Genomic DNA, 461,373 nt, shown 5'->3' with positions numbered 1-461,373 from the left:
ACGCCAGAGTCGGCGTGTACATCTGTTATGATCGTCATTTTCCGGAAGGGGCACGATTGCTCGGATTGGCGGGGGCAGAGATTGTGTTTAATCCGTCTGCTACGGTTGCGGGTACATCGGAATATCTGTGGAAACTGGAACAGCCTGCTCACGCGGTAGCTAACGGCTATTATGTTGCAGCGATCAATCGGGTTGGCGTGGAAGCACCGTGGAATATGGGTGAATTTTATGGACAGTCGTACCTGGTCGATCCGCGAGGGAGAATGGTTGCAATCGGCAGCAGGGATCAGGATGAGGTCGTCATTGGCGAGATGGATACCGAGATGATTCGTGAGGTGCGTAATGTATGGCAGTTCTACCGTGATCGCAGACCGGAAACGTACGAACATCTGGTTAGTCTGTAAAAGTGGCTGGAAGCTAGCGCGAATCAAACTTCAGGAGGTGCATGACATTGATGAACAGCTCAGGAACAACGTTATCCGATTATGGGTGGGAGAGTCGGTTTGCCGAGATGAAACCCGCCATGACAGGTAAGGAAGCGATGGAAGAGTCAAACCGCTGTCTGTACTGTTACGATGCACCTTGTATCAAGGCCTGTCCAACCGACATTAATATCCCTTCTTTTATTAGCAAAATATCAACAGGGCACCTGAAAGGTTCGGCCCGCACCATCATGGATGCGAATCCGGTTGGAGCCAGCTGCGCACGTGTCTGTCCCACAGAGGAATTGTGTGAAGGCGCATGTGTGCTAAACGAATCGTCGAAGCCGATTCGGATTGGTGACTTGCAGCGATATGCCACCGACTGGGCACGGGCGAAGAATGAGCCGTTATTCCAGGCAGCACCCACCAATGGGAGAACCGTTGCTGTTGTGGGAGCGGGTCCTGCGGGATTATCGGCGGCACGTGAACTGGGGCGTGCAGGGTATGAGGTGACGATCTATGAAGCCAAACCCAAAGGCGGTGGGCTGAATACGTACGGCATCGTATCTTTCCGTTTGCCCGAATCGGTTGCGCTATGGGAAGTGGAGCAGGTGGAGGTGCTTGGTGTGCAGATCCGTTATGGGGTGCGCATCGGTGTGGATATCCCTGCTTCGCAGTTGCTGGAGCAGCATGAAGCAGTCATTCTGGCCTGTGGCATGGGTTCAGTACCTATGCTGGGCATTGAAGGAGAGACACTGGAAGGTGTCTATGATGCGATTGAACTGGTGGAGTCTACCAAGCAGGGTGTTCCACCCGCGCTGAATGGTCTAAAGGTCGCCGTTATTGGCGCGGGCAATACGGCGGTAGATGCAGCGACCTGTTCGGTACGTCTTGGTGCCGAGAGGGTGCAGATGTTATATCGGCGCGGGGAAAGCCAGATGACGGCGTATTCGTTTGAATATACGTTTGCCAAGCAGGAGGGTGTGGAGTTCCGCTGGTTTACGATGCCACAGCGTATCATTGGAGACGAGAACGGTCGGGTTCAGGCTGTAGAATGCGTGAGAATGGAACTGATTACCCCGCCTGGCGGTGGGCGTGCATTGCCTGTGCCTGTCGAGGGATCGGAGTTCATGATTGAATGTGATACGGTCATCCGGGCGATTGGACAGCATCGTTTATTACCATTAATTGAAGCGTTTGGGCTGCGTCACCAATGGGGCGTCGTTGAGATTGAGCCGCATACGTTTCGTACCTCGCACCCTCAGATCTATGCGGCAGGAGACGTTATTTTTGGTCAGGGCCAGGGAGAGGCAATGGTTGTCTCGGCTGCACAGCAGGGTAAGCTGGCTGCTGCCGCAGTTATGAAGGCATTGCCTGGACAGGTGGAAGAGACGGCGTGAGCAGTTCGTCAAATCCTCGTGTCCCTGACACGCTAACGAACCTTACACACCTTATAGTGGCAATTACCGAGGATTGGAAAATCTAACGAATCTCACACGTCTTATGTTGACGAACACCTGTTGAAATGAAGCCGAAATGAGCTACTACAGCCAAATAAGACTTTTACGATTCGTTAGATTTTGAAAGTGCCGCTAATGAGCCCAATAAGAGCTGTACAGTTCGTTAGAATTTAGGTGCGTACTATCTAGAAACACCCGTTCTACGCAGAGATCCTGAGCACGACCAAATATCCAATACAACGATATAAATTGAACTAAACATTTACACGAAACGGAGAGGACAGAAAGAACCTGAAGAAACGGAGTTAAAAGCTTTCTGAAGGAAAGCTGCATCGGAAGCATAAGCTCGCCTTTATCCCCGGATTTTCCCTTTCGGAAAAGGGAATCAAAAAAATCTGGGGATAACAGCGATTGGAAGGTTATTCTGTCATCGTAGTGTCAGTGTAAATAATCTTTAGTTCAACTTATATAGTAAGTTCAAACAACACCAAGGAGGGATCGTTATGGCTGACTTATCTATTAATCTGGCAGGTATTCGATCACCCAATCCATTCTGGCTGGCTTCTGCACCACCGACCAATACGGGGTATCAGGTCCAGCGTGCGTTCGAGGCAGGCTGGGGTGGCGCGGTGTGGAAGACGCTGGGTGAGCCAATTATCAATACATCCTCCCGTTTCGCTGCGGTCCATTTTGGCGGACAGCGGGTGGCGGGGTTTAACAATATAGAATTGATATCGGACCGTCCGCTGGAAGTAAATCTGCGGGAGATTGCCGAGACCAAGAAACGATTCCCGGATCGCGCGGTTGTCGCTTCACTGATGGTGGAACCTACGCGAGAGAAGTGGCATGAGATTGTCAAAAAGGTGGAGGCCGTCGGCGTCGATGGCCTGGAGCTGAACTTTGGCTGCCCGCATGGCATGGCCGAACGAGGTATGGGAGCCGCCTCTGGTCAGCAACCTGACCTCGTAGAACTCCAGACGATGTGGGTGAAGGAAGTGGCGACCACACCGGTGATCGTGAAGCTCACGCCGAATATCACGGATATTACGGCGACAGCCCGGGCAGCTGTACGAGGTGGCGCGGATGCGATCTCCCTGATCAATACGATTAACTCCCTGGCAGGTGTGGATCTGGATTCGTGGAATACCGTGCCCCATGTGGGCGGCAAAGGAGCACATGGCGGATACTGTGGCCCAGCCGTGAAGCCAATTGCACTGAACATGGTTGCTGAGTGTGCGCGTAATCCTGAAGTTGGTGTGCCGATCTCGGGTATTGGTGGAATCTCGGACTGGCGGGATACCGCAGAGTTTCTGCTCATGGGCGCTACAGGGGTTCAGGTATGTACCGCAGCGATGCATCATGGATTCCGCATTGTGGAGGACATGATTGATGGGCTGAACGATTATTTGGATGAAAAGGGTCTAAGCAGCGTAGCAGAACTGGTAGGTCAGACGGTTCCGCGTTACTCGGATTGGGGCAATCTCGATCTGAACTACAAAGTGGTCGCCCGCATCAACCGCGATGTCTGCATCAATTGCAACAAATGCCATATTGCTTGTGAGGACACCTCGCACCAGTGTATTGATATGTTGACCGACCCGTCCGGTTCCTATCTGGAAGTAGTGGAAGAAGATTGTGTTGGATGTAATCTGTGTTCGATCGTTTGCCCGGTGGATGGGGCGATTGAGATGGTTGAGCTTGTACCTGAGCAGGAACCTGTAACCTGGAATGAACGTCAGTCTGCGATTGCCATGCTGCAATCGGTTAGAGATCAATCAACCAAGGAGGCGATATCATGAGTACCCGCAAATTGATTCGTAACGGTGTTTTGGTGACAGCGTCAGATACCTTTGAAGCAGATATTTTGATCGAAAAGGGTAAAATCACACAGATTGGCATCGGGCTGGTGCCTGACGAACGAACGGAAGTCGTGGATGCAGCGGGTTGTTACGTCATTCCGGGCGGCATCGACCCGCATACACATCTGGATATGCCATTTGGTGGAACGGTAACGGCGGATGATTTTGCGACGGGAACGACAGCAGCAGCCTTTGGCGGTACAACGACGATCATTGATTTCTGTCTGACACAAAAAGGCCGTCCATTAATCGAATCTCTCCAGGAATGGCATGCCAAAGCCGAGGGTAAAGCCGCCATCGACTACGGTTTCCATCTCATGATCGGCGAGATGAATGATCAGGTGCTGGAAGAGCTACCGCAGATCATTGAAGAAGAGGGTGTGTCATCCTTCAAGGTGTTCATGGCGTATAAAAATCAGTTTCAGGCCGATGACGGGATTCTCTTCCAGACGTTGCAAAAGGCAAAAGAATACGGCGCACTCGTCATGGTGCATGCCGAGAACGGGGATGTCATTGACCTGCTGATTCGACAGGCGCTCGCCGAAGGGCGAACGGAGCCGATTCATCATGCGTTGACTCGTCCATCCATGCTGGAGGGAGAAGCGACAGGCCGGGCGGCCCGTCTGGCTGCACTTGCGGATTCACAGTTGTATGTGGTGCATGTGACCTGTGCGGAGGCTGTCGAGCAGATCGCGCGTATGCGTGAAATGGGTTACCGAATCTGGGGGGAGACCTGTCCTCAGTATTTGACGCTGGATCAGTCGATTATGGATCAGCCGGACTTTGAGGGTGCAAAGTATGTTTGGTCACCACCACTCCGGGAAGTAGCGCATCAGGAAGTACTGTGGAATGCATTGAAAAGCGGTCAGTTGCAGACGATTGGCTCCGATCATTGCTCATTTAATTTCAAAGGGCAGAAGGACCTGGGCAAGGATGATTTTAGCAAAATTCCGAACGGGGGGCCCGTCATCGAAGATCGCCTCAGCATTCTGTATTCAGAAGGTGTAGCCAAGGGGCGGATTACGCTCAATCAGTGGGTCGATCTATGTTCGACAAGAGCGAGCAAGTTATTTGGATTATTCCCGCAGAAAGGGACTCTGGCTGTAGGGACAGATGCGGATATCGTTATTTTTGACCCATCTGTAAACAGGGTGATCTCGGCAGATACGCATCATATGAATGTGGATTACAGTGCATTTGAAGGTATGCAGGTACAGGGTTGTCCGGTGACGGTGTTGTGCCGCGGGGAGTATGTCATTCGAGATCGGCAGTATGCCGGAACAGCAGGGGCAGGCCAATATGTGAAGCGCAACAAGTATGATGCAGGCGCACCTATACCGATGAAACAGCCTGTGACGGCAGTGAATGGAGGGAGAAGCTGATGTCGGATCATGATGTGTTTGAGGCCGAGAGGATCGCCATAGAGCGAATGGTTGCGCAGGGTTATCGGATCTATGCGGTACGGGAACATCTGGAGGGTGCTCACGTCATATGGGGGCACCCGGATCTTCCCGAAGAGAAACAAGAGCAATACGTGGGCACAGCGTCTGGACGGAAATGGTTCAGTCACATCCTGATTCGCCAGCTTCAGGAGCAGCGGGGAGCGTAGACCATGCTGAAGCTCTTCATGCGATCGGGCCATGTACGTACTCATAGGCATAGAGTGCAAGTTCGATCGCTACCCGCTTCTCTGGGAGGATATAGTCTTCTCCCAGAAGGACTTCGATTTTATCCAAACGGTGATACAGCGTCTGTCTGACAATATATAGAGCGGTGGCCGTCTCTTGCTTGGAGCAGCACAGGACCAAATATTGCTTGAGCGTGCGCAGCAGCTGACCTCCTTTCTCTACATCGTAACGAATGAGAGGGCCCAGATATTCTTCGATGAAATCATCCAGATTGCCACACTGCTTCATGCTGGCAATGATGCGATAACAATGAAGATTACTGTAAAAGGGCTGCTGCATCACACCGATGTCCTTCTGAATTCGCAGTGTCTCCTTCGCGGATTCCAGGCTGTCCTTGAGACGGGAGAGGTCCGTGCAGCTATGACCGATACCGAACAGGCCTGAGAAGAGGCAGTGGGTCTGTTCCTGCTCGTGCTGCTGCAGTTGTTCGATGCAGCGCCAGAGACTGCTTTTGCGCTGAGATCCAGGTAATGGGTCGAGAATGATAAGAATGATCTGGTGATTCAGAACGGTGCTGTAGAGGGTGAAGTTCTCCCGAGCGAACACGGAACGGGCGACGATGTTACGTTGGATCAATAATTTCTGAAGCCTAAGGCTGTCTGTGTATGCAGGGTTACTGTCGAATAAGATAATCGTGGCTTTGCTCGTTGCGAGAAGGGGATTAACGGTGGATACATATTCATGGATTTCCTTCGTGGAGTGATGTCCGTTAAGCCAGTCAATGACCCACATATCTTCTTTGTAGCGGCGTTTCTCTTCCATGTATTTGGTTCGCATCCAGTCCTGGGCAATCGCGGCCGCGCAACGTTCCAGTGCCTGAATGATGAATTCATCTGAGGGTTTGATCGGTATGCTTGAATCGTGATCCGGCAGTTTTTGGTGGATGAGTACAAGATCGGCAAAGGTGTAGTCTAACGCTCGGACAGGCATGCTGAACGCATGCAATGTGTTATCTGACAGCCGCATTAAATTCGGAATATCCTCTCCCGCCAAATGTTCCCGCTGCAAAAACCAATCCTGCCGACGAGTCTCCAGCTCCTCTGGAGGGCAGTAGGGAACGGCACTTGCTTCCCCTTCAAGTGGATATAATGCCACGGCACATCCGGTTGTTCGTGACAATAATCGAAGCAGAGGTTGTACGCCATCTCCATTCAGAAGAAGCTGGTTAAATGAGGTGGTGAGACTATCGAGTTCAGCGATCATCCGCTGATGACTGCGAATCAGGGTGAAATGCAGATCTTGCGTAATATCAATATAACGGACTTGTTCGTGGAACCAGATCAACGGGAAATCCGCTGCGACTGCAATTTCCTTCATGGCACCGAGCTGCGACTTGGTGTGATCCCCCAGTTCCATACAGAGTCCGGCAGCCCCGCGTGCAATTAACTGACGCAGAAAAGACAGACCTTGCTGTTCACCTTCCTGCCAGCCAATGCCTGTCGTCAGTACCAATTCCCCGCCATTGAGCAAGTCCCCTACTTCAGGAACCTCCATAATATGAACCCAGCGAACATACCGCTCCAGTGCGCGTTCACTAGCAAGGACTTCTGCCTTGCGAAACACGGGACGTTTTAACATGTCTCTGACTTGAATATGAAGCGTTGTCTCCCCCACACAACCACCGTCCTTCCCCAATCACATGTGATCTATCTGGAGTCTGGAATCCGTTAACTTGCATAATTAATCCATATTATAAGTCGATTTACAGCCGATGGGCTGAAATCTCACGTTCATTTGTTCCAAATGACAATCGAGACTATTCTTTTTGTGATTTTTATTAAAATGAATTGTTTTTATGTCATTCTATGTGACATTATTTCGACTCAAATAAAAAAGCCCCTTAGCATCACATCGGAATTCAATCATTCCAATATGGGCTAAAGGGCGAGAGCTTAGAGCTTAAAGTCTGTATCTAAGTTGTACTCGATTCGTTACATGAGCACGATCAACTACTTCTTAATCTTCGATTCTTTTCTTTTTAAATTTCATCAGGAACTCATATACAATCGGTACGATAACCAGCGTGAGCAACGTGGAGCTGATCAGACCGCCGATTACGGTAATTCCCAATCCTTTGGAGATGATACCGGCACTCTCTTCGAGGCCCGTAACCAGTGGCAACAGGGCACCGATGGTCGCGAGAGCGGTCATCAAAATTGGACGCAGACGAGTTGCACCGGCTTCCAGCAAGGCTTCACGGGTAGGCATACCCTCTTTTTCCTTGTGAATAACACGGTCGATCAACACGATGGCGTTGGTGACCACGATACCGATGAGCATCAGTCCACCCATCATGGCGGAGACATCAAGCGTACCACCAGCGATGAACAGACCTACCATAATACCGATAACCGTAAATGGCAGGGAGAACAGGATTGCGAATGGTGCCAATCCGCCGCCGAATGTAACAACGAGCACGAAGTATACAATGGCGATGGCTGCCAGCATGGCGAGACCCAGTTGAGTGAATGTATCATTAATCTGTTCAGTTGTACCGCCGAACTTCACTTCAACGCCATCAGGCAGATCCAGTTTGTCGATCTCAGCCTGTAAGTTACTCGAAGCTTTCGTTACATCCGAAGCCAAGATGTTGGCTGTAACTTGCACAACAACCTTACCATCAATTTGCATGATGGAGTTCGGGGACGTACCTTCTTCCACTTTGGCAACATCTTTGATTGGTACTTGGATGCCAAGCGGTGAAGTGACGGTTTCATCCTCAATTTCTTTAATGCTGCTGAATGTTTTATCGTCTGTCTCTACATATACTTTGTACGTTTTATTATCGATATCAACTTCCGTGAGCACAGGACGTTCCCGTGTCGGGCTCAGTGCCATAGCCAGTTGTCCTGCAGTCAGGCCCAAGGAACTTAGTTTCTCCTGATCTGCAACGAGCGTATACTGCCCGTAGGTGTCAGCAAGTGTTGTGTCTGCTTTTTCAAAATTATCCTTATCCGCTTCAACCAGTTTCAGAATTTCATCCGATACGGGTTTGAGTTGCTCAACATTATCGCCATAGATGGAGAGGCTCAGTCCGCTGCCACCCAGACCCCCGGACATATCAAGCTCACTCCAGGTTCCTACGCTAACTTCTTTCTTCAGACCTTCTACAAGCTGTTCCTTCACTTGAGTAAAGTCTTTCGTATCTTCGTTATATTCAATATAGAATAGAGCCGAGTTGGAACCACCGCCACCCATACTGCTTAGTGGATTACTTCCGCCGATGGAATATTGCATTTTCTCCAGACCCGGTTGTTCCAGCAACCACTTCTCGGCAACGAGTGCTTCTTTTTCTACATCTTCACGCAAAGCTCCTGTTTGTGGGCTGTACGTAATGGTCACATATTTATCTTGTTGTTCCGGCAAGAAGCTTGCACCGATGAACGGGTACAGGAATAAACTGCCGACCAGCAGGATCACTGCAATACTGACCGTGATGAGTTTGTGAGACAGTGTCCAGTTCAGCAGGCGTTTGTAACCTTCCGCCATTTTGCCTGGTTTTTCTTCATGATTCTGCTTATTCTTCAACCCTTTACGGAACAGGGTATGCGCGAGCATCGGCACAATGGTAATGGCAACGATCAGGGATGCCAGCAAAGCGAATACCATTGTCAGTGCAAATGGTGTGAATAACTCACCAACCATACCGCTTACCAATGCCAGTGGCAGGAATACAGCAATTGTTACGATGGTGGAAGAAAGAATTGGAATGAACATCTCGCGAGTTGCTTCGCGGACCAGTTCACGGCCTTTCAATCTCTCGCCTTTGAGTGTTAATCTGCGGTAGATGTTCTCGATAACAACGATGGAGTCATCGACAACCCGTCCGATGGCAACCGTCATGGCACCCAGCGTCATCATGTTCAAGGTAATATCCATCATATTGAGCGCAGTCAATGCCATGAGCAAGGAGAGCGGGATCGAGATAATGGAGATAATGGTTGAACGAATATTACGCAGGAAGAGCAGGATGATCAGGATGGCAAACAAGGCGCCAAAAACGGCTTTGCCCAGCATCGTGTTCACCGAGTCCTGAATCGGCTTACCTTGGTCGAGCAGTACAGTCAAATCAGCATTTTTGAACTGCGATTGCAACTCTTCCGCTTTATCTTTGACTGCGTTAACGACATCAACCGTGTTGGCATCGTTGGATTTTACAACGGAAATACCGATCGATTCCTTGCCGTCTGTCCGGGAAATGGATTCCGCTTGACCGATGACTTCGATCTTGGCAATTTCACTTAATTTCACTGTAGGGATACCAGCTGCGTTGGCAGCGCCCGAAGGACTACCCACGCCGGCATTACCGCCAGCAGCCTGGCCTGCAGTCTGGTCCGTTCCTTGTGAAGCACTTGGAGCGGTACCTTGACCAGCTTCACCAGTTGGTGCTCCAGAGCCTTGTGGGGCTGCGCTTGCACCATTACCTGCAGAAGCGCCAGCACCGTCGGGTACTACTGGAATGGCAAGGTTTTTCAGATCATCGATGTCGACGATGTTTCCATCTACAACAACGGCCTTCTGGGATTTATCCAGTTCAAACAGTCCAAGGGGCACACGAATGGATGAACCTTGAACGATGCCGTTTACCGTATCTTCGGTCAGGCCCAGCTCGGCCATTTTGGCTTGATCAAACTTCAATTGAACTTCTTTCACATATTGACCGGACACCTGAACCTGAGCTACACCGTCAATATCTTCGAGTGCAGGCTGAATATCCGATTCAACCAGTCGTGTCAATTGTTCCAGGTCACCGCCGTCCTTGTCGGACAAGCTCAGAGATACAACCGGGAAAGAGTTAATGCTGAACTTGGAAATGGTCGGCTTCTGCACACTGTCAGGCAGTTGTACTTCATTCAGTGCCTCACGAACGGTTGCAGTTGCGTTGGTCAGATCTGTTCCATAATCAAATTCGAGTGTGATCGATGCTGCATTTTCCATGGAAGTGGAGGTGACTGTCTTCACGCCATCTACATTGCGTAGTTTTACTTCGAGAGGCTTCGTGACATCCTCAACAATCCCCTCCGGTGCAGCCCCCGGATCAATGGCAGTGACATTCAGAAACGGTACGTTGATGTTCGGGATTGTCTCTTGTTTCATCGTCAATCCGCTGTACAGACCTGCAAAAGAGATGATAATTGTCAGAATCCAGATCGCAAACTTGTTGTTCAGTGAAAAATTAATAATACCTTTCATACGATGGTTTCTTCTCCTCTCTGTTTCTCCTGTTTATATGTGTGACGAGTCAGCCTGGATAAACCGGCTATACTTGGCATCCAGACTGTGCTTAAGCTCAGAGTGCAAAGGTTTGATGGCAGATACGCTCTCCAAATTGTGCATCATGCCGATAATGATGGCACGCCGAGGCGTGAATTCCATCATCTCCTGTCTGAGAATGGCGATAGTTTCGAGCACATCATTCTTTGTTTGCCCTGCGGGCAATTCGGAACCAGCGATATCCTGCATTTGCTTGATGATGTGAATGGGATGACGCATCACAGTGGAGTCTGTGTTTGGATCACTATTCCATGCGGGCCAGTCTTCCAACAAAATCAAAGGCGCAGGGCGCTGATCGAGCAATCCGTAAGCTGCATAATCAATCATTTGCAGCATATTGGTTGCCATTTTGGAGACGGTAAGGGAAGGCATTTCGGTAAACCAGATCTTAACGTAGGAGAGGAACATACCCTGTATGAGCAAAATAAGATCTATCGTATAGGGTTCAATCTCCGGTCCGTACATATCTTCCAGTTTGTCCTTGAAACCGTGTAGGGTAAGGATCTCCAGATCTTTATGCTGCGGGCTGCATTTTTCCTTGCGATGTGGCTCATCATTCATCATCATGCTTTGCATCTGTACACGCAAAAATTCCTTTAGCTCGGACACATGGCCCAGCAGTGTCTCAATCTGTTTGTGTGAACGTTCTCTCGGAGTAAGGTCAGCTTCATGTTCGATCTGGGATAGTTCGTCTATGAGTGTAAATAAGCAGTACTCCATCGTGCTGTCTTCCAATTCCTCTTTGGATTTGAATATAAGGTAAAGGCTTCCCTTAGACATCCCGCATATCTCTGCAATCTCCTGCATGGAGGTTGCGGCACTGCCTTTTTCCGAGAATAGCTTGAGTGCTGTAGTAATGATGAGTTTTTTCTTCTCATTCATCTCATGTATAGGGTTCATTAACGATACTTTCACCTCATCAGGGAACTTATGAGTTCTTGAATTGACTCTAGGGTCAAACTTAGTATAAACGATCTGGTTGAAGGAATTCAAATGGGAGTAAATTGGAAAATGTATATGGGGAAAAGAGGCTGATCAATGGGAATGAGAGACGGCAAGTAACAAGGTGCAACTTGTATGTAAGATATGGATAAGGTATCAAGAACGTTTAAGTTAGTTTCCTCCAGTGAAGGCGTATAAGGCGAGCATAATAATGGCGACTAGAGCGATGAGATAGAAAATGGCCATGGCGATCAGAAGGGTATATCCTGTATAAGAACCTATCCGTGCCAATAATTTTTTCATCATTAAGACATCCTTTCTTACGTAACAGAGTATAGAGGGGTTCCCTATTTATATCATATCCCAAAAAAGACGACTTCCTGATTGAAGTCGTCTTTTTTATATTACAGAATTTAATAGATATCATAATGGAGGCTAAGAATTACACGATAACGGAGATTACAGAACCGACTTGAAGAAACGAAGTGTTCGCCTTAAAGCTTTCTGTAAGAAAGCTTCTTCGGAAGCATATGCTATCACCGGAGTTTAAAGTGTAACTTCAGTTCGTTACGTTACGTGATCAGTTTAAGACCCACCGCTGCCACCAAAATCATCGCGATAAAAAGGATACGTTTCGCTTCTTTCCGTTCACCGAACAGGAACATGCCTGTTAACGTACTGCCGACCGTCCCGATCCCTGTCCACACGGCATACGCTGTGCCCATGGGAATGGACGTCATGGCGTAGGACAACAGCGAGAAGCTGAACACAAACGACACCAGCATAAGTACGATGTATGGCCATCCTTTCTTGGTGGAAGCACCATTAATACCGATTACGCCGAAAATTTCACATATCCCTGCACCTACAATTGCCATCCAAGCCATTATACTGCACCTCCTTTGGCTTCTTGCTGATCCGTAACCAGCTTCAGTCCAATTACGCCGCAGAGCAGCAGCCCGATGAGCAATACTTTGGCCAAGCGGAATGGCTCACCAAACAGTACCATTTCCGTAAGGACGGTACCCGCCGTACCAATTCCCGTAAAGACGGCATACACCGTACCTACAGGCAACCTTTTGGAAGCGGCAATGATCAGTCCAAAGCTGATCACGATGGCAATCCCCGTTAAAGTCCACTCCCAGGCATTCGAGGCATGTTTCAGCCCGCTTACCCAGACAATCTCAATAATTCCACCGATAAATACATATAACCAGTTGCGGTTCATGATGTTAAATCTCCTTCCGGCACAACGTGTTGTGCCTCTTCGTTCAAATGATGAATGCCATGCCAAAAGACAGGCCAGGATGCTTCCAACCGTCTCTTGTACCGACGTGAGCTTCCATAGATTATTTCCACGGTGATACCGTCGAGGAACGTCATAAATGCAATGGCGGCTTGTTCCGCCGGAAGGGGCGGTATATCTCCATTACGCATTGCCCGTTGCAGCAGACGATTCAGAGCACGTTCCATGCCATCGATAAACGGATATACCAGATCCATCACTTCGCTATACAGAGAAAGTGGTGGGTAGAAACAATTGCGCAACATCAAACGAGCCGAAGCATGGGCATTGTATTCTTGTTCAAACCAGATCAACAAGCCTTTCAGCCTCTGCTCCAATGGCAGATCCGCATGATCACGGAAATATTCGAGTGTGTGCCGTTTTACCTCGTAAAAAGCAAAGGCCAGTGTGTGTAAAAACAAGTCATCCTTGCAGCTAAAATGTGCATATATGGACGGTTTTTTAATCCCGACTTCATCAGCAATAGCTCTCAGAGAAGCCCCCTCATAGCCATCTCTCGCAAAATGGAACAGGGCAGCATCCCGAATGGATTGTGCAGTCATTCAATCACCTCCCTAACGGTCGTTAGGTAATTATATTTTCACACTTCACATTGCCTGTCAAGATGAAAATATCCGCCTGCACAGTAGAGTACAGGCGGATATAACAGGTATGGATGTGGTTTCTGATCAAAAGGTCGTAAGACCCAGAATCAGTTGCAGCTTGTATAGGATACCTTTCAAAAACGTAGTCTTCTCCTGGAACTCATCCAGGTCTAACGTAAACTCCGCATCATCATTATTCCAAATACGCTCGAAATAATTCGCGATATCAAGCGTGAACTTATTGTCTGGAGGTGCAGCAACCCATAGATCATTCTCCAGATTGTAGTCATTCATGTTTCGGGGGGTGAAATTGGTTGAACCCCCGAGGACAATATGATCTCCGGTTGCTTTGGCAATATAGATCATCTTGGTATGGTATTGCTCCTTGGTGGTGTTATACCAGCGTATCTGAATTTTACCGTCGGATTTATCATGCAATTCAGCAGCGACAGGACGGTTCGGAATGCCGATCTTTTCCTGACCAAAGGCATTTTCATTTGGATCCAGTACAAGCCGGATCTCGGTTCCTCGTTTTGCGGATTCCAGCAGGGCTTCCAATACTTTCGGAGAGGCCACATAGAACATGCCCATCCATAAGGTGTCACCTTTGCCAGCCTGATTGATCTCATGGAGTACAGCGTCATTCACTTTGCCTTCAGTTAAATAGCGGACTCGCAAATCTCCCGTTTTCGAATCCGTGGGAGGAGCTGTGTAGGCAGGAACCTGGCCTCCGCCTGAGATGTCGAGAACAGCTTGCTCTGACTGAAGAATATCGCCAATGATTGGACCTGTTACTTCAAATGCAATATTTGAGTGGTAGGCACTCGCATCATGAATATTGCCAGAAGAGACAATCGCCTTCTTCTCACTAACAACAACTTTGCGATGATTGGCTTTCACATTGAGCAGCTTGAGATAGGAACGTACAGTTACATCTGGACCATCCGTCGCCATCAGGTTTTTGATCCAGCCATCTCCGGATTGGCCGAACCATTGGAAGAAGGTCCGCCAGACCGCAGAGTATACTGGAGTTGAATCACGCAAAGGGTCCACATCCGTGATGACCACATGAATGCCTGCTTGTTTCATTTGTTCCAGTAACGGATTGGGTGCTGAGTTATAGTTGGTATTTACTTCATCTGTAATGAACCAGATATCCATATCAGGATGCTGATTTTTTTTGGCGACCAGAGCCTCGGTGAATTCAGTACTCACGGGAGGAAAGTTCTGTCCCTTGTGCTGATAATTATTGAACAGGAACATATCCACCAGGACAAACTGCTCTGCTTCCTCCACAATTTGCATCATGCGCTGGAAAATCTGCTGTTCGTGCTCCATCTGTCCGTCGGAGGAAGGATAAGTGAGGTCATGCAGGAACTCGACTTGATCCACACGATACTCCGGACTTTCGTAGGAAATGCCCGCTGGTAATGGTTTGTAGGTTTGATAGAGCATGACGGCGATGAGCCATAGGACCAATAGGACGATTCCTGTTCGTATGTATGGAAATTTGCCGCGTGAAGATTTGCGGTCTGATGAATGGCGGCGTAATGAGACCAACGGTGGACTCCCCCTTCTGTACTTGCTGACTTCTATTACCACACGGATGATAACGTTGACGCAGGAGAACCCGCTAGCATAACGAATGTAGCGGTAAAATGCATATGGCAAAATTGGCAGGATGCAATCGACAGGTGTCTGAGCGTTGTGTATAATGAGTGTATTATTTTTGTAGAATGTTAGGGTTTTCATATGCCTGACAAGGACGGGGAACCAATGATATAACCTTTGAAATCTGGACATTTAGGAAAGAAAGTGGGTAATAAGGTGTATTCCATCAAACAAGTCGCTGCCATGCTCGGTATCCCGACGGTAACTCTCCGGGCTTGGGAGAATCGGTATAGTGCGGTCACCCCTGAGCGGACGGAATCGGGTTATCGAATGTATACCGAAGAGAATGTTGCGGATCTGCGCTGGTTGAAAGAACAAGTTGAGCTGCATCAGACCAATATTTCGGAAGCGGTACGGATGTTGAAAGTAAACAAATTAAATCCGCCCGAGGCTGTGCCCACGCCGATCATGGCTCCGGTGCCTACGATGGAAGAAGCCTACGCACGCATGGCAGATCAGATCTATGACTCGCTCTACAACTTTCAGGGTGAACGTGCCAATGGTTTGATTGATTTTGGTTTCACCATGTATGGGTATGACTCGATGTTCTATCATGTGTTGGTGCCCATTCTGGTTCGGGTTGGAGATGCATGGGAGCAAGGCAGGGCTTCGGTGGCTCAGGAACACTTCATGACACAGCTGATATCACAGCGGTTTTATCAGTTTTTCCATCTGTTCCCGATCTATCCGCATCTGCCCAAAGTTCTGGCGTTGTGTCCGGAAGGGGAGCATCATCAGGTCGGGTTGCTGCTGTTCTCTCTCTTTATGCGTAAAAATGGAGCGGAAGTACTATATCTCGGTGCCAACACGCCAGAGGAAGGCATCTTCCCGATTATCCGGGAGCAAAAGATCAAGTTGGTCTGCCTGTCGATCACAAGTCCAGGACTTCTTGAAAAATGTGATCAGCTCGTCGAGCGGATCATGAACGAGTTCCCGCATATTCGCTTTGTACTGGGAGGTAAAGGCTATGAGCGTGCAGAGCATGCGCGTTATCCGCAATGGATTATGCCGGAGAGTTCTGCGGACTGGCAATCGTGGATGGAGCGTGAGTATCTCTCCGAGCGATCACCCGGTACAAGGTTCGGACAGGCCAATAATTAAACATAATCTCAAATGATATGAATAGGTTAGTGAATACAGGACATCCTTTGACGAAGTGATCAAGGGATGTTTTTTTGCATTGATAAATGGAGTATCCACGTATTTTGACCAGTGGGTCATTTTTTGGTTTACAAGGCCGTATAATATTTGTATTATATTTGTATAATGTTTTTGCTAGTTACCGCTTAAAGTGTTCTTGGGCGGTTTAATAATAGGTTAGGGGCTAGAGAACTATAGGAATTCCCTACATAGAAAGGTGAGTGGCATGATACCGAATCAACAACGCAAACGTGCAGCTGTCATTGGCGCAGGTCCAGGTGGACTTGCAGCAGCAATGTTATTGTCCGGTCAGGGGTACGAGGTAGATGTGTATGAGAAACAGCCAGTCATCGGGGGGCGTTCTGCCAGATTGGAACTGGGTGAATATCGATTCGACCGGGGTGCTACATTTCTGATGATGCCACAGCTGATTGAAGAGATGTTCGACGTGGTGGGACGCAAGTTATCCGATTATGTGCATATGAAAGAGCTAACCCCACTGTACGCACTGAACTTTGGTGATAAGGTGTTCACGCCTTCTCGTAATCGGGAAGATACAGCTGCACAGATTAAGGAATTGTTTCCGGGCAATGAGGACAATTACCTTCGGTTCATGCAAGAAGAAGAAGTGAAATTTGGCAAAGTCATGCCTTTGCTCCGCCGTCCTTTTGGCAAGCTGACTGACTATTTGCGCAAAGATGCGGTAACAGCTCTACCCAAGCTTGATGTCCATAATACGGTCTACGGAATCTTGTCCCGCTATTTTACAGATGAGCGTCTACGCTGGGCATTTACATTCCAATCCAAATACCTTGGCATGTCTGCCTGGGATTGTCCGGGAACCTTTACCATACTATCGTTCATTGAGCACCACTACGGATTGTTCCACCCCATTGGCGGTGTGAATCGGATCTTCCAAGCCATGGCTGATGTCGTGGAAGAATACGGAGGACGCATACATACTTCTACTCCGGTAAAACAGGTCATTGTTCGCAATGGTCGGGCTGAAGGTGTGTTGCTCGAGAACGGTGAACGCATCGAAGCGGACCATGTGGTGGTGAACGCCGACTTTGCACATGCGGTGAACCATCTGTTCGAACCGGGCGTACTTAAGAAATATACCCCGGAGAAAATGAAACGCAAAAAGTATTCCTGCTCTACAGCAATGCTGTATCTGGGTGTGGATGGTGATGTGGACCTTCCGCATCACTCGATCTATTTTCCAGAGGACTACCGGTTGAACGTTGATGAGATTACAAAGCACAAAATGTTGTCAGCCGATCCATCTCTATATATTCATAACCCTTCCAGACTCGATTCGACGCTGGCACCAGAAGGGAAATCCGCTTTATATGTTCTCATGCCTACGCCTAACCTTACCGCAGACATCGATTGGGAAGCAGAACGTGAGAATGTGCAGGAGGCCATGATGAAACGCATGGAGGGCATTCCTGAGCTGGCAGACATTCGCAGCCGCATTGAAGAATGTATGCTGTTCACTCCACTCGATTGGGAAAATGAACTGGATGTGTATCGCGGAGCAACGTTTAATATGGCTCATAATTTGGGTCAGATGATGTATCTGCGTCCCCATAACCAGTTTGAAGAGTTGAAAAGTGTATGGCTGGTAGGCGGCGGAACACATCCGGGCAGCGGGTTGCCAACGATCTTTGAGTCGGCACGAATCAGTGTCAGACTGATTCAGGAAGAGGACGCGCGCAGAAGCTCCAAACCATCCTCGTACGTGAAGACGGCAGAAGCCGGAGGGCATTCATGAAGCGGGCCGCTATTGTAGGGGCAGGGATTGGTGGACTTACTTCTGCATTGTTATTGAACCGTCAGGGATGGGATGTCACCGTGTATGAACGGGGTTCCCGCGTTGGCGGACGCATTGGCTATGAGCAGGAAGGTGAGTACCGGATCGATCAGGGGCCAACCATCGTGCTGCTGCCAGAGATGTTACTTGGCATACTTGAGGAAGCAGGCGTAGATCGTTCGAAGATTGAGTTACTTCGCTGTGATCCGTTATACAGAGTGCATTACCACAGTGGTCGTGTCATGACCAAGATGACGTCACGTGAAGAGCAGACGGCGGAGATTGAGCGTTTGTTCCCGGGAGAGAGCCGGGGATTCACACGATTCATGAAAGATATGGACACGTTGTTTCCGGCAGGCCGGGCAGCGTTCCTGGAAAGGGCTTTTCCGCGCAAAAGGGATTTCTTCACACCATCTCTCATGTCACTCATGGGCAGATTGCGCGCACACAAAAGTGTCCGGAAAGCGGTAGGCGATTATTTTCAGCACGAGGAATTGCTCGATGCATACTCACTGCAAAGTCTGTATATCGGTGGATCACCGTTCGGGACCCCTGGCATCTATTCCCTTTTGCCTTACGCAGAGCATGAATATGGTATCTGGATGGTCAAAGGTGGATATGCAGCATTGCCGGCTATTCTGGAACAGGAACTGATATCACGTGGTGGGCGTGTCGTGCTGAATGCGGAAGTTACCGGGCTCACGATTAAAAATGGTGTATGTGAAGGTATAGAAACGGCAGCAGGCGCAGAAAATGTGGATGCAGTTATCTACAATGGTGATTTCCCCCATCTATCAGGTTTGCTTGGACAATCACCAGAGGTAGCACGTAAAAGAAAACCGTATCGTCCCTCTTCCGGATGTGTATTGCTCTATGTGGGCGTGGACAAAACCTGGGAAGATGCAACGACGCATCAGTTCTTCTTGCCACCGAGTCTAGAAGGTAGTTTACAGGAAGTCTTCAATCAGCGACGCATTCCGGCAAAGTCCTCATTTTACGTATTTAATCCGGTCGCATTGGATGAAACTGCAGCACCTCAAGGACAGAGTGTATTGTATTTCCTCATTCCCGTACCAGATGCTGAAGGTGTCGACTGGGATCAGGAGAGTGAAGCATTGGCAGAACGTGTACTGGAAGAAGCGGAGCAACGAGGATTCCCGGGACTTCGTGCAGCGATCAAGTGGAAAAAGGTACGTACACCCGCTGACGCAGAGCGAGACGGGCTCTATGGGGGCGGCAGCTTTGGTATAGCACCTGTATTGTTCCAGTCCGGTGTATACCGACCGCAACCCAAACCATTCCCTAATATAAAGGGATTATATGCCGCAGGAGCATCTGTACATCCAGGTGGCGGAGTGCCGATTGTAATGCAGAGTGCACGGATGGCCGTCAATCAACTCATGAAGGAGATGGGAACATGAATGAAGCGATTTTGAGCAGGTGTGAAGAGTTGATGCAAAAGGGTTCTTCCTCTTTTTATCAGGCTTTTAGAGGGCTGCCTAGTCCACGTCGGGAAGCGGTATATGTCATTTATGCCTTCTGCCGCATGATTGATGACAGTGTAGACGAGCCGGAACATTCGCCTTATACGATTCACGAGATCCATGACTTGTTTGATCGGCTAGACGACGCGGAAGGACACTTTATCTGGCCAGCACTGAGATGGTTGTTCAGCATTTTTCCTCATCTCGATAAGGGGCCATTTTTCCGTCAGATGGAAGGGCAGCTCACAGATCTTAAAGTAACGCATTATGCAACGATGCAGGAACTGGAGCATTATTGTTATCTGGTAGCCGGAACCGTAGGTGAGATGTTGTTGCCTGTATTGCGGGATGATAACGGCGCGGAAGTAGCCATGAACGGGATTGCTTTGGGTAAAGGGATGCAGATCGTTAATATTATTCGAGATGTTGGTGAAGATCGGGCCAGAGTACGCCGGTATGTTCCGCTGGAGATCATGGAGAAGCATGGTTACACCGAGCAGGACTTTGAAGACGGGGTCGTGGACGAACGGTTTATTGCCATTGTTCATGAATTAAAAGCTGCAGCATTGAACTGGTTCCGTATTGGCATGGATCGTCTGGATACGTACCCAACGGAAAGTGCGTTTTCCATCGAGCTGGCAGCAGCCTTTTACTCCACCATTCTACACGCGGTTGAACGCAACGACTATGACGTATATACCAAACGGGCATATGTTAGCGATGAATTGAAACTGGAGATGCTGGGTGCGATTGTGAAACGTTACCCGATGCTGGCCTATCAAGCCTCCCGAACGGCGGTATCCTGATGATCCAGTGGCTTTACTGGGCGTGGTATGTCATTGGAGCAACCTTGATGCTAACGATCGGTGTGCCTGACGTATTGTCTTTTTCAAATGGTTTATTTCTAATCTTCTATGCATTGTATGTGCTGGATCTGATCTACCAAGGGCGTAATCGGACAGGTCTGTCCGACCAGTCAGTCATCTGGCTGAAACCCGGACTCTGGATATCCTCTGTGATCATCTGGCTTGGAGGTATGGGCGTAGAGTGGATAGGAGTGCATACGCACTGGCCTTTTGGTGAGTATGCTTACTCAGACTTCTTTGGGATTCATATGTTCAGTGTGCCAGTTACGCTGGGTTTTGCCTGGATCGCAGTGGTTGGTAACTCGGCGCTGTTAAGTGGTGGTGGTTCAACATGGACTGGCAAACTGCTTCGAGCAGTGAAGACCGGGTTCTGGGCGATTGTTCTTGATCTTGTACTCGACCCTGTTGCGCATGCAAGAGGATTCTGGGAGTGGCAAGCCCCAGGTGGATTCTACGGTGTTCCGTGGACCAATTACATAAGCTGGTTTATCATGGGTGCATTCCTATCCCTCTTCCTTCCGGCCATGCCTAATGACCGTAGCTCATTGCTGCGTGCAAAATGGCTGTATCAGCTGTTTATTCTTCTGTTCGGCCTGCTTGCTCTAAAGGAAGGGATTACAGGCAGCTTTATCATCGCCATTGCTGGTGTGCTTCTTGCCGAAGGGAGCTGGCTCTATGATTCGCGCCGTAAAATCAAAACCGTTTAATTATATTTTTGCCTTATACAATCACTATTATCTGCTACGTCGGCGCTTCCGCTCCTTCACGCTCACAGGGTCACTGGACCCGCAGGTGGACATCAGGGACAACTCCCCGATTGAACCGACTCGTCCGGTGATCTATTTCATGAACCACAGTTCCTGGTGGGATGGTCTGCTGCTCTATCATGCGGCCAGACAGACATCGCGGGGAGATCATTATGTGATGATGGAGGAGCAACAGCTTCAGCAATATGCTTTTTTTCGTAAATTGGGTGCGTATTCGATCAATAAGGAGAGTGCGTCCGGTATTCGGACCTCTCTACAGTACACCAGTGAACTATTGGATTCGGGCAAAAGGGTCTGGATTTTTCCACAAGGAGAAATTCTGCATCAGGAGGCCAGACCGATTCGGTTCCGTCCAGGCATCGGATTGCTGCTTCGTCGCTCCCCGAATGCCATCGCCGTACCGGTAACCTTGTGCCATGGAATGGTCCAGCATGATCTACCGGAAATATCGATGCAGGCAGGCCCGCCTGTGCTAGAAGACTGGAAGGCGTTGAAGAGTGAAGAGATTGCCGCCAGACTCGGCCATGTGTTGGAACAGCAGTTAGACGATCATAGATCAGCACTTGTACGGATGGGGCAGGGAAGTTTGCCAGATGCGCTTCCACTGATTCGTCATGTACGTTCGACAAGTGAAAAATACGATGCGGCACGAAAGCGGGTGAACCGTTAGCATGAATGCATCTGAAATCTTCTGGATTGTGCTTACATGCATATTGGGCATACAGTTGCTGTTCGCTCTATGGAACGTCTCCTGTCTGCCCAAAGTACGTTCATTCCGGGCAGATAAGATACAACCACCAGACCTGCTGGTCTCGGTACTGATTCCGGCCAGAAATGAAAGACTACATATCGAAGGATGTCTTGAAAGTGTACTAGCGAGCGAGACATTGGGATTCCGGATGGAAGTGCTGGTGCTGGATGATCGCTCCGAAGATGAGACAGCGGCCATGGTACAGGCGATTGCGGATCGCGATACGCGTGTGCGTTTGCTGCATGGTGTCGATCTTCCCGAGGGCTGGATGGGGAAATCCCATGCGTGTCACAGGCTGGTTCAGGAGGCCAAGGGAGAATGGTATATGTTCGTGGATGCGGATGTGCGTCTGGAGCCAAGTGCCATTCGGCAGACTCTTGCAGCAGGGTGTGAGCAGAGCGGGGGGCTGGTAACCGGTTTTCCTTATCAGGTAACAAAGACATGGATGGAAAAGCTTGTTGTGCCCATGATGGTCTTCACCATCATCAGTCATCTGCCCATTTTTATGATACGCAGATCATCCAGTCCGATGTTTGTGGCCGCTACGGGGGCTTTTTTGCTGATTCATCGTTCCAGTTACGAAGCATCCGGTGGTCATGCTGCCATTCAGGCACATCTGGTGGATGACATGAGTCTCGCCAAAGCAGTCAAGCGTGCAGGCCATCCGGTGATGCTGACCGATGTGCATGACGTAACAAATACCCGCATGTATCAGAACGGGGCAGAAGTATGGAACGGATATAAGAAAAACATGTACGAAGGTATGGGACGCAAAGACGTACTGCTGCTTGGCACGATGTTCATGTATACACTGATGTATATTGTGCCCCCGCTAGGCTTGATTATTGGAATTATGATGGGTAGTTCGGTGTCCATTCTGTATGGATTGATAGGAACATTACTTGGTATGGCTGTGAAAAGAGTAGCGGATCATGCTGGCGGACAACCCCGGTGGCTCGCCCTTCTGCAACCGGTCAGCATGGCCTGTGTCATTGCCATCGGACTTGCTTCCTGGCAGGCAGGCCGCTCCGGCAAGGGGTATGTATGGAAAGGTAGGCGGTACAGTTGAGAGGTAACGTCATTATTATCGGAGCAGGATTTGGAGGTCTGTCGTGTGCGATACGACTGGCTTCACAAGGTGTGCAGGTAACCATTCTGGAACGGCAGGAACACGTAGGTGGCAAGCTGCAGCAGATTGAGCGGGACGGGTATCATTTTGACCGGGGACCGAGCACGATCACGATGCCATCCACCTTTCGTTCAGTCTTCGACCATGCGGGTGTAGTAATGGAAGATTACGTACAGTTATATGAGTTAGAGCCGCGCACACGTAATATATTCGCAGATGGCACAGTGGTAGATTTGTCAGGCAATCGTGGGTGGATGAAGGAGCAGATCGCGGCGTACAGTCCGGAGGATGCGGCTCGTTATGATGCATTTATGGATGAGTCTGCTGCACTGTATGCGGAAGCCAATCGTCATTTTCTAGGTAAGTTGCTGCTGTCTCCTTCTGACAAATACAATCTCCAAATGCTGCGCAGCCTGCTCCGCGTGCGGCCAACGGTGAAGCTGGATAAGTTACTGCGTTCGTATTTCCAGCATCCACATACGCTGGCTATGTTCGGACGGTACGCGACCTATGTGGGATCATCGCCGTATCAATCGCCCTCCATCTTTGCAATGATGGGTCATGTGGAAGCAGAAGTGGGCATCTACGGAGTCAAAGGAGGAACCTATCAACTGATCGAAGGAATGACTTGTCTGGCACAGGAAAAAGGCGTACAAATCATTACCGGTATAGAGGTCCGGCAGATTGTTGTTCGGAATGGCAAAGTGGCTGGCGTGGATACGGATCAAGGCTTCCGTGAAGCCGATCAGGTGGTTGCCAATGGCGATGTGCTTAGCGTGAATCGACTGCTGCTCGCACCGGAACATCGGAAAGAGATGAGCGATGCTCGCATACGGAAGTATGAGCCATCCATTTCGGGATTTGTGACGCTGGCAGGTGTGCGAAGGCAATATGATGCGTTGTTACACCATACAGTCTTTTTTCCGGAGCGGTATGAACCGGAGTTCGACCATATTTTCCGTGACCGTAAAATGCCCGAAGATCCCACGATCTACATCTGTTATTCCGGTTATTCGGAAGCAGGTATGGCCCCGGCGGGAGCCAGTAACCTGTTCATTCTGGTTAATGCCCCCTACTTGTCAGTTTCATGGAATTGGGAGCAAGAGACGGAACGTTACGGTGCATTTGTACTGGAACGATTGGCGGCACGAGGAATTACCGGGTTGAACCAATCGGATGTGCTGATCCGATACACGCCGCGAGATATCGAACGGGATACGTTGGCGCATCAAGGGTCGATCTACGGCATCTCGTCCAACTCCGTGAAGCAGACCTTTATGCGACCAGGCAATCGAAGCAAAGATGTCCAAGGACTCTGGTACGTTGGCGGCACAACACATCCAGGCGGCGGAACCCCGATTGTAACGTTATCCGGGCAGCTTGTTGGTGAGCAGTTAGCATCTGAAATTTTGAGATAAGTTCGTTGTTCGGATGATGGAGTGGAAGTGCATTCTGTTGATCCACACCTATGTGCGTCGTCCGCGCTAACCAGAGCTTTGAAGATGCGACAGATGATCCGTGCTTTTGCGTAGGTATAAAATAGTGGTGCTCCGAGATTTAAGTGAGACATTTGGTGTCGGGGCATCCTTTCAATAGATGGTTTGGAACGTTATACTGGATAGAGTTGAGCTGCTGAGCTGCAATGCTTATAGGATTAATGTTTTTGTCTTTTGCAAAAGACGTATATACATAGAAGCTAGGAACAGGCAGGTTATCCTGTCGATCCGCACGATTCTCACATAGGAGGTCTCATCATGAATGAACAAGAGCGAGCCGGCGAACGGCTGCTTCCCGAAGTGGCTACGGGAGAACGGAAGCTAGAGCACGTGCGCCTCTGTCTTGAGGAGAATGTGGCAGGAGAAGGAGTAACCAGCGGTATGGAGCGGTTTGCGTTTCGCCATCACCCACTGCCGGAACTGGATTTTGAAGAGGTGCATCTGGAAACTTCGTTTATTGGCAAAAAAGTACGTACACCCTTGCTCATCAGTTCGATGACGGGTGGAAGCAAAACAACGGGCGCCATCAATGAGCGCCTCGCCCGAGTAGCAAACGCCAGAGGCTGGGCGCTCGGCGTAGGTTCGATCCGGGCTGCCGTAGAACAGCCGGAACTGGCGAGTACCTTCGATGTCCGCCGTTGGGCACCGGACATCCCGGTCATTGCCAACCTGGGCGCAGTGCAGCTGAACTATGGCTTTACCACGGCTGATTTCCAGCGCGCCGTAGATATTGCGGGTGCGGACATGCTCGTGCTTCACCTGAACACGTTGCAGGAAGTTTTCCAGCCGGAAGGTAATACTAACTTCAGCGGATTATTTCAACGGATTGAGAACTTGTGTCGTGAGCTAGACGTGCCTGTTGGCGTAAAAGAAGTAGGTTTTGGCATCGATGGTGTTACAGCGAAATCCTTGTATGAAGCGGGTGTGTCGTTCATCGATGTGGCTGGTGCTGGTGGCACAAGCTGGGTACAGGTGGAGAAGTACCGCAACAATAACCCGGTACGCCAGGCAGCTGCTGAAGCTTTTGCCGACTGGGGCATTCCGACAGCGGAGTGTATTCAGGAAGTGCGGGCGCTGAACCCTACCGGTGCCCTGATCGGCAGTGGTGGACTGCACACTGGCGTGGATGCGGCCAAAGCCCTCGCGCTCGGTGCGGACCTGGCTGGTTTTGGCCGATCTCTACTCGAATCCGCAGTCGCTTCGGATGATGCGCTGAATGAGCGGCTCGAACAGGTTGAGTTTGAGTTGCGTACCGTGATGTTTGGCATTGGCGCAGGGCGGATTGAGGATTTGAAACAGACGGAGCGGCTGGTGGAACGGCGTTAGGCGTGGGGTCAAAATGAAGATGATATAAACTTCATTGGAGTTATTTTAAGTATATTTCAGTCTACTGAGATTGCATCCTATATTAAATTGGAACAAAAATAGTGTAGAGGCTACTTCATTAAGAAATAGCCTCTACACTATTTATTATATTAAAATTGTCGGGCACTTATATTCATATCCATTTTATGACCTGTTGAACTATAGATATAAACTTTGACATTTGTTGTGCCTATGACACCTATTCTTGTTGTTTTTTGAGTCCCTTTTTTGATTGGAATATCAATTGGGGAAAGATTGCCCACAGTAAGTTTGGCATAAATAGTATCCGTACTATTGTTCTGAATCCAAACATCGGCATCTTCTCCATTGTCAGGATCCAATGTGAAGGAGTTTTCGTATGCATTGTAACTGCTGTAATTGAATGGTCTGATAAGCTGTACATCCATTGGATTAATAATCGGATCCTCAGTGTTCTCCACAGTGATTGGAGGGTTAGTAAAAGCATCTTTCACTCTATCCTCTAATTCATCAGTACTAGCTGGATGTGCAGAAAGTAATATGGACAGAGCTAACCCTGCACCTAAAATTACGTTGAAGTTCAATTTGATTCCCTCCTCTATGATAGTCGTATGTAATTATATTCCAATTACTTAGATAATTATAATTCCAAATTATTACATACATTCCTCTTTCACGGTGACATTCTCATTGGTTACAGTAACGTAGGAATTGCCTGACAAGTATTCCGTATAACCGCAAACCATTTTGTTATAGGTTTTGCCGCGGCTGTCCGTAAACGTCAAGGAGATGGCGCCCTCGCCTGAAAGTTTCAGCCGTGGGGCGAATTTCACGTTTGTTCCGCTGGGAATATCCTTATCAAATACGTAGGTGGAGCCACTCTCGTTGTTGTTAGATGAGTTGTCGCCTTGGACTAGGCTAGCCTGAATATTGGTGAGATCATAGTCGGACTGGTTGTGGATCGTGATCCTTAAATGGCGAAAGGGATCGACTGCATTCAGCAAGCTCTTAAAGGCGATGATGCCTATGACGAGTACGATGGCGGACAAGATAATAATTTTCTTTTTTGAGAATCGGCGACGTGTGTACAAAATGATCCACTCCTTTCCTTCATGAGGTATAAACGATGGGAAGAGATCAAAAGTTATAATTAAAATGGATAAATATGAAAACTGAAATCCGAATCGTCAGAATTCTTCATGCGCTAAGCGGAAGAACAGGATACAATAAGATACTAGTAGTGCAAAAAGGACTGCACAGAACTCATACATAATCAAGATCACTCGAAATAAGGAGGGGAAAAAGTTGAAACTTTCTCCAATGAATCAGGAAGATTATGCGAGTTTTCGCATTCGATCGATTAAGGATTTTGCACAGGAAAAAGTAGAAGCGGGCACCTGGGCTGAGGAAGAGGCACAGCAACTGGCGGAGGAATCTTATGAACGTTATCTGCCAGAAGGCTTGAACACACCTGGAGCGTATCTCTACAATCTGGTGCACCCTGTGGACGGCAACGTGGGGTATATCTGGTTTAATATCACGGATAATCGCCGTGGAAAAGATGCTTTTTTGCTGGATATTGTGGTTGAAGAAGCACACCGTGGTAAGGGATACGGAACAGAGACGATGCAGGCGCTTGAACAGACGGCCTTGAGTCTTGGCGTGGATCGCATTGGTTTGCATGTCTTTGGACATAATGTGCGGGCGAGCAGCCTGTATCGCAAGATGGGATATGAGGTAACGGATCTGACGATGTATAAGGAAATCAAAGGGTAAACCTAATAGCGGATATTCTAGGCAAAACTTAAGATCTGCGCAAAACGAATTAACTGCATTAACTGGGGATTTCGGGAAGCGGATGGGACTCTGGTCGAATTGGCGAAGTTCCTTGATGCCTTGAGGTTTGTCATATATAATGTATAGGATTATTCATACCGAACAAGTAATCAATGAGGAGTTGTCATATACATGGCTTTGAAAGCAGGAATTGTAGGGCTTCCGAACGTCGGAAAATCTACGTTGTTTAACGCAATTACACAAGCAGGTGCCGAATCGGCAAACTATCCGTTCTGTACGATTGACCCTAACGTGGGGATCGTTGAAGTACCCGATGAGCGTTTGGACAAACTGACAGAACTCGTTGTACCTAAGAAAACAGTACCAACGGCGTTTGAGTTTGTAGATATCGCTGGTCTTGTTCGTGGTGCGAGCAAAGGCGAAGGTCTTGGTAACAAGTTCCTTGCCCACATCCGTGAAGTAGACGCGATTGTACACGTGGTACGTTGCTTTGTAGATGAGAACATTACACACGTCGATGGTAAAATTGACCCGGTAAGCGACATCCAGACGATCAATCTGGAGCTGATCCTGGCCGATATCGAGAGTGTTGAGAAGAAAATCGATCGCTCCAAGAAAAACATGAAGGGCGGCAACAAGACTGCCTCTCAAGAAGTAGAAGTATTGGAGAGAGTGAAGGCTGTTCTGTACGATGACAAGCCGGCACGCAGCATGGAACTTACCGATGATGAGCTTCTGATCATACGTGATCTGCACTTGCTTACCCTGAAGCCAGTTCTGTACGCAGCCAATGTAGCTGAGGACGAAATCGGTGATGTGGCAAACAATGCTTATGTGCAAAAAGTAAGGGAATTCGCAGCTGCTGAAAATGCAGAAGTGGTGCCAATCAGTGCGAAGGTTGAGGAAGAGATTTCTGAGCTGGAAGGCGAAGATAAACAAATGTTCCTGGAAGAACTCGGTATCGAGGATTCCGGTCTGAACCTGTTGATCAAAGCAGCTTACAAATTGCTCGGTCTGTACACATACTTCACAGCAGGTGTACAGGAAGTTCGTGCATGGACGATCCGTAAAGGAACGAAAGCACCAGGCGCAGCGGGTGTCATTCACACCGACTTCGAACGTGGATTCATCCGTGCAGAGGTTGTTTCCTACGACGATCTGGTTGCAGCGGGTTCCATGAACGGTGCCAAAGAGCGCGGACAACTTCGTCTTGAAGGTAAAGAGTACGTTGTAAATGACGGCGACGTTATGCACTTCCGTTTCAACGTATAGTTGTTACACCTTTATATGTAGATTCAATAACATGACCCTGCGACCTTCTCGTGAAGTTCGTGGGGTCTTTGACTTAGAGTTTTGCAATGGGGCTAATAGCCTTATGCAGTGCGTGGAAAGTAGCGCGGAACAAAAAAACCACCGGGATTAGGTTGGTCTCCTTGCAATCCGGTGGTTCTTCATTCATTTGATTGAAATTCGCCGTGGTCGCCCACCGGCCTTTGTTAGAGAAGTCACGATGTTAGCGCATCGTGGCTTTTGTTTATTTTACATTTCGGAACAACATCGAACAACAATTTCATTTTGTGTTTTGCAGCACAAAAATTAGTTCATCCGCCTGCGGAACAGTTACTATTCAGAACCATAAGAATATGCTATAATTAAGAGTCGTATACCACGTTAAAATTCGCGCTTGAACAGATGAACTGAAGCGGGTTTCATACAGGGTACACGATTTCTTGATATCACTTTAAAAGTAAAGGATTTGATGACGTTGTAGCGATGTTATACGTCGATCATACATGAATGTGAATACATGCTGCGGTCAGGGGATTCGTGAGAATCCTGTGCGTTGTGGAATATAGATTATAGATGTAATTAATTTTGAATTGAAATAATTATTGAAAATGTGATGTGCTTGGACAAAATAATGCGTGAGGTGACTATACATGTTGGATAAATTACAGGCGTTAGCCGACCGTTATGACAAGTTGAGCGAGCTTTTGTGTGACCCGGATGTGGCAAGTGACAACAAAAAGTTGCGGGAATACTCCAAGGAACAATCCGATCTGCAACCGACTTATGAAGCGTACAATGAATACAAACAGGTAAGTCAGGATCTCGAAGCTGCAAAGGAAATGCAGGGTGAGAAACTGGATGATGAGATGCGTGAAATGGTCAAAATGGAAATTGACGAACTGAGCACTCGCCAGAAGGAACTGGACGAATTGATTCGTGTACTCATGTTGCCAAAAGATCCGAATGACGACAAAAACGTTATTGTTGAGATTCGCGGAGCAGCTGGTGGAGATGAAGCGGCGTTGTTTGCAGCAGATCTGTATCGGATGTACACACGTTATGCAGATGCACAAGGCTGGCGTGTAGAGCTGATGGACGTTAACACAAATGATCTCGGTGGATTCAAAGAGGTTGTTTTCCTGATTAACGGACGCGGCGCATACAGCAAAATGAAATACGAAAGCGGCGCACACCGTGTGCAGCGTATTCCAACAACCGAGTCTGGCGGACGTATTCATACGTCAACTTCAACGGTTGCGGTTATGCCTGAAGCCGAAGATTTTGATATTGAAATTCATGACAAAGATATCCGTGTTGATACCTTCTGTTCCAGTGGTGCCGGTGGACAATCGGTTAATACCACGAAATCCGCAGTACGGGTAACACACGTTCCAACGGGAATCGTGGCGACATGTCAGGATGGAAAATCACAGAACTCCAACAAGGAAAAAGCGTTGCAGGTTCTGCGTACACGTATCTTCGATATGAAACGTATGGAAGAGGAAGCGAAGATCTCCGTTGAGCGGAAAAGTAAAGTGGGAACGGGCGACCGCAGTGAGCGGATTCGTACGTACAATTTCCCGCAAAGCCGTGTGACGGATCACCGTATCGGTCTGACGATGCACAAGCTGGATCAGATCATGAACGGGGAGATTGAAGATATCTTGTCTGCACTGACGATTGCTCAGCAGACCGAGTTGATGGATAGAGGAGAATAATCTGTGACCCGCGCGCAGTTTGTCATGACGCCGGAACAGAGCTGTCGGGAAGCCTTCGTTGAGGCTTCCTCTTTTTTGGAGAAGTGCGGCGTGTACGAGCCGCAAAACAATGCCCGGCTGCTGCTGGAACATGTACTCGGCGTCTATGGCGCCGCGTATTACATGATGCAGCCGGAGCCTTTTCCCAGCGAGCATCGCAGCCGCTGGGAGGACGCTGTCACGCGCAAGGCTGCGGGTGAGCCAGCGCAATACATTATCGGCAGCCAGGAATTCTATGGGCTGCCGTTCGAGGTCACGCCGGCCGTGCTGATTCCGCGGCCGGAGACCGAGCTGTTGGTCGAGGCTGTGCTGCGCGAAGCCGACCGTGTGTTTCCTGACGGCGCTCCGCTCGCCGTCGATATTGGCACGGGCAGTGGTGCCATCGCGGTGACGATGGCTTCACTGCGCCCGCGCTGGCAGGTCGGCGCCGGGGATCTCTCGGCGGCTGCCCTGCAAGTGGCCGCGCGGAACGCGGCCGCGAACGGGGTACAGATCGACTTCCGTGAAGGCGATCTGCTGGCCCCGTTCGCCGGGGCTCGGGTGGACATCCTGGTGTCCAACCCGCCATATATCCCAGCGGCAGACATCGCCGGGTTACAGAAAGAAGTGCGCGATCATGAGCCGCGTATGGCACTGGACGGCGGTCCGGACGGGCTTGCACCGTACCGTATCATGCTGGAGCAACTGGCGCTGCTGTCTGCGCCGCCACAGATCATTGGTTTTGAGCTGGGCCAGGGGCAAGCTCGCGACATCGCAGCTTTGCTTGAATCGGCGGGACATTGGCCGGAAATAATCATTGTACCGGACCTTGCCGGAATCGAGCGGCATGTCCTGGGTGTTCGTACTTCGGAACAGGTGACGAAAATGTAAGGTTCCGCGGGTTTTCTTTTTGCCGTGAAATCCTCTACAATGAGATATACCGAAGATTTCTGAATGCTTGGGGGAACATAATTACATGCTGCACAAATTTAAAAAGATAGACTATTCTATTGTGTTTATACTGGTTATTCTAATGGTTATCAGTATTTTGTCGATTTACAGTACAACGTTTGGTCGTCCAAAGCTGGAGGGACTCCCGAAAAGTGCAGTGATCTTTTATATTTTGGGATTCGTAGTCTTTTTTGGGATGTCGATGATCAACTATAAATTCATAATCAAAAATTATTTATATATCTATGGCGTGGGTATGCTGCTGCTCATTTTCGTAATGTTCTTTGGTAAAGAGTACTACGGGGCAAAAGGCTGGCTGTCCATCTTCGGGGTCAGTTTGCAGCCTGCTGAGTTGTTCAAGTTATGCCTGATTGTGTTTTTATCGGCCTTTTTGGCCCGAAAGAAGAATCGTCCGCTCTATTTTGGACGTGATGTTATTCCGATCTCACTCTGTGTTCTGCCGCCATTACTACTTGTATTGCTTCAAAATGACTTGGGAAATGCGTTGAGTTATGTTGTCATTCTTGTGGGCCTATTATGGATCGGCAACATTAAATTTACGCATGCCCTCATTGGCTTTATTATTGCTGTGGCTACCTTTATCGGCGGTACACAGGCATATATTCATTATCATGATGAGATTGTTAAATTCCTGAATGACATTGGACGTTCGCACTGGGCGGATCGTTTTGACCCTTGGCTTGTACCAGAGCTGACCTCAAGAGATGTGCTCTGGCAGACGTATAATGCAAAACTTGCGATTGGTTCTGGCGGGATTACAGGCAAAGGGTATATGGAAGGCACGACGATTCAGTCAAATCGGGTGCCGCTGGCCTATGCTGACTCCATTTTTGTACAGATCGGTGAAGAATTTGGCTTTATCGGTGCCTCGGTATTGCTTCTACTGTATTTTATCCTGATTCACAGGCTTGTGCTGATTGCACTGGAGTGTAAGGATCGCGCGGGGCCATATCTAATTGTAGGTATTATAGCGATGCTGCTCTACCAGATCTTTGTCAATATTGGTCCGTTCATTGGTCTGATGCCATTGACAGGGATTACCCTACCGTTTATTAGTTCAGGTGGTACCTCCATTATGATCAACATGATCAGCATGGGTCTTGTGATGAGTATTAAGGTCCACACGGAAGAGAACGAGGATATTCTTGGCTCTGCGGAACAACCAAGTATTACCGATTTGGTGATGAAATTGCTAAGACGCAAGCCATCCCAGCAGGAGCAATAACGTTCTCGAATCAAACCGTGAAACACGTTAGATTTATGTATATAAGCTAGATAACTATAGAACCCTGGAACAGATCAGCCCAAGTCACATTGGGGTGGATGTTTTGGGGTTTTTATTGTTTTTACGGTGTAATTCAGGCCATTGAATAGTTCACTTTTTTAACCTGAAGCGATCCAGATTTCCATTTTATTATCCAATTATATACAATGGTAATATTGAGTTCAATTGGAAATCATAGAATGCTAGATTCAGGGGGATGGACGGGGTCATGGTGAGAATGTTGAAAAAGATGGACGGTGTGATTCTCTTCGTAATGCTGTTGCTCATGATTATTAGTGTATTTGCGATCTATAGCGGAACGCAGACAGATGCCAAACTGGCGAATCATCATGTCAAAACGATTTATTTCTATGTGGCCGGGTTCATTGCGGTGCTTGTGATTGGGCTTGTGAATTACAAGTTATACGTGAAATATGCGTTTTATTTGTATGGCTTGGGAATTATACTACTGATCCTGGCCAATGTCCTGGGAAGTTCGATCAATAACGCCAACGGTTGGCTAAAGCTGGGCGATAACTTTTCTTTTCAACCGGCAGAGCTGTTCAAGATGATTCTGATTCTGTTCCTCGCCCATTTGATTGTGAAGAGACAACGAGGCACGCTGAAATTTTGGAGAGATATTGTGCCGATTGGCTGCTGGACGTTTATTCCGTTTGCCCTTGTTATGGCTCAGAATGATTTGGGGAATGCCCTGGGGTATGTGGTGATTCTGGCTGCAGTTTTCTGGATCGGGAATATGAGGTTGAAGCACGCATTGATTGCACTGGCGATTGTGGGCGTGGCGTTTTTTGGCTTTGTTAAAGCCTATACTTTCTACCATGATGAAGTGTTCACCTTTCTTGAAAAGATAAAAAGGGAGCATTGGGCGGAGCGAATTGATCCCTGGCTTGTACCGGAAAAGGCTACCTCCAAAGCTTCCTGGCATACGAAAAATGCAGGTTTAGCCATCGGTTCAGGGGGCATCATGGGCAAGGGTTATTTGCAAGGAACATCCGTTCAGAGTGGACGAGTCCCCTATACGTATTCTGATTCCATTTTTGTTGTAATTGCAGAGGAGTTTGGCTTTGTTGGTGCATCCGTACTGATTTTGTTGTACTTTATTCTGATTCAACGTATGGTGCTGATTGCTCTGACTTGTAGAGATCGCGCGGGACCCGTCATCATTGTAGGTATTATCGGAATGTTATTGTATCAGGTATTTGAGAACGTGGGGGCTTTCCTCGGACTGATGCCGCTCACAGGTATTACGTTGCCGTTCATCAGTTACGGCGGCACTTCTTTGCTCATTAATATGGCTTGTATTGGGGTGGTCATGAGCATTAAGTTGTATGGACAGGAAGAGGAGGATGAACTTCTGATGGGGGAGCAGCAACCCCGGTTGTCGGAACGTTTATGGAATATGCTCAAGAAAGAGAAAAGTGCTGTGTAACTGTTGAGTCGGTGCAGTGAAAAGTAAAGTGGTGGGACTTATAACGTAATCGTTCGTAGGAATGAAGAGGTTGATTTGCCCTGAAACCAGGTGCAGATCAGCCTTTTTAACATGATGGGTGAGAAAGTGTGAATGAGAGATGGGAGAAGAGAAAGAGAAAAGAGAGAATCAATGCAGAGGGTGTCTTCAAGCAAGTCGTAAGCAGAGATGTACCTGAAAGATTCGGGAACAGAGTGTTAAGCATGGTGTGGATTTCAGGTGCAGCTGCTAGGAGCTAACGAACCTGACACCGCTTATACGGGGGATTCGAAGTGCCCGGAGAAAGCTAAGGAATCTGAGACACGTTATGTCAGCATAAACAGCCTTTTGTAGCTTGTTGGTCAGATGATTTTGGGAAATAACGTGTCTGGTGTTCCTTACAGTTTCAAAAGAAGACCTGAAGGCCAAATAAGGTGTCCTGGGTTCCTTAGAACATCGACTGGTCATTCACGAGAGTCATTCGCCCAAGGTCAACCAGCGCAGGTTTCGAGGCTTTTTGAACAAACTCTAGTAGATTTATTGCAAATGCTAGGTTTACTTCCGATTCTCTGGGGCATACTGATAGACATGAGAGAGTTGCAGGCAACGTGATCAGAGAGCCGAGGGGGAGAACGTAATGAGCAGAAGAATTGTAAAGCAAATTGGACTTATTATTGTATGTCTTATGATGATTATCATGATGTGGGAAGGTCAGAAAACGGATGCAGCTGTGGCGGCCACAGCAATTCCGGAACAATCGATTCGCTTGCGCATTCTAGCAAACTCGGATGCACCGGGAGATCAATTGGTGAAACGTGAGATTCGGGATGCTGTCGTTGCTCAGATGGGCGAGTGGGTAGCCGAACTGGAGAATCCGCAAAGTCTGGATGAAGCGCGCAAGGTTATTCGTGAGCATTTGTCCGAGATTGAAAATAGAGTAGGAGAAGAGTTGGCCAGTCGCGGTTTAAATTATGAGTATCAGGTGGAGCTGGGTTCCGTTCCGTTCCCGACCAAACTATATGGAGGAACTGTGTATCCTGCCGGAGATTATGAAGCGGTTCGGATTACGCTGGGCGAAGGAAAAGGTCAGAACTGGTGGTGTGTGTTGTTCCCGCCGCTGTGCTTCATTGATGCAGGGACTGGGGATGCCCTGGCGAAACCTTCAACGGTATCGGCCGCTGCAGCTGAACCTGGAGATGCAGAGGCATCTGTGCAGGGAGATACACCGGAAGCAAGATTCTTTCTGTGGGATATGGCTGTGAAACTGTGGAGTTGGATAACTGGATTGTTCGCATAACAACGAATTTATACTATGAATAAGGGCGACTTCGATTCAGGGAGCTGCCCTTTTGATATGAATTAGTGGCGAGGATATAGCGAGACTTATGCGTGGAGTGAAGTGTGAAGGGCATCCGAGGCGGTACAGGTATGTTATAATTACTTATATTGAATATGGATATGAACTAACCTACTTGAAGTTTAGGAATGATGATATATGAGCAGAGAAAACGAACCATTGCAACACACCTCTGAGATGAGGGATGGTAGAGAAGAACGTGATATGAAAGTTCCGGGAGAGCTGGTCACTGAGATGTGGGATGTACGCGTCTTGGTGAGCGCTGAGAACGATCACGGATTGGGTAATATTGAAATGTTGGATGTGAAAAAGGGGAGCGCCGATCAACAGGCGCTCGCCGACTTGCAGGCTGCCGCAGCCTGCATTCGTCAAGGTCAGACGGTGGCCTTTCCGACCGAGACGGTCTATGGCTTGGGTGCTGATGCGCGTAGCACGGCAGCCGTGGAGGCTGTATTTGTCGCCAAAGGCCGACCTTCCGACAATCCACTGATTGTGCATATCGCGCACCGTGACCAGTTGGATACTCTGGTCACGGAAGTGAATGAAACGGCGGAAGCGCTGATGGCGGCCTTCTGGCCGGGACCACTGACGCTGGTGCTGCCGGTTAGGCCGGGGGCGGTGTCCCCGCGTGTCACCGCCGGTTTGGACACGGTGGCCGTGCGCATGCCGGACCATCCGGTGGCCTTGCAGTTGATCGCGGCGGCGGCATGCCCTGTGGCTGCGCCAAGCGCCAACCGCTCCGGGCGGCCAAGCCCGACACTCGCGTCTCATGTGCGCGAGGATCTGGATGGCCGCATCGGCGGCATCGTGGACGGCGGCCCCACCGGGGTGGGCGTCGAGTCCACGGTGGTGCAGGTCGGTGACGACGGTACCGTCACCATCCTGCGCCCTGGCGGCATTACGGCGGAACAACTGTCCGCCGTTGCCGCCCGTGTCGCCACGGACCCCGCGCTACTCGCGGAGGGGGCCGATGGCGTGGGCAGCCAGGCGCCGCGCTCGCCGGGCATGAAGTACACGCACTACGCACCCGCAGGGGCGCTGTGCGTGATAGAGGGGCCGCCCGCAGCGGTGGCGGCCTGGATCAGCGCCGCCCTCGCAGAGGCGGCGCAGCGCGGAGAGCGCACCGCGGTGCTGGCGTTCGCCGAGCACGCGGAGCAGTACCGCGCCGATGCCGTGTTCTCGCTGGGCGACGCCAGCGAGCTGGAGGAAGCAGCGCGCAGGCTATACGCCGCGCTGCGCAGCTGCGATGAGCAAGGCGCCACATATATTGTGGCTGAAGCCTGCTCACGCGAAGGGCTGGGAGCAGCCGTCATGAATCGGCTGCTCAAGGCTGCGGGGAACCAACTCATACAAGTTGGCAACCAGCAACCCTCTTAACCTCCCCTGATCATATATCAGGAGAGCTACGTACTCTTTTTCAAAACAATCAATAAACCACCATATCCACTTTCACGCCAATCTAGCTTTATGCACCACGGATATCGAGTAGATCCGTCGCCGCCGTTTGCCTTTCATCGGTCATGTTTAGGTCCTTGTCCGCATATCGTGTACAAGAACCTTTACGTGACTTGGGGGTATGGGGATGTGGGATGTGTCTGCCCATGTAGGGCAGTTGGTAACCATTTTGATCATGGCTGTTGCGCTTGGCCTCGATGCCTTCTCACTCGGAATCGGAATTGGCATGAAGGGCATTCGGCTGAGGGATGTATTGCGAATCAGTATTGTAACGGCGCTATTTCATATCATCATGCCGCTCATCGGCATGTATATGGGCAAATACGTCAGCTCCCTGCTCGGTGACATTACAACATATGCGGCAGGTGGATTACTTGTTTTGCTGGGTGCTCATATGATTCTGAATGCATTCCGTGAAGGCGATACTAAGCTGGTGGACCACCGTTCCCTGCTCGGCGTTGTTTTGTTCTCCCTCAGTGTAAGTGTGGATTCGTTCTCCGTTGGCGTTTCCTTAGGGATGTTTAGCAGTGATCTGATCTTAACCGTACTTGCTTTCGGCTTTTGTGGCGGGGTGATGTCGGTTATGGGTCTGCTATTAGGCCGTCGGGTGAGTCAGAATCTCGGGGATTACGGCGAAGCTATTGGTGGCGCAATCTTGCTTGCGTTTGGACTTTTGTTTATATTTTAGAATAAAACTTGAGATATCATATCATTCGCATCATATGTAAAATGGGGAGGCTAACACAATGAAACATATTTTATTCGTATGTACAGGAAATACGTGCCGCAGCCCCATGGCAGAGGGGCTTTTGCGAAAACTGGCATCGGAGCGTGGCATTCAGGTAGAAGTTCGTTCCGCAGGTGTGGCAGCAACGTCGGGTATGCCGATCTCTCGTCATGCTGAAGCGGTTTTGAGAGATCATAACGTTGAAGGTCCACCTCATTCCACACAACTTAGCTCTAACCTGGTAGGTTGGGCCGATCTGGTTCTAACATTAACACGGAGTCACAAGCAGCATGTCATGCAGGTTTTTCCCGATTCAGTCCACAAAACCTATACATTGAAAGAATATGTGGAGGATGATGAACAGGTATTAAGTGATGTCCAGGAGTTGGACAGCCTGTTTGCAACGCTGGAGATGAAACGTGCCCTTGGGCAAGAGATCCTGGCATCGGAGCGGGAGCGAGCCATTGAGATTAGACAACGAATTCCAAGTTTCGACATCTCTGATCCGTTTGGGGGAAGTCGTGATGATTACAATATAGCTGCAGCTGAGATTCGGACGGCATTGGACCGGCTTTTGGATAAGCTGAGATAATTCTGATCCTGCGAGGCAGGTTATAGAAATAGGACACGTGATGTAAATTAACCGTTGATTTTAGCCGCGGGTTGTTTTATGATGAAGGGGAAAACAGGGATCCGGTGTAACTGGCGACGAAGTGGGCATAACCACGATGGAGCACCGGAACAAACGGCCGGTCGCCTGGGCAAAAGAGCAATTCTGCGTTACCCGCAGACTGCTCTTTTTTTCGTCTTTCATCTGATTATTCGCTATAATAGTACCTGAGATGCCGTGCAAGAATACGAAGGACAACCAAGAGAAAGCGGGCATGATTTTATCGGGAGGCGATGATAGGATGACTATAGAGTTAGATTCGGAACAACCCGGATTGCAGGAACAGACCGCGTCTATTCTGCATGAACTGGCGCTTGCCGGACAGCTTGGGCCTGGACAGATCGTTGTGATCGGTACAAGCACAAGTGAAGTCGCAGGCGCTCGGATTGGTACGAGTGGTGCCATTGAAGTGGCACAGCAGCTTCTTGCGGGTATACGCGAGGTGCAGGAGGAATTCGGTTTTGACACGGTATTCCAATGTTGTGAGCATCTGAACCGTGCGCTGGTAATGGAGCGTTCTGTGCTTACTCGTCTTGGATTGACCGAGGTTGGTGCAGTACCCGTGCCCAAGGCCGGAGGTTCAATGGCATCCGCAGCATATCGTTCGCTGACCGATCCATGCCTGGCTGAACATGTGCAGGCCCATGCGGGACTGGACATTGGGGAGACGATGATTGGGATGCATCTCCGGCATGTAGCCGTACCCTATCGTACAGCGCTCCGCTATGTTGGAGATGCACGTGTGACCACAGCGTTGACTCGTCCGAAGTTGATTGGCGGCGAACGCGCGGTGTATCGTATGGAAGAACAACCAGATTCGACATTTTGTGACTAACATATAAAGCGAGACTAATTGGGTTACACTCCTGACTTTGATTGCATCACCATCTTCCGATCGCTGTTATCCCCAGATTTTTTATTCCCTATTTAAAGGGGAAATCCGGTGATAGCCTATGCTTCCGGAGTAGCTTTCTAAAGAAAGCTTTTTGGCGACCACTTCGTTTCTTCAGATTGGTGTTGCACTCGCCGTTTTCGTGTAAACATTAGTTTCACTTTATAAATTCACTTATAAACTGGGAGGAATTTAATCATGGAACAATTGCGCAAGAATGACCCGGCAGTACTGGAAGCGATGAATCTTGAACTGAAACGTCAACAGAACAACATCGAACTGATTGCATCCGAGAACATCGTAAGTGAAGCAGTAATCGAAGCATTGGGATCTGTTCTGACCAACAAGTACGCTGAAGGATATCCAGGCAAACGTTACTATGGCGGTTGTGAGCATGTGGACATCGTTGAAGACATCGCGCGTGATCGTGCAAAAGAATTGTTCGGAGCAGAACACGTGAATGTTCAACCTCACTCCGGTGCACAAGCGAACATGGCAGTATATCTTGCAGCGTTGAAACCTGGTGATACTGTACTCGGTATGAACCTTGCCCATGGTGGACACCTCACACACGGTAGTCCGGTTAACGCATCCGGTTTGCTGTACAACTTCGTAGCATACGGCGTACAGGAAGATACATTCCTGATTGATTATGATGAAGTACGCAAAGCGGCTTTCAAACACCGTCCTCGTCTGATCGTTGCTGGTGCAAGTGCATATCCGCGTACCATTGATTTTGAAAAGCTGGCTTCCATCGCCAATGATGTAGGCGCTTTGTTCATGGTGGACATGGCTCACATCGCAGGACTGGTTGCTGCTGGTTTGCATCCAAACCCGGTTCCACATGCGCATTTCGTAACAACAACAACACACAAAACGCTGCGTGGACCTCGTGGTGGTATGATTCTGTGCCGTAAAGCGTGGGCAGCAGCGATTGATAAAGCCGTATTCCCTGGTTCCCAAGGTGGACCTCTGATGCACGTGATCGCTTCCAAAGCGGTAGCATTCGGAGAAGCTTTGCAGCCTTCGTTCAAAACATATGCACAGAACGTTGTGAAAAACGCACAGGTTCTGGCTGAAACACTGATCGCTGAAGGATTGAACATCGTATCCGGTGGTACAGATAACCACTTGATGCTGATCGATACACGCAGTGTGAACATCACTGGTAAGGAAGCTGAGCATGTGCTTGATTCCATCGGTATTACCGTGAACAAAAATGCAATTCCATTCGACCCTACAAGCCCGTTTGTAACGAGCGGTATTCGAATTGGTACACCTGCTGCAACTTCCCGTGGCATGAACGAAGAAGCGATGGTAGCGATCGGTAAGATTATTGCCAAAACGCTGAAAAATCCAAAAGATACAGCGAAGTTGGAAGAAGCTCGTGCAGAAGTGACTGCACTGACAGACCAATTCCCGCTCTATACCGATCTTAAATACTAAAAAACTTTGCTAATGGTGTTTGTATTTGAGTGTTCTTAATGTACACACGCAGGCGGAGCAAACCGAAAGAACCTGAAGAAGCGTAGCGCTCGCCTTTATCCCCAGATTTCAACAATTATAATTGGATCAAAGAAATCTGGGGATAACAGCGATCGGAAGGTCATTCGGTTTGCGGAGCACCATTAGTGTTTACACGTTTTTGAACATACTCAACGACATAACAGCAAGAGCAAAACAGGACCGGATGGATCATTTTCCGGTCCTGTTTTTTATAGGATTCGGTAATCTGTAATGATTGGGTGCCCTTTGATGGTGTAATTCGTTGTTGGTGATGATATAATATACAGGATTTATCGAGCCCATGAATGGTGGCTAGGTATATTTGGAAATGCTTAACATGAAGAACTTACCGGAGGGACAAATTAGATGGGAAAATTAGTAATATGTGATCACCCTTTGATTCAACACAAACTGACGTTTATACGCGACATGCGTACGAATACGAAAGATTTTCGTGAATTGGTGGATGAAGTAGCAACGTTGATGGCTTATGAGATTACAAGAGATGTTGAACTGGAAACGATTGATGTACAGACACCTGTAGCTGCAACACAAGGTAAAGTCATCTCTGGACGTATGCTCGGACTGGTGCCGATTTTGCGTGCAGGACTCGGAATGCTGGATGGCGTTGTGAAATTGTTGCCAGCGGCAAAAGTTGGACATGTTGGTCTGTTCCGTGACCCGGAAACATTGCAACCGGTAGAATACTACACCAAACTGCCTACAGACGTAACAGAGCGTCAATTGATTGTAATTGATCCGATGCTGGCAACGGGTGGTTCGGCAATTGCAGCTATTGACGTGCTCAAAAAACGTGGTTGTACCCAAATCAAGATGATGAACCTGGTGGCAGCACCGGAAGGCGTAAAAGCTGTGCAAGATGCACATCCCGATGTGGACATCTATGTAGCAGCATTGGACGACCGTCTGGATGATCATGGTTATATCGTTCCAGGGCTTGGAGATGCAGGAGACCGTCTATACGGCACTAAATAAGCATATCGCATGCTTGTAATCGGAACTTATAGAAAAGGGGCTTTGCTCGAATGTCCAACAAAATTAAAGTCATGACGATCTTCGGGGTGCGTCCGGAAGCCATCAAGATGGCTCCGCTTATTTTGGAATTGCAAAAACACCCTGAGTCTATTGAATCTATTGTTTGCGTAACTGCGCAGCATCGCCAGATGTTGGATCAGGTACTTGAAGTTTTCGACATTCATCCCGATTATGATCTGGATGTGATGAAGGACCGTCAGACATTGAATGAAATCACAATTCGTGTGCTTGGTGGTCTGGAACCGGTGTTAGCTGAATCTAAGCCGGATATTGTGCTGGTCCACGGGGATACATTAACTACCTTTGTGGCGAGCTATGCAGCATTCCTGCAACAGATTCAGGTAGGGCATGTGGAAGCGGGGCTGCGGACGTGGAACAAGTTGTCTCCATATCCGGAAGAGATGAACCGTCAGCTGACGGGAGTACTGGCTGATCTGCACTTTGCGCCTACGGATTGGTCTTCTTCCAATCTTGCCAAAGAAAATAAATCGGAGTCTAGTACGTACGTCACAGGCAACACGGTAACAGATGTGTTTCAATATACAGTACGGGAGGACTACACACACCCGGTACTTGATTGGGCCCAAGGCAAACGCCTTGTGCTGATGACAGCTCATCGCCGTGAATCTCAAGGCGAGCCTCACCGCAACATTTTCCAGGCCGTCAAACGGATTGCCGACGAATTTGAAGATATTGCCATCGTGTACCCGGTGCATCCAAGTCCTGCTGTGAAGGAGCCGGCTCACGCGATTTTGGGGAATCATCCCCGTATTCAATTAATTGATCCACTAGACGTGGTGGATTTGCATAACTTTTACCCGCACACTCACTTGATTTTGACCGATTCAGGCGGTTTGCAGGAAGAAGCACCTTCGTTTGGTGTGCCTGTGCTCGTATTGCGCGATACAACAGAACGCCCGGAAGGTATTGAAGCCGGAACGCTGGAACTGGTAGGTACCGAAGAGGAACGTGTGTATGAACGGACCAAAGCTCTGCTTACAGACAAAACCCTGTATGCAAGCATGAGTCAGGCTGCCAATCCATACGGTGATGGACATGCTTCGGAAAGAATTGTCAATGCGATTCTGCACCATTTTGGTGTAAATAGTGAGCGTCCGGAATCATTTCACAGAAAATTCAAAAAATAATACAATTTTTCTGACGGATTTATAAAGGGCATAGCATACAGTTAAACTGTACGGTTTACGCGGGTTTATGGGCTTTGAGGGTCTGTATTCCCGTCGTTTTCCCCTTTAAAACGCTAAAATCATTCAATTGACAAAGGCTCTCATCATTCAGTAAAATTAACTGGGATTGCAAGGGTGGCGTGGAAAATGGCCGATTCGAACAAACCAAATTCATCCCGTAACCATGACGATAATGTATGGAAAGCGATGGGACTCGTGACAGCTTTTGGGATCGAGATTGCCATTCTCGCTGTTGCCGGATATTACGCTGGCTCCTGGTTGGACAAGACCATCGGAGGTAACGGAATATGGATCGCCGTAAGCGTTCTCTTTTTTCTTGCGGCAGGCGGTGTAAGCATCTACTTTATCGCGAAAAAATTCATGGGGGAAAGTGATGAGTGAACTAACCAGATACCGCAGATCGATGACTGTTTTCATCATGTACTTTCTTATGATTTGTTTTCTCGCAGCGGCCTTTATGCCACGTGTGGAGACAATTGCTTTGGGACTAGCCCTGGGTACAGGAATTAGCTGGATCAATGCATTTTACTTGGGCTACAAAGTAAGGAAAATGTCTGATGATGCGGCAGAAGGTAACTTGAAGCGTGTGAACCTGGGATTTTTGACAAGAGCGGCACTCGCTGTGCTCGGTATATTCATATCGATGCGCTTTCCGCAGTACTTCAATACATATGCGGTTGCAGGCGGTCTCGTCATTGCACAATTTTCCTTACTGATTATAGGGATTGTCCATTCCCGCAGAGCAGAATGATGTTAAGGGCTGCAGCTTTCAAGTCGAGAAAGGGGTGAGAAAAATATGCATGAAGCTCCAATTATTATGCTTGGCGGATTTCGACTGGATCTATCGGTTCTGTTGATGCTGGTAGTTACAGGTGCAATTGTTTTTATTTTTGCTGTACTGGCAACACGGAGATTATCCGTTGAAAATCCCGGCAAGCTGCAAAATTTTATGGAGTGGGCAGTAGAATTCGTCCGCAATCTGATTTCCAGCACAATGGATATGAAGAAAGGTAAACATTTTATCTCTCTCGCTCTTTCCATGATTATGTTCATTTTTGTAGGGAATATGCTCGGCCTTCCGCTCGTAGCTGTATCTGAAGTAACAGATGTTAGTCAGGCACAGGTATTCGGTAAGCCGATTGTTACAGCGGTGGAGGCGTTTGAAGAAGCGCATGCCAAGGACCCTGAAGCACACCCACACGTTGAACTGGCTTGGTGGAAATCACCAACAGCCGATTTGTCTGTAACGATGGGACTCGCTCTCGTAGCGTTCCTTGTATCTCATGGACTGGGATTGTTCCGCAACACAAAAGGATATCTCCAGCATTACCTTAAGCCATTCGCCTTGTTCTTGCCAATCAACTTGATTGAGACGGCATCCAAGCTGTTGACACACGGTATGCGTCTATTCGCGAATATCTTCGCGGGTGAGGTACTGATCGCAACGATCCTGAAACTGACCACATTTAAAGTGTTTGGTGCTATTGCAGCGATTCCGCTACTAATGGTGTGGCAAGGCTTCAGTATCTTTATCGGCGCGATCCAGGCATTTGTGTTTGTTATCTTGATGATGGTGTACATTTCACAGAGCATCGAGACGCACGACGAGCATTAAGTTTCAAGCCCTACGAAGATTTCTTCACCAGGCTGAACAATAAAAAATTCGATTTATCATTTTAAGGAGGATATACAAATGGGAGCAATGGCATTAATCGCAGCAGCAATTGTTGCAGGACTGGGCGCGTTTGGCGCAGGTATTGGTAACGGTATGGTAATCAGCAAAACGGTGGAAGGTATTGCCCGTCAACCGGAAGCAAAATCCACTCTTCAAACAACAATGTTTATCGGTGTAGGTTTGATCGAGGTATTGCCGATCATCGGTGTGGTACTCGCGTTCATGTTCTACGGTATGGCTTAATTAAATTTTAAAGGTTTGGCGGGGAAGGCCATAGCCATCCGCGCCTTCTTTTTAGGTAATGTCCGTTCTAACGGATGACGTTTCAAGGATACCTCCAGGAAGGAGTGAACAGATTGAGTTTCATATGGGAAAATACGCTTCTTGCGATTGTTGCATTTGCAATTTTATATTGGCTGCTTAGCCGTTATGCCTTCGGGCCTTTGTTCTCCATTATGGAAAAACGTCGTGAACTCGTGATGACGCAGATGAATGAGGCTGCACAGACTCGGGAACAGGCCATTGCCTATGTGGAGGAACAAAAACAAGCTCTTGAGCAAGCACGTCAAGATGCTTACGACATCATTGAACAGTCCAAACAAACGGGTGGCAAACAAGCTGAATCGATTTTGGCTGATGCAAAAGCTGAAGCTAATCGTCTTAAAGACGATGCAGTACGCGAAATTGAGAGCGAGAAGAACAAAGCAGTCGCAGCACTTCGCAGCGAACTGGGTACAGCTTCCGTTCAGATTGCATCCAAGTTGATTAAAAAAGAAGTTGAGAACGGTCCTGCACAAGAAGAGCTTGTGAACCAATACCTCAATGAGGTAGGAGGCCGACAATGAGCCGCGATACGATTGTTGCCAAGCGTTATGCGAAAGCATTGTTCGAAGTTGCTCTTCAGCAACAGCAGGTGCTTGAGGTTGAACAGGAACTGGTTGCAGTAGTCAGTGCATTGACCGGAGATGCAGATATCGAGAAATTTATCGTATCCCCTAATATTTCTGATGAAGCCAAGCAGAACGTGATTCACTCAAGTCTTGATGGCAAGGTATCCGATTCAGTCCTTCGTACAGTCTTGTTGTTGATTGAGCGCGGACGCGTTGAATTGCTGGGAGACTTGCTGAATGATTATCGGAAGATCCAAGGTGAGTCGCTAGGCATCGCAGATGCACGTGTCTACTCGACTTATGCGTTGAATGATGAAGAAAAAGAAGCGGTAGCCCGTGAATTCGGTGGCCGTGTGAATAAAAAGATTCGTATCGAGAACATTGTTGATCCGACTCTGCTGGGCGGATTGAAAGTCGCCATTGGCGATACGATCTATGACGGCAGCTTGGCTGGCAAGCTCGAACGTCTTGAGCAGTCTTTTAACAGACGAGTACAGTAGATTGGGGTGAGGACACTTGAGTATCAAACCAGAAGAAATCAGTACATTAATTAAGAGCCAAATCGAACAATACAAGACCGATATCGATGTAGTCGAAGTCGGAACGGTAATCGAGGTTGGTGATGGTATCGCTCGTGTTTACGGACTTGAGAACGTCATGTCCAACGAGTTGGTTGAATTCCCAAGCGGTGTTATGGGACTCGCCATGAACGTCGAAGAAAGCAATGTCGGTGTCGTTATCCTGGGACCTTACTACGATATTCGTGAAGGTGACCAAGTGAAACGTACTGGTCAAATCATGCAAGTGCCTGTAGGCGAAGCATTGATTGGACGCGTTGTGAACCCGCTCGGTATTCCTGTAGATGGCAAAGGGCCAATCGCTACAACGGAATTCCGTCCGGTTGAAGGTAAAGCACCAGGCGTAATGGATCGTAAATCGGTTCATGAGCCGATGCAAACAGGGATCAAAGCCATTGATGCAATGGTGCCAATCGGTCGTGGACAACGTGAGTTGATCATCGGTGACCGTCAAACAGGTAAAACATCCATCGCAATTGATGCGATCCTGAACCAAAAAGGTAGCGGCATGAAGTGTATCTATGTGGCTATTGGTCAGAAACAGTCTACGGTTGCTCAAGTTGTGGAAACTCTTCGTCGTAAAGGCGCAATGGAGTACACAATCGTTGTAACTGCAGCAGCTTCCGATCCATCACCACTCTTGTACATCGCACCGTATTCCGGTTGTTCGATGGGTGAGTACTTCATGTACAAAGGCGAGCACGTTCTGGTTATCTATGATGACTTGACCAAACAAGCCTCTGCATATCGTGAGCTTTCCTTGTTGCTTCGTCGTCCACCGGGCCGTGAGGCTTATCCGGGTGACGTCTTCTACCTGCACTCCCGTTTGCTGGAGCGTGCTGCGAAGCTGAATGATGAACTTGGTGGTGGTTCTTTAACCGCACTTCCGTTTATTGAAACACAAGCTTCCGACGTATCTGCATACATTCCAACGAACGTAATCTCCATCACGGACGGACAAATCTTCCTTGAAGCTGACTTGTTCAATGCTGGACAACGCCCGGCGATCAACGTAGGTATTTCCGTATCTCGTGTCGGTGGTTCTGCTCAGATCAAAGCGATGAAAAAGGTTGCAGGTTCCCTGCGTCTCGACCTCGCTCAATATCGTGAGCTTCAAGCGTTCTCCCAGTTCGGTTCCGATCTGGATAAAGCGACTCAGGCCCGCCTGAATCGTGGTGCGCGTATGATGGAAATCCTGAAGCAAGGTGTTAACCAGCCTCTGCCTGTAGAACAACAGGTTGTCAGCTTGTACACTGCGGTTAAAGGATTCCTGGATGAGATTCCAACAGGTGATGTTACTCGTTTCGAGCGTGAGTTCCTCGCGTTCATGGAGAGCAGCCATCCGGAGATTCTTGCATCCATCCGTGATACTAAAGAATTGACTGCAGACAACGAAAATGCACTGAAAGGTGCAATTGAGAAGTTCAGAAAGAGCTTTGCTGTCTCTGTCTAAATAAATGATTGCAGGTGCGGAGTTGTCTAACCGATTCCGCATGTCTGCATGTAATACTTTGACTCTGTCAAAAAAGATGATGCTTACGATGTAGTTTTGACTCTGTCAAAACTTTAAGGTGGTGAAATCATGGCAAAAGGCATGCGCGAAATTAAGCGGCAAATTAAAAGCGTACAAAGCACCAAGCAGATCACCAAAGCAATGGAGATGGTAGCTGCTGCAAAACTGCGTAAAGCGCAGGAAAAAGCGGAAGCAGCCCGTCCTTATTCGGAGAAACTGAAAGAAGTTGTAGCTAGTATTGCATCAAGCACGCAAGGTATACAGCATCCGATGCTGGAGAGCCGTCCGGTCAAAAAGACAGCTTATCTGATCATTACATCGGACCGTGGTCTTGCAGGTGGATACAATGCGAACGTTTTGCGTCAGGTTAATCAGACGCTCAAAGAGCGCCACAACTCCCAGGATGACTACGAATTGTTCGTCATTGGACGTAAAGGACGCGATTACTTCAGACGTCGTGAAATGGCGATGGCATCCACAACAACGGATCTGTCGGATTCGCCTTCATTTGCAGACATCAAATCCATCGCACACGAAGCTGTTCATGGGTTTGAACTGGCTGAATTTGATGAATTGTACATTTGTTATAACCGCTTTGTGAATGCGTTGACCCAGATTCCTACGGTAGAAAAACTTCTTCCGATGGAAACACCTGAGGTAACTGCTGCGGAAGGACCAACGGCAAGCTACGAATACGAGCCGTCTGCTGAAGCTGTACTGGAGGTTTTGCTTCCGCGTTACGCGGAAACGCTGATCTATGGTGCACTTCTGAACGGTAAGGCAAGTGAGCTGGGTGCGAAAATGACGGCAATGGGTAATGCAACCAAAAATGCATCCAAACTCATTAACGACTTGTCATTGACCTATAACCGTGCCCGTCAAGCGGCGATTACGCAGGAGATTACGGAAATTGTGGCAGGTGCCAACGCAGCACAAGGCTAACCGTTTTTTTATTAATGAAGGCTTGCAGAGCAAAGATAAACGAACGGTACATTATTTTTGCAAAAGTAGCAGGCTTGTAGGAGGGGAACGTTAAGATGAACAAAGGACGCGTTGTGAGCATCATGGGTCCGGTTGTTGACGTCGAGTTTGATCGCGGCGGTCTGCCGGAAATCCTCAATGCCATTACGATCACTACAGTAAGTGAGAGCGGCGTTAGTGTAAACCTTACACTCGAAGCTTCGAAACATCTGGGTGACAACCGAGTACGTTGTATTGCGATGTCCTCCACGGATGGACTTGTTCGTGGTATGGAAGCTTTAGATACAGGAGCACCAATCTCTGTACCCGTTGGAGAAGCAACACTGGGTCGTGTATTTAACGTACTCGGCGAAGCAATTGATACTGGCGGTGCTGTAGCTGCTGAGCACAAGAACCCGATTCACCGTTCAGCACCTGCGTTTGATGAACTGACTACCCAAGCAGAGATGCTGGAGACAGGAATCAAAGTTATCGACTTGCTCGCTCCTTACGCTAAAGGTGGTAAAATCGGTCTCTTCGGTGGTGCCGGTGTAGGTAAGACGGTAACCATTCAAGAATTGATCAACAACATCGCACAAGAGCACGGTGGTATCTCCGTATTTGCGGGTGTTGGTGAGCGTACACGTGAAGGTAATGACTTGTATCACGAGATGAGTGATTCTGGCGTTATCAACAAAACAGCAATGGTCTTCGGACAAATGAACGAGCCTCCAGGCGCACGTCTTCGTGTAGCCCTCACAGGTCTGACGATGGCGGAATACTTCCGTGATGAAGAAGGCCGTGACGTGTTGCTCTTTATCGATAATATCTTCCGTTTCACCCAAGCGGGTTCAGAAGTATCTGCCTTGCTTGGACGTATGCCTTCCGCGGTAGGTTACCAACCTACGCTGGCAACAGAAATGGGTCAACTGCAAGAACGTATCACATCAACGAAAAAAGGTTCTGTAACATCCATCCAGGCCATCTACGTGCCTGCGGATGACTACACTGACCCGGCTCCTGCAACGACGTTTGCTCACTTGGATGCAACGACGAACTTGGAGCGTAAAATTTCCGAGATGGGTATCTACCCTGCGGTAGATCCACTGGCTTCCAGCTCCCGGATCTTGTCCCCTGAAGTTGTAGGTGAAGAACACTACAGCGTAGCTCAAGGCGTTAAACGTATCTTGGCACGTTACAATGAATTGCAAGATATCATTGCAATCCTGGGTATGGACGAGTTGAGTGAAGAAGACAGAGCGCTTGTATACCGTGCTCGTAAAATCCAACGTTTCTTGTCCCAGCCTTTCCACGTTGCTGAAGCATTTAACGGTATTCCGGGTAAATACGTTCCAGTTAAAGAAACGGTGCGCAGCTTTAAAGAGATTCTCGAAGGTAAGTATGATGATCTTCCGGAAGCAGCTTTCCTCTTTGTTGGTACAATTGAAGAGGCAGTGGAGAAAGCCAAAACACTGGTTTAGTCTGAATCCAGGATTGTCCTTATGAAGCGGGCTATCCTTCGGATATTTCAGGAGGGATGGAATTGAGCACCTTTTTGTTGGAAATCGTAACACCTGAGCGTTTGGTCTATTCAGAACAGGTGAATAGCATTACGGCTCGTGGTATTGAAGGGGAACTGGGCATTCTGCCCGGTCATATTCCTATGGTTACACCTTTGCAGATTGCACCGATCTATATCCATAACGGAAAAGAAAATAAACGAGTTGCTATCGGTGGCGGGTTTATTGAAGTACGTAAAGATAAGGTTGTTGTACTCGCAGAGAGTGCTGAATTCCCGGAAAACATTGATGTGGATCGTGCGCGTGCGGCGAAAGAGCGGGCAGAACGTCGGCTTGCAAGCCAAAGCAATCAGGACCACTTTGATCACCGTCGTGCAGAGATTGCGCTGCAAAAAGCGGTTAACCGGATTAATGTGTTCGGCAAATAAACGATTCTTGGAAGCCCGGCGGCTTAGTCTGCCGGGCTTTTTTGAGTTTGTTTGATAGAATTGTTTTATCGAATATATTAAAATGGCTGACCACAAATCCATAAGTTCCCTTCAGTAAACAGAAGTATTTAAGCAAAATATTCACCGATTACGAGGATTTGAATAGAATGTAGGACTAAAGTAGTGGGCGCATTTACCACTAAGAGAACCATTTTTTTCATGAATTAATTTAAATTATTTCCGAGGAAATGACAGAATCGATATCGAAATAGCGCTCTTTTATGTCGTTTTAGTCACAAAATCCCGGCATTTTAAAATTAAAATATTTTAGAAGTGGAAATCAATGTAATTGACAATGTATGATGAAAGAGCCTATATTCCATAGAGTCAGCAGAAGCAGGAAGCTGCGTAGTAGATTCCATAGTCATGCACAGCCGCATTGTTGCTGCTCGGTGATTGGGCATCAGGAGATTCCTGCCTGGCAGGAGTAAATCTGACAGTACGCTCAGTATGTTGTGCTCAAGACATTCCAGTATACTAACAAGTTATGGGTGCCGGGCATATGATATGCTGATCGCTGCAACAAATGTGGAGGTAAAGAATATATGGATACTGATCTGACGAATCAGGTGAACCAGGCGTTAAGCACCAATGGCTTGGTCTCAATCATCGTCTCCCTGTTATGTATAGCGTTGTCTTGGTGGGCTTTGACAAATCTCAAACTGGATCTAATCATTAGGCAACCACGAGGTGCTCAGGGAAGACTGTTGCATTTGTTGCTCGCCATCATTTTGGGGCATGCCGTTGCTGGCTTTGTCATTGACTACTTGTCCTGGACTCAAATGTTGCGTAATTTGTTTTAATGTTGAGATGGTTGGTTAATCATCTGTTAGGTTCTTCAAGCTGCTCATTGTCGAATAACATCGATTAATTGTGTTAACAATTAGAGTATGAGTTGTCGGTAAAGAAATTAAGAAAAAAATGTGACGTAAAATTGGATGAATTTGAGATGTTTTATGTAAAAATGCTTGTATCGTACAATTCAACAATGTTATGATGGAAGTTAGGGAATTCACAATTGTTCACTTATTTTGTAGTTATAAACGGGATATCCGGTTCATGCCGGCTAATAACCATCCCACTCTGTCTGTTCTGATGCTCTGCTGGCTTGTAAGACACTCATTTTACATGCTGAATAGCAAGATGCACGGCACATGGTATCATTGATATGGATTATAAAAACCAATTCTTTTCTGAACAGACATCTGTGGCAATATGCCAGAATATGTCGGAATTCCACACACAGCAACAGTCCTTTCTAGCATAGTGGGGCTTACGTATTCCGGAATGAAGAAAAGGGAATAAAAGCGCGGAGGGAACCATGATGAGCAAATTTATCGTCCGCGGTGGCAAAAGGTTGACCGGAAGTGTCAAAGTTAGCGGCGCTAAAAATTCTGTTCTTCCGATCATCGCTGCCTCTCTCTTAGGGGAAGAAGGACAAAGCGTTATTATTGACGCGCCTCCTCTAGACGATGTGATGACGATTAACAAGGTGTTGGAATCGCTGGGAGCGGGAGTTACATACCGGGACGAAGTGATTACCGTAAATGCGGAGAAACTTACTTCCTGTGAAGCCCCGTATGAATGGGTAAGTAAAATGCGGGCGTCTTTCCTGGTCATGGGGCCTTTGTTGACGCGAATGGGTCATACAAGAATCTCACTTCCTGGTGGATGTGCCATCGGTACACGACCTATTGATCAGCATTTGAAAGGTTTTGAAGCCATGGGCGCAGAGATCAGCTTGGGCCAAGGTTATATCGAAGCTCGTAGCCAAGGTCGGTTACGTGGCGCGAAAATTTATCTGGATGTGGCTTCCGTAGGTGCCACTCAAAATATTATGATGGCTGCAACATTGGCTGAAGGCGTAACTGTTCTGGAGAATGCGGCAAAAGAACCTGAAATTGTGGATCTTGCCAACTTCCTGAATGGAATGGGTGCCATTGTACGTGGTGCTGGTACTGGAGTGATCCGCATCGAAGGTGTGGAGAAACTGACAGGCGTAACACACACCGTTATTCCGGATCGGGTAGAAGCTGGTACGTATATGGCTGCTGCTGCAATCTCTGGTGGTGACGTGTACATTGAAGGTGCAATCTCTGATCACCTGGGCTCCGTTATTGCGAAGCTTGAAGAGATGGGTGTAACAATCCAACCGGATGAGAATGGCGTGCGTGTAATCGCAGATCGTCCTCTTAAGGCTGTGGATGTGAAAACATTACCTTACCCAGGATTCCCGACAGATATGCAATCCCAGATGATGGCACTCTTGCTCGCATCTGAAGGAACAAGTGTCGTGACAGAGACTGTTTTTGAAAACCGATTCATGCATGTGGATGAATTCCAATTGATGAATGCGGAGATCAAAGTTGAAGGACGTTCGTCCATCATCACAGGTAATGCCAAACTGAAGGGTGCCAAAGTAACGGCTACCGATTTGCGTGCGGGTGCCGCACTCATTATTGCAGGTCTTGTTGCTGAAGGTACAACGGAAGTGGGCGGTGTTCATCACATCGACCGTGGCTATGTACATCTCGCTGAGAAGCTTAACGGACTTGGCGCTGACATCTATCGGATCTCGGTTGATGAGCCTAAGCTGGAAGCAACCAAAGCACCTAGTGAAAAAGTGGAGAAAGAAGTACCGATGTTTAAGGTGCAACCAACTTTGGCTTAACAACACTGGATTGAATAGAAAAAATATGGTCCCCCTATGATGAGTCACACAGTTGTGTGGGTAAGTATGCGAGGGAACGTATACTGTTGAAAATGATAAAGCTAAGCCATCTGGTATTATCCCCTTTTAGTAGACATGAGAAAAAAGACATCTGTTAAGATGAACTTAATCATGTAAACGAAGGGGATTTTTTCATGGCTAAAAAAGGACAAACATTCCGGCGGTACTCTTTGGATTTGAAATTGGAGGCAGTCCGGCTGGTCAACGAAGAACATATGAGTATACGTGAAGTAGCGACACGTTTAGATATTCAAAATAAATCTCAGGTACAAGTGTGGGCAGCAAAAGCAAAACAGGGAATGAGTCTGGAACCTGCTACGCCCAAACGGGGACGCCCTAGAACCAAGTTTTCCAGTATGGAAGAAGAGATGGCGTACTTGCGTGCGGAGATTGAATACTTAAAAAAGCAGTATCCAAATCTACACAAGGAGTGACGAGTAAAGCGGCCAGATTTCAAATCATTGAGGACCTGCGAGCACGCCATGGTCTGGTTTGGCTCTTGAAGTTAGCTGCGGTTTCCCGCTCGGGTTATTACAAGTGGAGAAAAAGCTTAGCAGCGGCAAACGAGCGTAGACACAAGGAACAGGAACTAGAATCCCATTTGCTTGCCATCCATCGCGTGCATCCCTACTTTGGTTATCTTCGAATGACCGTAGCTTTACGGCGGGAAGGCCTCCGAGTCAACCACAAAAAGGTGTACCGATTAATGAAACAATTAGGTATCTGTTCTGTCATTCGAAAAAAACGTCGATTTTTTGGAAAACAAGCCTCTGTGGTGAACCCGAATCGGCTGGAGCGCCAATTCCGGGCGGATACGCCACGAACGAAGCTGGTTACGGACATTACCTATATTCGTGCTGGAGAACACTTTGTGTATCTTTCTGTTATTCAGGATTTATACAATAACGAAATTGTTGCATGGCATCTTTCTGAACGAAATGATCTTGCTTTGGTTCATGAAACGCTGGATAGACTCCGTCAGCACGTGGATCTGAGTGGCGTAATCCTACATTCGGATCAAGGATTTCAATATACGTCGAAGCCTTTTAACCGTAAACTGAACCAGCTCGGCATGCTAGGTAGTCATTCCAGGCGTGGAAATTGCTTAGATAATGCCTGTATTGAATCTTTCTTCTCTCATTTGAAGACTGAGAAAATTTATTTGAAAAAGGCAGCAAACAAAGCGGAGGTTGAACAGCAAGTAAGCGAATACATATTGTTTTACAACCAAAACCGATTTCAGAAAAAACTAAACGACCGTTCCCCGGTAGAATACCGGGAAACGGCCGCAGCTTAAATATCGTCTTTTTAGTACTGTCTACTTGACAGGGTTATGACCAATCCGGCTTGGCTTTTTTTGTGTTTACTTTTAAGAAGACAACGAGATATTTGATACCTGATTCTATTAATAGCTGGTCCTAACTTGTATAGCATAACATCGTATTCTGTATCGATTCTGAACCAAATGAAAGAGCGAACTTTATATAGGGTGTCGGGTCCAGCTAAACACCGGTATTCAGCGACAGATCAACGTTTCTAAGAGGTACATAGCAAAAGAAAACAGGAAATTGAACAGAACGAAAAGGGTCTCGTTTCTCTTAAATCAGGTTCTATCAGATCAAGCCAGCTCATAACCTAAACTATGGATTTGAACAACACGACCGGCACATGACCGGCCATAGATAACGGAGGGTTATATTCGAATGAAAGAAGCTCGTGTACAGGTAAAGGTACCCCTTGTCCCTCGTCCAGGTATGCAAGAGCCGGAGGGAACTACCGTTTCTGGAGTGGAAAAAGACAAGCCTGCCCCATCGAACCTGAGGACTGTTCCATCACAGCCTGCAAGATTATCCAATCCAGGACGGATGTCGACAGATGAACTGAACCGGAAGACAACCGAGCATATTCATATACCTGTCATTGAGCTGGACCAGTTCCGCCGAGTGAAGCGTCGCCGAATGCGGACATTTGGACGAAAACCACGATGGGGACGTAATACGACGCGATGGCAACCCGCTGCCGCTGTATCTGCCTTATTGGCAATGGCGTTGCTGATTCCGGTAATTCTGGTATGGCCGCGGACAAACGAATCACCAAAGCCGATCCCTGCTCCAACAGATTCAAGCAGTACAAGAACCCCAGCTCCTGCGCCAGCCGTTCCTGTTACGTACCCTGAACCTAAAGTGCGCGTATACCTGTCTGCAACGGGCACAACGATGAATCTGCCATTGGAAGACTATGTTACTGGGGTTGTGGCAGCTGAGATGCCGGCGGAATTCAGACTGGAGGCGTTAAAGGCGCAGGCAATAGCAGCTCGCACATTTATCGTGCGAAGACTTGCTGCTAGTGATACAAGCGGAGTTCCATCAGGTGCGGCGGATGTGACGGATACGGTCAGCCATCAGGTGTTTATTCCGCCAGATCAGGTGAAAGCGGATTGGACGCGTTTAGGGAAGGCAAAGGAATGGGAGAAGCTGCAACAGGCTGTACGCGAAAGTCGAGATACGGTGATGACATATCAGGGCAAGGCAATCACCGCATCCTTTTTTTCCACAAGTAATGGGTATACCGAGAATGCCGAGGATGTATGGGGGAACGCTGTGCCGTATCTGCAAAGTGTAGACAGTCCGTGGGACAAAAACCTGGCACCAGGATTCAAGCAGACCGTTACCATGAAGCGTAATGAGATTCTGCAGAAGTTAAACTTGGATGCCATTCCGGTTACCGCCCAGAAGGGTGGATCGTGGATGGAAGTATTGTCTACAACCAAAGGGCATCGGATTAAAGAAATGCAGATCGCAGGTGAAACATTCAGCGGACCCGAGGTCCGTAAGTTGCTTGGATTAAGATCCAGCCAGTTCAGTTGGAAGACCACAGGTGATGAGGTCCAGATTACAACGTTCGGGTATGGGCATGGGGTTGGCATGAGCCAATGGGGAGCAAACGGCATGGCGCAGGAGGGACACACGGCCACCCAGATTCTCAAACACTACTATACCGGCATTTCATTCGGACAGGCATCCAAGATGATTGCAGCGAAGTAGGAGAGATGAACACGGATGGATAAAGCGAAATAATTCGAATGGGTAGGAATATGTGCGAATGTGTGCAAAAGTATGGGAATGAGAGCAGTTTAGGTTTGGAACTCATCAGACTTTCCATATACCATTGGCGCGCTAACGAATCTGAGAGACCTTATTGGGCGTTATCACAACGAATGGAAATTCTAACGAATCTCAGACACGTTATATCACGATATACCACCGAATTGGAGCCATAATAGCGCCCAAAAGAGTAATTAGCGTGTCTAGGGTTCGTTAGAATTCCTAAGCCACGATTTCCCTGCCAATAAGGCCGCCTGAGTTCGTTAGAAATATTTTATTATCTAATCATTAGCCAAATTGAGGGTGCAAACATTCACCACATGCTCATTCGCAATAAGCAAGCCGAACCAAAACCAAAATAGAACCAGAACGTTGAAATCAAGTCTCCAAGCCCTAAGGTTAAAAAAATGATTTATGTTCCCTGGCTACCAAGCAACTTCTAACTATACTGTAACCAATCATGATTCAGCTTCTTTAAAATCTAGATGTTAAATGAAACAGTCATTAGTGGCGCGCCCTGTCTATCTCTAATCTCAAATCTCACTTTAAAGAACCTGGGCGTCTTAAATCTGTATTATCCAGTCACAACCTATATCATTTCGCTCTCACTGATAAATGCACTTCATAGAAGGATTGGCCTCTACAGCCAATCCAGACCAGTCTACCAACCACCCATTCCGGAGCTATCGAGATTCTGCTATATACATGAGGAGAGTGCTAGCCGTATGGGGAGCGCAGGGGACAGAAAAGACCTGTAGAAACAAAGTGTCCGCCTTTACTACCGGATTTCACCTTTGAAGAAGGTGATAGAAGAAATCTGGTAGTAACCAGCGGTCGAAAGGTTTTCTGGCCCCGAAGCGGCGCACGAACTAACACTCATCTCCACCCTATATAGCACTCTCTGAAACCCCCGTGAAAATAATTAGAGTCGCGCGTGTATAAAAGAGTTGCACCCGGTAACACTTGTTACTGAGGTGATTAAGATGAATGAACAAAACAAAAAATCAGTCCAAGAAGAAACTCCTAAAACAACTCAAGGAGTACCGGCTAGTCAGCCCTCTTCATGGAAAAGAGCAATGTCCAAACGCTGGGTCTTCCCGGCAGCCTACATCGCAGCAGCAGGCATTATACTAACCTTAGTGTGGGTCTATCAGGGCACAGGCGACAAAACGCTGAACTCGGACCCTGCTAGCGGGGTAGTAGAAACAGGCGCATCGGCGGGTACAGAAGGAACAGCAGTAGGCGGAGAAGAAGAAAGTGTGGAAGTTGTTGCAAAGTCGGAGAATTTTGTGTGGCCGGTAGCGGTACCGTCCGAAATTTCGGTAGTAAAACCTTTCTATGATAGCGAAGCTTCAACCGAGGAACATGAAGCGGCAATGGTGCAGTACAATGATACATTCATCCCGAACACGGGTGTGGATCTGGCACGTGGGGATAACAAAACGTTTGAAGTCAAAGCAGCGCTTGCCGGTAAAGTTACCCGGGTTGAGCAAAATCCGCTCACAGGTCAAGTTGTGGAAATCACACACAGCGATAACCTGAAGACGGTATACCAAAGCTTGGCAGATGTCAAAGTGAAACAGGATGACGAAGTGAAACAGGGAGATGCGATTGCATCCGCTGGCGTCAATGAATTGGGTAAAACGCTTGGCAACCACCTTCACTTTGAAGTGTACGAAGACGGACAGCCGGTTAACCCGCAAGGATATCTTCCGGAAAAATAAATGAATTTTACCGCAGCAACATGATGGGCAGAGGGTTGAACCTCTGCTCTTTTTGTGCTTTTCAGAAAATAATGGGACCTTCGAAGCTTGTCACACCTCTAAACCGCGAATATATAGGCATGCTCCTCATATAATGTACCAAACTATCCACACAGTAGGGAGGCGGGAGCGTGCACGATTACATCAAGGAACGGACCATCAAAATTGGTCGCTGCATTGTTGAGACGAGGAATACGGTCCGTACCATAGCCAAAGAATTCGGCGTGTCAAAGAGTACTGTGCATAAGGATCTGACGGAGCGTCTGCCGGAAATCAACCCTGATCTTGCTGACCAGGTGAAACACATTTTGGAGTATCACAAGTCCATCCGCCATTTGCGGGGCGGTGAAGCGACCAAAATTAAATACAAAAAAACGAGTGGCAAGAAACGTGAGGTGTTGGCTTCCGCCAAATCGTAAGCATCTTCACAAAGACGTAGGCCAAAAAGCTCACACATGCATTGAATCCCTCCCCTGAAGTATGATATGTTAAAAGCTGGTACAGGATCGAATTATGACATCTTATCAGCCCGATTTTTACATATATATGTTGCACTTTGTCGAACGAGCGGTGACGTGATAAGGGACTCTTTTTCACAGGATACGCTGACCAAATAATATCACTTTGGGGGCTCTTTTATGTTTAGCAAGGATATCGGTATTGATCTTGGCACGGCGAACGTGCTTATTCACGTGAAAGGAAGTGGGGTTGTCCTCGATGAACCTTCCGTCGTGACCATTGAAAGAGATACGAAGCGTGTCCTTGCTGTTGGGGAAGAAGCGCGTCGTATGGTGGGGCGTACTCCAGGTAACATTGTTGCCATTAGACCGCTGCGTGACGGCGTTATTGCGGACTTCGAGATTACAGAAGCGATGCTCAGACATTTCATTAATCGTGTGGGTGCAAGAAGCTGGTACAGCCACCCTCGGATTCTGATCTGTGCACCAACGAACATTACTTCCGTGGAGCAGAAGGCCATCCGTGAGGCGGCAGAACGCAGCGGTGCCAAAGAAGTGTTTCTGGAAGAAGAGCCGAAAGCGGCAGCGATCGGTGCGGGAATGGATATTTTTCAGCCGAGCGGCAATATGGTCGTGGATATCGGCGGCGGTACGACTGACGTTGCAGTCCTTTCTATGGGCGACGTGGTCACCGCCTCTTCTATTAAAGTCGCAGGGGACAAGTTCGACGAAGCCATTATCAAGTTTATCAAAGCCAAGTACAAGCTCATGATCGGTGAACGGACCGCTGAAGATATCAAAATTGCGATTGGTACCGTACATCCGGGTGGACATCAAACGGAGATGGACATTCGCGGACGCGATATGGTATCCGGTCTGCCGGTTACCGTAACGGTATCGGGAAATGAAGTACAGGAAGCACTTTGGGATTCCGTGCAATCCATCATCGTGGCAGCGAAGTCGGTATTGGAACGTACCCCGCCTGAATTGTCAGCGGACATTATCGACCGTGGTGTTGTATTGACTGGCGGAGGTGCATTGCTGAACGGACTGGACGAGCTTTTGTCCAATGAATTGCATGTACCGGTATGGGTGGCGGAAGATCCAATGCACTGTGTCGTGAAAGGGACAGGCATAATGCTTAATAATTTGGATCAGGTGGTTAAGAAAAAGTTCTAATCTGCCGATATAAATAGCAAAGGTTCGCCGTGCTCGGAAAGCAGAACGGACAAGCAGCCAACCTGTGATGCAGGTCAAGCGCTTGAGGAGAGGGGTTAATTCATGTTAAGAGGTCTGTACACCGCTACTGCGGGAATGATTACGCAACAACGCCGCCATGACACAGCAACACAGAATATCGTAAATATGAACACCACGGGATACAAACAGGTGAACAGCGTAAGCCGTTCCTTCCCGGAAATGCTCATTACCTTGGTAGGCGGAGATGCAAATCTCCCGACAAAGCGGCTGGGCAAGCTGAACACGGGGGTGTTCGCGGAAGAGAGTTTGTCCATGAATTTGCAGGGGACCATTATGGAGACTGGGCAGAAAAATGATTTTTCCATTTCATCCAATATGACTGTCAATGATCCGCAGACTGGACAACCTGTCCCGTTTGACGCATCAGGCAAATTTGTACGGGCCGACGGCACGGTGACTTACCAGCCTCAGGCGTATTTTACAGTTCAGGATGCAGAAGGTAACACCGGATATACACGCGATGGTCACTTCGAGATCACAGGAACGGGACAATTGCTGAGCTCAACAGGTTCACAAGTGTTGGATAATAATGGACAACCTGTAGTGTTGACAGGTTCCGTAGAGCAATTTAAAGTGGATGAGCAAGGCCGTTTGGTGGATGCAGCAACGGGTGCACCAACAGGGGTTACTCTTGGCATTAGTGTCATTGACCAACCGAATCAACTGGTTCGTCAAGGTGATGGCAATTTCAGTCTCAGCGATGCAAACGGGGCAACAGCCCGGATGATGGCAGCTGGTGATAATGTGCAGATCCGTCAAGGTTACCTGGAAGGCTCGAATGTCGATGCCTCACAGGCAACGGTTGATATGAACGCCGCATTCCGTGCGTATGAAGCAAACCAGAAGGTCGTACAATTCTACGACCGCAGTCTGGATAAAGCCGTCAATGAAGTCGGGCGTGTATAACGTCGACGTTTAAATATAACCGCGCAGCGGAGAGCCAAACGCCCTTTGCGTGCAAAGCAGAGAGGCTCACGCGAAGCGCAAACAAAGTGCAGCCGAGCTTATGCGAGGATTGCGTGGCAGTACCTGAGCGAAGCGACGGTCTCGACAGTCCTTTGCGGAGCAAAGCAAGGAGAGACCACGCGGAGCTACACGCCGTATAGAGAGCGTGCCGTGCTATGATTCAGCCATGTGAAACTATGGCGGGAATCATAGCACGGCAGTCGCGGCGCACACACCACCGCCACTTAGCAAGATCGTACCCCACTTACCTAATCCGCCTGTTTCGGGAGTCCAGAGGGCAGCGCCATCTGGGGCCCTCCCTACTAGGGAGGGTTTGGGAGGGTGGACAGGACACAAGGGAGGGTAACCACCGATGAATAATTCCATGATTAGTGCCAAGGTTTCCATGACTGCCATACAGCAGCGTCTGGATGTCATTTCCGATAATATTGCCAACGTGAATACGGCAGGCTATAAAAGCAAACAAGCGGCTTTCGAGGATGTGCTGACCCGGGTTCAACAACAACCGGACAAATACAAACTGGATGGACGTTCCACACCGATGGGATATAACCTCGGTTTTGGTGCTCGTTTGGCAGATGTGACGAAGGATATGTCTCAAGGCCCCTTGAACGAGACAGGCCTTCCGACCGATCTGGCCATTGAGGGAAATGCGATGTTTGCAGTTGAAGCGAATGGGGAAAAAATGTGGACACGTCAGGGTGCATTTCATTTTGTACCTGATACAAGACCTAAGCCTACTCCGAATTCACCTGATATGATGGTGATGGTCAATGGCGAAGGCCACTTTGCCCTGGATCGTCAAGGCAATCGTATTACGGCACCGAATAATAGCAAAGTTGCTTTTGATGAAAATGGTAACCTGTTAATCCGACGCGGTAATGAGGCAAACGCAACCATTGGAGCACAGCTGCAAGTGGTAGACATTGAACGCCCTGAGGGGCTGGTACAGTATGCGGATAACCTTTTTGGTCTGGATGCGGGATTAACCGAAGATGATGTATTTGGCGCTAATGCAGCTACACGTCAAGCGGCTGCCTTGATCCGTCCAGGATTTCTGGAGCAATCCAATGTGGATCTGACACAGGAGATGTCTCTGCTTATGCAAGGACAGCGGACATATCAGCTGGCGGCAAAGGCGCTAACATCAAGTGATTCCATGTTGGGTCTTGCCAACAATATGAGAGCGTAAAAGGTGAATGTGATGACAGAAACACAGCAGCAAAACAGTAAGCCAGAGAAAAAGGAAGTCAAGAAGAAGAAGAGTGGATGGCGCATCGCAAGATGGTTCCTGGTTCCGGTCCTGCTTGTTCTTGCCCTCGCTGGCGGAATGGTAGCTGGATATGTGGTACTGGGCAAACAGGATATCGGTTCCGTATGGCAATGGAGTACATGGGAACATGTATATAATCTGGTGTTCGCTCCATAATGTAACGAGTTAAGCGAAAACTCCTGCGCAGGCAGGAGTTTTCTTTTTGACGTTGAAAACAGTATAATGATGGATGACGTTTGACGTCACAAAAGAGGCCTCCCCTGCGAAAGACATTCGTCATCGCGAAGAGAGACCCCTTATCTTAACCTTCACTACTGCAGTCATGAAGGATATAACTAGTGTTAACCGAAAATATGCTTTCCATACAAAATTTAAAAATTAAAAAACCATTTATATGAGCTTCGACTTTGTCATGTGGGGGTTGACCTTGCAGCACCGAAGTAAGTGGAGGGAACGGAATCGTTCAGAAGAAGCGAAGCGCTCGCCTTTGTCACCGAATTTTGACCTCTCTGAGGTTGATCAAAAAAATTCGGAGACAACAGCGATCAGAGGGACGATCCGTAACCGTAACGACCACCGTAGCGCTAAGAGTCAATCCATGATGAAGAACGCTCATATAAACATCCCGAGAGGAGATTACACTGTGCTCGATATCAAACAGATTCAAGAAATCATCCCGCACCGTCCGCCGTTCCTGTTGGTGGACAGAATTTTGGAGATGGAAGATGGAAAACGTGCTGTAGGTTTGAAAAATGTAACGATTAATGAACCATTCTTTATCGGTCATTTCCCTGAGTATCCGGTAATGCCGGGTGTTTTAATCACCGAAGCATTGGCTCAGGTTGGTGCAGCGGCTATGTTGAACTTGGAAACTAATAAAGGCAAAATAGGCTTTTTGGCGGGACTGGACAATTTCCGATTCCGTGGACAAGTTGTGCCCGGAGATACGTTGATTCTGGAAGTGGAGATTACACGTCTGAAGGGTTCTATCGGTAAAGGTAAAGCAACTGCCCGAGTGAACGACAAAGTGGTCGCTGAAGGCGAGATTATGTTTGCACTGTCTGACCCAAGCTGATTACATACGTGAGCACTTACATCATGCAGGAACGTAGACGGACCGAATGATGCAAGATGCTGAAGTAACTCAGCACACCTGAATTTATATAGACGGAAGGGGTTTATCGGAATGGAACAGTTAAGCACAGCAGCAGCAGAGACGTTGCAGCAATGGTTGGAGGATGCTTCGATTGATGAAGCAACGAAACAGGAGCTTCGTGACTTGCAGGATCAGCCGAAAGAGCTGGAGGAACGTTTTTATAGAAACCTGGAGTTTGGTACAGGGGGATTGCGCGGAGTCATTGGTGCCGGAAGCAACCGGATGAACCGCTACACCGTAGGTCGGGCAACGCAAGGATTTGCGCGTTATTTGCTTGAGCAGCATGGTGACCAAGAAGGCAAACCTTCTGTTGTCATTGCTCATGATTCCCGTCATTTCTCACCTGAATTCACACTGGATGCTGCGCTTGTACTGGCTGGAAACGGCATTGTAGCCAAGCTGTTCCCATCCCTGCGTTCAACTCCTGAGTTGTCATTCGCGGTGCGTCATCAGAAGGCAACTGGCGGAATTGTTGTAACAGCGAGCCATAACCCACCGGAATATAACGGCTACAAAGTCTACAATCATGAGGGCGGTCAATTGGTACCGAATGAAGCGGAAAAAGTCATTCAGTACATTCAGGAAGTGCCTTCCCTTGCTGACGTGAAGAAACTGACGCAAGAAGAAGCAGAAGCTCAGGGGCTCCTGATCTGGTTGGGTGAAGACCAAGACCAAGCGTTTGTGGATACCGTAGCAAGCCGCAGTCTGAGCCGCGAACTGATTCAATCCGGCATAGGCCGTGATTTCAAAATCGTTTACACACCGCTGCACGGAACAGGCAACATCCCTGTACGTCGCGTGCTGGAGCAGATCGGATTCGAGCAAGTGCACATTGTGGCTGAACAAGAACAGCCGGATGCTGAGTTCTCTACCGTGAAATCCCCTAACCCGGAAGAACGCGAAGCGTTTACGCTTGCAATGAAGCTGGGAGAATCCGTAGGCGCTGACATTCTGATCGGAACAGATCCGGATGCAGACCGTATGGGTGCTGTTGTGAAAGACAACGATGGCAAATATTTCGTCTTGTCCGGAAACCAGTCTGGTGCGATTATGGTACATTACCTGCTCAGTCGCCTGCAAGAGACAGGTACACTGCCAAGCAACGGTGCAGTTGTCAAAACAATCGTAACAAGTGAGATGGGTGCTGTCATTGCCGAACATTACGGTGCAGAAGTGATGAACACACTGACAGGCTTCAAATATATCGGTGAAAAAATGAACCAGTTCGAAGCAACAGGCAGTCATACATTCTTGTTCGGATATGAAGAGAGTTATGGCTACCTTTCCGGCAACTATGCCCGTGACAAGGATGCTGTCCTTGCCTCGATGCTAATTGCTGAAGCAGCTGCGTATTATAAGAGCCAAGGCAAGACGCTGTATGATGTCTTGCAAGAGCTGTACAACCAATTCGGATACTTCTTGGAGAAGCTGGAGTCCCGTACGCTGAAAGGTAAAGACGGCGTGGCTCAGATTCAAGCCAAAATGACGGACTGGCGTTCCAATCCGCCACAAGAAGTAGCGGGAATTGCGGTACAAGATGTGCTGGACTATTCCCTTGGTCTGGACGGTCTTCCGAAGGAGAACGTACTGAAGTTCATTTTGGAAGACGGTTCATGGTTCTGCTTGCGCCCTTCGGGAACAGAGCCGAAGATCAAAGTATACTTCGCCGTGCGTGGAGAAAACTTGGAAGATGCGGAAAGCCGGATCGAACGTCTGGTGACTACAGTGATGTCGCGTGTAGACGCACAATAATACGAATGCAACAATGAGCAAGAACATGAGAAGGCCTCTCCGCACCGTAAGGTTGGTTGGCGGAGGGGTTTTTCTTTGAAATAATATTACAGCTGGATCTGGCATATAAGAAGGCTTGTTGACACAAGCTGTTTGTAACCTATTGTATGAATGTTAAATGAACGAATTACTTGAGCTGAACGTGCATTTGGTTCCAACACTTGAGGAGGTACATGTAGTGCGTCAAAAATGGCTTTATTGGAATAACGCTTCTCGGAAGTGGTTGTGGCTCGTCGTTATTATCGGTCTGGTTGCGTCCATCCCTGTCATCAGTGATCGGGTGCAGACAGAATCTTCTGCCAAAAAGGTGGAGCTTGTCTTCAACTATAGAGGTCTGCTGGATATTTCTGCGTATCAGGCACATCCGCAAGATTTCATGAATGAACAATTGACTCGTCTAAAAGACGCAGGCGTAACAACGATGGCAGTGTTCGAAAGTACATTGGACGAGCTAAGAAAGACACGCCGACTGATGGTGTACAATGGCCAAGATCTCGCGAACTTGACCAAAAATGTGATTCCTTCTAATGAAAATTACACGTATGTGTTATTTACATCGGAGGAAAACGCACAGACGTATACCCCTATTATTGAACAAACGTTCGCTGATCGGCAGATTCCGGTAGTACCATGGGAATATGAAGGTCGTAGCGGCTTAATATTGCAGACTCCTCCGGAGAATGCCAACATGCAGCCTTTGCAGCCCGATCCGGTTGCCGTGAAGATGCTGCGTGATAAAGGGTTCTACATTTTGCCGCGGATCTCGGACAGTGTGCCATACAGCCAGGAATCGATGGAGCGCTTGCTTACCTTCTTCGAAGAGAATGGCGTAAAGCGCATCTTGTTTGATGGTGATGCTGTGAAAGGGTACAATGATAATGCAGAGATGAAAAGTCTCGACCAATTTGCACAGTTGCTGAACAAGCACAATATTGGTCTTGCAGCCATCGAGAACTTGAAGAAACCGCAGTCTGGATTCCAGACCCTCGCTTATAAAACAGATTACAACGTTACGCGTCTGTACTCGCTTAGTGATGGAGATGCCAATCTGGACGTAGACACGATTGCTGACCGTTTTGTTCTCGCAACCAAGGATCGCAACATTCGTATGCTCTATATGAATGCATCGCCAAGCCGGAATACAGCAAAGGCTATGATTACAGATCCAATTGAGAATCTGATCAACAGCCTGGGTGAGCCAGGTCATGCGGTAGAGCGCATGGCGAAGCATGGATTCGAGCTGGGACAAGCTGAGGCATTTACAGTTAAGGATTCTTCGATTCAACGTTATGCCAAGCTGGTTGCTCTTGTTGGTGCAATTGCCATGATTGCACTTATGGTTTCTTATTTTATCCCACTGCTGACTTTGATCGCATTTGTGGTTGCTCTGGTGGGCAGTGCAGGATTGTTCCTCTTGAAACCAACGCTGCTGGAGCAAGGAATTGCCTTGCTTGTGGCCATAGCGGCGCCGACCATAGCGATGGTGCTGGCCGTTCGTACAGTGAACTATCAGCAACAGCGTCAACCAGACGCATCTGCGGGTCGCCGTTTGAAGCAAACGTTAGTTTTATATGTAAGAACTTCGATTCTGTCATTCCTGGCAGTACCTTTTGTCATCGCATTGCTTAACAGTATTACGTACAGTCTGGTGATTAACCAGTTCCGCGGCGTCAGTCTGTTGCACTTTGCACCTATGGCACTGGTAGCGATCTACATTGTGTTTTATCGTGGTTCGGGATCGTTCTCTATTAAGAAAATTAAAGAAATGCTTCGTATGCCAATTAATGTGTTAATGGTTGTTTTGGCGCTTGTTGCTGCCGTTGTTGGATACTATTACTTGAGCCGTACAGGCAACTCGGGTTCAGTAACACCATTCGAGATGTTCCTTCGTACCACGTTGGAAGATACGTTCGGTGTGCGGCCGAGATTCAAAGAATTTATGCTGGGACACCCGCTGTTTATCGTTGGCGTGTTCGCCGCTTTAAAATATCGTAAAGTCATCTTTGTGCTCATTATTGCAGCGATTGGACAATTGTCCATGGTGGATACGTTCGCGCATATCCATACGCCGGCTGTATTGTCACTCATTCGTGGAGTGATGGGATTGGGACTTGGCTTAATCTTCGGTATCATTGCTGTGGGTGTGTGGCAAGTAGCGGAAGGATGTTGGAAAAAATGGTCACCACTTCTCAAAAGTTAGTCATCTCGGGGTATTACGGATTCCGCAATAGCGGAGACGAAGCGGTGCTAAAGTCGATTTTGACAGCGCTGGAAGAGGAAAGCCAAAGGTCGAACGTCACCATTGAACCTATTGTTCTCTCGGGTGATCCCGAGTCAACAACCGCCATGTACGGTGTACGCTCCGTGCATCGCATGAAATTGAAGGAAGTCCGTGAAGCGCTCAAGGAGAGCGACGGGTTAATCAGTGGCGGAGGAAGTCTATTGCAGGATGCAACTGGACTGAAATCCATTCCTTATTATCTGGGTGTAATCAAGCTGGCTCAGATGTTGAAAAAACCAACGTTTATCTATGCACAGGGGATTGGCCCTGTGAATCGTAAAATTTTTAATCCGATGATCAAATCGGTCTTTAAGGCCTGCACCTATGTATCCGTTCGGGATGAACAATCCGCAGACTACTTGCGTGGGCTCGGGTTACAGTGGAATCAGATCCATGTTGTACCCGACCCAGTAATGGGCTTGCCATTACCTGAAACAAATTCGAAAGCTGTAGCAGGCGCTACTTCAGCAGATGCTGTTAACCAGGCTAATCGAGTGGAACCTTCAACTGGAGGACATACCAAGCTTCCTGTGATCGGCATTTCGGTACGTTTTTGGGAATCAGACCGGAAGGAACTTACGGCTATTGCCGCAGGATTGAAAAAGTTGTGCTCCAAAAGAGCTGTGCACTTGCGTTTTCTGCCATTCCATTTGCCAGTTGATGAACAGGCTTCACGATTCCTTATGGAAATGCTCGGTGATGTGAGCAGCAAAGGCAGTGAGATTAGCATCACAGAAGATCTGACCGATCCTCAGCTTATGCTGGAGGAAGTCAGCAAGTGTGATCTTGTCATCGGTATGCGTCTGCACAGTCTGATTTATGCGGCATCACAGTATGTGCCTCCGGTGGGCATCTCGTATGATCCGAAAATTGATCAATTCCTGCTTCGCCTGGATAGTGAACCAGCAGGCAATACGGATACACTCGATGGCGACAAACTCGCGAAGACTGTTGTTGGACTGCTGGATCAACGTTCACAGTGGTTGAAGGAACATGAAGAAGGTATCACCCAACTGAAGCAGGAAGCCAGAGTGCCTGCACAGCAGATTATTAACTATTTAGGCCGCAAAGGATGAGATAAAGATGAGTCAGACCGGATCAATACCTACCGTTTCGATCTACGGCATTCCTTTTTCCAAACTGACGATGAAAGAAACGGTAAAGGTTCTTCAGGAAGCTGTGCTGTCCAAGCAACCACGCCAAGTCATTACAGCTAACCCGATTATGGTTATGGCTGCACTGGAAAATCCCGCAATCATGGAAGTCATGCAGGCTGCGGATTTGATTGTTCCTGATGGAACAGGTGTCGTATGGGCTGCAAACTATTGTGGAGATCCTGTAGCTGAGCGTGTGCCGGGTTTTGAGCTTTTACATGAATTGCTGCGTGTTGGAGAAAACTATCGATGGGGCGTATATCTGCTGGGTTCCACCCCTGAGGTGATTCAAGAAACGGCAGTTCGGTTACAACAGCAGTATCCGGCGATTCGAATTGTGGGTTATCGCGACGGTTATTTTGGTCCGGCTGAGGATGAACAGGTCGTCGCTTCCATACGGGAAGCATCACCTGATCTGTTGTTTGTAGCACGTGGGGCCGACACTCAAGAACCGTGGATTCACAAACACAAAGATGCACTGCAAGTTCCCGTAACCATGGGCGTTGGCGGCAGCTTTGATGTGATTTCGGGTAAAACCAAACGTGCGCCTGTCCTGTTCCAAAAGTTAAGACTGGAGTGGTTTTATCGCTTATTGCGTGAACCAAGCCGTGCTGGCCGGATGCTTGCGCTTCCGAAATTCGCTGTTAAGGTGATGCGGGACAAAGAAAACGTGACGAAAGTCCGTTAAAAACAGGTAATTGCGAGATAAATGCTTGTTTTTGCTAGAAATTGAGGATGGCTTTTCGGGTGTGATGAGCGTATAATTCATTCCGGATTACATGTGTGCCACTCAAATGAAACTTTAAGTTGCACGTTGCCACTTCAATGTCAGAATAACCTTTTGATCGCTGTTATCTCTGGATTTCTTTTTACAAGGTTGAAATCCCGCGATAAAGGCGAACGCTTCGCTTCTACAGGTTATTTCTGCCCTCTCCGTTCTGGTGCAAATGGCATTTCATCAAAAGTGACTAACAATAATTTTTTATATATAAAAAGAGATCAGGGGATTTATAATTTCGTACAGGTATTATAATTGGGGGTCGAATGTTCAAATGGTAGCGATCTTTATCATTGGATTTATCGTGTCAATGGGACTGGCTCTTGCCCTGACACCACTTGTCAAAAAGTTCGCAGTCCGCATTGGCGCAATGGATACGCCGAATGCACGTAAAGTACACACACGGATCATGCCACGTCTTGGTGGTCTGGGGATATTCCTGGCCTTTATTATTACAGTTGCCGCATTGCTTCCTTTTGTATCGGCATGGTTCACAACTCGGGACATGAGTTTTGTCAGCGCATTTCTGATTGGTGGAACAATTATCGTGCTGATCGGAGCACTCGATGATCGGTTTGAACTGTCGGCCAAAGTGAAGTTGCTTGGTCAGATCGTTGCTGCTTCTGTCGTTGTATTCGGATTTAATATCCGGGTAGATTTTGTTAACATTCCTTTTCAGGATTCCTATTCTTCACTCGAAGCTTGGGTATCCATTCCGCTGACGATCTTATGGATCGTTGGTGTAACGAATGCGATTAACCTGATTGATGGTCTGGATGGTCTGGCAGCTGGTGTATCTGGTATTGCAATTGGTACCATTGCCGTAATGTCCTTCCTGATGGGTAACATGATGATCGCTTTGATGTGCCTTGTGTTGTTGGGTAGCATCATTGGATTCCTGTTTTTCAACTTCCACCCAGCCAAGATCTTCATGGGAGATACCGGATCGCTATTCCTTGGTTTCTCTCTGGCGATGCTCTCTATGCTCGGATTCAAACAAATTGCTATCGTGTCCTTTATTACCCCGCTGATCATTATCGGTGTGCCGCTCTCGGATACCTTCTTCGCGATTATCCGTCGTGCAGTACAGCGGAAACCGATTTTCGCACCGGATAAAGGTCACCTGCATCACTGCTTGCGTGAACTTGGATTCAGTCACCGTCAGACGGTACTGATCATTTATGGAATTGCCGCATTCTTCGGAGTTCTGGCGATTATCCAATCGTCCGCTGCCATGTTTGAAGCGAACTGGGTAACATTCGTGGTCATCTGTATCATGATGTTCTTCCTCCAGGTGGGAGCAGAAGTCATCGGACTTGTTAGCAAAACGAGAAGACCGGTTATTAACTTCCTGATGCGCATGCGCGTCAAGCTGAATCCGGAGACCCGTTCGAAATCATAAATAGATAAATGTAATGGTTATAGCTATTCTTGAATATTATTCCAGACCCAACCTTATCCCTTGTGGATAAGGTTTTTTGTTTATTTTGAGATTTTTACTAAATAATTGGAACCTTTTGCCGATATATAAAGGTAACTGACTTAAAAAGAGGAGAGATGATTGAATGCAACGTACGAAGAAGCCGTTAATCTGGCTGATGATGGTGGCACTGGTTGTATCTCTAATACCAGCTGGCCTTGCACCAGTCGCATCGGCGGCGGGACAGACGAGTTATTTTACTCCTGATAATACAGCCAACGTTCCATTGAAAAGTACAGTAGGACTCAAAATGACTGGAACAGGCTCTGATGTTCTTTCTCGTTCGACTGCTTTTGTGGTAACTAGCGCGGAGCAAGCTGTAACAGGTACGTTTACGAATGTTACTGGCTCAACGTTGGGTGCCAACGTACAGCTATTGAATTTAAAAGATGGAACATGGGTTCCAGATAGTTCAAGATTAGCACCAGCTGTTGTCACAGTTGATCCTAATCGCCCGGATAATCGCTTTAACGCAACACTTACCTTGTTCCCCGGAATGAACAAAGTGACGTTTACCGGCTCCCAAGGTCCAAGTGAGCGTTCCGAAAGCTTTTATATTTTGTATGACTCTGTACCCTACATTGAGAAACTGCAAGTTTTGGGTGGAGCGGATAACCTCGATCTGAATGAAGGATCGCAGGTTGTTGTGGATACGGGTGATGTGACGATTCAAGGTGTAGCTCACAACTCCTCCAAAGTAACAGTAACACTGAATAATGGTGAGGCTTTACCAACATCTTTATCTACACAAGATGGTACATTCTTCTCACCAATGCTTCGATTAAAATCAGGTAAGAATGATCTGGTTGTAACGATTGAAAGCGGAGTAGACAAAAATAAATTCACGTATTCTCTGCTCTACTATGATGAAGAAAATCCGTTCTCTCAGCTCGATCTGAAAGAGGGCTCAGATGGGCTGTCTCAGAGTATGTTAACTGATCGGCCTACGTATGGGGGGGATCCTGCACAAGCCAGTGTGATGGTTGAATTGCTTTTGCCGGATGATAAAACCACTGCTATTCCTGAAATTTCTGTGGATGGTACGTTGACTAGCATTGTTCCCAAGATTGAACCTATTCCTAGTGTGGGGATCAACACACCTTCATATTCTCTGTTTTCATTCGAAATTCCATCTTTGAAGTTTACAGAATCAACAATTGGCACACCTCCAGTCACCTCGATTGATTCTTTACAGAATCATTCGTTGACTGTCAAATATGGAAAAAACACTGCGAGTGCAAACATGAATTTTCAATATCTTGAGAACGAAACGGTAATTACGGATTTAAGATACCTTAAAGACTACAGCGGTTCTGGCGTTGCACCAGAAGGGGTACCACTTTCAGGTTCTAGTGTCACTTCTGCAGATTTCTATATCCTCGTAGAGACTAGCAGAAATCCTAATGGAAGCTTGTTGACAGCGGAATATCTTCCAAGGAGCACAAGCCCAATTGAACTTTCACCAACGCCTATACAGGTATCTCCAACGAAATATATTTATCAAATTAAAGGTTTCAAAAACGGAAATCAAACCGTTCAGTTTAAATTTACTGGATCAAAATCAAGCAAAAACGCAACGATCTCATTTGCGTCCAAAAACTATATTTTTGTGAGCAACCTGACGGATGGCCAAACATATGATATGAATTCCAAAAAAACAGATAAATTGTTGCTTGAAGGTAAGTACGTTGATTTTGCTACATTAGATAGCAACTACTTTGTAGCAGAGATTTTTGCGAACGGGGTTAAAGTGTATTCAACACATCCTGTAGCGAACACTAAGCAAAAACAATTGACTTTGGGTGCTGATGGAAGTTTCAAGGATGTTGAGATTGATATCGATGGAGACACAGGACCATTATTCTTTGGGGAAAACCGTATTGTATTAACGGGAACAGGGACTGGAGATAAAGGCCAACTGAATGAAGTAACTAAAGAATTGCGTATTTACATCAATGATAACAATGTATCTACAATCAACAATTTTCAGCCTGCACCAAGTAAAAATCGCTCGACATTCCTTGATCCATATAATCCGGATGACCAATGGGTGAAAAACCTGTTTAACCTGTCCACGGATTTCACATTTGCGGACAAGAAATATACGACCAGCCTGAAAAACTTTGACTTGGCTATCCGTGGTGCAGGTGCGACTCGAATGAGCTTGAGTATGGGTACTCAAACGATTTTTGACTTGAACATACCAGATGGATCGGCAACTAATACAACTTGGCAAGATCCAATAATCTCGCCTGAGTATGCACTGAACAATGGTAATGTTATTGTGGATCGTTCCGGAAGTCAGAAGGACTTTGTGGTGCGGTTAAGAGACTTAAAAGCGGAGACACCAGGAACATACATCTACACACTGGATTTGTATAATAAAACAGGTGCAAAAACGAGCCAAAAAGTAGAAGTGGTCAGAGAAGCAGCGGGTTATCGCATCTTGGCCCCACGTCCTACTTCAGGCAGTCAAATTGTTGTAAGCAAAAACTTTGTTCATTTTGATATTGAGGCTGAAGGAGCTACTTCCGTTGTTATTGATAAAGAAACGGCTAAAAAGCTTCAAGGCACAGAAACAGATCGTTTTGCTTTGGATTATGTTGGGCTCAAGGCTGACAAAGTGAATAAAATCAAATTGACGATTGATCGCAATGGTGTCAAAACAAATGATACAGTGGAAGTGTACTATACAAGCAACACAGGTGTTGACTCTCAGTATATGGCGCCTAAGGTAGCCAACAAATATTCAGCATTCAATAAACAGCTGGAACTGAGTTTCCCGAAAGGCACGGTAATGCAGAGCACAGACCTCAGCGGGATTGCTAAATTCTATCCGAACAACAAGCTGTTGTTTGGTATTGCTGATCCGAACACAGGAATTGTGGAGCGGAAGAACGACTATGGCAGCATCGTTGGTTTCAGAACAGAAGCAGAGGATCCGAATCCATTAAGCGTTCCCGATGACTATTATAGAAGGTTCTCCGCAATTGTAGGGGACTCTGTCAACTTTAGCCCAATTTCCGAAATTTACTGGGTAAGCGGCGGCCTTGGGGAGTCGGGTACAAGAGGAGATAATAATTACAAAGAGCCAACGAATGGAATTGGCCCTTATACTGTAGATTCGTTATACGGTAATCCTTTGACGCCTGCAGAGCGAAAAATCAAACCGTCACAACGGGGTACATTAACTCTTGCTTATGATCCGAATGTAGTAGATGATGCTGGTTCAACAATCTCTGTATTTTATTATTCTCCAAGCAGAGAGTGGAGACGGATTGGCGGCGAAGTGGATTCGAAGAAGCATACAGTGACCGTTCCTTTTGATGAGTTTGGTTATTATAAAGTAATGAAGCTGAGAAGAAGTTATAACGATATTACGAACCATGGGTGGGCAAGAAACATTCTAAATGCACTCTATGCTAAAGGATTCATGGCTCCATTGCGCTTTGAACAATTCGGTACAGATGATCGTACATCACGTGGAGAGTTTGCAACTCTTCTTGTGAAAGGTCTGAATTTACCAATTACGTCCGATAGTAGAAGAACATTTACGGATGTTGCACCAGGTACAAGTTCATTCACATGGGATTATGACAGTATCGAGACCGCAGCAAGAGCGGGTATCATTACTGGCTTGACAGATGGTGTATTCGGACCGGATCGTCCGCTGACACGCGAACAGGCTGCAGTGATGATTGCACGGGCACTAGAACTGAAAATGGCTGCTAATGATAGCAAACTTCAAAGTGCCCTTGCGAAGGCATTCATCGATTCCGGCAGCATGGAGAGTTATGCTGGACCAGCGGTACAAGCTGTGACCAAAGCCAAGATCATGGAGGGTTCTCCGGTTACAGTGGCTGGACAGAAGAAGCCACAATATGCATTTAACCCGAAAGGTAATCTGACGCGTGCAGAAGCAGGTAAAATTGCTGTTGAATTACTGAAAAAGAGCACAAAAGTATTCCCTAAAAACTTAAGCTAGTTTTGAGATGAATTGATGAATTTTAGGAAGGACCTGTCCCTCATACTAAAGGGGCGGGTTCTTTTTATGACTGTGTAGCAACTGATATAGAACTCTTTTATAATAGAAGAAATCTGTTTTTTACCAATAACTATTTTTGTAATTTGCTAGAGATTAAGATACAATAACGGTAAATACACAATGATCTAGAGGGTGAAGTTAGCTAATGAAACCGATTTATTCGAGAGCCCAATTGGGTTACATGAAGGCAAAGACACAGTTCGAGAAGCAGGCAGTCATTCTGGAGAAAAAGTTGGAAGATACACGTAAGACAGAGGAGATCTCTCAGGAAGTAATGGAAGGACTTGTACAGTCAACTGGTTTCCATGATGCGTATAACAGTCTGGTTCTGGCCGAGAATGAATTGATTGAATGGTCTCACACCACGATGAAGCATGAGAAGACATACCGGGAGAACAGACAACCAATTGACGATATGTATCTGAGATTGAATAGTGATCCGAATATGCGTGCTCAGATTATTGAGCTAGCGATGAAGATCCGCTAAGTTATAGTCACTTATCCAAGAAGAGGGCCCTTAAGGGCCCTCTTCTTTTATTTTTAATTTTGTAGAATTTGTCGCTTCATCGTGGAAAATAACGGGTATAAATAAACGTCTAAATCATTTCTTACACATGGTGATTTCGAACAAAGCGTCATAAATACATCTGCATTAATGGTTTTGAACCCGTTATAGACCCGCACTGCATCAATACATAAATAAATTCAAAACTTTTTTTGAGGAATCCGCAACTTTTTGAAATCTGCTGCGTTTAAGATGTAGAGTCGAAAACATTGGGCAACTTACCAAGAATGACCTCGTGAAGAATCTTGTCTATTTATTAGAAAAAATTGCTTTACGGCACGAGAGACCCATTGTATAATACGTAAGGTAGGATTAGGAAACTACTCTATTTACGTATGATTCTATCTTTTATTCTTGTTTACAAGTTTCTGTGATATGCTCACAGACATCATTTATATTAACTTGCTCATAACTCTGGAAAGGGGGTGCGACAATAGAATGAGGAATACGAGCGACCCTATTAAAGAAAATTCCAATGTTATGAACGCCCAAGGAGGAGACAAAAAGGTTATGAAGAAAATTTTATCCGTAGCACTGTCTACAGCAATGGCATTCTCAATGTTTGCATCTGTAGCATTCGGTGACACAGCAGTAACACCACAACAACAGTTTGATGCATTGAAAGCAAAAGGTATCTTCAATGGTTACCCAGATGGCACAGCTGGTCTGGACAAAGAGATGACTCGCGCTGAGTTCGCAAAAGTTATCACTAAATTGTTGGGTCTGAAAGAGATCACTGGAACTCTTTCTTACAACGACAAAAACTACACAGCTAAAAACTGGGCTGTACCTTACATCGAAGCAGTAACTGCTGCAGGTATCATGGAAGGTAAAAACGTAGAGAAAAAAATCTTCGACTTCAATGGTAAAGTGACAGTAGCTGAAATGGCTACAATCTTGACTCGTGCACTTGATCTTGAAATCCCAACTGAAACTAACAACAACGCAGCAGCATGGGCTAAAGGTTATGTTCAAGCAGCGATCAACGCAGGTCTGATCGACGCTAACGCTAACTTCTCTGGTAATGCTTCCCGTGAATTGTTGGTAGGTGCAGCTTACTCCATCGATCAAGCTCAAAGCATTAAAGTTGAATCTTACACAGTATCCGAAGCTGGTAAAGTAGTTGAGTTCAAAATCAGCGACGGCGAAACTGTAAAAGTAACTTTGGATAAAGCTCTTGAAGCTAACAAAGAAACTGAAGTGAAATTTACTTACAAAGATAAAACTTTCACTGAAAAAGTTACTTATGTTGTAACTGCAGCTCAAAAAGTTGTTAGTGCAACTGCTAACAACCTTAAACAAGTTGTTGTAACATTTGATGGTGATGTTGATGCTGATAGCGCTGAACTTGAGTCTAACTACACAGTAGACGGATTCAAATTCAAATCTGCTACATTGTCTTCTGACAAGAAAACAGTAACTTTGTTGCTGCCAGCAGAGCAAACATTCACTTCCCAAAAAGCTTACAAGTTGAATGTAAGCAATGTTAAAAACTCTGACAAATCAAAAGTGTTCAAAGAGACAGTAACAGTGACTCCAGTTGACACTACTTTGCCAGAAGTTTCAGAAGTAAAAGGCCTCGGAACTAAAGCTTTCAAAGTTGTATTCTCTGAGCCGGTTAAAGCTTCTTCTGTAAACACAACTTCTAACTTCCGCATCGACGGTAAAGCAATTTCTGGATATGTTAACTTCACTTATCCAAGTGTTGCAGTTATCACAACTGACCTGAGCGTTGGTAAACACACATTGACAGTAAATGGTGTTGAAGACTATGCAGGTTACAAACTTCTGCAAAAAGAAGTTGAGTTCGAAGTAGTTGAAGACACTACAGCTCCAGAAGTAGTTAGTGCTAAAGCTACAAACCTGAATAAAGTTGAAATCGAGTTTAACGAGTCTGTTAAATCCGTGAGCAAAGCTTACCACACGTCTTCTGGTAAAACAGGAACTGTTACTGTTGAAGATAACAAAGTAACTGTTGACTTCGAAAACGACAACAAGCTTAGCTTGGGTGAAAACACAATTACTTTGGAAGGCGTAACAGACTATAGCAACAACTCTGCTACACGTACTTCTAAAGTGACTCCAGTGATTGACACTACTCGTCCAGAAGTTGCTTCTGTAACTGCTGAAGTTTACAACAACAACCACGTATTCACTATTGAATTCAGCAAAGCTGTTGAATCTACTGATGTTCTGAAAACAGCTAACGCTAATTTCACTTTGAAAAATGAAAAAGGCGAACTGGTTACTACTAGAGGCTTCACAGCAGCTGGTCACCCAGTTAATGCTCCTAAATTCGTAGATGGTACTGGTAACAAGCGTGTTCAAATCACTACAATCGGTGAGTTGCCACAAGGTAAATACACTTTGGAAATCGCTGGTATCCGTGATATCGCTGCAATTGCAAACACAATGTTGCCGTACTCCACAACTGTGGATGTAAGTGACATTGCTAAACCAAAAGTTAACGATGCTTGGTTCGTTCAAGAGAACACTGGCAATGGTTCTCTGAGAGATCTTGACATCTATGTTACATTCAGTAAAGAAATGGCTGCAACTGGTAACGGTAGCGTTATCGATGCAAACAAATATAACTACCAAATTAACAATGGACCTTTGTTGCCACTTCCAAACAATACTGAGGTAACTCAAGTAAATGCACAGCAAGTACGCATTTCCTTGCCTGCTAAAGAAAATGGATACTTGGGCGCAAATGATACTTTGAAACTGCGTATCGCTAATGTTGCAGATACTAAAGATAACTACATCGCTGGTAACGTAGTTAGTGATTTAGCTGTAGTGGCTAAAGCTGAAAGAACAATCGGTGTTGAGTCTGTTAAAGCTGTATCTGACAAAAAGATTGATGTTCAATTTGACGGATACCTGTCTTCTGTAAGTGCAAGTGACTTCGCTATTAGTGCGACTGGAGCAACTTATGGTTTGAAATTGAACAGTGTTGACACTAAGGACGGTAACACATTGGCTCACTTCGAAATCTCTACTGGTGAATCTTTGGCTGCTGTTCCTGCAAATGCAAACTTCACTTCCATTACTGCTGCAAACATTCAATCCGTAAGCCCTAACGGTATTAAAGTTGCAGGAAGTCTGAGCAAAGCTTTGACTGATGGTATCGCGCCTAAATTGGCAGCAAACAACAACTTCAGTGTTGTTGAAGGTGCTGTTCAAAACGGTAAGAAACAATACACTGCTACATTGACATTCAACGAAGACCTAAATGTTGCTAACAACACTACTGGCTTCTTGGCTCGTCTTGGCGGATCCGAAGCTACCGTTATTGCAGTTGCTGCTGGTGCTAATAATCAAGTAGTAGTTACATTTGAAGCTGCTTCTACTACACAATTGGCTGGTTCTTATGTAGAACTGTACCTCAATTCTACAAATGCAACTAACAAATTCGTAACTGACAAATCCGGTAACGCTGCTGATGCTTCCAACGTTTCCGTACAAAGACAGTACTAATTTATAAGTTTTTCGGAGAAGACCCTTAGAGGAATCTAAGGGTCTTTTTTTATTGTGGTTTATTCGATAAATCACAACAACATCGTAACTTTCTCCCCTTTCCAAACGTTTATACTATAAGAGCAACAAGCAACTTATGGGAGGTTTGGAAGTGAATCAAAAGAAAATGTTTGTGAGCTTGCTCGCGAGTGTCTTGTTGATTAGTTCAACGGCTGGCATTGCCATGGCGGCGAGCACAACCAATAAAACGTCTGCCACCAGTTCAAATAGCAGTACATCGAAGAAAACGACAACAACCACGAAACAGGTTGTACATACACTCGGTAACCTATCGGCTGTTAAAGTGACTGCACGAAGTTCCGTAAGATTAACAGATGTAAATATCTTGGCGCAGGACGATGGCAATGTGGTTACGTATACGTTGTCTTACAAGAATAATGACAGTACCCCAATGATGATGCTCGATTACTGGAGCAAGGTAAAGACAAAGGGTGGAACATCGTTCTCGCCTAAACTGATCGCCAAAGATCAGGAAAAGAAAACAGTCGCGCCTGGATCAACAGTTGACCTGACCTATGTCATGAAAGTGGGTCGCGAAGTTAAACTGAGCGATCTGAACTTCCTCATTGTGAAATGGGATTTCAGTCAAGCTAACTATGAACGTACGTTGGGTAAGTTTAACGTGCCCCCATCCTATAGCATTACCACACCCGTAGGTAAGCCGAAGACGGTTCGTCTAAGCGACTCTGCGGTGAAGGTGAAAGTATCTGGCATTAAAGTGTTTCCAGGTGAAGATAAGAAACAGTATGTGAAAATTGGCGTGAATTTAAACAATATTAGTTATAAATTGCTTGAAAATCCGAATATCAAATGGATCTTGCGTACACCAAGTGGAACCAACTATCCGTTAACTCCGGATAAAGACAGCACGAGTGTCAGCATCCAGGCTCAAGCTAATAAGGCCCTCAGTTTGATGGCATCTCTTCCTACGTCAGTGAAGCTGCAAAAGTCTGAGCTATTGCTGGTAGAGGAACAGGGTGAAGAGAAAAGTGTTCTGCCTGTTGCTGCATTGCAATTGCCAGAAGCGAGCAAAACGAATGTAGAGGTTGCTGCCAATCAACCAAACATTATTTCAGTTGAAGGACAACGACTATCCACATTGCTTGAATCCGCTAAAGTCCGAATCGATGATGGTGAGTATAGCCTTAATCTTCAAATGAAGCTCAAGAATGAAGGTAAGAAAGCCATTAAAGTGCCGACATATACCTTCGAGGTACGAAATACAGACGGAACAGTCTATCCGATTGAAACTAAAGCATTGGATACATTGAAGTTGAAACCGGGTGATATCAAGACCATTAAGCTCAGTGCAACCCTTCAGGGTGATGGAGATACGAGCAAAATCAAGTTGTATGTGATGAGTCCGGTAGACAAAAATGAAAGCACAGAATCCACAACGTCTTCTCCTACAAATGGATTTGTCTTCTCCTATCCTGTAGGTGTCTATGGGATTCCTGAATCGGTATCCAGTGGAGATGGATTGACAACCGAAACGGTCATTAAGAATAACAAAGGTACATTTGGTGTGTCTTTTGGATCGTTACAGCGGTTGCCGTGGCTTGATAGTGATATTATCGCCGCAAAAGTGACCATTCGTAATGCAGGTAACAAAACAGTTCAACTTCCTGAACTTGAAGCAATGTTTATGATTGATTCTGCTGAGATTGAAGGAGACAAGAAGTTAATCTACACACAAAGTGGCAAGCTACTTGGAGCCGGCATGACAACCGAGGCTTACCTTTTGACCAAGATTCCTTCTGAAATACGTATATCTCGTCTCGAACTTAGTCTAAACGAGAAAGTTAGTGAAGAAGAGACGAATGAGTGGATTACGTTAAATACGTCTGGATTAATTCCGCCTGTATCTTATGTTGGAAGCGGCAAGACATACACATCGGGTACTGCTGATAAAGAGACCGAAATGGGTGTGCGGAGAACGATTCGTTATCCGGGAACGTCATCGGACATCGTATATACCGAATTCGAGATGACGAACAAATCACTACGTCAAAGTGGTCTCGGTAAACTGGTAGGTTACTTCAAAACATCGGATGGCCAGTATTACAGAGCAACAGCGAAGCAAGCAGAGCGTCTGCCTGGACCAGGTCAAAAGTCGATTGTTACGTTCTGGGCTAAAATTCCGAAGTCCGTTACCTTCTCAGACCTGCGCCTGATTGTGGGTGAAGGTATTGCAGATAGCAAGTTTTTAACGGGTGAAGGTGAAGCGACTGCTTATGTGAATGCTCTGGCATTTGAAGTGCCGCCAACCTCCATTAGTGTTCAAGGCTCGTTGACCAATGTTGATCTTTATCCTTACTCTTGGACTGCCAACAGTGTGAGAGCATATCTGGCAGGGAGTTCGTCTGTACAGATCGAGATGAATTACAGCTTATCCCGTAATGAAGAGATTGAGATGGGTGAGAACGAGCACAAGTTAATCCTTACAATGACGGACCAAGCAGGTAAATCATATGAGAAAGAGCTGACTTTGGGAACCGATCTGAAAGTGGGAACCAACCAGACACTGAGCTGGAGCGTAGAAGATAGCTTCTACGAGAAGTTGCGTGGTGGTTCGTATCGCTTAAGCGTAGATGATCAGTTCCAGGGACAACGTCTTCGTCTTGCAGAACAGAGCTACGGATATGATTTGACCAAGCTTCCGAAGGAAGAACCTGTCGATTTGAGATAAATGCAGATATTCGAATAATCGTTAGATTTGTCCACAAGACCTCGTTTCTTCCCCAATGGAAACGAGGTTTTGCTTGTCGCATGTCTATTTTTTCTCTATAGTTAAAGTTAATAGATTACCAGAGGAGGAAAATGATTCACATGAAACCTTATATGAAAGTATCCCTCGCTGCGCTCGCCATTGGTGTTGGCGTCTGGGTTGGGTCGGTATACAGTAATACAGCCATCGGTGCAGGGACAAGCCAGCCAGGAACAGCAGACGATCCAGTAGTAACGAAGAGTTATGTAGACCAGCAGATTCAAAAGGCACTGGGTGGTGGCGTTAGTACGGGTTCTGGCAATTCATCCGGTAATAATTCCGGATCTACGGGAACCGGGAACTCAGGTAGCACAGGTGGAGATACTTCGCTTCCTCCACTGGTCTCAGGCGCTTCTGATGCCGTTGAGATCGTAACCGTGAAGCCGGGTCAACAGCTGATCGGTAAGTCTGGCGCGGAGTTCATTGTACGTAGCGGCAAAGCTGTGATCGTCAGTGAAGGTACGAATGGTGTAGCGGATCTGACGGACGGGATTGACCTGACGAATGGACAGGCAGCGCCGATCAATCACCTGCTCTCTTTTCCAAGGGATGGACGGGGGATCGCGGTATTGGAAGGGAACAAATATAGCCTAACTGTAATGGTTCGTGGTGGATATACTTTGAAATAGGTTTTGCTTCTGTTAAAGGAATTATTCATTCGTCATACTTTTCATTTGCTCAGATTAACCAGTTCTAACAAACATTAATACGGCTAGCCAGTCTGGTTCCTGCTCACTCTATAACTGTTGACAATCAATTAATGGAGGTGCAGGAACCATGGCTAGAAGCAATCGTAAAGTGGTACCCGAAAGTCGTCAAATGCTGGATCAGATGAAGTATGAGATTGCTGCAGAGTTTGGTCTCAATGTGGGTTATGGTGGCAGAGGTTTAGCTGGTGCGGATACAGAATTTGGATCTGAACTGGGTGAAGTAAGTGATCACTCTTATGGGCAATACAAAGGGTGGGGACACCTGACTTCCCGCGAGAATGGATCGGTTGGTGGAGAGATCACCAAAAGGCTAATTCGTCAGGCAGAGCAGCACTTATAGGGCATTTTCCTTACCCCATTTCGTTTGACACGTCTTGACAAATACGTTAAGATGGCACTTGAGGTATGCAACCTTTTCCACTAGGGAAAGGTTGATTTTCGTTTAAGGCAATTACCTGAAAAATCCTTATCTTCGGTACTGCGGACTTCGCGTCCTTATTCCATTTTGGAAAGCTTCGAGGGTACAGTGAACGAATCGCTGTCATGTTTTGTTCGGGCAATCGCCATACTACTAGTTATGGGAGGTTGAAACTTCATGTCTGTTAAAGGCCGGCATCTATTTACATCGGAGTCTGTAACTGAAGGACATCCGGATAAAATCTGCGATCAGATCTCAGACGCCGTATTGGACGCGTTTCTTGCAAACGACCCCAATGCTCGTGTAGCTTGCGAAGTTTCCGTAGCCACAGGCTTAGTGCTTGTCATCGGTGAAATCAGTTCAGCTTCTGAATACGTGGACATTCCGTCCATCGTTCGTAATACAATTAAGGATATTGGCTATACACGTGCCAAGTTCGGTTTTGATTATAACACTTGTGCAGTTCTGACATCTCTAAATGAGCAGTCCGCTGATATTGCCCAAGGCGTTAACGCAGCGCTTGAGAATCGTGACCCGGAACAAGTCGCTCGTGAAACAGAAAACATTGGTGCAGGTGACCAAGGTCTGATGTTCGGTTTTGCAACGAACGAGACACCAGAACTCATGCCTTTGCCAATCGCTCTGTCCCACCGTATCGCACGCCGTCTGGCGGAAGTGCGTAAGAACGGTACATTGGAATATCTTCGTCCGGATGGTAAAACGCAAGTAACGATTGAATACGACGGTGATAAGCCGGTACGTGTGGATACAATCGTGGTGTCTACTCAGCACGCTGAAGAGACTACACTTGCGCAGATCCAAAAAGACATCAAAGAACATGTCATCTTGCCTGTGGTACCAGCTGAATTGCTGGATGAGCAGACTAAATATTTCATTAACCCAACAGGACGTTTCGTTATTGGCGGACCTCAAGGAGATGCAGGCCTTACGGGACGTAAAATCATCGTAGATACTTACGGCGGTTATGCACGTCACGGCGGTGGTGCGTTCTCTGGTAAAGATCCGACAAAAGTAGACCGTTCCGCAGCATATGCGGCTCGTTACGTAGCGAAAAACCTCGTAGCTGCAGGACTTGCAGACAAAGTGGAAATCCAGCTCGCTTACGCGATTGGTGTAGCCAACCCGGTATCGATCAACGTGGATACATACGGAACTGGCAAAGTCAGCGACGAGAAATTGGTTGAGCTTGTACGCAACAACTTTGATCTTCGTCCGGCTGGCATCATTCGTATGCTGGATCTGCGTCGCCCAATCTACAAACAAACCGCTGCATACGGTCACTTCGGCCGTACAGACCTGGATGTACCTTGGGAGCAAGTGGACAAAGTAGACCTTTTGAAAACTCAAGCAGGTCTGTAAGACCCTGTCCAAGACATGTAGAAGCCCATGATTCCTTTAAGGAATCATGGGCTTCTTTTTACATTAGCGTCATGGAATATCTCTGCATTACGAAAAGGGAAAATAGATTTACATATTATAACTAATTGCTAATCAAATATTTCCTTTTTGCCGAAATACTTAAAGAGGTCTATACATGGAATAAAGAGTTGAATCTGGATGGGGAGGAACGAAAGGTGAGTATAAAAGGATTGATCCGCAAGGGGATCATCGGATTGTTAATTGTATTATTGACTACGCAAGGTTGGTATAGTGGTTTGGGGTTGAAAGAGAGTACTGCATATGCAGATGACGATTTAACTGGCTTGGGGATTGAGTCATCTATGCCAGCATTAGGTGCTCGAAACGTTGATAGTACATTACCGTTTAGTCTTGTCTTCAAGAAGCCAGTAAGAAAAGTTACAGGTACGCTAGAGAACATATCCATATACAGATTACCGGAGAACAAGCTGGTTGCAGAAGTTCCTGTAAATTCTGAAGTAAACGTTATAGCTGATTCCGCTGATATCCCGGGTGTAGGGAAAATTATAAATTTTCAGTTGAACGAAGCATTAAAAGGTGGGCACTACGCCATTCGAATCGGAGCGAAATCCTTTGAATACGGAGATAATGATCCTTTTAATGGCTTAAATGAAGAAGCTTGGTCATTCTTCACCTTGGGACTTGGGGCTACGACTATAAATTCCCTAATTCCAATTAATGGTGCAGTGTCTGTTACACGTGATTCCAATTTACAAGCAAATTTTAGCAATCCAATTGATGCTGGTGTTGGAGAAATTGTGATTTACGAAAACGGTGCAGAATTTGAGAAGTATGACATGGCGCTACCGCAGTCTCGTGTCGTGATTAGCGGCAATACGCTTACAATTGATCCCGCGAAAAGTTTTTCCAATAATGCTACATACTCAGTTGACATAGATCAAGGAGCTTTAAGAGACAAGGCAGGGCATGATGTCGCGGGAACAGGAATTAACGGGTGGCAATTTACAGTTTTTCAATCTGACCCAACTTCCTTAGTGGTATCTTCTCTATCACCATCTAACGGAGTGAGTGGAGTCGCGCTGACAGGAGAGCTAACAGTTACATTTAACAAAGAGCTTGATCCTCGCTATCCCGGATCAGTAACGCTAAGAAATGCGAGCGGAGCAGTAATAACAACATCTACGTCTGTCAATAGCTCGAATCATCGCCAGCTGCGAATTATCCCATCGAGTAGTCTAACTAGCAATACAAGCTATACCGTGGATATTCCAGGAGGAGTGTTGCGAGACAAATCAGGTAATCTGTATACAGGACTTAACGGAGCCACATCGTGGACATTCCGTACACTAACGTTAGATCGAACTGCTCCTGTTCTCAAAACTTCCAAAATGTACAGTAATACCATCATTCGTCTGACCTATGACAAATTGCTCTCAAGTCTTGATCCTCTGCCATCCAGTTTCTCCGTTACTGTTAATGGGGAGTCACGTAATGTATCTACGTCTTATGTGTCTGGAGATAGTGTTTACGTTGTTCTAGATACAGGTGTAGCAGTAGGACAAGTGGTTCGCATTGGATACTCACCTGGATCATCAACGCGCAAAATTCAGGATTTATCTATGAATTCGGCAGCAGCCTTCGGAGCCCGAGACGTGGAAAATAGTTTGGAATCAATCATGTCCAAACCTAGAGAAGGCAGCGTCTATAACAGTACGCTTAATCTCTATTATCCTGAGACCGTATATATTAATTCTAGTGAAGCATATAAACAATTCAGCGTGACAGCGGATGGAACGTCTGTGGGTGTAAGTAGCATGTCTACCAATAACAGTTCACTTGTCACCCTGAACCTTAGTCGTTCGATTACGAATGGTGAAGTCGTCCGTGTATCCTATCAGCCGGGTGAATGGGCTGTAAAGGATAGTCGCGGTCAAGCGCTTGCCGGATTTAGCGAATTTTACGTTCGTAATAGTATTGACACGAAGAACCCTGAGTTCCAAAGCGCTGAGGTCAGCGGCAATAAACTATGGATTCGCTACAACGAACCGCTAAGTAGATCAAATAAACCTTTGAAAAGTCAGTATTCGGTACTGGTAGACGGGAAAGCTGTGTTTGTTAATGATTCGGAAATTGAAGATGATGTCGTTACACTGACATTGGCCTCGCCAGTTACAAGTACACAGACTGTGACGCTATCTTACGTTCCTGGAACGAGCCGTCTAACGGACCTAAACGGAAACCCGGCGGGATACTTGAATTTAACCCCCGTTACGTACACATATGGAAATGGAACGATCCTGTCTGGTGTGTTACAAGGAGACACGATACTCATTAACTTCCGTAATGCTTTAAAGGCAGATTCTGCATTAAGTCCAGCTCAGTTCAGAGTACAGATTGGTAGCAATAACGTAGCTGTTAGCTCCGCATCGGCATCCGGCTCAGTTGTTACTTTAAAGTTGCCCACTTCTGCATCTGCAGGACAAACAGGTATCGTTAGTTATACACCGGGGGCAGTTTCGCTTCGGGATGCTCTTAATACTGAAGTAGAGGCGTTTGGTCCACTTTCATTACAAGTAAAAGAGGTAAATACAGCTACACCCACTACTCCATTGGAGGGGCGTCCTTCATGGATTAGTGAAGTAGGTGCAGCTGAATCCGGTTTTGGACAATCAATGTACATTATGAAAAGTGATACAGCTGCTGTCGAAACCATAACTTCACGGAACAATCGTCCAACACGGCAGTTTACCATTGATGAGACCAAGCTTGCCCAAGCATTTGAATATGCGTATTCTAGCGGGAAACTAAACCAACCCGTCATGTTCGAAGTTCCAGAGAGTGAAGCAACAGCATCTGTAGGAATCCCGTTCCATACGCTCTCTCGGATAGCTGCAACTTACCGCACTGGTTCATTTGGCATTAAATATAGTGATAGTGTCTGGCTTGTGTCCTTGTCACAACTGGAAGTTGTGGCTATGGGACAAAGTGCAGGGATAACAACAGCCCCAGGTACTGCCATATTATATGTGCAGTTAGAGGCTCTTCCTATATTCTCCTTAGGAACGTTAGAGTATATGTTAACAAGTTCTAACGCTCAGCGACTGGCTAACGTGACAGAAGTTCATATTGAGCTCTATAACGGAAATACCGGGCAAACTGTAGAACAGAATATCAAAAGTCATTTTTGGATGCAACTTCCTGGGAACACGTCAACAGTCTTATCCGGATTAACTGCTGTTGATTCAAACACACAGACGTTATCCTATGTACCAACAACTTTCAGAACTATAACATCTGGATTGGTTGCTAGAGGTAAATTAAACGGTAATCAGATCGTAGCCCCCGTGACTCATTTGGTAAGCTTCCCGAATGCAAAACCATGGGCACGAGATGCTATTACAGAGTTGGCCTCCAAGTGGATCATAAGTGCTGATAACCTTACTGCATTTAAGCCAGATATGAAAATCACTAGAGCAGAGTTTGCTGAGTTGATTGCCAAAGGATTAGGGCTAAAAGGCAATCGTGCAGCTGCACAACAGTTCCGAGATTTGAATGCAAACAGTTCAACTTATGCATATATAGGCGCTGCGGTGGAGGCGAAAATTATTGAGGGTGTTGGCGATAATAAATTCCAACCCAATAGATTCATCACCCGGGAACAAATGGCCATTATGTTGATGAGAGCAATGAATTACGCTGGGCAAACAGCAACCCTTCAACTGTCAGTTGAGGATACCTTATCTAAATTCAAGGATAAGAAATCTATTAAATCCAAGGACATTGTTGCCAAAGCAGTACAGACAGAAATTATTAATGGTGTGTCGGATACTGAATTTAAGCCGCTGGCACATGCAACAAAAGCACAAGCGGCAGTCATGCTAAAACGTATGCTAAATAGAATTGGTTATCTGTAACCGCTAATCTTAAAGAGATAATCATTGTTATGTATCTAAAAAGCACATCAGCCGAACTACTCACGCTGATGTGTTTCTTTTTATATAGACCTACATATGAATGGAATATTACATCCGAGATATGAAAGTGTGCTATTTTCATAATCTATGCATGCTAATATAGAGGACAAACGTAACTTTTTCCACAAAAAGCAGTCTATTAATAGAAGAGTATACTAGAGATCTCGCTATCTGCTGCCTACTTGGCAGTGTTCGTGATGTCTAAGATTGATATACAAGATGGGAGAGACGTTTCAGACATGCTGGGGAAACATGGGAAACAGCTGGAAGACGTTAAGGGCAGTAAGGTGAAGAAATGGGCGATTGTGACGCTGGCGGGTGTGATCTGGATTGCACCGGTGATGAGTGCAGGCGGGCAGATGTGGTCAGGCACTTCGTGGCAATCGGTGGCCGCAGCGGCATCTACGAATACAAGCAAGTTGAGTGAAGAAATTCTGACTTCGGGTGCGAAGCTCATGAAATACAGATATACAACAACACGTTCCGGTTCCAAGGTCAACGTACTGGCGGATGTCATCCAGGTGGATCTGCAGAATCCGTATGTGAAGCTGGATGTGATGACAGGCAAGGGCGGTAATCTGAACAGTAAACAGAGCACAGGTGCCATGGCTAAAGAAAATGGCGCAGTTGCTGCTGTGAATGGCGATTACTTTAATGTATCCGGCGAGCTCGCGCCCATTGGTGGACAGGTCTCCGATGGCGTGCTGGTCTCCACACCTTCTGAACTGTCGGGCATGTATGCCCTCACGGTGACCAAGGATGGCAAGCCGATGATCGACGAGTATTCTTTTGACGGAACCGTGAAGGCCCAGGATGGTTCAACCTTTGCTTTGCGTGGGATAAATAAAGAGGATTATACAGTAGAGTCGGGTGCGGTGAAATATAGTCATGCCAACTCGATGTATATTTATACACCGGCATGGACATCCACCAAACGTCCAAATGACCCTTCTACAACGCCGACAGAGGTTCTCGTGCAGAACGGAGTAATTACCCAAATCTCGGATAAAAAAGCGTTAAACATGACGGTGCCGCAGGATGGGTACATTTTGCGTGCGCATGGAACAGCGGCGACATGGATCATGAGCCATCTATCTGTTGGCCAAACCTTGGATGCGGATTACAAGCTGAAAGCTAAAACAACCGGGCAATCGGTCGATCCAAGTAATCTGGAGATGATGATTGGCGGTCACACCATTTTGGTGAACGGTGGCAAGGCAGCTTCCTTTTCCCGTGATATCGCATCTTCCGGCATCGGTGGCATTCGTGCAAGAACGGCAGTAGGATACTCGCAGGATGGTCGGTATGTCTACATCATTGCAGCAGAGAAAAACAGTAACAGCAGCGGGATGTCGCTGACGGAACTACAATCCTTTATGACCAGTGTGGGTGTCTGGAAAGGCATGAACCTGGACGGAGGCGGCTCCACAACAATGGTAACCCGTCCGTTAGGTGAGCAAACCGCCGGTCTGACGTTTAACACAGAATATGGCACCGAGCAACGTCAGGTTGTAAACACGCTAGGTGTGTTCTCTACGGCTCCTGTAGGTACACTGAAGGGCTTTGCTGTAAGTGGCAGCCAAACGTTGCTGGTGGGACAAGAGGGCAAGTACACAGCCAAAGGATATGACACCTACTACAACCCGATTGCAACAGGCGATATCAGCATGTCTTGGAAGTCCAGCAACAACGGCATCGTGAGTGTAAGCAACGGCACAATCAAAGGCGTGAAACCAGGTACAGCTACCCTGACGGCAACGAGCAATGGAGCTTCATCCTCCATTAAAGTATCGGTACTGGGTGGTAGTGAATTGGCTTCCCTGACAGCAGGATCAGGTCTCGGTTCCCTCAAAGCGGGCACAACGATGTCCATTCCGGTAACGGCAACAACGAAGAGCGGACAAAGTGTTACGGTTCCGGCGGACTCGCTGACATGGGAATTTATCGGATTCAAAGGTAAAGTTACTGCTGACCAATTAACCGTATCTTCCGTCAATTCTGGTGCACAAGTGGGATATGCGATTGGTCGTTACGATGGTTACAGCACAGTCGTAGTCCTCTCGGCTTCTGCCAGCGAAACGATCTGGGAGAATTTCGACAACGTGAATTATCCGATCAACTTCACGACAAACGCAGCGGGTGTGACTGGTTCGGCAACTGTTACTGCAGGAACGGGTGAAAAAGCTGGCTCCAATGTGCTGCAACTCGATTATGATATGACTGCTGGAACAGGCAAAATGTATGCATATGCACAACTGAACGGTTCCACAGGTAAAGAGGTATCTGCAGCAGCTACATCAATGTCCATGGATGTTATGGGAGATAAGAGCCTGAACTGGCTGCGTGCCGAATTCACGGATGCCAATGGCAAAACGGTATATGCCGATCTCGCCAAGGCGATTGACTGGAACGGGTGGAAGAAGCTGAGTGTGGACCTGAACGGACTGAACATTGCCTATCCGGCGAAACTGAAGCGGGTCTATGTGGTGAACGTGGAAGAAGGTCAGGATGAGCGTGCGAAATCAGGTACGGTTGCTTTTGACAACATCGCATTCACGATGCCTTCCAAGTCCAGTGAAGTTGGATTGCCTACGGGTACAGCTTCGCTTGTGCTTGGACAGAAATCGATGACGGTGAATGGAACGAAAAAAGCGATTGACGCAGCACCGGTCCTGAAAAATGGTACGACGTATGTGCCAATCAAACATGTTTTAGATGCTTTTGGAGGTCAGGCAAGCTGGGATAGCAAAAATCAGCGGATCACGGTATTACGTGGTGGCAAGCTGATTGATCTGGTTGTAGGGCAGAAAGAATTCATTCTGAATGGTAAAAGACAGAGCGCAACTGTTGCACCATACGTAACGGGTGGTAGGACTTTAGTCCCGTTAAGACTCGTTTCCGAGCAACTTGGTCTGACTGTAAAATGGGAACAGAAAACGAAGACCGTTACCATCTCATCGTGATATGGTATGATATATACCGGAAACGATAGAAATGGAGTCGAACAAACGTGGATTTACAAGCCGATGCCATAGACCGCGTCATTAAAAACGCCATACAAGTCATGGAAAACAGCAAATATCAAATGTTCGAAATTATGGACGCAACTCGTGATGAGCTGAAAACACTCAACGAGGAGTTAAAGTCGGTACTGAAGGAGACGGCGGAAACGATCGAGAAAGTAGATCAATTGGAGCTGAACTACCGCCGTTCCCGGATCCGGCTGACTGAGGTTAGCCGCGACTTTGTCCGTTATTCCGAGCATGATATCAAGCAGGCGTACGAGAAAGCAACACAGCTGCAGCTGGATCTGATGATTTATCGTGAGAAGGAAATGTATCTGAAGGCTCGTCGGGATGATCTGCAGAAGCGTGCCAAAAATGTGGAAGCTTCTGTGGAGCGTGCCGAGACCATCGGTTCGCAGATGGGTGTTGTACTCGAGTACCTGTCAGGTGAACTGGGTCAAGTGACCCGGATCATCGAATCAGCCAAAAATCGACAAATGATTGGTTTGAAAATAATTTTGGCCCAGGAAGAAGAGCGGAAACGTATTGCTCGTGAGATTCATGACGGGCCTGCGCAGATGCTCGCCAATCTAGTGCTTAGGACGGAAATTGTAGAAAGAATGCTCATTAAGCAGGATTTTAAGATGGTCCAGGCCGAAATAGTAGATTTGAAAGGCCAGGTTCGTTCCAGTCTTGAAGAAATGAGAAAAGTTATTTTCAATCTGCGTCCTATGGCACTGGATGATCTGGGACTGATTCCAACGCTTCGGAAGTACGTGCAGGATTTTGAGGTAAAAACGAAAATCCGGTCGCTTTTTGAAACAAGAGGTAAGGAACACCGTTTATCTTCCGCGATGGAGGCAGCGATCTACCGCCTCGTGCAGGAAGGTCTGTCGAATGCTGCAAAGCATGCTTATCCCACTTATGTTGTAGTGGAAATTACATACCAGGCTCAGCTCGTCAAAATTGTCGTTCAGGACAATGGGCTTGGGTTCAAACCGGAGCTTCTTGCGAAGAAAAGCAAGGATCATACCCACTTCGGTCTGATTGGGATGAGAGAACGGGTTGAACTGTTAGAAGGAAGAATAGAGATTGAATCCGGAGAAAATCAAGGAACCAAAATAGTGATTCATATCCCGACAAACGTGGATAAGGGAAAGGAGTAGCAGGATGATGGAAAACCGTGATACTGGTAAAGCATCGATTAAAGTTCTTTTGGCTGATGATCATCAGCTGTTCCGTGAGGGACTGAAACGCATTTTAAATATGGAGGACGACATTGAGGTCATCGGCGAATGCGGCGATGGAATTCAAGTGCTCGAATTCTGCAATCAGGATAAACCTGATATCGTATTGATGGATATCAACATGCCGATTGAAAACGGGGTTGAGGCAACGGAGAAATTGCGTGAGCTGTTCCCTGATGTCAAAGTAATTATCTTGTCCATTCATGATGATGAAAGTTATGTATTTGAGACGCTTCGTAAAGGGGCTAACGGATACTTGCTGAAGGATATGGAGGCTGAGTCTCTGATCAATGCGATTCGTTCCGTGCATGAAGGACATGCGTTCATTCATCCGAAAGTAACAGGCAAACTGATCATGCAGCTGCGTCGTATGACGTATCTTAATGAAACAGGGGCAATGAGTGAAGGAGCTTCGAAGGAAGCAGGCGTTAAATTTGTCGCTGGCGACAATAACCCGCTCACACGTCGTGAGGCTGAAGTACTTCGCTTGATGGCAGAAGGTAAGAGCAATAAAATGATTGGTGAATTCCTGTTCATCAGTGAAAAAACAGTAAAAAACCATGTCAGCAGTATTCTGCAGAAGATGGAAGTGGATGACCGTACACAAGCTGTTATCAATTCGATCAAATATGGTTGGGTTACGCTCTAATACCTTATGTTTTTCGTAAAGCAGTATTCTTACGGTAAGTCAGTCCATTGGTTGATTCAACCTTGACGAAGTATAGATTGGTGTTCACTCGCGCCCTTTCCAGAATGTTGGATTGGTCTGCGGGTTAATGGACTTTATCACTGCAAATGAGCAAAGTGCAAGGTTGTGCGGAACATATGTTCAAGCTTAGGCGTGAATGAATGACCTGGCCTGTCTTTCTTCGTCCGGTGTCGATCAGCGTGGAATATGAGTGATAGGAAATGCAATTGTAACCCTTCAGGAAGTACAGCATATACTTGTTGTATACAGGGATGTTCGCCATGGGTGAGCATGACCTTCCGAGGAGGTGCAGTTGCCATGGTTGCTCATCTGACTATGATTCTGCTCATATACTTCCTGGCGGCAATGGCCGTTCATGCCATGCACCAGCGCCATCTTTCCCGTCCGGAATCTGAAGGTTTCGAGCAGATCCTGCTCATCCCTTCCAATCAGGCAGGGCGGATCGAAGGCATTGTAAGAGAACTTTGCCGGGAATTATTATACCGTGGTAAGAGCTTCAGATTAACCGTTGTTGCTGATCGTACAGAAGCGGAAACGATTACGATTATTGAAAAGCTTATGCAAAGGCAAGGAATGGAGACATCTTATCTGCCTGCTGTCCCTGCTGATATTGAACGGGTAGCACAGACCGATCACACGTTTCGCCTGATTGATTTGCGTGAGTCAGAGCAATAAATCATATGTGAACGGAAAATGGGATTAACATTTCGCAGATCTACAGTGAAAAGATTACAGCAGAAGCTGTAGTCTTTTTTTGTAATTGTAGCCAAGTCTGCTTTTAAATTAAAAATGGGTTTTTATGCAATCTATGGTTATTGTCTGGGTTAAGGTGAGTTCATGAGCACTGAAATAAACTTTTCGAAGTCAGAACTCTTAATTTAAAAGTATAGACGATTCAGATTGGAAAAAGTTTCGCAATTTTAAAGAAAGATTCTGGTTATTAGCAGAATTGTATGATGGAATCATGTTGTGTGACTAACCTTGTGATGTAAAGATTCAATTGGTATAGTGATATGTAGATTAATCATACGAAGATGGAATATGGACATGAAGCACATGCTCCGGCGAACAGCCGGGTTGGCATGTGCTTTTTTGCGTTCGGAGAATGTGCGATGGGGGAGGAGAGTAAATGAAAGTTGCCTTATATGTGTGCCGTGTAGGGGAAGGATGGAGCATGGTATTATCACTTGATATTCGAGTGGATGTATTTTGGTGGCTCGAGGGTAGAAGTGGGCGACATGTGCTGCGTTGGTTGCTGTTAGATAAGATGGTGCCGTTAAGCCAGGCATCCTGGTTGGTTGAACATTTTGAGATGGAGCGAGGTATGGATCGGTGGGGGCAGTACGAATGGCAGAGCTATTTTGCACGGAGGCTGGATGTGTATGAACTGGCCTCGGGGGAAACAGAGGCCAGAAAAGGTATAGCGGGTAAAGCGGGGAATGCCGCTGCGCATCGCATTCAGGTAGGCGGGATGCCAGAGTCGTATCCCGCCGGGCAGTGGGCTCAGCTGGAGCGGGACGCGGCCCTGCTGGCTGAGCGGATCAACGGCCGCCAACTACTGGCGGCCGAGGCGGAGGCGTTGCTGGCGGATACCGCCCAGCCGCCAAAGGATTGGCGCGCCGCTGCGCAGCTCGCGCGCTTGCATGGGCGGCTGAGTATCACAGCCGCCCTCGAAGGGCCTGCCACGCGCCGTCGGCACGCGTGGCTTGGACGCGCGCGGAGCGCGCCCCGCTGCCACCGTTGTGGCAGCGAAGCCAGGCAGCGCGTGCCCTGCGCTGCCTGCGGCCTGGCGGCGTGCGCCTACTGCGAGGCTTGCCTCGCGCTGGGGCGCAGCCGTGCCTGTGCGCTGCTGCTACGCAGTGCAGCGCAAAGGGCCGTGCCACGAAGCGGCGAAGCACCGCGTGGCACGGCCTTGGCCCCCACCGGCGGCGGGCTCGCCCGGTGGGGGCTTAGCGCAGCGCAGAGCGCGGCAGCTGCCGCGGCGCTTGCGTTTTTGGCCCGGCCACCCGCAGGGGAAGGGCCGGGGCGGTTCTTGCTGTGGGCCGTGACCGGGGCCGGCAAGACCGAGATGATTTTCCCTCTACTCCAACATACATTGGATCGTGGCGGACGAGCTTTGGTCGCTACGCCGCGCAGGGATGTGGTGCTGGAACTAGCTCCGCGTCTGGCGAAAGCTTTTCCGGACACCTCGCTCGCTACTCTCTACGGAGGTAGTGATGAACGTTGGAAAGACGCTCAGCTCACGCTTGCGACCACACATCAACTGATGCGTTTTTATCAGGGGTTTGATCTTGTTATCATCGACGAACTGGATGCGTTCCCTTATCACAATGATCCCATGCTCGCTCACGCGGCGGCATCCTCTTGTAAACCGGCCGGGAATTTTGTCTATCTATCTGCCACACCGCCTGCTCGGCTTCAGAGGGAAGCAGCACGGGGGAAACTCAATCATGCCAAAGTCCCGGTACGTTTTCACCGTCATCCTTTGCCTGTCCCGCGCTTGATCAAAATGGTTACCGTTGCTGAATGTATTAAGAAACGAAATCTTCCTTCTGCCTTGAGGACTAACATCCAAATTTCATTGGAGCGTGACGCCCAGGTATTTGTTTTTGTGACACGTATTGCCCAGATTGAGGCGTTTGTGAATCTGATGCGTCGTACTTTTCCTGGAATCCATATCGAAGGAACCTCATCCCAAGACCCCGATCGCGCTAGCAAAGTTACAGCCTTTCGTGATCGCGACATTCGTCTGCTCGTAACCACCACAATTCTGGAGCGTGGCGTGACCATTCCGCGCAGTGATGTTTTTATATTGGATGCAGACAATGGTCTCTTTGATGAAGCTTCACTGGTCCAGATGGCGGGTAGAGCAGGGCGTTCCATGGATGACCCGGCGGGTAGAGTGGTTTTTGCATCGTCTCGTCGGACGCGCTCACAGGTGAAGGCCGTTGCCCAGATTCGGAAAATGAACACCATCGCTCGTCGCAAAGGCTACCTGTATCCACCATCCCAGACATAATTGTCATCTGCCCAGTTCGTATCCACATATCACAATACATTCCCGAGACTGGAGGTATGCCCCCTATGTTCAACTGGCTCAGCAACATAACCGATCACGCGCAGTACCTGACCCAGCGTCTTCATCATCTGCTCGCCCCGCCGGGAGCGACTTGTCTGACATGTGGGACTCGAGCAATTCTGTCTTCTACCTATCCAGGCATATGCCCACGTTGTGTGAAGCAGATTCCATGGATCCGTTCCATCCGTTGCCTGCGTTGTGGTCGGGGTGTCGGATGCCCGGACTGTGCTCGTCCACATATGCAAAACCGTTCTTTTATCGCCAACCGCAGCGCCGTACAATACAACACTCTTATGAGAGAATGGATTGGAATGTACAAATTTCGAGGCCATGAAAGATACGCGCCGCTCTTAACCGCGCTGTTGATTCAAGCCTTTCAAGCGATGAGAGAGGAGCAGAATTCTGCTTTGGCAAAAGAACCCCCAGCCCCCGTGGCTCATTCCGCCACACATGCTCAACAAACGAAGCCACAATGGCGGCCTGACGCGGTCACCTATGTCCCGGTGAGCAGCGAGCGGCTGGCCGAACGTGGCTTCAATCAGGCGGAGCGGCTGGCTGCTGGGCTCGCCACCGCCTGCCGCCTACCCATCCTTGATCTGTTGCAGCGCCAGATCAACACCACCAAACAAAGTTTCAAATCACGCGGTGAGCGTATTGAAACGATGAAGAACGCTTTTTCCATCAACCCGGATGGCATGCAGTTAATTGAAGAGCTATACAGTGGAGCTCATCTACCAACACATATGGGCATATCACATGCTAAACCCATACAGTTACTGCTGATCGATGACATATACACAACAGGTAGCACCTTGGACGCTTGTGGGCGGGTTATCCTAAATGCTGGCTTCTACATGGAGATTCCGGTCGAGATTTTCACACTGACACTGGCAAGATCCTAATCGGCAAATCAGTATATTGAGCTATGTTTAATATTCCTCAAGTCTCCCTGCATCCACAACCTACGCTTTACCTTCAAGTAGATAGGAAAATGTGTTCCTGTATTAATAATTTCACATTTGCGAATTCCTGTTTTCGTATTTATACCATATGGAATGTAGTTGTTTGATGAAATTATAAATGAAAGCGCAATAAGAAATTTTTTACATGTAAAAAAGAGGAATTGGTTTTCTCGCGCAGAATAGATAGTTTTGTCGTTCACCACAGGGTGACAGCATAGGGAGTGGCACAACATATCTGTTGAAGGGGAGAACAAAAGTGGTCGCAGGAAAAAGAAAAAATGGATTTTACTTATGGACTGTCCGTCTACTAGTATTCATGCTGGTATTCGGACAGTTTGGCGTGTACGGGGGGAACCGTGCAGATGCTGCAACGAGTAATAGAATTATCGCATCCAGTAATGATTATCGTTTTGTATTATCAGAACAGAATGGAAATCTGATGGTGAATCAGAAACCGGTTGATTTGGGTTGGGTAAGATCATACAGCTTTTCAGCAACAGGATATTCCTTCTCAAGAAGTCAGTCTATTAGAGGAACTGTTGAAGATATGACGAATGTCACCTTTGGTAAGTATACTTCTACCTATACTGGGCAAGTGACTAATGCATTTATCGTTGACTTTTCCGAGGTTTGGGAATATTACAGTACCATGGAATATAGACAATCAGGTATGAATGTAGGTGTTTGGGACATTTCCAGAGTCGATGAATTTGGGATGGAAACACCCAGATATGTACAAAGTTATGAAGCCTCTCAACTTAGTTTGGTGATTAGTGCGGATACAGGTGCTGTGGTAGATTTTGTATCCAACCTTAATCCATATTACACACGCAAGGCAGAATCATTCAGCTTTGTTAAGGAGTCGGGAACAAAGGAGCCAATTACGACGGTTCCTGCTATTCCAACTGACCTGGTAGCCACTGCGAATGATGCGACGATCAACCTTAATTGGTCAGCTGCACAACAAGCAGTTCAGTATGAGATTGAAGAAAATGGTGTAACTAAAGGTCCATTTTATGGTCTGAACTATACAAGTAGTCCTTATAGAAATAATACAAACTATACTTACAGATTACGTGGTAGTAATCAAAGAGGTATAGGTGAGTGGAGTGATCCAGTCTCTCTGAGAACTTTACTTGAAAAACCGATCTTAACCGTAAAAGGCGAAGAGGGAAAGAATACATTGAATTGGAAATCCGTTGAATTTGCAGATCGATATCAATTGCGAATTGACGGAGGAGAACCTATTGAATTGGGCAATGTGAACTCATATGAGCATGACGATTTGGAGGCCAATTCAACACATACCTATGTGCTGAAAGCTTTCTCAACTGACAATGAGAGTTCATGGAGTAAACCACTAAGTCAATTGACAGTACCTAACCGTGCAGATGGTTTGAAAATCACAGATGCTACATTGAATAAATTGTCGTTATCTTGGACTGCTGTTAAGGGAGCCACTGGATATGATCTGGAGATCAATGGGGCGGTTGTTGCGGTAACAGGAACAACATACAACAAGACTGGACTAGCAGCCAATACAGAATATACCTTCAGAATCAGATCCAAAAATTCAGGTGGGGTAGGAAGTTGGAGTGATCCAGTAATGGGCACCACTCAATTGAGCACACCTGTAGTTCAGTCTAATGCCACGGCGGAGGAAGTTGTGCTTGTGTGGGCTCCAATTGAAGGTGCGTCTTCGTATGAAATTGAAGCAGATGGAGTTGTTTCTTCAGGTTTAGAAGATCCAATCTTTAACCACACCAATCTGACACCAGGCACAGCGCATAAATATCGTGTGCGGGCAATCAATGAGACGAATACGAGTGCTTGGACAGCAGTAGTGACGCAAAATACCTTGCCCGGCTCTGTCAGTGGGTTGAATGTGAGTGCAGTCACCAATGCAGCCATTACGGTAAAATGGAATGCGGTTACCGGCGCTACAGGCTACGATCTGGAAATTGACGGCACCCCGATTTCTTTGACAGCTACAAGTTATACGAAGAGTGGACTCGCTGGAAACACGGAGCACACTTTCCGTATTCGTTCGAAGAACGTTGCAGGTGCAGGAGCCTGGAGCGAAATAGTAACAGGTCGTACGCAATTTGATTTGCCTGTATTGAAGGCATCCTCTGAGGAAACAGCAATCACATTGACGTGGACATCCATACCAGATGTTACTGCATATGAAGTTGAAGCAGATGGTGTAATTGTTGCGAATGTAAGTGAATCAAACTACACACACGAAAATATATTACCAGGTACTTCTCATAAATATCGTGTTCGTGTAGCTACTGACAATAACACAAGTGCTTGGACAGCTGTCCTGACACAGAGTACATTGCCTGCAATAGTATCAGGTCTCAATATAGCATCCACAACGAATGCTGCAATTTCCTTGAAATGGAGTGCAGTGACCGGTAGCTCTGGATATGACTTGGAGATTGACGGAGTGGTAGTTCCAGTTACTGGTTTAACATATACGAAGAGTGGACTTGCAGCTAATACGGACCATACGTTCCGTATCCGTTCCAAAAATACGGCAGGTGTGGGTGTGTGGAGTGACGTGGTAAGTGGCACGACTCAACTCAATACGCCTGTTCTGAAAGCATCTTCCCAAGAAGATGCAATTACAGTAACTTGGGCAGATGTTACTGATGCAACCAAATATGAAGTGGAGGCAGATGGTATTGTTGTAGCTACGGTTACGACACCAGTATATACGCACGCAAGTTTGACTCCAGGAACAACGCATAAGTATCGTGTAAGAGCCCTGACGGAGATGAACGTTAGCCCTTGGACTGCACTTCTCACTCAGAATACTTTACCGGGTTCAGTCACAGGGTTGAGTGTAACCTCTGCAACCAATGTCGCTATCGCGCTTAAGTGGAATGCTGTAACCGGAGCAACCGGTTACGACTTGGAGATTGATGGCACGGTAGTAGCTGTAAGTGGATTAACATACAACAAGACAGGTCTTGCAGCCAATACGAATCATACGTTCCGCGTGCGCTCCAAAAATACGGCAGGTGCCGGAGCATGGAGTGATCTCATTGATGGTACGACATTGTTGAATACCCCTGTTTTAAAAGCTTCCTCGGAAGAGACTGCGATTACATTGACATGGGCAGATGTATCAGATGCGATCAAGTATGAGATTGAAGCAGATGGCTCAATTGTGGCAACAGTTAATGAGCCGAAATATGTGCATTCAAGTCTTCAGCCAGGAACAGCGCATAAGTATCGTGTACGAGCACTGACAGATACAAACAACGGGGCTTGGACTGCTGTCTTAAATCAAAATACACTACCAGGTTCAGTTACTGGATTGGGCATTACCTCTGTAACGAACACAACAATGGCTTTGAAATGGAATGCTGTAACTGGAGCAACAGGTTATGAGCTTGAAATTGATGGCACGGTAGTAGCTGCTACTGGATTAACCTACAACAAGACCGGACTTGCGGCTAATACGGATCATACGTTCCGCGTTCGCTCCAAAAATGCGGCAGGGACCGGAGCATGGAGTGATGAGGTAAGTGGTACAACGTTATTAAATACCCCTGTTCTAAAAGCTTCCTCGGAAGAGACTGCGATTACACTGACATGGGCAGATGTAGCAGATGCAACCAAGTATGAGATTGAAGCAGATGGAGTCGTTACTGGTACAATTAGCGAACCGAAATATGTGCACACTAGTTTGCTTCCAGGAACGGCGCATAAATATCGTGTACGTGCACTGACGGACTCTAATACAGGTGCCTGGACTGCAGTGCTGACGCAAAATACGATACCTGCTTCGGTTACTGGTTTAAGTATTAGCTCTGTTTCCAATGTAGCCATTGCCTTAAAATGGACGGCAGTAACGGGAGCAACAGGATATGATCTTGAGATCGATGGTACAGTTGTACCAGTAACGGGAGTAGCTTATACAAAGAGTGGGCTTGTGACAAATACGGATCACACGTTCCGTATTCGTTCTAAAAATACAGCAGGTGCAGGCATATGGAGTGAGATTGTAGATGGCACAACTTTACTGAACACACCTGTGTTGAAGGCTTCTTCTGAGGAACAAGCGGTCACCTTGACATGGCCTGAAGTTAAAGATGCAACCAAATATGAGATTGAAGCGGACGGAGGCTTAGTGGGGACTGTTAAGGTGCCTACTTATACTCACAATAATCTTATAGCTGGAACAGCACATAAATACCGCGTACGCGCTCTGACCGAAACCAATGTTGGAGCTTGGACTGCGGTCTTGACACAAAATACGTTGCCTGGTTCTGTGACCGGACTAACGGTAACAAGCGTAACGAACACAGCTGTTGCTCTGAAGTGGGACGCAGTCTCAGGAGCGACAGGATATGACCTTGAAATTGATGGCACGGTGGTACCTGTTAGTGGAGTGGTTTACACCAAAACGGGACTTATCGCCAACACGGATCATACATTCCGTATTCGTTCCAAGAATGCTGCTGGTGCTGGGGCTTGGGGCGATATAACAGGTGTTACCACCCAGTTAACCACACCTGCTCTGAAAGCAACATCAGAGGAAACAGCTATTACTTTGAATTGGCTTGATATTAAAGATGCAACCAAATATGAAATTGAGGCAGATGGAACAATTGTTTCTACAGTAACCGATCCCTCATATGTTCATAGTAATTTGCTTGCAGGAACATCGCACACGTATCGTGTGCGTGCATTAACGGATAAGAACAGTAGCGCTTGGTCTACGGTCTTGACTCAAAACACTTTCCCGGGCATTGTGACCGGATTGAGCATGAATTCTGCAACAACAGTAGCCATTGCTATGAAATGGAATGCAGTTACGGGAGCAACAGGATATGATCTGGAAATTGACGGTAAAATAGTCGCTGTAACGGCTCTGGCTTATACCAAAACAGCACTTCTAGCCAATACAGATCACACCTTCCGTATTCGTGCGAAAAATGCTGCTGGCATGGGTAGCTGGAGTGAGTTTGTAACCGCTTCGACCCAATTAAATGTACCAACAACGCTGAAAGCTGTACCTGAAGAAACGGCAGTTACGCTGACATGGAATGAAGTTGTTGGTGCAACAAAATATGAGATTGAGGCAGATGGCATATTGGTTGCTACGGTGAGTGATCCCTTGTATGTCCATAATGGATTACTTGGTGGGACGGCGCATAAATACCGTATTCGTGCCCTGACCGACACTAATGTGAGTGCATGGACAGCAATATTGTCCCAAACTACGTTACCTGCCAGTGTCTCAGGTTTAAGTATTAACTCTGCAACTACAGCGGCTATCGCGCTGAGATGGACTGCTGTAACTGGAGCTACAGGGTATGATCTGGAGATTGATGGTACGGTGGTTGCCGTGAGTGGAGTTGCTTATACGAAGAGCGGACTTGCACCAAATACGGAACATACCTTCCGAATTCGTGCTAAAAATGCTTCTGGTGCAGGAGCTTGGAGTGAGAGTATAAGTGGAATGACTCAATTAACTACACCTGTGCTGAAGGGAACTTCGGACAGAACAAACGTTATTCTGACTTGGGACGCGGTTGGGAGTGCTTCGTCTTACGAAATTGAAGCAGATGGGCAAATTGTGGCGACTGTCAGTGATGCAACGTTTATTCATTCTGACCTGTTACCGTCCAGTTCGCATAAATATCGCATTCGGGCATTCAACGATCAGAACACAAGCATATGGTCTTCTGTACTAAGTATTAGAACATTGAATTAGTAATGTATAAGGAGGAGCAGGGTTGCATATATGTGCATCCTGTTCCCCTTTTTTGTTTTGTAAATAGACTATGGCTTCATCAGAGAAAATAAGGTAATGTATAGTTATTATCTATTCGGAAATGGAAGTTTGAGAGGGGCGTTTTAGCGATGAATCTAGGTAATTGTCCTCGCTGTGGTAAATTATATGCGTTGAATTTTCGAGATGTATGTTCAAACTGTATTAAGGAAATAGAGAAGGAATATCAGATCTGTGTAGATTATTTGCGCGAAAACAAGGGCACCAACATACAGGAGCTATCCGATGCAACAGAAGTTTCAATTAAAAACATTACCAAGTTCATCCGTGAGGGACGAATTTCCATCGAGAATGCCCCGAATATGATGTATCCTTGTGAAGTATGCGGAACATTGATTCGTGAAGGTCATATGTGTGATTCTTGCCGTAATCGTTTAACGAAAGACTTGGCAGGAGCAGCTCGTGAAGTAGGTCAGAAGGATAACAACAATGTAGGCGGACGAACCTACAATGCTGTCGACAAACTACGAGATTCATAGGAGCGAGGGCTCAAATACATGTTTTGCTATAACAAATGTTTTGAAACGTACCGATAAACTTATTAAAGATTATCGGTTTTTTTTATTATCCTAATCATTTTGACAACATAAAGATTAAAGTAAGAAAAACGTATATCAACATAAACTCCTAATCATGGAAGGAAGTGCATTTTAAATGAAAATCAATGAACCGAGTAGAATTGGCGCCATCAATTCATATCAAAGGAACGTTGAATCCAATCAGCAGGCTGATGCCAAGAAGAGCCGCCGTAAGGACGAAGTATCCATTTCTCCGGAGGCGATGAAGATGCTTGAGGAACAAAGTCGTACACAGGATGCAGGACGCATACAACGGATACAGGAACTCAAAGAACAGGTGAGTTCGGGAACGTATCAGGTAGATAGTAGCAAGCTTGCTGACAAGTTGCTACCGTATTTTAAGTCTTTTGATAAGGAATAGGTGATCACGTAATGGCAGCACTGGACAGATTGATTGCAGTTTTGCAGCAAATGGAACAAAGTCACCGCGATATGCTGGCACTCAGTGAGGTCAAGAGACAGGTCATTGTCAAAAATGATGTAGATGAACTCATTGCCCTCCTCAACAAAGAATCTCGTTTCATGAAACAACAGGAGCCATTGGAGATCGAACGGCAGAGTGCAGTACACGAACTGCTACAGGAGCGTGGAATCAAATCTATGCTGAACCTGAATATTACTGAGATCTCGAAGCTGATTTTTGATCCGGCTGACAAACTGCGATTGCTTGAAGTCCAGAAAAAGCTGGCGGGAACACTGCATGAATTAAAAGAGATTAATCAACTGAATCAAATGCTGATCGAGCAATCCTTGATGTTTATTGATCTCTCAATGGACATCTTCGCTTCTCGACCAGAACAGGATGCCACATATCAGCATCCTGCTGATAAGAACGGTAATCCAGGGCGAATCGGTCTGTTTGACACGCGTGCCTGATTAATTAGGGGGAAACCAGGTGACATCTACATTTCATTCAATCGAAACGGCTAAACGCAGTTTGTTCACACAGACGACAGCTCTTAGCACAACAGGCCATAACATAGCTAATGCCAACACGGAAGGCTACTCACGACAAAAGGTAAACATGCAGGCATCTATTCCAATGGAGCCGTTCGCATTTCTGCATAGCACAACACCAGGACAGCTTGGTACAGGGGTAGAATTCGACTCTATTACACGTGTGCGTGAGAAATTTCTGGATGACCAGTATCGCAATGAAAATACCAACTTTGGGAGTTGGTCCATTCAACGAGATACACTTGAGAAACTTGAAGCTATTGTAAACGAACCATCGGACACCGGGTTTCGAACCGTTATGGATAATTTCTACAAATCATGGTCAGACCTGAGTAAAAATCCTGAGGATGTTACAGCACGGCGGATCGTAAAAGAAACGACGTTGGCTCTGACCGATGCGATGAACCAGATTAGCCGCCAGCTGGATGCACTCAGTCAGGATTTGGACAGTAATATTGCTGTGAAAAGCAATGAAATTCAAGGCTACCTTGGTAATATTGCGAACCTTAATAGTGCCATTGTAAAAGTTGAATCTCTTGGCGACAATGCCAACGATTTACGTGACCAACGTGATCTGATGACAGACAAGCTGTCCAAAATCATGAACGTTACCGTTACGGATTCTCCGCAAGGATACCAGGTTCAGATGAATGGACAGGCACTCGTCACTGGCGGGGCGGTACAAGTAGCGGTAGATCCTGCTTTTCTGAATGCTGCGTATACAGCTGGCACGCTCACCAACGGTGAGGTCCACGGCATGATTAAGTCTAGAGACACTTTGGTCACTGATTATCAGAAACAAATGGATGACTTAGCTAATACCCTTGCCAATGGGGATATTGAGATCACTCTTCCTGCGGGCTCTGTCTTGCCGGACAATACTGTCCTGGATGGTGTTACATACACAGGTGCAGCACGGACACTGGCAACTGATCTGAAGGTTACAGTCAAAGGCCTAAACGGATTGCATCAGCTTGGATACAGTATGGACGGAACGAATTCGCCAGGATTACCTTTCTTTACAGCAGCAGGTGGTGGAACAGCCATCACAGCTGGCAATATTTCATTGAATGCCGAAATCTTGGCTGATCCGAATAAGATCGCAACCTCCCTCCGAACTACTACGGATTCTTCAGGAGCAGAAAGTGTGATTAAAGGTAACAATACACTAGCTAATCTACTGGCTAATTTGAAGGATACTCCAATGAAATCTGTTGATGGATTGCGGAATGCAACGATTGGTGCTCAGTTTAGTGCAATCGTTGGACAGTTGGGTGTTCAATCTCAGGAAGCTGCTCGTCAGACATCAAACTCGGAATTTTTGGTAGAGCAAGTAGACACTAGACGTCAGTCCGTTAGCGGTGTATCGCTGGATGAAGAGATGGCCAATATGATCAAATTCCAGCATGCTTATAGTGCCTCTGCACGTTTTATGACCACATATGATCAATTGCTTGATAAACTGATTAATTCTACCGGTATGGTTGGCAGATAATTAAGGAAGGAGTGACATAACAGACGATGAGAATTACGAATAATATGTTGAGCTCGCAATTGATTCTTAACCTGAACCGGAATGCACAACAGATGAACAATACACAAACTCAATTGGCAACGGGACGGAAGATCAACAAACCGTCTGACGATCCGGTAGGGATTACGTACTCCCTTCGTTATCGTGCAGAGCTATCTTCCAATGAGCAGTATCAAAAAAATGTGGATAGCGCGGTATCATGGTTGGATTTTAATGATACCGTTATGGATCAAGCAGGCAGCGTAGTTCAGCGGTTGAGAGAACTGACGGTGCAGGCAGCTACGGGGACTAACCCGCAATCTGCACTAGATAGTATCAATGAAGAAGTGAAGCAATTAAAAGCACAACTTGTTGATATTTCAAACAGCACGTTGAATGGGAAGTATGTATTCAATGGTGAAACCTACGATGTTAAACCTTATGACTTTCCTACCAATGCTGACGGTTCGTTTGATACAACGAATGCTGCTTCCGTTGTTACTGATTCCGGTAAAATTAATTTTATCGTGGGTGAGAGTATCCAATTACCAATTAACGTGACCGGTAATGAAGTATTTGGTGATACTGCGGAAGCTGATAATCTATTCGTAATCTTTAATACGATTAGTCAGGCACTTGCCAGCGGGGATCAAAAGGAATTGTCTAATCAGCTTGCAAACATTGATACTCGAACAAACAAGATACTCGCTATCCGTGCAGAAATTGGGGCGAAAACCAATCGCGTAGAACTTATGCAAGGTCGTTTAAGTGATCTTGAAGTGAACTTAACGGATTTGCAAGCAAAGGTTGAGGATGCAGATTACGCTGAGTTATCAATCAAGTCTAAAATCCAGGAAAACATATATAATGCTTCACTTTCTGCTGGTGCTAAAATTATATCTCAGTCATTAGTTGATTTTCTTAGATAACAAAGGAGAGATCATCTGATGAATACTCTTCCAGTGGTACAAATACACACAACGCCCACGCTATTACATATCGATGCGGACATTGGTCAGTATTCGATTCGTCAGCCGAAGGCGGAGGTCCAACTCCATACCAAGCCTAGTAAATTAACGGTGCAAAGCCATGCAATAGAGCTGAATGTGGATCAGTCCAAGGCTTTTTCTGCCTATCATGGTGGGAATATGATTGATATGAATGCCCGAATATATTCGGGTATTCAGCAATTATTCATGCAGAATATGGCTGAACGTGTGCAACAAGGGAATGATATGGCAGCCATCCACAAACCAGGCAATACAATTGCCAATATTGTAGGAACCAATTGGCAAGCTAAGCCGTTCCCGGAGACACGCACGGCAGCTTCCTCTGATAATGTGGATGTACGTGTGTTTACGCAAGCACCGGACATTCGCTTTGAAGCAGCGGAATCCGAGATGAATGTAATTGTGAACAAGCCAGAGATTGAATATCAACGTGGTAAGTTGGATATTTATGTGCAGCAATATGCTTCTATACAATACACTCCGCCTACGATTGATATGGGATTATAATATATAATGTAGAGCTATAGACGGTTATAATACCCCGCTATAGCTTTTTTCTATAAAATCATCGTCAAGGAGGCGTTTATTATTTTTATTGAGACAAGTACGTGGGGTAAAATTGAAGTCGATGAAAACAGCACATATCAATTTCCAAGAGGTTTACCTGGTTTTGAAAACGAAACTAGTTTTGCACTAATCCCTTGGGAAGACACGCCATTTAGTTACTTACAATCATTAACGGAGAAAGAGTTGTCTTTCTTGGTAGTCAATCCTTTTGAGTTTAAGCATGATTATAGTTTTGAACTAAGTGAAGAAGATAAAGAAGAACTTAAAATTGAAGAAGACGTAGCTGTTTACTCCATAGTCACTATACATTCAGATGTGACAAAATCAACGATGAATCTCTTGGCCCCAGTTATAATTAATCCTGCACATCGGGTAGGCAAGCAAGTAGTTCTCCAGCAAACAGGTTATGTGACTAAACATCTCATATGGACAGAAGAAGCGACTTCGGCGAAGGAGGGGGTCTGAAATGTTAGTATTGTCACGTAAAAAGGGAGAATCTATTATCATTCAAGATAACATTGAGGTAACTGTATTGGCCGTGGAAGGTGATACAGTACGGATTGGTATTTCCGCCCCCAAGCACATTGATATCTTTCGGAAAGAGGTATATGCATCTATTCAGGAGGCTAATCGAGAGTCTGCAAAACCCGATGCTCCTAGTGTCGCTGCTTTTATGGAATTGCTTCAAGGCATTGAAAACAAAAAAAAATAAAAATATTCCAATTTACTATTAACAGTTCTTCTCTTCCTGTCGATATATAGTTTAGACGCTGCTTCGGCAGGGCGGCCGACCTTAATGTCGCGGCGTTTACCACAAGGATGTGGAACTAACTTATTTTCAGGGAGGAAATTTCTAATGATTATCAACCACAATATTGCTGCAATGAACACTCACCGTCAACTGGGTGCAAACACAACTAACACAAACAAGGCTATCGAAAAATTGTCTTCCGGTCTGCGTATCAACCGCGCTGGTGACGATGCTGCAGGTTTGGCAATTTCCGAAAAAATGCGCGGTCAAATCCGCGGTTTGGATATGGCTACTAAAAACGGTCAAGACAGCATTTCCTTGATCCAAACAGCTGAGGGTGCTTTGAACGAAACTCACTCCATCCTGCAACGTATGCGTGAATTGGCAGTTCAATCTTCCAATGACACGAACACAGATAAAGACCGTGAAGCTCTTCAAAACGAAGTTGATGAGTTGGCTAAAGAGATCACTCGTATCTCCAACACAACTGAGTTCAATACGAAGAAATTGTTGGATGGATCTGCAAGTACTTCTTCAGGCGTTACAAGTGCAGCGGACTTGACATTCCATATTGGTGCAAATGCAGGACAAAATATCTCCCTCACAATTAAAGCTATGGATGCTGATACATTGGGCGTAACTGGAGCTAACGGCTCTAATGCAGCTGCTTCAGCTGGCAATGCAGCTGTTGCAAATGATGGTATCAGTATTTCTAGTCAAGCTTCTGCAGATGCAGCGATTACAACTATCAATGATGCAATCGAAACAGTATCCGCTGAGCGTGCGAAGTTGGGTGCTTATCAAAACCGTTTGGAGCATACAATCAACAACTTGGGAACAACTTCCGAGAACTTGTCTGCAGCTGAATCACGTATTCGTGACGTAGACATGGCTAAAGAAATGATGAATCAAACGAAAAACAACATCTTGGCTCAAGCGTCCCAAGCAATGTTGGCACAAGCAAACCAACAGCCACAAGCTGTTCTGCAATTGCTTCGTTAATCTTCGTAAATATCAAAACAAAAAAACTGCCAGGTTTTCTTGGCAGTTTTTTTGTTTTACTCAATGTAACTTCAAATAATTTGAATCTTATTGATCTAACAAAAGGTAAACTATTCTCCGACATATAGTATAAGACTATTAGAGATGAGAGGACAACCATGAGTAAAACTATATCTTTATGTATGATTGTCAAAAATGAAGAAAAAGTACTGAGTAAATGTCTTGAAAGTGTCCAAGGTATCGTTGATGAAATTATTATAGTAGATACGGGGTCAACTGATAAAACTCTTGACGTTGCAAAAAAGTATACTGATAAAATATATTATTTCGACTGGATTAGTGATTTTTCTGCAGCGAGAAATGAGTCATTGAAATATGCAAATTCTGACTATATATTAATTTTGGATGCAGATGAATATTTAGAAGAAGGAGTGAATTTACAGGAAGATATAAAAAAAAACTATGATTATTATTTATTCGGAATAAAGAATGAAATCTCTTTGAATCGAAATTTCATTTTTAGAGCGATCAGGATGTTTAAAAATCATATATCGTTAAGATATGAGAATAGATTACATGAACATTTGAACATACACAGTGGGATAGAATATAGCAAGGGGGAGTCAAATTTTTTAATTAACCATATTGGGTATACCGATGATAAGATGCTCGAAAAAGATAAGCATAAACGGAATTTGCCTATTATGGAACTTGAAGTAGCAGAAAATCCAACAGCTTATAATCTTTACAATATGGGTAAGACCTATTTTGCTATAAAAGAGTATACTAAAGCAATAGATTATTTTAAACAAGCTTATCCCATAAGCAAAAATAGAATGTTCCTTCCAGAGCTGCTCACTAAACTCGCTTATTCGTTAGCAGAAACTAACCTTATGGAACCAGCTCTGTCTATACTAAATGATGCTATCGTAATGTTTCCGAAAGAAACTGAAATGAGATATATTTTAGGGATGCTGTACCAGAAAGCTGAGTATCATCTGGATGCTGAGGATTGTTTCCGTAAGTGTATAGAACTGGGAGATCAGGGTTCTCTTATTACGGAAGGTAGTGGTGGTTACATGGCTCATATGAGGTTATCAGAACTATATGAGGATACCGGACGCTTAGAAGATAGTTATAGAGAGTTAAATATAGTATTGAATTCAAAGGTGAATTTTATCCCAGCTATCCAGCGCTACTTAAACCTTACACTTAAATTGAATATGAGTTCAGAAATAATAAAAAATGAAATTCAACAATTTTATACGATAAAAAGTGTAGGGGATCTACAACAGCTGTTAGATACTATGTATGGTGTGCGAAGTCCACTGTTAGACTATTATCTTTCAACATATAATATAACGGTGCAACCTAATGTTCTCGCCGCTTCAAAAATCTACAGTAAGCACTACACAGAGGCTAACTTGTTATGTTCTGATATAGAAATAATAGAAGAGGAGAATGGGCGAGATTTGTTATTGTTAGCATTTTTGCTTAAAGATGCGAGTAAGTTGTCTAATATCCAAAAAATCCTGAATTTCAGTGATAAAGAAAGGGTGTACCTGGAAAAAGTAATCTGCAATCAAGGTAGCAAATTCATGTTAACTCCGAGGGTTGAGGAATTATTACTAGAAACTTGTCGTCAAATGATTATCTTACAAGAATTCGAACAGTTTCAGGTGCTTGCTGAAACAATGATTGAAAATAAGGCTGTATTAAGACTTAAAATAGGTAAGTTATTAAGCGATTATAGATTTGACGAGTTGGCAATTGATATATTGGTTTCAATGTTCAAGATAAACTCAAATAATGTAGTACTTGTTCGATTACTGGGGGATATTTGCTATAGAAATAACTATTTTGAAGATGCCCAACTGTTCTATACAAAACTTTTAAAACTAGAGCCACAGTATAGTTCATATGAGAGAAATTATATGCTGCATAAAGCAATGGGAAATTATGAAAGTTCGGCAACACTTAAACTTGAACTAATGAATAAGTTTCCTATGGTTAACTGGATGAAAGAGAGAAACTGATTGAGTTTTCCTTGAATGAAACCTAATTCGTTTAAAATGAGCCACATAAAAATTTCTAATGTGTGTCTTATAGCAAGTAATGCTTTTTGGTTAAATTAGATACGTATCTAGTATTAAGTCTTCCTCTCATTATGAAATTTGAGTAGAGGTCAAATGATGTCTTTAAATTTTCTTGTTTACTTACTCTTTACTAAATTGAATTATTTAGCTTGAAGGGTTGAATTTTGAAATGTATCTGGACACTAGAGTATAAGTGATAATTCCACTTTAACTCACTCATTTTAAACTTTGTCTATAAATTTTAAAACTTGTTTAGCCGATATATATATTAAATAATTCCATCGGAGGATGAACGATGAATCTACAATTTTCACTTTCAACGAATATGGTGAATGGTACGTCAGGTTCAGTAAGTCAGCCAAGCGATATAACAATAAATTCAAGTAGTAAACTTTTGCAAGCAGTCAAGAATGGAGTGGATTTATCTAAGCTTGAGCAACAAGGGGTTAGCATTCCTTTTGGAGACGAACATCTCATTAAAGCAATTGATCGGGCTGTGAAAGCTCTACAGGGACCTACAACTACTCTGGAGATGAGTGTTCATGAGAAGACTCATCAAATTTTGGTGAAGGTGCTTAACAAGGAAACTGGTGAACTGATTCGTGAGATTCCTCCAGAAAAAACATTGGATCTAGTTGCAAAGATGATGGAAATAGCCGGAATTATAATAGATGAAAAGGTATAGGGGGTTGAGTAGATGAATATGCGTATTAATGGTTTTTCAGGAATGGATATCGATAGTATGGTTAAATCAATGATGACAGTGAAGAGAGTTCCGCTGGATAAATTGAATCAACAAAAACAAATTCTCGATTGGACAAGAAACAGCTACAGGGAGTTAAACAGCAAAATCGTTCAGTTTACTCAAAAACTTGCAGATATGAATATGTCTAAAGCAACAAATACTCAAAAATCAACGGTCAGTGGTAATACAACAGCAGTTAGAGCAGAAGCAAACGCGGATGCTAGCACTGTAGGTTTGACTGTTGAAGTGGAGTCACTCGCCAAAAAATCTGGTATACAGAGCAATTCGGGCTTGCTTACAACGGGTGGCGATAATGCGAAGTCAAGCACTACGTTGGGGGAGTTATCAGGTAATGCAGGACAAAATGAGTTTGACCTTAATATAAATGGGAAAACAGTTCAATTTTTAAAAGGGGATTCAATATCCACTGTGGTTGCACGTATTAACTCTTCAATTCCTACAGTAACCGCAGCTTTTGATGAGGTAAGCGGTAAATTCACAATTACTAGTAAAGAGTTTGGCAAAACGATCACGGATTTGGGCGAAAAAAAGGTTGCCGATCCAGATACAGGTGAAGAAACGGTTGTTAACGAGTCTACATCCAGTTCTCTTTTCTCAGTACTCAATTTCTCTGATACTACTGCAGATCCATTAGGTAACGGGAAAAAGTTTGGTGAAGGGGGTACTCTTAATTTTACAAAAGGTAAGGTTTATGTTACTAGTGCTTTAGATCCCACTCGTAAGCTTTTCGACACTGATAGCGATACACTAACAGTAAATGGCGTTAAATTGACCTTTCTGGAAGAGACGTCTGGAACTCCTTCCAAAATTACTACACAGTCTGACCCATCTAAAGCTATAGAAACAATCAAATCATTTGTTGACACATACAACGAATTATTGGGGTTAATGAACTCTAAATTATCAGAACAAAAGTATAGAGATTATGCTCCGCTGACATCAGAACAAAAGAAAGATATGACAGAAGATGACATTAAGAACTGGGAAGAGAGAGCTAAAAGTGGACTTTTAAAAAATGACACTATTTTAAGCTCGGCAGTAGCTTCAATGAGAACTTTAATTACTAGTAACTTAAAGGGTTTGAGTGAAGCGGGAATAACAACAGGGCAATATTATGAAAAAGGTAAGTTGCAAATAGATGAAGCCAAACTTAATGATGCACTGTCAAGCAATCCAGATAAAGTTTTGAGTATTTTCCGTGGCTCCATTTCGGATATCGATGGAAAAGGGATCTTTAGTGGATTGAGAACTGAGTTAAATTCAACATTAGACCTTTTTGTGAAAAAGGTAGGTACTTCCAATAGAGATGCTGACGCCAGCATGACATTGAAGACTGAAAGTATCATGGGTGAGCAATTAAAGAATTACAACAAAAGAATTACTGATCTGGAAAGAAAAATGACAGCTTGGGAAACTCGGTATTATAAGCAGTTTGCTGCCATGGAAAAAGCGATGAACCAGTTCCAATCACAGTCGTCGAGTTTATCAAGTTACTTTCAATAATTAAAGGAGGAATAATTCCATATGATTACATCTCCTTATGAGAAATATAAACAATCCTCGGTACAAACCTCTACGCCTGGACAGTTGGTTATTATGCTATATGATGGAGCCATCCGGTTTACAAAAATCGGTTTGGAGGGAATTGAAACTAGAGATTACTTCAAAGCCAATGTCAACCTGAGTAAAGCTCAAACTATTATTAGTGAGTTGATGTCTACCTTAAATCGAACCTATCCTGTAGCTGAAAATTTATTTTCACTGTATGAATATATGAATTATTTACTGATTCAAACGAATATCAAAAAAGATGTTAGGCACGGGGAAGAGGTTTTGGGATACTTGCAGGAACTGCGGGAAACTTGGGCTGTTGCTAGTAAACAAGCCCAAGGAACTCTGCTAAATGAATAATAATAAGGATGAGATGGATGTTGTTCTCAGCCAACTTGTTGAATTGACCCAGAAGTTTAGCTATGAAATAGGAAGTAAGACTCCTGAGAATGTAGAAACCTTTATCAATGAGCGTCAATTATTAGTACAACAGTTACAGGGGATTTTTGCTGTTCAAGGGATGACTAATAGCCAAAAAGAAGAAATTAGAAGTATTTTGACATATGATGCGAAAATAGAGGAATGTATTTCTTCGCTCAAAAACGAAGCGCAAGAATGGTTGCTCCTGAGAAATACGGCGAAGACACAACGGAGTGTATATGAAACTAAGTATGGATCAGAGAGCTATCTAATGGATAAACGGAAGTAGTAAAAATAGACTATAGATTACGATAAAGACCCTCGCTGTTCATTAGCAGTGTAAGGGTCTTTGTCGTTGATAAACTGTAAAGCTTGCTTTCAACACTGCAAGGTTAACAGATGTTCGTCTGTTTCTAGCTCGAAATATGCACTTTTTAGACTACTAAATAAGGACTTGATTGATATTTAAATGGGTATATTTTCAATTTTCTTTATTAGTGAAATTGCTAACAAAAATTGAGGATTACACCGAAATATATAATAAGAGCTAAAGCGACGAGTTTGGTTAGAGCAAAACAATTTTATAGTTAACAATAAAAGTTCTACCTCATAATTAGTGGTTGACAGTCTTTGGGCACAAGTTGTGTCAAGTGCTGACTTGGATAATTCTCGTATTAATCATGATTGATGAAGGTTTTGAGCCACAAATAACGGAGTTTATTATATGGATTTTTAATTCAAAAAGGTGAGCATTTTTTACGAAGACAATTTGAAAACAGATTCAACAAGTTGAAATTATTTATCCTCTTGGTTTAACTACCCGTACCTTGTAAAGTTTATAATGAACATTGCCGATATAACTTATTAGACCTGTTAAGAGGTATTGGTATGAGAAGATACCAGACCTATGGAAATTTTGCTAACCTATATTAACTTACTTACGATTGAGCGGAGCTGAAATAATGAATCCTGAAAATGCTGTGGTACAAATGAAAGGATATATAGAGGCTGGAAATTTAGAGTTTGCTCTTGAAATTATGAGATCTCTAGATGAAATTATGTTTTCTGATCCAGAATTTATTAGTGCTAAAGCTATACTTCTCTTAAGTATGGGACAGCTCAAAGATGCAGAAGATACTTTGATAGATGGTCTATCCAGATATCCGGAGTGTAGTGATCTATATTACAATTTAGGTTATATTTACTTCGAAAATGAACTTTTTGTGGGAAGCGCCATTTGCTTCGCTGCTTACTGTCGTTATGCAGATAATTCTTCAGAAGATATTAAAAGTATAATAGCTGATATTGAAAATAAGATGAAGCAAATTTCGAAGATTTATATTGTTTTCAATAGCTTCAGAACTGCGACGGACCAAGACTTTGTCCTTATAACTGAGAAACCTTTTGGGGAAGACATAGTATTTATGTTGCTAACTTTTATCTTAAGGATGTGGGACAACCGAATTTTTTATCTTTCTGATCCTATTGAAGTTGAACTTCACGATTCTCTTCAACCTGAGTTGAGCGATTTCATGAAAATTATCTTCGAAAATATAGAGAACAAAGATGGTGTTCATCTCATCCGGCCACTGATGTTTCAATCGAAAAATAATATTTTCGATACTACACCTTATATTATTAAGAAAATTACTGATGAACGTAGTATCCATCAGCACTGTAGTATCATTTGCAATTCAATATTACTTGATAGGATTGAGGACGTTGATACTGTTGATGGCATAGGTAATCGTTTCGAGATTGTATTTGCTCCTGCAGATCGTGAAGTGAAAGATGTATTATCCTATAGTTTTTTTGGTGATTACTATAATACTTTAAATAAGCTCTACAATGTTAGTGTTTCTAAAGATTGGAGTGCACCCTCTTTACTAATAAGCATTGTGATTCCAACCCGTAACAATGCGCAAACATTGGAACATACACTCAAAACATGCCTCTACGATCAAGGGAATGATTTTGAAGTTGTTATTAGTGATAACAGTTCTCTTGATAACGATGACACTCTACACCTTATTCAGCGCTTAGATGATCCACGTATTAAATACTACCGTCCTGATCGAGAACTGCTACTAAAAGAGAGCTTTGAGTTTGCTTATTGTCAAACGAAGGGTGAGTTCATTTTCTCTATAGGATCCGACGATGGGGTGCTACATCATGGTGTGGAGAGGCTGAGGAACATACTCAAGTATTTCCCAAATGAAGATGTAATCCTTTGGGATAGATTGTTATATTTTTGGCCTGGTGTAGGTAATGGACAGGATGATCAATTTGTTATTCCAACATGTTCTTATCAACCGGAGCACTTAGAGGCTGGATATATTAACTGCAATGACTCTCTTCAGGCTATTCTGAATTTAGAAGTTTCCATGTATTCTCTTCCAATGGGTTACATAAATTCAGGGTTTCGACGAAGCTATATACACAAAATAATTGAGAAAACAGGAAAATTTCTTGACGGTGATTCACAAGATATCTACATGGGTTTGATAAACTATGCATTGAACGAACGTGTACTTTATATAAAACATCCGATAACAATTGCAGGTATGTCTTCACATAGTGCTGGTATTCAAACCTCAAAAATGCTCAAGTCCAGTGATGCAATAAGGGAGTATAAGGAAAAAAACAATCAATTTGCTACTAATAGAATTTATAATACTAAAATACTTCCCCTGCGAGGGTTCTCTGATAAATGGTTGTTGTTCAATCAGTTTGCTAAAATATGTCAGAAGAGGATCGATCCAAAATTTAATTTAGATCGACTAAACTGGAAGCTAGCGTATTCATCGTGTGTTGAAGCTCTTTCGGCGACAGATCCCAGTCTTCAAGAAAGAATTAATGAATATGAAGTTTCCTCAAAAGCCCTTGGAGACGAAAGTTTCAGGCAGTGGTTCAAAGAAACCTATTCGGGCAACCCCGACTTTAAAGGTTTGAGTTATGTTGAGTCTATTGAAAAACGATACAGTCGAGGGATTCAACAGGATAGCTCACTTGTGTTAGATGCATCTCTTTTTGAAGTCGAAAATATATATGAAGCTTGTGGATTGTTCCATAAATTATTTCGTATCTAAAACAATATAGTTAGGGTGATACCATGCTTAATGATAAAGTAGTACTGATAACTGGAGGAACGGGAACCTTCGGTCAATATTTCACTGAGTATCTATTAAATAATTACAAACCGAAAAAAATTATAATTTTCTCCCGGGACGAGTATAAACAGTTCTTAATGAAGAGTAAGTTTAAGGAATATACAGATGTCCTAAGATTTTTCATCGGTGATGTTAGGGACTCTGATCGTCTTATGCGAGCATTTGACGGAGTAGACTATGTTGTTCATGCAGCTGCTATGAAGCAGGTTCCGGCATGTGAGTACAACCCGATTGAAGCAATTAAAACGAATATTAATGGCGCAACGAATGTCATTGATGCGGCTTTGGATCGCAATGTGAAGAAGGTTGTTGCACTCTCAACGGATAAAGCAGTAAACCCTATAAACTTGTATGGTGGTACAAAACTGGTTTCTGACAAACTTTTCATTTCTGCGAATGCTTACACAGGAGGGACCAAAAGTTCTTTCTCGGTTGTACGTTATGGAAACGTTGCAGGAAGTCGAGGATCCGTCATTCCATATTTCAAAGAATTATTGAGTAAAGGAGTCTCGAATCTCCCGATTACTGATTTTCAGATGACGCGTTTTTGGATTAGTTTAGACCAAGGCGTTGAGCTTGTAATGAATGCTTTGGCGAATTCCCGTGGTGGAGAAACTTACATTTCAAAGATCCCTTCTTTTAGAATCACAGATTTAGCGAAAGCTATGGCTCCATCTCTTGAATTACAACAGGTGGGAATTCGCGAGGGAGAAAAAATGCACGAAGTTATGATCACGTCAGAAGATTCAGCTTTTACCTATGAGTATGAAGATTTCTTCGTCATATATCCGAATATGGATTGGTGGATTTATGACGAAAGCAACTATATTCCTGGGGGTAAAAAAGTTCCGGCAGGTTTCGAATACAACTCTGGCACAAATAAAGAATGGCTCACAGTTGACCAACTAACCGATCTGGTAGCACGGATGGAATAAGGAGATTTTTCATGATAAAAGTATCTGATTATGTCATTCAATTTATCGAAAACGTTGGGGTGAAGGATGTTTTTCTTATTTCTGGTGGTGGAATGATGCATTTGCTGGATTCGGCTGAGCGTTCACCATCCCTGAATATTATTTGTAATTTAAATGAACAAGCTACGTCTATATGTGCAGATAGTTATGCTCAATATACGAATAAATTAGGGGTATGTCTCTTAACAACTGGACCGGGAGGAACAAATGCTGTCACAGGTGTAACTGCATCTTATTTGGATTCTAATCCAGTTATGGTTATTTCTGGACAGGCCAAATCGACAGACCTTGTAATGGACACCGGGGTAAGACAGGTGGGGGCCCAAGAGGTAGATGTGGTGGCTATTTCCAAACCGATTACTAAATATTCAGTCATTGTACTAGACAAGGAAAGCATTCGTTACCACTTGGAGAAAGCACTTTATTTGGCGACTAGTGGGCGTAGGGGCCCTGTTTGGATAGATATTCCTCTTGATATCCAGGGAGCAATAGTAGACGAGACTAAACTTTATGGGTTTAGTCCTGAAGAAGAAGGTTTTACGAATAAAACTAGTATTATCGACAAAATGAAAATCACAAAAGTATATGATTTGTTGAATAAAGCTAAACGACCAGCCTTTTTAATTGGACATGGTTTGATTGCCTCAGATGCTATAGAAGACTTCCGACTACTTGTACGCGAGTTGGGCATTCCTGTTCTTGCTTCGTGGAGAGCCAAAGGGGTTTTCTCGGATTCCGACCCGCTTTATTTTGGCCATCCAGGCTCGCCAGGAGCACGATTCTCCAACTATATCTTACAGAACACTGACCTTTTAATTGTTATTGGAGCACGTTTAAATGCACCAATGACAGCTTATAATCTTGGAAACTTTGCCCCAAATGCAAAAAAAGTAGTTGTTGATATCGATGAAAACGAAATCAAACGACTCTCAGTTCCACTTGCAGAAAGTATAGTGAATGACTCTTCTTCATTTATCCTAGCTATGCAAAAACAAATTGAACAATTTGACAAACCAGTTTTGACCGATTGGCTTGCTTATTGTCAGGAAATGCGAGAAAAATATCAACTTTCAAAAGAAAAACAACCATTTGAAGACAATGGTTCTGTAGATGGATATAGGCTTGGCTACGAGATTAGTCGTAGGAGTTCACAAGATGATATTTTGGTTGGCTCATCATCCGGACGTACTTGCGGTATCTCACATATGGCTTTTAACGTTCAACAAGATCAAAAATTTATTACTTCAATGGGATTGGGGTCTATGGGCTTTACGTTACCTTCTGCTATAGCATCTTCTATTGCTGGCGGCAAACAGAGAACTATAGCTTTGGAGGGAGATGGAAGCTTGCAACATAATCTACAAGAGCTTCAACTTATATCGACATACGATCTCCCCATTAAGCTGTTTGTATTGAATAATGGTGGTTACGCTTCTATTTATGTAATGCAGCGTAATCATTTTAAATCAAATTATTCGGCGTGTAACTCAGATACTTCACTCGAATTCCCTGCTGCTGAGAAGTTGGCAGATTTATACGGATTAGACTACTATCGAATCGACCATAATGATAAGTTGGATGAAATACTTGACCAAGTGATGAAAGACAACCGCCCAGTTTTATGTGAAGTTATAGGAAGTATAGAATTTGATGAAATTCCTAAGGCGATGACAAGGGTTAATGACGATGGAACTTTAGTCTCTTCTTCACTAGAAGATTTATATCCTTATCTTTCCGCTGAAGAGGTGCGCGAGAATATGAAGGTTTCATTGGACACAGAATGAAGCGGCTATGGATTACAGGGGCTGGGCCAAACGGGTTCATTGGACGGAATTTGAAAGAACATTTAGAGAAAACCCATCAAGTATTTGTAACATCAAGTACGGAATTAGATCTCTGTAACCTGGATCAAGTTATGCGCTTTATTGATAAAAATCGAATTAATTGTGTAATTCATGCTGCGACGTATACTAAGCGGAATCTAAATCCAGGAGCAGAATTGGACGCTAACTTAAAAATGTTCTATAACCTTGAATTCTGTCACAACCAACTGGAAAAGATTATTTATTTGGGTTCTGGGGCGGAGTTTGATAAGGGCCAAGGAATTGATTTGGTATCAGAAGATGAGATAGGTCGAAGTATTCCTGATAATGCTTATGGTTTTGGTAAATATGTGATGAATCACGCTACTCGAAATTCCGAAAATATATATAATCTCAGACTCTTCGGTGTTTATGGTAAATATGAAAACTGGAGAACAACCTTCATTTCAAATTTATGTTGTAAAGCCATCTTTGATTTACCGCTTTCCATCCGACAGGATTGTTCTTTTGATTTTCTTTATATTGATGATATTTTTCCTGTTGTAGACTGGTTTTTAGAAAATTCACCTGCGTTTCATGATTATAACGTTTGCACTTCTGCACCGTACGATCTTACTGAAATAGCACGGATAGTTCTGGATGTTGCACGAAAAGATTTGCCAATAGTTCTACTTAATAATGGCCGCAATATGAACTACACTGGTGCGAACAATAGGTTGCGAGACGAAATGCCAGGTTTTTCTCCCATGAATTTACGGAGTGGCATTGAATTGTTGTATAACTGGTATAATCAAAATCGTGAATTAATTGATTATAACGTGCTGATTCAGACTAAATAACGTTTTTCTACGATTATATTTAACGACAGCAAATTGGAATTGTGAATAGAGAAGGGGTGTCGAATGAAAGTTGTATTGTTGGCAGGTGGACTAGGTACAAGGATCAGCGAGGAATCACATCTGAAGCCAAAACCAATGATTGAAATCGGCGGTAAACCCATACTTTGGCATATAATGAAGATTTACTCTAGTTTTGGTTTCAATGATTTTATTATTTGCCTTGGATATAAAGGTTACGTTATAAAAGAATTCTTTTCCGATTATTATCTTCATATGTCCGATATCACTTTTGACTTCTCTAATAATAATAGTATGACCATTCATAACAATAGTGTAGAGCCTTGGCGAGTTACATTGGTAGACACGGGACTCGAAACACAAACCGCCGGTAGAATTAAAAAAATTGAAAAGTACGTACGAAATGAAAGGTTTTTTCTCACCTATGGTGATGGAGTGAGTGATATTAATATAGATGTTTTGCTAAAAGAACATATCAAATCAGGCAAAATAGCAACCCTGACAACAGTTAAACCAGATGGTCGATTTGGATTGCTTGAAATTAATGAGGATAATACTGTAGAGAATTTTCAAGAGAAAGCAGTAGATAATAGCTCATGGATTAATGGAGGCTTTATGGTTTTGGAGCCTCGAGTGTTTGAATATATAAGTGAAGACGATAAGGAATTTTTTGAAAAAGAACCCCTTAAAAACTTGGCTCATGATGGACAACTTTATGCTTACAAGCATCATGGGTTCTGGAAATGCATGGATACACAAAGAGATAAGTTTGCTTTAGAGGACTTGTGGAAAGAGGAGCATCCTCCATGGAAACTATGGAAATAAGACTAGATATGCTTGAATTTTATCGAGGAAAAAAAGTGTTCGTTACAGGACACACTGGTTTTAAAGGAAGTTGGTTGTGTCGTCTATTACTGAATGCGGGAGCCAAAGTTTCCGGGTATTCCATGGAACCGGATAAAGAGAGTTTATTTAACACACTAAATTTGGATAAAGAAATCGAGAGCTATGCAGGTGATATCAAAAATATCGATTTTCTTTGTGATGTAGTGTCCAAAGTACGCCCTGACATTGTATTTCATTTAGCTGCGCAGCCTCTTGTTCTCCAGTCATATGCTGATCCTGTAGGGACTTTTAGTACAAATATTATGGGTACTGTTCACATTCTTGAAGCGGTTCGACGGTGTAATTCTGTTCGGTCTACAGTTAATGTTACAACTGATAAAGTCTACGAAAACAAGGAATTCTTATGGGCTTATCGTGAAAACGAAAACCTATGCGGGATTGACCCGTACTCAAATAGTAAATCTTGTAGTGAATTGGTTACGTTTAGTTATCGTAACTCCTTCTTCCATTCGATTGAGAGTCAAGCGATATCTACGGCACGCTCTGGAAATGTAATTGGAGGTGGCGATTTCTCAGCTAACCGTATCATTCCTGATTGTTTTCGTGCAGCAAGCAAAGGCAAAGCTATAATGGTGCGTTCTCCTCAGTCGGTTAGACCGTATCAACATGTTTTGGATTGTCTAGATGGTTACTTACTGCTGGCAAAAAAGCAGTATGAAGAGAAAGAACGGTATGAAGGAAGTTACAATTTTGGTCCCTCTGATGAAAATTGTTTGACAACAGGGGAATTAGTCGATCAGTTTTGTCATTACTGGGGGGATCAGCTTTCTTGGTTCACTCAGGGCGACAGTGTACACCATGAAGCTACGTATCTAAAAATAGACAGTATGAAGGCAAGAACCATTCTTAAGTGGAAGCAGAAGTGGACAATCACAGAGGCGGTCGAGAAAACTACAGATTGGTACAAGAATTTCCTCAATGAAGGTGGAAATGTTGCAACTTATACGGATACTCAAATTTCGGATTACTACGGGAGTGTAACTAAAAATGTCAGCGGACTTGAGAACTCAAATTCTAGCTTTGGTTAATGATTATTACAATGAGCATCACAAACCCAAAAACTCTTTTATTCCTGGAAATCGTATTCCTTATGGTGGACGGGTTTTCGATCAAGAGGATATGATTAACCTCGTAGATTCTTCACTTGATTTTTGGCTGACTGCGGGTAGATATGCCGAGGAGTTCGAGGAGAGCCTTGCACGATATGTGGGCGTGCGATTTTGTTCACTTGTCAATTCGGGTTCTTCTGCTAATCTAATAGCATTCATGGCTCTTACTTCTCCTAGGTTAGGAGACCGAGCTATTCGGCGTGGAGATGAAGTCATTACGGTTGCAGCCGGTTTTCCTACAACCGTGTCTCCAATTGTTCAATTTGGAGCAATACCTGTTTTTGTGGATGTTAATATTCCACAGTACAATATTGATTGCAGTCAATTAAAGGATGCTTTATCAGATAAGACGAAAGCTGTCATGATTGCGCATACACTCGGGAATTCGTTTAATATTGCACAAATCCGTAATTTCTGTGATGAACATAATCTTTGGTTAATTGAAGACAACTGTGATGCTCTCGGGGCTGAATATGAAATGGATGGACAATGGAGGAAGACTGGATCTTTTGGCGATATTGCTACGTCAAGTTTCTATCCAGCTCATCATATTACGATGGGGGAAGGCGGCGCAGTATTCACAAAAAATGGTTTGCTTCACAAGATTATTCGTTCATTTCGGGATTGGGGGCGTGATTGTTGGTGTGATTCTGGAATCGATAATACTTGTGGGCGTCGTTTTGATGGACAATACGGAGAACTTCCGTGTGGATACGACCATAAATACGTGTATTCTCATTTCGGGTACAATCTGAAAGTAACTGACATGCAGGCGGCTGTGGGTTGTTCCCAATTGAAAAAATTGCCATATTTTGTTGAGGCAAGAAGGAAAAATTGGGAGTACTTATATTCATCACTTGTGGATTTTCAAGATAAGATCATTTTACCGGAACCTATGGCAGATTCTAAACCAAGCTGGTTTGGATTTTTAATTACGGTGAAGGAAGGAATAAATAGAAATAAACTGGTGCGATATTTAGAGGAACAAGGTATCCAAACTCGGATGTTATTTGCAGGTAATTTATTGAAACACCCATGTTTTGATGAAATGCGTAAAGAAGGTAAGGGTTATCGTGTGGTAGGAAACTTAGAACAAACCGATCAGATTATGGATAACACATTTTGGATTGGGGTTTATCCTGGTATGACGGTTGAAATGTTAGACTATATGTCAGAGAAGATTAAGTTCTTTTTAAATGAACAACCTAGAGGAAGTATATAAAGTATGAGAGTTGTAATAAGGGCAGATGCCTCCCTTCTAATTGGTACCGGACACATTATGAGATGTCTAACGTTGGCTGAAAAACTCATAGCAAATCAACATGAAGTAGTATTTATATGTAGAGAACATGCTGGTAATATGATCGATTTTATTAGAAGCAAAGGTTATAAAGTGTACGTGCTTTTTGGGGTTGATCATAAGGAAAATAGCTTGAATTGGTTGGGTGTCAACTGGGATACTGATGCACAACAAACAGTCGATTGTTTAAAACAAGAAAGTGTTGTTGATTGGGTAGTGGTCGATCATTATGCAATAGATTGGCGTTGGGAAAAGCAAATTTTATTGTACAGAGAAGCGATTCGAATATTTGTTATTGATGACCTGGCTGACAGGAGGCATATTTGTGATGTTTTTCTAGATCAGAATTTGAATCAAAATTCGCTCACAAGATATAAAAATAAATTGCCAGATACAGCCACAACATATTTTGGTCCCTCCTATGCATTATTAAGGAATGAATTTATTATTGCTCATAAATTAGTGGAGCCTCGTAACGGTAACATTAAGAGTATTACTGTATTTTACGGTGGAAATGATTCAACCGGAGAAACACTTAAGGCAATAAGGGCATTAAAGCAACTATCATTAGAACAAATTAAGATCAAGATCATTGTTGGTCAGAACAACCCTAAACGATTGGAAATTATGCAAAGTTGTCTTAATTTGCGCAATTTTATCACTGAGGATCATGTTTCTAATATGGCAGAGTTGATGAAACAAACCGATTTATTTATTGGCGCAGGCGGATCGACGACTTGGGAGCGGTGCATACTTGGGGTTCCGTCCATTACTACTGTGTTAGCAGACAATCAAAAAGAGATTACTAAGGCTGTAGAACATTATGGGGCCACATGGAATCTGGGTGAACATTGGACTGTTACAGAAACAACAATTATCCAAGCTATCCGCTATGCTGTTAATCATCCGTTAGAAGTACACAAAATGTCTAAGCGATGTTTGGCTGTGATAGGCAATTATCAAGGTTCTTCTGTTATTATTAATAAAATGATGTCACTAACGGAATATAAAAAAAGTAAATAACTTCAGCATTTTGAAAGTGGGTAGATTGTCATAAATGTTCTTTTCTTAGGTCCAACTAACTCTGATATAAATGATTATTTGATATCCCAGGATTGCCAAATAAGTCAAACGGAAGAGCCGATTCTTCTAAAGGGACTCTTAAAGAAAGACATTGATTTTATTATTAGTTATAGGTACAGACACTTGATACAAAAAGATATTGTCGATTACTTTCAAGGGAAGATTATTAATCTTCACATCTCATATTTGCCGTGGAATCGAGGTGCTGATCCAAATTTGTGGAGCTATTTGGAGAATACCCCCAAGGGCGTCACTATTCATCTTGTTGACAGTGGCCTTGATACGGGCGATATTCTCGTACAGCAGCTTATTGAAGAAAATATCGAGGACACGTTACACACAAGTTATCAAAGACTCTCAAATACGATTGAAAATTTATTGATTGTATCATGGCATTCTCTTGTGAATAGAGAAATAAAACCCGTACCTCAAAGTTTATTCGAAGGAACGACTCACCGATCAAGAGATAAGCAAGAATATATATCGTTATTAACAAAGGGGTGGCATACACCTGTTGCACATCTTATGGGTAAAGCGTTAAAAAAAGGAGAGGATAATAACATATGAGAGTTCAACCACCTGATATTAAAGTAAATGATTATATAATTAGTGCGCACAATGCGCCCTTCATTATAGCTGAAATGTCGGGTAATCATAATCAATCTTTGGAACGAGCCCTTCAGATCGTAGACGAGGCAGCAGCAGCAGGCGCTCACGCTCTTAAGCTTCAAACTTATACGGCGGATACAATGACTTTGGATATAAATACAGGTGATTTTTTTATCAATGACCCAAACAGTCTTTGGAAAGGGAATTCGTTATATTCTCTATACCAGCAAGCCTTTACTCCATGGGAGTGGCATAAGCCTATTTTCGATAGATGTAGGGAATTAGGAATGATAGGCTTTAGTACACCTTTCGATGAAAGTGCAGTAGATTTTCTTGAAGAGATGGGTGTACCAATCTACAAAATTGCATCATTTGAGAATACGGATCTCCCATTAATACGTAAAGTGGCTTCAACAGGAAAGCCAATGATTATTTCAACTGGAATGGCAACGGTTGCTGAACTAGATGATACGGTTCAAGCTGCTAGAGAAGCCGGTTGTAAAGATATTGTGTTGTTGAAGTGCACTAGTACTTATCCTGCAACTCCTGAAAATACAAATTTGTCTACCATTCCTCATATGAAAGAGTTATTTCAATGTCATGTTGGTTTATCTGATCACACTATGGGAGTTGGCGCAGCAGTTGCTAGTGTAGCTATGGGTGCTACAGTGATTGAGAAGCACTTTACCTTACAGAGAGCAGACGGAGGAGTGGATTCCGAATTTTCGTTGGAGCCAGAGGAATTACAAAGTTTGGTTATTGAAACGAAGCGAGCGTGGCAGGCCATTGGAAATGTAAATTATGGCACTCTGGACGGAGAAAAGGCCTCGCTTAAGTTTCGCCGTTCACTTTATGTTGTCGAAGACCTGAAAGAAGGACAAATTCTGAGTGAGCAGAATGTGCGAACCATACGCCCCGGATTTGGATTATCTCCTAAGTATTACAATCAGATACTAGGCAGAACAGTGAAAAGTGATATTCCTAAGGGGACTCCTGTTACATGGGATATATTGGGGTGATTTTTTTAAACAAGACTTACCTTGAGTTGCTATAATAGCATTTACCTTTTGAAATGGAGGTTTTCTAATGAGTCGTTTGGCTGTTCATGGTGGAACTCCGGTAAGGGATTCTTGGTTGCCGTATGGGCAACAGTGGATTGAAGAGGAAGATATAGCTCAGGTGGTAAAGGTACTTCAAAGTAATTTTCTTACTCAAGGTCCTGCCATCCAAGAATTCGAAAATCAAGTTGCCTCCTATGTCGGTGCAAAATATGCCGTTGCATTCTGTAATGGAACTGCTGCCCTTCACGCTGCTTGTAATGCAGCAGGTATAGGGGTAGACGATGAAGTTATTACAACACCATTAACGTTTGTAGCGAGTAGTAATTGTGTGCTTTACCAAGGAGGAAGACCAGTCTTTGCTGATATTGATCCAGAAACATACAATATCGATCCAAAAGATATTGTAGCAAAAATTACTTCCAAAACGAAGGCGTTAATTCCGGTAGATTTCACAGGTCAGCCTGCTAATATGGAGGAAATTAATGACATCGCTCGCGAGTTTGGATTGGTTGTCATTGAGGACGCTGCACATTCCCTTGGTGGCCGTTATAAAGGGAATAAGGTAGGTACAATGGCTGAAATGACTATGTTTAGCTTTCATCCAGTGAAGCATATAACTACTGGTGAAGGCGGGGTTATTGTCACAGATAATGAGGAGTATTATCAGCGTATGCTTTTATTTCGAAGTCATGGGATAACTAGAGAACCTGAGAGATTGATGTCTGATCTCCAGGAGCCATGGTATTATGAAATGCAGTCCCTTGGCTACAATTACAGAATGACAGATTTGCAAGCAAGTCTGGGTTCCTCTCAGTTGAATAAATTGGAGTCTTTTTTGAATCGTCGAAGAGAGATTATTCAGTTATACAATCAAGCTTTTGAAGAAATGGAGGGTGTCGCAACTCCATTTCAAGATCCTGATTCTGATTCCGCTTGGCATCTATATGTACTGAAACTTGATCCGGAGCAACTTCGAGCGTCGAGAAAGCAAGTATTTGAAGCTCTTAGAGCGGAAAATATAGGGGTTAATGTTCATTATATTCCTGTTTATCTTCAGCCATATTATCAAGAACTTGGATATAAAAATGGAAGTTGTCCTGTTGCCGAAGCAGTTTATGAACAACTAATTACATTGCCTTTATACCCAAAAATGACTAATTCTGATGTTAATGATGTCATCATTGCAGTAAATCGAATATTGGAATATTACCGCATTCAGTAATTTATTTTATGTGTTTATCTAAATTAGATTTTTTGAGTAAAGATGACGCTTTGTATGCAAGCTTTAGCGAGCAGCTCCAATATGTTTATTGTAATGAATATGCTAATTATATTATAAAATATAGTGTGAAACCTATTGAGAATGAAAAATGTCTAATAGCCTTATTTAGGCTAGAATATTATATTGAAATCGGGGGGATATTATGAAATGCCGTGTGTGTGGAGAGGCGTTAACACTATTAGAAATAGTAAATGACTGTAGATATGAGCACAACTTTTTAAATACAACAGCCTTTAGTACGTTTACTAAAGATATTGAATTATATCAATGTACAGTATGTTCACACCTTCAAACCGAATATTTATTACCAGATGACTATTATGATAAGTACACTGGTTTTGGAGGAGCATCACAGTATTATGGTTCATTAAATTTAGCAGAGAACAAAATTCAAAAAATTCAAAATTATTCATTAACTAATGAAAAAATTTTTGAAATAGGATGCGGAACTGGAACAGGGCTGAAAAAAGCTGGAGGATATTTCGTAGAGTGTTTAGGCATTGAACCTTCCGGGTTACATTCGGACATAGCAAAAAGAGATGGCCATAATGTAATTAATGCATATTTTGATAATTCTCTTGATATCGGAACGGGATATTCGGCTTTTATGAGTTTTCAGGTTTTCGAACATCTTCATGATTTTTATAATGTTTTGGATTATGCCTATGAGATACTGGAACCTGGTGGGGTGGGACTTATTAATGTACCCAATGGTCAAAATATAGTTGAAAAATCTTTATATCATCAGATTATCTGTGAGCATGTTAATTATTTTACTCCATTTAGTCTGGCGACTATGGTTAAAAAGTCGAAATTTGACATTCTTGAAATAGATAGTATCGATGAAACAATAGAGTTAGACATTTATATCAGAAAGCCTAAAAAATACACTGGTTTTAACAATACAAAAGAGCAGCAAAAAGAAAAATTACAAGGAATACTATCTAACTATAGCAACATTACGATCTGGGGCGCTGGAGCAAAAAGTGAAGTATACTCAAAGCTCATAGATAACTCACATGCTTTTAAACATCTTGTGGATTCATCTGAAGATAAAATTGGCCTTTATATAAATGGTATTGATTTACAAATTGAGAAAGTACAACAAAGTATAATAGATGAAAGTGATGCAATTATCATTTTTGCTTCATCATATAACAAAGAAATAATGGATAACTTACGAAACACTTATGGATATGCGAAAGTCATAGTTTATTTTGAGGGTGAAGAGGTTTTGGTACAGAATTAGATTCTTGAACAATTGAAAGTAAGCTTAAGCAGCTGAGATTGTTAATTCCCTCTGTGATAATTCGGTTGATCATTCCTATATGATTTTTAAAAGTAGAAGATTTCTTGGAGCTAGACTTATGTAATACTCAAGATTTCTTTCCCTATTCTCTCTGTATTACCTGATATATTCAAGTTATCCCACCTTTCAACACAATCCCCAATTAATCTACAAAAAATTCCAAGAAAACATTTACTTTTCCAATTGACAATGGATAACTTTGGATGGTATTATCTGAATTGTGGGCAGAGGTTAAGGCCGAAAGCTTCACTTCATTTGATGACGAAGGGAATGTTAGTGCATGCAAGGTAAAGTAAAATGGTTCAACGCAGAAAAAGGTTACGGTTTCATTGAGACTGAAGATGGCGGCGACGTATTCGTACATTTCTCCGCAATTCAATCCGAAGGATTCAAAACTTTGGAAGAAGGTCAATCCGTAGAATTCGACATCGTCGAAGGCGCGCGTGGACCGCAAGCAGCTAACGTAATCAAATTATAATCATCCGGACAATCCGACCTACATATATGGTTAGATGGTTACCAAATTGAATTATCGCTAGCATCAGACTCCGGTACTTTCCGGGGTCTTTTTTTGTTTCAATAGATTCGAGATTTGAGGAGCATCCGAGGTACATTATTCCTATGAATCTGTTGATTAAAGAGATAGATTGAAGTTCATTTTACATATTAGATTGAGCTGGCCCAAAAACGGTTAAATACATCATCAAGCGCCTAATAACTCATACCAAGTAAATATTCGATTATGGCTGAATATGATGAAATATCGCGAAATATGGCGTTATGCCTATGTTGGCAGATGTGGCTTGAACAGATGTCATTATTCGGTCACAGGGAGTTTTTACATGGCGCTTACATTCGTGTTATAATGAAGTGGCAAAGGAAAAAGGAGGAGTGCCCTATGAATTTAAGTATTCGAGGTCAACAAATCGAGGTTACTGATGCTTTGAAGGATTATGTCGACAAAAAGTTGAGTAGACTCGAGAAGTATTTCGATGCACCCCTTAACTCTGACGGTGCTGTTACATTGAGCACGACGAGAGGTTTGCATACGGTAGAGGTGACGATCCCATTGAAAGGCATTGTGCTCCGCGCTGAGGATGAGAGCGATGATATGTATGCATCCATTGACTCCGTGGTGGACAAGCTGGAACGTCAGATCCGCAAACACAAAACAAAAATTAACCGTAAGTTCCGCCAGGAAGGTAGCCTGAAAACACTCTTCGTTGAAGATCCAACAGGTACTGTAGCTACAGCTGAACTGGATGCGGACACGGATGACGATGATCTGGAAGTTGTACGGACGAAACGCTTTATGTTGAAACCAATGGACGTGGAAGAGGCCATCCTCCAAATGAACATGGTTGGTCACAATTTCTTCGTATTCTCCAACATTGACAGTGAAGAAGTTAGCGTAGTTTACAAACGGAACGATGGTAAGTACGGATTGATCGAACAAGGTTAATTTAACTTACAGGATCATCGGATCGAACATGTATATGAATATTTAATAATAATGAACACAGGAACTGTAGTTTCCTGGATTAGATTTATCAAGAGCTTCCATCCCTTAAGGGATGGGGCTCTTTTGTGCGTAGAGGAGCTGGGAAATGACCTTTGGAAATAAAATGGTGAAACTATTCCCTATGCTGCTGCGTCTAATAGATAGTATGAAGAATCACAATCGGTACAATTTTATCACCAGATTCCGATGGTTACGAAAATATTCGTACACCTACATTCGAGAAGTGGATATTGAGATTTCCATCCAAATTTACCATCAAAATTCGTTGACAGGGCTGTCTATCCTGCAAAACGAAACATGACAATCGAACGCTTCCGCTAACGACTATGATTTTTTGCACTTAAACTCCATTTGATATGTCTCAGAAGTTCAAAGAAGTGTGCCGTGGCGTGTTGCGGCGGCCCTTACAAACTGTTACAATTTATGCAAAGAGAATCATTGTCCTGATGAGGAATTGTCAACGAATGATCGCTAATCATAATCAATGACAGGCACAGCACCATGAACATGATTCGCAAGGCTCGGGCTTCGGCTAGATTTTTAATAACCGAATCCGTTTGAATACCGAATCAGCTTCATGAGGAACCCTTGGCAAGCCTGAAGTTGATTCATCATATTACTTATTAGCATATGATTTGAATTTGATTTTTACACGGATGACGAAGAGGGCAGAAATGACCTGTAGAAGTGAAGCGTTCGCCTTTATCCCCGGATTTCCCCCTCTGAGAAGAGAGTTAAAAGAAATCAGGGGATAACAGCGATCGAAAGGACATTCTGGCAACTGAGTTGACGAAGTGTAACTTTCATTAAGCTCAAATCATATTGTTTGTCACCCCCGGGCAAGTGGCTGCAACATCCATCCGATGGTGTCGCGTGGCGGCAACAGGGGGTCTATTCTGTTTTGCACGAAAGGGGTATACCATGCTAGGACTTGTCAAAAAGATCTTCGGCGACATGAATGAACGTGATGTTAAACGTCTGATGAAGACGGTCGATGTGATCAATAAACTGGAACCACAATTTCAGGCGTTGTCTGATGAACAACTGAAAGGTAAAACGGACGAATACCGTGCTCGTATTGAAAAGGGAGAAACAACAGATGAGCTTCTTCCAGAGGCATTTGCAACCGTACGTGAGGCATCACGCCGTGTACTGGGCAAACGTCACTACGATGTACAGATGCTGGGCGGTATCGCTCTGCATGAAGGCCGTATTTCCGAGATGAAAACGGGTGAAGGTAAAACGCTGGTAGGAACACTCCCGGTATATCTGAACGCGTTGATGTCCAAAGGTGTACACGTGGTCACAGTCAATGACTATTTGGCACAGCGGGATAGCCAGGAAATGGGACAAATCTATGAATTCATGGGCATGACGGTAGGGGTTAACCTGAGCGGTATGGACCATGCTTTGAAACAACATGCATATGCATGTGATATTACGTACGGAACGAACAACGAATTTGGTTTTGACTATCTGCGTGACAACATGGTTCTTTACAAAGAGCAAATGGTACAACGTCCATTGTTCTTCTGTATCATTGATGAAGTAGACTCCATCCTGGTCGATGAGGCGCGTACGCCACTCATTATCTCCGGACAAGCTCAGAAGTCGACGGATATGTACTATGCAGCAGATCGTTTTGTGAAACGTTTGGTGCCGGAAGAAGACTTTACGGTAGACATTAAGGTGAAATCCGTAGCGTTGACTGAGGCCGGCGTGGCCAAAGCAGAGAAAGCATTTGGTATCGAGAACTTGTATGATCATGCCAACGTTACTCTCAACCATCACATTGTACAGGGCTTGAAAGCCAATGTAATCATGCGTCGTGACGTGGATTATGTGGTCAGTGATGAAGAGGTTATGATCGTTGATGAATTTACAGGTCGTCTGATGTCTGGACGTCGTTATAGTGATGGATTGCACCAGGCGATTGAAGCTAAAGAAGGCATTGAAGTACAAAACGAGAGCATGACGCTTGCTACGATTACTTTCCAGAACTATTTCCGGATGTACCGTAAACTTGCGGGTATGACGGGTACGGCGAAAACCGAGGAAGAAGAGTTCAAAAAAATCTACGGTCTCGAAGTACTGCAGATTCCAACTAACCGTCCGAACAAACGGGATGACATGGCAGATGTCGTGTACAAGAGCATCGATGGCAAGTTCAAAGCGGTTGTGGAAGAGATTGTGGAACGCCACAGCAAGAACCAGCCGGTTCTGGTAGGTACAGTATCCATCGAGAACTCGGAGCGCCTGTCTGACATGCTCAAACGCCGTGGTGTGAAACACCAGGTGCTGAACGCCAAGTACCATGCGGAAGAAGCAGAGATCATCTCAGGAGCTGGTCAAGCGGGTGCAGTAACGATTGCAACCAACATGGCTGGACGGGGTACGGATATTATCTTGGGTGAAGGTGTAGCTGAAGTAGGCGGCCTTCATATTATCGGTACAGAGCGTCACGAATCACGCCGGATTGATAATCAGCTGCGTGGTCGTGCAGGACGTCAAGGTGACCCGGGTTCAACACAATTCTACCTGTCACTGGGTGATGAATTGATGAGACGTTTCGGTGCAGACAATGTACTGAACATGATGGAGCGCCTTGGTTTTGAAGAAGACCAACCGATCGAGAGCCGGATGATTACCCGTGCAGTAGAATCGGCGCAGAAACGTGTTGAAGGTAACAACTTTGACGTGCGTAAAGTCGTTCTCCAATATGATGATGTCATGAACCAACAACGTGAAATTATATATAAACAGCGCCGCGAGGTACTGGAGTCCGAAAACATCAAACAGATCGTTATGGATATGATCAAACCTTCCATTGAACGTATCGTTGAAGCACACTGTGGTGACGATATTCCGGAAAACTGGGAGTTGCAGGAAGTTGCCGATTACATGAACAGCAAATTGCTGGATGATGGTTCGGTAACAAAAGATGATCTGTGGGGCAAGGAAGCAGAAGAGATTATCGAGTACCTGTTTACGAAAGTTCAGAACAAGTACAATGCACGTGAAGAGCGAATTGGCGAAGATATGGTTCGTGAGTTCGAGAAAGTGGTTGTGCTTCGTGCAGTAGACAGCAAGTGGATGGATCATATTGATGCTATGGATCAATTGCGTCAAGGTATCCACCTTCGCGCTTACGGCGGTACAGATCCACTGCGTGAGTACCAGTTCGAAGGCTTCGAGATGTTCCATCAGATGATCGCTTCGATTCAGGAAGAAGTTGCGACTTATGTGATGAGAGCACAGATCGAGAGCAATCAGGAGCGTCAAGCAGTTGTTGAGGAAAGTCAGATCTCGACAAGCGGTGAACCTGCTGAGAAACGTCCAGTGAAGGTTTCCGACCAAATCGGACGTAACGATCCATGCCCATGCGGTAGTGGCAAGAAGTTCAAACACTGCCACGGTCAAGAGTAGTACGATGGTTTTTATATACACTTTAGTGTAATAAGTTGAACCTTGATTTTACACCATAACGGAGAGTGCAGAAGCAATCTGAAGAAGCGGAGCGTTCGCCTTTATCCTCGGATTTTCCCCTTTTGTAGGAGGGGATCAAGAAAATCTGGGGATAAGAGCGATCGGAAGATGCTACTGTAATCGGAGTGCAGGTGTAACAGTTACTAGGGCAACTTATATAGCATGACATGAACGGCTCCTTGCAGCCGGGTATTCCATAGGATGAAGTGAAGGATGCAAAACCGGTTAATGGTGCATAGTTATAATAATATGACCATGATCATGGAGAAGAGATATACTGATACAACAGTTGTCTCAACACCAGGGTGACGCATCGCATACTTGATCTGGAGGAATACCCTGGATGCGGGGAGCTTATCTTAATGAAAAGAGGAATTGCACATGATCGATCCAAACGTGAAGCATGACCTGCGTGAAATAGGCAAGAAACTAACAAACCTTAGGGGGTCTCTTTGACTTAGATCTGAAGCAAGAGATGATCGGCAACTTCGAAGTGAAGATGTCTGCCCCGGATTTCTGGGATGATAGTGACAAGGCGCAATCCGTAATCGCTGAGCTAAATGCGGTGAAAGGATCTGTGGATCAATACACCAAACTCCAACAGGACTATGATGATGCAGTGATGATGATCGAACTGGCGGACGAAGAAGGCGACGAAGACCTCGCTACCGAGATTGGTAACAGTATTACAGCGATCGTGAACAAAGTCGCAGAGTTCGAACTTCAGCTTCTGCTGAATCAACCATATGACAAGATGAATGCGATTCTGGAGCTTCACCCGGGTGCGGGTGGCACCGAGTCCCAAGATTGGGGACAGATGCTACTCCGGATGTACACACGTTGGTCCGAGAAGCGTGGCTTCAAGGTTGAGGTACTGGATTATCTGCCAGGTGATGAGGCTGGGATCAAGAGTGTTACGTTGTCGATCAAGGGACATAACGCTTATGGTTATCTGAAAGCCGAGAAGGGTGTACACCGACTGGTGCGGATCTCTCCTTTTGACTCATCGGGCCGTAGACATACGTCCTTCGTATCCTGTGATGTGGTACCGGAGATTGATGATACGATCGAATTGGACATCCGCACCGAGGACCTAAAGATCGATACGTACCGGGCAAGTGGCGCGGGTGGACAACATATCAATACCACCGACTCTGCTGTACGGATTACTCACCTTCCAACAGGTGTAGTTGTAACGTGTCAGAATGAACGTTCACAGATCAAGAACCGTGAGCGAGCGATGACGATGCTCCGTTCGAAATTGTATGAGCGTAAAATTGAAGAGCAAAAACAACAGCTGGATGAAATCCGAGGGGATCAGTCGGATATTTCATGGGGTAGCCAGATTCGCTCCTATGTGTTCCATCCCTATAGTATGGTAAAGGATCACCGTACAAGCGTAGAGACAGGAAATACAGGAGCAGTAATGGACGGCGACCTCGATGCATTCATCGATGGTTATTTGCGCAGCCAGATTAAAGTAGAAACCGATTAATAGAAGTTCCTGTATGGACCCATGCGTGTAGGCGTATGCTGGTGTATACGGGAGCTTTTTTTTGAATTATTTTATAGGATATAGAAAAAATGAGCGAACAATTGATCAGTCACAACAAAGGAGAGCACGAGAACATGCAACAACGATCACAACTTCACAACAGCCGCAAAAAGAGGATAACTAGCCTCATTCCACTCAATGGTCCATGGAGAAACGTCGTGGACACGGTATCTATCATTTTAGGTTCGTTTTTAATTGCAGTGGCCTTTAATTTATTTTTATTACCGAATCAGATCGCATCGGGTGGGGTGTCCGGGTTATCGATCCTTGGCAAGGAATGGCTCAATTGGGAGCCGGCTTATACGCAGTGGGCAATTAATATACCACTCCTGATTGCAGGGTTTTTGCTCATTGGCAAACAGTATGGTATCCGTTCAGTTCTCGGCAGTATTGTCCTGCCATTGTTAGTCTATCTGACGAAGGATTGGGCCATTCCAACAACGAATCCGCTTCTGGGTTCACTGTACGGTGGAATTGGCGTGGGTCTGGGGATTGGCATTGTATATCGAGGTAGAGGATCAACAGGGGGCATGAGCATTCTTGCCAGAATCGTACAGAAATACAGTGGGCTGAGTTACTCTCTCTGTGTTGTGATTATGGATGCCACCGTTATTATTATGGCTGCATTTGTATTATCGTTGGAGCAGTCTCTCTATGCGCTGATTGGGTTGTATGTTACCGGTAAAGTGATCGATGCGGTTGAGATGGGGCTGGGCTTCTCCAAGGTGGCTTATATTATCTCCAACCAAACAGAAGCGATTAGCAAAGTGATTTTGGATGATCTGGATCGCGGATTAACAAAGCTGGAGGCCAAAGGCGGTTACACTGACGATCAACGAACAGTACTGATGGTAGTGGTTGGGCAAAATGAGGTACCAAGACTCAAAGCGTTGATCCGGTCTGTGGACCCGGGAGCTTTTGTCATTATCAGTAACGCGCACGAAGTGCTCGGCGAAGGTTTTAAGCGGGGAGAACATGTGTGAACGGGTGTGAAAAATAGCGGGTGAGCCGTGTAGGCTCATAAGTTTGAAAATTTAAGAAAAAAAGCAGGTACGCCCTCCTCTGAGATAACGGAGAGGGAGTACCTGCTTTTCTATTATTAAAAGTTCAACTTAACATTTCACATAACGGAGAGGACAGAAATATCCTGAAGAAATGGAACGTTCGCCTAAAAGCTTTCTGAAAGAAAGCTACTTCGGAAGCATATGCTATCCCCGGATTTTCCCCTTTAGAATAGAGAATCAAAAAAATCTGGGGATAACAGCGATCGGAAGGATGTTCTGTCATCGGAGTGCCACCGCTACAGAATCGGAGATAACAGACGGGAAATCGCTTCTTTGAAGCGGATAATCAGACTGCGTTTTTGGTATTCATCGAGCGTCATTTCCCGCGATACATGCAGGTCGTGCTCAAAGGTTTGTACAAGTGCTGTCGCAATCGTCTCATCGTACATAAAGGCATTAACCTCAAAGTTCAACCGGAAACTGCGGTAGTCAATATTGGCGGTTCCCACGGATGCAACCAAACTGTCAATGATAAGTGTTTTGGCATGAATGAAGCCATTATCATATATAAATACTTTGGCGCCAACTTTTAACAACTCACCAATATAAGATAACGTAGCCCAATATACAAAGGCATGGTCGGGTTTATTTGGAATCATGATGCGAACATCTATGCCGGACAGACACGCGAGACGAATAGCTTCGAATACACTGGCATCCGGGATAAAATAAGGTGTTTGAATCAGAATCGAATGTTTGGCACCATTAATCATCTTGAGATAACTGTTCTTGATATGCTCGGTCTCTGCATCCGGTCCACTAGAGACAATCTGCATGGCAATCTTTCCTGTACCCTCGATATGAGGGAAATGCGCCGGGACGTAAGGTGTGTCGTGTTGCTTGGACGCTTCGTTCCAATCCAGGAGGAAACGGGTCTGCAGCGCATGAACGGCATTCCCCTGAATACGCAGATGTGTGTCACGCCAGTAACCGAATTTCGAGTTCAAGCCGAGATACTCATCTCCCACATTAAACCCGCCCGTGTATCCCAGGTTACCATCGATGATGACAATCTTCCGGTGGTTCCGGTAGTTCATACGCAAGTTGATCAGACTGAATTTGGAGGGGAAAAAGACTTCAACCAAACCGCCTGCCTCGCGCAATTCTTTGAAAAAGCGTTTTGATACCCGCCGCGATCCGAGCGCGTCATACAGTAAACGGACTTTGATACCTTCCCGCGCTTTGCGGATAAGTGCATCCCGAATTCTTTTGCCCAGACGGTCGCCTCTATAAATGTAGTATTGTACGTGCACGTGATCCTTGGCCGCTTCGATGTCATCCAAGAGCCGTTGGAACTTGTCTGTTCCGTCCGTAATGATCTCAACCGCATTATCCTCTGTCAACAGAGCGCCGTTCTGCTTCAGGTTCATATAGATCATGTCCTGGCTACTCTCGGTTGCTTGGTTGCGGAAAGGGGTGCGGTTATCGTGCAACTGTGTGAGCTGGGCTTCAATACGTTCCTCTAGCCCGAGCTTCTTACGTTCTTTCCACTGGAAAAGCCGGTATCGGGTCAGATTCTGACCGGTTAAAAGATAAAGTACAAACCCAAACACCGGAATAAAGTTCAAGACGAGCAGCCAAGCCCAGGAAGCGCTGGCATCCTTCCGTTCGAAGAAAACAACTGCTGCGGCAAAAATAATATTCAGGCCAAGGAGTACAATAAGTAAAATGGATTCAATATGCACTATAGTCCCCCACGTCTCATAATGACCATCATGAATCTATTCATATGTCCTTGATTAGCAGGTTAGTTATGAATGAGACCCTGATTGTAATGTTTCCTACTAATACGTATTTTAACAGAAGTATACCTATTCGTCCCGGATGTTAAAAAAAGATATGTTCGGATTGGATGGAAATCCATGTGAAATTGCTGATAGAGTGTTGTATTTATATAACCAGAGTCGTATAATAATACACAAATATGCATATAAGCGACGGAATTGCTGTGTTCGGGCCACATTCATGCAAGGGCATAGCACAAGTAGCGCATACATCGAGATTGGGGGAGCGAGAGTGAATAACAAATTAAAAGTAGCAATCGTCGGTTCCACCGGCTACGGCGGGGTGGAACTGATTCGTTTTTTCCAGAACCATCCGCAGGTTGAAATCACATCGGTGATCTCATCATCGAGCAGTGGTGAGTCCATCGCAGATGGATTTCCGCATTTGACGGACGTGATTCACAGGCCACTCGACGGTGTAGATCCGGCTGAGATTGCGAGTCGTGCGGATCTGGTATTCACAGCGACCCCGTCCGGCGTAAGTGCAAAGCTCGTACCAAGCCTGCTGGCAGCAGGCCTTAAGGTGATTGACCTGTCTGGCGATTTCAGACTCAAGGATGGAACGGTGTACGAAGAGTGGTACAAACATCCGGCGCCTTCAGCTGATTTGCTGGAACAAGCGGTATACGGCATGGCTGAGGTGTATGGCGAAGAAGTGAAGGGACAGAATTTTATATCCAACCCAGGCTGTTATCCAACAGCTACACTTCTTGGACTGATCCCTGCAGTAGAGGCAGGCTGGATTGATTCTTCTACAATTATAATTGATGCTAAATCAGGCGTATCCGGTGCAGGACGCGGAACAAGTCTGACCAACCATTATGCAGAGATGAATGAAAATTTCAAAGCCTATAAACTGAACAAGCACCAACATATTCCCGAGATTGAACAAGTGCTTGGTGATATAACAGGAACGCCTGTTACGGTTACCTTTACAACACAACTGGTGCCAATGACACGTGGAATCATGAGTACGATGTATGCAAAACTCGTTGGGGAACACAGCGACCGGGAGATCGTAGATTTGTACCGTAAATATTATGAGAACAGACCTTTTGTACGTGTACGTGAACCGGGCATCTGGCCATCTACCAAAGAAGTGTACGGATCCAACTATTGTGATATCGGATTTGCGGTGGATCCTCGCACAGGGCGTTTGACGATTATTTCGGTCATCGACAACCTGGTGAAGGGTGCATCCGGGCAAGCGATTCAAAATATGAACCTGATGATGGGATGGGAGGAGAACCTCGGGCTGAACATGACACCGGTATATCCATAAGGGATTGGAATTCAAGAGGAGCACTGGAACATTCGGTGTAAAAGTGCTCTCTCAGAGTCTTCTAGGGAGAACGGATCAGGTTAAGCAGGCGGATCATCGGCATATAGCTGAACGCATACGGGGGATATGATATGGGAACGAATGTGGAGCAACAGACTTTTACCGTGGTTGAGAACGGAACAATTGTAACCCCTGGGGGATTCACTGCTGGTGGACTTCACTGCGGATTGAAAAAGACATCTCGTAATGACATCGGAGCGATCCGATGTGATGTACCTGCTACAGCTGCTGCTGTATACACAACGAACGTATTTCAGGCCGCACCACTCAAAGTAACGCGCGAAAGCTTGAGCAACGGACGCCTTCAAGCTGTTATCGTTAACAGTGGTAATGCCAATGCATGTACAGGGCAACAAGGTGAAGAAGATGCTTATGCGATGCGTTCGGCCGCTGCGCGGGAGCTGGGTGTGGCAGAAGAGGATGTGGCTGTGGCATCCACAGGTGTCATTGGGGAATTGCTCAAGATGGATGCTGTACATTCAGGCATCACTGGACTTCCAGCGCATATGGGCAAGGAGTCGAATGAGGCGGAACAATTTTCACAAGCGATTCTGACAACGGATTTGGTGAAAAAGGAAGCTTGCGTCTCCGTTCTGGTTAACGGTAAGACGGTTACGATTGCGGGAGCCGCCAAAGGCTCGGGTATGATTCATCCGAATATGGCGACGATGCTCGCTTTCATGACTTCTGACGCGGTCATTGGTGCAGAAGCGTTGCAGCGCCTGCTGCGCCAGGCAACCAATCATACATTTAACATGATTACCGTAGATGGAGATACGAGTACAAACGACATGCTGGTAGCTATGTCCAGCGGATATGCAGGCAATGAAGAGCTGACCACAGAGCACCCGGATTGGGACGCTTTTGCAGCAGGCTTCACCTATGTATGCCAAGTGCTGGCCAAAGCCATTGCTCGCGATGGTGAAGGAGCAACCAAACTGGTTGAGGTAGAAGTTACAGGTGCAGTAAGTGATGAATCCGCACAGGCAATTGCCAAAACTGTCATCGGGTCCAGTCTGGTGAAATCCGCTATGTTTGGCGCTGATGCCAACTGGGGACGGATTATTGCAGCCGTAGGGCGTGCAGGACAACCGGTGAACCCGGATACCGTAGATATCCGTTTGGGAGATATCTCGGTACTTGCGCAGTCCCGCCCAGTCGTGTTTGACGAAGAATTGGCATTGGCTTATTTGCAGACCGATACAGTTCGCATTGTGGTAGATCTGCACCACGGCGAAGGAACGGCTACAGCCTGGGGCTGTGACCTGACGTATGACTACGTCCGAATTAACGCAGCATACCGCACTTAATAAGAATTAGCATTTATTCTATTGAAGCTAAAAGCTTCCCTATGAGAAGCTGTTTCGTAAATATATAGAAAATCTATAAGGATTGAACTTTATTTGGTTTTTGAGATAACTGGCGAAGGCAGTGGAGAAGACGGAATCGATTCTGAAGAAGCGAAGCGTTCGCCTTTGTCTCCGGGTTTCCCCTTTAAAAAGGAAATCAAAAAAACCTGGAGACAACAGCGATCAAAAGAACGATCCGGATTCGGAACGGTCAGCTACCGAATATCGCATCAATTAAGTGTTAAGCCTTTTAGAATATTTGAACGAGAGGAGCTTGCTCTCATGAATTCAACAATGCCAAACAAGAGTACCGCAACGGAAGCGAGCACAGAGAAACAGATGTTTGTCATGAAATGTGGAGGCAGCACGCTGGCAGCATTGCCCGAGTCTTTCTTTGCGGATCTGCGTGATTTGCAGTCTCAGGGTACACAGCCAGTCATCGTGCATGGCGGAGGTCCTGCAATCTCAGATAACCTGGCGAAGCTTGGCATCGAAACCGAATTCGTTAATGGCCTGCGCAAAACGACTGAACCTGTGCTGGACGTAGTGGAGATGGTGCTTGCGGGCAGTATCAACAAACAGATCGTGCGCCTGATTCAGCGTGTGGGCGGTCGTGCACTAGGCTTGTCCGGCGTTGACGGGGGTCTCATTCAGGCGAAGCCCGTATCGAACCACGCAGAGATCGGTTGGGTAGGCGATGTCACTGGTGTGAACGCAGAGATTATCCAAGGTATCGTGAACATGGGATACATGCCGATTATCGCACCGGTTGGCGTAGATGCAACTGGACAACGCTATAACATTAACGCAGATACAGCTGCGGGTGCAGTGGCGTCTCATCTCGGCGTAAGTCGGATGATTGTCGTGACCGACGTTCCAGGCATCATGAAGAACGTAGGCGGCGAGAAAAAAGTACTGCCATCCGTATCTGTACAAGAGATTGAAGACATGATCCAGACCGGAGAAATCTATGGCGGCATGATTCCAAAAGTACGTGCAGCTATCGCTTGTATCCATGGTCAAGTACGTGAGGTCGTCATCGTAGACGGCAGCGAACCTCAAATCCTGAGCCGCGTGCTCGGCGGAGAAATCATCGGAACAAGAATCATCCGTATGCAATAATTTGCTCGATACGCTAGGGTCTTAATAGTCTTATTTAAATAAAAAAATATGTGCACGGCTTTTTTATATAAGAAATCTAATATTACACTCACAATAACGTAGGGTGCAGAACCAATCTGAAGGATAAAAATGCATAACGGAGAGGACAGAAATAACCTGAAGAAGCGGAGCGTGCGCCTTTATCACAGGATTTTCCCCATTGAAGGGGAATAAAAAAAATTCAGGGATAACAGCGATCGGAAGGTTGTTCTGTCATCGAAGTGGAGTATGCATACATTCGGAAGATGGTTCCGCAATCGGAGTGATCTAGTGTAAATAAGAGCTCTTATATAATTGCCGTTGCACCAACCAATAAGGAGTGATATGGTCATGGCAAAAGGCAACGAACAGCCAGGTTCTGGCACAGCGGTAGCAGGCGCAACAGCAACAGGTGCAGCAGCACAGACGGAAAGCTCGCTTTTCCAAACGTATGCGCGTTATCCAATCAGTCTGGTCAAAGGTAAAGGTAGCTGGTTGTGGGATGATCAGGGCAACCGTTATCTTGATTTCATGTGCGGCCTCGCTGTAACTAGCCTGGGCCATGCACCGGAGAAAGTTGGAGCCAAGCTGAAAGCTCAGATTGATGAGCTGTGGCATGTATCCAATCTGTTCCAGATTCCAGGCCAGGAGAAGGCAGCAGCATTGCTGACAGCCAATACATGCGCTGACGCAGTGTTCTTCTGTAACAGTGGTGCCGAAGCGAACGAAGCGGCTATTAAAGTAGCCCGTCGTTATCACCAGAAGGTGAAGGGTACAGATCGGTATGAAGTGATCACCTTTGCCCAGTCCTTCCATGGACGGACACTCGCTACACTGACAGCCACCGGACAGGATAAGGTAAAAGAAGGATTTTTGCCATTGCCAGCCGGATTTGTAACTGTACCTTTGCATGATATCCCTGCCCTTGAAGGGGCAATTGGACCCAACACAGCAGCTATTATGCTGGAAATGGTTCAAGCTGAGGGTGGTGTATATCCGGTCGAACCGGAATTCGTCAAACATGTACGGAAATTGTGTGACGAGCATGGGTTGCTTCTGATTGTTGATGAAGTACAAACAGGAATGGGACGTACGGGTAAACTGTTCGCGCACGAACATTATGGCATTGAGCCAGACGTGTTCACCGTTGCCAAAGGTATCGGTAGTGGTTTCCCTGTAGGTGCGATGTTGGGTAAAGGTTTCCTGCGGGATGCGTTCACACCAGGTAGCCATGCGACAACATTTGGTGGAACACCACTTGCTTCATCCGTTGTGATTGCAACAATCGAAACGATGCTGGAAGATCGTTTGCCAGAGCGCGCAGCGGAGATGGGTGAATACCTGATGAGCTCCCTGCGGAAACGTTTGGCGGGCAATTCCTTTGTGAAGGAAGTTCGTGGCTTGGGATTGTTGGTCGGTATCGAATGTGCTGAGCCGGTAGGTGATATTGTGCTTGCTGGGCAAAAACGCGGTATCTTGTTCGTCTCTGCAGGACCGAATGTGATTCGTTTGCTTCCGAACCTGTATGTGAGCAAAGATGAGATCGACGAGGCCGTATCGCTGGTAGGCACATTGATCGAAGAGCATGTAGCGGCGAAAGCCTAATATAAAAATGAGAACCTTTCTGTCTCGGGGCCATTACAGGCCTCGAAGCAGAATGAGATGATGAATCCCTGTAGCCGCGTGGTGAAATTGCAGAAGGCGGGAATGGATAAACTCGAGAAGCATCCAGACAAAGTGTTAACGTTGCTATCACTTCTGCCCATGCGGGTGCAGGGAACCGGAAATAAGGAGGACATTATACATGACAGCACAACAAACGGAAAAGATTCAGAAGATTGATCTGAGAGGCCGGGATTTTATCGAGTTCACGGACTACACGGCAGAGGAGATTCGTTATCTGCTTGATCTCGCGATTGAGATTAAAGGGAAGCAAAAAAGCGGTGTACCTTTTCAACCGTTGAAAGGTAAAACGATCGGACTTATTTTTGAAAAATCATCCACACGTACGCGTGTATCCTTTGAAGTGGGTATGTTCCAATTGGGAGGACACGCACTCTTCCTGAGCAAAAATGATATCCAGCTGGGTCGCGGGGAAACAACACATGATACAGCCAAAGTATTGTCCCGCTACCTGGACGGCATCATGATTCGTACCTTTGGACACCATAATGTAACTGAACTGGCAGAGCATGCGGATGTTCCAGTCATTAATGGCCTGAGCGATGCGGCGCATCCTTGTCAGGTACTGGCAGACTTCCAAACGGTGCTGGAGCACAAAGGCAAGCTGGCAGGTCTGAAAATGGCCTACATCGGAGATGGCAACAACATGGCGCACTCCCTGATGCTCGGTGCAGCGAAGATGGGAATGCATGTTGCTGTAGCAACGCCAGAAGGCTATGAGCCGGATAGTGCAGTTGTGGAGCAGGCACGCATTATCGCACAGGAGAGCGGTTCTGAAGTGACTGTAACCTACAGTGCACAGGAAGCTGCGAAAGATGCAGATATCGTGTACACGGATGTATGGGCTAGCATGGGCTTTGAAGAAGAGCAGAAGATTCGTGAGCAGGCATTTGCGGCATATCAAGTGGACGAGGAACTGATGAAAGGCGCGAAGCCGGACTACATGTTCTTGCATTGTCTGCCAGCACACCGCGGCGAAGAAGTGAGTGCCGGTGTAATTGACGGACCGAACTCCCTGATCTTTGATCAGGCGGAGAATCGCTTGCATGCACAGAAAGCCTTAATGGCTGCATTAATGAGCGAATAGCTGCTATTTCATTGAATGGGTTGATTTTAGGCGCAGATTTCGCGATGATATATTCATCTATAATGTACTTTAAAAAGTTAATTAAACAAGAAGCATACACAAACACGGAGAGACAGAAAAAGTCTGAAGAAGCGAAGCGTGCACCTGAAAGCTTTCTGAAAGAAAGCTGCATCGGAAGCATAGGCTATCCCCGGATTTTACCCTTTATCATAAAGGATGAAAAAATCTGGGGATAACAGTGATCGGAAGGGTTTTCTGGCTCTTAGGATTCAGTGTATGAAGGCTCTGTTTAACTTAACTGATCTTGGGGAGGACCATCGAACATGGCTAAGGAAAAAATTGTACTCGCGTATTCAGGCGGGTTGGACACATCTGTAATTTTGAAATGGTTGAAAGAAACGTATGATGCAGAGATTATCGCGTTCACAGCGGATATTGGACAAAAGGATGAACTGGATGGCTTGGAGGAAAAAGCACTGGCAACAGGCGCTTCCAAAGTATACATTGACGATCTGCGCGATGAGTTCGCGAAAGATTTCATCTATCCGATGTTCCAGGCGGGTGCCCTCTATGAAGGACAATACCTGCTTGGTACAAGTATCGCTCGTCCACTGATTGCTAAACGTATGGTGGATATCGCTCGTGCAGAAGGTGCTACAGCCATCGCTCACGGCGCTACAGGTAAAGGAAATGACCAAGTTCGTTTTGAGCTGAACGCGGCTGCGCTGACACCAGACATTAACGTAATTGCACCTTGGCGTCTGGAAGAATTCCGTAACCAATTCCCGGGACGTGCCGAGATGATTGCTTACGCTGAAAAACATGGTATTCCGGTAACCGCATCTGCGGCTAAACCATACTCCACAGACCGTAACTTGCTGCATATCAGCTATGAGAGCGGTGTGCTCGAAGATCCATGGTTCGATCCAAGTGCGGACGAAAACAAAGACATGTTCCTGCTGAGCAGTGCACCTGAAGATGCACCAGATCAAGCGGAATATGTGGAACTGGAATTCGAACAAGGTGACTGTGTCGCGCTGAACGGTGAGCGTTTGAGCCCACTGCAAGTGATGGAGCAACTGAACGAGCTGGGTGGCAAACATGGTATTGGCCGTGTAGATATGGTTGAGAACCGTTTTGTTGGTATGAAGAGCCGTGGCGTATACGAAACACCAGGTGGAACAATCTTGTTCACCGCACATCGCAAAATGGAATCCATCACGATGGACCGTGAAGTGATGAACCTGCGTGACAGCCTGATCACACGTTACAGCACACTGGTATACAACGGTTTCTGGTTCGCACCAGAGCGTCTTGCATTGCAAGCGCTGGTGACTGAAAGCCAGAAGAACGTAACAGGTACGGTTCGTGTGAAACTGTACAAAGGCAACATCATCGGCGCAGGTGTGAAAAGTCCTGTCAGCCTTTACAATCCGGACATCGCAACGATGGAAGCTGATCCAACGCAAGCTTATGATCAAGGCGATGCAACAGGCTTTATCCGCCTGAATGCACTGCGTTTGAAAGTAAACTCCGGCGTGGAGCAAAACAAAAACTAATTTCAACCTGCATACTAGAGCTACATCAATATAAATGACAAGGCAGGCCGTTCTTGCACATCTGGCAGGAGCGGCTTTGTCCATGAGCGAAAGGGGAGTACTCACCGTGAGCAAGCTGTGGGGAGGACGTTTTACAAAACAAACCAATCATTTGGTTGAGGAATATACGGCATCAATCAATTTTGACAAAGCTTTGGCTGAGGAAGATATCCAGGGCAGTCTGGCCCATGTGACGATGCTGGGCAAATGCGGTATTCTTCCGGCGGAAGATGTAGAGACGATCAAAGAAGGTCTGATCACCGTTTTGCACAAAATCCGTGCAGGTGAAGTGGAATTCTCCGTATCGGACGAAGACATCCACATGAATATTGAGAAAAACCTGATCGAAACGATTGGCCCTGTAGGCGGTAAACTACATACAGGCCGTAGCCGGAACGACCAGGTTGCAACGGATATGCACCTATACCTGCGCGAGCGGGTGGTTGGCTTTGTAGGTATGTTGCATTCCTTGCAGGAAGCACTGATTGGACAAGCGAAAGATAACCTCGATACCATCGTACCGGGTTATACGCATCTTCAACGGGCCCAGCCGATTCTGTTCGCCCATCACCTGATGGCGTATGTATCCATGTTCCAACGGGATGCTGAGCGTCTGATGGACAGCTACAAACGCATTAACATCCTGCCACTGGGCGCAGGTGCGCTCGCGGGTACAACATTCCCGATTGATCGTCATTTTGTGGCGGAGCAACTGGGCTTCGACGGCGTGTACGAGAACAGTCTGGACGCAGTAAGCGACCGTGACTTCATCGTTGAGTTCCTGGCAGCAGCTTCGCTGATCATGACTCACTTGTCCCGTCTGAGTGAAGAGTTGGTACTGTGGAGCAGCACAGAGTTTGGATTCGTTGAACTGGACGATGCGTTCTGCACAGGCAGCAGTATTATGCCTCAGAAGAAAAATCCGGACGTTCCTGAACTCGTGCGTGGTAAAACAGGACGTGTGTACGGCAACCTGATTGGTTTGCTGACAGTGTTGAAATCTCTTCCACTGGCATACAACAAAGACATGCAGGAAGACAAAGAAGGCATGTTTGATACTGTAGCGACGCTGGAAGGTGCATTGCAATTGTTCGCTCCGATGATCGCAACAATGACAGTGAACAAAGATCGGATGCGTCAAGCAGTCAACCAGGATTTCTCCAACGCTACGGATATTGCCGACTTCCTCGTGGGCGAAGGTTTGCCTTTCCGTCAGGCGCATGAAGTGATTGGTAAAACAGTGCTGTACTGCATCCAGAACAGCAAGTATTTGCTGGATCTGACGATTGATGAATTCCGTCAGTTCTCACCACTGTTCGATGACCGGATCTATGATGTGCTGCAACCGGAAGCGGTAGTGAACGCGCGTAATGTTTACGGCGGAACAGCTTCGGGTCAAGTGGCTGAAGCCATTGGACGTAGTGAGAAGGTACTGGAGATTACCGAGCAATGGATTACGAACCGCGGTTAATGTCACGGTTACAATAGGTTGCCATACAGATACGACAGTACAATAAAAAAAGCAGGCCAGAGAACTTTGTTCTCAGCGGCCTGCTTTTTGTGTTTTACAGCGATGTGCTTAAAATATATTCAATTCAACTGCGAACGGAAGGAAGGTTGTTGTTTCATCGGAGTACCAGCCTTCTTTATCCTCAGTAGCTCCTAATGATCCACTAATCGCGCTTGGGCAAAGGCAACCATTTCAATACATCCTGGATCTTGGCATCCCAGTAGCCCCACTCATGTTCACCAGGCCCTTCCTCGTATGTCAATGCGAAGTTCGTTTGTTCACAGGCATGCCGGAATGTTTGATTATCCTCATACAGGAAATCTTCCGTTCCGCAACATTGGTAGAGCAAAGGTCGAGGACTTTCGCTAGATTGATTTTCTTTTAACAGATGGATCAGATCGTTCTCTGTACCTGTCACCTCGGGTCCAAAAATCCGCTGTAACTCCGTCTGTTGCAATGCTGAGGATGCGTTTCTATCCATATGTGCAGACATATCGAGTGCTCCAGACAAACTGGCAGCAGCAGCATATTGATCTGGTTTACGAAGGGCTAGCTTGAACGCACCATAACCACCCATGGATAAACCTGCAACGAAGTTATCCTCACGCTTTGGTGACAATGGGAAGAAAGAGCGAGCGAGTGCTGGCAGTTCCTCACTGATAAACGTCCAGTACTTTCCACCTTCCACCATATCCGTATAGAAGCTGCGATGTACCTGTGGCATAACAACAGCGATCCCAAGATTGGCCACATAACGTTCGATCGATGTCCGGCGCAGCCAGATGGAATCATCATCAGACAGACCGTGTAACAGGTACAGGGTTGGGTGCAGTCCTTTGCCAGTCACATTCTCCATACCGATCTGATTGTGGGTTTGTTGCGGCAGAATGACATGCATGCTGGTGCTAAGCCCGAGTGTATCCGAGTAAAAATCACATTTAATAAGTGCCATGAGTATAAGAAACCCCTTTCATAAGTTCGTTAACCACGTGTTCTGACATGAGACGATGGGATGGAAATCGGATGCCTAGGCCTCCAAAGTGTTTATATGTAACAGGTTATACGCATTGCTTAATCAATGCAATACCAAGATTAGTTTACAACGTAACAATGTTATGTTACACTCATTTCAATAAAAAGGGGGACCATATATGACGGATGATTTGATCTCCAAGAAAGAATTGTTGGACCTGACAGGAATCTCATACGGCCAGTTATACCGTTGGAAGCGGAAAAATCTCATTCCGGAAGAATGGTTCATTCGGAAGTCGTCCTACACCGGACAAGAGACCTTTTTTCCAAAACAACAGATTTTACTGCGCATTGACAAGATTCTTAATATGAAAGACGGATTATCGCTGGATGAGCTGGCAGACGTCTTCTCACCTACGTTGGGTGAAGTGGAAATGTCTCCACAACAACTGTTAGAGCGAAACATTGTTTCACAAATCTCGCTGGATCTGTTGAAAGAAGCAGGTCGGGAACAACCGCTGTATGCTTTGGAACAGATTATGATGCTCTACGTCCTTGATAAGCTGTTAATGAGCGGAGATATTACTCGGCAAGAGGGTGCGTTGCTGATTGAAGTGATGTCCGAACATTATTATCGTTTTACAGGCAAACCGAGCGAACTCGTGCTTATTCGTAAGATGGGTGTTCCTTCATTCATGCTGATAATAGCAGGAACGGAGTTTTATTTTGACAATGGTGTGAAAGTGGTTCTTAGGCAGCCGATGGGAACATTTATGGAAGAATTAAAACTCAAATTGGGATAAGGAGAGGATCATCTATGGAAGAACGAAATAAGCGGAATGATCTGAATGTGGCGGGCATAAGTCAAACGGCAGGCGGGAATTTTCACCGTGTATCTATTGATGGCATGGCTAAGGTGAACGGCAACCTGGACTGCACCTCTATGGAAGTAAATGGAACATTGAAGATGCACGGCGCTTTGAGCTCCGAGAGTGCAACGATTAACGGCATGTGTACGTTGAACGGTCCTTTGACCAGTTCTCGTGTTCGGGTGGATGGCATGACGACGATTAACGGAGATCTCCATAGCCCTGAGCTTGAAGTGAACGGAAAGTGTACCGTACGTGGAAGAGTGGATGGGGAACGAATTGATATTGGCGGTGTGATCGATATTGAAGGCGATGTCCAATGTGAGTCCCTGAATGTACGGGGCAATATTAAGATCAGCGGCTTACTGAATGCGGGAACAGTGGAGATCAGGCTGCATACATCTTCTTCGGCTAAAGAGATTGGCGGAGAGCGTATCGATATTCGTCGCAAGGAACAACAGAATGGATTTTGGAAAAGTATTGGTCTGGGCGGGACCCCTTCTTTTAAGACATCCTTAATTGAGGGTGATGAGATTGTGCTGGAAGATACCGAAGCTGACATTGTTCGGGGGAGTAACATTTTTATCGGTCGCGGCTGTAACATCAGGCTTGTCGAGTATTCAGGTGAACTTGAGATAGATCAGGATGCCAAGGTGGGCAGCAGTCAGCGAATTTAAAGTTTGGATATGGAGAGAAAGGGATGGGATCGACATGAATAACAATCCTGGGCGTTCATTGGACAAAAAAATGGATATCAGCATCGTTGGTGATGGCAGTTCTTCTGGTGGCGTGTACGGCAAGATCAAGGTCGTAGGGGACGCGTCCTTTAACGACAATCTATCTTGTGATCGATTCAAATGTACGGGTACATCGGTCATATACGGATCACTTGAATCCACAGATATTAAAATTACCGGCACCCTTACTCTGAAAGAGCGAGAGGCCAGCAACGATGTTGAGGATGGAATCCAGGCATCTGGCCTGCATGCCAAAGCTGAGCATATAAAAGTGGTCGGTGAACTTCATCTGTCAGGGGATTGTCAGGCAGAAAATATCAAGCTGAACGGGCGTTTGACGATAGCGGGGATGCTCAGCGCTGAACACATAACGCTCAAAATCATGGGTCCATCCGAGGTCAAAGAAATGGGCGGTTCCATCATCTCGGTGAAGAGTGGCCGGTTGAATGACTTGTTTACGGGGAATAAATCAATTCTCAAAGCGCAGATTATCGAAGGTGATGATATTGAATTAGAGAATACGGAGGCCGAGATTGTCCGTGGCGATAAAATAAAAATCGGTCCTGGCTGCCGGATTGGCACAGTGGAATACCGTTCATCTCTGCAAATTCATCCGCAATCGGAAGTTTTGCTGCAAAGCAATCGGTCCTTGGACTGATTAACGAAAACTTCTTTTCGGATATACTAATGCAGTCATATGAATAGAGCGTGAATGGAGAGATTGAGTACAATGGTTGCACGTAAAAACAGTATTGGATTGGTGCTGGCAGGGTTACTGCTCAGTATACTAATGGCTTCGATGGATAACACCATCGTGGCAACAGCTATGGGGGACATTGTCGGGAAGCTGGGTGGGCTCGACAAGTTCGTCTGGGTTACCTCCGCGTACATGGTGGCTGAGATGGCAGGGATGCCGATATTCGGTAAGCTATCCGATATGTATGGACGGAAGAAGTTTTTTGTATTTGGTATTATTGTGTTTATGCTTGGCTCAGCGCTGTGCGGAACGGCAACGTCTATTGTGGAATTGACGATGTACAGAGCGATTCAAGGTATTGGTGCGGGGGCCTTGGTGCCGATTGCCTTTACGATCATGTTTGATGTCGTTGCACCAGAATCTCGTGGTAAATTGGGTGGATTGTTTGGAGCGGTCTTTGGCCTGTCCAGCGTATTTGGACCTCTGCTCGGTGCTTACATTACCCAGTATGCGACATGGGAATGGGTATTCTATATCAACCTGCCGCTAGGCTTGATTGCATTTGTGTTTATTGCCTTCTTCTACAAGGAGTCTCATCAGCATCAATCTCAACAGATCGACTGGCTGGGTGCTGTAACGCTGATCGGTGCTGTTGTGTGCCTGATCTTTGGTCTGGAACTGGGCGGCAAAACATTTGCCTGGGGTTCGTGGCAGATTCTTGGCTTGTTTGCCGGATTTGTAGCATTAGCGCTGCTCTTCCTTTTTGCAGAAACAAAAGCCAAAGAACCAATCATCTCCTTCAGCATGTTCCGCAACCGGGTCTACTGGTCCAGTAACGTTATTGGTATGTTCAGTGGTGCGGCGTTCATTACAGCATCCGTGTACATTCCGATCTTTATACAGGGGGTACTTGGTGGTAAAGCGACCAACTCCGGTCTCGTACTATTGCCGATGATGCTTGGGTCCGTTGTGACGGCGTCCCTGGGTGGGGTGTTGATGACCAAAATCAAGTATCGCAATATCATGATCCCTACGTTGGCTCTGCTTGTCATAGGACTTGGATTGTTGACTACGTTGGATGAGAATTCATCCCTTTGGACGATACGTATCTACATGGTGATGGTTGGTCTGGGTGTCGGTGCTTCGTTCTCCGTACTTAGCAATGCAGCCATGAATGCGTTTGAACCGCAAAGACGCGGTGCGGCGAGTTCCACACTTAACTTTTTGCGGTCCCTCGGCATGACGATGGGCATTACGATCTTTGGTATCGTACAGAGCCAGGTATTTACGCGTAAAATGAACGATGCTCTCGCTGGTTCAGCTGCGGAAGCAGGTGGTGCTTCAGCGGGTGGCGTGCCCCAGGGAGTGGATCTGACCGATCCACATGCGTTGCTATCACCAGAACTCAGACAGGCGATTCCGCCTCAGGTGCTGGATACCATCACACATGCCCTATCTTCTTCCATCGTACAGTTATTTGCCTGGGCTGTAATTCCGGCTGCACTCGCGTTGGTCGCTTCCTTCTTCATGGGAAAAGAGAAGATGGTTGTAGGCGAAGAGCAAGGCGAATACACCGGCGGTCACTAAACCGTTATGCAGTAAACCATAAGTTACGGTATTAAAGCTAATCTTAGCTTCGTAAAACTCGAATAACTTATCTTGAAAATGTAGAGACACACTTCTCGCTTATCCTCAAAAGGGACGTGAAGTGTGTCTTTTTGTTTTCGTGTGATCAGCTTATGCTTATCCATGAATTACGGCAGGACCATGTTTGTACCCTTTCGTGATCTGTAAGTTGTCGGTTGCTTTGAAAAAAATTAAGGCTGTTTTGTATCGCTAATCCCGTCCTCGACCACAGAAGGCCCTTGTGGATCAGGCAGGCTGCTATGACCGGAGCGGGCAATCAGGCGATTCTGAGCTTTGTACGTGTCTCGTGTAATCGTTTTGGATTCGACCACTTTGCCGTCCAGCCTTTTGGTTCTTACCGTCTCGACAATATATCCAGGCTGTCCGTCTTGCAGCACCTGCTGTGCACCATCAGGCAGTACCGCACTCGACACATACTTTACTGGAACACTTAATGTTTCAATGGTACGAGATTCAAGTGCATAGCTGACATTCTCCGGGAATGTGCCGAAAAATTTCACCATCAATTGATGGTTCTTCACCTCTGCATGAATGAGCAAGGATTTTCCGGTATTATTCTTGAAGCGAAAGTTGATGGCTCCAGAGGCAAAGGTGGCATCCAGTCCTTTTGGCAAATATTTGACCGGCAGGGAGTGGTTGCGACGTTCAATAATATCAAGACCCGTCAATAGCGCTGCGTTATACACCGTACTGGATACCTGGCAGATTCCCCCGCCAATTCCGGGGGTGAGTCTGCCATTAACAATAACCGGGGCCTCACGAAACCCATACTCCTTTTCAGCTTTACGGACGACCTTCTCATAATCGAATGTGGCATCTGGTGGCAAAATCATGCCGTTAATCGCTTCCGCCGCTGCGCTGACATTATGTATCCGGCCTTCACTACTATTGCCCAGACCCGTGGAGAACTGGATGATCTTTCGGTCAATGCCTTCCTGGCGTAGCGAATCAAGGGTTACTTCAGGCTTCAGCGTATACAGTGGTACCTGGATCAGCAATGGGGCAGGTTTCTCATCCGGGCCCAGTACACTGAAATCCTTGTGTAGCTTCGTCTGAATGAGATTTCCGAGTGTTTCCCAATCAATCCGGCGGACGCCCTTTTCCGGGATATACTGGACTTTGTCATTTGTGGTAATGCGGCGAACAGCGTCCGCAGGTGTTCCGAAGGTTTCTTTTTCCCAGGCAGGGCTGAGATGTTCTTGAAGTGGCTGTAAGTCGTAGCTCATATCCAGAGAGAACTCTTTCGGAAAATGATAACGTGCATAAGCGCGTTCCCATAAGTTACCTTCCTCCAGCTGCTGTATCGCGGATTCCAAGCTGTTAACGTTGTAACTCACCCCCACCTGAGCTGCGGTATACGTCATCGTCTGGGGATCGGGTTCAGCCACTTCAAAGGTAACAGGCCAGTCCTCCAGCTTTTGGATCTGTTCATTTAATTCATGCAATACGTTCTTGCGATTCTTCCCCTCCACCAGCATACCGCCAACATGAACATCTTTGGGCAGGGCAGGTTGATTCACGTACATATACAGCAATCCATAAGACGCGGAGCCGATCAAGAGGATGGAGAATAGAACAATGACCGTCACATGTATTTTTTTCATAACCGTACGCTCCTTTATACTTCTGTTGTTCCGCACTTTGTAACACTTTCTATATATATGATCCAATGCAGGAAAACTTTCGGGTACTCAATAGGTAACAAATTTGTTACAATAAACTTCATATGAATCCATGCTTCACCAACGAAATAGGGACGAAGTGGATTTTTCCTGATGAAATTCAGGTCTTTTTAAAGGAAATGCCGGGATTGTGTCGAAATGATAATGGCTAACTATGCGAGCAGGAAGTGATGATGTGATAGAAATGCAGGACGTGTGGAAGACCTACGCCAATGGGACCCACGCATTACAAGGGGTGTCGGTGAAGATCGACCGCAATGAATTTGTTTATATCGTCGGTCCGTCCGGCGCAGGTAAATCGACATTTATGAAATTGATGTACAGAGAAGAAGTTCCGACCAAAGGACAAATATCCATTAACGGATTTAATATTGGTAAGTTGAAGCCAAGAAAGATTCCTTATGTGCGTCGTAACATCGGCGTTGTGTTCCAGGATTTTCGTCTGCTGCCACGGATGACAGCATTTGAGAATGTGGCATTTGCCATGGAAGTTATTGAAGCACCGAAGCGTCATATCAAGAAACGAGTGATGGAAGTGCTTGATCTGGTGGGACTGCGCAGCAAGGCGAATCGTGAACCTTCGCAGCTCTCGGGTGGAGAACAGCAGCGTATTGCCATTGCACGGGCTATCGTCAATAACCCATCGGTTATTATCGCGGATGAGCCTACAGGTAACCTCGATCCGGAGACGTCATGGGGCATTATGCAGCTGCTGGATGAGATTAATTTCCGGGGAACAACCATTGTTATGGCGACCCACAACAAAGATATCGTGAATACGATGCGTAAACGGGTAATCGCCATTGAACGTGGACAGATTGTACGGGATCAGATGAGAGGGGAATACGGTTATGAATTTTAGTACTCTCTTGCGCCATCTGCGGGAGGGATTCAAAAACGTATTCCGCAACGGCTGGATGTCCGTGGCCTCCATCATGTCCATCATTGTGTCCTTATTGATTCTTGGCGTGTTCATGCTGTTGGTGCTCAATGTGAACTCCATGGCGAATCAGGTTGATAGCCAAGTGGAGATCAGCACGTTCCTCGAACTGAATGTGGACGAGAACCTGCGTAACACACTGGAGCAAGAAATCAGCGCGATGCCTGAAGTAAGTGAGATTCGTTTTGTTTCCAAGGAAGAAGGACTCAAGGAGTTCCGTGAGCGTCTTGGAGAGAGTGCAGATAACGTGCTTAGCGGTTTCGATGTGGACAACAACCCACTGCCGGAGACCATTGAAGTTGAGGTCATTGAACCGGAAACCGTCACTTTTGTGGCGCAAAAAATCGAAGCTTTGAACGAAAAACACCCGGAGAAGCCAATCATGAAAGTGAACTACGGCAAGGAAACGGTGGAAGTGTTGTTCAAATTTACGAAGCTTGTTCGTAACATCGGATTTATTTTTGTCGGGGGACTGGGTCTCATGTCCATGTTCCTGATCTCGAATACGATTCGCGTAACGATTCTGGCACGTCGCCGGGAGATCGGAATTATGAAGTTGGTTGGCGCAACCAATACCTTTATTCGTTGGCCTTTCTTTATTGAAGGTGCACTCATTGGATTTATTGGCTCGGTCATTACGGTTGGGGTGCTGTTTGTTGGATATAGCCAGTTGATGAAGACGATTGGTCAGGATGTCTTCATGCAGATGCTTAACTTGATTCCGCTGGGCGAAATCTGGTTGTTGTTTGGAACATTGTTGATCGGACTCGGTGTGCTGGTAGGTATTTTGGGAAGTACACTGTCCATTCGGAAATCACTCAACGTTTAATTTTGTTTTCAACGATCGAATTGCAGAATATGTCGAAAAGAATGGTAAAGCAGGTTCATTAATGGACGCTGTTTGACGATATGTAGGAAAGACGGAGTCTTTTAAGATTGAAGAAAGCAAAGAACATGCTGTTCACCACCTGTGCAGGTTGCTTTCTTGTGAAATCATAGGATGGGGGATCATCATTTTGAAAAAAACCGCTTCGCTGCTGGCCTTTACGTTATTGGCCAGTTTGACGCTTCAACCTTCTGACGGATATGCCAAGAGTAGCATCAGCGATATTGACCAACAGATTCAGCAACTGGAGAGCAAGGCGGCTTCTGCCAAGCAGGAGCAAAAAAAAGCGGCTTCCAACAAAAAGGAAGCACAGCATTACAAGAACAAAACCAACGCTTATCTGAAGGTTGTCATGGAACAGATCAATGTCGTTAGTGATGAACTGGCGAGTGTATCCTTGCAGATCGAGAACACGGAGGAAGATCTCCGTACAACAAAAAAAGATCTGCAAGCGGCAGAAGAACGCATTGTTGCAAGGGAAAAATTGTTGGAGTCACGCGTACGCCTGATGTATACGGACGGTGCTGTATCCTATCTGGATGTATTGTTGTCCTCTACTAGCTTCACTGACTTCCTGACCCGTGCGGATTCACTCAAAACAATTGTGGATCAGGATCAGCATCTGCTGGATGAGCACAAAGCGGACAAGCAACTGGTCGTGGACAAAAAGGCAGAATTGGATGTGCAATATGCGGAAGCCAAGAGTCTGTATGCACAGAAGAAACAGCGCAAGTCCCAATTGAATGAAAAAGAAGCGGAAAAGCAAGTGCTTCTCGCTTCATATGATGCTAAAATTGAAGAGTCAGAAGAGCTGACACAAGAGCAGGAAGATGTATTAATGCAGATTGCCAGCAAACGTTCGGCACTTCTTCAAGAGAAAAATAAATTGCGTGAACAGCAGGCTGCGGCCGCAGCCAAAGCAAAAGCCTTGGCTGCAGCTCGGGCGAAGGCTGCTGCCAAGGCGCCAACCAGAGTGAGTTCGGATAGCAGCAGTGAGGTCACGTATTCATCCGGTAATGGTATCTTCTCAAGACCGGTATCTGGAGGACGTATTTCTTCTCCATTCGGTCCCCGTACCCATCCGATTACGGGCGTAGTGGGTAAAATGCATGCCGGTGTCGATTTTGCTGTTCCTCAGGGAACTTCGGTTCACGCTGCTTCTGGCGGAATCGTGATCATGGCTGAATGGTATAGCGGTTATGGCTATACGGTTATTGTGGACCACGGCGGTGGACTATGGACGTTATATGGTCACTTGCGCGAAGGTGGATTCAAAGTCAGCAAGGGAGACACAGTAAGCAAAGGGGATACCATTGCTGAGTCAGGAAATACAGGGAACTCTACTGGACCTCACTTGCACTTTGAAGTGAGAGATAACGGTACCGCTGTAAATCCGATGAACTATTTGTAATTATTGCTCCATCGTTCGAATGGAAAAAACATATTCCGTACAAGCTAGACATATAATAAGCTGGCATGTTCAGGGAATAGATTCTGGCAACAATGGAATCGGACACGCTTCAAAACTAAAGGCGGTGACAAACGGATGATGAAGAAAAGATCGGCGCTACTGCTTGTCATTGTGGGTCTCCTGGGTGGGAGTTTGCTAACCCTGGTACTAATGACTTACCCGGGAATAGCAAACCAAACCACAGCGGGCGAAGGTTTGCTGGCTAGTGTAACCGGCAATACACAGCAGAAGAACGATTTGAAAAAGATTGAAACTGCGATGGATTTGATCTCAAGCAACTATTATAAAGACGTGGATCAGACCAAATTGATTGACGGTGCGATCAACGGCATGATGGAATCGCTTGGTGATCCTTACTCCAACTATATGGGGCAGGAAACGGCTGCTCAGTTTGAAGAGTCGATCGAAGGTTCATTTACCGGTATTGGCGCAGAGGTATCCTCACAGGATGGAAACGTTGTTGTTGTTTCCCCGATCAAAGGATCACCTGCCGAGAAAGCGGGTATTCGTGCAAAAGACATGATTATGTCGGTCAACGGCGAATCCCTGCAAGGGTTGGAACTGAACAAGGCTGTTAACAAAATCAGAGGTCCCAAGGGCAGTGAAGCGAAGGTACAGGTCAAACGTGCCGGATCTTCCGAGCTGATTGAATTTGTCATTGTACGGGATGACATTGATCTGGAGACCGTATATGCTCACATGGAGGATGGCGGAATTGGCGTTATTGCCATTACTCAATTCTCTTTGAATACAGGCGATCGCTTCAAGGAAGAGTTGGCGAAGCTTGAGAAGCAGAACATGAAAGGTCTGGTCATCGACGTACGGAATGACCCAGGCGGTGTATTGCAAGTCGTTATTGATATTGCTGAACAGTTTGTTCCTAAAGGCAAGGTTATTGTGCAAGTTGAAGACAAGAACGGCAAAAAGGAACAAAGCAAGTCCACTGGATCAGCCAAAGCTTATCCAGTCACAGTCCTGATGAACAAAGGCAGTGCGAGTGCGTCGGAGATTTTGGCCGGTGCATTACAACAGTCAGCAGGTGCTAAGTTGATTGGTGAAAACTCCTTTGGTAAAGGAACCGTCCAGACGAGTTATGACAAACAGATGGGTGACGGAAGCTTGCTGAAGATCACCATTGCCAAGTGGCTCACTCCGAACGGAGACTGGATTCATGAAAAAGGAATCAAACCGGATATAGCGGTAGACCAGCCGGATTATTTCTCGGTGGCACCGATTAACAAAGAGAAGTTACCACTGAAATATGACAGCAATAGCACGGATGTGAAAAGTGCGCAGACGATGCTGAGAGGACTCGATTTCAAACCGGATCGTGTGGACGGATACTACGACCAGAAGACAGAAGAAGCGGTCAAGGCATTCCAGAAGCAAAAAGGCATTCAGGCTACAGGCCAGATTGACGAGAAAACCGCTGAATCACTGGAAGCGGCTCTGATTGAACGTATTGCCAATCCTCAATATGATGCACAGCTGAAACGCGCGATCGAAAATGTCTCAAAGGATATTTCGTCCGCTGTGTCGAAGCCATAAAGAAGGCTGATTTTCAGCCTTCTTTTTTTCTGAACCGGCTGAAAGAGAGGGGTGACCGACCACAATGGAATGGGTATGGCCGTGGTTAACTACATTAGGGGAAGCTTTGTTGCATTTGTTTATTCAGCCGTTTTATTATATTGCGGTGATCCTGATTGCGCTGATCTATCATCGTCAGTTACTGCAGGAGCGTAAATTGTTCCATGTTCGTTTGCAAAGCTCGATAACACAGACGATTCGTGCCGTGCTCGGAGGCATACTCATTGGTACCATCGTCTCAATTGTGTCCCTATTCCTCGGTGCACATCTTACACTGGGAAGCCTGATATGCATATGGGCTGCAACATTAATTCTATCCTTGTTCCGTATCCGGTATCTGTGCTTTGCTTATGCGGCAGGGTTACTGGGTGTGATGCAATTTGGTTTGAATCTGGCTTCAGGCTGGCAACCATCGGGTTGGATGGGTAGTGTAACGGAAACGCTACGTACCCTGGATATGCCTGCACTGCTTGTCCTGGCGGCGCTTCTACATATGGGTGAAGCCCTGTTGGTACGCATGCAGGGGGTATCGATGGCATCACCGCTTCTCTTCGAGGGAAAACGCGGGAAACTGGTTGGTGGATATCAACTGCAACAGTTCTGGGCCATTCCTCTACTAATTCTTGTCCCGGTCACAGGCAGTGGAGCGGAGCTGGCTTGGAATCCACTGATGAATGCAGGACATAGTTACATGCTGGTTGCGTTACCGATTATGCTCGGATTTGGTGAGATCACGCAGAGTATGCTTCCGGGACAAAAGGTACAGATCTCATCGAAGCGGTTGATGATATATGGGGCAACTTTGCTCGTGTTCAGTTTGCTTGCTGCATGGTGGTCTCCACTCATGTTGGTTGCTGCACTAATCGCATTTATTGGACATGAATTTCTGGTATGGTACAGCGCGTTTGAAGAGCAAAACCGCAGTCCGGTATTTGTCCATCCGCAGCATGGGCTGAAGGTATTGGCTGTTATTCCGGAGAGTCCTGCTGCAGATTTGGGGATTGAAGCAGGAGAGACCTTGTACAAGGTGAATGGTAAGTTGGTTCATTCGCCGGAAGAGTTACATCGTGCCCTGCGGATGAACCCGGCTTTTTGCAAACTTGAGGTTCGCAATCATCAGGGAGAAAGCAAGTTCATGCAACGAGCGATCTATGAAGGGGAGCATCATCAGCTTGGGGTCATTATGGCACCGGACAATCACGAGGTCTGGGCGATTCGGTTACGTCCACTGACGCTGTTCCATATCATCAACCTCAAATTGTTTGCCCGTCTGAAAAAACCACAAAGGGACGAAGCTCCCTTGGCGTTACCGCCAGCCCCTGTGTCCAGTGATAAAGGTTCCATAGAGATGTAACCACTAAGCATACGTGATGAAGTATGTTGCATAAATCAAGCAATGAAAAAGGTATTTCCTAACGCCGTCGCAGGCAAGGGAAATACCTTTTTTGTTATTGTTTTAACATAAAGATGGCGATTTGGGTCCGATCACGCAAGCTCAGCTTGCCGAGAATATCCGTCACGTAGTTTTTGACTGTGCCTTCACTGAGGAACAGTTTGGCGGCAATTTCCTTATTGGACAACCCCTCCGATATGGCCTCGGCAACCGCCAACTCCATACGTGTCAGTCCATAGGCTTCGATTGGGTTCTGTGTCAGGGGAATCGCAGCGGGACGGAGAAGGCCTGCCAATTTGCGGGCAATATCCGGATGAATTAACATATCGCCGTTATGTACGGTCTTGATGCCTTGAATGATCCGCTCAGGGGGCACATTTTTGAGTAAATAACCGCTTGCGCCATTCTGCAATGCCTGAATAATATACTCATCGTCGTCAAACGTAGTCAGCATGAGCACCTGGATTTCAGGAAAACATGACTTGATGCGTTTGGTACCTTCAACTCCGTCACATTCCGGCATCCGAATATCCATCAACACCACGTCCGCAGGCGTTCCTGCTTCAAGCAATTCCAACGCTTCCTGTCCATTTGAGGCTGTGCCTGTAACGCGAATGCCGGAGTCCAGTCCGAGCAGCACTTTCAGGCTCTCACGAATGAAGTAATCATCGTCGGCGAGAATCAGCCGAATAAGTGGGAGTTGGGCTGAATCATTGTTTTGGTTCACATCATTCCGTTTGGACATGAAAACATTCACTTCCTTTTTTCAGAGTATATCCATCTGGTTCGTTAATGGAATGCGTGTAATCACTGTATACGGATAAGCTGATTGAATCTCCAGGACTCCTCCCACCATTTGTGTGCGCAGAAGCATGCCTTCCTGTCCTATGCCATTTCGCTTGGAAGAATGAGGATTGATTTTGCCATCATTACTCACACTCATACACACTTCTTGATCCCCGAATACCAACTCCACTGTGATCGAAGAAGCATTTCCATGTCGCAGGGCATTGGTCAAGGCTTCTTTGGCATTTTTGAACAAAACGATCTGTATGCTGGGATACAGCACATGAGATGGGCCATGAACTTCATAATTTGTCTTCACGCCGGTATCTCTGCCCACTTCCTCTAGGAGACGATCCAGGGCGTAGGCTTCGGATGCATAGGAATTAGGTTGCAGTTTGTGCAGTGTGCTGCGCATATCATCCATACTATCGGCCAATTGATCGCGAATCTGTCTCACCATTTCCGTTCCTTGTTCCATATTCAGGGGAAGGGTCAGCAGGGCGGCTTCCGACATCATTTTGGTGCAAATCAGTCGATGCCCGATATCGTCATGAAGCTGTCTGGAGATACGGGTACGTTCCTCTGCCTGAGCCACTCCTTCAAGTTGCTTTGTAAATAACAGCAGCTGCGCACGCGCTTCTTGTAGCTCGTAATGTTTGCTGCGGAGCTCGTCATAGACTTGTTCCAGTTGTCCGCGGCTGCTCGCCGTTCTTGATCCCTGCCAGGACAGAGCCGCTGTGATGAGCAGAAGCAGGTTGCCAAGAACCATCGCAATTGTCTCTGTGGAGAGTAATGCAGTGGCGGTTGTATTTAGTGTGGTTAACCCAGGCTGCGATGCCTGTGGGACAGAATAATGCCAATGCAAAGCGACATTGTTAGCAATGAGCTGAATCGCAAACATCAACCATCTCCTACTTCCCTCCAGTCTGTATATATATACGTAGAGCACGGATAGAGAGAGGAATAGCAGAAACGGTCCATACGAAACAATCAGCCAGCAGCTCCAGAGTATTTCGGCCAGAAGCAACAGCCATTGCTGTGTACTTGAACGGTTAAAATCTTTCCACACGGAGAGTCCAAGTGCGATGATGATATACAGGGTGTAGACCGCTTCGTTTTCCAAGGGCAGCATCAACATGTACAGTACTGCTGGAACGATAATTAATCCGTATTGCAGAAACCGCATCGGCATATGTAAATGACATCCTTTATTAAAAAATGGAGTACAAAATCTCTTGGTAATGCGCCCTTGATTATACCATAAGCAGCATTCGAATCAGGAGATGACTTAAGTCACCTTCGATTCATGACTTTTTGTACCTTCGCTACAGATTGCGATCCATTACAATAAAATTATGAAATCCAGCGGCGAAGGCCGAAACGGAAAAGGGGCGTAAAAGGGATGGGCATACTTGAAGTAGATCATGTAGTAAAACGATACGGCAACAAGCTTTGCGTGGATCATTTGAACCTTAGTGTTGGCAAAGGCGAGATTTTTGGATTGCTCGGTCCCAATGGAGCAGGCAAAAGTACCACCATCAGCATGATTGCAGGGCTCCTGAATATGGATCAGGGTGAAATTAGATTAGATGGGATCTCGGTCAAGGAGCGACCGCTAGAAGTAAAGCGCAAGATCGGACTCGTGCCGCAGGATCTGGCTTTATACGAAACCATGTCTGCTGCGGAGAATGTGACCTTTTTTGCCAGACTGTATGGACTGCGTGGAAAATTGCTTAAGGAAAGAGTGCAGGAGTCCCTTGAATTTGTAGGGTTGCAGGATAAAGCAAAGGATGCCCCCTCGACCTTCTCTGGTGGTATGAAACGCAGGTTAAACATCGCATGTGCGATTACACATCGCCCGGATCTAACTATCATGGATGAACCGACAGTTGGCATTGATCCGCAATCTCGGAATCATATTCTTGAATCGGTACGCACACTTAACAAGATGGGTTCAACGATCATATATACAAGTCATTACATGGAGGAAGTGGCGGCGATTAGTCACCGGGTTGCGATTATGGATCAGGGGCGAATTATTGCCTGTGGGACTGAAGCAGAGCTGAGAGAACGGGTAGCATCGGAGGAAAAAGTAGTGCTCTCCACTTCCGGTATCGGTGCCGACGTTGTAGAAGAACTGAAACTTCACCCCCGCGTACGGATGGTAGACGTTTCAGAGAATACACTGACCATTACGCTGCCTTCGGCACAGCAGGATCTCCAGGATCTGCTCTTCATTTGCAGCAAACATGAAGTATCCATTCAGTCGCTCAAGGTCGAAGAGCCGGATCTGGAAACGTTGTTCCTCAATCTGACCGGGCGTACGCTTCGGGACTAGGGGGAACAAGAGATGAATATATGGCATATTTGCATCTTTGAATTGAGGCGTATTCTTAAGATTCGATCTGTAGTGTTAAACCTGTTCATTTTGCCGTTGTTACTGATTTTTATATTGGGTACGGCACTTTCCAGTACGATGGGTACGGCGGAGGATGTTATTCCGGATACTGTACGTGTGGGAATCATCCATTTGAATACTGAATCTGGTGGAGGATCAAGTACGGTTAATCAAGCACTGGATACATTCGTGAATTCCCCGGCGGTAGCTGAGATGGTCCAAGTGCAGAACTTTACGACAGAAGAAGAGGCAGTCCATTCGCTGCGTACCGGCAAGCTAGACTTTGCTGTAATGATTCCTTCGGATTTTGAGCAAAACGTGATGACGGGGAAAGAGGCCAGGTTACAGTGGATACGAGGAAAGGACAACACACTTAATACCTTGGGTGAAACTTTGTTCACACGTTTTACGGATGAATGGAACCGACATATGGCGATTACCAAAGTGCTCGGTCGGGAAGTGACTACTGCCATGGCCTCTGCTTCGGAGTCTGGTACGGCGAATTCCACCTCTATTGCTGTCACTAATCCCGGTAAGACAGGTACGGCGTATAGTGCCTCCCAATACTATGCAGCTTCCATGCTGGCGATGTTCATGTTGTACTCAGGCATGACAACAAGTACCAGCCTTTTTGGAGAGCGTGATAACAAAACGTTAATTCGCCTTCAGGCTGGGCCTATAGGCAATGGAGTTATTTTCGCTGGCAAAATTGCAGGTAATAGTCTGCTCGCTTCCTTACAAGCAACAACGATCATACTTATGACGTATTGGTTCTATGGTGTAGATTGGGGAACGCATCCTTGGTATATTGTGCTCACTTGTGTATGTATCACATTGGCATCCATGACCCTTGGCGTGATCGTGGCATTGGTATGCAAAAGCTCGGCATCGGCCAGCGCAACCATCCAAGGTATCATCGTTGCAATGACATTTATTAGCGGTGGGTTCACGCCCATTCCGATTGATTTTGTACAACGGATTAGCGAATTTACGGTTAACCACTGGGCGCTCCAAAGTTTTCTGAGAATGATGCTGGATGCACCTGTACGAGAGATTGTATATAGCATTCTGATGTTAGGCGTGGTATGCGCTGTATTACTGTTCATCTCAGGAATGATCTATAGAAAGGCAGGATACCGATATGAATAGTCTACACATCGCCTGGTTGATGATTAGACGTACACTTGGCCGTAAAATGGGCTTCATTACGTTTCTGCTTCTGCCTTGCCTGGTGGTTACAGGAGCGGTTGCTCTATTTGGAAGCGAGCAGAGTACACGTACTGTTATTCCCTATGTCAATGAGGATGGAGGGGTGGCAGGGACATGGATGATTCATGAACTTGCTGGCAAAGAGGAGTATTTGCTCAAGCAGATGACAAACGAAGCAGAAGTGAAGGAAGCCATCGCTCAGCAAAAAGGAAGTTCTGGCATCATCATTTCGGCACATTATACGGAGGATCTGTTACAAGGAAAGCCAACCGAAATTCAATTGGTGGAACTGCGTATAAGTGAAAGTTCCTATACTCTACGAGCAGCAGTTGAAGGTTTAACGAGCGGATTGCAACAATCTGCTTCAGCTGTTAAGGTGGCCGCAGGTCCTGTTTCAAGTGAGAATGAGATAGCGGTGAAGATACAGAAGCCATTTGAACAGCTTTTACAGGAGATAGGAAAACATCAAGTCGCTGGTGAAGTCACCGATCTGCAGATCTATCCCAAGCCAGGCCTGAACAATGTGACTGGATTTACGATTATGTTTATGATGGGGCTGCTGACTAGTGCAGTGGCTGTGATAATGGAAGATCGCAGGAAACGTACGATGGCCAGAGTATATACGGCACCCGTCCGTGCATATGAGATTGCGCTTGGTAATTTCCTCGGCAGCTTTGTCATTGGTATGATTCAGATTGTTCTAGTTTTGGGAGTCAGCAGGTGGCTGCTGCATTATGATGCCGGTATTCCTTTTGGCATTCATTTCATCATCTTGGCCGCATTTATGCTGGTCTCCATGGGGATCGCAAGTACCGTGGCAGGATTAATCCGTAATCCCAAAAATGCCAACATGCTGAATTCACTTGTCATTATGCCAACCTGCATGATAGGTGGTTGTTTCTGGCCGATCTCGTTGATGCCAGATTATATGCAAAAGCTCGCCAACTTTGTACCACAGAAATGGGCGATTCAGGCGGTGGAAACGATCTCTGCTGGCGGTACATTGTCGGATATCACATTGCCACTATTGATTTTGTTTGGCATGGCTGCTATTTTACTGACCGTAGGCTCTGCGATTCTACGCCCTAGCCAGCCAGGAGTAGAGGCATAAGGTAATACGACATAAAAGAAAGCACGCTCTGCTGAATTGAATTCAGTTAGAGCGTGCTTTCTTTGCATAAGGAATGATGCAATATGTGAGATATTGATGATTAAGGTTGGAGTTGCCGCAGGACCGTTATTTCAACCCGACGGTTCTTTTGTCTTCCGGCCGCTGTGGTGTTGTCACCCGTTGGGCGTGTATCCGCATATCCGGCATACTGGAAGCCGTCCGGGTTAAGCTTCTCTGTATCCAGAAAAAATCGTAATACAGACAGTGCGCGTTCTCCGGAAAGTTGCCAGTTGTCTTTGTACGTGGAGTTGGCCCCGACCGGAATATTGTCCGTATGTCCTTCGATGCTGACAACGGTATTCAGATCCCGAAACAGGCTGGCAAGTTTACTGAGCGTTGGTGCTGCACCGTCCTTTAGAGCGGCCTGGCCCTGATCAAACAGGAAGCGGTCACTGAGGGTAATGGATAGGCCCTGTGGCTTGTCCGCAACAAAAATCTGATTTTCCAGTTTATTATCCTCGATATATTGGGTAATCACATTGAACAGATTTTGCAATTCCTGCTCCTGTGATCTGAACTGTTCTTCCCGTTCTGTGAGGGGCTTGTCGTCATCATCTGGTGTTGCAGTCCCGGTATCGGAAGGGTTTCCTTCACCTTTTGAAGGATCTTCACCCTGCACCTCGGATGGTGGAGTCTCTGTAATCGTCTGTCCGGGTTTCTCACCGAGTCCCTCACCAAGCTCAAGGATAGAGTCGGACGCATTGAATGTATTTTGTAATGATTGAGTAACGACGTCATATTTACCGGAATCCAGATTGCTCATGGCATACATGATGACAAAAAAGATCAAAAGCAGGGTTATGAGATCGGCATAAGTAATCATCCAGCGATCCCGATGATCGATAGTTTCACGTTTTCCGCGCCGTTTACTGCGCCGACTCATCCAATCCCTCCTTTGTTAGGGGGCGTATATGCTGACGATGCGTGAGGGTGAAGGACTCCAGTCTTTTGCGTACAAGCTGGGGATTCTCACCGTTCTGAATGGCAAGTACACCTTCGAGAAGCATTTCCATCGTCTGCACTTCATCAGCACCTCTGGATTTGATCTTGGAGGCAATGGGCAAAAAGATAAGATTGGCACTGGCGACCCCATACAGGGTTGCGGTAAAGGCAACAGCAATGGCAGGTCCGAGTCCGGTTGGATCGGTCAAACTGCCAAGTACCTGAATAAGTCCCATCACGGTTCCGATGATCCCCATGGTTGGAGCGTACCCACCAGCGGATTCGAATATTTTGGCGTAGCCCTCATGTTTTTGTTCAATCGAGTCGATCTCCATCTCCAGGATCTGGCGAACCACATCCTGATCTGTACCATCAACAACCATCTGAATCCCGTCTTGCAAAAATGGATGCGGATGATCCATAACCTTGCGTTCCAATGCAAGTACACCTGAGCGGCGTGCGATTGAAGACATCTCCACCAGTTCTTCGACCCATAAGCCTGATTCATTGTTGTTACGTCCAAAAGCCATACGCAGGGCAGCTGGAATCGTACGAAGGCGATGCGCCGGGAAACTGGCAACCACAGCAGCAATCGTTCCACCGAATACAATTAAAGCAGCCGTTTTTTGCAGGAGACCGGACAATTGGCCGCCTTCCCACAAAAAACCGCTAATGACTGCGGCAATTCCGGCAATAATACCGATAAGTGTCGCAATATCCATAAATTAACCCACTCCTATCTTCATTTCACGTTTGCATCACTAAAACGAACGAGGTATAATTAAACGGGAACAAATATTCCTATTACTATAAGTTTTCCCATATGAAAATTCGGGGAACTTCGACAATATATAGTGACTATTATTTTAGACGATAGGGTGAGATACGGCAATGAGCGATATTATAATGAGCGACAAAACGTTCGAAATCGAGTCAGAGTTTTCTCCCCAAGGTGATCAGCCTGCAGCCATTAAAGAATTGGTGAAGGGTGTTCAGGAGGGGAAGAGGTACCAGACACTGCTGGGTGCGACGGGTACGGGTAAGACGTTTACGATAGCCCAGACGATAGCCCAACTGCAACGTCCTACGCTGATTATTGCACACAACAAAACGTTGGCAGCGCAGCTTGCAAGTGAGTTCAAAGATTTTTTTCCTAATAACATGGTTGAGTATTTCGTCAGTTATTACGATTATTTTCAGCCAGAAGCATATATCCCGTCCTCCGATACGTATATCGAGAAGGATTCAAGTATTAATGAAGAGATCGACAAACTGCGGCACGCAGCGACGAGTTCGTTGTTTGAGCGCAGGGACGTCATCATTGTAGCGAGTGTTTCCTGCATTTATGGTTTGGGTTCACCGCACTCGTATTCAAGCATGTTGCTGTCACTTCGGGTAGGCATGGAGAAACCGCGCAATCAGATTTTGTCTCGTCTGGTAGAGATCCAGTATCAGCGGAACGATATTAACTTTGTGCGGGGTACGTTCCGTGTTCGTGGGGATGTTGTTGAGATTTTCCCTGCCTCCAAGGGCGAACATGCAATTCGGGTTGAGTTGTTTGGTGATGAGATCGAGAAAATTACGGAGATTGATGTGTTAACCGGAGAGCTCATTGGCGAACGTGAACATATTGCCATCTTCCCGGCGTCTCACTTCGTAACGCAAGAAGAGACGATGAAGGTTGCGCTGGTGAACATTGAGCGTGAACTGGAGGAGCGTCTAGAAGTGCTGCGTGAACAGGGGAAACTGTTGGAGGCTCAGCGACTGGAGCAGCGCACACGGTATGATATCGAGATGATGAAGGAAGTTGGATTCTGTTCGGGGATTGAGAACTATTCCGGTCCACTGACTTTCCGCGAACGCGGCGATACCCCATACACATTGATGGATTACTTCCCGGATGACATGTTAATCGTGGTCGATGAGTCTCACGTGACTCTGCCACAGATCCGTGCGATGTACAATGGTGACCAAGCGCGGAAGACAGTATTGGTTGAACATGGTTTCCGTCTGCCGTCAGCGCTGGATAATCGTCCGCTCAAATTCGAAGAGTTCGAAGGCAAGATGGATCAGATTATTTATGTATCGGCCACACCGGGCCCGTATGAGATTGAGCATACCGATACGATGGTGCAACAGATTATTCGTCCAACCGGACTGCTTGATCCAATTATTGAACTGCGTCCAACGAAGGGACAGATCGATGACTTGATCGGTGAGATTAACGACCGGATTGCCAAAGACGAGCGTGTGTTGATTACAACATTAACGAAGAAGATGTCCGAGGACCTAACGGATTATCTGAAGGAAGTTGGAATCAAGGTTCGTTATCTGCACTCCGAGATCAAGACGTTGGAACGGATGGCGATTTTACGTGATTTAAGGTTGGGCGTTTTCCATGTTCTAATCGGAATCAACTTGCTCCGGGAAGGTCTCGATCTGCCCGAAGTATCCCTCGTAGCTATACTGGATGCCGATAAGGAAGGATTCCTGCGTTCCGAACGCTCACTGATCCAAACGATTGGTCGTGCAGCACGGAACAGCGAGGGTCGCGTTATTCTATACGGTGATAAAGTGACGGATTCGATGGATAAGGCGATAAAGGAAACAGAACGTCGTCGTGCGATTCAGATCGAGTACAACGAGAAACACGGAATTACACCACAGACGATTCGCAAAAAAGTGCGTGATGTGATTGAGGCAACCAAAGTTGCCGAATCCAAGAAAGACTATCTCACGGGCGCAGCCGAGAAGATGTCGAAGAAAGATCGCCAGGCGCTTATTCAGCGCCTAGAGGTAGAGATGAAAGATGCAGCGAAAAACCTGCAGTTTGAACGTGCTGCCGAGCTTCGCGATGCGTTGCTGGAACTTCGCGCTGAATAAGATACTGCTCATTCATATGCTCCAGTTAAGATGGATCTGTAACAAGAGAACGGCCAATTGGCCGTTCTCTTGTTGAGTAAGGAAATCGTTGATATCTACCGATAATAAGAGATGTTGAAATCTTGAAATCAAGTCTATACTGATAGAAATGTTGAAATTGGTTAAAAGGTTTATAGGAAAGCAATTGGGAGTCGAGAGCGCCCCAGTGTTGACCTCGGAGCCGAGCCAAAGGCAATGGCGACCCTGCCGCGATCAATGCGAAGCCGAGAGCGCCCTGGTGTTGACTTTGGAGCCGAGCCGAAGGCAATGGCGACCTGTCGCGACCAAGGTGAAGCCGAGAGCGTCCCGGTATTGACCTTGGAGCCGAGCCAAAGGCAATGGCGACCTATCGCGATCAAGGCGAAGCCGAGAGCGTCCCGGTGTTGACCTTGGAGCCGAGCCGAAGGCAATGGCGACCTGACGCGACCAAGGCGAAGCTGAGAGCGCCCTGGTGTTGACTTTGGAGCCGAGCCGAAGGCAATGGCGACCTGACGCGACCAAGGCGAAGCTGAGAGCGTCCCGGTGTTGACCTTGGAGCCGAGCCGAAGGCAATGGCGACCTGACGCGACCAAGGCGAAGCCGAGAGCGTCCTGGTGTTGACCTTGGAGCCGTGCCAAAGGCAATGGCGACCTGTCGCGATCAATGCGAAGCCGAGAGCGCCCTGGTGTTGACCTTGGAGCCGAGCCAAAGGCAATGGCGACCTATCGCGATCAAGGCGAAGCCGAGAGCGCCCTGGTGTTGACCTTGGAGCCGAGCCAAAGGCAATGGCGACCTATCGCGATCAAGGCGAAGCCGAGAGCGTCCCCGGTGTTGACCTTGGAGCCGAGCCAAAGGCAATGGCGACCTAGCCGCGATCAAGGCGAAGCCGAGAGCGTCCCCTCGCAGTAGAGCGGCCACATAAGGCTCCGGAAATGAGCCGGAACCTTATGTGGAGCCGCGGGCACACGACAACCCTTCACATAGCAAGACCCGACCCCTCACCGTTGCACCGCTTGTTTCGGGTGTCCAGAGGGCTGCGCCCTCTGGGGCCCTCCCTTGGAAGGGAGGGTTTGGGAGGGATCGAAAAGCCTTTTAAAAGGTTTGGATTAGTAAATTTGAGAGGATGAATACTATTGGCGAGCGATAACATTGTCATTAAAGGCGCACGAGCGCATAACCTGAAAAATATCGACATTACCATCCCGCGTGACCGCTTTGTTGTATTGACCGGCCTGAGTGGCTCAGGCAAGTCCTCGCTGGCTTTTGACACGATCTATGCCGAAGGACAGCGGCGTTATGTAGAATCATTGTCAGCTTACGCAAGGCAGTTTCTGGGACAGATGGAGAAACCGGATGTGGATTCCATCGAAGGATTATCTCCTGCCATTTCAATAGATCAGAAAACAACAAGTCGTAACCCGCGTTCCACAGTAGGAACCGTGACCGAAATTTATGATTATCTGCGTCTGTTATTTGCACGTGTGGGCCATCCACATTGTCCGGACCATGGCGTGGAGATCAGTTCCCAGACCGTAGAGCAAATGGTTGACCGTATTATGCAATACCCAGAGCGTACCCGGTTGCAGATTTTGGCACCCATTATCTCGGGCCGTAAGGGCGAGCATAAAAGTGTATTTGCTGATGTGTCCAAGCAGGGCTTTGTCCGTGTGCGGGTGAACGGGGAACTGCGTGACCTGTCAGAAGATATTCAATTGGAGAAAAATAAAAAGCATACGATTGAAGTCGTTGTTGACCGAATTGTCGTTAAAGATGATGTGCAGGCACGTCTGGCCGACTCTATTGAAACAGCACTTAATTTGTCCGGTGGACAACTCCTGGTGGACATTATGGGTGAAGAAGAGCTGCGATTCAGTTCCAACTTTGCCTGCCCGGTGTGTGGATTCAGTATTGAAGAGCTTGCACCACGGATGTTCTCATTTAACAGTCCGTTCGGTGCTTGCCCGGATTGTGATGGGTTAGGTGTCAAAATGATTGTTGACCCTGATCTGCTCGTACCGGATCGCAGCAAGACGATCGAAGATGGTGCTTTTGATGCTTGGACAGGTGGAACGTCCACCTATTATCCGCAGTTCCTGAAGTCAGTATGTGAGCACTTCAACATTCCCCAAAATGTACCTGTCGAAGATCTGCCAGCTGAGCAGATGAACAAGTTGTTGCAGGGTACAGGTACGGAGAAAATCCGTTTCCGCTATGAGAATGATTTTGGACAACGGAAGGAAGCACTGGTTACCTTTGAAGGTATCGTGAATAACTTGGAGCGTCGTTATCGTGATACAGCATCTGAAGGTATCCGTGAATTTATTGAGGGTTACATGAGTGCGAAACCTTGTGGTACATGTAAAGGTCAGCGTCTGAAACGCGAAAGTCTTGCGGTTACGATTAATGATCACAACATGGCCTATGTGACTAGTTTGTCCATTGGTGAAGCTGGCCGATTCTTTGATACATTGGAATTGACTGAGAAAGAGCAGACGATTGCCAAACTGATTTTGAAAGAAATCAACAGCCGTCTCGGCTTCCTGGTGAATGTTGGTCTGGATTACCTTACACTGAGTCGTGCTGCCGGAACATTGTCCGGTGGGGAAGCTCAGCGGATCAGACTGGCTACACAGATCGGTTCCAGCCTGATGGGTGTACTGTATATTCTGGATGAGCCAAGTATCGGTCTGCATCAACGGGATAATGACCGTCTGATCTCAACGCTTGCGCATATGCGCGACATTGGTAACACGTTGATCGTGGTTGAACATGATGAGGATACGATGATGGCTGCCGACTATATTATTGATATTGGCCCAGGTGCAGGTATCCACGGGGGTACCATCATGTCACAGGGTACACCGGAGGAGATCATGAATGATGAGAACTCCTTAACCGGTCAATATCTGAGTGGACGCAAATTCATTCCGATTCGTACAGAACGTAGAAGTGTAGGAGACCGTTGGTTGGAAGTACGTGGAGCCAAAGAAAATAACCTGAAGAATCTGAATGTGAAGATTCCTGTAGGGGTATTTACTGCGGTAACGGGTGTGTCTGGCTCAGGTAAATCCACATTGATCAATGAGATCCTCTACAAAACGCTGGCGCGTGATCTGAACCGTGCTCGGGTACGTCCGGGTCAACATAAAGAGATTCGTGGTCTGGAGCATATCGATAAAGTTATCGATATTGACCAGTCGCCAATCGGGCGGACACCACGTTCCAACCCGGCTACGTATACCGGTGTCTTTGATGATATCCGGGATCTGTTTGCTCAGACGAACGAAGCCAAGGTACGTGGATACAAGAAAGGCCGGTTCAGTTTTAATATCAAAGGTGGACGTTGTGAAGCCTGCCGTGGAGACGGTATTATCAAAATCGAGATGCACTTCTTGCCGGATGTCTATGTTCCTTGTGAAGTCTGCAAAGGCAAACGATACAACCGGGAAACGCTTGAAGTGAAATATAAAAACAGAAATATCTCCGATGTGCTGGAAATGACGGTTGAAGATGCAACCCAATTCTTCGAGAACATTCCGAAGATCCATCGCAAAATGCAGACACTGATGGATGTGGGTCTGGGTTATATAAATCTGGGACAACCTGCAACCACATTGTCTGGTGGTGAAGCCCAGCGGGTGAAGCTTGCTTCCGAGCTGTATCGCCGCAGTACCGGGAAAACCATCTACATCCTCGATGAGCCGACTACCGGTTTGCATGTCGATGATATCGACCGTTTGCTGAACGTATTACACCGCCTGGTTGATTCTGGGGAATCGGTGTTGGTGATTGAGCATAACCTGGATGTGATCAAAACGGCAGACTATGTTGTTGATCTGGGGCCGGAAGGTGGTAGCGGTGGAGGAACCATTGTTGCAACTGGAACACCTGAGGATATCATTAAAGTGGAAGCTTCCTATACAGGCAAGTACTTGAAGCCGGTTCTGGAACGGGATACCGAGCGCAGCAAGGCACTGCAATTGGTGGACTAAGGTCCTCTAACCAGTAGTTATATCAATATGAAGTGGCAGTATTGGCCCTTCTTTTCGAAAAGGTTGAGACGTTGGATTACGATCTGATGTGCTCTGCTTCCGAGAAGAAGGGCTTTTTAATTTTGAATTATGCACCGTTTTTCTTCGGACTATAGTTATTTCGTGAAAGTGTTTACATATGCATGATGACGAGCAATACAGGAATATTCGGCCAAATTGGCTTTTTTTCATTTTTATGGATGATAGGGCTTGCATTACAAGCAGGGTACAGATAACATAGAGGAAGATATTAGGGTATGCGTTAGCTGTTCAACTATGGTAAGGAGGTCTGTCTATCCATGCTGTTTGCAGAAGCTGCCACGGCGAGTACATCGAATTTTAATGCATTTGATATTTTTGTCATCTTATTTACGATCCTGATTTTCATCGGAGTTGTTCGGCTTCTTCGGGCACCGAAGAAAAATCTGTTTGCGATCGGATTTGCAGTAGTCAGCCTACTGGTATTTCTGATGACAGACTATGCGATGATAACGGGTTGGTTTGCTCAGTAGGAATGCCGTTAAATGTAATTTAAGCCAAAAGAGGTACAGACGAACACTTTCCAGAGAGACATGGAGGGTGTTTTTTTCGTTTATATCGAGCGATAGAACAAGATTCTACCTTCTCTACTAAAATAGGACTTAAAACAATTGTATATCCAGATTCTGTATGATACATTGAGGGATACCGGAATTGCAGATGAGAGAAAGAGAGAATAGATTCAGCAATGAATCCGATGTCGAGTCGCGCAAGAAGGATGTATAGAGAGGGTCAGGTGAGAATATGAGCGTGTTGGGTAAAAAGGGGATAGCCATACTGATGGCTGCTGTACTCTCGATTAGTGTAGCGGCAACGGCCGGTGCAGCTGAATCCAAAGCGGCGATGCAAGCGAAGGTGGTAGACGGTCAAGTCTATGTGAACACCAAGGATCTGCTCAAGGCAGTTGGTGGAAGTGGACAATATGATGCCAAATCGGGAACGTACACGTACAAGGGAAGTGAAGCCATTCCCAAAGTGATCGAAAAGGTATCTCCTTCGGTCGTAGGCATTATTGGGAAATCTACCGAAGTGCAGGACGGTGCAACATCAGACGACCGTTATAATCTTGCACATGGTACAGGTGTCATTATCCGGTCCAATGGATGGATTGTAACAAATGCTCACGTGGTAGATGGATTAATAAACCCTGTGGTCGTAACGACGGATGGCAATACATACAAAATTACGAAAACATACAGCGATGCACTAAGTGATCTGGCGCTAATCAAAATCAATGCCAAATCACTCAAACCGGCGAGCTTCGCCAAAGCTTCACAAACCACTGTTGGAGAAACGGTGATTGCCTTGGGTACGCCGATTTCCTTTTCTTTGCGCAACTCGGCAACCGTAGGGGTAATTAGCGGCTTGAATCGTGGTGTTGAGGCGACCTACCGGTTGATTCAGACCGACACGGCGATTAACCCAGGAAATAGCGGAGGACCGCTGGTCAACCTGAAGGGTGAAGTGGTTGGTATCAATTCCATGAAATTTTCTGCGGTCGGCGTAGAGAGTTTGGGGTTTTCGATTCCAGTGGATACCGTTCAATATATCATCGATCAGTTTTTTAAATATGGCAAAATAAAACGTGCAAGTCTGGGACTACAGTTGGAAGAAAGCTGGTCTGCGATTGTGGGCCTGCCTACAGATGATCCCTTAACGATTACGGGCGTACTGTCTCCTGAAGCCAAGAAAGCCAAAATCAAAGAGGGTGATGTCCTTTACAGTGTCGCAGGCACACGTGTCTCTTCAGTGGTGGATATCAATGAGTTGCTCAAAAAGTATCTGCCTGGACAAAAGGTAAAGCTGTTGATGCAAACGGATGGCGATATCGTCACCCGCACGTTGGTGCTTGCTGATCGCGCAGACATCGTAGACGAGGAAGATGAAGCGTTCCTTGCAGATGAAGAACAATAAAGCCCGGCGATCAGCCCGGATGTAGAGAGGACGAAAGAACGGAATGAAAAAGTCATGGATACGTGTGCTAAGCACAGGTGTATTAACCGGGATGCTGACCATTGGCGCGGCATTGCCTGTATGGGCATCTGATTTGACGACAAGTGAACTACGTGTCAAAGCGGGTAGCACGAGCGCCTACATTAACGGCGATAAGCAGGCCATAGCCAAACCTTACAAGTTCAAGGGTGTAACGATGGTGCCTGTTGGAGTGTTCAAGAAAGCATTTGGCAGCGAGATCCGGCTGGAGAAAAATGATGTTGTCAAAATCAAGGAAGGTTCACACACGGTTACCCTAACGATTGGCAGTTCGATTGCTTGGGTGGATGGTGTAAAACATGAAATGGGTGCCGCCCCCAAGATGGTGAATGGCGTACTTATGGTTCCACTTCGTGCGGTTGCTGCCGGTATCGGAGCGACGCTAGCTCCAACCAGTTCCGGAGAAATGGTCATTCGTCTGTTGCAAACCGATGATTCGGTGGATGATGAGGATGGTATTCATCCGGATGAAGGCAAAACCAGAATTGGCAACAGTTTTTACGGTTGGTCCATTAACTACCCGGCAGACCTTATGGTTTTCCAGACCGGTGAGCAGGAGCGCATGATGACTTTTGGCGCTGCGGACAACAGTTATTATCTTGAAGTGTATGTCAGCGATCAGGATGTGGCTCTGGATGCGGATGATTTGTTGCAGCAACTTGTCCAGGAGGCCAAACAATCGGGAGATACGGTGCTGGATCGTGAAGCGGTGTCGAAAGGCAAAACGCCTTATGCACGGATTATCGTGAAAGATGTAGACGGCATGTTATGGGAGATGCGTCAGTATTTGAGCGAAGGTCGTCAATATGATGTGTACCTCGCGGATTACGAAGCTCTGAATTATAAAGATCTGGGCAAACGTGCAGCGCTGCTCAATTCATTCCAGCCAACCTATGCGGAATCGGATCGAACGATTAAGGATCTGTCCACCGTAGATAATGGCATGCGCTCTGCGTGGAACGATGACTATGGTATTGAATTGAAGATTCCTGCCGGCTGGTCGATGGATAACAATCAGATGATCTATGAAGCCAAGGATGGTGCATTTCTGCAATGGCGTGTCACATCGGCGAAGGCAGGTACAACAGTAAAAGACTGGAGCGGCCAACTGGATAAGTGGATGCGCGAGACATTTACACCAGAGAGTTACGAGCCAATTGGCTCATATACGATGGATATCTCGGGAGAGACTGCCGAGGTGAATGAATTCCGTTATAACTTTGGCGGAGGCTGGCAGACCGAGTTTGATGTTCTTTTGCAGAAGAATGGGTATCGATATTATGCAGAGTATACGTTCCCTGAGGAGCAGGTTGCAGATCGGGCATGGTTTGAACGGATTATGAAGAGTGTGGAGATTGATTTTGATACGGTTGCCGATAATTTCGGTCAGCTGGATGAAGATCCTTATTTGACAGACAAAACGAAGACACTTACACGTACGTCCAAACGTTATAAATACAGTGTAGATATTCCGCGTTACTGGACGCCGTATAGTGATCGATTCGAATATTCACCTGTGGTGTACACCTTTACCGGCGGAGAATTCTCCATTGCGGCGAGCGAAGACAAGTCAATCGAGATGACGGTCAGCCAATTGAGAGAAGCTTATGCCGAAGCCACCAAAACGCGGAAAAACTTCCAGCTGCTACGCAGTGAGGAGCTGACGTTTGCGGGTGTGCCTGCATTTTCCTTTACGTATCATGAGCTGGACAAAGGCGTGCCATATGCGGGTCGGCAGATCGTGTTTGAAAAGGATGGAACAACCTATACGATCACAAGTGGGCTGAATGATGCCAACAAGACAGAAGTTCAGGCGGCAGCCTTGGAAAAAGCAGTGAACTCATTTACTTTTATTAAATAATTGTAGTGGAGCCGGAGGGTCAAAAGACCTTTCGGCTTATTTGTTTCCTGTATAAGATAAATTAAATATTTACACTGGGACGAAGAGTGCAGAACCGATCTGAAGAAGCGAAGCGTGCGCGTTTATCACCAGATTTTCCCCTTTAGAAAAGGAAATAAAAAAATCTAGAGGGTAACAGAGATCGGAAGATGGTACTGCAATCGGAGTGTCTAGTGTAAATCTTAATGAAAATGAAAATGGTAAACGGTTTTTTCAGGAAAACGTAGAAGAGTCGGTGCAGAAGTGGTACACTATACTAGTTCAGGAGTTATGACTGCTGATCTGATGAATATGAATGACTGTAAGCTTGGAGTTCAGGCAATACAGACATAATAGATAGATATTGTAATACCGTGACAATGCAGGTGTACCCGATAAGGTGCAGTCTTAGGCTTAGTATGTTCAGGCGTTTGAGGATATAGGGACGAAATCCGGCGGATAGCCGGTTATGGGGAGGATCTACATGAAAACAGCAACAATACGAAGAGAAGACGTTGAACTTCTGGCACCTGCTGGTGACTGGGATTGTATGCGTTCGGCGGTAGCTAATGGCGCAGATGCAATTTTCTTCGGAGTCGAAAAGTTTAATGCACGGGCACGGGCGAACAATTTCCGCATGGACGAGCTGCCGGAGATTATGGCGTTTTTGCACAGTTATGGCGTAAAAGGTTTTTTGACCTTTAATATATTGATTTTTGAAAATGAATTGACGGATGCAAAAGAACTGATTGACGCTTGTGTCGATGCAGGTGTGGACGCTGTAATTGTTCAGGATTTGGGTTTGGTGAAGATGATCCGCGAGATCTCACCGGATTTCCCGATTCACGGTTCAACACAGATGACAATTACGTCACCGGAAGCGGTCGAGTTTACGAAGCCGTTTGATATGGAACGTGTCGTTCTGGGACGGGAGAACAACCTGAAGCAGATCCAGAAGATCGGGGAGCAGGCGAAGCTTCCAATGGAAGTATTTGTTCACGGTGCATTGTGTGTATCCTACTCGGGGCAATGTTTGACTTCCGAAATGTGGGGAGGACGTTCGGCGAACCGCGGGGAGTGCGCACAAGCTTGTCGTCTGCCATACGACCTGATGGTGGATGGGGTGCACAAACCGATGGGTGATGTAGCTTATCTGTTGTCTCCAAAGGATCTAGCAGCGATTGATCTGATGCCGGAACTGATCGAAGCAGGAGTAACCTCTTTCAAAATTGAAGGACGTCTCAAAACGCCGGAATACGTAGCAAACGTAGTAAGCAAATATCGTAAAGCGATTGACCGTTATTTTGATGGAGATAACACACCGCCAAGTAAGGAAGAAGTTCGCGAATTGCAGCAAAGCTTCTCCCGTGGATTCACGCATGGTTTCCTGAGCGGTACAAACAATAAAGAACTGGTGGATGGAACATTTCCGAAAAGCCGTGGTGTCTATCTTGGTCGTGTAGATCAAGTCTTGCGTGATGGTGTGGTTCTGAAGTTGGATGCACCCGTGAAACGTGGGGACGGAATCGTTTTTGACGCTGGAGACCCGACTCAGAAGGAAGAGGGCGGACGTGTATACGATGTGCGTCGCAAAGGCGTAAAACTCGAAGGCGAAGCCGAAGAGGGCTGGATCGTTGACGTTGTGCCAGGCCGCAGTGACGTGGATCTGCGCCGCGTGAAAGTTGGCGACAAAGTGTGGAAAACAAATGACCCGGCGTTGGACAAACGTCTGCGTCAAAGCTTCGAGACCGAGAAGCCATACCGCGTATTCCCGGTGAAGGTGAAAGTCATCGGCAGCCCGGGGCAGCCTCTTAGCACGTGGTGGACAGACGTGCAGAAAGGCACAACCGTCCGGATTGATTCCGAGATGGAACTGGACATCGCGCAGAAGCGTCCAATGACACATGAATTGCTCGAAGAGCAGTTCGGACGTCTGGGAGGCACCGTATTCCAGTTGGAAGGAATGGACGTCAATCTGCACGGTGACGTCATCATCCCGATGCGCGAGTTGAATAACATTCGCCGTCAGGCAGTAGAACAACTCGCGGGTGAACGTCCTAAACCACCCGTATACGTGAAACGGGCGGTAGATGTATACGGCGATTCGGTTAAACCGGCATCGCCAGTCGCTCGCGGTCAAGCAGAGCTGACCGCGCTCTGTCGCAGCCTGCCACAAGTGGAGGCAGCGATTGAAGCGGGGATCGGCATGATCTATGCCGACTTCGAGTTTATCAAACAGTTCCCGGCAGCTGTGGAAGCTGTGCATGCCGCTGGTCGCAAGATCGCGCTGGCAACACCGCGTATTCATATGCCAGGGGAGAACGGATATCATAACAACATCCTGCGTCTGAAGCCGGATGCAGTATTGGTACGTAATACAGGAGCACTGTACTTCTACCTTCGTCACCGGATGGAAAACCCGGATGCGAAGCACCCGGAACTGATCGGTGACTTCTCATTGAACATCGCCAATCACAAAGCAGTAGAACTGTTCCTGGAAGCCGGATGTGACTGGATTACTCCATCCTATGACTTGAACATTCAACAAATGGTTGATTTGCTGGGCCACTCCCGTACAAGTCAGACCGAAGTGGTTATCCATCAGCATCTGCCGATGTTCCACACCGAGCACTGTGTGTATTGTACGTTCATGAGTGAAGGAACGGACTTCACGAACTGTGGCCGTCCTTGTGAGGAACAGCGTGCATCCCTGCAAGACCGGATCGGTATGTCCCACCCGGTGCGTGTGGATGAAGGCTGCCGTAATACGGTATACAACGCAGTGGAGCAGTCAGGTGCCGAGTATCTGACCAACTTTATGGATCTGGGTGTATCCCGTTACCGTGTGGAGTTCTTGGAAGAGACACCAGAGCAGGTACGCGAAGTAATTGATCTGTACAACCGTGCACTGCGCGGTGAGATCAGTGGTACACAAGTGTGGAAAACACTCAAAGCAACGAACCAACTGGGCGTTACACGTGGTCAATTGGTGAAATAAACAGATTGTATGGTACAACAACAGTTACAAGCATGAAGGAACCCCAATCTCTGCTTCAAGGAGCTCTTGGGGTTTTTTTTACATCATGACACAGGAGGCGAAGAAGCGTGGCGCCATTCACAATTATGGATATCAAATTGCTGTGCGGGGTCACGGCATTCAAGCGCGGAGAAGATTATAACCAATCTGGCAGGGTGACCAATCTGGTGGTTAGTGAGGATCAGCTTCATTATGAAGCACAGGTACGTGGATCGGAGCGCTATCAGGTGACGGTGGATATAGATGGAACGGGTGAGGTTGTGGCAGGCTGCAGTTGTCCTGGTGACGGCAGGCATTATGACTATTGCAAACATGTGGCTGCTGTCCTGTTGGCTATTCACGAATGGGGTGAGCAGCAGGAGCGTAATGCCACGATTGCCTCTGGGAAGCCTTCTCAACCTGCTACAGGCCAAGGAGCCAATACCAGTTCCAGTTCAGGTTCCAAGTCCAGGGTTGGAACGTTGGTCGAAGAGAGCATATGGGAGCGACCACAGTCTGCTTCACAACGAGAGCAACTGAATGATGCTCCAGAGCGTCCTCCGGTTCATTTTGCCCAGGCAGGTCGTCCAAGCTCAGCTTCGGGGTGGGGTCGCTCGGCAGATAAACCTTCTTACCGTACGGCGGATCAGATTCTGTCCATGTTTGCCAAGGATCGGAGAACGCTGCATGGAAATGACCGTAAATACACCGCTCCTGTCAGCCGATCCTCCTTGCGGGAAGAGTTGCAGATTCAGTTTATACTCAAGCTGATACAAGTTCACAAGGGTGGCGGGAAACTAGCTCTTGAATTGAAAGTGGGTAACAAACGTCTGTATGTGGTGCAGAAAGTGAAACAATTCCTGAACTGCATCGAAAAGGGCGAGCCCATGTCATTTACCAAGCTGTTCCACTATGATCCACTGATGCATGTGTTCAATCCGCAGGATCAGGCGATTCTCTCGATGCTCATTCGAATGAGGCAAAGTGAAGAGGCATACCGCGAATCCATTTCCGGTTATCTGGGAGCTTCGGACGGACGGGATATATTGATTGCTCCGCTCGTATGGAAGCCATTGCTGGAATTGCTGCTACAGGCTGACAGCCGAATGGAGGGCACGGGATTTGCCAATGGACCACTCACACTGGGTGAGGGGGTACTTCCTTTATTTTACCGGATCGCCCAGGGAGCGAATGAAGGATATCAGCTTGAAATTTCCGGACTGCGTGAGCTGATCCTTCTCCCTGCATATGATGCCGCTGTGGTAGAAGGACAGTTACATATGTTGGAGCCGATGCAGATGCGAAGTCTGGAGGACTTGAGTGGGGCACTCACTTCATATGGAATCAAGGAAAGCATTGATATTTCGACTCAGCAGGTGGATGAGTTTGTACAGCATGTCGTGCCAGAACTGCGTACGCTTGGGCATTTGTCCATTGATTCGCAGGTGCGTGAACAGATCGCGGAACCAGAACTTTCACCAAAGCTGTACATCGACTTCTATCGTGAGCGTATTACAGCACGTCTGGAATTCGACTATGAGGTCATGGTTATTAATCCGCTTGCCGAGTATTTAATAGACGAAGAAGAAAAAAAGGTTATTTTGGTGCGTGACCGATACAAAGAGCGGAATCTGATTGAACGGCTTGATCGATCCTTTCTCGAAAGGGATGGTAGTGTCTGGGCTAGTGAACGGGAAGATGCCATCTATGATGTCATGTATCATCTGGTGCCTGAACTTGAGAAACAGGTAGACATCTACATGCCGAACGCCGTGAAGGCGATGGTGCAATCCTATCCAACACCGCCGAAAGTACGAGCAGATTTGGGAAGAGGATTGGACTGGCTGGAGATTTCATTCGAGATGGAAGGTGTGGACGAGCAGGAGCTTCAGGAACTCATGCGTCGCATTGTGGAAAAGAAACCATATTTCCGTCTCAAGAGCGGTGTTTTTCTCTCGCTTGAAAATGAAGGTGCAGACAGTTTCGCTCACATGGCTGATTCCCTCGGACTGGGAGCAGGTGACATCAAGAGCAGCCATATCCGGCTGCCAGCTGTCCGGGCGTTACAATTGCCAGGCAGGGATGAGGTTTCCGGTCATGTGAAGTGGGGAGGCTCCCTGAAACGTTTCCTCGATGATCTTAGAGATCCTGAGCGGATGGATTTTGCATTGCCGGGATCACTGACCCCCATCCTGCGGGATTATCAGAACAGCGGATACCAGTGGCTGCGTACCCTCGCTTATTATCGTTTTGGCGGCATTCTGGCGGATGATATGGGACTTGGCAAAACGTTGCAAAGCATTGCCTATATCACAGCGGTTCTTCAAGAGAAGCCTGAGTACAATATGGACCATACGGGCGTTGATAAATACCGGGAGAGCGGATCGCTATGGGGCAGTACAACGGAGGGTACTGCTGGCATCGATCCCGAAACTGGACTCCCATTGGATAAGATGGCTTCAGAGAATACGGATGGCTTATGGTCTACGATGCAGCAGGATGGACTAACAATCCGAACGAGGGTCATTCATCCTCCTGTACTTGTCGTGGCACCTGCCTCGCTGACCTACAACTGGGCTAATGAGTTTGCACGGTTCGCCCCGCATCTGAAGGTCCTGATCGCAGCAGGTCAGAAAGAAGAGCGAGCCAATATGCTTTCAGGCATGGATGAGGCAGATGTGATTGTGACGTCGTATCCTCTGTTGCGACGGGATCTAGATACGTACCTGGGCCGAACCTTCCATACGCTCATTTTGGATGAAGCTCAGGCAATCAAAAATGCTTCTTCCCAGACCGCGCAGGCAGTGAAACAAATTCAGGCTCCGCGCCGTTTTGCACTCACAGGTACACCTGTGGAGAACTCGCTGGATGAATTGTGGTCCATTTTTGAAGCCGTATTCCCAGGGTTATTTCCAAGTTACAGAAGATTCCGCGACCTTCCTCCGGAACGGATCTCGCGGATGGTGCGTCCGTTTATTCTCCGCCGCCTGAAGAAGGATGTGCTGGAAGAATTGCCGGATCGAATTGAAACGGTACAGCGGTCAGAGCTTACGGTTGAACAGAAGAAGCTGTACGCCGCATACCTTTCCCAGCTTCAGGATGAAGCATCGAAGGACATGGAGGATAACGGATTCCAGAAGAATCGTATCAAAATTCTGGCAGGCATCACGCGTTTGCGTCAGTTGTGTTGTCATCCGGCCCTCTTTGTCGAAGGATATCAAGGCGATTCCGGGAAAATGGAACAGTTGCTTGAAACGGTCGAGGATTGTTTGGCTGCAGGGAAACGAATTCTCATCTTCTCCCAATTTGCGAGCATGTTGAACCTGATTCGTCAGACACTTGCGGCACAAGGAAGGAATCTTTTCTACCTCGATGGTCAGACCCCTGCGCAGAGCCGGGTTGAGATGTGCCACAGATTTAATGAGGGCGAAGCTGAACTGTTCTTAATCTCCCTGAAAGCTGGCGGTACCGGACTAAACTTAACAGGGGCAGATACCGTTATATTATATGATCTATGGTGGAATCCCGCCGTGGAAGAACAGGCAATTGGCCGTGCCCATCGTATGGGACAGAAACAAGTGGTGCAAGTCATTCGTTTAGTTACCGAAGGTACGATCGAAGAGAAGATTTTGGAACTCCAGCAGCGGAAGAAGGACTTGATTGCCGAAGTAATCGAACCGGGAGACGGAGGATCAACGACCTTATCCGAACAGGACATCCGCGAATTGTTGATGGTATAATGGAGTCCAAGCATCCTAGCAATAAGAATCATTAAATATATGAATCTATACAAGATGAACTAATCATTTACATGATAACGGAGAGGACAGAAATAACCTGAAAAAGCGAAGCGTTCGCCTAAAAGCTTTCTGAAAGAAAGCTGCATCGGAAGCATACACTATAACCAGATTTTCCCCTTTAAAAAAAGGAATGAAAAAAATCTGGGGATAACAGCGATTGGAAGGTTGTTCTGTCATCGGAGTGGTAAGTGTAAATATGCTTTAGTTCAACTTGTTTAACAAAAGGAGTGGGTTCGTGTGCGTATTCGCAAAGCGATTATTCCAGCCGCAGGGCTTGGTACCCGGTTTTTGCCTGCCACCAAGGCGATGCCTAAGGAAATGCTGCCCATCGTGGACAAGCCAACGATCCAGTATATTATTGAAGAAGCGGTAGCTTCAGGCATTGAAGATATCATTATTGTGACGGGTAAAGGGAAGCGGGCTATTGAAGATCACTTCGACTATTCATTCGAGCTGGAGCAGAATCTGGCGGACAAACAGAAGTGGGACTTGCTTAACGAAGTACGCAAACCCTCCGAGATGGCAGATATCCATTATATCCGTCAAAAGGAACCGAAGGGACTTGGTCACGCCATCTGGTGCGCCCGCAAGTTTATCGGCAATGAGCCTTTTGCCGTCCTGTTAGGGGACGACATTGTGGAAGCGAACCATCCCTGCCTGAAGCAGATGATTGATGTCTACGATGAACTGCAATCTCCGATCGTTGGTGTACAACCTGTTGATTGGAGCGAGGTATCCCGCTACGGGATTGTAGACGGAGAATTGCTGACTCCTACCGATGATCGTGTCTTTCGCGCGCGCCGCTTAATTGAGAAACCAAAGACTGAAGATTCCCCTTCTAACCTTGCTATTATGGGACGATACATTCTTACACCGGATATCTTCGACATCCTGGGTCAACAATCTGCTGGAGTTGGCGGAGAAATTCAACTTACGGATGCTTTGTCCCGATTGAATGAGCAGCGGCAGATTCTCGCATATCATTTTGATGGTCTGCGTCATGATGTTGGCGAGAAGTTAGGTTTCATTGAGACGTCCATACATTATGCATTGCAGCGCCCGGATCTGCGGGAGGATTTGTTGAAGTATTTAAAGAAGATAACAGAATCGAACTAACACATCCCTAACGAATTAGATCACAAAAAAGGTTTGCCCCTTGATGAGGGCAAACCTTTTTTGTGTGGAATTATAGAGGACCACTAGTGCATTTTGTTATTAGAAATTCAGTTCTGCTATCTGTTTAATCTCGTCTGCTTCGTTAGGTGCGACAGTGATAAGCTTATCATATATAGCTTGATCTTGTTGCCCATCCTTCGTTAGAGCGGCAAGGTACCAACGAGCAATTTCACGGTTGGTAGCATCGGTCAGATCCTCTGCAATCCCACCCTTAAGGGTAGTAGCAGCTCCAGCTGAATCGTTTAACATGTATTTTATTTTCCCCGCGTTCAGAATCATTGTTGGAGTCAGCTCGAACGGCTGTCCTTGAAGTTGTCCTTCAGGGAGGGTCTTTAGATGCTTTACTCCATCAACAACGTGCTGGTAAGCCTCCAGCCCTGAATTGAAGTAAGATTCCTTCTTAGCCGTATCGCCTTGTCCAAGTGCTTGATATCCTAGATCGAACGAACGGGTGATTAGCCGTTCGTACCACTCCATATCCCAGATATAGTTGTTGGCATATTCTTTTTGAAGAGTATAGGCATGTTCATTATCACCTTTAAGCTCATAGAGTTGGATCAACTGTTTAACCATGCCTTTGTTGTAGGGTTCTGCTTTTAGCCCTTTTTGAAGCAAATCTACACCAGCATTGTAGAACTGATCATCTTGTGTTTGTTGAAAACCTTGTTGGTAAAGCGAAGAAAGCGTCAGCAGGGAATCAGAATGTGCACTGCGAATGGCAAGGTCCTTATCCAGTGGAGCTTTGATTTCCTCAAAAGATTGGCTGATTTCTGCAACTTCCTTCGCTGCATAAGCATAATGATTTGCTTGTAAAAAGCGCACGGATACAATCAACAGTACAATGATCGATACTCCGGCAATGGCGGTATAGATTCCTCGTGCAACAGATGAGCTTACTTTAAAATGCTGAACTGGCCGTGGGTCAATCGCTGCCGCCATGCCCCCAAACCCGATAAATACCAGCATGCCGATGAAGACGTAACTCATATTGAAATCGAGAAGACTCAATACCAGAATTGTCATGGACAAAATAAAAAATAAAAAATGTGACTCTCTTTCACTTTCGTCTCTTCGCAAGTAGCTGCGAACGAATTGATAGAAGATATACAGAATAAATGACATGAAAATGATAAATCCGATAATTCCGACTTCCACCAAGTACTGCATGAAGAAGTTATGCGCCTGCGCACTAACATATGGATTGTTCTGATACTTCTCGTACAGCGCAGTCCAAGCCCCACCACCTGCACCAATCAATGGGTAATCTGCAATGACCTTGGCAGCATCTTTGTAGAAGGTGATTCGTTCAAGAACACTGTGCTGCTGGAAGTTGATGTTTTCCAGACGCGTACTGATACTATCAGGCAAAATGTTACGAACACTGGTACCCAACAGCAACACTGCAACGATAATGGCGAGCAGTATGGAGCCTAGCGGGATCCACAAGCTTGAGCCTTTACGTTTACCCCAAGCTTGAAGCTTTGTTTCTAACGTGGGAGCGATCCAACGTTGAGTAGCCCAGATGATAATTGCTATAACGATGGATGCTGCAACCAGATAAGTCCAACCCTTGGCTGCAACTCCGGCAGTGAACTGTTGCTGCAATTCGAGTCCGGCGGTATTGACCGGATTCAAGATAGCTACTGTTCCTATTCCTGAAATGACAAGATAAATGAACCATAAAATCTGTTTTGCTGGTTTAAGCAACAACAGGATAATCACTAACACGATTGGCATCATCACAAGACCTGTCCGCGAAAGTGTAAGCAACAGGGACAGCAAGATAGGAACAAGCATAAAGGCATGAACCAACTGTATGTACACCTTTTTAGAGCGAATCAGGCTAAAGATGCTAATGAACAAAAATGCCATCAGGAATGCTGCGTATGTATTAGGATATTGAAACACCGAAGCAAGTCGTGGACCATTGGCGTCGTTCCAAATCGTTTGAGTATATACCCCATTAACAACACCTGAAGAGAACCAGCCAACTAGCCTACCAGCCAAATTGGAGGCCCCAAACCAGTTCAACAAACCAAATCCGACAATTACATATGCAATTCCTATTAAGGAAGATTGTATGATATGATTGATTTTGTTGTTTTTGAGCAGGTACATAGTCATCACAAAGATCATGGCATAAATACATTGAATGAGGATCATGTTGACTGACAGATAATCAGAAACTGCACTTAAAAGTGATAGAACGTAGGTAAGTGGCAGTAATATAACCACGATCTTTAGCCAGTCTTGGTGAGTCTCTAACTTAATCTGTTTGAAGTAAACAGCAACCCAAATAGTGAATAGGAGGGCTGTAATGGTAATTGCCCAATAAATGGGTCCCTCAAATTGAAGCAATTGTCCGTTAAATAACGCAACTTGGAATGAAGACCAGAGTAGAAATAAGATAAGTCCTATTTTTAAAGCCCATAGTAATGGTGACGTCGAATTGTTAGTTACTTTCCTCGACGTCTTGTTAGATTTCCCGTATACTGGATTCGACAAGGTATGATTCTCCTTTTCTTGTAGATACGACAATATTTTATCATAGAATGTGTATGTTGTCCTATTACGCTTGTAGTAGAGTCGACTCTAATTGAAAATATAAAGGACGATAAAATGTCAAATGGTAAATCCGAAATCATTAATATATAAGATTCTATACAAGGTTGCTGTTAGATTGAAACCCTTGAGTGTTAAGTTTTTTTCAACTAAGGTCAGACAGCAGATTAAGCATAAATTACTTAAGACAGCTTTTCCTTTGCAGAAAAATGACGAATCAACGCATTTTACAGGGAGCATTTCAGGCATAAATCTCGTGGGTTATGCCCGTGCCGAGATGGGAATTGGAGAATCCTGCAGAATAGCTGCGAGGAGTATTACCGCTATTGATAATATGAACTTTGGAATTATCAATTTCACGGGGACCAATTCAGCCAGAATGAATGATACTACATGGATCCACAAAGAGATTGTTGAACCCAAGTACAATATTAATTTGTTTCATATTAATGCTGAGCAGATGATCGAGGTTTATTCCCAGTATGGAAACTCAATTTTTAAAAACCGCTATAACATAGGTTATTGGCACTGGGAACTGTCCGATTTTCCGGATGATTGGAAGGAGAGCTTTAACTTAGTTAATGAAATTTGGGTACCTTCCACGTTTATTGCAGATTCCATTGCACAAAAAAGCCCAGTGCCTGTAGTGAAAATCCCACATAGTATTGAAGTTTCCATACAGCATATAAGAGACCGGGCCTACTATAATTTACCGCAGAATGCATTTTTATTTTTAACGATGTATGACTTGAAAAGCTATCAGGAAAGAAAAAATCCGAAAGCTTCAATTAGAGCGTTTCAAACCGCCTTTTTACCGGACGATCCGTCCGTAGGCCTCGTAGTAAAAGTAAACGGCGTTGGATATGCACAAAAAGATCTAGAAGAACTGCATGAAATCATAGGGGAATATAAGAATATTTATCTAATTGAAGAGACGCTTACAAGAAATGATACAAATGCATTGATTTCTGTAACAGATAGTTATGTTTCTCTTCACCGAAGCGAAGGTTTCGGCCTGGGGCTTGCTGAGGCCATGTATTTAGGTAAACCGGCTGTGGGTACAGGGTGGTCGTCCAACTTAGATTTTATGAATCATTATAATTCATGTTTAGTGAGCTATACCCTAGTGAATTTGAAACAAGACTTTGGTCCGTACAAAGCATACCAATATTGGGCTGACCCTGATATAGAGCATGCAAGCTATTATATGCGTAAACTTTATGATGATAGAAACTACTACGAACAGGTATCGTCAAAAGGAGAGGAGTACATTAAGGAGCACTACTCTCCACATACCATTGGGAGTTTGATTCAGAAAAGATTAGAGTATATTTCTATGTGGAAGTTTGGAGGATGAAATGAATATTACATGTGTTATCATGGCTGGAGGAAAAGGTGAGCGTTTTTGGCCTAAAAGCAGAACTAATCTTCCTAAGCAATTTTTGAATATTTCCGGTAACAAATCTATGATCCAGCAATCTATTGCACGGTTGGAGAAGATGGTTGACATCTCTCGTATATTCATTGTCACGAATGAACTATATGCAGAGTTAATTAAGGCACAAATTCCTACGTTACCTGCTAATAATATCATCATTGAGCCTGTGGGACGAAATACAGCTCCCTGTATCGGCTTGGCCTCTATTATTATTGAGGATCGCTTTCCGGACAGCACAATGATAGTAATTCCCTCAGATCACATTATAGAAAACGAAGAGGGATTTATACGGATACTAAAAACGGCTGTTGAAGTTGCCCAGGATAACGAGAATCTAGTTACACTTGGAATCCAACCTACATACCCTGAAACAGGTTATGGCTACATCGAAAGTAGTGATCAAACCAGAGAAGTTAATGAACTCTCAGTTCATAAAGTTAATCAGTTTGTCGAGAAACCGGACTTGGTTACAGCGCAATCCTATCTAGAAGCGGGGAATTTCTTATGGAATAGTGGTATTTTTGTGTGGAAAGTTAACACAATTAGACATTATATAGAAGAACTGATGCCAGAAATGCATGATGTTTTGGAGACCATGAAGGTGGTACTTGATTCAGAAAATCGTGATGAACTGATACGTTCAGAATTCTTAAAGATGCCTGATCAATCTATAGATTACGGGATTATGGAGAAGGTAAGTAACATCTATGTAATTCCGTGTGTATTCGGTTGGGATGATGTGGGCAGCTGGACAGCATTGGAACGAATTAATGAACTAGATGAGAATGGAAATGTGATTCGTGGTAACATTCTGAACCTAGATACCAAGCGGTGTATTATTGAAAGCAATGGCAAATTGATTGCGACTCTAGGTATTGAAGATTTGATCATAGTGGACACTGAAGATGTGACTTTGATTTGTACTAAGGAAAAAGCGCAGGAAGTAAAGCTGCTTCTTAAAGAATTAAGGATGCAGAAGATGGAAGAGTATCTTTAACTTACAAGGATTAATTAGAGTATCATTTTATTTGCATATCAAAGGAGAACTTACAAATGACCAAAAATGCATTGATTACAGGAATCACAGGACAAGATGGATCTTATTTGGCAGAGCTTTTACTAGAGAAAGGTTATAAAGTTTACGGTCTTCGTCGTAGAACAAGTGTACCAATTATGGAGAATATCAATCATATTAAAAATGAAATTGAATTTATTGATGGGGATCTTCTAGATCAAGGTTCTTTGATTCAAGCTGTTAAAAAGTCAAATCCAGACGAGGTATATAATCTGGCTGCCCAGTCTTTTGTTGCAACATCATGGGATCAACCTGGTATTACAGGACAAGCTACAGGTGTAGGAGTTACCAATATGCTTGAAGCAGTTCGTTATATCAAACCAGAGGCAAGGTTCTATCAGGCTTCCAGTAGTGAGATGTTTGGTAAAGTAATGGAGACTCCTCAAAGAGAAACTACCCCTTTTTATCCAAGGAGCCCATATGGTGTTGCTAAAGTATATGGACACTGGATTACTGTGAATTATCGTGAAAGCTATGATATGTATGCCTGTTCTGGAATCTTATTTAATCACGAATCTCCACGTCGTGGGGTGGAATTTGTTACCCGGAAAGTAACCGATGCAGTCGCACGTATCAAATTAGGACTCCAAAATGAACTTCGTATGGGCAACTTAGACGCTAAACGAGATTGGGGCTTTGCTGGTGACTATGTTAAGGCCATGTGGCTCATGCTTCAGCAGGATCAACCTGATGATTATGTTATTTCTACGGGAGAAACTCATACAGTTGAAGAACTTGTACAAATTGCTTTCGACCACGCCGGTCTCAATTGGAGAGACTATGTTGTCATTGATCCAAAGTTTGTCCGTCCAGCAGAAGTTGATCTTTTGTTAGGGGATTGTACGAAAGCTAAAGAAAACCTGGGCTGGGAACTGGAAGTTGGTTTTGAGCAGTTAATTAAGATGATGGTTGATAGTGATCTAAGTAAAATACAAGGTTCTATAGGTTAGGTATCCAATGAAAAAAGCACTGATTACAGGAGTGAATGGATTCGTCGGACGATATCTGGGATTAGCCTTGAAAAAACGAGGGATTACAGTTTACGGCACTTCTCGTTTGAAGCGATGGGAGAAGACAGAGCAATTAAATTTTGTTGATGAAATAATAATATCAAGTTTTTCTGATAAAGAAGACATTAAAAGGGTCATTAATCAAGTAGAACCTGATGTGATTTTTCATTTAGCAGCTCAAAGTAATGTTCGCCAATCTTGGAATAGTCCTAGCGAAACAATCTTGGCCAATACAATGATAACTTTACTTCTGTTTGAATCAGTCAAAGAGATATCAAAATCGATTCGGATTGTTACAATTGGTTCTTCAGAAGAATATGGGCATTGGGATGGTATCAAGTTTCCTATAGTAGAAGATGAACACTTAAATCCAAAAAATCCGTATGCTATTTCAAAAATGAATGTATCTCTGTTTGCTAAGGAATTTTCAAGTGTATTCGGACTAGATATAGTGCATTTAAGGCCTTTTAATCATATTGGTCCTGGTCAAGGGGCGGGCTTTGTCGTCCCTGACTTTGCACAACAGATCGTTGAAATAGAAAAAAAAAATAAAAAACCTGAAATTATAGTTGGGAATTTGAGTGCAAAGAGAGACTTCACAGATGTAAGAGATATCGTTGAAGCGTATGTCTTAGCGGCTGAACAGGGAATAACGGGACAAATATATAATATCTGTTCCGGAGAATCCGTGGAAATATCGTATGTATTGAAGAGTTTAATTTCAATGTCCTCAGAGAATATTGTTGTTAATATTGACGAGAGTAAATTTCGTCCCAATGATATTCCTGATTATTATGGTTCAAATTCCAAATTTAAAGCCCTGACGTTTTGGAAACCACAATTCACATTAAAACAAACTTTAAATGATGTCTTGAATGACATGCGCAGTAAAAGAACGGATGGTAAATGAATGAAATCTAATAATATTCGTCTTACTTGGGATATGGTGAAACGAGAGTTTAAGAATAAGTATGCTGGTTCTACATTAGGATTGCTGTGGAGTCTTCTTTTGCCTTTGGGTTACATTATTATATACACAACAGTATTTTCGCAGTTAATGTCTGCAAAACTTCCTAATATGACAAGTACCTTAGACTATAGTGTCTATCTGAGTTCCGGCATACTAGCATGGACAGTTTTCAGTAGTACATTAGTTCGATTTCAAAATATATTCATTGAAAATTCTAACATTGTTAAAAAAATATATTTTCCTAAATACATTTTAATTAATTCATTAACCATTTCATCAATAATTGAATTGGTGATGAATTATTTTTTGCTTTCCATAGTTCTAAGTTTATTCGGTTTCTCCTTACAAATAAATTATATGTTGGTTCTATTTATTATCATCTTGCAGCAACTTTTCTGTACAGGTTTAGGGATGATTCTATCTATGTTTAATGTGCACTTTAGAGATTTAAATCAGTTCACATCGATCTTGGTACAAATATGGTTCTGGTTAACTCCTATAGCGTATATATCAAGCGTTCTTCCTACTGGGGCCCAACAATTTATTCAATTTAATCCTATGATGTATTTTATTCAGGGTTATCAGAATTTAATACTTTATGGAGAAATGAATAATATAATCGTTTTGATTATAATTTCAACAGTGACATATTTATTGGGATGGTTAGTTTACAGAAAAATGATTGATGACGTCACCGATTTAATATAGAAGATTTAGGATTAAGAAAGAGGTGTCATGATGCAGAATTCGAATTTTGATGAAGAAGTCATTAAAAAAAGATTGAAAGAAAGAATATACTATGCAATTGATAATAAAAGTGAACTAAGCAAGCAACATGATAATAATTCCATGCAGCCTTTAATTGATACACATAATATTTATAATGTGGAGTTCTTTTCTCCTAGGAAAGTAATTGGTAAATTTGTTGTGTTTTCTAAAAAGGCAATTCGGAAGTTGATGTATCCAATACTTATTAAACAAATTCATTTCAATCAGAGGGTTATTGATCATCTATATATTGTCGATCAGAAATTGACCCAAAATGTTGATGAAGCGAGACTACGTGCTTTGGTATCTCAGTTAGTAGAAGAAATGGTTAGTGAATTCCGGATAGTTCTTGACACATCTACTGAGCAAATAAAACAAAATATTATATCTGAAAATCATCTGTTGAATAGCGAATTGCAAGAAGTGTTAAAGAAAGAAATTGGGATAAAGGTTGATGAAGACAAGTTGAAGGAGTTGGATGGGGTTATAATGATCTCTGAGATGAAAGCTTCTGTTCTTAGAGATATAGCTAATATAGAACAAGATGTTAATAAAAAATATCAGCTATTGTTACTGGCGCTCAAAGAAAGCCCTGATAATGTAGAAATTGAGACAGAAGTATTAAAAACATTTGAAGAACTTCATCAAAGCGAGTTGAAAACGAATGGACATGTATAATTCCAGGTTGCAGTTATTGCAACCGGATCTGGAGATTGTTTCTCGAATTGGAGAAATGAATTCTATAAAAATACTCGTTACTAATATTGGTTCTGAAGTATGGTATCCATATGATAAAACAAATCCTATATTAATCGGATATAGTTATTCCGATGGAAAGGGATTAAGAAAAGAAGGAATTCGTACAAAACTTCCATATAATATTTCACCTGGGGAAAGTGTTGTCGTAAATTGTTGTTTTGTTATTGAAGAAAAGTTAGATGAAGTACAACTCAGATGGGATTTAATTCACGAAGGGAAATCATGGTTCGAGGGCTATGGCAACATAGTTTTAGAAACCACTGTTGAATTAAATAGTGCTATTACTAGAGAAAAAGTTATGAATGATGAAACAGCTATTATATGTTCTAACCTATCTAAAAAATTTAAAATGTATTCAAACAATTTTTCCAAATCTAAAGAGTTGCTTACATTAGGTTTAGTAAAGCAACATAACAATTTTTGGGCTCTCAAAGATGTTTCTTTTGAAGTGAAAAAAGGTGAGACGTATGGCATTGTTGGCTTCAATGGTTCGGGTAAAAGTACATTACTCAGTATATTAGCTCAAACCAAAAAACAGAGTCACGGTTCATTTAAAGTGAATGGAAGAATTGCAGCCTTGCTTGAGTTAGGTGCTGGTTTCCATCCAGAACTTACGGGCAGGCAAAATGTCATGTTTAATAGCTATCTATATGGGATAAACAGCCAGGAGATTTTGAGCAAAATTGATAGCATACAAGAGTTTGCAGGTATTGGAGATTTTTTTGAAAAACCTGTAAAAAGTTACTCCAGTGGCATGTATGTCAGATTGGCTTTTTCATTAGCTATTCATGTTGATCCGGATGTGTTGATAATTGATGAAGCATTAGCTGTAGGAGATGAGGTTTTCCAGAGAAAATGTTATACCAAATTCGAGGAATTTAAAGCACAAGGCAAAACAATTGTACTGGTTACCCATGATCTGAACGCTGTTAGAACACTATGTGATCGTGCATCCATTCTTTATGATGGGAATTTAGTTTTTGAAGGTAATTCAAATGATGTTGCTAATTACTATCAGAAAATGTCGTTAACAGCTAATTTGCAAATTACGAATCATAAAGATGAAAGTTTAGAAAAACTAAGGTATGGAAATGGGAAGGCCAGAATAAGTAGCTATATTTTTTTTGATGGATTGGGAAAGGAAACCACTGTTTTTTCAACAGGTACTACCCTCAGGGTTAAAATAACCGCAGAAGCGGTAGAGTATATTGAAAATCCTGTAATAGGCATTATTTTCAAAACAATTAGTGGCGTAGAAGTGTATGGAACGAATACAAAAGAGTTGAAATGTATCAGTCCTTCAGTAGACAAAAATGATAAATTCACTACAGTTTTCTCTATCCCTAACTATTTAAATGAAGGAACCTATTTTGTTACCTTGGGGATAACAGATCAGTCTAATGGAGAAATTGTAACTATAGATCGACTTATTGACGTTACCTTTGTAAGAGTACTCTCAGATAGTAAATGTATAGGATTGGTGAATTTAAATGTGGGGGGAGCTGCTGAAATTAATGTCAACTAATTACACGAGTGATCAGGAAATATATATTTTTTGCTTAGGGTTTAAAAAAGAAAAGGATATTGAAGCAGTAAAAAAAGAAGCTTTAACTTATTATAAATATTATAAATATACAAAGCTGTATGATAATTTTAAGTTTATTTCTTTAGAACATGATGTAAAAGATAATGTGGAATTATATGATCCTGAATTAGATGTCTTTTATTGGGGAAATAACTTTGAGAATCTACTGAAGGAACAGCAACCCAATATAATTCATGTTTTTTCAGATAGCTTAGATAGTTATTATTTATTTCAGAAGAATTATAAGGAAAAGATTTTTATAACTTATGTTACGATCACAGGTATTAATGGTCTTCCGCAATATGAAAATAACTACCTCGAATATTTGAGACATGCTATTGATGTCGGAAATTTGTTTTTGTTTGTAGAGTCTGCGGTTGTAAAAAAAGATTTTGAAGAAAAAGGATTAAGAACTACTTTAATGTTACCGAAGGTTAATTTAGACTTAAGCCTCTTTGCTCCAGAACCTCATAATGTTTTGACTCTTGGCTTCGCTTCTGCACCTTTATCAAAAGATTTATGGGAAGATAGAGGGGTGTATTTATTATTATCATTAGCGGAAGAATTAAGTGATTTTAGGTTCAAATTCGCATGGAGATACGAAGGTTATGAAGAAATTCTCAAGCTTATTGAGGAAATGAATTTACACAATGTTGAGGTGTTAAATGGGTACCTCAATATGTATGATTTTTATAGTGACATTGATATAATGGTTGCCCCATTCACAGTAGATAAGCATAATCATTCATCACCGTTATCAATTGTTGAAGCCTCTGTTTTGGGAATACCTGTCCTAGTGACTGAAATGGTAGGAATAGCAGATATTATTCGCGATAATCAACTTGGGGTGGTCGCAAGCTGTGATGCAGGCAGCATGGTTGATAATATTCATAAACTATTTGACAATTATGACTATTATAGAAAGAATGCAACGGAAAAAAGTGCGGGGCTATTTTCTATATTTAGTAATGATGTTAGCTATCTTCATTACTATAAATCATCTGAATCCCAAGCGACTGCGCCGGATTTATTAGAATGGCGTAGGCAGTTAGAGGGTATCAATAGTAGTCTAATCATGAAGAAGGATAATATGGCTAAGTATTATAATGATAAATTCATAGCTGACAATTATGATGAACATAGATTTTCCTCTTATCCTATGCGTACGTATGATGAGCTTGAAAGAAAATCTATAAAAATTCTTGTGGAAAAGTATAAATTCAGGAGTTTTTCAAAAGAGAATTGTATCATTGATATTGCTTCAGGAGATGGTAGAGTATTAAGGACATTAACACCATATGGTTCTGTAACTGCTGTTGAAAATTCAGCATATATGATATCTGTCTCAGCAAAAAAACTTCAAACCAATGATAAAGTAATATATGTAAAGAGCGACTTCTTTGAGTTCAATACCACAGAAACATTTGATGTTGTTACTATGTTTAGATTTCTGAGACACTTTGATTATTTGGATCGGAAAATAATATATAGTAAAATTCATGGATTAATCAAGGATGGAATTGTAATTGCTGATTTTCCAGACAAACGCTCTGAGACTCAGTTGAGGGAATCTCTTGGATGGTCTGCTTTTAATATATATGATGTTTTTTGGACTGAGGTTGAAATTATACAAGAGTTAAATGACAATGGTTTTGAAGTATTAGAAATGATTCCCGTAGGCGAACTGCTGATGTCTAAGGAACAGATAAGAAACAACCATTTACCATTATCCTTTACTGTTTGTTTTAAGAAAAGGCGGACTATATGAAAAAAAAAATAGCAATATGTCATTCTCAGGTACCCTTTTTTAAAGGAGGGGCAGAGTTACTTGTTCAATCGCTTTCAACTGAACTAAACAAGCGAGGTTATCAATCGGAAATAATTTCAGTACCCTTTAAATGGTACCCAAATAACCAACTTATACAGAGCATGGTCAATTGGAGAGGGATCGACCTGTCTGAAAGTAATGGTGAGAAGATTGACTTAGTTATAGGCACTAAATTCCCTTCTTATGGAATTCAGCATCCTAATAAGGTGACATGGCTCGTTCATCAATATAGACAAGTTTACGATTTGTTGGGAACCCAATTTAGTCAGTATGGTTCCTCTCCAGAAGATTACTCTATAAGAGAATTAGTTAAGAGATTTGATAATAATTCCTTATTAGAATCAAAGAAAATTTATACAATTGCCGATAACGCAACGAACAGACTTAAAAAGTATAACAATATCCAATCGGAAACGCTGTACCATCCTCCAAAACATGTTGGCTCTTATTATAATAATGAGATTGGTGATTACGTTCTATCAGTCGGACGTTTAGATAAACTTAAAAGAACAGAATTCTTAATTGAAGCAATGGCTTACACAAATTCAAATATAAAATGCGTTATTGCTGGGGAAGGCCCTGAAAAGGAAAATCTCAAAAGAATGGTTGAAAAGCTGAATCTAAAAGATCGAGTTGTTTTCTTAGGCTTCGTAGAGGACAAGACCCTTTTGGAGTTATATTCCAATTGTTTGGCTGTGTACTATGCTCCATTTGATGAAGATTATGGGTATGTGACTTTGGAGGCATTTCTTTCTAAAAAGCCTGTAATTAGTAGACGTGACTCAGGTGGAGTTTTGGAGTTTTTAGTTGAGGAAAGTAACGGTTTCATATTGGATACAACTGAAGACATTGCAGGGAAGTTAAACTTTCTTTCAAATAATAAGAATGTGGCTTCTTCTATGGGGAACAAAGGATACAACGATATACAACATATCACATGGGACAATGCAATTGATAAATTGACAGAAACAATTAGATAGGAGTCGAGTGGGCTTTGAAAAAGTTAGCTTACTTTTCACCGTTAAATCCAATAAAATCAGGAATTTCTGATTATAGTGAAGATTTACTTCCCTTTTTAAATGGTGAATTTGATATCGATGTGTATGTTCCTAATAATTTTAGGGTTGAAAACGAAAAAGTGCGAAACGTTTGTAAAATTAGAGAATTTTATGAATTTGAGGACTTGATTAATAAAAATGAATATCATGTTGTACTGTATCACATAGGAAACAATTATGCTGCGCATAATGAAATTTATGAGTTTGCTATCAAATATCCTGGAATTGTTGTATTACATGATTATTCACTGCATCACTTTTTTGCTGCTAAAACATTAGAGCAAGGCAATATTTCGGCGTATAAAGAAGAAATGTTTTATTGTCATGGTAATGAAGGTCTAAATAAAGTGAATGAGTTTCTGAATCATAAAATTCCTCCTATTTGGGAAGCTGACTCTTTAAATTATCCCTTGAATTTAAGGTTATTAGACCGCTCGGCTGGTATAATTGTACATTCTCAATTTGCTTTGCAACTGTTGAAGAAACAAGCACCATATACTCCAATAGGTGTTGTGCCGTTGCCAGCGCCTTATATTACGGATATAGATTTAATATACTCCAAAATGATAATTGAGAGAGAAGCATTGGACATCAGTAAGGACGACTTCATTATTTGTTCGTTAGGATATGCGAACATTACCAAAAGGATAGATAAAATAATCGAAGCACTAAAATTTATTAAAGCAAATAAACTCATTGAGAATTTTAAGTTTTTTATAGTCGGTGAAATTGCTGAATCGTATCCACTACAGGATTTAATAAAAAAAAACAATTTAGTAGATGAAGTCATATGCACAGGCTATGTAAGTTTAGATCAATTTGATCAATATATAGCAGCATCGGATATGTGTATCAATTTAAGATATCCGACTCAGGGCGAAAACTCAGCAAGTTTACTCAAAATATTGGGTCATGGAAAACCGGTAATTACTACAAATATAGGATCATTTAGTGAGTTTCCTGATCAAATTGTTTATAAGATTAGCTATGGGGAAACGGAAATCGAAGAAATTGTTGAAGCTATAATGAAAATAGTAAACCATAATAAAGATGTAACTGGACGAGAAATTATAAACTATACTAAACAATATAATAGTATGGAAGTTTGTTTGGAAGGATATAAACAGTTTTCTGATAATATTATAGATGGAAACAATGCTAATTTAAATCTAGAATTTGATAAATATACATCTGAGTATATAAAGAGAATTTCCCTTTTTTTCAATATGGAGAATTGCGAGAGGGATATAATTGATGAATATCTGGATGCTAACATACTTATGTTAATAAATGCATTTAGAAAATAGTTGTTTTGGAAGGGGATTTTAGCTTTTGAAGAATGAAGTGAATTCGCTGGTATTGAATAAATTTGAAAAAAATATTATTAGTCTTTATTTTGAGGAAATGAGATGGAAACAATGGACAAAAAATGTACTTGTATTTGCTGCTCTTATTTTTAGTATTGAGAAACTAGATAGTACAAAAGTAATTTACTCTTTGCTAGGCTTCATTTGTTACTGTCTAATTTCAAGTTGTATATATATATTCAATGATTTTCTAGATAGACATTCAGATCGTTTACACCCTGTTAAAAAATTTAGACCAATCGCATCAGGAAGAATAAACCCTTATCAAGCTTTAATATTTGCTGCATTATTATTTTTATTAACAATTATCGCATCTTTTTATTTAAGTTTAATTTTTGGTATTGTGATTTCAGGGTATTTTTTACTTAATCTCTGCTATTCTGTAAAAATGAAACATATAGTTATTTTAGATATTATGGCTATTGCAGCTGGTTTTGTGTTGAGGGCAATTGGTGGTGCAGTAGTTATTAACGTTTATCTGACTCCTTGGTTTTTAGTGTGCACAATGTTGTTAGCACTTTTCCTTGCTGTTAACAAGAGAAGAAATGAATTGATTATATTGGAGAAAGATGGGGCAGGTCACCGGAAGGTTCTTTCGAAATATTCAGTTTCTCTTATAGACCAAATGAACAATATAGTTACTTCATCGACAGTTGTTAGTTATGCACTTTTCACCTTCACTTCAGGTAGGACTGTTCATTTGATGTGGACTATCCCATTTGTGCTTTATGGTATATTCAGATATTTATATCTAGTATACGTTAATAATGAAGGTGGAGCACCTGAGAAAGTACTTTATAGTGATAAGCCCCTTCTAATAACTGTAGTGCTATATGTAATAGCTACAGTATTAATACTGTATATATTTGGATGAGGAGCATGGCAATGAAATGTAGAAAAAGTGCATTAAGCCAAAGGATTATTTTTTTTCTTTGGGTAATAATTTCTATTGTTGTACTTATAGGATCCATCCTATATAAGCCAACATTAACTGGGGATGGGCGTGAATATCTGGGGATGACAATCTCTTTTAAAAATCATTTATCTCCAGAACTCTTAGCATCAGATATCCATGAAAGAAACCTTGTAGAAACTAGTAATAATATTAATTATCCAGAAGGTACTGATTATTCAGGTTATTTCGAAAGTAAAACAGGTACGTATTACTCTTACCACTTTTGGTTCTATTCTTTACTTAATTTAGTTCCTTATTCAATTCTTGATGCATTTAATTTGAATGTATTAAATAGTTTTCAAATAACTAACAGTGTTCTTTTTTTAATTATGTTATTAAAGATAATAAGAACGAGTATCTTTAAAACAATAGGATTAAAAATAGCAGTATTAATTTTTAATCTTTTCAGTCCTATAATCTTATATATCCACTGGACTCATACAGAAGTTTTTAGTTATGTGATGATATTTTTAGGGTTGATATATTATTTCGAAGAGAAACCAAAGGCTTCAGTATTATTTTTTTCGTTAGCGGCCTTACAAAGCCCAGCAATTTCAATACTTTCTTTATATGTTCTACTTAGTGAGTTGTTAAAAGAAAAAACTAATTTATTCAAGGATCGAAGATCTTTACTAAATTACTTGTTATTAGGTGCTGTATCCACAATTAATATTATGCCTTTCTTGTTCTATTATTTCCATTTTGGAGAATTTAGTTTAATAACAGCTACAGGATATTCATCTCTTGAGCTCATAACAATAAGAAAGGTGCTCAGCCTATTTTTTGATTTAAATTTTGGGTTAATTATTTATACACCAGTATTAATAATAAGTATGTTATATCTTGTGATAAAAAAACACAAAAATGCAATTGTAATGTTTACGTTACTTATTCTAATGTCTATAGTAAATGCCACACAGTTAAATTGGAATTCTGGAATGATGTATATTAATCGATATTCTGTTTGGTATATTCCGCTCATGATTTTTGGTGTGATTTTTTACTTTAATAAAATGAAGATAAAAAAATTATATTTAATAATAGCAATATTCATCTTTACTACTGGAAGTGTTACAGTGTATTGCTTAAAGCAGTATGATTATAGTAATTATCTTAGATTTAGCCCAGTAGCTAAATTAATCATGAATAATTATCCAAGACTATCTAACCCTGTCCCAGAGATTTTTTATGAGAGGGCTTTGGGGTTAGAAAAAATGGAAAATGTAAAATTCCCTATTTCTTTGATTAATTCAGATGGACAAGTCAGAAAAACGTTAGATAGAAATTCGATGGAGGAAGGTAAAGAGTTTTATTATGATAACGGTAAGTTCAACTTTAACCTCAGTAAGAATCTATTTACAATATTAGATTTAAAAGCTGGGGAAGATATATTTAATGAAGCTGTAAGTGCTGGATTTGTTAGAGGGTGGTACAGTATTGAGGGTGAGGAATACAACAAATATAGATGGATGGGAAGTATATCAGAATTAATTTTTAAAACCGATTCATCTAAAAAGAGAATGAAATTCTCAATAACAAGTTTTCAAAAGGATAGGAATATAACAATCAATTTAAATAACAAAAAGGTTTTCTATGGAAGTATTCCGAAGGATACTGAAACAAAGATTGAGGTAGAAATCGACAACTCAGGATTCAATTACATGACAATTATTAGTGAAGATGGGACCGATAAGCCGAGTGATTTTCTTGGAACCAATGATAATAGGGATATCAGTTTTAGTATAGGTTCAATAAATTTAGAGTAGGTGAAGTATGAAAGGTTCACTATTTTTAGTTTCTTTCATCAATCATTTTAAGTTCTCTAGCTCAAGTATCTATGAAATTCGGAACCAATAGGATAAATACTCTTGATCTTATATCACTATCTGAAAAACTAATAAATATTTTACTAATTTTTATGTTATTCTTGGTTTGTTTTTTTACGACATTTCTGCAATTGTATGGATTGTCGAATTAGCAAAAATTCCACTATCTATTGCGTATCCAATGGTAGGTTTGAGTTATGTTATGGTAGTAATTCTATCCGCATTCTTTCTCAATGAACAATTAAATAATATGAAAATTTTCGGTTTAATATTAATAGTTCCTGGAGTTTACACAATATCGAGGTCCTAGCCTTTATTAACGCCGTTATGCTCAGGTTCAATCAAAAAGGTAGTTAATTTCTGTAAATATTGAAATAATGAAAATGTAATTATTTTTTCCAACAATTTGCTTATGAGACATATTGAATCATAAGGATATATTAAGGCAGGTTTTAGGCGGTTTATTTATGTGGATAATTGTGTTTTTTTTTAGTTTGTTAGTATTATGAACTATTGTTAAGACACCAGCGTTTGTCTAATAGTTGTGATAAAACTAATAATTGTATAAGCTCAAACTACAGAGTTCATAAATCAATTGGCTTTCCAGGAGGTTACTATGAAAGGGATAATTCTTGCAGGTGGGACAGGATCTCGCCTTTTTCCTTTAACCAAGGTGACTAACAAGCATCTATTGCCAGTTGGTAAATACCCTATGATTTTTCATCCTGTATACAAGTTGAAGCAGGCAGGGCTAACCGATATATTGATCATTACTGGTAAAGAACATATGGGTGATGTGGTCAATTTGTTGGGTAGCGGAAGTGATATGGGTGTTTCTTTTACGTATCGTGTTCAGGATGAAGCTGGTGGCATTGCTCAAGCTCTTGGCCTTGCTGAGCAATTTGTGGGAGATGACCAGATAGTAGTCATTTTGGGAGATAACGTGTTTGCTGATAATATAAGCATTTATGTGGACAGGTTCCGTGAGCAGAAGTATGGGGCCAAGATACTGATCCAGATGGTCTCGGACCCTCAGCGATTCGGGGTGCCTGAGTTGAAGGGAGATAATATCATTTCCATAGAGGAAAAGCCGCAGCACCCCAAAAGCAGTTACGCAGTTACAGGCATATACATGTTTGATCACAATGTCTTTGATATTATTAGAACATTGAGACCTTCAGATCGAGGCGAATTGGAAATCACAGATGTGAATAATGCATATATTAAACGAGGAGCACTTACCTACGATATTCTCAAAGGCTGGTGGACGGATGCAGGTACACATACATCCCTAGATCGTGCCAATGAGTTGGCACAAGAGATTGTTTTTGGTGAGGAATTTGGGAAGTTAAAATTATAATTTAAAGGGGAGCTCAGTGATGAAAGTGACTTCCTCAAAGTTACAGGGGGCTGTTCTGCTCGAACCGGTGGTTCACGGAGATCACCGGGGTTTTTTTATGGAAAGCTATAACGACCAGCTTATGAAGCAGCACGGACTCCATTATCATTTCATTCAGGATAACCAATCTTTGTCTGCGCAGCCTGGCGTATTGCGAGGTTTGCATTATCAGCTCAGCCCTAAATCGCAAACGAAGCTGATTCGTGTCATATCCGGTGCAATTTACGATGTCATTGTGGACATCCGCCAAGGGTCGCCAACCTTTGGTCAGTGGGAAGGATTTATCCTGAGTGAGCAGAACCACCGTCAACTATTGGTACCCAAAGGATTTGCCCATGGCTTCTGTACCCTAGTGCCAAACACCCAAGTCTTGTACAAAGTAGACGAATACTATTCCCCGGAGAACGACCGAGGCATATTATGGAGTGACCCGGCACTTGGAATTGATTGGCCTACATCGAATCCGGTCTTGTCCGATAAGGACCAAAGGCACCCTATGCTTAAGGATGCGGAGATCAATTTCAATTTTGAAGTGAAGTAATTAGGAGGTTTCCAACAGATGAAACTGCTCGTTACCGGCGGTGCCGGATTTATCGGAAGTAACTTTGTCATGTATATGCTTGAGCGGTACCCAGACTATGAAATTATCAACGCAGATGCACTCACATATGCGGGCAATCTGGAGAACTTAAAACCACTTGAAGGCAACAAACGCCATACCTTTGTTAAAGCAGATATCACTGACGCCAAGGAGATGGACCGCCTGATTGATCAGGGCGTGGATGTGGTTGTTAACTTTGCGGCCGAATCTCATGTGGATCGCAGTATCCTGGAACCGGATGTGTTTGTACGAACGAACGTCAATGGTACTCAGGTATTGCTGGATGCTGCGAAGAAGCACAATATAACCAAGTTTGTTCAAGTATCCACCGATGAGGTATATGGCACTCTTGGTGCGACAGGCTTGTTTACAGAAGATACGCCTCTACAGCCTAACAGCCCATATTCAGCCTCCAAGGCAGGAGGAGATTTGCTGGTACGCGCTTATCATGAAACCTTTGGTCTTCCTGTGAATATTACACGCTGTTCTAACAACTATGGTCCACTCCAGTTCCCGGAAAAGCTTATCCCACTCATGATCTCACGTGCGTTGAATGATGAGGCTCTACCAGTATACGGTGACGGGTTGAACATTCGTGATTGGCTCTATGTAGAGGACCACTGTAGCGCAATTGATCTTGTTATTCATAAGGGACGTAATGGTGAGGTGTACAATATCGGTGGCAATAATGAGCGAACGAACGTACACATTGTCCAAACCATCTTGGAGCAACTGGGCAAACCTGAATCTCTGATCCAATATGTACAGGACCGTCCTGGACATGATCGCAGATATGGCATTGATCCGACTAAAACAATGACTGAACTTGGCTGGAAGCCCAAACATAATTTTGAGACAGGAATTAAGGAAACGATACAGTGGTATCTCGATAATAAGGAATGGTGGACTCGTATTCAATCGGGCGCTTATCAGGATTACTACGAAAAACAATACGGTTCTCGTTTGGGAGACGCCAAGGCATGAAGGTTCTGGTAACGGGAGCAAGCGGACAGCTCGGACGCGATGTGGTGCTTCTTTTGGAAAAAGTGGGGCATGATGTTCTAGCATGTGATCGGGATCAGATGGATATTACGAATCAGGTACAGTGTAATGATGTCATATTGTCATATGTGCCTGAGGTCATCATTCATTGTGCGGCTTATACAGCTGTAGATTTAGCCGAGACGGATATTGATGGAGCGTATAAGGTGAATGCGGTGGGAACGCGCAATGTTGCTGTAGCGGCAGAGAGAATCGGAGCTAAACTGATTTATATTAGTACGGACTATGTCTTCGATGGCCATTCCACTAACCCCTATCAGGAATATGATGACACGAATCCGCAAAGTGTGTACGGCAAATCCAAGCGAGCTGGAGAGTGGCTGGTACAATCTTTGTCCTCCAGATGGTTCGTTGTACGAACGTCTTGGGTATACGGAATTCACGGGAATAATTTTGTCAAAACGATGTTGAAGCTGGGCCAGGAAAAACCAAAATTGCAGGTTGTTCATGATCAAAAAGGATCGCCTACGTATACGGTAGACTTGGCAGGATTCCTTATGGAACTCATAGCAACAGAAATGTATGGAATATACCATGCCTCCAATAGTGGTACCTGCACATGGTATGAATTTACTCAGGCTATATTTGAAGAGGCTCAAACCACCGGAGGGGTATCCATTCAAGCAAAATTGGAACCTTGCACAACCGAACAGTTTCCAAGACCGGCTCCTAGGCCTGTCAATTCAGTGATGGACCATATGTCCATTCGGACAAATGGCTTGACGGATCTCCGCCCATGGCGGGACGGACTAAAAGATTTTATATTTTCCTTGTCAGAAACGAAATAATTATAACATCCTCTTAGGTAACTCTCGCTCTGTTATTTCTGAGCGGGAGTTTTCGTATATAATGAAGAAAAGTTAATTTTTGAGGTGAAACGTGAACCAGCCTAAAGTATGTGTCATGCTTTCTACATATAACGGAGCAAAGTACATTGATGAACAACTCGAAAGCCTTCTTGCACAGAGTCAGGTAGATGTCCACATTCATATCAGGGATGATGGTTCTTCCGATGAAACTGTCCAGAAGGTTCGTGGGTATGCCAAGGCATATCCGGATCTGATTCGTATGATTGAAGGGGAGAATGTAGGCGTAATCGGAAGTTTTTTTGAATTAATGCGTCAAACGCAGCCTATATACGACTTCTATGCATTTTGTGATCAAGATGATGTGTGGCTACCGCATAAACTGAGTGGAGCTGTAGAGAAGTTGCAATCCAGACCATCGGGCGTAGCATTGATGTATTGTTCTTCTACACAGATGGTAGATCAGGATCTAAACTACCTAAACATATGGCCTCATCTGCCTCCAAAGCCGCTCAGCATCTACAATGCTCTGGTAGAAAACTGTTGTGTTGGTTGTACCATGGTCTTGAACCCAGTCACATTCGAGCAGATCAGGGCGAATGCCCCGTCTGATCTAACCCACATCATTATGCATGATTGGTGGATATATCTTTTTGTTAGCACCTTTGGTGAAGTGATATTTGATGAAGAGCCAACTATTTTGTATCGGCAACATCAAGGGAATGTTCTTGGCGGGAGCAATGATAAATGGTTTATAAAATGGAAGAATAGGTGGGACCGTTTCTTGAATGGAAAGAATCATTCAATTTTGAGTAATCAAGCGAGATTATTCTTGGAACTCTATAGGGATAAGTTATCTACTCAGCAGCAGAAGAACTTGCAACATTTTTTAAACCAACTAGACTGCAATGGAGTAAAGAGAATTGGTTATGCGATAAAAATGCCCTTTTACCGTCAGGTATTTTTAGATAACATTGTTCTTAAGCTTATATACGTGTTGAGGAAAATATAAATCGAGCTATTGCCCCTGATTCAAACTCATCCGCCCATAATATGCTATACTTTCAATAGTTAAACATAGAGATAAAGTCAGGAGTTTTTAAAATGCTTCAATCAACAGATACTCCTTTGTGGGAGGCATCAAAAATGAATAATACGTACCTACTTGACGGCAGCATCATCATCGTCAACTATAATACACGCCAGCTAACACTGGACTGTCTGGCATCGGTGTATGCATCCCAAACCTCTTACAAATACGAAGTCATTGTTATAGACAATGCGTCTCATGATGGTTCGGTGGAAGCGATTCGTGAGGTTTACCCGGACGTCCAACTTATAGCTAATCAAAACAACACAGGTTTCGCCGTAGCCAATAATCAAGGAATGGAAGTAGCCAAAGGACGCTATATCCTCCTCCTCAATTCTGACACGGTTGTCCAGCCAGATACGCTCCACACTATGATCTATTTCATGGATCGCCATCCTGAGATGGGCGCATCTGGCTGTAAGGTGATTCTTCCTGATGGCTCCTTGGATAAGGCGTGTAAGCGTGGATTTCCTACACCAACGGCATCATTTTATTACGCTTTCGGTATTTCTCGTCTTTTCCCGGATCGGACAAAATTCAATCAATACCAACTGGGACATCTTAGTCCTGATGATGAATATCCCGTAGACTGTCTAGTCGGTGCATTCATGCTTGTACGTCGAGAGACAATTGACCAGGTGGGTGGGTTGGATGAGACGTTCTTTATGTATGGAGAAGATATTGATTGGTGTTACCGCATCAAAGAAGCGGGCTGGGGCATTTTTTATTATCCGCGTACATATATTGTGCACTATAAGGGCGGCAGTGCTCGTCGTAAACCTTTGAAAATAACGTATGAGTTTCATAGAGCGATGTGGGTGTTCCACCGCAAACACTACGCGAAGAAGTACAATCTACTCACGAATACAGCTGTGTGGGTGGGCATCTCTCTCAAATTTACTTTGTCCCTGCTGCGCAGCAAATTGTCCCTTCCTTCTCGACAAGGGCAGACTGCAACCCGCATGAGAGCGGAGAATGAAGCATCTTCCGAGGTGAACCCATGATTCGGCGTAATCAACGATTTCTAACTCAATTGTATATTGCGGCTGATTTTGGCGTGATTCAGATTTCATTTTTGCTAGCCTGGTGGCTGAAATTTGAGAGTGACCTGTTAACGAACCAAAATCCACTACCTATAGAGAAATATATGATGTGGAGCTTGGTTTACGCAGCTCTTGCTATCATCACAGGACTGATGTCCTCTCTGTATATAGCCAAGCGAAAAAAACGATTTGTAGACGAACTTTGGAGAATCCTCCAATCTCATGGCATAGCCTTCTTCATGTTGCTGAGCCTGATGTTCTTTTTCAAGGAAGTAAATATCTCACGTGCATATCTCGCCATGTATATGATTGGCAATGTATCATTCACACTGTTTTATCGCTATATAGTGAAAGTGCAGCTGAAACGCTTGCGTAAAAAAGGCTTCAACCGTCAGTTTGTGCTCATCCTTGGTGCTGGATCACTAGGTAAACGTTTCTATGACAACCTTAAAAATTATCCTGAACTTGGATATGAAGTAACTGGATTCCTGGATGATTATCGTCACTGGGATCAGAGTGAACAGAAAAGATACAAACCTATCCTTGGACGAATTGATGAACTGGAAGAATTCTTGTCTACGCACCTTGTTGATGAAGTCATTCTGGCATTACCTCTGGATGCTCATGATAAGTATTCGCATATTATCAATGTGTGTGAGAAGGCAGGGGTCCGGACACTAATCATTCCTGATTTCTTTGATTACTTGCCAGCACGGCCTCATTTCGACAACTTTGCGGGTATGCCCATGATTAATGTCCGTGATATTCCGCTGGATATTGCGGTGAACCGATTGATGAAGCGAACCTTTGACATAGTGTTCTCGCTAGTGGCGATTCTGTTAACTTCTCCGGTAATGCTCGTTGTCGCGGTAGGAGTAAGATTGACTTCTGCAGGACCAGTCATCTTCAAACAAGAGCGAGTAGGACTTAACCGACGCAACTTCATGATGTTCAAATTCCGCTCGATGAAAGTCATTCCTGAGGGCACAATAGACACTGGATGGTCCATTAAGGATGATCCGCGTCGAACCGTTTTTGGCACTTTTATAAGACGCACAAGCCTAGATGAGTTACCTCAATTTTTCAACGTTCTGATGGGTCATATGAGTGTAGTTGGCCCTAGGCCAGAACGTCCTTACTACGTGAACCAATTCCGGGATGAAATCCCGAAATATATGATCAAACACCACGTCCGCCCGGGAATAACAGGATTAGCACAGAGCAAAGGACTGCGCGGAGATACCTCAATCGAGGATCGTATTGAACAAGATATCTTTTACATTGAAAATTGGTCTTTATTATTTGATATCAAAATCATATGGGAGACTATTCGCAAAGGCCTTAAGAATGCTTACTGAGATTCACAATTCATTTAATCTTGCATACCACCATTTAACAGCCGCCTCGGGCGGCTATTTTGTTTTGCACCTCATCAATTCGGGTAGTTAGCTATCAAAAAGGTACTGAGGATGTGAATGCTATATGAAACGCATTGCCGCCGTGTTAATACTACTGATTGTTACCGTGGGCACACTCTTTTTCGCCTATGAAAGTGAGAGTGAGGAACAACGGGACGGATTTACCGCTTATAGATTAATCGCCCACGCCATGGGCAGCATTCGTGATCAACCATATACCAACGCCTATGAAGCGATGATTGCCAATTACGAGAAAGGCACACGTGTTTTTGAGATCGACTTTATGCTGACATCGGATCGCAAAGCCGTAGCCAGACATGAGTGGACCGCTAATATGAGTAAAATGCTAGGACAGGACCAAGAGCTTCCCGAGGAAAAACAGGCCGGAGCGTTGACACATGATGAATTCATGGATACGCCAATCTTGGGCATGTACCAACCCATGGATGCCGATGGCATTATAGATGTACTGGCTCAGTACCCGGATATGTATATCGTAACCGACACCAAGGAACAGAAGGATGAGGATATACAGCAGGTGTTAAGATCCCTCGTGGATGCAGCCAAAGAACATGATCCATCCGTGCTGGATCGAGTGGTTGTACAGATCTATAACGAACCGATGCTTGAAACGGTGAAAGAAGTCTATGCATTCCCTTCCATTATCTATACGTTATATGCCACACAGGATACAGAAGATCAGGTTGTTGATTTTGTACAAAAAAATGATATTGATGCCGTGACTATGCCGGAATATAAAGTAAACCAGAATTTCGTCGCCAAGCTGAATAGTGCAGGCTCAGTCACCTACGTGCATACTATCAATGACACTGAACAGGTGGCTAACTATGAGAAATGGGGCGTGTACGGGGTGTACTCGGACGTGCTGACGGAGCAGGAGTTGGATGAGATGAATACACGTTTTGCCTGGAAACCGTAAAAATTCATGTTTTTCTGTTCCCCTTTTTATACGAACATTGACACTCACTGTCTGCTGACTTAGACTTAGTTTACAAGCTTTCTAGGATGCAGAAGAACCTCTGGAGGAATGTTCGTTGATAGACATGATTAAGCAGTGGAGACATGTATTTAAGCTTGACCCGGACAGGGAGATTACGGACGAAGAACTCGATCTAGTCTGCATGTCGGGGACCGATGCGATTATCGTCGGCGGATCTTCCGGAATTACTTATGATAATACGGTAGACCTGATGTCCCGTGTGCGTCGTTATGAGTTGCCATGTGTGCTTGAAGTATCTGATCTGGAGGCTGTTGTTCCCGGCTTTGATGGATATCTGATCCCAATGGTCCTGAATGCAACGGACAGCAAATGGATGATTGGGCATCACCAGCAAGCCATAGAGCGTTATGGTTATCTTATCCCTTGGGATCTGCTGATTGCCGAGGGTTATATTGTGCTTAATGCAAACTCCACGGTAGCGCGGTTGACTGGTGCAGATACGGATCTGACGACAGGAGCTGCCGTGGCATATGCCCAGGCAGCGGAGCGTCTGCTCAATCTTCCAATCGTATACATGGAGTACAGTGGAACGTTCGGAGATATGGAGCTTGTTGGTGAGACACACAGACAATTGGAGCGGGCACACCTTATCTACGGCGGTGGAATTGATGATCCGGAGAAAGCCTCGCAAGCTGCCCAGGTGGCAGATACCATCGTGGTAGGCAACATTGTGTACAGCGATTTGAATAAGGCACTTGAGACGGTGTTGGCCGTAAAAGGAACCATTTAATCGGTTTAGTTTACCATTCCCCCATTTTCCCCTTATGATCTGTTAAAATAGAACTTTGCCCTTACTAATTTTAAGAAGTTATATGAGCGTAATGTCTTTTACACGAGAACGATGAGGAGAGAAGTGAGTTGGAGAAACGAAATGCTCGTTAAAAGCTTTCTGTAAGAAAGCTAAATCCTAAGCATACTTCTATTACCTGATTTTGTTCTTTTTTTCTAAGAAATTTGTATACAGGGACTATGTTTACACGAAAACGGAGAGTGCAGAAGCAATCTGAAGAAACGCAGTGTTCTCTCTTGTGATTTCACTACCCTTAAATATAAGCTAAACTAAATTTTACACGAGAACGTAGAGGACAGAAATAAGCTGGAGAAGCGAAGCATTCGCCTTTATTTCCGGTTTTTAACCTCTTACCAATAATTCGTATACAGGATTATGTTTACACGGAAACGGAGAGTGCAGAAGCAATCTGAAGAAACGAAGTGTTCGTATTTATCACCGGATTTTCCCTTTATTAAAGGGAATCAAAAAATTTGGGGATAACGACGATCGGAAGATGCTGCTGCAATCGAAGTCCAAGTGTAATGGATAGATCAGGTATACCGACCAACCAACCAACGAAAGGAGCATGCATGCATGCAACCTGTAAATATACATGATGCCGTTGCACGGCTTAACACCCCTCAACGGCAAGCCGTCGAGGCGACGGATGGCCCGCTGCTGATTATGGCCGGAGCGGGCTCCGGCAAAACCCGGGTGCTGACACACCGGATTGCCTACCTCATTGCAACACGGAAAGCGCCCCCGTGGGGCATTTTAGCGATTACATTTACGAACAAAGCCGCCCGTGAGATGCAAGACCGCGTATCCCAACTGGTTGGTGGCTCCCAGGGCCGCGACATTTGGGTATCCACATTCCACTCCATGTGTGTGCGAATTTTGCGCCGGGATATTGAACGTATTGGCTTTACCTCCAACTTCAGTATTTTGGACTCATCGGACCAATTATCTGTAATTCGTAGCTGTATGAAAGACCAAAATATCGATACCAAGAAATTCGAGCCAAAAGCAGTTCAATCGATGATGAGCACGGCCAAGAATGAACTGATTAGTCCGGAGCAATATGAGAAGCAGGCAGGAGATTATTTCGAGGGTATTGTAGCGAAGATATATAAGATGTATCAGAAACGGTTAAGAGCCAACAACTCACTTGATTTCGATGATCTCATTATGCAGACCATTCAACTGTTCAAGGAAGTACCGGAAGTCCTCGACTTTTACCAAAAGAAATTCCAGTACATTCACGTGGACGAGTATCAGGATACGAACCGTGCACAGTACATGCTGTGCCGCATGCTCGCTGACAGCCACCACCGCATCTGCGTTGTAGGGGATAGTGACCAATCGATCTATCGCTGGCGCGGGGCGGATATCAGCAATATCCTGAACTTTGAGAAAGATTACCCTGAAGCAAACACGATTTTGCTGGAGCAGAACTATCGTTCAACTTCCAATATCCTGAATGCAGCGAATGAAGTGATCGGCCTGAATACAGGGCGTAAACCGAAGAAACTGTGGACGGACAAAGAGGGTGGTTCGAAAATCAAGGTATACCGTGCGGATTCCGAACATGATGAGGGGTATTTTGTTACCTCTGAGATTAGTAAAAATGTGAAGAACGGCAAATCCTATCAGAACCATGCGATTTTGTACCGTACCAACGCCCAGTCCCGGGTTATAGAGGAAATTCTGATCAAGTCTGATATTCCGTATCAGATTGTCGGCGGCATCAAGTTCTATGATCGTAAAGAGATCAAGGACATTCTGGCGTATCTGCGCCTGTTATCTAACCCCGACGATGATATCAGTCTCACTCGGATCATTAATGTACCGAAGCGTAGCATCGGTGATACAACAGTAGCGAAGCTTGCGGCTGCGGCAGGAGAGCGTGGTATTTCCATTTTCCGAGTACTTCAGGTTGTGGATGATCTTGGATTTGCAGGCCGTACACGAAATGCGCTGGTGGAGTTCTATGACATGATCGCTGCGTTGCATCAGATGGTAGAGTATCTGTCTGTAACTGAATTGACCGAGAAGATTCTTGAGATGAGTCAATACCGTCTTGAGATGCAAAATGAAAACACACTCGAATCTCGTGCACGGCTGGAGAACATTGAAGAGTTCCTGTCCGTAACGATGGAATTTGAGAAAAATAATGAAGACAAAACGCTCGTGTCGTTCCTCACCGATCTGGCATTGATTGCTGACATCGACAGCATGAACGATGACGAAGAGGATCAGAGCGACGCGGTTACCCTGATGACCATGCACAGCGCCAAAGGTTTGGAGTTCCCGGTAGTCTTTATCGTGGGTATGGAGGAAGGCGTCTTCCCTCACAGCCGGGCCTTTATGGATAATGAAGAGCTGGAAGAAGAACGCCGACTTGCTTATGTGGGGATTACTCGTGCAGAAGAGCAACTTTTCCTGTCGTGTGCCCAGATGCGTACCTTGTTTGGACGTACCACAGCGAATCCGCCTTCCCGCTTCCTGGACGAAATTCCGGATGAGCTGAAGGAAGACACTTCCATGGCTCGTGATCGTTACCGTCGTGGCAGTAGCGGAGGCGGCTCTTATGGTGGACGTGGACTAGGTTCCAGTGGAGGAAGCAACTTCGGTGGTGGTACCAAGCTCTTTGATCACCAAAGCAAAAGCGGTTCATCTGCTACCTCATCCACGCCAACTTCGCGTGTGACCACGAGCACGTCTCGCCCATCATACTCTACGCCATCATCTGCTTCCAAGCCGGTGGCTTCTAATGGTGAAGCAGGATTCAAGGCAGGAGATAAAGTGCAGCATGGCAAATGGGGGACAGGCACCATTGTTGCAGTTAAAGGTACAGGTAATGATACCGAACTGCAGATTGCCTTCCCGGCTCCGGTTGGTGTGAAACGTTTGCTTGCCGGATTTGCCCCAATTACGAAAGTAGAATAAGAACGAAACCTCCTTTTGTACGATAACGGAGAGAACAGAAATAACTTGAAGAAGCAAGGCGTTCGCCTTTATCCCTGGATTTCTACCTTTTAAAATGAATAAAAGAAATCCGGGGATAACAGCGCTCGGAAAGTTATTCTGTTATCGGAGTGGATATTCATTCATTGAAATTATGTAGTGATATCAACGATGGAACGTTTTTCTGTTATCGCAGTCCAAGTGCAATAGGAGTGTTTGTTCTACATAGATCAAATTAACGGAGGGATGGCCCTGTATGGACCCGATGCACCGGATGGAGCAACTCGTTACCGAGCTGAACCAGCATAATTATCAGTACTACACGATGGATCAGCCACAGATCAGCGATAAGGAGTATGATCTTCTGTACGATGAACTGGTTACGCTGGAACAGGAAAGCGGCATCGTTCTGCCTGATTCTCCAACACAGCGTGTGGGTGGCGAATTGCTCAAGGGGTTTACCCCACATCGCCATTTATCCTCCTTATGGAGTCTGGACAAAGCGCAGAATATTGAGCAGCTCCGTAGTTGGAATACTCGTGTACTGAAACTGATTAATGACTATAATAGCAAAAATCCCGATACGCCTTTACCGGAACCAGGTTATGTCATTGAGTTGAAGTTTGATGGATTGACGCTCAACCTGACCTACACTAACGGCGAGTTGGTACAAGCCTCTACTCGTGGTAACGGTACGGTGGGCGAAGGTATTTTGGCTCAAGTGAGAACGATCAGATCTGTCCCGCTTAAAATTCCTTACACAAGCGGCACCATTGAAGTACAGGGTGAAGGTATCATGAACTTGTCTGTCCTGGATCGATATAATTTGACAGCGGCAGAACCGCTCAAGAATGCTCGGAATGCAGCAGCGGGAGCGCTGCGTAACTTGAATCCAAAGGCGACGGCTGAGCGTCGGCTGAATGCTTATTTTTATAACGTAGGTTATTCGGATGACATTCAGTTTGCCAATCATCAGCAGATGATGGACTTCCTGCGTGAGAATCGCTTCAAAGTTAACCCATCGATTACTTATTTCCATGAGTTTGATGATGTGATGGAACAATTGGCTGCGATTCAGGAGAACCGGGGTCAACTGGACTATCTGATCGATGGAGCTGTTATCAAAATTACGGACATGCGCACCCGCGAGGTGTTGGGTTATACCGATAAATTCCCTCGCTGGGCTGTGGCCTATAAATTCGAAGCAGAAGAGACCACGACAGTTCTTAACGCTGTGGTATGGAATGTGGGTCGTACTGGCAAAGTAACTCCGCTGGCACGGGTAGAACCCGTTGAACTTGCCGGGGTAACGGTACAGAACTGTACGCTGAACAATATCGGCGATATTGAGCGCAAAAATCTGAAGTTCGCTCTGGGCACACGGGTCTTTATTCGTCGCTCCAACGACGTCATTCCTGAAATTCTGGGCAAAGTGACGGAGGAGAGTGATGGTGAGGAGATCGTCTTTCCTGAGCAGTGCCCGGCATGCGGATTCCCGCTGGAGCAACGTGGAGCGCATCTATTTTGTAACAACAGACTGGCTTGCAAACCGCAAACGGTGGCACGTATTTCCCATTTTGCTTCCCGTGATGCCATGGACATCGAGACCTTCAGTGAGAAAACAGCGATTCAGCTGTATGATGAATTGAACGTACGTGAGCCTGCCGACCTGTATACGTTACAGTTTGATGATCTGGTGAAGCTGGAGCGATTTGGGGAAAAGAAAGCGAACAACCTTATCGCTGCGCTTGAGCTTAGTAAAGATAGAGACCTGGCTTCCTTCTTATACTCACTGGGTATTCCGAACACAGGTAAATCGACAACGCGCATGCTCGCTGATCATTATCGAGATCTGCACGCCATTATGAATGCAACTGTGGAAGAACTGGTTGAACTACCCGACGTCGGTGGTATTGTGGCAGAGAGCATCGTAACTTTCTTTGCAGATCCGTTTACACAGGCGGCAATTGAGAAAATGCTCAACTTGGGTGTGAAAGCTCAGGCACCTGAGGCGCCAGCCGTTGCTGTTGTGGAAGATTCCTTTTTCAGTGGTAAAACGGTCGTCTTGACCGGAACGCTGCACCAATTGACGCGGGAAGAGGCAACGCAAAGACTGGAAGCGCTCGGAGCGAAGGTGACTGGCAGTGTGTCGAAAAAGACAGATCTGGTTATTGCCGGAGAGAAGGCAGGTAGTAAACTAACCAAAGCCCATGATCTCGGTATTCCAACGATTGAGGATGAGGATGAACTTGTACGTCTTTTGAACCCACAGGGTTAAAGGATGAATTAACAAAAGAGTTCATATAAGAAAGCCCCCGAAGACACGAATATGTGATCGGGGGCTTTTGCTATTTATCTAAATTATTTTTACAACGAATGAACGCTCACCAATCTTATCTTATGTGATCATGATCCACTTAAATTGTTAGGGATGCGCTGAGATGCGCCTGTAAGCCATGCATCCTTATCATATCCTCGCTCTTCCCAGTAACCAATATGTTCGCTGTCGATGAGTTCAATGCGATTTAACCATTTTACCGATTTATAGGCATACATCTGAGGAATGACGAGTCGTACCGGACCGCCAAGATCAGCCGGGATAGGTTTGCCATCATGCATGACAGCGACCATAATATCCTCCATTTGTGCTTGATCCATCGTAATGGCATCCGTATACACACCGTCACCGGAATAAAACTTCACACTATGAGCTTCCGGATTGACCCCGGCTTGCTTCAAAAGCTGTGCAAGAGAAATGCCTTCCCAGGTATTCTTATATACAGACCAGCCCGTTACACAGTGGAAATCACTAACCTGTACGGTACGCGCGAGCTTCACGAATTGTTCCCAGTTCCATACCTGTGCCCGTTCAACCAACCCATCAATTCGAAAAGACCAGTTAGCATTGGAGAAGGACGGTATAGGCGTAACCGTATATACGCGGAAATGACCTTCAGCTCCGCCTCCAATGGGAGGAGAGGAAGCAGACAGTGGTTGTGGTAAAGGAACCATACGGTTAGGATCGTTCTCCAGCATACTATCGATACTGTTATCAATCTTGAGATTTCGTCCTACCCAGGATATAAAAGTAGGACCAAGAGTCACGGCGAGACCAACCCCCACAGCAGAACGGATGAAAGCTCGTCGTGTATACAACGGTTGAGGTCGCTCCTCAGATTTGAGGGGATCTCTCTCGGAACTGCGATCAAACTGTGAAGAAGATATAGCAGCCGGAGTTTCTTTTTCATCCGATATTGAATCAGATGGATCAGCTGTATTTTGAGTTTTTGTTGAAGTTGTAGTAGTTTTAACCGCACGACGTGCAGGGTCCTTTAACCATTTGGTCCGAGTGATGGAGTGATAGATAATATAAGGTAAGCCCACCCAAGTCAGCAGGTCATGGATCAGAAGTGCAGCATTCGACCATCGAGGTCCAGCCAGCTTGAACTGCCATAATACAATACCCGAGAGTAGCCAGCCTACTAACAGCGCAAGAACAAAGATGGTGTTCACCCTTTGCCAAGGTCTATTACGAAGCTGCTTCCAGTGCTTTCCGGCTAAAATCAAGTAATATACCACGGGTGCCAGCATAGCTAGCCCAACGATGATATGTAGCCACTTTAACCATACACGCCCAATTCCGAGTATCTCTCGCCAAAAGCCGCCTACCAGCATAAGACCTGATATAGCAAGGATCACAACAATCCAGGCATTCCAAGCATGGATGGAAACCAACTTTTTGCCGTAACCTTTGCGCATGTTCTTCAACCATTGTTTCAATTGCGATCACCCCATATAGGTTAGTAATGAGTTTATTCAGAACTTTGATATGTAATAGCTAGCTGTGAATGGAGTACGTGATCTGTGTAAAGGTGCTATGCGAGATAGTTATACGATTGTGCATAGGCTACTTATGAAAGTAGTATACTTGACTGCTTAACCTTATCCCTATATCTATATACCTTATTATAGAGTTTTTGGATCACTTTCTTCAAACCAACAGAAGGGCAAGGATCGTTATCCCGATCGGGGCTCTAACTAAAACTCATCTAGACATTATTACTTGTGGTTATAGAAGGCAGTATTATAGAAATGATTTATTTCTTTTATATGTAATGCACTTTAAGGGTAGCCTTTCACTTGTTCAGATCATGTGCTAATCTGTCGAATACAGGTTGGAGACAAGACTCCGAAGATGAAGATATCATGATATCAAAAGGTTGATTAAAAATGCTTGCTAAATAAATCGCTACATGATATATTATTTCTTGTCGCTTCAAACGATTGATTGTCATAATCATTTGAAAGGTGACGAAAACAAAGTGTTGACAGTAAGTTAGTTAACATGATATGATAAGATTCCTGTCCGGTTGACAAACATCAACATAAACGGACATACAAGTTCCTTGAAAACTGAACAAATGGATAGTAACTTTTGATTCACAATGAATCGTCAGATTCAAAATGAGCTTATCGCTCTTTTCAATACTTTATTGGAGAGTTTGATCCTGGCTCAGGACGAACGCTGGCGGCATGCCTAATACATGCAAGTCGAGCGGACTTGAAGAGAAGCTTGCTTCTCTGATGGTTAGCGGCGGACGGGTGAGTAACACGTAGGCAACCTGCCCTCAAGTTTGGGACAACTACCGGAAACGGTAGCTAATACCGAATAATTGTTTTCTTCGCCTGAAGGAAACTGGAAAGACGGAGTAATCTGTCACTTGGGGATGGGCCTGCGGCGCATTAGCTAGTTGGTGGGGTAACGGCTCACCAAGGCGACGATGCGTAGCCGACCTGAGAGGGTGATCGGCCACACTGGGACTGAGACACGGCCCAGACTCCTACGGGAGGCAGCAGTAGGGAATCTTCCGCAATGGGCGAAAGCCTGACGGAGCAATGCCGCGTGAGTGATGAAGGTTTTCGGATCGTAAAGCTCTGTTGCCAGGGAAGAACGCTTGGGAGAGTAACTGCTCTCAAGGTGACGGTACCTGAGAAGAAAGCCCCGGCTAACTACGTGCCAGCAGCCGCGGTAATACGTAGGGGGCAAGCGTTGTCCGGAATTATTGGGCGTAAAGCGCGCGCAGGCGGTCATTTAAGTCTGGTGTTTAATCCCGGGGCTCAACCCCGGATCGCACTGGAAACTGGGTGACTTGAGTGCAGAAGAGGAGAGTGGAATTCCACGTGTAGCGGTGAAATGCGTAGATATGTGGAGGAACACCAGTGGCGAAGGCGACTCTCTGGGCTGTAACTGACGCTGAGGCGCGAAAGCGTGGGGAGCAAACAGGATTAGATACCCTGGTAGTCCACGCCGTAAACGATGAGTGCTAGGTGTTAGGGGTTTCGATACCCTTGGTGCCGAAGTTAACACATTAAGCACTCCGCCTGGGGAGTACGGTCGCAAGACTGAAACTCAAAGGAATTGACGGGGACCCGCACAAGCAGTGGAGTATGTGGTTTAATTCGAAGCAACGCGAAGAACCTTACCAGGTCTTGACATCTGAATGACCGGTGCAGAGATGTACCTTTTCTTCGGAACATTCAAGACAGGTGGTGCATGGTTGTCGTCAGCTCGTGTCGTGAGATGTTGGGTTAAGTCCCGCAACGAGCGCAACCCTTATATTTAGTTGCCAGCACTTCGGGTGGGCACTCTAGATAGACTGCCGGTGACAAACCGGAGGAAGGTGGGGATGACGTCAAATCATCATGCCCCTTATGACCTGGGCTACACACGTACTACAATGGCCGGTACAACGGGCTGCGAAATCGCGAGATGGAGCCAATCCCAACAAAGCCGGTCTCAGTTCGGATTGCAGGCTGCAACTCGCCTGCATGAAGTCGGAATTGCTAGTAATCGCGGATCAGCATGCCGCGGTGAATACGTTCCCGGGTCTTGTACACACCGCCCGTCACACCACGAGAGTTTATAACACCCGAAGTCGGTGGGGTAACCGCAAGGAGCCAGCCGCCGAAGGTGGGATAGATGATTGGGGTGAAGTCGTAACAAGGTAGCCGTATCGGAAGGTGCGGCTGGATCACCTCCTTTCTATGGAGAATCGTTTCCTGCAACGGAAACATTCAAATAAGCAGGTTCTTAGAACCTGCAACAGCAACACAGTTACTTATCCATTTGTTCAGTTTTGATGGAATTTGAGGGGCCATAGCTCAGCTGGGAGAGCGCCTGCCTTGCAAGCAGGAGGTCAGCGGTTCGATCCCGCTTGGCTCCACCAAACAATTTCATCTATTTGGCTTGTTCTTTGAAAACTAGATATCGAAACGAAACAAACGCGAATTAGAACAATCCTTTAAGCTGAACTTGTGTAAACAAGTGAAGTGTATAAAGGTAGTTAAATTGCTTTTGTGATGGTATTGGATGGGAGCGACTTTTGGCTTTGCGCTAGCAAAACAAGGGGAGCGAGCAGTCAAAACCGGAACAAAATGGTTAAGCTACTAAGAGCACACGGAGGATGCCTAGGCGCTAGGAGCCGATGAAGGACGTGGCGAACAACGAAACTGCCTCGGGGAGCTGTAAGCAAGCTTTGATCCGGGGGTGTCCGAATGGGGAAACCCAGCTGGGGTAATTTCCAGTTACACCTAACTGAATACATAGGTTAGTGTGAGGCATACCAGGGGAACTGAAACATCTAAGTACCCTGAGGAAGAGAAAACAATAGTGATTCCGTCAGTAGCGGCGAGCGAACGCGGAGAAGCCCAAACCAGAGAGCTTGCTCTTTGGGGTTGTGGGACGTCTCACATGGAGTTACAAAGGAACCGGTTAAGCGAAGAGGTCTGGAAAGGCCCGCCAAAGAAGGTAAAAGCCCTGTAGTTGAAAGTTGGTTCCCTCCGAGACGGATCCCGAGTAGTGCGGGGCACGTGAAACCCCGTATGAATCCGGCAGGACCATCTGCCAAGGCTAAATACTTCCTAGCGACCGATAGTGAAGCAGTACCGTGAGGGAAAGGTGAAAAGCACCCCGGAAGGGGAGTGAAATAGAACCTGAAACCGTGTGCTTACAAAAAGTCAGAGCCCGTTTTAGGGGTGATGGCGTGCCTTTTGTAGAATGAACCGGCGAGTTACGTTCCCGTGCAAGGTTAAGGTGAAGAGCCGGAGCCGCAGCGAAAGCGAGTCTGAATAGGGCGACTTAGTACGTGGACGTAGACCCGAAACCGGGTGATCTACCCCTGTCCAGGGTGAAGGTGCGGTAACACGCACTGGAGGCCCGAACCCACGCATGTTGAAAAATGCGGGGATGAGGTGGGGGTAGCGGAGAAATTCCAATCGAACTCGGAGATAGCTGGTTCTCCCCGAAATAGCTTTAGGGCTAGCCTCGGAAAACAGAGTCGTGGAGGTAGAGCACTGATTGGGTGCGGGGCCCGCAAGGGTTACCAAGCTCAGTCAAACTCCGAATGCCATAGACTTACTTCCGGGAGTCAGACAGTGAGTGCTAAGATCCATTGTCAAAAGGGAAACAGCCCAGACCATCAGCTAAGGTCCCCAAGTGTGTGTTAAGTGGGAAAGGATGTGGAGTTGCACAGACAACCAGGATGTTGGCTTAGAAGCAGCCACCATTGAAAGAGTGCGTAATAGCTCACTGGTCGAGTGACTCTGCGCCGAAAATGTAACGGGGCTAAACACACCACCGAAGCTATGGCTTGATGCTTTGCATCAGGGGTAGGGGAGCGTTGTATAAGGGTTGAAGGTGTACCGTAAGGAGCGCTGGACATTATACAAGTGAGAATGCCGGTATGAGTAACGAAAAGATCAGTGAGAATCTGATCCGCCGAAAGCCTAAGGGTTCCTGAGGAAGGCTCGTCCGCTCAGGGTAAGTCGGGACCTAAGGCGAGGCCGAAAGGCGTAGTCGAAGGACAACAGGTCGAAATTCCTGTACCACCGTAAGCCGTTATGAGCAATGGGGGGACGCAGTAGGGTAGTGACGCGGACTGATGGATGTCCGTCTAAGCAGTAAGGCTGATGTGTAGGCAAATCCGCACATTGTAAGGCTGAGCTGTGATGGGGAGCGAAAATTATAGTAGCGAAGGTCATGATCTCACACTGCCAAGAAAAGCCTCTAGCCAGGTGAAGGTGCCCGTACCGCAAACCGACACAGGTAGGCGAGAAGAGTATTCTAAGGCGCGCGGAAGAACTCTCGTTAAGGAACTCGGCAAAATGACCCCGTAACTTCGGGAGAAGGGGTGCCCCGGTAGTGTGAATAGCACGAGGGGGCCGCAGTGAAAAGGCCCAAGCGACTGTTTAGCAAAAACACAGGTCTGTGCGAAGCCGTAAGGCGAAGTATACGGGCTGACGCCTGCCCGGTGCTGGAAGGTTAAGGGGAGTGGTTAGGGAGCAATCCCGAAGCTGTGAACCGAAGCCCCAGTAAACGGCGGCCGTAACTATAACGGTCCTAAGGTAGCGAAATTCCTTGTCAGGTAAATTCTGACCCGCACGAATGGCGTAACGACTTGGGCGCTGTCTCAACGAGAGATCCGGTGAAATTTTAATACCTGTGAAGATGCAGGTTACCCGCGACAAGACGGAAAGACCCCATGGAGCTTTACTGCAGCTTGATATTGAATTTGGGTACGATCTGTACAGGATAGGTGGGAGCCTTTGAAACGTGAGCGCCAGCTTGCGTGGAGGCAACGTTGGGATACCACCCTGATCGTATCTAGGTTCTAACCTGGTACCGTAATCCGGTGCGGGGACAGTGTCAGGTGGGCAGTTTGACTGGGGCGGTCGCCTCCTAAAGAGTAACGGAGGCGCCCAAAGGTTCCCTCAGAATGGTTGGAAATCATTCGAAGAGTGCAAAGGCATAAGGGAGCTTGACTGCGAGACCTACAAGTCGAGCAGGGACGAAAGTCGGGCTTAGTGATCCGGTGGTACCGCATGGAAGGGCCATCGCTCAACGGATAAAAGCTACCCTGGGGATAACAGGCTTATCTCCCCCAAGAGTCCACATCGACGGGGAGGTTTGGCACCTCGATGTCGGCTCATCGCATCCTGGGGCTGAAGTAGGTCCCAAGGGTTGGGCTGTTCGCCCATTAAAGCGGTACGCGAGCTGGGTTCAGAACGTCGTGAGACAGTTCGGTCCCTATCTGTCGTGGGCGTAGGAAATTTGAGAGGAGCTGTCCTTAGTACGAGAGGACCGGGATGGACGTACCGCTGGTGTACCAGTTGTTCCGCCAGGAGCACCGCTGGGTAGCTATGTACGGACGGGATAAACGCTGAAAGCATCTAAGCGTGAAGCCCCCCTCAAGATGAGATTTCCCAGTATGTAAGACCCCTTGAAGACGACGAGGTAGATAGGCTGGGGGTGGAAGTGCAGCAATGCATGGAGCTGACCAGTACTAATCGGTCGAGGGCTTATCCAATAGCAAGTTGTAATTCGCGTGTTTCGTTTCGAATCTAGTTTTCAGAGAACAACACTCTGAAATGTAAGCTACGCGTTTGGTGGCGATGGCGGAGGGGTTCCACACGTACCCATCCCGAACACGACCGTTAAGCCCTCTAGCGCCGATGGTACTTGGACCGCAGGGTCCTGGGAGAGTAGGACGCCGCCAAGCGAAGAACCACTGCCGATGTTATTCGGTGGTGGTTTTTATTTGTTTATTTAAGGGGATGCGAAAGCATCTCTTATTTGACTTTGTAAGAATCCTCTGACACACTCTAAGGGGTACATATATCACATATCAGGCCATGATTTGGATTGATAATAACTCTAGCGAATGGGGTGTAGGACGACATGGAAATTCAGAAATTGACGGTAGATGATTTTGAACCGGCTATGGCACTTTCCGAATATGCTTTTCAAGTAGTAATGAGTGAGGAACAAAAAGAAAAACGGCGGAGTCAATTTTCGTCACAGGATATATGGGGTGTATATGAGGACGGGCAGCTAGGAGCCAAACTTCACATCATTCCTTTTCAAACCTATATTCATGGCAGATCGTTCGAAATGGGCGGTATTGCGGGTGTAGCCACCTGGCCAGAGTATAGACGCAAAGGCTGGGTAGCGGGTCTGCTGAAGCATGCGTTGGAAGAAATGAATCGTAACAAACAGAGTATATCGTTCTTGCATCCATTCTCTTTTGGTTTCTATCGGAAGTATGGATGGGAGACTTATGTTGAATTTAAACGTTATAAAGTACCTACAGCTCATTTGCCTATGAAAAAAGCGACACCTGGAACAATTCGGCGTGGGGATCCGGGCCTCAGCATATTAAAGGAAGTATACAGTGCTTATGCTGAGCGTTATAACGGAACTCTGGTTCGGGATGATGCAAGGTGGGAGAATTCAGTTCTTGTTAATGGGACCAGCCAGAAGGCTGTATATTACGATGAAGCTGATGCAGCACAAGGTTATCTTTTATATGAGGTTAAGGAAAATAAGTTTACCATTAAAGAGATCATCTATCTGAATGAAGAGGCTAGACAAGGGCTGTGGACCTTCATTGCCAATCATGATTCCATGATCCAGGAAGTTACGTTGCAGGCACCTGCCAGTGATACGCTTGCTTTCCAATTGGATAACCCACGGATTCAGCAAGAGATCGTACCTTATTTTATGGCGCGTATCGTTAGTGTAGAGCAGTTTATATCCCAGTATCCATTTGCAAGCCAGGACTCACCGGTGCAGATTGTTCTACAGGTAGAGGATACCCACGCTCCGTGGAATGAAGGAGTATGGCAATTAAACGTAGCGATGAATGGAACAGCGTCCATATGGAAAACTTCGGAGCCAATTACTGATGATCAGACTATTAAGTTAGATATTCAGTCCCTTACTGCAGTGATGATGGGATATCGCAGACCAACGGAAATGGCACGAATGGGAAGAATTCACGGACCGAACACAGCAATCAAGGCTTTGGAACAGGCGATTCCTGAACGGGAAACCTATTTACTCGATTTCTTCTGATAACCTATTCACCATTGCTCCATTTAACTGGATGAGCTTATATAGAAATACGACGTAATTGAAAGACAAATGGACTTCTCCAGCAATTTTGGGGAGGTTTTTTTGTGTCTGGGGAATATTTCGTGTAAAATCGTAAAAAATGAATAGTGACCCCACTTGGCAAAACCACAAAATATGCTATAATGGTTATAAAGTCAAAGAAAGTCAAAGTCAACTAAAGGTTTAATACTTAAGTAGCTTTCTTTCAACAATCTGATGCATGATCGCCAATATACGGGATTCATCTCATCGGAGGATCAAGGGAATATTAAAGGACCTTCGTGCTTCCTTCGCTCTCCTGTTGACACCTGTGGAAGCAAGATTCGCTGTTTCCCTGATTGGTTAAATGGGTAGAGAAGGTGTACTCTGTGGGGGCGTGTGGGTCCTTATTGACTTAACGTTTCAGACAGTGGAGGATGATTGGATGCGTAATATCTCTGATATTATCGAACGATATCTGAAGAGTATTTTGCATGAAAGTCCCGAAGGAATGGTTGAAATTCAGCGTAATGATCTGGCAGATCAATTCTCATGTGTACCTTCCCAGATCAATTATGTCATCAGCACACGTTTTACACTCGAGAAGGGATACCTGGTAGAGAGTAAACGCGGCGGTGGTGGTTATGTTCGCATACAGCGCATTGAATTACCGGCCCAATCAGCTCTGCATAATCATTTGCACCATAGTATTGGTGAAGAGATCGGGCAGACAGCTGCCGAAGGTCTGATCTATCAATTGGAAGAAGCACGCTTCTTGAGCAAGCGGGAAGCCGGGTTGATGCGAGCTGCTGTATCTAGAGAGGTTATATTAGTCAAACTTCCTTACCGGGATCAAATTCGTGCCAGAATGTTGAAGGCGATGTTAATATCTTTGCTCGGTAAATGAAAACTATCGGGGTCAAAGGAGGTACATCAATATGCTGTGCCAAGAATGCAATAAACGTCCGGCGACACTTCATTTTACGAAGATTGTAAATGGAGAGAAGACGGAATTCCATATTTGTGAGTCATGTGCCCGTGAAAAAGGGGAAATGATCCCTGGGACAGCAGGCGGGTTTTCCATTCACAACTTGTTGTCCGGGTTGCTTGATTTTGATCCAGCCGGCAAAAGTGGATCGGCAGGAACACCACCTGCAAAAGCACTTCAGTGTGAAGAGTGTGGTATGACGTACTCACAATTCAGCAAGATAGGCCGATTTGGCTGCAGTTCATGTTATAAATATTTTGACAGCCGTCTGGACCCTTTGTTCAAGCGGGTTCATGGTAGTACGTCCCATGTAGGCAAAGTGCCTGCACGAGCTGGTGGTCGCATCAAGGTGAAACGGCAAATCGCTGATCTGAAGCGTGAGCTTCAGGAGAGCATCGCCCAAGAGGAATTTGAAGAGGCGGCTCAGATCCGTGACCAGATCAGAGGACTTGAAAAAGGAATAGCTCAGGAGTAAAGTTTGTCATGAGTAGGAGGGATGCGTAATGCCTAATCTGCGCTTTACAGAGAAGGCGCTCAGCGACTGGATGCGCAGTGATGCGGCTGATTCCGAAATCGTCATTAGCAGCCGTGTCCGGATTGCGCGCAACCTTCAGCATGTTCCGTTTCCGATGCTGGCTTCCAATGAGCAATCGGAAGAGGTGCTGAATAAGCTGAGCGAAGTACTTCAATACGATGACGTTCATGCCTTTGGGGATTTTCATACGTTGGATCTGATCGATATTGACGAACTCGACAAACGGGTGCTGGTGGAGAAACATCTCATCAGTCCAAGTCTTGCGAATGAATCCAGAAATGGTGCGGTTATTCTCAGTGAGGATGAGTCTGTCAGTATTATGATTAATGAAGAGGATCATCTTCGTATCCAGTGCCTCTATCCGGGGTTCCAGGTGAAAGAAGCCTGGGAGAAAGCTTCTGCAATAGATGATGCTTTTGAAGCGCACGTGGATTATGCTTTTGATGATCGCAGAGGATACTTAACCAGCTGTCCTACTAATGTAGGTACAGGTGTCAGAGCATCGGTTATGATGCACCTGCCTGCCCTGGTGATGACGCAGCAGATTGGCCGTATTTTAACCGCAGTTTCCCAAGTGGGATTGACTGTAAGGGGGATATACGGTGAAGGCAGTGAGGCGATGGGTAACCTGTTTCAGATCTCGAACCAGATTACACTGGGACAGACCGAACAGGAAGTCATCGAGAACCTGCATGGTGTTGTATTACAGATGATTGGTCATGAACGTACTGCCAGAGAACGGTTAATTACCGACTCCAGACTTCGAATTACGGATCGGGTCATGCGTTCTTACGGCATATTGTCTCATGCAGCTATTGTTGATTCAAAGGAAGCTGCACAGCGCTTATCGGATGTACGCCTTGGCGTGGATCTCGGCTTGTTGGATGGACTGTCCATCACGGTAATGAATGAGTTGAACGTGATGACACAGCCGGGATTTTTGCAGAAAACATTCGGGGAAGATATGCGCACAGATGAGCGTGACATCTATCGTGCTCAGTTGATTCGTGATACGATCAATGCAGCGAAGCAGTCCTAGCTTAGCCTGATATTGTATTGAATTATGGTTTCATGCCGCATTGCGGCTTTTATATAATAAGGCATGTACAAATGCCGAATGACTTTATTCGCAGCACGGCTGCAAACAAAAATGATATGAAGAATACGACGGGAATTATTTGATTCCCCTCGTTTTATCCAAAACCATGGAGGTGCAGGAGATATGATGTTTGGAAGATTTACGGAACGGGCCCAAAAGGTGCTCGCACTCGCGCAGGAAGAAGCTGTCCGTCTCGGTCATAATAACATCGGTACTGAGCATATTTTGCTCGGCCTCATTCGTGAAGGCGAAGGCATCGCAGCCAAAGCACTGATCGGCCTGGGACTCGGATTGGAAAAAATTCAGGATGAAGTAGAAACGCTGATTGGCCGTGGCCAAGAGCAACCTACCAACATTGCATATACGCCACGTGCGAAAAAAGTAATTGAACTGTCTATGGATGAAGCTCGTAAATTGGGCCACACCTATGTAGGCACAGAGCATATCCTGCTCGGATTGATTCGTGAAGGCGAGGGTGTTGCAGCGCGTGTGCTCAATAACCTGGGAATTAGCCTGAACAAAGCACGTCAACAAGTGCTGCAATTGCTTGGCAGCAGTGAAGCTGTATCCAGTCATAATGGAACACCTGCCAATGTAAGCACACCAACGCTGGACAGTCTGGCACGTGACCTCACGGCTTACGCCAGAGAGAACAACCTGGACCCGGTTATTGGACGTAGCAAAGAAATTGAGCGTGTCATTCAGGTGCTCAGCCGTCGTACCAAGAACAACCCGGTATTGATCGGTGAGCCAGGTGTAGGTAAAACAGCGATTGCTGAAGGCCTTGCACAAAAAATCATTGCAAATGAGATTCCGGAAACATTGCGCGACAAACGTGTAATGACCCTGGATATGGGTTCAGTAGTCGCTGGAACCAAATATCGTGGTGAGTTTGAAGATCGTCTGAAAAAAATCATGGATGAGATTCGCCAAGCAGGTAACATTGTCCTGTTTATCGACGAATTGCATACTTTGATTGGTGCAGGCGGAGCTGAAGGTGCCATCGATGCTTCTAACATTTTGAAACCGGCTCTGGCCCGTGGAGAATTGCAATGTATCGGTGCGACAACACTGGATGAATATCGTAAATACATCGAGAAGGATGCAGCGCTTGAGCGTCGTTTCCAACCGATTACTGTAGATCAGCCTTCTCCGGAAGAAGCGATTCAAATCTTGCATGGCTTGCGTGACCGTTATGAGGCGCATCACCGTGTGAAAATTACGGACGAAGCGATTGTACAGGCGGTTAAACTGTCTGACCGTTACATTACAGACCGTTTCCTGCCAGACAAAGCGATTGACCTGATTGACGAGGCGGGTTCCAAAGTAAGATTGAACTCTTACACGATCCCACCAAACCTGAAACAACTGGAAAGCCGTCTGGAAGATATCCGCAAGGAAAAAGACGCTGCAGTTCAAAGCCAGGAGTTCGAAAAAGCAGCCGCTCTGCGTGATACGGAACAAAAAATCCGTGAAGAGCTGGATGTAACGAAGAACCAATGGAAAGAAAAACAAGGTCGCACGGATTCCGAAGTAACACCTGAGGATATCGCACAAGTGGTAGCCAACTGGACAGGAATTCCGGTGAACAAGCTGAAAGAAGAAGAGACACAGCGTCTGATGAATCTGGAATCGATTCTGCATGAACGTGTCATCGGCCAAGATGAGGCTGTGAAATCGGTCAGCCGTGCGGTGCGTCGTGCTCGTGCGGGACTTAAAGATCCAAAACGTCCGATGGGTTCATTCATCTTCCTCGGCCCTACAGGTGTAGGTAAAACAGAACTTGCTCGTGCTCTGGCTGAAGCGATGTTTGGTGATGAAAATGCAGTAATCCGTATTGATATGTCCGAGTATGGCGAGAAGCACTCGACTTCCCGACTCGTCGGAGCGCCTCCGGGATATGTTGGATACGAAGAAGGTGGTCAGCTGACAGAGAAAGTTCGTCGCAAGCCATACTCCGTAGTCCTGCTTGATGAGATCGAGAAAGCACATCCAGAGGTATTTAATATCTTGCTGCAAGTGCTTGAAGATGGTCGTCTGACGGATTCCAAAGGTCGCGTTGTTGACTTCCGGAATACGCTGATTATCCTGACATCCAACGTGGGTGCTGAAGCGATCAAGCGTAACTCTACACTTGGCTTCACAGCAGTTGTGGATGCAGGTGCGGATTACGATAACATGAAGGGTAAAGTCATGGATGAGCTGAAGAAAAGCTTCCGTCCAGAGTTCCTTAACCGGATTGATGAAATTATCGTATTCCACTCTCTGGAACAAAAACACATTGCAGAGATTGTTACCCTCATGAGTGAGGAACTTCGCAAACGGCTGCGTGAATACGAAGTTGACTTCGAACTCACCGACAATGCGAAGGACTTCCTTGCCAAAGCCGGCTTCGATCCAGCTTACGGTGCACGTCCGCTTCGTCGGGCAATTCAGAAGCATATCGAGGACAAATTGTCTGAAGAGTTGCTTACAGGTAACGTAACCAAAGGGGATTCATTACTCATCGACGAAGAGAACGGTGCACTGTCTGTTACGAAAAAAGACGTGGTTGTTCCTTCTAACGAGGAAATCGAAACTAAATAATATGTAACAAGCTATGGAGTTGAATTTCAGCTTGTATTAATCCTTCTCGGCTTCGGCCGGGGAGGATTTTTTGCACTTTGGACAGAAGACGGACATGATTATGTCAGGAACATGTGTAAAGTTTGCGATAATCCTTTACGAAAAATCTCAAACAATGGTAAACTTTTAGTAACCCTGCACGTCAGGGAGTTTGGGTGAAATTCGTCGAATAATGCAAAATGCTGTTATAAAACTAAATTATAGGAGTGCTGAAGTGGCCAAAGTTAAAACCAAGTTTCAATGTACGGAATGCGGCTATGAAGCCCCCAAGTGGTACGGTAAGTGTCCGGGTTGTCAGTCATGGAATTCAATGGTGGAAGAGACAGAGACGGTAGTCAAAACACAAGGGAGAAATTCTCCTCTGTTTGACAGTAAAGATAAACCGCTTCCTATCATAGATATAGATAGCGGTCAGGAACCGCGTGTACAGACTGGAATCGGAGAGTTGAACCGGGTATTGGGTGGCGGAATCGTTCCAGGTTCCCTCGTTCTGGTGGGTGGAGATCCAGGTATCGGTAAGTCAACGTTGATGTTGCAGACGTCCCATGCCTTGACGCATTCGGGTTTGCGTGTGTTATATGTTTCCGGTGAGGAATCAGTCAAGCAAACCAAATTGCGGGCAGACCGTCTCGGGGCACTCTCTGCCGAGTTGTATGTACTGTGTGAAACCAATATGGAACGTGTGGAGGAAGCGGTGGATCAGATCCAGCCGCATTTTCTTGTCATCGACTCCATTCAGACGGTATATCTTCCCGAAGTTACCAGTGCGCCAGGTAGTGTAGCACAGGTAAGGGAATGTACGTCAAGGTTCATGCGGATTGCCAAAGGCAGAGGCATTGCAACGGTTCTTGTGGGGCATGTTACCAAAGAAGGTGCCATTGCCGGTCCACGTATGTTAGAACATATGGTGGATTGCGTGCTTTATTTTGAAGGAGAACGGCATCATACGTATCGCCTGCTGCGTGCAGTGAAGAACCGTTTTGGTTCCACCAATGAGATTGGCATTTTTGAAATGGGCGAGGATGGACTTCGTGAGGTGGGCAATCCGTCCGAACTCTTTTTATCGGAACGTCCACTGGGTGTAGCCGGTTCAACGGTAGTTGCCAGTATGGAGGGTACACGCCCTCTGCTCGTGGAATTGCAGGCGTTGATCTCGACGACCCATTTTCCTTCTCCCCGCCGTATGGCAACAGGGGTAGATCTGCATCGATTAAATCTGATCATTGCAGTGCTGGAGAAACGAATGGGCATGTTTTTACAGACCCAGGATGCATATCTGAACGTGGCTGGTGGAGTACGGCTGGATGAGCCGGCTGTAGATTTGGCGGTTGCTGTCAGTATTGCATCCAGTTTGAGAGATGTACCGACCAAGCCGGACGATGTCATCTTTGGCGAGATCGGTCTGACAGGTGAAGTTCGAGCCGTATCACGTGCCGAACAACGAGTAAAGGAAGCCGCAAAGCTGGGCTTCAAGCGAGTCATTTTACCAGAAAAAAGCTTAAAGGGCTGGAAACATCCTCGCGGGATACAACTGATCGGTGTGAATACCGTGGCAGATGCACTAGCGGTTGCTTTAGATTAGGGGGCATAACAAGATGAAAGATTCGAGCCAACTGGATAATATGAATGAATTGTTAAGGCTGATCGCACCAGGTACACCTTTCCGCGAAGGTCTGGAAAATGTGCTGCGCGCCAAGACGGGCGCACTGCTTGTTGTAGGATACAGCCCTGAAGTCATGGAAGTAGTGGATGGGGGATTCTCGATTAACTGTGATTTCTCCCCGAACTACCTGTACGAACTCGCCAAGATGGATGGAGCCATTATTCTTAGCGAGGATTTGAAGCGTATTCTTTACGCCAATACCCAGTTAATTCCGGACTCTTCGATCTCTTCATCAGAGACGGGGATTCGTCACCGGACGGCAGAGCGTGTAGCGAAGCAGACGGGTAAATTGGTCGTATCCATATCACAGCGCCGGAATATCATTACCTTGTATCAGGGAACACTTCGTTATTCCCTCAAGGAAATCGGGGTTATTTTGACCAAAGCGAATCAAGCGATTCAAACCCTGGAGAAATACAAAGCGGTATTAACACAGTCCCTTACGAATCTGAGTGCGTCTGAATTTGAGGAACTGGTGACGATTCCTGAAGTAGTCAATGTCATTCAGCGTACCGAAATGGTGATGCGGATCAAAACGGAAATCAAACGATACATTCATGAACTCGGGAATGAGGGACGACTCATTTCCATGCAAATGGAAGAGCTTGTGGGTACAACGGAAGAAGAAGCCTGGTTGTTGTATAAGGACTATGCCCGTGACGACAGTGATGACAAAATCCGTGAAATTATCGTGGGACTGAAAAGATTGTCGGACGATGAGTTGCTGGATGCACATCATATTGTCCGTCTGCTCGGCTATCCATCATCAGCGGCTACTTCTGAGGATTCGGTTGCACCTCGTGGATTCCGGGTATTAAATAAGATCCCCCGCCTGCCCAATGTCATTATCCATAATCTGGTGGATCAATTCGAACAATTGCCTCATGTTATTATGGCTACAATTGAAGAACTGGACGAAGTGGATGGTATTGGTGAAGTTCGTGCCCGGACCATTAAGGAAGGCCTCAAACGTTTGCAGGAGCAAATGTTTATCGACAGACAGATGTAAGGGTTTGCCTATATAAAGGCTTGAAATGGATGAGGTGAAACAACGATGCTAACCAGATTCATTCCGAATCTCTTTACCCTGGGTAATCTGTTTCTTGGAATGATGGCAATTTTGCTTGCGATTGATGGAAATTACAGTTTGGCTGCCATTATGGTCATTGTAGCGATGCTGCTGGATGGTCTGGATGGCCGAGTGGCACGTGCGCTCAATGCCCAAAGCGAATTCGGCAAGGAACTTGATTCCTTGTCTGACATGGTTTCCTTTGGTGCAGCACCAGCCCTGATCATATTTATGGTGTCGTTTCAAGATTCGATGCCGATCCTCGCCTGGATCGCAACAGCGGCTTTTCCGATCTGTGGAGCCATTCGTCTTGCGCGGTTTAATGTTCGGCCGGGCATCCCCGGGTACTTCACGGGTCTGCCAATTCCGGCAGCCGGCGGGGTACTGGCTACACTTTCCTTGTTCAATAAGGATATTGGCCCGGTTAGCATGATGATTGCTACGTTGCTATTATCGTATCTGATGGTGAGTTCGCTTAAATATCCCAATTTCAAAAAGGTCGGTTTGCCACGCAAGGCAATCTGGATTGCACCATGGGTTGTGTTATTTGCCATAGCCGTAGCCGTTATTTTCCCGGAGCAGTTATCCAAATTAATCTTTATTCCGCTGGTGTTATACGCCTTGTATGGAATGAAGCATAATGTGCGAACAGCGGCCTCGCGTAGTCGGGCGAAAAAGCGCAAGGATGAGAAATCTTCCCGTCCTTCCGATCGTTAAGTCGCCTTGGGTACAGACAGTATACAAAGAAAGCACGTACTCTCCTGAACTGGAGAATGCGTGCTTTTTGTTTATTCAGATCTATTTACGGTAAAAGAAACCCTTGCGGACGACATACATATCTTCTTACGACAGATTAAACATCCCTAACGTTGAACACTTCTGTGATTCGTGATTTACGACCTCTTCCATGTTAATGTCCAGCAGATTGCAGAGAGCCGACATGTAGAACAGGTTACGCCCTAGCTCAGAGCTGATGACCTCTCTGCAGTTCTCACACAACTCACCTTCCACATGCGTTTCCAGCAGGCCCTTGGTTTGAGCGATATCGCTCTCCGGGGCATATTTCTGCTTGGTGGCGTGCAGCTCGATGCAGCCGCATTCGGTAATGGCTTTGGACACGGCACGGTTAACAGACGCTCCGGCTTGTCCCGTTTTGGACAGTACATCAATCAGGCTGCGATGACGCAGCAACAGTTCAGAAACTTGATCCTGGAAAGCCTGTAAACTTAGCGTACTCATTTTGCCACTCACCTCGGGATATGAATTGAATTCATTATATGCCAATAATTTACCTACTTTCAACTGACGATTGCAACATTTCCAAAAAGTTCTTGCGGATGGGATTAGCAATTCAGGAATTGGATCATACTGGATATAAAGATCAAGATACATTGAAGGAGGTGCAGGGACTAATGTGGAAAAAAGGCATTTTAACTTTTACAGGATTGTGCGGTGCATGGTTCGGCTACACGGCATATCATCTGGCAGGAAAATCGGTCCCATGGATGGCAGAGTGGATTCAGTCAGCAGGATTACTGGGAGCTGGTATATCAACGCTGCTGGGAGCTGTAATGTTTATGGCTGTATGTAATATTGGTGGAACATTGATGGCAGACAGGCTGCATAGTGGAATCAATTCATTGGCAAAAGTACCTATGAACGAACTGGCGGCAGGTGCCGCAGGTACCGTTGCAGGATTGCTGGTGGCCTTGTTGCTCTACCCTGTTGTGGGATGGATGGGGACGGCAGGAGAAGTGCTGCAAGTGGCGCTGACGGTGATTAGTGCTTATTCCGGCTACACCCTTGCCATGGCAAAGAAAGACGATCTGGGGGCCTTCTGGATGTCTGGGCGATGGGGTCATCCCGAGGTGGACGAGGATAGACGGATGGAAGAACATAAAATTCTGGATACCAGTGTTATTATCGATGGACGTATCGCTGATATATGCAAAACCGGATTTATTGAAGGCACGATCGTAATCCCGGAATTTGTTCTGGAGGAGCTGCAGCATATTGCCGATTCATCGGATCTGCTCAAGCGGAACAGAGGACGGCGTGGACTGGACATTTTGAACAAAATCCAGAAGGAACTCGATGTAAAAGTCCTCATCTATGAAGGGGATTTCGAGGAAATCTCCGAGGTGGACAGCAAACTGGTTAAACTGGCTAAAGTGCTTCAGGGCAAAGTGGTCACCAATGACTTTAACCTGAACAAAGTGTGCGAACTCCAGGGTGTATCTGTATTGAACATTAATGATCTCGCCAATGCGGTTAAGCCGGTTGTTCTGCCAGGTGAGGAGATCATGGTGCAGATCATCAAGGATGGTAAGGAACATGGTCAAGGTGTAGCTTATCTGGATGATGGCACAATGATCGTTGTGGAGGGTGGACGCGAGTATATCGGCATGATGATGGAAGTGCTGGTGACCAGTGTGCTGCAGACTTCAGCGGGACGAATGATTTTTGCCAAGCCGAAACTGTTGGAAAAAGCCCAATAAAGCGGTATGATGGGTAGTGTATCGTTGAATGATATTGTATATCTTTGGACGATAAACTGACAGACAAGGCAGGGATTGCGGCATGGATAAAGGGTGGGGCGTTGTCATTGTGGCAGCAGGTCGCGGAACCCGGATGGGGACGACCGAGAGCAAACAGTTTCTGTTGCTGCAGGACAAGCCCGTTTTCATACATACGCTTGAGGTATTTGCTGCGCTGGACGAGATCCGCGAGATGGTGCTGGTCACAGGAGCTGCAGATGTTGAACGCTGCCAGGATTGGGTAAAAGAATACCAACTGGATTCACGTGTCCGTGTTATCCCCGGAGGGAAAGAGAGACAACATTCTGTCCATAAAGGCCTTGAGGCACTTGGGACGGATTGGGTTCTCGTTCACGACGGGGTACGTCCTTTTGTGAACCATGAGCAGATCAAGGGATGCATGGCGGCCGCCATATCCGGTGGTGGAGCAGCTGTACTGGCGGTTCCCGTGAAGGATACGATCAAACAAGTGAATGCGGAAGGAGTCGTTACGGCGACGCCAGACCGCAGCAGTCTGTGGAGCATTCAAACCCCGCAGGCTTTTCGTCTTTCTTCCCTGCTCTCCGCCTACGAATCAGCCGAACAGGACGGATTTCTGGGGACAGATGACGCCATGCTGGCTGAACGTCAGGGAATGTCGGTCAAGGTTGTGGAAGGCAATTATACCAATATCAAATTAACAACGCCGGAAGATTTGCAATACGCTGCGTTTTTGCTGGGGGGAGAGAAGAAGCGATGATACGTGTAGGACAGGGATTTGATGTACATCAGCTGGTGGAGGGACGCCCGTGTATTATTGGCGGAGTAACGATTCCTTATGAAAAAGGACTGCTGGGTCACTCGGACGCAGACGTGCTGTTGCACGCGATTAGTGATGCCATTTTGGGTGCGCTGGCACTTGGGGATATTGGCAAGCACTTCCCGGATACCGATCCGGAATTCAAAGATGCCGACAGCCTGAAATTGCTGGAGCATGTATGGCAGCTTGTGAAGGATCGCGGGTATAAGCTAGGGAATATCGACTCAACGATTATTGCCCAAAAGCCAAAGATGGCTCCTTATATCCCACAGATGGCTGAGGTTATTGCCAAGGCACTGGAAGCGGATGTAACACAGGTGAACGTGAAAGCAACAACGACAGAGCAACTGGGATTTCCGGGACGGGGAGAGGGCATTGCCGCTCAATCCGTTGTTTGCCTTGTACGTGTGTGATATCATCAATCAATTAGTGACGGAGGGGATCATATGAGCACGGAAATTCGTGTACGTTACGCGCCGAGCCCAACGGGACATCTTCATATCGGGAATGCCCGTACGGCGTTGTTTAACTATCTATATGCCAAACATAATAACGGTAAATTCATTATTCGTATTGAAGATACGGACGTGAAACGGAACATTGCCGGAGGTGAAGAAAGTCAGCTGAAATACCTGAAATGGCTGGGAATCGAGTGGGATGAAAGTATTGATGTAGGCGGAGAATACGGACCATACCGTCAAACGGAACGTCTGGACCTCTATCGTAAATATACGCAGGAATTGCTGGATAAAGGTCTGGCTTACCCTTGCTTCTGCACGGAAGAAGAATTGGAGCAAGAGCGCGAGGAACAGTCAGCACGTGGAGAAACACCGCGTTATTCTGGCAAACACCGTGATCTGACTCCGGAGCAAATTAGTGCGTTTGAAGCGGAAGGACGCGTAGCGAGTATTCGTTTCCGGGTACCGGAAGAGCGCATATATACGTTTGATGACATGGTTAAAGGCACAATCTCGTTCAACAGCAAGGAATCCGGTGACTTCGTCATTGTGAAAAAAGACGGCATTCCCACATACAACTATGCCGTTGCTGTGGATGATCACTTGATGAAGATCTCTCACGTCCTGCGTGGGGAAGATCACATCTCAAACACGCCGCGTCAACTGATGATCTATGAAGCGCTTGGCTGGGAGCCACCGCAATTCGGTCATATGACACTGATCGTGAATGAAAATCACAAGAAGCTGAGTAAACGGGATGAATCCGTTATTCAGTTTATTGAGCAGTATGATCAGCTCGGCTATCTGCCTGAAGCGATGTTTAACTTCATTTCCCTGCTTGGCTGGTCGCCGGAAGGGGAAGAAGAGATCTTCTCGCAAGAGCAGCTGATCTCCATTTTTGATACGAAACGTCTGTCCAAGAGCCCGGCGGTATTTGATACCCACAAGCTGGCTCACTTGAACAACCACTATATCAAACATGCTGACCCGGAACGTATTGCCGAAATGGCCATTCCGCATCTGCAAAAGGCTGGACGTATTTCTTCCGAGCTGTCTGCTGAACAAAAAGAATGGGCTTATACTCTGGTACACCTGTACCAAGAGCAGATGAACTCTGCCTCCGATATTGTCGAATTGTCGGAAGTATTCTTCCGTTCCAATCTGGAGCTTGAAAGTGAAGGAGAAGCAGTGCTTGCGGAGGAACAGGTGCCAACCGTACTGAAGGTATTTGCGGATAAAGTACAGGCGAGCGAAGAGTTTACTCCAAGCAAAATGGCTGCATTGATCAAGGAAGTACAGAAAGAAACCGGCTTTAAGGGCAAACAGCTCTTTATGCCAATTCGTGTAGCCTTGACTGGACAGACGCATGGACGGGATCTGAACCAAACGATCGTACTTCTGGGTCGTGATACGGTGATCGAGCGATTGCTTGCACAAGTAAAATAAGCTTATTCGAGGACATTCCGTTTATTTGGAATCTGAACACAGTCCTATGATGTATGGATTACGTAGGAGGCTGTTGTCAGTCTGAGGCCTTTTCGCTATAATAACAACACAACGAATAATTGATATGATTTATCTAATAGAACAGCAAAGATCGGGAGGAGTAGACTGACCCGGACAGATTCAGAGAGGATGGTCCCGCAGCAAAGAGATTTCTTTGGTTGCGGTGGCTGTGAACCATCCACTGTCCATCAGTCGAAATGCGCCCGTGAGCTGCACAGCCGAATCCAGCCCCGCCCTTGTCGATCATGACAAGGGAAAACGTTAGGATAGGTTGTGACGATTGGTTTCCGTTACCAAACCGCTTGAGGGCTTATTCTATTTAAGAATGAACCGAGCAGAGTGGGACCGCGATAAACGCCTCTGCAGCTAAATGCTGCAGGGGCGTTTTTTTGTTTAGGCGAGTGTGCAGTACACTACCAAGGAACGCGCCGTCCGGTAAGCCGGAGGACGGGAACCTGAACAAGAGGGGAACGAGCATGTTCAAGAAGATCAGATCAGATATCCAGGCGGTGTTTGAAAACGATCCGGCGGCCCGAGGTTGGTTTGAGGTGGTATTCACCTACTCAGGGCTGCATGCGATATGGGCACACCGGATCGCTCATTTTTTATACAAGCGAAGATGGTTCTCGGTTGCCAGGTTCATTTCGCAGGTTAGCCGTTTTATGACAGGGATCGAGATACATCCTGGAGCTACGATCGGAAATCGGTTGTTTATTGACCACGGAATGGGCGTCGTTATTGGAGAAACATGTGAGATTGGCGATGATGTTGTTATCTACCAGGGGGTTACTCTTGGCGGAACAGGGAAAGAAAAAGGAAAGAGACATCCGACCATTGGTAATAATGTGGTTATCTCATCCGGAGCAAAGGTGCTGGGTTCATTTAGCGTGGGGGATCAATGCAACATTGGTGCGAACTCCGTTGTGCTTAAGGAGGTCCCTTCCAATAGTACCGTGGTAGGTATACCGGGCAGAATTGTAAAACAGGATGGCCGACGGGTAGATCGCCTCAGTCAGCAATTGCCCGATCCGGTCGTTGACTCCTTGCGCAGTATGCAAAAAGAACTCGAACGATTGCAGGAAGAAGTACGTACACTGCAGAATGCCCGTGAAAATGAGACTGTGCGTGATACGTGATACAATAAATAAAGGCAGTATAGGATGAAAGGATAAGTGACCATGACGCTTCAGATTTATAATACGATGAGTCGTACCAAAGAGGAATTTGTTCCCCAAGAGCCAGGGAAAGTAAAAATGTATGTCTGCGGACCAACGGTATATGACTACATTCATATCGGGAATGCACGTCCGGTTATCTTTTTCGACACGGTTCGTGGATACCTGGAACAGACAGGACATGATGTGAACTATGTGGTGAACTTCACGGATGTGGACGATAAGCTGATTCGCAAAGCAGAACAACTTGGAACAGACGTTCCTCACGTGGCTGAGAAATTTATTGCTGCCTATTATGAAGACCTTGAGGGATTGGGTATTCCCAAGGCGAGCAGTAATCCGAGAGTAACGGAAAACATGCCGCTGATCATTGATTTTATCCGTGAGCTCGTTGAAAAAGGATTTGCGTATGAAAATGGCGGTGACGTCTATTATCGTACAGGCAAATTCAGCGAATATGGCAAACTTTCGAAACAGAACCTGCAGGAGCTGCAGTTCGGAATCCGTGTGGGTGTAGACGAGCGCAAAGAGCATCCCGAAGATTTTGTGCTCTGGAAGGCTGCCAAACCAGGTGAGATCTATTGGTCCAGTCCTTGGGGCGATGGTCGACCAGGCTGGCATATTGAATGCTCCGCCATGGCTCGGGAGTACCTTGGGGATACACTGGACATTCACGGGGGTGGACAGGATTTGCAGTTCCCGCACCATGAGTGCGAATGCGCCCAATCCGAGGTATTAACAGGTAAACCACTTGCGAACTACTGGATGCATAATGGATTCATCCGGATTGATAACGAGAAGATGTCAAAATCACTCGGTAATGGTGTTCTTGTTAAAGACTTGCGGAATCAATATAAACGCGAAGCGATTCGTTATTTCATGTTGTCTACCCACTATCGCAACCCATTGAACTTCACGGATGATACGATGGAGCAGGCACAGAACAGTGTGGACCGGATTGCGAATGCGGTAGGTAACCTGAACCATCGTCTGAATGCAGTAACTGTTGATCAGGATATCACAGCAGAGTTTGCGGCAAGACTCGACCAAATTCGTCAACAATATCACGAGAAGATGCAGGATGATTTCAATACTCCTGATGCAATTACTGCGATGTTTGAGTGGGCAGGGGAAGCCAACCAACTGTTGCAGCAAGAAGTAGTTAATGCGGCAGACATTCGCGCGCTCCTCGAATTGTTCAGTGAATTGAATGCTGTACTGCGCATTTATACTGACGCAGAGCCAGAACTTCTGGATGAGGAAGTAGAACGTCTGATTGAAGAGCGTGTAGAAGCACGCAAGTCCAAAAACTGGGCAAGAGCGGATGAAATTCGCGATGAATTGTCTGCACGTGGCATTCTGCTTGAAGATACGGCGCAGGGCATGAGATGGCGGCGCAAATGAGCGAAGGACATCCAAATACACCAAAACAACAGGAGCAGGTCACAGAGGGAGGATGGTTCCCATATCCTCCTTCCAGACCTGCGAGGTTGATTCCACCTATTGCACTGGCCTATATTGGTGATGCGGTTTATGAGGTAGCTGTTCGTCAATATCTGTTGTCGAAAGCCAACATGCGTCCCAATCATTTGCACCGTAGTGCAACAGGGCTGGTATCAGCGAAGGCACAGAGCCGCATACTTACAACGATTGAGGCTGAACTGACAGAGGAAGAACGGGATATCGTCCGGCAAGGGCGGAATGCCAAGTCGGGTAGTGTACCCAAAAATGCAGATGTGTTGGAGTACAGACATGCCACGGCTTTTGAATGTCTCATTGGTTACCTCTACAGTAGTGGTCATCATGATCGCATGATTGAACTGATCGGGCTTGGCATTGAGCACGCGGAACAACAATCGCCATCGCCGACAAAAAAATAGAAATTTCAACAAAACAACGCATTACAGAGAGGATCGAACAACGATGGAAGAAGAATGGATCGCCGGTAAACACTCCGTGACGGAGGCGCTGCGTTCAGGCCGGACCATTAATAAAATATGGATTGCCGATACAGCACAGAAACATCTGACTCAACCTATTATCTCGGAAGCTAAAAAACTAGGTATTGTCATTCAACATGTGGACAAGCGCAAGCTGGATCAAACGGTACCAGGCATTCAGCATCAGGGGGTAGTTGCACAAGCAGCACCTTACGCTTATGTGGAGGTAGAAGACATTCTTGCCGCAGCAAAAGCGAAGAATGAGCATCCTTTCCTGATTCTGTTGGATGAGATTGAAGATCCTCATAACCTGGGGTCCATTTTGCGGACAGCAGATTGCACGGGTGCGCATGGCGTCATTGTACCCAAACGTCGCTCGGCAGCGGTAACCGTGACCGTATCCAAAACATCAGCAGGCGCTGTGGAGTACGTGCCAGTGGCTCGTGTAAGTAATCTTGGCCAGACCATCGATCGCCTCAAAGAGGAAGGTGTATGGGTTGTAGGGACAGATGTCACGGCTCATGAAGGTGTCTTTGGTAATGGCGTCTTTACTGGCCCTGTGGCATTGGTAATCGGAAATGAGAACAAGGGAATGGGACGACTTATTCGTGAGAAATGCGATGTGCTGATCAAACTACCAATGCAAGGTCAGATTAATTCCCTGAATGCTTCCGTGGCAGCCGGGGTTGTCATGTACGAAGTGCTCCGCTCGCGTCAAGCGCAGGAATAGAAGGTATGGCTGATTCCCGTGATGTACTTCTTGTAGACGGGTACAACATGATTGGCGACTGGCCGGAATTAACCAAACTGGCGGAAAGTGGGCTCGAAGAGGCGCGTAACAGGCTTCTCTTTCGTCTTGCAGACTACCAGGCTTTCTCCGGCCGTCGAGTCATTGTTGTGTTTGACGCCTACCTCGTGCCTGGACTCGGTAAATCCTTTACTCAGAGCAAAGTGCAGATCTATTTTACAAAGGAAAAAGAGACGGCAGACGAATGCATTGAGAGACTCGTTCGGGAACTAAGCATGCGAAGACGTCAAATCTATGTGGCTACGAGCGATATGGTAGAGCAACATGTCATTTTTGGACAGGGAGCGCTACGTGTATCTGCAAGGGAATTGCTGATTGAAGTTGAGCAGAACGAAAAAGAATTAAAAAAACGACTGGAAGAAGATCAGGCAAAGACCACGCGTAACACACTCGGGGGCAAGTTGAGTCCGGATGTATTGAAAGAGTTTGAGCGATGGCGCCGGGAATAACAGCACGTTTTTACAAAATTTAGAATATTGAAACTCTTGACATTTATGTTATTGATGTTCTTTTTTAGGCAGAGCGTGGTTGACGGTGTGAGGTACCATCATATATACTGATCCTATATTTCATAGAGTAGAGTAACGGGGTACCTTGCGTTGCAGCCGGAGGGATTGTCTGTGAGTGTCGACCTCAAAGATATCATGTTATCCAAGTATGATTACCAAAGTGACGAAGACATTGTCGAAGCTTTCCGTGAAGGCGAAAGCGAAGCGTTAGAGTTTCTAATTAACAAATATCGTAACTTTGTACGCGCCAAGGCAAGATCTTATTTTCTGATTGGGGCAGACCGGGAAGATATTATTCAAGAAGGAATGATTGGCCTCTACAAATCCATTCGAGATTTCAAAGGGGACAAGCTGGCTTCGTTCAAGGCTTTTGCCGAACTGTGTATTACAAGACAGATCATCACGGCGATTAAGACAGCAACACGTCAGAAGCATATTCCGCTTAATTCTTATGTATCTCTGGACAAGCCTATTTATGACGAAGAGTCTGATCGTACGTTACTCGATGTGATTTGTGGAACCCAGGTCAGTGATCCGGAAGAACTTATCATCAATCAGGAAGAGTTTGTGGGCCTGGAAGATAAAATGTCCGAGATTCTGAGTGATCTGGAACGTAAAGTATTGATGTTGTATCTGGACGGGAGATCTTATCAAGAGATTGCAGTAGATTTGGACAGACATGTGAAGTCCATTGATAATGCACTTCAGCGCGTCAAGCGCAAACTTGAAAAGTACCTGGAAGTTCGAGATAATTAAACACATGTTGTCGTTGACGGAAAAGGCTCGGTGTTTGAGTCTTTTTTTAGTGTCTCAAGTTTATAAAATCTAAGAATGTTTATACTAGTAATCGCTCGGTCCATGCAGGAGAAGAGAAAAACAGAGATGAGAAACGAATGTACGTTGTACGGAAGTAATACCCAATGAATGAAAGGCTATTCTTTCATTGACATGGTTATACCCTTGTGATAAAGTGTTTTAGGTAGGCCTAAATTTATGGCTTTTTTTCAGGATCAATTTAGAGACTCTGCTTGAATGTGGAAGTCTTCGGGAGGTGTACATCATGCGGGTAATTATTACTTTGGCTTGTACTAACTGCAAACAAAGAAATTACACTACGACAAAAAACAAGCGTAATCACCCCGACCGCATGGAGATGAAGAAATTTTGCAAGTTTTGTAACGAGCAGACTTCTCATCGCGAAACCAGATAGTTTTTGGAGGTGTCGGCGTGAAACGAAGTTTCAAATCTCTGATTTCCTTTTTCTCAGAAAGCTGGGCTGAACTTAAAAAAGTTCGCTGGCCTAATCGTAAAGAGCTGACCAACTACACATTGATCGTACTTGGTACTGTTGTGGTTATGACGCTGTTTTTTTGGGTCATTGACATTGGCATCTCCTTTGTGATCGAAGCGATTATTTAAGAAGGGTTCCGGTGGCTTGATATGGAAAAAAGATGGTACGTCGTTCATACCTATTCAGGGTATGAGAACAAGGTCAAGGCCAATTTGGAAAAACGCGTCGAGTCTATGGGCATGGAAGACAAGATATTCCGCGTTCTTGTTCCTATGGAAGAAGAAGTGGTAAACAAGGACGGTAAGAAAAAAACCGTTATGCGTAAAGTTTACCCCGGTTATGTCTTGGTGGAAATGGTACAGACGGATGACTCTTGGTACGTTGTACGCAACACACCAGGTGTTACAGGATTTGTCGGTTCGACAGGTTCTGGGTCCAAACCAACTGCTTTGTTGCCTGAAGAAGTGGAACAAATTCTGAAGCACATGGGTATGGTTGAACCTAAGCCGAAAATTGAGTTCGATATTAAGGAATCCGTACGTATTAAAGTCGGTCCTTTTGCGAATTTCGTAGGCTCCGTGGAAGAAATTTTGGTAGACAAAAGCAAGTTGAAAGTGCACGTGAACATGTTTGGACGGGAAACACCGCTTGAGTTGGAATACACACAAGTGGAGAAGATATAGTCTCTTCAAGTTTCTTGTGGGAGGGTTGAAAAACCCGTTAACCACTATTTTGCAAGGAGGTGTCAATCATGGCGAAAAAAGTTATTAAAATGGTAAAACTGCAGATTCCAGCAGGTAAAGCAAACCCAGCACCACCAGTAGGTCCAGCTTTGGGTCAAGCAGGTGTCAACATCATGGCATTCTGTAAAGAATTCAATGCTCGTACAGCTGATCAAGCGGGATTGATTATTCCAGTTGAAATTTCTGTATTCGAGGACCGTTCCTTTACTTTCATCACTAAAACTCCACCAGCAGCAGTTCTGTTGAAAGTGGCAGCTAAAGTTGAAAAAGGATCCGGCGAACCGAACAAGAAAAAAGTTGCTACTGTTAAACGTGATGCGGTACGTCAAATCGCAGAAACAAAAATGCCTGACCTGAATGCAGCAGACGTTGAGTCCGCTATGCGTATGGTCGAAGGTACTGCCCGCAGCATGGGTATCACCATCGAAGACTAATTTTCATAAGAAACATGGCTTCGTAAAACCGGTCGATTCGCGACCGGTTGATGTGGGAGGTATATCCGCTAACACCACAAAGGAGGAATAAAACATGGCTAAACACGGTAAAAAATACCTGGAAGCTGCTAAGCTGATTGACAGCGAAGCAACTTACGAGCCTTCAGAAGCTGTAGAGCTTGTGAAAAAGGCAGCTACTGCAAAATTCGATGAAACAATCGAAGCAGCAGTTCGTTTGGGCGTAGACCCTCGTAAGCAAGACCAGGCTGTACGTGGTGTTGTTGTCTTGCCACACGGCACAGGTAAAACACAACGCGTATTGGTATTTGCAAAAGGTGACAAAGCGAAAGAAGCGGAAGCGGCTGGCGCGGACTATGTTGGTGATGCAGACATGATCAACAAAATCCAACAAGGCTGGTTCGAATTCGACGTCTGCGTAGCGACACCAGATATGATGAGTGAAGTAGGTAAATTGGGCCGACTGCTCGGCGGTAAAGGTCTGATGCCTAACCCTAAAGCCGGAACGGTAACTTTCGATGTAACTAAGGCTGTTCAAGAAATTAAAGCCGGTAAAATCGAATATCGTCTGGATCGTGCAGGTCAAATTCATGCACCGATTGGTAAAGCTTCTTTCTCTTCTGAGCAACTTAATGAGAACTTCAAAGCTCTCATGGAAGCTCTGAATCGTGCTAAACCAGCGGCAGCAAAAGGTGTTTATCTGAAGAATGTTAGTCTTTCTTCCACGATGGGCCCTGGCGCACGCGTGAACGCAGCAGCTTTTAGATAATATCTCTTGACAGGCTTGTCCTGTTTTTGATAAGATATAAAAGTTGTGAGTCCGAGTGACTGACCGTTGACATTTGAATATGCTTGCCGTAGACAGTAGGTGCCATTTGGCTTAATTTCCTGCCGAGGTGTGATTATAGAACTTAGAACGATGCAAATCGATGATGAGTATATATCAAGCCTTCGTGATTCTACGGAGGCTTTTCTTAATGGGATAAATTTGATCAGGAGGTGTACAGATTGGCAAACGCAAAAGTGATTCAAGCAAAACAAGAGTCCGTTGATGCAGTAACAGCAAAATTGCGCGAGAGCGTTACAACTGTTGTTGTTGACTATCGCGGATTGAACGTTGCCCAAGTAACTGAGTTGCGTAAGCAACTTCGTGAAGCGGGTATCGAATTCCAAGTGCTGAAAAACTCGTTGCTTCGCCGTGCAGCTGCAGCAGCAGAACTGACAGAACTCGATAGTGTTCTTACAGGTCCTACTGCAATTGCATTCAGCGTAGATGACGTTGTGGCTCCAGCTAAAATTCTGAACGACTTCGCGAAAAAGAACGATGCACTGGAATTGAAAGGTGCAGTAGTAGAAGGTCGCGTAATCGGAGTAGAAGAAGTTAAGGCATTGGCAGAACTGCCATCCCGCGATGGACTTCTCTCCATGCTCCTCAGCGTGCTTCAAGCGCCAGTGCGCAACTTCGCGCTTGCGGTTAAAGCAGTTGCGGAAAAAGAAGAACAAGGCGCGTAAGCAACTTGATCTGAATGCTGCTTAGGCGGCAAATGAATTCAAAAAAAAATAATATTATATATGGAGGTTCACTCATGAGTAAAGAGCAAATCTTGGAAGCAATCAAAGGCATGACTGTACTGGAATTGAATGATCTTGTTAAAGCAATCGAAGAAGAATTCGGCGTAACTGCTGCAGCTCCAGTAGCTGCTGCAGGTGCAGTAGCTTCTGCTGAAGCTGAGCAATCCGAGTTTGACGTAATCTTGACTAACGCTGGTGCTTCCAAAATCAACGTTATCAAAGCAGTTCGCGAAATCACAGGTCTTGGCCTGAAAGAAGCAAAAGAACTGGTTGACAACGCTCCAAAAGCATTGAAAGAAAAAGTTGCTAAAGAAGAAGCAGAAGCGGTTAAAGCTAAGCTTGAAGAAGCTGGCGCTACAATCGAAGTTAAATAATTTAGCTTTTATAAGCTAGATGAACAAAACAACAAACCCCTTGACTTATATCAAGGGGTTTGTTGCTGTAATTGTAAATGGAAAGTGAGTGAGGGCATGTCCAATCATTATTATTCGGACAAACCGCAAGTAGCGCATGATCGCAGAGCAACTGAAGCGGTTCTTCGCGGATTCAGTCTGCGATTCGTGACGGATGCCGGTGTGTTTTCCAAAAACGGAATCGATTATGGCAGCAGAGTATTGATTGATGCGATAGAGTTGCCATCAGGGGCTCATGTTCTCGATGTGGGTTGTGGATACGGGCCAATGGGTCTTACAGCAGCCAAACTTGTACCGGATGGGCATGTCACCATGATCGATATCAACGAGAGAGCCGTTGAACTTTCCAGGGAAAATGCAATAGCGAACGGAATTAACAATGTTACGGTATTACAAAGTAATCTACTGGCTGAAGTAAAAAAGCAAGATTTTGACGTTATCCTAACCAATCCGCCTATACGGGCTGGGAAAGAGACGGTTCATACTATTTTCGAACAGGCACATCGCCATCTGAAGGTAGGCGGTTCGTTGTGGATTGTCATTCAGAAGAAACAAGGGGCTCCGTCAGCGCAAGCAAAATTGGAATCTTTGTTTGGAAGAGTGGAAGAAGTGACGAAGGATAAAGGCTATCGGATTTTCAAAGCGGTGAAATCGGAAGAGGTATCTACTAAAAGCTGAATCCAAGTTTGTAAAGTAAGCAGGGGATCATTTTTTTGCAATAGGACTATTGACTTGAAATTCAGGTCGTGGTATAGTTGTAAAATGTCAGTATTAAGATGCCCTACTTGGCTTTAGCTAACTAAAAATGTCAACCTTTTTTTACGCCGAACGGGCTTATTATGCCTACGTTTGGCGTATAATATGTACATTTTGGGCAAACTGGGGATAAGAATGATTTGGAAAGACATCCGCCGATCAAAGTTGCTCTTTTTTCGAACGACATTTCGAGTAAGGGCTTTTCTTTATTTGTGGATGCATTGCTTTGCTCTGTATGTGTACCATTATAAGGTTACAAACAGAGGTTCGCAACGAAATTTTTAAAGTGAGTAGACATTGAGGGGTGAGTTTAAGTTGGCAGGACATCTTGTTCAATATGGTCGACGCACTCGGCGCAGTTATGCACGAATTAACGAGATACTCGAAGTTCCTAACCTGATTGAAATCCAACAAAAATCCTATGATTGGTTTTTGGAGGAAGGGTTGCGCGAAATGTTCCAGGATATCTCGCCGATCCAGGATTTTACAGGTAACTTGATTTTGGAATTTATCGATTACAGTCTCGGTGAACCGAAGTATACAGTAGACGACGCGAAAGAGCGTGACGTTACGTATGCAGCACCGCTTCGGGTCAAAGTCCGGCTCATTAATAAGGAAACCGGCGAAGTCAAAGAGCAGGAAGTATTCATGGGAGATTTCCCGCTGATGACCAACACGGGCACATTTATTATTAATGGTGCGGAACGGGTTATTGTCAGCCAGTTGGTTCGCTCTCCTAGCGTTTACTTCAGTACCAAAGTAGATAAAAACGCCAAAAAAACGTATACCGCTACAGTTATTCCTAACCGCGGCGCTTGGTTGGAACTGGAGATGGACGCGAAGGATGTTGTTTACGTCCGGATCGACCGTACACGTAAAATACCGGTTACGGTTCTCCTGCGTTCACTTGGTTTTGGCACAGATGCTGAGATTCTGGATCTGCTCGGTAATGACGAATATATCCGCAACACACTGGACAAAGACAACACGGATTCCACGGAGAAAGCACTCATTGAGATCTATGAGCGTCTTCGTCCGGGCGAGCCGCCAACGCTGGATAATGCGAAAAGCTTGCTCGTAGCACGTTTCTTTGATCCAAAACGTTATGACCTGGCTAATGTAGGTCGTTACAAAATGAATAAAAAACTTCACATCAAAAACCGTTTGTTTAACCAACGCTTGGCTGAGTCACTTGTTGACGCTGAGACAGGTGAAATCATTGCTGAAGCAGGTCAAATGGTTGATCGTCGTTTGTTGGATGAAATCATGCCGTATCTGGAGAAGAGCGTTGGATTCCGCACGTATCACGTGGGTAACGGCGTTTTGGATGCCAATGATATCCCTATGCAAACGATTGATGTGTTCTCACCAACTGAAGATGGTAAAGTGGTCAAACTGATTGCCAATGCAAACATTGACAAGTCCGTTAAAAACGTGACACCGGCGGATATTATTTCGTCCATCAGTTATTTCCTTAACCTTCTGCAGGGAATTGGTAGCACGGATGATATCGATCATCTGGGTAACCGTCGTTTGCGTTCGGTGGGTGAACTCCTGCAGAACCAGTTCCGTATCGGTTTGTCCCGTATGGAGCGTGTGGTTCGTGAGAGAATGTCCATTCAAGATGCTAACGTAATTACACCACAGGCTTTGATCAACATACGTCCTGTTATTGCATCGATTAAAGAGTTCTTTGGTAGCTCTCAGTTGTCACAGTTTATGGATCAAACGAACCCACTGGGTGAGTTGACACATAAACGTCGTTTGTCCGCACTCGGACCCGGTGGTTTGACGCGTGAGCGCGCAGGTATGGAAGTGCGTGACGTCCATCCATCACACTATGGCCGTATGTGTCCAATCGAGACGCCAGAGGGACCAAACATCGGTTTGATCAACTCCTTGTCTACGTTCGCCCGTGTGAATGAATATGGCTTCATTGAAGCTCCATATCGTTGGGTTGATCCGAAGACAGGTATTGTAACCGAGCAAATTGATTACCTGACAGCGGACGAAGAGGACAACTATGTTATCGCGCAAGCGAATGCGAAGTTGAACGAAGACGGTACATTTGAAGAAGAAGCGATCATTGTACGTTACAACAAACAGTCGGATAACATCCTTACGATGCCGAGTGAGCGAGTTGACTACATGGACGTATCTCCTAAACAGGTTGTATCCGTCGCTACAGCGCTGATCCCGTTCCTTGAGAACGATGACTCCAACCGTGCACTCATGGGATCTAACATGCAGCGGCAGGCGGTTCCACTCTTGATTCCTAAAGCACCACTTGTAGGAACAGGCATGGAGCACAAAGCTGCAAAAGATTCTGGTGTATGTATTGTCTCCGATTATGACGGAATTATTGAACGTTCTTCTGCGAACGAAATTTGGCTCCGTCGTGTTGAAGAAGTGGACGGTCAGGAAGTTAAAGGCGATATCGTTAAATATAAATTACACAAATTTATGCGTTCGAACCAAGGAACATGCATTAACCAACGTCCGATTGTCAAAAGAGGTGCTGCTGTCAAAGCTGGCGATATCCTCGCTGATGGTCCTTCAACGGAAATGGGTGAATTGGCTCTGGGACGTAACGTTGTTGTTGCCTTCATGACTTGGGAAGGTTACAACTACGAGGATGCGATCTTGCTCAGTGAAAAACTCGTTAAGGAAGATGTATACACATCCATCCATATCGAGGAGTATGAGTCAGAAGCACGTGATACCAAGCTTGGACCTGAAGAGATCACACGTGATATCCCTAACGTTGGGGAAGAAGCGTTGCGTAACTTGGATGAGCGCGGTATTATCCGCATCGGTGCTGAGATTAGCGCTGGCGACATTCTGGTTGGTAAAGTAACACCTAAGGGTGTAACAGAGCTGACAGCAGAAGAACGTCTCTTGCATGCAATCTTTGGTGAGAAAGCACGTGAAGTACGTGATACTTCCTTGCGTGTACCACATGGTACTGACGGTATCGTAGTAGACGTGAAAGTATTTACCCGTGAAAACGGTGATGAACTGCCTCCAGGTGTTAACCAACTCGTTCGTGTATATATCGCTCAAAAACGGAAAATTTCCGAGGGTGATAAAATGGCCGGACGTCACGGTAACAAAGGGGTCGTGGCCCGCATCTTGCCGGAAGAAGATATGCCTTTCCTGCCAGACGGTACACCGGTTCAGATCGTTCTTAACCCACTGGGCGTACCTTCCCGGATGAATATCGGTCAAGTACTTGAGGTTCACTTGGGTATGGCGGCGATGCAACTGGGTATTCACGTAGCAACTCCTGTATTCGACGGAGCGAAGGAGTATGACGTCTTTGATACGATGGAAGAAGCAGGTATGCAACGTAATGGTAAAACTGTCCTGTATGATGGTCGTACAGGGGAAGAGTTTGAACGTGAAGTTACCGTAGGTGTCATGCATATGATCAAATTGGCACACATGGTTGATGATAAAATCCATGCCCGTTCCACGGGTCCTTACTCACTTGTTACGCAACAGCCATTGGGTGGTAAAGCCCAATTTGGTGGACAGCGTTTCGGGGAGATGGAAGTATGGGCGCTTGAGGCATACGGTGCAGCTTATACACTGCAAGAAATCTTGACTGTTAAATCCGATGACGTTGTTGGTCGGGTTAAAACGTATGAATCCATTGTCAAAGGTGAGAATGTTCCGGAACCAGGTGTTCCTGAATCATTCAAAGTATTGATCAAAGAGCTGCAAAGCTTGGGTATGGACGTTAAGATTTTGAGCGAAGATGAGCAAGAGATTGAAATGAGAGAAATGGACGATGAAGATGACGCTGCGAGCGATAAGCTCAGCCTCAACCTTGAGGGTACAGAGGTCGGAGCGGAATAAACCGCTTCGAGCGCATGATGACCGGCGTTTTTCATCAGGCTCGCGTCTTGCTCCGGCTTCGGCCGGAGTGGGCGTAACCTAGAATACAGGAATTGGTTAAGGAGGGTTGCTCCTTGTTGGACGTCAACAATTTCGAATACATGAAGATCGGGCTTGCTTCCCCAGAGAAAATTCGTTCTTGGTCCCGCGGAGAAGTGAAAAAACCGGAAACGATCAACTATCGTACGTTGAAACCGGAAAAAGAAGGGCTGTTCTGCGAAAAGATTTTTGGCCCTACAAAAGACTGGGAATGTCATTGCGGTAAATACAAACGCGTCCGTTATAAAGGCGTTGTCTGTGATCGTTGTGGCGTTGAAGTAACACGTGCGAAAGTACGCCGCGAACGGATGGGCCATATTGAGCTCGCTGCTCCGGTATCGCATATCTGGTACTTCAAAGGTATTCCGAGCCGTATGGGTCTTGCTCTGGATATGTCTCCAAGATCTCTTGAAGAGATTATTTATTTTGCATCATATGTTGTAACTGATCCAGGAGAAACTCCACTGGAGAAAAAACAGCTGTTGTCCGAGAAAGAATACCGCAGCTACCGTGAAAAATACGGCTATGGTTTCCAGGCTGGCATGGGCGCAGAAGCGGTTAAAAAACTGCTTCAAGACCTTGATATAGACAAAGAGCTCGAGTTCCTGAAAGAAGAGCTCCGGACTGCGCAAGGACAACGTCGTAATCGTGCAATCAAACGTCTGGAAGTTATCGAAGCATTCCGCAACTCCGGCAACAAGCCAGAGTGGATGATCATGGATGTACTTCCTGTTATCCCGCCGGAACTTCGTCCAATGGTACAGTTGGATGGTGGACGTTTTGCAACGTCTGACCTGAATGACTTGTATCGCCGTGTAATCAACCGGAACAACCGTCTGAAACGTCTGCTTGATCTGGGCGCGCCAGATATTATCGTGCAAAATGAAAAACGGATGTTGCAGGAAGCTGTTGACGCATTGATCGATAATGGTCGTCGTGGACGCCCGGTAACGGGTCCTGGTAACCGTCCATTGAAATCTCTCAGCCACATGCTGAAAGGTAAACAAGGACGTTTCCGTCAGAACTTGCTCGGTAAACGGGTTGACTATTCTGGTCGTTCCGTTATCGTTGTTGGACCTTACCTGAAAATGTATCAGTGTGGTCTGCCAAAAGATATGGCACTTGAATTGTTCAAGCCTTTCGTTATGAAAGAGCTTGTAAATAAAGGGCTTGCCCACAACATCAAGAGCGCGAAACGTAAAGTTGAGCGTGTAAGTCCTGAAGTATGGGATGTTCTTGAAGAAGTAATCAAGGAGCATCCGGTTCTGTTGAACCGTGCCCCTACGCTTCACAGACTCGGTATTCAAGCATTTGAACCGATTCTCGTTGAAGGTAAAGCAATTCGTCTTCACCCACTCGTATGTACGGCATACAATGCCGACTTTGACGGTGACCAAATGGCCGTGCACGTTCCGTTGTCCGCTGAAGCTCAAGCGGAAGCACGTATCCTGATGCTTGCATCTGGTAACATTTTGAACCCGAAAGACGGTAAACCGGTTGTTACTCCTTCCCAGGATATGGTGCTTGGTTCTTATTACCTCACTATGGACAACAAGGAAGAAAAGGGCACAGGTATGATCTTGCGTACAGTTAACGAAGCTGTATCTGCATATCAACGTGGTACTGCTGGTCTGCATGCTCGTGTTGCTATTCCGGTTAAGGCGCTTGGTAAAACAAGCTTCACGGAAGAACAGCAAGAAGGAATGTTGCTGACAACTATCGGTAAAATTATCTTTAACGAAATTTTCCCGGCAAGCTTCCCGTATATCAATGATGCGACTCGTGCTAACCTATACCAAGGTACTGCAGACCACTCATTTGTATATGAAAAAGGTGCTGATCTCAGAGAAGCTATTATGAATGCTCCTCTGGCTGGCGGTGTCGGTAAAGAATACCTCGGCTCCATCATTGCACGTTGTTTTGAAATTTATCACACAACGGAAACAGCCGTTATTTTGGATAAAATCAAACAACTTGGATTCACATACTCTACACGTGCCGGTATTACGGTTGCGGTATCTGATGTTATCGTTCCGCCTGAGAAGTTTGAAATTCTTAGACAGTCTGAGGAAAAAGCACAAATCGTTACGAATCAGTACCGTCGTGGTCTGATTACGAATGAAGAGCGCTATGACCGCATCATTGATATCTGGTCAAAATCCAAAGATGACATCACTGAGATTCTGATGAAGTCCATGGATCGTTACAACTCGATCATGATGATGGTAGACTCCAAAGCACGGGGTAACAAATCGCAAATCACCCAATTGGGCGGTATGCGTGGTCTGATGGCCAACCCATCCGGTCGTATTATCGAACTCCCAATCAAATCGAACTTCCGTGAAGGTCTGACAGTACTCGAGTACTTTATCTCCACTCACGGAGCGCGTAAAGGTTTGGCGGATACAGCCCTGCGTACAGCCGATTCAGGTTACCTGACTCGTCGTCTCGTAGACGTAGCCCAAGACGTAATCGTGCGTGATGATGATTGTGGTACAGATAAAGGCTTTACGGTAAGTCGTATCCAGGATGGTAAAGAGGTTATTGAAGATCTCTACGACCGTATTGAAGGCAGATACTGCTTCGAGACAGTTCGTCATCCGGAAACAAAAGAAATCATTGCAGGTCGCAATGAGTTGATTGACTCCGATAAAGCAGAAGCGATCATCAAAGCGGGAATCACCAAATTGCAAATCCGCTCCGTACTCAGCTGCCGTGCAAGTCACGGTGTCTGCAAGAAGTGTTATGGTCGTAACCTTGCGACAGGTAAACACGTGGAGATTGGTGAAGCAGTTGGTATCATTGCAGCACAATCCATTGGTGAGCCAGGAACACAGCTTACAATGCGTACGTTCCACACCGGCGGTGTAGCCGGAGACGATATTACGCAAGGTTTGCCGCGTATCCAAGAGTTGTTTGAAGCTCGTAATCCTAAGGGTCAAGCAACGATCAGTGAGATTGATGGTGTGGTTAAAGAGATTCGCGAAGCGAAAGATCGTCGTGAAATCGAAATTCAAGGTGAAGCGGAGTCCAAAGTATACTCTGTTACCTACGGTTCCCGTGTGCGCGTAAGCGAAGGCATGGAAATTGAAGCGGGTGACGAGTTGACAGACGGTTCCATCGATCCTAAAGAAATGCTGCGCATTAAAGGCGTACGTGGCGTACAAAACTACATTTTGCAGGAAGTACAGCGCGTATACCGTAACCAAGGCGTAGAAATCAATGACAAGCACGTTGAAGTTATGATCCGTCAAATGCTGCGTAAAATCCGCATCGTAGATGCAGGTGATACAACACTGTTGCCAGGATCGTTCGTAGATACGCATGAGTACGAAAGAGCTAACAAAATTGCGATTCTTAGTGATAAAGAGCCAGCGGTTGCTAAACCAATCCTGCTCGGTATTACGAAAGCATCCCTGGAAACAGACTCCTTCCTCTCGGCGGCTTCGTTCCAAGAAACTACACGTGTACTGACAGATGCAGCGATCAAAGGTAAAGTCGATCAGTTGCTAGGTCTGAAGGAAAATGTAATTATCGGTAAATTGATTCCTGCAGGTACAGGTATGCACCGTTACCGCAGCATCAAATTTGCTGAGCCAGAAGATGGTCAATCTTCAGTAGAAGAACTTGAGCCAGTTTCGGTTGATTAAATAGATTCCTCCTCATTTAGAGGAGAATGAAAGTTTTGTACGTCAGGAGGCGGACGCTTGTATAATGCAGGCGGACGAATCCTGATGTGCGTAAACTTTTAAAAAATGTTTTAGGATTAGCATTGACAATGCTTGCGCTAGATGCTAATATATCAAAGGTGCGTGGGCAGCTGATTGTACATGGTTCTATTCGGAGGAATGCACAATGTCTAATGAAAAAGCCTTGCAAGATGCTCATGTCAAAATAGGTACCAAACAGACCATGCGGATGGTGCAGACAGGTATGGCTTCTGAAGTCTATGTCGCAGAAGATAGTGATCCGCAGCTCACTTCCAAAATCATTGCTTTGTGTGAACAACACAATGTGAAGTACACGAAAGTGGATACAATGAAAAATCTCGGCAAAGCTTGCGGGATTGGAGTGGGAGCAGCTATGGCTGCTGTCGTAAAATGATAGTGTAAGGAACGTTTTTGTCCGAGAACTTTTAGGGATTCTCCAAGGCAAAAACTTTTCATTTGTCTTTTTATGAACCGCCTGGGTCTGTGGACTTAGCTAAAAGAGGTTTATAAAGAAACATGAATATTTGAGGAAGGGGGTGGCAATCACATGCCAACTATTAATCAACTGGTTCGTAAAGGACGTCAAGCAAAAGTTGAGAAGTCAAAATCTCCAGCTTTGCAAAAAGGATTCAACGCTTTGAAACGTGAATCTACTAACATCAGTGCCCCACAAAAACGTGGTGTCTGCACTCGTGTAGGTACAATGACTCCACGTAAACCAAACTCTGCACTTCGTAAGTATGCTCGTGTTCGTTTGACGAACCGTCTCGAGGTAACTGCTTATATCCCGGGAATCGGACATAACCTTCAAGAGCACAGTGTGGTATTGATCCGCGGAGGTAAAGTTAAAGACCTTGCAGGAGTTCGTTATCACATCGTTCGTGGAGCTCTCGATACTGCAGGCGTAAACAACCGTATGCAAGCTCGTTCGAAATACGGTGCAAAACGTCCAAAAGCTAAAAAAGCCTAAACCATTATAAGCAGAGAACCTGAAAGCCTTCTGGCTTAGGTCTGGAAGGTACAGGGTCTGCTGAACAAGAAAGAAAGGGGGATATCCATGCCACGCAAAGGTCCAGTTACGAAAAGAGACGTGTTGCCAGATCCGGTATACAACAGCAAGTTGGTTACTCGTTTGATCAATCGCATCATGCTCGACGGAAAACGCGGTGTTGCTCAAAGCATTCTGTATAATGCGTTCAAGTTGATTCAAGAACGTACGGGTAATGACCCGATGGAAGTATTTGAAGCAGCAATCAAGAATATCATGCCAGTCCTGGAAGTTAAAGCTCGCCGTGTCGGCGGTGCCAACTACCAAGTACCAATCGAGGTAAAACCAGAGAGACGTACTGCTCTGGGACTACGTTGGCTCGTGAACTACTCCCGCAACCGCGGTGAGAAAACAATGGAAGAGCGTTTGGCGGCTGAGATCATCGACGCTTCCAACAACACAGGCGCTTCCGTTAAAAAACGTGAAGATACGCACAAAATGGCTGAAGCGAACAAAGCGTTTGCTCACTACCGTTGGTAGGATTCAGTTCACAATAAAAAACTTCAATTTTGAAGGGAGACCCATTTCATGGCTAGAGAGTTCTCCTTGAAAAATACACGTAATATCGGGATCATGGCTCATATTGATGCGGGTAAAACCACGACAACTGAGCGGATCTTGTTCTACACAGGACGTACGCACAAAATCGGTGAAGTACACGAAGGCGCTGCGACAATGGACTGGATGGAACAGGAACAGGAGCGCGGAATTACGATTACTTCCGCTGCAACTACCGCTGCTTGGAAAGGCCACCGCGTTAATATTATTGATACCCCGGGACACGTTGACTTCACTGTTGAAGTTGAACGTTCCCTTCGTGTATTGGACGGAGCAGTTGGTGTATTCAGTGCGAAAGAAGGCGTTGAGCCTCAGTCCGAAACCGTATGGAGACAGGCTGACAAGTACGGCGTACCTCGTATCGCATATGTAAACAAAATGGATATCATCGGTGCTGACTTCCTGAACGTTGTATCTGACATGCGTGATCGCCTTCAAGCGAACGCTGTTGCGATTCAACTTCCAATCGGCGCTGAAAATGATTTCAAAGGTATCATCGATATCGTTGCACAAAGAGCTCATATGTACAAAGATGATCTTGGACAAGATATCGAAGAAACCGACATTCCTGCAGAATTTGCAGATCAAGTTGAAGAACTTCGCAACGAGTTGATTGAACGCGTTGCTGAATTGGACGAAGATTTGACAATGAAATACCTGGAAGGCGAAGAGATCACAATTGATGAGATCAAAGCCGTACTCCGTAAAGGTGTTGTAGATGTTAAGATCTTCCCAGTTATCTGTGGATCCTCATACCGTAACAAAGGTGTTCAACTGATGTTGGATGCTGTTATCGACTACTTGCCAGCTCCAACAGATGTACCATCAATCACTGGTCATCTTGAAGATGGAACTGAAGCAGTTCGTAAGTCCTCTGATGAAGAGCCATTCTCCGCATTGGCATTCAAAATCATGACTGACCCTTACGTTGGTAAATTGACATTCTTCCGCGTATACTCCGGTGTTCTTCAATCCGGATCATATGTATTGAATGCCACTAAAAACAAACGTGAGCGTATCGGTCGTATCCTTCAAATGCACGCGAACAGCCGTCAAGAGATCACTGAAGTTTACTCCGGTGATATTGCAGCTGCCGTAGGTTTGAAAGATACGGGTACAGGTGATACACTATGTGATGAGAAAAATCCGGTTATCCTGGAGTCAATGAACTTCCCTGATCCGGTTATCGAAATCGCCGTTGAACCTAAAACCAAAGCTGACCAAGATAAAATGGGTGTTGCTCTCGGTAAGTTGACTGAAGAGGATCCAACTCTTCGTGCTCATACTGACGAAGAAACAGGTCAAACAATCTTGGCAGGTATGGGTGAGCTTCACCTTGATATCATCATCGACCGTATGCGTCGTGAGTTCAAGGTTGAAACTACTGTGGGTAAACCACAAGTAGCTTACCGTGAAACATTCCGTGCTCCAGCGCGCGTTGAAGGTAAATTCGTACGTCAATCCGGTGGTCGTGGTCAATACGGTCACGTATGGGTTGAATTCGAACCTCTCGAGCCGGGTACAGGCAGCCAGTTCGAAAGTAAGGTTGTCGGTGGTTCCGTTCCAAGAGAATACATTCAACCTGCACTGTCAGGGATTGAAGAGCAAATGAAAAACGGCGTTATTGCAGGCTTCCCGCTTGTTGACGTTAAGGCTACAATCGTAGACGGATCTTACCATGATGTCGATTCCAACGAGATGGCATTTAAAATTGCCGGATCTATGGCGCTTAAAGCGGCTAAAGACAAGTGTAAACCAGTTCTGCTTGAGCCTATCATGAAAGTAGAAGTAACTGTTCCAGAAGAGTACATGGGTGACGTAATGGGTATGTTGAACTCCCGTCGTGGCCGCATCGAAGGTATGGATTCCCGTAGTGGAGCTCAAATCATCCGTGCTAAGGTACCTCTGTCTGAAATGTTTGGTTACTCTACAACTCTTCGTTCCGGTACTCAAGGACGCGGCGTATTCTCCATGGAACTCTCTCACTATGAAGAAGTTCCTAAGAGCATCGCTGAAGAAATCGTTGCCAAAACAAAAGGCACCGAGTAGTTTTCTCACACTGGATGCAAGTGCATAAGAATTTAATTCGGAGCACTTCATTCAGTGAAAACATAAAATTATAATTTTAAGGAGGCCACGTTCAAATGGCAAAGGCTAAATACGAACGTAATAAACCCCACGTTAACATCGGTACTATCGGTCACGTCGATCATGGTAAAACAACACTGACTGCTGCAATCACAACTGTATTGTCCAAAACTTACGGTGGTGCTGCTGTAGCATTCGACCAAATCGACAAAGCGCCAGAAGAGCGCGAGCGCGGTATCACTATCTCCACAGCACACGTTGAGTACGAAACTGACACTCGTCACTACGCTCACGTAGACTGCCCAGGTCACGCCGACTATGTTAAAAACATGATCACTGGCGCGGCACAAATGGACGGAGCTATCTTGGTAGTATCCGCAGCTGACGGCCCAATGCCACAAACTCGTGAGCACATCTTGCTCTCCCGTCAAGTAGGCGTACCTTACATTGTTGTATTCTTGAACAAATGTGACATGGTTGAAGACGAAGAGTTGTTGGAATTGGTTGAGATGGAAGTTCGCGACCTTCTTAACGAATATGAGTTCCCAGGTGACGATACTCCAATCACTCGTGGATCCGCTCGTGAAGCACTGGCAAACCCAGATGGCGAATGGGCTCAAAAAATCGTTGAGATGTTCAAAGAGATCGACACTTACATCCCACTGCCTGAGCGTCAAACTGACAAACCTTTCTTGATGCCTGTCGAGGACGTATTCTCCATCACTGGTCGTGGTACTGTTGCTACTGGCCGTGTAGAGCGTGGTACTGTTAAAGTCGGCGAAGAGATCGAAATCGTTGGTATCACTGAAGAAACTAAAAAATCTGTTGTAACAGGCGTTGAGATGTTCCGCAAATTGCTGGATTCCGCTCAAGCTGGTGACAACATCGGAGCACTTCTTCGTGGTGTTGACCGTAACAACATCGAGCGTGGCCAAGTTTTGGCTAAACCGGGTTCTGTTAAGCCTCACACAGAATTCACAGCTCAAATCTACGTTCTGACTAAAGAAGAGGGCGGACGTCACAAACCATTCTTCACTGGTTACCGTCCACAGTTCTACTTCCGTACAACTGACGTAACAGGCATCATCAACTTGCCTGAAGGTACTGAAATGGTAATGCCTGGTGATAACATCACTGTTACTGTTTCCCTGATCTCCCCAATCGCGATTGAAGAAGGAACTAAATTCTCCATTCGTGAAGGCGGACGTACAGTAGGTGCCGGTTCCGTAGCATCTATCCAAAAATAATTCGGCTTAACGCTGAATAAAGCATATGTAACAGTGTACTGGAACGAGTAACATTGTATTGTAACGAAGCTTCGGAAGAGTTCTTTATCCGACATCGGATAGAGAACTCTTTTATTATGTTTAAAGCTCGGAACCTGCGTCACATGAAATGAACATCATTTACGAGTTTAGAAGGATTGGCAAGGCAGCCTGGATATTGAAGATAAACACTGCAATAAACGAAGTCATTTCATCAGAAAAGATAAGTTTAAATGTTTTTCTTAAATATGCTTGCAATACGCCTATCTTTTCTATATAATAATGAATGTTGTTCTGTGACGTTGCGATGATGTGAGAGGTTACTGGCACACCCGGCCCCTTTGCCATGGGAGAGTGGCTAGAAAATTTTCACGGAGTATGTCCGATAAAAAATTGGGCGATAGAAGGAGGGACTAAAATGGCAAAGCAAAAAATTCGTATTCGTTTGAAAGCTTACGACCACAGAATTCTTGATCAATCCGCGGAGAAAATTGTTGAAACAGCAAAACGTTCGGGTGCTGGTGTATCCGGTCCGATTCCGCTTCCTACTGAAAAACAAATCATTACTATTCTTCGTGCGGTGCACAAGTACAAGGATTCTCGGGAACAATTCGAACAACGTACTCATAAACGTTTGATCGACATCGTTAACCCGACTCCACAAACTGTGGATGCCTTGATGCGCTTGGATCTGCCGTCCGGTGTAGATATCGAAATTAAATTGTAATATAGCTACAACAAAGACCATGTATAGAGGAAAAGAGGTGTCAACATGAAAGCAATCTTAGGAAAAAAACTCGGAATGACTCAAGTATTTACTCCTGAAGGTAACGTCGTTCCAGTAACGGTTATCGAAGCAGGCCCTTGTGTTGTTTTGCAAAAGAAAGACATTGAGAACGATGGCTACGAAGCAATTCAAATCGGTTACTCCGATAAGAAAGAGAAAAATGCTAACAAGCCAGAAGCAGGTCACGCTAAAAAAGCGAACACTGCCCCTAAGCGCTACGTTCGTGAAGTTCGCGGTATCAACATCGCAGAATATGAAGTTGGCCAAGAACTGAAAGCTGACATTTTCGCTGAAGGCGAATTCGTTGACGTAACGGGTATTTCTAAAGGTAAAGGTTTTGCCGGCGTTATCAAACGTTGGGGACAAAGCACTGGACCTATGTCACACGGTTCGCGTTACCACCGTGGCCCTGGTTCAATGGGTTCGATCCAAGCTAACCGCGTTCCTAAAGGCAAACGCCTGCCAGGACACATGGGACATGATACTGTTACAATCCAACGTCTTGAAGTAGTTAAAGTAGACGCTGAGCGTAACGTGTTGCTCGTGAAAGGTTCCATTCCTGGACCGAAAAACAGTCTCATTAAAGTTAAAGAAACGGTGAAAAAATAACCACTGAAGAAAGGAGGAACACAAAATGCCAAAAGTATCAGTTTACAATGTAGATGGTAGCCAAGTAGGCGAAGTTGAATTGAACGATGCGGTTTTCGGAATTGAGCCGAACCAACACGTTCTGTACGATGCAGTTCTTATGCAACGCGCTTCCCTTCGTCAAGGTACCCACAAAGTAAAAGGACGTTCTGAAGTACGTGGCGGTGGACGTAAGCCTTGGAAACAAAAAGGTACAGGTCGCGCTCGTCAAGGTTCAATTCGTTCACCACAATGGAAAGGCGGCGGTATCGTATTTGGTCCAACACCACGGAGCTATGCGTATAAACTGCCTAAGAAAGTTCGCCGCTTGGCGATCAAATCAGCCCTTTCATCCAAAGTGCTTGACAATGACATTATCGTTTTGGACGCTCTCACATTGAGCACGCCTAAAACTAAAGAATTCGCAGCCATCTTGAGTAACCTCAAAGTGGGACGTAAAGCTTTGATCGTAGCTCCTAGCTATGATGATAATGTAGCTCTTTCCGCACGGAATATTCCAGGCGTGAAATTCGTAGCTGCTGACGGCATTAATGTTCTTGACGTGCTTTCGCACGACAAATTGATCATTACGAAAGAAGCAGTTCAGAAGGTAGAGGAGGTGCTCGCGTAATGAAGGATCCTCGTGATATTGTAAAACGTCCGATTATTACGGAACGTACTGCTGACATGATGAACGACTTGAAATATGTATTTGAAGTCGATATCCGTGCAAACAAAACCGAGATCAAAAAGGCAGTAGAAGCTATTTTCAATGTAAAAGTGAAAAACGTGAACACGCTTCGTGTTCCAGCTAAGCCGAAACGGTACGGACGTTATTCCGGATATACTAGCGAATGGAAAAAAGCGTTTGTAACGCTGACAAAAGACAGCAAAACGCTTGAGTTCTTTGAAACAGTATAATTGAATTTTTGAAGTAAGGAGGGAAACCCAGTGCCAATCAAAAAGTATAAACCAACATCCCCGGCAAGACGGAACATGTCCGTTTCTACATTTGAGGAAATCACCACAAATCAGCCGGAGAAATCGTTGTTGGCCCCGTTGAGCAAACAAGCAGGCCGCAACAACCAAGGTAAAATTACAGTTCGTCACCATGGTGGTGGACACAAACGTAAATACCGTATCATTGACTTCAAACGTACTAAAGATGGAATACCGGGCCGCGTTGCTACGATTGAGTATGACCCGAACCGTACATCCAACATCGCTCTGATTCACTATGCTGATGGTGAGAAACGTTATATCATCGCTCCTAAAGGTTTGAAAGTTGGAGATCAAGTATTCTCCGGACCTGAATCAGACATCAAAATCGGTAACGCACTGCCACTCGAAAACATTCCAGTAGGTACTGTTATCCACAACATCGAGTTGAAACCAGGTAAAGGCGGACAATTGGTTCGTGCTGCTGGTACAGAAGCTCAATTGCTTGGTAAAGAAGAAAAATACGTTTCCGTTCGTCTCTCTTCCGGAGAAGTTCGTCGTATTTTGAAAGTTTGCCGCGCGACAATCGGATCTGTTGGTAACCAAGACCACGAGCTCATCAAAATCGGTAAAGCCGGTCGTAGCCGTTGGTTGGGTAAACGTCCTGAGGTTCGTGGTGTAGTAATGAACCCTAACGATCACCCACACGGTGGTGGTGAAGGTCGTGCTCCAATCGGACGTAAATCGCCAATGTCACCATGGGGTAAACCTACTCTTGGTTACAAAACGCGTAAGAAAAATAAAGCTTCTGATAAATACATCATTCGCCGCCGCACGAAGTAATACACATTGTGCATAACTTCGTGAGGCATCTGCGGATGCATAATAGCTACGTTTGAAGGGAGGATCTCCACATGGGTCGCAGTTTGAAAAAAGGGCCATTCATTGATGGCTACATGCTCAAAAAGGTAGAAGAGATGGAAGCTTCAGGTAAGAAGAACGTAATCAAAACCTGGTCCCGTCGTTCTACAATTTTCCCACAATTCATCGGACACACATTTGGCGTTTACGATGGTCGTAAACACGTGCCAGTGTATGTAACTGAGGACATGGTCGGACACAAACTGGGTGAGTTCGCTCCAACCCGTACGTACAAAGGCCATACTGATGATGATAAGAAAACAAGAAGATAAATGAACATCTTTAATGTTTGAGAGGAGGTTACACAATGGAAGCAAAAGCACATGCTAAGTTTATCCGGATTGCTCCTCGTAAAGTTCAACTCGTTGTTGACTTAATTCGCGGCAAGCAAGTAGGTGAGGCGGTTGCCATTCTCCGTCACACTCCGAAATCCGCTTCTCCAATCGTTGAGAAGTTGCTTAACTCCGCTATTGCGAATGCGGAACATAACTATTCTTTGGATGTTAACAACTTGGTTATCTCGCAAGCTTACGTGAACCAAGGACCGACAATGAAACGTTTCCGCCCTCGTGCAATGGGACGTGCAAGTCGTATTAACAAACGTACTAGCCACATTACTTTGGTGGTATCTGAGAAGTAGAAGGAGGGGAAATGTGTGGGCCAAAAGGTAAATCCAGTCGGACTCCGTGTCGGAATTATCCGTGACTGGGAATCTAAGTGGTATGCAGGCAAAGACTTCGGTGATCTTTTGATGGAAGACGTGAGAATTCGTGAATTCCTGAAAAATAAATTGAAAGACTCCGCTTTATCTCGTGTAGAAATTGAGAGAGCGGCTAACCGCGTAAACGTAACGATTCACACTGCTAAACCAGGTATGGTTATTGGTAAGGGTGGTTCGGAAGTTGAAAATCTTCGTAACCAAATTACGAAAATTGCTGGCGGTAAAAAAGTACACATCAACATTTCTGAAATTAAGAACCAAGACTTGGACGCTGTTCTTGTAGCTGAAAGCATTGCACAACAATTGGAACGTCGTGTTTCTTTCCGTCGTGCTCTGAAACAAGCAATTCAAAGAACTATGCGCTCCGGTGCTAAAGGTATCAAAACTCAAGTAGGCGGACGTCTTGGCGGTGCTGAGATCGCACGTTCTGAAGGCTACAGCGAAGGAACTGTTCCACTGCACACACTGCGTGCTGACATTGACTATGGTACAGCAGAGGCTCATACTACTTACGGACGTATCGGCGTAAAAGTATGGATCTATCGTGGAGAGGTTCTTCCTACGGCTAAGAAACAAGCTGCTAAGGAAGGAGGCAACTAATCATGTTGGTACCAAAACGCGTAAAACACCGTAAGCAACAACGTGGACATATGAAAGGCCAAGCTAAAGGCGGAACGACTCTGAACTTTGGCGAATACGGTCTGCAAGCTACGGAACCGGCTTGGATTACGAACCGTCAGATCGAAGCGGCTCGTATTGCGATGACTCGTTACATCAAACGTGGTGGTAAAGTTTGGATCAAAATTTTCCCAGACAAACCAATCACTCAAAAGCCTCTCGAGGTTCGGATGGGTAGCGGTAAAGGTAACGTAGAAAAATGGGTTGCAGTAGTGAAACCAGGTAAGATCATGTTTGAACTTGCTGGTGTACCGGAGGAAATTGCACGCGAAGCAATGCGTCTTGCCGCTCACAAACTGCCAATCAAAACGAAGTTCGTGAAACGTGAAGAATTGGGTGGTGAAGCAAATGAAAGCTAGTGAATTTCGCAACCTAACCTCTGCTGAAATCGAGCAAAAGATTGCCGGATTTAAAGAAGAACTCTTTAACCTCCGCTTTCAATTAGCTACCGGTCAGCTGGATAACCCGACTCGCATCCGTGATGTGCGGAAAGAAATAGCTCGTGCTAAAACCATTATCCGTGAGAGAGAATTGGGAATCGGTTAATTAGGGATAGGATGGACAATCCGTCCGTAATCAGGAAGGAGGCCAACAATGAGCGAAGAACGTAACGCACGTAAAGTGCAAACTGGTAAAGTGGTCAGCGATAAAATGGACAAAACAATTGTTGTTGCTGTAGAAACTTACAAAAAACACAACTTGTACCATAAACGCATTAAGGTTACTAAAAAATTCAAAGCACATGACGAAGAAAACACTGCGAAAATCGGTGACACGGTGAAAATCATGGAGACTCGTCCGCTTTCGAAAGATAAACGCTGGAGACTTACTGAAATCGTAGAAAAAGCGGTTATCATCTAATGCTCAGCAGCACTGCTGAAAGGAGGAATACTAAATGATTCAACCATTTACACGTTTGACTGTGGCTGACAACTCCGGTGCGAAGGAACTGATGTGTATCCGCGTACTCGGCGGTACGGGACGTCGTACAGCTCAAATCGGTGATCTGATCGTTTGTTCTGTTAAACAAGCAACACCAGGCGGCGTTGTCAAAAAAGGTGATGTAGTTAGAGCGGTTGTCGTTCGTACGAAACGTTCTGTACGTCGTAAAGACGGTTCCTACATCGGTTTTGATGAAAATGCAGCGGTTGTTGTAAAAGACGACAGAAGCCCACGTGGAACACGTATTTTCGGACCAGTTGCTCGCGAACTTCGCGATAAAGACTTCATGAAAATCGTTTCCTTGGCTCCAGAAGTTATCTAAAGCTTAATCTCGTGATGTTAGAAACAGGAGGTGTACGAAATGCCAAGAGTGAAAAAAGTTCTGGAATCCCATAACAACAAACTTCACGTTAAGAAGGAAGATACGGTTATGGTGATCAGCGGTAAAGACAAAGGTAAAAAAGGCCGTGTCATCGCTGCTTATCCTCGTGAGAACCGCGTCCTTGTGGAAGGTGTTAACATGGTGAAAAAACACCAGAAGCCTAACCAGCAAAATCCGCAAGGCGGCATTATCGAGAAGGAAGCTCCGATTCACGTTTCCAACGTAATGCACATCGATCCGAAGAGCGGAAAAGTAACCCGTGTAGGTTACAAAGTTTTGGATAACGGAAAGAAAGTGCGCGTTGCTAAACGTTCCGGAGAAATTATCGACTAATTGAACCGAATGAGAAAGGAGGGCTATGATTCATGGCATCAAGAATGAAAGAACGTTACCTGCAAGAAATCGCTCCTGCTTTGATGCAGAAGTTTAACTATACAACGGTAATGCAAGTGCCGAAAATCGAGAAAATCGTTATCAACATGGGTGTGGGCGAGGCTGTTCAAAACTCCAAAGTGTTGGATTCCGCAGTAAACGATTTGCAACTGATCGCAGGTCAAAAACCTGTAATCACTCGTGCAAAAAAATCTATCGCAGGATTCAAACTGCGTGAGAATATGCCTATCGGTGTTAAAGTAACATTGCGCGGCGAGCGTATGTACTTCTTCCTCGATAAACTGTTCAACGTTACGCTTCCTCGTGTCCGCGACTTCCGCGGTGTATCGAGCAAAGCTTTCGACGGACGTGGTAACTACACGCTGGGTCTGAAAGAACAACTGATCTTCCCAGAGATCGAGTATGATAAAGTTGATAAAGTCCGCGGTATGGATATTGTCATCGTAACAACGGCGAAAACAGACGAAGAGTCCCGCGAATTGCTCACGCAAATGGGAATGCCTTTCGTTAAGTAATGTTGGCATAACGTTTCCGGGTGTCTGGAAAGACTCCCTTTTCTCCGAAATTATTTAGGAGGTGTCAGGCTAAGTGGCAAAAACTTCGATGAAAGTTAAACAACAACGTACACCTAAGTTTAAAGTACGTGCATATACACGCTGTGAGCGTTGCGGACGTCCACATTCGGTCCTGCAAAAGTTCAAAATTTGCAGAATTTGTTTCCGTGAATTAGCTTATAAAGGCCAGATCCCTGGCGTGAAAAAAGCAAGCTGGTAAAAAGTCCTGAACGGGAAGGAGGTTAACTCACAATGACTATGTCTGATCCAATTGCAGATATGCTTACTCGTATTCGTAACGCGAACACTGTTCGTCACGAAACGGTAGAAATGCCTGCTTCGACAATGAAAAAACAAATCGCAGATATCCTGAAGCGTGAAGGTTTCATCCGTGACGCTGAAGTTATCGATGATAACAAACAAGGGATTATCCGTGTTTTCCTGAAATACGGTCAAAATAACGAGCGCGTTATCACTGGTCTGAAAAGAATCAGTAAACCTGGTCTTCGTGTTTACACGAAAAGCAACGAAGTACCTCGTGTACTTGGTGGCCTGGGAATCGCGATCATCTCGACATCTAAAGGTATCATGACGGACAAAGAAGCTCGTCAATCGAAATCCGGCGGAGAAGTCGTTTGCTACGTTTGGTAATATAACGTCACAAGATAGGAGGTGCAACATATGTCTCGTATTGGTCGCAAACCAATCACAGTACCAAGTGGTGTAGACATCACCCTGGACAACACCGTTATTACGGTAAAAGGACCAAAAGGAACTTTGACTCGTGAGCTTCATAAAGACATGAAGGTTACAGTTGAAAATAACGAAATCACAGTTGTGCGTCCTTCCGATAACAAAACTCACCGTTCTTTGCACGGCACAACGCGTAGCGTTGTAAACAATATGGTGAGCGGCGTTACTGAAGGATTCGCGAAATCTCTGGAATTGGTTGGGGTCGGATATCGTGCAAGCAAATCCGGAGATAAAATCGTTCTAAACGTTGGTTACTCTCACCCGGTTGAAATTACACCGGAAGCGGGAATTGAATTCGAAGTACCTTCGAATACAAAAATCATCGTTCGCGGAATTGACAAAGAGCGTGTAGGTGCTTACGCTGCTAAAATCCGTTCCGTACGTGAACCTGAGCCGTACAAAGGTAAAGGTATTAAATATGAAGGCGAGCGTATCATCCGTAAGGAAGGTAAAGCCGGTAAGAAGAAATAAGATTTCTCTTACCGCCTTTGCGCGGCTTTCGGCTTGCTTGCTTCGTGTGTTTCTAATATACCCCGTGGCTTCTGCTTTGAAGCCAGCGAGGTAACCTGAAAGGAGTGAATCTTTGAGATGATTACGAAACCAGATAAAAATAAGGCTCGTCTGAAAAGACACCTTCGTGTTCGTAAGAAAATCCAAGGAACGGCAGCACGTCCTCGTTTGAACGTATTCCGTTCTGGTAAACATATGTATGCTCAAATCATCGATGATGTTGCTGGTGTAACAATCGCTTCTGCGTCTACTGTAGACAAAGAATTGAGCACTGACATCAAAAATGGTGCATCTGTTGAATCAGCTCGTAAAGTTGGCGAACTCGTTGCTAAACGTGCTAAAGATAAAGGTGTTTCCAACATCGTATTTGACCGTAGCGGTTATCTGTACCATGGTCGTATCGCAGCATTGGCTGAAGCGGCTCGTGAAGCAGGACTTGAGTTTTAAGATATTTTTCAAAAGGAGGTTAACGACTTGCGTGTAGATCCGAATACTTTGGAACTGACTGAAAGAGTTGTAAATATTAATCGCGTAGCTAAAGTAGTAAAAGGCGGACGCCGTTTCAGCTTTAGCGCACTGGTTGTAGTCGGCGACGGCAACGGCTGGGTTGGAGCTGGTATCGGTAAAGCGGGCGAAGTACCTGATGCAATTCGCAAAGGTATTGAAGACGCTAAGAAAAACCTTGTACACGTTCCACTCGTAGGAACATCGATTCCTCACTTGGTAACAGGTAAGTTCGGCGCAGGACGCGTGCTGTTGAAACCAGCATCTGAAGGTACTGGTGTTATCGCTGGTGGTCCTGTACGTGCGGTTCTCGAACTTGCTGGTGTAGGTGACATTTTGACAAAATCTCTGGGTTCTTCGAATTCCATGAACATGGTCAATGCGACTTTGGAAGGTTTGTCCCGTTTGAAGCGTGCTGAAGACGTGGCTAAACTGCGCGGAAAATCCGTCGAAGAGCTTCTGGGTTAAGGAGGGAATTCTCATGGCTAAATTAGAAATTACCCTCGTCCGCAGTTTGATCGGACGTCCGGAGACGCAAAGAACAACTGTGAAAACATTGGGTTTGCGCAAAATCAATAGCAAAGTGGTACAAAACGATAATCCTGCCATCCGTGGTATGATTAACAAAGTAAGCCACTTGGTTGCTGTTAAAGAAGTAGAAGCTTAAAAACGGGTTAATCCCACAAATCTTTAAGGAGGTGCAACGAACGATGAAGTTACATGAGCTTTCACCATCTCCTGGATCCCGCAAAGAACGTAAACGTCTTGGTCGCGGTCCAAGTAGTGGTACAGGTAAAACATCAGGTCGCGGTCACAAAGGACAAAACGCTCGTTCTGGCGGTGGAGTACGTCCAGGCTTCGAAGGTGGACAAAATCCATTGTATCGTCGCTTGCCAAAACGTGGTTTTGTAAACCCAACTCGCAAAGAATATGCAGTTGTGAATACTGAAGACCTGAACAGTTTTGCTGCGGGTACTGAAGTAACTCCAGAATTCTTGATGTCGAATGGCGTAGTTAAAAACGCTAAATCCGGAATCAAAATCCTGGGTAACGGTGATGTCACTGTGAAGCTGACTGTTAAAGCTAACAAGTTTTCTCAATCTGCTATTGAGAAAATTGAAGCTGCCGGCGGTACAACTGAGGTGATTTAATGTTCAAGACCCTAAAGAATATCTGGCGGGTTGAAGATCTGCGCAAAAGGGTATTATTTACCCTTTTTGTACTGATCATTTACCGCATCGGCTCCTTTGTTCCCGTACCGGGAGTTAACAAAGATGTGTTCGAAGCGACAAATTCTGCGGGTAAAGAAGTTTTTGGACTTCTCAATACGTTCTCGGGTGGAGCGCTCTTCCAGTTCTCGATATTTGCGCTCGGGATCGTGCCTTACATCACTGCGTCTATCATAGTACAGTTGCTTTCCATGGACGTTATTCCTAAATTAGCGGAGTGGGCAAAGCAAGGTGAACAAGGTAAGAAGAAATCTGCACAGTTGACCCGTTATTTAACCATCGGGCTGGCACTGATTCAAGCGTTTGGTACGTCGATCGGATTCAACCGCTTGTACAATACAGAGATGGTGCCTAACGCTACATTTGCAGATTATATCTTGATCGCGATTGTACTTACGGCCGGTACTTCATTCCTGATGTGGCTTGGTGAGCAGATCACCGAGAAGGGCATAGGAAACGGGATTTCGATCTTGATCTTTGCGGGTATCCTATCTACGGTGCCTAACATTATCAAACAAACGATCGAATCTGACTTCATTCAACCTGACCAACTGTTTATGAATATTCTTAAAGGTGTTATCATCGCAATTGTTATTGTGTTGATCATCATAGGAGTCATTTACATTCAGCAGGCGATTCGGAAAATTCCTGTACAGTACGCTAAACGTGTCGTAGGTAACAAAATGTACGGTGGACAGAATACACATATCCCGCTGAAAATTAATGCAGCAGGTGTTATCCCTGTCATCTTTGCTTCATCGCTGTTGATGTTCCCAACGATCATCGCCAACTTCTGGGCAGATCGCCTCTGGGCACAGTGGATCGGACAGAACCTGACTACACACAAACCTCTGGGTATGTTGCTGTATGTCGTGATGATCTTCGGTTTCACATTCTTCTATACTTTTGTACAGATGAATCCACAGCAGATGGCTGATAATATGAAAAAGAACGGCGGTTACATCCCAGGCATTCGCCCGGGTAAAGCAACCGAGAAATATCTGACCCGTGTCATGACTCGTTTGACAATGGCCGGAGCCATCTTCTTGGCAGTCATTTCCGTTCTGCCTGTATTCTTAGGGGCACTTTCTGGTTTGCCTCAATCTGCGCAAATTGGAGGAACATCCCTCCTGATCGTTATCGGTGTTGCGCTGGATACGATGAAGCAAATCGAAAGCCAATTGATCAAACGCCACTACAAAGGTTTTATCAATAAATAGGCAATAGGTACCGGTCGAGTGAAGATTTACTTGCCGGCACCTATTGTGCTGTTTGTTGATGTAGGGTAGTCTTGGAGGGAGTGACATAACGTGAACATCCTATTCATGGGCCCTCCGGGGGCAGGAAAAGGAACGCAAGCAGACGTCATCGTGAAAGAGTTCGGTATTCCCCATATTTCAACAGGCGATGCATTTCGTCTCGCGATCAAACAGGGAACTCCCATTGGCATGAAAGCCAAGGAATATATGGATCAAGGATTGCTTGTACCAGATGATGTAACCATTGGCATCGTTGAAGAACGTTTGCAGCAGCCTGACTGCAGAGAAGGTTTCCTCTTGGACGGATTTCCAAGAACCCTTTCGCAAGCAGAAGCGCTCGATGGCATTCTGGATCGATTGAACTCAGGTCTCGATCATGTAATCAACCTGAAAGTGGATCGCAACAAATTGCTGGCTCGTTTGACGGGGCGTCGAATTTGTAAAAACTGTGGTTCCACTTATCATGTGGTATTCAATCCGCCTAAGCAGGAAGGTATTTGTGATAAATGCGCTGGTGAGTTGTATCAACGCTCTGATGATAATGAAGAGAGTGTAGGTACACGACTGGACGAGTATATCAACAAAACAGCACCACTCCTCACGTTCTATGAGACTAAAGGTCTTCTTCGTCAAATGAACGGAGAACAGGATATCGATCAAGTTTCTCAAGAAATCGTGTCCTTACTGAGAGGTTAATTGATGATCATTGGTAAGTCCGAAACGGAACTGGGCTTGATGAGGGAAGCAGGGAGAATTGTTGCGGAAACGCATCGTCTCTTGGCAGAGCATATCGCTCCCGGTATTACGACTGGAGAACTTGACCATATGGCAGATCAATATATCCGCAGTCAAGGAGCTGTGCCGTCTTTCAAAGGTTATAACGGTTTCCCTGCCAGTGTGTGCGCTTCAGTCAATGAAGAGTTGGTACATGGATTTCCCGGCAAACGCAAGTTGAACGAGGGCGATATCGTTACGTTTGACATTGGCGCGCAGTACCAGGGGTATCATGGAGATTCCGCCTGGACTTATCCGGTCGGCCGTATTTCCGAAGAAGCCCGTCGTCTTCTGGACGTTACCGAGGCTTCGTTATACGCAGGTCTGGCGCTGGTGAAACCGGACGTTCGCTTGTTTACAATATCTCATGCGATTCAGAAATATATTGAAGATGAAGGGTTCTCCGTAGTTCGTGAATATGTCGGTCACGGCATAGGCGCAGATCTGCACGAAGAACCACAGATTCCGAACTATGGTCTTCCCGATCGGGGACCACGGCTTAAAGCGGGCATGGTGCTGGCCATAGAGCCGATGGTTAACGTAGGTAGACGGTATGTGAAAACGTTGGAAGATAACTGGACTGTCGTCACGGTTGATGGTAAGTTATGTGCCCACTTTGAACACACCGTAGCAGTTACACCAGATGGTATGGAAATTTTCACGAAACTGAATGCGTAGGTGATGAGGCATGAACAGTCAGTCTAATCCGCAGCTCGGTCAACTTGTGAAGATCCGTAAAGGCCGCAATGCGGACCAAGCCGCAGTAATTGTTGCTATAGCGGACAGTAAGTTCGTATATATTGCGGATGGAGACAAACGTAAGTTTGATCAACCTAAGAAGAAGAATCTTCTTCATCTTGAACTCCAGCCCATGATTAGCAGCGAGGTTGTGAACAGTTTAAACGAGAGTGGTCGGGTGACAAATGGAAAGCTCCGTTACGCGGTTCATTCATTTCTGGAATCCACCAACATTCAAGCTGAAGAGAAAGGAGACTGACTAATGGCCAAGGAAGATGTCATTGAAGTGGAAGGTACGGTTCTCGAACCGCTACCGAATGCAACATTCAAGGTTGAGCTTGAGAACGGTCATCAAATTCTCGCTCACGTTTCCGGAAAACTGCGGATGCACTTTATCCGTATCCTGACTGGAGACAAAGTAGTTGTTCAGTTGTCGCCTTATGATTTAACAAAAGGTCGCATAACTTACCGTAAATAGTAGTAGACAGTTGCAATGAACTGTGAAGCTTATGTAGCGGGTTTTGCCCGGCAAAACTTGCGAAAGCTTCGAAGCCGGTTTTACAATAGTAGAACAAGGTCAATGCTTACGAAGAGGGTTTTGCTTAGCAAAACTTTGAGGAGGTAATTCACATGAAGGTAAGACCTTCGGTCAAGCCGATTTGCGAAAAATGCAAAGTCATTCGCCGCAAAGGGAATGTTATGGTTATCTGTGAAAATCCGAAACACAAACAAAAACAAGGTTAAAGAAGGGGGTGTAGCGTAAAATGGCACGTATAGCTGGTGTGGATTTGCCACGTGATAAGCGCGTTGAGATCGCCTTGACTTATATTTTCGGAATCGGTAAAACGACTTCCCAGAAAATTCTGAGCACAACAGGCATCAATCCGGACACTCGTGTTCGTGATTTGACGGAAGATGAAGTCAGCAAATTGCGTGAAAGTATCGATAAAGAGGTCAAAGTAGAAGGTGACCTGCGTCGAGAAATCTCTTTGAATATTAAACGTTTGACGGAGATCGGTTGTTACCGTGGAGTTCGTCATCGTCGTGGTCTGCCTGTTCGTGGACAACGTACGAAAACGAATGCTCGTACTCGTAAAGGTCCTCGTCGTACAGTAGCGAACAAGAAGAAATAATAAGGGGGGATAAGAGAAAATGGCTAAACCGAAAAAAGTCGTACGTACTAAACGTCGTGACCGTAAAAATATTGAATCTGGCGTGGCGCATATCCGTTCCACTTTCAATAACACTATCGTTACTATTACGGATCCTCACGGAAATGCAATTTCGTGGGCAAGCTCCGGCGGCCTCGGATTCAGAGGTTCCCGTAAATCGACTCCGTTTGCTGCACAAATGGCTGCTGAGACTGCTGCCAAAGCTGCAATGGAACATGGGATGAAAGCCGTTGAGGTTATGGTTAAAGGACCAGGCGCAGGCCGTGAAGCAGCGATCCGCTCTTTGCAAGCTGCTGGTCTTGAAGTTAACCTGATCAAAGACGTAACTCCAGTCCCGCATAACGGATGCCGTCCTCCAAAACGTCGTCGTGTCTAATGAGATTTGCCCCTGCGTGTGGTATATTTCCGGCACAATCTGCTAATAATGGTTGTTTAGGCATACTACTACATGTTTTCGCAAGAGAAGGTAAATGTTTCATAGAGGACCGACGTTTTGAAGGAGGGGTATTGCAGTGATTGAAATCGAAAAGCCGAAAATTGAGACGGTAGACGTCAACGATGATGGCACCTATGGGAAATTCGTAGTAGAACCGCTTGAGCGCGGATACGGTACGACGCTTGGAAACTCGCTTCGCCGAATCTTGCTCTCGTCACTGCCGGGTGCGGCAGTGTCTTCGGTTCAAATCGATGGCGTTCTGCATGAATTTGCTACAGTTCCTGGCGTAATGGAAGATGTAACGGAGGTTATTCTTAACCTGAAAGCTTTGTCGCTTAAGATTCATTCTGATGAGGAGAAAGTGCTCGAGATTGATGCTGAAGGCGAAGGAGCAATTACGGCTGGAGATATCCGTGCTGACTCCGATGTGGAAATCCTTAATCCGGATTTGCACATTGCTACGCTCGGACCAGGTTCGAGACTTCACATGCGTATTTTTGCCAATCGCGGTCGCGGCTACGTCCAGGCAGATCGGAATAAACGCGATGACCAGCCGATCGGCGTCATCCCAGTCGATTCCATCTTCACCCCGATCAGTCGCGTTAACTACGCTGTGGAAAATACGCGTGTCGGTCAAGTGACCAACTATGACAAGCTCACGTTGGAAGTTTGGACTGATGGAAGTATTCGTCCTGAAGAGGCTGTAAGCCTCGGCGCTAAAATTTTGACTGAGCATCTGATGCTCTTCGTGGGTCTTACAGACGAAGCGAAAGATGCAGAGATCATGGTCGAAAAAGAAGAAGACAAAAAAGAAAAAGTACTCGAAATGACGATCGAAGAGCTGGATCTCTCTGTTCGTTCCTACAACTGCCTCAAACGTGCCGGTATCAATACCGTGCAAGAGCTGACTACGAAAACGGAAGAAGACATGATGAAAGTCCGTAACCTCGGACGCAAGTCTTTGGAAGAAGTTCAAGAGAAGCTTGAGGAACTTGGTTTGGGACTCCGTACAGAAGAATAGACAGCCGAGTGCTTGAAGTGAAGGAGGGAAAACAATGGCATACCAAAAGTTGGGCCGTAATTCCAGCGCACGTAAAGCTTTGTTCCGTGACCTGGTAACCGACCTGTTCTTATACGAACGCATTCAGACAACTGAAGCGAAAGCAAAAGAGGTTCGCTCTATTGCTGAAAAATTGATCACTAAAGCGAAAAAGGGAGATCTTCATGCCCGTCGCCAAGTGGCAGCTTATGTTCGCCGCGAAACTATCGATGGTGAGCAAGATGCAATCCAAAAACTGTTTAGCGAATTGTCCGGTCGTTACGCTGAGCGTCCAGGTGGATACACTCGTATCCTGAAACTGGGACCTCGTCGTGGTGACGCAGCGCCAATGGTTTACTTGGAACTGGTAGACCGCGCGTAAAACAGATGAGATGAGGAAAGGGGACAGAATCAACGATTCTGGATTAACCCTTTTTTTCTCTTCATTTCGGAATTCGTGCTGTAATAGAAGCTCCGTAAGGGGCTTCTTTTGCTGTTCGGGATAGGGATATGTATAGTATGGAACAAAGGTGTGGTAATAATGCGGAACTTATGTATGACGTTAACTTATGATGGCACTGCCTATTACGGCTTCCAAGTACAGCCGGGCGGGAATACCATTCAGGATCATCTTGAAGATGCGATTCGTGCTTTAACCGGTGAGAAGGTTAAAATTACTGGTTCAGGCCGAACAGATGCAGGTGTTCACGCCCGCAGACAAATCTTCAATTTTCCTACGGAGTCCCAGATCCCGATTGAACGTTGGTGTATTGCACTCAACTCCAGATTACCTTCCGATATTGTCGTTATTGATGCGATTGAAGTTTCGGCTGATTTTCATTCTCGCTATGCAGCGAAAAAGAAAACGTATCGTTATACAGTCAATGCGAATCAATTTCCGGATGTATTCAACAGAAGACTGCAATATCATCATCATGCGAAGCTTGATATTATGGCAATGCAGGAGGGCTTACGACATTTCATAGGGACGTATGATTTCACCTCTTTTGCTTCACGCAAGTCTCAGAAAGAGAATCATGTCCGTTCGGTATACGAAGCATGGATGGAAGTGGACCGATCAATGTGCAGAGACCATCCACGCGATCAGGGTGTCATTCACATTTATGTGAGTGGTAACGGCTTTTTGCAGCATATGGTTCGTATTATTGTTGGGACACTGCTGGAGATCGGAGAGGGCAAACGGAAAGCCTCTGATGTACCAAATATGATTGCTGCATGTAATCGATCTGCTGCAGGACCTACTGCAGTTAGCTGCGGTTTAATGCTCTGGGATCTTGAATACAAAAAAGATTAAATTTGGTGAGTGAAAAGCTTAATTAACACTTGCGATTTAATCGCCTATCATGTAATATAAAAGTTGTGTTTTCTTAATGGCTTTCCCACAGCCCCAATTAAGAGGTTCACATCAAATTTACAATCCATCAACACCTAAAGTTATAACTTAACGAACGAAGATAAATGAAAATGATGATTTTGAACATTTTAAGGAGGAACTTTTCATGCGTACTACGTACATGGCGAAGCCTAACGAAGTTGAGCGCCAATGGCACATCATTGATGCTGAAGGCAAAACCCTCGGACGTTTGGCGAGCGAAGCAGCTGCTTTGATTCGCGGCAAACATAAGCCACAATTCACTCCACATGTGGACACTGGCGATTTCGTTGTTATCATCAATGCTGAGAAAATCGTATTGACTGGTAAGAAAATGCAAGGTAAAAAATACTACCGTCACTCTATGCACCCAGGTGGTTTGAAAGTAACTACTGCTGAAGAGATGGTTAAAAACAAACCTGAGCGTATGTTGGAATTGGCTGTTCGCGGTATGCTTCCTAAAACTCGCATGGGCGAGAAAATGAAGTTGAGACTTAAAGCGTACAGAGGCACTGAGCATCCACATGCAGCACAAAAACCAGAAGTTTACGAACTTCGCGGTTAATTAAAAGGAGGACAGTTTCATGGCACAAGTACAATACTATGGGACAGGTCGTCGTAAACATTCGGTAGCACGTGTTCGCCTTGTACCGGGTGAAGGACGCATTGTCATCAATAAACGTGATATTAATGAATACTTCGGTTTGGAAACACTCAAACTGATCGTAAAACAACCACTGAACTTGACAGAAACGCTCAACAACTATGACGTTCTTGTTATTGCTCATGGTGGCGGAATCTCCGGTCAAGCCGGCGCAATCCGTCATGGTATCTCCCGCGCTCTGTTGAAAGCAGATCCGGAATACCGTGCATCCCTGAAAAAAGCAGGATTCCTGACTCGTGACCCACGTATGAAAGAGCGTAAAAAATACGGTCTTAAAGCGGCTCGTCGCGCACCTCAGTTCTCCAAACGTTAATATTAAAAGCCTTTGGCCTCGGTCAAAGGCTTTTTTATATATTCATGACCATTCAACCTTATACTATATATGTTTTGCAATAGCTCTCATAACTCTGATGTCTCTCCACATGCTTGTGCATTTTTCCTTCATTGCCTTTTCAATCCTCAATACAGCCCTATAATATGTACGTTAATACATCTACATCTTACTGAACCTTTCTAATCGTTTTAGATCATTCATTTTGCGCTTACCCATCGGTCACCACGATCAACACCTTCTTATAAAATCATCAATTGGCGCTTACGCTGGATTTCTTAAAGCGTTTGGTTTACTGGTTTTGCACTTAATTCTTTACTGCAAGTCTCATCAGTATTTCTTATGGAAACGATAAAAGTCCCTTACATATCAATTGATATATGTTGTCACTCAGCTCCCTTTGAAACTTTATCTTCTTTTTCTTATTTTCAATCGACCAGTGATTTTTGAATGCTGCTTTTGCCTGCAAGAACTGTCCAAACCTAGTAGCAGCAAAACTTTCCAAGCTGAAGAGATATTTATCATCTGACCAATGACTTGGACCAACATCATTGTTTTTGTCTCATGAACTGAGAAATGGATAAATTGAACCAAAATATTGTGTTAGAGCGACAATCAAAAATGGGCAAAAACTGATTTATTTTACCATATGGCAGGCATTGACATCCGCATTGAAAGATTTATACTAAACATAATTCATATTAGATTAGTCGGCTTTAAGATGTATTGAAATGCAGAATGGGGGAAATTCACAGATGAACTTGTTGGAGAAAGAAGAATTGGCACGGACGAAGGCAGAGGAACTGGAACATGCTAGTCCAGAGGATATTATTCGTTATGCTATTGAAACATTTCCTAATATCACTTTTGCATGTAGCTTTGGTGCGGAAGATGTTGTACTTGTAGATATGTTGCAGAAGATCAGCCCATCCACAGATATTTTTTATCTGGATACTGATTTCCACTTCAAAGAAACATATGAAACACGTGATAAGATGCAAGAGAACTACAACCTTGAATTTGTACGCGTGTCACCTAAGATTACTCCGGAAGAGCAGGCAGCTCAACACGGTGAAGAGTTGTGGAAGTCTGATCCCAATGCGTGCTGTAACATTCGCAAAGTCGAACCGTTAACACGAATTCTTTCTCAGTATGATGCATGGATTACAGGTATTCGCAGAGATCAAGCACCAACTCGTGCAAACTCCAAGAAGGTTGAGTATGATTCAAAATTTGGCCTGATGAAGTTTAATCCGATTGCACATTGGACGACGGAGGATGTATGGCAATATATTCGTGACAATAACGTTGTATATAATCCTCTACATGATCAGAACTACCCGAGTATTGGCTGTGAGCATTGCACACGTCAGGTTATGCCTGGCGAGGACCCTCGTGCTGGACGCTGGTCTGGTAATGATAAAACGGAATGTGGCCTTCATAAATAATAGATACACAAGGAACTGACAAGATGACATCGATTCTGCCACATGGAGGTACGCTGGTTCAGCGTATCGTACAAGGAAAAGAACGGGAGCAATTGTTGCAAGACAGTAAAAACTTATCCTCTTTGCTTATTAATACCTGGACGATATCAGATTTGGATCTGATTGGTGTGGGTGCCTTCTCACCACTTTAAGGTTTCTTGAATGAGGAAGATTACCTTTCGGTGGTGTCTCGCATGCGTCTCGCTGATGGAACGGTCTTGAGTATACCGATTACACTTGCTGTTGACGATAAACAAGCTGCATCCCTCCAGATTGGTGAACTTGTGAAACTTGTTGGTGATCAAGATGGAGTAACTTATGGACTGCTCGAAGTCCAAAGTTTATACCAGGTGGATCAGGGTGACGAAGTCCGGCGTGTACTCAAAACAGATGATCCCGAGCACCCTGGTGTTAAAAAACTGTTGGAGCGCCCTGAAACATACGTAGGAGGTCCAATCAAGTATTGAACCGTCCAAAACCTCCGAAATTTGAAGAGTTCTATTATGATCCTGCAGATACCCGGAAGATTTTTAAGGAGAAGGGTTGGAAGACGGTAGTCGGTTTTCAGACACGTAATCCGGTCCACCAACCAGGCTCATGAGTACATCCAGAAGTGCGCTATGGAGATTGTAGATGCCCCCTTCCTGAATCCGCTTGTGGGAGAGACGAAGTCCGACGATGTTCCCGCAGATGTTCGGATGAAGAGTTATCTGGTATTACTGGAGAACTATTACCCGGCTGATGGTGCGTTTCTTGGTGTGATCCCTGCAGCCATGCGGTATGCCGGTCCACGGGAAGCTATTTCCATGCGATGGTTCACAAAAATTACGGGTGTACCCATTTTATTTTTGGTCGTGACCATGCGGGTGTGGGTGATTATTATGGAACATATGAAGCACAAGAGATATTTACTAACTTTACAGCAGAGGAACTGGGGATCACTCCGTTGTTCTTCGAACATAGTTTCTTCTGTACCAAATGTGAAAACATGGCATCTAGCAAAACTTACCCACATGATAAAGAACACCATATGGCGCTTTCCGGCACCAAAGTACGCGGGTTGCTCCGTGACGGTCAGTGCCCTCCACCTGAATTTACACGTCCTGAGGTAGCTGAGGTGCTGATTGAGGGAATGGCGGAGCAAGTCCGGTCCTAGCGGTATATTTGTCCATCTTGTCCCATATAGATGATTAGAGTCATTTATAGGGACGAGGTGGTTTTTTTTATGCGTAAAAATATGGGGAAACACTTTGTAGTTTGGATTAGGTTAAAAACACTCAAAAGGGTCATGCTGAGCCTCTGTCTGCTGGCCATGTTAGTGGCCGTAATGTCCTATGAGCTGCCTTCCGCCAAGACGTCAGGTTATTGGAGTTTGCCGATGGCGGGTAAAGTCATTGCCATTGATGCAGGACACGGAGGTCCAGATGGGGGAGCTGTGAGTAAACAGGGGGTTATTGAAAAAGATATCAACCTGTCTATCGCCCTGTATGTGAGAGATTATTTGCAACAGGCAGGGGCCTTAGTGATTATGACACGAGAAATAGATACCGATCTGGCGGAAGCGGACACTAAAGGGTACTCCAAACGCAAGACGGAAGATCTGAAACAAAGAGTACGGCGGATAGAGGATAAGCAAGCAGATCTCTTTATTAGCATTCACATGAACAGCGTCCCGTCCAACCGATGGAGTGGAGCGCAGGTTTTCTATACAACTAACCATCCGGATAACGAAGGTTTGGCCAATTTGCTTCAACAAGAGATGGTTCGTAATCTGGAGAATACAGATCGAATCGCCAAAACGGTGAATACGGTTTATCTGTTACAGGCTCTGAAGATCCCTTCAGCGCTGGTAGAAGTGGGTTTCCTTTCTCATCCGGAAGAGGCACGTATGCTTGCCGACGAAGCTTATCAACGCAAGGTAGCTGCTTCGATCTATAATGGGATTCTCAGATATTCCTCAGGAGAACGGCCTAAAAGTTAGTCAGAACAAGAAAGGTAATGATATAATTGGATCAGCATACCTAATTACATGCCAATAGATAAAGCTGAGGTGCTGTCTGATGTTATCAAAAGAACAGATACTTGAACTATTACAGCCATTACAAGAACCGCAATTGGGAGTAAGTCTGACCGAACTGGAATGGGTTCGAGATATTATGGTGAAAGAAAATCATGTGGCTCTGACCATAGTGACACTGGAAAATCGACCTGAGGATACAACAGCCTTAAGTGATGCAGCGCGTAACTTGTTGTCCCAGCACGGACTGAAGGATGTACATATTCGTGTGCGTGCAGCTTCTGAGCATGATCGTGAGAGCCTGAATATGGGACAACCCGATAATGAGCCAGATCGGGACGAAGTGCTCGTAAAAGGTCATGCAGCGGGTCTAGATGGACATGAGTTGTTGAGTCCTGAATCAGGTGTTCGTTTTATTGCCGTGGCCAGTGGTAAAGGTGGCGTTGGTAAATCAACGGTAACCGTTAATCTCGCTGCAGCCTTGGCACGTCAAGGCAAGAAAGTGGGCTTAATTGATGCGGATATCTATGGCTTCAGTGTACCCGACATGATGGGGATTGAAGAATATCCGGTCGTTGAAGATGGCGTTATTCAACCGGTTGAACGTTTTGGCGTCAAAGTCATGTCGATGGGCTTCTTTATTCGGGAGAATAACCCGGTAATCTGGCGTGGACCCATGCTAGGTCGGATGCTGCGTCAATTCTTTACGGATGTCCAGTGGGGCGAATTAGATTATGTATTACTGGATTTGCCACCAGGTACGGGAGATGTTGCTTTGGATGTGCATCAGATGTTGCCACAGAGCAAGGAAATCATCGTTACCACGCCGCATGCAACGGCAGCTTTTGTCGCAGCACGTGCGGGTGCGATGGCCATTCAGACCGATCATGAGTTACTTGGTGTGGTTGAGAATATGGCTTACTATGAGTGTGGCAGTTGCGGAGAGAAGGATTATGTCTTTGGTCGTGGAGGTGGGGGAAGACTTGCGGAAAGTCTGCATACGAGCCTGCTTGCCCAGATTCCATTAGGCACGCCGGATAATCATCCTTCCGAGCCTGATTTCTCACCTTCTGTTTACAAAGCAGATTCCCGTATAGGGGCTATCTACGATGAAGTTGCCCGGTCCATTGAATCCAAATTCTAATGGTATGAGTGTTATAAATACAAATAAAGCCTGCGTCCATTTGGATGCAGGCTTTTCAGTATCTGTGGTGCGTATTAACACCTACTGTTTATGATCCGCCGCCCGAATCTCCACTGCTACCACCATCTCCGCCATCACTACCACCTTGGCCTTGACCGTCTTGCTGTCCGCCTTGCTCTTGCCCTTGTTGTCCGCCACTTTCTACTTTGGGTTGCAATTCCTCCTGCACTACCTTCTTGAGCAAAGTGAGTACTTCCATACGGAACAACGGGTTTTGCATCACTTCCTGCATGACAGTCATCGTCTGTTTACGATAATCTGGAGTCTTCGTCATATCCATGAACATCTTGGATACCTCAGGTGACTTCATGATGTCTTCAACAGACTTTTGATATGTGGGATCTTTAATCAATTGCATATGAAGTTGTTTACTTTGTGCGTTGATCACTTTGGCAAATTCACCCGCAAACTGCGGATCGGTCATGATCTTTTCGAATTCCTTCTTATATTCGGGAGCTGTGATGGTATCTTTTACTGCAATACGTATTTGTTCCGAAGATTGCACAGGCATTAACATCTTCATACCAATGGATCCCGAAGCACCACCCGAACCGCCGCCTTCTTCAGAACCGCTGCTACCGCTGGATGAGCTTTGACCTGTAAGAGCTTCCTCCACCGCTTTCTTGCCTTCATCACTTTTCAAAATATCTACAACCATTGTTTTCATCTCTTTATAACTGCCCTGAGGAGGCGAAGAACTCTGATCTGAACCGCAGCCGGCAAGCATGACGGATAGCCCCAGTACGACACAGCATAGCTGCCACAAAGGCCGTTTCATGTGTACAATCCCTCCTTGATTAGATACTGGATGTAGTATGTGATGGGAAAGGGGGAAATATGTTGAGCAATGATGGTTTTTTGCTGAGAAGATTGGTAAAATAAACACTCGGGGGTGGAAAACATTTGAATTTACGTAAATGGTTTTTCCTGTTTTGGACAGCCTTGCTTATTGGGGCCGCGGGAGCATTGGGCACAGGTTTGATTATGATGCTGGTGAACGGGGAGAAAACAAATGGATTGAATGATTTTCTTCTGTATCTTCTGATTCTGTTTGGATCAGGGGTTATGATCAGCGTGTACTCACAAATGGGTTTCTTTGCATATCTGATATTGAATTATATGGGTAAAGGTGTATTTCCTAAGCGCGGTTGGCAGATCGTGCAAGTAGTATTAACGGTGTTAGCCCTGTTTGACGTGATGTTTTTACGTCTGTTTGTTGGGGGAGACCGGGAGCGCATATCGGATATTGTGTTAGGTCTCATTATTTTGGCAGCTGCAATTGTTACCGCTTACGTTAAAGTAAAGCTCACTCATCTCTCCGCGCTTGTACCTACACTCTTTTTCATGATTGCCGTCACCATAGTGGAGACGATTGGCGTATTACGTATTGATGTGAATGCTGCAACCATATTTATTGTGGTTCCCTTGCTCCTATGTAATGCATACCAAATGCTGATATTGCACAGGCTGGTGGATGTATCTACGAACCGGAGTGTAAGTGGAAAGGCAGAACAGTTGAAAGAAAGCCGAGCATAGAATTCAATTTGCATAAAAAACATACCAAAAAGAGCTAACCTGGTTAGCTCTTTTCAACTTTTACACTCGTATTCGAGCTGTAGCTCTAGCAATCAACCACTTATTGACTACTGGCTTGGTCACGAACTTCTTTGCCCTCGACACTGGAATGGTTCAGTAATTCCGAGACAGTAACGAATTCATAACCCTGATTTTTCAATTTGTCGATAATGACAGGGAGTGCTTCATGCGTTTGTTTGGAGGAATCGCTTGCATGCAGTAACACGATGTCACCCGGATGTGCTTTACTAACCACGCGATCAACAATGGTCTGTACACCAGGGTTTTTCCAATCCAAGGAGTCGGTATCCCACTGCACAACCTGATAATTCAGACTATTGGCTACCTGAAGCACTCGCTTGTCAAAGTCCCCGTTGGGCAGACGTAGTAATTTCGGTTCTTTTCCCGTTAAATCGGTTAAAATGCTATGAGCTGTCGAAATTTCTTTGCGAATTTCTTCTTCAGTCAGGCTGCTGTAGTTCTCATGTCTGTGACCATGGCTGCCAATTTCATATCCTGCCTCTTTGATGGCAGTAACAATTTCGGGGTGTGTCTTGCTCCAGGGGGAGGAAAGGAAAAAGGTTGCCTTTTGCACTTTATTCTCCTGAAGAACTTTCAAAATCGGCTCTGTCCGTTTATCCCCCCAGCTAATGTCAAAGGTAAGTGCGATTACCTTCTTCTCGGTTGGAACGCTGTAAACGGCTGATGGTGCTTCCTCCGAGAATACGGAGACATTGCCTCTCTCCAGATAGATAATACCGATCGCAAAGATGGCAGCAACGAGGACAATCAGGTACCGTTTAATCTTTTTGCCGCTAAATACATAGAACGAGTTCATTTCAATAAGCGCCCCTCTCCCATAAGAAATGCTTGTTTACTCTCCAATGTATGCTCGTACTGCCCAGTTATTCGTCACTGATCCTTGTTTGTCCATCATTTTAGATTCTACAGGAGGTTATTATGTTAAAATTCAGTACATTTCTTAAAGATCTTGGTTCCATCCGCAGTGCATTAATCTGGTCCGTAGTTTTGTTTGCTGTTGGTATAGGGGCAGGATGGGTGAGTACAGGGCCACTGGAAGAACTGTTATTGAACCAAATCGGAGGATTACGTGAAGTCAGTGAACGGCTGGAGCAGGGGGGAAATGTGCAATGGAACTTCTTTCTGTTTATCTTTTTCAATAATGCCATCAAAAGTGTACTTGTCATCTATGCCGGTATATTCTTCGGAATTCTTCCTGTCATCTTCCTGCTGATCAATGGGATGGTCCTTGGATTTGTGGTGCACACCACGATGAATTATGGAGCAAGCTTCTATGATATTGTGGTTAAAGGATTACTTCCGCATGGCATTATTGAGATTCCGGTCATTATTATTGCTTGCGCCTTCGGACTGAAGTTTGGTGGTCTGGTTATTAAAAGTCTTGTACAACTTGGAAGTGACAAGCGAAATACGATGGGTACCCGGTGGAGAACATTCATGAATAGGACGTTAACGGCATCCTTCTGGGTTGTCATCTTGCTTCTTGTTGCAGCAATCATCGAAAGCACACTTACGTATACTCTGGTGAGAGGATAAAATTTTGTGATGGTTGGCATTCATAAATTTTCAGAAAGTTGACCATAACAATAAAACGGGTTCCAGCAGCACCCATAAAAAGCGATTGCACGGGGGGCTGCATGAAACTTGTGTAAGTGTGATAAAGAGGCTATGCACAAAAAGGAGAACTCTAATGCTGGGTATGTTGTTTAACGAGAAGGAATGCAAGGAACTAGACTATGTGCTGCGTAAAGAATTAGATGAGATGCTTTTCGATCTGAGTGATAATCGTCTTGACCAAGAGATCAAATATGCTATCGCGAGCCGATATAAGACTGTGTTCCGTATGTATGCACGTTTTGCCCCGCCAAAAGAGTTGTCCAAGTATGCAAGAGGTGGGAAGCTGAAAAAGTCGAAGCCGTAATGCTGAAGCTGGTCATATATTCGATTTACAGTAGTGGAAGTGAGGTACGGCTCTTAATACCGGATGCTGTACCTCTGAACCATAAAAATGTGAGTTTGTTGAGGGGGTTCATACTTTTTGTCGAAAAAGGGTTGACCTTTCTAATTTCATATGGTAAATTAATTTTCGTTCCTTTTTTAGGAGCAGTTCACTAAAACAAGCATGAAAATAAAGCGATTGAAAATAATCGAAAAAATAATGCTTGCAAAGAGAACTTCAACATGATATATTATAAAAGTCGCCGCTGAAACGACGACGACATGAAAAACCGCACTGAATTGAATGTTTGATCTTTGAAAACTGAACAACGAGTGAGTAAACATTCTGCTTGCAGAATGAACGCGAAAGTTGAGACGAGCCTTGGCTTGAATCGACTGGAGCACAAATGAGATTTTTAATCTCGTCAGATTCAAAATGAGCTTATCGCTCTTTTCAATACTTTATTGGAGAGTTTGATCCTGGCTCAGGACGAACGCTGGCGGCATGCCTAATACATGCAAGTCGAGCGGACTTGATGAGAAGCTTGCTTCTCTGATGGTTAGCGGCGGACGGGTGAGTAACACGTAGGCAACCTGCCCTCAAGTTTGGGACAACTACCGGAAACGGTAGCTAATACCGAATAATTGTTTTCTTCGCCTGAAGGAAACTGGAAAGACGGAGTAATCTGTCACTTGGGGATGGGCCTGCGGCGCATTAGCTAGTTGGTGGGGTAACGGCTCACCAAGGCGACGATGCGTAGCCGACCTGAGAGGGTGATCGGCCACACTGGGACTGAGACACGGCCCAGACTCCTACGGGAGGCAGCAGTAGGGAATCTTCCGCAATGGGCGAAAGCCTGACGGAGCAATGCCGCGTGAGTGATGAAGGTTTTCGGATCGTAAAGCTCTGTTGCCAGGGAAGAACGCTTGGGAGAGTAACTGCTCTCAAGGTGACGGTACCTGAGAAGAAAGCCCCGGCTAACTACGTGCCAGCAGCCGCGGTAATACGTAGGGGGCAAGCGTTGTCCGGAATTATTGGGCGTAAAGCGCGCGCAGGCGGTCATTTAAGTCTGGTGTTTAATCCCGGGGCTCAACCCCGGATCGCACTGGAAACTGGGTGACTTGAGTGCAGAAGAGGAGAGTGGAATTCCACGTGTAGCGGTGAAATGCGTAGATATGTGGAGGAACACCAGTGGCGAAGGCGACTCTCTGGGCTGTAACTGACGCTGAGGCGCGAAAGCGTGGGGAGCAAACAGGATTAGATACCCTGGTAGTCCACGCCGTAAACGATGAGTGCTAGGTGTTAGGGGTTTCGATACCCTTGGTGCCGAAGTTAACACATTAAGCACTCCGCCTGGGGAGTACGGTCGCAAGACTGAAACTCAAAGGAATTGACGGGGACCCGCACAAGCAGTGGAGTATGTGGTTTAATTCGAAGCAACGCGAAGAACCTTACCAGGTCTTGACATCTGAATGACCGGTGCAGAGATGTACCTTTTCTTCGGAACATTCAAGACAGGTGGTGCATGGTTGTCGTCAGCTCGTGTCGTGAGATGTTGGGTTAAGTCCCGCAACGAGCGCAACCCTTATATTTAGTTGCCAGCATTTCGGATGGGCACTCTAGATAGACTGCCGGTGACAAACCGGAGGAAGGTGGGGATGACGTCAAATCATCATGCCCCTTATGACCTGGGCTACACACGTACTACAATGGCCGGTACAACGGGCTGCGAAATCGCGAGATGGAGCCAATCCCAACAAAGCCGGTCTCAGTTCGGATTGCAGGCTGCAACTCGCCTGCATGAAGTCGGAATTGCTAGTAATCGCGGATCAGCATGCCGCGGTGAATACGTTCCCGGGTCTTGTACACACCGCCCGTCACACCACGAGAGTTTATAACACCCGAAGTCGGTGGGGTAACCGCAAGGAGCCAGCCGCCGAAGGTGGGATAGATGATTGGGGTGAAGTCGTAACAAGGTAGCCGTATCGGAAGGTGCGGCTGGATCACCTCCTTTCTATGGAGAATCGTTTCCCGAGTGGAAACATTCAAATATAAAATCTAGCCAGGTCGGCTAGTTACTCACTCGTTGCTCAGTTTTGAGAGCTCAAACTCTCAAACGTTTGGTGGCGATAGCGAAGGGGTTCCACACGTTCCCATCCCGAACACGACCGTTAAGCCCTTCAGCGTCAATGGTACTTGGACCGCAGGGTCCTGGGAGAGTAGAACGCCGCCAAGCGTAACCCATTTTGGGTTCAAATAGTATATATATTGTGGGCCCTTAGCTCAGTTGGTTAGAGCGCACCTCTGATAAGGGTGAGGCCGGTGGTTCGAGTCCACCAGGGCCCACCATCTATACCTTTAAACTTTATATGGGGCCATAGCTCAGCTGGGAGAGCGCCTGCCTTGCAAGCAGGAGGTCAGCGGTTCGATCCCGCTTGGCTCCACCAAAAATGATTTACAAGTTTGTTCTTTGAAAACTAGATATCGAAACGAAACAAACGCGAATTAGAACATTCCTTTTTAGCTGAACTTGTGTTAAACAAGTTTCAATAAAAACGGTAGATTGCACGTACGATGGTATCGAATGGGAGCGACTTTTGGCTTTGCGTAAGCAAAACAAGGGAAGCGAGCAGTCGAAACCGGAGCACGAGGTTAAGCTACTAAGAGCACACGGAGGATGCCTAGGCGCTAGGAGCCGATGAAGGACGTGGCGAACAACGAAACTGCCTCGGGGAGCTGTAAGCAAGCTTTGATCCGGGGGTGTCCGAATGGGGAAACCCAGCTGGGGTAATTTCCAGTTACACCTAACTGAATACATAGGTTAGTGTGAGGCATACCAGGGGAACTGAAACATCTAAGTACCCTGAGGAAGAGAAAACAATAGTGATTCCGTCAGTAGCGGCGAGCGAACGCGGAGAAGCCCAAACCAGAGAGCTTGCTCTTTGGGGTTGTGGGACGTCTCACATGGAGTTACAAAGGAACCGGTTAAGCGAAGAGGTCTGGAAAGGCCCGCCAAAGAAGGTAAAAGCCCTGTAGTTGAAAGTCTGTTCCCTCCGAGACGGATCCCGAGTAGTGCGGGGCACGTGAAACCCCGTATGAATCCGGCAGGACCATCTGCCAAGGCTAAATACTTCCTAGCGACCGATAGTGAAGCAGTACCGTGAGGGAAAGGTGAAAAGCACCCCGGAAGGGGAGTGAAATAGAACCTGAAACCGTGTGCTTACAAAAAGTCAGAGCCCGTTTTAGGGGTGATGGCGTGCCTTTTGTAGAATGAACCGGCGAGTTACGTTCCCGTGCAAGGTTAAGGTGAAGAGCCGGAGCCGCAGCGAAAGCGAGTCTGAATAGGGCGACTTAGTACGTGGACGTAGACCCGAAACCGGGTGATCTACCCCTGTCCAGGGTGAAGGTGCGGTAACACGCACTGGAGGCCCGAACCCACGCATGTTGAAAAATGCGGGGATGAGGTGGGGGTAGCGGAGAAATTCCAATCGAACTCGGAGATAGCTGGTTCTCCCCGAAATAGCTTTAGGGCTAGCCTCGGAAAACAGAGTCGTGGAGGTAGAGCACTGATTGGGTGCGGGGCCCGCAAGGGTTACCAAGCTCAGTCAAACTCCGAATGCCATAGACTTACTTCCGGGAGTCAGACAGTGAGTGCTAAGATCCATTGTCAAAAGGGAAACAGCCCAGACCATCAGCTAAGGTCCCCAAGTGTGTGTTAAGTGGGAAAGGATGTGGAGTTGCACAGACAACCAGGATGTTGGCTTAGAAGCAGCCACCATTGAAAGAGTGCGTAATAGCTCACTGGTCGAGTGACTCTGCGCCGAAAATGTAACGGGGCTAAACACACCACCGAAGCTATGGCTTGATGCTTTGCATCAGGGGTAGGGGAGCGTTGTATAAGGGTTGAAGGTGTACCGTAAGGAGCGCTGGACATTATACAAGTGAGAATGCCGGTATGAGTAACGAAAAGATCAGTGAGAATCTGATCCGCCGAAAGCCTAAGGGTTCCTGAGGAAGGCTCGTCCGCTCAGGGTAAGTCGGGACCTAAGGCGAGGCCGAAAGGCGTAGTCGAAGGACAACAGGTCGAAATTCCTGTACCACCGTAAGCCGTTATGAGCAATGGGGGGACGCAGTAGGGTAGTGACGCGGACTGATGGATGTCCGTCTAAGCAGTGAGGCTGATGTGTAGGCAAATCCGCACATTGTAAGGCTGAGCTGTGATGGGGAGCGAAAATTGTAGTAGCGAAGGTCATGATCTCACACTGCCAAGAAAAGCCTCTAGCCAGGTGAAGGTGCCCGTACCGCAAACCGACACAGGTAGGCGAGAAGAGTATTCTAAGGCGCGCGGAAGAACTCTCGTTAAGGAACTCGGCAAAATGACCCCGTAACTTCGGGAGAAGGGGTGCCCCGGTAGTGTGAATAGCACGAGGGGGCCGCAGTGAAAAGGCCCAAGCGACTGTTTAGCAAAAACACAGGTCTGTGCGAAGCCGTAAGGCGAAGTATACGGGCTGACGCCTGCCCGGTGCTGGAAGGTTAAGGGGAGTGGTTAGGAGCAATCCGAAGCTGTGAACCGAAGCCCCAGTAAACGGCGGCCGTAACTATAACGGTCCTAAGGTAGCGAAATTCCTTGTCAGGTAAATTCTGACCCGCACGAATGGCGTAACGACTTGGGCGCTGTCTCAACGAGAGATCCGGTGAAATTTTAATACCTGTGAAGATGCAGGTTACCCGCGACAAGACGGAAAGACCCCATGGAGCTTTACTGCAGCTTGATATTGAATTTGGGTACGATCTGTACAGGATAGGTGGGAGCCTTTGAAGCAGGAGCGCAAGCTTCTGTGGAGGCAACGTTGGGATACCACCCTGATCGTATCTAGGTTCTAACCTGGTACCGTAATCCGGTGCGGGGACAGTGTCAGGTGGGCAGTTTGACTGGGGCGGTCGCCTCCTAAAGAGTAACGGAGGCGCCCAAAGGTTCCCTCAGAATGGTTGGAAATCATTCGAAGAGTGCAAAGGCATAAGGGAGCTTGACTGCGAGACCTACAAGTCGAGCAGGGACGAAAGTCGGGCTTAGTGATCCGGTGGTACCGCATGGAAGGGCCATCGCTCAACGGATAAAAGCTACCCTGGGGATAACAGGCTTATCTCCCCCAAGAGTCCACATCGACGGGGAGGTTTGGCACCTCGATGTCGGCTCATCGCATCCTGGGGCTGAAGTAGGTCCCAAGGGTTGGGCTGTTCGCCCATTAAAGCGGTACGCGAGCTGGGTTCAGAACGTCGTGAGACAGTTCGGTCCCTATCTGTCGTGGGCGTAGGAAATTTGAGAGGAGCTGTCCTTAGTACGAGAGGACCGGGATGGACGTACCGCTGGTGTACCAGTTGTTCCGCCAGGAGCACCGCTGGGTAGCTATGTACGGACGGGATAAACGCTGAAAGCATCTAAGCGTGAAGCCCCCCTCAAGATGAGATTTCCCAGTATGTAAGACCCCTTGAAGACGACGAGGTAGATAGGCTGGGGGTGGAAGTGCAGCAATGCATGGAGCTGACCAGTACTAATCGGTCGAGGGCTTATCCAAATAGCAAGTTGTAATTCGCATGTTTCGTTTCGAATCTAGTTTTCAGAGAACAACACTCTGAAATGTAAGCTACGCGTTTGGTGGCGATGGCGGAGGGGTTCCACACGTACCCATCCCGAACACGACCGTTAAGCCCTCTAGCGCCGATGGTACTTGGACCGCAGGGTCCTGGGAGAGTAGGACGCCGCCAAGCGAACTCTTTCATCATACATAGAAAACAGGCTCTGCATGTGGACGTTGTACGATGAATTGCATTTGCCCTGCAAATGCATATTATTCCCTGATAGCTCAGTTGGTAGAGCACTCGACTGTTAATCGAGTTGTCACAGGTTCGAGCCCTGTTCGGGGAGCCATTTGCTCTCATAGCTCAGTAGGTAGAGTGCATCCATGGTAAGGATGAGGTCACCGGTTCGATCCCGGTTGAGAGCTTTGGAAATGGGGCCCGTTGGTCAAGGGGTTAAGACACCTCCCTTTCACGGAGGTAACAGGGGTTCGAATCCCCTACGGGTCATATAGTTGGAGGCTTAGCTCAGCTGGGAGAGCATCTGCCTTACAAGCAGAGGGTCGGGGGTTCGATCCCCTCAGCCTCCACCATATTATTTTATTGGGGATTAGCCAAGCGGTAAGGCAACGGACTTTGACTCCGTCATGCATAGGTTCAAATCCTATATCCCCAGCCATTTTAGTATGAGTCATTAGCTCAGTTGGTAGAGCACCTGACTTTTAATCAGGGTGTCGAAGGTTCGAGCCCTTCATGACTCACCATCATATGCGCGTGTGGCGGAATTGGCAGACGCACTAGACTTAGGATCTAGCGTCTTTGACGTGGGGGTTCAAGTCCCTCCACGCGCATCCTATATTTGCGGAAGTGGCTCAGCGGTAGAGCATCGCCTTGCCAAGGCGAGGGTCGCGGGTTCGATTCCCGTCTTCCGCTCCAATATTTTGCGCCCTTAGCTCAGCTGGATAGAGCGTTTGACTACGAATCAAAAGGCCGGGAGTTCGAATCTCTCAGGGCGCGCCATTATTTTTTTTAATATCGGGATGTAGCTCAGCTTGGTAGAGCACCTGGTTTGGGACCAGGGGGTCGCATGTTCAAATCGTGTCATCCCGATTTCTATTTATGCGGGTGTAGTTCAATGGTAGAACTTTAGCCTTCCAAGCTAATAGCGTGGGTTCGATTCCCATCACCCGCTTACAGGACATAATGAAAGAGCCTTTGCAGATGCAGAGGCTTTTTTATTTATATTAACGTAAGAATTAGCAGTTATTTTATGTAAGGTACAAGTACAGGTTAATTTAAAAAAGAGCCAAGACCTTCCTATCTCAATAGTGTAGGGGTCTTGGCTCTTCTGTGTATCTCTGTGGATGAGTTGCTTCTAAGACGTAGCAGCTATTGTAACGTGACGTGAGTACAAGTTAACGTTCGTTGTGATCCGTCACTCTTCTACGCATGCCAGCTAATCCAAGCAGTCCCAGCAAACCGAGCCAGCCCCAATCCATGCCGTTGTCGCGGTCGGTTGTTGTGGCGTTTGCACGAACACTGTTTGTACGATAGTCACCATTGTTGCGGTAATTTCCATCCATATTCAGGTTGGTGTTTGTGCGATCCATGTAGTTGGTGTCCTGATAAGACCGGACACGTGAGCCGGTTGTATCCATTCCTTTGGACATGTGACCATCTGCAGCAGCAGGGCCAGCCATCGCGGCCACCAGAAGCACGGAAGCAATAATTGTTGTACCTTTCTTCATCATATGAATTCCTCCTTTTTGGTTAGAGCTATAAATTAATCTGCCCAAGAAGACAAGGACAATATGTAAAAATGGTCTGTTAAGATATCCCTTTGACTACAGAGAATTAACAAAGTACATAAGAAACTCCTCTAATAAGCAGACTGTAGTGGGAAGAAAATTATAATTACATCTTTAATTTATTGCGTCACTGTGGTAAAGTATACAAAAGCTTGCTTTGCCGGTCATGTTTCTTTGTATATCATCTGTTCTCAAACAATGGAATTATGCGGTTAAACCTTACGATCAGGTACATGGGATCATATCTAAAAGAACTGTATATTTATGAATTTTTTAGAATAGGTATGAGACATTTGAGTTATTTAAAGTACGTGAAAAAGGTATCATGCGACAGCATATGACCATTAATTGAAGCAGAACAAGAAAATGAATAAAAAAGCGTGTTTTTGTGCTGTAAATCGGGGATAATCCCCATTTTTTCTAGTAGAAAAATAAAGATTTTCGTACCATTTTATTGTATGATGTTATGAAGGTGTCAAATTTACGTGTACGAATGGAACGATCAGATGGGAGGATAAGCATGACTGAAACTATGGTAACCGCCAGCAAAAGCCAATCCAACAACCTGCTTCGGCGAGACGTGCGGTTCCTGGGCAATATACTCGGAGAAGTTCTTGTCCATCAAGGCGGCACGGAGCTTCTAGATATCGTTGAGAAGATTCGGGAAACGAGCAAATCGTTGCGTGCAGAATTTCTGCCAGAACTCTATGCAGAGTTCAAAACGATGATCCAGGAATTAGACTCGGACAATCGTCATCAGGTTATTCGGGCTTTCGCTATTTATTTTCAATTAGTTAATATTGCTGAACAAAACCATCGGATCCGGCGTAAACGGGATTATGAACGTTCTGCAGGGGACGCTGTGCAGCCAGGATCGATTGAGAAAGCAGTACAGGATCTTAAGGAACGTGGACTGTCTCATACAGAGGTGGAAGAGATTCTCGACGATTTGTCGTTGGAACTCGTTATGACAGCTCACCCAACCGAAGCCATGCGCCGGGTTATACTGGACATCCACAAGCGGATATCCGAAGACGTCATGTCACTTGATAATCCTACGCTGACGTTGCGTGAACGTGAACAGTTGCGGGAGAAACTGCTGAATGAGGTTATTACACTCTGGCAGACAGATGAACTTCGCGACCGCAAACCGACTGTACTCGATGAAGTGCGGAACGGGATGTATTACTTTCATGAAACGTTGTTCCACGTACTTCCGGATGTATATCAGGAGCTGGAACGCTGCCTGAACAAATTTTATCCTGACCATGACTGGCATGTGCCGACGTATTTGCGGTTCGGTTCCTGGATCGGTGGAGACCGGGATGGAAATCCTTCGGTAACTTCAGATGTAACATGGCAGACGCTGTTGATGCAACGCAAGCTTGCTTTGCGTGAATACCAACGGATTATGATTGAACTTATGGGTCATCTCAGCTTCAGCACAAACATCATTCATGTATCGGATGAGCTGGTGCAGTCGATTGAGCAGGACCGTAAATCTGTTACATTGAAAAAAGTGGATATCTGGCGGAATGAAAAAGAGCCATACCGCATCAAATTGGCCTATATGATTGCCAAGCTGAACAATGTACTGGATGAGAACAAATTAGGTCAGCCTGACCGTTATCATAGCGCACAGGATTTGATTGATGAACTGATGATTATTGATCGAAGTCTGCGCCATCATTTTGCAGATTACGTAGCAGATACGACCATTCGCAAAATGATTCGTCAAGTCGAATTGTTTGGTTTCCATACCGCAGCTTTGGATGTGCGTCAGCACAGTAAGGAACATGAAAATGCGATGTCGGAAATTTTAGCCAAAATGAACATTGTAGAGGATTATGCGCGTCTGACTGAAGACGGTAAAATTGATCTGCTTGCTCGTTTGCTGGATGATCCACGTCCGCTTACTTCTCCTTATCACCAATACACGGAGGGAACCAAAGAGTGTCTGGATGTCTTCCGTACCATTAAGCGTGCCCAGAATGAATTTGGGAACGGCTGTATCACAAGTTACCTGATCAGTATGACGCAGGGCGCAAGTGATTTGCTGGAGGTTATGGTATTTGCCAAGGAAGTGGGCTTATTCACCAAAGGTCACAACGGTGACGTTGTATCTACACTTCAAGCGGTACCGCTGTTTGAAACGATTGATGATCTACATGCGGCTTCGGACATTATGGAGAAGCTGTTCAACCTTCCTGTATACCGCGCAAGCGTAAAAGGGCGGAATGAACTGCATGAAATCATGCTTGGTTATTCAGATAGTAACAAGGATGGCGGAGTGGTTACAGCCAACTGGGAACTGCGCGTAGCAATGAATGCCATCACGGCTGTAGGTAATGAACACGGCGTTAAGCTGAAGTTCTTCCATGGACGTGGCGGGGCTCTTGGACGTGGCGGCATGCCACTCAACCGCAGTATTCTTGCTCAACCACCACATACGATTGGTGGAGGCATCAAGATTACGGAGCAGGGAGAGGTTATTTCTTCCCGTTATTCCCTTCAGGGGATTGCATACCGCAGTCTGGAGCAGGCAACTTCGGCTCTAATCACAGCAGCACTTAATGGGCTTGAGCCTCAAGAGTCAGCATCCGAACGTCATTGGGACAGCATCATCAAAGAGATTTCGGAAGTATCTCTGACGAAATATCAGGATCTGATTTTCCGTGATCCAGACTTCTTTACCTTCTTCAAAGAATCAACGCCGCTTCCGGAGGTTGGTGAGCTGAATATTGGTTCCCGTCCATCCAAGCGTAAAAATAGTGATAAGTTTGAAGATCTGAGAGCGATCCCTTGGGTATTCGCCTGGACTCAAAGTCGTTATCTGCTTCCGGCATGGTATGCGGCAGGAACAGGATTGCAAAGTTACTATCAGGATAAAGAGGAAAATCTGGTTGTCCTGAAAGAAATGTATGCAAGCTTCCCATTCTTCCGTACATTAATTGATACGGTACAGATGGCCGTAGCCAAGGCAGATTTGGTGATTGCCAAAGAATATTCAGCCATGACTTCGAACAAGGAAGCCCGTGATCGCATATACGGTCAGATCGAAGCCGAATTCAAGCTCACAAAAGAGCTGATTCTGAAGATTACCGGAGAAGCTGAAATTCTGGATGATGTACCGGTTATTCAAGAATCCATTCGCCTTCGTAACCCTTATGTAGATCCGTTGTCCTACATGCAAGTTCAACTTCTGAGTGAGCTCAGAGATATGCGTGAACGTGGTGAGGATGATACGGAACTGCTCAGAGAAGTGTTGCTGACCATCAATGGCATCGCTGCAGGACTGCGTAACACAGGTTGATGATTGAACTGCTGCATTTGGATAATTATATGTAACAAAGTACTCATTACTTTGTTGAATAAAAGCTCCATTCTCTGCTCTACGGAGTGAGAGATGAAACGGGACTCCTGCGGGAGTTCCCGTTTTTACTGTTTTTGGCGGATATTTGTCATACAGTCTTGATTTTTGACCAAAGTTGATTTACGATTTGATTGGTGAATTACAAGTGTGGACGGGTATCAGAAGACGGAAGACCCATCAGCATGTCTGGGGGAATAAGGGTGGACAATTTGGAGAACAGGCTTGTGAAACTGGTGCTCAAGGGCGACCAGAGAGCCTTCGCAGAAATCGTTGAACTATATAAGGACAAGCTATTTCATTTGGCATACCGGATGCTGAACAATCGTCATGAAGCTGAAGACGTTGTGCAGGAGACGTTTTTGCGTGTGTTTCGTAATATGGAGAAGTACGATCCGAACCAGAAGTTCTCAACCTGGATCTACCGGATCGCGACGAATCTGTGTATTGACCGACTGCGCAGAAAGAAACCTTCATACTCTTTGGATGCTGAACTGAATGATCAGGAAGGATCTGATGGTTATGCGATGCTCCCAAGTGATGATCGTACACCGGAGAGTGAAGCACTCCTGTCAGAGACGCAGACACTCATTCGTGAGGCCATTGACAGTTTGCCAGCCAAGTATAAGTCCGTTATGATTCTGAGATATTTACAGGACTTGTCGCTACAGGAAATCAGTGATGTGACAGGTATGCCCGTAACAACGATCAAGACACGCGTTCATCGGGGCCGTGATTTTCTACGTAAAAAATTGGAGTATAAGTTATAAATGTTAAACGCCTTTAAATTATGGGCGAAATTATTTGAAACATATCCGAAACGGATGCGTATGTAATGTATGCAAGTCTTATGCGTGCTTTTTAATGGCACATGGACTAAGTGATTTAAGAAAGGATTGGCTCTCATATGGATTGCAACTCGGCCGTCTCTTTAATGCATGAATGTTTGGATGAGTCGTTGTCCCCGGCCCAGAAGGTTGAACTGAAAAGTCACCTTGTGATCTGTCCGGATTGTCGCATGCGCTTTAAAGAGTTGGAACAGACGGAAATGCTACTCTTTGCCATGAAACACTATTCACCGTCTGCCTCTGATGAGCTGACCAATCGAATTATGAATGCTCTGCCCCAGCCCAAGAGACAGCAAGCATGGCTCAAATGGGTCAAAGGACATCCCGCGCTGACGGCGGCAGCCTTCTTTTTGGTCGTGATGCTCTTTAGCGCCTTGAATTTCTGGAATCAGAATAACGAAATGGTTGTTAAGGGAAATAATCTGGACCAGATCGTGATTCAGGGTAACACGGTTATTGTTCCTGAAGGTAAGTCAATTGCTGGCGATCTTACGATAGAAAATGGAACCGCACAAGTATATGGTGATGTGAACGGCAATCTGACGGTTATCGACGGACAACTGTTTCAGGCTTCAACGGCGCATATTTCAGGTCAGGTGAAAAGTATTGATCAGGCGCTGGACTGGTTCTGGTACAAAATAACCAATATGGTAAATGAAGTGGCTTATCGCTAGAACAGGGTAAAATCTTCAATGGTATATACCAAGCAGGGTACCTCCAGATTGCATGGGGTACTCTTTTTTTATACGCAAACTTTGTAATTCATGGTAAATGTGATGTTTATGTGCAGTTTGAGACTGCCGTAACTTGCAACCTGAACGTTAACGTTATAACCTAGATACTAAAGAGAACATACTACTACATATAGATACGCATTTTGCACAAATTGAATGATGCAGAAATGCGGAGACAAAGGATTATATAAAATCCTAATGGGTTAATATGAGATCAGGGTTTACTCATCAATGGGGATAGCGGGGGCTGGCTTATGAATTATTTTGCTGACTTAACGTGGACAGAGTCCATTAAGGACGTTATCGATATATTGATCGTTACCTATATTATGTACAAACTGATTTTGCTTGTGCGAGGGACACGTGCGGTTCAGCTCCTGAAAGGAATTCTGTTCCTTGTGCTGATCTGGGCATTAAGTACGTGGCTAAACCTGTATACGCTCAAATGGTTAATGAACCAGATGTTTACGTTTGGTGTTGTTGCGGTGTTCATTATCTTTCAGCCGGAACTGCGTCGTGGTCTGGAGCAATTGGGACGCGGTAAGCTGTTTGGACGTTCAGCGGCAGCGAGTGATGAAGAATTAACGGTGTTAATTGGTGAGATTATTAAGTCAGTTAATTATTTGTCACGGCGTAAAATTGGCGCATTGGTCGTATTTGAACGTGAAACGGGTCTGAACGATTACACGGAATCGGGCATTAAGATGCAATCTCTGGTCAGCTCGGAGCTGATGATTAACATCTTTATTCCAAATACACCGCTCCATGATGGAGCCGTTATTATACAGGGAAAACAGATTTCGGCGGCAGCTTGTTATTTGCCATTATCGGAGAATCCTTTTATCAGTAAGGAACTGGGAACACGTCACCGTGCAGCAATCGGGATTACCGAAGTTGCAGATGCGATCTGTTTGGTTGTCTCTGAGGAGACAGGACAAGTGTCACTTGCAATGAATGGTCAGGTCGTTCGTGATATTAAGGAAGAATCGCTGATTGCCAAACTGTATGAGGAGTTGCGCCCTACATCCAATCTGAAAAAGAATGGCTGGACAACCTTCTGGAAACGGAAGGGAGGACGTAACAATGGATAAGTGGTTTAACAATAATAACTTTGCCAAAATACTTGCGCTTGCGGTGAGCCTGCTGCTCTGGTTCATGATTCATCTGGATGAAGTACCAACCACCCCTACGATTACAACAGGGACAACCAACAAGGTTGTGGAACGTACGGTGCCTGTTCAACCTTATGGATTAGACAGCAACAGCTATGTGCTTACTTCATTAAGTACGGATGAGGTCCGGCTGGAGATCAAAGGACAGCGCTCGATGCTAACATCAATTTTTACGAATGACGATTACAAAGTACTGGTCGATCTGAGTCAGGTGAAAGATGGGTCCAATACACTGCCACTTGTACCTGATTTGCCTTCCGGGGTAGAAGTGGTCAGCATGGAACCTTCCATGGTTACGGTGAATGTAGAAAAATTGGGCACCAAATCCTTCAATGTGAATATTGTACCCGAAGGGGAACCATCCGCCGGATACAGCGCTGGAACGCCCGTAATTGAACCTTCGACGCCGGTTAAGGTAACTCTGCCCGAAGGACAACTCGAGGCTGTAGCGAAGGTTCAGGGCAGTGTGAGCGTGAAAGATGCCAAGGAAGATGTCATACAGAAAAAAGTGAAACTTCAAGCATACGATGCTGAAGGCAAGGTCCTTGAAAATGCGATTATAACGCCTCAAACGGTTGAAGTCCGAGTTCCGGTCAATCAGCCCTATACATCTGTACCCTTAAGAATCAAATATTCGGGACAGCTTCCGGAAGGCCTGGTACTCTCCACGGTAGAGCCAAGCGTGAAAGAAGTCTCGGTTTATGGATCAGAGGATGCGCTTGCGGGTATACAGTCCTACGACCAAGTAACCCTTGATCTAACACAGTTTGATCAGTCGGGTACGTCGACAGTTAACGTGGACTTGACGCCGCCTTCCGGTTTTGAGAAAATCGAGCCTAGTTCGATTCAGATCAAGGTAACCATATCACCATTTGACGAGGCAGAGGAGACAACCAAAGTCTTTCCGAACGTGCCCATCACACTTACTGGTGCGGGGAATGGACTGGAAGGGACGCTGGTTACGCCTCGAAGCGGCGGTCTGAACCTTACACTTACAGGCTCAGCAAGTATGCTTGAGGGTCTGAGTAGTGATGATCTCACGTTGACCGGGGATCTTGCTGGACTTGCGGTCGGAACGCACGAGATCAAGCTTGAAGCCGACCTGCCCCGTTATGCCAAACTGGATGAATCATCCAATGCTCTGAGTGCAACGGTCAAAATTAGCGAAAAGACTGAAGACACCGCAACTACTCCTAGCGAAGATCCGACTGACGAGGGAACGGTAGCACCTGACCCTTCACCAGCCGAGGTCGAAAACGGGGAAACGGAGCCTGTTCCTGATGAAGAAGAAACGGAATCGAATACGGATACTCAGGATCAGGGCCAACAGGGGAGCACAAGCAGTCGAGGTAATTTAAATAATAATAACAGCGGTACTGGCAGTAAAAGTGGCGCGAATCCGTAAACGTTCTAATTTTAAAATTCTCAAAAAATAATAATAGTGCTCGTATATGATGCGAATAGAAGGAGTTAAATCATGGGTAAATATTTTGGTACAGACGGTGTAAGAGGGGTTGCCAATAAAGAGTTAACGGCAGAGCTGGCTTACAGCATTGGACGTTGTGGTGGTTACGTGCTTGCAGGTGGTGTGGAAAGACCAAAAGTGGTTATCGGCATGGATACTCGTATCTCGGGATTGATGTTGGAATCCGCACTTGTTGCAGGTCTGTTGTCCATTGGCGCTGATGTGATTCGTCTGGGCGTTGTATCCACTCCGGGAGTGGCGTATATCTCACGTTTGTTGAAAGCTGACGCGGGCGTGATGATCTCGGCTTCCCACAATCCGGTTGAGGATAACGGAATTAAGTTCTTTGGTGGAGATGGCTTCAAGCTGTCTGATGAAACAGAGAACCGGATTGAAGAGCTGATGGATGCGGAGACAGATCAATTGCCACGGCCAGTTGGTGGCGGTCTGGGTACCGTGACGACGGATGAAGAATCCCGTTATCGTTACCTCGATTTCCTGAAAACAACAGTAAATGAGTCGTTCTCTGGTCTTAAAATTGTTTTGGACTGTGCAAACGGAGCAGCTTATGAGCTGGCACCGAAATTGTTCAGTGAACTTGGTGCAGAAGTCATTGCCATTGGCGCTGAACCTAACGGCCTGAATATCAATGAGCAATGTGGATCAACTCATCCAGAGAACTTGAAACAAGAAGTGCTCAAACACAAAGCAGATCTGGGTCTTGCTTTTGACGGGGATGCGGATCGTCTGATTGCTATTGATGAGACAGGCGCTGAGGTGGATGGAGACTTCATTTTGTGTATCTGCGGTGATGCGATGAATCGTGCAGGCAAGTTGAAGGACAGTACTGTTGTATCGACCGTTATGAGTAACATCGGATTCTATAAAGCAACGGAGAAACTTGCACTGAAAACAGCTAAAACGGCAGTGGGTGACCGTTATGTGATGGAGGAAATGCGTCGCGGCGGTTATAACTTGGGTGGAGAGCAATCTGGCCATGTTATTTTCCTGGATTACAATACAACCGGAGACGGTATGTTGACTGCGATTCAACTCGTGGACACACTCAAGGCTTCCGGTAAAAAACTGAGTGAGCTCAAAGCGTTGATGACCCAGTACCCACAAGTACTGGTGAATGTGCGTGTTGAAGATAAGAGCAAATACGAGGGTAATGCTGCAATCGAGCAAGCCATTACTACAGTAGAACAACAACTCGGCGATAATGGACGTGTACTCGTTCGTGCTTCAGGTACTGAATCTCTGATCCGTGTTATGGCGGAAGGACCAGATAAAGACGAACTTGAACAATTTGTGTCTCAAATCGCAGATGTAGTGCAAAAAGAACTGGTATAGGACTGAAAGAAATCCCTTGTGCATACGGTTTTCTTAAGGGAATTGTTGTGTATAAAGGGTATGATATAACAGGATTTAGGACATATAGTGCGTGTTCAAAAAGTCTAGTTTTCAGTACCGAGAAGATGGAATGAAGATAGAAATGGAGTAGCGGAGCGTAGGGAAACTACGTGAGCAACGGACATTTCGGCTGAATTTCATATTCGATGCTGATTATGCCAATAGGCATGATTCGTAATCAAAAGCGGACTTTTTGAATTTCCTCTTAAAGATGAATATTCCTGCGTCCCGGCCTGATGAGACCATAGGTCCGTTTATCCGGTCGGGATTGTGGGTAAATATGCTGAAATTGTCACAGGTACTTTGCTCCATTGCAAAATGGACCTGACGTGCATATAATGAGTGGAGTCGTCATTCAGACACAGAAAGTGAGGAACGTAAGGTTACAGTTACACAAGCGCCAGAGCTTGGAGTTGCGCGGGATGATGTTGATCAGGATTTCTTCTAGGTTGAAGAACGGTTGATTAAGATCAACGGCAATCAAGCTGACGAGGTGGAGGTGTTCGGATTGTTCGGCGGGGACCTCCCGGTGAAGCACCAGAGCCGTAAACCGGATTGCGGAAAATGGATGGGTGACTGTCCACACAACGCGCCGGTGCAGGTGCAAGAGTTAAACTAAAATTCAAATGAATGTGCGTGAAGAGCGTAAACAGTACGCGGACGGGAAAATGATGTACATTCATGATTGCATTCATAACAGCTTATGATGACTGCGGGGCGACACGAGGTCGCTCTGATCATTGATAATTGAATAAGTACCAAGTATTCATGAAACGCTAGGCAATCACTCATTTTTCCGATGTGCCGCCTCTGCCTGTTTCTCTTCGTCACACAGTATTCATATACAAACGGAGGAAATAAATTATGTGCGGTATTGTTGGATATATTGGTAATAAGAACACTCAATCGGTATTGGTTGAAGGATTGAAGAAACTTGAGTATCGTGGTTATGATTCTGCAGGTATTGCGGTATTCACACCCGAAGGTCTGCAAATCACGAAAGCTCTTGGTCGTCTTGCGAACCTTGAAGCCAAGCTGGATGGTGCACCACTGGTAGGTAATGCCGGAATCGGACACACACGTTGGGCAACTCATGGTAAACCATCAGATGAGAACTCTCATCCACACACGGATGGAAGCCAGAAGTTCTCTGTTGTGCATAACGGTATTATTGAGAACTACCTGGATCTGAAGGACGAATTGATGGCTCAAGGTCACACGTTCACTTCCGAGACAGATACTGAGGTTATCTCTCACCTGATCGCACGTGAATACAATGGTGATATCGTCAAAACAGTACAAAAAGTGATCACGTTGTTGCGTGGCGCATTTGCATTGGGTGTATTGACAGAGCATGAGCCTGAGAAACTCGTAGCTGTGCGTCAAGCAAGCCCATTGATTATTGGTATTGGTGAAGGCGAGAACTTCATTGGTTCCGACATCCCGGCAATTCTGGAACATACACGTAACGTGTACATTCTGAATGATGGTGAAATGGCTGTATTGACACATGATGCTGTCGAATTGATGACGATTGAAGGCAACTTTATTTCTCGGGAAATGATTCGTGTCGATTGGGATGCTGTAACCGCAGAAAAAGGCGGATTTGAGCACTTCATGCTGAAAGAAATTCATGAGCAACCAAAAGCATATCGTGATACAATGCTGGGTCGCATCGATAATGAAGGTAAAAAAGTTCAACTTCCTGAGTTGAAAATGACTGAAGAACAAATTAAAAATATCCGTAACGTTCAAATCATTGCATGTGGTACAGCGTACCATGCAGGTCTGGTTGGACGTACAGTGATTGAGCAATTGGTACGTATTCCGGTTGAAACAGATGTGGCTTCCGAGTACCGTTACCGTTCCCCAATCGTGCACAAAGATACACTTGTAATCGTAGTGAGCCAATCCGGTGAAACTGCCGATACGCTTGCTGCATTGCGTGAAGCACAATCCAATGGTGCACATGTACTGGCAATCACTAACGTAGTGGGTAGCTCCATTGCACGTGATGCAGATGATGTTATCGCAACTTTGGCAGGTCCTGAAATTGCAGTAGCTTCTACCAAAGCGTATACTTCACAGTTGATCGCGTTTAACTTGCTTGGTCTGTACCTTGCACAAGTTCGTGGTACACAATCTGCTGAAGAGATTGCACACACGCTGGCAGCGATGCAAGCATTGCCTGAGCAAGTGGAATCCATGTTGGAGCAAGCCGATGCAATCAAAGGATATGCAGAGCAAATCTCAAAACATGAACATCTCTTCTTCATCGGCCGTGGTCTTGACTATGCAGTAGCTCAAGAAGGATCTTTGAAGCTGAAAGAGATCTCTTATATTCACTCCGAAGCGTATGCTGCGGGTGAGTTGAAACACGGTACGCTTGCATTGATCGAAGACGGTATCCCTGTTATTGCCCTGGCAACGCAGGAGAACGTACTTGAGAAAACAGTGAGCAACATTAAGGAAGTAAAAGCACGTGGCGCAGATGTATTGGCAATTACGTACGAAGAGCACGTAGCACCATTGCTGAAATCCGTAGACCAAGCGTTTGCGATTCCTAAGACGTTGCCACTGCTTAGCCCTGCTTTGTCTGTTGTTGCGCTGCAATTGCTGGCATACTATGCTTCCCTGGCACTGGGTCATGATGTGGATAAACCACGTAACCTGGCGAAAAGTGTAACGGTTGAATAAGGTATTCTGTATAAATTAGTTTATTGTCTAGTGATAAATAAGTGTAGAACCATTAACAAAAGTATGGAATTACACTAACTGTTGTCCAATGACATGGATAATGGGTTAATCAATAGATTTAGTAAACTAATAAAGTATGAACAAAATAATGGTCCTGATGACTCTAAGTCATCAGGACTTTTTTGATGTTTCAGGAGGGTGGTTCAAAATATTAGAACCACCTTATTTGTGTTTGTGCATTGCAAATTGCGGTCATTCATTGAACGAAAACTCACCCATATTATAGAGTACCTTAGGAAGAGTATCTTTTTGTAATTCTCACATTTGAAATACTCTTCGTGCACGAATGTAATCAACTTCTTAAATAAAGTCATTAAAATTAGCAACTCGAAAGTGTCAATATATCCCCAAGAAGGATGCGGGTCGGGCATAAAAGATCATTTGAACAATAAAGGAAGATGACTGAACGTGACTGGTACATCCTTCAGCTACTCACAAAATGGTATGCCAAGAAGCGTCAACGTGCTCGATGGAGGAGCATATTACACGAAATGAAATCATTGTCCGTTCAATTCGGACTCAGAACGCGATTGTAATCTGCATGTAAATAATGAAGGACATCGGAAAGCAAATGAGGGAAAACCTTACGTACAGTTTGATGAAGAGGAGCAGAAAATATTTGCCCTTTACTCTAACAGAGGTGCAGAGAAGAAGGCGTGATACAAAACTATGCCGGCTGCCATCCGTGCGGACGCTGCGGCCAGTTTCCAGCCAGGCTTTCAGAAATTGGTCAGGTAATCATGTTAAGTTATTACAAAGTGCAAGGAATCGGAACACCGACAAAGAATACTTACAGGGAATATATACCAATTTATCCTATTCCATGGCTGAATGTCAACACCTCGATTGATGCCAAACCATTCCCACGTTTCTTCTCCATTCACTCTTTTTAGCGAAGATTGTTAACACATTATGTTTTATGAACCAAATTTAACAATATAATGACTATATTTAACAAAAAAATCACTATACATTCTTGTAAATTTTGTTATAATTCAACCTAGGTCTTATTCCCTATTATTCTAATAAATGGAATTGTAGGGTTTTTTATACCCATCCAAGCTGTGTGCGAAAGACCAGTATACTGGCTAACCAACAAGCCGGCATGCGGGGACCAACAATTGTGGAAAATGACAGCCTAGAATATGTTGCTCCATGACGTCAGAAGGTTCAGAAAGGAAGGTTCAGAAAGATGGAGCCAACCTTATCCCAATTCCGATGGAGGATGAAGTGAGTGAGCATTTTTGAAAAGCTGGAATCCAACGTAAGATCTTACTGCAGAAGCTTTCCGGTGGTATTCGACCGGGCCAAGGGAGACCTTTTATATTCTGAGGACGGAAGAGCATATATTGATTTCTTTGCAGGTGCCGGGGCACTCAATTACGGCCATAACAACGATTATATTAAAGACCGGGTTCTCGATTACTTGACCTCCGACCGGATTATGCACGGTCTGGATATGTATACAATGGCCAAGCGTGAATTCATCCAGAGCTTCTCGGAGCGGATCCTGGAGCCGAAGAAGCTGAATTACAAGCTTCAATTCTGCGGTCCAACAGGGACGAATGCGGTGGAAGCGGCCCTGAAGCTCGCACGCAAGGCGAAGAAGAGAAGTGGAATATTTGCATTCATGGGTGGCTTCCACGGCATGTCGCTCGGCAGTCTGTCGGCGACAAGCTCCAAGTCCATGAGAGAAGGGGCGGGGCTTCCTCTGGACGGAGTTACGTTCATGCCGCACCCGAGCGGGGCTTTCGCAGAAATGGATACGCTCGGTTATATCGAGAATATCCTGACTGATTCGCACTCCGGAATCGACAAGCCGGCCGCGATCCTGCTTGAAACGGTACAAGCCGAAGGCGGAATTCACGTTGTCGACGCGCAGTGGCTACGCGAGCTGCAGAAGCTTTGCCGCAGACACGATATTCTGCTCATTACAGACGAGATTCAAGTAGGATGCGGCCGGACAGGCGAATTCTTCTCCTTCGAACGTGCGGGGATCGAGCCGGATCTCATTACCCTGTCGAAGTCGATCAGCGGATACGGCCTGCCAATGTCCCTGCTGCTGCTGAAGCCCGAACTGGATATCTGGACGCCGGGCGAGCACAACGGCACCTTCCGCGGCAACCAGCTGGCTTTTGTGGCCGCGAAGGCTGCTCTCGAGTTCCGGGACAGAACCGAACTGGAAGCTCAGGTGAAACAGAAGGAAGAGTTTGTGCGCTCGTTCCTTGATCAAGAAATCAAGCCTCTGCATCCGTCCATCGCCATCCGCGGACTCGGCCTGATCTGGGGCATTGACGTCTCGGGGTTCATGGATGAAGCCGGGGCGAAGCGGGTGACGGATATCAGCTTCGACAACGGGCTCATCATTGAAAGAGCTGGCAGAGGAGACTGTGTGCTGAAGATCATGCCTCCGCTGACCGTCTCGATGGAGCATCTGGCTGCCGGCTGCGACATTATCAAGTCCAGTATGCAGCAGGTGATCTCTCAGGAGACCAAGGATTTGCTAGTTACGACCTAAGCTTGGCCAAGCCGATGGCCGCCCCCGGCAAGAGGCACGAAAGTGCCTTCCGGAGGGCGTGCGGACTTGATGTTAAGGTAGCGCTTTCACCTCAGTGGAAGACTTTCTCCTCATGCTACCTGCGGTAACGTCAATCAACATGGACTTCTCCGCCAAGGGCAGTCCCGTTTGTGCCATACGGAGCGTTCCTTGAGTCTCATGCAGTACCCTCGTTAAATTTAATCGTCAGGAAAAGCTCACTACCCCGCAGCCGAATCTTTACTTATCCACACCAGGGCTGTGGGGGAATAAGCAAATCGTACATAGAGTGTATCAATACCCCTTAAACATAGGCTTCGTCAAAGGCAGCTCGGGTGCCAAATCAGGAATTACGGTCGACTTCCTGCTGGACGGCCGGAACCCTGCGGCAAGCCTTACATCGACAGGAGGTACATTCCTTGTCGTTTATCCCCAAATCCAATTCCAAACCCTATGTTAAACCAAATCCCGTCTTCGGGTGGCTCGTCTGCAGCAAGAATATTGAAGCAGAGAAGTCCGAGCATCTCTTGCGTAGAACAATGCTTGTTGTTGTCCTTTACGCATGGGAGCCGAGCGGGACAGCTGCTAGGCAGAGGATTGCCGCATGCGATCAACTGGGCAATCCAAGCGGTGACATGGCGCAAGCCATTAATATTGTTGTCAGATGTTTGAAAAGGAGATGAGCGAGGCTGGAGTGTTGCTTTGGCATATGCTCCGCCGGATTGCTTTTACCGATGAAGAGAGGGGAACGATCCAGATGGCTTTTGAAAAAGAAACGTTGTTTTGGAACGAAAAATTCGGTAGTGACGATTATACCTTGACGCGGTTGCCTTACAGCAAAGCTCCAAACTCCCTGGTGCCCAATGTGAAAACCGTTGGCGGTTCGCTTTCGGAGGAAGCGGCGCAGCGCGTCCTTCAAATGAGCAAGGGTACTCCGCTGGCCGCTTTTATGATTTTGCTCGCCGGTGTTCAGGCACTCTTGCATAAATATACAGGCGCTTCAGACATTCTGGTCGGCATGCCGGTTGTGCCGAAAAAGGGGGAGACGCGTCGATCCGTTAATCATACGGTCATTTTGAAAAACTCGCTTTCGGTGGGGGCAACTTTTAAAACGCTTCTGAGCGAACTGAGGACTTCCTTGCCGGAAGCCATTCAGCATCAACATATTCCGTTCTTGAAAATGACGGAGAAGCTGGATCTGCAATATGCAGAAGGGATACCCTTCGTCCATACGCTAGTATCCCTTAATGAGCTGCATCTGGACGAAATTGGGCAAAACGTGGTCACGGACTGTTCCTTTGAATTCAGTTTAACCGACGGGACGATACAGCTAGCGCTGTCATATAACGAGCACTTATATGACTCCGAGTTCATGAATCGGGTCGTCGGCCATCTGAATCGCCTGCTGTCCGTGGGGCTTCATGAGCTGGAGCTGGACATCGTGCGAGCGGACATGCTGTCGGAGGACGAAAAATTTCAATTACTGCAAAGCTTTACCGATACCGAGAAGGACTATCCTCGTGATCGGACGATTCATCAGCTTGTGGAGGAGCAAGCGAAGCGTGTGCCCGAGGCGACGGCGGTTGTTTTTGAGGGGCAGCGGCTTTCATATGCAGAGTTGAACAAACGGGCAAACCAACTGGCGCGTACGCTACGATCGGTCGGTGTGCTGCCCAATCAGTTGGTAGGCTTGATGGTCAGGAGATCGCTGGAGACGGTCATTGGCATTCTGGCGGTTCTGAAAGCTGGCGGTGCCTACGTGCCGATCGACCCGGAGTACCCGGAAGAACGTATCCGCTACATTCTGGAGAACTCGAACGCGCAGCTGCTATTGACTCAAAGAGAGCTGTTACAGCAAGTCCCGTTCGAAGGGACCGTATTGGCGCTAGATGACAAACAAGCCTATAGCGACGATGGCTCCAACCTGGAGGCGGCCAGTGGTCCAAACGATCTTGCTTATGTCATTTATACGTCAGGTACAACGGGCAAACCCAAAGGGGTTATGCTGGAGCATCGTGGTTTGGTCAGTTTGAAGCTGATGTTCGCAGACAGGCTGGGCATCACGGAGCATGACCGGATCGTTCAATTTGCCAGCTTGTCCTTCGACGCATCCTGCTGGGAAGTGTTCAAAGCACTCTATTTTGGCGCGGCTTTGTACATCCCGACGGCCGAAACAATTCTCGACACTCGTCTGTTCGAGAGTTATATGAACGAGCATGCGATTACGGCGGCGATTTTGCCTCCAACATACAGCGCTCATTTGAACCCGGACCGTCTTCCCAGCTTAACAAAGCTTGTAACCGGAGGTTCGGCGGTATCGGCCGAATTCGTGCAGCAGTGGAAAGCAAAGGTTCACTATTTCAATGCTTACGGTCCTACCGAAGCTTCGATTGTTACGACGCTTTGGGATGCGGATGAGCAGCAGCCGGAGCGCAGAGTTATTCCGATTGGGCGCCCGCTGGCTAATCATCAGATTTTTATTTTGGATGCCCACCTGCAACTTGTGCCTCCGGGAGTGGACGGCGAGCTGTGCGTGGCAGGCGTGGGACTTGCGAGAGGTTACCTGAACCAACCGGAGCTGACGGCAGAGAAGTTCGTGGAACATCCGTTTGCGCCGGGAGAACGCCTTTACCGGACAGGAGATCTCGCCCGCTGGCTGCCGGACGGTAATATGGAGTACTTGGGCCGGATCGACCATCAGGTGAAAATCCGTGGATTCCGAATCGAGGTCGGTGAGATTGAAGAGCAGCTTCTGCAGATCAACTCGGTGCAGGAGACGATTGTGATCGCGCGGGAAGGCAAAAGCGGGCAAGAACTGTGCGCTTACCTGGTCGCGAGTCTCCCTCTTACGCTCGGCGAGCTGAGAAGCGCGCTGGCGCAAAAATTGCCGAATTACATGATTCCGGCACATTTTGTTCAGCTTCCGCGGATGCCACTCACGCCGAACGACAAAATCGATCGTAAAGCTTTACCTGCCCTGGAAGGAAACGCACTGACCGGCGGCGCGTACGTAGCTCCTCGCAATGAAGCTGAGCGAACGCTTGCTGCTGTGTGGCAGGCGGTATTGAACGCCGATCGTGTTGGGGTAACGGATCATTTCTTTGAGCTCGGCGGAGACTCGATCAAGTCCATTCAAGTATCTTCGCGGCTTCATCAAGCCGGGTACAAGCTGGAAATCCGGGATTTATTCAAATATCCGACGATTTCACAGCTCAGCCTGCATGTGAAACCGATCAGACGTACCATCGATCAAGGCGAAATAACGGGTGAAACGGCTTTGACACCGATTCAGCATTGGTTTTTCGAGAGTTCCTTTGCGGACCCGCATCATTTCAACCAGTCGGTGATGTTTTATCGGAAGGTACGCTTCAACGAAGAGACAGTGTATCAGGTGCTGCAAAAGCTGGCCGAGCATCATGATGCCTTGCGCATGGTGTTCTGCAAGACGGAACAAGGGTTTAGTGCGTTAAACCGAGCGATTCAGGATGGTGGGCTGTTCACGCTGGACGTGTTCGACTTTAAGGATGCGGAGAATCCCACGCAGGTTGTGGAAGCGAAGGCAACGGACATTCAAGCAGGCATCGATCTGGAGAACGGGCCCCTCATGAAGGCGGGACTGTTCCAGTGCGAGGACGGAGATCATATGCTGCTCGCGGTTCATCATGCTGTGGTAGACGGCGTGTCTTGGCGCATTTTGATGGAGGATTTCGCTCTAGGTTACGAGCAGACTGGAAAAAGCGAGGAAATTCGTTTCCCGGCGAAAACAGATGCGTACCGCACTTGGTCCGAGCAGCTGGCTGCTTACGCGCAAAGTCCGGAGATGACAAAGGAACGGGCCTATTGGCAGGCCGTGGAACAAATGGAGGTTCTGGCCGTGCCGAAGGATATGGAGGCGGACGTTACGACGCAGCAGGACAGCGAATCGCTGTTTGTCCGTTTGACTCCTGAAGAAACGGAGCTGCTACTGAAGCGGGTTCACCGTGCCTACAACACTGAAATGAATGATATTTTGGTAACGGCGCTCGGAATAGCCTTACACAAATGGACGGGGTACGAACGGGTGCGGATCAATCTCGAAGGACACGGACGTGAATCAATCGGAACGGATATCGACATCACGCGTACAGTGGGCTGGTTTACGACCAAGTTTCCGGTCGTACTGGAGCCGGAAACCGACCGAGATTTGGCCTATCAGATTAAACAGGTCAAGGAAAACTTGCGCCGCATTCCGAACAAGGGGCTTGGGTACGGGGTATGCCGCTATCTCTCCAAATCGGAGGATGGCTTGGTTTGGGGCGCAGAGCCGGAAATTAACTTTAACTACCTCGGTCAGTTCGACGATGATGTCAACCAGGACGAGATCGGCATATCTTCTTATTCCAGCGGCAGCCCGGCTAGCGACCGGCAGGCCCGTAGCTTTGTGCTGGATATCAACGGCATGGTGCTGGACGGCGCTTTATCGCTCGATCTCAGCTACAGCCGGAAGCAGTATCGCAAGGAAACGATGGAAGCCTTCGCTCAGGGGCTTGAGCAAAGTCTCCGAGACATCATTATCCACTGTGCAGGTAAAGAAAACACTGAATTGACGCCGAGCGACGTGCAATTTAAAGGATTGACCATTGCCCAATTGGAGCAAATCCCCCAGCGCTCCGGCCATCTTGGGGAAATCGAAAATATTTACTCGCTTACGCCGATGCAGAAGGGCATGTGGTTCCACAGCGCGCTTGACCGGCAAACGGCAGCTTACTTTGAGCAGACGCGGTTTACGATGCGGGGAGCGCTCGACGTCCAGCTTTTTGAGAGGAGTTGGATGGAACTTGCGAAACGTCATCTGGTGCTGCGGGCGAATTTTGTGAAAGGACCGGCGGGCGAGCCGTTGCAAATCATATACCGCGACAAGCCGGTCGGTTTTGAATATGAAGAGCTGCTTCATTTGCAGGTGGACGAGAAACAAGCTTACTTGGATAAAAAGGCCGAGGAGGACAAGCTTCGCGGCTTCGACATGGAACATGACGCGCTCGTTCGGTTCACGATCCTGCGCACCGAAGAGCAAAGCTATCATGTACTGTGGAGTTTCCAACATATTTTGATGGACGGCTGGTGCCTGGCTCAGCTGACGCAGGAGCTGTTTGAGGCATACTCGGCCTTGGCATCCGGCGAGCAGTCAGCGGGAGATAAGGGATCGGATTATGGCGCCTATATCGAATGGTTGGAGAAACAGGACGATCAGGCGGCATCAGCCTATTGGATGGGATTCCTGGCAGGTTATGAAGGGCAAACCGTACTCCCGGGACAAAAGGAACTGGCGCCCAACGGCAGATTTACGGCTGATCACGTCACCGCCGAGCTGGGCAAGGACTTGAGCGAGCGGATGGACCGTGTGGCGAAACAGCGCCTGGTTACGGTCAATACACTGTTGCAAGCTATTTGGGGCGTGATGCTGCAAAAATATAACGGAACAAACGATGCCGTATTTGGCAGCGTCGTGGCCGGAAGACCGGCGGAAATCCCGGGCATTGAGTCCATGATCGGGCTGTTCATCAATACGGTGCCAGTCCGGGTCACGAGCGAAGCGGACACCGTGTTCGCCGACCTGATGGCGAAGCTTCAAGAGCGGGCGCTGGAGTCCGGGCGTTATGATTACTATCCGCTGTATGAAATTCAGGCCCGCAGCGTGCAAAAGCAGAACCTGATCAACCATATCATCGCTTTCGAGAACTATCCGGTGGACGAGCAGATGGAGCAGGCGGGGGACCAGCAGCACGGCGACCTGACGATCGCTGATGTTCAGATGGAGGAGCAGACAAACTATAACTTCAACGTCACCGTGGTGCCGGGAGACGAGATTGGAATTCGGTTCGACTTTAACGCCGAAGTGTTTGATAAAGATAGTATTGAGCGGCTCAAGGGGCATCTCGTTCATTTGCTGGAACAGGTGGCGGATAACCCGGAAATTACCGTGGGCGAGCTGGAACTTGTGACGGAGGCGGAAAAGGCTGACCTTCTCGGACGTTTTAATGACACCACCACGGAATTTCCGCGCGGGAGAACGCTCATTCAATTGTTCGAAGAGCAGGCGGAGCGCATCCCGGATGCAGCTGCCATCTCCTTGAATGGGCAAGAGCTGACCTACCGCGAGCTGAACGAACGCGTTAACCGCCTTGCTCGTACCTTGCGTAGCCACGGGATATCCAAAGGTCGTTTGGTCGCCATTATGGCTGAGCGTTCCATCGAAATGGTGGTGGGTATGCTGGCGGCACACAAAGCCGGTTCGGCTTACGTACCGATTGACCCGGAATATCCCGAGGAGCGTATCCGTTTCTTGATCGAGGATTCGGGTGCGCAGGTCATGCTGACGCAAAGCCGATTACGCGAGCGCCTGGCGGGTTCGGACTCCGTGATTTTACTGGATGACGAGTCCTTCTATCACGAGGACCGCACAAATCTAAATCCGGGTAACGAAGCGACAGATCTGGCTTGCATCATCTATACGTCAGGGACGACGGGCAAGCCAAAAGGCAACCTCGTTTCACACCGCAATATCGTGCGGATCGTGCGCAATACGAATTATATCGACATCACTGAGCGGGACCATGTCCTCCAGCTTTCGAGCTATTCGTTCGACGGAGCGATTTTTGATATTTTCGGCGCTTTGACCAACGGGGCACGGCTGGTGCTGGTTCCCCACGAGACTTTGCTGGAAATCGGCCAGCTGGCGGATCTCATCCAGCGTGAGCGAATCTCGGTCATGCTGATTACGACGGCTTTCTTCAACGTCCTTGTGGATGTGAACGTCGACTGCCTGCGGGATGTCCGGGCGATTTTGTTCGGAGGAGAGCGCGTATCGGTCGGCCATGTGCGTAAAGCACTCGCTCATATCGGACCGGGCAGGCTCAACCACCTGTACGGCCCATCGGAAAGCACGGTTTATACCACGTATCTTCCAGTCGACTTTGTCGATGAGTCGGCGGTTACCGTACCCATCGGACGGCCGATCAGCAATACGACGGTGTATATCGTCGACAGCCAGAATAAACTTCTGCCGATCGGCGTGGCCGGGGAGCTTTGCGTCGGCGGAGAAGGCTTGGTAGGGGGCTACAATAACCGGCCGGAGCTGACGGCGGAGAAATTTGTGGACCATCCGTTTGTGCAGGGAGAGCGCATGTACCGGACAGGGGATTTGGCAAAATGGCTACCGGACGGCACGATTGAATACGTGGGGCGGACGGATGACCAAGTGAAAGTCCGCGGCTTCCGTATTGAGCTGGGCGAGATCGAAGCTCAGCTTCAGAAAGTGGAGGGAATTCGGAAAACGACGGTATTCGCGCGGGAAAACACCTCCGGAGAGAAGCAGCTTTGCGCCTATTATGAAGCGGACCGTGAGCTCCCAGCGGCCGAGCTGAAGAGCGTTCTTTCCCAGGAACTGCCGGCCTATATGATCCCGGCTTACATGATCCAGTTGGAGCGGCTCCCGCTGACGACGAACGGCAAGGTCGACCGCCGCTCCCTCCCGGCACCTGAGGAGAGCCTGCAGCCGGGCGAAGGACGTACTCCGCCTCGGACTCCGCTCGAAGCCAGCTTGGCTGAAATATGGAAAAGCGTGCTTGGATTGGAGCACATCGGAGTTCATGACAACTTCTTTGACTTGGGCGGCCATTCCCTGCGGGCAACGACACTGGTGAGCAAGGTGCATCAGGAGTTGAACGTCGAGTTGCCTCTGCGCGACGTATTCCGCTACTCAACGATCGAACAGATGGCTCTCGCCCTCTCCCGGATTGAAGAGCAGTTGTTCTCGTCGATCCCGCTGGCAGACGAAAGAGCGTATTATCCACTTTCCTCAGCTCAGAAGCGGCTGTTTATCCTGAATCAGCTGGAAGGAGCCGATCAGAGCTATAACATGCCGGGAGTGCTGTTGCTCGAAGGATCGATTGATCATAGCCTGCTGGAGAAAGCTTTCCGCGGACTGATCAAACGTCATGAAACGCTGCGAACCGGATTTGAGATCGTACAAGGCGAAGCGGTACAGCGTATTTACGAGAGCGTTAATTTTGCCGTCGAGTGCCGTCATGCGAACGAGGAAGAAGCGTCTGCAGTCGTGCAGGCTTTTATCCGACCTTTCGACTTGGCGAAGCCACCGTTGCTGCGTGCCGAGCTCGTAGAGCTGGCAGCCGATCGTTATTTACTGATGTTTGACATGCACCATATCATCTCCGACGGGGTTTCGATGGACGTGTTTGTTGAGGAACTCGTTCGTCTGTATGGGGGTGAGTCATTAGAGCCTTTGCACATTCAGTACAAGGACTATGCGGTATGGCAGCAATCGGACGAGCAAAAAGTGCAATTGAAACGCGAGGAAGCTTACTGGCTGGACCGTTACCGGGGCGAGCTGCCGGTTCTGGAAATGCCAACGGACTATCCGCGTCCTGCTGTACAGAGCTATGAGGGACATATGCTGACGTCCTTCGTGGATGAGGCAACGAACGAAGGCTTGAAGCAGCTGGCCGCTCAAAGAGGAACGACGCTATATATGGTGTTGCTTGCCGCATATACCGTGCTTTTGCATAAATACACAGGTCAGGATGATTTGATCGTTGGCACGTCAATTGCGGGCAGAACGCACGGCGACATGCAGCCTTTGATTGGAATGTTCGTCAACACGCTGGCGATCCGCAATTATCCAGCTTCGGAGAAGACCTTCCTGTCGTATTTGGAAGAAGTGAAAGAAACGACCTTAGGCGCTTATGAGCATCAGAATTATCCGTTCGAAGAACTCGTCGATAAAGTGCAGGTTAGCCGGGATTTGAGCCGCAACCCGCTGTTTGACACGATGTTCTCCCTGCAAAACCTGGAGGAGTCAGAATTTGAGCTGGAAGGGCTGAAATTGTCCCCGTACCCTAGCGAATATGGTATGGCCAAGTTCGATCTGAGTGTGGATGTTACGGAAGAAAATGGCGGGCTGGAGTGCAACTTTGAATTCGCAACGGCTCTTTATAAAGAAAGCACGATCCGGCAGCTGTCGATTCATTTTGGACATTTGCTTGCGGCGATCGTAAGCTGTCCGAATGCAAAGATCGCTGAGCTGAACTTGTTGACGGCAGATGAAAAAGAGAAAATTCTCGGCGAGTTCCACCCGGCGCAATCGGAAGTGGCTCCTGTGGCCGCGTTCCACCGGCTGTTTGAGAAACAGGCAGAACGCACGCCGGAAGCGGAGGCCGTAGTGTATGAAAATAACCGCCTAACGTACGCGGAGCTGAACGAGCGGGCGAATCGCTTGGCGGCTACGCTGCGCGGAAGCGGCATTGGCCGGGAGGAGATTGTTGGCATTCTCGCCGAGCGTTCGGTGGACCTGCTGGTGGCCGTGATGGCCGTCTGGAAAGCAGGCGGGGCATATGTACCGCTTGACCCGGATTATCCAGTGGACCGTGTGCGGTTCATGCTTGAAGACAGCGGAGCGAAGGTGCTACTGACGCAAACACCGCTGCGAGAGCGTGCTGAAGCCTGGCTCAGCGAAGAGGAACTGGCACTGGCGACGGTGCTGTATCTCGACGAAGAAACGTCGTACAGCGAAGACCGGGAGAATGCAACGCTTAGCTCCAGCATGGTTTCCGATCCAGTCGCCGGCAAGCTAACGGGGGCTGTGAACGGTAGAGATGAGAGCCATTCGAAGGTTGTGGGCATGGACAGCTTCCATGAAGCCCGTCCTGAGGACCTAGCGTATGTCATCTACACGTCGGGAACGACGGGCAAGCCCAAGGGTGTGATGATTGAGCACCGCAGCTTGGTGAACACGGCGGCGGGCTACCGGCGGGAATACCGGTTGGATCAGTTCCCGGTAAGGCTGTTGCAGCTCGCCAGCTTCTCGTTTGACGTGTTCGTGGGTGATATCGCACGGACGTTGTACAACGGTGGCACGATGGTCATTGTACCGAAGGACGATCGGATTGATCCGTCTCGCCTGCACCACTGGATAGAGCGGGAGCAAGTGACAATTTTTGAATCAACACCAGCGCTGATCGTGCCGTTTATGGAGTATGTGCATGAGCAGGGGTTGGAGTTAAGCGGTATGGAGCTGTTGATCACAAGCTCGGACAGCTGCGGCGTGGCAGATTACCGGACCTTGCAGGAACGGTTTGGCCCGTTGTTCCGCATCATTAACGCCTACGGCGTGACGGAGGCGTCAATTGACTCCAGTTTCTATGACGAGGAGTTGGCGAAGCTGCCCCAGACAGGCCATGTGCCGATTGGCAAAGCGTGGTTGAATACGAAGTTCTACATCGTGGATGCACATCTGAACCCTGTGCCAGTCGGCGTGCTGGGTGAACTGGTTATCGGCGGAGTCGGCGTGGCGCGCGGGTACTTGAACCGTCCAGAGCTGACGGAAGAGAAGTTTGTAGACAGCCCGTTTGTCGCGGGCGAACGGCTGTACCGCACGGGAGACTTGGCGCGATGGATGGAGGACGGCAACGTGGACTTCATCGGGCGGATCGATAACCAGGCAAAAATCCGGGGTTACCGGATTGAGACGGGTGAGATCGAGTCGCAGCTGCTGCGGGTGGAAGGTGTGCGCGAAGCGGTGGTGCTGGTTCGAAGTGATGCGAACGGACAGAAGGCGCTGTGTGCATATTACACGCCGGAGACCGGTGCGGAGCTGTTGGTGAACGATCTGCGCAATGCGCTGGCACAGGAGTTACCGGGTTACATGATCCCGTCGTACTTCGTGGAACTGGAGCGTCTGCCGCTGACACCGAACGGCAAAATAGACCGGAAGGCGCTGCCAGCGCCGGAAGGAGAAGCGGGAAGCGGAACGCAGTACGTCGCACCACGCAATGAGCTGGAAATGAAGCTGGCGGTGATTTGGCAGGAAGTGCTGGGGCTTACGAAGGAGATTGGTGTTCACGACAACTTCTTCGACATCGGTGGCCACTCCCTGCGCGCGACAACGTTGGTCAGCAAGATTCATAAAGAGTTGAACGTGGATCTGCCGCTGCGCGACGTGTTCCGCCATTCCACGATCGAGAGCATGGCGGCCGTCATTTACCGGCTGGATGAGCAGACATTCGTTGCCATTCCGGTGGCGGATGACCGAGAGGTGTACCCGCAATCTTTTGCTCAAAAACGTCTTTTTATCCTGAACCAGCTGGAAGGTGCGGAGCTTGGCTACAACATGCCGGAAGCGATGCTGCTGGAGGGTGCTTTGGACCGGACAAGGTTTGAAGAAACGTTCCGCAAGCTCGTGGCGCGGCATGAAATGTTGCGCACCGGGTTCGAAATGGTGGATGGCGAAGCATCACAGCGAGTTTATCAGGATGTGAATTTTGCGGTGGAGTTCTATCAAGCGGATGAGCAAGAGGTCGAAGCGGTGGTTCACGGTTTCGTCCGTCCGTTTGAATTGGCAAAACCACCGCTGCTGAGGGTAGGCCTTGTTGAGCTGGCTCCGGAACGCCATATTTTGATGTACGACATGCATCATATTATTTCTGACGGCGTTTCGATGGAAATCTTTGTTGAAGAATTCGTGCGCTTGTATGGTGGAGAGCCATTGGAGCCACTGCGCATTCAGTACAAAGACTACACCGTTTGGCAGCATTCCCAGGAGCAGCAGGAACGGCTTCGGCATCAGGGGGCGTATTGGCTGGACATGTTCCAGGGCGAGCTTCCGGTGCTGGAAATGCCGACTGACTATCCACGTCCGGCTGTACAGAGCTATGAGGGTCAAACGCTGGAGTTTTTCTTCGACGCTTCAAAAACCGACGGCCTGAAACAGCTGGCTTCGGAAACGGGCACGACGCTGTTTATGGTGCTGATTGCGGCGTATAACGTGCTTCTGCACAAATATTCCGGTCAGGAAGACGTGATCGTTGGTACGCCGATTGCCGGAAGGAATCATGGAGATGTGCAGCCGTTAATCGGGATGTTCTTAAACACGCTGGCGATCCGCAGTTATCCGGCTTCGGAGAAGACATTCCTGTCATACCTGAAGGAAGTCAAAGAAACGACCCTGCACGCCTTCGAGCATCAAAACTATCCGTTCGAACAATTGGTGGACAAGGTGCAAGTGACCCGGGATTTAAGTCGCAATCCACTCTTCGACACGATGTTTACGATGCAAAATACGGAGAACGAGCAATTTGAGCTGGAAGGGCTTCGCCTGATTCCTTATCCAAGCGTACTGGATACTGCGAAGTTTGATATCAGCTTGGATGTGGGCGAGGAGAACGGCGGGTTGGATTACAGCTTCGAATATGCGACGGCTCTTTACAAAAGGGAGACGATTGAACGGCTGGCAAAACATTACGAGCAGTTGCTCGTGACAATTGTAAACCGTCCAGATGCGAAGATTGCCGAGCTGAACTTGCTGACGGCAGAGGAAAAAGAACAAGTTCTGAGTGCGTTTAATCCAGCGCAGCTAGAACCGGCTCCTGTGACGGCGTTCCACCGGCTGTTCGAGGAACAGACGGAACGCACACCGGAAGCGGAAGCCGTCGTGTACGAGAACGATCGCTTAACGTATACGGAGCTGAACGAGCGGGCGAACCGCTTGGCGGCTACGTTGCGCACAAGCGGCATCGGCCGGGAGTCAATCGTCGGCATTCTCGCCGAGCGTTCGGTGGACTTGCTGGTGGCCGTACTGGCCGTCTGGAAAGCGGGAGGGGCGTATGTACCCCTCGACCCGGATTATCCGGGGGACCGCGTGCGGTTCATGCTTGAAGACAGCGGAGCGAAGGTGCTACTGACGCAAACGCCGCTGCGAGAGAGTGCCGAAGCCTGGCTCGGCGAAGAGGAACTGGCACTGGCGGCGGTACTGTATCTCGATGACGAAACGTCATACAGCGAAGACCGAGCGAATGCACCAATGGACTTCGGCCAAGGCTCCAGCAGTGCTCCCAATCCAGTCAACGGCAAGCTAACGGGGGCTGTGAACGGTGGCGGCGAGATTCATCCCAATAATGTTGATGTTGTCGGTATGGCTAGCTTCCATGAAGCTCGTCCAGAGGATTTGGCCTACGTGATCTACACGTCAGGTACGACGGGTAAGCCGAAGGGTGTAATGATCGAGCATCGTAGTCTGGTGAACACGGCAGCGGGTTACCGACGGGAATACCGATTGGATCAGTTCCCGGTAAGGCTGTTGCAACTCGCCAGCTTCTCGTTTGACGTGTTCGTGGGTGATATCGCGCGGACGCTGTATAACGGAGGCACGATGGTGATTGTGCCGAAGGAGGACCGGATTGATCCGTCTCGCCTGCACCACTGGATAGAGCGGGAGCAAGTGACAATTTTTGAATCAACACCAGCGCTGATCGTGCCGTTTATGGAGTACGTGCATGAGCAGGGGGTGGAATTAAGCGGTATGGAGCTATTGATCACAAGCTCGGATAGTTGCAGCGTGGCGGATTACCGGACCTTGCAGGAACGTTTCGGCTCGTTGTTCCGCATCATTAACGCCTACGGCGTGACGGAAGCAGCAATCGACTCCAGTTTTTATGACGAGCAGTTGGCGAAACTGCCGCAGACAGGCCATGTGCCGATTGGCAAAGCGTGGCTGAATGCGAAATTCTACATCGTGGATGCACATCTGAACCCGGTGCCGGTCGGGGTGCTGGGCGAGCTGGTCATCGGCGGCGTCGGGGTAGCACGTGGGTACTTGAACCGCCCAGAGCTGACGGAAGAGAAGTTTGTAGACAGTCCTTTCACCGCGGGTGAGCGGCTGTACCGCACAGGAGACTTGGCACGGTGGATGGAAGACGGCAACGTGGACTTCATCGGCCGGATCGACAACCAGGCAAAAATCCGGGGTTACCGGATCGAGACGGGTGAGATTGAGTCGCAGCTGCTGCGGGTGGAAGGCGTGCGTGAAGCGGTAGTGCTGGTTCGAAGTGATACGAACGGTCAGAAGGCGCTGTGTGCATATTACACGCCGGAGACCGGTGCGGAGCTGTTGGTGAACGATCTGCGCAATGCGCTGGCACAGGAGTTACCGGGTTACATGATCCCGTCGTACTTCGTGGAGCTGGAGCGTCTGCCGCTGACACCGAACGGCAAAATAGACCGGAAGGCGCTGCCAGCGCCGGAAGGAGAAGCGGGAAGCGGAACGCAGTACGTCGCACCACGCAATGAGCTGGAAACGAAGCTGGCGGTGATTTGGCGGGAGGTGCTGGGGCTTGCGAAGGAGATTGGCGTGTACGACAACTTCTTCGACATCGGCGGTCACTCCCTGCGAGCGACAACGCTGGCAGGCAAGGTATTTAAGGAATTAAACGTCAACCTCCCGCTGCGTGACGTATTCCGTCACTCGACGATTTCGGCGATGGCCGATGCGATTGCCCGGATGGAACGGCGGGAGCATGAGGCCATCCCTCAAGCGGAAGAGAGAGAGTACTACCCTCTGTCCTCCGCGCAGAAACGGCTGTTCATTCAGCACACGCTGGATGGAGCGGATCAGCTATACAACATGCCGGAACTGGTGCAGGTGGAAGGCAGGTTTGATTTAGATCGGTTGGAAGCCGCATTGCGGAAATTGATAACACGGCATGAATCGCTGCGCACCGGTTTTGAAATGATGAAGGGCGAAGCGGTTCAGCGGATTTACCCGCAGGTCGATTTTGCTATTGAGCATCATCAAGCAGATACAGAGGATGCAGCTCAAGTTGAGCAGATCGTCCGCAACTTCGTTCGTCCGTTTGATCTCGGCAAGCCGCCGCTGCTGCGCGCCGGAGTCGTCGAACTGGAGCCGAACCGGTATATTCTCCTTTTCGATATGCACCATATTGTGTCGGACGGCGTATCGATGGCGATTGTGATGGATGAGTTCTCGCGTTTATACGCCGGGGAAGAACTGCCGCCACTACGCATTCAATATAAGGATTATGCCGTTTGGCAGCAGTCGGAGGCCCACCGAGAGCGGATCGGAAGGCAGGAAGCGTACTGGCTGCAAACCTTTGAAGGCGAGCTGCCAACGGGGGATCTGCCGATGGACTACGAACGTTCTACAGTTCGCAACTACGAAGGCGCGCATCTGGAGTTCGATGTCGATGCTTCTCTCTCTGCGCGACTGCGTGAATTGGCGGCCGAGCATGAAAGCACGCTGTACATGGTACTGCTTGCGGCATATACCGTGATGTTGTCCAAGTACAGCGGGCAGGAAGACTTAATCGTGGGCACCCCGGTGGCGGGAAGAACTAACGCCGATTTGGAGCCGCTCATCGGCATGTTTGTTAATACACTGGCGCTCCGCAGTCGTCCGTCAGGCGAAAAAACGTTCTTGTCCTACCTTGATGAAGTCAAGGAAACGGCTTTGGGAGCTTTTGAGAATCAGGATTATCCATTCGAGGAGCTCGTGGAGCGTTTGAATGTGAAGCGGGAGCCTGGCCGCTTCCCACTGTTTGATGCCGTTTTCGACTTGCAAAATATCGAAGAACGAGACGCCGAACTGGAAGGGGTCAGCCTGAAGAATTACGAGCTTGACCAACTGGAAGAAGCGAAGTTTGATCTGACGTTGTTTATGTATGAAAACGAAGGGGCGCTGAGCGGGGGCTTTTTCTACGCCACCAAACTGTTCAAAGAAACGATGATCCGCACCTTAACCGAGGATTACCTGCGGGTACTTTCTCAAATTGCGGAAAATCCACAACTTGAGCTAAGCCGGATTGAATGTCATAAACCGGCGACAGGCGCAAAGAGTGCCGTCGATACGATCGAATTCGCGTTTTAATATTACAAGCGCGCTCCGCCGTCAAGCGAAAGTGGTGCGCATCCCAGGAAGACGTCGAACAACTTGCAAGTCCGTAAATCAAGCCCGTAAACGCGCAGGCCGAAAGCAAGCTTTATCGGACCTGCGCCGGGGCATGCGGTCACTTCATTTTTAGGGGAGGTACGAATGAAATCTTTATTTGAAAAGGAAGAACGGTACTGGAGCAGCAAGTTTGACGACGAAGACAGCCTGAGCTTCCTTCCCTATAGTCAATCCTCCAAATTATCTGCGGGCGGCGAAGCTGCGGCAGAGCCGGCTTTGCTTCACCGTACCCTGCCGAGTGAGCTCTCGGAGAGAATTATTCGCCTCGCCAATGGTTCGGATCTGGCTTTGTACATGATTGTTTTGGCAGGAGTAAAAAGCCTGCTGTTCAGATATACCGGGCAGGATCAAGTACTGGTCGGCATGCCTTCTTATAGCGCGGACCCGGACGTGACTCAGCCATCGCATGACATCCTGGTGATCAAAACGTCCGTAAGCAGCCAGACTACGCTGAAAACGCTGCTCGGGGGCATCAAAGCTTCCATCGGCGAGGCGCTGGAGCATCAGCATCTGCCTTTTCGGAAAATGGTGGAGCCGCTCCATCTGGACTATACAGGGGAAGGTCTTCCGGTCGTCAACACCGTTGCATCCTTCGCCCCGATTCATCCTGAACCGCTGGTTAACCGGGTGGCAGCCGATACGGTTTTTCGATTCGACCGCCAAAACGACTCTATCGAGCTGGAAATAAGCTTTGACGGGAATCGATACGAGCAGGCATTTGTGGAACAGGCGGCCGACCACCTTGTTCGGCTTCTGTCCGTGCTTGTATTTCAGCCGGATCTGGAGCTTGGACAAGCCGATGTACTTTCCCCGGACGAGAGGGAGACGTTGCTGAATCGATTTAATGATACCGAAACCGGGTTCGAGCGGGGGAAAACGATTCACGGTTTGTTTGAAGAACAGGCGGAGCTTTACCCGGACAACGTGGCCGTTGTCATGCACGAACGGCAGTTGACCTACCGCGAGCTGAACGAGCGATCCAACCGTCTTGCGCGCCAGCTGAGGGAGACGGGAGTCGAAGCGGACCAGCTGGTAGCGATTCTGGCTGAACGCTCACTCGATATGGTTGTCGGCATACTGGGGATTCTCAAAGCGGGCGGAGCCTACGTGCCTGTAGATCCCGACTACCCGGAGGAGCGCATCCGCTTTATGATCGAAGATTCGGGTGCACCGTTATTGCTGATTCAAAAGCATTTGCGTGAGAAGACCGACTTCGCAGGAACGCGCCTTGAAATAGATGATTTCGTTTGGGGCCACAGCGGGGCGGACTCGGAAGGTGCGCTGGACGCTTCGAATCTGGAGCCAATTTCCGGGTCAGGCAACCTGGCATATGTCATCTACACGTCGGGAACGACCGGCAGACCAAAAGGCACGTTGATAGAGCATAAAAACGTTGTGCGCCTCCTGTTCAACGACAAGAACCTGTTCGACTTCGGGCGGTTTGACACGTGGACGCTGTTCCACTCGTTCTGCTTCGATTTCTCCGTCTGGGAAATGTATGGAGCGCTGCTGTATGGAGGCAAGCTGGTCATCGTACCACCGTTCACGGCGAAAAATCCGACCGAGTTTCTGGCGCTGCTGGGCCGCGAACAGGTCACGATTTTGAACCAAACGCCAACGTACTTCTACCAGCTGCTGCGTAAGGTCTTGGCGGATCATCCATACGATCTGCGGATTCGCAACGTCATTTTCGGAGGCGAAGCGCTCAGTCCGCTTTTGCTCAAGGGTTTTAAGACGAAGTACCCGGAGACAAAGCTGATCAATATGTACGGCATTACCGAAACGACGGTTCACGTGACGTATAAGGAAATTACGTGGGTCGAAATGGAGGCGGCGAAGAGCAATATCGGCAAGCCGATCCCAACGCTGAGGGTATACGTCCTGGATGAAAACCGCCGCCCTGTGCCGATTGGCGTAGCGGGCGAAATGTACGTGGCCGGGGAAGGGCTCGCGAGAGGATACCTGAACCGTCCAGATCTGACAGCGGAGAAGTTCGTTGATTCCCCGTTTGCGGAGGGGGAGAAACTGTACCGCTCAGGCGACTTGGCGACCTGGCTACCGGATGGCAACATCGAATACCTGGGCCGAATCGACCACCAGGTCAAAGTCCGCGGGTACCGGATCGAGCTGGACGAAATCGAGACGCAGCTTCTGAACGCACAGGGCGTGGAAGAAGCGGTGGTACTCGCCCGGGACGACGCAAACGGCCATAAGCAACTTGTTGCTTATTACGTTGCGGAAACAAAGCTGGCGGCGAATGAACTCAAGGAGCAGCTCGCCCAGCAGCTTCCGGGGTATATGATTCCTGCGCATCTTGTGCAGCTTTCGCAGATGCCGCTGACCGCGAACGGAAAAATCGACCGCAAAGTGCTGCCGCTACCGGAGGAAGCTGCGGCTGGAGGAGTGGAATATGTTGCGCCTAGAACACTGCTAGAGATGAAGATCTCCCGTGTCTGGCAGGATACACTTGGCATTCCACAGGTTGGCGTAAAGGATAACTTTTTTGAGCTGGGCGGCAATTCCTTAAGTCTGATGAGGCTCGTTCAAGCCGTTTACGATGAAACGGGCATTGAGATACCGCTGAATCGCCAATTCCATAGTGTAACCGTTGAAGCTATGGCTTTTGGAGAGGAGGATCTGGGTCTGGATAAAGGGGGAGACTCCTTCATTAAGCTGAATAAAACAGGGGATCTGAACGTGTTCTGCTTCCCTCCAGGCAGCGGCTTCGGCATCGGTTACCGAGAGCTTGCAAGCAGGCTAGACGGCCGGTTCGTGCTTTACGGCATTGATTTTATTGACGATGTCATCGATTACGAGGCCATGCTGAACCGTTATGTGGATGAGATTGTTCGCATCCAACCGGAAGGACCTTACGTGCTGCTCGGTTACTGCTTCGGAGGCAACCTGACGTTCGAGGTAGCCAAAACGATGGAAAGAAGAGGGTATTCCGTAACGGACGTGCTCATGGTGGACTCGTGGATTAAGGACACACTCACACCTTATGAAACGTCTGAGAAAGAGCTTGAAGAAATGTTTGCGGATTTCGACGAAGAAGAGAAGGAATTAATGAGTAATCCACTCGTGCGGGAGCGTGTTCATCGGAAGATCAAAGCCACCTTGACGTACGAAGCGCAGCTTATTAATTCAGGCACGATAACTGCCCGTATTTACGAACTGATTGCGAAGGACAGCGAAGCGTTCCGCCTGGAGCACCAGTTGCCGTCCTGGCAGAGGGCAACGACGCAAGCTTATTCTGATTACCGGCTGGAGGGCGCACACGAGGAATTACTGGAACTCGCGCGTGTGGAAGAAACGGCCACTGTCATCCGTGACATCTTAGTGCAAATCAAGCGGCAGATCGAAGCGGAGGCCGGGGTCCTGCATGGGAGCTGATCGGCAGATGTCTGTTCAAGACCAAGGCACAGCGGCGCCTTCCAAGCGCCGAACCGCTTATGCCACCTGGAAAGCGTTCCGCTGGCTGATGTCCTATGTAAGCCGTCACAAAGGCTGGATGATCGTCGGTATCCTGTCCGCAATTGCCGCCGCGGTTATTGAGATATGGACGGGACGTTTGGTCGAGCAGCTGACCACACAGGCCGAGAATGGGGCGGGGCCAATCGTTCTGCAGATCGTGTACACGGTCTTTGTGGTCATCTTGATCGGTGTGCCGGCAAAGTTTTTCATGAGCTTTGGTGTGGAGCGAAGCAGTGCCTCTGCGGTGCAGGATATCCGCAACCATGTCATGCGTCATATCGGCAAACTCCCGGTCCCCTATTTGGAAAAGCAGCACTCCGGCGACGTGTTGTCGCGGATCAACAACGATCTGCAGCTCATCCAGCAATTTATGATTCGGGACCTCGCCCAGTGGTTTTATCATCCGTTATTATTTATCGGCTGTTTCGCTTATTTGATGTATCTCCAATGGGAGCTGATGCTGTACAGCCTGTTGTTATTTCCCGTAGCACTGCTGGTTTCCCAATGGATCGGCAAGCAGTTGGAACAGTTGACGGAGGAAGCCCAGGCGAACATGGGCCGAATGAACATCAACCTCCAGGATACGCTTGGGGGGATGCCTATTGTAAAAAGCTATCTGCTATCTGGTATGTTATCTCGCTCCTACCAAGTGTTGCTGCAACTGACGGCTCAAAAAAAGCTGGCCGTGAAAAAGCGGGAAGCCTGGGTTAACCCGCTGCTTTCTACGCTGATGATCAGCCCGATCATTTTCGCCGTCAGTTACGGTAGCTATTTGATCTATAACGGGCAGCTAGGCGCGGGAGAACTAATCGCCTTCCTGTACTTGCTTAATCTGTGTCTGGAGCCGCTGGAGCATATTCCCGAGCTCATCACGCGCACGTTCGAAATGACCGGTGCCCTGAGAAGGGTCTCCGAAATCGTCGAGCAGCCGACCGAAACGGAGAATGGCCGTTTGCTTCCAAAAGCGAGCGCCGCTCCCATCCATTTTCAGAACGTAACCTTCGGGTATGAAGAGAGTTCTCCGATTCTGCGGAATGTTAGTTTCTCGGTGCCGGAAGGCAAGACGATTGCACTTGTCGGAGCGAGCGGCGGAGGGAAGAGCACGGTGTTTAAGCTGGTATGCGGCTTTTATCCACTTCCGGAGGATCAGGGCGAGATCCGCGTGTTCGGAAGCCTGATCCACGGCGCTAATCCAGAGCAGCTTCGATCGCATTTTTCCGTGGTAACCCAAGATTCATATTTGTTTAGCGGTACGATCGCCGAAAATATCGGCTACGGGCGGGAAGAAGCGTCGATGGACGAGATTATCGAAGCCGCCAAAGCCGCTCAGGCTCATTCTTTCATTATGCAGCTTGAGGGTGGCTACCAGACGTATGTCGGAGAGCGCGGAGGCTTTTTGTCCGGTGGGCAACGACAGCGCATTGCAATGGCCCGGGCTTTTCTGAAGGATGCTCCCGTACTGCTGCTGGACGAGCCCACATCGGCTCTTGATCCGGAGTCGGAAAGCGCGGTTCAGGAAGCGCTGGGCGTATTGATGAAGCAGAGAACGACCATGGTTATTGCCCACCGGCTTTCTACGGTACAAAACGCCGATGAAATCTGGGTTATGGAACAAGGAAATATTATCGAAAAGGGCACTCATGAACAATTGCTCGAGAGGAAGGGACTGTACGCCCAGTCGTACTACCAGGAGTTTACCGAGTCTGCCGAACGCAGGGAGGTGTCGTACACATGAAAAAGGGCGGAAGGCTATCACAAGTGAAAGAACTTGGCTACTTGCTGACGTTTATGAACCGCAAGCGCAAAACCCAGTACGCGATTGGCCTTGCTGTAACGGCGCTCACCCAGACATTGTTTCTGATCGCCTTCAGCTTGGTCGTACATAACTTGGTTGATTTCGCCGTGTCCCGAGATACGTCCCTGATGGTGGAAGCTTTTATTATTTTGGGCGCGGCCCTGTTTCTGGAAAATATAATTTCTCCCTGGTTCATTTACTTATACCAGCGAAGTGTCGAGCTCACTGTGCTGAATATCCGCAAACGTCTTTATGACAAGCTGTGCCGGGTGCGGCCGAGATTCCTGGAGCAGACGCACCACGGGGACTTGCTGTCGCGGGTGAACAACGACGTAACGACCGTTGAGTTTACATTCTCGCAGGTTTACTTCGTTTTGTTGCTTCAAGTTGTCTTTTGCATCGGCTCCATTGTCTCCATGGTGGTGATCGATTGGCGGTTTGCCGGCGTATCCTTCGTCGTTCTGCTGCTGTCCTCTCTGGTCAGCCTGAAATTTGCACGGGATATCCGCGCTTTGTCCGAACAAGGCTTGCAAACGCTCGGTAAAATGACTGAAAAATTCAAAGATTTTATGGGCGGCATTCAAATTGTGAAGCTGTTCCGCATCCGCACGATTTACGGCCAGTACGAGGCGTTGAACGAACAAATGACGCAAACGCTTCGGCAAACGGCGAAGAAGAACGGTATGCAGGCTGCGGTGAACCATTTTATCAGCTACGTCACGTTCTGCGGCATCATCGTCATCGGCAGTCTTCTTTATGCCTACGGATTGATGGGAATGGGAAGCGTCGCCGCTCTGGCAGTTTTGCAAGTGAATCTGACGCACGCCTTGTTGAACTTGGGGACGGTTCTGTCGATGACCCAAAATTCGCTCGCGGGCGCTCACCGGATTCAAGAGGTACTAAGCGAAGAAGAGGAACCGGAGCGTCTGGGATCTTCTCGTAGCGAGCTTGTATCGGAGGCTGCGGTGGAGTTTCGCGATGTGGAATTTTCCTATCAGGCGGATAAAAAGGTACTTGTCGACATGTCCATGCAGGTGTTTCCTGGTCAGGTCGCTGCGATCGTGGGAGCCAGCGGCAGCGGCAAAAGTACACTGATCAAGTTGCTGCTCGGCTTTTATCCTGTGGATAGCGGTGATATCCTTCTCCAGGGCAAACCGTTCGGCCATTACACGCTGGATGAAATCCGCAGGCAGATTGCATACGTTCCGCAGGAGCCGTTTTTGTTTACCGGCACGATTGAGGAAAACATCCGTTATGGCAACCCGGATGCAACGGATGAAGAAGTGGTTGAAGCGGCCAAATCGGCGTACGCTCACCATTTCATTCAGGAACTTCCTGAACAGTATAAAACGCCGGTGGGAGAGAGGGGAGCGTCGTTGTCAGGCGGACAAAGGCAGCGAATTGCGATCGCCCGGGCGATTCTCAAAAACGCCCCGATTCTGCTGTTGGACGAAGCAACTTCTGCATTGGATAACGAATCCCAGCATTGGGTACAGCAAGCTCTGAACGTATTGATGAAGGGGCGCACCACCATTCTGATTGCGCATCGTCTCAGCACGGTGGAACATGCAGATTTGATTACGGTCATGAATCAAGGAACGGTCGTCGAACGGGGCCGCCATCAGGATCTGCTGGCGCTCGGAGGTTATTATGCGCGGCTGTACGGCGGGCGGCTTCCTGCTGATATCCAGGTATAAAGCCTATCTACAAACAATCTCTAATACGGGAGTGTGTCGATGTGAGAGAGAATACGAACAAGCAATATGGATTAACGCAAGCCCAGCGCCGGATATGGTTCATGGAAATTATGAATCCGGGCACATCCATCACGATGCTTTCCGCGACCTACCAGATTACGGGCGAGATCGACACCAAGCTGCTGGAGCAAGCGGCGGCAGAGATTGTCAAAACCTATGACGCTTTCCGAATCCGCATTGGCGGGGATTTGCAAAATCCAACGCAGTGGTTCGAAGAGACGGAGAATGTCCAAACCAGGATAAGCCACCTCGAAATAGGCACAACCGAACAATTCTATGCTTGGGTGAAAGAAGTAACCGAAAAACCGGCCAGTGTGTTCGACGAACACCTCTACCAATTTACGATGATCCATTTTGCGAACGGCCAAGTATGGCTTAATTTGACTGTAAATCATATCATTGCTGATGGCTTGTCCGTCACTGCTTTGCTGCATGCGGTGATGGAAAAATACCTGGAACTGCGCAAAGGCATCTCCAGCAGTTACCAGGCCCCTTCCTATCTGGATTATATTTCAACTGAACATGAATATGAGCAATCGCAGCGTTATCAAAAAGGCAAGGAATACTGGCTGACCAAGTACAACACTTTGCCTGAAACGAGCGGCATTAAATCGGTTCCGCCATTCTCGATTGGCAGCGAATCGAATAAACGTTCCATCACTTTGGATGGTTCCCGGTATGACCGTATTCTGGCTTTTAGCGAACAATATCAGGTCAGTTTATATACGTTATTTTTGTCCGCCATGTACGTCTTATTGTATAAGCTGACCGACAGCACCGATGTTCCGGTCGGCACGGTTTTTGCCAATCGCACCAGCAAGAAGGAAAAAGAAACGATCGGTATGTTCGTCAGCACCGTGGCTACGCGGATTAGTCTGAATCCAGATGGGTCCGTGCTTTCCTTGATCCAAACGGTTTCCAAGGAAAATACGGCGGATCTGCGACATCAGAAGTATCCTTATAACCAATTGATCCAGGATTTACGTGAACAACACGGCCGCAACGATCTTTCGGAGCTGTTCCGCACGTCTCTGGAATATCTACCTTTGAAAATCGTGGAGTACGAAGAAATCAAGGTACGTCTGGAGGCTCACTTTGCTAGACACGAGATGGACGATCTACTGCTGCGCTTCGACCATATGCTGAATGAAGGCCATGTCATTCTCCATGCTTCCTATCGTACCGGCCTGTTCGAGACGACCGAGATTGATCGCATTATGGAACAGTATGTAACCGTTCTGGACCAGTTTCTTGAGACTCCCGAACTGCGGGTGCATGAGATTTCTCTGTTGAGCGATGAGGAGAGACACCGTATTCTGGACGTGTTTAACCCGCCGGTGGCAGCACTGAGCGAGGGAATAGCGTTTCATCGGTATGTCGAAAAGTTTGCACGAGACATTCCGGATCACCCGGCAGTTGTTTACATGGACAAAAAGCTGACTTACGGCGAATTGAACAAACGCGCTGAGCGGCTGGCTGCGCTCCTTCGTGAACAGGGAGTGGGAAGGGAGACGATTACGGGGATCTGGGCGGAGCGCTCTGTGGAACTGCTGGTTGGTGTGCTCGCCGTATGGAAAGCCGGCGGAGCTTATGTACCGCTGGACCCCGATTATCCGGCGGAACGTATTGAGTACATGCTCAGCGATAGCGAAGCATCGGTGCTGCTTACGCAGCGTCATCTGTTGGAGGGGGCCGGAGGTTGGTTGGCCGATGACCGGCTGAAGCTTCAAGCTGTCTATGCGATGGACGATGAACAGATGTATAACGGGGATATCTCAGCCGTGGAATTTGAATCTGCTGACAGTGCTCCGCAAGACTTGGCTTATGTGATTTACACCTCCGGTACGACGGGACGCCCAAAAGGCGTCATGATCGAGCATGGTAGTCTCATGAATACGGCGGATGCGTACCGCCGCGAGTACCGGTTGGATCAGTTCCCGGTGCGGCTGCTGCAACTGGCAAGCTTTTCGTTTGACGTGTTCGTTGGAGACATCGCGCGGACGCTGTATAACGGAGGGACGATGGTAATTGTGCCAAAGGATGACCGGATTGATCCGAACCGCTTATACGGCTGGATTCGGGACCAAAACATTACGGTATTTGAATCGACACCTGCGCTTATCCTGCCGTTCATGCAGCATATTTATGAAGAAGGGCTGGACGTCAGCTCCATGCAGTTGCTGATTACCAGCTCGGATGCTTGCAGTGTCACCGATTACCGATTGCTGCAGGAAAGATTCGGCGGACAATTCCGCATCATCAACAGTTACGGCGTAACCGAAGCGGCCATTGACAGCAGCTTTTATGATGAGCCGCTGGACAAGCTGCCATCGTTGGGTCATGTGCCGATCGGCAAAGCCTGGCTGAATGCCCGGTTTTACATTGTAGATGCCGGGTTAATGCCGGTTCCTGTAGGGGTTCCGGGTGAGCTTGTCATCGGCGCCGCCGGGGTAGCGCGCGGGTATTGGAACCGTCCGGACCTAACCACCGAGAAGTTTGCAGACAGCCCGTTTGTGCCTGGCGAACGTCTATATCGGACAGGAGATTTGGCCCGCTGGCTGGAAGACGGCAACGTTGACTTCATCGGTCGAATCGACTATCAGGTGAAAATTCGCGGGTTCCGGATCGAACTCGGCGAAATTGAAACGGCCCTGCTCAGTTTCCCGGGGGTCAAGCAGGCTGTGGTGACTGACCGTACGGATGAGCAGGGGCAAAAGTATTTGTGCGGTTACGTGGCGGGGGATGTTTCCTTGCAGCTGAGCGATCTGCTGTCCCAATTGAAGCAAGAGCTGCCGGCGCATATGGTCCCGGCCCGACTGGTGTCTCTTGATCAGCTTCCGCTCACACCGAATGGCAAGATTGACCGTAAAGCGCTGCCTGAACCGACCGGAGAGATAGAAGCCGGCCGTGAGTATGTGGCTCCTCGCACAACGCTGGAAACAAGACTTGCTCTTATTTGGCAGCAGGTGCTGGGTATTGCGCGAGTTGGAGTCCAAGACGATTTCTTTGACCTGGGTGGTCATTCCTTGCGGGCCTCCGCGCTTGTTTCCAAGATTCGAAAAGAGCTGCAAGTCGAGGTTCCACTGCGGGACGTTTTCCGCTACACCACGATCGAACAGCTGGTCCAAAGAATCGGCGGTTTAAAGCAGCAGGAGACGTATGAGATTACAAAGGCGGCAGAGGCCGAGTATTATCCGGTTTCATCCGAGCAAAAGCGTCTGTACGTCCTGCGCCAGCTTGACGCGGCCGAGCGTAGCTACAATATGTCGGCGGCGCTTCTTCTCGAAGGCAAGCTGGACCGCACGCGCGTAGAGTACGCGTTCCGGGCGTTGATTCAGCGCCATGAGACGCTGCGTACCGGGATCGAGCAGGTTCAAGGTGAGCTTGTGCAGCGCATCTATGACGAGGTGGAGTTTGCTGTAGACTATTTCCAGGCGAGCGAGGGAGAAGTGGACCATGTGGTGGAAGCATACTATCACCCGTTTGATCTGACCAAGCCGCCACTTCTTCGCATCGGCCTGATCGAAGTCGCCGAGGATCGCCACATTCTGCTGTTTGATATGCACCATATCGTCTCGGATGGCATCTCGACAGCGCTGCTTTTCGACGAGTTCAGCCGCCTGTATCGGGGTGAGGAGCTGGCTCCGTTGCGTATTCAATACAAAGATTATGCCGTTTGGCAGCATTCCGAAGCCTACGGGCAGTTGATCCAGCCGCAGAAGGAGTACTGGCTGGAACAGCTGTCGGGCGAGCTGCCTGTATTGGAACTTCCGACGGACTTCCCGCGGCCTGCGGTGCAAAGTTTTGACGGCCGGACCGTGAAGTTTGATATTGGGAAAGAACGGACGGAGAAGCTGAAAGAACTGGCCGCACGGACGGGCACGACCCTGTACATGGTGCTATTGTCTGCTTACTCGATCCTTATGCATAAATATTCGGGTCAGGAAGATCTGATCGTGGGAACGCCGATTGCCGGAAGAACGCAGGAAGAAGTGCAGCCAATCGTAGGTATGTTTATCAACACGCTTGCCATTCGCAGCCAGCCGGAGCGTTCCAAGCCGTACCTTAAGTATTTGGAAGAAATGAAGGAAATCACACTCGGGGCTTTTGAACACCAAAATTATTTGTTCGAAGATTTGGTGGAAAGTCTTCACATTCCGCGCGCGACCGGCCGGAATCCGCTCTTTGATACGTTCTTCTCCCTGCAAAATACGGAGAATGAGCAAATTGTAATCGAGGGGCTGGAGCAATCGTTTTATCCGTTGGAAAACCGAACGTCCAAGTTCGAGCTGCTTCTGGATATTTCGGAGCTGGATGGTCAGCTCGAATGCCGGTTGGAGTACGCTACGGCTTTGTATAAACAGGAGACTGCGGAGCGGTTCGCCCGACATTATGACAAGCTACTCGAAACTATCGCAACAGCGCCGGAAGGGGATATTGCTTCACTGGAAATGCTAACGGAGCAGGAAATCCGTGAACTGGTGCGCGGTTTTAATGATTCGGAGGCAGACTACCCGCGTCAGCAGACGATTCATGGCTTGTTCGAAGAGCAGGCGAAGCTTTACCCGGATAACGTGGCCGCCGTCATGAATGAGCGGCAGTTGACCTACCACGAACTGAACGAGCGATCCAACCGCCTTGCACGTAAGCTGCGGGAGACAGGAGTCGAAGCGGATCAGTTGGTAGCGATTCTGGCCGAACGTTCGCTTGATATGGTTGTCGGCATTCTGGCGATTCTCAAAGCGGGCGGAGCCTACGTGCCTGTCGATCCCGACTACCCGGAGGAACGCATCCGCTTCATGATTGAGGATTCGGGCGCACCGTTATTGCTGATTCAAAAGCATTTGCATGAGAAGACCGACTTCGCAGGAACGCGCCTTGAATTGGACGATATCGTTTGGGGCGACAAAGGGGCGGAATCCGCTGGTGAGCTGGACGCTTCGAATCTAGAGCCGATTTCCGGGCCGGGTAACTTGGCTTATGTCATCTACACATCGGGAACGACTGGCAAACCCAAAGGCACGTTGATCGAGCATAAAAACGTTGTGCGCCTTTTGTTCAACGACAAGAACCTGTTCGACTTTGGCCCGTCCGACACGTGGACGTTATTTCACTCGTTCTGCTTCGATTTCTCCGTCTGGGAGATGTACGGAGCGCTTCTGAATGGAGGCAAGCTGGTCATTGTACCACCGATTACGGCGAAAAATCCGGCCGAGTTCCTGGCACTGCTGAGCCGCGAACGGGTCACGATCTTGAACCAGACGCCAACATATTTCTACCAACTGCTGCGTGAGGTTCTAGCGGACCATGCGTACGATCTGCGGATTCGCAACGTCATATTCGGCGGCGAAGCGCTCAGCCCGCTGTTGCTCAAGGGTTTTAAGACGAAGTACCCGGAGACAAAGCTGATCAATATGTACGGTATTACCGAAACGACGGTTCACGTAACATATAAGGAAATTACATGGATCGAGATGGAGGCGGCGAAGAGTAATATCGGCAAGCCGATTCCGACGCTGAGCGTGTACGTTCTGGATGGAAACCGTCGTCCTGTTCCGATCGGCGTAGCAGGCGAAATGTACGTAGCCGGGGAAGGCCTTGCGAGAGGATACCTGAATCGCCCGGATCTGACGGCGGAAAAGTTCGTTGATTCTCCGTTTGCGGAGGGGGAGAAACTGTACCGTTCGGGTGACTTGGCGGTCTGGCTGCCGGACGGCAACATTGAATACCTCGGCCGAATCGACCATCAAGTCAAAATCCGCGGGTACCGAATCGAGTTGGACGAAATTGAGACCCAACTGCTGAACGTGGAGGGCGTGGAAGAAGCGGTGGTGCTCGCCCGTCAGGACAACGGGGGCGAAAAGGCGCTTGTTGCCTACTTTGTGGCGGACCGGACGCTGACGGTTAGCGAAATGAGAACCTCGCTGGCCCAGGGAATGCCGGGATATATGATCCCGTCGTACTTCGTGCAGCTGGAACGCATGCCGCTGACTTCCAACGGCAAAGTGGACCGCAAAGCACTGCCGGAGCCGCAAGGTAGCCTGCAAACGGGCGTTGAATACGTAGCCCCTCGTAACCTTACGGAGTCCCAGCTTGTGAAGATATGGGAGGAAGTTCTGGGCAACTCCGGCATTGGGGTCCTGGACAATTTCTTCGAGCTCGGAGGGCATTCCTTGCGGGCGACAAACCTTGTCAGCAAGATTCGGAAGGAAATGAACGTGGAATTTCCGCTTCGCGATGTGTTCCGTTATATGACGGTAGAATCGATGGCAAGGGCTATTGCCAGCTTGGAAGAATCGCAGCACAGCTCGATTCCAAAAGCGGAAGAGAAAGCGTACTATCCGGTTTCCTCTGCACAAAAAAGGCTGTATGTCCTGCATCAGCTGGATAGCTTGGAGCTGAATTATAACCTTCCAAGCGCCTTACAATTGGAAGGGGCTTTGAACGAGGCCAAAGTAGAAGATGTGCTGACTACTTTGATGGCCCGGCACGATATGCTTCGCACCGGTTTTGAAATCATGAATGGGGAGCCGGTTCAGCGTATTCATCCGCTCGTCGCTTTCAAGGTCGAGAAGATTCAAGCAAGCGAAGATCAGGTTGCAGCTATTCTAGAAGGCTTCATTCAGCCTTTTGACTTGACCCAGCCGCCTTTGCTGCGCGCCCTGTTGATTGGATTGGAGAAAGAAAAATTCCTGCTCGCGCTGGATATGCATCACATTGCTTCCGACGGCCTTTCCATGGATGTGCTGCTACGCGAATTTGTGCGGCTGTACAATGGGGAAGCATTGCCGGAGCTGCGGATTCAATACAAGGATTACGCCGTTTGGCAGCAATCCGAGGAACAGCGTCAACGCATCAAACGACAGGAAGAATACTGGCGCGGGGTATTCAGCTACGAGCTTCCGGTTCTTGAGCTGCCTCTTGACTACTCCCGTCCAGCCGTTCAGCAGTTTGACGGTCAAACGCTCACGTTTAGGCTAGATGCGGAGAAAGGCGAAGCTCTCAAACAGCTTGCCAGCGATTCGGGGGCAACGTTGTACATGCTTCTGCTGGCTGCGTACTCCATATTGCTTCATAAATACGCGGGACAGGAAGATATCGTAGTCGGCACTCCGATTGCCGCTCGTTCTCACGCCGACGTGCAGCCGATAATCGGCATGTTTGTCAATACGCTGGCTCTTCGCTTGGGTCCGACGGCAGAGCGGACGTTTATGGATTACTTGCAGGAAGTGAAAGAAACGACACTTGGAGCCTACGAGCACCAGGACTATCCGTTTGAGGAGCTGGTAGAAGCTCTTCAGGTGAGCCGGGATTTAAGCCGAAATCCGCTGTTTGACACCATGTTTTCTTTGCAAAAGCACGAAAGCCTGGATTTAACTCTTGAAGGCTTGCAATGGTCACTGTATGACATCGAGGAAAAGACGGCAAAGTTTGATCTTAGCTTGGACATCGTGGAAGAGGGTAACGAGTTGGTTTGCAAGATCGAGTACGCTACCTCGTTGTTTAGACAGGACACGATGGTACGGCTGGCGGGTCATTACGAGCAGATTTTGGCGTCGATCCTGGCTCAGCCGGGTGCGCGGATTTCGGATTTGGATATATTGACGGACAGCGAAAAGGATAATTTATTGGTCGGGTTTGACGTGTCGTCTTCGGCTCTTGTAAAGCAATCCGCCACAGAGGGTGCAGGTCTGGATGAGTCGTGGAGAGGGAGAACGTTCCACGAGCGATTCGAGGAGCAGGTGGAGCGCACTCCGGGAGCGCTGGCGGTTGTCTACGAAGACAGCAAGCTGACGTATACGGAGCTGAACGCCAAAGCGAATCGTTTGGCGTATGTACTGCGGGCACGCGGGGTGAAGCCGGAACAGGTGGTCGGCATTCTGGCCGGCCGTTCAGCGGAGCTGTTGATCGGGGTACTCGCCGTATGGAAAGCTGGCGGTGCTTATGTACCGCTTGACCCCGACTATCCAGCGGAGCGGATCGAATATATGCTCGCGGACAGCGGGGCATCGGTCCTGCTTACGCAGACCTGCCTGCTGGAGCAGGCGGAAACTTGGCGCAGCGACGGAGCTCTAACGCTGCAAACAGTGCTTGCACTTGATGACGCCACGACGTACAGCCTCGGCGCGGCGGAAACAGCTGTAGGCGTACAAGCTTTGGGCGAAGCGGGGGCAGAGGCGGAGGCTTTGGCGCAAGTGGCAACGGCTGCTGTCGAAACTTCTGCCACGGCAGAAGCTGAGCAGAACGTACAAGTGGCGGATCTCGCATCAAATCCGGCAAATGTTAACAAGCCAGGTGATCTGGCTTACGTCATCTACACCTCCGGTACGACGGGCCGTCCGAAGGGCGTGGCAGTGGAACACGGCAGCTTGGTGAACACGGCGGCGGGCTACCGGCGGGACTACCGTCTGGATCAGTTCCCGATCCGACTGCTGCAACTTGCCAGTTTCTCGTTTGACGTGTTCGTTGGTGACATTGCACGGACGCTGTACAACGGTGGAACTATGGTCATCGTGCCGAAGGAAGACCGAATTGATCCAACCCGCCTCTATGGCTGGATTCGCGACTACGCCGTGACAGTGTTCGAATCAACTCCTGCGCTGGTTGTGCCGTTCATGGAGCATGTGTATACCGAGGGTCTGGACCTCAGCTCGATGCAGTTGCTGATCACAAGCTCGGATGCGTGCAGTGTAGCAGATTACCGCACCTTGCAGGAGCGCTTTGGCTCGCAGTTCCGTATTATTAACAGCTACGGCGTAACGGAAGCAGCGATTGACTCTAGCTTCTATGACGAGCCGCTGGAGAAGTTGCCGAACACGGGCAGCGTGCCGATCGGGAAAGCGTGGCTGAACGCCAAGTTCTACATCGTGGATGCAAATCTGAAGCCGGTGCCGATCGGGGTGCTCGGCGAGCTGGTTATCGGTGGAGCGGGTGTGGCCCGCGGTTACTTGAACCGCCCGGATTTGACGGCGGAGAAATTCGTAGATAGCCCATTCACCGCTGGGGAGCGGTTGTACCGGACGGGTGATCTGGCACGCTGGATGCCTGACGGCAACGTAGATTTCATCGGCCGAATCGACAATCAGGTGAAAATTCGCGGTTACCGGATCGAGCTTGGTGAGATCGAAGCGGCCATGAAAAATGTTGCCGAGGTGCGTCAAGCGCTTGTCATCGACCGGACGGACGAGCGGGGGCAGAAATATTTGTGCGGGTATGTCGTTGTGGATTCCAGCTTTGATCTGGAAGGGCTTGTGGCCCATCTGGACGCCGTACTGCCTTCTCATATGGTACCTTCGCGCATCATGCGTCTGGATCAACTACCGCTTACACCGAACGGCAAGATCGACCGTAAAGCGTTGCCTGTGCCGGAAGGAAGCATTCGTGCCGAGGCTGCATACACGGCGCCGCGTACTCCTGCCGAGAAAGCACTCGCGTTGGTCTGGCAGTCAGTGTTAGGCGTGGATCAGGTTGGCACCATGGATAATTTCTTTGCGCTTGGTGGGGATTCAATTAAAGCTTTACAGGTATCTTCTCGTCTTTTGCAAACGGGGTACAAGCTGGTCATGAAAGATTTGTTCCATTACCCGACGATTTCCGCCCTTAGTTTGCGGCTGCAAACAGCGGAGAGAACGGCAAGCCAATCCGAAGTGACGGGAGAGGTGATCCTGACCCCGATTCAGCGCTGGTTCTTTGAACAAAATCCGGCCGACGTTCATCACAGCAACCAGGCGATCATGCAGTTCTCCAAGCAAGGGTTTGATGAAAAAGCTTTACGCCAAGTGGTGTGTCAGCTTATCGTGCATCACGATGCTCTTCGTACGGTTTATCGTCAAACCGAGAATGGTTATACCGCCTGGAACCGAGGCGCCGGGGAGAACGAAGTGCTGTTCGATCTGGAGGTTGTCGATTTCAAGGGAACCCTCGACGTGAAAGAAGCGGTAGAGGCTAAGGCAAATGACATTCAAGCAAGCATTGATCTGGAAAACGGTCCGCTGGTGAAGCTGGGTTTGTTCCGCTGTGACGACGGCGACCACCTGCTCATCGCAATCCATCACTTGGTCGTAGACGGCGTATCCTGGCGGATTCTGCTTGAGGATTTTGCTGCCGCCTATGAGCAGGCGCTGCAAGGGCAGCCGATCCGTCTGCCGCTCAAAACGGATTCATTCCAAACGTGGGCGAAACAGCTCGCTGATTATGCGAACGGTCCGGCGATGGAAAGCGAGAGAGCGTATTGGCAGCATATCGAGCAATTGACCTATGAGCCGCTTCCGAAAGATTTTGAACAAGGCACAGCCAAGCTGAAGGACAGCGGGCTCGTGACCGTCCGCTGGACGGCGGAGGAAACCGAACAGCTGCTGAAGCAGGCACACCGTGCTTACCATACGGAAATGAACGATTTGCTGCTTGCCGCGCTTGGCCTCGCGGTACAAGCTTGGAGCGGTCGGGAACGCGTGCTGGTGAATCTCGAAGGCCACGGTCGGGAAGAACTTTTGCCGGATGTGGACATTACGCGTACGGTAGGCTGGTTTACAAGCCAATTCCCTGTTGTTCTGGAGCCGGGTCACGCTCAGGCACTCGGTCATCAGGTGAAACAGGTGAAAGAAAACTTGCGGCGCATTCCGAACAAGGGAATCGGCTACGGCATCCTGCGTTATTTGTCGGCGCCGCATGACGGCGAGCGCTTTGCTTTGGAGCCGGAGATCAGTTTTAACTATTTGGGTCAATTCGACCAGGATTACGAAAGTAGTGGCTCGCAGCCGTCTCCGTTCAGCCCGGGGTCCGATTCAAGCCCAAATGCTGTGATGGATTATGTCCTTGATATCAACGGTATGGTGTCGGAAGGTGTGTTGGAACTTACGATCCGTTATGGGGAAACCCAGTATCAACGGGAGACGGTTGAACGCCTGGGCACCTTGCTTGAATCGAGTTTGCGTGAAGTCATCAGCCATTGCGTATCAAAAGAGCGGCCGGAGCTTACGCCTAGTGATGTACTGCTTCAAGATGTGACGGTGGAGGAACTGGAGCGGCTGTCCGAACATACGGCGGCACTCGGCGAACTGGAGAATGTATACACCCTGACTCCATTGCAAAAAGGGATGTTGTTCCACAGTTTGCTGGATGCCGATTCGGAAGCTTACTTCGAACAGGTGACCTTCGATCTGTACGGAAGCCTGAATGTGGAAGCCTTCACCCGAGGATTGGATACGCTGGTACAGCGAAATGAGGCGCTCCGGACCAATTTTATTACCGGCTGGAGAGACGAGCCGATTCAAGTGGTATTCCGCGAGCGGAAGTGTGAAGTGTATTTTGAAGATATTCGCTCGGCAAGAGATGAACATCCGGAGAAGACAATAGCCGATTTTGTCAGCGCGGATAAAGCGAACAAGTTTGATTTGGCCCAAGACTCTCTTATGCGTGTGACCGTTTTGCGCACAGGCGATGAGTCCTACCATGTGATCTGGAGTCATCATCACATTTTGATGGATGGCTGGTGTATGTCCTTCATGATCAAGGAAGTGTTCGACACTTACTTTGCGTTCCAAGAGCAGCGGACGCTGGAGCTTCCTCCGGTTACCTCGTACTCCCGATATATCGAATGGCTGGAAGCTCAAGATGTAGCGAAAGCTTCGGGTTACTGGTCTGAGTATTTGGCGGGATACGATCAGCAGACCAAGCTGCCGCAGGAGAGAACGCAGCTGAAACAGCATGCTTTTGAAATGGCTGAAATTGATGTGGAACTCAGCAAAGGACTGACTGGACAAATTGAGCGTGTGGCGCGCCAGCAACAGGTGACACTCAACACGTTTATGCAGACTGTATGGGGGCTGGTCCTACAGATATACAACAACAGCGAGGATGTCGTGTTCGGCTCCGTTGTATCCGGGCGTCCGGCGGAAATTCCAGGCATCGAAAGTATGATTGGCCTGTTTATTAATACGATCCCGGTCCGTATTCAAGGTAAAGCCGAGGAGACGGTAGCCGATATTTTGAGAAAAACCCAGGATCAAGCGCTGACATCGGGAGCATATGAGACTTTCCCACTGTTCGAAATTCAGTCGCTGAGCGAGCAAAAGCGCGACTTGATCAACCATATTATGGTCTTTGAAAATTATCCGATGGAAGAACAGATTGAGCAGGTTGTCGGCGGAGGCCAAGAAGCGCTGAAAATCGCTAATATCCAATCGCCGGAACAAACGAACTACGACCTGGACATTACCGTCATTCCGGAAGAACATATTTTGCTGCGGTTTACGTACAATGCACTGACATTCAGAGAGCAAGACATCAGGCAGATCCACGGTCATTTTGCCCGTGCATTGGAGCAGGTTGCGGCTAATCCGAATGTTCGTGTACATGAGTTAGAGCTTTTGACGGCGGCGGAAAAAGAAGAAATTGTCTGCGTGTTTAATCCGGTGCAGCCGGAAGTGGCTCCTGTGGCAGCGTTCCATCGACTGTTCGAGGAACAGGCGGAACGCACACCGGAAGAGGAAGCCGTCGTGTACGAGAACGATCGGTTGACGTATGCGGAGTTGAACGAGCGGGCGAACCGCCTGTCGGCAACGTTGCGTGCAAGCGGCATCGGTCGTGAGGAGATTGTTGGCATTCTCGCCGAGCGTTCGGTCGATTTGCTGGTGGCCGTGATGGCCGTCTGGAAAGCGGGAGGGGCGTATGTACCGCTTGATCCGGATTATCCGGCAGACCGGTTGCGGTTCATGCTGGAAGACAGCGGTGCGAAGGTACTGCTGACACAAACGCTGCTGCGAGAGCGTGCCGAATCCTGGCTCAGCGAAGAGGAATTGGCACTGGAGACGGTGCTGTATCTCGACGACGAAACGTCATACAGCGAAGACCGGGCGAATGCCCCGATGGACTTCGGCCAAGGCCCCAGCATGGTTTCAGGTCTGGTCTCCGGCAAGCTGACGGGTGCTGTGAACGACCGTAATGAGATTCACCCAAATAATGTTGATGTTGTCGGTATGGACAACTTCCATGAAGCCCGTCCGGAGGATCTAGCGTACGTGATCTACACGTCGGGAACGACGGGCAAGCCAAAAGGCGTAATGATCGAGCACCGCAGCCTGGTGAACACGGCAGCGGGTTACCGACGGGAATACCGGTTGGATCAGTTCCCGGTAAGGCTGTTGCAGCTCGCCAGCTTCTCGTTTGACGTATTCGTGGGTGATATCGCGCGGACGTTGTACAACGGAGGCACGATGGTCATTGTACCGAAGGACGACCGTATCGATCCGTCTCGTCTGCACTACTGGATAGAGCGGGAGCAAGTGTCGATCTTTGAATCAACGCCGGCACTGATCGTACCGTTTATGGAGTACGTGCATGAACAGGTGCTGGAGTTAAGCGGGATGGAGCTGTTGATCACAAGCTCGGACAGCTGCAGTGTAGCAGATTACCGTACCTTGCAGGAACGGTTCGGCCCGTCATTCCGCATCATTAACGCCTATGGCGTGACGGAAGCTGCAATCGACTCCAGTTTCTATGATGAGGAACTGGCGAAACTGCCGCAGACAGGCCATGTGCCGATTGGCAAAGCGTGGTTGAATGCGAAGTTTTACATCGTGGATGCACATCTGAATCCCGTACCGGTCGGGGTGCTGGGCGAGCTGGTTATCGGCGGCGTTGGGGTAGCACGCGGTTACTTGAACCGTCCAGAGCTGACGGAAGAGAAGTTTGTAGACAGCCCTTTCACCGCTGGTGAGCGGTTGTATCGCACGGGAGACTTGGCGCGGTGGATGGAAGACGGCAACGTGGACTTCCTCGGCCGGATCGATAACCAGGCAAAAATCCGGGGTTACCGGATCGAGACGGGCGAAGTCGAAGCAAAGCTGCTGAGTGTAGGTGGCGTGAAGGAAGCAGTCGTTGTTGTCAGGGAAGATCAAGAGGGGCAGAAAGCGTTGTGCGCTTATTATACAGTGGAAAAAGACTTGACGGCGGCAGATTTGAAACGTGCGATCTCCAGCGAACTGCCGGGATACATGATTCCGTCGTATTTCGTCGAACTGGAGCAATTGCCTCTAACGCCGAATGGGAAAATTGACCGGAAGGCGCTGCCAGCGCCAGAAGGGGGAGCAGGCGGAGGCCGCGAATACGTGGCGCCGCGCACCGAACTGGAGGCAAAATTGGCCGCCATTTGGCAGGAAGTGCTTGTTCGGGAGAAGGCGGTAGGCGTAACGGACAACTTCTTCGACCTCGGAGGACACTCCCTGCGGGCGACAACACTTGTCAGCAAAATGCACAAGGAGCTGGGCGCCGAATTCCCACTTCGCGACGTATTCCGCTACTCGACAGTTGAGGGAATGGCTGTGGCTATGGAGCGGTTAGAGGTTGGCTCGTTTACGGCTATTCCGGCTGCGGAACCTAGCGAGTATTATCCGCTCTCTTCCGCGCAGAAACGTCTCTATATCTTGAACCAGCTGGAAGGAGGCGAGCTGAGCTACAACATACCGGGAGCCATGCTGCTCGAAGGGCAGCTCAACCGGCAGCGGTTTGAAGAAGCATTCCGCGGGCTTGTAGCTCGTCATGAAACGCTGCGTACGGGCTTTGAGATGGTTGAAGGCGAAGCGGTTCAGCGAATTTACGAAGATGTCACCTTCCAGGTGGAATATGTGCAGATCAGCGGGGAGCAGGCGGAAGAAACGGTGCGACAATTCGTTCGTGCGTTTGATCTAGCGAAGCCACCACTTCTGCGGGTGGGCATTGCCGAACTCGCGCCGGACCGGCACATCCTGATGTTCGATACACATCATATCGTATCGGACGGCGTTTCAATGGACGTACTGATCGAAGAGTTTGTGCACTTGTACAGCGGGGAGCCGCTCAAGCCACTCCGCATTCAGTACAAAGATTATGCAGTATGGCAGCAATCGGATGAGCAGAAAACGCAGCTTGCCAAGCAGGAAGCCTACTGGATTGACATGTTCCGCGGAGAACTGCCAGTTCTGGAAATGCCGACGGACTATCCGCGCCCGGCTATGCAGAGCTATGAGGGCCGCACGCTGCAATTGTTTATGAATATTGAGAAAAGCGAAGGTCTGAAACGGCTTGCAGCTGAGAACGGCGCAACGCTTTACATGGTTCTGCTTGCGGCGTATAACGTGCTTTTGCATAAATATTCAGGTCAGGAAGACGTCGTGGTTGGTACGCCGATTGCGGGCAGAAATCACAGCGACGTTCAACCGCTGATCGGGATGTTTGTTAATACCTTGGCCATCCGCAGTTACCCGGCTGCCGGTAAAACGTTCCTTGACTACTTGAAGGAGATCAAGGAGACAACGCTGGGTGCTTTTGAACATCAGAATTATCCGTTTGAGGAACTGGTGGATAAGGTAAACGTGGCTCGTGATTTACGCCGTCATCCACTGTTTGATACGATGTTTGCTTTGCAGAATACAGAAAATGTGGAAATCCAGCTTCCGGGACTGCATCTGTCGACGTATGCCAGCGAAGAAATTGTTTCCAAATTCGATCTCAGCTTGGACGTTACGGAGATTGAGGACGGCTTGGAATATCTGTTTGAATACGCCACGGCTCTATATAAAACCGAAACGGTGGAGAAATTGGCTGTTCACTACATGCAGCTGCTTGAATCCATTCTCTGCAACCCGTCGGCGACGATTTCCGAGTTGGATATTTTGACACTAGCGGAAAAAGAAGAAATTGTCGGCGCGTTTAACCCGGCGCAACCGGAAGAGGCTCCTATGGCAGCGTTCCATCGACTGTTCGAGGAACAGGCGGAACACACGCCGGAAGCGGAAGCCGTCGTATACGAGAACGATCGGCTAACGTACGCGGAGCTGAACGAGCGGGCGAATCGCTTGGCGGCTACGCTGCGCGGAAGCGGCATTGGCCGTGAGGAGATTGTTGGCATTCTCGCCGAGCGCTCGGTGGACCTGCTGGTGGCCGTGATGGCCGTCTGGAAAGCGGGAGGGGCGTATGTACCGCTTGATCCGGATTATCCGGCGGACCGAGTGCGGTTTATGCTCGAAGACAGCGGAGCGAAGGTGCTGCTGACGCAAACGCCGCTGCGAGAGCGTGCCGAAGCCTGGCTCCGCGAAGAGGAGCTGGCGCTGATGTCGGTGCTGTACCTTGATGACGAAGCGTCGTACAGCGAAGATCGGGCAAATGCCCCGATGTGCTTTGATCAAGGCTCAAACATGGCTTCCAGCCGGGTCTCTGGCAAACTAACGGGGGCTGTGAACGGTGGTGGCGAGAGTCATCCAAATGATGTTGATGTTGTCGGTATGGGCAGCTTCCATGAAGCCCGTCCGGAGGATCTGGCGTACGTCATCTATACGTCCGGAACGACAGGCAAGCCGAAGGGCGTGATGATTGAGCACCGCAGCCTGGTGAACACGGCAGCGGGTTACCGACGGGAATACCGGATGGATCAGTTCCCAGTTCGGCTACTGCAACTCGCCAGCTTCTCGTTTGACGTGTTTGTGGGCGATATTGCTCGCACGTTGTACAATGGCGGCACCATGGTCATTGTACCGAAGGACGATCGGATTGATCCGTCTCGTCTGCACTACTGGATAGAGCGGGAGCGAGTGTCGATCTTTGAATCAACACCAGCACTGATCGTACCGTTTATGGAATACGTGCATGAGCAGGGGCTGGAGTTGAGCGCGATGGAACTGTTGATCACAAGCTCGGACAGCTGCAGCGTGGCAGATTATGGTACCTTGCAGGAACGGTTCGGCCCGTCGTTCCGCATCATTAACGCCTACGGTGTGACGGAAGCGGCAATTGACTCCAGTTTCTATGACGAGGAGTTGGCGAAACTGCCGCAGACAGGCCATGTGCCAATTGGCAAAGCGTGGTTGAATGCGAAGTTTTACATCGTGGATGCACATCTGAATCCCGTACCCGTCGGTGTGTTGGGCGAGCTGGTCATCGGCGGCGTTGGCGTAGCACGTGGATACTTGAACCGTCCAGAGCTGACGGAAGAGAAGTTTGTAGACAGCCCTTTCACCGCGGGTGAGCGGTTGTATCGCACGGGAGATTTGGCGCGGTGGATGGAGGACGGCAACGTGGATTTCATCGGCCGGATTGATAACCAAGCGAAAATCCGGGGCTACCGGATCGAAACGGGTGAGATTGAGTCGCAGTTGCTGCGGGTGGTAGGTATACGCGAAGCGGTGGTGCTGGTTCGAAGTGATGCGAACGGGCAAAAGGCGCTGTGCGCGTACTACACAACGGATATCGAACTGACGGCGGCCGACCTGAAACGAGCGATCTCCAGCGAGCTGCCGGGTTACATGATCCCGTCGTATTTCGTCGAACTGGAGCATTTACCTCTGACACCAAACGGGAAAATCGACCGGAAAGCGTTGCCGGCGCCGGAAGAGGGAGCAAGTGCAGGGCGCGAATACGTGGCGCCGCGCACCGATCTGGAGACGAAACTGGTCTCCATCTGGCAGGACGTGCTTGGGTCAGTTACGATTGGTGTGACGGACAACTTCTTCGACCTCGGCGGTCACTCGCTGCGGGCGACGACGCTGGTCAGCAAGGTGCACAAGGAGCTACACGTGGACCTGCCACTGCGCGATGTATTCCGGTACTCGACTATTGAAGCGATGGCTGAAGTGATTAGCGGATTGGAGCAGCAGGAATTCCTTTCCATTCCGGTTCTGGATAAAAGGGAGTATTACCCGCTTTCCTCTGTGCAAAAGCGGCTTTACATCCAGCAGCAGATGGAAGGCGCCGAACTTAGCTACAACATGTCCGGCATGACGGTTCTCGTCGGGCGCTTGGAGCGGAATCAATTCGAGGCGGCGCTCAAATTATTAATCGCTCGTCACGAAGTTTTGCGAACTGGCTTCGAAATGGTCGACGGTGAACCGGTACAACGGGTTTATTCGGACTTGGAGTTTGCCGTCGAGTATACAAAAGCGACGGAAAGTGAAACGAAAAGCATTGCGGATGCCTTCGTACGTGTCTTTGATTTGGAGCGGCCGCCGCTGCTGCGTGTGGGCTTAGTTGAATGGGAAGCGGAACGTCATCTGCTTATGCTGGACATTCATCATATCGTCACGGATGGCATGTCGATGGGTATCTTCATCGAAGAGCTGCTACGCCTGTATAACGGTGAGACACTGGAACCACTTCGGATTCAATACAAGGAATTCGCCGCTTGGCAGCAGTCCGAGCCTGTAAAAGAACGGCTGAAACGCCAGGAAGCCTACTGGCTGGACATGTTGGAAGGTGAACTGCCAACGCTTGAGTTGCCTACGGACTTTGTCAGACCTGCCGCTCGCAGCTTTGAGGGAGATGTGCTGCCTTTCAGTATCGACAAGAAGATGACCGACAGCTTGCAGCGCATTGCCGATGAGAACGGTGCTACCCTATATATGGTGTTATCGGCGGCCTATTCAATCCTGCTCAGCAAGTACTCGGGACAAGAAGACTTCATTGTAGGCACACCGGTTTCGGGCCGCACACATGCCGACCTGGAGCCGCTCATCGGAATGTTTGTCAACACTTTGGCGATTCGACATTATCCATCCGGGGAGAAGACGTTCCTTGTTTACTTGAACGAAGTCAAAGAAACGATGCTGGGGGCCTACGACCATCAGGATTATCCGTTTGAAGAACTCGTGAAAAAGCTGCAGGTGCCGCGCGATCAAAGCCGCAATCCTGTATTCGATGTCATGTTTGCGCTGGAAACGAAGGAAGATAACGTTCAAAGCTTCGGGGATATCCAGATCGAATCTTATCCGGAATTGCATGCGGTTTCCCAATTTGACCTTACCTTGGTCATTTCGTTGCTGGATGAGGGAATGAACGGGCAGTTTGAATATGCAACCAAGTTGTTTACGCGCAATCTGATCGACAATTTTGCTCAGGACCTGCTCGTGATCATCAACCAAATTGGCGAACAGCCTTCGGTGCTGTTAAAGGATATTTCCCTGAACGGGCAATCCGAACAGGAGCAAGATGAGCTAGAGGCTATTGATATTATTTTCTAATCCCTTACCCGGCTTGGGTGGAAATGGATCATTTAAGCACGTTATATGCGACATTCGGTATATTGAGGAAGTGGTAATGAAAAATTGTGGTAGTTTCACGACTTTTTTATCACCTGACAAACGTATTTAAGTTATGTAACAAAGGGTCCTGATGACAGTTGTCATCAGGACCCTTTGTTTATGAACGTATAGTTAATGTTCCTATGTCCAAATCAGTATGAGGCTATTATAATGAAAGCCTTTAACTGATATAGGATGAGTACTCTGGTATTATGGGATGCACCGTGATTTTCATCTGTTTTTCAGACTTAGTATTTACTATAGCATCATCCATAGTCATTTTAGTCTTGAGAGTAGCTGTTGGTCACGCCCAACTCGTAATCGTTTCAACGGGGAGACGATAGGAAGGATAGCCATCTTTTGCTGCTTTACCTATGGAGATCAACATCACGGGCTGGAACCGTTCTTTATCCAGGCCGAACGCTTCGGCGATCTGACCTTTGTCATAGCCGGCCATAGGGTTCGTATCATAGCCATGAGCACGGGCAACGAGCATGAGTTGCATGGATATGAGGCCTGAGTCAATGAGGTTCATATCACGCAATTCGGATACGTTTATGTTCGCATAATAAGGTTGTACCTGCTGCATCTGCATATCCATGATGTCTTGGGGCATGTACCCAAGTTCCACTGATTTGCTGAAAATCTCTTCCATGTATTCAACGTTGTTGGCATCGTAAAACACAGCAATGACAGCCGAAGACGTTAGTGCCTGTGTCTGGTTAAAAGAGGCCAGTGGTGCAAGTTTCTCTTTGCCTTCAGCACTGTCGATAACAAGAAAACGCCAAGGTTGCATGTTAATGGCCGAAGGGGCACGTGAAGCTTTCGCCAGTATTTCGGTCATCTCCTCGCGGCTGATCTTCACTTCAGGGTCGTAGACTTTAACGGAATGGCGCTCCAAGACGATGGTATCAAAATCATTTGTTTTGTTGAATTGACCGGTAATTGTGTTCATATTGAAATCTCTCCTCATATCTATATTGGTGAGAGTAGGGTATAAATTATATCTCCATCTGTCTCACTATGAGGATTGTAAACTATGAAGTATACTTTATAGCAAGAAGAAGAAACGGGGGAAATCCATATGAAGATTAGTGAAGTAGCGAACCATGTAAACCTTCCGATATCCACGATTCGTTACTACGAGAAAATAGGTATTATCCCGGATGAACATATGTTGAGAGATCATAATAACTATCGAATATATGCGCAGAGCATTATTCAGCATCTGGACGTGGTCAAACAATGTTTAGCTGTTGGTTTTACGATCCATGAGATCCAATCTATGATCTCTAAACATGGGTTTTCAAGTAATGATCAAGCAATCATTATCCAAGCGAAAATATTAGAAATTGAAGAAACACAACATAAATTAGAGAATTCCAAACAAAATCTGTACGAAATTCTTAAATCGGATATCACGTGTGAGGATGGTTTTGGTAAGTATTAAGCCGGAAGTCCCTCTTGAGGTTTTCATTCAGTACGTTCTTACATCATATCGATTCAATCGAGTACATATCGTCCTGTATACGCAGATTACCGGGCTGCCCAGTTTCAACTTTTACCTCCGTGGTAAATACACCAGGCATACGCCCGTCTGGGAACCAGGGCATCTGTTTATCAATGACAATAAACATGCCTTCTGCATCACCCGTGGGGGAGAATTGTTTTCCGTCTCCGGCAAATGGTTCAAGTTGATAATGCTCATTCAATGTGTTCATTGTCTCAGAAACATCATCGACAGGCAGACCGATTTCACTAATACATAACAGATGCTTCGCTTCGAAAGCTTCATCAACTGCATTATCGAGTGAATGTTGAGCGATAAATTCCATCAAGTTGCCGTTTGGATCATAAAAATAGAAGGCTGTTGCATCCCAGTAGGGGAAGTAAAATTCATCTTGTCCATCTTTGGAGAGCAATGAAATGTTTCGGTCTTGAGCCCACCTTTTTGCATCAGCAAGTTTATTCGTTGGAATCGTAAATGCTACATGATAGTAGGGCTTCTCTTGTTCTGGCGCCTTCTTGAAAGATAGTACCGAGTTCCCCGCACGGAATGAAACGCATGCTGCATTATCCTCCACAAGATCCAGTTCCAGTAGTGTACCGTAAAACTCTTTTATGGCCTCGACCTCATGTGTTAATAAACCAACTTCTCTTATTATCATTTTAATACCCTCCTTTTAATCTCACCTTTGATTGAAATACTCAATTGTTTTCTCAATAAATGCCTTGGCCGATTGCGTCAGGTAACGGTCGGACCGATGGATGATCTCAAAGTGCCGGTAGGGCGGATCATCTGTAATTCGGATGCAACGTAGCGTGGGCTCATTCATGGCTTTGATCAGAGGATAAGGCAGCAGTGTTCCTCCGACGTTGGCTTTGACCAGGCTAATGATGGAGGTTGCCGAACTGGTCTCCATGATGGTATTTAGGGTGAAGCCGTATTTGCGGCAATAGCCGTCGACCAATTCTCTGCCCGTGAATCCTTCGGGGAACATCACCGTTTGGATATCACGTAACTCCTGAATTTCAATTGTGCTTCGTTCAGCCCAATCATGATTCTCGGAAACGACGAGTACATATTCTTCACTGCACAAGGGAATGCGCACAAGCCGCCTATCAGGGGCAGACGTGATCTCGATGCCGATGTCGACTTCATTTTCCAACACTTGATTTACGACATAGATCGAAGAGATAACCTTCAATTGCACCTTGGGGAATCGAGCATGAAAATCAACGAGCAGCGGAGTGATACGGTAATCCAAATCGGATGGAAGAACACCAATAACCAATCGTCCCCGCTGATCATTCCGAAATTCAGCCAACGCATCTTGGGTATTCTGTAAATGCCGGATCATCTGTACACAGTGCTCCAGAAACAGAGTGCCTGCCTGGGTCATCACAATTTTTTTGCCGACACGGTCAAACAAAGGAACACCAAGTTCATCCTCTAACCCACGTATTTGTTGACTCAACGTAGGTTGAGATATGCCAAGTTTCTCAGCTGCCCGTGTAAAATGAAGCTCCTCACACACTGTAATAAAGTTTTCCATTTGACGAATCTCCATAAATTCACCTCTAATCATTGGTTTTAGTAATCATTTTAATAGAAACAATAGTATTGTTCAATCATTATAATGAATCTATACTTAATCGTGCAACACTCAAAGATCCTGACATTAACAAATAGGATCTTTGGTGAAGGCAAGAATACTACTCCCATGAGGTGATCCATAATGAAACTTTTTTATATTGTATTGGCGCTTATTCTGGCTTCACTGAACTTAAGACCACCGATTACTTCCATTTCTCCTCTGATGAGTACCATACAGAATGATCTGGGTTTGAGTGGCATGACCGCCAGTCTGTTAACTACACTACCGGTATTATGTATGGGCATATTCGCTCCATTCTCTGTAAGACTAAGTAGAAGGTGGGGGAACGAAGGAGCCATTGTGCTGGCTTTAATCCTTATTGGGATAGGTACGGGATTACGATTGTTCGTAGGCGCAACTCCGTTGATGATGTTCACTTCTTTTCTGTCAGGTGTAGGGATTGCATTGGCAGGGCCGCTGTTGTCCAGCTTCATTAAGCAGTATTTCCCTAACCGAGTAGCAGCCATGGTAGGCATCTACTCTACAGCTATGGTGATGGGGGCTAGTATTAGTGTGGGACTATCGGTTCCGCTCCAGCATACGCTGGGTGGATCTTGGAGAGGTTCTTTGGCTACATGGGCATTACTCGCAGCCATTGCATTGCCGATCTGGTTGAAATTAGCTTGGTCTGCGCGTACAGAGCGGCAATCCGGACAAACTTCGGCTGTAGTCCATGCACCACTTCCGGTGAAGAACAGGCGTGCATGGGTGCTGACACTGTTCTTTGGATTGATGGCCGCGATCTTCTATTCATTAACCGCCTGGCTTGCGCCAGCCATTCAGAGCCATGGGTATAGCCAAGAGACTGCTGGCAACATCCAAACGTTATTTACATTGATATCACTGCCCTCAACGTTATTCATTCCCATGCTTGTACACCGATACCAAAGACGTGTCTTCTGGCTTGTTGGATGTGCGATGTTGGAGTTAATAGGTGTCCTGATGCTGAATCTCTCTGTCAGTCCGTGGCTCGCGGCGATTCCGCTCGGTATTGGTGCAGGTGGACTGTTCCCAATTGCACTTATGTTGCCGATTGATGAGACAAATAATGCTCAGGAAGCCAGTAGCTGGTCGGCTATGACTCAATCTGGTGGCTACATTCTTGGAGCACTTGGGCCGCTGGCGATTGGTTGGCTCCGCGATCTAACAGGCAGCTTTGTGCAAGCATTTTATGGTTTGGCTATCATCATCGTGTTGCAGATTATCGTTCAATTGGCTATTGGTAATAAAAAAAGCTCAAAAGTTATTGATCATGAGCAGGACCTAAAAGGCATTTAAAGTGAAATGGATATAGAAATATGACTTTTATACATGATCCAACAAGTCCAGATAGTACTGCCTTAATGCTTTCTGTAAGATACCGGGCTCCATAATTTTAATCGATTTACCATAGCCCGCAAGATATCTCACTATGAAATCAAGCTCGTGAGGTTCATACGAACCAACAAGATACATATGCCCCATCTTCTCGATGATCTGCATAGATGGGAAATGTTCTTGCTGGAATAGCTCCATCCCGGCTTCATCAATCAGGCATTTGAATGGAATTGCTTGTTCCGATGGTTTCCATAGAGACGGGGCATCCTGTGAATAGAGTTCCTTTACATGAGTTAAAGGTTCAATCTCCGTTGTTTCGGCTGAAGTGATGCGGTCGCAGCGGAATACACGATACGCTTGTTTATTCAGATCATAGGCCTGGCAATACCAATAGCCTTTCCTGGCATAGAGTGTGATGGGTTGAATGGTGCGGATATTGGTGTTTGCAGAAGATGGCTTTTGATCAGGGGATCTACGCTGATTAGTGTACGTAATCTGAATCACTATATTCTGCACAGCAGCCATCAACAGAAATTCCAAATGTGCACTGTCGCGGATCTGCTCCGTATGTCGGAAGGAAACCCGGTGTTGGATGTTCTCAATATCCTGTCGTTGCTTGTCGGATAACGCGCTCATAAATTTCTCATGAATGGTACGGAAAGAGACTTGAAAGGGTAAGCTAGAGAAACTGCGGAGAGCCTGCATCGCAACATAAAGGGCATGAAGCTCACCCGTATTAAACGAAATGGGAGGCAGCTGCATCTGTTGCAGCAGTCGATATCCGCCGTAGCGTCCGTATTCGACATAGATGGGCGCACCCAACTCTTCCAATGAAGCGATGTCTCTTAACGCAGTTCGTTTGGAGATCTGGAACTCCTGCATGAGATCTTGCAGGGTGAACTGTTGTTTTTGATTAATGAAGCGTAACATCTGGTTCATACGTTCTGATTTTTTCATATCAAACCCTCTTAATGGTGCCATGGATTGGCACCTTTCGTTGTTATAGTGATAAGTGTAATCCAATAGGAACAAGGAGGCAATATAATGAATTTTGAAGTGATACCATTTTTGTCGATGAACGGGGATGCGGCGGCAGCCATTGCTTTTTATGAGCAGTTTCTGGGCGCCAAGGTGATATTCAAGAAAAGTTATAAAGAGATGAAGGAGATGAACCCGGGCTTCGAGTACCCTGCCGGTCAAGATGAGTATATTACACATTCGGTGCTGGAGATTGGGGTTAACAAAGTCATGATTGCGGAAGAAGCAATGGACACGGAGAGAGCATGGCAGCTGGGGAACAGCACGTCACTATGTATTCAATCCAAGGATAAAGAGACAATCGATCAACTGTATCATTCTCTGATGCAACATGAGGGCGTGAAGGTACTGGTGCCTTACGAGCAAAATGAATTCAGCCCAGGTTATGGCATTGTGCGGGACCCATTTGGCATTGCCATTCAGCTGTGTGTCACTGTGCACGATTTTTAAAATGAGTTCAGACCCCCGGTTAAGCACTCGGTATGTAAAATTGGAACTAACTTAAAAACATAAAAAAAAGAAGAGCCATGGATAACATGCGCTCTTCTTTCTTCGGTTTCTATACAAGGTTGTTCGAGCAACCGATGGTTATAGCGGACCTCTTTTCGTGTAAATCATATAGGTACGGATGTCGCTGTATACAAGCAAGTTCAATGGATAAAGGAAAGAAGGGATAATATGATTACGAGAGGAATCGACCATATTGGAATAACTGTACCGGATATGGATCAGGCGACACTATTTCTACAACAGGCGTTTGGAGCTCAACTTGCCTATGATCATATAACGCCGGATGATCCCCCACAGGAAGGACCTGAGGCAGAGCGTAAATTAGGACTGCGTTCAGGAGCAAAGGTTATTCATATTCGGATGTTATCGCTCGGGGAGAGTGCAAGTATAGAGTTATTTCAGTACGCGAATACAGCGCAATCAGAGCCAGTTAGGGCATCGGATTACGGATTGCAGCATATGGCGTTGTATGTGGACGATATGCAAGAAGCTGCACGACACTTCAAAGAAGCGGGCGGGGTGTTGCTAACAGAGCCTGGGGCGTTGACCGGTCATATTGAAGGCGGGGAAGGCAATCAGTTTGTGTACGGAAGGGCACCTTGGGGGATGCTGATCGAGCTGATCTCCTATCCTGCGGGCATTCAGTATCCGAATCACAGTGAAGCGAAGCGCTGGACACCACGAAAAAAATAATAAAGATGAGACTGGATAAGAAACAGGACGATGGACGACAAATCGTCCTGTTTTTCTTGTATATAGGGGCTAAATGTTTAATAAAAAACAGAAATTATGTTACAAATACGTTACAAATACAGAAGTGTATACCTCTTTGCCTTATGTTACGATACGAACAAGTAGATACAGAGATATTTTACGGATAAGATAAGCTATAGCGTCTCTTTTCTGGACGATGAACATGCTCCGAAAGTATGTTGACGGATGCCTTTTATCCAGGATATTGAAGAAGCATTGAAACGAAGAAACAACTATATATTTTGATTGGACAGGGTTGCGATAAAGTGCAGGGATACTACTACAGCAAGCCATTGTCAGCGGATGAGGTGGAGCAGATTTTCTTTTAAAAAATAAATGACAACAGGTGATCCAAAGTTCTGCAAATCGGGTATCAATAGTAGAGTCATCTAGAACCTGATGGATACATATGTTGTTATGATCGTTTTCTGCTAGTTAAAGGCTGTCTATTATGGAATGAACTGTGGGGGTTATCAAGTGTCTATATTAGATATGGAAAAGAAAGATGTTGTCACCGATGCAATGGTCATCAAGGCGATGGAGAAAAGTCTTGCTATCATTCGATTCGATCTGGATCGCCGGGTAACCTACGTGAATGAAGTCTTTGCCCAGACGATGGGATACACGGTAGATGAGATGTACGGCATGAAGCATCAGCAACTGTGCTTCGGTCAATTTGCAAATACTCCGGAATATGATGCTTTTTGGAATAGCATATTTAATGGTGTCAGCTTCCAGGACAAGGTTGAACGCAAGGATGCAAAGGGGAATTCCGTATGGCTTGAGGCGACATATATGCCGGTGTACGATGAGACGAATCAGAAGATACTGGGTGTCTCCAAAATCGCCACCAACATTACCAACCGTCAGAACAACATTTCGGTCGTAGTGAATGAGCTGAAAACGATGTCTCATGAACTGAATGGGCAGGCAGATGTAGGTATTGAACGGAGCCAGGAATTAATGTCCACCATCTCCTATATCTCAGAGGTGTCGGCTACTAACCGTGCAACACTGACTCATCTGCAGGAACAAGCGGGATCGATTCAGGGCGTGGTACGAACCATACGCGAGATTTCATCACAGACACAATTGCTTGCATTAAATGCCGCCATTGAAGCTGCGCATGCAGGGGAATACGGACGAGGATTCGATATCGTGGCTAAGGAAGTCAAGAAACTATCCGCAATGGTGGAGAGTTCGATCAATGAGATTCGTGATAGCGTGACTGGAATAACCAAGGAAATTGGTAATATCACAGGCGGCACCAAAAAAGTAGAGGAATACGTTGAGCGGAGCCAGAAGCAGATTGAGATCGCTTTGAATGATTTTACAGCAATTGCTGCTTCGGCTCACTTGCTGGATGCCAAAGCGGAGCATGTGACCAGAATCGTATAAAAATATATAGTAATAACGGTTCCGTGCACAGGAACCGTTTTTTTTTGTCGTTCAGTACACAAAAAAACGGGAATTTTTGTGATCAAACGGGGACACAATACTTGGGAATACCTGCAGCTTCACATGCAGAGAAATGGTGGGGTGGGAACATGTGGTCAACAATTCTATCCTACGTGCCAGATTCGTCCATATGGATTCAGGCATTCTTGGTCTTGATTATTCCGATTGGGATTACCATGACCATGCGCTGGATCAATGCCGCCATAAAGCGTGGAAGCTTCTCGCGTTCGAAGCAACCTGCTGTATCCTCGGAGGATATCTCGCCAGCAGCCAAAGGACAGGGTCAAGGAACCGAAACGGGCCATTATGCCAATATTAAATTAACCGAGAAGTACAATACCAATCTGATTAGCGTAAAAGAAAGCTTTGGACAAAATGCAGATGTGCATATTCGGGAATTTACCATTAGGGGAACGAATACACGGGCTGCGGTCATCTATACCGAAGGCTTGGTAGATCAAGATTTGATTGATGATCACTTGATTACACCGTTGATGTTAGAAGGGGTTCCCATGCTTAAACAGGAAGGATTCCTCCATCCGGACAACGCCCACTTATTGTCGGCATATCTGCAAGATCAATTACTTCCTGTCAGTCTGGTTGAGGAGACGAAGTCCCTTCAAGAGCTTGCAGTAGGTGTACTTTTTGGGAAAAATGCGCTTTTGGTCGATGGACTGCCGGGTGCTTTATTAATTGGAGCCCATAAGATCAAAACAAGAGGTATGAATGAACCCCTGTCTGAGGGATTGCTTCGTGGGCCACGTATTGGTTTTACAGAGCAATTAAGCGATAATACAGGCATTTTGCGTCGTTATGGAAGTGATCAGAGCCTGTTTATTAAGAAGTATGAAGTGGGTTCACGGATCAAAAAAGATTTGGCGATAGCCTATATTCAGGATATTGCCGATCCTAATCTCGTGGCTGAAGTATGCAAGCGAATTGAAGAGATGGATATGGATTCGATGCTGGAATCTGGTTATGTGGAACAGCTCATTGAAGATAATACACTGAGTCCCTTTCAGCAGGTTCTGAATACGGAAAGACCTGACCGGGTAATCGGTGCTTTGCTTGAAGGTCGAGTGGCTATTTTATTGGATGGAACGCCATTTGTCCTCGTGGTACCCGTGACCTTCAGCATGTTGCTCCAATCTCCTGAGGATTACTATGAACGCTGGATTCCCGGTACATTTCTCCGGGTCCTGAGGTTTATGTCCGCCATGCTGGCCCTTCTTGCTCCAGCGCTCTATGTCTCTTTTATATCGTTTCATCCGGGGTTGATTCCGACCAAGCTGGTACTGACGATTATAGAAACCCGGACTGGAGTACCGTTTCCTTCTATTATAGAAGTGCTGATCATGGAGCTCTCCATTGAGATCCTGAGAGAGGCGGGAATACGTTTACCCAAGCCGATTGGACCTGCGATGGGTATCGTTGGCGGTTTGATTATTGGTCAAGCTGCCGTACAGGCGGGAATCATCAGTCAGTTTCTTGTTATCGTTGTAGCTGTTACAGCCATATCCTCTTTCACGATTCCTGTCTATAGTGCGGGATTAACGCTACGGATTCTCCGGTTTGCTGCCATGTTTAGTGCTGCAATACTAGGTCTGTTTGGTGTCGTTATGTTCTTCTTGCTGGTTTGTACACATCTTGCACGACTCTCCAGCTTTGGAGTGCCTTATGTCGCACCAGCTGTTCCATATCACTTGAGTGATTGGAAAGATTTTGTCATTCGTGCTCCACTCAACATGATGAGAAGACGTCCCGAGATGACGAATCCGGTAGATGCAGATCGCAAGAAGTAGACAATCCACAGAAGGTCTGGAGGTACAACAAAGTGAATGACTCGCGAGTGAAAATTAACACCACACAGGCCGTTGTTATTATCGTTAACTACATGCTTGGAGCGGGTATTTTGACGTTACCTCGAACAACTAGCAGAGCCGTTGGAACGCCGGACGTCTGGATTTCCATCCTGCTGTCAGGGCTCATTGTCACAGGTATTGGTCTGATTTTGGTTACCCTGTGCCGCAGATTTCCTGAGAAAACCGTGTTCCAGTTTACCCGGGAGATCACCGGGCGCTGGATTGCTTACATACTGGGTTGTGTGACAATTTTGTATTTTATGATCATTTCAGCATTCGAAATTAGAGTCATGGCCGATGTCACGGGGATGTATCTGCTTGAGCGCACGCCTACATGGGCTATTGTAATGGTATTTATGTGGATAGGCATCTATATGATCTCCGGTGGGCTTGGTGTCATTATTCGCGTGTTTGAGATCATCCTGCCGATCACCTTGATTATATTTGTCATGGAGATATTGCTCAGTAATCAGCTCTTCGAAATTAGTAACCTCAGACCCGTATTGGGTGAGGGCATCATGCCTGTACTCAAAGGGCTGAAACCATCGCTACTGTCGTATACCGGTTACGAAGTTATGCTGGTCATCACTGCATATATGCAAGATCCGAAGAAAAGCAACAAGGCAATGACATGGGGGTTAACTATCTCTACAATGGTATATCTGATCACTGTTGTAATGGTCGTAGGCAGTTTGTCCTTGGATGGAATTAAGACCAGAACATGGCCAACATTGGATCTGGTACGAAGTTTTGAGATACAGGGACTGATATTTGAACGTTTCGAATCGTTATTGCTGGTGATCTGGATTATGCAGATTTTCTCGACATTTGCCATTACCCATTACTGTGCTTCCGTAGGAATCCGGGACTTGTTTCGGGCAAAGAAGATACGCTGGATTATGTATGCCCTGCTTCCATTCATTTATCTGACGGCAATGATGCCTAAAACAGTGTTTGAAACTTTTGCACTGGGCGATATGCTAGGTAACGTATCTGTAGTTTTGTTCGCTATATTACCTCTGGTATTGTTGCTTATCAGCATAATTCGCAAAAAAGGAGGCAAACACGCATGATTTCATTCCGCCTGTGCTTAAGAGTAACTTGTGCTGTGTTCATCCTGTGTATAATATCAGGTTGCTGGAGCAGCCGCGAGATAGAAGATCTAAGCTTGTATGTAGGTCTCGGGATTGACGTTGGAAAAGAGACCGATTTCGAGAAGAAGATTTCAGCGCAGGGTGGGCATTATCCCAAACAAAACAATGTCACAGCAACCGTTCAGATTGCCCCTGGGAATTCTAGCAGTCAAAAAAGTCAGCAATCTGGTTCACCCTCTTCTGGCAAAGAGTCTTATTCCAATGAGCAGCTTACGGGAGATTCCATGCTGCAAATTTTTCGTCAGTTTGCTTTGCGGCGAGATCGTCCACTCATTGGACATCATCTGAAGGTTATTGTGATCTCCAAGGATATTGCCAAAAAGTATGGACTGATTCAATTGCTCGATTTTGTACTCCGGGATAACGATATTCGACCGAACTGTCTTGTACTGATTAGTCACCAGCGGGCGGTTGATGTGCTTACCTCAGATGATCCTTCCCGTATTCCTGCATTTTACCTTACAGGCATTACGAACAATGCATACATTTCCAACAAGATTCTGGAACCCGTTTCGCTGGCAAAACTGGATGCACAGATGCAGTCCGGGTCCAGTTTTCTGCTTCAAAATGTGCTGAATGCCAATGGAGAGGACAAGTTCTCCGGGGGCAGCATATTTGCTGCAAATACAACCAAATTTCTGGGGGAACTCAGCCAAACTGATTTGGAAGCTCTGTCCTGGCTTATGCCTAAAGAACAAGGTGGTGTCATAAAAACATATAGTAAGGAGGGTTTCACGGTACTCTATGAAATCAAGAAGAAGAAAATCAAAATCATTCCGAAGGTTAATGGCGATGATATCTCGTTCCATGTGAAGGCAGAGTCTGAAGGATGGCTAATGGAGGATTGGCGGGCACCGGAAGAAGAGGAAAAGGGTGCATATCTGAAAGAAATGGAAAACGATTTTGCTGAACTGGTCGAGCAACAGATCAAACAGTTACTATACAAGCTCCAACATACCTACAAAGTCGATGTTGCTGGTTTCCGCGATAGCATTCGTATTAAATATCCAAAAACGTGGAAGAAGGTTAAAGGGAACTGGGATGAAATCTTTGCTACTATACCCATTACGTATGAGGTAAAGACCTCCATCATCAATCCGGGGTCTTCTACGGAATAGCGAGGTGTGCCATTTATTATTTAAATGTTGACACATTCATGATCAATCGCTATATTTATAAAAAATCATTTTCTTATCCAGAGAGGTGGAGGGACTGGCCCTTAGAAACCTCAGCAACAGATCTGAAGGATACTGTGCTAATTCCAGCGGGTGAAAGCCTGATAGATAGGAGCGTTTGTTTTTATTTGTCAGTAACGGCGCACTCTTTAGGAAGAGTGGGTCTTTTTTGTTTTTTCTGGATGAAGAAGTAGGGGAGCAGCAGGTATGGAGAACAACAACGACAAAGGGCATTTTCAGCGAAAAATGCAGGCACGGCATGTGGTCATGCTCTCTCTCGGAGGAGTCATTGGAACAGGATTATTCCTCAGCTCAGGTTACACCATTCAGCAGGCGGGACCACTGGGAACCATTCTGTCCTATCTGATCGGAGCCATCGTTGTATATCTGGTGATGCTCTGTCTTGGTGAACTGTCTGTTCATATGCCAGAGACGGGAGCATTTCATAGTTATGCAGCCAAATATATCGGACCGGCAACAGGTTACACGGTGGCTTGGTTATACTGGTTAACCTGGACTGTTGCGCTTGGCTCCGAATTCACAGCCGCCGGATTGCTGATGCAGCGCTGGTTCCCATCGGTGAACGTATGGATATGGAGCGCGCTCTTTGCACTGATGATCTTTCTGTTTAATGCATTAACGGTGAAATTATTTGCGGAATCCGAGTTCTGGTTCTCATCTGTAAAAGTAGTTACTATTGTAATCTTCATTATTATCGGTGGCGCAGCCATGTTTGGTATCATTCCCATGGCGGATTCTGAACCGGCTCCATTTCTATCAAATATTACCGCATCCGGGTGGTTCCCTCATGGGGCTACAGCGATATTGATGACCATGCTTGCTGTAAACTTTGCCTTCTCAGGCACCGAGTTAATCGGCATTGCCGCCGGTGAGACGGAGAATCCGGAAAAGACGATACCAAAGGCTATTCATACAACGCTGTGGCGTTTGGTTATTTTCTTCATCGGAACGATTGTTATCTTGTCGGCCTTGCTGCCCATGTCGGATGCCAGTGTACTGGAAAGTCCGTTTGTAGCGGTAATGGAGCGGGTGGGAGTACCCTATGCAGCAGACATTATGAACTTTGTTATTCTGACGGCGATTCTCTCTGCTGCCAATTCAGGCCTATATGCATCTTCACGGATGCTCTGGTCTTTGGCTGACAAAAGAACGATCTCTCCGTGGTTTGCCAAATTGACCAAAAGCGGGGTACCGCTGAATGCACTTCTGATCAGTATGGTGGGTGGTGCACTAGCTTTGCTGTCCAGCATCATTGCACCAGGTACCGTGTATATTACTCTGGTCTCCATCTCAGGTCTGGCTGTCGTTGCGGTATGGATGAGCATCAGTGCCTCCCAATACATGTTCCGCAGACAATATATCCGGGAAGGACATGCGGTCAAAGATCTGGTCTACCGCACACCACTGTATCCGGTGGTACCAATTGTTTCATTTATATTATGCCTAGCTTCATGCATAGGTATTGCCTTTGACCCGACACAGCGAATTGCGCTGTATTGTGGGGTTCCGTTTATCGCAGTATGTTACGCTGCTTATTATCTGACAGAACGTGTGAATAAGAAAAGAGGACAAGTACATGACGCAAGCACAACAGACTAACCCCATAGAACAGATCCTGCGTGAACATCCGGTCATGATTCTGGATGGAGCGCTGGCAACGGAACTTGAACAGCATGGATGTGATCTCGATGATCCACTATGGTCTGCTCGTGTGTTGCTTGAGAATCCGGATGTTATCGTTCAGGTCCATGCAGATTATTTTCGAGCAGGAGCCGACTGTGCGATTACATCCAGTTATCAGGCGACGGTGGATGGTTTCCGCAAGAGAGGGATCGATGAACAGGCAGCACTGGACCTGATTCGCAAGACGGTGCAGCTGGCTGCACAGGCGAGAGATGACGTATGGGCAGAAGTGCAGAGTGGTTTAGTAGGGAGAGAAAGCTCGACAGGTCAGCTTGTAGAAGTTCCTTCGATACGTTCCGAGACCGTGGAGAGTGAGGAGCATATAACAGGTCGTACAGGGGATCGCGAAGAAGACAGTCTCCGTCCACGTCCAATTATTGCTGGGTCCGTTGGGCCGTACGGCGCCTATCTGGCGGATGGTTCAGAGTATGTGGGACATTACGGCGTGTCGGATGAGACACTTGCTGCATTTCACCGTCCACGTATGGCGGCGTTGCTTGAAGCAGGTGCAGATATTCTGGCGTTTGAGACGATTCCATCCTTGCAGGAAGCACAGGTGCTGGTTGATTTGCTGAAGGAGTTTCCTCATGCATATGCCTGGTTATCTTTTTCTTTAAAAGACGGGACAAGCATCAGCGAGGGCACACCCCTTGAGGTATGTGCACAGACATTTGGCTCCGAGCCGCAGATTGCGGCGATTGGCCTGAACTGTGCTCCGATGGAAGTCGTGACGGAAGCCGTAGGCATTCTCAGCCGTGCCAGCGACAAACCTGTTATTGTGTATCCGAACTCGGGAGAAGTATACGATGCAGCAACGAAGACGTGGAGTGGACAGGGTACATGTGGCAGTATGAGTGATGCTTCGGAGGCATGGGTTGCTGTGGGTGCAAAAATCATTGGCGGCTGTTGCCGTACTACGCCACATCAGATTGGCGAACTTGCGAAGAAGTGGCGGAATTAAAAGACTTGATGTAGAGTTGTACCCCGAAAAGCTAGAGATACAACCAAATATGAAGAAGCCCTCACGACCCATTACTGGATTGGTGAGGGCTTCTTCAGTGTGATTTAGCGTTAACATCAACATGAGGACATTCCTCTTCTGATGCTTCTGATTGTGCTATTTAATTAACTGAGTGCTAACTAAGGTACGACCTTCGTCACTCAGGAAGTACAGACCGGTTGTGTTATTGAGAAATAGACGTTCCTTTTCAAGATCAAATTCGCCTTTCTTGTAGGTGAACAAAACCTTAAGATTGCTTGTGTCCATAATAACAAGTTCGTCATTTCCATTCTTTTTAGCTGTAAACATAAAACTTGTACCATCAACTGCCATATGAAGAGGCATCCAATAGCTGTTATAGGTGGTTGGTATCGGCAGATATGCCTTCTCAGCGATTAACTTACCCGCAGATGAATATAATTTTATTCGTTTATTTTTAGCATCCACAAACAAAAAACGATCCTTCAATGCAACAATTTCTGTTGAATAATCAATATAAGGAAGTTCTTTTGTCCATCTGATTTTCCCCGTACTATTGTATGCTTTTAGCGTCATAGTTTTTTTGTGAATACTATAATGCAACAATGTATCATCAGATATACTCATAATCTGGTTATACCCTTTTCCGCCAGCAATCGTTTTTATTTTTTTTCCTGTGGTCAGGCTGCTCATGTAGAAATCGGGATGATCACTAAATTTTTTGCCGATGATCACATTTCCTGTAATCTGTTCAATTAAATATGGAACTTTGAACTTTTGGATTAAAGTTCCTTTTGTATCGTAATAGTAGAGTGTACTACTTTTTGAATCGTCAGCGTGCATAACCACATATAAACTTCCATTTTCTTCTGGATAGGCTAACTCAGCCCCGTTTCTCAAAAAATCTTCTTGCGTGCCGGGCAAAGGTGCAGTCCAACGGATTTCACCTGTGGCTATATGCTTGGCACTCACTTGATTATCGTGAAAAATAAACATATATCCATCATCGGAAAGTTTGTACTCGTTGTTCGTTGGAATGGACCAGAGGAGTTTCCCCGTTTTGGCATCTACACTGTCGATATAATAATCATTATTCTTGTCTGCTTTAGTTACGAGCAGACTTTCATTCCCCATGGTATCTGTAACACTCTTCATTGAATATGAGCTTGTTGCACTCTGTCCGCCGTTGGTAATATCATACCCCCATTGGAATTGCAGCAGATCTTTAGCCAGAGCTGGCTCGGATGGGATCGCAAGGAAGATGCATAGGCTGGCTATAAGCCAATAGTTGATTCGTTTTAAACTCATGATTGGTAGACTCCTTATGTAATGTTCTCTGGATTATGGAAGTAACTGATACTTTCTTATCGTTTGCCCGTCGGAAGGTATGAAAAATAGTTCATTTTGCTTGTTGAGGAACAGTTCATCTCGATTAAACCTTACATCTTTCCAATCGTTCTGCGACACCCGATAGAGTTCTCTCAGATTATTTGAATCTCTAATCACGAGTTCTATTCCCTGTTCCGTGTATTGGATGTACATAAAACTCTGTAAATCGATGGCCATTTTCAGAGAGCTATTTGGCTCACCTTGCATGTAGAAGGGATTTTCATTGACCCCTGTAATGAATTTTCCATCGGAATTCATAAGCATGATATTGCCTGCGGTTTGTTCCAGATACAGCACACGATCATGGATGATAAATATCTCGGGAGGCCCCTTTTTAAAAGAAAAATCATACTTCCATTTCAAATTTCCTGTAGGCGAGTATGCCCTCAACTCAAGTTCACGGTTATTGATAAACTTCCGGGTTATTAGGGTTCCATCGTCCGTAACCCTATTCCCGTAGGGCAAGGTTGTTTCATTGGTCAGCACCGTTAGCTTCTTACCTGTAGAAAGATTAAAAACATGAGTATACGGACTTTTGTTGCCCGGTTGACCTAAAATAAAATTGCCTTCTATTGTGTAATATTGCATATAGGGGAGAACAAGCTTTTTGCTTCGATGTCCCTGTTCATCATAATAATAAAGAGTTACATATTTGTTTTTGTGATAAGTGAAAGAATAAACTGTTCCGTTTTTGGCGAAATCTGAGGACTGACCTTCACGAAAGTAAGGGTTTATTGAAGACCATATCGGTTTACCAGTTGTCAGATCCGAGACCGTAATAATATCATCTAATCTATTTTCATAGTCATCAGTTTCAGCAGGTTTGAAAGTATACATGTAACCATCACTTGTTGAACCATAATCAGATTCTGGCTTGGACCATCGGATGTCCCCGGTTTCACCACTTATGTTCTCCACATATATGAGGTCCTCATTCACAACCTTTCTCACCAGAATGTTTAGGTTGCCGGACGAATCCAGTCTGAAGTAATGCGGAGTGAATCCATCCCCCCATTGGCCAGAATCGACCTGCTTGACCCATTCAAGTTGTGGCACGGTCTTGGCTTTAGCCGACGCTGAAGGTTTGTCTACTGACAACAATCCTAGACTCAGGATGCTGATCAACAAACAAAATCGAATACATAACCATTTCAAAATAAACAACTCCTTAACAAAAATCGAGGTCAAACTTAATCTGGACCTACCGTTTCATTTTTAATATCCTGCACCAACCGTATGATCTCCGCAACACCTAGTAACAATAGTCCTGCTACAATGCCGTTCATCATAACTGGAAGAGTCAAAGACCATTGAAAGCCACTGAACTCATTTTGCCCAACGAGGATGCCGGCAATAATGGATAGAATGATGCTAATCCAAGCTATCCACTTCAACAATTTACTCGTTTTATTTTTGTTGTACAAAGAAATTAACTCCTTTACCATAGTATTCCATTAAGTCTATCATATCTATCATTGCTAGGTATATAGGACTATTTCTGTGTCGGATTTAGAGTTTTGTTGAAATATATTGTCATGTGTTTTAATGTCTGTCTGCTGCTGCATGTTATTCAATAACAAGAATGCGCGGGGATGCCTGACGAATCACCTTGGATGATCTCCAGGAGCCAAAAGCTGCTGCAAGGATACTCAGAGAAGAGAAAAGTATAATTCCCCACCAATTCAGAACCAATGGGATTTGAACAATACCGTATCCCGAGAGTACTTTTTCAAGCAACAACGGAAGAAGGTACACGCCAGCAATAACGCCAAACATCGAACCGATTAGGGATAACAATACGACTCCCAGTGTAATAGAAGACCGAATACTGCTAGATGTCATTCCAATCGACTTATAAATGCCATACGTCTTGCTCTCTTTGCGAATACTGATCCGGCAGGTGCTGAAGATAATGATAAATGTAACCAAAATGAACAGCAGACCAATGAGAGCCATGGGGTACACAAGAATGCTTGCAGCTTCTGCATAAACAGAATCCAGCAGCGTTTTTTGCGTGACGATGGAAGCAGAGTCTTTGAACCGCTCATTCAATTGGTTAGCAATGGATCCTGCCTGTGAAGGATCGTTGACATTGATAAACGCGACATTTACATCTCCGTAATCCGGATTCACGCTTCGAACCGCTTGAGCTGTGATTCTTCCGGATACCGACAAGTCGGAGATGGCCTGATAGATGCCCGAAATCATGAACGTGCGCTTCTCTCCTTCAATGTAGAGATCAATGAGATCTCCCATATCCTTGTTTAACATCTTGGCAACACTAACCCCGATTGAAATTTCATTTTCGAGTTCCGGATTGTTTCCTCTCAACGTCTCAAAACCAAGATCTTGATAGCTTCCATCCAGTACTCTTAGATAAAGACTGGTAGACTGGCTGACCACGTCGGTTGAATCATCTGGAAGGATAACTCCGGTGATGTTTCCTTGCCAGCCCACATTTTTGATGCGAGGGTCTTCTTCCAATACGTTCTGCAGCTCTGCTCTCGGAAACGTAGTTTTGTTTACAACGACTGCGGCAATGTTAGCATTGTCATACCCCCATTTGGCCGCCGTCTGATAGATTCCGGTAATGCTGGTCAGTACAACATACCCGAGGACAAGTACGGAAGCAGCCATCGTTGTTAGCAATAACATCAGAACCGAGCTTTTGCTGTTTTTGATCAGATTGCGTATGCCGATTACAAAAGAGACGGGCAATCGTCCAAACAAGGCCCGGTTTGCGAGCGGTGAATTCATTCGTCGCGCCATGCGTACATTGTCGCTCTCCGACATACCGTACCGAATGGCCTGAACAGGCTCAATCGTGCGAGCTTTTCTGGCGTATAACACGACAAATGCAATAACCAAGACGAGTAACAGCAGCCCCACAACAATAGCAGCTCCAATGCCCTCAATTGGAAGATCACCCTGGCCAGTTCGCAGGGACGATACGGAGATGTTGATGATGAATTTGGAGACGAATACGCTCAGTACTAGCCCGGGAAGAACGGCGATGATGGACAGCAGGGTATATTGAATGACGTAGGTACCAATGGTGCCCCGGGAAGTGAGTCCCAGCGATTTAAGGATACCTATCGTTTTGTAGTTGGCCAGAATGGCATCGGATATGGTGAAGCCAATCGTAATGAGGGCAATAATCATCATGACGGCCCCTAAGAATATCATAATGAACCCTACGATCTGATTGATGATCAGATAAAAGGATGAGATACTTTCAAATTCCATTTTGGTTTCCAAGAATGGGGCACCCGTCTCGCTTGTATAACGATCCCAGTAGCTGGAGTTCGTACTGTAATCATCAAAATGGATGCCCATCATGTGAATATCTTTTCCTGCAAGCGTACTAAGATCATTTTGGTAATCCGTACTGTTCATCCAAATTCTTGCCGTATTGGTGAACGGTGCTCCATAAGGAACATCCACAACAATAGCTGAGACTGCGAGGTCAAGTGTGGTAGATCCAGTTTTGAATTGAATGGTATCACCGACAGCGATGTTATAGCCATTCGCCATGGAAGTTGGGATCCATACGCTTCCTTGTTCAGGAGCCGAATGCTGTGTACCACTTGCAAATACAAGTTCATCTACACTCCACGGAGGAGGCGGGGTACTCATCATGTACAGATAAAGGTTAGGGATGTCAGTGCCGCCAAAAGTGATGCCCGACAAGATGCGGTAAGTAAGCAAAGGTGAGACTTGAACACCGTTCTGGGCAGCCCACCAGTCATGCACAGTTTGGGGATCATTCAGTCCTTTGTCGAACGTCAAGATCTGATGGGACCCGTTGGTCCGACTATGCATTTCCTTGAACTGGTTACCCGTATTGGCCAGAATGATGACAGATGTGGACACCAGTAGGGTTGACAGCAAAATAAGCAGCGCAATCAACGCATTTTGTATTTTGTTCCTACTCAGATACGACAAGCTAAGTTTAAACATGACCGCCATCGTTATTCCTTCCCAGTAACCAAAGCGAAGATGATCGCTTCACGATCTTGAATTTGATGTTCGTCATAGGTGTCAAACTCAAGGATTCCGCCAATCTTGCCGTCCAAAATGTAGATCAGGCGATCTGCCCGACAGGCGGCCTTGATATCATGCGTCACCATGACAACAGACTGTCCTTTCCGATGGATAGCCGTAAGGATATCAAGAACAGCTGTGCCGTGCTCCATATTCAGGCTTCCGGTCGGTTCATCCGCAAAAATGATATCCGGCGAATTGATCAAAGCCCGTGCAATGGCAGCTCGCTGCTGCTGTCCTCCGGAAGTTTGGGAGGGAAGACGGTTACGCTGTCCATCAATATCCATCGCACTCATCAGCTCAGCAGCACGGTATTGGATGTCCTTCTTTTTGTTTCCTGCAATGTATCCCGGTAAAGCAATGTTTTCTTTAATGGAAAGGTCTGGGACCAGATTGATGCTCTGATAGATATAACCGATTCGGCGGGTGCGGAAGCTGGACATTTCCCGTTCACTATAAGCGTCAATCCGCTGATCACGAAAATAGACCTCACCTGCTGTAATCTGATCCAGTCCGCTTAGCAGATATAAGAGGGTTGATTTGCCAGAGCCAGAGTTACCCATGATGACCGTGAATTCCCCTTCATAGATATCGAGATCAACATTACGGATGGCATGATGTTGCTCACTTCCGCTGTTGTACGTTTTGCACAGATTCTGTGCACGGATAATCACCTTTTTAGACAAGTCAAATCACTCCCAAGTGCAGTATAGGATTCATTCTAGAGGAGGGATGTTGAGGAAGCCTTATCAAATTATGAATAAAGTATTACAGCTGTGGAGTGTGGGCTCAGCAGATCGGCAGATAGAATCGGAAGGTCGTACCTTCTCCTTCTTTACTAGTAAAAGAAATACGGCCTCCGTGTGCTTCAATAATGCTTTGGCAGATGGAAAGACCCAGCCCCGTACCTTCCTGAACATGTTGGTCTGCCTGACTCACCTGGCCTTTGAAATAACGTTGGAAAACAAACGGCATGTCCTGTACACGTATTCCCTGACCCGAGTCGGTGATGGTCACTTTCAAGTGTCCTGATTCCAGTTCCATACCTATACGTATCGTGTCTCCTGGAGCTGTATGCTTGAGGGCGTTGACGACAAGATTGGAAATCACTTGTTCAATTCGAGTGGGATCGATAGCGATTAACACATTGGGGATGTAGTTGGGTCCTTTATAGATAAGCCCCTTTGTTAGGACAACATGTTCAATAGGTTTCAACATCGTCTCCAGTATAGGCCCACTGTACATTTCACGGGTTTCCACCGATATTTGCCCCAGTTCCTGAAGTGCATGAACCAGTAGATCCTCCACAAGTCGGGCTGTTTTATCCGTATGGGTCCGCATAACTCCCATATATTCCATCAGCGTCTCCTGATCGTTGCATAGTCCTTCCTCAATAGCTTCTATGTAAGCTTTTATCGTGGTAATTGGTGTTTTAATGTCATGAGATATATTGGTGATGAGTTCTTTTTGTGCTTGTTCCTGCTGAATACGCTGCTCGCTCAAATGTTTAATCTCCGTACGCATTAGATCAAACATGGCATATACTTCGAGCAATTCATCATTGCGGTTGTACTGGATTTTTTCCTCATAATTGCCTTTAAGCATGGATTCCGCATGTTGCTTCAATTGATGGATGGGAGAGAGCAGGTGTTTGTCCAGTTTTTGTTTCATCCAGAATAGAAATAAGCTCAGAATCAGTGACAGGAGCATGAGTGCGCTAATCAATATAACTGGAAAAGTCATCGATTGCTGAACCGTAACCATGGCTTGGGGGATAGAAAAGATGGCATTGCCGATCTGACTTCCCATCGGTCCGTCCATCACGGGAAACGCAATATCAAGCGTATCGTTACCGTCCGCGGCCTGCGTGGCATGATGCAGATCATAATGAAGAGCTGTACGCAGATTAACTTGCGTTCCTTCAGAGGTGGGGTCGGAGGACAGAATGACTTTTCCATCCAAGTTTAGATAGGTAAGCGGAACTCCGGTCTCTCTGGCGGTGGAACGTATGTCTTCACGAATATTTTGTTCATTAAGATGCTGATGATTTTGCTCCAAAGCGAGTAAGATCGGATTGACCTTGAGTCGAACCTGATTCAGGGACAGATTGGATTCGCCTGAATTTCGATCTTGTAACAGCATCATCGACAGTGCAAGGATACTTAAAACGATAATAATGAGAAGGCCAAGTGTTGTTAACAACCAGCGTTTGGACCAGCTGTTCAATGACATGTGGGAGCCTCCAATCTCACTTATTCGTAATTGAATTTGTAACCGACACCCCATACCGTCTTCAGAACGGTCGGATGCGAGGCATCTGCCTCGATTTTTTCACGTAGTCTGCGAATGTATACGGTTACGGTATTTTCATCGCCGTAGGTTGCATATCCCCAGATGGCGTCAAGCAACTGGGCTTTGGAGAACACCTGATTCTTATGGCTTGCCAGATAATGAAGTAATTCGAATTCTTTGGCGGACAGAGAAACTTCCGATCCGTTCAAAGTAACTTTATAGGCTTTTTTATCAATCACCAGGTTTCCAAGATGCAGTAGATCTGTTCTGTCCCGATCTGATGTCATGCTGTCATAACGCCTGAAGTGGGCATTAATCCGTGCTAACAATTCGCTGAGCGAAAAGGGCTTCGTCATATAATCGTCTGCTCCAAAACCAAGACCAAGTACCTTATCGGTATCACTGCCTCTGGCACTTAGAATGAGGATGGGGATATTGTTACGCCTTCTGATCTCTCGACAGACCTCGATCCCGTCCATGTCCGGAAGCATAATATCCAGAATGATGTAGTCTGGTTGAATAAGCTCCATAATCTGAAGTCCATCTTGTCCAGTGGCTGCCACGGCGGCTTCATATTGATTTTTGGTTAAATAATCTCGCAGAATGCGCGAAATATCTGATTCATCCTCGATGATGAGGACTTTGCGCTGGTGGTTTAACATATGTATCGCTCCAGTATGATAGATGTTAATCGAATATATATGTATGAATTTGTAAAATGACTGTCTCTATAATTGTACAGTCTTGTTCTGTGGGAGTCACATAAAAAAATATTGAATTGAACTTCATTCTTATAAAAATGGTCTGACTTCTATTCGCACTAAAAGCTGATTACAGTTTACCGTATCAAAAATAACCCATGAACCTCTTTAAGGTCATGGGTTTCTGATCTGATACTGCTCGTCACACATGCTCCAGATCATCGATAGGCTCATGCTGTCTGGATTTGAGATACTCCGCCGGAGACACACCAAAGTGTGCCCGGAATACCCGGTGGAAATAGGAGTAACTTGCAAAACCGCAGGATTCCGCAATATGCTCCAGTGTCATTTCACTGTATTTCATTCGTTCCAGCGCCGCATTCAGACGGATCTCAATCGCATATTGAATCATGGTCTGATTGTAGTGCTCCTTAAATAAACGGACTGCACGTGACAAGCTGAGCCCTGCATAACGTGCCGCTTCCTCAAGCTTGAACGTAACCGTGGCATGCTCCTCAATAAAACGTTTTAACTTCAGCGCAGAGGAAACTGCCCGATCGGTCTGAATATTCTCTTTAATTGCCCGGTCGATATACAGACATAACCCGCGCAGTAACGCATCCTTTAGCTCCGCATTTTCTTCTAGAGGCCCGCGACGTTTCTCAAGTAACATATTTCTCCACAGGCTGATGAGTTTATCATCAAGTCCAATCCGGCTCACGGTAGATCGATGCTGCCGTTTCCACCAGTTCTCGATCCAGCTGCCCTCGCAGAACAGATAATAATCTCCGCTGGACAAACGTCCTTCTTTATGTGGTTCATCTACAACGAGATGATAGTCGTCGCCAGGCTTGAGTAGCAACAAATCCCCGCTAGTCATCCTGAATTCTTTATCCTGTACATACACTTTGCACGAGCCTTCGGTCTGCAGACGGAACAGATAGGTTTGCAACTCGCCCTTCATATTATGTGTGAACGCTTTATAGTGGTATGAGTAGTCACAGATCAGTACAGATGTCTCTAACGTATCCAAAGATAAAATCCCCCAATATGTACATCCTGCATGCATTCAAATGGGCTACATTCAATTGATGCAAAATGATGGAAATAAAATTTGATCAGATAGTTCATGTTCTGACTATATTGTATATGTTCATTCTAGCCTGTTTTGCGTTAGGATGATACCAGATAGAGCAATGAAAGCAAATTTGAGAACAGAGGTGTATCCTACATGAAAAAACTTAATATTGGTTTGCAATTGTTTACACTCCGTGATGAAACTGCAGCAGATTTTCGTGGTACGTTGCGTAAGGTAGCGGCCCTTGGATATGAAGGTGTGGAGTTTGCCGGATATGGCGATATTCCAGCTGAGGAAATGAAAGCGCTACTAGATGAACTTGGACTGAAAGGATTCAGCAGCCACGTTTCATTACATGCGATGCGCGAAGACTTGCAAAAACAAATCGATTACCTGAAAACAATTGGTGCACAATATATCATTTGCCCTTACCTGATGCCAGAAGATCGTCCTGAGAATGCAGAAGGATGGACCAAGCTATTCGCTGAGTTACAACAATATGGAGCTGAAGCAGCGAAACAAGGTTTGATCTTCGGATACCATAACCATGACTTTGAATTCCATGGCCAGGTTGGCGATGCTAATGCCTTTGATGCCATGTTCGCTCAAACATCACCGGAAGCGGTAAAAGTGGAAATGGACGTATGTTGGGTACAATTTGCGGGACAAAATCCGATCGAGTATATTAAACAATATGCGGGTCGCTTGCCGCTGCTTCATCTGAAGGACTTCAGCAAAGACGAACAGGGCCAGATGAAAACACTGGAATTGGGACAAGGTTCGGTTGACCTGCCAGCTGTTATTGAAGGCGCTACAAATGCAGGCGTGGAATGGCTGATCGTGGAACAAGACGTATGTCAGAATCCTCCGCTTGAGAGCGTATCCAACAGCTACAACTGGCTGAAACAGAACTATTTGAACCAATTCTAACGGACCATCGAACCATAAAAAATGCTAATCTATTTGTCAAAGGAGACTTATGTACATGAGTAAAATTAAAGTTGCTGTATTCGGCTGTGGAGCCATTGCCGAGCGCAGACATATTCCAGAGTACGCTGCCAATGAGAACGTAGAACTTGTCGCTTTTGCCGATCCGATTGTGGAGCGTGCGGAGAAGATGGCCGAGACTTACGGCGGTAAAGCGTATTCCAGTTACGAAGAATTGCTTGCAAACGAAACAGTGGATGCCGTTAGTGTGTGTACACCTAACTATCTGCATGCGCCAATGGCGATTGCAGCTGCAAATGCAGGCAAGCATGTATTGGTTGAGAAACCAATGGCAGTATCCACTGAAGAAGGCGAGCAAATGATCGAAGCTGCCAAGAAAAATGGTGTGTATCTGATGGTTGGACACAACCAGCGCTTGATGCCTCCTCACGTAAAAGCAAAAGAAATTCTCGACTCCGGCAGACTCGGAAAAGTCCTGAATTTCCGTACATCATTTGGACACCCAGGTCCGGAAGGATGGAGTGTGGACGGAGCTGAAAGCTGGTTCTTCCGTAAAGAAGAAGCGATTATGGGCGCTATGGGTGACCTGGGCGTACACAAATCAGACTTTATCCGTTACTTGCTGAATGATGAAGTCTCTGAAGTGGCTGGTTTCATCAGCACACTGCACAAGGAAGGTACTCAGGTTGACGATAACGCAACTTGCTTGCTGCGTATGAAGAGCGGAGCAATCGGAACGCTCGTAGCAAGCTGGACACAATACAGAGCTGGAGACAACAGTACAGTGCTGTGGTGCGAAAATGGTGTTATGAAGATCGGAACAGTGGAAGGCGATGAAGTTATTGTTGAGCTGACCAATGGTACAGTTGAGACGTACAAAGTTGGTGCCATGGCTACCAACGAGAAACAAGTACCGAGTGGTGTAATTGACGCATTTGTAGAGTCGATTGTAACTCAAACCCCTCCAGCGATTTCCGGGGAAGAGGGCTTGCGTTCCCTGCAAGTGATCTTGGCAGCATTCGAATCCGAGAAAACAGGTCAGATCGTTAAACTGTAATCCATACGAATGACAGTGCAATTTCTAACATTCTATATGGCTTAATCTATGATATAAGGGACTTATCTTCAGAGAAGTGTTCTGGGGTAAGTCCTTCTTTATTTGTTCCCGGGCAAGTGGGGGGAACGTGAACAGGGATACGGTAATTGTGCAATAGGTTTTACAATAGTGGATCGCTTTTGCATAACAGAAAAGGCTGACATCTCGCGCTATCGCGGAATATCAGCCCTTTAGAGTCATTAAAATTAATGATATAATGATTAACTTTCTTTAGATGCCAGCCGGTACATCACTGCCCAGATCCAGCCATGTTATTTCAGCCGGAGTCAGCGTGATGCGGGAACCCTCGTCACAGGACAGCAGTTCCGCCTGATTCTGGGCACCGATCAGGGCACAGGTTGGGAACGTCTGATTCAATACATAAGCGAGTGCAATTTGAATGGGTGATGTTTTCTTCGAATTAGCCAATTGTTCAGCCCGGCGCAACCGTTCCCAGTTGCCATCACTGTAGAATACACGCACCAGATCTTCGTTATCCCGAATTTCAGGTGTGAATCTTCCAGTGAAGAAACCACGCGCTTGAGAGGACCAGGATAGCAATGGCAGCTTAGTTTGGTCATGCCATGCCAGCGTCTCTGCATCTGCTGACACACAACCTTCCCAGAAAGGTTCGTTTGCTTTGGCGAGACTGAGATTTGGACTGCTGAATGTGAAGCCCTTCAGGCCATTTGCCGCAGCATATGCATTAGCTTCCTCGAGCCGCTGCCAGGTCCAGTTGGAGGCGCCAATTGCGCCGATTTTGCCGGATTCAATATGTTCGTTTAGTGCTTCAAGAATGACACTGACAGGGGTATTGGGATCATCCCGGTGCAAGGCATACATCTCTACGTGATCTGTCTGAAGACGCTCCAGACTTTCCATCAAGTCACTGCGGATGGCATCAGCGTTCACACGTGGTCCATTCTGGTCATGATGCGCGCCTTTGGTGAGAATGACGATCTGGTCGCGGTTACCACGTTCTTTCATATAACGACCAAGGACTTCTTCACTCTGTCCACCACAATAGATATGTGCTGTATCTACAGTGTTACCGCCAATCGACAGAAAAGCATCCATGTTCGTAGCTGCTTTATCGTAGGCATCATGCACGAAATAATCGGTTCCTTTAATCAATCTGGAGACACGTTTACCTGCACCAGCAATTTCGATATATTCCATAAGTCAGTTCATCCTCTCAATTATAGTGTAATTCGTGTACGTTCTTCCGCTGAACGAAGACAAGCTTCCAGCACTTTCATATTAGCTACCGCATCGGAAGGGGAGAAGCGCAGATCCTTACCCTGAAGTACAGCACGTGCCATATCATCTCCCTGTAGAGAGTAGTGGTTCACTTGTGGGACTTCAATCTCTCTGCGTTCACCACCAGCCGTTACATAGAAGTTGGAACTGCGGTCCTGTCCGCTGACAAATGCCGAAGGGACTTCGATAATCCCGTCGGATCCCAATACCTCCAGCGTGTTGCGGAAGGCTGCCCACATGCTGCTGTCAAACGTCACGCCAACGTGATTATCAAATTCCAGCAGTCCGGAAGCCATCATATCGACCTGATCATGCTGTGGGGAGAACATGCCAATAACGGTAACTGCACTTGGTTCCTGACCAAGCAGCAGACGTGCTACGCTGATGGAATAACACCCAATATCATAAAGTGCACCTCCGCCCCACTCTTTCCGAAAGCGGACATTGCCGGATGCATTGGAGTTATCAAATGAAAATGTGCTGTGCATACCACGGATCTCACCGATCTCACCACTGGCAATGATATCTCGGATCTGCTCATATCGTGGATGATGGCGGTACATGAATGCTTCAGCCAGATGTACACCTGCATCTGCACAAGCTTGAACCATCTCCTGAGCTTCCTGCTCTGTCAGAGCCAGTGGTTTTTCGCACAAAATATGTTTGCCTGCTTCAGCAGCCCGGATCGTCCATTCCCGATGCAGATGATTCGGCAGTGGGATATATACGGCATCAATGGAATCATCAGCGAGCAAAGCTTCATAACTGCCATAAGCCTTGTCGATCCCAAGTTGTTCAGCCGTTTGCTTGGCTTTATCTTCGTCTCGACTAGCAATCGCGGTTACTTCATTCAACTCGGATTGCTGCAGGCCTGGAATGACGGATTCCACAGCAATGCTAGCGCTACCAAGAATGCCCCAACGCAATTTTTGAACTGAATTCATGTGTTGTATCCTCCTGTGTATGAATGTATATTGTGATTATAAAGAATAGATCAATGAATTAAAATGATAATATATTGAAGTTAGTTAACACAATATTGTTGATCAAGGAGAACCGGCTATGATGAGACAAACCGTATTGCTTACCCTGCAGGATATTCCATATTTTTGTTATCCCGAGTCCGTTGGACATTATATGGACCACGTCCAGCATTCCGTGTTGCGGGAGGCAGGAGCACTGAACAACTTTAATATTCACTACGTCGCTGCGGGCAAAGGGTACGTGGAAGTGGACGGGGTGATGCATGAGCTTCGCGCAGGTCAGGCGGTTCTATATTTCCCGCAGCAGCGACAGCATTATTATAGTAGTGAAGATGATCCATGGGACGTACGATGGGTTCATTTTTACGGTGAACGTCTGCATGATTATATGATCGAGCGGGGGTTACATCGCAATCTATTATGGACACTGCGGCAACGCAGCTCTTGGGAAGAGGCTCATCTGGCCTTGCTCACTGAAGCGGAACAAAACACCATGCTGCGTCCGGCTCAGCTATCCACACTGACCTATGCCGTACTCGCCGAGTTCGTGCAGCATGCAGTACCTTTAAAGAGCACTCGTACCACAAGCAAGGCGGAGAGTCGGGTTCTTGCACTTCTTCCACAGATGCAGCAAGAGGCCTGTCAACCTTTCCTGTTACAGGACTGGGCGGATCTCGCAGGTGTGAGTTCGTATTACTTTTGCAAAATGTTCAAGAGTGCTGTGGAGATGACGCCTATGGAGTTTATCACTCGTTCACGACTACAGATGGCGAAGCAGTGGTTACTCGAACGGCCTACGGCCAACATTGGACAAATCGCGGAGGAAGCGGGGTATCCCAATGCCAGTTATTTTAACCGCCAGTTCATGGCCCACGAGGGGATGACACCTACGGATTACCGCGGATTGTATCACAATTAACCCGTATCCATTCGATGTTGTCAGCGCTTTAGGTATAGTGGTTTGACAGAGAGCTCAATCAAGTCTATTATGGATAAATTAAATCCGTGTATAATGAGGTGCCCTCATGAAATATTCAAAAGCGACAAATTATGCTTTGCATACGATGCTTCATCTTGTAAGTACTGCCCCTGAGCAGCTGGTTAGTGTACACCAACTTGCAGAATTGCAGAAGGTATCACCAACCTACCTGTCCAAAATTTTGACCAAATTGGTTAAGGCGGGCATGATTGAATCTACTTCTGGTGCCAATGGTGGCTACCGACTTAGTCGTAAAAATCCGGACCCTTCTTTCCTGGAGATCATTCATGCGATTGAAGGTCAGGCCTCTCTGTTCGAATGTTCCCAGAATCATAACGCAGGCTGTTTGATCCAACAGGTGATGGTGCAGGCGGAAGAAGAGATGGAAAGTTTCTTGAACAATAAAAAAATGTCAGAACTGGCTTCAAAGATGAAGGGTGCACACTCCCTGTAACTTGCACTACAAGTGAAGCTTCGACGGACGCGGTTAACTCGTATGGCACATAGGTATATCCAGATCTTTCCCCAACCTCGCTAGAGGTAAGGAAAGATTTTTTTGTATCGTTGTACCTAATAGAAGCCGAATGGTACAATAAGGAAGGTATAGTATGCATACATACATGATCCTAATCTTACATCACATTTTACATCTCTGGAGGGACAACACATGAGCCAATCAACGATCACAGGACTGGAACAATTGCTCGCGCTGGAAAACATTCGGAATACCAAGGCGCGTTATTGCCGCTATATTGATACGAAACAATGGGATAACTTGGGTGATGTGTTTGCTCCGGATGCAGTGGCCGATTTCAGCACAGAGGGTAATCCAATTCCGGTATTAACAGGCCGTGATACGATCGTACAAGTATTCCGTGATCTGGTGGATGTTGCCGTAACCGTACATCATGTTCATAGCGCCGAAGTTGAATTTGTATCTGAGAACGAAGCAAAGGTCATCTCCCCAATGGAAGATTGGGTCACGTTCCCGGAGGGCAATGAAAACAAATCCTTCCACGGATTTGGGCACTACCACGAAACGTTTGTCAAAATCGACGGCCAGTGGTACATCAAACATACAAGTCTGAAACGTCTTCGTCTGGACCTGTTTGAATAGTATAATCCGTGTAGCAGAATAGATAAGTTGATCAACCATTAAAATAATAGCCCCGAGTAGCGCAATGAATGCGTCCTTGGGGCTGTTTGGTGTTAGTGGAGCAGAACAGCTGACACCTACACAGAAAAATGGGATAACAAAAAAGCCAGGTTCAGAACGCGAGGGTCCCTTCCTGACTTCTTTTGCTTAAATATGATGTTAGATCCGGCTACTTGTTTCCGTGACTTTCCGAGACTGCATTCTTAGATACACCTGAGAGAAAATAACGGATGCCAGTGCAACCACGGTCATACCCCAGAAAATATTGGTGTACGCCGAGGAGAGTGGCAAGTTCTGCATCGCCGTTAATGCTACGCCAGTAACAGCAACGCTGAAAGCTCCGCTGAAGAACTGACTGAGTTGGAACAGTCCCATACCTGCGCCCACCTGATCCATGGTCAGATTACCAGACAATTCATTGGACACGCTAGTGGTCAGGGATGAGAAGCCAACGCTGAGCAGCACATAGACCGCCATAATGGCGTAGATGTTATTGTCTGCAAATAAGGCAAACAACCCGGCAGCAGCCAGTAGCAACCATGGTGCAAACTTCAGTAGCAACGTATTGCCGTGTCGGTCAATCATGCGGCCGATCCGATTGGACAGCAGCATGGACACGACTGCACCCGGAAAGATGACGAGTCCAGATTGAGCAGGGGTCAGTCCATACAGATGCGCCAAAATTTGCGGTAGCAGGAACAGCGTTGAGAAGTTATTGATGTACGATACAATACCCAGCGAGCTGAGCATCATATATTTTTTGTCTTTGAACAAAGCAGGTTGAACAAATGGATCTGCCGCGCGCCGAATTCGGAGCCAGAACAGAAGCAGTGCCGCAGCACCGATAACAAGTGTGTACCACTGACGGGAAGTCAGGAATAACAGCACACCCGTAGTACCAATGGCAAGAAGTACGGCACCCAGCAGGTCAAATGAACCTTTTTGCGGTGTTTCCCGAGGAAGCAGTTTGAAGAATACAGGAATCAAGAATAACGTTAAGCCCGTAACGATAAACAGATCATGCCATCCCAGAAACTGAGTAATACTTCCGCCGATGACGGGACCAAGTCCAAGCCCCAGTGAACTCGCGGACATGATGACAGCCATCGATTTACCCCGGCGATCATGTGGAATGTACCGGGTAATCAGCACAATGGCGAGCCCCGGAACCGAAGCAGCACCCGCAGCCTGGATCAGACGTGCAATGAGCAAAATGATGAAGTGATTACTGAAGAACCCGAGAACCGATGCCGCACCAAGTAACGTAAGCCCGGTCGTGAATAATGTACGAATAGGTATGAAATCCGATAGACGTGAGAACGTAATCGAGGAAATGGCAAATACAATGGAATACCCTGTAACAATCCATGAGGAAGCGACGGATGTAAGCATAAATTCGGCTGCAATTTTGGGAAGAGCCAGATTAAACATCATTGTATTCATAACAACGAGTACAACGGTGAAACCAAGCAAGCTTACAATTAATCCTTCCTGTATTCCGGTCCGTTCCCCTGATGATGCGGTTGCAGTGTTGTTCATAAAAACCTCCTAAAGTGATATGTATTTCGCAACATTTCAGAAACGGTGTGTAACATTTGCAAAATGTAGTATGATGTCAATCCCGTGCCTAACAGCAGGGGTTACATAACGAAATCATTAAAGTTCGATTGGTATCGAACATTAGAAATATATCATGGATCTGTGTTAAAATACAATGGATAGTCTGAGAAAAGGGGACTACAGTATGAAAATTTTACATCATCCACAGGTGTCAGATATTGAACTTTCCTCCGTCTTGTATGCGTTAAGCGACCCAACCCGTCTTGGGATTGTTGCGGAAGCAGCCAGAAGCGGGGAGCAACCGTGCAGTCATTTTCATGCACCTGTTGTGAAGTCAACGATGTCGCACCACATTCGCACTCTGCGGGAAGCCGGAGTTATTCGGGTCAGAGTGCAGGGCACACAGCATTTTCTCACCCTGCGATCCGAAGATTTGGAAACGCGCTTTCCAGGTCTCTTACAACCGTTATTGCAGGCCGCAGCTCAGTCAAGCACAGATCCTTCCTAAATTTTGTCCTTTCTTCAGGTCGAAGAGGGGACATTTTTATTTTCTGATACTGCATGTTCAAAAAGTTAACGATTCAGCACCGAGAAGGTTGCGAGAACCTGAAGGAGGAGGAGCAGAGTGTAGGCAAACCTACATGAGCACCGGACTCCGAAGGTGAACGCAAGATTCGATGTCGAGTTCGCTTCGTGGGCTACTTCGTGATCAATTGGGGACTTTTTGAACAACCTTTAAAACTGATGCGACATTCTGTGTCGTACCATGCCATATATAATAACGGTGAACACACAAACCATATCGAAAAGAGGTTCACAACCATTGGCAAAAACTAAAAGAGGACGCGTCTTGTGGAGTCTTCCTTCCAGAGGCCGGGGAACATGCCCGGTGTGTAGCAGTACCCGAATTAAATTGTTGTATACGCAAACAAAAACAGACGGTACAAGTCTGAAAGTATGCAAGAAATGCTTCAAAGCCGTGCAATCCAGAGTGGATAAGGCACATGTATAACATAACTGGCCTGTTCTTCGGAACGGGCCATGTCTTTTGATATAATCGAATATATTAGGAATGGAATGAGATGGGGGCGGGAAGATGAGTAACATGCATCGGATTCACTGGTTTGACGAACAGATTCGGGGTGGACGTTTTCCGAATAGCAGCTGGCTTGCCCGTGAATTTGAAATCTCCCGTCGTCAGGCTCAGCGTGATATTGAATATATGGCAAGTTCCTTGCGAGCCCCTTTGGTGTATATGGCTAAATATCGGGGCTATTGTTATGAGGATCAGACTTTTCGATTGCCCCATTTGTATATGACCGAAGAAGAGCAACGTGTGCTGAAATATCTGGCGCATCGATATCGACATTACGATTATGATCAATCGGACGCGGTGAAACGTGTAGCGCATTTGCTGGAGCGTTTTACGTTGGAGGAACAACAGATGGGAAGTAGTGAGCTTCCGGTATTTTCGGCGCAACCGAAGCAACTGCAATTCTTTGAATTATTGTCCCATGCCATAACCGACTTGCGCAGAGTACATATTCATTACAGGGATCACGATGGAGAACGGCAGTTTTCCTTGTGTCCATTAAAGATGATATCCCAGTTTAACGCCGATTACGTGGTGGGTTATGAAGCAGACCCTGTACAGCAAGTGGCCATTCGCTTGGAGGGTATTGTTCATGTATCGATCTTGGATGAGAGATTTGAGTACAGATCAGATACCCTCCTAGGTGGATGGGAAGAACCACTGCCTGTGCGTAAACCGTTTGTAGCTGAGATTCGCTTGAAGGAATTGCAGCAAATGGACCTATGGCAAGGGTATCGTATCCAGGCTAGGCAAGATCAGATTTATTCAATTGAATTTTATGACACGGACGCTTTCTTGCAGCATTTGTTTGTTAGTGAATGGGAGGAACTATTGTCTCCTGGGTGGCTTAGACGTAAGCTTCAGCAAAGCGCAGAAGGATTAATTGACAGGCTCGCGATACAACGTAAGCAAAACGTGGAATAAACCAGTGTAGAGAGGAGAGAAAATCCGTCCTTGGCTGAGAATATTTTAGATAACCTCATCATGAAGCGGGAGTCCAAATCGTACGTGGATAGTCTGCATGCGATACTAACCCATACAGGCCAGTTTCAAGGTTCCAAGGTTGTACTTGCTGGATATACGGGCATGGCTTTCAAGCTGTCGGTACATCGCAGACTACTTCCCATGTCGGTTACAGCGTATGGACAATGGGGGGAAGCACATCGTCCTGGAGTCGATAACCTGGGGATATTCACGATCTGGGATGGGGGACGTACACGTCATTCCACGTTTGGTTATTACCAGCAGGATGCAGTGAATTGGGTGAGACGTAGTATTGATGAAGGCACTGGTGTGATTTACTGGATTCCTGAGTTCGGTGTTATTCATGGATATGATGACAGTGATCGCATCTTTTATGTGCAAGACGGATGGAGCAAGGAACCGCAGATTTTGTTGTATGACAATTTCGGTTTAAACTTTACCGGATTTTGGTATTGTCAGGTGTTTGGTAATCAGGTCCGCATCCCTGAAGAACAGATGCTGTTGGAATCCCTGCGACTGGCGATTGAGGATTGGGATATTCCCTATCGTCTGTTACCTGATCGGAATATTGCTTCAGGTAAAAAGGCATATGATGTGTGGGTGGAGGCCCTGCGGAGTGGGGATTTTGATGAATCAGGTGCGGCTTATATTTTGGAATCCTTCTGCCATGCTCGAACCGAAATAAGGATGTATTTGCAGGGTGTCCGAGGGATATGGAACGAACTGGACCAGGCTTGTGCATGTTATGAACAGCTTGGGACGTTCATTGACCAAATGAAAGGATATCTAGTTCAGCAGGAAAATAGACGTGTCTTGCGATCAGATACGACAGAAGATCTAGCACAGGTACTCGTGAAGGCGAAAGAATTGGAAGAGCAGGCTATTGATTATTTTCGAGTGATATCCAGGAAGTATCCTGACCGTAAACGGTCCACTATACCACGGTGGGGAGCACATTCCGCGCGATAGGATAATAGAGGAAGGGAGTGAAGGATGATGGCGACAAAAGTAGTATTGCAGGACTGGATTCAATCCCCGCAAGCTGTGAATTTTGCTGATGAAGATAGATCATGGAGCGGTGTGAGCGCATATACAGATGCGTTGTATCGCATTTTATTACATAAACAGTGGACGGTTTTCCCACACCACATGATTGCAGGCATGACAGCAAGTGCATTCCGATTAGTGGTGGACCGGCGTTTGACGTCAGAGTCAATCTCCGCATACAACTGGATGGCAGAGAACTTTGTCGCAGCAGACTTCATTGGTGTCACAACGGGACAACATGGTGGATTTTCATTTGAACCGACTTTTCCGCTCTATCAGAAGCAGGCTCTGCTGGATATCAAAGCTTCCATTGACCGGGGCGTAGGTGCGATTCTATGGCACGATCAATTTGTCATTGTTACTGGATATGATGATGTGGAACGGGTGTTATTCATCTGTGAAAGTAAAGGCAATGAAGTCATTCGTCTGCCTTATGATTCGTTTGGAAGGAACAGTACACCCTATTGGTACTATCAGGTGCTGGAAGCTTGTGCACCCATAGATCTATGGGAAGTCTGCAAGGAATCGTTAATCCAGGCCGTTTACAAATGGGAAACCCATGACTATATGCTGCCGCCCCAAGATTATGCCTGTGGGGCGGCTGCGTATGCCGCTATTGCTGCTGCTTTGCAGTCAGGAAGATATGACGCTGAACAAGCGGCAACTGTACTTTGCTATTATGCCAAATCAAGATTGGATATTGCCTCTTATGTTGCAGGACTTAAGCATCTGTCCATTCAAATGGACCAGGTCATAAACGAGTATGAGCTACTCGCAAGCCTGTATACAATGATCTTTGAGAAAATCGACAACTCCATCTCTTGGAATACGAAGGAACCAGATTGTGTGCAAAGCGTGATTGAGCTTATCCGGAAGGCAGGGGCTACGGAACAACGTGCCATTGATGCCATTAAACGTGCCTTTCCAGAGACGATAGGCAATCGTTTTAAGGATGTTGGATTAAGATAAATATAATAAGTAGTTCTCTGATGTGATACCGCAGGCCGAAGTTCCATTTGATGATTAAAGCGCAGTTTTAATATTTCACACTTAACGTGGCGGGGTAACTATGCTAACCACATTCTCAAATTCCGCATGCCAGTCGCCCTTGATGATGCTGCCGATGTAACCATCGGGTCGAATCAGTACCAGCGTGTCGCTGTGAATGCCATAGATTTCGGTCAGTTTTTTGGTGGTATCGTTGATAACATTCTGTTCGGCTTCATTACCGGTACTGACGATGTAGCGATGCAATTCGGCACCGCTGGTTGGCCAGATCAACTCTGGGAGAATATGAGCGGTATTGGCTCCAAAGGCAAGCAATGTGAATTGTGGTCCACGAAGGATCTCAAACAGTCGTCTTACACCGCCTGGGCCGATGCATGGAGCATCAGGTGCTCGATCTCCGACCTGAAGTGACTTGGTCGCTGATGCATGCTCAGAGCTAAGTGGACCACCATGATACGATAGTGAGAGCTGTCGTTCTTCATCACCGCGTTTGAGACTGGCGAGACGTTTATTATCGAGATTGGCGTACAACTCGCTGGATTTTCCAAGAACACGTGCGGCAATTGGTTGACGTTCGGCTTCGTAACTGTCAAGCAGGCGATCAGGTGCACCAGCAATGACCTGACTTATTTTCCAGCCTAGGTTATAAGCATCTTGTACACCGGTATTGAGTCCTTGCGCACCGGCTGGGGTATGGACGTGGGCAGCATCGCCTGCAAGGAAGACCCGGCCCGACCGATAATGCTCAGCAAGTCGCACGTTGGGACGGAATACGGAACTCCAGGTAATGTCGTAGAGTCGTAAACCAGTGAGCTTGTAAAACTGAGCGGCAAGTACAGCCTCGTCCAGATCTGGGTTCTCGTCTGCTCCCAACCTGATCATGACCTGAAACTGGTCGGAGTGTGGCAATGGGCATGCTCCTACAAATTTACCTTTTGTGCGGGGCCACATATGCCAACGATTGCGAGACAAGCCATCGATTGTGCCATCAATGATGAGCATACGATCTGATTCGTTGGTCTCTCCAACAAATCGAATACCTGTACCTTTACGAACGGTGCTGGAACCCCCGTCTGCCCCCACCAGATATCTGCTGCGAATCTTTTCCCCTGAAGAGAGCGTCACCGTCACCCCAGCGGCATCCTGTTCAAAAGTATCTACCGCGTTGTTAAATTCAATATTCAGCCCCTGACGTTCGAGTAGGCGGTGCAGGATGGCATCCGTGCGGTGTTGAGCCAGCAGAAGAATATTCGGATAGGGCAGATCTGGTGTAGGTTTATTTCGCTGCTGCATGCGCCACGGCACAGTGATCGGACCTAGATGGATACCTGCGAGCGGGTAAGAACTTCCCTCTGTGTGAGCATCACTCAGCACGCCTAGATCTTCAAAAACCTCCTGGGTTCGCGGCTGTACCCCCTTGGCACGAGAACCCTTAAAGGCATGGGGAGCCTTGTCGACCAGCCGGACACGAAGGCCGCGGCGCAACAGATCTGCTGCTAATGTAGATCCGGTCGGGCCAGCACCTGCAACCAATACGTCGATATCGTAATCTTCCCTCGATGGACTCACATCCGGTTGTTGCTTCTCTTGCAATGGCTTGAATCGTATAGCTGTCATTTGTAATGTTCCTCTCTAAATTGGATCTGAAATAAAGTTCTGTTTCTAATAACTAACGGACTATGAAAATTACAACTTATTGTTTCTTAGAAACAATAAGTTTCCGTGCAACAATAGTAATTTGAATTCTATTCTTTTGTCAATATTGTTTCCTGGAAACTTTAATTGTGAACCTGTCCTTGATATACTGGGATGAAGTTCATTAGTGTTGGAGGAAAAAGGATGATCAAGCCATCAAACTATCACAATAAAGAGCACCTGATTGATGAAGTGCTGGGAGCTGTGAAAGACATACAGATTAAATTCCAAGCGGAAGATGACGAAGAGAAGGAATGGCTGCTTAAGCACAGCCCTGATCCGGAAGTTCAAGAGTTAATCGAAGAAATGACGGTTACGATGTTACATGTGCTGGATGCTATCGGAACACTTGAACCTGTAAATGGGATAACCATTTCAAAACAATTCGGTTTTTCCAAAGGCACAGTTTCCAAAATCACCAAAAGGCTGGTACAGAAAAATATCATTTTGCCTGAATATCTGCCGGATAATAAAAAAGAAGTATTGTTTCGCATGACAGAACGGGGTCAAGACATCTATCGTTTACATCAAGCCATGCATCAACAAATTGATCTTGGCGCAAATCGTTTTTTGCAGCGATATACCGAAGATGAATTGCAGTTCTTAGCGCATGCTCTCCGTGATACGGCACAGGCGTCCTGGTTCAATTCGGAAAAAGATGGGCCATCCATCGTTTCTGGTGATGGGGGGGCTTATCCTGAAGATGACTCAGAACTTAATGAGACCACAGGGGAGTCAACCGTTAACGAGGAAATGAATGAAATTATGGGGATGCTTCATACGCTGAATACCCGTGATCTGAAGAAGGCCAAGGCCGTTCTTGAGGATGTTTTCTTTACGAAATATGAGGATTAGCGTAAGTAAGCTGTTGAGCCTGCTCATATTCATCTCGGCATACGAAGTTGTTCTGCAAAAAAATAAACGCTATAAAACCGGACAGGCTGCAGCCGATCCGGTTTATTTGCATTCAACATATATGCACATCAGGTTATGTGATCCACGCTAATAATAAATTTTACAAGAAAAAATAACCAAAATTTTAATTTTGGGGTAATCCAAATCCCCTATTGTTCCGAATATTATATTAGATGGTCTTTTTTGGATGATGATATTCAAGGACAACAGGGGGCGGGAGTATGGTACATAATCCGGAAACCATTCAGGAATGTATCGAACATGCACGGCAAAGGCTCTACCAGATTGCAGCTCAATATGCGGAACTGTGGCATCCGGAGGTTATTCGCCAATCCATGGTGCTGGATGAGTTAATTAATGAATATAACAACGCAACTCGCGGAAGAACGAATTCGAATCAACTGAAATAATGAACGTATAGAATGCACTTATAAAATGAACAAAGAATTCCAAGAAGGGATTCCGTGTGTTTGCCTTACTCTTTTACCGCCCCGAGCACAATCCCCTTCACGAAGAAACGCTGCAAGAACGGATACACGAGTAGGATCGGCAGAGCGCCAATAAAGATCTGAGCCGCGTTAACCGTACGCTGAGACATGTTCTGAAGCTGCGTTGCATCCACGTTCATGTTGGAGAAATCCTGCTGAACGATAATGGTCTGCATTAACGTGGCTAGTGGATATTTGGAAGCATCATTCATATAGATCAACCCGTCGAACCAGGAATTCCACTGACCTACCATCGTGAATAAAGAGATCGTCGCAATGGCGGGCATGGATACAGGCAGATAGATTTTGAATAACGTCGTAATATGGTTGGCTCCATCGATAAATGCGGCTTCTTCCAGCTCTTTCGGCACGTTACGGAAGAAGTTCATCATCAGAATCAGGTTCCAGACAGCCACCGCTCCTGGCAAAATCAGAGCCCACATTGTATTAATCAGTCCAAGCCTCTGGATCAAGATATAAGATGGAATTAATCCCCCGCTGAACAGCATTGTGAAGATGAAAAACCACGCGTATAACGAGCGCCCCTTGAAGTGCAGACTCTCCTTGGATAGCGGATAAGCCGTCAGGAAGACAAGTGTCATACTGAGCAGTGTACCCAGAACCGTACGTTGGACTGAAATCCAGAGTGCACTTAGAAAGTTACTGTTACCAAATGTTTTGGTGTAGGCGTCCACCGTAAAATCAATCGGCCAAAGTGTCACCAGATTGGCGGATGCTGCCGCTTTACCACTGAAGGAAACCGCCAGAATATGGACCAGCGGCAGGATGCACAGGATCGAGACGGCCGCGATGAATATCAGGTTGAAGCCATTAAATATACGGTACCCGGTTGTTTTGTGATACACCTTAATTCCTCCTTTGCATATCTTGCTGATTGAAAGTCGCTGTCTGGATGTATGCAAAATGCCCCTTAAAAAATACGGTAATTGGCGATTTTGTACGCCATCCGGTACGCAGAGATGACCAGGAACATCGCGACAAATGATTTGAATAGTCCAACGGCAGTCGCAAAGCTCATTTTGCCATTCAGAATCCCCATCCGGTAGACAAAGGTATCGATAATATCGCCTTTCTCATATACCAGCGGATTGTACAGGTTAAAGATCTGGTCAAAGCCTGCATTCAGGATATTGCCCAGCGATAACGTACCTACCACGATAATCATCGGCACGAGTGCAGGCAGGGTAATATGTATTGTCTGTCTAAGTCGTGTTGCCCCATCCACCTCGGAAGCCTCATACAATGCGGGATTAATACCCGCAAGTGCTGCCAGAAATACAATCGTTCCGAATCCAAACTCCTTCCACACATCACTGACAACTACCGTTACACGGAACCAGTCGCCATCCCCCAGAAAGAAGATCGGTTCAACGCCAGCCGCCGCCAACACCTGGTTTACCAGCCCGCCTTCCGGTGATAACATGTCGAGCAATATACCACCAAGGACAACCCAAGACAGGAAATGGGGCAGATACACCAAGGTCTGTGAGAAACGTTTGAACGTGGAGTTCCGAACCTCATTCAGCAAAATGGCGAAAACTACGGGGGCCACAAGTCCGGCTACAATTTTCATCGAAGCGATCAGTACCGTGTTCCAGATGACCTGAACGCTGTCGGGATATTCGAACATGAACCGGAAGTTGTCCCAGCCCACCCATTTGGAGCCAGTGAATCCCAGCCACGGTTTGAAGTCTTGAAAAGCAATAATAATGCCGCCCATGGGCACATAGGCGAACAGCAAAGTGAGCAGTACAGCAGGCAGCAGCATCAGATGCAGCGGCCATGTGCGTTTGAAATTCCAGCGGGTACGTTTGCGTGGATGAGGCGTCATTTTTCGCACCGGCGTATTGGTTGTTAACGGTTGTTCGATAGCCATCAGGGTCCCTCCTTTATCTCGTCCAACCCGGGCAACATGAGGCGAGCAAGCCTCTGCACAGAGTGGAGCAACTGAATTATAGCAATGGAAAAGGGCGGACTATAGAACAACATTTCAATGCGGATGTTGAAATATTAACTTGTTGATGGAAACGACAAAAAGGAGCATCCGACTGTAAAGTCCAATGCCCTGTCTTCAGGTTGTGCTCCGGCCATATGTTATTTGCTTCCGATATGCCCTTCGTGCTGAACGCACCTATATCATTTCACAATGAAGCCATCATACTGCGCATCAACGGTACGAACCGCTGACTGTACCTCGGCCACCAGACGTTCCCGTTCTTCATAGAGGGGGGCTTCCTCTTCCTCAAAACCAAACTGAATTGCCCGAACGCTGCCTTGTGTCAACGTTAAGCCCTGAAGCTGCAATTCAAACAGGAAGGAAGCTTCAAAACCCATGCCATCCTGATCCCGGTAACAATACAAGCTGGAGATATCGTCTTCTTCAATGTGCAAAATGCCTTGTTCTGTCAGTTGCATCACAGAGCCCCCTCACGAAATGTTGATTCATTCCCAGTATAAGAGGATTTCCAGTCACAGGAAAGCGGGAGAACAAAAAATCATATAGAATTGTAAGGGCTTTCAATATAAAATAGGACTTCGGTATAGAAAGACTTCAAAATTCAGGGACAGGGTGAAACGATGAAATTCACAGTATTTGCGAAGACGGTCATTCTCTTAATCTGCCTGCTGGTACCCATTCTGCTGCTGTATACATACGCGAACCAGGCAAATGTGGACATGGTCGTTGAAGAGAAACAACAGTCGAGTCTGAACCAGTTCAATTATTTCAGTTCCCAGGTGGATAAAAATATCGAGCAGCTTTCGCTGTATGGCCTGACATTGCTGCGAGATCCCAGTATCCTGCACTATCGTTACATGACGGACTCCACCAGCCAATATGAGAAAAACAGTATCTATCTGGATATCCTCGACAAATTATCATTGTACCAGTCCACCAGCCGCTGGAAGAATGATATTACCATTGTGCTGCCACAAGCGGAACTTGTGTTGTCCACCATGTCCAGCCGGACGGTCTACGATGAGAAGATGTTGACGTTTCCGCAACCGGGCCAATGGCAGCTGGAGCAGGGGAGTTTCACCTACTTTTTCACGGATAACTATGAGTGGAATGAAAAACCGGTGAACACAGGCGTGCGAACAGTGATGGAGATTAATTTTGACCCGATGAACGTGGTTGCCATGTTGGATGATTTCAAAGAAACGCAGGGAGGAGATCCTTTCTTGCTCGTACCAGGTAAAGATCCGTTGCTGAACCGTACGGCGGACCCCGAACTGGTCGAAGCGATTATGCGAGATATCCCCTTTGACGGACCGGAGCGGGAAGGTAATCATCAGCTGGAGGTGGGTGACAAACAGTATCTGGTCAGTTACGTACACTCGAAACAACTGCAAGCGGTATACGTGAACCCGGTGGTATTGGATGATTTGTTAACCCCAATGGACAAGAGCCGGAATATGTTTATTACCTCCATTCTGTTACTGCTCGTGCTGAGTATCGGGGCTGCACTGCTTTTGTATCGAAAAGTCCAGGTGCCGATCCATCGTTTGATGAGAGGGCTGCAACAGATTCGCAAAGGGCAATTGTCCACTCGGATTCCAGTTGATCACTCCCGTGATGAATTCGCGTACCTGACCCAGAGCTTCAACCATATGGCAGAGCAGATTCAGGAACTAATTGAGAAGGTATACGAGGAACGTATCCGCTCACGGGAAGCCACACTGAAACATCTGCAATCACAGATCAATCCGCATTTCCTGTACAACTGCCTGTTTTATATCAAAAATATGACCCAGCTTGGCAACCGTGAAGCGGTTATTGCCATGTCGCTAAGTCTGGGAGACTACTATCGCTACATTACGCGGGGCGAGAATGACATGACGACAGTAGAAGAAGAGATTCGGCTGCTGGACCATTATCTGTCCATTCAACAGATGCGGACCAACCGACTGACCTACGAGATCGCGGTACCGCAGCAACTGATGCAGCTCCACATTCCGCGACTGCTCATTCAGCCCATCGTAGAGAATGCGGTGATCCATGGCATTGAGCCGATGGAAGGCAGTGGGCATGTCGTCGTAACGGGGATGGCGGTACCCGAACATATTGAGGGACGAAAATATACAAGATATAGCCTGTTTGTTGACAATGACGGGGTCACGCTGACAACGGAAGAGATTGCGGAATTGGAACGGGAGATCCATGAGCCGATGGGTGAGGAGATTGGAACAGGGACGTGGAATGTGCACCAGCGTCTCGTTACGCGATATGGGCTGTCGTCTGGTCTTCATTTTGGAGCGATTCCCTATGGGGGACTTAGTGTAGAAATTCGATGGTTTGAGGAGGAACAAACGCATGATGAATCTGATGGTCGTGGATGATGAACATTCCGCAGTAGAGTCGATCGCTGTCTCCATACCGTGGAGAGAACACGGGATTGGTCAGGTGTTCAAAGCCTATTCTGTCAAAGAAGCCTTGGAACATATGGCATCACATCAGGTCCATATTATTATCACGGATATCCGCATGCCGGGTCTGTCCGGTCTGGATCTGGTCAGTCATATCCGGCAAAAGTGGGAACAGACAAAATGTATTATTTTATCGGGGCATGCTTCCTTCGATTATGCGAAGCAGGCGCTCAAACATGGGACAGTCAGTTATCTGCTCAAACCGGTCCGGGATGAAGAACTGATCGAATCCGTGCAGCAGGCTGCCGTGCAGATTCGCCTAGAGGGTGAGAAACAAATGCTGCACCAGCGGGCCATGTATTCGGTGAGGGAACATCTGCCCGAGAAGCGGGCGGAGCTGATGAAGGATGTACTGTTAGGACATAAATTTGCGGATGCTGAACTCGAAGGCAAGCTGGAGCAACTGGAGATCGGGTTCCGTCCACAGGATAAAATGCAACTGCTGCTCATCCGGTATGATGACCATCAACCCACACATAAAGCGTTTCGATTGATGAAGTACGCCATCTCGAATGTAGTGGAGGAGATCTACGGCAGTACCTATCATCTCTGTCATACGGATGATGCTTACGATGACCTGGTCTTCATGGCCAGTCCCAAACAAACTCAGGCTGAACCTGAAATGCTAATGGGTCGGCTTGGAGAGCGTTTGATCCACAGTGTGAGGCAGTATCTGAACGCGACCATTTCCCTGTCCGTTAGTCGTATGGGGCGTTTCCCAGATCAGGTGCCGCAGCTATATCATCAAGCTGTGAGTGCACTTCGCAAGCAGGCCGAGGCGGGCAAAGGATTACATCTGAATGCGGCTGCGGGAACCAATGGGGCCACGTTGAAGTCACTTGCAGCACTGTATGAACCGCCGGGTCTAACGGCGTTGCTGGAAGCCGGGCGCATGGAGGATGCACACCGTAAGATTGATCAGATCTTTGCCGAACTGTCGAACAGTGTGTTCCCGGAGCATGTGTATGTGGCTTTTCATTATTTGGCGGCAGCATTCTCCTATATGGCTCATCGAGAAGGACGGCAGTTAGCCGAAGTGCTTGGCGAGCAGTACCAGCAGCTGCTCAAGGATGGTTATGGCATCTCGCTGCGTAGTCTGGAAACGTGGACCAGAAGTGTGATGCAGCAGTGGGAAGAGAGCACGAGCGATGCGGGACAGGATGCCGGATCATCGCTGATTCGGCAGGTGCAGCAATGGATTGACCATCATCTAGGCGAGGATCTATCGTTACAAGTCATTGCCGGAGAGGTGCATTTGCACCCCGTATATCTGTCGAAAATGTACAAACAATCCACAGGTGAAGGCATTAGTGATTATATTATCCGTTCCAGAATGGAACGTGCGGTTCATTTGCTGAAGCATACGGCAATGAAGATCTATGAAGTTGGTCAGGAAGTGGGATACAACAACACGCCTTATTTCATTCAGGTGTTCCGCAAACATTATGGACTGACCCCGCAGGATTTTCGGAACGGTTAACAAATCAATATGAAGATTGAAATTGTGATATATGTTTGCCTCCCCGGCTGCACTATCCTTTTCATGTAAGGTGCATTTGGCACATAAGGGTATCCAAGTTACCTGAGGAGGGGTTAGTTCATGTATAGAAAAATGATGACGGCATTACTCGCAATAACAATGGTTGCTGTAACAGCATGCAGTTCGGGGGCCAAGGAAGAACCGGCCAAGGAAGCCGCAGCACCACTTGCTCTGCAAGACGGGAAGTATGAACCGGCGGTACAGATGAGTTATTTGCGGGCCTGGAATGATGATACGAAATTCAAGAATGGGGAAACGGCACAAAACAATGTGCATACCAAATGGGCCAAGGAACGACTTGGCATCGATCTGACCACGCCGTGGGCTGTATCGGTGACCAATGATGCATTTTACACGAAATTACGCTTGTCTCTGTCCGCCAACGAAGAACTGCCGGATATCGTATCCATTCGGGGAGACTACAATCTGGTAAGGGAATTAATTGAATCGGGCAAGTTTGCCAATGCAGGCGAGCTGTTTGACAAGTATGCTTCGGACACATGGAAACAGGCATCTGAATCGGCGCCGGAGGAATGGTATCCGTACATGTATGAGGGCGAGCGTTATGGCATTCCAATCTTCGATTATGCCTACAACGGCGATTCGGTCATGTTTATCCGGGAAGACTGGCTGAAGAAGCTGGGACTGGAAGAACCAAAAACCATGGATGAGCTGGTTACGGTCATGGATGCTTTTACGAATCAAGACCCGGATGGGAACGGCAAAAAAGATACGTATGGTCTGACCGTCGGCATGAAAAATGCGCTCAATACCTGGATGACGGAATCCGGCTGGATCTTCGGCATGTACAACACAATGCCTGGACAGTGGAATGATGCCGGAGACGGAACACTGCAATATGGCTCCATTCAGCCAGGTGTGAAGGAAGGCCTTGCAACGATGAAAGATTGGTTGTCCAAAGGTTATCTGCCCAAAGAAGCAGGCGTATATGACGAGATCAAGGCAGCAGAATTATTCACCGCAGGTAAAGCAGGCATTATTGTGGGGCCACACTGGATGCCAAACTGGCCGATTGATGATGTGAAGAAAAATGTGGACGGTGCCACGTATAAGGCCATTGCCTTACCTACAGGACCATCAGGCGAGAGCCACCAACATGGTTCAGGGGCAAGCAACGGGGTGGTGCTGATTAACAAGGACATGGCGAACCCGGAGATTTTCTTCACGTATCAGAATTATCTGTTCGACAACTTTGCCAACCCGGAAGTGGGCAGCGAGTTCGAACATGGCTTTGCACAAGGATATGACTATGACATCGTGGATGGCAAAGTTGTTGGTGAAGCCGAAGTGAAGGACGGCGTATCACCACTCAAATATACAATTACGTATGATGGTGCCCGAATTCCGAATCTTATGATGGATACGCTGGCGGAACTTGCAAAAGGCAAGGAACCGGAGACTCCTTTTGAGAAAAATACGAAAATTGCCAACAAACCGGAAGTGTTTGTAGCCGCTGAAGTCGTCGTTGCGAATAAAGATAACGCGATCAAGAACAAGTTCACCGGGGCACCAACCGAGACGATGAAAATGAAGAAGGACGCAATCGACAAGTTGGAGAAAGATACGTTCAGCAAGATCATCTATGGTCAGGTAGGCATTGAGGAATTTGATGCGTTTGTGACAAAGTGGAAATCCATGGGCGGGGATGATATTACCGCCGAAGTAAACGAGTGGTATAAGACAGTTAATTAATAAACAAAAGCAGGGTAGAACGATGAATTCATCGGATCTACCCTGCTTTTTTGTCTCGAATAACATTTATGGAAAAATAGAGTCTTAGGAGTTATAGCTACCAATCTATATCGGACAGATCAGCTATGACTCACAGCGGACAAAAGTAACGTTTTTTCCTAAAACCACATTATCCACCTTCCATCCGGCATTTAACCAGGATAATGCTTGTGTATGATTCATGGAATTATTCACCCACCATTGTTCGCGATTATACGCTGTAGGGGGTAACGTAAATCCGAGAATTTCCTCAAGCTCTGCATATGTAAGGGTGATTGAAACCTGATTCAAATAGTTTTCCAAGGGGAAGTATTTGCTGTAGCTCATTTATTCGAACCTCCTGAAAAGGAATACAATAATTATACAACGTAGGGATGATGATAGCGAGGGCAAGCCGAGAGTGTACATAGATATGAAAAAAAGGAATCCGTATCCGTAGATCTCTTTGACTAGGGCATGTCTTAAATACCACTTATGGGCATCTTTCACCACCTTTTCTCCCCCTGCTGCCTTATTGTTCCGGGTGTGCTGGAGAGAGTAAAATAATAGGTAGTATACGAACATCAATACGTATTTATAACATAGATGCCCGGATTGATCCGGGATTCATAGAGGTTCAAGTGTGGTTGATGAACATCATAAGATGCATGGGAAGGCAGGAGATTAGATGAGTACACTTTATGATCAGGCGATGGAAGAGATGATAACGACGATTCATGAATGGTTTGATGAACAGGAAAAGCGGGATGACTTGGAAAGTGTTGTGAAGCGAACCACGCTGCAAATGGGTATTGTTAATGATATTGTGCTGGATTACAAACCTGGACGGACCACGGTAGACAGCCTGGATCTGGGTTTGGATGATGATGTGAAATCAAAGCAGGCAGGAGCCTTTACCGAGGAACAGGTACGGAACGAGATTGGGCCTAAGCTTGTAGAGGTTGTTCAGGGAAGATTGGACAAGCTGGCAGATACTCCGTTGATTGACTACCGCTTCACCTTCCGCGGGAAATTTCCAACAACCGAAGGCAAGCTGCAACTGACTTTATTGGAATGGATAAACGATGAGAAAAGACATCTGCTCCTTGAGCGTATTCATACCTATGTAGACAAGAAGCTAGAACACGGTACATATCCAACAAAGCCATTGGAATCCTTCTTTTTGACGAGTCATCTGCTCGATCCAAAGCTGTTCCCGGAGTTGGATGTAGCATGGACCATCAGGCAGTATGACCGGATTCAAGAGTTGAATCAGGGTCGTCCGGAGGCACTTGCGGAACATCGGTGTGAGATTACTCGTGCGGTGACGGCATGGGCGGAGAATCAGTTTTTGCCACAGTATTATGATGTACAGTCTTCGGCTTATCGTACCAATGAATATTCGCTTAAGCCAGGAGCAACGTTGGAATGGGACGTTGAATCACAGACAGGCCAACCGTCGGATGAGCAGGGGAAGGCGCAAACACCCGGGACTCAACCAATAGATTTGCTGTTATACACGGCGGTCATGATTCTGCGTTTTGAGCCGAGTTATAGCAAACCCAAAGGTGTGACTTTCTTGGAACTCGCGAAGCAACTCGGTAGCAAACGTGCGGCACGTATGATGACAGAAGGCAGCGGAACGTATGCGAAGGACGATATTCATGTGAAAACGGAAGAAGTAGAATGCAAAGCAAATGATGTATTTGCTCTGATGAACATTCACATTCGTAAGGAGGAGGCGGGTGCCTATCAACAGGCACTTACCTTTATCATTCATTTATTGAAACAGGGATTTCCAAAAGGTTATAAGATCAAGCTGAAATCTGCCGTAAAGCAGTATTTGCCGATCAAGGGACTCGCGAAGTCGGATACCCACCGATTCTTTGCGAATGCACTGGAATACCCGGAGCTGCATCCACTCCTGGAAAAGTATGCGCGTGAGGCTATCCAGGAGTTTGAGTTCTACGAGGATACCGAGGGAGAGAAAAGCTGTATGCCAGGCAGTTATGCAACCTTTGGACTGGGGCTCGTGGATGAGCGGTATTTCCCGCTGGTTGAATTTTACATGGGTGAAGTGGATGATGAGCATCAGTTAATTCAGGACAAGTTTATTGCGGCATTTGTAGAAAAACAGGGTGTAACGGTTCAAGCCATACCTGCGTTAGTCGCCAGTTTGCGTCGTTCGACGGATAGTCTGAAGCTGAAGATTCAGTCCGTGCTGGAGAATGATGAAATACTCGAACAGTTGGTTAGGCAGATTCAAGAACTTGAGCATTATGAAGCGGAACGTGTACTCTATCCGATCTTTGGCAAGGTGGAGAAGCTCACAGCGCTCGCTCGCAAAGCGGAGGGAAGACGGAAGGAATTATTGCTGGAACTGTTGCAGGTCACAGGAAAATAAAAATGTTAACAACGCAAGTAAGATTATGCTGTGCCAGCCAGTAAAACATTTTAGAGAAGTGAAAGTGTATAAGGAAAGGTGGGGAGAGTCATGGAGGCATTGAGAAGAGACATGTGGCAGGGGTTGAATGCTCAGGACAAAGAGGCTTGGATGCGTAAGCTCGTTCGTCAGTTACCAGACGGTATGGTATATGAGGGTCTCGAGACATTTGAACGATTCGGTCAGCGGATGGAGACGGGTGTATTTACTGAGGATGGGCTGAGATTTGTGTTTGTGCCTGGGGATCGGGTAACGCTCGGCTGGGATCGTTGGCAGCATGGTATGAACGAAGAGACATCAGCCGACCTGCATGAAACGGTCAGTGAGTATGGTGTTGAGGACGTGGATTCGTTTCTGGCGAGTCAAATGTCACCTGTGAGAGAAGTTACTATTGCGCCGATGCTTGTGGAATGCGAACTGATCTCGCTTGGCTGGATTGAAGTGTCCGAGGAGGAAGCATTTGCACAGGAAGATCCTGATTTCCCGTCAGCCCTGGAGCAGTTTAAGCAATCGGAAATACGTGAATATGAATTGCATCAACAATTCCGTCTAATTCGCCAAAGTGAGGATGAAGTCCGAATCCTGTGGTTCAATGAAGGAATAGAACTGGAGGACGTCGTGAGGGAGGAAGCTGCGGCGGGTTTTGGTTTGCTGACCGAAGACGAATGGGAGTATATCTATGGCGGCGGTTGTCGCACGTTATTTCCCTGGGGTGACAGCTTCGACTATACGATGAGATTGAAGCACTTTGGCAGTCTGGAAGGCGTGGATGAGATTGTGGATGGATCGGCAGAGACGGCCTCTTCACGGGTTGAAGAAAAGGATGATCGTCCTTATGATCTGGAACTGCCGAATTTCTTTGGAGTGCAATTTGCCGGTGATCCCTACAAGTATGAGCTTACCCTCGATTCAGCTGGGGACGTATTGCCCAAAGGCGGAGACGGCGGAAGTCTGATTTGCGGTGGTACAGGGCCGCTGGTTGGTTTCTTGCCTGCTGCTGCGGTATATTATCGAGACATTAATGCCAGTGAACTCGACTGGGAGGATTTGATGGATGCGATGGTCTATCGCAGGGTTGTTCGTTTGGCTGATCTAAAGGTTTGATGGATTAATCAAAGCAGCTAGTGAGCGGTAGCATCCCATACGTAGAAAGAGATTTAGTGGATTCTAAAGGGCAGTTGACAGATAAATGAATACATCCGTCTCTGTCCTTTGGAGTGTTCCATTATGACCAGAAGGTGGAAGAAAAAGTAATGAATATTTAGATCAAAAGTTCTATACTTAACGAGTCTCAATCAAATCCATTACACAGAGAAGGAGTTAAGTATGTCCAGAGTATCCAAATGGCTCATCGTTAGTTTAGTTTCAATTTTTATACTTAGCATGTCGGAATTCACAGTCTCAGCGTCCACTTCAATAGTTCAAACCGCACAGAATGCAGAGCGATCCATTTCATCCAAAGATCGGGTGCAACACAACATTCGTTTTGCAGTCAGAGGCACGGAGGTGGCCGTGACTACGCTTCGAACAAGTTTTGATACTGGGGAAATCAAAGAAAATGAGTACCATTTTACTGATCCAGCAATCCTTCCTAGGATACATACCGGTCTGACGACAACTTCCCATCAGTATGATCCTATCGTTAGTGACACACCAGCAGGATTAAAAGGATACATAACTTATTATGCCACGGATGATAATGAGTATTATTACGTTTTGTATGAGTATGACTATAGCTCGAACACTCTTCGCAAAGTCCATGAGGACGAAAACCGTATCTACTTGGAACCTCAAATCGGAATGTATTATACGATTTACGAGAAAAACGTACATAAATCCAACTACTATTCCATGGTCACAGGAAAAAAAATATACACTCGCGGAAATATTTTGCTAGAAAGGGATTTGACAGATACCAAATATGTGGTATCACCGATTCCACAAACCCGTAATTTTGGGGTGTATTGCACAGATACTTTAGATTGCCACTATCTTGAATATGGCGGTATAAAGGGGAAAAAGGCTAAAGTAAGCGACTTGTGGATGAAGCCTGACCAGAAGACAGGGTTGTCTACTAAAGCTTTTCAGGTAAGTGCAGATGTTCATTTAAATGTTTCTCAAGGTAACACGAGGGATCGGAAATCAGACTGGACCGTGGTTGTAACCAAGAATGGTAAAAAAACCACACTGATTAAAGAGCGAGTGGGCTATGTGCATTCATTTATCTCTCCCGAAAGAAAAACATTGGTTTTGGTCACGGAGAATGGCTTGGATAGTAAGATGGAGTCGTCCAAGGTACAAGTCTATGATTTGAAGACCCTTAAGCGGATTCGTTCCTATGATTCTCCTTATCGTGCTCGTACCGAAAGTATCCAGTGGATTACTGAGGATGAGTATATTATTGAACAGTATTTTTCCAATCCAGGCTCTTACCCGCCATCCTTATATGTTATTTCAGAAAATAAACATCTTAAATTGAATTATGGTACGTACAGTGACTGGAAAAAATACTGGAATTCTTTTCAGTTCTCTAATGTCTTTTTTCCGATGGAACCTGTAGCTATTAAGTCTGATCAGGGTGTATTGGAGTATAAAGGGCAGCCCACCTTCTATATGGAAGGGCAGCATTATGTTCCTTTAGAAGAATTCACTAAAGCATTTCATATTCAATATAATCTGGGCAAGGATCGGATCACCTTCACTCGTGGACAGCGTTCTTCCAGTGTGAATCAACCTTCAAAACAATTGTTGACGCTATACAATCAGAGCTTTATTCCTTTAGGTCAGTGGAGCAAGGACTTGGGGCTCAAAGTATCGGAGACAAAAGGAAGCAGGTACAACAAACAATTAAGCATAAGCGATGAAGAAAAGGGTACTGATCTGGCCATGGAGCCCAAAATTCTCCCTTTTCAGGCAAGTGCACGATGGATGGGTCGGGTAGGGGACAGTTACCAATTAGATCCGGTAAATACTAGGCCGATGGAATCAGCTGTGCCAGACCGAATTGATGGTGTAGTGCTGAATTTTGATCGAACATTGACCATTTCTTCCTCTAAAGATTCAATTACAGAGTTGCTTTTCACCAATCCAGACTACACTTCGGTGATCGGGAAAGTATCTTTAACGGACATACCTGAGAGGAAATGGGGATTTAGCACAGCCAAGATTCCAGAAAACATGTTACAAGATGGTGTGCTTAATATGATTTTTCCCGTGAATGAAGGAAAATCAACGATGGTGTACTCCTTAAAGCTTCCAGAACCATTTGATAAAAATAAATTCTAAAGATTCAAAAAAAACACACATCAAATCAGCCCCAACTCATAGAGCGGGACCGAAATGATGTGTGTTTATTTTTGTTTATTTCACTTTTTGTACGAATACCGCCATTTGCTCGAGTTGAGTGTGAGTCAATTGGTTATTCGGCGAACTGATAGTTACATAACGATCGTCCAGCTTAAACGTGAGCATATCCGTTTGGTCTGGTGTGTACCATTTGGCTGATACGCCATTAGGCAGTTTTACCGTTTTGCCATCATAGCTGAACGAGTAATCTTTAGGGGATACCGTGACATCCATACGATTGAAAACAAAGTTTACACCATCACCGCCTGCACCTACGCTTTTGAACGTATCTCCAGCAACCATGTGTTGTGGGGCATAGGCTGTTGTGAACCCGTCAAACTTCGCAAATGCTTTGCGAATGTTATCCAATTGTTGCTTGCTATAGTTCACATCTGCGAATGCAGTGATCCCTTGATCGTTGTTGTTAGTTGCCTTCTGAACAGATACAGCGACTTGTTGCAGCTGAGCTTGACTCAGCTTATGATCCGGCGAGCTAAGGGTAACGTAACGATCATCCAGTTGGAATGTGAGCATGCCCGTTTGATCGGGTGTGTACCATTTGGCGATAACCCCATTGGAGAGTTTCACGTCTTTGCTCGTATAACCGTCCGAATAATCTCTTGGAGATACATCCACTTTCATATGGCTAAAAATAAAGCTTACGCCGTCGCCACCCGCACCTACACTTTTGAACGTGTCACCTGCGATCATCTGCTGAGGTGCATAAGCGGTCTCGAACCCCTCGAATTGTGCAAAAGCCTTTTGAATGGCCTCTTTTTGTGCTGCACTATACGTTACATTCGTCAGAGCTGATGGATTGCTCGTAGCTTGGCCGATAATAACCTGCCCTTTTTTGCCGTCATAGGATACGGGTACATGCAACGCATCGGCCAGCGCACGTACAGGCAGATAAGTGGAGTTGTTATAGGTAATTGGAGCAAGTTTGTTGCCATTGCCATCCGTTGGTGAGTAAGCCGCCCCATCAACATTAAAGCTGATTCCATGGTTAAGGTATGCAGAGATTTTCTCCAGCTGCGTTCCGGCGAATACGCCCGTTGCTCCTGTTAAAGTCATGCCCAGTACCATCATCGTTGCTACGGATTTCTTCATGTTTTTTTTCATCATATATCTCTCCTTCAAGTTGGGGGTTAGTTTTGTTTAATGGGCTCGCTGTCCCTTATGGCTTTATATTAAACCCCGAACATATCCAGAATAATTCTGAATTATCTCCAACTTGTAAACATGTGTGTATATGCTGAGAATGTAGAATGAAAACTGAAGCTGCTTGGCATGTTTGAACGTATTCTTTGCCGAATGGAAACATTTTAGTTAAAAAGATAGAGGATTAGTCCGCCAAAACCAAGTACAATCGCACCAACGTATACATAGGAAAGTTTGCTTAGGTTTTGCTTTGTGCGACGGTCATATTCGGGGTTGCTGGTCTGATTGGCTTTGGAATTTCCGATGATCATGGTAGCAATACCTCCAAATAAGGCGATACCCACAATTAAAACATAAGGCAACCAGGTCATGAATGGACCTCCTTCGCAAATAATATGATATGTCTTTATTGTACTTCAAGTTAACCTTTGATGTAAGATTCATTTGAGAAAATAAGGGAAATGAAGTATCTGTCTTACAGTATGTATGTAGTCTTGGATCGGAAGGATCACTACAATTTTATTATTTTTTAATATTAAAAAACCTTGATACAACAGGCACTCGCAGCTTTCTTCACTGAAGGTTGCGAATTTTTTTTGTCCACAGAGTGATCCAGAATAGAGAACCCTGCGTTACACCCTATGAAGACGACGACGAGGAAAGAAATTATACACAAAACATAATCGAGGAGTGAACACGTAATGAAAATGAAAATGAAGAAGTTTATCGCACCTGTACTTAGCTTGACACTGTTGATGCCGGGGATCGCTGGAGCAGCTTCTGCACCACAGACACCAATGACAATGATGAAAGCATCCGTGAACACACCTGCGGCTGACCTGAGAGCGAACCTGGACCACCTGCTGTCCGAGCACTTTGCACTCGCAGTAACAGCAATGGCCAAAGCATATGACGGAGCAAAAGATGCAGATGCAGCCTATAAAGCACTCGACCAGAATGCACTGGATATGCAACCAGCCATCGCTTCCCTATACGGTGAGGCAGGTGCCAAAGAATTCGAACGCATCTTCCGTGCTCATAACAAATACACAGATGATCTGGTGAAAGCAACCAAAATGGGCAACCAGGCTGGAATCAAACAAGCACAAGCAAACATCAACGGTTTCGTGGATGAGTTCTCCACATTCCTGAGCACAGCTACCGAAGGCAAGCTGCCAAAAGCAGCAGCCAAACAGGCGCTGAAAGTACATGAAGATCTCGTGCAAAAAGTATTCGATGAGTATGTAGCTGGAGATTACGCTGATGCATACAAGGCTTACCGTGAAGGTTTCAAAGAAATGTTCGACGTAAGTAAGGCACTCTCCACAGCCATTACTACACAAATGCCTGAGAAATTCGAAAATACCAAAGCGGATACAAAAGCAGCCGATCTGAGATCTGCACTCAACCACTTGGCTTCCGAACACTTTGCGCTTTCGGCTCTGCAAATGCAAGAGGAATTTGATGGACGTACAGCAGCTTCCAACGCACTGATTACAGCTGAAGCTGGAAACACAGCTGACTTCAAAGCAGCGATTGCTTCCGTTTACGGTAACGATGGTGCCAATGCTTTCGAGAAAATTTGGGTAACGAACCACGTTAATGCACAAAGCGACTATGTAAAAGCTGTTAAAAACAACGATGCTGCGGCTCGTGCGGCAGTAGAGAAACGTATTGATGGATTTACAACAGAGTTCGCTACATTTCTGGATTCAGCAACAGCTGGCAATCTGCCAAAAGCAGCAGGACAACAAGCGCTGACAACGCATGAAAATCAAGTACAAAACGTATTGAATCAATATGCAGCAGGTAACTATGATGCTTCTTACACAACAAATCGTGAAGGCTTCAAAGTGATGTTTGGTGTAGGTCAAGCCCTTGGTAATGCCATCGTGACTCAATTCAATGACAAATTCCAAGAGCCAGCAACACCTGCACCAGCGCCAGAAATGACAACGGTGTGGATGCAACTGAACAGCAAAATGCTGAAAATTAACGACAAAACAACCAACATGGACACCACACCAGTGCTTTGGAAAAACACAACATACATTCCACTGCGTTTCTTGAGTGAAGGTATTGGTGCAACGGTGAAATGGGACAAAAAGGCACAACAAGTAACGGTAATGGCTGGCGATGATACGCTTGAATTCTGGGTGAACAACAACGTTATGGAAGTGAACGGCGTGAAGAAAAACGTGGGTGCAACGGTATTTGTAAACAAAGATGGACGTACGCAAGTACCTCTGCGCTTCATTGCTGAACTTCTGAACTGGGACGTGAAATGGGCACAAAAAGATGGTTCCATTACGCTGACGAAATCGATGTAATAGTAGAGTGAAACAAGATTAAAACAAAAAGAGCTGCCCCATACGGCAGCTTTTTTGTATTCACCCAAAAGTTCCAAATATTTGGTATAATCATCGAGTAATGACCTACATAACAGCTTGAATAGCCGATGGAGTCCAGAATGAGGTATGATAATTTGGTATAAGCAAAATGAAGAGGGGGACAGAGGAATGAGTACATCATCAAAATCGGAGCGTCCAGCGAGAAATGTGGATACCCGGTTATTTGTTGCTTGGGCCGTTTCCGTTATTGCAACAGGCGGGAGTCTCTATTTCAGTGAGATCAAGGGATATCTTCCATGTGATCTATGCTGGTACCAGCGTATATTCATGTATCCACTAACCATCTTGTTGGGCATTGCCTACTTTAAGGATGACGTGGGCATCACCAAATACGTACTCCCACTTAGTTTCGTCGGTGGCGGCATTTCGTTATATCATGTAACAATCCAGCGTATTTTTTCGGCTACAGGTAATGCCGTGGCGTGCGGTAAGGTTCCATGTTATACCGACTATTTGAACTGGTTTGGTTTCATCACGATTCCATTACTGGCACTGATCGCCTTTATTATCATCATCGTGATGCTGTGGGGTATCGGCAAAACACCAAAATCTTCTTAATAAGAAAGGATAGATGGTGATGAGCGGACAAGCTCGTTGGTTCATGCCCTTCATTATTCTGCTCCTCCTGACGGTGGGATGCTCTTATGAAGAACAGTCACAATCAGGCGAGATGCCAGAGATGATTAAAGTGAAACTTGACGTTCCAGAGAAGGCTTCTCTTCATAAACCAACAAGGTTGCAGGTGAAGCTTACACAGGGAGATGCACCGTTAAGTCAGGCTGATCATGTGCAATTCCAGATCTGGAATGAGCTTGATGATCCGCCTTCTGTATCTCCGGAACAAGGTATGATGACAGCGGACGAACTGGAGAATCAGGGGGCTATTACTGCCACTGAGTCAGAGGAAGGGCTGTATGAAATCCAGCATACCTTTGAAGAACCAGGTACGTATGTGGTACAGGTCCATGTTACGCACGGAGCTATGCATAGCATGCCGAGAGCGAGAATTGTAGCGGAATGAAGCAATGGGCGGGTACCAAGGGTTTGGTTCAGGGTTAGCAATGGGTTTATAATGTTAAAGGTATGAAGAATGTTGTAGGAAAAGAGGGTGTTATGGCAACTATTCATGATGTTGCACTCAGGGCAGGAGTTTCTGTAACTACCGTCTCGCGTGTATTAAACAACCGGGGATATATCAGTCAGAAGACTCGGGACAAAGTGTATCAAACCATGGACGAACTTAATTATCGACCCAATGAAATTGCCCGTTCTCTTCTGCGTAAGCAATCCAATGTTATAGGCTTGATTATTCCTGATGTATCCCATCCGTTTTTTGGAGAACTGGCTAGCTATGTTGAGTATCATGCTTACCAGAATGGATTTAAAATTATGTTATGCAATTCCCACATGGACCCTTCCAAAGAGCGTGAATATGTGGAAATGCTTAAGGGTAATCGCGTGGATGGCATTATTATGGGAAGTCATACACTGGAAGTTGATGAGTATATGAATCTGCATTCCCCAATCGTGACCTTTGATCGTAAGATCGGTGAAGACATCCCGTTTATCTCATCTGATAACTATCAGGGAGGGGTTATGGCTGCTGAATTGCTGCTCTCGAAGAACAGACGGAATCTGGCACATATCTGCGGTAATTTGGAATTGCAAATGCTGTCCAATCGCCGGACGACAGGTTTCGTTGATACATTGCAGGCTCATGGAGTCAAACCGGTCATGATTCATGAAACCGATCTGAATGTGTTTGATCAGCATCAGTATACGGAATTGGTGGATAAGCTGCTTGCACAACACCCCGAGGTGGATGGGCTCTTTGTAACGAGTGATCTGATGGCGGTGCATGCGCTGAAGCAGATCGTGTTAGGTGGGCGCAAGGTACCCGACGATATCGCTATTATAGGTTATGATGACAGTCGTGCGGCAGCGTATACGGTGCCTGGCATAACAACGATCAGGCAGCCGGTGGAGGCTATGGCTAAGCTGGCGATTGATCTGATTCGGCGCCAGCTCGCGGAAGAGAAGATCGGAATGGAGCATATTTTGCCGGTTACCATCGTGGAGAGAGAGACGACCTGATACAGGTCGTTTTTTCATATTCGTCCTTTTGCAATGTAAAAATCAAGGCGCGATATTTTTTTAAAATGGTATGTCAAACGATTGACATGTCAAACCTTTGACATTATAATTCGATTTGTAAGCGTTTCCTTTTAAACTATTGATCGGGGGACATAACAAGATGAAAAGAGAACAGAGATGGATGAAATTATTGGTATTGTCATTGATTATGATGCTTGTATTGTCGGCATGTGGAAGTAAAGCAGCGACGGAGTCCAACTCCTCCTCGGAGGGGAGCAGCAGTGAGAGTGTCAAAATCACGATGCTCAATTCCAAGTCGGAAATTAACAATCAGCTGGAGCAAGCGGCTAAAGACTTCCATGCCGAAAATCCAAATATCACACTCGAAATTGTACCTGTAGGCAGTGGACAGTCTCCGTTTGAAAAAGCGTCTGCTTTGTATGCCTCCGGCAGCCCTACAACGATGATGATGCTGGACACAGGGGATGTCGAGAAATTCAAGGATCGTGTTCTGGATCTCACATCCGAGTCTTGGATGAAGGATGCTGTGGAGAACAGCACAGCGGCTACAACGTTTGATGGCAAAAATTATGCCTTCCCGTTCTCTATTGAAGGATATGGATTCATCTATAACCAGAATGTATTGGATCAGGCAGTAGGTGGGACATTCGATCCCAAGTCTGTACAGACCACTGCACAGCTTGAGGAGCTGTTCCAAAAGATTGCTGCTACTGGAAAATCACCTTTGATTGTATCTCCGATGGATTGGTCGCTTGGTGCGCATTATCTGGGGCTTGCATATGGTGGGCAGTCGGCGGACCGTGCGAAGGTGGATCAATTCATTACTGATCTGAAGGCTGGTCAAGTGGACCTTGCTTCCAACGCCGTGTTTAATGGCTTGTTAGATACATTTGATCTGATGAAAACCTACAATATTGACAAGGCTTCTCCATTGTCCGGAACTTATGAGCGTGGACCTGAGGTGCTTGGCAAGGGTGATGTTGGCATCTGGTTCCAGGGCAACTGGGCATGGCCACAAATTTCAAGCTTTGATACAGCAGATGGAAATTATGGCTTCCTCCCGGTACCTGTGAGCAATAATCCGGATGATTTCGGTAATACGCAAATCTCTGCTGCTGTATCCAAACGAATATTGCTGGATAAGGAAAAGAGCACACCAGCGCAGCAGGAAGCAGCGAAGAAATTTTTGGATTGGATTGTTTATAACGAAAAAGGTCAGGATTTCCTGGTGAATCAAGCCAGTATTATTCCGGCATTCAGCAACATTACACTGGAGCCAACCGATCCGCTTGGCAAATCCATTAGTGAATACATCAAGGCAGGCAAAATCGAGGAATCAATGAGTACACTTCCTGCGGATCACTGGTCCAAACTGGGTGCATCCATGCAGAAATATTTGGCTGATGTCATTGACCGTGCCGGGCTTGCCAGCGAAATTCAGGCATACTGGAGCAACGTGAAATAAAGGAATTAATCATAGCCCTGTGCAGCACATAGAGAGAGACTTGCGGTAGCCGGAGATGATGAATGTACAGCTTCCACATGAGGTCCGTTCAACTTGTTTCCGGTATAACCGCCAGGCTAATCATTTGGATAGAGTGGAGGATGACAATGCTGACCGAAAAAGGATTATGGACACGTCTGCGCACTCGCCTGATCTTTACTGGCCCGACATTATTTGCGTTTGCTACGGTGATGATTATTCCATTTTTGTATGGTATTTATTTGACGTTTACGAACTGGGATGGTATTGCAGTCGATCAAAACTTTGTTGGCTGGGATAATTACATCGGTGTGTTCAAGGACACGGTGTTCTGGAAATCATTCGGGATGACGCTGGAGTACGTATTTATTACCGTTGTGCTGACCAATGCGGTTGCTTTCCTGCTCGCTTACGCTGTAACTCGGGGAATGAAGGCACAGGGCTGGTTTCGGGCCGGATTTTTCCTGCCGAATCTGGTGGGCGGAATCGTGCTTGGTTTCATCTGGCAGTTTATTTTTAATCAGGTACTCGTTTTTGCAGGACAAAAAATGAATCTCACGCTGTTTTCCACCTCCTGGCTGGCTGACCCTGATAAAGCGTTCTGGGCACTCATTGTGGTGACCGTTTGGCAGTATGCCGGCTATATGATGGTTATCTACATTGCAGGACTGATGAATGTGCCGAAGGATGTTATGGAAGCAGCCAGCATTGATGGGGCAAGTAATCGCAAAATGTTGGCGCGCATTGTATTGCCACTGATGGTTCCTTCGTTTATTGTTTGCATCTTTTTGTCACTGCAACGGGGATTCATGGTGTATGATCTGAACGTCTCCCTGACCAGTGGTGGGCCCTTCAAGAGCACAGAGATGGTATCCATGCATGTTTATGAGCAGGCCTTTCTTGCTCGTGACTACGGATTGGGTCAGGCAGAAGCCTTTGTTCTGTTTATCCTTGTAGCCGCCATTACATTGCTCCAGGTCTATTTCAGCAAAAAACTGGAGGTCGAGGCATGATGGCTGGACAATCGCGCATTCTCAACTGGATGAAGTTTATTGCATTAATCGTTGTGATGATTTTGTTTGTATTTCCGTTTGTACTTCTAATCGTCAATTCGTTCAAGGCTAACCAGGCAATTACCTCCGATCCGCTGGGCTTGCCAAGCTCCTTTCAATTCGATAATTACGTCAATGCGTTTGACAAAATGGGATATGTATCCGCCTTCAGCAATTCGTTGCTTATTACCATTGCAGGTGTATTACTGATTGCTCTTTTTGCGGCGATGACAGCCCATTACTTTGTTCGTCACAAAAGCAAACTGAATCAGTATCTCTTTTTCCTGATGGTAGCTGCGATGATTATTCCGTTCCAGGCCATTATGATTCCATTGGTTAAAATATACGGCTCGCTTAGCCTGCTGGATAACAAGTGGTCGCTGATCTACATGTATATTGGCTTTGGCAGTCCGCTCGCCGTATTTATCTACCATGGCTTTATCAAAAGTATTCCTCTGGAGCTTGAAGAAGCGGCTCTCATGGATGGCTGCGGCAGAGTGCAAACCTTTTTTCGCATCGTACTGCCGGTGTTACTGCCAACAACCGTAACCATTAGCGTACTGAATGTATTGTGGATATGGAATGATTTTTTGCTGCCTTCCTTGGTGCTGACTTCATCCGAGCAGCGTACGCTGCCGCTGTCCACGTTTTATTTTTATGGAACATATACCGTGGATTACGGCCCATTGATGGCTGGTCTGGTGTTGACCCTGCTGCCTGTACTGATCGTTTATCTGTTTGCGCAGAAGTACATTATTCAGGGGGTTATGCAAGGGGCTATCAAATAAGTTCAGCTGGGTGATATAGAGAGAGACAGGAGTGAAGCATATGAACCAGGAACGATACGAGCAGCAGGAAATAGACACAAGGCAAGAGACAGACCTTGGACTGACGAGTTCTTCGGCTCAAACGAAGGAGAGTTATACACTCGCCCGGGCCAATGCATATATCAAGGAGCATCGACATCAAGTTGATCCAACCTATCGAATGGCCTATCATTTGATGCCGGAGGTAGGCTGGATGAATGACCCCAACGGCTTCATATACTTTGGTGGGATGTATCATATGTTTTATCAGCATTATCCCTATGAACCGGTATGGGGGCCGATGCACTGGGGCCATGCGGTGAGCCGTGATTTGGTTACGTGGTCTTACCTGCCTGTTGCACTGGCGCCCGATCAGAGCTACGACAGTGGAGGTTGTTTCTCCGGAAGTGCAATCGTGCAGGATGGCAAATTGGTGCTGATGTACACGGGGCATGTTGTGACTGGACCCGACAAGGATAACGATTACTTGCAGACACAGAATATCGCTGTCTCGGACAATGGAATTGATTTTGTCAAAAGCGCGATGAATCCGGTTATACGGCTGGATCAAATCCCAGCGTATACCAGTCCCAAGGACTTCCGTGATCCAAAAGTGTTTGAACGAAACGGTGTGTACTATTGCGTCCTTGGCTCAAATGATGCTGCGGGCAAAGGTGTCATTCTGTTATACCGTTCAACGGACTTGCTGGATTGGAGTTATGTTAACATCATGGCCCAGAGTGACGGGACGCTTGGTGACAATTGGGAATGTCCAGATCTGTTCACACTGGATGGCCGAGATGTGCTGATCATGTCTCCACAGCGCATGCCTGCTCAGGGAGATAACTATCGCAACTTGCATTCGACCGTTTATATGATGGGAACGTTGGATGAAGACCAAGGTGTGCTGAAGTACGAGCAGTACGTTCCGCTGGATTGTGGCTTCGACTTTTACGCGCCCCAGACGATGGAGGATGCACAGGGACGACGAATCATGGTGGCCTGGATGGATACGTGGGAAACGGAAATCCCGACACAACAGTCTCATGCCTGGGCTGGAGCGATGACGTTGCCGAGACAACTCATTCGCAGGGGAGAACAATTGATATTCCAGCCGCTTCCCGAACTTATACAGTACAGGTCGGAAGGCACCGAGCAGTATGGTATACATTTAAGTGGTGACGGACATGATCTTGATCTTGGAATCAGTGGAGACTGTTACGAACTGTATGCTGTATTCGAAGCGGAACAGGCACGACACTTCGGATTGAAGCTGCGTACGGGTGAGGATGAAGAAACCGTGATTTCCTATGATGTAGAGCAGCGTCGTTTATGCTTAAATCGCGAGCATGCCGGACAAGGGCCGGGCGGAGAACGAGCTGTGACAGTGGAACTGCTTGCCGGGAAACTGGAACTTCATATTTTTATGGATGTCAGCTCCGTTGAGGTGTTCATTCAGCAGGGAGAGCAGGTCATGACAGGGCGAATATATCCTGGGCCGAACTCGACAGGTATCAAGGCTTTCTCGTCTGGAACGTGTACGTTGACCGAGCTTCACAAATGGGATTTACGAATTCCCCGATAAAATTCTATCTAAAATTCAGCCTTGACCTTGAAGTATACTTCAAGGTTTATTCTTTTTTTATCAAGAAATATTGGAGGCTGAATAATGAGAATTTTAGAATGGATTTTGGTATTGGTAACCGTAGCTGCTACGGTATTTATGCTGGTGTTTCCGAAGCGCCGGGCAATGATAATGGAGACACTCACAGCTCTGATTCTGGCAGTGCTTCTGCATGGCTTGATCAATTCATTTCGCGTGCAGATGATACCAACCTATCTTGTTAGTCTAGTATTATTCATTACGTTAATCATTCAACTCATGAAATCATACCGTAGTGGCCGTTATGTTCAGAGCGCGCGAAGACCCAACCGTCTTTCAAAAATCAAGATGACACTGGTATCGATTCTGGTTCTGGCCTTCAGTGCAGGTTCAATCATACTTACCTGGCTGTTACCTGCCTTTACGATGCCTGAACCAACCGGCACCTATGCCATTGGCACGTTCTCTGAGCACCTGGTGGATGGATCTCGTGAAGAGACCCAAACACCCGACGCGGGGGACAAGCGTGAACTTATGATTAATGTATGGTACCCGGTGGATCAGGAGGCCGCCCAAGGGCTGCCGCTGGCGCATTACCCTAGTGAACTGGGAGAAGCGATCAGTCTGGTGTTTGGCATTCCGTCTCAGGTGTTCAGTTATCTGGATACCATTCCAACACATGTGGTGCAAGGAGCTGAGATGTCCACCGTCCAAAGCAAGTATCCGGTTCTGCTATTCTCGCCGGGTGTCCGCTCAGCCCGTTTTCAAAGCATGACGATGATTGAGGAACTGGTTAGCCATGGTTACATTGTCGTGGGGATAGATCACCCGTATACGTCAGCACAAGTGACATTTCCCGAGGGACGTGAAGTTTCCTATCAGGCTGACCCTGAATTTGCAACGTCAGCGGAATTATATCAATATAATGTAGAAGGTATAGGCATACGTGCAGATGATGCAAGCTTTGTTCTCGATATGCTTACCCAGTGGAATTCACATGATCCGAATCAACTGCTCCAAGGCAAACTTGATCTGGATCACGTCGGCATCATGGGACATTCGTATGGTGGGGCAACAACAGCGGAAGCACTGGCGCAGGATGAAAGATTCCAGGCAGGACTTAGCCTGGAGGGAGGATTCTGGGGAAAAGTATCCACGACAGCCCTGAAACAGCCGTTTATGTATATCATGTCGGGTGGAACCGCCAAAAGTCTGGAACCGGATGCCACCGAAACGGAAAAAGTAGCCTATCCAGAGTTTAAGCCTGATCTGGATCGAGTGATGACAAGTAGTCTGAATGATACCTATTATCTGACGGTGGATAATTTCTTCCATCAAAGCTTTACGGATATATCGTTGATTTCACCGAAACTATTCGCAAGAGGCATGACGCCAGAACATAATGTGGATATAACCAGATCCTATGCGCTGGCATTCTTTGACCGTTATCTGAAAGGGGAAGAGCAGTCATTGCTGCAAGGAGCTTCAGCACAATTTCCCGAGGTCACCTATGATGCCACGTATACCAAGATACGCAACAAACAAACGCAATAAGTCCGCAGAAAGGTGGAGGAGTAGACATGGAAACCATGACAAGAGGAATGTTGGCCAAGCGTACCGGCGTGAGTATGGCAACCCTCCGTTATTACGAAGATAGTGGAATTCTGCCTGCTCCCCGTCGTTCCTCCAACGGATATCGGGTGTATACCGAGGATTATCTGGTCAAAATTAAGTTCATTAAGGATGCCCAGTTGCTGGGTTACTCCTTAAAGGAGATACAAGAGACCCTGCAACTACTCAGCCAGGAAGACATGGAAAAGGATACGTTAAAAACCCTTGTACGCGAACGCATCGCTGGCATTCAGAAACATATTGACCATCTGGAACAGATGCAGATTCATCTGGCACGACTGTTACATACACCGGAGGACGATATCGACAGTTATATTCAATCGTTCAGGGTGCAAAAGAAAGAGCCGTAATCGCGGCTCTTTTCCTGTTTAGGAGAAAACAGGCGTGGACTACTGAGCAGGGAATCGGATATTTAAAACGAATACATAGTGTAGTTTGCCAATACATAATGGTGGTTAACGTGATTTCAATAATTCAATAATGAAACTCACACCACAAAAGGAGTAACATTTTCTATGAGGGATTTACAAGGTTTTGTATCCGATTACATTAAGGGCAAGAAACATCTGCATCTTGAGATTGGCGTTATTACAAAGGGAGATATCGAATATCATTCATTGGGCAATCCCAAAAAGAAGAGCGTGGCTTCTCCTGAACACAGGTTGTTCGAAATCGGCTCTGTAACCAAACTTTTTACATCGATCCTTCTGTTAGAATTGGAGCGTCAACAGCAGCTTTCCACGGATGACACGGTTGGCAAGTACATACACAATGGCAAAAACGATTATTTGAATAAGGTTACCTTAAAAAGTCTTGCGACGCATACCTCTGGCTTACCCGGAGTTGCCACAAACCTGTCCTCGAAGAAAAACCGATACAATCCGTATTCAAATTATACGGAGGATGATTTACTTGCTTTTTTATCCGATGCTGACTTTACGGATCAGATGGGTTCATTTGAGTATTCCAATACCGGCGTGGGTTTACTTGGCTATATCCTATGTAAAGTATCAGGAAGTACATATGACGATCTGCTGAAAAAATATATCACAGGTCCATTAAACATGACAGAGACAGCTGTTATGCTGAATGCAGAACAGAATGGCAGATTTGTGGATGGACATACGTCAACGGGGAAAAAGATGCCTCATTGGGATACTGGTGTACATGAAGGGGCAGGGGCGATCAAGTCATCTCTTCACGATATGTGTTTATTTGTACAGGCCAATCTGAATGAAGATCATCCGCCAGCCTCTGCAATACAACAAAGTCACATGCCTGTGATGATTGGAGATTCAACCCATCATTACGCCTGGTTTAGTGATAACATCTCAGATCAGAATATTCTCTGGCATAACGGTGGCACATTTGGTTTTAGCAGTTATTTGGCTATTCATAAGGAACAGAGTATGGGTGTTGTATTATTGTCCAATTATTGTTTTGGATCAGTCTCCATTGTGGATGAGTATCTGGATGCTATATTCAAGTTTATAACTAAAAAAGACCTTTATCCACTCATGCCGCTGGACCCCGTGGGCAATAAAATATTAGAATCTATGATGCAAAGGTAAATGCACGAACAGAGAGCACCTGAGGATGTACTTCGGGCGCTCTCTGTTCGAGGTTTCTTGTAGTTCTATCTTAATGATCTTGGTCATGACATACCTGCTTCACGCAGAAAATGGTGTACAATCTCCGTCTGATACTTGATACGGGTCGAGCGTTTCAGACTCCAGCAGGTCTCCACCGTGACGGAACGGGCTTGTAATAGTCTTGAAGCCGCTGTACGGGCAGATCCCGGCAATTCATGCTGCTTGAGGTTAAAATGACGATCACGAATGGAAATCGACCGATTCATTCTTTGGATAACTCTTCTGCATATTGGAATGGTAGGACTGCCGGGGTTGGTGATCAACGTCTGTCCAAGCACCCGTGAACTCAGCTGAGACAGGCCGTTGGCTTCATGCAGATCGAGCCACCAGTCGGCCCGATGTTCACGGGCCAACTGAAAAACCGCCGCAGCGAGCGGATGTTTGGCCTTGCCTGACATACGACGTGGAAACGTACGATTCAGATCTGGCTTGCCTCTGATTTTCTTAGCGTAGGCTTGCTGGTTCACACGTGGCACGATAATTAACAGCCCTCGCTGAATGGCGTGACGACCTGTCGCAATATCATCTGCGAGTTTTTGCGCAGCAGCCATACTCGCCGTTTCATTCCCGTGAACCCCGGATGTAATGAACATCACGGGTCCCGGCATCATGCCACGTACGATGAAGTAGGGAGTGGCGTGTACGCTGGATGCTGCAAGGACATGTTTGGTCACAAGCATGACGCTTCACCTCCGTTATTACATTACGCCATGTCCCTCTTTCATGTAACGGCGTAAGAACAGGTCTTCATCCTATTTCCTCACAAAATGGGCCGACTAATACACCCGATGAATGATATCTTCGAAATCGGGTTCTTTCATCTCTACATCTTCAATCTCACCCCAGTGCTCCAATTGTTTCAGAATGTCCATTGTGCTCCATTCCTTCCGGTTCACTTCGATGGTGACAATTTGCCCTTCCACTCCTGTAATATGTATCGCGGATGATATAACATTCGGGATGTGAAACGCTCCTCGGAACGTTACCCGAATCAGCGTAGGTAGTCCGATGGTTTCGCGAAGTGACGAGATTGTGCCGTCATATGTCAGTTGACCATGGTTAATCACCATGACCCGGCTGCATAACTGCTCAATGTCGTCCATGTCATGTGTGGTCAGCAAAATCGTTTTGCCAAACGTTTCATTTAATGTTCGTAGAAATTGACGAATATTCCGCTTTGCGTTCACATCAAGTCCAATGGTTGGTTCATCGAGAAAAAGCAGTTCGGGATCATGCAGCATGGAAGCGGCGAGATCCGCACGCATGCGTTGTCCAAGCGAGAGCTTGCGGACAGGCGTGGCCCAGAACGATTCAAGGTCCAGCAACTCGGCGAACTGGGACAGCCGTCTCTTTTTGTCCTCGGCGCGGACACCGTACATCTCGGCCAAAATATCATATGAATCTTTCACGGGCAGATCCCACCAGAGCTGGCTGCGCTGCCCAAACACAACGCCCAGTCGACCAACAGTCCTGCGCCTGTCCTGATGCGGGTTCATACCATCAAGCCTTACCTCACCCGAGGTTGGGTGCAGGATACCTGTCAGCATTTTGATCGTGGTAGACTTGCCAGCCCCGTTCGGACCGATGTAACCCACAAACTCACCTGGGCCGATATCAAAACTGATATCACGTACCGCTTCCTTGGACACATACTCACGTGAAAATAACGTACGTAACCCCGAGAAACGTCCTACGCGAATAACAGGAGTTTTGAATTCCTTTTGCAGATGCCGTGCTGTGATCATGTTCATGATTCGTTTTGCCTCCTTAGCTACCTGTACTTTGATATTTGGTCATACCGAATTGCCAGAAACGCAGACTTGCAGCCAAGCTCAGTACGGCAACCGCCGCAACAGCAACAAGAATCCACGCTCCTCCTTCACCCCGTAGCAGGTAAAGTGACGGAATGTAGTTGACGAATCCCACGGGAATTACCGTTAGCAGAATGCCAGACATCCATTTGGGATATAACGTTAGCGGATATTGGGCAGCCGTTCGTGCGGCATCTTCAGTGATCGTCTGTAATTCCTCGATACGTGTGGTCCAGAATCCGAGTGTGGCAGTAGCAAGTCCGATGGAAAAGAGAATGACTGCGCCCGTCAGGATAATGAGCAGGGAGAAGGGAATGGCAGTCCAGTCAATCTGTCCGCTGTGCATCATGCCTGCCAATGACCAGCAGAGAATGAACCCGCCTTGCAGGACTTCCCCAGCCATGATGCGGAAGTTTTGCGGCAGCAGTGCCAGCAATACGGGCATGGGACGTGTTAACAGTTGATCAAGCTCACCATTAACCAGATATTTTTCCAGATGATGAACTTCGTTTCCGAATGTTCGATACAGTGTTTTGGATAACGTCATGATGGCAAAGAGATAACCGATCTCATGGAGGGACCAGCCTTTAATGGCTCCGAATTTGTGCAGCACCAGAGCAACCATCAGAAACTCGGAGATCTGAATTAAAGCGGCCAGTACGGACGCCATGATGAAATTGAACTTGTATTGCATCCGGCTGCGGATGCTTGTTCGAATCAGCATTTTATATAAATTGAACCAGGAAGTTCGCTTCATCCGCCTTGTACCTCCACTTTACGACGTAACACTTGGGTAATCGCAAGACAGATCAACGTCATAAAGACACACCAAAGCAAGGTTCCCCATAACAAGGAGCCATCTTCGAAATCAAGATAGATTCGGGTAGGTACATAGAGCAGGAAAGGGTAGGGTGATATCCAGGCAAGTTGTTCAAGCCAGTCCGGTAGCCATTCCAGCGGAATGAAAAAACCAGCCAGCAGATTCATCATCGCGTGATTGCCCCAGTGAAGCCAGGAGGACTCTGTGGTCCACATCGACGTGGCACCAATGATGTAGTTCATACAGATGGACAAGTATGCGGCGCCGGCAAGACCAAGTGCGACATAGAATAGTGTTGAAACGTCTGAGGGCCAATGTAGGGAAAAGACAATGGAGAAGAGCAGGTAGATCGGGATACTTTTGTACACAAACTGGTAGGCAATCTGCCCCCATTCGCGTGCCATCAGGTGGGTGAACAGATGAACTGGCCTCATCAGGTCCAATGCGATCTGCCCTGTCCTGACGGATAAGGGAATACCCAATCCGTTCGTGAGAAAACCCGAGATCCAGAGAGAGGATTGCGTGAACGCAATGTAACTGATCATCCCCTGTGTCCCGTATTCCCCGAGCGTATGGTCGGCCCCGATGCCGATCCAGAGGCAGGCATACATGTAACCAAACATGGCGCTTGCCAAGTTATGTACCATGTGTGCCCCGCGGTATTGCAGATTCCGGGAGTAGGCTTTGGAAGCCAGAGTGAAATAAAGCATGTGACACCTCCGATAAGTGGATTGAACGGCGTTTCCGTTCACTTCAGTCAAGGCGAAAAAGAGAGAAGGACAACAGCATACCAATTTATTCCTTCACAGGCAAGACATTTTTTTAGCTAATAATGGTATTAACAGGGGTGTTCATGATTGCGCCACAAGACAACGGTCTGTCCGTTCATTTATAATTGAGAGGTAGTATCGCAAACGTTTACAATGTGAAATATTCAAATTTTAAATAAACCGCCGGGCGTGTGCTTGACGATTGAGGATACAGAACGAACAATCCGGCAAGAGAGAAGGATGTCATGAAGAAAATTGCATGGGTCACCGATAGTACCAGTACACTGGATCCCGTTTTTGCGGAGCAAAATCATATCTACATCGTACCGCTGCGCATCTTATTTGGAGAGGAATGTTACCGGGAAACCGATGACATTACATCTGAAATGTTCTATGAGAAACTTGCGGAGGCTTCACGTGCGAGCAGTTCGCAGCCACCCATTGGCGAGTTCATTGAACTGTATGAGTCGCTCAAAGACAAGTACGATGAGATTATTACGATTCATTGCTCTACAGAGCTTAGCGGAACGCTGCATACGTCCATGCAGGCTGCAGAGATTGCAGGAGTGACGGTGACCGCAATTGATTCAAAGGCAGGTGCCTATCCTCACCGTGAGATGATTATGCAAGGACTGGAATGGCAGAAGCAGGGATGTTCAGCTGCCGAGATCAAAGTAAACATTGAACAGATGATTGATAACATGTCCTTTTACCTCATACCGGCCAGTCTTCAGCATCTTCATCGCAGTGGACGGGTGTCGGGCACACAGCTAATCATCAGTCAACTGCTCAAGATCCATCTGCTGCTCCGATTTGAAGAGGGCAAAGTGGTTGTGAATGAGAAGATTCGCACGTTCAAGCGGACGAAAGATCGCATGCTGGATATGCTCAAGCTGGATATGGAGAAAGTAAAGCATGTGTGCATTATGCATGCGAACAATCAGGAAGAAGCCGTCACGATCAAGAAGCAGATTGCCAATCTGCTCCCTAAATTAAAGACCGAAATCATGCCGTTTATCCCTGTGGTGAGTATTCATGCAGGTGCAGGAACCATTGGACTGTGCTGGATCCACAGTGAGAACGGATATAGAGAATAGAAGCACCAGCATTGATCTACAGACACTCATAGACCTGACAGGAAGCACACTTTATCGCAAAGTGGTGATCCTGTCAGGTTTTTTCGTATGTCATTGCCAATTCAAACAAACTGTGAGGTAATAAAGAAAACTGTTCATGTTGGAGGGAAACATGTGTTAAGTCACCGCTTGTTGCTTGTTGAAGATGATCGTTCAATTAGTGAAATGGTCGGGCCATACTTGGAAAAAGAGGGCTACGACGTCACGTATGCATATGACGGCTTAGAGGCAGAACGTCAGTTCAGCCAGTCACAACCGGGGTATGATCTGGTTATTCTGGATCTGATGCTGCCCCGCAAAAGTGGGATGGATGTGCTGCAAACCATTCGGGCAGTCAGTCTGGTACCTGTGCTCATTCTGTCAGCGAAGGATGGGGAGGTGGACAAAGCATTAGGACTGGGCTTCGGTGCAGATGATTACTTGAGCAAACCTTTCTCGTTAATCGAATTGACTGCCCGCATTAAAGCTGCGATTCGCCGCGCCAATTATACTGCTCTGCCTGTGACTGAAGTGGCTAAAGATCAGCGTATTCGCATTGGCGGACTTCTGGTCGACATGGAGACGTACGAGGTGGAGCGTGAAGGTACACCCGTCAAGCTGACGTCCAAGGAATTTGGCATCCTGAAGTTATTGGTTACTCATCCTGGCAAAGTGTTCACCAAGGCTCAGATCTACGCTTCGGTCTGGAACGATCAGTATTATGGAGACGAAAATATCATTAACGTACATATGCGTCGTCTGCGTGAGAAACTGGAGGCAGATCCTTCGGCTCCCCAGTATATCAAGACACTCTGGGGCATCGGGTATAAGCTGGAGGCGGAGCAGGGATGACACTGATTTTTGCCATCACAACGGGTATTCTGGCCATTGCCTTCATTGTATTATGGTTGAAATTCCGTAAACGCAGTCAACACCTGTCCTATATTCATCACAAAATATCCGATATCCTGGATCAAGGCACCTTTGAGCGCTTGCTCGTATTTGACAGTGATGATCAAGTTAGCCGGCTTCTGAAAGATATGAACCAGCTGCTGGATCATGCGCACCGCGCGAAGGCCGGTTATGCGAACCAGGAGAAGGAGATGCGTAATATGCTCTCCAACATTTCGCATGATCTGAAAACGCCGCTCACCGTTGTGCTGGGATATAGTGAGACCTTGCTGAACAGTCCATCACTGACTGATCAGGAACGGAAGATTATGACGGAGAAAATACAAGATAAAGCGCAGGAAGTGCTGCGTTTGATCCATTCCTTTTTTGATCTGGCGAAGCTGGAATCTGGAGATACGGAACTGGTGCTTAGTAGAGTAAATATAAGCGAATTATGCCGGTTGAAGATGCTTTCCTTTTATGAAATGTTGACGAATCTGGGATTGCACGTGGAGCTAGAGATACCTGCGGGTGATATCTTCGTGCAAGCGAATGAAGAAGCATTGGACCGTGTGCTGGATAATCTCATTACCAATGGAATGAAATATGGAGCAGAGGGTAAGGTACTGGGACTTTCACTTAACCATTCGATAGGTGGACCTGTGACGCTACAGATCTGGGACCAGGGAAAAGGGATTCCTGAGAGCGAGCATGGTCGTGTGTTCGAACGCATGTATACACTGGAGGATTCCCGCAATCGACTTTATCAAGGCAGCGGCCTGGGTCTGACCATTACGAAACGGCTAGTTGAGCGGATGGGTGGAAGTATTCACTTGCATAGTGTGCCACATCAACGGACTGTATTCTCGGTTACCTTAAAGTCTTGGTAGACCCTGCATTGGCATGTCCGGTCAGACTTAAGGTTTTTGTAAGATTTGATTAATAAAAAAGAAGACTTTTCTCTTTACAATATAGATATAGGAACCCGGACAGGGGACGTAAAGGAGAACAAGGACGATGAATTATATCGCACGAACAATAGATGTGACCAAAGTATATGAAGGGGTGGAGGTTGTATCCAACGTCAGTATGAATATTAAGCAAGGTGAGATCTATGGATTCCTCGGTCCGAATGGTGCTGGTAAAACAACCATCATGAAGATGCTCACCAATCTGGTTAAACCAACAACAGGAGAAATTGAACTGTTTGGGGAGAAGCTTACACCTACATCCTATGAAGTGTTGAAACGAATGGGCAGCATTATTGAATATCCTTTTTTCTATGATAGGCTGTCTGCTCGCGAGAATCTGGAGCTTCACTGTGAATACATGGGGTTTCACAACAAAAAGATCATCGACAATACGATGGAAACGGTAGGGCTGAAGGATACGGGCAAGAAACCGGTCAAGGACTTCTCTCTGGGTATGAAACAGAGGCTGGGATTGGCTCGTGCACTCATAACCACACCCGAACTGCTCATTTTGGATGAACCGATCAACGGATTGGACCCTGTAGGGATCCGGGAGATGCGAGATTTGTTCAAGCGCCTTAGCAATGAGTATCGCATTACCCTGTTGGTCTCTAGTCACATTCTTGGCGAGATAGAGCAAATTGCTGACACGGTTGGTGTCATTCGCGGCGGTCGCTTGGTGGAGGAAGTATCGATGGAGAGCATTCGTGGAAGTCAAAATGAGTACATCGAGTTACAGGCGGTAGATATCCGCAAAGCGACTTATGTCATTGAACACCAGCTTGGTTTGAGTAATTATAAACTGGTCGATGACCAAACGTTACGCATCTATGATCCGGGAATCATTCCATCGGAACTGAACACCAAGCTGATTCAACACGGCATTGAGATCGAATCGATATCCAAACGGGCTCATTCCCTGGAAGAACACTTCATGAAGTTGGTAAAAGGGGATGAAGACGTTGCTTAAACTAATCAGACTTGAGATGCGGAAGCACCGCTTTGCACGTAATTTTGCAGGTGCAGGTATTGCCAACATAGCCATTCTTCTTTTCCTGATTATGATTGGATTCATGGATGTGGGAGCAGAAGATTATGCCTATGCCGATTACCAGACCGCCTTTATAATTATCGATACATTTGTGAGAGCGACCTTCATCATATTTGCAGGAGCTTTATTATCCAAGCTGGTGATCAGTGAGTATCGAAATAAAACCATGAACGTCATGTTCACCTATCCCATCCAGCGTCATAAAATCATCGCGGCCAAATTGATTATCGTGTTTGGTTTTACATTTGTGATGATTATGGTTACCGATCTGTTGATGGGTTCACTGCTGTTGATTGTTAATCAATTCTACTCCTTCATTCCTGAATCACTGAGCAATCGGGATATGTTGGGACTTCTGGTGAAGTACAGTATCAGTTCTTTATCGGCTGCGTGTATGGCACTCATTCCCCTATTCTTCGGTATGCGTAAGCATTCTGTTACAGCGACAATGGTCTCGTCCATTTTGCTAGTTTCGATTGTCTGCTCCGGATTCAACGGGTCGGAAGTTTCCATTCATTCGCTTATTATTATCCCTCTGACCCTTGGAGCAATAGGGATATGGATTGCTTCGATGTCCATGGTTCGTCTGGAGACAAAAGATGTGAACTGAATCATTCGGAAAACCATGCTCTGTATGGCTTCAGATGCCATTGACATCCGCTCGTACAAGGGATAGGATAATGTCAACTGAGACACGAAGGAGAATGCAACTACCATGACGATTCCAAAAACATTAACAATAGCTGGTTCGGACACGAGCGGCGGTGCAGGTATTCAAGCTGATTTGAAAACTTTTCAGGAGCTGGGTGTGTATGGCATGACCGTACTGACTACGGTTGTGGCAATGGAACCCGAAACATGGGATCACCAGGTCTTTCCTGTTGAATTAAATGTAGTTGAAGCACAGCTTCGCACTGTTCTGGACGGCATCGGTTTCGATGCCATGAAGACAGGTATGCTCGGTTCTGTAGATATTATTGAACTGGTAGCAAAACATATTCGCCGCAGCGGTCTGCCACAGATCGTTATCGATCCGGTAATGGTCTGCAAAGGTACAGACGAAGTACTGCAACCGGAAAATACGGAAGCGATGATCGAATTCCTGTTGCCAGGTGCTGATCTGGTTACACCTAATCTGTTCGAAGCATCCCAACTGGCGAAGAGTGGACCGATTCGCTCCAAGGAACAGATGGAAGCAGCGGCAGCAGCAATTCATGCCCATGGCTCGAAACATGTTCTAATCAAAGACAGAGGTGTCATTAGCCCGGGTAAAGCAATGGATCTACTCTATGATGGAACCAACTACGAATGGTTTGAAGCCGATGTTGTCGGCTCCGGATATACGCATGGTGCGGGCTGCACAACGTCTGCGGCGATTACCGCAGGATTGGCTCGTGGTCTTTCAGTGAAAGAGGCTGTTCGTGAAGGTAAAGCCTTCGTGACCAAAGCGATTGCCGGCGGATTCCCGCTGAACCGTTTTGTTGGCCCGACACTGCATGTGGCACACCGTCTGGAGCAACAACGTTAAGTGTTGCCAGGGAACGCGCAGTAGCGCATCAATTCTGGATAACACACTTCGATTTCATTCAAGTAGCTGTCAATGAGCTGGAGCTTGCTCGTTGACGGCTTCTTTTTTGTGCGAATTTTTATAAAAATTAGTAACTTTTGGCTTATATTAATCGTATATATCATGGGAGTATTCCAAAACATGTATGGACACATGGACGACACATGGAATAGGTATGTTATCATCAGAAATCTAAAAAGGAGAGTCGGCCATGATCAGAACAGTGCTTCTGGTGGAAGATGAAAGCCGCATTCGTGAGATTGTGGCCGATTATTTCATAAAAGAACAATGGAACGTCATAGAAGCAGAACATGGAGTACAGGCACTGGAACTGTTGGCTCTGCATGAGGTGGATCTGGTTATTCTGGATGTTTTGATGCCTGAAATGGATGGATGGACGTTATGTGGGCATATTCGATCCCAATCCACCGTACCTATTATCATGCTGACTGCACGGTCCGAGGATGACGATAAAATTCATGGATTTCAGCTGGGCGTAGACGATTACGTTACCAAGCCGTTTAGCCCACGTGTGCTGGTTGCACGTGCAGAGACATTAATGAAGCGTGTTGAAGGTGCATTTGGACGAGAGCAGGGTGTGATTCGCTTCGGACAGGTAACCCTTGATCCATGGGCCAGACGCCTGGAGAAGGACGGAATTGAAGTGGAACTTGCACCAAAGGAATATGATCTGTTGCTTTATTTGGTACGCAATGCAGGCATTGTGTTGTCCCGGGATGCCATTTTGAATCGGATCTGGGGATTTGATTTTGAAGGGGACTCACGTGTTGTAGATACCCACATCAAGAAGCTGCGCAGCAAATTGGGTGATGAAGCCAAGTGTATCCGGACGGTGATTGGCACTGGATATCGTTTCGAGGCAGAAGCATGAGAAGAAATGGCGTAACGATGAAGCTTTTCCTGGTCATGGCAGGATGTCTGGTTCTTCTATATGGGACGACGGTTTTTGCCCAGTTGGTCTGGTTCCCCGACTTCTATCAGCATCAAAAGGTCAGCAGTATGAAGAAAAAGCTGTCCAAGTTCGAACAGCAATACTCCAATGGGCATTGGAGTGATTTACAGCTAGCCAAGGAGACCGGGAAGTTCATGCGTCAGAATCAATCACATCTGGTCATTTTGACGAATACCGGAAGATTGGTTAATGACCCGTTCCACATTACGTTGCTTCAAGAGGATGGGAGTCACGTGAAGGTGTCCTTGTCCTTGTTTATCAATAGTGAGAATGCTGGCTGGATTACATCTCATCTGAAATATGGGCAAGAACTGACGGTGCGAGGTCCGGCCAGCGGGAACATGGTCTATCCATTCAAAATCCAGGATGCCACTTCTGCCGCATGGGGAACTGAAAGCTTTCAGGAATCAATTGAACCGGTAAAGGAATGGTCAGGTGTATTGACCGAGGTCGTTCTTCCCAATCTGGCAACGTGGAGTCAGAGGCAGGGACTGCTGGTGCAAGCACTGGATAGCCGGTTCCCGTTGTCCACCGAAGACCAACTGGCCTTGGCAAATGGCAAAATGCTCAATGAAGAATGGATGGATAGCTGGAGCGGTGTTCGCAATGTCATCACCATTGCTCCAGTGCATCGTTCCGGCCCCGAGCAGCAACTGATCTTCTCGCTTACCTCTCTACAGGAGATGAGGGAAGCGAATGAGGCAACACGTTTGTTCTATGCGTATTTTGGCATTGGGGCATTTATATTGATTCTGTTACTGGCGTTACTCCTGTCCCGAATTGTAACGAAGCCGCTCTTGGCCTTGAACCATGTCGCCAAAAAAATGTCTACGCTGGATTTCACAGTGAAATCACCCATCCGGCGTAATGATGAAATCGGCAGTCTGTCTAACAGCCTCAATGCCTTATCGGGAACCTTGGGTCAGACACTGGAAGAGCTGAGGCAGGCCAACACGCAGATGCGTACAGATATGGAAATGAAGCAGGAGATTGAACAGCGTCAGCGCAAGTTTTTTGCCGATGCATCACATGAACTTAAGACTCCAATCAGCATTATTAAGGGATATTCTGAAGGGCTGAAGGATGGCGTGAGTGAGACCAAACGGGAGCGTTACATTGAGATCATTGCCGATGAGGCGATCAAAATGGAAACGATGGTTGAAGAGATGCTGGATCTGGTGCGACTGGAATCCTCAGCGGTTCAATTAAATACGGATGCGGTTGCACTGGCTGACATGATTGAAGATATCGCCGGCCGTCTGGGTCCGCAACTGAAGGACAAAGGATTGGATGTGGTGCTTGTATCCACAACAGAACAGACGGTTGAGGGTGACCGAAGCAAGCTGGAGCAAGTTATTTTCAATATCATGATGAATGCTATACGTCATGCGATACCACATACCGATATAACTATTGAGATCAGCAGACGTGAAGGTTTCGTCCATATTTCCATTGAAAACAAGGGCGAGCAGATTGCTGAAGCTGAGCGGCAGTATATATGGGAGAGGTTCTATCGGGTAGAGCGCTCACGTAATCGCAAAATGGGGGGGACCGGGCTTGGTCTGGCCATTGCGAAGCAGATTCTTGATCTGCATGGGTGCAGTTATGGAGTAGAGAATACACCGGATGGAGTCCGTTTTTATATTATTTTTCCTAAAGCCTAGTACGAAAGGGAGTCAACTCTTATGAAGTCTTTACCATCGATTTTAACCTTGGGGAATCTGAGTTCAGGCATGCTGGCAGTCATTATGGCTATTCATGGTGAATTTGCCCTGGCTGTGATGATGATATGGGTAGCGATGTTCTTTGATCTGTTTGACGGATTTGCGGCTCGTAAATTGCATTGTGAGGGTGAGTTCGGCAAGTCCCTGGACTCGCTTGCGGATGTAGTTTCATTCGGAACAGCACCCGTGCTGATTCTGTACCTGAATTCCATGCTTGAAGTGAGTGTGCTGGGGATGGCACTGACTGCATTGTTTCCGATTTGCGGTGCATTGCGTCTGGCCCGTTATAACTGTCAGAAGACAGCAAGCAGTGGTTTTGTCGGGATGCCGATTACATTTGCCGGCGGTCTGATGTCCTTTTTCGCGCTCTGGAGTCCTTATTTCACACATGGTGTAGCCTATCTTGTCATTATTGTATTATCCGGTCTCATGGTGAGCCAAATCCGATTCCCGTCTCTAAAACAAGTGCTAGCCTCACATGAGAAGGATATTGTGGAACCGAAATAAGGAGCGAGTCAGTATGGAATTTGCAAAAGAATTTATTGGTCAATATGGTTATTTCGCAATATACGGACTACTGGCTCTTGGCGTTATTGGCATGCCGATTCCGGATGAGGTGATGATGACCTTTGTCGGTTATCTCGCCTCCATCTCGGTATTGAATTACTCCGTCTCCATCGCCGTCAGTTTCGGTGGCGCATTTACCGGAGGGCTGCTTAGCTACATGATTGGCAAGAAAGCGGGCAGGCCGCTGGTTGAAAAATACGGCAAGTGGGTCGGCGTAAATGCCAAACGATTCAGCAGGGTGGAGTCGTGGTTCCTCAAATATGGGTATTGGTCCATCATCCTGGGTTACTTCATTCCAGGTATTCGTCATCTCATGTGCTGTTTCTCCGGGATTAGCCGCATGGCGATTGGCAGGTACGTAATTGTATCCAGCATCGGTGCATTCGTCTGGTGTGTTGTCTTTATCTCGATTGGTTTTTATGTTGGTGTGTTAACTTAAAATGGGACAGCCTGTTGTAACAACAGGCAAGGATGGAAGACCTCTTGAGTGTAAGGTGGTCTTTTTTTGTTTTTCTATATAGCGAAATCGAATGAGTAACGAATGAGGATTACATTATAAAAATACAAAAAGCCGCTCTGACCATCTCCAACCTTCATGTCGAAGGGGAAGAATAGATCAAAGCGGCGTGTGCTTCACGACCGATATATTGCATTTCTAAATCAAGTATAGCTTTAAATACGGAATGATTTCAATACTTTACCCGTTCAAATGTGATTCCTCAATGCCTCTTTCAACCCGCTGTTCACCTTTTTTGCGTGCAAAGGTGATTTTGAGAAGTGGCGGAGTAACAAGTGTAGTCACAATAACCATGATTACAACGCTGGTAAAGTACTCCGAATCAAGCAATCCGGAAGCAAGTCCCGTTGAAGCGATAATCAGGGCAACCTCTCCTCTTGAGATCATGCCTGCCCCAATAGCCAGCGAAGAGGAACGGTCGAACCCGGTCAGCCGGGCACCAGCTCCACCACCGATAAGTTTGGTAACAATAGCGATGATACTGATAACAACAATAAACCAAATTTGTGAACCCACACCATCAAAGGTGACATTTAAGCCGATACTAACAAAGAATACCGGGACAAAAATTCCGTAAGCAATCGGCTCAATTTTGGTTTCAACCTCATGTTTGAAGGTGGTTTGAGAGATGGCAATCCCTGCTGCAAAAGCACCGATAATGCCAGCAACACCCATCCACTCAGCAAAGTACGAGAATCCAAAACAGATAATGAGTCCGGTTGTAATCACAGTTTCGGTGACCCGAAGCGGGGCCATCCATTTCATGATTCGCGGTACAAGCCACCAGCTTGCTGCAAAGATGATGACGAAGAATAGAAGTTTCTTGCTAATCAACCATCCAATAGAGACATCCCCCGCACCAGTGCCGAGCAAGCTCATCATAACGGCGAGCAGAACTACCACGAGTACATCATCGACAACGGCTGCACCCAGGATTGTAGTGCCCTCACGTGAACTCAGCTGATTCATGTCCTTCAATGTCTGAACTGAGATACTGACTGACGTTGCACAGAACAACAACCCGAAGAAAAGCGCGTGTGTCTGCGACATACCAAATGCTATGGCCGAACCGTATCCCCCGACAAAAGGTAAAATAACACCACCGACGGCCACAGCAAAGGCCGCCTTCCAGTTTTTCTTCAACTGCTCCAGATCCGTTTCCAATCCGGCGATGAACATTAACAGCAATACCCCGATCTCAGCCATATAATGTACGAAATCACTTTGCTGAACCCAACCGAGAATTGCAGGCCCGAGGATGACACCCACAATCAGCTTCCCCAGAACCGATGGTTGACCCAATCTTACGGAAAGATCACCAGCAAGTTTGGTAAAGATTAAAATAAGTGCAAGAACCAAAATAAATTCCATAGGTGTTCTTCCCTCCAGTAATAGCGTCTATAGGTTAACCAACCCAAGGGCGATCCATCCTCTGCTTCAATCAGACAAAAAGGCACAGAACGGCATTTAGAAAAGTGCCGTTCTGTGCCTGAAAAAGACAAAGAGGGGCCCTTGGTGACAGGCTCCTCCAGTTTCAACGCGTATGTGATTAATTGCATTAATTATACCACAAATGTGGACTCGGGTAAATGGGAGCCGGTTTGGATTTGATTGAAAATGGCCGTAAAGGGGCATTTTATAGGGGAGTGCAGCGGTTTTGTTCAGAGTGTTGTCACTTAACAGCCCGGAATTAGCGAGATATAATGATATAGAACATAGAAGTTAGGATATGAGGAGGATTTTGCATTGGGCAAAAATAACAAAGGGGAGCCGAACATCCAGTCCCCGACGAGTAATAAAAATTTCGCAGGCATCATTATCACGATTTCCATTCTCGCTAATGTCATTATTTTATTATTGTTCTTCGCACCGTCCATTGGTTACAAAGGTGATGTAACCTTTGATATTACGGTGTTGCCGCGGTTTAATGCCGTGTTTAACAGCTTTACCTTCATCTTCCTGCTCGCAGCGCTTATTGCTATTATCAAGCGGAATGTGAAGCTGCACAAACGATTTATTCTTGCTGCATTCTCAACAACACTGTTATTCCTCGTGACTTATCTGACGTTTCATTACCTCTCACCAGAGACGTCCAAATACGGCGGCGAGGGCATCATTCGTTCGATCTATTTCTTCATTCTGATTACCCATAGTATACTGGCAGCTCTGATTGTTCCATTGGCGCTGTTCACACTTGTATGGGGTTGGACGAATCAATTGAAGAAACACCGCAAAATTGCACGTTGGACGATGCCAATCTGGTTATATGTCAGCTCTACAGGTGTTGTAGTATATCTCATGATGGCACCATATTATTAATGTGATGAACGTTTCATTGTGCTAATTAGTTTGAGTTGCGGGTAATGTTTCCATGGAAGGAGGGTTCGCATTTATGTACAGAGTTGTTTTGATTCGCCATGGACAGAGTATGTGGAATGTAGAGAACCGTTTTACCGGATGGACAGATGTGGATCTGACGACGGATGGTTACGCAGAAGCTCGTAAAGCAGGGAAGATCATGAAGGAACAGGGATTTGATTTTGATTACGCCTATGCATCCGTGCTGAAACGTTCTATCCGGACACTCGATATTGCGCTGGATGAAATGGACCTCATGTGGATTCCCATTACGAAGACTTGGAAGCTGAATGAACGCCATTATGGTGCGCTTCAAGGACTGAATAAACAGCAGACTGCTCTGAAGTATGGGGAAGACCAAGTAAAGGAATGGAGACGATCCGTTAACGTATCTCCCCCGGCACTGGACCAAACCGATGACCGATATGTGCAGGATCTGGACAAGTACAAGCGGCTCGGATGCACCATCCCTTTTACGGAGAACCTGATGGATACCTCGAAGCGTGTACTGGAGTACTGGAATGCGGAGATTAAACCGATGGTGTCTGCTGGCAAAAGAGTGCTGATCTCTGCGCATGGGAACACGCTTCGTTCACTCGTCATGCATCTGGACCAATTGTCCGAAGCAGACGTGATGGCCCTCAATATCCCGACAGGCATTCCGCTTGTCTACGAATTGGATGAAGATCTGCATCCCATCGGACACTTTTATCTGACCGCCGATGGTTCGACCTACAAACATGAAGAAATGACCCATGTCGCAACGCCATCTGATTAATTGGACATGGACGTTTGTCTTGATTGTACGAAAGCTTGTATGATTTATCTCGTTCGATTGATGTTTCAAAAGGACGATTGGAAGATGACCGCTGAATTGAATTCGGAGGTCATCTTTTTTTCTGCGATCAAGCCTGTACTTCGTTTCGTTTTGCTCCCACAGGGTAATTGTCAAACAAGACACGATGTACATTTATCCTGAAGGAGGAGAAGCACATGTCTAAAAGAAGAGGAATACTCATGACGGCTATCGGCGCAGGTGTGACTTATCTGATGAGGAACAAACAAGCAAGAGATAAACTGTTTAGCACTGTCTCGGGTATGATGAAAAGCTCCAATTCGTCCAATGGAACAAGTAAAACCAGACCACGCGTGGAAGTGAAATAAATTTCGATAGTTCACCTAACGTTTGAATTAAATGATGATTATGAGAAACCTGGAGATGAAGTCGTTCCAGGTTTTTTTGTGCAATCGAAAATCGAAAGCAATCCCTTGCTTTTGTGTGTAATGCGATTTTTGCCAGCAAGAATGATACAATGGATACTTGCAGAACGTATGGAGGGAGATACACATATGAAGAAAAATCGTCTGGGTACATCCGAACTGATGGTGTCTGAGGTTGGGCTGGGATGTATGTCACTTGGAACTGAAATGGAGCACGCTTTGGGCCTGGTTCATGAGGCTCTGGATCATGGTGTCAATCTGTTGGATACAGCCGATCTGTATGACGAAGGGCGTAATGAAGAGATTGTAGGACAAGCTATTAAAGGGCGTCGGGACCAAGTCATTGTGGCGACCAAAGTAGGTAATCGTCGTCTGCCTGGCAAAGAGGGCTGGTCATGGGACCCGTCCAAAGCCTACATTAAGCAGGCTGTACATGAAAGCCTGAAGCGTCTGCAGACCGATTACATCGATCTGTATCAGCTGCATGGCGGGACCTTGGACGACCCCATCGAAGAGACGATTGAAGCGTTTGAGGAACTGAAGAAGGAAGGACTTATCCGATATTACGGAATTTCCTCCATTCGTCCCAATGTGATTCGGGAGTATGTAAAGAGGGCATCCATCGTCAGTGTGATGAACCAGTACAGCATTGCTGACCGCAGAGCGGAAGAAGAGGTGCTACCTTTATTGGAACAAAAGGGGATCAGCGTAATTGCCCGTGGGCCCGTAGCTAGCGGTGTGCTTGCCGATTCCGGATCTGCCAAGGCAGACAAAGGTTACCTGGACTATACGCCAGAGCAACTATATACCATTCGGCAAGGGCTAAGTCGTCTTGTTACGGACCAACGCAGTATGGCTCAGACAGCTATTCGCTACGCGTTATCCCATCCTGCCGTAGCAGCTGTTGTCCCTGGTGCCAGTTCAAGAGAACAGTTACTGCACAATATTGCTGCTTCGAATTCGCCTGAACTCACCGCTGCGGAAATTCAGGAAATACGAGAGCTCAGTCCCGCTAATCTGTACAAGCAGCATCGTTAACTCCATTAAGCCTATTTTCAATTGTAACTATACAAGGTACAATGAAGATCAGCCAAAAAAGGAACATATAAGGGAGAGAAGACATATGGAAAGAATTCAAAGTGAACAACAGTATTTGGATACAATTAACTCTGATGGTTTTACCGTCATTAAATTTGATACAACCTGGTGTCCGGATTGCAAAAACCTGGATCGTTTTATCGGGGATGTTATCGACCAACATACGGACAAAACCTTCTATGCCCTGGATGCAGAAAAGTTCCAGCCGTTTGCCGAAGAGAATGGAGTACGCGGCATTCCAAGCCTGCTCGTGTTCCAGAACGGCAAGAAAATCGCACATCTGCATAGCAAATGGGCTAAAACACCTGCTCAAATCTCCGAGTACCTGGAGACGCTTGAATCCAAAGTTTAAGCGTACGAAGGCTCAGCAGTTTGCTTAATTAACTTAGCTAAGGAGGCCTCTTCTTGTCTTGCGACAGGAAGGGGTTTTTCTGCTTCATTCCATCACGCATGATGTGCATTCATATATGCATTCGAATAACTGAAGTTGAGAAACAACGCTTGTTTAGAATTTGTTCAGTGCTCCCATGTATACTGTGAGAACAAACTGAATATTTGGAGTGAACAAGATCCGTATGAAGAATGAAATTTTTGAAGAAATGCACCAATTAAGTCACAATGATGACCGAAGATACCGATTGTTGATGATCGGGGTGAAGCAATTGCTGCAGGAACAAAAGGAGAATAGATATAATCTGCGTGAGAGATTAAAATATCGTAAGAAACACCGGAGTATTCAAGTGAAAGAGTGGTAATAAGCCAGACCGCTTTCTAGAAGTGAACATGAATATGGTTGTCCATGATACATAGTAAACCTAGTCGGCATCACCAATGATCCAACCCACTAAAGAAGGAAGTAATGAAGAATCAGACTTCTTCTAATTACGGATTTTCCTGTCTCTGGAGCAGAAAAAGAATCATAAACCAACAGAATCATGAAGTAACGGAAGTATAGCAAAAAATATAAAATATGGCGGCCTCACTTCCCAAGGGAACGTGAGGCCGCCATTGATTTTGCCTGTCTAATTACTTGAATTGTAATGATTACATCAAAATAATAAAGAACACGGCTGCCAAGACAAAGCGATATACAGCAAAGACGGTCAGGCTCAATTTTTTCAAAATGGACAGGAACGTCTTGATCGCCAGCATGGCGACGATGAACGCAGCGATGAATCCAATCGCAAAGATTGGGAAATCACTGCCGTTCAGGTGATCGATACTTTTGTACAGGTCATATCCCGTAGCACCAATCATAATCGGCACAGACACGAGGAATGTGAACTCCGCAGCGGCTACACGGCTCACCCCTGCAAAGAGACCGCCTGAGATCGTTGACCCGGAACGAGAGAAGCCTGGCCACAATGCCAAGATCTGAAATATACCCACTGCGAATGCCTGTTTGTAGGAAATATCATCGACATCATGGGTAGTAATCCGCCCACTCTTCCGACTCCAGCGTTCGGCTACGATCATCAATATACCACCTATAACGAGGCTGTACAGCACTGTTTCCGGACCAAACAAATGTGCTTTGATCCAGTCACGGAATACAAGTCCGATGACTACGGCAGGAACCATCGCCAGGAAGATATGTCCCAGATTGAGGCGGCGGGAGTAAGGTCTGCTCCCTCCGGTGAAGCGGAACATATCAATGAATTTGTTCCAGTACAGTACAACAACAGCAAGTACAGCTCCGAGTTGAACAACCACCTCAAACGTTTTGACTGACTCGTTGTCCTCCGATAACCCCAGCAAGTGGGCAGTCAGAATCATGTGTCCAGTGGAGGACACGGGCAAAAACTCAGTCAAACCCTCGATGATGCCCATAATAATGGATGATATAATGTCCAATTCTCTTCCTCCTTGAAATGCAGGTGACAGCACAGGCTGTCCTGCTTGACCATGCCTGTTCATTTGAACAAGGCTATCACCTATTATGATCACAAATGCACTCAACTTCAACTTATGCTTGTAACCATTTGTTTAAAACTATATTGACAAAAACCTAGTTATCCCATAGGATATAACTTAACTGACTGACTGATCAATCGGGAGGGTTACATGAATGACCAAAATTAACGGTTTGGAACCCGGTGAAGAACGCCGGGACCAAATAATACGCATAGCGATGGAGCGTTTTGCAACCCAGGGTTACCATCAGACGAAAATTTCCGATATCGTCCGCGAGGCTGGTGTGGCGCAAGGGACATTCTACTGGCACTTCAAGAGTAAAGAAGCTATTGCTTCAGAGATAGTCTTAACGGGCAAGGAGAAGTTGCTTGAGTCGATCGGACAAGGGTACCGCAAGGATGCCGGATCGATAGAAGATATGGTGAAAGCATCGGAAAGGCTGTTCACTGACTTGTTCTCATTTGCTGCGCAGAATCGTTATTTTATGGAACTGTTGCTCAAAGGCATCGTGACGGAAGAATCCGTACAACGCCTGGTTGAGGAGACACGTAATGCTGTCGAGACAGCGTTCCGTCACAATATGGAACGTGCCATCGAACTCGGCATGTTGCCTGAGAGCATGGATGTACCGCTTCGAGCAGCGCTGTTGGTAAGCATGATTGAAGGCATGATATCGCGCTGGTTGTTCGGCTCCGATGAGTTGCACAGCAAGTTCTCAGCCATGACAGCTTCTTCGCTGGCAGCTGAGGCAGCAAGCTTTGAGTTTTACGGACTATTGGGCACATAAGCAATGTGCAGAGTTCGCAGCTTTATTTTTCAAAGGAGAGACCAGAGATTCACATGATTAAACAAGTAGCAGGGAATAATGGGTACAATTGCGATTTAGTCACACAATAAAGGAACCAAATGTACATCCAGAACAATACATGACTGAGAGGAAGTTAACGTAATGAACAAAACATATGGATCGAAAACTCGTAAAGGCTGGTCTCTGACAGCGATTCTGCTGATGACCGTGCTGGTACTTAGTGCTTGTGGAAGTAAAGCAACAGACAATGGAAGCACGAATGGTGCACAGGCGAGTAATGAACTGGAGCAGATCAAGTCTGCTGGCGTGATCAAAGTAGGCATGATGGGCACATATGCACCATACAACTTCCTGAACGATAAGAAAGAAATGGACGGCTACGATGCAGATATCGCACGTGAGGTTGCAAAGCGTCTTGGGGTTAAAGTTGAATTTGTATCCCAGGAGTTCTCCGGTCTGACACCGAGTCTGCAAGCCAAAAAGCTGGACGCAATCATCAGCCAGATGACGATCACCGATGATCGTAAGAAAGTACTCGATTTCAGTGATCCGTATATTACGAACCAAGTTAAAATCATTGTAAAAGAAGACAATAACGATATTACCAAGTTGGAAGATTTCAAAGGGAAAACGATTGGCGTAGGTCTGGGTACAAATGATGAATCATATCTGCGTAATGAAGTGTTGCCTAAAGTGGGAGACTTCACGATCAAAACCTATGACGATGTCATCTCTTCACTGAAAGACCTGAATGCTGGACGGATTGACGCCACAATCAACAACATGTACGCATTGAAACCGATTGTTGATGCCAATGGATTAAAGATCAAAGCTGTAGGCGAAGCAATTAAGAGTGACCAAGCAGGAATCGCTGTACGCAAAGACAATCCGGAACTCGTAGCAGCACTGAATGATGCTCTCAAAGGCATGAAAGATGATGGCACGTACAATACCATTTTCAAAAAATGGTTTGGTGAAGAGCCTGCGCAATAATGAACCTGCAAGGCGAAGGGAAGATTTGACCCATGGAACTGGTATTTGAGAATATCCCCTTCTTTCTGAAGGGGGCTTACTATACGCTGTATGTAACTGTGATCTCCATGTTTTTTGCGTTCATCATCGGGGTGCTTGTTGCGATTGCTCGTCTAAAGGGACCGATGTGGCTTAGGTTGATCGCAAGGTTTTATGTATCCATCATGCGGGGAACCCCGCTGCTGGTGCAATTATTCGTTATTTATTACGGATTGGTCGATTATGGAGTGACCTTGGGATCACTCACCGCAGCATGTCTGGGACTCAGTCTGAATGCAGGTGCATTTCTGTCGGAGACGTTCCGTGGAGCCATTCAGGCTGTACCAAAAGGGCAGACAGAAGCTGCATATGCAACGGGAATGACCCCGGCTCAGGCGATGAGACGCATTATCTTCCCGCAGGCTGTGCGGATTGCCATCCCGCCGATGGGGAACACCTTTATTGGCATGTTGAAGGAAACATCACTTGTGGCGGCCATCGGTGTTACCGAGTTGTTGCGTTCAGCACAGCTGCTGGTATCACAATATGCATTGAATATGCCATTTTATCTGGCAATTGGTGTGATCTACTGGATTATGAGTATCGGCTTCTCGGCCATTCTGGAACAAGTGGAGCGCCGGTTGGCCCGGGCTTACTGATAGGAGGAGAGAACCGATGATTACAACAACTGGACTTACCAAACGTTTTCAGAAAAATGAAGTACTTACGAACATCGATCTGCATGTCGATGCCAAAGATATTGTTGTGTTGCTTGGCCCAAGTGGTTCCGGCAAGAGTACCTTGCTACGCTGCCTGAATGGACTGGAAGAGTTGTCTGGAGGACAGATTGAAGTGAACGGTGTTGTGGTTAACAGCGCAGATCCGTTGCGAGTCCAGCGTGCCCGGGTACTGGAGATTCGTCGCCAGACCGGCATGGTATTCCAGCAGTTCAATCTGTATCCGCACAAGACAGTGCTGGGCAATGTGATGGAAGGTCTCGTGACGGTGAAAAAAATCAAGCGTGACGAAGCGGCTGAACGCGGCCGGATTCTTCTGGATCGGGTCGGCTTGTCGGACAAGCAGGATGCGTATCCATCCCGATTATCCGGTGGACAACAGCAGCGGGTCGCCATTGCACGTGCACTTGCAATGGAGCCGGAAGTGATGCTGTTTGATGAGCCGACTTCTGCTCTTGATCCTGAATTGGTCGGAGAGGTGCTTTCCGTCATGAAGGAGCTGGCAGAGGAAGGCATGACCATGCTGGTCGTGACGCATGAATTGAAGTTTGCCCGTAATGTGGCGAACAAAATTGTCTTTATGGCAGATGGGTCGATTGTGGAAGAAGCGAGCCCACAGGCCTTCTTTGAACATCCAAAGCAAGAGCGCACCCGCCGTTTCTTGCAACAGATTACTGAATTTTGATAAAGATAACAGCAATCGGAAGAACGAACGTACCCGGAGCGGGTATTTAAGGTCGTGACGATATCAGTTCAACTAAACTTTTTGCACAAGAACGGAGAGGACAGAAGAAACCTGAAGAAGCGGAGCGTGCGCCTTTATCCCCTGATTTTCCCCTTGAAGAAGGGAATCAAAAAAATCTGGGGATTACAGCGATCGGAAGGTTATTCTGTCATCGGAGTGGCAAGTGCAAATCTTTTTCGCTTGAACTTAAACTATTGTAAGAAAGAAGGATAACATCATGAATGTAACAACCGTATGGAAAGGCAAACGTGCGTTTACTTCCGAAGGACCCTCTGGCTACGCGGTTGGCATGGATGCCACTGCTGCTTATGGTGGCGACAGCAAGGGTGCGACCCCGATGGAATTGTTACTGGCGGGTCTCGGCGGCTGTATGGGAATCGATATTACGATGATTCTGGACGCTTTCCTGGACAAAATTGAGTCGATTGAGATTGAAGCACAAGGCACACGCAGTGAAGAGATGCCTAAAGGGTTCACATCCATTGATCTGATCTTCAAAGTCGATGGGGATATCCCGGATTATCGCATTTGGAAAGCCATCCAAATGGCCGAAGAGAAATATTGTGCAGTTTCCGCTTCACTTAGCGCCGATATTCATCCAAAACTGATTCTGAATGGGGTAAGTACACCTCGTCCTTAATAACACACGAACAGATTCTATACTGAGAAGGCACTTCCAATCGTGGGAGTGCCTTTTTTTGGCTTTTCTAACCTATCAAAAGTTCGTAGGTTTAAGTCAGGCTGGATGTTGAACAAGGTTCCAGATGCCCATGAATTCCGTGATAGCCTGATCGATCGTTGCATGAGGAACACCGTCGCGGGCTTGTGTAGATATGCCTTGCATAAAGGTATCAAATACGGTGGTCAGCATGTGTAAATTCGTGGAAGCAGGAATTTCACCGACATCCACAGCACGCTGGATGCAATCCTGCAGGCGGTTGCGAGTCAGCTTTCTTTTCTCAGCGGCAATGTCACGGATATGATTGTTTTTGGAAGAACATGTGCTGGCTGACAGCACAATTAAACAGCCAGATGGATGTGTACTGTCTGTTTGCATTTTTGCGGTACTTCTTAATGTGGTTTCGATCGCTTCTCTGGGTGACAGCGTGAGATCCGAGAAACTTTCCGTCACACGTCCAAACGTATCCATATATCGTTCTACTGCTTCTTTATACAGGGCTTCTTTGGAGTCAAAGGCTGCATAAAAGCTGGCTGCTGAAATATCCCCCATGGCTGCTCGAAGCTGAAGTAGTGAAGTGGCCTCGAAACCTTGCTCCCAAAAGAGCATCATCGCTTGTAATAGGGCCTTATCCCGGTCGAAAATGCGCGGACGTCCCGTTCTTGCCATAAGAGTTCCCCCCTCTTTTTTCTTAATTATATACTAATCGATCCAAAAGTCATTGACAAGGTGAGACGGTCTGAATAATATAAGGAATGATCGATCCATAATTCGATTACTTGTTCTACACTATCTTAAAAGGAGCTGCAAAGATGTCGGATATATCTTCTCATCGTTTTCCGTGGTTGGGGTTGCTGGCCCTGGCTATGGCGGGTTTCATAGCCATTATGACCGAAACACTTCCTGCGGGGTTGCTGCCGCAAATAAAAGAAGGGCTGCAGATCTCTGAGGCAGGGGCGGGGCAGCTTGTCACCTTTTATGCTGTTGGGTCGCTGGTTGCTGCCATACCTGTGGCGGTTCTGACAAAGGGTTGGCGGCGGCGTCCGCTTTTACTTCTGTCTATTATCGGTTTTCTTGTCTTCAACACCATTACTGCCCTCTCATCAAACTATGTACTGACACTGTTCGCTCGTTTCTTGGCCGGTGTTGCAGCAGGTGTCTCCTGGGGCCTAATTGGTGGTTATGCATTACGCATGGTACCTGATAATCTCAAGGGAAGAGGCATGGCTGTGGCTATGATTGGAACGCCGATTGCCTTATCATTTGGTGTTCCGGCAGGTACGCTGCTTGGTTCATTTATGGGCTGGCGCTCAGTGTTCTGGCTGATGTCGTTGCTGGCGTTTGTACTGATTTTCTGGGTGCTCTGGAAAGTACCCGACTATCCGGGGCAGTCAGCGGATAAGCGTATCTCTGTCAAGCAAGTACTGTTCACCCCCGGTGTAATACCCATTTTAACTGTCGTTTTGGCCTGGATGTTGGCTCATAATATTTTATACACGTATATTGCTCCTTTTCTCGCCGATGTTGGTTTGGAATCCAAGGTTGGACTCATTTTACTTGTATTTGGCCTGATGGCATTGGTGGGCATCTGGATTACAGGTATTTTCATTGATCGGTGGTTGCGTATGCTGGTTCTCATGAGCCTTGCGGGCTTTGCCTTGATTTCCCTGGTATTAGGTCTTTGGAGTGAGCACATTGTTGTCGTCTTTGGTTCTGTTGCGCTGTGGGGTCTGACATTTGGCGGTGCGGCTACCCTGTTACAGACTGCACTTGCTCAAGCTACTGGGGAACAAGGTGTGGATCTCGTCATGCCGATTAATACAACCGTTTGGAATCTGGCTATTGCCCTTGGGGGAATGGCGGGAGGTGTTCTTCTGAATCAATGGGGAGCTTCGTCATTTAACTGGGCCATCTTGGCTTTAACATTGGTGGCATTGATTGTTGCATGGCGTGCCAAAGGATATGGATTTCGCCCATCTAGGAGTCACTAAACTTCCGTCAGTAGAAAATAATTCGGTAAGCCCGGTCGCCATGTTAATGGCGGCCTCTTTTGTTAGAGGTCAGGCTGGCTTTTTGCCTGGCAATATATTACCCATTGCAATGACAATCCGAATTCTGGCGGTTATGTGGTATGATTAATTCTGAGGACAGTACATCCTGATCCTGCTGTTTATATGTAAGCGCTTATACAGATGACGGAAGGTGCAGACATGTTGAAAAGGCTGATACGAACCACTAATAATCTCAAATTAAAGCATAAATTGCTCATTTCCTATGTACTGGTTGTCATGATTCCGGTCCTGATTGTTGGTCTTGCTGTGACCAGTTATTTTCGCCAGCAAGCCCTGGATAATGCAATAGGACAGACGATCATCAATGTGGACAAGATCAAGAGCCAGACGGCAACCATGCTGCGTGTACCAACCGATATATCCAATCTTTTAATGTTTAATGCTGATCTCAAGGAGATCGTGAATAAGCGGTACAAGAGCGTTGTGGAGTTAACCTCAGCGTATCTTGCATACAAAGACTTTCAGGAGTACAGGCGTTTGTACCGTGAGATAGCGGGCATTCGTTTTTACTCAACTAACCCAACATTGATCAACAACCTCGAATTCATCCCGGTAGACAAGCAGACGGAAGAGAGCTACTGGTACCAACAGGCACTGAAAACAACCAGCATCGGGTGGTTCTACATTCCGGACAAGGAAGATAATCCTGTACACAAGCTCAGTTTGGTGCGCAAAGTACCTTTTGCCGAATATCGGACCGAGGGCGTGTTGATGATTGTGATCAATCAGGATGAGCTGAATGGATTGTTGCGTCAGGAACAATTCGAGACGATGATTACGGACGAGCAAGGCTATGTGGTTGCAGCCAAGAATACCGAACTGGTAGGGAAAACGCTGGACGAGCTTGATTTTGGCGTTGATCTGCAGAATCAGGCAAAAGGCACCATTGAAGCTGATTTTCGGGGGGAGCCATCCAACATTGTTATTGATGAGTTGGGCCCTGGATCGAGCATGAATAGCCTGAAGGTGATTTCGGTTTTTGCCACCAAAAATATCGTCAAAGACGCCAACACTGTCAGCATGATTGGCATGATTTTCATTATCCTTGTGCTGGTTATCGCCCTATTATTCGTATATATCATCTCGTTCCTCACTTCGAACCGATTGCTCCGGCTGAGTAAACACCTCAACAAGCTGGCATTAGGAGACCTGAACGTGACTTCGCGGATTGATGGAAACGATGAGATTGGGCAACTGTCACGACAGTTCAACTATATGGTGAAAAGTATCAATGAACTCATGACGCAGGTGGTAGAAGCGACCGAACAGAACAATCAATTGGAAATCGCCCAAAAAGAGATTAAACTGAAAATGATGGCGAGCCAGATCAATCCACATTTCTTGTTTAATGCACTGGAGTCCATTCGGATGAAAGCGCATATTAAGGGAGAAGCAGAGATTGCTAACATCGTCAGGCTGTTGGGCAAGCTGATGCGCAAGAGTCTGGAGATTGGCAGTGGAAAAACAACCTTCCGGGCTGAACTTGAAATGGTACGTTCCTATTTGGAAATTCAGAAATTTCGTTACGGCGACCGCCTTGCATTCCAGATCCATATCGATCCCGAGGTGGAGAAGATGTACATTCCGCCTTTGATTATTCAACCTTTGGTTGAGAATGCGATTGTCCATGGTCTGGAGAACAAAGAGGGTACAGTCCGTGTTCATATAAGTATTCGTTTAGTAGAGAACATTGTGCAGATCCGTGTGGATGACAATGGTGCAGGCATAACGCCAGAACGACTGGCTGAGGTGATGCAGTTTATCTGTGGACCGGAGGAACAGGAGAAGAGTCGGATCGGCATGCGTAATGTACATCAACGCTTAACCTTGACGTACGGGGAGCCATATGGATTGCAGATTAAGAGTGTATATGGGGAAGGAACAGAGGTTTCTTTCACTTTGCCAGCAGGAGGGGACCAACATGTATAAAGTGTTTTTGGTGGATGACGAACCGAGCATACGTGAGGGACTGACAACCATTATCGAGTGGGAAAAATATGGATTCCAGGTCATTGCTACAGCTGCCAGCGGGCGTGAGGCCATCTCCCGGTTTGAGGAATTGGAGCCTGATCTGACGATTATTGATATTCGCATGCCCGGTATGACCGGGCTGGATGTGATTGAAGAAGTGCGCCGGAATCATCCGGATTCGCACTTTTTGATATTAAGTGGTTACGCGGATTTTGACTATGCCAAGAAAGCCATCAGTTTTGGTGTGGATGGTTATCTGCTCAAACCGGTGGATGAAGAAGAGATTATTGGTGAACTGGAGCGTATTGCTACAATCCTGACCCGTGAACGGGAGACAATGGCACGTCATGCTGGTGAAGATACCGTCTATCGGGAGCATCAGATCGAGGCTTTGCTCTTTGACAGTCTGGATGGTGCGGGTAGCATGGAAGAAGATAGCCTGGGGCTGCACTGGCCTCACTATCAGATTGTGCTGCTTGAGATGCATGTAGCCCCCGACCTGCAGCGGGGAAGTGTAATGAAACGCAAACTGATTGAAGCATTTGACCAGAAAGACCGAGGTATTGTATTCTCGTTCCATTCCGGTCTGGGGCTGTTAAGTAAGGAAACAATCACATCCGAGTCATCTGCAAGAAATCTGTATGATGAGCTGGAAGGACTGCTGGGAGAATGGGAGGTTCACATGTATGGTGCTGCAGGAGAACCCGTACATTCCACTTCTGAAATTGCGCGGTCATACACGCAGGCGAATCGTTTACTCGGGGAACGCTTTTTGTTCACGGAGAAACGTATCATGCTGTGGACTGAAGGCAGCGAAGGCGAAAGCGTTGTTAAGCCAGAAGTTGAAGCTGTGGACGGAGCACATGAGCCAGTTGAGGACGAACTCGCGGACAAGCTGTATTATGCGTTAGACATCCGCAGTAGTGAGTCCGTTATGCGGGTACTGGGTGAGATGGAAGAGCGCCTCGTTCCATATCACCGAACAGAGCAAGCGATCAAGACGGCGTTCTCACAGGTATTTTCCCTGGCGTTCAACAAGCTTGCAGCGACGAATCAACAGATGCACTCCATTATGCAGGAACATTCGGTTCTGATTAATGAAGTCTATCATCAATTTACGATGTCTGATCTCAAAGTCATGGCATCGGAACATTTGAATCGACTTATTCAACGTATGGGTGGGGGAAGCAAGGATACTGTATTGAAACAGATGATTGAATTTATCCAGCGTAACCCTGGCGAAAATCTCAAGCTCGAAGTACTTGCTGAAGTGTTTAACTATAACAGCAGTTACTTGGGCAAGTTGTTCAAGAATCATACTGGAGAGTATTTCAATGCATTTCTGGACAAGGTTCGTATGGAAAAAGCCAAGGAATTGCTGGATGAAGGACTGAAGGTCCATCAGGTCGCGGCTAGAGTGGGGTATGCAAATGTGGACTACTTCCACGGTAAGTTCAAGAAATATGTAGGGGAATCCCCTTCCGCTTACAAACAGGCCAGAACCCAATCATCGTTGAAAGGAACGGCTACGGATACAAACGAGGAATAAGTACGGAGCGCTGGGCATTGTCCTTGCCTATTGTGTAAAACGTTTTCGGTATTTCTGAGAAATTTCCAGATTCATCATATTGTCCATGCACTTCCCATGATAAGCAATGGTCACGGAATGCTTCACATCTTAGACTGGATTTACAAGAATCCAGATGAAGGGATGGTTGTACGATATGAATTTGTCTGATACAAGTGCTGTACGTCATACATTGAACTTAAATGGAACATGGCAGTTTCGTTTGGATCGGGAGTCCGATGAACTCGTTGAACAAGAGATATCACCGCCTTCACAGTGTGAAAATACATCATGGGAGACCATTCAGATTCCCGGTTCATGGGAAGAGCAAGGATACGGAGATGAGCCTGAATACGAAAGGCTCGATACCTGGACCAAGGTACGCGAGTATGAAGGCTCAGCCTGGTATGCTCAGGATGTGCATGTTCCATCAGACGACCCCGGATGTCACTATGTATTCAGATTGGAAGGTGTCCGATGGACAACGAATCTCTGGATCAATGGACAGTATGCCGGGCAGCAGGATAGTCTGCTGAATCAACAGAAGTGGGATGTTACCTCTCTGGTGAAGCAGGGAGAAGTGAATCGGGTGGAGATCTGCGTGGATAATACGATGAAACTCCCGCTGGCTGGTAGCCATATTCATTCATTGCATACGGCCACAGCCTGGGGGGGAATCACAGGTGGTGTTTATCTGGATATTCTGCCCCCATGCCGATTACAGACATTACGGATTCAACCAGATGTTGAAAATGGAACCCTTCTGATTGATTGTACTGTAAGCGCTCCCTCAAATGAATCAGCCAGATCAATGCAATTACATGTGGATATCCAGCATCCAGACGGCACATGGCTTGATCGATCTAGTTGTAATGTGAATCTGAGTGTTCAAGCGCATGTGGATATAAGCTCAGCAGGTGTAACTGAAAGCAACGCTTTAATAGATCAGTGGCGATTGGAACTGGGGACAGGCAACTCTATCGCAAGATGGTCGGACGAATCCCCTGAATTATACAAGGCAGTGATTCGTCTGTGTAACGGTGAACAGGAACTGGATCGGCTGGAGCAATCATTTGGTGTTCGCTCCTTTGCAACAAACGGGAAGCAGCTTGAATTGAATGGGACACCAGTATATCTGCGCGGGTACGTCGATTGCTGTATCTTTCCACTGACGGGTTATCCCGTCTGGGACAAGGAGCATTATCTTCAGCAATTACGAATCGCTAGATCGTATGGCTTCAATCATGTCCGACTGCATGGGTGGAGCGCGCCGGAGCCTTTCTGGGAGGCGGCTGATGAAGCGGGCATGTTGGTACAGGCAGAACTTCCACATTGGTCTCGTTTCTTTGAACTATCGGATCAGTCTGCGCCAGCTGAAGTATTGTCCTATCTGACACAAGAACTGGATGGGTTGCTCCAATCGTTGCATAGACATCCTTCATTCGTCATGTTCTCCATGGGGAATGAACTTATTGGTCCGAATGGTCATCCTGAACTCAATGCATTGGTATCGAGGGCAAGGGATACAGACCCGACCCGCTTATATACGGACAATACAGGTTTTGGACAGCTTCCGGCGCAAGGCCGGGAAGGTGATTATTATATTCAGTCGTTGAACTGGCATCCCCCGTTGGAATCCGCATATTCTGCTGTACCGGATACCACGCTGGATTATCATGCAGTCACCCGGCTTGCGGAACATCCCGTCATTGGGCACGAGCATGCACAATACACGATGTATGTGCGTCCTCAAGAGCGAGCCAAGTATACTGGCGTATTGCGTCCTAGCTGGTTAGGGCCGATTGAAGAATCGTTAACAAACAAAGGTATGATCGAGGACCTGGAGCATTTTCAACAGGTCAGTGGTACCCATCTGGTACGTTCCTTAAAAGAAGCGATGGAGCGAATTCGGCGAACACCGGACGCTGCGGGTGTACAGCTTCTGGACATTCGCGATTTTCCAGGGCAGGGACATGCTACGACGGGCATTCTGGATGTATTTTGGGACGACAAAGGCATTACAACACCTGAAGAATTCATGCGGTTCAATGCGGATATGGTACTGTTGTTAAGTTGTAAAGAGCGTACATTTTACGCCGGAGAACCTATTCATGTCGATGTGCGCATCTCTCACTATGGTAAAGATCCGCTTGAGGACGCAACTATTCATTGGAGGTTAATAAGCGATGATGTGATACTTACTGAAGGGGAATGGAAGACCGGAGATATCCAATGTGGGTCTGTCATGTCACTGGGAAGCATCGTCGCTACCGCTCCTCATGAAGGGGCAGCAGCTTTTCGGATCGAAGCGGAGCTGATATCAGGCGATTTGGAAAGAGCTGTAGCGAATGTATGGCAGGGCTGGTCGTTTCCTTTTTATGAGTCTCATCCGGGTTCGAATCGGTTCTGGAATACCGTGGCAGAGTTGAAGCCATTCCTGGGTGAAGCGCATGATGATTGTGTAGATCGCATCGATGGATTTCAGTTGTTGAAAAATCGGGAGATTGACTTGGTTATCGTTCAGTCGTTAACACCCAATGTCGTTGATTATGTGGTCAACGGGGGAAGTGTTTGGCTACAGTCAACCGCAGAAGGGTTGTATGATTCAGTGGAGACCAAGTATCTGCCTGTATTTTGGAATTACCTGATGTTTGCTACACAGCCTGGTGCAACGATGGGCATGTATCTGAGAGATCGGCCAGCACTACTAGGCTCCTTCCCGCATGATGGGGCTTCGGACTGGCATTGGTATCACTTGGTGAACGGTACACCAGCGATATGTTTGGATACGTTGCCCGGGGTGGAGCCGCTGATCGAAGTGGTGGACCATTTCTATCGGGCCAAACGACTCGCTTATGCCTTTGAGGCAAAAGTAGGGAAGGGCAAGATTTTGATATCCTCACTTCCGTTTGCCAATCTGGCTGTAATGAAGCGTCCGGAAGCCGCCTACTTATTTCAGGAGATGCTTGCGTATCTGAATGGAGATCAATTCCGTCCAGCAACCTCCATATCCGTAGCGCAATTACTCGGCATCGTTAAACTGCAAACCATTCAATTTACATTGTAATCAGAGGGACCCGAAAGGGTCCTTTTTGTATGCCATGTAATTGAAGTAAACGATTACTATAAAACGTTTTCGATATTTACCACTTTGAACATTATTTTTCCTTAAAATTACTTTTATATCATTTAAAAGTAGAATTTATCACTGATTTTAACGAATTAATGTCTGATTATATATGTCTATATCTAATTTTTATATGATTTTCTCTAAAATCCAGATGGTATTTTGAAAACGCTCTATCGAGTATGATTATTTTATAAAACAGAGGAGGGGGAACGGAGATGGAAACGCTAACAAAAAAATCCGCTTCCGCGAACAGAAGCAGTGACCCCAAACCGCCTTTAAAGAATCGGCGGAACGGAATTTGGGACAGAATGAAACAGCAGAAATATCTCTATCTCATGTCATTGCCATTCGTAGCTTGGGTTTTCGTATTTAACTATCTGCCACTATGGGGATGGACGATGGCTTTCCAAAATTATAAACCTGCCAGATCATTTGGTGATCAAGAGTGGGTTGGTTTTAAACACTTTGTAGAGCTGTTCAGTGATGATCGTTTCTATCTGGTACTTCGAAATACGCTTGCAATGAGCTTGATGGGACTAGTTGTCGGTTTTATCGTGCCGATATTCTTCGCTATTCTCCTGAATGAAATGAGAGGCATGTTCTTCAAGCGTGCCGTGCAAACGGTATCATATCTGCCTCACTTTGTATCCTGGGTTGTTGTAGCCGGGATCATTACGAAGATGCTCTCCACCGATGGAGGGATTATCAATGATCTTTTGGTAGGCCTGAACATTATTGATCAGCCGATCCAATTCATGGCCAAGGGGAACTTGTTCTGGTACATTGTAACCGCTTCAGATATGTGGAAGGAAACCGGTTGGAATGCCATCATCTATCTGGCGGCGATTACAGGTATCGACAATGAGTTGTATGAAGCTTCCCGTGTAGATGGAGCCAACCGCTGGAGACAGATGTGGCATATTACGCTGCCTGGCATACGGACCACGATTTCTGTACTTTTCATCATGTCAATTGGGCATCTGATCAGTATCGGTTTCGAGAAGCAGTTCTTGCTTGGCAACAGTCTGGTCACAGACTACTCGGAAGTCCTTGATTTATATGCGCTCAATTATGGTTTGAATATGGGACGATTCTCATATGGTACAGCCATAGGTATATTCAACTCCGTTGTCAGTATCATCCTTCTGTTTACTGCGAACGGCTTGTTCAAAAAATTCACTAAAGAAAGCATCATGTAGGGAGGGGACGACATTATGGCGAACAAAGCATTCAATGCTACTCGGGGCGATAAACTGTTCGATATATTCAACATCCTCGCGATGACCATGGTGCTGGTTGTAACACTTTATCCATTCCTTAACGTACTAGCTATCTCACTCAATAACTCGACAGATACAGTACGTGGCGGAATTTACTTGTGGCCTCGCGAATTCACATTACAGAACTACAAAACGATTTTCCAATATGATGGATTGTTACAAGGTTTGCAGATCTCCATTTTGCGTACACTTGTAGGTACCGTGCTCGGATTGATCAGTTCATCCATGATCGCCTTTACACTGAGCAGACCTGATTTTGGACTTAGAAAATTTGTTTCCACAACACTCGCGCTCACGATGTATTTCTCCGGTGGTCTGATTCCGGTGTACATTCTGATGCGTGACTTGAACCTGATCGGTACATTCTGGGTATATGTATTGCCTGGCATGATCAGTGCATTTAACGTGTTCATCATCCGTTCATTCATTGATGGCCTGCCATACTCATTGCAGGAATCCGCGAAGCTGGACGGAGCGAATGACTTTACGATCTATTACAGAATCATCTTGCCACTGTGTAAACCAGTGCTTGCTACCATCGCATTGTTCCTGGCTGTAGGTCAATGGAATGCGTGGTTTGATACGTACCTGTATAATGGTTCAAAGGCACATTTGACCACGCTCCAATATGAGCTGATGAAAGTATTGCAAAGTACACAGCAAGGCTCAGGTGCTGGACGAAATGCCAATGATATGGCGCAGCAAATGACACAGATTTCACCGGAATCGATCAAAATGGCGATTACGATCGTTGTAACGGTTCCAATCCTCATTGTATATCCGTTCCTTCAGAAGTACTTTGTTGGCGGTATGACACTGGGTGCAGTAAAAGGTTAAACAAGTGGGTACAGGCTGCCACATAGAGCGGCCGTACATCTACAAATGAAGCATCAGGATACCCGAAGCGCAGCCATTTGGTCTGCGCTTCACCGTATAGGGCTGCGGTGTGGTGTTCATGAAGCTATAGACAGGGACAAAAAAAGTCCCGGATAAGACAGACATATGAAACAGGGAGGATTACCATTATGGCAAGTTCCAAAATGAAGATTGCACTGGCACCAGTGCTTGCAATGTCTTTACTCGCAGGTTGCGGTGGAGGAAGCGGCGGTGATACGTCGTTCAAGGATACAAGCGCAGAGACAACTCCACTTACTTTTGATTTCTTCAGCGTTGACCCCAGTCCGAACTGGAATGGCATGAAGGATGAAGTAGGTAAAGTCCTTACGGAAAAAACAGGGATAACCCTTAACGGTGAGTTTGCCGTTAGTGGTGGTCAAGATAAAATATCCTTAATGGCGGCGAGTGGAGACTATCCGGATATCGTCTCCCCCAAAGGAGAACTCAGCAAACTGGTGGATGCCGGAGCAATGCTCGATCTGACAGATCTGATCGACCAATATGCTCCCAATCTGAAGAAGCTGTATGGTAATTACATGGACCGGTTGAAATACAGTAATGAGGATCAGGCTATCTATGTGCTGCCGACGTATTATGCGGTAGACCAGAAGTACTTTGATGCAGGTGGTGGATTTGGGATTCAGCATCGTGTACTGAAAGAACTCGGATACCCGGAAGTGCGTACACTTGAGGATTACGAGAATGTACTGAAGGCGTACAAAGAGAAACACCCAACAATTGATGGTCAGCCAACGATCCCGTTAACACTGGACGCGGATGATTGGAGAATCATGATTACGGTAACGAACCCTGCCTTCCAGGCAACAGGAGCTCCGGATGATGGTGAATACTACATTGATCCAGAGACGTATGAAGCAAGTCTGCATTACAAACGTCCAGAGGAAAAAGAGTACTTCCGCTGGTTGAACCATATGTACAATGAGGGACTGCTTGATCAGGATAGCTTCATCCAGAAAACAGACCAATACAAATCCAAAATTGCAAGTGGACGTGTTCTGGGTGTCATTGACCAGGATTGGGGTTATTCCGATGCAGAAAATGCACTGAAATCTGCGGGCAAGGATGAAGCAACGTATTCACACTTCCCGGTAACCCTGTCCGAGGATATCAAGGATCATGCCTACCAAGACCCTGGTTTTGTATCCGGTTGGGGTGTAGGGATTACAACATCGAATCCTGACCCGGTTCGTACGATTAAATTCTTCGATTACCTGGCTTCTGAAGAAGGGCAAGTGCTGATGAACTGGGGAATTGAGGGCAAACAGTACGAAGTGAAGGACGGCAAACGTGTCATTCCTGCCGACATTCTGGATCAGAAAACCAATAATGCAGCCGTATTCCAGAAAGAAACGGGTATTGGACTGTACACCAATCTGTCCGGTCACTATGGAGACGGTGTGAAGGATTCAACGGATAACTACTACACTACGAATTTCCCTGAACAGATCGTGGCAGCATATTCCGATGCAGAGAAAGAAACACTCAAAGCTTACGGTGCTACGACGTGGAAAGATCTGTTCCCGAGTGAAGACGAGTTCCCAATCAAACCATGGGGAGCAGCATACAATCTGCCAACACCAGGTGACTCCAACTACAACGTCATCTTCAAGAAAACACAGGATATCATTCGGAAACGTATCCCGGAAGCCATTCTGAGTACTCCTGAACAGTTTGATGCAATCTATGATGGCATGATTGCAGAAGTGAACCAAGCAGGAGCAGAGGATATGGAGAAACAATATACAGAACTCGTTCAAAACCGTGTTCAATTGTGGAGCGGTGAAGAGGCTAAATAAACGTTTAGCAATTCAAATCTAAAACGAAAAAGAACCCAGAATATCTGGGTTCTTTTTTTATCTAAAACGTTTTCTAAAAAACGTTTTCAATTTTACAAATTCACTATTGACAAGGGATATAGGAGCGATTATTATTCAAGTATGAAAGCACTTACATTTGCTTGTACACCACGTGGAATATACCTGAATCTCAAAGTTAACACTTACAGGAATGAAGAGGAAAAGGGTAAGAAAAGAACATTTTTTTATTTTTAAGAAAACGCTTCTAATGTTATAAAAACAAGAAAATTACATTCGTTTCATCTGGTCATGGTATTTGCAGGTCAGCCTGTTATACAAATATACAGCTTCATTAATATCCATAAGGGGGATTACACATGAAGGGCAAAACACCAAAAACATTCGCAATGCTTCTGTTAGCCAGTGCACTTGCAATTACAGCAGGATGCAGCGGCAATGGAGGAGGAACTAACGCTTCAGAGAAACCGGTTGATTCCGGAGATACAACCAGTCCAGTGACCTTTACATTCTTTGGTGCAGACGCGAGTCCGAACTGGAATAACATGAAGGATGCTGTCGGTCAAGAGATTACTAAGGCAACGGGAGTTACAATTGAAGCTGAGTATGATGTGAATAATGGTGGTGACCAAAAGATTCCTTTGATGGCTGCCAGTGGTGATTACCCTGATATTATCTATCCTAAAGGCAACTTGTCTAAGCTTGTGGATGCAGGCGCGATGCTGGACCTGACCGATCTAATTGAGGAGCATGCTCCCAATTTGAAAAAAATCTATGGTGATCAGATGAACCGTCTGAAATACAGTTTGGAAGATCAAGCCATTTACACGATTCCGACTAATATGGGTGTAGATAACGTTGCGTTTGATGCTACGGGCGGATTCGAAATTCAACAAAGAGTATTGAAAGAGCTTGGCTACCCTGAAGTAAAAACGCTTGAGGACTACGAGAACGTACTGAGAACGTATTATGAAAAACATCCAACGATTGATGGTCAACCGACTATTCCGTTAACATTGAATGCAGATGACTGGAAAATTATGATTACGGTAACGAACCCTGCATTCCAAGCTACGGGTGGACCGGATGACGGTGAGTATTATATCAACCCTGAGACGTATGAAGCCGTTCTACACTACAAACGTCCTGAAGAAAAAGAATATTTCCGTTGGTTGAACAAAATGTACAATGAGGGTCTGCTTGATAAAGATACATTTGTTCAAAAGGATGACCAATACAAATCCAAAATTGCCAGTGGCCGTGTACTCGGTCTAATCGACCAGGAGTGGAACTATGGTGAGGCGGAGAATGCTTTGAAATCGTCTAATGGTGGAGATAAAACATATGCCCACTTCTCCGTGTCCTTGAACAAGGATATTGTGGATCATACGTTCCAACCGACGGGATTCGACGGTTATGGTATCGGAATCACGACTTCGGCCAAAGATCCGGTACGTATTATCAAATTCATGGATTGGCTTGCTTCCGATGAAGGTCAGGTCCTGAGAAACTGGGGCGTTGAAGGCCAACATTACCAAGTCGAGAATGGGAAACGCATCATTCCGGCTGACGTACAAGATCGCAAAACCAATGATAACTCTGCTTTTACCAAAGAATCAGGCGTAGGCATGTATAACATATTTAGCGCCAGATACGGTGATGGTGTGAAAGATGCCACGGATAACTACTATACAACGAACTTCCCTGAACAGATTCAAGCTGGTTACACTGCTGCTGAGAAGGAAACGTTGAAAGCGTATGGTATCACAACATGGAAAGATTTCTATCCTTCCGAAGAAGATCTGAAGCTGAAAGATTGGGGCGCAGCATACAACATGCCTGTACCTTCTGACACGGATTACAACGTAACGTTCCAGAAAACACAGGATATCGTCCGTAAACGTATTCCAGAGGCTATCCTTGCCAAACCAGAGAACTTCGACAGCGTATATGATGGTCTTCTGGCTGAACTCGATAAAGCGGGTGCAGTGGAGATGGAGAAACAATACACGGTTTGGATCAAAGAACGTGTAGCTCTCTGGACTGGAAAAGATGTGAAATAAGCTTGAAAACCAAGCATTAAAGTTAAGGATTTTCATAGCAAAAAAAGCCCTTGAGAAAGGGCTTTTTTTATTGTTGACGTGAGGAGATGGATAGCCTATAATCTATCATGTAAGCACTTTCAGTAAGCGGTTTATTCCATTTACGAAAACGTTTTACGTCTGTTAGAAGAAGAATCTTTCTTTTTGCAGAATCGAAACGTCAGCTTTAGTGAACACGTTAGAATGAACGATACCGAAAGCGCATTCAAAAAAAGTGGTATCCTCAGGCATAAAGCCTGTTATACAGATAAAACCTTCATAAATAATAGGGGGAACTAGACAATGAGAGGCAAAATGAAAGGCAATACACCCAAGACGTTTGCAATGTTGATGCTCGCAAGTGCAATGTTGGTTACAGCTGGCTGCGGGAATTCGGGAACCAAAGAGACTTCGGAGTCCAGCGGAACTGAACCGATCACAGTTACATTCTTCGGGGCGGATGCTAGTCCAACCTGGAACAAGATGCAAGATGCTGTTGGTAAAAAGATTACGGAGCAAACTGGCGTTACCATTGAAGCAGAGTATGATGTAAACGATGGTGGTAACCAGAAGATTGCGCTAATGGCTGCCAGTGGTGACTTTCCTGATATGATCTACCCTAAAGGTAACTTATCTAAGCTTGTGGATGCAGGCGCGATGCTGGATCTCACGGATCTGATTGAGGAGCATGCTCCCAATCTGAAAAAAATCTATGGAGAACAGATGAACCGTTTGAAATACAGTTTGGAAGATCAAGCGATATATACTATTCCAACCAATATGGGTGTTGATAATGTTACGTTTGACGCTACAGGTGGATTTGAAATTCAGCAAAGAGTGTTGAAAGAGCTCGGATATCCTGAAGTGAAGACACTTGAGGATTACGAGAATGTACTCAGAGCCTATTATGAAAAACATCCAACCATTGATGGTCAACCAACCATTCCATTAACATTGAATGCAGATGACTGGAAGATCATGATCACGGTAACGAACCCGGCCTTCCAGGCAACAGGCGCACCGGATGATGGTGAATATTACATTGATCCTGAAACGTATGAAGCAACATTGCACTACAAACGTCCAGAGGAAAGAGAATATTTCCGCTGGTTGAATAAAATGTACAATGAAGGCCTACTGGACAAAGATGCCTTTGTTCAAAAGGATGATCAATACAAGTCCAAAATTGCCAGCGGCCGTGTCCTCGGTCTGATTGACCAAGAGTGGAACTATCAAGAAGCGGAGAACGCGCTCAAATCATCGGGTAAGGATGATGCCACATACGCTCACTTCTCTGTGTCACTTAACGATGAAATTGTGGATCACACGTTCCAACCAGCCGGCTTTGACGGTTATGGCATTGGGATTACAACTTCGGCCAAAGATCCAGTGCGTATCATCAAATTCATGGATTGGCTTGCTTCCGATGAAGGACAAGTTCTGAGAAACTGGGGTATCGAAGGTGAACATTACAACGTAGAAGATGGTAAACGCGTGATTCCAGATGACGTTCAGGACCGCAAAACGAATGACAACTCCAATTTCAGTAAGGAAACAGGAATTGGGATGTATAACGTATTTAGTGCAAGATACGGTGATGGTGTAAAAGATTCTACGGATAACTACTACACAACAAACTTCCCTGAGCAGATTGTAGCTGGTTACACAGCTGCAGAGAAAGAAACGCTGAAAGCATACGGTATCACGACTTGGAAAGAGTTCTATCCGGCTGAAGAAGATCTGCCAGTTAAGGATTGGGGCGCAGCGTATAACATGTCCGTACCTTCCGGTACAGACTATGAGGTAACGTTCCAGAAAACGCAGGATATCATTCGTAAACGGATTCCGGAAGCTGTTCTGACTACACCAGCAAACTTTGATGCAACCTATGATGCTTTACTGGCTGATTTGGACAAAGCTGGTGCAGTTGAAATGGAGAAACAATTTACGGTTTGGGTTAAAGAACGTGTCTCTCTGTGGACAGGAAAAGACGTAAAATAATATGGATTGTCTGTGATCCATGGTTACGCAAGGAAAGGGCCCCATATAGGGCCCTTTTTTTGTGGAATGATGTGATGATTTGCATTGACGCAAATTTTGAAATCACATATAATTTTATTATTGTAAGCACTTACCGAAAACGTTTTATGTTATAAGAAATATACAGCTAATTTAGGAACAGGAGCTAATCATGTCCCAACACAATAAACAAACTAAAATCAATCGTCTATGGTATCGACAACCGGCGCAACGCTGGGAAGAAGCATTGCCCATCGGAAACGGCCGTCTTGGAGGCATGGTGTACGGTGGCGCAGCAGATGAACGAATTCAGCTCAATGAAGATACATTATGGTCAGGGTTTCCACGGGATACGATTCAATACAGCAGTCAGCGGTATTTGAAACAGACGCGAGAGTTGATCATGTCTGGGCAGTATGGTGAAGCTGAGGATTTGTTGAACCGTGAAATGCTTGGTCGTGATGTAGAGGCCTACCAGCCGATGGGTCATTTTCTATTGCACCATGAGGGTCTGGATGATCTTTCATATGATGCATTTGAACGGGAGCTTGATCTGGAATCGGGTATTGCAACCACAACCTACTCATTGGAAGGAACTCAATACGTACGTGAAGTGTTTTCCAGCGCTTCGGATGATCTGATGGTCTGCACATTGACTGCTGATCAGAAGGGCGCTGTGAGTGTAGGTGTTACGCTAGACAGTCCCCATCCTTATCGCGTTGAGACTTCAGGAGATGCTCTAACCATGTTCAGTCGGTGCCCAAGTCATGTTGAGTCCAATTACTTCAGGGATCACCCGGAATCCGTCCTCTATGAAGAGGATCGGGGGACGGCTTATGCTGTCCGTGTAGCGTTTACGGCATCTGGCGATCAGGTGAAGGTCTCCAATCTGGAAGGCAGGTTACATATTCAGGGGGCTGATCAGGTTGTTTTCTATCTGGCAGCAGCTACGTCCTTTGAAAGTTATGATGTTTTGCCTGTGAAGGATCATCTTGTATTGGAAGAGGAATGCAAGGAGATGATCTCCAAAGCG

General features: G+C 46.4%; 362 protein-coding genes, 14 tRNA genes, 7 rRNA genes, 2 pseudogenes, 2 riboswitches and 1 other annotated feature (2 of these 388 cut by a window edge). Of the genes and pseudogenes, 332 read left to right on the top strand and 53 right to left on the bottom strand.

Going from position 1 to position 461,373, the window contains the following annotated elements; translation table 11 throughout:
- The 5 genes from MKY87_RS13180 to MKY87_RS13160 all read left to right on the top strand — a co-directional run.
- Positions 1–404, top strand: the 3' end of a protein-coding gene (locus MKY87_RS13180) for a nitrilase-related carbon-nitrogen hydrolase (RefSeq protein WP_076332522.1). 478 nt of this gene lie to the left of the window's left edge; 404 of the gene's 882 nt are visible here — the last part of the coding sequence; the start codon falls outside the window, past its left edge; it ends in the stop codon at positions 402–404.
- Between the two features lie 50 nt (positions 405–454).
- Positions 455–1,822 carry an NAD(P)-dependent oxidoreductase gene (locus tag MKY87_RS13175; protein ID WP_340967435.1) on the top strand — a complete coding sequence of 456 codons (1,368 nt, stop codon included), beginning with the start codon at positions 455–457 and terminating at the stop codon, positions 1,820–1,822.
- A 563-nt stretch (positions 1,823–2,385) separates the two neighbouring features.
- Positions 2,386–3,681, top strand: a complete 1,296-nt coding sequence (gene preA / locus MKY87_RS13170) for an NAD-dependent dihydropyrimidine dehydrogenase subunit PreA (protein ID WP_062836927.1) — start codon at positions 2,386–2,388, stop codon at positions 3,679–3,681.
- The gene (gene hydA / locus MKY87_RS13165) at positions 3,678–5,123 is read left to right on the top strand and encodes a dihydropyrimidinase (protein WP_340964781.1); all 1,446 of its coding nucleotides are present in this window, start codon (positions 3,678–3,680) and stop codon (positions 5,121–5,123) included. The genes preA and hydA overlap by 4 nt, the downstream gene beginning before the upstream one ends.
- Complete coding sequence (locus MKY87_RS13160; protein WP_062836929.1) at positions 5,123–5,350, top strand: hypothetical protein; 228 nt, start codon at positions 5,123–5,125, stop codon at positions 5,348–5,350. The genes hydA and MKY87_RS13160 overlap by 1 nt, the downstream gene beginning before the upstream one ends.
- A gap of 16 nt (positions 5,351–5,366) precedes the next feature.
- On the opposite strand, the gene MKY87_RS13155 is transcribed toward MKY87_RS13160, so the two are convergent.
- The 8 genes from MKY87_RS13155 to MKY87_RS13120 all read right to left on the bottom strand — a co-directional run bounded on the left by MKY87_RS13155 (position 5,367) and on the right by MKY87_RS13120 (position 15,095).
- Positions 5,367–7,007 carry a PucR family transcriptional regulator gene (locus MKY87_RS13155; RefSeq protein WP_340964779.1) on the bottom strand — a complete coding sequence of 547 codons (1,641 nt, stop codon included), beginning with the start codon at positions 7,005–7,007 and terminating at the stop codon, positions 5,367–5,369.
- A gap of 378 nt (positions 7,008–7,385) precedes the next feature.
- The gene (locus MKY87_RS13150) at positions 7,386–10,622 is read right to left on the bottom strand and encodes an efflux RND transporter permease subunit (protein ID WP_340964777.1); all 3,237 of its coding nucleotides are present in this window, start codon (positions 10,620–10,622) and stop codon (positions 7,386–7,388) included.
- A gap of 33 nt (positions 10,623–10,655) precedes the next feature.
- Complete coding sequence (locus MKY87_RS13145) at positions 10,656–11,603, bottom strand: TetR/AcrR family transcriptional regulator (protein ID WP_339788418.1); 948 nt, start codon at positions 11,601–11,603, stop codon at positions 10,656–10,658.
- A 213-nt stretch (positions 11,604–11,816) separates the two neighbouring features.
- A complete protein-coding gene (locus tag MKY87_RS13140) occupies positions 11,817–11,951 on the bottom strand; it encodes a hypothetical protein (RefSeq protein WP_340964775.1) in 135 nt (44 codons plus the stop codon).
- A gap of 266 nt (positions 11,952–12,217) precedes the next feature.
- Positions 12,218–12,532 (bottom strand): DMT family transporter, encoded by a 315-nt coding sequence (locus MKY87_RS13135; RefSeq protein WP_017691901.1) that lies wholly within the window; start codon positions 12,530–12,532, stop codon positions 12,218–12,220.
- Positions 12,532–12,873 (bottom strand): DMT family transporter, encoded by a 342-nt coding sequence (locus MKY87_RS13130; RefSeq protein WP_017691902.1) that lies wholly within the window; start codon positions 12,871–12,873, stop codon positions 12,532–12,534. Before MKY87_RS13130 ends, MKY87_RS13135 begins: the two co-directional genes overlap by 1 nt.
- Positions 12,870–13,493, bottom strand: coding sequence for a TetR/AcrR family transcriptional regulator (locus tag MKY87_RS13125; RefSeq protein WP_340964773.1), 624 nt, complete (start codon positions 13,491–13,493; stop codon positions 12,870–12,872). Before MKY87_RS13125 ends, MKY87_RS13130 begins: the two co-directional genes overlap by 4 nt.
- 126 nt (positions 13,494–13,619) lie before the next feature.
- Positions 13,620–15,095 (bottom strand): phospholipase D family protein, encoded by a 1,476-nt coding sequence (locus MKY87_RS13120; RefSeq protein ID WP_339788428.1) that lies wholly within the window; start codon positions 15,093–15,095, stop codon positions 13,620–13,622.
- Positions 15,096–15,362: 267 nt separating this feature from the next.
- Here MKY87_RS13120 and MKY87_RS13115 point away from each other — a divergent pair, with 267 nt between their 5' ends.
- The 9 genes from MKY87_RS13115 (at position 15,363) to fni (ending at position 25,981) form a co-directional block, all read left to right on the top strand.
- Positions 15,363–16,307 carry a MerR family transcriptional regulator gene (locus MKY87_RS13115; protein WP_339788430.1) on the top strand — a complete coding sequence of 315 codons (945 nt, stop codon included), beginning with the start codon at positions 15,363–15,365 and terminating at the stop codon, positions 16,305–16,307.
- A gap of 265 nt (positions 16,308–16,572) precedes the next feature.
- On the top strand, positions 16,573–18,123 hold the full coding sequence (locus MKY87_RS13110) for a phytoene desaturase family protein (protein WP_338588747.1): 1,551 nt from the start codon (positions 16,573–16,575) through the stop codon (positions 18,121–18,123).
- The gene (locus tag MKY87_RS13105; RefSeq protein ID WP_338588745.1) at positions 18,120–19,583 is read left to right on the top strand and encodes a phytoene desaturase family protein; all 1,464 of its coding nucleotides are present in this window, start codon (positions 18,120–18,122) and stop codon (positions 19,581–19,583) included. The genes MKY87_RS13110 and MKY87_RS13105 overlap by 4 nt, the downstream gene beginning before the upstream one ends.
- A complete protein-coding gene (locus MKY87_RS13100; protein WP_340964770.1) occupies positions 19,580–20,452 on the top strand; it encodes a phytoene/squalene synthase family protein in 873 nt (290 codons plus the stop codon). The genes MKY87_RS13105 and MKY87_RS13100 overlap by 4 nt, the downstream gene beginning before the upstream one ends.
- Entirely contained in the window at positions 20,452–21,219 is a 768-nt protein-coding gene (locus MKY87_RS13095) for a carotenoid biosynthesis protein (RefSeq protein WP_339788437.1), read from the top strand. Before MKY87_RS13100 ends, MKY87_RS13095 begins: the two co-directional genes overlap by 1 nt.
- Positions 21,188–21,949 (top strand): lysophospholipid acyltransferase family protein, encoded by a 762-nt coding sequence (locus MKY87_RS13090; protein WP_340964767.1) that lies wholly within the window; start codon positions 21,188–21,190, stop codon positions 21,947–21,949. Before MKY87_RS13095 ends, MKY87_RS13090 begins: the two co-directional genes overlap by 32 nt.
- 1 nt (position 21,950) lies before the next feature.
- On the top strand, positions 21,951–23,099 hold the full coding sequence (locus tag MKY87_RS13085) for a glycosyltransferase (RefSeq protein ID WP_340964765.1): 1,149 nt from the start codon (positions 21,951–21,953) through the stop codon (positions 23,097–23,099).
- Positions 23,096–24,577: a phytoene desaturase family protein gene (locus tag MKY87_RS13080; RefSeq protein WP_340964762.1), complete on the top strand. Its 1,482-nt coding sequence runs from the start codon at positions 23,096–23,098 to the stop codon at positions 24,575–24,577. The genes MKY87_RS13085 and MKY87_RS13080 overlap by 4 nt, the downstream gene beginning before the upstream one ends.
- Before the next feature lie 336 nt (positions 24,578–24,913).
- Positions 24,914–25,981 carry a type 2 isopentenyl-diphosphate Delta-isomerase gene (fni, locus tag MKY87_RS13075; protein ID WP_340964759.1) on the top strand — a complete coding sequence of 356 codons (1,068 nt, stop codon included), beginning with the start codon at positions 24,914–24,916 and terminating at the stop codon, positions 25,979–25,981.
- Between the two features lie 149 nt (positions 25,982–26,130).
- On the opposite strand, the gene MKY87_RS13070 is transcribed toward fni, so the two are convergent.
- Both MKY87_RS13070 and MKY87_RS13065 read right to left on the bottom strand, forming a co-directional pair.
- Positions 26,131–26,583: a hypothetical protein gene (locus MKY87_RS13070; RefSeq protein WP_340964757.1), complete on the bottom strand. Its 453-nt coding sequence runs from the start codon at positions 26,581–26,583 to the stop codon at positions 26,131–26,133.
- 72 nt (positions 26,584–26,655) lie between these two features.
- Positions 26,656–27,090 carry a hypothetical protein gene (locus tag MKY87_RS13065; protein ID WP_339788445.1) on the bottom strand — a complete coding sequence of 145 codons (435 nt, stop codon included), beginning with the start codon at positions 27,088–27,090 and terminating at the stop codon, positions 26,656–26,658.
- A 214-nt stretch (positions 27,091–27,304) separates the two neighbouring features.
- On the opposite strand from MKY87_RS13065, the gene MKY87_RS13060 reads away from it, so the two are divergent.
- The 53 genes from MKY87_RS13060 to MKY87_RS12800 all read left to right on the top strand — a co-directional run bounded on the left by MKY87_RS13060 (position 27,305) and on the right by MKY87_RS12800 (position 96,616).
- On the top strand, positions 27,305–27,775 hold the full coding sequence (locus MKY87_RS13060; RefSeq protein WP_289390517.1) for a GNAT family N-acetyltransferase: 471 nt from the start codon (positions 27,305–27,307) through the stop codon (positions 27,773–27,775).
- Positions 27,776–27,967: 192 nt separating this feature from the next.
- The gene (ychF, locus tag MKY87_RS13055) at positions 27,968–29,068 is read left to right on the top strand and encodes a redox-regulated ATPase YchF (protein ID WP_062836948.1); all 1,101 of its coding nucleotides are present in this window, start codon (positions 27,968–27,970) and stop codon (positions 29,066–29,068) included.
- 668 nt (positions 29,069–29,736) lie between these two features.
- Positions 29,737–30,804: a peptide chain release factor 1 gene (gene prfA / locus MKY87_RS13050; protein ID WP_017691918.1), complete on the top strand. Its 1,068-nt coding sequence runs from the start codon at positions 29,737–29,739 to the stop codon at positions 30,802–30,804.
- Positions 30,805–30,828: 24 nt separating this feature from the next.
- Positions 30,829–31,713 carry a peptide chain release factor N(5)-glutamine methyltransferase gene (gene prmC, locus MKY87_RS13045; protein WP_339790442.1) on the top strand — a complete coding sequence of 295 codons (885 nt, stop codon included), beginning with the start codon at positions 30,829–30,831 and terminating at the stop codon, positions 31,711–31,713.
- An 85-nt stretch (positions 31,714–31,798) separates the two neighbouring features.
- Positions 31,799–33,019: an FtsW/RodA/SpoVE family cell cycle protein gene (locus MKY87_RS13040; RefSeq protein ID WP_091036279.1), complete on the top strand. Its 1,221-nt coding sequence runs from the start codon at positions 31,799–31,801 to the stop codon at positions 33,017–33,019.
- Between the two features lie 268 nt (positions 33,020–33,287).
- Positions 33,288–34,508 carry an FtsW/RodA/SpoVE family cell cycle protein gene (locus MKY87_RS13035; RefSeq protein WP_340964755.1) on the top strand — a complete coding sequence of 407 codons (1,221 nt, stop codon included), beginning with the start codon at positions 33,288–33,290 and terminating at the stop codon, positions 34,506–34,508.
- Positions 34,509–35,163: 655 nt separating this feature from the next.
- Entirely contained in the window at positions 35,164–35,823 is a 660-nt protein-coding gene (spoIIR, locus tag MKY87_RS13030; protein WP_340912361.1) for a stage II sporulation protein R, read from the top strand.
- A 264-nt stretch (positions 35,824–36,087) separates the two neighbouring features.
- The gene (locus MKY87_RS13025; RefSeq protein ID WP_445669419.1) at positions 36,088–37,260 is read left to right on the top strand and encodes an L-threonylcarbamoyladenylate synthase; all 1,173 of its coding nucleotides are present in this window, start codon (positions 36,088–36,090) and stop codon (positions 37,258–37,260) included.
- 205 nt (positions 37,261–37,465) lie between these two features.
- Complete coding sequence (locus tag MKY87_RS13020) at positions 37,466–38,026, top strand: manganese efflux pump MntP (protein WP_338588723.1); 561 nt, start codon at positions 37,466–37,468, stop codon at positions 38,024–38,026.
- A 58-nt stretch (positions 38,027–38,084) separates the two neighbouring features.
- Positions 38,085–38,657, top strand: coding sequence for a low molecular weight protein arginine phosphatase (locus MKY87_RS13015; RefSeq protein ID WP_338588722.1), 573 nt, complete (start codon positions 38,085–38,087; stop codon positions 38,655–38,657).
- A 96-nt stretch (positions 38,658–38,753) separates the two neighbouring features.
- Positions 38,754–38,835, top strand: a riboswitch (ZMP/ZTP riboswitch).
- 141 nt (positions 38,836–38,976) lie between these two features.
- On the top strand, positions 38,977–39,570 hold the full coding sequence (locus MKY87_RS13010; protein ID WP_076254013.1) for a TIGR01440 family protein: 594 nt from the start codon (positions 38,977–38,979) through the stop codon (positions 39,568–39,570).
- A 255-nt stretch (positions 39,571–39,825) separates the two neighbouring features.
- Complete coding sequence (gene glyA, locus MKY87_RS13005; protein WP_340964753.1) at positions 39,826–41,073, top strand: serine hydroxymethyltransferase; 1,248 nt, start codon at positions 39,826–39,828, stop codon at positions 41,071–41,073.
- A 426-nt stretch (positions 41,074–41,499) separates the two neighbouring features.
- The gene (upp, locus tag MKY87_RS13000; RefSeq protein WP_017691929.1) at positions 41,500–42,129 is read left to right on the top strand and encodes a uracil phosphoribosyltransferase; all 630 of its coding nucleotides are present in this window, start codon (positions 41,500–41,502) and stop codon (positions 42,127–42,129) included.
- A gap of 50 nt (positions 42,130–42,179) precedes the next feature.
- Positions 42,180–43,337, top strand: coding sequence for a non-hydrolyzing UDP-N-acetylglucosamine 2-epimerase (gene wecB / locus MKY87_RS12995; RefSeq protein ID WP_340964751.1), 1,158 nt, complete (start codon positions 42,180–42,182; stop codon positions 43,335–43,337).
- A gap of 186 nt (positions 43,338–43,523) precedes the next feature.
- Positions 43,524–43,778, top strand: a complete 255-nt coding sequence (locus tag MKY87_RS12990) for an AtpZ/AtpI family protein (RefSeq protein ID WP_024632723.1) — start codon at positions 43,524–43,526, stop codon at positions 43,776–43,778.
- Complete coding sequence (locus tag MKY87_RS12985; RefSeq protein WP_062836961.1) at positions 43,771–44,148, top strand: ATP synthase subunit I; 378 nt, start codon at positions 43,771–43,773, stop codon at positions 44,146–44,148. The genes MKY87_RS12990 and MKY87_RS12985 overlap by 8 nt, the downstream gene beginning before the upstream one ends.
- Positions 44,149–44,193: 45 nt before the next feature.
- Positions 44,194–45,012, top strand: coding sequence for a F0F1 ATP synthase subunit A (gene atpB / locus MKY87_RS12980; protein ID WP_091036293.1), 819 nt, complete (start codon positions 44,194–44,196; stop codon positions 45,010–45,012).
- 78 nt (positions 45,013–45,090) lie between these two features.
- Positions 45,091–45,315 carry a F0F1 ATP synthase subunit C gene (atpE, locus tag MKY87_RS12975; RefSeq protein WP_017691934.1) on the top strand — a complete coding sequence of 75 codons (225 nt, stop codon included), beginning with the start codon at positions 45,091–45,093 and terminating at the stop codon, positions 45,313–45,315.
- Positions 45,316–45,428: 113 nt separating this feature from the next.
- Entirely contained in the window at positions 45,429–45,917 is a 489-nt protein-coding gene (gene atpF / locus MKY87_RS12970; RefSeq protein WP_036612568.1) for a F0F1 ATP synthase subunit B, read from the top strand.
- Complete coding sequence (locus MKY87_RS12965; protein ID WP_036612565.1) at positions 45,914–46,462, top strand: F0F1 ATP synthase subunit delta; 549 nt, start codon at positions 45,914–45,916, stop codon at positions 46,460–46,462. Before atpF ends, MKY87_RS12965 begins: the two co-directional genes overlap by 4 nt.
- A gap of 16 nt (positions 46,463–46,478) precedes the next feature.
- Positions 46,479–47,993 (top strand): F0F1 ATP synthase subunit alpha, encoded by a 1,515-nt coding sequence (atpA, locus tag MKY87_RS12960; RefSeq protein ID WP_047840700.1) that lies wholly within the window; start codon positions 46,479–46,481, stop codon positions 47,991–47,993.
- A 129-nt stretch (positions 47,994–48,122) separates the two neighbouring features.
- Positions 48,123–48,995 (top strand): ATP synthase F1 subunit gamma, encoded by an 873-nt coding sequence (atpG, locus tag MKY87_RS12955; protein WP_076209796.1) that lies wholly within the window; start codon positions 48,123–48,125, stop codon positions 48,993–48,995.
- A gap of 95 nt (positions 48,996–49,090) precedes the next feature.
- Positions 49,091–50,494 carry a F0F1 ATP synthase subunit beta gene (atpD, locus tag MKY87_RS12950; RefSeq protein ID WP_047840699.1) on the top strand — a complete coding sequence of 468 codons (1,404 nt, stop codon included), beginning with the start codon at positions 49,091–49,093 and terminating at the stop codon, positions 50,492–50,494.
- 62 nt (positions 50,495–50,556) lie between these two features.
- Complete coding sequence (locus tag MKY87_RS12945; RefSeq protein WP_091036299.1) at positions 50,557–50,961, top strand: F0F1 ATP synthase subunit epsilon; 405 nt, start codon at positions 50,557–50,559, stop codon at positions 50,959–50,961.
- Positions 50,962–51,566: 605 nt separating this feature from the next.
- Positions 51,567–51,824 (top strand): DUF1146 family protein, encoded by a 258-nt coding sequence (locus MKY87_RS12940; protein WP_017691941.1) that lies wholly within the window; start codon positions 51,567–51,569, stop codon positions 51,822–51,824.
- Positions 51,825–52,345: 521 nt separating this feature from the next.
- Positions 52,346–53,692: a UDP-N-acetylglucosamine 1-carboxyvinyltransferase gene (murA, locus tag MKY87_RS12935; protein WP_082762960.1), complete on the top strand. Its 1,347-nt coding sequence runs from the start codon at positions 52,346–52,348 to the stop codon at positions 53,690–53,692.
- A gap of 194 nt (positions 53,693–53,886) precedes the next feature.
- Positions 53,887–55,049 (top strand): IS3 family transposase gene (locus tag MKY87_RS12930; protein ID WP_445669403.1). Its coding sequence is split into 2 segments (ribosomal slippage): positions 53,887–54,151 and positions 54,151–55,049, totalling 1,164 coding nucleotides; the frame shifts between segments, so codons are not numbered across the junction.
- 406 nt (positions 55,050–55,455) lie between these two features.
- The gene (spoIID, locus tag MKY87_RS12925) at positions 55,456–56,796 is read left to right on the top strand and encodes a stage II sporulation protein D (RefSeq protein ID WP_340964745.1); all 1,341 of its coding nucleotides are present in this window, start codon (positions 55,456–55,458) and stop codon (positions 56,794–56,796) included.
- Between the two features lie 1,043 nt (positions 56,797–57,839).
- The gene (locus tag MKY87_RS12920) at positions 57,840–58,580 is read left to right on the top strand and encodes a M23 family metallopeptidase (RefSeq protein ID WP_340964741.1); all 741 of its coding nucleotides are present in this window, start codon (positions 57,840–57,842) and stop codon (positions 58,578–58,580) included.
- A gap of 170 nt (positions 58,581–58,750) precedes the next feature.
- Entirely contained in the window at positions 58,751–59,038 is a 288-nt protein-coding gene (spoIIID, locus tag MKY87_RS12915; protein ID WP_024632710.1) for a sporulation transcriptional regulator SpoIIID, read from the top strand.
- A 219-nt stretch (positions 59,039–59,257) separates the two neighbouring features.
- On the top strand, positions 59,258–60,256 hold the full coding sequence (locus tag MKY87_RS12910; protein ID WP_133386096.1) for a rod shape-determining protein: 999 nt from the start codon (positions 59,258–59,260) through the stop codon (positions 60,254–60,256).
- Positions 60,257–60,358: 102 nt separating this feature from the next.
- Positions 60,359–61,243 carry a flagellar hook-basal body protein gene (locus MKY87_RS12905; protein WP_340964739.1) on the top strand — a complete coding sequence of 295 codons (885 nt, stop codon included), beginning with the start codon at positions 60,359–60,361 and terminating at the stop codon, positions 61,241–61,243.
- A 412-nt stretch (positions 61,244–61,655) separates the two neighbouring features.
- Positions 61,656–62,495, top strand: coding sequence for a flagellar hook-basal body protein (locus MKY87_RS12900; RefSeq protein WP_338588718.1), 840 nt, complete (start codon positions 61,656–61,658; stop codon positions 62,493–62,495).
- 12 nt (positions 62,496–62,507) lie between these two features.
- Positions 62,508–62,732, top strand: coding sequence for a DNA-directed RNA polymerase subunit beta (locus MKY87_RS12895; protein ID WP_017691949.1), 225 nt, complete (start codon positions 62,508–62,510; stop codon positions 62,730–62,732).
- Positions 62,733–63,219: 487 nt separating this feature from the next.
- Positions 63,220–63,651 (top strand): 3-hydroxyacyl-ACP dehydratase FabZ, encoded by a 432-nt coding sequence (gene fabZ, locus MKY87_RS12890; RefSeq protein WP_340967430.1) that lies wholly within the window; start codon positions 63,220–63,222, stop codon positions 63,649–63,651.
- A gap of 111 nt (positions 63,652–63,762) precedes the next feature.
- On the top strand, positions 63,763–65,484 hold the full coding sequence (locus MKY87_RS12885; RefSeq protein WP_340964737.1) for a phospho-sugar mutase: 1,722 nt from the start codon (positions 63,763–63,765) through the stop codon (positions 65,482–65,484).
- 217 nt (positions 65,485–65,701) lie between these two features.
- Positions 65,702–67,723: a DUF5693 family protein gene (locus MKY87_RS12880; RefSeq protein WP_338588717.1), complete on the top strand. Its 2,022-nt coding sequence runs from the start codon at positions 65,702–65,704 to the stop codon at positions 67,721–67,723.
- On the top strand, positions 67,699–68,880 hold the full coding sequence (csaB, locus tag MKY87_RS12875; protein WP_338588716.1) for a polysaccharide pyruvyl transferase CsaB: 1,182 nt from the start codon (positions 67,699–67,701) through the stop codon (positions 68,878–68,880). Before MKY87_RS12880 ends, csaB begins: the two co-directional genes overlap by 25 nt.
- A 7-nt stretch (positions 68,881–68,887) precedes the next feature.
- Positions 68,888–69,646: a WecB/TagA/CpsF family glycosyltransferase gene (locus MKY87_RS12870; RefSeq protein ID WP_340964734.1), complete on the top strand. Its 759-nt coding sequence runs from the start codon at positions 68,888–68,890 to the stop codon at positions 69,644–69,646.
- Positions 69,647–70,010: 364 nt separating this feature from the next.
- Positions 70,011–71,138 carry a glycosyltransferase family 4 protein gene (locus MKY87_RS12865; protein WP_036612523.1) on the top strand — a complete coding sequence of 376 codons (1,128 nt, stop codon included), beginning with the start codon at positions 70,011–70,013 and terminating at the stop codon, positions 71,136–71,138.
- Positions 71,139–71,301: 163 nt separating this feature from the next.
- Positions 71,302–75,201: an S-layer homology domain-containing protein gene (locus MKY87_RS12860; protein WP_340964730.1), complete on the top strand. Its 3,900-nt coding sequence runs from the start codon at positions 71,302–71,304 to the stop codon at positions 75,199–75,201.
- A 205-nt stretch (positions 75,202–75,406) separates the two neighbouring features.
- Complete coding sequence (locus MKY87_RS12855) at positions 75,407–75,748, top strand: hypothetical protein (RefSeq protein WP_076332560.1); 342 nt, start codon at positions 75,407–75,409, stop codon at positions 75,746–75,748.
- Positions 75,749–76,264: 516 nt separating this feature from the next.
- Positions 76,265–79,306: an S-layer homology domain-containing protein gene (locus MKY87_RS12850; protein ID WP_340964727.1), complete on the top strand. Its 3,042-nt coding sequence runs from the start codon at positions 76,265–76,267 to the stop codon at positions 79,304–79,306.
- Positions 79,307–79,457: 151 nt separating this feature from the next.
- Entirely contained in the window at positions 79,458–82,055 is a 2,598-nt protein-coding gene (locus MKY87_RS12845) for a hypothetical protein (protein WP_340964725.1), read from the top strand.
- A 140-nt stretch (positions 82,056–82,195) separates the two neighbouring features.
- Positions 82,196–82,762, top strand: coding sequence for a hypothetical protein (locus MKY87_RS12840; protein WP_340964723.1), 567 nt, complete (start codon positions 82,196–82,198; stop codon positions 82,760–82,762).
- Positions 82,763–82,910: 148 nt separating this feature from the next.
- Positions 82,911–83,183 carry an alpha/beta-type small acid-soluble spore protein gene (locus MKY87_RS12835; protein ID WP_017691962.1) on the top strand — a complete coding sequence of 91 codons (273 nt, stop codon included), beginning with the start codon at positions 82,911–82,913 and terminating at the stop codon, positions 83,181–83,183.
- Between the two features lie 255 nt (positions 83,184–83,438).
- Positions 83,439–84,641: a methionine adenosyltransferase gene (gene metK, locus MKY87_RS12830; protein WP_091036339.1), complete on the top strand. Its 1,203-nt coding sequence runs from the start codon at positions 83,439–83,441 to the stop codon at positions 84,639–84,641.
- A gap of 125 nt (positions 84,642–84,766) precedes the next feature.
- Complete coding sequence (locus MKY87_RS12825; RefSeq protein WP_340964721.1) at positions 84,767–88,576, top strand: Ig-like domain-containing protein; 3,810 nt, start codon at positions 84,767–84,769, stop codon at positions 88,574–88,576.
- A gap of 299 nt (positions 88,577–88,875) precedes the next feature.
- Positions 88,876–91,599: a stalk domain-containing protein gene (locus MKY87_RS12820; RefSeq protein ID WP_338588710.1), complete on the top strand. Its 2,724-nt coding sequence runs from the start codon at positions 88,876–88,878 to the stop codon at positions 91,597–91,599.
- 47 nt (positions 91,600–91,646) lie between these two features.
- The gene (locus MKY87_RS12815) at positions 91,647–92,807 is read left to right on the top strand and encodes a sensor histidine kinase (protein WP_074092506.1); all 1,161 of its coding nucleotides are present in this window, start codon (positions 91,647–91,649) and stop codon (positions 92,805–92,807) included.
- Positions 92,808–92,814: 7 nt separating this feature from the next.
- Positions 92,815–93,537, top strand: a complete 723-nt coding sequence (locus MKY87_RS12810; protein WP_026081439.1) for a response regulator transcription factor — start codon at positions 92,815–92,817, stop codon at positions 93,535–93,537.
- Between the two features lie 330 nt (positions 93,538–93,867).
- Positions 93,868–94,272 carry a hypothetical protein gene (locus tag MKY87_RS12805; protein ID WP_143781457.1) on the top strand — a complete coding sequence of 135 codons (405 nt, stop codon included), beginning with the start codon at positions 93,868–93,870 and terminating at the stop codon, positions 94,270–94,272.
- A gap of 454 nt (positions 94,273–94,726) precedes the next feature.
- Entirely contained in the window at positions 94,727–96,616 is a 1,890-nt protein-coding gene (locus tag MKY87_RS12800; protein ID WP_445669418.1) for a helicase-related protein, read from the top strand.
- A 29-nt stretch (positions 96,617–96,645) separates the two neighbouring features.
- On the opposite strand, the gene MKY87_RS12795 is transcribed toward MKY87_RS12800, so the two are convergent.
- Positions 96,646–97,008 carry a hypothetical protein gene (locus tag MKY87_RS12795; protein WP_340964715.1) on the bottom strand — a complete coding sequence of 121 codons (363 nt, stop codon included), beginning with the start codon at positions 97,006–97,008 and terminating at the stop codon, positions 96,646–96,648.
- 171 nt (positions 97,009–97,179) lie between these two features.
- On the opposite strand from MKY87_RS12795, the gene MKY87_RS12790 reads away from it, so the two are divergent.
- The 33 genes from MKY87_RS12790 to MKY87_RS12630 all read left to right on the top strand — a co-directional run bounded on the left by MKY87_RS12790 (position 97,180) and on the right by MKY87_RS12630 (position 137,690).
- The gene (locus MKY87_RS12790) at positions 97,180–97,578 is read left to right on the top strand and encodes a ComF family protein (RefSeq protein WP_340964712.1); all 399 of its coding nucleotides are present in this window, start codon (positions 97,180–97,182) and stop codon (positions 97,576–97,578) included.
- Between the two features lie 376 nt (positions 97,579–97,954).
- A complete protein-coding gene (locus MKY87_RS12785) occupies positions 97,955–103,372 on the top strand; it encodes a fibronectin type III domain-containing protein (RefSeq protein ID WP_340964710.1) in 5,418 nt (1,805 codons plus the stop codon).
- A 149-nt stretch (positions 103,373–103,521) separates the two neighbouring features.
- Complete coding sequence (locus MKY87_RS12780; protein WP_307415900.1) at positions 103,522–103,929, top strand: TIGR03826 family flagellar region protein; 408 nt, start codon at positions 103,522–103,524, stop codon at positions 103,927–103,929.
- Positions 103,930–104,104: 175 nt separating this feature from the next.
- Positions 104,105–104,389, top strand: coding sequence for a flagellar biosynthesis anti-sigma factor FlgM (gene flgM, locus MKY87_RS12775; RefSeq protein WP_047840678.1), 285 nt, complete (start codon positions 104,105–104,107; stop codon positions 104,387–104,389).
- A gap of 11 nt (positions 104,390–104,400) precedes the next feature.
- Positions 104,401–104,904 carry a flagellar protein FlgN gene (locus tag MKY87_RS12770; RefSeq protein ID WP_340964708.1) on the top strand — a complete coding sequence of 168 codons (504 nt, stop codon included), beginning with the start codon at positions 104,401–104,403 and terminating at the stop codon, positions 104,902–104,904.
- A gap of 19 nt (positions 104,905–104,923) precedes the next feature.
- On the top strand, positions 104,924–106,480 hold the full coding sequence (flgK, locus tag MKY87_RS12765; RefSeq protein WP_339788500.1) for a flagellar hook-associated protein FlgK: 1,557 nt from the start codon (positions 104,924–104,926) through the stop codon (positions 106,478–106,480).
- A gap of 26 nt (positions 106,481–106,506) precedes the next feature.
- Entirely contained in the window at positions 106,507–107,427 is a 921-nt protein-coding gene (gene flgL, locus MKY87_RS12760; RefSeq protein ID WP_340964704.1) for a flagellar hook-associated protein FlgL, read from the top strand.
- 18 nt (positions 107,428–107,445) lie between these two features.
- Positions 107,446–108,015 (top strand): DUF6470 family protein, encoded by a 570-nt coding sequence (locus MKY87_RS12755; protein ID WP_047840674.1) that lies wholly within the window; start codon positions 107,446–107,448, stop codon positions 108,013–108,015.
- Between the two features lie 39 nt (positions 108,016–108,054).
- Complete coding sequence (gene fliW / locus MKY87_RS12750) at positions 108,055–108,540, top strand: flagellar assembly protein FliW (protein WP_340967428.1); 486 nt, start codon at positions 108,055–108,057, stop codon at positions 108,538–108,540.
- Between the two features lies 1 nt (position 108,541).
- Positions 108,542–108,787 (top strand): carbon storage regulator CsrA, encoded by a 246-nt coding sequence (gene csrA, locus MKY87_RS12745; RefSeq protein WP_024631614.1) that lies wholly within the window; start codon positions 108,542–108,544, stop codon positions 108,785–108,787.
- Between the two features lie 144 nt (positions 108,788–108,931).
- Positions 108,932–109,828, top strand: coding sequence for a flagellin Hag (gene hag / locus MKY87_RS12740; RefSeq protein ID WP_339788508.1), 897 nt, complete (start codon positions 108,932–108,934; stop codon positions 109,826–109,828).
- Positions 109,829–109,986: 158 nt separating this feature from the next.
- Positions 109,987–111,864 (top strand): glycosyltransferase, encoded by a 1,878-nt coding sequence (locus tag MKY87_RS12735; RefSeq protein WP_339788511.1) that lies wholly within the window; start codon positions 109,987–109,989, stop codon positions 111,862–111,864.
- 355 nt (positions 111,865–112,219) lie between these two features.
- Positions 112,220–112,609, top strand: coding sequence for a flagellar protein FlaG (locus MKY87_RS12730; RefSeq protein ID WP_339788514.1), 390 nt, complete (start codon positions 112,220–112,222; stop codon positions 112,607–112,609).
- Between the two features lie 12 nt (positions 112,610–112,621).
- Positions 112,622–114,193, top strand: coding sequence for a flagellar filament capping protein FliD (gene fliD, locus MKY87_RS12725; protein WP_339788517.1), 1,572 nt, complete (start codon positions 112,622–112,624; stop codon positions 114,191–114,193).
- Between the two features lie 21 nt (positions 114,194–114,214).
- Positions 114,215–114,601: a flagellar export chaperone FliS gene (gene fliS, locus MKY87_RS12720; RefSeq protein ID WP_339788521.1), complete on the top strand. Its 387-nt coding sequence runs from the start codon at positions 114,215–114,217 to the stop codon at positions 114,599–114,601.
- On the top strand, positions 114,594–114,950 hold the full coding sequence (locus MKY87_RS12715) for a hypothetical protein (protein ID WP_339788524.1): 357 nt from the start codon (positions 114,594–114,596) through the stop codon (positions 114,948–114,950). The genes fliS and MKY87_RS12715 overlap by 8 nt, the downstream gene beginning before the upstream one ends.
- Before the next feature lie 673 nt (positions 114,951–115,623).
- On the top strand, positions 115,624–117,750 hold the full coding sequence (locus MKY87_RS12710) for a glycosyltransferase family A protein (protein WP_340964698.1): 2,127 nt from the start codon (positions 115,624–115,626) through the stop codon (positions 117,748–117,750).
- Positions 117,751–117,773: 23 nt separating this feature from the next.
- On the top strand, positions 117,774–118,766 hold the full coding sequence (gene pseB, locus MKY87_RS12705; RefSeq protein WP_339788530.1) for a UDP-N-acetylglucosamine 4,6-dehydratase (inverting): 993 nt from the start codon (positions 117,774–117,776) through the stop codon (positions 118,764–118,766).
- 11 nt (positions 118,767–118,777) lie between these two features.
- Positions 118,778–120,589, top strand: a complete 1,812-nt coding sequence (locus MKY87_RS12700) for a thiamine pyrophosphate-binding protein (RefSeq protein ID WP_339788532.1) — start codon at positions 118,778–118,780, stop codon at positions 120,587–120,589.
- Positions 120,586–121,467 carry an NAD-dependent epimerase/dehydratase family protein gene (locus MKY87_RS12695; RefSeq protein WP_339788535.1) on the top strand — a complete coding sequence of 294 codons (882 nt, stop codon included), beginning with the start codon at positions 120,586–120,588 and terminating at the stop codon, positions 121,465–121,467. The genes MKY87_RS12700 and MKY87_RS12695 overlap by 4 nt, the downstream gene beginning before the upstream one ends.
- 63 nt (positions 121,468–121,530) lie before the next feature.
- A complete protein-coding gene (gene rfbF, locus MKY87_RS12690) occupies positions 121,531–122,310 on the top strand; it encodes a glucose-1-phosphate cytidylyltransferase (protein WP_339788537.1) in 780 nt (259 codons plus the stop codon).
- Positions 122,292–123,419 carry a CDP-glucose 4,6-dehydratase gene (gene rfbG / locus MKY87_RS12685; protein WP_339788540.1) on the top strand — a complete coding sequence of 376 codons (1,128 nt, stop codon included), beginning with the start codon at positions 122,292–122,294 and terminating at the stop codon, positions 123,417–123,419. The genes rfbF and rfbG overlap by 19 nt, the downstream gene beginning before the upstream one ends.
- Positions 123,379–124,722: a lipopolysaccharide biosynthesis protein RfbH gene (gene rfbH / locus MKY87_RS12680; protein ID WP_340964693.1), complete on the top strand. Its 1,344-nt coding sequence runs from the start codon at positions 123,379–123,381 to the stop codon at positions 124,720–124,722. Before rfbG ends, rfbH begins: the two co-directional genes overlap by 41 nt.
- 3 nt (positions 124,723–124,725) lie before the next feature.
- Complete coding sequence (gene pseG, locus MKY87_RS12675) at positions 124,726–125,823, top strand: UDP-2,4-diacetamido-2,4,6-trideoxy-beta-L-altropyranose hydrolase (RefSeq protein WP_340964691.1); 1,098 nt, start codon at positions 124,726–124,728, stop codon at positions 125,821–125,823.
- Between the two features lie 78 nt (positions 125,824–125,901).
- A complete protein-coding gene (locus MKY87_RS12670) occupies positions 125,902–126,450 on the top strand; it encodes a formyltransferase family protein (RefSeq protein WP_340964689.1) in 549 nt (182 codons plus the stop codon).
- Positions 126,447–127,511 (top strand): pseudaminic acid synthase, encoded by a 1,065-nt coding sequence (pseI, locus tag MKY87_RS12665; protein WP_339788552.1) that lies wholly within the window; start codon positions 126,447–126,449, stop codon positions 127,509–127,511. Before MKY87_RS12670 ends, pseI begins: the two co-directional genes overlap by 4 nt.
- A gap of 67 nt (positions 127,512–127,578) precedes the next feature.
- Positions 127,579–128,775, top strand: a complete 1,197-nt coding sequence (gene pseC, locus MKY87_RS12660) for a UDP-4-amino-4,6-dideoxy-N-acetyl-beta-L-altrosamine transaminase (protein ID WP_339788555.1) — start codon at positions 127,579–127,581, stop codon at positions 128,773–128,775.
- A 202-nt stretch (positions 128,776–128,977) separates the two neighbouring features.
- Entirely contained in the window at positions 128,978–130,084 is a 1,107-nt protein-coding gene (locus MKY87_RS12655; protein ID WP_339788558.1) for a class I SAM-dependent methyltransferase, read from the top strand.
- A 340-nt stretch (positions 130,085–130,424) separates the two neighbouring features.
- Positions 130,425–130,622 carry a cold shock domain-containing protein gene (locus MKY87_RS12650; protein ID WP_024631599.1) on the top strand — a complete coding sequence of 66 codons (198 nt, stop codon included), beginning with the start codon at positions 130,425–130,427 and terminating at the stop codon, positions 130,620–130,622.
- A gap of 420 nt (positions 130,623–131,042) precedes the next feature.
- Positions 131,043–131,606: a ribosome hibernation-promoting factor, HPF/YfiA family gene (hpf, locus tag MKY87_RS12645; RefSeq protein ID WP_047840659.1), complete on the top strand. Its 564-nt coding sequence runs from the start codon at positions 131,043–131,045 to the stop codon at positions 131,604–131,606.
- 981 nt (positions 131,607–132,587) lie between these two features.
- Positions 132,588–135,092: a preprotein translocase subunit SecA gene (secA, locus tag MKY87_RS12640; RefSeq protein WP_339312668.1), complete on the top strand. Its 2,505-nt coding sequence runs from the start codon at positions 132,588–132,590 to the stop codon at positions 135,090–135,092.
- A gap of 441 nt (positions 135,093–135,533) precedes the next feature.
- Positions 135,534–136,647, top strand: a protein-coding gene (gene prfB / locus MKY87_RS12635; protein ID WP_124116498.1) for a peptide chain release factor 2 whose coding sequence is annotated in 2 segments (ribosomal slippage) — positions 135,534–135,605 and positions 135,607–136,647 — 1,113 coding nt in all. Because the reading frame shifts where the segments join, the coding sequence is not laid out codon by codon here.
- Positions 136,648–136,781: 134 nt separating this feature from the next.
- Positions 136,782–137,690, top strand: coding sequence for a YitT family protein (locus MKY87_RS12630; RefSeq protein WP_091013287.1), 909 nt, complete (start codon positions 136,782–136,784; stop codon positions 137,688–137,690).
- 317 nt (positions 137,691–138,007) lie between these two features.
- Here the strand turns inward: MKY87_RS12630 and cls are convergent, their stop codons facing one another.
- A complete protein-coding gene (gene cls, locus MKY87_RS12625) occupies positions 138,008–139,456 on the bottom strand; it encodes a cardiolipin synthase (RefSeq protein WP_133386068.1) in 1,449 nt (482 codons plus the stop codon).
- Positions 139,457–139,787: 331 nt separating this feature from the next.
- Between cls and argC the strand changes: the two genes are divergently transcribed.
- From argC to argH, 7 genes are all read left to right on the top strand, one after another.
- Positions 139,788–140,837 (top strand): N-acetyl-gamma-glutamyl-phosphate reductase, encoded by a 1,050-nt coding sequence (gene argC, locus MKY87_RS12620; protein ID WP_340964685.1) that lies wholly within the window; start codon positions 139,788–139,790, stop codon positions 140,835–140,837.
- A 131-nt stretch (positions 140,838–140,968) separates the two neighbouring features.
- Positions 140,969–142,207, top strand: a complete 1,239-nt coding sequence (gene argJ, locus MKY87_RS12615; RefSeq protein ID WP_339788562.1) for a bifunctional glutamate N-acetyltransferase/amino-acid acetyltransferase ArgJ — start codon at positions 140,969–140,971, stop codon at positions 142,205–142,207.
- A 321-nt stretch (positions 142,208–142,528) separates the two neighbouring features.
- Positions 142,529–143,368, top strand: a complete 840-nt coding sequence (argB, locus tag MKY87_RS12610) for an acetylglutamate kinase (protein WP_340964682.1) — start codon at positions 142,529–142,531, stop codon at positions 143,366–143,368.
- A gap of 369 nt (positions 143,369–143,737) precedes the next feature.
- Positions 143,738–144,991, top strand: a complete 1,254-nt coding sequence (locus MKY87_RS12605; protein WP_339790454.1) for an aspartate aminotransferase family protein — start codon at positions 143,738–143,740, stop codon at positions 144,989–144,991.
- Between the two features lie 199 nt (positions 144,992–145,190).
- A complete protein-coding gene (gene argF, locus MKY87_RS12600) occupies positions 145,191–146,156 on the top strand; it encodes an ornithine carbamoyltransferase (RefSeq protein WP_047840650.1) in 966 nt (321 codons plus the stop codon).
- A 323-nt stretch (positions 146,157–146,479) separates the two neighbouring features.
- A complete protein-coding gene (locus MKY87_RS12595) occupies positions 146,480–147,715 on the top strand; it encodes an argininosuccinate synthase (RefSeq protein WP_017692004.1) in 1,236 nt (411 codons plus the stop codon).
- A gap of 106 nt (positions 147,716–147,821) precedes the next feature.
- Positions 147,822–149,225, top strand: coding sequence for an argininosuccinate lyase (argH, locus tag MKY87_RS12590; RefSeq protein WP_036612430.1), 1,404 nt, complete (start codon positions 147,822–147,824; stop codon positions 149,223–149,225).
- Positions 149,226–149,427: 202 nt separating this feature from the next.
- On the opposite strand, the gene MKY87_RS12585 is transcribed toward argH, so the two are convergent.
- Complete coding sequence (locus MKY87_RS12585; RefSeq protein ID WP_339311008.1) at positions 149,428–150,216, bottom strand: alpha/beta hydrolase; 789 nt, start codon at positions 150,214–150,216, stop codon at positions 149,428–149,430.
- Positions 150,217–150,415: 199 nt separating this feature from the next.
- Here MKY87_RS12585 and MKY87_RS12580 point away from each other — a divergent pair, with 199 nt between their 5' ends.
- From MKY87_RS12580 to MKY87_RS12565, 4 genes are all read left to right on the top strand, one after another.
- Positions 150,416–151,039 carry a YhbD family protein gene (locus tag MKY87_RS12580; RefSeq protein WP_340964680.1) on the top strand — a complete coding sequence of 208 codons (624 nt, stop codon included), beginning with the start codon at positions 150,416–150,418 and terminating at the stop codon, positions 151,037–151,039.
- A 14-nt stretch (positions 151,040–151,053) separates the two neighbouring features.
- A complete protein-coding gene (locus MKY87_RS12575; RefSeq protein ID WP_340912484.1) occupies positions 151,054–151,782 on the top strand; it encodes a polymer-forming cytoskeletal protein in 729 nt (242 codons plus the stop codon).
- 34 nt (positions 151,783–151,816) lie between these two features.
- The gene (locus MKY87_RS12570) at positions 151,817–152,500 is read left to right on the top strand and encodes a hypothetical protein (protein WP_340964677.1); all 684 of its coding nucleotides are present in this window, start codon (positions 151,817–151,819) and stop codon (positions 152,498–152,500) included.
- Between the two features lie 72 nt (positions 152,501–152,572).
- Positions 152,573–154,126, top strand: coding sequence for an MDR family MFS transporter (locus MKY87_RS12565; RefSeq protein WP_338588675.1), 1,554 nt, complete (start codon positions 152,573–152,575; stop codon positions 154,124–154,126).
- Positions 154,127–154,356: 230 nt separating this feature from the next.
- Here the strand turns inward: MKY87_RS12565 and MKY87_RS12560 are convergent, their stop codons facing one another.
- A complete protein-coding gene (locus tag MKY87_RS12560) occupies positions 154,357–155,790 on the bottom strand; it encodes a VanW family protein (protein ID WP_340964674.1) in 1,434 nt (477 codons plus the stop codon).
- A gap of 253 nt (positions 155,791–156,043) precedes the next feature.
- Here MKY87_RS12560 and ftsE point away from each other — a divergent pair, with 253 nt between their 5' ends.
- The 5 genes from ftsE to MKY87_RS12535 all read left to right on the top strand — a co-directional run bounded on the left by ftsE (position 156,044) and on the right by MKY87_RS12535 (position 162,106).
- Complete coding sequence (gene ftsE, locus MKY87_RS12555; RefSeq protein ID WP_024631580.1) at positions 156,044–156,730, top strand: cell division ATP-binding protein FtsE; 687 nt, start codon at positions 156,044–156,046, stop codon at positions 156,728–156,730.
- A complete protein-coding gene (gene ftsX / locus MKY87_RS12550) occupies positions 156,720–157,637 on the top strand; it encodes a permease-like cell division protein FtsX (protein ID WP_091013078.1) in 918 nt (305 codons plus the stop codon). The genes ftsE and ftsX overlap by 11 nt, the downstream gene beginning before the upstream one ends.
- A 187-nt stretch (positions 157,638–157,824) precedes the next feature.
- Complete coding sequence (locus tag MKY87_RS12545) at positions 157,825–159,105, top strand: murein hydrolase activator EnvC family protein (RefSeq protein ID WP_340964672.1); 1,281 nt, start codon at positions 157,825–157,827, stop codon at positions 159,103–159,105.
- Positions 159,106–159,240: 135 nt separating this feature from the next.
- Entirely contained in the window at positions 159,241–160,713 is a 1,473-nt protein-coding gene (locus MKY87_RS12540) for a S41 family peptidase (protein ID WP_340964670.1), read from the top strand.
- Positions 160,714–160,777: 64 nt separating this feature from the next.
- The gene (locus MKY87_RS12535; RefSeq protein ID WP_340964667.1) at positions 160,778–162,106 is read left to right on the top strand and encodes a PDZ domain-containing protein; all 1,329 of its coding nucleotides are present in this window, start codon (positions 160,778–160,780) and stop codon (positions 162,104–162,106) included.
- A gap of 94 nt (positions 162,107–162,200) precedes the next feature.
- Here MKY87_RS12535 and MKY87_RS12530 read toward each other — a convergent pair whose 3' ends face one another.
- Together MKY87_RS12530 and MKY87_RS12525 are read right to left on the bottom strand one after the other, a co-directional pair.
- On the bottom strand, positions 162,201–162,890 hold the full coding sequence (locus tag MKY87_RS12530) for a response regulator transcription factor (RefSeq protein WP_289390469.1): 690 nt from the start codon (positions 162,888–162,890) through the stop codon (positions 162,201–162,203).
- A gap of 21 nt (positions 162,891–162,911) precedes the next feature.
- Complete coding sequence (locus MKY87_RS12525) at positions 162,912–164,123, bottom strand: sensor histidine kinase (RefSeq protein ID WP_340964664.1); 1,212 nt, start codon at positions 164,121–164,123, stop codon at positions 162,912–162,914.
- A gap of 210 nt (positions 164,124–164,333) precedes the next feature.
- On the opposite strand from MKY87_RS12525, the gene MKY87_RS12520 reads away from it, so the two are divergent.
- Genes MKY87_RS12520 through MKY87_RS12510 form a run of 3 tightly spaced genes read left to right on the top strand, consistent with a single transcriptional unit; the run spans position 164,334 to position 167,649 of the window.
- The gene (locus MKY87_RS12520; protein WP_340964662.1) at positions 164,334–165,269 is read left to right on the top strand and encodes an ABC transporter ATP-binding protein; all 936 of its coding nucleotides are present in this window, start codon (positions 164,334–164,336) and stop codon (positions 165,267–165,269) included.
- Positions 165,270–165,281: 12 nt separating this feature from the next.
- Complete coding sequence (locus tag MKY87_RS12515) at positions 165,282–166,478, top strand: ABC transporter permease (RefSeq protein WP_340964659.1); 1,197 nt, start codon at positions 165,282–165,284, stop codon at positions 166,476–166,478.
- Positions 166,471–167,649, top strand: coding sequence for an ABC transporter permease (locus tag MKY87_RS12510; RefSeq protein WP_340964657.1), 1,179 nt, complete (start codon positions 166,471–166,473; stop codon positions 167,647–167,649). Before MKY87_RS12515 ends, MKY87_RS12510 begins: the two co-directional genes overlap by 8 nt.
- 100 nt (positions 167,650–167,749) lie before the next feature.
- Here MKY87_RS12510 and MKY87_RS12505 read toward each other — a convergent pair whose 3' ends face one another.
- Complete coding sequence (locus MKY87_RS12505; RefSeq protein WP_340964655.1) at positions 167,750–168,592, bottom strand: flagellar motor protein MotB; 843 nt, start codon at positions 168,590–168,592, stop codon at positions 167,750–167,752.
- Positions 168,576–169,373 (bottom strand): flagellar motor protein, encoded by a 798-nt coding sequence (locus tag MKY87_RS12500; protein WP_339179764.1) that lies wholly within the window; start codon positions 169,371–169,373, stop codon positions 168,576–168,578. Before MKY87_RS12500 ends, MKY87_RS12505 begins: the two co-directional genes overlap by 17 nt.
- 169 nt (positions 169,374–169,542) lie before the next feature.
- Here MKY87_RS12500 and uvrB point away from each other — a divergent pair, with 169 nt between their 5' ends.
- The 8 genes from uvrB (at position 169,543) to galU (ending at position 187,425) form a co-directional block, all read left to right on the top strand.
- Complete coding sequence (uvrB, locus tag MKY87_RS12495; RefSeq protein ID WP_091013102.1) at positions 169,543–171,534, top strand: excinuclease ABC subunit UvrB; 1,992 nt, start codon at positions 169,543–169,545, stop codon at positions 171,532–171,534.
- A 1,151-nt stretch (positions 171,535–172,685) separates the two neighbouring features.
- Positions 172,686–175,544 carry an excinuclease ABC subunit UvrA gene (uvrA, locus tag MKY87_RS12490; protein WP_062837044.1) on the top strand — a complete coding sequence of 953 codons (2,859 nt, stop codon included), beginning with the start codon at positions 172,686–172,688 and terminating at the stop codon, positions 175,542–175,544.
- A 338-nt stretch (positions 175,545–175,882) separates the two neighbouring features.
- Positions 175,883–176,095 (top strand): hypothetical protein, encoded by a 213-nt coding sequence (locus tag MKY87_RS12485; RefSeq protein ID WP_017692026.1) that lies wholly within the window; start codon positions 175,883–175,885, stop codon positions 176,093–176,095.
- 271 nt (positions 176,096–176,366) lie between these two features.
- Positions 176,367–177,536, top strand: a complete 1,170-nt coding sequence (locus tag MKY87_RS12480) for a S1C family serine protease (RefSeq protein ID WP_340912511.1) — start codon at positions 176,367–176,369, stop codon at positions 177,534–177,536.
- 43 nt (positions 177,537–177,579) lie between these two features.
- Positions 177,580–179,475: a stalk domain-containing protein gene (locus MKY87_RS12475; RefSeq protein WP_339788595.1), complete on the top strand. Its 1,896-nt coding sequence runs from the start codon at positions 177,580–177,582 to the stop codon at positions 179,473–179,475.
- Positions 179,476–179,977: 502 nt separating this feature from the next.
- Positions 179,978–182,491 (top strand): U32 family peptidase, encoded by a 2,514-nt coding sequence (locus tag MKY87_RS12470; RefSeq protein WP_017692029.1) that lies wholly within the window; start codon positions 179,978–179,980, stop codon positions 182,489–182,491.
- Between the two features lie 107 nt (positions 182,492–182,598).
- Entirely contained in the window at positions 182,599–186,249 is a 3,651-nt protein-coding gene (locus tag MKY87_RS12465; RefSeq protein ID WP_340964652.1) for a DEAD/DEAH box helicase, read from the top strand.
- 297 nt (positions 186,250–186,546) lie between these two features.
- Positions 186,547–187,425 carry a UTP--glucose-1-phosphate uridylyltransferase GalU gene (galU, locus tag MKY87_RS12460; protein WP_340964650.1) on the top strand — a complete coding sequence of 293 codons (879 nt, stop codon included), beginning with the start codon at positions 186,547–186,549 and terminating at the stop codon, positions 187,423–187,425.
- A gap of 99 nt (positions 187,426–187,524) precedes the next feature.
- On the opposite strand, the gene MKY87_RS12455 is transcribed toward galU, so the two are convergent.
- Complete coding sequence (locus MKY87_RS12455) at positions 187,525–189,492, bottom strand: O-antigen ligase family protein (protein ID WP_340964647.1); 1,968 nt, start codon at positions 189,490–189,492, stop codon at positions 187,525–187,527.
- 619 nt (positions 189,493–190,111) lie between these two features.
- On the opposite strand from MKY87_RS12455, the gene MKY87_RS12450 reads away from it, so the two are divergent.
- The 24 genes from MKY87_RS12450 (at position 190,112) to ligA (ending at position 219,143) form a co-directional block, all read left to right on the top strand.
- Positions 190,112–191,404: a glycosyltransferase gene (locus MKY87_RS12450; protein ID WP_340964646.1), complete on the top strand. Its 1,293-nt coding sequence runs from the start codon at positions 190,112–190,114 to the stop codon at positions 191,402–191,404.
- Between the two features lies 1 nt (position 191,405).
- Positions 191,406–192,482 (top strand): mannose-1-phosphate guanylyltransferase, encoded by a 1,077-nt coding sequence (locus tag MKY87_RS12445; protein WP_340964642.1) that lies wholly within the window; start codon positions 191,406–191,408, stop codon positions 192,480–192,482.
- A gap of 56 nt (positions 192,483–192,538) precedes the next feature.
- Positions 192,539–193,510 (top strand): GDP-mannose 4,6-dehydratase, encoded by a 972-nt coding sequence (gmd, locus tag MKY87_RS12440; RefSeq protein ID WP_340964639.1) that lies wholly within the window; start codon positions 192,539–192,541, stop codon positions 193,508–193,510.
- Positions 193,511–193,517: 7 nt separating this feature from the next.
- Positions 193,518–194,480, top strand: coding sequence for a GDP-mannose 4,6-dehydratase (locus MKY87_RS12435; protein WP_340964636.1), 963 nt, complete (start codon positions 193,518–193,520; stop codon positions 194,478–194,480).
- Complete coding sequence (locus tag MKY87_RS12430) at positions 194,481–195,248, top strand: ABC transporter permease (RefSeq protein WP_340964634.1); 768 nt, start codon at positions 194,481–194,483, stop codon at positions 195,246–195,248.
- A 27-nt stretch (positions 195,249–195,275) separates the two neighbouring features.
- Positions 195,276–195,986 carry a hypothetical protein gene (locus MKY87_RS12425; protein ID WP_340964632.1) on the top strand — a complete coding sequence of 237 codons (711 nt, stop codon included), beginning with the start codon at positions 195,276–195,278 and terminating at the stop codon, positions 195,984–195,986.
- Positions 195,987–196,002: 16 nt separating this feature from the next.
- Positions 196,003–197,592, top strand: a complete 1,590-nt coding sequence (locus tag MKY87_RS12420; protein ID WP_340964629.1) for an ABC transporter ATP-binding protein — start codon at positions 196,003–196,005, stop codon at positions 197,590–197,592.
- Entirely contained in the window at positions 197,582–199,420 is a 1,839-nt protein-coding gene (locus MKY87_RS12415; RefSeq protein WP_340964627.1) for a glycosyltransferase, read from the top strand. Before MKY87_RS12420 ends, MKY87_RS12415 begins: the two co-directional genes overlap by 11 nt.
- Positions 199,417–200,460 (top strand): glycosyltransferase family 4 protein, encoded by a 1,044-nt coding sequence (locus MKY87_RS12410; protein WP_340964625.1) that lies wholly within the window; start codon positions 199,417–199,419, stop codon positions 200,458–200,460. The genes MKY87_RS12415 and MKY87_RS12410 overlap by 4 nt, the downstream gene beginning before the upstream one ends.
- A 14-nt stretch (positions 200,461–200,474) precedes the next feature.
- A complete protein-coding gene (locus MKY87_RS12405; protein ID WP_340964623.1) occupies positions 200,475–201,845 on the top strand; it encodes a glycosyltransferase family 4 protein in 1,371 nt (456 codons plus the stop codon).
- A 25-nt stretch (positions 201,846–201,870) separates the two neighbouring features.
- The gene (locus MKY87_RS12400; protein WP_340964621.1) at positions 201,871–202,779 is read left to right on the top strand and encodes a decaprenyl-phosphate phosphoribosyltransferase; all 909 of its coding nucleotides are present in this window, start codon (positions 201,871–201,873) and stop codon (positions 202,777–202,779) included.
- 11 nt (positions 202,780–202,790) lie between these two features.
- Complete coding sequence (locus MKY87_RS12395; RefSeq protein ID WP_340964618.1) at positions 202,791–204,626, top strand: hypothetical protein; 1,836 nt, start codon at positions 202,791–202,793, stop codon at positions 204,624–204,626.
- A gap of 157 nt (positions 204,627–204,783) precedes the next feature.
- Entirely contained in the window at positions 204,784–204,996 is a 213-nt protein-coding gene (locus MKY87_RS30745; RefSeq protein ID WP_445669455.1) for an SMR family transporter, read from the top strand.
- A 306-nt stretch (positions 204,997–205,302) separates the two neighbouring features.
- Positions 205,303–206,046, top strand: coding sequence for a sugar phosphate nucleotidyltransferase (locus MKY87_RS12390; protein ID WP_340964616.1), 744 nt, complete (start codon positions 205,303–205,305; stop codon positions 206,044–206,046).
- 19 nt (positions 206,047–206,065) lie between these two features.
- On the top strand, positions 206,066–206,626 hold the full coding sequence (gene rfbC / locus MKY87_RS12385; RefSeq protein ID WP_340964614.1) for a dTDP-4-dehydrorhamnose 3,5-epimerase: 561 nt from the start codon (positions 206,066–206,068) through the stop codon (positions 206,624–206,626).
- 18 nt (positions 206,627–206,644) lie between these two features.
- Positions 206,645–207,670: a dTDP-glucose 4,6-dehydratase gene (gene rfbB / locus MKY87_RS12380; protein ID WP_340964612.1), complete on the top strand. Its 1,026-nt coding sequence runs from the start codon at positions 206,645–206,647 to the stop codon at positions 207,668–207,670.
- Complete coding sequence (gene rfbD / locus MKY87_RS12375; RefSeq protein ID WP_340964610.1) at positions 207,667–208,536, top strand: dTDP-4-dehydrorhamnose reductase; 870 nt, start codon at positions 207,667–207,669, stop codon at positions 208,534–208,536. The genes rfbB and rfbD overlap by 4 nt, the downstream gene beginning before the upstream one ends.
- Positions 208,537–208,627: 91 nt before the next feature.
- The gene (locus MKY87_RS12370; protein WP_340964609.1) at positions 208,628–209,566 is read left to right on the top strand and encodes a glycosyltransferase family 2 protein; all 939 of its coding nucleotides are present in this window, start codon (positions 208,628–208,630) and stop codon (positions 209,564–209,566) included.
- A 134-nt stretch (positions 209,567–209,700) separates the two neighbouring features.
- Positions 209,701–210,648, top strand: coding sequence for a glycosyltransferase family 2 protein (locus MKY87_RS12365; protein WP_340964607.1), 948 nt, complete (start codon positions 209,701–209,703; stop codon positions 210,646–210,648).
- Entirely contained in the window at positions 210,645–212,045 is a 1,401-nt protein-coding gene (locus MKY87_RS12360; RefSeq protein ID WP_340964604.1) for an undecaprenyl-phosphate glucose phosphotransferase, read from the top strand. The genes MKY87_RS12365 and MKY87_RS12360 overlap by 4 nt, the downstream gene beginning before the upstream one ends.
- A 124-nt stretch (positions 212,046–212,169) precedes the next feature.
- On the top strand, positions 212,170–213,045 hold the full coding sequence (locus tag MKY87_RS12355; protein WP_249912618.1) for a phosphatidylinositol-specific phospholipase C/glycerophosphodiester phosphodiesterase family protein: 876 nt from the start codon (positions 212,170–212,172) through the stop codon (positions 213,043–213,045).
- Between the two features lie 115 nt (positions 213,046–213,160).
- Positions 213,161–213,856, top strand: a complete 696-nt coding sequence (locus tag MKY87_RS12350) for a heptaprenylglyceryl phosphate synthase (RefSeq protein WP_340964602.1) — start codon at positions 213,161–213,163, stop codon at positions 213,854–213,856.
- Positions 213,857–214,492: 636 nt separating this feature from the next.
- Positions 214,493–216,847 (top strand): DNA helicase PcrA, encoded by a 2,355-nt coding sequence (gene pcrA, locus MKY87_RS12345; RefSeq protein WP_340964600.1) that lies wholly within the window; start codon positions 214,493–214,495, stop codon positions 216,845–216,847.
- 274 nt (positions 216,848–217,121) lie between these two features.
- On the top strand, positions 217,122–219,143 hold the full coding sequence (gene ligA, locus MKY87_RS12340) for an NAD-dependent DNA ligase LigA (protein ID WP_340964597.1): 2,022 nt from the start codon (positions 217,122–217,124) through the stop codon (positions 219,141–219,143).
- A 128-nt stretch (positions 219,144–219,271) separates the two neighbouring features.
- Here ligA and MKY87_RS12335 read toward each other — a convergent pair whose 3' ends face one another.
- Positions 219,272–220,645, bottom strand: coding sequence for a molybdopterin-dependent oxidoreductase (locus tag MKY87_RS12335; protein WP_340964595.1), 1,374 nt, complete (start codon positions 220,643–220,645; stop codon positions 219,272–219,274).
- Positions 220,646–221,355: 710 nt separating this feature from the next.
- On the opposite strand from MKY87_RS12335, the gene MKY87_RS12330 reads away from it, so the two are divergent.
- The 12 genes from MKY87_RS12330 (at position 221,356) to pssA (MKY87_RS12275) (ending at position 236,491) form a co-directional block, all read left to right on the top strand.
- A 16S ribosomal RNA gene (locus tag MKY87_RS12330) occupies positions 221,356–222,908 on the top strand.
- Positions 222,909–223,016: 108 nt separating this feature from the next.
- Positions 223,017–223,092 (top strand) — tRNA-Ala (locus tag MKY87_RS12325).
- A 210-nt stretch (positions 223,093–223,302) separates the two neighbouring features.
- Positions 223,303–226,230: ribosomal RNA gene (locus MKY87_RS12320) — 23S ribosomal RNA — on the top strand.
- A gap of 75 nt (positions 226,231–226,305) precedes the next feature.
- A 5S ribosomal RNA gene (gene rrf, locus MKY87_RS12315) occupies positions 226,306–226,422 on the top strand.
- The 16S, 23S and 5S rRNA genes sit together here with 1 tRNA gene alongside, the layout of an rRNA operon.
- A gap of 179 nt (positions 226,423–226,601) precedes the next feature.
- Positions 226,602–227,777: a GNAT family N-acetyltransferase gene (locus MKY87_RS12310; RefSeq protein WP_340964593.1), complete on the top strand. Its 1,176-nt coding sequence runs from the start codon at positions 226,602–226,604 to the stop codon at positions 227,775–227,777.
- Between the two features lie 463 nt (positions 227,778–228,240).
- Positions 228,241–228,702, top strand: coding sequence for a CtsR family transcriptional regulator (locus MKY87_RS12305; protein ID WP_036607135.1), 462 nt, complete (start codon positions 228,241–228,243; stop codon positions 228,700–228,702).
- A gap of 31 nt (positions 228,703–228,733) precedes the next feature.
- A complete protein-coding gene (locus MKY87_RS12300) occupies positions 228,734–229,258 on the top strand; it encodes a UvrB/UvrC motif-containing protein (RefSeq protein ID WP_062836166.1) in 525 nt (174 codons plus the stop codon).
- A 28-nt stretch (positions 229,259–229,286) separates the two neighbouring features.
- Positions 229,287–230,357 (top strand): protein arginine kinase, encoded by a 1,071-nt coding sequence (locus MKY87_RS12295; protein ID WP_036607140.1) that lies wholly within the window; start codon positions 229,287–229,289, stop codon positions 230,355–230,357.
- A gap of 183 nt (positions 230,358–230,540) precedes the next feature.
- Positions 230,541–233,003 carry an ATP-dependent Clp protease ATP-binding subunit gene (locus MKY87_RS12290; protein ID WP_062836200.1) on the top strand — a complete coding sequence of 821 codons (2,463 nt, stop codon included), beginning with the start codon at positions 230,541–230,543 and terminating at the stop codon, positions 233,001–233,003.
- 253 nt (positions 233,004–233,256) lie between these two features.
- Positions 233,257–234,624 (top strand): DNA repair protein RadA, encoded by a 1,368-nt coding sequence (gene radA, locus MKY87_RS12285; RefSeq protein WP_036671578.1) that lies wholly within the window; start codon positions 233,257–233,259, stop codon positions 234,622–234,624.
- 13 nt (positions 234,625–234,637) lie between these two features.
- Positions 234,638–235,714: a DNA integrity scanning diadenylate cyclase DisA gene (gene disA / locus MKY87_RS12280; RefSeq protein WP_062836168.1), complete on the top strand. Its 1,077-nt coding sequence runs from the start codon at positions 234,638–234,640 to the stop codon at positions 235,712–235,714.
- 45 nt (positions 235,715–235,759) lie between these two features.
- Positions 235,760–236,491 carry a CDP-diacylglycerol--serine O-phosphatidyltransferase gene (gene pssA / locus MKY87_RS12275; RefSeq protein WP_017692048.1) on the top strand — a complete coding sequence of 244 codons (732 nt, stop codon included), beginning with the start codon at positions 235,760–235,762 and terminating at the stop codon, positions 236,489–236,491.
- Positions 236,492–236,617: 126 nt separating this feature from the next.
- On the opposite strand, the gene MKY87_RS12270 is transcribed toward pssA (MKY87_RS12275), so the two are convergent.
- Positions 236,618–237,013, bottom strand: coding sequence for a hypothetical protein (locus tag MKY87_RS12270; protein WP_017692049.1), 396 nt, complete (start codon positions 237,011–237,013; stop codon positions 236,618–236,620).
- Between the two features lie 173 nt (positions 237,014–237,186).
- Here MKY87_RS12270 and MKY87_RS12265 point away from each other — a divergent pair, with 173 nt between their 5' ends.
- The 65 genes and pseudogenes from MKY87_RS12265 to MKY87_RS11955 all read left to right on the top strand — a co-directional run bounded on the left by MKY87_RS12265 (position 237,187) and on the right by MKY87_RS11955 (position 285,735).
- Entirely contained in the window at positions 237,187–238,272 is a 1,086-nt protein-coding gene (locus tag MKY87_RS12265; protein WP_338588652.1) for a PIN/TRAM domain-containing protein, read from the top strand.
- 82 nt (positions 238,273–238,354) lie between these two features.
- Entirely contained in the window at positions 238,355–239,050 is a 696-nt protein-coding gene (gene ispD / locus MKY87_RS12260; RefSeq protein ID WP_091039159.1) for a 2-C-methyl-D-erythritol 4-phosphate cytidylyltransferase, read from the top strand.
- A complete protein-coding gene (gene ispF, locus MKY87_RS12255; protein WP_017692052.1) occupies positions 239,047–239,523 on the top strand; it encodes a 2-C-methyl-D-erythritol 2,4-cyclodiphosphate synthase in 477 nt (158 codons plus the stop codon). The genes ispD and ispF overlap by 4 nt, the downstream gene beginning before the upstream one ends.
- 33 nt (positions 239,524–239,556) lie before the next feature.
- A complete protein-coding gene (gltX, locus tag MKY87_RS12250) occupies positions 239,557–241,014 on the top strand; it encodes a glutamate--tRNA ligase (RefSeq protein ID WP_340964589.1) in 1,458 nt (485 codons plus the stop codon).
- A gap of 536 nt (positions 241,015–241,550) precedes the next feature.
- Positions 241,551–242,210: a serine O-acetyltransferase gene (gene cysE, locus MKY87_RS12245; RefSeq protein WP_307415963.1), complete on the top strand. Its 660-nt coding sequence runs from the start codon at positions 241,551–241,553 to the stop codon at positions 242,208–242,210.
- 42 nt (positions 242,211–242,252) lie between these two features.
- Entirely contained in the window at positions 242,253–243,653 is a 1,401-nt protein-coding gene (cysS, locus tag MKY87_RS12240) for a cysteine--tRNA ligase (RefSeq protein ID WP_091020524.1), read from the top strand.
- Positions 243,650–244,129 (top strand): Mini-ribonuclease 3, encoded by a 480-nt coding sequence (locus tag MKY87_RS12235; protein ID WP_036607160.1) that lies wholly within the window; start codon positions 243,650–243,652, stop codon positions 244,127–244,129. The genes cysS and MKY87_RS12235 overlap by 4 nt, the downstream gene beginning before the upstream one ends.
- Positions 244,130–244,172: 43 nt before the next feature.
- A complete protein-coding gene (gene rlmB, locus MKY87_RS12230) occupies positions 244,173–244,919 on the top strand; it encodes a 23S rRNA (guanosine(2251)-2'-O)-methyltransferase RlmB (protein ID WP_017692057.1) in 747 nt (248 codons plus the stop codon).
- 5 nt (positions 244,920–244,924) lie between these two features.
- The gene (locus tag MKY87_RS12225) at positions 244,925–245,446 is read left to right on the top strand and encodes an NYN domain-containing protein (RefSeq protein WP_036607162.1); all 522 of its coding nucleotides are present in this window, start codon (positions 244,925–244,927) and stop codon (positions 245,444–245,446) included.
- A 171-nt stretch (positions 245,447–245,617) separates the two neighbouring features.
- The gene (gene sigH / locus MKY87_RS12220) at positions 245,618–246,262 is read left to right on the top strand and encodes an RNA polymerase sporulation sigma factor SigH (protein ID WP_017692059.1); all 645 of its coding nucleotides are present in this window, start codon (positions 245,618–245,620) and stop codon (positions 246,260–246,262) included.
- Positions 246,263–246,566: 304 nt separating this feature from the next.
- On the top strand, positions 246,567–246,716 hold the full coding sequence (gene rpmG, locus MKY87_RS12215) for a 50S ribosomal protein L33 (RefSeq protein ID WP_072735843.1): 150 nt from the start codon (positions 246,567–246,569) through the stop codon (positions 246,714–246,716).
- A 17-nt stretch (positions 246,717–246,733) separates the two neighbouring features.
- Entirely contained in the window at positions 246,734–246,925 is a 192-nt protein-coding gene (gene secE / locus MKY87_RS12210) for a preprotein translocase subunit SecE (protein WP_017692060.1), read from the top strand.
- 21 nt (positions 246,926–246,946) lie between these two features.
- Positions 246,947–247,480, top strand: coding sequence for a transcription termination/antitermination protein NusG (nusG, locus tag MKY87_RS12205; RefSeq protein WP_024633599.1), 534 nt, complete (start codon positions 246,947–246,949; stop codon positions 247,478–247,480).
- Positions 247,481–247,548: 68 nt separating this feature from the next.
- Positions 247,549–247,974, top strand: coding sequence for a 50S ribosomal protein L11 (rplK, locus tag MKY87_RS12200; RefSeq protein WP_017692062.1), 426 nt, complete (start codon positions 247,549–247,551; stop codon positions 247,972–247,974).
- Between the two features lie 94 nt (positions 247,975–248,068).
- Complete coding sequence (gene rplA / locus MKY87_RS12195) at positions 248,069–248,761, top strand: 50S ribosomal protein L1 (RefSeq protein WP_017692063.1); 693 nt, start codon at positions 248,069–248,071, stop codon at positions 248,759–248,761.
- A 68-nt stretch (positions 248,762–248,829) separates the two neighbouring features.
- Positions 248,830–248,976, top strand: a sequence feature (ribosomal protein L10 leader region).
- A gap of 24 nt (positions 248,977–249,000) precedes the next feature.
- On the top strand, positions 249,001–249,504 hold the full coding sequence (gene rplJ, locus MKY87_RS12190) for a 50S ribosomal protein L10 (protein WP_017692064.1): 504 nt from the start codon (positions 249,001–249,003) through the stop codon (positions 249,502–249,504).
- 74 nt (positions 249,505–249,578) lie between these two features.
- Positions 249,579–249,938, top strand: coding sequence for a 50S ribosomal protein L7/L12 (gene rplL / locus MKY87_RS12185; RefSeq protein ID WP_062836176.1), 360 nt, complete (start codon positions 249,579–249,581; stop codon positions 249,936–249,938).
- Between the two features lie 96 nt (positions 249,939–250,034).
- Positions 250,035–250,655, top strand: coding sequence for a class I SAM-dependent methyltransferase (locus tag MKY87_RS12180; protein WP_339788666.1), 621 nt, complete (start codon positions 250,035–250,037; stop codon positions 250,653–250,655).
- A 393-nt stretch (positions 250,656–251,048) separates the two neighbouring features.
- Positions 251,049–254,594 carry a DNA-directed RNA polymerase subunit beta gene (rpoB, locus tag MKY87_RS12175; RefSeq protein WP_091039164.1) on the top strand — a complete coding sequence of 1,182 codons (3,546 nt, stop codon included), beginning with the start codon at positions 251,049–251,051 and terminating at the stop codon, positions 254,592–254,594.
- Positions 254,595–254,707: 113 nt separating this feature from the next.
- Positions 254,708–258,322: a DNA-directed RNA polymerase subunit beta' gene (gene rpoC / locus MKY87_RS12170; RefSeq protein ID WP_091039166.1), complete on the top strand. Its 3,615-nt coding sequence runs from the start codon at positions 254,708–254,710 to the stop codon at positions 258,320–258,322.
- Positions 258,323–258,527: 205 nt separating this feature from the next.
- A complete protein-coding gene (locus tag MKY87_RS12165) occupies positions 258,528–258,776 on the top strand; it encodes a ribosomal L7Ae/L30e/S12e/Gadd45 family protein (protein ID WP_047841123.1) in 249 nt (82 codons plus the stop codon).
- Positions 258,777–258,929: 153 nt separating this feature from the next.
- Complete coding sequence (gene rpsL, locus MKY87_RS12160; protein WP_017692070.1) at positions 258,930–259,352, top strand: 30S ribosomal protein S12; 423 nt, start codon at positions 258,930–258,932, stop codon at positions 259,350–259,352.
- A gap of 87 nt (positions 259,353–259,439) precedes the next feature.
- Positions 259,440–259,910, top strand: a complete 471-nt coding sequence (rpsG, locus tag MKY87_RS12155) for a 30S ribosomal protein S7 (protein WP_018753997.1) — start codon at positions 259,440–259,442, stop codon at positions 259,908–259,910.
- A gap of 48 nt (positions 259,911–259,958) precedes the next feature.
- Positions 259,959–262,037, top strand: a complete 2,079-nt coding sequence (gene fusA / locus MKY87_RS12150; RefSeq protein WP_091039168.1) for an elongation factor G — start codon at positions 259,959–259,961, stop codon at positions 262,035–262,037.
- 95 nt (positions 262,038–262,132) lie between these two features.
- On the top strand, positions 262,133–263,323 hold the full coding sequence (gene tuf, locus MKY87_RS12145; RefSeq protein WP_062836181.1) for an elongation factor Tu: 1,191 nt from the start codon (positions 262,133–262,135) through the stop codon (positions 263,321–263,323).
- Positions 263,324–263,759: 436 nt separating this feature from the next.
- Positions 263,760–264,068 (top strand): 30S ribosomal protein S10, encoded by a 309-nt coding sequence (gene rpsJ / locus MKY87_RS12140; protein ID WP_017692074.1) that lies wholly within the window; start codon positions 263,760–263,762, stop codon positions 264,066–264,068.
- A 45-nt stretch (positions 264,069–264,113) separates the two neighbouring features.
- Entirely contained in the window at positions 264,114–264,737 is a 624-nt protein-coding gene (gene rplC, locus MKY87_RS12135; protein WP_024633587.1) for a 50S ribosomal protein L3, read from the top strand.
- Between the two features lie 25 nt (positions 264,738–264,762).
- Positions 264,763–265,386, top strand: a complete 624-nt coding sequence (gene rplD / locus MKY87_RS12130) for a 50S ribosomal protein L4 (protein ID WP_017692076.1) — start codon at positions 264,763–264,765, stop codon at positions 265,384–265,386.
- The gene (gene rplW / locus MKY87_RS12125) at positions 265,386–265,676 is read left to right on the top strand and encodes a 50S ribosomal protein L23 (protein ID WP_017692077.1); all 291 of its coding nucleotides are present in this window, start codon (positions 265,386–265,388) and stop codon (positions 265,674–265,676) included. Before rplD ends, rplW begins: the two co-directional genes overlap by 1 nt.
- Before the next feature lie 30 nt (positions 265,677–265,706).
- Positions 265,707–266,537, top strand: a complete 831-nt coding sequence (gene rplB / locus MKY87_RS12120) for a 50S ribosomal protein L2 (protein WP_017692078.1) — start codon at positions 265,707–265,709, stop codon at positions 266,535–266,537.
- A 71-nt stretch (positions 266,538–266,608) separates the two neighbouring features.
- Complete coding sequence (gene rpsS / locus MKY87_RS12115) at positions 266,609–266,887, top strand: 30S ribosomal protein S19 (protein ID WP_062836183.1); 279 nt, start codon at positions 266,609–266,611, stop codon at positions 266,885–266,887.
- A gap of 35 nt (positions 266,888–266,922) precedes the next feature.
- Entirely contained in the window at positions 266,923–267,255 is a 333-nt protein-coding gene (gene rplV, locus MKY87_RS12110) for a 50S ribosomal protein L22 (protein WP_024633583.1), read from the top strand.
- 15 nt (positions 267,256–267,270) lie between these two features.
- Positions 267,271–267,936 (top strand): 30S ribosomal protein S3, encoded by a 666-nt coding sequence (rpsC, locus tag MKY87_RS12105; RefSeq protein ID WP_076216858.1) that lies wholly within the window; start codon positions 267,271–267,273, stop codon positions 267,934–267,936.
- A gap of 2 nt (positions 267,937–267,938) precedes the next feature.
- Complete coding sequence (rplP, locus tag MKY87_RS12100) at positions 267,939–268,373, top strand: 50S ribosomal protein L16 (protein WP_017692082.1); 435 nt, start codon at positions 267,939–267,941, stop codon at positions 268,371–268,373.
- On the top strand, positions 268,363–268,560 hold the full coding sequence (gene rpmC, locus MKY87_RS12095; protein WP_017692083.1) for a 50S ribosomal protein L29: 198 nt from the start codon (positions 268,363–268,365) through the stop codon (positions 268,558–268,560). Before rplP ends, rpmC begins: the two co-directional genes overlap by 11 nt.
- Positions 268,561–268,608: 48 nt before the next feature.
- Positions 268,609–268,875, top strand: coding sequence for a 30S ribosomal protein S17 (gene rpsQ / locus MKY87_RS12090; RefSeq protein ID WP_017692084.1), 267 nt, complete (start codon positions 268,609–268,611; stop codon positions 268,873–268,875).
- A gap of 34 nt (positions 268,876–268,909) precedes the next feature.
- A complete protein-coding gene (gene rplN / locus MKY87_RS12085) occupies positions 268,910–269,278 on the top strand; it encodes a 50S ribosomal protein L14 (protein WP_017692085.1) in 369 nt (122 codons plus the stop codon).
- A 39-nt stretch (positions 269,279–269,317) separates the two neighbouring features.
- Positions 269,318–269,671 carry a 50S ribosomal protein L24 gene (rplX, locus tag MKY87_RS12080; RefSeq protein WP_017692086.1) on the top strand — a complete coding sequence of 118 codons (354 nt, stop codon included), beginning with the start codon at positions 269,318–269,320 and terminating at the stop codon, positions 269,669–269,671.
- 32 nt (positions 269,672–269,703) lie between these two features.
- Entirely contained in the window at positions 269,704–270,246 is a 543-nt protein-coding gene (rplE, locus tag MKY87_RS12075) for a 50S ribosomal protein L5 (RefSeq protein ID WP_338588647.1), read from the top strand.
- Positions 270,247–270,319: 73 nt separating this feature from the next.
- Positions 270,320–270,505, top strand: coding sequence for a type Z 30S ribosomal protein S14 (locus MKY87_RS12070; protein WP_013312154.1), 186 nt, complete (start codon positions 270,320–270,322; stop codon positions 270,503–270,505).
- Positions 270,506–270,537: 32 nt separating this feature from the next.
- Positions 270,538–270,936 carry a 30S ribosomal protein S8 gene (gene rpsH, locus MKY87_RS12065; protein ID WP_017692088.1) on the top strand — a complete coding sequence of 133 codons (399 nt, stop codon included), beginning with the start codon at positions 270,538–270,540 and terminating at the stop codon, positions 270,934–270,936.
- 30 nt (positions 270,937–270,966) lie between these two features.
- Complete coding sequence (rplF, locus tag MKY87_RS12060; protein WP_017692089.1) at positions 270,967–271,509, top strand: 50S ribosomal protein L6; 543 nt, start codon at positions 270,967–270,969, stop codon at positions 271,507–271,509.
- Positions 271,510–271,626: 117 nt separating this feature from the next.
- Complete coding sequence (rplR, locus tag MKY87_RS12055; RefSeq protein ID WP_017692090.1) at positions 271,627–271,995, top strand: 50S ribosomal protein L18; 369 nt, start codon at positions 271,627–271,629, stop codon at positions 271,993–271,995.
- Positions 271,996–272,022: 27 nt separating this feature from the next.
- Positions 272,023–272,520 (top strand): 30S ribosomal protein S5, encoded by a 498-nt coding sequence (rpsE, locus tag MKY87_RS12050; RefSeq protein ID WP_017692091.1) that lies wholly within the window; start codon positions 272,023–272,025, stop codon positions 272,518–272,520.
- A 13-nt stretch (positions 272,521–272,533) separates the two neighbouring features.
- Positions 272,534–272,719, top strand: coding sequence for a 50S ribosomal protein L30 (rpmD, locus tag MKY87_RS12045; protein ID WP_017692092.1), 186 nt, complete (start codon positions 272,534–272,536; stop codon positions 272,717–272,719).
- Positions 272,720–272,762: 43 nt separating this feature from the next.
- Complete coding sequence (rplO, locus tag MKY87_RS12040; protein ID WP_340964585.1) at positions 272,763–273,203, top strand: 50S ribosomal protein L15; 441 nt, start codon at positions 272,763–272,765, stop codon at positions 273,201–273,203.
- The gene (gene secY, locus MKY87_RS12035) at positions 273,203–274,501 is read left to right on the top strand and encodes a preprotein translocase subunit SecY (protein ID WP_047841120.1); all 1,299 of its coding nucleotides are present in this window, start codon (positions 273,203–273,205) and stop codon (positions 274,499–274,501) included. Before rplO ends, secY begins: the two co-directional genes overlap by 1 nt.
- 90 nt (positions 274,502–274,591) lie before the next feature.
- Entirely contained in the window at positions 274,592–275,236 is a 645-nt protein-coding gene (locus MKY87_RS12030) for an adenylate kinase (RefSeq protein WP_036607188.1), read from the top strand.
- Positions 275,237–275,239: 3 nt separating this feature from the next.
- Positions 275,240–275,992 (top strand): type I methionyl aminopeptidase, encoded by a 753-nt coding sequence (gene map, locus MKY87_RS12025; RefSeq protein ID WP_036607191.1) that lies wholly within the window; start codon positions 275,240–275,242, stop codon positions 275,990–275,992.
- A 10-nt stretch (positions 275,993–276,002) separates the two neighbouring features.
- A complete protein-coding gene (locus MKY87_RS12020) occupies positions 276,003–276,311 on the top strand; it encodes a KOW domain-containing RNA-binding protein (protein WP_091039171.1) in 309 nt (102 codons plus the stop codon).
- A 3-nt stretch (positions 276,312–276,314) separates the two neighbouring features.
- Positions 276,315–276,530, top strand: a complete 216-nt coding sequence (gene infA, locus MKY87_RS12015) for a translation initiation factor IF-1 (RefSeq protein ID WP_017692098.1) — start codon at positions 276,315–276,317, stop codon at positions 276,528–276,530.
- 152 nt (positions 276,531–276,682) lie between these two features.
- Positions 276,683–276,796: a 50S ribosomal protein L36 gene (gene rpmJ / locus MKY87_RS12010; RefSeq protein WP_003333770.1), complete on the top strand. Its 114-nt coding sequence runs from the start codon at positions 276,683–276,685 to the stop codon at positions 276,794–276,796.
- 20 nt (positions 276,797–276,816) lie between these two features.
- Positions 276,817–277,185, top strand: a complete 369-nt coding sequence (rpsM, locus tag MKY87_RS12005) for a 30S ribosomal protein S13 (RefSeq protein ID WP_062329455.1) — start codon at positions 276,817–276,819, stop codon at positions 277,183–277,185.
- A gap of 19 nt (positions 277,186–277,204) precedes the next feature.
- Complete coding sequence (rpsK, locus tag MKY87_RS12000; protein ID WP_017692100.1) at positions 277,205–277,600, top strand: 30S ribosomal protein S11; 396 nt, start codon at positions 277,205–277,207, stop codon at positions 277,598–277,600.
- Between the two features lie 136 nt (positions 277,601–277,736).
- Positions 277,737–278,681 (top strand): DNA-directed RNA polymerase subunit alpha, encoded by a 945-nt coding sequence (locus MKY87_RS11995; protein ID WP_017692101.1) that lies wholly within the window; start codon positions 277,737–277,739, stop codon positions 278,679–278,681.
- Between the two features lie 34 nt (positions 278,682–278,715).
- Entirely contained in the window at positions 278,716–279,081 is a 366-nt protein-coding gene (gene rplQ, locus MKY87_RS11990; RefSeq protein WP_017692102.1) for a 50S ribosomal protein L17, read from the top strand.
- Between the two features lie 159 nt (positions 279,082–279,240).
- Positions 279,241–280,014 carry a tRNA pseudouridine(38-40) synthase TruA gene (gene truA / locus MKY87_RS11985; protein WP_076216861.1) on the top strand — a complete coding sequence of 258 codons (774 nt, stop codon included), beginning with the start codon at positions 279,241–279,243 and terminating at the stop codon, positions 280,012–280,014.
- A gap of 205 nt (positions 280,015–280,219) precedes the next feature.
- Positions 280,220–280,657, top strand: coding sequence for a 50S ribosomal protein L13 (gene rplM, locus MKY87_RS11980; RefSeq protein ID WP_024633564.1), 438 nt, complete (start codon positions 280,220–280,222; stop codon positions 280,655–280,657).
- Positions 280,658–280,676: 19 nt separating this feature from the next.
- Positions 280,677–281,069, top strand: a complete 393-nt coding sequence (rpsI, locus tag MKY87_RS11975) for a 30S ribosomal protein S9 (protein WP_017692105.1) — start codon at positions 280,677–280,679, stop codon at positions 281,067–281,069.
- Positions 281,070–281,842: 773 nt separating this feature from the next.
- Entirely contained in the window at positions 281,843–282,535 is a 693-nt protein-coding gene (locus tag MKY87_RS11970) for a phosphoadenylyl-sulfate reductase (RefSeq protein WP_091039173.1), read from the top strand.
- A 23-nt stretch (positions 282,536–282,558) separates the two neighbouring features.
- A pseudogene (locus tag MKY87_RS30740) lies at positions 282,559–283,041 on the top strand (hypothetical protein).
- Positions 283,038–283,175: a hypothetical protein gene (locus tag MKY87_RS30735; protein ID WP_445669417.1), complete on the top strand. Its 138-nt coding sequence runs from the start codon at positions 283,038–283,040 to the stop codon at positions 283,173–283,175. Before MKY87_RS30740 ends, MKY87_RS30735 begins: the two are co-directional and overlap by 4 nt.
- A gap of 19 nt (positions 283,176–283,194) precedes the next feature.
- Positions 283,195–283,730: pseudogene (locus MKY87_RS30730) on the top strand (hypothetical protein).
- A 69-nt stretch (positions 283,731–283,799) separates the two neighbouring features.
- Positions 283,800–284,555, top strand: coding sequence for an N-acetylmuramoyl-L-alanine amidase CwlD (cwlD, locus tag MKY87_RS11960; RefSeq protein ID WP_339788669.1), 756 nt, complete (start codon positions 283,800–283,802; stop codon positions 284,553–284,555).
- Between the two features lie 79 nt (positions 284,556–284,634).
- The gene (locus MKY87_RS11955) at positions 284,635–285,735 is read left to right on the top strand and encodes an Mrp/NBP35 family ATP-binding protein (RefSeq protein ID WP_338588644.1); all 1,101 of its coding nucleotides are present in this window, start codon (positions 284,635–284,637) and stop codon (positions 285,733–285,735) included.
- A gap of 88 nt (positions 285,736–285,823) precedes the next feature.
- On the opposite strand, the gene gerD is transcribed toward MKY87_RS11955, so the two are convergent.
- Positions 285,824–286,573, bottom strand: a complete 750-nt coding sequence (gerD, locus tag MKY87_RS11950; RefSeq protein ID WP_338588643.1) for a spore germination lipoprotein GerD — start codon at positions 286,571–286,573, stop codon at positions 285,824–285,826.
- A 125-nt stretch (positions 286,574–286,698) separates the two neighbouring features.
- On the opposite strand from gerD, the gene MKY87_RS11945 reads away from it, so the two are divergent.
- On the top strand, positions 286,699–287,331 hold the full coding sequence (locus MKY87_RS11945; protein WP_338588642.1) for a KinB-signaling pathway activation protein: 633 nt from the start codon (positions 286,699–286,701) through the stop codon (positions 287,329–287,331).
- A 100-nt stretch (positions 287,332–287,431) separates the two neighbouring features.
- Here the strand turns inward: MKY87_RS11945 and pdaB are convergent, their stop codons facing one another.
- Positions 287,432–288,208 (bottom strand): polysaccharide deacetylase family sporulation protein PdaB, encoded by a 777-nt coding sequence (pdaB, locus tag MKY87_RS11940; RefSeq protein WP_338588641.1) that lies wholly within the window; start codon positions 288,206–288,208, stop codon positions 287,432–287,434.
- 122 nt (positions 288,209–288,330) lie between these two features.
- Between pdaB and MKY87_RS11935 the strand changes: the two genes are divergently transcribed.
- The 19 genes from MKY87_RS11935 (at position 288,331) to MKY87_RS11845 (ending at position 296,120) form a co-directional block, all read left to right on the top strand.
- Complete coding sequence (locus tag MKY87_RS11935; RefSeq protein ID WP_340964581.1) at positions 288,331–288,948, top strand: stage II sporulation protein M; 618 nt, start codon at positions 288,331–288,333, stop codon at positions 288,946–288,948.
- Positions 288,949–289,102: 154 nt separating this feature from the next.
- Entirely contained in the window at positions 289,103–289,333 is a 231-nt protein-coding gene (locus tag MKY87_RS11930; protein WP_017692114.1) for a hypothetical protein, read from the top strand.
- A gap of 479 nt (positions 289,334–289,812) precedes the next feature.
- Positions 289,813–291,365, top strand: a 16S ribosomal RNA gene (locus MKY87_RS11925).
- 105 nt (positions 291,366–291,470) lie between these two features.
- A 5S ribosomal RNA gene (gene rrf / locus MKY87_RS11920) occupies positions 291,471–291,587 on the top strand.
- Positions 291,588–291,623: 36 nt separating this feature from the next.
- Positions 291,624–291,700 (top strand) — tRNA-Ile (locus tag MKY87_RS11915).
- Positions 291,701–291,722: 22 nt separating this feature from the next.
- Positions 291,723–291,798: transfer RNA gene (locus MKY87_RS11910), tRNA-Ala, on the top strand.
- Between the two features lie 203 nt (positions 291,799–292,001).
- A 23S ribosomal RNA gene (locus MKY87_RS11905) occupies positions 292,002–294,927 on the top strand.
- Between the two features lie 76 nt (positions 294,928–295,003).
- Positions 295,004–295,120, top strand: a 5S ribosomal RNA gene (rrf, locus tag MKY87_RS11900).
- 84 nt (positions 295,121–295,204) lie between these two features.
- A tRNA-Asn gene (locus MKY87_RS11895) sits at positions 295,205–295,280 on the top strand.
- A 3-nt stretch (positions 295,281–295,283) separates the two neighbouring features.
- Positions 295,284–295,356 (top strand) — tRNA-Thr (locus tag MKY87_RS11890).
- A gap of 10 nt (positions 295,357–295,366) precedes the next feature.
- Positions 295,367–295,438, top strand: a tRNA-Glu gene (locus MKY87_RS11885).
- Positions 295,439–295,445: 7 nt separating this feature from the next.
- Positions 295,446–295,521 (top strand) — tRNA-Val (locus tag MKY87_RS11880).
- Positions 295,522–295,532: 11 nt separating this feature from the next.
- Positions 295,533–295,607, top strand: a tRNA-Gln gene (locus MKY87_RS11875).
- 9 nt (positions 295,608–295,616) lie between these two features.
- Positions 295,617–295,692, top strand: a tRNA-Lys gene (locus MKY87_RS11870).
- Between the two features lie 6 nt (positions 295,693–295,698).
- A tRNA-Leu gene (locus tag MKY87_RS11865) sits at positions 295,699–295,779 on the top strand.
- Positions 295,780–295,789: 10 nt separating this feature from the next.
- Positions 295,790–295,864 (top strand) — tRNA-Gly (locus MKY87_RS11860).
- A 7-nt stretch (positions 295,865–295,871) separates the two neighbouring features.
- Positions 295,872–295,948, top strand: a tRNA-Arg gene (locus MKY87_RS11855).
- Positions 295,949–295,964: 16 nt separating this feature from the next.
- A tRNA-Pro gene (locus MKY87_RS11850) sits at positions 295,965–296,038 on the top strand.
- Positions 296,039–296,049: 11 nt separating this feature from the next.
- Positions 296,050–296,120: transfer RNA gene (locus MKY87_RS11845), tRNA-Gly, on the top strand.
- Between the two features lie 223 nt (positions 296,121–296,343).
- On the opposite strand, the gene MKY87_RS11840 is transcribed toward MKY87_RS11845, so the two are convergent.
- Positions 296,344–296,679: a WGxxGxxG family protein gene (locus MKY87_RS11840; RefSeq protein WP_338588639.1), complete on the bottom strand. Its 336-nt coding sequence runs from the start codon at positions 296,677–296,679 to the stop codon at positions 296,344–296,346.
- Positions 296,680–297,256: 577 nt separating this feature from the next.
- Here MKY87_RS11840 and ppc point away from each other — a divergent pair.
- The 14 genes from ppc to MKY87_RS11770 all read left to right on the top strand — a co-directional run bounded on the left by ppc (position 297,257) and on the right by MKY87_RS11770 (position 352,836).
- A complete protein-coding gene (ppc, locus tag MKY87_RS11835) occupies positions 297,257–300,049 on the top strand; it encodes a phosphoenolpyruvate carboxylase (RefSeq protein WP_338588638.1) in 2,793 nt (930 codons plus the stop codon).
- 260 nt (positions 300,050–300,309) lie between these two features.
- Positions 300,310–300,876 carry an RNA polymerase sigma factor SigW gene (gene sigW, locus MKY87_RS11830; protein ID WP_017692117.1) on the top strand — a complete coding sequence of 189 codons (567 nt, stop codon included), beginning with the start codon at positions 300,310–300,312 and terminating at the stop codon, positions 300,874–300,876.
- Positions 300,877–301,013: 137 nt separating this feature from the next.
- Positions 301,014–301,628: a zf-HC2 domain-containing protein gene (locus MKY87_RS11825; protein ID WP_036614042.1), complete on the top strand. Its 615-nt coding sequence runs from the start codon at positions 301,014–301,016 to the stop codon at positions 301,626–301,628.
- A gap of 314 nt (positions 301,629–301,942) precedes the next feature.
- On the top strand, positions 301,943–302,779 hold the full coding sequence (gene cdaA, locus MKY87_RS11820; protein ID WP_047841664.1) for a diadenylate cyclase CdaA: 837 nt from the start codon (positions 301,943–301,945) through the stop codon (positions 302,777–302,779).
- Positions 302,772–304,265 carry a CdaR family protein gene (locus MKY87_RS11815; RefSeq protein WP_340964579.1) on the top strand — a complete coding sequence of 498 codons (1,494 nt, stop codon included), beginning with the start codon at positions 302,772–302,774 and terminating at the stop codon, positions 304,263–304,265. Before cdaA ends, MKY87_RS11815 begins: the two co-directional genes overlap by 8 nt.
- Before the next feature lie 72 nt (positions 304,266–304,337).
- A complete protein-coding gene (gene glmM / locus MKY87_RS11810) occupies positions 304,338–305,678 on the top strand; it encodes a phosphoglucosamine mutase (protein WP_338588636.1) in 1,341 nt (446 codons plus the stop codon).
- 520 nt (positions 305,679–306,198) lie between these two features.
- On the top strand, positions 306,199–306,357 hold the full coding sequence (locus MKY87_RS11805; protein WP_340964576.1) for a hypothetical protein: 159 nt from the start codon (positions 306,199–306,201) through the stop codon (positions 306,355–306,357).
- A gap of 245 nt (positions 306,358–306,602) precedes the next feature.
- Positions 306,603–308,435, top strand: coding sequence for a glutamine--fructose-6-phosphate transaminase (isomerizing) (gene glmS, locus MKY87_RS11800; RefSeq protein ID WP_338588635.1), 1,833 nt, complete (start codon positions 306,603–306,605; stop codon positions 308,433–308,435).
- Between the two features lie 1,294 nt (positions 308,436–309,729).
- Positions 309,730–311,013, top strand: coding sequence for a diaminobutyrate--2-oxoglutarate transaminase (gene ectB, locus MKY87_RS11795; RefSeq protein WP_339788679.1), 1,284 nt, complete (start codon positions 309,730–309,732; stop codon positions 311,011–311,013).
- A 682-nt stretch (positions 311,014–311,695) separates the two neighbouring features.
- Positions 311,696–326,743, top strand: a complete 15,048-nt coding sequence (locus tag MKY87_RS11790) for an amino acid adenylation domain-containing protein (RefSeq protein WP_340964571.1) — start codon at positions 311,696–311,698, stop codon at positions 326,741–326,743.
- A 165-nt stretch (positions 326,744–326,908) separates the two neighbouring features.
- Complete coding sequence (locus MKY87_RS11785) at positions 326,909–330,217, top strand: non-ribosomal peptide synthetase (protein WP_340964569.1); 3,309 nt, start codon at positions 326,909–326,911, stop codon at positions 330,215–330,217.
- Positions 330,207–332,033, top strand: coding sequence for an ABC transporter ATP-binding protein (locus tag MKY87_RS11780; RefSeq protein WP_340964568.1), 1,827 nt, complete (start codon positions 330,207–330,209; stop codon positions 332,031–332,033). Before MKY87_RS11785 ends, MKY87_RS11780 begins: the two co-directional genes overlap by 11 nt.
- Positions 332,030–333,790 carry an ABC transporter ATP-binding protein gene (locus MKY87_RS11775; RefSeq protein WP_340964566.1) on the top strand — a complete coding sequence of 587 codons (1,761 nt, stop codon included), beginning with the start codon at positions 332,030–332,032 and terminating at the stop codon, positions 333,788–333,790. Before MKY87_RS11780 ends, MKY87_RS11775 begins: the two co-directional genes overlap by 4 nt.
- Before the next feature lie 41 nt (positions 333,791–333,831).
- Positions 333,832–352,836: a non-ribosomal peptide synthase/polyketide synthase gene (locus MKY87_RS11770; protein ID WP_340964564.1), complete on the top strand. Its 19,005-nt coding sequence runs from the start codon at positions 333,832–333,834 to the stop codon at positions 352,834–352,836.
- Between the two features lie 364 nt (positions 352,837–353,200).
- Here the strand turns inward: MKY87_RS11770 and MKY87_RS11765 are convergent, their stop codons facing one another.
- Complete coding sequence (locus tag MKY87_RS11765; RefSeq protein ID WP_340912620.1) at positions 353,201–353,851, bottom strand: nitroreductase family protein; 651 nt, start codon at positions 353,849–353,851, stop codon at positions 353,201–353,203.
- 129 nt (positions 353,852–353,980) lie between these two features.
- Between MKY87_RS11765 and MKY87_RS11760 the strand changes: the two genes are divergently transcribed.
- Positions 353,981–354,346, top strand: coding sequence for a MerR family transcriptional regulator (locus tag MKY87_RS11760; RefSeq protein ID WP_340912623.1), 366 nt, complete (start codon positions 353,981–353,983; stop codon positions 354,344–354,346).
- Between the two features lie 43 nt (positions 354,347–354,389).
- Here the strand turns inward: MKY87_RS11760 and MKY87_RS11755 are convergent, their stop codons facing one another.
- Together MKY87_RS11755 and MKY87_RS11750 are read right to left on the bottom strand one after the other, a co-directional pair.
- The gene (locus MKY87_RS11755) at positions 354,390–355,064 is read right to left on the bottom strand and encodes a VOC family protein (protein ID WP_340964561.1); all 675 of its coding nucleotides are present in this window, start codon (positions 355,062–355,064) and stop codon (positions 354,390–354,392) included.
- 21 nt (positions 355,065–355,085) lie between these two features.
- A complete protein-coding gene (locus tag MKY87_RS11750; RefSeq protein ID WP_249913244.1) occupies positions 355,086–355,952 on the bottom strand; it encodes a LysR family transcriptional regulator in 867 nt (288 codons plus the stop codon).
- 183 nt (positions 355,953–356,135) lie between these two features.
- Between MKY87_RS11750 and MKY87_RS11745 the strand changes: the two genes are divergently transcribed.
- Entirely contained in the window at positions 356,136–357,332 is a 1,197-nt protein-coding gene (locus MKY87_RS11745) for an MFS transporter (RefSeq protein ID WP_340964557.1), read from the top strand.
- Positions 357,333–357,359: 27 nt separating this feature from the next.
- Here MKY87_RS11745 and MKY87_RS11740 read toward each other — a convergent pair whose 3' ends face one another.
- Positions 357,360–358,328, bottom strand: a complete 969-nt coding sequence (locus MKY87_RS11740; RefSeq protein WP_340964554.1) for a helix-turn-helix transcriptional regulator — start codon at positions 358,326–358,328, stop codon at positions 357,360–357,362.
- 87 nt (positions 358,329–358,415) lie between these two features.
- Here MKY87_RS11740 and MKY87_RS11735 point away from each other — a divergent pair, with 87 nt between their 5' ends.
- The 8 genes from MKY87_RS11735 (at position 358,416) to mmuM (ending at position 367,986) form a co-directional block, all read left to right on the top strand.
- A complete protein-coding gene (locus tag MKY87_RS11735; RefSeq protein ID WP_340964551.1) occupies positions 358,416–358,859 on the top strand; it encodes a VOC family protein in 444 nt (147 codons plus the stop codon).
- A 228-nt stretch (positions 358,860–359,087) separates the two neighbouring features.
- Positions 359,088–359,612 carry a VOC family protein gene (locus MKY87_RS11730; protein WP_340964549.1) on the top strand — a complete coding sequence of 175 codons (525 nt, stop codon included), beginning with the start codon at positions 359,088–359,090 and terminating at the stop codon, positions 359,610–359,612.
- A 552-nt stretch (positions 359,613–360,164) separates the two neighbouring features.
- Positions 360,165–361,070, top strand: coding sequence for a methyl-accepting chemotaxis protein (locus MKY87_RS11725; RefSeq protein ID WP_339788714.1), 906 nt, complete (start codon positions 360,165–360,167; stop codon positions 361,068–361,070).
- Positions 361,071–361,219: 149 nt separating this feature from the next.
- Positions 361,220–362,932 carry a spore germination protein gene (locus MKY87_RS11720; RefSeq protein ID WP_338588619.1) on the top strand — a complete coding sequence of 571 codons (1,713 nt, stop codon included), beginning with the start codon at positions 361,220–361,222 and terminating at the stop codon, positions 362,930–362,932.
- A 32-nt stretch (positions 362,933–362,964) separates the two neighbouring features.
- Positions 362,965–364,065: a GerAB/ArcD/ProY family transporter gene (locus MKY87_RS11715; RefSeq protein ID WP_338588618.1), complete on the top strand. Its 1,101-nt coding sequence runs from the start codon at positions 362,965–362,967 to the stop codon at positions 364,063–364,065.
- Positions 364,062–365,264, top strand: coding sequence for a Ger(x)C family spore germination protein (locus MKY87_RS11710; RefSeq protein WP_339788716.1), 1,203 nt, complete (start codon positions 364,062–364,064; stop codon positions 365,262–365,264). Before MKY87_RS11715 ends, MKY87_RS11710 begins: the two co-directional genes overlap by 4 nt.
- 70 nt (positions 365,265–365,334) lie before the next feature.
- Positions 365,335–365,436, top strand: a riboswitch (SAM riboswitch).
- A 92-nt stretch (positions 365,437–365,528) separates the two neighbouring features.
- Positions 365,529–366,941: an S-methylmethionine permease gene (mmuP, locus tag MKY87_RS11705; protein WP_339788718.1), complete on the top strand. Its 1,413-nt coding sequence runs from the start codon at positions 365,529–365,531 to the stop codon at positions 366,939–366,941.
- Positions 366,919–367,986 (top strand): homocysteine S-methyltransferase, encoded by a 1,068-nt coding sequence (gene mmuM / locus MKY87_RS11700; protein WP_340964545.1) that lies wholly within the window; start codon positions 366,919–366,921, stop codon positions 367,984–367,986. The genes mmuP and mmuM overlap by 23 nt, the downstream gene beginning before the upstream one ends.
- A gap of 156 nt (positions 367,987–368,142) precedes the next feature.
- Here mmuM and MKY87_RS11695 read toward each other — a convergent pair whose 3' ends face one another.
- The 8 genes from MKY87_RS11695 to MKY87_RS11660 form a co-directional block, all read right to left on the bottom strand.
- Positions 368,143–369,312 (bottom strand): PQQ-binding-like beta-propeller repeat protein, encoded by a 1,170-nt coding sequence (locus tag MKY87_RS11695; RefSeq protein WP_339788722.1) that lies wholly within the window; start codon positions 369,310–369,312, stop codon positions 368,143–368,145.
- A gap of 33 nt (positions 369,313–369,345) precedes the next feature.
- Positions 369,346–370,311 (bottom strand): hypothetical protein, encoded by a 966-nt coding sequence (locus MKY87_RS11690; protein ID WP_339788725.1) that lies wholly within the window; start codon positions 370,309–370,311, stop codon positions 369,346–369,348.
- A 272-nt stretch (positions 370,312–370,583) separates the two neighbouring features.
- The gene (locus MKY87_RS11685; RefSeq protein ID WP_339788727.1) at positions 370,584–370,817 is read right to left on the bottom strand and encodes a hypothetical protein; all 234 of its coding nucleotides are present in this window, start codon (positions 370,815–370,817) and stop codon (positions 370,584–370,586) included.
- 142 nt (positions 370,818–370,959) lie between these two features.
- On the bottom strand, positions 370,960–373,353 hold the full coding sequence (locus tag MKY87_RS11680) for an ABC transporter permease (protein ID WP_340964542.1): 2,394 nt from the start codon (positions 373,351–373,353) through the stop codon (positions 370,960–370,962).
- A gap of 11 nt (positions 373,354–373,364) precedes the next feature.
- On the bottom strand, positions 373,365–374,123 hold the full coding sequence (locus MKY87_RS11675; protein WP_340964539.1) for an ABC transporter ATP-binding protein: 759 nt from the start codon (positions 374,121–374,123) through the stop codon (positions 373,365–373,367).
- A 103-nt stretch (positions 374,124–374,226) separates the two neighbouring features.
- Positions 374,227–375,669 carry a HAMP domain-containing sensor histidine kinase gene (locus MKY87_RS11670; protein WP_340964536.1) on the bottom strand — a complete coding sequence of 481 codons (1,443 nt, stop codon included), beginning with the start codon at positions 375,667–375,669 and terminating at the stop codon, positions 374,227–374,229.
- A gap of 20 nt (positions 375,670–375,689) precedes the next feature.
- Positions 375,690–376,391 carry a response regulator transcription factor gene (locus MKY87_RS11665; RefSeq protein WP_340964533.1) on the bottom strand — a complete coding sequence of 234 codons (702 nt, stop codon included), beginning with the start codon at positions 376,389–376,391 and terminating at the stop codon, positions 375,690–375,692.
- A 241-nt stretch (positions 376,392–376,632) separates the two neighbouring features.
- Complete coding sequence (locus tag MKY87_RS11660; protein WP_315939870.1) at positions 376,633–377,463, bottom strand: helix-turn-helix domain-containing protein; 831 nt, start codon at positions 377,461–377,463, stop codon at positions 376,633–376,635.
- Between the two features lie 198 nt (positions 377,464–377,661).
- On the opposite strand from MKY87_RS11660, the gene MKY87_RS11655 reads away from it, so the two are divergent.
- Positions 377,662–378,438: a sugar phosphate isomerase/epimerase family protein gene (locus tag MKY87_RS11655; protein ID WP_339788735.1), complete on the top strand. Its 777-nt coding sequence runs from the start codon at positions 377,662–377,664 to the stop codon at positions 378,436–378,438.
- 55 nt (positions 378,439–378,493) lie between these two features.
- Complete coding sequence (locus tag MKY87_RS11650) at positions 378,494–379,513, top strand: Gfo/Idh/MocA family protein (RefSeq protein ID WP_340964530.1); 1,020 nt, start codon at positions 378,494–378,496, stop codon at positions 379,511–379,513.
- Between the two features lie 270 nt (positions 379,514–379,783).
- Here the strand turns inward: MKY87_RS11650 and MKY87_RS11645 are convergent, their stop codons facing one another.
- Together MKY87_RS11645 and MKY87_RS11640 are read right to left on the bottom strand one after the other, a co-directional pair.
- On the bottom strand, positions 379,784–380,731 hold the full coding sequence (locus MKY87_RS11645) for an aldo/keto reductase (RefSeq protein WP_340964528.1): 948 nt from the start codon (positions 380,729–380,731) through the stop codon (positions 379,784–379,786).
- A gap of 20 nt (positions 380,732–380,751) precedes the next feature.
- The gene (locus tag MKY87_RS11640) at positions 380,752–381,756 is read right to left on the bottom strand and encodes a Gfo/Idh/MocA family protein (RefSeq protein ID WP_340964525.1); all 1,005 of its coding nucleotides are present in this window, start codon (positions 381,754–381,756) and stop codon (positions 380,752–380,754) included.
- Between the two features lie 118 nt (positions 381,757–381,874).
- Between MKY87_RS11640 and MKY87_RS11635 the strand changes: the two genes are divergently transcribed.
- The 3 genes from MKY87_RS11635 to MKY87_RS11625 all read left to right on the top strand — a co-directional run bounded on the left by MKY87_RS11635 (position 381,875) and on the right by MKY87_RS11625 (position 383,891).
- Positions 381,875–382,714, top strand: coding sequence for an AraC family transcriptional regulator (locus MKY87_RS11635; RefSeq protein WP_338588608.1), 840 nt, complete (start codon positions 381,875–381,877; stop codon positions 382,712–382,714).
- A gap of 106 nt (positions 382,715–382,820) precedes the next feature.
- A complete protein-coding gene (locus tag MKY87_RS11630; RefSeq protein WP_338588607.1) occupies positions 382,821–383,228 on the top strand; it encodes an RrF2 family transcriptional regulator in 408 nt (135 codons plus the stop codon).
- A gap of 213 nt (positions 383,229–383,441) precedes the next feature.
- Positions 383,442–383,891: a nuclear transport factor 2 family protein gene (locus MKY87_RS11625; protein WP_340964523.1), complete on the top strand. Its 450-nt coding sequence runs from the start codon at positions 383,442–383,444 to the stop codon at positions 383,889–383,891.
- A 198-nt stretch (positions 383,892–384,089) separates the two neighbouring features.
- Here the strand turns inward: MKY87_RS11625 and MKY87_RS11620 are convergent, their stop codons facing one another.
- Positions 384,090–385,469 carry an MFS transporter gene (locus MKY87_RS11620; protein WP_338588605.1) on the bottom strand — a complete coding sequence of 460 codons (1,380 nt, stop codon included), beginning with the start codon at positions 385,467–385,469 and terminating at the stop codon, positions 384,090–384,092.
- Positions 385,470–385,674: 205 nt separating this feature from the next.
- Here MKY87_RS11620 and MKY87_RS11615 point away from each other — a divergent pair, with 205 nt between their 5' ends.
- From MKY87_RS11615 to MKY87_RS11595, 5 genes are all read left to right on the top strand, one after another.
- Positions 385,675–385,998 (top strand): ArsR/SmtB family transcription factor, encoded by a 324-nt coding sequence (locus MKY87_RS11615; protein WP_338588604.1) that lies wholly within the window; start codon positions 385,675–385,677, stop codon positions 385,996–385,998.
- A gap of 315 nt (positions 385,999–386,313) precedes the next feature.
- Positions 386,314–386,502, top strand: a complete 189-nt coding sequence (locus tag MKY87_RS11610) for a hypothetical protein (protein ID WP_074096524.1) — start codon at positions 386,314–386,316, stop codon at positions 386,500–386,502.
- Between the two features lie 84 nt (positions 386,503–386,586).
- Positions 386,587–387,507 (top strand): helix-turn-helix transcriptional regulator, encoded by a 921-nt coding sequence (locus MKY87_RS11605; RefSeq protein WP_340964520.1) that lies wholly within the window; start codon positions 386,587–386,589, stop codon positions 387,505–387,507.
- 30 nt (positions 387,508–387,537) lie between these two features.
- Complete coding sequence (locus tag MKY87_RS11600) at positions 387,538–388,536, top strand: hypothetical protein (RefSeq protein ID WP_340964518.1); 999 nt, start codon at positions 387,538–387,540, stop codon at positions 388,534–388,536.
- 24 nt (positions 388,537–388,560) lie between these two features.
- Positions 388,561–389,583, top strand: coding sequence for a hypothetical protein (locus tag MKY87_RS11595; protein WP_340964516.1), 1,023 nt, complete (start codon positions 388,561–388,563; stop codon positions 389,581–389,583).
- An 81-nt stretch (positions 389,584–389,664) separates the two neighbouring features.
- Here the strand turns inward: MKY87_RS11595 and MKY87_RS11590 are convergent, their stop codons facing one another.
- Positions 389,665–391,239 (bottom strand): FAD-dependent monooxygenase, encoded by a 1,575-nt coding sequence (locus MKY87_RS11590; RefSeq protein WP_340964514.1) that lies wholly within the window; start codon positions 391,237–391,239, stop codon positions 389,665–389,667.
- Between the two features lie 222 nt (positions 391,240–391,461).
- Here MKY87_RS11590 and MKY87_RS11585 point away from each other — a divergent pair, with 222 nt between their 5' ends.
- A complete protein-coding gene (locus MKY87_RS11585; RefSeq protein ID WP_340964511.1) occupies positions 391,462–392,172 on the top strand; it encodes a MarR family transcriptional regulator in 711 nt (236 codons plus the stop codon).
- A gap of 281 nt (positions 392,173–392,453) precedes the next feature.
- A complete protein-coding gene (locus MKY87_RS11580; RefSeq protein WP_074096520.1) occupies positions 392,454–392,642 on the top strand; it encodes an aspartyl-phosphate phosphatase Spo0E family protein in 189 nt (62 codons plus the stop codon).
- A 65-nt stretch (positions 392,643–392,707) separates the two neighbouring features.
- Here MKY87_RS11580 and MKY87_RS11575 read toward each other — a convergent pair whose 3' ends face one another.
- From MKY87_RS11575 to MKY87_RS11565, 3 genes are all read right to left on the bottom strand, one after another.
- Complete coding sequence (locus MKY87_RS11575) at positions 392,708–393,586, bottom strand: carbohydrate ABC transporter permease (protein WP_340964508.1); 879 nt, start codon at positions 393,584–393,586, stop codon at positions 392,708–392,710.
- Positions 393,587–393,651: 65 nt separating this feature from the next.
- Complete coding sequence (locus MKY87_RS11570; protein ID WP_339790466.1) at positions 393,652–394,572, bottom strand: ABC transporter permease; 921 nt, start codon at positions 394,570–394,572, stop codon at positions 393,652–393,654.
- 305 nt (positions 394,573–394,877) lie between these two features.
- Complete coding sequence (locus MKY87_RS11565) at positions 394,878–395,156, bottom strand: hypothetical protein (RefSeq protein WP_340964505.1); 279 nt, start codon at positions 395,154–395,156, stop codon at positions 394,878–394,880.
- A gap of 162 nt (positions 395,157–395,318) precedes the next feature.
- Here MKY87_RS11565 and MKY87_RS11560 point away from each other — a divergent pair, with 162 nt between their 5' ends.
- From MKY87_RS11560 to MKY87_RS11550, 3 genes are all read left to right on the top strand, one after another.
- Positions 395,319–397,079 (top strand): sensor histidine kinase, encoded by a 1,761-nt coding sequence (locus MKY87_RS11560; protein WP_340964504.1) that lies wholly within the window; start codon positions 395,319–395,321, stop codon positions 397,077–397,079.
- Complete coding sequence (locus MKY87_RS11555) at positions 397,054–398,646, top strand: response regulator transcription factor (RefSeq protein WP_340964502.1); 1,593 nt, start codon at positions 397,054–397,056, stop codon at positions 398,644–398,646. Before MKY87_RS11560 ends, MKY87_RS11555 begins: the two co-directional genes overlap by 26 nt.
- A gap of 120 nt (positions 398,647–398,766) precedes the next feature.
- Entirely contained in the window at positions 398,767–400,419 is a 1,653-nt protein-coding gene (locus tag MKY87_RS11550) for an extracellular solute-binding protein (protein WP_338588595.1), read from the top strand.
- A 123-nt stretch (positions 400,420–400,542) separates the two neighbouring features.
- Here the strand turns inward: MKY87_RS11550 and MKY87_RS11545 are convergent, their stop codons facing one another.
- Positions 400,543–400,785: a DUF7662 domain-containing protein gene (locus MKY87_RS11545; protein WP_017692170.1), complete on the bottom strand. Its 243-nt coding sequence runs from the start codon at positions 400,783–400,785 to the stop codon at positions 400,543–400,545.
- A gap of 340 nt (positions 400,786–401,125) precedes the next feature.
- On the opposite strand from MKY87_RS11545, the gene MKY87_RS11540 reads away from it, so the two are divergent.
- The 3 genes from MKY87_RS11540 to MKY87_RS11530 all read left to right on the top strand — a co-directional run bounded on the left by MKY87_RS11540 (position 401,126) and on the right by MKY87_RS11530 (position 406,165).
- Positions 401,126–402,841 (top strand): DUF6138 family protein, encoded by a 1,716-nt coding sequence (locus MKY87_RS11540; RefSeq protein WP_340964500.1) that lies wholly within the window; start codon positions 401,126–401,128, stop codon positions 402,839–402,841.
- Positions 402,842–402,931: 90 nt separating this feature from the next.
- Entirely contained in the window at positions 402,932–403,984 is a 1,053-nt protein-coding gene (locus tag MKY87_RS11535) for a hypothetical protein (protein ID WP_340964498.1), read from the top strand.
- A gap of 222 nt (positions 403,985–404,206) precedes the next feature.
- Positions 404,207–406,165, top strand: a complete 1,959-nt coding sequence (locus tag MKY87_RS11530) for a hypothetical protein (protein WP_340964496.1) — start codon at positions 404,207–404,209, stop codon at positions 406,163–406,165.
- Positions 406,166–406,240: 75 nt separating this feature from the next.
- On the opposite strand, the gene MKY87_RS11525 is transcribed toward MKY87_RS11530, so the two are convergent.
- Together MKY87_RS11525 and MKY87_RS11520 are read right to left on the bottom strand one after the other, a co-directional pair.
- A complete protein-coding gene (locus tag MKY87_RS11525; protein WP_340964494.1) occupies positions 406,241–407,350 on the bottom strand; it encodes a stalk domain-containing protein in 1,110 nt (369 codons plus the stop codon).
- Positions 407,351–407,550: 200 nt separating this feature from the next.
- The gene (locus MKY87_RS11520) at positions 407,551–407,757 is read right to left on the bottom strand and encodes a hypothetical protein (protein ID WP_017692174.1); all 207 of its coding nucleotides are present in this window, start codon (positions 407,755–407,757) and stop codon (positions 407,551–407,553) included.
- 336 nt (positions 407,758–408,093) lie between these two features.
- Between MKY87_RS11520 and MKY87_RS11515 the strand changes: the two genes are divergently transcribed.
- From MKY87_RS11515 to MKY87_RS11465, 11 genes are all read left to right on the top strand, one after another.
- Positions 408,094–409,716, top strand: coding sequence for a copper amine oxidase N-terminal domain-containing protein (locus MKY87_RS11515; RefSeq protein ID WP_445259884.1), 1,623 nt, complete (start codon positions 408,094–408,096; stop codon positions 409,714–409,716).
- A gap of 189 nt (positions 409,717–409,905) precedes the next feature.
- On the top strand, positions 409,906–410,355 hold the full coding sequence (locus tag MKY87_RS11510; protein ID WP_124118173.1) for a disulfide oxidoreductase: 450 nt from the start codon (positions 409,906–409,908) through the stop codon (positions 410,353–410,355).
- Positions 410,356–410,374: 19 nt separating this feature from the next.
- Positions 410,375–410,818, top strand: a complete 444-nt coding sequence (locus MKY87_RS11505) for a FixH family protein (RefSeq protein WP_338588589.1) — start codon at positions 410,375–410,377, stop codon at positions 410,816–410,818.
- A 92-nt stretch (positions 410,819–410,910) separates the two neighbouring features.
- Positions 410,911–411,891 carry a LacI family DNA-binding transcriptional regulator gene (locus MKY87_RS11500; RefSeq protein ID WP_339788787.1) on the top strand — a complete coding sequence of 327 codons (981 nt, stop codon included), beginning with the start codon at positions 410,911–410,913 and terminating at the stop codon, positions 411,889–411,891.
- Between the two features lie 160 nt (positions 411,892–412,051).
- Complete coding sequence (locus tag MKY87_RS11495) at positions 412,052–413,377, top strand: ABC transporter substrate-binding protein (protein WP_339788790.1); 1,326 nt, start codon at positions 412,052–412,054, stop codon at positions 413,375–413,377.
- 146 nt (positions 413,378–413,523) lie between these two features.
- Positions 413,524–414,408, top strand: a complete 885-nt coding sequence (locus tag MKY87_RS11490; protein WP_338588587.1) for a carbohydrate ABC transporter permease — start codon at positions 413,524–413,526, stop codon at positions 414,406–414,408.
- On the top strand, positions 414,405–415,235 hold the full coding sequence (locus MKY87_RS11485; protein WP_397387109.1) for a carbohydrate ABC transporter permease: 831 nt from the start codon (positions 414,405–414,407) through the stop codon (positions 415,233–415,235). The genes MKY87_RS11490 and MKY87_RS11485 overlap by 4 nt, the downstream gene beginning before the upstream one ends.
- Before the next feature lie 40 nt (positions 415,236–415,275).
- Positions 415,276–416,838: a glycoside hydrolase family 32 protein gene (locus MKY87_RS11480; RefSeq protein WP_340912718.1), complete on the top strand. Its 1,563-nt coding sequence runs from the start codon at positions 415,276–415,278 to the stop codon at positions 416,836–416,838.
- 84 nt (positions 416,839–416,922) lie between these two features.
- Positions 416,923–418,410 (top strand): alpha/beta hydrolase family protein, encoded by a 1,488-nt coding sequence (locus MKY87_RS11475; protein WP_339788795.1) that lies wholly within the window; start codon positions 416,923–416,925, stop codon positions 418,408–418,410.
- 26 nt (positions 418,411–418,436) lie between these two features.
- Positions 418,437–418,838 (top strand): MerR family transcriptional regulator, encoded by a 402-nt coding sequence (locus MKY87_RS11470; protein WP_340964489.1) that lies wholly within the window; start codon positions 418,437–418,439, stop codon positions 418,836–418,838.
- Between the two features lie 165 nt (positions 418,839–419,003).
- Entirely contained in the window at positions 419,004–420,059 is a 1,056-nt protein-coding gene (locus MKY87_RS11465) for a serine hydrolase domain-containing protein (RefSeq protein WP_339788801.1), read from the top strand.
- An 83-nt stretch (positions 420,060–420,142) separates the two neighbouring features.
- Here the strand turns inward: MKY87_RS11465 and MKY87_RS11460 are convergent, their stop codons facing one another.
- The 4 genes from MKY87_RS11460 to MKY87_RS11445 form a co-directional block, all read right to left on the bottom strand.
- A complete protein-coding gene (locus tag MKY87_RS11460) occupies positions 420,143–420,820 on the bottom strand; it encodes a succinylglutamate desuccinylase/aspartoacylase domain-containing protein (protein ID WP_340964487.1) in 678 nt (225 codons plus the stop codon).
- A gap of 96 nt (positions 420,821–420,916) precedes the next feature.
- Positions 420,917–421,885: an ABC transporter ATP-binding protein gene (locus MKY87_RS11455; protein ID WP_340967427.1), complete on the bottom strand. Its 969-nt coding sequence runs from the start codon at positions 421,883–421,885 to the stop codon at positions 420,917–420,919.
- Positions 421,886–421,907: 22 nt separating this feature from the next.
- Positions 421,908–422,708, bottom strand: a complete 801-nt coding sequence (locus tag MKY87_RS11450) for an ABC transporter permease (protein ID WP_339788806.1) — start codon at positions 422,706–422,708, stop codon at positions 421,908–421,910.
- On the bottom strand, positions 422,705–423,481 hold the full coding sequence (locus MKY87_RS11445; protein WP_339788809.1) for an ABC transporter permease: 777 nt from the start codon (positions 423,479–423,481) through the stop codon (positions 422,705–422,707). The genes MKY87_RS11450 and MKY87_RS11445 overlap by 4 nt, the downstream gene beginning before the upstream one ends.
- Positions 423,482–423,786: 305 nt before the next feature.
- Between MKY87_RS11445 and MKY87_RS11440 the strand changes: the two genes are divergently transcribed.
- The 10 genes from MKY87_RS11440 to MKY87_RS11395 all read left to right on the top strand — a co-directional run bounded on the left by MKY87_RS11440 (position 423,787) and on the right by MKY87_RS11395 (position 432,839).
- Positions 423,787–424,638 (top strand): DegV family protein, encoded by an 852-nt coding sequence (locus MKY87_RS11440; protein WP_340912731.1) that lies wholly within the window; start codon positions 423,787–423,789, stop codon positions 424,636–424,638.
- A gap of 153 nt (positions 424,639–424,791) precedes the next feature.
- Positions 424,792–425,508 carry a response regulator transcription factor gene (locus MKY87_RS11435; protein ID WP_340912733.1) on the top strand — a complete coding sequence of 239 codons (717 nt, stop codon included), beginning with the start codon at positions 424,792–424,794 and terminating at the stop codon, positions 425,506–425,508.
- The gene (locus MKY87_RS11430) at positions 425,505–426,437 is read left to right on the top strand and encodes a sensor histidine kinase (protein WP_340964486.1); all 933 of its coding nucleotides are present in this window, start codon (positions 425,505–425,507) and stop codon (positions 426,435–426,437) included. Before MKY87_RS11435 ends, MKY87_RS11430 begins: the two co-directional genes overlap by 4 nt.
- 127 nt (positions 426,438–426,564) lie before the next feature.
- Positions 426,565–427,488, top strand: a complete 924-nt coding sequence (locus MKY87_RS11425) for an ABC transporter ATP-binding protein (RefSeq protein WP_340964484.1) — start codon at positions 426,565–426,567, stop codon at positions 427,486–427,488.
- Positions 427,481–428,179 carry an ABC transporter permease gene (locus MKY87_RS11420; RefSeq protein WP_339788817.1) on the top strand — a complete coding sequence of 233 codons (699 nt, stop codon included), beginning with the start codon at positions 427,481–427,483 and terminating at the stop codon, positions 428,177–428,179. The genes MKY87_RS11425 and MKY87_RS11420 overlap by 8 nt, the downstream gene beginning before the upstream one ends.
- 105 nt (positions 428,180–428,284) lie before the next feature.
- Positions 428,285–429,097, top strand: a complete 813-nt coding sequence (thiD, locus tag MKY87_RS11415) for a bifunctional hydroxymethylpyrimidine kinase/phosphomethylpyrimidine kinase (RefSeq protein ID WP_017692191.1) — start codon at positions 428,285–428,287, stop codon at positions 429,095–429,097.
- 250 nt (positions 429,098–429,347) lie between these two features.
- Complete coding sequence (locus tag MKY87_RS11410; RefSeq protein WP_036606855.1) at positions 429,348–430,028, top strand: response regulator transcription factor; 681 nt, start codon at positions 429,348–429,350, stop codon at positions 430,026–430,028.
- Positions 430,025–431,773, top strand: coding sequence for a sensor histidine kinase (locus MKY87_RS11405; protein ID WP_340912738.1), 1,749 nt, complete (start codon positions 430,025–430,027; stop codon positions 431,771–431,773). The genes MKY87_RS11410 and MKY87_RS11405 overlap by 4 nt, the downstream gene beginning before the upstream one ends.
- Before the next feature lie 21 nt (positions 431,774–431,794).
- Positions 431,795–432,340: a CDP-diacylglycerol--serine O-phosphatidyltransferase gene (gene pssA / locus MKY87_RS11400; RefSeq protein ID WP_339788822.1), complete on the top strand. Its 546-nt coding sequence runs from the start codon at positions 431,795–431,797 to the stop codon at positions 432,338–432,340.
- Between the two features lie 13 nt (positions 432,341–432,353).
- A complete protein-coding gene (locus MKY87_RS11395; protein WP_339788823.1) occupies positions 432,354–432,839 on the top strand; it encodes a DedA family protein in 486 nt (161 codons plus the stop codon).
- A gap of 258 nt (positions 432,840–433,097) precedes the next feature.
- On the opposite strand, the gene MKY87_RS11390 is transcribed toward MKY87_RS11395, so the two are convergent.
- The gene (locus MKY87_RS11390; RefSeq protein ID WP_339788826.1) at positions 433,098–434,288 is read right to left on the bottom strand and encodes a cation:proton antiporter; all 1,191 of its coding nucleotides are present in this window, start codon (positions 434,286–434,288) and stop codon (positions 433,098–433,100) included.
- Positions 434,289–434,663: 375 nt separating this feature from the next.
- Here MKY87_RS11390 and MKY87_RS11385 point away from each other — a divergent pair, with 375 nt between their 5' ends.
- From MKY87_RS11385 to MKY87_RS11360, 6 genes are all read left to right on the top strand, one after another.
- Entirely contained in the window at positions 434,664–435,236 is a 573-nt protein-coding gene (locus tag MKY87_RS11385) for a DUF420 domain-containing protein (protein WP_074096493.1), read from the top strand.
- 73 nt (positions 435,237–435,309) lie between these two features.
- Positions 435,310–436,053: a 2,3-diphosphoglycerate-dependent phosphoglycerate mutase gene (gene gpmA, locus MKY87_RS11380; protein ID WP_074096492.1), complete on the top strand. Its 744-nt coding sequence runs from the start codon at positions 435,310–435,312 to the stop codon at positions 436,051–436,053.
- A gap of 215 nt (positions 436,054–436,268) precedes the next feature.
- Entirely contained in the window at positions 436,269–436,439 is a 171-nt protein-coding gene (locus tag MKY87_RS11375) for a hypothetical protein (RefSeq protein ID WP_165980418.1), read from the top strand.
- 186 nt (positions 436,440–436,625) lie between these two features.
- Complete coding sequence (locus MKY87_RS11370) at positions 436,626–437,534, top strand: aldo/keto reductase (RefSeq protein WP_340964481.1); 909 nt, start codon at positions 436,626–436,628, stop codon at positions 437,532–437,534.
- An 85-nt stretch (positions 437,535–437,619) separates the two neighbouring features.
- The gene (locus MKY87_RS11365) at positions 437,620–437,946 is read left to right on the top strand and encodes a thioredoxin family protein (protein WP_017692202.1); all 327 of its coding nucleotides are present in this window, start codon (positions 437,620–437,622) and stop codon (positions 437,944–437,946) included.
- Between the two features lie 223 nt (positions 437,947–438,169).
- Positions 438,170–438,349, top strand: a complete 180-nt coding sequence (locus MKY87_RS11360) for a hypothetical protein (RefSeq protein WP_133387174.1) — start codon at positions 438,170–438,172, stop codon at positions 438,347–438,349.
- 289 nt (positions 438,350–438,638) lie between these two features.
- Here the strand turns inward: MKY87_RS11360 and bacA are convergent, their stop codons facing one another.
- Positions 438,639–439,448 (bottom strand): undecaprenyl-diphosphate phosphatase, encoded by an 810-nt coding sequence (gene bacA, locus MKY87_RS11355; RefSeq protein WP_017692204.1) that lies wholly within the window; start codon positions 439,446–439,448, stop codon positions 438,639–438,641.
- Positions 439,449–439,662: 214 nt separating this feature from the next.
- On the opposite strand from bacA, the gene MKY87_RS11350 reads away from it, so the two are divergent.
- From MKY87_RS11350 to MKY87_RS11330, 5 genes are all read left to right on the top strand, one after another.
- Positions 439,663–440,295, top strand: coding sequence for a TetR/AcrR family transcriptional regulator (locus MKY87_RS11350; protein WP_339788831.1), 633 nt, complete (start codon positions 439,663–439,665; stop codon positions 440,293–440,295).
- Positions 440,296–440,457: 162 nt separating this feature from the next.
- Positions 440,458–441,309, top strand: a complete 852-nt coding sequence (locus MKY87_RS11345) for a substrate-binding periplasmic protein (protein ID WP_340964478.1) — start codon at positions 440,458–440,460, stop codon at positions 441,307–441,309.
- Between the two features lie 32 nt (positions 441,310–441,341).
- Positions 441,342–441,986 carry an amino acid ABC transporter permease gene (locus tag MKY87_RS11340; RefSeq protein WP_017692207.1) on the top strand — a complete coding sequence of 215 codons (645 nt, stop codon included), beginning with the start codon at positions 441,342–441,344 and terminating at the stop codon, positions 441,984–441,986.
- A gap of 16 nt (positions 441,987–442,002) precedes the next feature.
- Positions 442,003–442,749 (top strand): amino acid ABC transporter ATP-binding protein, encoded by a 747-nt coding sequence (locus MKY87_RS11335; protein WP_339788836.1) that lies wholly within the window; start codon positions 442,003–442,005, stop codon positions 442,747–442,749.
- A gap of 277 nt (positions 442,750–443,026) precedes the next feature.
- The gene (locus tag MKY87_RS11330; protein ID WP_036606882.1) at positions 443,027–443,449 is read left to right on the top strand and encodes an OsmC family protein; all 423 of its coding nucleotides are present in this window, start codon (positions 443,027–443,029) and stop codon (positions 443,447–443,449) included.
- Positions 443,450–443,545: 96 nt separating this feature from the next.
- Here MKY87_RS11330 and MKY87_RS11325 read toward each other — a convergent pair whose 3' ends face one another.
- Positions 443,546–444,157 (bottom strand): TetR/AcrR family transcriptional regulator, encoded by a 612-nt coding sequence (locus MKY87_RS11325; protein ID WP_340964476.1) that lies wholly within the window; start codon positions 444,155–444,157, stop codon positions 443,546–443,548.
- A 143-nt stretch (positions 444,158–444,300) separates the two neighbouring features.
- Between MKY87_RS11325 and MKY87_RS11320 the strand changes: the two genes are divergently transcribed.
- The 10 genes from MKY87_RS11320 to MKY87_RS11275 all read left to right on the top strand — a co-directional run.
- Positions 444,301–445,479, top strand: coding sequence for an MFS transporter (locus tag MKY87_RS11320; protein ID WP_340964475.1), 1,179 nt, complete (start codon positions 444,301–444,303; stop codon positions 445,477–445,479).
- A 219-nt stretch (positions 445,480–445,698) separates the two neighbouring features.
- Positions 445,699–447,489 (top strand): sensor histidine kinase, encoded by a 1,791-nt coding sequence (locus MKY87_RS11315; RefSeq protein ID WP_340964473.1) that lies wholly within the window; start codon positions 445,699–445,701, stop codon positions 447,487–447,489.
- Entirely contained in the window at positions 447,482–449,080 is a 1,599-nt protein-coding gene (locus MKY87_RS11310) for a response regulator transcription factor (RefSeq protein WP_340964470.1), read from the top strand. Before MKY87_RS11315 ends, MKY87_RS11310 begins: the two co-directional genes overlap by 8 nt.
- Before the next feature lie 154 nt (positions 449,081–449,234).
- Positions 449,235–452,165 (top strand): glycoside hydrolase family 2 protein, encoded by a 2,931-nt coding sequence (locus MKY87_RS11305; RefSeq protein ID WP_340964468.1) that lies wholly within the window; start codon positions 449,235–449,237, stop codon positions 452,163–452,165.
- Positions 452,166–452,443: 278 nt separating this feature from the next.
- On the top strand, positions 452,444–453,427 hold the full coding sequence (locus MKY87_RS11300; RefSeq protein WP_036606891.1) for an ABC transporter permease: 984 nt from the start codon (positions 452,444–452,446) through the stop codon (positions 453,425–453,427).
- Positions 453,428–453,442: 15 nt separating this feature from the next.
- A complete protein-coding gene (locus MKY87_RS11295) occupies positions 453,443–454,345 on the top strand; it encodes a carbohydrate ABC transporter permease (RefSeq protein ID WP_036606894.1) in 903 nt (300 codons plus the stop codon).
- Between the two features lie 188 nt (positions 454,346–454,533).
- Positions 454,534–456,222, top strand: a complete 1,689-nt coding sequence (locus MKY87_RS11290) for an ABC transporter substrate-binding protein (RefSeq protein ID WP_340964467.1) — start codon at positions 454,534–454,536, stop codon at positions 456,220–456,222.
- Between the two features lie 377 nt (positions 456,223–456,599).
- On the top strand, positions 456,600–458,303 hold the full coding sequence (locus MKY87_RS11285; protein ID WP_339310832.1) for an ABC transporter substrate-binding protein: 1,704 nt from the start codon (positions 456,600–456,602) through the stop codon (positions 458,301–458,303).
- 321 nt (positions 458,304–458,624) lie between these two features.
- A complete protein-coding gene (locus tag MKY87_RS11280) occupies positions 458,625–460,322 on the top strand; it encodes an ABC transporter substrate-binding protein (RefSeq protein ID WP_434060095.1) in 1,698 nt (565 codons plus the stop codon).
- Positions 460,323–460,512: 190 nt separating this feature from the next.
- Positions 460,513–461,373: the start of a glycoside hydrolase family 95 protein gene (locus tag MKY87_RS11275; RefSeq protein ID WP_340964464.1), read on the top strand. 1,521 nt of this gene lie beyond the right edge of the window; the window shows 861 of its 2,382 coding nt (coding positions 1–861); its start codon is at positions 460,513–460,515; the stop codon falls past the right edge of the window.

Origin of the sequence: Paenibacillus sp. FSL R7-0198 (assembly GCF_038000415.1) — a bacterium.
Classification (GTDB): Bacteria; Bacillota; Bacilli; order Paenibacillales; family Paenibacillaceae; genus Paenibacillus.
This window is presented reverse-complemented; position numbering and strand designations above follow the sequence as displayed.

What these genes read in the sequence shown, in the direction of transcription:
- MKY87_RS12300 (WP_062836166.1), top strand. Translation starts at nt 228,734, where the DNA reads ATGCTGTGCCAAGAATGCAATAAACGTCCGGCGACACTTCATTTTACG.
- tuf (WP_062836181.1), top strand. Translation starts at nt 262,133, where the DNA reads ATGGCAAAGGCTAAATACGAACGTAATAAACCCCACGTTAACATCGGT.
- MKY87_RS11520 (WP_017692174.1), bottom strand. Translation starts at nt 407,757, where the DNA reads ATGACCTGGTTGCCTTATGTTTTAATTGTGGGTATCGCCTTATTTGGA.
- MKY87_RS12485 (WP_017692026.1), top strand. Translation starts at nt 175,883, where the DNA reads ATGCTGTTTGCAGAAGCTGCCACGGCGAGTACATCGAATTTTAATGCA.
- MKY87_RS11485 (WP_397387109.1), top strand. Translation starts at nt 414,405, where the DNA reads ATGATGGCTGGACAATCGCGCATTCTCAACTGGATGAAGTTTATTGCA.
- MKY87_RS12295 (WP_036607140.1), top strand. Translation starts at nt 229,287, where the DNA reads ATGCCTAATCTGCGCTTTACAGAGAAGGCGCTCAGCGACTGGATGCGC.
- MKY87_RS12435 (WP_340964636.1), top strand. Translation starts at nt 193,518, where the DNA reads ATGAAAAAAGCACTGATTACAGGAGTGAATGGATTCGTCGGACGATAT.
- MKY87_RS11730 (WP_340964549.1), top strand. Translation starts at nt 359,088, where the DNA reads ATGATTACGAGAGGAATCGACCATATTGGAATAACTGTACCGGATATG.
- MKY87_RS13040 (WP_091036279.1), top strand. Translation starts at nt 31,799, where the DNA reads ATGCTGCACAAATTTAAAAAGATAGACTATTCTATTGTGTTTATACTG.
- ppc (WP_338588638.1), top strand. Translation starts at nt 297,257, where the DNA reads ATGACTGAAACTATGGTAACCGCCAGCAAAAGCCAATCCAACAACCTG.
- MKY87_RS13160 (WP_062836929.1), top strand. Translation starts at nt 5,123, where the DNA reads ATGTCGGATCATGATGTGTTTGAGGCCGAGAGGATCGCCATAGAGCGA.
- MKY87_RS11545 (WP_017692170.1), bottom strand. Translation starts at nt 400,785, where the DNA reads ATGAGCTACAGCAAATACTTCCCCTTGGAAAACTATTTGAATCAGGTT.
- spoIIR (WP_340912361.1), top strand. Translation starts at nt 35,164, where the DNA reads ATGAGCAGAAGAATTGTAAAGCAAATTGGACTTATTATTGTATGTCTT.
- ychF (WP_062836948.1), top strand. Translation starts at nt 27,968, where the DNA reads ATGGCTTTGAAAGCAGGAATTGTAGGGCTTCCGAACGTCGGAAAATCT.
- MKY87_RS11495 (WP_339788790.1), top strand. Translation starts at nt 412,052, where the DNA reads ATGAAAAGAGAACAGAGATGGATGAAATTATTGGTATTGTCATTGATT.
- cysS (WP_091020524.1), top strand. Translation starts at nt 242,253, where the DNA reads ATGACGCTTCAGATTTATAATACGATGAGTCGTACCAAAGAGGAATTT.
- mmuP (WP_339788718.1), top strand. Translation starts at nt 365,529, where the DNA reads ATGGAGAACAACAACGACAAAGGGCATTTTCAGCGAAAAATGCAGGCA.
- atpB (WP_091036293.1), top strand. Translation starts at nt 44,194, where the DNA reads ATGCATGAAGCTCCAATTATTATGCTTGGCGGATTTCGACTGGATCTA.
- MKY87_RS12840 (WP_340964723.1), top strand. Translation starts at nt 82,196, where the DNA reads ATGAAACCTTATATGAAAGTATCCCTCGCTGCGCTCGCCATTGGTGTT.
- MKY87_RS12270 (WP_017692049.1), bottom strand. Translation starts at nt 237,013, where the DNA reads ATGAGTACGCTAAGTTTACAGGCTTTCCAGGATCAAGTTTCTGAACTG.
- rfbC (WP_340964614.1), top strand. Translation starts at nt 206,066, where the DNA reads ATGAAAGTGACTTCCTCAAAGTTACAGGGGGCTGTTCTGCTCGAACCG.
- MKY87_RS13010 (WP_076254013.1), top strand. Translation starts at nt 38,977, where the DNA reads ATGACTATAGAGTTAGATTCGGAACAACCCGGATTGCAGGAACAGACC.
- map (WP_036607191.1), top strand. Translation starts at nt 275,240, where the DNA reads ATGATCATTGGTAAGTCCGAAACGGAACTGGGCTTGATGAGGGAAGCA.
- MKY87_RS12020 (WP_091039171.1), top strand. Translation starts at nt 276,003, where the DNA reads ATGAACAGTCAGTCTAATCCGCAGCTCGGTCAACTTGTGAAGATCCGT.
- MKY87_RS13025 (WP_445669419.1), top strand. Translation starts at nt 36,088, where the DNA reads ATGAAAGTTCCGGGAGAGCTGGTCACTGAGATGTGGGATGTACGCGTC.
- rpsG (WP_018753997.1), top strand. Translation starts at nt 259,440, where the DNA reads ATGCCACGCAAAGGTCCAGTTACGAAAAGAGACGTGTTGCCAGATCCG.
- disA (WP_062836168.1), top strand. Translation starts at nt 234,638, where the DNA reads ATGAAAGATTCGAGCCAACTGGATAATATGAATGAATTGTTAAGGCTG.
- MKY87_RS12585 (WP_339311008.1), bottom strand. Translation starts at nt 150,216, where the DNA reads ATGGCACTTATTAAATGTGATTTTTACTCGGATACACTCGGGCTTAGC.
- MKY87_RS11825 (WP_036614042.1), top strand. Translation starts at nt 301,014, where the DNA reads ATGGATTGCAACTCGGCCGTCTCTTTAATGCATGAATGTTTGGATGAG.
- MKY87_RS12470 (WP_017692029.1), top strand. Translation starts at nt 179,978, where the DNA reads ATGAAAACAGCAACAATACGAAGAGAAGACGTTGAACTTCTGGCACCT.
- MKY87_RS11560 (WP_340964504.1), top strand. Translation starts at nt 395,319, where the DNA reads ATGAAATTCACAGTATTTGCGAAGACGGTCATTCTCTTAATCTGCCTG.
- MKY87_RS11335 (WP_339788836.1), top strand. Translation starts at nt 442,003, where the DNA reads ATGATTACAACAACTGGACTTACCAAACGTTTTCAGAAAAATGAAGTA.
- MKY87_RS11350 (WP_339788831.1), top strand. Translation starts at nt 439,663, where the DNA reads ATGACCAAAATTAACGGTTTGGAACCCGGTGAAGAACGCCGGGACCAA.
- MKY87_RS11475 (WP_339788795.1), top strand. Translation starts at nt 416,923, where the DNA reads ATGAGAATTTTAGAATGGATTTTGGTATTGGTAACCGTAGCTGCTACG.
- MKY87_RS12425 (WP_340964632.1), top strand. Translation starts at nt 195,276, where the DNA reads ATGATGCAGAATTCGAATTTTGATGAAGAAGTCATTAAAAAAAGATTG.
- MKY87_RS11510 (WP_124118173.1), top strand. Translation starts at nt 409,906, where the DNA reads ATGAGTACATCATCAAAATCGGAGCGTCCAGCGAGAAATGTGGATACC.
- MKY87_RS12290 (WP_062836200.1), top strand. Translation starts at nt 230,541, where the DNA reads ATGATGTTTGGAAGATTTACGGAACGGGCCCAAAAGGTGCTCGCACTC.
- gpmA (WP_074096492.1), top strand. Translation starts at nt 435,310, where the DNA reads ATGTACAGAGTTGTTTTGATTCGCCATGGACAGAGTATGTGGAATGTA.
- MKY87_RS12810 (WP_026081439.1), top strand. Translation starts at nt 92,815, where the DNA reads ATGGAAAACCGTGATACTGGTAAAGCATCGATTAAAGTTCTTTTGGCT.
- rpsJ (WP_017692074.1), top strand. Translation starts at nt 263,760, where the DNA reads ATGGCAAAGCAAAAAATTCGTATTCGTTTGAAAGCTTACGACCACAGA.
- rplR (WP_017692090.1), top strand. Translation starts at nt 271,627, where the DNA reads ATGATTACGAAACCAGATAAAAATAAGGCTCGTCTGAAAAGACACCTT.
- MKY87_RS12865 (WP_036612523.1), top strand. Translation starts at nt 70,011, where the DNA reads ATGGTAGCGATCTTTATCATTGGATTTATCGTGTCAATGGGACTGGCT.
- MKY87_RS13110 (WP_338588747.1), top strand. Translation starts at nt 16,573, where the DNA reads ATGATACCGAATCAACAACGCAAACGTGCAGCTGTCATTGGCGCAGGT.
- thiD (WP_017692191.1), top strand. Translation starts at nt 428,285, where the DNA reads ATGACGATTCCAAAAACATTAACAATAGCTGGTTCGGACACGAGCGGC.
- csaB (WP_338588716.1), top strand. Translation starts at nt 67,699, where the DNA reads ATGGTCACCACTTCTCAAAAGTTAGTCATCTCGGGGTATTACGGATTC.
- MKY87_RS11285 (WP_339310832.1), top strand. Translation starts at nt 456,600, where the DNA reads ATGAAGGGCAAAACACCAAAAACATTCGCAATGCTTCTGTTAGCCAGT.
- MKY87_RS11390 (WP_339788826.1), bottom strand. Translation starts at nt 434,288, where the DNA reads ATGGAATTTATTTTGGTTCTTGCACTTATTTTAATCTTTACCAAACTT.
- MKY87_RS12480 (WP_340912511.1), top strand. Translation starts at nt 176,367, where the DNA reads ATGAGCGTGTTGGGTAAAAAGGGGATAGCCATACTGATGGCTGCTGTA.
- MKY87_RS12505 (WP_340964655.1), bottom strand. Translation starts at nt 168,592, where the DNA reads ATGAGTCGGCGCAGTAAACGGCGCGGAAAACGTGAAACTATCGATCAT.
- MKY87_RS12575 (WP_340912484.1), top strand. Translation starts at nt 151,054, where the DNA reads ATGGAAGAACGAAATAAGCGGAATGATCTGAATGTGGCGGGCATAAGT.
- MKY87_RS12835 (WP_017691962.1), top strand. Translation starts at nt 82,911, where the DNA reads ATGGCTAGAAGCAATCGTAAAGTGGTACCCGAAAGTCGTCAAATGCTG.
- rpsS (WP_062836183.1), top strand. Translation starts at nt 266,609, where the DNA reads ATGGGTCGCAGTTTGAAAAAAGGGCCATTCATTGATGGCTACATGCTC.
- MKY87_RS12395 (WP_340964618.1), top strand. Translation starts at nt 202,791, where the DNA reads ATGAAATGTAGAAAAAGTGCATTAAGCCAAAGGATTATTTTTTTTCTT.
- MKY87_RS12700 (WP_339788532.1), top strand. Translation starts at nt 118,778, where the DNA reads ATGATAAAAGTATCTGATTATGTCATTCAATTTATCGAAAACGTTGGG.
- pcrA (WP_340964600.1), top strand. Translation starts at nt 214,493, where the DNA reads ATGCAACCTGTAAATATACATGATGCCGTTGCACGGCTTAACACCCCT.
- fliS (WP_339788521.1), top strand. Translation starts at nt 114,215, where the DNA reads ATGATTACATCTCCTTATGAGAAATATAAACAATCCTCGGTACAAACC.
- rpsL (WP_017692070.1), top strand. Translation starts at nt 258,930, where the DNA reads ATGCCAACTATTAATCAACTGGTTCGTAAAGGACGTCAAGCAAAAGTT.
- MKY87_RS12940 (WP_017691941.1), top strand. Translation starts at nt 51,567, where the DNA reads ATGGATACTGATCTGACGAATCAGGTGAACCAGGCGTTAAGCACCAAT.
- MKY87_RS12710 (WP_340964698.1), top strand. Translation starts at nt 115,624, where the DNA reads ATGAATCCTGAAAATGCTGTGGTACAAATGAAAGGATATATAGAGGCT.
- MKY87_RS11320 (WP_340964475.1), top strand. Translation starts at nt 444,301, where the DNA reads ATGTCGGATATATCTTCTCATCGTTTTCCGTGGTTGGGGTTGCTGGCC.
- MKY87_RS12560 (WP_340964674.1), bottom strand. Translation starts at nt 155,790, where the DNA reads ATGAAAAAAATACATGTGACGGTCATTGTTCTATTCTCCATCCTCTTG.
- MKY87_RS11650 (WP_340964530.1), top strand. Translation starts at nt 378,494, where the DNA reads ATGAGTAAAATTAAAGTTGCTGTATTCGGCTGTGGAGCCATTGCCGAG.
- MKY87_RS11625 (WP_340964523.1), top strand. Translation starts at nt 383,442, where the DNA reads ATGAGCCAATCAACGATCACAGGACTGGAACAATTGCTCGCGCTGGAA.
- MKY87_RS12785 (WP_340964710.1), top strand. Translation starts at nt 97,955, where the DNA reads ATGCTGGTATTCGGACAGTTTGGCGTGTACGGGGGGAACCGTGCAGAT.
- rlmB (WP_017692057.1), top strand. Translation starts at nt 244,173, where the DNA reads ATGGAAGAAGAATGGATCGCCGGTAAACACTCCGTGACGGAGGCGCTG.
- MKY87_RS12730 (WP_339788514.1), top strand. Translation starts at nt 112,220, where the DNA reads ATGAATCTACAATTTTCACTTTCAACGAATATGGTGAATGGTACGTCA.
- MKY87_RS12450 (WP_340964646.1), top strand. Translation starts at nt 190,112, where the DNA reads ATGGTAAATCCGAAATCATTAATATATAAGATTCTATACAAGGTTGCT.
- MKY87_RS11360 (WP_133387174.1), top strand. Translation starts at nt 438,170, where the DNA reads ATGAAGAATGAAATTTTTGAAGAAATGCACCAATTAAGTCACAATGAT.
- MKY87_RS11595 (WP_340964516.1), top strand. Translation starts at nt 388,561, where the DNA reads ATGATGGCGACAAAAGTAGTATTGCAGGACTGGATTCAATCCCCGCAA.
- MKY87_RS11550 (WP_338588595.1), top strand. Translation starts at nt 398,767, where the DNA reads ATGTATAGAAAAATGATGACGGCATTACTCGCAATAACAATGGTTGCT.
- MKY87_RS12855 (WP_076332560.1), top strand. Translation starts at nt 75,407, where the DNA reads ATGAAACCGATTTATTCGAGAGCCCAATTGGGTTACATGAAGGCAAAG.
- metK (WP_091036339.1), top strand. Translation starts at nt 83,439, where the DNA reads ATGTCTGTTAAAGGCCGGCATCTATTTACATCGGAGTCTGTAACTGAA.
- murA (WP_082762960.1), top strand. Translation starts at nt 52,346, where the DNA reads ATGAGCAAATTTATCGTCCGCGGTGGCAAAAGGTTGACCGGAAGTGTC.
- fni (WP_340964759.1), top strand. Translation starts at nt 24,914, where the DNA reads ATGAATGAACAAGAGCGAGCCGGCGAACGGCTGCTTCCCGAAGTGGCT.
- ligA (WP_340964597.1), top strand. Translation starts at nt 217,122, where the DNA reads ATGGACCCGATGCACCGGATGGAGCAACTCGTTACCGAGCTGAACCAG.
- MKY87_RS13155 (WP_340964779.1), bottom strand. Translation starts at nt 7,007, where the DNA reads ATGTTAAAACGTCCCGTGTTTCGCAAGGCAGAAGTCCTTGCTAGTGAA.
- pssA (WP_017692048.1), top strand. Translation starts at nt 235,760, where the DNA reads ATGCTAACCAGATTCATTCCGAATCTCTTTACCCTGGGTAATCTGTTT.
- argF (WP_047840650.1), top strand. Translation starts at nt 145,191, where the DNA reads ATGACAGCACAACAAACGGAAAAGATTCAGAAGATTGATCTGAGAGGC.
- MKY87_RS11655 (WP_339788735.1), top strand. Translation starts at nt 377,662, where the DNA reads ATGAAAAAACTTAATATTGGTTTGCAATTGTTTACACTCCGTGATGAA.
- MKY87_RS11330 (WP_036606882.1), top strand. Translation starts at nt 443,027, where the DNA reads ATGAATGTAACAACCGTATGGAAAGGCAAACGTGCGTTTACTTCCGAA.
- fliD (WP_339788517.1), top strand. Translation starts at nt 112,622, where the DNA reads ATGAATATGCGTATTAATGGTTTTTCAGGAATGGATATCGATAGTATG.
- MKY87_RS11620 (WP_338588605.1), bottom strand. Translation starts at nt 385,469, where the DNA reads ATGAACAACACTGCAACCGCATCATCAGGGGAACGGACCGGAATACAG.
- MKY87_RS12755 (WP_047840674.1), top strand. Translation starts at nt 107,446, where the DNA reads ATGAATACTCTTCCAGTGGTACAAATACACACAACGCCCACGCTATTA.
- MKY87_RS12500 (WP_339179764.1), bottom strand. Translation starts at nt 169,373, where the DNA reads ATGGATATTGCGACACTTATCGGTATTATTGCCGGAATTGCCGCAGTC.
- MKY87_RS12225 (WP_036607162.1), top strand. Translation starts at nt 244,925, where the DNA reads ATGGCTGATTCCCGTGATGTACTTCTTGTAGACGGGTACAACATGATT.
- MKY87_RS11555 (WP_340964502.1), top strand. Translation starts at nt 397,054, where the DNA reads ATGATGAATCTGATGGTCGTGGATGATGAACATTCCGCAGTAGAGTCG.
- MKY87_RS11525 (WP_340964494.1), bottom strand. Translation starts at nt 407,350, where the DNA reads ATGATGAAAAAAAACATGAAGAAATCCGTAGCAACGATGATGGTACTG.
- MKY87_RS12650 (WP_024631599.1), top strand. Translation starts at nt 130,425, where the DNA reads ATGCAAGGTAAAGTAAAATGGTTCAACGCAGAAAAAGGTTACGGTTTC.
- MKY87_RS12895 (WP_017691949.1), top strand. Translation starts at nt 62,508, where the DNA reads ATGACAGAAACACAGCAGCAAAACAGTAAGCCAGAGAAAAAGGAAGTC.
- MKY87_RS11695 (WP_339788722.1), bottom strand. Translation starts at nt 369,312, where the DNA reads ATGAGTTTAAAACGAATCAACTATTGGCTTATAGCCAGCCTATGCATC.
- MKY87_RS12525 (WP_340964664.1), bottom strand. Translation starts at nt 164,123, where the DNA reads ATGCCGATGCGGTTTCTGCAATACGGATTAATTATCGTTCCAGCAGTA.
- MKY87_RS11970 (WP_091039173.1), top strand. Translation starts at nt 281,843, where the DNA reads ATGAACTTGTTGGAGAAAGAAGAATTGGCACGGACGAAGGCAGAGGAA.
- MKY87_RS11680 (WP_340964542.1), bottom strand. Translation starts at nt 373,353, where the DNA reads ATGTTTAAACTTAGCTTGTCGTATCTGAGTAGGAACAAAATACAAAAT.
- MKY87_RS11760 (WP_340912623.1), top strand. Translation starts at nt 353,981, where the DNA reads ATGAAGATTAGTGAAGTAGCGAACCATGTAAACCTTCCGATATCCACG.
- rplQ (WP_017692102.1), top strand. Translation starts at nt 278,716, where the DNA reads ATGGCATACCAAAAGTTGGGCCGTAATTCCAGCGCACGTAAAGCTTTG.
- MKY87_RS11755 (WP_340964561.1), bottom strand. Translation starts at nt 355,064, where the DNA reads ATGATAATAAGAGAAGTTGGTTTATTAACACATGAGGTCGAGGCCATA.
- preA (WP_062836927.1), top strand. Translation starts at nt 2,386, where the DNA reads ATGGCTGACTTATCTATTAATCTGGCAGGTATTCGATCACCCAATCCA.
- MKY87_RS11425 (WP_340964484.1), top strand. Translation starts at nt 426,565, where the DNA reads ATGAATTATATCGCACGAACAATAGATGTGACCAAAGTATATGAAGGG.
- MKY87_RS11465 (WP_339788801.1), top strand. Translation starts at nt 419,004, where the DNA reads ATGAGGGATTTACAAGGTTTTGTATCCGATTACATTAAGGGCAAGAAA.
- MKY87_RS12800 (WP_445669418.1), top strand. Translation starts at nt 94,727, where the DNA reads ATGAAAGTTGCCTTATATGTGTGCCGTGTAGGGGAAGGATGGAGCATG.
- MKY87_RS11720 (WP_338588619.1), top strand. Translation starts at nt 361,220, where the DNA reads ATGTGGTCAACAATTCTATCCTACGTGCCAGATTCGTCCATATGGATT.
- MKY87_RS12510 (WP_340964657.1), top strand. Translation starts at nt 166,471, where the DNA reads ATGAATAGTCTACACATCGCCTGGTTGATGATTAGACGTACACTTGGC.
- MKY87_RS11615 (WP_338588604.1), top strand. Translation starts at nt 385,675, where the DNA reads ATGAAAATTTTACATCATCCACAGGTGTCAGATATTGAACTTTCCTCC.
- MKY87_RS11450 (WP_339788806.1), bottom strand. Translation starts at nt 422,708, where the DNA reads ATGAAGCGAACTTCCTGGTTCAATTTATATAAAATGCTGATTCGAACA.
- flgM (WP_047840678.1), top strand. Translation starts at nt 104,105, where the DNA reads ATGAAAATCAATGAACCGAGTAGAATTGGCGCCATCAATTCATATCAA.
- MKY87_RS12415 (WP_340964627.1), top strand. Translation starts at nt 197,582, where the DNA reads ATGTCAACTAATTACACGAGTGATCAGGAAATATATATTTTTTGCTTA.
- glmM (WP_338588636.1), top strand. Translation starts at nt 304,338, where the DNA reads ATGGGTAAATATTTTGGTACAGACGGTGTAAGAGGGGTTGCCAATAAA.
- MKY87_RS11585 (WP_340964511.1), top strand. Translation starts at nt 391,462, where the DNA reads ATGATCAAGCCATCAAACTATCACAATAAAGAGCACCTGATTGATGAA.
- ispD (WP_091039159.1), top strand. Translation starts at nt 238,355, where the DNA reads ATGGATAAAGGGTGGGGCGTTGTCATTGTGGCAGCAGGTCGCGGAACC.
- MKY87_RS12655 (WP_339788558.1), top strand. Translation starts at nt 128,978, where the DNA reads ATGAAATGCCGTGTGTGTGGAGAGGCGTTAACACTATTAGAAATAGTA.
- rplM (WP_024633564.1), top strand. Translation starts at nt 280,220, where the DNA reads ATGCGTACTACGTACATGGCGAAGCCTAACGAAGTTGAGCGCCAATGG.
- MKY87_RS12305 (WP_036607135.1), top strand. Translation starts at nt 228,241, where the DNA reads ATGCGTAATATCTCTGATATTATCGAACGATATCTGAAGAGTATTTTG.
- MKY87_RS13140 (WP_340964775.1), bottom strand. Translation starts at nt 11,951, where the DNA reads ATGATGAAAAAATTATTGGCACGGATAGGTTCTTATACAGGATATACC.
- MKY87_RS12805 (WP_143781457.1), top strand. Translation starts at nt 93,868, where the DNA reads ATGACCTTCCGAGGAGGTGCAGTTGCCATGGTTGCTCATCTGACTATG.
- MKY87_RS12910 (WP_133386096.1), top strand. Translation starts at nt 59,258, where the DNA reads ATGTTTAGCAAGGATATCGGTATTGATCTTGGCACGGCGAACGTGCTT.
- MKY87_RS12735 (WP_339788511.1), top strand. Translation starts at nt 109,987, where the DNA reads ATGAGTAAAACTATATCTTTATGTATGATTGTCAAAAATGAAGAAAAA.
- MKY87_RS11725 (WP_339788714.1), top strand. Translation starts at nt 360,165, where the DNA reads ATGGAAAAGAAAGATGTTGTCACCGATGCAATGGTCATCAAGGCGATG.
- csrA (WP_024631614.1), top strand. Translation starts at nt 108,542, where the DNA reads ATGTTAGTATTGTCACGTAAAAAGGGAGAATCTATTATCATTCAAGAT.
- MKY87_RS13035 (WP_340964755.1), top strand. Translation starts at nt 33,288, where the DNA reads ATGGTGAGAATGTTGAAAAAGATGGACGGTGTGATTCTCTTCGTAATG.
- MKY87_RS12795 (WP_340964715.1), bottom strand. Translation starts at nt 97,008, where the DNA reads ATGGCCTCGAAATTTGTACATTCCAATCCATTCTCTCATAAGAGTGTT.
- argB (WP_340964682.1), top strand. Translation starts at nt 142,529, where the DNA reads ATGAATTCAACAATGCCAAACAAGAGTACCGCAACGGAAGCGAGCACA.
- MKY87_RS11445 (WP_339788809.1), bottom strand. Translation starts at nt 423,481, where the DNA reads ATGCTTTATTTCACTCTGGCTTCCAAAGCCTACTCCCGGAATCTGCAA.
- hag (WP_339788508.1), top strand. Translation starts at nt 108,932, where the DNA reads ATGATTATCAACCACAATATTGCTGCAATGAACACTCACCGTCAACTG.
- MKY87_RS11790 (WP_340964571.1), top strand. Translation starts at nt 311,696, where the DNA reads ATGTTTGAAAAGGAGATGAGCGAGGCTGGAGTGTTGCTTTGGCATATG.
- MKY87_RS11315 (WP_340964473.1), top strand. Translation starts at nt 445,699, where the DNA reads ATGTTGAAAAGGCTGATACGAACCACTAATAATCTCAAATTAAAGCAT.
- flgL (WP_340964704.1), top strand. Translation starts at nt 106,507, where the DNA reads ATGAGAATTACGAATAATATGTTGAGCTCGCAATTGATTCTTAACCTG.
- MKY87_RS11530 (WP_340964496.1), top strand. Translation starts at nt 404,207, where the DNA reads ATGTCCAGAGTATCCAAATGGCTCATCGTTAGTTTAGTTTCAATTTTT.
- MKY87_RS13015 (WP_338588722.1), top strand. Translation starts at nt 38,085, where the DNA reads ATGAAACATATTTTATTCGTATGTACAGGAAATACGTGCCGCAGCCCC.
- pdaB (WP_338588641.1), bottom strand. Translation starts at nt 288,208, where the DNA reads ATGAACTCGTTCTATGTATTTAGCGGCAAAAAGATTAAACGGTACCTG.
- hydA (WP_340964781.1), top strand. Translation starts at nt 3,678, where the DNA reads ATGAGTACCCGCAAATTGATTCGTAACGGTGTTTTGGTGACAGCGTCA.
- MKY87_RS13105 (WP_338588745.1), top strand. Translation starts at nt 18,120, where the DNA reads ATGAAGCGGGCCGCTATTGTAGGGGCAGGGATTGGTGGACTTACTTCT.
- MKY87_RS12520 (WP_340964662.1), top strand. Translation starts at nt 164,334, where the DNA reads ATGGGCATACTTGAAGTAGATCATGTAGTAAAACGATACGGCAACAAG.
- glmS (WP_338588635.1), top strand. Translation starts at nt 306,603, where the DNA reads ATGTGCGGTATTGTTGGATATATTGGTAATAAGAACACTCAATCGGTA.
- MKY87_RS12360 (WP_340964604.1), top strand. Translation starts at nt 210,645, where the DNA reads ATGATTCGGCGTAATCAACGATTTCTAACTCAATTGTATATTGCGGCT.
- MKY87_RS12430 (WP_340964634.1), top strand. Translation starts at nt 194,481, where the DNA reads ATGAAATCTAATAATATTCGTCTTACTTGGGATATGGTGAAACGAGAG.
- MKY87_RS12390 (WP_340964616.1), top strand. Translation starts at nt 205,303, where the DNA reads ATGAAAGGGATAATTCTTGCAGGTGGGACAGGATCTCGCCTTTTTCCT.
- MKY87_RS11405 (WP_340912738.1), top strand. Translation starts at nt 430,025, where the DNA reads ATGAGAAGAAATGGCGTAACGATGAAGCTTTTCCTGGTCATGGCAGGA.
- rplC (WP_024633587.1), top strand. Translation starts at nt 264,114, where the DNA reads ATGAAAGCAATCTTAGGAAAAAAACTCGGAATGACTCAAGTATTTACT.
- MKY87_RS11295 (WP_036606894.1), top strand. Translation starts at nt 453,443, where the DNA reads ATGGCGAACAAAGCATTCAATGCTACTCGGGGCGATAAACTGTTCGAT.
- MKY87_RS11375 (WP_165980418.1), top strand. Translation starts at nt 436,269, where the DNA reads ATGTCTAAAAGAAGAGGAATACTCATGACGGCTATCGGCGCAGGTGTG.
- MKY87_RS12565 (WP_338588675.1), top strand. Translation starts at nt 152,573, where the DNA reads ATGGTTGCACGTAAAAACAGTATTGGATTGGTGCTGGCAGGGTTACTG.
- upp (WP_017691929.1), top strand. Translation starts at nt 41,500, where the DNA reads ATGGGAAAATTAGTAATATGTGATCACCCTTTGATTCAACACAAACTG.
- rpmD (WP_017692092.1), top strand. Translation starts at nt 272,534, where the DNA reads ATGGCTAAATTAGAAATTACCCTCGTCCGCAGTTTGATCGGACGTCCG.
- MKY87_RS11310 (WP_340964470.1), top strand. Translation starts at nt 447,482, where the DNA reads ATGTATAAAGTGTTTTTGGTGGATGACGAACCGAGCATACGTGAGGGA.
- rpsK (WP_017692100.1), top strand. Translation starts at nt 277,205, where the DNA reads ATGGCTAAACCGAAAAAAGTCGTACGTACTAAACGTCGTGACCGTAAA.
- MKY87_RS11430 (WP_340964486.1), top strand. Translation starts at nt 425,505, where the DNA reads ATGACACTGATTTTTGCCATCACAACGGGTATTCTGGCCATTGCCTTC.
- MKY87_RS11395 (WP_339788823.1), top strand. Translation starts at nt 432,354, where the DNA reads ATGGAATTTGCAAAAGAATTTATTGGTCAATATGGTTATTTCGCAATA.
- MKY87_RS12715 (WP_339788524.1), top strand. Translation starts at nt 114,594, where the DNA reads ATGAATAATAATAAGGATGAGATGGATGTTGTTCTCAGCCAACTTGTT.
- MKY87_RS12850 (WP_340964727.1), top strand. Translation starts at nt 76,265, where the DNA reads ATGAGGAATACGAGCGACCCTATTAAAGAAAATTCCAATGTTATGAAC.
- wecB (WP_340964751.1), top strand. Translation starts at nt 42,180, where the DNA reads ATGTCCAACAAAATTAAAGTCATGACGATCTTCGGGGTGCGTCCGGAA.
- MKY87_RS11780 (WP_340964568.1), top strand. Translation starts at nt 330,207, where the DNA reads ATGGGAGCTGATCGGCAGATGTCTGTTCAAGACCAAGGCACAGCGGCG.
- MKY87_RS13175 (WP_340967435.1), top strand. Translation starts at nt 455, where the DNA reads ATGAACAGCTCAGGAACAACGTTATCCGATTATGGGTGGGAGAGTCGG.
- ftsX (WP_091013078.1), top strand. Translation starts at nt 156,720, where the DNA reads ATGAATTTTAGTACTCTCTTGCGCCATCTGCGGGAGGGATTCAAAAAC.
- rpsM (WP_062329455.1), top strand. Translation starts at nt 276,817, where the DNA reads ATGGCACGTATAGCTGGTGTGGATTTGCCACGTGATAAGCGCGTTGAG.
- MKY87_RS12235 (WP_036607160.1), top strand. Translation starts at nt 243,650, where the DNA reads ATGAGCGAAGGACATCCAAATACACCAAAACAACAGGAGCAGGTCACA.
- rplN (WP_017692085.1), top strand. Translation starts at nt 268,910, where the DNA reads ATGATTCAACCATTTACACGTTTGACTGTGGCTGACAACTCCGGTGCG.
- MKY87_RS11670 (WP_340964536.1), bottom strand. Translation starts at nt 375,669, where the DNA reads ATGTCATTGAACAGCTGGTCCAAACGCTGGTTGTTAACAACACTTGGC.
- pseI (WP_339788552.1), top strand. Translation starts at nt 126,447, where the DNA reads ATGAGAGTTCAACCACCTGATATTAAAGTAAATGATTATATAATTAGT.
- MKY87_RS12985 (WP_062836961.1), top strand. Translation starts at nt 43,771, where the DNA reads ATGAGTGAACTAACCAGATACCGCAGATCGATGACTGTTTTCATCATG.
- MKY87_RS11935 (WP_340964581.1), top strand. Translation starts at nt 288,331, where the DNA reads ATGTTAAAATTCAGTACATTTCTTAAAGATCTTGGTTCCATCCGCAGT.
- secY (WP_047841120.1), top strand. Translation starts at nt 273,203, where the DNA reads ATGTTCAAGACCCTAAAGAATATCTGGCGGGTTGAAGATCTGCGCAAA.
- rpmJ (WP_003333770.1), top strand. Translation starts at nt 276,683, where the DNA reads ATGAAGGTAAGACCTTCGGTCAAGCCGATTTGCGAAAAATGCAAAGTC.
- secA (WP_339312668.1), top strand. Translation starts at nt 132,588, where the DNA reads ATGCTAGGACTTGTCAAAAAGATCTTCGGCGACATGAATGAACGTGAT.
- MKY87_RS12870 (WP_340964734.1), top strand. Translation starts at nt 68,888, where the DNA reads ATGAGTCAGACCGGATCAATACCTACCGTTTCGATCTACGGCATTCCT.
- MKY87_RS11740 (WP_340964554.1), bottom strand. Translation starts at nt 358,328, where the DNA reads ATGAAAAAATCAGAACGTATGAACCAGATGTTACGCTTCATTAATCAA.
- MKY87_RS13150 (WP_340964777.1), bottom strand. Translation starts at nt 10,622, where the DNA reads ATGAAAGGTATTATTAATTTTTCACTGAACAACAAGTTTGCGATCTGG.
- rpsH (WP_017692088.1), top strand. Translation starts at nt 270,538, where the DNA reads ATGACTATGTCTGATCCAATTGCAGATATGCTTACTCGTATTCGTAAC.
- rfbD (WP_340964610.1), top strand. Translation starts at nt 207,667, where the DNA reads ATGAAGGTTCTGGTAACGGGAGCAAGCGGACAGCTCGGACGCGATGTG.
- MKY87_RS13135 (WP_017691901.1), bottom strand. Translation starts at nt 12,532, where the DNA reads ATGGCTTGGATGGCAATTGTAGGTGCAGGGATATGTGAAATTTTCGGC.
- atpD (WP_047840699.1), top strand. Translation starts at nt 49,091, where the DNA reads ATGAACAAAGGACGCGTTGTGAGCATCATGGGTCCGGTTGTTGACGTC.
- MKY87_RS11325 (WP_340964476.1), bottom strand. Translation starts at nt 444,157, where the DNA reads ATGGCAAGAACGGGACGTCCGCGCATTTTCGACCGGGATAAGGCCCTA.
- MKY87_RS12410 (WP_340964625.1), top strand. Translation starts at nt 199,417, where the DNA reads ATGAAAAAAAAAATAGCAATATGTCATTCTCAGGTACCCTTTTTTAAA.
- MKY87_RS11785 (WP_340964569.1), top strand. Translation starts at nt 326,909, where the DNA reads ATGAAATCTTTATTTGAAAAGGAAGAACGGTACTGGAGCAGCAAGTTT.
- MKY87_RS12860 (WP_340964730.1), top strand. Translation starts at nt 71,302, where the DNA reads ATGCAACGTACGAAGAAGCCGTTAATCTGGCTGATGATGGTGGCACTG.
- gltX (WP_340964589.1), top strand. Translation starts at nt 239,557, where the DNA reads ATGAGCACGGAAATTCGTGTACGTTACGCGCCGAGCCCAACGGGACAT.
- MKY87_RS11565 (WP_340964505.1), bottom strand. Translation starts at nt 395,156, where the DNA reads ATGCAACTGACAGAACAAGGCATTTTGCACATTGAAGAAGACGATATC.
- MKY87_RS11440 (WP_340912731.1), top strand. Translation starts at nt 423,787, where the DNA reads ATGAAGAAAATTGCATGGGTCACCGATAGTACCAGTACACTGGATCCC.
- MKY87_RS11365 (WP_017692202.1), top strand. Translation starts at nt 437,620, where the DNA reads ATGGAAAGAATTCAAAGTGAACAACAGTATTTGGATACAATTAACTCT.
- hpf (WP_047840659.1), top strand. Translation starts at nt 131,043, where the DNA reads ATGAATTTAAGTATTCGAGGTCAACAAATCGAGGTTACTGATGCTTTG.
- MKY87_RS13145 (WP_339788418.1), bottom strand. Translation starts at nt 11,603, where the DNA reads ATGAACCCTATACATGAGATGAATGAGAAGAAAAAACTCATCATTACT.
- MKY87_RS11815 (WP_340964579.1), top strand. Translation starts at nt 302,772, where the DNA reads ATGGATAAGTGGTTTAACAATAATAACTTTGCCAAAATACTTGCGCTT.
- MKY87_RS11840 (WP_338588639.1), bottom strand. Translation starts at nt 296,679, where the DNA reads ATGATGAAGAAAGGTACAACAATTATTGCTTCCGTGCTTCTGGTGGCC.
- MKY87_RS12695 (WP_339788535.1), top strand. Translation starts at nt 120,586, where the DNA reads ATGAAGCGGCTATGGATTACAGGGGCTGGGCCAAACGGGTTCATTGGA.
- MKY87_RS11515 (WP_445259884.1), top strand. Translation starts at nt 408,094, where the DNA reads ATGAAAATGAAGAAGTTTATCGCACCTGTACTTAGCTTGACACTGTTG.
- MKY87_RS11630 (WP_338588607.1), top strand. Translation starts at nt 382,821, where the DNA reads ATGAAATATTCAAAAGCGACAAATTATGCTTTGCATACGATGCTTCAT.
- rplD (WP_017692076.1), top strand. Translation starts at nt 264,763, where the DNA reads ATGCCAAAAGTATCAGTTTACAATGTAGATGGTAGCCAAGTAGGCGAA.
- MKY87_RS12540 (WP_340964670.1), top strand. Translation starts at nt 159,241, where the DNA reads ATGATGAAGAAAAGATCGGCGCTACTGCTTGTCATTGTGGGTCTCCTG.
- MKY87_RS11500 (WP_339788787.1), top strand. Translation starts at nt 410,911, where the DNA reads ATGGCAACTATTCATGATGTTGCACTCAGGGCAGGAGTTTCTGTAACT.
- MKY87_RS12570 (WP_340964677.1), top strand. Translation starts at nt 151,817, where the DNA reads ATGAATAACAATCCTGGGCGTTCATTGGACAAAAAAATGGATATCAGC.
- MKY87_RS12885 (WP_340964737.1), top strand. Translation starts at nt 63,763, where the DNA reads ATGGAACAGTTAAGCACAGCAGCAGCAGAGACGTTGCAGCAATGGTTG.
- rplV (WP_024633583.1), top strand. Translation starts at nt 266,923, where the DNA reads ATGGAAGCAAAAGCACATGCTAAGTTTATCCGGATTGCTCCTCGTAAA.
- MKY87_RS11300 (WP_036606891.1), top strand. Translation starts at nt 452,444, where the DNA reads ATGGAAACGCTAACAAAAAAATCCGCTTCCGCGAACAGAAGCAGTGAC.
- rfbF (WP_339788537.1), top strand. Translation starts at nt 121,531, where the DNA reads ATGAAAGTTGTATTGTTGGCAGGTGGACTAGGTACAAGGATCAGCGAG.
- rpmG (WP_072735843.1), top strand. Translation starts at nt 246,567, where the DNA reads ATGCGGGTAATTATTACTTTGGCTTGTACTAACTGCAAACAAAGAAAT.
- MKY87_RS11460 (WP_340964487.1), bottom strand. Translation starts at nt 420,820, where the DNA reads ATGCTTGTGACCAAACATGTCCTTGCAGCATCCAGCGTACACGCCACT.
- rpmC (WP_017692083.1), top strand. Translation starts at nt 268,363, where the DNA reads ATGAAAGCTAGTGAATTTCGCAACCTAACCTCTGCTGAAATCGAGCAA.
- spoIID (WP_340964745.1), top strand. Translation starts at nt 55,456, where the DNA reads ATGAAAGAAGCTCGTGTACAGGTAAAGGTACCCCTTGTCCCTCGTCCA.
- rfbH (WP_340964693.1), top strand. Translation starts at nt 123,379, where the DNA reads ATGTCAGCGGACTTGAGAACTCAAATTCTAGCTTTGGTTAATGATTAT.
- MKY87_RS13100 (WP_340964770.1), top strand. Translation starts at nt 19,580, where the DNA reads ATGAATGAAGCGATTTTGAGCAGGTGTGAAGAGTTGATGCAAAAGGGT.
- rplF (WP_017692089.1), top strand. Translation starts at nt 270,967, where the DNA reads ATGTCTCGTATTGGTCGCAAACCAATCACAGTACCAAGTGGTGTAGAC.
- truA (WP_076216861.1), top strand. Translation starts at nt 279,241, where the DNA reads ATGCGGAACTTATGTATGACGTTAACTTATGATGGCACTGCCTATTAC.
- MKY87_RS11410 (WP_036606855.1), top strand. Translation starts at nt 429,348, where the DNA reads ATGATCAGAACAGTGCTTCTGGTGGAAGATGAAAGCCGCATTCGTGAG.
- MKY87_RS11540 (WP_340964500.1), top strand. Translation starts at nt 401,126, where the DNA reads ATGAGTACACTTTATGATCAGGCGATGGAAGAGATGATAACGACGATT.
- MKY87_RS11665 (WP_340964533.1), bottom strand. Translation starts at nt 376,391, where the DNA reads ATGTTAAACCACCAGCGCAAAGTCCTCATCATCGAGGATGAATCAGAT.
- MKY87_RS11745 (WP_340964557.1), top strand. Translation starts at nt 356,136, where the DNA reads ATGAAACTTTTTTATATTGTATTGGCGCTTATTCTGGCTTCACTGAAC.
- MKY87_RS11580 (WP_074096520.1), top strand. Translation starts at nt 392,454, where the DNA reads ATGGTACATAATCCGGAAACCATTCAGGAATGTATCGAACATGCACGG.
- MKY87_RS12905 (WP_340964739.1), top strand. Translation starts at nt 60,359, where the DNA reads ATGTTAAGAGGTCTGTACACCGCTACTGCGGGAATGATTACGCAACAA.
- rplP (WP_017692082.1), top strand. Translation starts at nt 267,939, where the DNA reads ATGTTGGTACCAAAACGCGTAAAACACCGTAAGCAACAACGTGGACAT.
- MKY87_RS13095 (WP_339788437.1), top strand. Translation starts at nt 20,452, where the DNA reads ATGATCCAGTGGCTTTACTGGGCGTGGTATGTCATTGGAGCAACCTTG.
- atpG (WP_076209796.1), top strand. Translation starts at nt 48,123, where the DNA reads ATGGCAAAAGGCATGCGCGAAATTAAGCGGCAAATTAAAAGCGTACAA.
- rplX (WP_017692086.1), top strand. Translation starts at nt 269,318, where the DNA reads ATGCCAAGAGTGAAAAAAGTTCTGGAATCCCATAACAACAAACTTCAC.
- MKY87_RS11570 (WP_339790466.1), bottom strand. Translation starts at nt 394,572, where the DNA reads ATGACGCCTCATCCACGCAAACGTACCCGCTGGAATTTCAAACGCACA.
- MKY87_RS11775 (WP_340964566.1), top strand. Translation starts at nt 332,030, where the DNA reads ATGAAAAAGGGCGGAAGGCTATCACAAGTGAAAGAACTTGGCTACTTG.
- rplA (WP_017692063.1), top strand. Translation starts at nt 248,069, where the DNA reads ATGGCTAAACACGGTAAAAAATACCTGGAAGCTGCTAAGCTGATTGAC.
- gmd (WP_340964639.1), top strand. Translation starts at nt 192,539, where the DNA reads ATGACCAAAAATGCATTGATTACAGGAATCACAGGACAAGATGGATCT.
- rpsQ (WP_017692084.1), top strand. Translation starts at nt 268,609, where the DNA reads ATGAGCGAAGAACGTAACGCACGTAAAGTGCAAACTGGTAAAGTGGTC.
- MKY87_RS11710 (WP_339788716.1), top strand. Translation starts at nt 364,062, where the DNA reads ATGATTTCATTCCGCCTGTGCTTAAGAGTAACTTGTGCTGTGTTCATC.
- MKY87_RS11290 (WP_340964467.1), top strand. Translation starts at nt 454,534, where the DNA reads ATGGCAAGTTCCAAAATGAAGATTGCACTGGCACCAGTGCTTGCAATG.
- MKY87_RS12180 (WP_339788666.1), top strand. Translation starts at nt 250,035, where the DNA reads ATGTCCAATCATTATTATTCGGACAAACCGCAAGTAGCGCATGATCGC.
- MKY87_RS12900 (WP_338588718.1), top strand. Translation starts at nt 61,656, where the DNA reads ATGAATAATTCCATGATTAGTGCCAAGGTTTCCATGACTGCCATACAG.
- MKY87_RS11370 (WP_340964481.1), top strand. Translation starts at nt 436,626, where the DNA reads ATGAAGAAAAATCGTCTGGGTACATCCGAACTGATGGTGTCTGAGGTT.
- MKY87_RS11955 (WP_338588644.1), top strand. Translation starts at nt 284,635, where the DNA reads ATGTTATCAAAAGAACAGATACTTGAACTATTACAGCCATTACAAGAA.
- MKY87_RS11750 (WP_249913244.1), bottom strand. Translation starts at nt 355,952, where the DNA reads ATGGAAAACTTTATTACAGTGTGTGAGGAGCTTCATTTTACACGGGCA.
- MKY87_RS11640 (WP_340964525.1), bottom strand. Translation starts at nt 381,756, where the DNA reads ATGAATTCAGTTCAAAAATTGCGTTGGGGCATTCTTGGTAGCGCTAGC.
- pseB (WP_339788530.1), top strand. Translation starts at nt 117,774, where the DNA reads ATGCTTAATGATAAAGTAGTACTGATAACTGGAGGAACGGGAACCTTC.
- cysE (WP_307415963.1), top strand. Translation starts at nt 241,551, where the DNA reads ATGTTCAAGAAGATCAGATCAGATATCCAGGCGGTGTTTGAAAACGAT.
- MKY87_RS12515 (WP_340964659.1), top strand. Translation starts at nt 165,282, where the DNA reads ATGAATATATGGCATATTTGCATCTTTGAATTGAGGCGTATTCTTAAG.
- argJ (WP_339788562.1), top strand. Translation starts at nt 140,969, where the DNA reads ATGGGAACGAATGTGGAGCAACAGACTTTTACCGTGGTTGAGAACGGA.
- MKY87_RS11305 (WP_340964468.1), top strand. Translation starts at nt 449,235, where the DNA reads ATGAAGGGATGGTTGTACGATATGAATTTGTCTGATACAAGTGCTGTA.
- nusG (WP_024633599.1), top strand. Translation starts at nt 246,947, where the DNA reads ATGGAAAAAAGATGGTACGTCGTTCATACCTATTCAGGGTATGAGAAC.
- MKY87_RS11765 (WP_340912620.1), bottom strand. Translation starts at nt 353,851, where the DNA reads ATGAACACAATTACCGGTCAATTCAACAAAACAAATGATTTTGATACC.
- rpsI (WP_017692105.1), top strand. Translation starts at nt 280,677, where the DNA reads ATGGCACAAGTACAATACTATGGGACAGGTCGTCGTAAACATTCGGTA.
- MKY87_RS12310 (WP_340964593.1), top strand. Translation starts at nt 226,602, where the DNA reads ATGGAAATTCAGAAATTGACGGTAGATGATTTTGAACCGGCTATGGCA.
- MKY87_RS11490 (WP_338588587.1), top strand. Translation starts at nt 413,524, where the DNA reads ATGCTGACCGAAAAAGGATTATGGACACGTCTGCGCACTCGCCTGATC.
- rplL (WP_062836176.1), top strand. Translation starts at nt 249,579, where the DNA reads ATGAGTAAAGAGCAAATCTTGGAAGCAATCAAAGGCATGACTGTACTG.
- rplE (WP_338588647.1), top strand. Translation starts at nt 269,704, where the DNA reads ATGGCATCAAGAATGAAAGAACGTTACCTGCAAGAAATCGCTCCTGCT.
- rfbG (WP_339788540.1), top strand. Translation starts at nt 122,292, where the DNA reads ATGGAAACTATGGAAATAAGACTAGATATGCTTGAATTTTATCGAGGA.
- MKY87_RS13085 (WP_340964765.1), top strand. Translation starts at nt 21,951, where the DNA reads ATGAATGCATCTGAAATCTTCTGGATTGTGCTTACATGCATATTGGGC.
- MKY87_RS12920 (WP_340964741.1), top strand. Translation starts at nt 57,840, where the DNA reads ATGAATGAACAAAACAAAAAATCAGTCCAAGAAGAAACTCCTAAAACA.
- MKY87_RS12605 (WP_339790454.1), top strand. Translation starts at nt 143,738, where the DNA reads ATGGCAAAAGGCAACGAACAGCCAGGTTCTGGCACAGCGGTAGCAGGC.
- MKY87_RS13125 (WP_340964773.1), bottom strand. Translation starts at nt 13,493, where the DNA reads ATGACTGCACAATCCATTCGGGATGCTGCCCTGTTCCATTTTGCGAGA.
- MKY87_RS11590 (WP_340964514.1), bottom strand. Translation starts at nt 391,239, where the DNA reads ATGACAGCTATACGATTCAAGCCATTGCAAGAGAAGCAACAACCGGAT.
- infA (WP_017692098.1), top strand. Translation starts at nt 276,315, where the DNA reads ATGGCCAAGGAAGATGTCATTGAAGTGGAAGGTACGGTTCTCGAACCG.
- MKY87_RS11605 (WP_340964520.1), top strand. Translation starts at nt 386,587, where the DNA reads ATGAGTAACATGCATCGGATTCACTGGTTTGACGAACAGATTCGGGGT.
- mmuM (WP_340964545.1), top strand. Translation starts at nt 366,919, where the DNA reads ATGACGCAAGCACAACAGACTAACCCCATAGAACAGATCCTGCGTGAA.
- MKY87_RS12265 (WP_338588652.1), top strand. Translation starts at nt 237,187, where the DNA reads ATGTGGAAAAAAGGCATTTTAACTTTTACAGGATTGTGCGGTGCATGG.
- rplW (WP_017692077.1), top strand. Translation starts at nt 265,386, where the DNA reads ATGAAGGATCCTCGTGATATTGTAAAACGTCCGATTATTACGGAACGT.
- MKY87_RS12165 (WP_047841123.1), top strand. Translation starts at nt 258,528, where the DNA reads ATGTCTAATGAAAAAGCCTTGCAAGATGCTCATGTCAAAATAGGTACC.
- rfbB (WP_340964612.1), top strand. Translation starts at nt 206,645, where the DNA reads ATGAAACTGCTCGTTACCGGCGGTGCCGGATTTATCGGAAGTAACTTT.
- MKY87_RS11535 (WP_340964498.1), top strand. Translation starts at nt 402,932, where the DNA reads ATGGAGGCATTGAGAAGAGACATGTGGCAGGGGTTGAATGCTCAGGAC.
- MKY87_RS13020 (WP_338588723.1), top strand. Translation starts at nt 37,466, where the DNA reads ATGTGGGATGTGTCTGCCCATGTAGGGCAGTTGGTAACCATTTTGATC.
- MKY87_RS12595 (WP_017692004.1), top strand. Translation starts at nt 146,480, where the DNA reads ATGGCTAAGGAAAAAATTGTACTCGCGTATTCAGGCGGGTTGGACACA.
- MKY87_RS12770 (WP_340964708.1), top strand. Translation starts at nt 104,401, where the DNA reads ATGGCAGCACTGGACAGATTGATTGCAGTTTTGCAGCAAATGGAACAA.
- rplK (WP_017692062.1), top strand. Translation starts at nt 247,549, where the DNA reads ATGGCGAAAAAAGTTATTAAAATGGTAAAACTGCAGATTCCAGCAGGT.
- gerD (WP_338588643.1), bottom strand. Translation starts at nt 286,573, where the DNA reads ATGAAACGGCCTTTGTGGCAGCTATGCTGTGTCGTACTGGGGCTATCC.
- MKY87_RS13090 (WP_340964767.1), top strand. Translation starts at nt 21,188, where the DNA reads ATGATTCGCGCCGTAAAATCAAAACCGTTTAATTATATTTTTGCCTTA.
- MKY87_RS12475 (WP_339788595.1), top strand. Translation starts at nt 177,580, where the DNA reads ATGAAAAAGTCATGGATACGTGTGCTAAGCACAGGTGTATTAACCGGG.
- MKY87_RS13130 (WP_017691902.1), bottom strand. Translation starts at nt 12,873, where the DNA reads ATGAACCGCAACTGGTTATATGTATTTATCGGTGGAATTATTGAGATT.
- MKY87_RS12580 (WP_340964680.1), top strand. Translation starts at nt 150,416, where the DNA reads ATGACGGATGATTTGATCTCCAAGAAAGAATTGTTGGACCTGACAGGA.
- cwlD (WP_339788669.1), top strand. Translation starts at nt 283,800, where the DNA reads ATGCGTAAAAATATGGGGAAACACTTTGTAGTTTGGATTAGGTTAAAA.
- uvrB (WP_091013102.1), top strand. Translation starts at nt 169,543, where the DNA reads ATGAGCGATATTATAATGAGCGACAAAACGTTCGAAATCGAGTCAGAG.
- MKY87_RS12780 (WP_307415900.1), top strand. Translation starts at nt 103,522, where the DNA reads ATGAATCTAGGTAATTGTCCTCGCTGTGGTAAATTATATGCGTTGAAT.
- pseG (WP_340964691.1), top strand. Translation starts at nt 124,726, where the DNA reads ATGAGAGTTGTAATAAGGGCAGATGCCTCCCTTCTAATTGGTACCGGA.
- glyA (WP_340964753.1), top strand. Translation starts at nt 39,826, where the DNA reads ATGGAACAATTGCGCAAGAATGACCCGGCAGTACTGGAAGCGATGAAT.
- MKY87_RS11345 (WP_340964478.1), top strand. Translation starts at nt 440,458, where the DNA reads ATGAACAAAACATATGGATCGAAAACTCGTAAAGGCTGGTCTCTGACA.
- cdaA (WP_047841664.1), top strand. Translation starts at nt 301,943, where the DNA reads ATGAATTATTTTGCTGACTTAACGTGGACAGAGTCCATTAAGGACGTT.
- MKY87_RS12630 (WP_091013287.1), top strand. Translation starts at nt 136,782, where the DNA reads ATGCAACAACGATCACAACTTCACAACAGCCGCAAAAAGAGGATAACT.
- pseC (WP_339788555.1), top strand. Translation starts at nt 127,579, where the DNA reads ATGAGTCGTTTGGCTGTTCATGGTGGAACTCCGGTAAGGGATTCTTGG.
- MKY87_RS12445 (WP_340964642.1), top strand. Translation starts at nt 191,406, where the DNA reads ATGAATATTACATGTGTTATCATGGCTGGAGGAAAAGGTGAGCGTTTT.
- MKY87_RS12530 (WP_289390469.1), bottom strand. Translation starts at nt 162,890, where the DNA reads ATGTCCAAACGGAATGATGTGAACCAAAACAATGATTCAGCCCAACTC.
- pssA (WP_339788822.1), top strand. Translation starts at nt 431,795, where the DNA reads ATGAAGTCTTTACCATCGATTTTAACCTTGGGGAATCTGAGTTCAGGC.
- MKY87_RS11470 (WP_340964489.1), top strand. Translation starts at nt 418,437, where the DNA reads ATGGAAACCATGACAAGAGGAATGTTGGCCAAGCGTACCGGCGTGAGT.
- prfA (WP_017691918.1), top strand. Translation starts at nt 29,737, where the DNA reads ATGTTGGATAAATTACAGGCGTTAGCCGACCGTTATGACAAGTTGAGC.
- MKY87_RS12965 (WP_036612565.1), top strand. Translation starts at nt 45,914, where the DNA reads ATGAGCCGCGATACGATTGTTGCCAAGCGTTATGCGAAAGCATTGTTC.
- MKY87_RS12535 (WP_340964667.1), top strand. Translation starts at nt 160,778, where the DNA reads ATGGAATGGGTATGGCCGTGGTTAACTACATTAGGGGAAGCTTTGTTG.
- MKY87_RS11735 (WP_340964551.1), top strand. Translation starts at nt 358,416, where the DNA reads ATGAATTTTGAAGTGATACCATTTTTGTCGATGAACGGGGATGCGGCG.
- MKY87_RS12820 (WP_338588710.1), top strand. Translation starts at nt 88,876, where the DNA reads ATGCTGGGGAAACATGGGAAACAGCTGGAAGACGTTAAGGGCAGTAAG.
- fusA (WP_091039168.1), top strand. Translation starts at nt 259,959, where the DNA reads ATGGCTAGAGAGTTCTCCTTGAAAAATACACGTAATATCGGGATCATG.
- MKY87_RS11930 (WP_017692114.1), top strand. Translation starts at nt 289,103, where the DNA reads ATGCTGGGTATGTTGTTTAACGAGAAGGAATGCAAGGAACTAGACTAT.
- MKY87_RS11480 (WP_340912718.1), top strand. Translation starts at nt 415,276, where the DNA reads ATGAACCAGGAACGATACGAGCAGCAGGAAATAGACACAAGGCAAGAG.
- MKY87_RS11505 (WP_338588589.1), top strand. Translation starts at nt 410,375, where the DNA reads ATGAGCGGACAAGCTCGTTGGTTCATGCCCTTCATTATTCTGCTCCTC.
- MKY87_RS12990 (WP_024632723.1), top strand. Translation starts at nt 43,524, where the DNA reads ATGGCCGATTCGAACAAACCAAATTCATCCCGTAACCATGACGATAAT.
- MKY87_RS11455 (WP_340967427.1), bottom strand. Translation starts at nt 421,885, where the DNA reads ATGATCACAGCACGGCATCTGCAAAAGGAATTCAAAACTCCTGTTATT.
- MKY87_RS11645 (WP_340964528.1), bottom strand. Translation starts at nt 380,731, where the DNA reads ATGGAATATATCGAAATTGCTGGTGCAGGTAAACGTGTCTCCAGATTG.
- MKY87_RS11635 (WP_338588608.1), top strand. Translation starts at nt 381,875, where the DNA reads ATGATGAGACAAACCGTATTGCTTACCCTGCAGGATATTCCATATTTT.
- prmC (WP_339790442.1), top strand. Translation starts at nt 30,829, where the DNA reads ATGACGCCGGAACAGAGCTGTCGGGAAGCCTTCGTTGAGGCTTCCTCT.
- MKY87_RS11280 (WP_434060095.1), top strand. Translation starts at nt 458,625, where the DNA reads ATGAGAGGCAAAATGAAAGGCAATACACCCAAGACGTTTGCAATGTTG.
- ispF (WP_017692052.1), top strand. Translation starts at nt 239,047, where the DNA reads ATGATACGTGTAGGACAGGGATTTGATGTACATCAGCTGGTGGAGGGA.
- MKY87_RS12365 (WP_340964607.1), top strand. Translation starts at nt 209,701, where the DNA reads ATGAATAATACGTACCTACTTGACGGCAGCATCATCATCGTCAACTAT.
- MKY87_RS11340 (WP_017692207.1), top strand. Translation starts at nt 441,342, where the DNA reads ATGGAACTGGTATTTGAGAATATCCCCTTCTTTCTGAAGGGGGCTTAC.
- MKY87_RS12355 (WP_249912618.1), top strand. Translation starts at nt 212,170, where the DNA reads ATGAAACGCATTGCCGCCGTGTTAATACTACTGATTGTTACCGTGGGC.
- atpE (WP_017691934.1), top strand. Translation starts at nt 45,091, where the DNA reads ATGGGAGCAATGGCATTAATCGCAGCAGCAATTGTTGCAGGACTGGGC.
- rplO (WP_340964585.1), top strand. Translation starts at nt 272,763, where the DNA reads ATGAAGTTACATGAGCTTTCACCATCTCCTGGATCCCGCAAAGAACGT.